The organism is Sulfitobacter sp. THAF37, assembly GCF_009363555.1.
GTDB lineage: Bacteria > Pseudomonadota > Alphaproteobacteria > Rhodobacterales > Rhodobacteraceae > Sulfitobacter.
Map to the genome: position 1 here is coordinate 2,849,898 of NZ_CP045372.1, position 454,404 is coordinate 3,304,301.

Genomic DNA, 454,404 nt, shown 5'->3' on the forward strand with positions numbered 1-454,404 from the left:
GATCCCCACCATCGGCGACATGCCTCCCGTCACCTCGATCCTGATCGAAAAACCCGACCCCGAAGGGCCGATGGGGGCAAAAGGGCTGGGTGAACACGTTCTGATCCCCACCGCGCCCGCGATCCTGAACGCGATCCGCGATGCCTCGGGGGCGAAAATCACCAAGGTGCCGGCGCTGCCCCATCGCGTGCTGGCCGCGATCAAGGCGTCACAGACATGACCAAGCCAGAGAAAATCCGCTGCGACGCCTGCCCGGTGATGTGCTACATCGCCGAAGGCCGGGCAGGCGCCTGCGACCGCTATGCGAACCAGGGTGGCGAAATCGTGCGCTGCGATCCGCTGACCATCCTGGACCGGCGCATCGCCAAGGGCGATGCCGTCAAACCCTTCCTCGCCGCGGACTGGGACGGCACCACCGCCTCGGGCGATGACATCGTTGTCTCTGCCATCGGCGCGGGGACCACATACCCCGACTACAAACCGGCCCCCTTCATCGTCAGCCGCGACATCGACGGGGTGGATTTCGTGACGGTCGTGACCGAGGCGATCTTTTCCTATTGCGGCGTCAAGGTAAAGATCGACACCGACAGGCACCTGGGATCCGAGGCCGCCACCGTCCGCGCACAGGGCGAAGCGGTGGGCCATGTGATGACATCGGAATACGGCTCGCAGATGCTGTCGCTCGGCGGGGTCGACCACCTGACCGGCGGCGAAAAGTCCGAAGGCCGCGTGACCTGCGACACGCTGCTGCGCCTGTGCAACGGCGAGGCGGTTGAGCTGAGCATCGACGGCGGCTCAACCGTTGTCGTGCAGGCCGGTGCGGCCCCCATCGTGGATGGTCGGCAGGAAACCCGGATGCGGGTCGGATGCGGGTCGGCCACCATCGGCATGTTCGCGGTACAATGGCAGGGGTTGGTGGACGAAGTCGTGGTCGTGGACGACCACATCACCGGCGTCGTGTCGGAGCACCAGGCGGGCAAGGTGATCGACTGGCCCGAAACCGGCATCAAGATCAACGGCAGACGCTCCACGCCGGGGCGCTATTTCAAGGTGGCGGAGCCGGGTCTGGGCTGGGGTGGGACCGACATCGACGACCCGCTGAAGATCCTCGGCCCGTGGCGCGCGGCCAAGGGCGCACGTCCCGGACTGTCGCTGCTCATGGTGTCGACCACGGGGGAACATTCGGCCTATTACGTGCTCAATGACGATCTGGAGCCCGAAGCACAGCCGATGCCCGAGGCGCTGAAACCTTCGGTCGATCTGATCGCGGAAAACTGCGAACCGGCCCTTTGTACCGTGCTGTTCATGGGCGGCGCGGGCGGCTCGCTGCGGTCTGGCGTCACGCGCAACCCGATCCACCTGACCAATTCGGTGAAACAGGACCGCACCCGCGTCACCATCGGCGGGGCGCCGACCTATCGCTGGCCGGGGGGCGGGATCACGGTGATGGTGGACGTGACCGAGGTGCCCGCGGGGGCGTTCGGCTATGTGCCCACACCGGCGCTCGTGGCGCCGCTGGAATTTACCGTGCGCCGTGCGGATTACGAGGCGCTGGGAGGGCACAGCGGCAAGGTGCGGGACTTGGATGACGTTCTGGCAAGGGGCGGCGAATACGGCCGCGCCTCGCGCGTGATCGGAACCGGATCGTGAGCGAAGGACCGCAGGCGCATATCCTGCCCGACGGACGGCGGATGCATCTGCATCACGGCCCCATCGACCTGATCATCGAAGTCACCGGGGGCGATGTCACCGCCTGCTACCGCGCGGCGACGGCGCGGTTTCGCACGCTTCTGTCGGGTCTTGCCGCCGAATTGCCGATGCTGCGCCGCCCGGTCGACGACAGGACCGTCGTGACCGACCCGGTGGCACGACGCATGGTCGCGGCGGTCTCGCCCTACGGGGCCGAATTCGTCACGCCGATGGCCGCCGTCGCCGGGGCGGTCGCGGACGACATGCTTGCGGCCATTCTGGACGTTCAGCAGGCCCAGAAGGTCTATATCAACAACGGCGGCGACGTGGCGTTTCACCTTGCGCCGGGGCAGCAGATCACGGCGCAGGGGCCAGCGGGGTCCATCAACATCATGTCAGATGATCCGGTGCGCGGCCTTGCGACATCGGGCTGGCAAGGGCGCAGCCATTCGCTGGGCATCGCGGACGCCGTCACCGTCGCCGCCGCGACGGCGGCTGCTGCGGACGTTGCCGCGACGCTGATCGCCAACAGCGTCGATCTGCCCGGTCATCCCGCCATCCGCCGGGTCCCGGCCAACACCCTCAGCCCCGACAGCGACCTGGGCTGTCGGCTGGTCACGACCCATGTGGGCCGGCTCGACCCGGCCGAGGTGGCCGCGGCCCTTGCACGCGGTCAGGCATTTGCCCGCGGGCTGTGTCGCCGGGGCCTGATCCAGGAGGCGGTGCTGTGCCTTGCAGGCCGCACTGTCCATGCAACCCATTCCGAAGGAGCCCTGAGCAATGCCTGACTTTTCCATCCGCAAGATGCAGCTGACCCTGGAAGAGGTGCATCACGACGGCGGCACCCCGCCCGAGACGCCGCGCCGTCTGGGCGCCATCCTGGCCTGCGTCGCGAACCCCTTTGCGGGCCGCTTTGAGGCGGATTTGCAGCCCGCGATGGAGGATTTGAAACCGCTGGGTGCCGAAATGAGCGAACGGCTGATCGCGGCGCTTGGCGGAAAGGAGGCGATCGACGGCTACGGCAAAGGCGCCGTCGTGGGTGAGAACGGCGAGCTGGAGCACGCCGCGCTCTGGCATGTGCCGGGGGGATACGCGATGCGCGGACTTCTGGGCGAGTCAAATGCAATCGTGCCGTCCTGCATGAAGCGCGGCGGTGTCGGCACCCGGCTGGACGTGCCGCTGGGCCATATCAACGCCGCCTATGTGCGCAGCCATTTCGACGGGATCGAGGTTGGCCTGCCCGACGGGCCGCGCGCGGACGAGATCGTATTTGTCCTTGCCATGTCCTGCGGCGGGCGGGTCCATTCCCGGATGGGCGGGCTGGAAGCCTGGCAGGTCAAGGGCCAGGACGGATTGCGATGACACGCCGCGCCGGTCGGGCGGTTTCCCGAGCGGATCCCCATATCGCGCGGTCCTGTCGCACCTTGTTCCGTCGGCCGAACCATCCTGTCCTGACGCCTTCTTCGGGTGCGCCCACTGATGCGTCACTTCCACTTGGCCCGGCAACCTGTTGACATTTCGATAAAAACTGATCCGCCCTCTTCTTGGCAAAGCCGTCGAGCATCCGGCTGGCGAGCTGTGCGAGCTGGCCGCCAACCTTGGCATCCATTTCGTGATGCAGGATGGTCCAGCCCCCCGCTGGGCCCAGTCTGACCTGCGCGCCGACCTCGGCAAAATCGACAGCGCGGTGCGATATTGGACTTTCGTTGGGAACGGGAAGTCCGGGCCAAGACCTTTTGGCTAGATACGCCGTGTCCGATTGGTGCTAGCGTATCCCCCATGACAGCCTATTCATCCGCGACGACCAGGCCGGCCAGCCCCACGAAATCCAGCAACTGGGCGCTGATCGTCGACGACCATCCGCTGTTCTGCGATGCGCTGGAGCTGACGCTGAGGTCGGTGACTGAGTACACGGATGTGCGCACGGCCAACTCCCTGTCCGGTGCGCTTGATGAGATTGAGCGGTCCGCGCCGCCGGATCTGGTATTGCTGGACCTGAACCTGCCCGATGTCAGCGGCCTGGACGGGCTCTTGCGGCTTCGGCGGCAGGCGGGCGGTGCCCATGTGGTCATCGTCACATCCGTCACCGACAACGCGGTGATCAGCGGCGCGATCGCGGCAGGCGCCTCGGGGTTCGTTCCGAAACACAGCCGCAGGGAGACCTTCAGGGATGCCATCGCCGCCATCAATGCCGGACAGGTCTACACCCCCAGCGGTTTCGTCGCCGGAGAGGCCGCGGCAGCGGAAACCGAGAACCTGCGGCGGCTCCGCTCGCTGACCAAACAGCAGGCGCGGATTCTGGAACTGGTCTGTGCCGGGAAGCTGAACAAGCAGATCGCCTACGACCTGTCCATCGCCGAGACGACCGTCAAGGCACATGTCACCGCGATCATGCGCAAGCTTGGCGTGCAAAGCCGCACGCAGGCGGTGCTCGTCGCCCATGAGGCCAGCTTCACATCCCCGTTGCCAAAAGACGAGTAGCCCCTCTATTCTGGCAGGAGGGAGACTTCATTTGGCCATTCAGCAGGACCTGGAACCGCATGCGGAGTCACGGCACAGGTTGCGCCGCGGGCAGGTCGGTGTGGATCATCCCGATCCCGTCGCCAAGCTGGCGCAGGATCTGGGCGCAGAACCGCTGGCGATGGTGGCCCTGTTCATCTCCGCCAAGGCAGACTTTGACCGGTTGGTGGCCGAAGCGCATGCCGCCTTTGGCGGCGCGGACGTGATCGCCTGCACCACGGCAGGAGAAATCGGCGCAGGCGGCTATGCCAGTGACACGATCATTGCCATCGGTTTCCCCCGTGCGCATTTCGCCACCACGTCGATCCTGATCGAGGACCTGGATGACCGATCTTCGCAATCCGTGCTGGACCGGATCGCGCTGGACCGCGTGATGCTGCAACAAGCCAACCCTGACAGGCGGCACGGCTTTGCCTTTCTGCTGGTGGACGGCCTGTCGCTGCGCGAGGATATGCTGACCGTCGCCATCGCCCCCGCCTTGCGCGACATGGCGCTTTTCGGGGGGTCGGCGGGCGACGGCCTGGACTTTGGCCACACCCGCGTCGCGCTGAATGGCCGGGCGTGTGAAAACGCCGCCGTGCTGACCCTTGTGCAGTCCGATCTCCGGGTAAAGGTCTTCAGCATCGACCACCTGGTCCCCACCGAAAGCCAGATGGTCGTCACCGAGGCCGATCCGGACCGCCGCATCGTCAAGTCAATCAACGCCGAACCAGCCGCGCGGGAATATGCCCGGCTGGTTGGCAAGGACCCCGAACAGCTGGATCAGTTCACCTTTGCCTCGCACCCGGTTGTCGTGCGCATCGGCGGCGATCACCACGTACGTGCGATCCAGCAGGTTAAGGAGGGCGAAGAGCTCTTGTTCTTCTCGGCCATTGACGAGGGGATGGTCCTGACACTCGCCCAGCCACAGGACATGGTGGCCCATCTGCGCCGGAAGCTGGACGAGCTTGCCGACGCGGGGCCGTTGACGGACATCCTGGGGTGCGACTGCGTCCTGCGCCGGATCGAAGCCGAGCAGATGCAGACCACCCATGCCATGTCCGGCATCCTGTCCGACCATCGCGTCATCGGCTTTTCCACCTATGGCGAGCAGATCGGCGCGCTACACGTCAACCACACCATGACGGGCGTTGCGATCTACGCCCCCGGGACCGAGACGGAGTGACACCGTGTCCTTGATCAATCCGGCGGATTCGCTTGAACGCCAGAATGAGAAGCTGTTGCAGATCACCCAGGCCCTGATGCGCCGGGTGGAACAGAAGAACGAGCAGTCCGGCGTGGCCTATGCCCAGTTCGAACGTGCGGCGCTGCTGGAGGTGCAGGTGCGCGAACGGACCATCGAACTGGAGCGCACGCTTGACCTGCTGCAGGAGTCGAACGCGCGGCTGGAGGTGGCCAACCGCGAAACCGCCATCGCGCGCGAAAACCTGACCGAAGCGATCGAGACCATCAGCGAAGGTTTCGCGCTGTTCGATCCGACGGATCGGCTGGTGTTGTACAACAGCCGGTTCTGCCGGGATCTGTCGGACATCGAAGGGCAACTGCACGAGGGGCTGTCCTTTGACGCCTATGTGGGGTTGATCTCGGCCAGCCGCATGTTGTCTCTGCCGCCGGGCATGACGGCGAAAAGCTGGGCGCGGCAGCGCAACCGACGCCACCGCGACGACCACGTGGTCTTCAACGTCAGCCTGACCCATGACCGCTGGTTGCAGGTCAGCGAACACCGCACCGCGCGGGGCGGAACCGTGATCCTGCAGACGGATGTCACCAACATCATCCGGCTGGAGCGGCAGGAGCGGCAGAAGCTGCGGGACGAACAGGCCCAGATCCTGCGCGCCACGCTGGATCACCTCGATCAGGGCGTCTGCATCTTCAACCGCGACCGCAAGCTGATCGGTTGGAACCGTCGCATGGAATACCTGCTGGACCTGCCCCCGCGGGATGCAGCCCTGGGGCGCGGCTTTCTCGTGTTGCTGGAACGGCTGAGCCTGCAACTGTCCTTTCCCGAGCATTTCGGCAGCCAGATGCTGATCGACTGGGCCGCGCAGGAAAGCGGACGCAGACCCATCTCCTTTGAAGTGACGGGGGAGAAACAGCAGGTGTTGAGCGTCTTTGCGCAGGAAATGCCGGATCGTGGTTTCGTCATCAGCTTTACCGACGTCAGTGCGGAACGCGCCGCAGCCCGCGCGCTGTCGGAGATGAACGAAATGCTGGAACGCCGTGTGCAAAGCCGGACCCGCGAACTGGGCATCGCCTTGTCCGAGGCGGAACGCGCCAACGCGTCCAAGTCACGCTTTGTCGCAGCGGCAAGCCACGACCTGCTGCAGCCGCTGTCGGCGGCCAAGCTGTTTGTCTCGGCGCTGTCCGACCAGGTGATGAGCACCGACCAGCGCGGAATCGTGGAAATGGCGGAAACCGCGCTTGCCTCCGTCGAACAGATCATCGAGGCGCTGCTGGACATTTCGCGGCTCGACGCACACCGGCCCACGTTCGACATCCAGCCGGTGAAGCTTGCCGCCGTGCTGGGACCCCTGCGCGACGAACTCACGCCCGTGGCACAGGCCAAGGGCATCGACCTGCGGGTGGTAAAGAGCGGCCTGTCGGTGCGCAGCGACCCCGGATATCTGCGCCGGATCGTGCAGAACCTCGTTTCCAACGCGGTGCGCTACACCCAGACAGGCAAGGTTCTGGTGGGCGTGCGTCATCGCGGCGAGCTGGCGCAAGTGCAGGTCTGGGACACCGGCCCAGGCATCGCAGAGGACGATCAGGAAGCGATCTTTCACGAATTCCGGCGCCTCTCTGCGGATCAGGCAGAGCATAGTCTCGGTCTGGGTCTGGCCATCGTCGAACGGGCCTGCACGTCGCTGGGCCACCGGCTGGGGCTCAGCTCTGCCCTGGGGCGGGGCAGTCTGTTTCAGGTGGATCTGCCCATTGTCGACGTCGGCAAGGCGCGGGAGCCGGAAGCCCCCGACCGAACCGCCAGCGCCGGTCTGGCACGCAAGGGCGATGTCGTCTTTCTGGTCGAGAACGACGATGCGCTGACCAATGCGCTGGTGTTGATGATGGAAAGCTGGGGCGCAGAGGTCATCCACGCCGGCAACGGCGAAGAGGCGCTGAAGCTACTGTCGGACATCGACCTCAGACCCGATGCGCTGGTGGTCGACTACCAGCTTGGCGAGGGGATGTCGGGCCTCGACCTGCTTGCCCGCATCCGCGCGATGCACGGTGATGTGCCTGCACGGCTGATCTCGGCCAACCGGAGCATGGAACTGGACCGCGCCTGCCGCGCAAAGAACGTGAAGTTGCTTCCGAAACCCATTGACAAAAGTGATCTTTTTGCATTTCTGAATGATCCTTCCGGGACGGGCTGAAGCAGTCGATACAGCCTGCCTCTGTGTGGCTGGCCACGGCGTCCGCCAGCCGCCGAAGCCGTTCAGGGCAATGCGTCAAGTCCGATCCGGCAGGTCTGCACCGCCGCACCTCGTCACCGGTGACGTCCCCCGGGGGCGGCCCCGCCTATTCCAAGCTCTTGCGCATGCCCGCCAGCAGCCCGTCCGCCGCACGGGCCAGAAGAACCACATCCGTCCCGCAGGCGACAAAGGAAAAACCGTCACGAAGCAGGTCTGCGGCAAAGGCCGGATCCTGCACCAATGTTCCCACGGGGACACCTTGCGCGATCAACTTTTCCGCAGCAGGGCGGATCAGCGACCAGACGTCTTCGTCCATCGGTCTGCCGACCTTGCCCATGTCGGCGGCGATATCGCCGGGACCGAAGAAAATCCCGTGCACGCCGTCCACCGCGCCGATCTCCTCTGCACGGTCCACGGCGGCGGCGGTTTCGACCTGCAGAAGGACGGTCGTTTCCTGCTCCACCCGCGCGGCGTAATCGGTGATCCTGCCGAACTTTGTCGCCCGCGACGCGCCGGAGTAGCCGCGCAGGCCACGCGGCGGATACCGGGTGGACGCGACCGCCTTTTCAGCCTCTTCGACCGTTTCGATCATGGGGAAAAGCAGACCGGGGGCGCCCAGATCCAGCAGGCGCTTGACCTTGACCGGATCGTTCCATTCCACCCGCACGATGGCTGTCGTCGGGGTCGCGGCATAGGCCTGCAACTGACCCAGAACACTGAAGTAATCGTTGGGGCTGTGCTCCATGTCGATCAGCACCCAGTCGAAACCGGCGGGGGCCGTGACCTCGGCTGCGAAGGGGCTGGACAAGGTGATCCACAAGCCCAGCTGCTTTTCCTTCGCGGCCAGCGCATGGGTGAAGGGATTGGCGGTCAGTTCCATCTGTCACCTGTCCTGTTGAGGGGGCCGGTTCTGGCCCGTAGCGCGGCGCCGATTTTCACGCCGGGCCGGGTCCATCCCGGTTTCATTTCGGGTCCCCTTGGTTTTCCAGCGCCGCCAGCGTCTCACAAGCGATCCGGGTACGCCACCCGGTTTCCGCCTTCACGCGGCGCGGCAGGTGGCGAAGGCGTTCATTCGCATCTTAAAGACCTGTTCACGAAATTCGAGCATAGAGGGGCAGTGGTCCCGCCGGGATCGCGCAGGGTATGTTTGATTTCCAGCGGGACATGGTCATGAGGCGCATCTTTGGGAGAACTCGGCCATGACCGGGCCATCGCTTTCCCCGGGGGCGGACCCTGCGCACCTGACACGACCCCGCAGGGTGGTGATCGTCGACGATTCCGTGTTCCTGCGGCGGTGGCTCAGGGTTGTGCTGGAGGGCAATCGCAGGCTGGCTGTGGTGGGCGAGGCGGGCGATGCCCAGGAAGCCCGCGCCGTGATCAAGGCGACCCGCCCCGATGTCATCACCCTGGATATCGAGATGCCCGGCATGGACGGGCTCAACTTTCTGGAAAAGCTCATGCGGCTGAACCCGCTGCCGGTCGTGATGTTTTCCGGCATGACCACAGGAAATTCCGAAGCGACGGTCCGCGCGTTGATGCTGGGGGCGGTGGATTGCCTGGAAAAACCGGAAAACGGATCCGATCAGCGTCTGCGGGACAATATCGCGCGCCGGGTTTTTGCGGCGGCCTGCAGTCAGGTGCAGGCGCCGTCCCGGCCGCGGACAGGCGGGCCGGTGCGGGCGGCTTCAACGCCCTTTGGGCGCTGGCCCCTGATCCTGATCGGCGCTTCCACCGGCGGTGTGGCCGCGCTGGATACGCTGATCGACGGGCTTGACCCTGCCGGGCCGCCGGTCGTGATCGTACAGCACATGCCGGGCACCTACCTGGTCAGTTTCTCCCAACTCCTCGACCGCAGGTTCGCGCAGCAGGTCAGCCTTGCCGAGCCGGGCATGACCCTCGGACCCGGGCAGATCGTGCTGGCGCCGGCCCTTGGCGAACACACGGAAATCGACCGCAGGGCAGGGGCCTGGGAAATCCGCCTGACGCCGGACCGGGGAGGTGCGCGCCACGTTCCGTCGGTCGACAGGCTCTTCGCCTCTGCTGCGCCGCATGGCCAGGACGTCATTGCCGCGATCCTGACGGGACTGGGCCGCGACGGCGCCACCGGGATGAAGGCGCTGCGCGAGGCGGGTGCCATCACCTTTGCCCAGGATGCGCAGAGCAGCACGGTTTACGGGATGCCGCGTGTCGCCTGGGAAACCGGCGCCGCCCTCGTCCAGGCCCCCCTGACGGAGCTGCCCGACCGGATCAACGAAGCCGCGGCACGCCACCGTGCGCAACAGACAGGACACCGGCCATGACCGCAAAGCCCATTGTCATCACGCAAGGCGAACACGCGGTGTCGGCGCAGGAGGATGCCGTGATATCCACGCTGCTGGGGTCCTGCGTGGCCTGCTGCCTGCACGATCCGGTCGCGCGGGTGGGTGGGATGAACCACATCCTCATCCCGAATGCGTCTTATTCCACCGCGCGCTTTGACCCGGAGGGGCTGAATGCGATGGAATTGCTGATCAACGACATGCTCAAGCTGGGGGCACAGAAATCCCGGATGGAGGCCAAGGTGTTTGGCGGGGCCAAGATGGTGTCAGGCCTGTCCGATATCGGGAACGCCAATGCCAGGTTCGTTCTGGATTTTCTGGAGATCGAGAATATTCCCTGCCTGTCCCGCTCTATCGGCGGAGAGACGGCCCGGCACCTTGTTTTCCTGCCGACAAGCGGGATTGCCCGGCAGAAAACCAAACCGCGCACCACCGTTCCCGACGTGGTGCCGGTGGCCGCGCGGACGTCCCCAGCCCAGGATGTGGAGCTGTTCTGAGGCCTGCCGCCGTTAACCTGCGCTTCAGGCCCGCAAAGTCATCTGTGAATGGGGGGCAGCCCCTGGTTAGAAGAGGTCGACCTCGCCACCGGGATCGGAGGCAAAAGGCATGCCAGCAGGCCCGGCGCCGGGACAGAGCAGGGCGCGGGTGTCCGCCAACCGCAGCGCAGCACGCGCCTGCGCCATTCCGTTGAACCCTGCCGGACCCGTCGCGTCGCTCAGTGCCGCCGTCAGCAGGGCCAGATCTTCCAGCGACTGCCGCAGGTAGTCGAGGTTCTGCAAATCCGATATGCCCTGTGCACCGCCGTGATGCAGTGTCAGGCGATCGCCGACGGCATCCTCGGTGCGCGCAACCTTCTGCGCCAGCATCTCGACATGGGCAGACATGCGGCGCAGCACTGCACCGAACTCCGGATCCGGGGAAGACGATCCGCGCATTACAGGCGCCCGACCACCTGTTCGATACATTTGCGCAGGTCCGACGGCTCAAACGGTTTCTTGAGGTAGTTGTTCATCCCCAGCTTCTTGCCGTGGTCGATGATCTGCTGCTCGGCCCGGCCTGTGATGAGAATGAAACCGATCCCCTTGGTCCGGGCGGTGCCGCGCAGATTATGCAGCAGGTTCAGGCCGTCCATCTCGGGCATGTTGTAGTCCGAGATCACCAGATGCACGGGCTTCACGCTCAACGCCTGTAGGGCCTGCTTGCCGTTGTCGGCGGTGAACACATTGCGCACCCCGAATGAATCCAGCGCCTGGGTGATCAAACCACGGCTGGTGGACATGTCATCGACAACCATGATGTGAAGTTGGTCACGCAGGGCCATTTCGAATTCCTCAGGGGTTGCGGCGCGGATCGCGCCGGGGTTTTCGGGGTCAGTTCGGGTGGTAGGTGGTCGGTTCGCCCACACGAAAGCCGAAAGCTTCGGGCGGGGCGATACGTTCGGAATGGCCCAGAAACAGGACGCCGTTCTTGTGCAGCATCTGGTGCAACCGCGGCCAGAGCGTGCACTGGGTTTCCAGATCGAAGTAAATCACCACGTTTCTGCAGAAGATAGCGTCGAAACGGCTTTTCATGGGCCAGGGCTTGAGCAGGTTCAGCGGGTTGTAGCGGATCAGCGCCTTGAGCTCTGGCCGCGCGGCAAAGCACGGCTCTCCGGCTTTGTCGTCCTGATGCACGGTGAAGTAGCGCGCGCGCATCGCGTCCGGCACGCCGTTCATCAGCCGCTCGGGGTAGATGCCGGCACGGGCAAACCGTACCACGTTGGGGTCGATGTCGGTGGCCAGGATGCGCAGGTCGAGCTTGTGCATGTCCGGCGCCTGATCCAGCAGCGTCATCGCGATCGACAACGGCTCCTGCCCGTTGGAGCACCCCGCCGACCAGATCCGCAGGCTGCCGCCCGCGCGCAGGGACGGCAGGCGTTGCGCCACCAGATCCCGCAGCGTGTCGAAATGGTGGCTCTCGCGAAAGAAATGCGAGACATTGGTCGTCAGCGCGGAGATGAGGTGGCGGTGCTCGTCCTGGCCCCGGTCAGATTGAATGAATCGGCAATAGCTTGGGAAATCCGGCAGCCCGAGGGCACGCAACCGGTGACGCAACCGCGACTGGATCATCGTGGCCTTCTTGTCGGCCAGCGTCAGACCGCTTTCGCGATAGGCCAGTTCCGCGATGGCGCGGAAGCTGTCCGGGTCCAGGGTCGAAGAGGCAAGCCGGTCGGCGATCATGCGGCAGTGCTTTCGCTTACGTCGATCGTCGCGCCCAGGTCCAGCACGCGGATCATCCGATCGTCGATCAGCGTCAGCGCGCTGACCACGCCACCGCCACCGGCAGAGCCGTCGGGCGGCGGCTGCAGGTCGTCCGACGTCAGCGCCACGATATCCGATACCGCGTCCACCAGCAGGCCGGTCATGCTTTCTTCGTGCTTGACGACGATGATGACCGCGCGGTCGCTCTGGGTGCGGGGCGGCAGGCCCAGGCGGTTTGCCAGGTCCATCACCGGCAGCACGGTACCGCGCAGGTTGATGACGCCCTTCATGTAATGCGGCGCCTGTGGCAGGGGGGTCGCCCGTGTCCAACCCCGGATTTCGCGCACCGACATGATGTCGATGGAATATTCCTGTTCGGCCAGCTGGAAGGTCAGCAATTCGATGCTGCTGGGGGACGTCTTGTCTGTCATGCGGTGGCTCCTTCGGTGCGGGGCAGGGCGGCCATGGCCAGATGCGCGGACATGGCGTTGGAGATGATGTCGGAAGGGTCGAGGATCAGTGCGATCTGTCCGTCCCCGAGGATCGTGGCGGCGGCGATGCCCGGCGCGCGATGAAAACTCTCGTCCAGGCCTTTGATCACCACCTGGCGCTGGTCGACGATGTTGTCGATCAGCAGGGCGGCAGTCGTCCCGTCCTCCTGCCCGATCAGCAGCACGACGCAGCCGGTGAAGTCCTCCAGCGGCGCGCGATAGCCCAGCGCCCCGCCCAGGTCCAGCAAGGGGACGAAGCCGCTGCGCACCCGCACGACATTCCGGCCCGGACGCAGCATCTGCACGTCATTCGCCCCCAGCGTCAGCGTCTCGACCACCACGTTGAGCGGCAGGACAAGGGTTTCGCCCGCCACTTCGACCACCATGCCATCGAGCACGGCAAGCGTCAGCGGCAGCGAGATCGAGAATGTCGTGCCTTCGCCCGGCTGGGATGTGGTCGTGATGCGCCCACCCAGCGCCTGGATCGCTGTGCGCACCACATCCATGCCCACGCCGCGGCCGGACAGGTTCGATACCTTCTCGGCGGTGGAAAATCCCGGCATGAACAACAGGTTGTCTATCTCGCTGTCGCTGAGCACGGCGTCCGGCGGGATCAGCCCCTTCTGGATCGCAAGCTGTTGCACCTTGGACCGGTTGATCCCGGCACCGTCGTCGGCAATTTCGATCACCACCCGGCCGGAGCGGTGCGCGGCGGTCAGATGGACCTGGCCCTGTTCGGGCTTACCGGCGGCGGCGCGATCGGCGCGGCTTTCCAACCCGTGGTCTACCGCGTTGCGGATCATATGGGTCAGCGGGTCGGACAGCCGTTCGATCACGGTCTTGTCCACCTCCGTATCCTCACCCTGGACAATCAGGCGCACATCCTTGTCCACCGCGCTGGACGCTTCGCGAACGATGCGCGACATGCGCTGGAACAGGGATTTGACCGGTTGGGCGCGGATCATCATCACGGAATCCTGTATGTCGCGGGTCAGGCGCTGGAATTCTTCCAGACCGTTCATCGCGTCGGAATGCGGCGACAGGCCCGAATGTTCGAGACTCTGGCTCAACATGGCCTGGTTGATCACCAGCTCCCCGACGAGGTTTACAAGCCGTTCGATACGGTCCAGATCCACGCGCACGATGGTCTTCGGCGCGGGGGCGGGGGCCGCCGCGGCCGGTTTCGGCGCGGCAGAGGGCGCCATGGGTTGCGGCATCCCCTCTATCGCGGCTGATGGGGCCGGCGGTTCGGGGACCGGGTCCTCTGGCGCCGGTGTCGCTTCGACCTCAACGGTGTGAAAATCGGAGACCTCCTGCGCCGGTTCCGCCGGATGTTCAGGTGGCTCCGGCGCGATCGGCGCGCGCCGGTCCGCCTCGGAGTCGATCTCCAGATGGCACAGCCCTTCGACAAATTCGAAAACCGAAGCGATTTCGCGGTCGTCCGCTTCGGTCTCAAGCGTGATCCGCCAGGCCAGGTGCGGCACCTCCGGCGCGAGCTTTTCCAGTGGCGGCACATCAGCGGTGTCGCAATGCACCTCCATGTGGCCCAGGGCGCTGAGATTGCGCAGCAGGATCGCAGGGTCGTTGCCGGTCTCGAACAGTTCCGCGGCAGGGGCAAAGCGGATCGTATAGCGGTTCATGGCGGCAACCACGCCCTGCGCCGACGTCAGATCCGGCAGCCCGTTCTCAGCGTCGCCCAGGTCGAGGTCGAGCGACAGGCCCATCGGCTGAAAGTCGATCTCTTCCTCCGGCTGCGGTTCATCCGCCGGGCCCTCGTCACCCAGAAAACCGTTGAGCGCGGCAAGCAGCGCATCTGTCTGCGACTTGGGTTCACTCAGCCCGTCACGGCTGGCGCGCACCAGATCGGAAAGATGATCCGCCGCCTGATAAAACACCTTGAGCGCCTCGGGCGTGACGTTCAGCCGTCCGGCGCGTACCTCGTCCAGGACGGTTTCGTACCGGTGGGCGAACCGCACCAGAAACTCCAGCCCGAATGCCCCCGCGCCGCCCTTGATCGAATGGACCGCCCGGAAAACGATATTGATCGTCTCTTTGTCGTCAGCGCCGTCGGCCATGATCTGCAGGCCGTCCTGAAGGGCTTCGAGCAGTTCCTCGCACTCAATGAAAAAGGACGCGCGGATTTCCGCCATGGGGTCGTTTTGATCACTCATCACATTTGCCCTCTCAGCTGGCGATCATCTGCAAGGCCTTGACCAGTTTGTCCGGGTCGAAGGGTTTCACGATCCAGCCTGTCGCCCCTGCCGTTCGGGCGCGCTGCTTGAGTTCCGGCGCGGCCTCTGTCGTCAGCACGAGGATCGGCGTGGCGCGGTGACGGTCCTGGCCGCGCACCGCGTCGATAAAGCCGAAACCGTCCATGCGGGGCATGTTGATGTCGGTGATGATCGCGTCTGGTTCGATCCCTTCCAGCACCTCTATCCCGTGCACGCCGTCGTCGGCGGTATGTACGGTAAAACCGGCAGGCAGGAGCGCCAGACGGATCATGTCGCGCATGGTGCGGCTGTCATCGACCGCAAGGATTTCAAGGGTCATTGTCGTCCCTCCGCAATGGCTTCGGGCGACAGGCCCATGACGTTCATCTGTGCCAGCACCTGATCGGACACATTGATCAGCTGCAGCGTCTCCCCCGCCGTGCGGGCGGATTTCCCCGCCGCGACCAGCACCTGCAGGCAGAGCGCGCCCAATTGGACAACCTGACGCATATCCACGGTCAGATCCTCACCCGCCCGCGCCTTCATCGCGGCGTGCAGGCTGGCGGCCTGTGTCACGTTCAACCGGCTTTCCGGGATCAGCGGCTCAGACATGGCTATGCAGTCCCGAAAGGGGATCGGCAGACTTCATCACGCAACTCCACTTCAGCTTCGTCAGCATCGTGTAGCGCGCGGTGAGTTAATTCCGCGTTACCGTTCCCGGCAGGAATCGCGTTTCACGACGGCAAACAGAAAAGCCCCGGAGGATGTCCTCCGGGGCCCTGTCGTCACATCGCGAAGGCGGCCTCAGCCGCGGCGGCGGCGACCACCGGTGCGGCCCGCGCGGCCGCGCCCTTCCTGGCCCGCCTTCGGGGCCTGCTTGTTGAACTCGATCCAGGCGCCGCCATGCGGGTCGCGGTCGAACAGGAAGTTCGCGGCGCGAATGGCCTCCATCTCCTTGCCGGGACGGGGCAGGGTCGATCCCATCCCGAAAAGCTGCACGAAGACTTCGTCGTCCATGCCTTCGGGCAGCACCACGCCAAGAGCGTCCAGTTCGGCTTTCTTCTCGGCGATCTTGGCCTGGTTCACGGGCAGCGCGACCGGGTTCATGATGGCCGAGGTCATGCCGGCCCCCATCGCCATCGGCAGGAAGGCGTTGTTGATGCCGTGCCGGTTCGGCAGGCCGAAGCTGATGTTGGACGCACCGCAGGTGGTGTTCACGCCCAGTTCCTCGCGCAGACGGCGGACGAGGGTAAAGACCTGGTGGCCCGCGGTTGCCATTGCGCCGATCGGCATGACCAGCGGGTCCACCACGATGTCATGGGCGGGAATGCCGAAATCTGCCGCACGCTCCACGATCTTCTTGGCCACGGCAAAACGCACCTCGGGGTCTTCCGAAATGCCCGTGTCGTCGTTCGAGATCGCAACCACGGGCACGTTGTACTTCTTGACCAGTGGCAGCACCAGCTCCAGACGCTCTTCCTCGCCGGTGACGGAGTTGAGCAGCGGGCGACCCTCGCAGGCCTCAAGCCCGTTTTCCAGCGCACCGGGGACCGAGCTGTCGATGCAGATCGGCAGATCGGACACGGCCTGCACCCGTGCGATGAGTTCCGGCATCAGCGTCGGTTCGACAAAGTTGTTGTCGGCATACCGCGGGTCTTCGGCCATCTTGTTGGAAAAGACCGCACCGGAGTTCACGTCCAGGATGTTGGCGCCCGCGTTGGTCTGTGCGACCGCGTCCGCCTCGACCCGGCTGAAATCGCCGCGCTCCAGCTCTTCGGACAGGATCTTGCGGCCCGTGGGGTTGATCCGTTCGCCAATGACGCAGAACGGCTCGTCAAAGCCGATGATGGCGGTCCTGGTCTTGGATTCGACTACGGTACGGGTCATGGATTGGTCCTTTATTCGGCGTTGGCAGGAACGGCGGCGGTGCCACCGTTCTCGATGGCCCAGTTGGCATTGGTCTTGATGCCGCCAAGCGGGAAGAAATGCACGTGGCTGATGTTGAAATCGGGGTTTTCGGCCTTGTGACGGGCCAGTTCGGTCACGACATCGTTCGGCTCGTAAGGCAGCAGCAGCTTGGTCACATCCATCGCGCGTTTCTGCAGGACCTTCAGCGACGGGCCCACCCCACAGGCGATGGCGAACTTGATCAGCGTCTGAAGTTTGGCCGGACCCGCGATGCCGATGTGGATCGGCAGGGTGATGCCCGCATATTTCAGGCTGTCGGCCCATTCGATGATCGGCTGCGCCTCAAAGGCGAACTGGGTCGCGATGGCCATTTCGGCGTCGGTGCGGGACTGGAAATCGTTCTTCCAGCGCAGCGCCTCGTCCACCCGCAGGCGGGTGCCGTCGGTGTCGATGTCGCGGTTGCCTTCGGGGTGGCCCGCCACATGCAGACGCTCGAACCCCGCTTCGTCGAAAAGACCGGTTTCCATCAGCTGCATGGAATCGCTGAAATCACCGTGCGGCGTTGTGACACCACCGGCCAGCAGCAGCGCCTGTTTCACATCCGCTTCGCCCTGGTACATGGCGATCCAGTTCGCCAGCGTCGCGCGGTCCTTGATGATGCGCGCGGGGAAATGCGGCATGACCTTGTAGCCGTCGGCGTTCAGGCGCTTTGCCGTCGCGACCATGTCCTCGATCGGGGTGCCCTCGATATGGGCGATATAGACGCGGGTGCCTGCGGGCAGCAGATCGCGAAAATCCTCGACCTTCTCGGCGGTGCGCGGCATCACCTCGATGGAATAATCTTGCAGGAACGCCTCGACCTCGGGGCTGCCGACGGGCGCTGCGGGGGTTTCCTTGCGGCGAAAGTTCAGCAATGACATGATGTTATCCTTGAACATGGGGGCGGCCCTCAGGCCCAACCGTCGTTGGCGATCAGCGCCTTGATCCGGTCCCGGTCGTAGTCGGCATCCAGACGCGCGGCCTCTGCATCGGCCACGGCGTCAGGCTCCCCGTCCACCACGTAGGGATCGGCTTTGCGCCACTCTGCAAGATAGGCATCGGTGTCTTCGGCCCCCACTTTCATGGCGGCGCGGTCGATGGCCTGCTCAAAGCGCTCGGGCAACTGGCGTTTGGATCCACGACGGCCCTTGCCGACGATCACCTGTGCAGGAATGTCGCGCCAATATACGATCGTGACGTCCGGCATGCCTTGATTCCTCCGTTGCGCTTTGTGGCCTTCTATCGGCAGTCGCATTTTTCCCGTCGCCGTTTTTCGACAATCGGGACCCCATCCGCGACCTGCGTGTTGTAGCTTGCCGCTGCGAAGGGGGCGAGAGGGCCGGGGGCTCATAATTCTCAACAAGGTTGTGAGGCGCGCCGCATGGTCAGACCGCCTGACACATACGGATGGTGGAAAGAGCGCCAGGGCGGGCAAGCGCAAATCCCGTGTCCGGTGCAGCAGCCCGCGCAGCGCGACAACTCTGGTGGGCGACAGGCAGGCGTTTATCGGCCCTGATCCCGCAATCGCCGCGGATAGCGCCCCCGGCATCCGGAAGACCGCCGATGCCACCAGGCCACCAGACCAGGCCGCCCGGATCGCGCGGCACAGGGCCAAGACAGGCCTGACGTAACAGGAATGCGACCTGTCGGCGCCTGCTAGCCCTTGCGCAGGGGCGGCTCAGGGAATAGCCTGTCATCAACTCGTTATACAAGGCGCGAACACCATGGCGCCACAGCGTCCCAAAGGTGCGGGCGCGCTCGAAAAAGGAAAACGACCGGCTCTGAGCCCCGCGCCAGTCACGCCCGGTTCGACCGAGCTTTATGCCGCGCTCGATCTGGGAACAAATAGCTGCCGCATGTTGATCGCCCAGCCCAAGGGCAGCGGTTTTCATGTGGTGGACAGCTTCTCCAAGTCCGTCCAGCTGGGCGCGGGGCTTGAGAAAACCGGCCGCCTGTCGCGCGGGTCGATGTCGCGCACCATTCAGGCACTGCGCATCTGTCAGCAAAAGCTGCGTCGCAACAAGGTCAAGCGCATGCGCCTGGTCGCGACCGAGGCCTGCCGCCGTGCGCTGAATGGCGCCGAGTTCATGAAGCGCATCCAGCGCGAGACCGGCCTGCGGCTGGACATCATCAAGCCCGAGGAAGAAGCGCAGCTGGCGGTCATTTCCTGTGCGCCGCTGGTCAACCGCAAGACCGAGAACCTGCTGGTGGTCGACATCGGCGGCGGGTCGACCGAATTGGTCTGGATCGACATTTCCAAGGTGCCGCGCAAGGACCGCGCGCACTCCATCATGCGCCTGCACACCGGGTTCCAGCAGGCCGTATCCGACATTCCCGCTGCGCGGGTGGTGGACTGGATCAGCGTGCCGCTGGGCGTGGCCACCCTGCGCGACCAGTTTTCAGACGTTGAGGACGACGCCGCGCGCTTTGCCCTGATGAGCTGGTTCTTCGAGGAAAACCTGACCGATTTCACCCCCTATCAATCCGCCCAGCCGCAGGAGAACTTCCAGATCATCGGCACCTCCGGCACGGTAACGACCGTGGCCGCCAGCCACCTGCGGCTCAAACGATACGACCGGACCAAGGTGGACGGGCTGCGCATGACCTCGGAGCAGATCGACCGGGTGATCCATTCCTACCTCGCCATGGGGCCGGGCGGTCGGCGGGCCGATCCGCGCATCGGACAGGACCGGTCCGCGCTGATCATGTCGGGCGCGGCCATTTTGCAGGCGCTCATGCGGTGCTGGCCGACGGACCGCATGTCGGTTGCGGACCGTGGCCTGCGCGAAGGGCTGCTTTATGCCCAGATGAGCGCGGATGGCGTGCTGGAGGACGGGACCTACTAGCCGCCGGGACCAGCCGCGACCCGGGTCAGCCGCGCGACACCATAAGCTCTGAAAAGCCGCCGAAAATCATGCGCTTGCCGTCAAACGGCATCTCCATCTCGGGCGCTTCCGACATCATCTTTTCCCAGCCTGCGTCGCGCACGTCCTTCGAGGGCCAGATCACATAGCCGGCGGTGACAACTTCGCCCGCTTCCAGTTTGACCGCCATTGGCAGCGACGTCAGCTTGCCATCGTTCACGTCATCGCCCCACAGGTCCACGACCTCTGTCGCGCCGTACCCCAGGATCATTTCATGGGACGCCTTGAGAAATGCATCATAGTCCGCGCGCTTGTCGGCGTGGATGGGGGCGATGAAAATATCGTAATAGGCCATTGGATCCTCCGTTCAGAATGACTAAGTTCAAATAAAGGTCCACTAAGTTCAAAAAAGCAACCTAATTGTTCTTTTAAATGATCGGGCAGGCGGAATGGCGCGCAAGAAACCTTATGACGATGGCTGTGCAACGGCCCATGCGATGGAGATCATCGGCGAACGCTGGGCGCTGCTCATCGTGCGCGAGCTGGTTCCCGGCCCGCTGCGTTTCTCCGACATCAAGGCGGCACTGCCCGGGATCAGCTCCAACATCCTGACCACGCGCCTGACCGATCTGGAACAGGACCATATCGTCGCGCGGCGCAGCCTGCCGCATCCTGCCGCCACGACCGTCTATGCGCTGACCGACTGGGGGGCGGAGCTGAAGCCGTTGATCATGCAGCTGGGCCGCTGGGCGGTCCGGTCGCCGCAGATGGCGGGGGGCAAACCGATGAGCGCCGCGTCGGTCGGCATGTCCTTCGAGACCATGTTCAATCCGTCCCGTGCGCGGGGCGTTGACATGGTGGTGCAGCTCGACCTCGGCGGCAGGCCACAGGTGCTGCGCATTGCCGACGGGGCGCTGGATGTCACGGCAGGACGGGCGGATGTCGCGCATCTGCGGCTGTCGGGCGATGCCACGGCGCTGGCCTCTGTCGTTTACGGCGGCGTCGCAGCGGACGCGGCAGAGGGGCTGAGCGTGACTGGCGATCCCGCGCTGCTGGCGCGCTTCGTCACCTTCTTTGAGCTGCCCACGCCGGTTCAGCCGGGCTGACCTCCACCCCGGCACGGCTGGCAACGTCCGTTCGGAGCGCAGGTGCGGTTCCGCATGGCGTTCGACCTCTGGCGAAAACTGCGCAAAGCCTTTATGGGTGACGCGAAACTCGGATTGGTAGCATGGCAAAGACACCCACGGGCAAGAATACCTCCGGTCGCGGCCAGCGCGACCTGAAGGTCAAGGTCAAGTCTGCACGCGGACGCAAGCTCAGCTCGACCCGCTGGCTGCAACGGCAATTGAACGATCCTTACGTCAAGCGCGCGCAGGCCGAGGGCTATCGCGGGCGCGCGGCCTACAAGATCATGGAACTGGACGACAAGTACCGGTTTCTCGTGCCCGGCGCCCGCATCGTCGATCTGGGCGCCGCCCCCGGCGGCTGGTGCCAGGTCGCCGTCAAACGCTGCAACGTGCTGGGCGAGCGGACGGACAAGAAGGTCGGCACGATCCTGGGCATCGACCTGCAGGAGATGGAGCCGATCGCCGGATGCGAATTGCATGTGCTCGATTTCATGGCTGACGATGCCGACGAACAGGTCAAGGCGTGGCTGGGCGGCAAGGCCGATGTGGTGATGTCGGACATGGCCGCCAGCAGCTCGGGCCACAAGCAGACCGACCACCTGCGCATCATCGCCCTGTGCGAAGCAGCGGCCTATTTCGCCTTCGACGTGCTGGACGAGGGCGGCACTTTCGTCGCCAAGGTGCTGGCCGGAGGGGCAGAGGGCGATCTGCAGAAACTGCTCAAGCAGCGGTTCGCCAAGGTCGCCAACATCAAGCCGCCCGCCAGCCGGTCCGACAGTTCTGAGAAATTCGTGGTGGCGACCGGATTCCGCGGCGCATCCTGACACTGTCTGCGCGCGCCGGTTCTGACCCCGGAATGGCATTTACGGCGGATTAATCTGTGCGTTCTACGGTCTGCCGGATTGGCCCGGCCTGCGACGCCGGGCGTCAGATCAAGGATGCCAATATCATGTCACGCTCTCTTCTCCTTTCCCTGCCGTTCCTCGTCGGGGGCATGTGCCACGCCGCGGAAGTGCCCCCCGCCATGGCCGATTACATCTCGGGGGATCTTTCCACCTGGATCAACGCCCCGCGCATCGTCGCGGCGATTCAGGAACAGAACATGCGCCACGAGGGACTGAGCGCCGCTGACATCGACGAAATGGACACCGCGTGGCGCGCGCAGGTCGGCACGTCGGAGACGCCGATCATCGCCCCTGTAATGGGGCACCCGCTGTCGGACTTCCTGCGCGAACAGGTGACGCAGGCGAAAGGGCGGATCACCGAAGTTTTCGTGATGGACAACCGCGGTCTGAACGTCGCGACCAGCGATGTGACCTCGGACTACTGGCAGGGCGACGAAGCCAAGTTTCAAAAGACCTTTGGTGCGGGGGCCGGTGCGGTGTTTGTCGACGATGTCGAACTGGACGAAAGTACGCAGACCTACCAGGGGCAGGTGTCGTTTTCCATCACCGACCCCGACAGCGGGGCGGTGATCGGCGCGATCACGGTCGGCCTGGACGCCAGCGCATTTTACTGAAGAACCTGCGGTGTTCCCGGTTGGCGGCGATGCGGCCCTCCGGGGCATTCCCCCGCAAAGACGCCTGGGCGCTGGCCAGGAATTGGCCAGTTGCCGCTTCGTCCAGCGTTGCGCCGCGCTTTGATCCTGCCGCACTGACACGTTCTGCGGCGCGTAACGCCTGCCGGTGCAGCTCGAACAGCTTCGCCCTGCGGGACGGAATATGATCATCGACCTCTGACATGCCTGCACCTGGCCCCCGGTACGGAACTGCCGAAGAATTGGGCCGGGAATTTGGCACAAGCAAGGCGGTTTTACGCCCCGACCGCCCGCAATGGCAGCAACTTAGCACCGGGCTGATGGGATCAGTGGCGGAGAGACAGGGATTCGAACCCTGGGACCCCGTGAAGGGTCAACGGTTTTCGAGACCGCCCCGTTCGACCACTCCGGCACCTCTCCGCGGGGGTCTGGAGCGCCCGTTTAGTGGGCTTTCGGCTTGCAGGCAAGAGGGCATCTGCCGCAACCCGCACCACACGGGAATTTTCATTGCGACCGCGACAAGAGAGCCTAAGTTCGGGGGAGACGAACAAAAGGATATTCTCATGCCCCTTGCCCTGCGCCAGCCTCTGGTCACTCTGTCCGCGGCAGTCTTGCTGCTGATGTCGGCGTTGGTTCCGCCCGCGCAGGCCGCCGACGAGGCCAAGCTGCGCGAATATCTCGAAGTCACCGGCTTTGACGTGGCACTTGAAAGTATCCGCCTGTCGGCGGACAGCGCCCCCGAGATGCTGGGGATCGAGGCCGACGCCTTTGGATCGGAATGGTCACGGCTGGTGAGCGAGGTTTTCGCAACCGACATCATGCACGAGATGGCGCTGACCATCCTGGGCGAAACCTTGAGCGACGAGCTGCTGACCCACGCCGCCGATTTCTACGCCACCGACCTGGGCCAGCGGCTGGTCGCGGTCGAGAACGACAGCCACATGGAAGAGGAGGACGGGCTCAAGACGGAAAGCGGCGCCGCCATCATGCAGGGGCTGGAGCGGATCGACAGCCCCCGGATCGACCTGTTGGAGCGGCTGACGACGGCAACGGACGCAGACGGTGCGTCGCTGAGGGCGATACAGGAGGTGCAGGTGCGTTTCCTGATGGCCGCCGCGGCCGCGGGCGTGATCGAATTGCAGATGGACGAACCCGATCTGCGCGAAGCCATGCGGTCTCAGGAGGACGAGATGCGCACCGCCCTTGCCGCCAGCGCCCTCACCAACGCCGCCTATACCTATCAGGCATTCTCGGACGCAGAGGTCGAAGCCTACGCCGAGGCGCTGGAGGACCCCAGAATGCAGGAGGTCTATGCGCTGATGAATGCCGTGCAGTACGAGATCATGGCGAACCGGTTCGAAGCGGTGGCAGCACGGCTTTCCGACATGCAGCCGAGCACTGACCTATGATTCGCCGCGCACTGCTGCTCTGGCCGTTGCTGCTGGCCCTTGCGCTGCCCGCCCATGCCGATGCACGGCTTTCGGTGCTGGTGGATGTCCTGCGCCTTGACGAGGTTGCGGCGATCCTGCGCGAAGAGGGACTGACCTCTGCCGAAGATCTCAACGCCGGTATGCTGGACGGGCAGGGCGGTGGCGCCTGGCAGACGCAGGTGGAGGCGATCTATGACCCCGCCCGCATTGTCGAGGCGGTGCGCGGGGCGCTTGACCGGGAGCTGGACGATGCCGCGCTCGAAGAGGCCGTCGCGTTCTTTGCGTCCGACCTTGGGACCCGGATCGTGGCGCTGGAAAACACCGCCCGAGAGGCGATCCGCGCGCCGGACGTGGAAGAGGCCGCGCGGCTGCGGTATGCCGAGCTGTCCGATACCTTGACCCCGCGGCTGGAAATGCTGCGTCTTTTCGTGGCGGGGGGCGACATGGTGGAGCGGAACGTGACCACTGCGCTGAACTCCAATTTCCAGTTCATGCGGGGCCTTGCCGATGGCGACGCCCTGGATGTGTCGGAGGACCAGATGCTGGCCGATGTCACAGCCGAAGCCGAGGCGATCCGCGAGGACACGGAAGGCTGGCTTTATGGCTACCTGCTGATGGCCTATTCGCCGCTGACCGATGCGCAACTGCAAAGCTACATCGACTTCAGCAGCACGCCTGCGGGACAGGCGGTGAACCGCGGGCTGTTCTCGGGTTTCGGCGCTGCTTACGAGGATATCTCATATGCGCTGGGACGTGCGGTGGCGTTGAACATGACCGCCCGGGACCTGTAAGCCGGGGGCCAAAAACCCGCTTGACTTGCAGGCCCGATACCCCGATAAGCCCGCATCCCGGCGAGGCTTCTCGCGTGGGATCTGTATCAATGACGCCCCAAGGGCGCGCTGTTCGAGGTGGACGCGGCTGCGATGCCGGTCCGAAACGCCCGGAAGGGGACCACAGGACGCGGCAAAGTGAAGGAAGACGCGATGTTTGCGGTCATCAAGACTGGCGGTAAGCAATACAAGGTAGCCCCCGGCGACATGCTGCGGGTGGAACGTATTGCGGCGGATGCCGGTGAAACTGTGATTTTCAACGAAGTGCTGATGGTGGGCGGCGACGATCCCAAGGTCGGCGCGCCCCTTATCGAGGACGCCGGTGTCGAAGCCGAAGTCGTGGACCAGATCAAGGGCGACAAGGTCATCCACTTCGTCAAGCGCCGGCGGAAGCATTCGTCCAAGCGCACCAAGGGCCACCGCCAGAAGCTGACACTGGTCAAGATCGGCGATATCATGGCGTCCGGCGCTGGCAAATCCAAGGCCAAGGCAGCCATCGGCACGGGGTCGGTCAGCGCGTCGATCGTTGCGGCGATGGAAGAACGCTACACCATGAACAAGACCGACCAGGCCGAAATGGCTAAGCGTGTGTCGGAAGGTGAAGCGCAGGAGAAATCCGCCAAGCCGGTGAAGGCCAAGAAGGCAGAAGCCCCCGCCAAGGAAGAGGCCCCCGCCAAACCCGCCAAGAAACCGGCAAAAGCCAAGAAATCCGACGGCGACGACCTGACGCAGATTTCCGGCGTCGGCCCCGTCATCGTCGAGAAGCTGAACGGCGAAGGCATCACCACCTTTGCGCAGATCGCCGCATGGACAGATGCTGACGTTGAAGCTATTGAAGAGAAACTGTCGTTCAAAGGTCGGGTCGGTCGTGAAGACTGGATCGCACAGGCCAAAGAACTGGCGAAAGGCTAAGGAGAGACCAAATGGCACATAAAAAAGCAGGCGGTTCATCCCGTAACGGGCGCGACTCAGCCGGTCGCCGCCTTGGCGTCAAGAAATACGGCGGCGAATCCGTCATCCCGGGCAACATCATCGTGCGCCAGCGCGGCACCAAGTTCTGGCCCGCCGAAGGTGTCGGCATGGGCAAGGATCACACGATTTTCGCGACCGTCGACGGCGCCGTGACCTTTCACAAGGGTCTGAAGAACCGCACCTTTATTTCGGTCCTGCCAGCGGCGGAGGCCGCCGAGTAAGCCGTACCCGCAAGGTTTGAAAAAATTTCAGGGATCGGCGGAAACGCCGGTCCCTTTTCTTATTTGTACCCCGACGGCGATCCAGAAAGGAGCCGTGCCATGAACAGATCACAACGCGCGCCTGGGCCAGCTGTCGGTGGAGGGTCGAGCGGCCGGATCGGACCAAAGGGACTCCCCACGGCACGCTTGCCCTGTTCGTTCCAGACACTGGCGGTTGGCACCGCTACCCGTCTTGTTTTTGCGCCCGCCGCACGGGCCGCCTGAGTTGATGTTCGGAGGAGGAACATGACCATGCAGATGGAACCCATTCTCAACCAGCCGATGATCGAGACGGAGCGCTTTGACCTGCGCCCGGTGCGCCGGTCGGACAAGGGGCTGATCGAATTCTACGCAGGCGATGCCCGCGTTGCGCTGACCACCGCTACGATACCCCATCCGCTGCCGCCCGGCACAATCGAAGCATTCATCGCCCGCGCAATCGCCGAACCGCGGATAGAAGACGTCTGGGTGATGGACGGGCTCAAGAGTGGCGGGTCCGAGGTGATGGGCGTGATCTCTCTTACCCGGCTGGACCGCGACCAGTCCGAGATCGGGTATTGGGTTGCCCCGGCCTATTGGAACAGCCATCTGGCCTCTGAAGCGGTGCAGGCGCTGGTGGCCGGCAATCCGCAGGGCAACCAGGCGATGTTCGCCTCGGTTTTCCACGACAACCCCGCATCGGCCAAGGTGCTGACCAACGCCGGTTTCGTCTACCTAGGCGATGCGGAAACCTATTGTGTGGCCCGTCAGGCTGCCGTACCCACATGGACCTATAGCCGCAAGCTGTAGCCTGTCCAGAAAGGCCCCGACATGAAGTTTCTCGACCTGTGCAAAGTCTATATCCGCTCCGGCGCGGGCGGGGGCGGTTGCGTGTCTTTCCGGCGCGAGAAATACATCGAATTCGGTGGTCCCGACGGTGGCGACGGCGGCAACGGCGGATCGGTCTGGGCCGAAGCGGTGGACGGTTTGAACACGTTGATCGACTTTCGCTACCAGCAGCATTTCTTTGCCAAGAACGGCCAGCCCGGCATGGGCAAACAGCGCACCGGCAAGGACGGCGAAGACATTGTCCTGCGGGTTCCCGTGGGCACCGAGATTCTGGATGAGGACCAGGAGACCGTCCTGGTGGACATGACCGAACTGGGCCAGCGGGTTGAACTGGCGCGGGGCGGCAACGGCGGCTGGGGCAACCTGCATTTCAAATCCGCAACCAACCAGGCACCGCGGCGGTCGAATCCAGGACAGGACGGGGTCGAACGCACGCTCTGGCTGCGGCTGAAGCTGATTGCGGACGTGGGGCTGTTGGGCCTGCCAAACGCGGGCAAGTCCACCTTCCTTGCCGCGACATCCAACGCGCGACCCAAGATCGCGGATTATCCGTTTACCACGCTGCACCCGAACCTGGGTGTGGTCGGCGTGGACAATGCAGAATTCGTGGTCGCGGATATCCCGGGACTGATCGAAGGCGCGTCCGAAGGCCGCGGGCTGGGGGATCTGTTCCTGGGCCACGTGGAACGGTGCGCGGTGCTTCTGCATCTGGTCGACGGAACCTCCGAAACCATCGCCGAGGATTACCGCACCATCGTCACCGAACTGGAAGCCTACGGCGGCGAACTTGCCCAGAAGCCCCGCATCACGGTGTTGAACAAAGTTGATGCTTTGGATGAAGAAGAGCGTTCAAACGCTTGTAAAGACTTGGAAAAGGCCAGCGGAGGTGAGGTCATGCAGATGTCCGGCGTTGCCCGCGAAGGTGTGACCGAGGTGCTGCGGGCCCTGCGCGGACAGATCGACGACGACCGTCTGCGCCACAAACCTGCGGAAGATGTCGCGCCATGGCAACCCTGAGCGCCGCGAAACGGATTGTTGTCAAGATCGGTTCGGCCCTTCTGGTGGACCGCCAGACCGGGCAGCTGCGTGCCGAATGGCTGCTGGCGCTGGCCGAAGATGTGCGCTGGCTCAAGGGGTTGGGCGCCGATGTTGTTTTGGTGTCGTCAGGTTCCATCGCGCTGGGTCGCGGTGTGCTGGGCCTGCCACCGACAGCCCTGCCGCTGGAGCAATCCCAGGCCGCCGCTGCGGTCGGGCAGATCCGGCTGGCCCGCGCCTATGAGGAAGCCTTGCAACCTCATGGCATTACCACCGCGCAAGTGCTTGTGACACTTGAAGATTCCGCAGATCGCCGCCGATACCTCAACAGCCGGGCGACGATGGAGACGCTGCTGGGGCTGGGTGTGGTACCCATCGTGAACGAGAACGACACCGTTGCCACGGATGAAATCCGCTATGGCGACAACGACCGGCTGGCGGCCCAGATCGCTGTGACAGTCGGGGCGGACCAGTTGATCCTGTTGTCCGACGTGGATGGCTTCTATTCCGGCAATCCTGCGACCGACACGGGCGCAACGCGCTATCCCACGATCGACCGGATCACCCCCGAGATCGAGCAGATGGCCGGGGACGCAGGCTCCGGGTTGTCGAAGGGCGGGATGAAGACCAAGCTGCTGGCCGCCCGCACTGCCACATCGGCAGGCTGCGCGATGGCGATTACCGAAGGTTCCGTGCTGCGGCCCTTGCGGGCGCTGCAGGACGGCGCCAACGCCACATGGTTCACGGCCCAATCGGACCCGCAGGCGGCCCGCAAACGCTGGATCGCGGCGATGAAGCCGCGGGGGTCCGTGATGCTGGACGCCGGTGCCGTGCAGGCGATGGCGCGTGGCAAATCCCTGCTGCCCGCCGGGATCACCGCCGTGACAGGCAGTTTCGAACGGGGCGACAGCATTTCAATGCTGGACCCGCAGGGCCACAGTATCGGCACGGGCCTTTCACGCTATTCCGCGGCAGAAGCATTGCAGATCAAGGGCCATCAGAGCGCCCGGATCGAAGAGATCCTCGGCTACCCGGGCCGGGCGGCTTTGATTCATCGCGACGATATGGCACTCTGACTGGGCTGAACTTGAAGTTTTGGATATAAAACCATGAAAGATATGGAAAACATACCCGGTTTGATGGCGGATATCGGCAAACGGGCCAAGGCAGCGGCGGCGCAGCTTGCCTATGTCACAGCCGAAACGAAGACCCGGGCGCTGAATGCTGCCGCCGATGCCGTCTGGGCCGCGCGGGCGGATATTCTGGCCGCCAACGGCAAGGATCTGGAATATGGCCGGGAAAAGGGCCTGTCCGACGCCATGATGGACCGTCTGATGCTGGACGAAGGGCGCATTCAGGGCATGGTCGACGGGCTGCGCAGCGTGGCCGCGCAGGATGACCCGGTGGGCGAGACGCTGGCGGAATGGGACCAGCCTTCGGGGTTGAACATACGGCGCGTGCGGACCCCACTGGGCGTGATCGGCGTGATTTACGAGAGCCGGCCCAACGTGACCGCAGACGCCGGTGCGCTCTGCCTCAAGGCGGGAAACACGGTGATACTGCGGGGCGGGTCGGAGAGCTTTCATTCCGCCCGCGCGATCCACGGCTGCCTGCAGGAAGGGCTCCGTCAGGCCGGGCTGCCGGAAGATGCGGTGCAATTGGTGCCGACCCGCGACCGGGCCGCCGTCTCTGAGATGCTGACCATGACCGATACCATCGACGTGATTGTACCGCGTGGCGGCAAGGGTCTCGTCGGACTGGTCCAGCGCGAAGCACGGGTGCCGGTTTTTTCACATCTCGAAGGCATCGTGCATATCTACATCGACGCGGCCGCAGATCCGGAAAAGGCGCTTCGGATCGTGCTGAACGCCAAGACGCGGCGCACGGGCATCTGCGGCGCGGCGGAATGCCTGCTGATCCACCGCGACGTGGCGGACACCATCGGTCAGGGGATCATTCGGGCATTGATCGACGCGGGCGTCGAAATGCGCGTCGATCCGGCGCTGGCCGGGATCGACGGCACGGTGCCTGCTGGCGAGGACGACTGGGGGCGCGAATATCTGGATATGATCATGGCCGCCCGCGTGGTGGATGATGTGGAGGACGCTATCGCCCACATCCGCAGCTATGGGTCCAACCACACCGATTGTATCGTGACCGAGGATGCAACGGCGGTGCGCACCTTTATGGAGCGGCTGGATTCCGCAATCCTGATGCACAACGCCTCGACCCAGTTCGCCGATGGCGGTGAATTCGGCATGGGGGCCGAGATCGGCATCGCGACGGGCAAGATGCACGCCCGCGGACCTGTGGGTGCGGCGCAGCTGACGTCGTTCAAGTACATCGTCACCGGCGACGGCAGCGTCCGCGGCTAGAATTCGACGGTGACGGTGTTGTTTGTGGCGCGGTAGCCGACCTGCCGGCCCATGTCGGCGGCGATGATCGGCAGCAGTGCGAATTGCACATGGGCCGGTTGCAGACCGTCGCGGTTGCAACCCGGTGCCAGCAGGTCCCAGAGCGCATGATCGACCTTGAGCTTGTCGGCGGCGGCGCTCAGCCGCCAGCGATCGTCGTCCTGTGCCACAGTGATCTGGCCGCCATAGGGCAGGGCGCTTTCCAGGCAGAGCATCGCCAAAAAGGCAAGCTGCACGCGGGCGCGGGGCTGTGGCTGATCCGGCTGCCAGTCAACGCTCAGCCGCGTCCCGTCATAGAGGTCGCGCAGGATCGAATGAACTTCGGATGCGCCCATCATCTGGTTGCCCGCGGCACCAAAGGCGACCCGGAAGAACCGGATCCGCGCAGAGGCATTGCCGACGCTTTCGCCGATCAACGCAATTTCGGGCCCCGCCGAGGCACCCCCTGCCATTTCCAACAGCTCCAGCCCGTTGTTGATCGCGCCGATTGGCGATATCAGATCGTGACAGATGCGACTGCCGATCAACGCGGCCAAATCCAACTGCGCGCTCCGCATCACGCCATGCTTTCCGAAAGGGTGATTTCGATGGACGATCTCAATGCGCTGCTGACGCCCGGCATGCTCGTGACCCATCCCGGGCGTCCCGAGTGGGGCGTCGGACAGGTGCAAAGCAACATCGGCGGGAAAGTAACGGTGAACTTCAGGGATGAGGGCAAGGTAGTCATTGACTCTTTTCGGATCGGATTGATGCCGGTCTTTGATGACCCATGAATCCTTTTCAAACGGTTAACGCGAGAACAGGTCGAATGTTTCTACCCAAGCGGGATCATGGGGCATTTTCACGTTTCGCACAAGGATTGCGCTGACCAGGAGGATTGCCTATCAGTCGCCAGGGTTTTCCAACGGCGAAGACGGGCAGATGGATCAGGCAGTTGTGACAGATTTCTCGGTCAGCCTCGCAGGTTCACAGGCAGACCTGGAGGCGGCGCAGCGTCTGCGCTATGATGTTTTCGTCACCGAATTGGGCGGCAAAGGTGCCCTGGTAGATCACGAACGGAAGCTGGAGCGCGATCATCTCGATCCGTTCTTCGACCATCTGCTGCTGACCGACAACAGGACCGGCAGCGTCGTCGGCGTCTATCGGCTGATGCGCGCAGAGCGTGCGGCGCAAGCGGGTGGGTTCTATTCCGAATCCGAATACGACCTGTCTCCGCTGTTAAGATCGGGCCGCAAGCTATTGGAATTGGGTCGTTCCTGCCTGAAGCGTGATTACCGCGGCGGGATCGGGATGCACGTTCTGTGGGCGGCGCTGGCGGATTATGTAAGAGCGCATGAGGTGGAGGTTCTTTTTGGGGTCGCCAGCTTTCACGGGACGGACCTCGACCGGCTCGCGGCACCGTTGAGCCTGTTGCACGAACGCCATCTGGCACCGCCTGACCTGCGGGTGAGGGCGCTTGAAAAATCGTTTCAAAACATGAACCTGATTGACCATTCTCAACTGGATCGCAAGGCGGCGATGCGCCAGGTGCCAAGCCTGATCAAGGCGTATCTCCGTCTCGGCGGCTGCGTGGGCGAGGGGGCCTATGTGGATCACGCGTTCAATACCGTGGATGTCTGCCTGATCCTCGACACCAGTCGGATCAACGCGCGGGGCGCCCGGTTTTACGGTGGCGGTCCGGCATGACAACCGCATGGGACAGCGGCGTGCCACCGGCCTATCCGCGGATCACGGCGATGGGCTGGTTGCGGGTCGTCCTGCGGATGCTGGCGCTGGTGGCCACAGTGTCCGGGGGGCTGCTGATCAAACTGGTCCTGCGGGCGGTGGAATGGCCGCTTTGCGGAACGCACCGGCCTGTGACCCCCTATGTGACACAGATCGTCTGCCGCCTTTCGCTGCGGATCATCGGGCTGCGCCATACCACCTTCGGCATGCCGATGTCTGGCCGCGGCGCCGTCGTGGCCAACCATTCCTCATGGCTGGACATATTCGTGCTGAACGCGGGCAAGCGGGTGTATTTCGTGTCAAAGTCCGAAGTCGCGCGCTGGCCCGGCATCGGGTGGCTCGCCCGGGCGACCGGCACCGTTTTCATCGAAAGGAACCCGGCCCGCGCCCGCGAACAGACGGCGCTGTTTCAGGACCGGCTGCTGGCGGGGCACAAACTGCTGTTCTTTCCCGAAGGCACCAGCACCGACGGACGGCAGGTGCTGCCGTTCAAGACCACGCTGTTCCAGAGCTTTTTCGCGCCAGACCTGCGGGAAGAGATCGCGGTGCAGCCTGTCAGTGTGATCTATCATGCGCCGCCGGGGGCGGAAGCGCGGTTTTATGGCTGGTGGGGCGACATGGACTTTGGCACGCACCTTGTGCACACGCTGGCGCCAGCCAGGCAGGGCAGGGTTGACGTGGTCTACCACCCGCCGGTGCGGATATGCGACATGCCGAACCGCAAGGCACTGGCGCAGGCCTGCGAAACTGCCGTGCGCGCGGGACACCACGACCGGCTGGGCCCGTCGTGACGCCCTGCCGCGCGGATCACTTGTAGCCGAAGGCGCTGTCCGGCACCGGCTCCATGTTGCCCGACTGGCCCCAGTCCATCAGCAGGCAGGACGTGCCCTTGCGCTGGAAATACGTCGCCTCGATCTCGTACCAGCCGGCCTGGGGCACCTCGACCGTGGTGACACCGGCGGATTCGCATCCGTGCACCCCGTCGAAGAACGCCACCTGCTGACCGCCGATGCTGGCCTCCAGCCCGTCGTTGCTGATGAATTCCAGATCATAGCTGCCCGGTGCGTCGAACTTGATGTAGCCGCTGATGGCAGCCAGCACCTTTTCAGCGCTGGTCGATGTCAGCGCCTTGTCACCCGGATCGGAGTCGAGATAGGACAGCCCCTGCAGCGGCGGCCCGGCCTTGGCGCGGTCCAGCTTGCCCTTGGCATCGGCCAATGTGCGCACACCGTAATAGGCGTAATCGACGGCAAGGCCCTGTTTCAGACCGGAAGGCTGCGGCGACGCGGGCGTCAGCGTCTGAGAGAGCGCAGGCCCCGCCAGCACCAGGCCGACCAGAAGTGCGGTGCGTTTCAGCATGTGATGTTTCCCCTTTTATCCTTCAATCCACATTGCGATATAGACCCCGACCTGTCCATGCCAATGACGAACAGTTTATCCCTTGCACAGCGGCCTGCGCTGGCCTATAGCACGCCCACTTAATCCCGCAGTCGGGGTTGGGCTTCTGGGAGAGACATCCCCAGGCGTCCGCCGGTTGGCAGCACACGCTGTCATACCCCCGACGAGGCTAAACCGGAAAGGTATAAAGACATGGCTCTTCCTGAGTTCTCCATGCGCCAGCTGCTTGAAGCAGGCGTACACTTCGGCCACCAGACGCAGCGTTGGAACCCCCGCATGGGTCCGTTCATCTACGGCGCGCGCAACGGCATCCACATCATGGATCTGACGCAGACTGTTCCCATGCTGGACCAGGCCCTGCAGGTCATCCGCGACACCGTCGCCAAGGGCGGCAGCGTCCTGTTTGTCGGCACCAAGCGTCAGGCGCAGCAGCCCATCGCCGAAGCCGCCGAGAAATGCGCGCAGTACTACATGAACCACCGCTGGCTGGGCGGCACGCTGACCAACTGGCAGACGGTGTCCCAGTCCATCAACCGGCTGAAGTCCATCGACGAACAATCCGAGCGCGGCTTTGAAGGGCTGACCAAGAAAGAGCGCCTGGGCATGGAACGCGACCAGGCCAAGCTGGAAGCATCGCTTGGCGGTATCCGCGAAATGGGTGGCCGCCCGGACCTGCTGTTCGTGATCGACGTCCGCAAGGAACAGCTGGCCGTCGCCGAAGCGAACAAGCTGGGCATCCCGGTCGTGGCCGTGGTCGACACCAACTGCTCGCCTGACGGCATCGACTATATCATCCCGGGCAACGACGACGCGGCCCGCGCCATCTCGATGTACTGCGACCTGGCGTCCCGTGCCGCACTTGACGGCATGTCGGCCCAGCTGGGCGCGGCAGGTGTCGACATCGGCGCCATGGAAGAAGCCCCGGCCGAAGAAGCCCTGACAGAGGAAAGCACCGGCGTCGAAGTCGGCAATGCCTCGTCCGAGACGGTGTCGAACGACGCGATGGCAAAAGACGCGCCCTATGACCTGGAATCCAAGAAGGAAACCGTGGCCAAGGCGGACGAGAAGGCCGACAGCTGAACAGCTGTCACGACGCTGACACAAGCCTGACATATGGGGCAGGGAGACCTGCCCCGATCGTTTGATTGAATTTAGGAGACTCCAAAGATGGCAATCACAGCATCTATGGTAAAAGAACTGCGCGACAGCACCGGCGCAGGCATGATGGACGCCAAAAAGGCGCTGACCGAAAATGACGGCGACATGGAAGCTGCCGTCGATTGGCTGCGCACCAAGGGTCTGGCCAAAGCGGCCAAGAAATCCGGCCGCACCGCCGCCGAGGGTCTGGTGGCCGTCAAGGTCGAGGGCGGCCACGGCGTCGCGGTCGAGGTGAACTCCGAGACCGACTTCGTCGGCAAGAACGCCGACTTCCAGAAAATGGTCGCCGGCATCGCCAACGTGGCGGTCAAGGCAACCGACATCGACGCGCTGAAGGCGGCTGACATGGGCGGCAAATCCGTCGAGCAGACGGTCACGGACGCGGTTGCCGTGATCGGCGAGAACATGTCGGTGCGCCGGATGGCAAGCGTGGACGGCGACACCGTGGTGTCCTACGTGCACAATGCCGCGGCCCCCGACATGGGCAAGATCGGCGTGCTGGTCGCGATGACCGGCGGCGACGAAGCCTTTGGCCGTCAGGTCGCGATGCACATCGCGGCGGTGAACCCCGCGTCGCTGTCCGAGGATGACCTGGACCCCGCCGTCGTGGAAAAGGAAAAGCAGGTGCAGATGGACATTGCCCGCGAAAGCGGCAAGCCCGAGCAGGTCATCGAAAAGATGATCGAAGGCCGGATGAAGAAATACATGTCCGAAGTGACCCTGCTGAACCAGTCCTTCGTGGTGAACCCCGATCTGACGGTGGGCGACGCCGCCAAGGAAGCAGGCGCCACGATCACCGCATTTGTCCGGCTGGAAGTCGGCGAAGGTATCGAGGTGGTCAAGGAAGACTTCGCCGCCGAGGTGGCCAAGGCTGCCAAGGGCTGATCTGCCGGTCCCGCCGCGGGCGGACAGGACAAAGACAGGGAAGGGCGGTGCCGCAGGGTGCCGCCCTTTTTCCTTGCAGGCGCATCGCAGGGCCACAGGTGAAACAGGCGGGCCCCGGAAACCGGAACCCGCCCAACGCCCGATGACGGAACGCTCGGGGAGGAGCAGAGGCGCCTTCACCCCGGACAGCCGGACGGAACAATACGCCCAGCTGTACCCGGAACCTACACAGAGCCTTGTAATTTCAAGGGTTTGCAGGCTTTGCTCCTGCGGTCAAACCGCGTATCAGGAACAGGATTACCTTGCGTTAACACCTTCAATTTCGCCAGTCAGGGATTCCTTACCCCGGGCAAGAAAATTGCGGAAAGTTCTTCAAACAAACGGGTTTGCGTAACTTTTCAAGCGTCGAGAATGAACATCTGGTTCGAAAATGACGCCTTGAGCACTGCCTGCGCGGTCGTCTCGACCGCCAGCGCCTCCCGCGCAAGGCGCAGGTGTTTCTCAACCGTCGCCGAGGTCAGGCCCATGATCACCGCGATGTCCTGCATGGTCTTGCCGTCGCCAACCCATTCCAGCGCCTCGCGCTGGCGCGGGGTCAGGGACCGCCGCTGCGAATGATAGGGCAGGGTCAGGATCTTGAGATGCGCGATGTCGTTCATCAGCTTGATGTCGCTGCCGTGCTCCTCCCAGATCCTGTCGACCTCGTCCTGGGTCATGCCCGGTTTTGCCGTCAACGCAATGGCCCCCTTGGACCGGACGGAGATGGATTTGAAACTAACGGTATAGCCCGCCACGACGTTCATGCGGCGGTTGAAGTCGATGACGCGTTCCTCGGCCGGGGTCATGGCCCGTTCGCGCGCCATGTCGTGCAACACCGTCCAGCTGCAGGCCCCATCGTGCTGCAGCGCCCAACGCACCATCGGGGCGTGATAGTACAGACCGTTGCCCAGAAATTCGTCGGTGTACTCGCGACTGTGGTTGGTCAGGATGACGAAATCCTCGGGGTCGCCGAGCGAGGTCGAGGTGCGGTAGCGGGTAAATCCATAGATCAGCCGATCAAACCCGTAGGCCGCCATCCTGGTCGTGTGCAGGTCCCAGAGTTCCTCCAGCGTCGGGCACCGCGCGACCGAATGAAGATACTCTCGCAAGCTCATGTTTTTAATAACCTCTCTGCAAGCGCGTCCAGCGCCATGAGATAGCCTTTCGGCCCAAAGCCGGAGATCTGGCCAATGGCGACGGGTGCGATGTACGATTGATGACGGAAACTCTCGCGGGCGTGGATGTTGCTCAGGTGAACTTCGACGACCGGCAGTTCGACCGACGCAATCGCATCCATCAGCGCGACGGATGTATGCGTATAGGCACCGGCGTTGAGGACGATCGCATCATGCGACCCTTTGGCCGCATGAATTGCGTCGATCAACGCGCCTTCATGGTTGCTTTGCACAAAGGCGACATCGAGGCCAAGCCTTTCGGCGGCTTCGCGGCACATGCTTTCCACGTCCGCCAGCGTGGTGCTGCCATAGACCTCGGGCTGGCGGGTTCCCAGCAGGTTGAGGTTCGGACCATTGATGATCAGGACGGAGGGCATACACAAACCTTTGATGAGGTGTGCATTATTAACGGTGGAAGGGGCGCGAAGTCCAGCATTCTGAGCAGCCGCAAGGGTTTGGCGCTGTCGTTTTGACGGAGTGCTGACGCCGATCCGATGGACAAGCAAAACCCATAATCAGTATTATGTAAATAAATGATGAACCCAGAGACCTTAGAATACGGGTTTGCGCAATATGCACGCCAAACCTCAGCCCAGAGCGTATCCCGCGCCCCGGACGGTCCGGATCGGGTCGATGCCGCCGTGGATGGTCAGCGCCTTGCGAAGCCGTGCGATGTGGACGTCGACGGTGCGTGTGTCGACATAGATGTCGCGGCCCCAAACGTGATCGAGCAATTGATCGCGGCTGAAGACACGGCCCGGTTTTTCCAACAACGTGACCAGCAGCCGGTATTCCGTCGGCCCCAGCTTCAGTTCCTTGTCCGCGCGGTTGACCCGGTGGCGTTCGGGATCGAGCCGGATGTCATCGAACACAAGCTCTGCGCCGCTGGCTGCCGGCCGCGACCGGCGCAGCTGGTTGCGAACGCGCGCCATCAGTTCGCGCAGCGCATAGGGTTTGACGACATAGTCGTCCGCACCGGTTTCCAGGCCACGCACGGTGTCGACCTCTTCGGACCGGGCCGAAAGCATGATGACGGGAATTTCCCGCGTGTCCTCGCGGGTCTTCAGCTGACGGCAAACCTCGATCCCGCTCATCAGCGGCATCATCCAGTCAAGGATCACCAGATCGGGACGCGCTTCGGACACCATCAGCAGAGCTTCTTCGCCGTTTTCGGCGCGGCGCACGGCGAAACCTTCACTTTCGAGATTGTAGGCCAGGACCTCCCGCTGCGCCGGCTCATCCTCGACCAGCAGGACCTGGGGTTGCGTCACGGACATGTCACTTCACCTCGGCCGCTGTCGACGTATGGTCAGCCTTTGGGCGATCGTCGTCGGGGTGTTCACCGGTGACGAGATAGATCACCTGCTCGGCGATCGACGTCACCAGATCACCCATCCGTTCCACGTTCTTGGCGATGAAATGAAGGTGCATGCACGCGGTGATGTTGCGCGGGTCCTCCATCATGAAGGTCAGGAATTCGCGGAACAGCGCGTTGTACATCTGGTCCACGTCCTCATCCCGGTCGATGATGTTCGCCGCCAGTTCCGCATCGCGCTGAATATAGGCGTCCAACGCATCCTTGAGCATTCCCTCGACCGCCCGCGCCATGCGACGGATCGCACCGGCACTGTCGTTCACGGGCTGCATCTGGGTCAGCACGCCGGTACGTTTGCCCATGTTCTTGGCATAGTCGCCGATCCGCTCCAGGTTTGCGCTGATCTTGATGACACTGAGGATCAGCCGCAGGTCAATGGCGGTGGGCGCACGCAGCGCGATCACGCGGGCCGCACTTTCGTTGATCAGGTTCTCAAGCTCGTCAATGACCTTGTCCCCTGCCCTGACCTGCTCGGCCAGTTCGACGTCGCGGCTCTCCAGCGACAAGGCGGCATTTCGGATGGCATCTTCGACCAGTCCGCCCATTTTCATGATCTGCGCCTGAACCGCTTCCAGGTCGCGGTCAAAGGCGGACGCAATGTGTTGATCTTGCATAATATTATCCAATCCGGCCTGTGATGTAGCTTTCAGTGCGCGGGTCGTCGGGTGAGGTGAAAATCTTGTCGGTCTCGCCGAATTCCACGAGGTTCCCAAGGTGGAAGAAAGCGGTTTTCTGGCTCACGCGGGCAGCCTGCTGCATGGAGTGGGTGACGATGACGACCGAATAGTTCTGGCGCAGCTCGTCGATCAGTTCCTCGACCTGGGCGGTCGCGATCGGGTCCAGGGCGGAACAGGGTTCATCCATCAGCAGCACTTCGGGTTCGGTCGCAACCGCGCGGGCGATGCACAGGCGCTGTTGCTGACCGCCGGACAGCCCCGTGCCGGGCGCATCCAGACGGTCCTTGACCTCGTTCCAGATGGCACCGCGGCGCAGCGCGCGTTCCACGATGTCGTCCAGTTCCGCCTTGTTCCGCGCCAGCCCGTGAATGCGCGGCCCATAAGCCACGTTGTCGTAGATGGATTTGGGGAACGGGTTCGGTTTCTGGAACACCATCCCGACCTTGGCGCGCAGCTGCACGGGATCCACCTTGCGGTCGTAGATGTCTTCGTCGTCGATCCGGATGTCGCCGGTCACGCGGCAGACGTCGATGGTGTCGTTCATCCGGTTGATGCAGCGCAGGAAGGTGGATTTGCCACAGCCTGACGGCCCGATGAATGCGGTCACGGTCTTGTCTTCGATCTCGACATTCACGTCCTTGATGGCATGGGTGTCACCGTAATAGACCTGCACGTCGCGGGCCGCGATCTTGATGTTCTTTGTGGCCACTTCACTCTCCGCAATAAAATTGTCTTTCATCGGTCTCTCCCTCCTACCAGCGGCGCTCGAAACGGCGGCGCAGGATGATGGCGATGATGTTCATGGTCAGCAGGAATATCAGAAGGATGATGATCCCGCCCCACGCCTTTTCGTAAAAGCTCGCGTCCGCCCGCGCCGCCCAGGTGTAGATCTGCGCCGGCATGGCCGAGTTCGGTTCGGTGAAACCGGCGATGAAGCCATCGGGATAGCCCCGTGCGACAAAGCCTACCATACCGATCAGCAGCAGCGGCGCGGTTTCGCCCAGAGCCTGTGCAAGGCCGATGATGGTCCCTGTCAGGATGCCCGGCATGGCCAGCGGCAGCACATGGTGAAAGACCGCCTGCATCTTGGACGCCCCCACGCCCAGTGCCGCGTCCCGGATCGACGGTGGCACCGATTTCAGCGAGGCGCGGGTAGAGATGATGATGGTCGGCAGTGTCATCAGCGTCAGCACGAGGCCCCCCACCAGCGGCGCGGACTGCGGCAGGTGCATGAACTGGATGAAAACCGCCAGCCCGAGGATGCCGAACACGATCGAGGGCACCGCCGCGAGGTTCGAGATGTTCACTTCGATCAGATCGGTGAACCGGTTCTGCGGTGCGAATTCCTCAAGGTAGATGGAGGCGGCAACGCCGATGGGCAGCGACAGGACCAGCACCACCAGCATCATGAAGAAGGAGCCGATGACCGAGGCGCCGATGCCTGCGCCACCGGGGTTGTCCACACCGGAATCCGCACCGGTGATGAAGTTCCAGTTGAAGGCCCGGGTGATGATGCCCGCTTCGACCAGAGCGTCGACAAGGTCGAGGTCCGAGGCCTGCATGAACCGGCTGTCGGTCATTGCCTCACGGGTGACGCGGCCGGTCAGATAGCCATCGACCCGCGATGCCGCCGCCAGCTGGAAGGACACCGGGCTGCCGAGGTCCTGTTCGTTGGCTCTGTAATGCTCGCGCAGGGTGCCGCCGGGTTTGCCCAGCAGGCGCTGGATGGCCTCGGCGTCGAACGCAGTTTCAAGCCCGCGTGCGTCGAGTGCTTGGCGGATCTCTTCGACCAGCAGGTTTTCATAGGCCTTTGTCTTGAACAATTCGCCTTCGGCTGCGGTATATTGCTCTTCGGTCAGGGTGAATTCCACATCCACGACCGTCTGGGTAAAGGCAGGCGTGCCGGACCGGATGATCGAAAACGCCAGCACCACGAGGAAGAACAGACCGATCAGGATAGCGATCATGCCATAGGCCTGGAACCGTTTTTCCGCCGCGTTACGCTTGCGGGTGCGCGCGTCCTGCACCAGCAGGGATTTTCCGCCGGAATGGGGTGCAGCGCCGCTGCTGAGGCTTGCATCGGACATCAGTCGTATTGCTCCCGGTACTTGCGCACGATGTAGAGCGCGAAAACATTGAGGGCGAGGGTGATGACAAACAGCGTCATCCCCAGCGCAAAGGCCACCAGCGCCTCGGGGCTGGCAAAGTCGGCGTCCCCGGTCAGCTGGCTGACGATCTTGGCGGTGACCGTCGTCATCGCATCGAAGGGGTTGAGCGAAAGCCGCGCCGCCGCCCCTGCCCCCAGCACAACGATCATTGTCTCACCGATGGCGCGCGAGGCCGCCAGCAGGATCGCCCCGACGATGCCGGGCAAGGCGGCGGGCAGGATCACCTGGCGGATGGTCTCCGACTTGGTCGCACCCAGCCCGTAGGAGCCATCGCGCATCGCCTGCGGCACGGCGTTGATGATGTCGTCGGACAGCGAACTGACAAAGGGGATCAGCATCACGCCCATCACCAGCCCGGCGGTGATCACGGCTGTCCCCGACTGCATGATGCCCAGGCCGTCACGGCCAAAGACCGACACCAGCAGCGGCCCCACCGTCAGCAGCGCGAACAGACCGTAGACGATGGTGGGAATGCCCGCCAGCACCTCCAGCATGGGTTTGGCAATGGACCGGACATTGTTGCTGGCGTACTCCGACAGATAGATGGCGGCGAAAAGACCGATCGGGATGGCCACGGCCAGCGCCACCAGCGAGATGTAGAAGGTCCCCCAGAGCAGCGGCAGCACGCCAAGGTCCGAACTGCCCCCCCGCCCCGAGAAGCTGGGCGCCCAGTTGGTGCCGAAGAAGAAGTCCGACGCCGGATAGAGGCGGAAGAATTCCACCGTGTTGAAGACCAGCGACAACACGATGCCCAGCGTGGTCAGGATCGCGATGGACGCGGCACCGATCAGCAGCCAGCGCACCGCGGTCTCGACCACGTTGCGCGCCCGGTAATCGGCCTGCGCGCCGCGCAGCCCCCAAAGCGCGCCCAGCAGCGCCAGCACGATCACCGCCGCGCTCATCATCAGATTGCCGCGACGGCTCATGTCGCGGTACGTCTGCGCCGCGTTCAGCACCGGCTCCGTGATCTGCGAGGTCAAGATGGCGCCAGCGTCTCTCAGCCCGGTGGTGATGGCGTCAAGGTCGGCGTTGGCATCGGCGGCCCGATCCGCATCAAGCGTGCCCGCCGCCACGGCAAGGTCCAGCCCGTCGGCCGCACGGCGCACCTCTGACAGGACCAGCCCCCGCGATGAGTTCTCTGCAATGGCGGACTGCGGGATCATGCCGGAAACCGAATTGCTGACGATCATGGGCTGCACCAGCAGCCAGACCAGCATCAGCAGGAAAGCAGGCACCAGGGCCTTGATGGCGACATTGCCGCCGTAATAACTCGGCAGCGAATGCATGTGCCGCCGGTCCCCGTCCGCGCTGCGCATCACGCGCGCCTTGCCCAGGTAATATCCGGCAATGGCGATGGCCAGAACGATGATGAAAAGCCAGAGGATCGGCATGTCGCGCCCTGCCCGTCGATAAAAATTCAGTCGTCAGTCGATGGTGTGGCACGGGGACGGCATGGTGCCGCCCCCGGCCAGGGTCATTGGCCTGCGGTTCAGGAACCGGAACCCATTGTCGCTTCGTCCGCGACGGATTTCTGCGTATCCGCCAGCTCGGGGTCGGAAACGAGGCCGTAGTTGGCCAGCGGGCCGGAGGGGCCGGCCAGTTCATCTGAGATGAAGAACTGCGCGTATTCCTTCAGACCGGGGATCACGCCGATGTGGGCTTTCTTCACGTAGAAGAACAGCGGGCGGGACACCGGGTACTCGCCCGACGCGATGGTCTCAGTCGTGGGCTCGACACCGCTCATGGTGGCGACCTTCAGCTTGTCGGTGTTGTTCTCGTAGAACGCCAGGCCGAACACGCCGATGCCGTTGGTATTGGCGTCGATACGCGCCAGGGTCTCGGTGTAGTCGCCGTCGATGTCCACGGACTTGCCGTCCTGACGCACGTCAAGGCAGGCATCTTCCGCCGCGTCTTCGTCCATGCCGCTGTCCAGCATCGCCTGCATGGCGCCGGTTTCCTCGCAGCCGACCAGCAGAACCTTCTCTTCAAAGACTTCGCGGGTGCCGTGCTTGGTGCCGGGAATGAACATCGCAATTTCAGCGTCGGGCAGGTCGCCGTTGAACTCGGACCAGTTCTGGTAGCTGTTGTCGACCAGTTCGCCGTCCTTCAGCACCTTCGCGCCGATGGCGTTGAAGATGTCGGTGGGCTGGAACGCGGTGAAGTCCGGGCCGGACTGCTGGCTGGCAAAGACGATCCCGTCATAGCCGATGCGGACTTCCATGATGTCGGTCACGCCGTTCTCGGCGCAGGCCTTGATTTCCTTTTCGCGGATGGCGCGCGATGCGTTGGCAACGTCGATGGTGTTTTCGCCGACACCTTCGCAGAACCGCTTCAGACCTGCGGAAGAACCGCCCGATTCGACAACCGGCGTCGGGAAGTCGGTGTTTTCGCCGAAGGCTTCGGCCACGATGGAAGCATAGGGCAGAACGGTGGAAGATCCGGCAACCTGTACGTTGTCACGTGCGGCGGCAGCCGTTGCGGACAGGGCTGCGATGGCCAGTGCGGATGCGGTGAGTTTAGTCAGTGACATGACGTCTCCTGTTTGCATGTATTCATCGACCCCCCGTGGGCGATCTCCCGGCCCGTCTACGGCGCGCGCCTATACCTTTTGTGACAGTTCCATTACAGTTTTATGACAGTCGGCGGGACCGTTGCAAATCAGGCTATTTCGGCGATCAGACGTCGGAGGCCACAACATCCTGAGGCAGGATGACGCAGAACGACGCGCCCTGCCCCTCTTCGGACGTGATCTTGAGCCGACCGCGGTGCCGGTTGAGAATATGTTTCACGATGGCCAGACCCAGCCCGGTCCCGCCCAGGGCGCGGCTGCGGTGGCTGTCGGCACGGTAGAATCGCTCCGTCAGCCGCGGAATATGATGCGACGGTATGCCGGGGCCGTGGTCCCTGACCGTGATCCGCACCGACGGCCCCCGCAGCATCGGGTCGCGAAGACTGACTTCACAGCCGATGTCCACCGGTCGGCCCTCGCCCCCGTATTTGATGGCGTTCTCGACGAGGTTGGTGAAAACCTGCAGCAACTGGTCGGCATCCCCCAGAATCATCAGCGGTTCGGTGCCCAGATCGGCGCGCAGGGTCACGTCTGCCTCCACCGCCAGCGGATTGAGGTTGCGCAGCGTCGTCCGCAGCACTTCGGCCAGGTTGATCTGGTTTGTCGGGCGCATGCGCTCTTCCGCCTCGACCCGGCTCAGCGACAGAAGGTCGCCCACCAGCCGGTTCATGCGGCCCGCTTCGGTCTGCATGATCTGCAGAAACCGGTCGCGGGCCGCGGGATCGTCGCGGGCCGGACCGCTCAGGGTCTCGATGAACCCCATGAGAGAGGTCAGCGGCGTGCGCAGCTCATGGCTGACATTGGCGACGAAATCCCGGCGCATCTGCCCGGCCTGGGCGTGGTGCGTGACGTCCTGAAAGGTGACGATCAGCAGCCCGGTCCCGGCCACACAGCGAAGCGTTACATCATAGGTGACATCGCGGTCGCCCTCGCTTGCCAGAAAGCGCGACTGACGCCCCTGCCCGTCCTCGATGCAGCGTTCCACCGCATCGACCAGCGCGGGCTGGCGCAGGACGGTGACAAAGTGCCGGCCCACCGTATGCCCCCCGAACAGCGACCCGGCCGCCGGGTTCACCGCCGCGATCCGCTCGGCGCGATCAATGACCAGCGTCGGCAGGGGCAGCGCCGCAATCAGGTCAGGCAGCAGCGGTGCTTCGGTCATGGTGTCAGAGCGCAGTCAGATCTTTGGCAAAACGCGCCGCGTTGTCGGCGTAATGCCGTGCGCTGGCGGTCAGCATGGCAATGGCCTTGTCGTCGAGCTGGCGCACCACCTTGCCAGGTGCGCCCATCACCAGCGACCCATCGGGAATTTCCTTGCCCTCGGTGATCAGCGCCCCCGCCCCGATCAGGCAGTTGCGGCCGATCTTTGCCCCGTTGAGGATCGTCGCCCCCATGCCGATCAGAGAGTTGTCCCCGATGGTGCAGCCGTGCAGCATCACCTTGTGCCCGATGGTGCAGTTCTCGCCAATGGTCAGCGGAAAGCCCATGTCTGTGTGAAACACGCAATTCTCCTGCACGTTGGACCCGCGGCCTACGTGGATCCGTTCGTTGTCGCCGCGCAGGGTGGCGCAGAACCAGACCGAGCTTTCGGCGTCCAGCACCACATCGCCGATGACATTGGCATCGGGTGCGACCCAGGCCGTGCCGTCCACCTTGGGTTTTCTGTCTGCAAGCGCATATAGGGTCATGGGAGGTCCTCGAATTCATTTTGAAGTTTGCGGACGTGATCCAGAAGACGGGGCTGCTGGGCGACCCGCATACGTTCCGCGCGAATGATGGTCTTCAGCTTTTCCTCGGTTTCGGTGAGATCGTCGTTCACGATGACATAATCGTAGCCGTCCCAATGGCTGATCTCGTCCCAGCTTTTGCGCATCCGCTTGGCAATGGTCTCGGCGGTGTCCTGGCCCCGGCTGATCAGCCTGCGGCGCAGCTCCAGAATGGATGGCGGCAGGATGAAGATGGACAGCGTATGAGAGCCAAGCGCAGATTTCTGGATTTGCTGCGCCCCCTGCCAATCAATGTCGAACAGCACATCCCGACCGGCATCTATGGCTTCCTGTACCGGTCCCCTCGGAGAGCCATAATTGTTGCCAAAGACATGGGCGTGCTCCAGCAGTTCCCCGTCCTTGACCCACCTGCGAAAGTCCTCCTCGGAGACAAAGTAGTAATCCTGGCCCTCGACCTCCCCCGCGCGTGCGACACGTGTCGTCGCGGAAACAGAGAACTTCAAAGAGGCGTCCCAGTTCATCAGACGGCGCGCGAGTGTCGATTTGCCCGCCCCGGAGGGCGAGCTGAGAATGACAAGAAGGCCGCGCCTTTCCGGCAATTGGGTCATGGGTTACTCCACATTCTGGACCTGTTCGCGCATCTGGTCGATCACCGCCTTCAGCGACAGACCGACGCGGGTCAGCTCGGTGTTCTGCGCCTTTGCACACAGGGTGTTGGCCTCGCGGTTGAATTCCTGGGTCAGGAAATCCAGCTTGCGCCCCACCGGCCCGCCTTCGGCCAGCAGGGCACGGGCGGCGGCCACATGGGCGCCCAGACGGTCGATCTCCTCGGTCACATCCGCCTTGACCGCGATCAGCGCCAGTTCCTGGGCGAGCCGCGCCTCGCTCAGCCCGTCGGCATTGTCCAGAATACGCGCCACGTTCTGGCGCAGGGTTTGCGCCATCTCGTCTCTGCGCGCCTCGGCCAAGGCCGCGGCTTCGGCGGTCAGGGCCTCGACCTCGGTCAGACGGCTTTGCAGTACCTCGGCCAGCGCCGCGCCCTCACTGGCGCGCATCGCGGTAAAGTCCTGCAGGACCGCATCCGCATCCGCCAGGATCGCGGCGCAGAGCGCCGCGGTGTCGTCCTGGCCCACCGACTGCTCCAACACGCCCCGCATGGTGGCAATATCCGTGGCCTTGGACGGGGCAAGCGACACGCCCGCGTCCATCGCCCGCGATTCGATCTGGTGCAGCGCCTCCAGCACGGCGTCGAGCTGAGCGCCGTTGACGCCAAGCGCACCTGCCCCCTCTTCCCGGCTCACACGCAGGTTGCAGGTGACGTTTCCGCGTACCGCAACCTTGCCCAGTTTCTTGCGCAGGCCCGTTTCCAGCCCCGCGATCCAGTCCGGCACACGCAGGCGCAGATCCAGCCCCTTGCCATTGACCGACCGGACCTCCCACGCCCAGGCATGGGGACCGTCGCCGCCTGTCCTCGTGGCAAAGCCGGTCATCGAATGGATCATGATGGCAATTCCCGTTGTTGTGTGTCCTGACGGGGATAGGTCGAAACGCCCCGGCGGGGCAAGCCCATGCGGTGCGGCATTAACCATTGCTTAAGAATTTCTCCCTCCGCCGCGCGAGACCCGCTAGAAAAGAGGATGTGGAAATATCCGGCAAAGCTGACAGTCCACATTGTTCAGTGTGCCATGCGGACACCGTTTCGCATCATAATTATGAAACTTGTCGAGCCGAAGGTGCAGTCCGATGGACAATTCTCACCATACGTCGCAGAATGTTATCGCCATGTCAGAGTATCAACCAGAAAGCGGTTATGCCGCCATTGCCCAGATAGAGGCCTATTGGGAAGCCCTGCGCGGGTCCCGCATGGTACCGAAACGCTCCGAAATCGACCCCCGTGGCATAGAGGGCGCGCTTGAAAATGCCTTTATCGTGGAACGGGTCGCAGCAGGCATCGCACGGCTGCGGATCGCGGGCAGTCACCTCAACGACCTGATGGGCATGGAGGTCCGCGGCATGCCGCTGACTGCGCTGTTCGCCCCACCGGCCCGGCAAGAGGTGTCCAAAACCATCGAAGAGGTCTTTCAGGCCCCCGGTACCGCCACTTTCAAACTGACCGCCCCCGCCGCCGAAGGCCGGCCAGAAGGAGAGGCCAGGATGATCCTGCTGCCCCTGAAGAGCGATCTGGGCGATGTCAGCCGATTGCTGGGCTGTCTGGTGTACCGAGGTACCATCGGCCTGGCCCCTCGTCGCCTTGACGTGGTGGACAGGTCATTCACGATGCTGCTTCCGGGCGGCGATGCGCAGCCCATCCGGGGCTTTGAACCCAGGCCCGACAGAGCCGACTCGACGGGTGTTCCGGGCTTTGCCGCCCCCGCGCCGGAATTCGAAAGACGCGGCACCGGCAATCGGGACACGGACGGTGGCGGCAGGCCGGGCAAACGGCCCCCCTATCTGCGCCTCGTCAAATCCGACGACTGAGCGCGGCACGCGCGTTTCACCATCTCCCGCTTCGATATCTCCATCTGCGACAAACGCCGCGGCCCCAAGGCGCGCGGCGTTCGCAGTCGTGATGACAGATCATTGCCAGCCTGATCAGATCGCCGCGGCCTTGCCCTGCGCAAGACGGCGCGACGACAGCTCTTCAGCCACGAGAAAGGCCAGCTCCAGCGACTGGCTCGCGTTCAGGCGCGGATCGCACGCGGTGTGATAGCGGTCGCTCAGATCCTCGTCGCTGACCGCACGCACGCCCCCGGTGCACTCCGTCACGTCCTGCCCGGTCATTTCGAAGTGAACCCCACCGGCCACAGTGCCTTCGGCGCCGTGCACGTCAAAGAATTCACGCACCTCGCGCAGGACCGAGTCGAACGGCCGCGTCTTGTAGCCCGACGCGGATTTGATCGTGTTGCCGTGCATCGGGTCGCAGGTCCAAAGCACCTTGGCCCCTTCCTGCTCCACCGTGCGGATCAGCTTGGGCAGGTGATCTCCTACCGTGCCGGCACCGAAGCGGGCGATCAGGGTCAGACGGCCCGGTTCGTTCTCGGGGTTGAGGGTGGCCATCAGTTTCTTCAGGTCATCCGCCGTCATGCTCGGCCCGCATTTCAGCCCGATCGGGTTCTGCACGCCCCGCGCGAATTCCACATGCGCGCCATCCGGCTGCCGGGTTCTGTCCCCGATCCAGATCATGTGACCGGAGCCTGCCAGCCACTTGCCCGTCAGGCTGTCCTGGCGGCACAGCGCCTCCTCGTACTCCAGCAGGAGCGATTCGTGGCTGGTATAATATTCCACCGTCTGCAGGGTGTGCGCCGTGTCGGCGGTGACACCTGCCGCGGACATGAAGTCCAGCGTGTCGGAAATACGGTTCGCGATCTCGCGGTATTTCTCGGCCTTTTCCCCATCGGTAAAGCCGAGTGTCCAGCCGTGCACGCGGTGCACATCCGCATAGCCCCCGGTCGAAAAGGCCCGGATCAGGTTCAGCGTCGCCGCCGCCTGGGTATAGGCGCGCAGCATCTTCTCGGGGTTGGGCAGTCGCGCTTCGGGGGTGAAGTCAAGCTCGTTGATGATGTCGCCGCGGTAGCTGGGCAGCTCCACGCCGTCCACCACCTCGGTCGGGGCCGACCGCGGCTTGGCGAACTGCCCCGCCATGCGGCCAACCTTGACCACCGGCACCTTGGCGCCATAGGTCAGCACCACGGCCATCTGAAGCATGACCTTGAACGTGTCCCGGATCGCGTCCGAGCTGAACTGCTCGAAACTTTCAGCGCAGTCACCGCCCTGCAGCAGGAACGCCTCGCCCCGGCTGGCCGCTCCCAGATGTTGCTTGAGCCGTCGCGCCTCGCCACCAAAGACCAGCAATGGATAGCGCGACAGCTGTGCCTCGACCGCGTTCAGGGCATCCTGGTCCGGATAATCCGGCATCTGGATCCGCGGTTTGCTGCGCCAGCTCGATTTGCTCCATTGTGTCATGTCATTTCTCCGGTCCCGCGCGCCGTGTGTCGGCGCCCTCAAAGACCCTTTCTATACAAAAGGAGCCGCCCCGTGACCAGAACCCAATTGCCGCCTCTTGACCGTGCCTCAAACCCGTGACCTAAGATTGCGGCAGAATGTGTCGGTATTGTAACACGCCGATTCAATGCCGCGCATCATAGTACAAAGGGGCTCTGCGATGTCTCAAACACGCCACGCCGTGCGCAAAACCACAGAGGTCTCGAAACCACGACGTTTCGTGTTCGTTCTGCTGAACGACTTCAGCCTGCTCAGTTTTTCCACCTCAATTGAATGCCTGCGCATCGCGAACCGGATGGCGGGGCGGGACATCTATTGCTGGACCGTCATCGGCGAGGGCGGGGAAAGCGCGCGATGCTCCGCCGGGACGATTTTCCAGCTCGACGCCGATCTCGATGAATTGGCGCGCGACGATACAATTCTGGTGTGCAGCGGTCTGGACGTGCAGGATGCCACCACCAAGAAGGTCCTGAGCTGGCTGCGCCGCGAGGCGCGCAAGGGGCTGACCGTCGGCGGCCTCTGCACGGGCGCTTTCACGCTGGCCCGGGCCGGACTGCTGGACGGCAAACGCGCGACGATCCACTGGGAAAACCACGACAGCTTTGCCGAAGAATTCGAAGAGGTGAACCTGACCAAGTCTGTCTTCGTGGTGGACGGCAACCGCCTGACCACGGCGGGGGGGACCTCCTCCATCGACCTGATGCTGAAACTGATTGCCGACGACCAGGGCGAGGATCTGGCAAACGCGGTGGCCGACCAGCTGATCTATTCGTCGATCCGCACGGATCAGGACACCCAGCGCCTCAGCGTGCCGACCCGCATCGGTGTGCGCCACCCCAAGCTCAGCCAGGTCATCCAGATGATGGAAGCCAACATCGAAGAGCCGATCAGCCCCTCGGTGATGGCGCGCGACGTGGGCATGTCAACACGACAGCTGGAGCGTCTGTTCCGCCGCTACCTCAACCGCTCCCCCAAGCGGTACTACATGGAGTTGCGCCTGCAGAAGGCCCGCAACCTGCTGATGCAGACCGACATGAGCGTGATCAACGTGGCCTTGGCTTGCGGATTCGCCTCGCCGTCGCATTTCTCGAAATGCTACCGGGCACATTACGACACCACGCCCTACCGCGAACGCGGCAGTCACGCAGCCCGCCTGTCCATCTGAGCGACGCCCGGCTAGGGCACGGGCCCTCGCTTCCTTATGCGGAAAATACTCCGGCACACGGTCAGCAGCCCCCGCACCGATGGCATGATGCGCCCCGGCTTTGGATGTCGGGCATCGGGCCTGCCGCCGCGCGGCGGCGATCTGTCAGTCTGACACCCTCAATCGGCAGATGTCATCCGGTACACCGTGGCCTCGCCGACCGAAATGAACCAGATCGCGCCTTCGGGGCCTTCGACGATGTCGCGGACCCGCGCGGTTTCGGGGCCCTTGATCTGCTCGACCTCTTCCAGCGGGTCCCCGCTGAGACGGGCGATATAGTCGAACTTGAGCGCCCCCACGAAAATATCCCCGCGCAGGTCCTCCGACAGCGCCCCGGAATACACCATGAGACCCGACGGCGCGATCGAGGGGTCCCAATAGTACGCGGGTTGCTCCATCCCGGGTTTTGAGGTGCCTTCCCCGATCTTGGCGCCGGAATAATGCCGCCCGTAAGAGATTACGGGCCAGCCGTAGTTCGCGCCCTTCCGCACCCGGTTTACCTCGTCTCCGCCCTGCGCTCCGTGCTCCGACACCCACAGGTTCCCCTCCAGGTCCAGACCGGCCCCCTGCGGGTTGCGATGTCCATAAGACCAGATTTCCGGCAACGCCCCCTCCTGATCCACGAAAGGATTGTCCTGCGGCACACTGCCGTCCCGGTTGACGCGCACGACCGATCCGTTGTGCCGGGAGAGGTCCTGTGCCGCTGGGCGATCTCCGCGTTCGCCGATGGTGACGAAAAGCGTCCCGTCCGTCGCCTCTACGACGCGGCTGCCAAAGTGGCGGCCGCCACGGCTGCCGGGTTTCATCTCGAACAACTGGCGCACCTGTTCGAGCGTCCGGCCGTCCTGCGATAACCGTGCGGACACCAGGGCGGTGCCGCTGCCCCCGCCCTGATCCTTGGCAAAGGTCAGAAACAGGGTGCGCGTCGCGTCGAAATCGCGCGCCAGCGTGATGTCCAGCAGCCCCCCCTGCCCGCCGGTCTCGACCTGCGGCACGCCAGCGACCTCACTGGTGTTGCCATCGCGGTGCAACAGCAACCTGCCGTCCTTTTCCGTGACCAGCAGCCCCCCGTCCGGCATCGGCGCAATGGCCCAGGGCGTGTCCAGGTCGCGCACCACGGGTTGAAATGCCCAATTATCCTGCGCGGCGACCGACAGCGGGAACAATGTGCATGCCGCGATCAATCGCAGGAAATGTGCATAGTTTCTCGTGATCGGCATATCAAAGCTCCCGTTTGGATCGGCATTTTCGAGGAATCTAACTTTTGCGCTCCGACTTTCCACAAATCCCGGATCAACAGAGCTTGAGGTGGACCTTTGGGAAAGGGAAAAACTCCTTTTCTTTTGGCAAACCATTGCCTACGTTTCTCCGCGAACATCTTGTTCCAATAGGGAGAAAATACATGAAAAAGATGCTTTTGGCGTCAACCGCCGCGGCGCTTGTGGCGACCTCGGCGCTGGCCGATGCCCATGCCAAGGAAGTGAAACTTGGCATTGTATTCGGCTTTACAGGGCCGATTGAATCGCTGACCGGCCCAATGGCCTCCGGCGCGGAAATGGCGATGAAGGAAATCAGCGACAGCGGCCTGCTGCTCGACGGGGCAACCGTGACCAGCACGCGCGCGGACTCCGGCTGCATCGACAACGCTCTGGCGGTGTCGGGCGCGGAACGCCTGATTGCCGAGGGCGTCAATGGGCTGATCGGTGCCGATTGTTCCGGCGTGACCGGCGCGGTGCTGCAGAACGTAGCAATCCCCAACGGCATGGTCCTGATCTCGCCCTCCGCGACATCGCCGGGCCTGACCACGATGGAAGACAACGGATTGTTCTTCCGCACCTCGCCTTCCGACGCGCGCGAAGGTGAAGTGATGGCAGAAATCCTGCAGGAACGCGGCGTGGAATCCATCGCGCTGACCTATACCAACAACGACTACGGCAAGGGTCTGGCGGACGCGATCGAATCCTCGTTCAAGGCCGTCGGCGGTGAAGTGACCATCGTTGCGGCGCATGAGGACGGCAAGGCCGACTACTCCGCCGAGGTGGGCGCGCTGGCGTCTGCGGGCGGCGATCTGCTGGTCGTCGCGGGCTATCTCGACCAGGGCGGTGCCGGCATCATCAAATCCGCGCTCGACGCGGGCGCCTGGGACACCTTCGGTCTGCCCGGCGGCATGATCGGTGAAAACCTGCCCAAGAACATCGGCCCCGACCTCGACGGCTCCTACGGCCAGATCGCGGGTTCCGAAGGTCCGGGGATCGAGACGTTCACGAAGATGGCCGAAGAAGGCGGTTTCGACGGCACCTCGCCCTACACGCCTGAATCCTACGATGCGGCTGCGCTGTTCCTGCTGGCGATGCAGGCGGCAGGTTCCATGGACCCGGCCGAGTACAAGGATCAGATCCTTGAGGTCGCCAACGCCCCCGGCACCAAAATCTATCCCGGTGAACTGGCCAAGGCGCTGGAGCTGATCAAGAACGGCGAAGACATCGACTATGTCGGCGCGTCCTCGGTCGAACTGATCGGTCCCGGAGAATCCGCCGGCACCTACCGGATGATCGAAGTCCGCGACGGCAAGAACGAGACCATCGGCTTCAAGTAAGCCTTGACCGCCAGATAACAGGTACAGCCCTGCGTCCTGCGCGGGGCTGTATCCAACAACCAAGCGCCCGGAAACCGGGCGCATAAGTGCCCGAAACAGGGCCGACACAGGGATGGATAGATGATCGTCGTTGACGATATTCACAAGCATTTCGGCGGATTTCACGCCGTGGACGGCGCGAGCCTGAGCATCGACGCGGGTTCGATCACCGGGTTGATCGGACCGAACGGCGCGGGAAAAACAACTCTTTTCAATGTGATCGCGGGCGTTCTTAAACCCACGTCCGGCACGGTCCACATGGACGGCGAGGATATTACCGGCCTGCCCCCGCACACGCTGTTCCACAAGGGGTTGCTGCGCACTTTTCAGATCGCGCATGAATTCCACTCCATGACCTGCCGCGAGAACCTGATGATGGTGCCCGGCGGCCAGAGCGGCGAAAGCCTGTGGAACACCTGGTTCGGCACCCGCCGCATCGCCGACGAGGAACGCGCGCTCAGGGCGAAGGCGGACGAGGTGCTGGAATTCCTGACCATCGAACACCTGGCCGACCAGAAGGCAGGCCAGATCTCCGGCGGGCAGAAAAAGCTGCTGGAGCTGGGCCGTACCATGATGGTCGACGCCAAGATCGTGTTCCTGGACGAGGTCGGCGCGGGCGTGAACCGTACCCTGCTCAACACCATCGGCGATGCGATCCTGCGACTGAACGAGGAACGTGGCTATACCTTCGTCGTCATCGAACACGACATGAATTTCATCGGGCGGCTCTGCGATCCGGTCATCTGCATGGCCGAGGGCCGCGTGCTGGCCACCGGCACGCTGGACGAAATCAAGGCCAACGAACAGGTGATCGAGGCCTATCTGGGCACCGGGCTCAAGAACAAGGACAAGGTAGGCGCATGATGCGGCGCGCGCTGGCATGGGCACTGGGCGCGGCACTGCTGAGCCTGCCCCAGACGGCTGCGGCCTGTGCGCAACTCAGCCAGGATGTCTGGATGTGCGCCCGCGGCTCCGCCTGGGAGACCGCCACCTGGGACCAATACGGCGACGGCGCGACGCTGCTGCTCGACGATTACGTCCTTGATTTCACGCAGGACTGGCCGGGAAGCGAGATCACCGACGGCATCTCGACGCTCGAAGAACTCTTTACCACCTATGCCGCCTGGGCCGCCGCCGAGGCCGAGGCACCCAGCAACCTGTTGCAGTCGGACAAGCTGGACCTGCCGCATGCCACCGTGGTCCGCCAGATCCAGCGCGACCTGTGGGAGGGCGAACCCTACCTGCAGGCGGTGATGCTGGCGCAGGTCAGCGATGCGCGGATCATGCTGTGGCTGCAGGCGCCCAACGAAACCCCTGTCGAGGATCTGGACCTGGTATCGCGCGAGGTCGTGACTCAGTTGCGCGACAGCTGCGCGGACCCGGTGTCCTGTGCCGAGGATTACGAGCCGCCCCAGGCGGCCAGCAAGGAATGAGGCTGATATGAGCGATCCCTACGGAGACCGCGGCAACAAGGATGTATCCATCGCCAACCCCAAGGGGCAAGGCAGTCAGATCCCCAAGCACAAGGGCACATCAAGCCCCGCGCCGGGGGGCCCTTTCCTGATCGGGGACGGCATGACGGCTGGATATGGCAACGGGCCGGACATCCTGCACGATTGCACCATCGCCGTGGACCGCGGCGAGATCGCAGTGATCGTCGGCCCCAACGGTGCGGGCAAGTCCACCGGCATGAAGGCGGTGTTCGGAATGCTGGACATGCGCAAGGGTCACGTCCGGCTGGACGGAGAGGACATCACCGACCTGTCGCCGCAGGATCGGGTGGCCAAGGGCATGGGGTTCGTGCCGCAGACCTCGAATATCTTCACCTCGATGACCGTGGAGGAAAACCTTGAGATGGGGGCGTTCATCCGTACCGATGACTTCAGCGGGACGATGGCGCAGGTCTATGACCTGTTCCCGATCCTCAAGGAAAAGCGCCGCCAGCCGGCGGGCGAGCTGTCGGGCGGGCAGCGCCAGCAGGTCGCCGTGGGCCGCGCGCTGATGACACAGCCCAAGGTGCTGATGCTGGACGAACCCACCGCCGGGGTCAGCCCCATCGTGATGGATGAACTCTTTGACCGTATCATCGAGGTGGCGCGCACCGGCATCCCGATCCTGATGGTCGAACAGAACGCCCGCCAGGCGCTTGAGATCGCGGACAAGGGCTATGTTCTGGTGCAGGGGGCGAATGCCTATACCGGCACCGGCAAGGAACTTCTGGCCGATCCGGAAGTCCGCAAATCGTTCCTGGGGGGCTGAGGCATGCTGAAAACACTGACAGCCGCCTGCACCGCGCTTTGCGCCGGGCCCGCCATGTCCGAGACATTGGTCTGCGACATCTATGAGGCCTGCGAGAACGGCAATTGCGCCCGCGTCTTCGGCCCCCCCGCTCAGGTGCGCCTGACAGCGGCGGTCTTCGGCCAGGACCGTCCGGGATACGTCGCGGAAAGCCTTGCCGCGTCGGACCGCAGCTACCTTGTTTTCAGGGATGCCGCTCAGGCTCAGGCCCATCTGGACACGCGCCCCGACGACCTGCCCGAAGCCTTTTCGGGCGTGATCCTTCCCGCCGACCGGATCTCGGGCCGCCCAGATTTCGAGATCGCGAGCGTCAGCCGGCGCAGCGATCTGAACTACAGCATCCTGGACCCGCGTACCCGCGTGGTCTGCCGCCAGGAGGAACGGTGACATGGACTTTCTCAACGCATTCATCGCGCTCGCCAATTATGTCCTTGTCCCCGGCATCGCCTATGGCAGCCAGCTGGCGCTTGGTGCGCTGGGGGTCACGCTGGTCTACGGCATCCTGCGGTTCTCCAACTTTGCCCATGGCGACACGATGGCCTTGGGGGCGATGTCGGCAGTGTTGCTGACCTGGGCATTCCAGAGCTGGGGCATCAGCCTGGGCCCGCTGCCCACCGCATTGCTCGCCCTGCCGTTTGCCATCGGGCTGACGATCCTGCTGCTGCTGGGCACCGACCGGGTGGTCTATCGCTTCTACCGCGAAAAGAAGGCGAAGCCGGTGATCCTCGTGATCGTCTCGCTCGGCGTGACCTTCATCTACAACGGCATCACGCGCTTCATCATCGGGGCGGATGACCAGAACTTTCTCGACGGGGAACGCTTCATCATCTCCGCCCGCGATTTCAAGGAGATGACCGGTCTTGCCGAAGGGCTGTCCTTTCGCACCACGCAAGGAATCACCATCGTCACCGCCATCATCGTGGTCGCCCTGCTGTTCTGGTTCCTCAACCGGACCCGCGCGGGCAAGTCCATGCGCGCCTATTCCGACAACGAGGATCTGGCGCTGCTGTCCGGGATCAACCCCGAACGGGTGGTCATGATCACCTGGATGATTGTTGCGGCATTGGCGACAATTGCCGGTGTCCTTTACGGATTGGACAAATCATTCAAACCATTCACCTACTTCCAGCTGCTGCTGCCGATCTTCGCAAGCGCCATCGTCGGCGGTCTGGGAAACCCGCTGGGCGCCATCGCGGGCGGCTTTGTCATCGCGTTTTCCGAGGTGACGATCACCTATGCATGGAAGAAGGTGCTGGGCTACATGATGCCCGAAGGGCTTGAGCCTTCCGGCCTCGTCCAGCTTCTGAGCACGGACTACAAGTTCGCCGTCAGCTTCGTGATCCTGTTGATCGTGCTGCTGTTCAAACCCACCGGACTATTCAAGGGGCAGTCGGTATGAATACGACACTGAAAAATACCCTTCTTTTCGGCATCATCGGCAGCCTCATCCTTTATGTCGGGTTTGCGCAAAGCTGGAATTCGGCGTTGCTGATCATCTCCATGGGGCTGATTTCGTCGATCATGGCGCTGGGGGTGAACCTGCAATGGGGCTTTGCGGGGCTGTTCAACGTCGGGATCATGGGGTTCGTGGCGCTGGGCGGGCTGGCTGCCGTACTGGTGGGCATGCCGCCGACCGAGGGCGCCTTTGCCGCCGGTGGCTGGGGCGTGCTGGGGGCGCTGTTGCTGGGCGCGCTGACGATTTTCGCCGTGATCGTGGTGATGCGGCGCATGGCGCCCGGCTGGCGGCGCACCCTTGCCGTCCTCGTGATCCTGATCGGCGGTTTCGTGGTGTTCCGTGCCCTGCTGGACCCCTCGGTCGAACGGATCGAAGCGATCAACCCCGCACAGACCGGATATCTTGGCGGGCTGGGCCTGCCGGTGCTGCTGGCGTGGCCGGTGGGGGGATTGTTCGCCGCCGGAGCGGCCTGGATCATCGGCAAGACGGCGCTGGGCCTGCGGTCGGATTATCTGGCGATTGCAACGCTGGGCATCGCCGAGATCATCATCGCCATTCTCAAGAACGAGGATTGGTTGACGCGGGGCGTGAAGAACGTGATCGGCGTGCCGCGCCCTGTGCCTTACGAGATCGACCTGCAGAACGATCCCGCCTTTGTCGAACGCGCGGCCAGCCTGGGCTTCAACCCGGTCGAGGCGTCGACGCTCTGGGTCAAGGTCCTCTACATCGCGCTCTTCGCGATCGTGCTGGTCATCCTGATGTGGATGGCCCAGCGGGCACTGCATTCGCCCTGGGGCCGCATGCTGCGCGCGATCCGCGACAACGAGGTCGCGGCCGAGGCGATGGGCAAGGACGTGACCGCGCGGCACCTGCAGGTGTTCATCCTGGGCTCCGCCATCTGCGGCATCGCGGGCGCGATGATGACCACGATGGACAGCCAGCTGACCCCTGGCACCTACCAGCCGCTGCGATTCACCTTCCTGGTCTGGGTCATGGTGATCGTCGGCGGCTCGGGCAACAACTTTGGCGCGGTGCTGGGCGGCTTCCTGATCTGGTTCCTCTGGGTGCAGGTGGAACCGATCGGTTTCTGGCTGATGAACCTCATCACCTCCGGCATGGACCTGAACTCGCCCTTGCGCGCGCATCTGCTGGACTCGGCCTCGCATATGCGGCTGCTGACGATGGGGCTGGTGCTGCTGCTGGTGCTCCGGTTCAGTCCGCGCGGTCTGATCCCCGAAAGATAAGTGTGCGGTGCCCGGCTGCCGGGTACCATAGTTTTCCGCCAATAGGGTGGTGCGCTAAAGACGCGCGCCACCCGCTGTGCCAGCCTAGGCTCTGGACCCATTAATTCCATACGCTCAGTTTGACAGATTTTTTCGAAGACAAGAAGCACCTGCGCAGGAATAGTGGTTCTATTTCAAGCAGATGTGACGCAGGCTGCGGGAAAATCCGTCAAACCCAAAGGGCGGCGATTTCACTTCATTTCAACGGTTTGGGTCGCTTGCAAATAGAACCACTATTGGCTGCGCGCCCCAAACCGTCGAAATTTCGTGAAATCGCCGCTGAGCATATTGAAGCAATGGGTCCAGAGCCTAGCGCCCCTTGAAGAGCCCGCCCAGAATGCCGCGCACGATGCGACGTCCTGTCGTCCCCTTCAGCTCCTTGATAAACACGCTGCCGACAGCGCCCCCGATCTCACGGGACCAGCTCTTGCCCTGCCCGCGCGAGGTCGACCGGGTCACGCCCTTGCCCGCGTAACGGCGCGCCTTGTTGAATTCGCGCAACGACGGCGTGTCGGCATCGGGTGCCTGTTGCTCGGCCTTCTCCGCCTCCGCTTCGGCCTGCGCGGCCCCGGCGGCGGCCTTTTCCGCCCGGTCGCGCAGGATCTCAAAGGCGCTTTCGCGGTCGAGCCGGGTGTCGTACTTGCCCGACATCGGCGATGCGGTCATCAGCGCCCTGCGCGCCGCCGTGTCGATCGGACCCAGATGCGACGATGGCGGGCGGATCAGCGTCCGCTGCACGACCCCGGGATTGCCCTTCCTCTCCAGCATGGACGTCACCGCCTCACCGGTGCCGACGTCGCGGATGGCGTCGGCGGTGTCAAAAGCCGGGTTCGGGCGATAGGTATCGGCAGCCTTGCGCAATTCGCGCTGGTCGTTCGCGGTGAAGGCCCGCAGGGCGTGCTGCACCCTGTTGCCCAGCTGCCCCAGCACATCGTCAGGGACGTCGCCGGGGTTCTGGGTCACAAAATACACGCCGACACCCTTGGACCGGATCAGCCGCGCGACCTGCTCGACCTTGTCGATCAGGGCCTTCGGGGCATCGTCGAACAGCAGATGTGCCTCGTCGAAGAAAAAGACCAGTTTGGGTTTGTCCGGGTTGCCGACCTCGGGCAGTTCCTCGAACAGTTCGGACAAGAGCCATAGCAGGAAGGTGGCATAGAGTTTCGGCGCGCCCATCAGCTTGTCCGAGGCGAGGATGTTGATCATGCCCCGGCCCTCGGCATCGCACCGCATCAGGTCCTCCAGCGCCAGCGCCGGTTCGCCGAACAATTCGGCGGCGCCCTGGTTCTCCAGAACAAGAAGGCGGCGTTGAATCGTGCCGACCGACGCGGTGGAGACATTGCCGTAGCGCAGGGCAAGGTCGCCTGCGTTCTCGCCGACCCAGACCAGCAACGCCTGAAGATCCTTGAGATCGAGCAGCGGCAGCCCTTCCTCGTCCGCGACACGAAAGGCGATGTTCAGGATACCCTCCTGCGCTTCGCTGAGATCCAGAAGCCGCGACAGCAGCAACGGACCCATTTCGGAAACCGTGGTGCGCACCGGATGGCCCTGTTCGCCGTAGAGGTCCCAGAAGGTGACTGGAAAGGCGCTGTAGGCATAGTCGGTGAAGCCGATCTTCTGCGCCCTGCTGGTGAAGGCATCATGCAGCTTGTGATCGGCCGACCCGGAGTGCGCCAGACCGCTGAGATCGCCTTTCACATCCGACAGGAAGACCGGCACGCCGCGGGCGGAAAAGCTCTCTGCCAGGATCTGCAGCGTCACTGTCTTGCCCGTACCGGTGGCCCCGGCGATCAACCCGTGCCGGTTGGCGTAGCCGAGGTTCAGATATTGCGGCGTGGCGTAGTCATCGCCCCCGCCACCGATGAAGATGTCCTGTGTCACACATAGCCCCGCTGAAATTTGTCAGCGCCAAGCATACAATCTTAACCTGTTGAGGCCATAGTGTTCTTGCCGTGATCAGATGTCCTTTCCGATCATGGGTATCCTCCCTGTCAGACTGGCCGCGCCTTCGGGTGCGGCCTTTTTTTGGCGCCCGAAGACCCGCCAAAATGCCGCCAATTTTTTACTGTTGACCAGCGTGCGGCGCTTTCGTAACGTCGCGTCAGAAAGTCGGCCCAGTCCGACGGGGAGAGAACCAAAGTGAAAAGAGGGCGTCTTGCGCCCTCTTTTTGCTTTTGGCCCCTGATCCGCGATGCCTTGAAATCAGCGGGAAATCGCGTGTGGCATCACACTTTTCCAGGCCAGCCCGCTGACAATCTTTGTGCACCGTGTTAGAGCGCGGTAACGCAACCAATCTGGATTTGACATGAGTAGATTTCTGACAGCCCTGCCCATCGCCGTGGCCCTGGCCTGTGCGAGCCCGGCAGCGATCCTTGCACAGACGACAGAAGCGCCCGCACCCACCGAAGAACCTGCACAGACCGAGCAGACCGAGCAGAACCAGGCGCCGCAAAGCAGCTCCTCGATCGAGGATCAGCTTAGCCTGGGTGAGAATGCCGACGGCTCGCCCGAAGTGGGCAAACCCTTCACCAAGGAGGTGATCGGCGCCTGGGAAATGCGCTGCATCCAGGACGCCGAAGGCAACGAACCCTGCCAGATGTACCAGCTTCTGGATGACGGTCAGGGCGCCCCGGTGGCCGAATTCTCGCTGTTCCGCCTGCCCGACGGAGGCAAGGCCGCCGCCGGTGCGACAATTGTCGTGCCGCTGGAAACCGCCCTGCCCCAGCAGCTGACCATCTCGGTCGATGGCGGTCAGGCGCGGCGCTATCCTTACGCCTTCTGCAACCCTGTGGGCTGCTACGTGCGTCTGGGCCTCACCCCCGAAGACATCAACGTCTTCAAGCGCGGCAAGGAAGCGGTCATCACGATCATCCCGGCGCTGGCACCCGACCAGCAGGTCAAGCTGTCGCTGTCGCTGGACGGCTTTACCGCCAGCTATGACAAGGTCTCGACGGTTCAGCAGTAAGCCATCGCGGCGTTGGATAGACCAATGAGACGGGCCGCCGAGAGGTGGCCCTTTCTTTTTTCAGACGGGGTTCAGGACATGAAGATCAGACCGGCGGAACTTCGGGATGTCCCGGAAATGAGCGAATTCCTGACCCGGTTGCGCGACATGGGCAAGCGGCGCAGCCCCAGTGATGCGGACTTCGTGCGAAGCAACTACCTTGAAGACCCCGACAGGATCCGCTGCTCGGTCGCGGAGGATGCCAATGGCACGGTGCTGGGTTTCCAGTCACTGAAGATGGCGACCCGGGGAAACATCTACGACGTCGCCCCCGGCTGGGGCATCATCGGCACCCACATCCGCCCGGAAGCCGCGCGGCAGGGCGTGGGCCGGGCCCTGTTCGCCGCCACGCTGGCGGCGGCAAAAGCGGCGGGGCTGGCACATATCGACGCCAGTATCGCGGCGGACAATCCTGAGGGACTGGCATATTACGCGACGATGGGGTTCGAGACATACCGCACGCCGGACGGGTTGATCTGCAAAAGATATACGGTTTGAAAACCAGGATTTCAGCGTCGGCCGACGGCGGCGGTTGCCGTCCCCCTGGACCGCTCAGACCTTGCGCAGGGCCAGCACCGCGTTCATGCCGCCAAAGGCAAAGGCGTTGGACAGCGACACCTTGACCTTGGCCTCGCGCGCCTCGTTGGGCACCACGTTCAGCGCGCATTCGGGGTCGGGCTCTTCATAACCGATGGTGGGCGCAATCACCCCGTCGCGCAGGGCCATGATGCAGGCCAGCAGTTCCACCGCACCCGTGCCGCCGATCAGATGGCCATGCATCGACTTGGTGGAAGAGATCATCAGGTTGTCCGCATGCGGGCCAAAGGCATCTGCCACCGCGGCGCATTCGGTCTTGTCATTCGCCGCGGTGCCGGTGCCGTGGGCATTGATGTAACCGATCTCCTCACGGTCGATACGACCATCCTCCAACGCGCCGGTGATGGCACGGGCGGCACCCGCCTTGGACGGCATGACGATGTCGCTCGCGTCCGAGGTCATCGCGCAGCCGACCACTTCGCACAGAATGTCGGCGCCCCGTCGCTTCGCGTGTTCCATTTCCTCAAAGACGAAGATCCCCGCGCCCTCGCCCTGGACCATGCCGTTGCGGTTGGCCGAGAACGGGCGGCAGGCGTCGCGGCTCATCACGCGCAGACCTTCCCAGGCCTTGACCCCGCCAAAACACAACATGCTTTCGGATCCGCCCGTGACCATGGCGGGCGCCATGCCGGACCGCACCATCGCAAAGGCCTGCGCCATCGCGTGGTTGGAAGAGGCACAGGCGGTCGAAACCGTGAAGGACGGCCCCTTGAGGTTCCATTCCATGCTCACATGGCTCGCGGCGGCGTTGTTCATCAGCTTGGGAACCACGAAAGGATGAACGCGGTTCTTCCCCTCTTCATAGACCGCCCGATAGTTGTCGTCCCAGGTCGAAACGCCGCCACCGGCGGTGCCCAGAACAACACCCGCACGGGCCGACAATTCGCCCGAAAAGACGAGGCCCGACTGTTCGATCGCCTCGCGGGCGGCTTCGAGCGTGAACAGGGTGAACCGGTCGTACAGGGAAATCTGCTGCCGGTTGTAGCGCCCTTCGGCATCGAAGTTGCGTACCTGCCCGCCGATCTGGATCTGCAGGCGGTCTACGTCGCGGAAATCAAGCGGACCGATGCCGCAGACCCCTTCACGCATCGCGGCCAGAGTTTCGGGCACATTCTGGCCCAGGGCATTGATGGTTCCCGCCCCGGTGATGACGACGCGTTTCATGTCATGTCAGCCCTGTTCGGCCCTGAGCCGTTCGATCCCCGCGACAATGGTCCGCACGCTGGAGATGTCGAAATCCGACGCGCCGGGATCGTTCGCATTGAAGGGAATTGAGATGTCAAACGCCTCTTCGATGGCAAAGATGCTTTCCACCAGCCCCATGCTGTCGATCCCCAGTTCCTCGGGCGTGCTGTCCAGGGTCACATCCTCAGGCTCAAGCATGGCCTGTTCGGCGATGATCTCGATGACTCGATCCGTCGTGTTCATGGCAAGCTTCCCTTGCGTTGCTCCGGGACGATTTAGTCATCCCCGCCTGATTTGGAAACCACCTTTCGCAAGGCGGCAACATCGCGCAGCAGGCGCGGCAGACGGCGGAGCGCCTTGTAGATTTCCATCTGGCTTTCCATCTGCGTGGCCGGATAGCCCAGCATCGTCCGCCCCGCCGGCACGTTCGACAGCGCCTTGGTCGCGGCACCGAGGATGGCACGATCGCCGATAAAGATGTTGTCGCTGACACCCGATTGCCCGCCCAGCACCACGTTGTTCCCGATGACCGAAGAGCCCGCGATGCCCACCTGTGCGCAGATCAGCGTATCATCGCCCACCACCACGTTGTGGCCAATCTGGATCTGGCTGTCGAGCTTGGTGCCATTGCCGATCCGCGTGTCGCGGATGGTGCCGCTGTCCACGGTGGTGTTCATGCCGATTTCAACGTCGTCCCCGATGGTGACGGCCCCCAGCGAATGGATGCGCGCCCAGGCCTGGGGTTTGGCGTCGCCCTGGTCGCCCAGGGTCTTGCGCGCATGTTCCACGCTGCTCGGCTCCGGCGTGACAAAGGAAAAACCGTCGCCGCCGATCCGCGCACCGGGCTGGGCGATGAACCGCGCGCCGATCCGCACCCGCGCGCCGATGCTGACCTGTTCGCGAAGATAGCAATCAGGCCCCAGACTCGCGTCCATCCCGATGAAGCATTGCGGCCCGACCACGCCGCCCGCGCCGATGCGCACCCCCGGCCCGATCACGGCCAGGGGACCGACGCTGACGCCCTCGCCCAGCTCGGCACTGGCGTCTATCACGGCGGAGGGATGGATACCCGGCGCAAAGCCCTGCCCCTTGTCCAGCATCCGGGTGAGCCCCGACATGGCAAAGCGCGGCCTGTCCGGCAGGATCGCGGCCTGAAGCCCCAGCGCCTTCCAGTCGGCCCCGGGCCAGAGCATCGCGGCCCGCGCTTGTCCCTGCGCCAGCATCCCGGCATATTTGGGGGTGGATGCCATCGCCAGATCGTCGGGACCGGCGCTGGCAGGTTCCGCCGCGCGGGCAATGACCAGATCAAGGTCTCCTTCAGCCCGCGCGCCGATGCTTTCGGCTATCTGCCTGACGGTGTGGCCCATGTTCGCCTTCCCTGCATTTGCAAGGCAGGGTTATCCCTGAACGCCGCCCAAGACCACCCCTGCGTTTGCCAGTGCGTTCCAGATCTTTGCATCGCGGCCGTAGATGTCGGCGCGGTACTCCGTGTGCCCACGCGCGTTGGTCACAGCCGTCCGGTAGATGATGTGCACCGGCACCGGCTGTTCGATGTTCACGCGTGTCTCCGCCCCGGTGCGCAGAATGCGCTGGAAATCGCCCTCGGGATCGTCGGACTGACGCGCCAGCAGCGTATAGGCAAAGTCGAAGGGATCGGCCAGGCGCACGCAACCGTGGCTGAAGGCACGCACGTCCCGCGCGAACAGATTCTTCGCCGGCGTGTCATGCAGGTAGATGTTGTACTTGTTCGGGAACATGAACTTCACCAGACCCAGCGCATTGGACCGGCTCGGCGGCTGACGCATGGAATAGGGAAAGTTCCGGGCGGTATAGCGTGAGAAGTTGACCGCGTTGCGGTTGACCCGGCGGCCCCGGCTGTCGGTGATGATGATATGGCTCGCCGCGTTCCGGTTGCGCCGCAGCGCCGGCAGGTATTCCTTCGTTACGATGGACCGGGGCACGTACCAGCTGGGGTTGATGACCATGTGATCCATCTCGTCCGAGAATTCCGGCGTGGGCCGGTCGTCCCTGTTGGCCCCCACGACGGCACGGGTCTCGAAGGTGACGACACCATCGTCGATGACCTTGGCGGTAAAATCGGGCAGGTTCACCAATATGTGCCGTTTGCCACGTTCGGTGTTGAACCAGCGTTCACGCTCCAACGCCACCAGGACGGATTGCAGCCGGGTTTCCACATCGACATTGATCTGCTTGAGGGTTTCACCGCCTACGACGCCATCGTCGTTCAGACCGTGATCCAGCTGGAACTGCTTGACCGCGTCCAGCATCGCCTGATCGAAGGTCCGGCCATTGGTCCGGTCAAGGTAGTCCATCGCGATCAGCCGATTGCGCAGGGCGATCACCGCGGGGCCGGTGGCGCCGCGCTCCAGCTTGCTCTCGGGCACACGGGGGCCCCAGCCGCCGCTGGCCATCAGCTGCTCCATCAGCATCTTTTCCTTGAGCAGGGCGTTGTATTCCATGCTCCGGGGCGGCAGCGCGCGAAAGAACGCCGCCGGTTTGGAAACGGCGATGCCCGACAGGTAGGCACCCCGGTCGCGGTAGGGAACCTCGCGGACGATGCGGCTGTCGATCCGTTTCGGGGTCAGCACGCCGGTCTGGACGTCGCGGGCATAGGTGAGGAACACCTTGCTCATCTCCACCTCGGCCAATCCGCGATCACGGGCGGAGCGTACCGTCCCAAGCCGCGCCATCAGCCCGGCGGGATCGTAGCGCGCCACGGGCAGGCCGTGAGACGCGGCGGTCCGTATCGCGCGCAAAAGCTCCGCACGGCGGGCGCGGCTGGCATCGTCCGGGGCGGTCCAGATCGGCTGATAGCCGGTCTCGCGATAAAAAGCCGCGATATCGGCGTCATCGGCGGCAGCCTCGGCCACGGCCTGTTTGAACGCGGTGATCTGGGCATGTCCCGGCGCAGCGGCAAAAACAGCGATGACGATCCCCGCCATGGCCATGAACGCGGAGCGTCTGCCGCCGTTGAAAATACCAGTCATCAATTCCCCCTTTTAAAAAAGCGCAGTGAGCAGAGCTCAACTTTCAGCCCTGTGAGTTGGACTGTCCATTCACATTTGCAACAGGCCGAAACGCCGACGCCCACCTGATGCGAAAAATCCTCTGTTTTCAGCTACTCACAGAGTGCCACACAAAAAATGCGCAAAAATTCGCCGAAAATTGGATAGACCGGGAACCTCTCGGATTCAGTCCTTGGTAAAGAAAAACCCCTATGCAATAAGGATGTTGCATCTGGGGAAGAGATGAACGGCCCATGTAACATCATGGCCACAGGCAGAGATGACGGGACAGAAACTATGACTGGCACCAGCTCTTCGGGCATGACCCGGCGCGCCCTTCTCGGCGCATTCGCAGCGACAACTATAGCAGCAGCACCGACATATTCCAACGCGGCAGGTTTCCTGCGGGGCGGTGGCGACATTCGCCGCCTCCGCATGTACTCCGGCCGGACCGGCGAACGCATCGACATGATCTACTGGATCGAAGGCCAGTACATCAAGGACGCCGTCAAGGAGATCACCTATTTCATGCGTGACTGGCGCAATGATCTGGTCAAGAACATTGACCTGCGCACCGTCGATATCATGGCGGCATCGCACAACCTGCTGGACGTGAACGAACCCTATATGTTGCTGTCCGGCTACCGCAGCCCGCAGACCAACGCGATGCTGCGCGCCCGTTCCAGCGGCGTGGCCAAGAATTCGCTGCACCTGCGTGGTCAGGCCGCCGACCTGCGGCTTGCGTCCCGCTCGGTCAATCAGGTCGCCAAGGCCGCGATGGCCTGCCACGGCGGCGGCGTCGGTCGGTATTCGGGGTCCAACTTTGTCCACATGGACTGCGGCCAGGTCCGCAGCTGGGGCGGCTGACGCGTCGCTGCCCGCTTCGAACCAATTTGCAAGGCGCCCCAAGGGGCGCTTTTTGCATTCCCGCAGTCATGCTGCGCAGGCTCTGGCAAGAGCCGACATTCCGGCATAACGTGCCCGCGCTGCTCTTGGGATTCGGGCTTTTGGCCTGCGCCGGGGCTGAAACGGCGGGCCACGCCGTCCGGCTGGCCCTGTTCATGGGTCTGGTCATCGTCTGGCGTTGGATAGAAAGAATAGACTTATGAACATGCTCAAGATCGTGGCGGTGCCCATGCACCGCGAAGGCCGGAAATTCGTGGCGATCTTTGCCGCTGTCAGCGTGGTGCTGGGCCTTGTCTGGGAACCGCTCTTCTGGCTTGGCCTTGGCGCGACTGTCTGGTGTTACTACTTTTTCCGCGACCCGGTGCGCGTGATCCCGCAGCAGGAGGGGCTGGTCCTGTCCCCCGCCGACGGCGTCGTGTCATTGATCGAGGACGTGATCCCTCACGCCGATCTCGCGCTCGGTGACGCGCCGCTGACGCGCGTGTCGATCTTCATGAACGTCTTCAACTGCCATGTGAACCGCGCGCCTGTCGCGGGCGAGGTGACAAACATCGTCTATCGCCACGGCAAGTTCCTCAACGCGTCGCTCGACAAGGCGAGCGAGGACAACGAACGCAACTCTCTGACCATCCAGACGCCCGAAGGCGCGCGCATCGGCGTGGTGCAGATCGCGGGGCTGGTGGCGCGGCGGATCGTCTGCTTTGTCAAGGAAGGCGACCCGATCGCCGTCGGCCACCGCTTTGGCCTGATCCGCTTTGGCAGCAGGCTCGACGTCTACCTGCCGCAGGGTGTGGCCCCGCAGGTCGCCGTTGGTCAGACCGCCGTGGCGGGCGAAACCATTCTTGCCGATCTGAGGGGCGACCGCCCTGCCCGCGTCGGCCTGGCCGAATGACGCGCATCATGGCGCGTGATGCCCGGCAGCGTCACCGTCTTTGTTATCTGGTCGGTCATGACCGCCGATCTACTGATCAGAGGTCGATACAACATGGTCCCCGTCGATGCCGCCCATCGAATGGAACAGACCGCTGGTGTTGTTGACCCCGAACTTGCGCAACAGCTTGGCGCGATAGACCTCGACCGTCCGGTGCGAGATTTCGAGATTGATCGCGATTTCCTTGCTTGTCAGCCCCTCTGACAGGTAGCTCAGGATCTCCCGTTCGCGCCGGGTGAGCGGAAAATACGGCCGCTCCGCGCTGAGGTCCGCAAAGCTCCAGACGGCGCGGGCCAGCGGGTCCTCGGGGGTAAAGGAATGGCCCCGCACCCGGCACCAGAACAGCGTGCCGTCGCGCCGCGCCATGATGCGTTCATCCCAGTAGCGGTTGGTTTCGCGCAGCTGCTTTACCCCCCGGTCCCGGATGTTCACGAACTCCGCGTCAGTGGGGTAAAGGATGGCAAAGAGCTGACCGGCAAGCTCTTCCGGCGCGTAGCCGAACATGCGACCGAACGCGTTGTTGCATTGCCGGATCACCCGCGCCTCGGTCACGACCAGACCCACTGGCGCATAGGCAAAGGCAAGGTCCGCGAACCGGCCCTGCGCATAGCAATCGTCAATAGGTATTTCCACGATCTTGCCCCGGGTCCGCTTATCCTGAATCCTGTCAAACACGTAAACGACGGGCTGGGTCCGCACAACAGCGGCCACCGCCCATAGGGAGGATACCATGAAGAATTTCGCGCGGTTCGCCGCCACGATTGCCACGTCGATCACCCTGGCGGGTGCGGCCTGGGCACAGGAGGATCCGATCAAGATCGCCCTGATCCACGGTCTGTCCGGGTCCAGTTTCGAAGCCTTTTCCAAGCAGGCCCAGACCGGTTTCGAGCTGGGCCTGGAATATGCGACCGACGGCACCAACGAAATCAACGGCCGCCCCATTGAGGTGATCATCAAGGATTCACAGTTCAAACCGGACGTGGCCCGGGCCGTGCTGGCCGAAGCCTATGGCGACGACGACGTCTTGCTTGCCGTCGGTGCGACCTCTTCGGGGGTGACACAGGCCATGCTGCCCATTGCCGAGGAATACGAAAAGATCCTGATCGTCGAACCCGCCGTGGCCGACAGCCTCACCGGGCCGGACAGCAACCGCTATGTGTTCAAGACGTCGCGCAACTCGTCGATGGACATGCAGGCGCAGGCGCTGGCGCTCCAGCCTGACGAAAACCTCTATGTCGCCACACTGGCCGAGGATTACGCCTTTGGCCGCGACGGGATCACCGCGTTCAAAGCCGCCCTTGACGGGTCGGGCGCGACTGTCGTGACAGAGGAATACGTCCCCCAGGGCACTGCCGATTTCACCGCCGCGACCGAACGCATGTTCAACGCGCTGAAGGACAAGGAAGGGCGCAAGGTCATCCTGGTCTACATCGCCGGGGGCGGCGACGCGCCGGGCAAGATCAAGGCGCTGGACCCCGACCGCTATGGCATCGAGATTTCGATGGGCGGTCACATCCTGCCGGTGCTGCCGACCTACAAGCGGTTTCCCGGTCTGGAAGGGGCGGTCTACTACTACTACGAGGCCTACCAGAACGACATCAACAAGTGGCTTGTGGACACCCACCAGGAACGCTTCGACGGGCCGCCCGACTTCTTCACAGCAGGGGGCATGTCCGCCGCACTGGCCGTGGTGAAGGCGCTGAAGACCGCCGACAGCTACGAGACCGAAGACCTGATCACCGCGATGGAAGGCATGTCCTGGGACACGCCCAAGGGCGAGATGACCTTCCGCCCCGAAGACCACCAGGCGCTGCAATCCATGGTGCACTTCAAGATCCGCGTGGATGACAACGTCGAATGGGCGATCCCCGATCTGGTCCGCATCATCGAGCCGGACGAGATGGACATCCCCATCGGTCGCGACAACAGCCAGTAAGCCCGCGAAACCCGCAAGGCACACCCGGTCCGCCGTTCCGGCGGGCCGGATACCCCCAAGGATTGCCAACTGATGCCCTCCCCGTCCCTGTCCACCCGTGACCTGACGATCCGTTTCGGCGGCCATGTCGCGGTCAATGCCGTCACCTGCGATTTCCATCCGGGCGAGACCACTGTGATCGTCGGCCCGAACGGCGCAGGCAAGACCACCTATTTCAACCTGATCTCCGGCCAGCTGGCCGCAAGCGCCGGTCGCGTCGAGAAATCGGGAGAGGACATAACCCGCCTGTCCCCCTCCGCCCGTGCCGGGCGCGGCATCGGCCGGGCGTTCCAGCTGACGAACCTTTTTCCGCAGCTCACCGTGATCGAGAACGTCCGCCTAGCCGTGCAGGCCCGAGAGCGCGCGGGCTGGAGCCTGTTCCGCCCCGCCGCATCGCGCCAGGACCTTGTCCGCAGCGCCGAACACTACGTCGAAGCCGCCCGGCTGACCGACCGCGCCGCCATGCCAGCCGCCAGCCTGCCCCACGGCGACCAGCGCAAGCTCGAAGTCGCGCTGCTGATGGCGATGGAGCCCGACATCTACATGTTCGACGAACCGACCGCCGGGATGTCGCTGGATCAGGCGCCAGCGGTGCTGGACCTGATCGGCAAGATCAAGGCCGACACCACCAAGACCGTCCTGCTGGTGGAACACAAGATGGACGTGGTCCGCGCGCTGGCTGACCGGATCATCGTGTTGCACAACGGCGAGCTGCTGGCCGACGGCGCACCCGGCGAGGTGATGGACAGTCAGATCGTGCGCGATGTCTATCTGGGCACCGCAACGGAGGAGACCGCATGAGCGTGCTGTCCCTGCACAACATGAAAACGCAGATCGGGCAGTACCACGTACTGCACGACATCACCTTTGACGTGGCCGAGGGCGGCGTGTTTGTCCTGCTGGGCCGCAATGGCGCGGGCAAGACGACGACGCTGCGCTCGATCATGGGGCTGTGGCAGCCGCAGCCGGGATCGGTGGTCTTCAAGGGGCAGGACATCTCGCGTCTCGCCACCGCTGACATCGCCCGGCTGGGGATCGCCTATGTCCCTGAAAACATGGGCATCTTCGGTGGCCTGACGGTGCAGGAGAACCTCGTGCTCGCCACCGCGAAAGGGCGTTTCGACCGGACCCGCCTGCACCGCATCTACACCCTGTTCCCCGCGCTTGAACAATTCTGGACCAAACAGGCCTGGTCCCTGTCCGGCGGGCAGAAACAGATGCTTGCCGTCGCCCGCGCCATCATCGAACCGCGCGACCTGATCCTGATCGACGAGCCGACCAAGGGGCTGGCACCCGCCATCGTCGCCGCCATGGGCGAGGCCTTTCGCGAGATTGCGCAGGATACGACGATCCTGCTGGTCGAACAGAACTTCAACTTTGCCCGCAGCCTCGGGCGCGACATGGCGGTCATCGACGACGGCCGCGTGGTGCACCGGGGCAGCATGGCGGATTTCGCCGCCGACACCGACCTGCAAGGGCAGCTACTGGGGCTTTCCGCATGATGAACAGAGTTTCCGAGATGCTGGGCCGGTTGGGCGGCGTGAACCTTCTGCCGCTGGCGCTGGCCGCCGTGGCCTTTGTGCTGATCGGCGCGCCCTCGTCCTGGGTGACACTGACGGTGGCGGGGCTGTCCATGGGCATGATGGTGTTTCTCATGGCCTCGGGCCTGTCGCTGGTGTTCGGCCTGATGGACGTGCTGAACTTCGGCCATTCCGCCTTTATCAGCTTTGGCGCCTTTGTCGCGGCCACGGTGCTGGCGGCGCTGTCCACCTGGCTTGACGGGGGCTGGATGCTGGCCACTGCCGCGCTGGCGCTGGCGCTGCTGGCGGCCATCGCCTTTGGCCTTGCCGCCGGTCTGTTCTTTGAAACGGTGATCATCCGCCCCGTCTACCGCGACCACCTGCGCCAGATCCTGATCACCATGGGCGCGCTGATCGTCAGCGAACAGATCATCCTTGCCGTCTGGGGCGGCACCCCGGTCAGCGTGCCGCGCCCCGCGTTTCTGGAAGGCGCCTGGATCGTGGGTGACGTCAGCATGGAGATCTACCGCCTCTTTGCCGTGGGCCTTGGCGTGGCCGTCTTTTCGGGGCTGATGGTCCTGCTGAACCGCACCCGCATCGGCCTGCTGATCCGCGCAGGGGTGGAAAACCGCGAGATGGTCGAGGCGCTGGGCTTCAAGATCAACCGCCTGTTCATCGGTGTCTTCATGCTGGGCAGCGCCCTGGCCGCGCTGGGCGGCGCGATGTGGGCGGGTTACGAGACGCTGATCACCCCCGCACTGGGCGGCGAGATGATGATCGTCGTCTTCATCGTGGTGATCATCGGCGGGCTCGGCTCCATCGAAGGCACCTTGCTGGGCGCGATCATCGTGGGGCTGACAGCCAATTACATCGGCTACCTCGCACCCAAGCTGGCGCTGGCATCCAACATGATCCTGATGATGGCGATCCTGATGTGGCGGCCCAGCGGGCTGCGCCCGGCGGTCAAGTGAGGGACGAGATATGAAACCGACATACGGCACCATCGCCGTCAAATCCGCAATGCTGGTCATCGCAGCCCTGCTGCTCTTTGCGCCCTTCCTGTTTCAGGACATCCGCGCACTGGAGGTCGCGGCGCGGATCTGCATCTTCATCGTGCTGGTGGCCAGCTACGACCTGCTGATCGGCTATACCGGGATCGTCAGCTTTGCCCATACGATGTTCTTCGGCTTCGGCGCCTACGGGTCCGCCATCGCGCTGAAACAGATGGGACCGGGCTGGGACGCCGTGGCGCTTGGCACGCTTGCCGGGGTTCTGATCTCGCTCGTCGTCGCGACCGCCATCGGGTTGATCAGCCTGCGGGTCAAGGCGATCTTTTTCGCCATGATCACCCTCGCGGCGGCCTCCGTCGTGCTGGTGCTGGCCTCGCAGCTCAGCCAGATCACCGGGGGTGAGGACGGCATCACCTACCGCGCGCCCGACCTGTTCAAGACCGCGACCAAGCTGGCGGTGGACGAGGACGGCAAGGTGCTGCGCTGGTTCGGCGTCCGCCTGAACGGCAAACTCGCGGCCTACTACTTTGTCTTTGCCACATCGCTGGCCCTGTTCCTGGTGATGTTGCGCATCACCGTCTCGCCGCTGGGCACCGTGCTGAAGGCGATCCGCGAGAACGAGGCCCGGGCCGAGGCCATAGGCTACCGGGTCGTCGCCTACCGCACCTTCGTCTTCTGCCTCTCGGCGGTCGTCGCCTCGCTGGCCGGGTCGGTCTACGCGATCTGGCTGAAGTACACCGGGCCGGACACGGCGCTGTCCTTTGCGATCATGATCGACATCCTGCTGATGGTCGTGATCGGCGGCATGGGCACGATGTGGGGCGCGGTGATCGGCGCGGTGCTGATGGTCATGGCACAATACTACCTGCGCGACCTGATGAGTGCCGCGTCGGAAGCGACGGCAGCCATTCCCTTGCTGCCCGAACTGCTGGCCCCCGACCGCTGGCTGTTCTGGCTGGGGATCATCTTCATCCTGCTGGTCTATTTCTTTCCCAAGGGCATCGCAGGCACCCTGATGGCGCGGGGGCAGCGCGCATGATCACGCCCCGTTTTGCCTTTGTCCCGGTGATGGACCATGAAATCCACGTCACCGAATGGGGCGACCCCGGCAACCCCGCACTGATCATGATGCACGGGCTGGCCCGGACGGGACGCGACTTTGACGAACTCGCCGGGGCAATGGCAGAGGAGTATCTGGTCCTTTGTCCCGACATGATCGGCCGGGGCCGGTCAAGCTGGGCCTCCGACGCGAGCGTTGAATATTCCATCGAATACGCCGCCGGCATCATGGCCGACCTGCTGGATCACTACGGGATCGACCGGGCGGCCTGGCTGGGAACCTCGATGGGCGGCCAGATCGGCATCCACATGGCGTCGGGCAAGGACGCCGGTCGGATCGGCTGTCTGATCGTGAACGACATCGGCCCCGAGGTGCCCGCCGTCGCTCTTGAGCGCATCCTGTCCTATGTCGGAACGCTTCCGCATTTTACCAGCTATGCCCAGGCGGAAAGCTGGCTGCGCAGCGCCTATGCGCCCTTCGGCCCTGCCGGAGACGCATACTGGACGCGGATGACCCGCACCTCCCTGCGGCGGCGGTCGGACGGGCGGCTGACCCTGCATTACGACCCCGCGATCCTGCGGCAGTTCACCGATTCCCCGCAGGAGATGACCGCCTGGGACCGCTGGGCGCGGATCACCGTGCCCACCCATGTCTTTGGCGGCGCACAGTCAGACCTGATGACGCCCGGTATCCTCGACCGGATGCGCCACAGCGGCCCGAAACCGGCAGTCACCCTGCTGGAGGACTGCGGCCATGCGCCGTCCCTGTCCCGCCCGCAGGACATCGCAGCGTTTCGGGACGTGCTGAGCGGGATGGGTGTTGAATGCAGTACAACGGCCTGAACCAGCGGCACGTATGAACCTGGTCAGCAGGCCCTGCAAAGGATTTCCGACCCGGAACCGGACCTTCAACGACGGTAGCGCGGGTAGCCTCTATGCGGACGAAGCGGTCATGTAGATCGCGCCCGAACCGAAGGGTGGGCGAGTAGCGCCCGCCCCGTGGGGGCGGTTCGGGCGCTGCCAAAGCTTTGCTTTGAGAATAATACATGCGCTCAAACCCGCCATTCTCTGCGCCAGAGACGAACGTCTGCTTTGCGCGCCGTTTGGCTGAGTTGGGTCAGCAAGACGCCTCCGATATATCGAAGGGCAGCGTAATTCACGGGGATATGGAAAAATACGCCTGCATGGGACGTCTGGGGATCATGGCGGAGAGACAGGGATTCGAACCCTGGAGACGGTCTCCCGCCTACACACTTTCCAGGCGTGCGCCTTCGACCACTCGGCCACCTCTCCGTGAGGGGCGGTTTAACGTGGGCGGCACCCGGGGTGCAAGAGGGAAAATGGGCCTTTGACGCCCCATATCCTCAGCTTCAGCTTTCCAAGTGCAGATAGATCCGCCGGTTCTGGCGGCCCTTCTTTTCGATCCGGCCCAGCCGCAGCGCGCCGATCTCTCCGGTGCGGGCCACATGGGTCCCGCCGCAGGGCTGCAGGTCGATCGGGTCGTCCGCGTCGCCCACCCTCACCAGGCGGATCTTGCCCGCCCCGCGCGGCGGCTGCACCGCCATGGTCCTGACCAGATCCGGATTCGCGTCCAGCTCCTGCGCGGTGATCCAGCCATCGCTGACCCTTACATCGCGGGCGACATAATCGTTCAGCGCCGTCTCGATTGCCGCGCGGTCCTGGGTCATGTCAGGCATGTCGAAATCCAGCCGTCCGTGGCTGGCCGTGATCTGGCCGCCCGTCACCGGATAGGGAATCACCGCCGTCAGAAGGTGCAGCGCGGTATGCAGGCGCATGTGGCGGTGCCGGCGGTCCCAGTCCAGCACCTGCATCACATGGGCCCCCAGCGGCAGCAAGGCGACCGGCTCGGCCGGTACCAGCACGATACTGTCGTCGCGCCCCTTGATCGCCGTGGCCAGGGGCATGCGCAGACCGTCCCAATCCAGCCAGCCGCTGTCGCCCGGCTGGCCGCCACCGGTCGGGTAGAAGATCGACCGGTCGAGAACGATGCCCCCCTCTTCGGTCAGGGCAATGACCTGCGCCTTGGCCTCGCGGGTATAGGCATCGGCGCGAAAGAGCGGTTCGGTCATGCGATATCGTCGCCCGCTTCGGCGTCCCCGCCGGTATCCTGGCTGTCGAAATCCTCGGCACGCGGTCGGTCGTTGGCGGTCGGCGCGCCACTTTCGCGCGCATTGCCCGCGCCGGTGTTTTCTTCGCGGGTGCGCAGCACCTCGGGATTGCGCAGCCAGAGATCGCGCTGGGCAAAGGGTATCTCGATCCCCTCCTCCGCAAAGCGCGCGGCGATTTCGTGGTTGATGTCGTTCTTGACCAGCATCATCCAGTTCACGTCCCGCAGGAAACAGCGGATTTCAAATTCCAGCGCATCCGCGCCAAAGTTCAGAAACAGCACATTCGGCGCAGGTGTGGCGAGCACCATCGGCTGCGCCTCGGCGATTTCGCGCAGAATGGTTTCGATGCGCCGGGTGTCGGAACCATAGGCTACGCCGACCGGAACGATCAGTCGGCCCACCGTATTCCCGCGGGTGTAGTTGGTGACGGTGCCGGACACGAGGTCGGCGTTGGGCACGATCACATCCGTCCGGTCGAAGGTTTCGATCCGGGTCGAGCGCACGGAAATGTCACGGACATACCCCATCTGCCCGCCCACCTCGATCCAATCCCCTTCGGAGATCGGTCGCTCGATCAGCAGGATGATGCCGGAGACGAAGTTCGACACGATGTTCTGCAGGCCAAAGCCGATCCCGACCGACAGCGCCCCCGCCACGATGGCAAGTGAACTGAGGTCGATCCCCGCGCCCGTGATCGCCGCAAGCGCGGCGAGGAATATCCCGACATACCCCAACCCGGAGACAATCGCATTCTGCCCCCCGATGTCGATCTTGGTCTTGGGCAGCACGTTGCCCCGCAGCGCCGACTGCACCAGACGGGTCAGCACGTAACCGATGACAAAGATCACCGCGAAGGTCAGGAAATCCGCAGGTGAAATCCGGGTGTCTCCCACGGCGAAACCGCGCCCGAAGGCCTGCCAGAGTTCGGTCAGGTCCGTCACCCGTGCGCCCCAGACCAACGCCAGCACCGGCAGGACCAGCAGCAGCAGAACAAGGCCGAACAGCACGGCCATCAATGTCTCCCTGGCCGCTTGCCCCTGCCCGGTCAAAGCCCCGTAGAGATCGGCGAAGAACCGCTGCAGCACCATGACCAGCCCCAGCAGCACCAGCGTCATGATGTAGGGCGGCATCAGCGCGTCCACGGCCTGGAAATAGCCAGCAGCCAACAGGACCGGCGACAGGCAGCCGAGGATCACCGCCCCCGTCCCGAGCCCCCGTACCACCCGGCCCAGCGTGCTGGTCCGCACTTCGGTCAGTGTGTCATCGGTGGCCGAGGACGGCTCGGTATAGCCGCGCAGCAGCACGCCGATGCGGTAGAGCATGAGGCTGGAGATCACCAGCCACGGGAATTGCAGCACCGCCAGGCTGACCGGTGCGCTTTCGCCGGTCTTCAGGATCTGGCTGATCAGTTCGGTGATGATGATCATCACCGTGATCATCCCCACATGAAACCGTGCCTCCTTGCGTTTCTCACGCGGCAGCAGCAGCAGCGCCTCGTCGTCGTCGCGCGAAAAGATGCGTTCCGACACCCAGCGCACACCCAGCATGATCCCACCGAGCAGGCTGATCACCAGCACGATGTTCTCGCCCTTCGGGCCCAGCACCTCGGACGAGATCACCGCCAATGCCAGCGCAACCAGACCCGCCGCGGGCAGGAAGATCCGCAGCAGCGACACGAGGAACCGCCAGATGCCAAAGCCCCGCGCGCCGTAGCTTTGCAACGATCGCACGATCATCCCGGCCCAATGCCGGCCCCGCAGGATCAGAACCATCCCCAGAACGAAAAGGAATCCGACAACGGGCAGGTTGTTCCGCAGTGCCGTCCAGGTGCGCGCGTCGGCGGCATTCGGCGTCTCGTCGCGCAGGTCCGTTACCGCGACGGTAAAGTCCGAGATGGCCGGTGGCCAGTAGGCCGGGTTCAACGGCGACGGTGTCACCGTCAGCAGCTTTTGCGCCTGCCTGTCGCGCAGGATCGTGTCGATCTGTCCCACCAGGCTGTCCGCGCGGACGAACTCCGTTTCGGCCTTCTGGCCCGGCACCTGCAATCGGCTCAGTTCCTCGTTCAGCGCCTCGCGCTGTGCCGCGACATCGGCCGGCTCGGCCGGTGCGTTCTCGCCCTCCGGCGGCGGGCCGAGGGCGGCGATCTGTTCGCGCACCGTACGGATCCGCGCGGCATTGATGTCGCGCGCATTGTCGAACTCGGTGCGGAACTCCGCGATCCGGCTGCGCATCGCCATCAGCGTCTCGTCCGTGCCGCTGTTGTTGTCGATCGCGTTCTCGGCCTCGCGCGCAAGGCCTTCCCACCGGTCGAAGGACGGCACCGCGGTTTCGAGCGTCGTGTCCTGCGCCTGCACCGTGCCTGTCGCCAGACACAGCACGACAGCCAGGAGCGTGAAGAACCGGGCCAGCAAGCGCATCACACGTCCTCGAACACACCCGGAATGGAGGCAGGCGCCTGGTCAAGCCAGCCGGGCGTCGGCAGGCCCTTTTCGCGCAGGAAGTCGGGGTTGAAGAGCTTGGACTGATACCGCGTGCCGGAGTCGCACAGGATCGTCACGATGGTATGGCCCGGCCCCATTTCCTTTGCCATGCGCACGGCCCCGGCCACGTTCACGCCGCTGGAGCCGCCAAGGCAGAGCCCTTCTTCGGACAAGAGGTCAAAGACAACCGGCAGCGCCTCTTCGTCGGGAATGCGGTAGACCATGTCAGGGGTGAACCCTTCGAGATTGGCGGTGACGCGGCCCTGCCCGATGCCTTCGGTAATGGAATCGCCGCCGGGATCCTCGCCCGTGTAGATCTTGGTCATGCCGGACCCGCCCGGATCGGCCAGCGCCACTTTCACGCCCTTGGGCTGCAGCGCCATGCCCATGCCGGCCAGCGTGCCGCCGGTGCCGATGGCGCAGACAAAACCGTCGACCTTGCCATCTGTCTGGGCCCAGACCTCGGGGCCCGTGCCCTCGATATGGGCCTGACGGTTGGCGGTGTTGTCGAACTGGTTTGCCCAGATCACACCCTCGTTGCTGTTGCGCGCCATGGTCTTGGCCAGGCGTTCGGAATAGCGGATGTAGTTGTTGGAGTTGCTGTAGGGCGCGGCGGGCACCAGCACCAGTTCGGCCCCGGCCAGGCGCAGCATGTCCTTTTTCTCCTGGCTCTGCGTCTCGGGCATGACGATCACGGTCTTGAACCCCATCGCCGCGCCCACCAGCGCCAGACCGATGCCGGTGTTTCCGGCGGTGCCCTCGACGATGGTGCCACCGGGTTTCAGCTCGCCCCGTTCAATTGCATCGCGGATGATATAAAGCGCCGCACGGTCCTTGACCGACTGGCCGGGGTTCATGAACTCGGCCTTGCCAAAGATCTCGCACCCGGTCTGCTCGCTGGCCTTGCGCAGTTTGATGAGCGGTGTGTTCCCGATGGCCTGTGCCAGATCAGATGCAACGTGCATGGATGCCCCCAGAGGTTATGTCGCCTCCGGTGTATCGCCCGTATCTGACAACCTCAAGCGGTCCCTGTGCCGCGCCAGCCAGAAGGCCGCCAGCCCAAGCGGCGCATTAGCCGCGCCAAATCCGTCGACCAGGTCCATCAAAGCATCGAAGGACAACACATGCGCGCGGATGTCCTCACCTTCTTCGGGCAGCCCGCCAATGCCTTCGGCGGCGTCGGGAAGATCGGCAATCCCCAGAAAGATATAATAAAATTCGGTCGAATTGCCGGGGCTGGCATAGACCTCGGCAATCGGTTCGATCGCCTGCAGGGTCAGCCCCGCCTCCTCTCTGGCCTCGCGGATCGCGGCGTTGCGCGGGGCTTCGCCGGGGTCGATATGCCCCGCGATGGGTTCCAGCTGCCAGACCGTTCTGTCACCGCGTGCCAGCGGCCCCATGCGCATCTGCTCCACCAGCAGGACCCGGTCCCGCCGGGGATCATAAGGCAACACGAGCGCGGCATCGGCTGCGATAAAGACCGCGCGGTCCGCCACCGGCGACATGCTGCCGTCGAAATGTTCGAATCGCACCTTCATGTCGTCGAGCGCAAAGAAATGCGCATAGGACCGCTGCCGTTGCTCGATGACCGTGCGGCCCGGCTTGGTCAGCGTCCCGTGGCGCGACTGCCGCGCATTGAGCCGCGACTGCGCCCGCTTGCGGATCATCGGAAACATCCCAGCCACCTCAGCGCCGCTGCGCTGGCCGAAATACCCCATCACCTCGCGCGCCGCCTCGCAGGTCAGCGCGGCCCACTGCGCCTCCCACTCCGCCAGCGACCAGGGGCCAGCCGGGGTCCAGCGGTCGGGTTCGGACAGATACACCAGGGCGTTCTGGCCGTCGGCCAGCATCATCTCCACCAGCTCATAGCCGAAACCGGCCTCGTAGAAATCCAGCCGGGCCACCTCGGCATCCGTCAACCCACGGACCAGAATGCCATGCGCAGCGCCCTCGGCACTGGGCCGGGCCACGGGAAACGGCGCGCCCTCGACGGCAAAGGTCGCATATCCCGGAAGAACGGCGGACGCCATGTCGAGTTTGTCCGCCGACCGGTCGAGCACGATTTCAAGCAGGGGCTGATGGCGCAGGCTTCCGTAGAAGAACAGGCTTCTCATGGGATCATTTCCAATGATTGCTGGCAAATTCCGTCACCAGCCCGGCCACGACAGCGCCGATGACGAGAGCCAGCCCAATCTGCATGGTCGCGATGATCACGGCGTATTCCGCCCCGATCTGAAACACCGCCACGATCGCCTCGAAGGCGTTGTCGTACCGATTGCGCATGGCAAGGCGCACCATTTCATTGGCCGCCTGAATGCCGACGCCCCAGAGCATCAGCACGAAAACCCCGGTAAAGCCGTTGTTGATCGCCGCGGTGGTGCCCCGACCGGCACGCGGGCCCATCACGATCCAGCCACAGGCCAGCCCAAGCAGGATGTTGACCGGGATGAAATACCCAAAGTCGGTACTTTCGGGCATCAGTGGCATGACCATGATCGAAATGACATAGGCCAGAGCCGCCAGCGCAACGGCAGCGACGAGTCTTGCGGCGGTCGGCATCCTTGTTCCTTCAGATCAACCCGGTCGCCTGATCGTAATCTGCGTTACATCGCAATTGCCACTGTCAAATGTCGCTGCACAGGAGGTGAGGTAAAAATTCCACATCCTGCGGAACCGCTCGTCAAAGCCCATCTCCCTGATCTCGTCCCACTTCGCGTTGAAGCTTTCGTGCCAGCGGCGCAGGGTGATGTCGTAGCTTTTGCCGAACTCCACCGACTTGTCGACGATCAGGCCCGCTTTCTCGACCTGTTCGCGCAGGATCGTGGGGCTGGGCAGCATACCGCCCGGAAAGATGTATTTCTGAATGAAATCCACGCCACGCTTGTAGACCGGCCACCGGCGGTGATCGACGGTGATGATCTGAAGCGTCGCCGCCCTGCCGGGTTTGAGCCGGTCGCGCACGGTCTGGAAATAGATCGGCCAGTATTGCTCGCCCACCGCTTCGAACATCTCGATGCTGGCGATGCCGTCGTAATGGCCACGCTCGTCGCGGTAATCCTGCAGCTTGAATTCCACAAGACCGGAAAGACCCGCCTTTTCAATGCGTTCCCGGGCATACTTCAACTGCTGCTCGCTGATGGTCAGCCCAGTGACCCGCAGGCCGCGCTCTTTCGCCGCGTATTCGGCGAAGCCGCCCCAGCCGCAGCCGATCTCCAGCACGTGATCGCCGGGCTGCACGCCCATCTGGTCAACCATGCTGCGATATTTCTCGATCTGCGCGGCCTCCAGCGACGCCTGCGCGCCGTCGGGGAACAGGGCGGAGGAATAGGTCATCGTGTCGTCCAGCCAAAGGGCGTAGAAATCGTTGCCCAGATCGTAGTGATAGCTGATGTTCTTGCGCGCCTGCCCACGGCGGTTGCGTTGCAGCCAGAAGCGGAACTTTTCGAACGCCCTTACCAGCCCCTGTCCAGGAAAGCCGTCATAGACGTTTTCGTTGCCCGCATGGACAAGGTCCATGAAGGCCTGCAAATCGGGGGTGGACCAGTCGCCATCCAGGTAGGCATCGCAGAAACCCAGGTCCCCCTCGCGGATCAGCCGTGCGAACAGGTCGTCGCTGTGAATGTGCAGCTCCGCCACCGGGCCGGGGTTTGCCCCCTCGGCGCGGAACACCCGGCCATCGGGCAGGTGAAAATCGCAGCGCCCGTTCTGCATCTGCTGGGCCATGCCAAAGACATGGGCAAAATATCGCGGCAGGCCGGTCTGGCCCTCGATGCTGGTATGGATCATATCCACTCCACAGGATTGACCGTCCGATATTACCCGGAGCGGCGGGATTCACAATTCTTAAAAGTCTCGGTTCTCATAGGCTTGCAGCGCGCGGTGCCGCCCGTCCGAGGCGCTGACGATAGGATCGGGGTAGTCGTCGTCGGGCCTCAGCCCCCAATGGCGCGGCATCGCGTCAAAGAACTTCAGCGCGTCCTCGTGCGGGTTCGCGCGGCCTTCGGCGATCCAGCGGCTGACATAGGTGCGGTCCTTGTCGAAGCGATCGATCTGGGTCTCGGGGTTGAACACCCGGAAATAGGGGGTCGCATCGGGGCCGGACCCTGCCGACCACTGCCACCCCAGGGCGTTGCTGGCCGGGTCCCAGTCAATCAGGCAATCCTCGAACCACTCCAGCCCGATGCGCCAGTGGGTCATCATATGTTTGGTCAGGTAGCTGGCCACGATCATCCGGCCCCGGTTGTGCATCCGTCCGGTCACATAGAGTTCGCGCATGGCGGCATCGACGAAGCGGATCCCGGTGCGCCCCTTTTTCCAGGCCCAGACCTCGCTGGCGCGCGCATCCTCCTGCCAGGGGAAGGCATCCCAGTCCTCGCGCCAGTTGTCGGTCAGCAGCCGCGGCGTATGGTGCATGAGGTGATAGGCGAACTCGCGCCAGACGAGTTCCTTGAGAAAGGTCTCCGCCCCGGCCTTGCCTTCCTCCCGCGCGCGCAGGCCCGCGTGCCAGCACTGAAAGGGTGAAATTTCACCCAGCGACAGGTTCTCCGACAGGTTCGACGTGCCGTCGGCACCCGGAATGTCGCGGCTTTCATCGTAGCCTTCGACGATATGAGCCATGAAACTGCCCAAGCGGGATTGCGCGGCGCTTTCTCCCAGCCGGACGAAGGGGCGCACGACGTCGGCCCCCCGATCCATCGCGGCGCCCATGTTCCAGTCGTCGAGGTTGTCGCTGCCCGGCCATGCATCCGGCGCGGGGATCTTGCCCGGTGTGCTGCGCGGGGCGTCCATGTCCCTGCCCTTCACGTTGTTCCAGAACGGCGTGTAGACCTTGTAGTAATCGCCCTGCTGCGTCTCCACCGTCCAGGGTTCGCACATCAGGTGCCCGCCAAAGGATCGCGCCTCGATCCCACGGTCTTTCAGGGTTTCCTTGATCCGGCTGTCGCGCGCCACGCTGTCGGGATCGTATAGCCGTGACCAATACACCGCCCCGGCGCCGGTTTCCTCAATCAGGTTCTCCAGCGCGGCCTGCGCGTCGCGTTCCCGCCGCAGGATCAACCGGCTGCCCTTGTCCTTCAGCGTTTCGGCCAGATGCCCCACGCCCAGACCCAGCCGCCACTTGGGCGCGGCCTTCAGCCCTTCGGACAGCGCATCGTGGACAAACACCGGGATCACCGGGCGTCCGCTGTCGCAGGCGGCGGTCAGGGCCGCGTGGTCGCTCAGCCGCAGGTCGCGGCGAAACCACATCAGGATCGGGGAGTTGTCGCTCATGTCAGCCTTTGTGTTGCTCTCTCTCAAGGAGAGTTAGGGCAGACACGGGTGAAGCAAGGCTTTGGTTTCACAAAACATCGTCGAGCGCGTTCAGCAGCTGGTCGATCTCGGCCCGGGACGTGTAGTGGGTAAAGCTCAGCCGCAGGACACCCTTGTCCGGGTCCACGCCCATTGCTTTCAGTGCGCGGCCCGCGTAGAAATCGCCGCCCCCCGCCATGATCCCGTGGCGCGCAAGATCGGCCGCCACGTCGGCTCCCGGCCGTGTCAGGGCCAGCGCAACCGTGGGCGCGCGGCCCGCGGCGGTGTCCGGGCCGATCAACCGCACCGAGTTTCGGCTTTTCATCGCATCCAGCAGGGGCTGCAACAATGCTGTCTCATGGGCGCGCATCAGGTCATGCACCGCCCCCGCCCGCGCGACCGGAGCCGCCTCGCCGCCAACGTGGTGGCGGTAGGTCGCGTCGAGGTAATCCGCCATCCCGGCACAGGCCGCGATCTGCGCGTGGTCCGGCCCCGCAGGCGTGAACCGCTTGTAGAGCGTATCGCCATTGAAGACATGGCCCTGATTGGGCAGCAGCTCGCCCAAGGCCCGGCGCATCACCATCACCCCCTGATGAGGTCCATAGGTCTTGTAGGCGGAAAAGAGATAGATATCGGCCCCCATCGAACCCACATCGACAAAGCCATGCGGGGCGTAGGAAACGCCGTCGACGCAGACGAAAGCCCCGGCGGAATGGGCAAGTGCCGTCACCTCGACCACCGGGTTCACCTGCCCCACGACGTTGGAGCAGTGCGGAAAGCAGACCAGACGCACATTGTAGTCCAGCAGGTTTTCCAGATCGTCGGGGTTCAAAGCGCCGGTATCGCGATCGACGCACCATTCGCGCACCTCGATGCCGCGGTCGGCCAACCGGCGCCAGGGGCCGGAATTGGCCTCGTGATCCTGATTGGTGACAACGATCGCCTCCCCCTCTTCCATCAACTGTCCGAACGCATTTGCCAGCACATAGGTGTTCTGCGTGGTGGAGGGGCCAAAGCTCAGCTCGTCCGTCTCGACGCCGAGAAGTGCCGCCAGCCGTTGCCGCGCTTCATCCATCTCGGCGCCCGCCAGCCGGCTCGCCTCGTAGGGGCCATAGGGCTGCACCTTGCGTTGGGTATAATACCGCGTCAGCCGGTCGATCACCGGTTGGCAGGTATAGGACCCCCCCGCGTTCTCGAAAAAGGACTGCCCCTGCAGGGATGGTTCTGCAAAGGCGGGAAACTGTGAGCGGACCCAGGCGGTATCAAGGTGTGTCATGCGGCCAGAGTTCGCCGCCGGGACGGACAAGGTCAAGCCGAAACGAAAAGGGGCACCCCGGCGGGATGCCCCTTTGTTGTTCTTGTGCCGGTGGTCAGCGCGTTTCGGCGCGTTCGCTCTGCAGGCCGCGGAAGATGCAGAAGCACATCAGCAGCAGCACCAGGGTAAACAGCAACCCGGTTGAGATCACCATGGATTGCAGGGCGGCCAACCCGCCCCCCAGCAGCAGCGCGATGGCGACAGCGCCTTCGAAGATGCACCAGAACACCCGCTGCGGCAGCGGCGCGTCGATCTTGCCGCCCGCCGTGATCGTGTCGATCACGAGGCTGCCCGAGTCGGATGAGGTTACGAAGAACACGATCACCAGCACGATGCCGATGAAGGACGTGATCGACGCCAGCGGCAGTTGTCCCAGCATCTGGAACAGCTGGCGCGGCAGCTCCGCGTCCTGTGCGCCGGTGAAGCCGTCGGTCAGCACCTGATTGATCGCCGTGCCACCAAAGATCGACATCCAGACCACGCACACCATCGACGGGATCAGCAGCACGCAGATGATGAATTCACGCACGGTCCGGCCCCGGCTGACCCGGGCGATGAACATGCCCACGAAAGGCGACCAGCTGATCCACCACGCCCAGTAGAAGGCTGTCCAGCCCTGGGAGTAGTTGATGTCTTCCCGGCCAAAGGGGTTGGACAAGGCGGGCAGGTATTCGACATAGGCTTTCAGGCTGTCCCAGAAGAACGACAGCAGAAAGGCCGTCGGCCCCACCAGCAGCGTGAACAGCGCCAGCAGACCGGCAAGCCCCATGTTGACCTCGGACAGGACCTTGACCCCGCCATCCAGGCCCCGCACGACCGACACCAGCGCCACGGCGGTGATCGCCGTGATCAGGATGACCTCGGTGGTGTTGCCGATAGGAATGCCGAAAAGCTCGTTCAGGCCCGCATTCGCCTGCGTCGCGCCGAAGCCCAGCGAGGTGGCCAGACCGAAGAGCGTCGCAAAGACGGCGATGATGTCGATCACGTGACCGGGCCAGCCCCAGATACGCTCACCCAAAAGCGGATAGAACGCCGAGCGGATCGTCAGCGGCAAGCCCTTGTTGTAGGTGAAAAGCGCCAGCGCCAGCGCGACGGTCGCATAGATCGCCCAAGGGTGCAGGGCCCAGTGATAGATCGTGGCAGCCATCCCGAGCCGTACGGAACCCGGTTCATCCCCGGTGGCGGCCCCCAGCGGTGCCCAGTCCGTGCGCAGCCCGTCCTCTCCGATGGCGGTTTCGCCGAATGAGGTCGAGAAATGGGTCAGCGGTTCGGATACGCCGTAGAACATCAGCCCGATGCCCATACCGGCTGCAAACAGCATCGCAAACCAGCCAAGGTACGTATAGTCGGGCGCCGCATCGACCCCGCCCAGCCGCACGGACCCGAAGGGCGTGACGATCAGCAAGAGCGCAAAGATGACCACAAGGTCGGCGGCCCCGATCAGGAACCAGTCAAAGTTCTTGGTGGTGAAATCGAACATCGCGGAAAAGGCACCGGACGCCTGTTCGGGCAAGGCCAGCGTGTAGAAAACGAACGCGATGATCGCGACAGCCGAGACCGCGAAAACCGGGTTGTGAATGTCGAAATACAGACGACCGAAAGAGCCGTCGATATTGTCCTGTCCAATCTCGTAGTCCGTTTCGATGACGTCTGACGCGCCGTCGGGCTCGGGTATGCCCTGGTTTGTGGTTTCATCAACCATCTTAGTCCCCCTTCTTTTTGGTTTGAACCAGGAGACCTATCAGGTGAGGCACTGAAGGCAACCCGGTAGCGGCAGAACGGGCCGGACGATTTGTCAGGCCCGCCCTTGTTTTCAAAAGCTTATTCCGCCGGGGTTGCGCCCACATCCTCGGAATAGGCGTTCACGCCCGACGCCATCCGCTTGCCGTCGTTGAAGATCGCCTTGATCAAAGAGACCGCCATCAGCACCATCACCAACGAGAACGGCAATGCCCCGATGACCATGGCCGTCTGAATGGCGCCGATCCCGCCGATCAGCAACAGCGCCGCCACGACAGCCCCCAGCGCGACACCCCAGAAGATGATGTGGGGCCGTGCCTTGGGGCCTTCGTCGCCCGCGGCATTGATGGTGTTGACGATCAGCACCGCAGAGTCCGCAGAGGTGACGAGATAGGTCATCAGCAGGATCACGATAATCACCGCCATCAGCCAGCCCAGCACGCCACTGCCCAGAAGAATGTCGGTCATGGCAAAGATCTTGCCGCCGTCGGTGGCCTCGAAGATGCGGCCCCCCGCCTCGCCGGTCAGCTCCAGGTCGATGGCCGTGCCGCCTGCCCAGGCAAACCAGACAAAGCACATCAGCGCGGGCACAAGCACTGCGCCCAGCACGAACTCCCGGATCGTGCGGCCCCGGCTGATGCGCGCCAGGAACAGGCCCACGAAGGGCGCAAAGGCCACCCACCACGCCCAGTAGAAGACCGTCCAGGACCCCTGCCAACCGGCCAGATCCTGATCCACCGGATTTTCTCCGCCGTAGATGGTGAACATCATGCCGGGCAGCGCGATCACGTATTCCCAGATTCCGACAAAGAAGGTGTAGAAACCGAAGAAGGTCGCGCCGAAGAGCATGAGGAAGCCGAGCAGGAAGATGGAAAGCGCCATGTTGATGTTCGACAGCCACTTGATGCCCTTGCCCACACCCGAAAGCGCCGACAGGGTCGATGCCCCCATGATCACCACGATGGAGAAGATGATCCCGAGGGAGGAAGGCTGTCCTTCCGCGTCGATCAGCCAGTCACCGATGCCGATGCGCGCCAGACCATCCACGAACTGATTGACGCCGAAACCCAGCGTCTGCGCCACGCCTAGGATCGTCGCGACCACCGCGACGATGTCTATGATGTGACCGAATGGCCCTGACAGCGACTTGCCGAACAGCGGCGTCAGCGACGACCGGATGGTCAGCGGCAACCCCCGCCGATACGCAAAATAGCCCAGGCCCAGACCGGCAATCGCGTAGGACGACCAGGCGGTGAAACCCCAGTGCAGATAGGACCACTTGTAGGCGTTGAGAATGTTGTCCTCGCCCTTGCCCGATGCAAAGCCCTGGATCACGTCCGGGTTATTGCCAAAGTGATAGATCGGCTCCGCCACGGCCCAGGTCAGCATCCCGACACCGATCCCGGCGCCGAACATCATGGAGAACCACGAAAAGTTGCCGAATTCGGGCTTGTCATCGGGCAGCCCCATCTTGAGCTTGCCCGCCGCCGGCCAGACCGCCAGCACGATGCAGGTGATCACGAACAGCGCCATCACCCAGACATACCAGGTGGCAAAGTTGGTCAGGATGAAGCCGTTGAATTCCGACAGGACACGGCCAGCCTGCTCGGGAAAGGCGACGGCCCAAATCACGAGCAGACCAATGATGATCTTGGCCGTGATGGTCACATCAATACTGAAACCCCGATAAAAACCGCTGTCGGCGGTCTTGATCGGCAGTTTCATCAGTGGAGGTTTGAGTGCCATGAAAATTGTCCCTGTTTTGTTGTTATGCCATCGAGCCTATGGCCCGATGCCGAAACGACAAAGCAAAAGAATCAATGTTATTTCAAATCCTTGGCACTCATGGTCGATGACCCGGTGCCCGGGCCACCGGCAAATGCGGCTATTTTCGGCGCATTTGCCGGTGGTGCGACGGCCCATGCACGCTGCCGCGATGGCGCTCAAGGTCGCCGGATGGTCGGTATCGGCCTACGATTCGCGGCCCCTGGAGCGCGGCGTCAGCTCAGCGCCGCCGCGATCCGCTCTGCGTTGGCCTTGATCTGATCCATGTCGCCCTGCTGCCCCGGCGGGCGCATCTGCACGCCCTCGTGGCGGGGATGGATATGGAAATGAAGGTGAAAGACCTCCTGCCCGCCTGCCGCTTCGCTGAATTGCTGAAGCGTGATGCCATCGGCGTCAAAGGCCTTTTTGGCCGCGTTCGCCACCTTGCTGACCGTGGCCATGCAGGCGGCAAGCTGTGCGGGTGTCGCATCCAGGATGTTGCGGCAGGGCGTCTTGGGGATCACCAGACAATGCCCGTCCGTGCGCGGCATGATGTCCATGAAACACAAGGTTTCGTCGTCTTCGAAGACCTTGAAGCTGGGGATCTCTCCGCGCAGGATCTTGGCAAAGATATTGTCGTCGTCATAGGCGGTCATTCTGGCACTCCTTGAATTGCCTGATTGATAGGCCAGTGCTCAGGGCAAGCGCAAGCGCCGCTCCGCCAACCGCAGCAGCGCCCGGGAATAGAAGCGGTGCAGCGGCGTGAGCACCCGCGTGATGGCCCCGAGCGGCCTGTCATCCCGCGCCACGACAGCGGAGCCGAAGGTCAGCCGGGTCGCTCCGCCCTCCTTGGGCGACACGGCGAGCCACGACCGCGTCGCCCCGGCGCGCAACAGTATCTGCCCCTCGCCCCGATCCTCGACCCGCCAGGCGGCAAAACTGTCGGCGCCCTCGGCCAGTGCGGCAACCTCGCGGTCCGTGATCCGGCGGCGCAGGGCGACCGACAGCACCAACCGCTCCAGCCGGAACAGCCATGTGGTGTAGAATGCCGTGATGAATGCGTGCAGATCGACCTCGAAGGGCGACATCACCTCAAAGGCATCGGTGTAGGTTGCCCCCTGCCCGACATACCGCTGCAACAGCGCGTCTTTCGGCACGGATACGGCACGCGCCATCACGGTCTTGTCACCGCGACCAGGGCGGTATCCCCAAAGGGGGCAGCGGTTGGTGCCCGCCGGCCCTCACTGACACCACGCCCGACCAACAGCTCCGGCACCCGTTGCGGGGTGCCGGTACGCCGCAACGGGCATGGCCGGTCCTTGGCATGGCTCAGGCGTTGACGTCCACGACGACGCGGCCCTTGACCTGCCCGTTGAGGATATCCGCGCCCAGTTTCGGCAGATCGTCCAGCGTCGCGGGCTGTACCATTGCCTCCAGCTTGTCCATCGGCAGGTCCTTGGCGATGCGCTGCCAGGCGCGGAGGCGATTGTCATAGGGCTGCATCACGCTGTCGATGCCCAACAGGTTCACTCCCCGCAGCAGGAAGGGAATCACCGTGGCGGGCAAGGCGGCACCACCCGCCAGCCCGACGGCGGCAACCGAGGCGCCGTATTCCATCTGACCCAGCACGCGCGCCAGCATGGCACCGCCCACGGCGTCCACGCAGCCGCCCCATGTTTCGCCTTCAAGCGGCCGCTTGGTTGTCTCGTTGATCTCTTCGCGCGGGACGATCCGGCTGGCGCCGAGGCTTTTCAGGTAGTCCTCCGTCTCGGGGCGTCCGGTAACGCCTGCCACCTCATGGCCGAGATTGGCCAGGATCGCCGTCGCAACCGACCCGACGCCGCCCGCCGCACCGGTGACGAGCACGGGGCCTTTCTTGATCCCGTGATCCTCCAGCGCCATGACCGCCAGCATCGCGGTGAACCCGGCGGTGCCCACGGCCATTGCCTGGCGGGTGTCCAGCCCCTCGGGCAGTGGTACCAGCCAATCGGCCTTGACCCGCGCCTTTTGCGCATAGCCGCCCCAATGCGCCTCGCCCACGCGCCAGCCGGTCAGCACGACCTTGTCGCCGGGTTTGTAGCGGTCGTCGTCCGACGCCTCGACCGTGCCGGCAAAGTCGATCCCCGGTACATGCGGATAATTCCGCACCAGCCCGCCGCCCGGTCCGACGCACAGGCCGTCCTTGTAATTGACCGTGGAATATTCCACCGCAACCGTCACATCACCCTCGGGCAGATCGTCAATGCCGATCTGCTCTACCGCGGCAGAGGTCTTGCCCTCGTCGTCCTTGTTCACAATGAGTGCGTTGAACATATCTCTTCCTTCCCGGGCGCTTCGCCCTGTTGCGGCCAGATCCCTCCGGCGGCGGTCATTTCAGAAACCGCGGCGTAAAGCCCAAAGTTTCGCTGTTTCGGATCCGCCGCAGCCTGGGACCGGGGCGGGTGATTGCCTCTTGCATCTCATCCGCCGCGTCAGAGCGCAAGGGATTGTATGCAATCTGTTCATGCATCTTCCGGCATGAAGCCCAGGTCGCTGACCGGGGCCGCCTGCCCGCCCGCCGTCAGCATGGCATGGACCTGCCCCCGGTGATGGGTCTGGTGATTGAACATATGCACCACGCAGAGCGCCTTGTTCGAGGTCACATGCGCTTTCTTGATGCCCGAATACCAGGTGAACGCGCCCATAAGGTCAATGTTCGACAAAGTCTCAGACCAGATGCGGATGCGACCGTCCATGCGGAACCGCGCCGCCTCCCAGTCGCCTGTGGTCTCGGTAAACGTGGTGGATTGATCCGCCCCGGTCTTTGGCGCCGGAATGTCGTCGCAGAAACGGCTCAACCACATGGTATCCCCCCACAGCAGGTGGTTCAGCGTGCCGCGGATGCTGCTGAAGAAGGCCCCGTGATCATGGTCGAGCGCCGCATCGTCCATGTCTTTGACAATGTCCATGATCTGCCGGTTCTGCCAGGCGTTATAACGCGCCATCATCTGTACATAGCCTGTGTCGATCACGGTTTGGGGCCTTTCCAGTCTATCGGACAGATCTCTGCCGACATGCCGTCGAAATCCCAGACCCGGCCATAATCGCGGACCTTGCTGCGCAGCCCCTTCGCCGCGATGATGTCCGGGCCCATCCAGTATTTGGAGTTGGAAATCATCACCGGGTGCTCCGGATCCTTACCCGCCAGCGTCTCGATCTCGCCCTGGATCTTGCGGCCGATCTGGATCGCGCGGCGGTTGCCGTCGCGGGTGATCTGAACCGGCGCGCGTTCCGCCCCGATGATCTCGGACACCAGCATGGTGAACAGCCCCGTGGTGCCGCCCGCCTGGCCCGAAAAGATCTGCAGGATGCCGTTGTACGCCTTGCCGCTGGCGCGTTCGTCCACATAGGCCGCGACCTTCCAGTTGCCCTCGCCCATGCGGCCCGGAATATCGACCAGCAGGCCCACGTTCAGCCCCGACAGATCCTCGCCCTCGTAGTGGCCTTCGTCGATGGCAATGGCCATCCAGGCGTGGCAATGCCCCTCGGTCGGGGGGTGCGCCCCCAGGCTGACCACGCAGGGACAGAACACCGTGCAGGAGCAGTTGAGAAACAGCTCTCCCTTGATCGCCCAGTCGGTCGGCGACATCTTGCGCCGCCCCGGATTGGGCATTCGGCTGTCGATGCGCTGCGAGATCGGCAGGCGGTCCGCCTCCGGTTTTCTGGTGAGGGCCATCCTATCCTCCGTGAAGTGTTGTCGTAATCAGAGGCCAGCCCGCCACGGCACCAGCGCCGCAGATCAGGGCAAACCCCAGGGGTTTCGTCACACGATGTCCGATCTGGGGCAGCTTTTCCAGCACCATGAACAGCGTTGCCAACCCCATCCATGCCAGGTTCATCACACCGCCCGCAAAACCCAGCAGCATGAAACCCCAGCAGCATCCGGCGCAGAACGCCCCCAGCCCCAGCCCCATGCGCAGCCCGCCCGCAAAGCCCGTCCGCCACTGGCCCAGGAAATACATCATCGGGGAATGACAGACACCGTGGCAGATCTCCTTGGTCCGGGTGAACTGGAACAAGCCGACAGCCAGAAGCAGCGCCGCCGCGAACCAGCGCGACCGGGCGATGCCCAGCATATCGATGACCCCGCCGAACAGCAGTGCCAGCTGCAGCGCGGCGATAGCGGCGGCAAAGACCAGCCAGACCGCGAAATAGCCCAGCAACACGCCGATCCATCCCGCCCGCGTGCCGTCGGCGCTGACCATCAGATCCTCGTAGCTGCGCAGGGTGGGAACCATGGTGGGCAGCATCATCGCCGCCATCATCGCCCCCCACATCACGAACAGCGGGCCGAAAGTCGCCATCGGCATGTACATGTCCATGCGCGGGTCCATGCGGCGCATCATCTCGCCCATCTCGCCGGGACGGCCCAGCAGGTCGAGGTCCATGTCCATCGCCATGATGTACATCATCGCCCATGCCGCGAGCACCAGGCCAAAGAAGGCCACCCAGAGTGTCGAGCGCAGGATCGGAGTCATCGTGTCACCAAGTCGGGTCTTTTCGGGGTTTGTGCCAGACCCGGCACCCGGCGGCAAACCCAAACGGCCACCGCCGGTGTGGGGTCAGTTCCGGTCGAAGGTGATCGACCCTTCGAAGCTGCCCCATTTCGATGTGGTGATCCCGTTGGCGGCGGAGCCTGCATAGCTGTCCAGTCCCCTCAGCCGGATCGCGGTGACACTGCCGCCCTCATCCCCGACTACGCCCGCGTGGCGCGCCGCGGTGCAGATGTCGCTGTCGGCGGTATAGGGCCCGCTGCCCCAGACCGATTTGCTGATCGGCGCGTTTTCCGGGCAGACGCAAACCAGACTGTCGGTATCCGCGGGCATGGTCTCGCAGGTGCCCTGCAACGTGGTCACAGTGGCCGCCGCCGCCGCCACCTCGAAACTTTGCCCGTAAGAGCCCCAGCGGCTGGTGGTCACACCGTTCTGGCTGGTCCCTTCGTAGGCGTCCCGGCCCGGTGCCGCAGTGACCCGGACCTGACCGCCCGCCGCCGGGATCGCCCCCGCATGCACCGCCGCGCGGCAGACATCGCTGTCGCCGGTGTAGGGGCCGCTGCCCCAGACCGACCCGCCGCTGTCGCTGCCCTCGGGGCAGGAACAGGTGTAGGGTGCCAAATCCGCCGAAAAGCCGCTGCAGGCCAACACCGGCCCGCCAGAGGGTTCAGATGCCGTCTGGCCCGCGATCTGCGCCAGCATCACGTCAAAGCTGGATTGATAGAGGCCCCAGCGTTTGGACGAAATGCCATTGGCGTCCGACGCCGTATAGGAGGTTTGCCCGGCGCGGCCCATCACCGCCAGAACGCCACCATCTTCGTCGATCACCCCGGCGTGACGCGCAGCGGTGCAGACATCGGAATGGCCCGAATAGGGACCGCTGCCCCAGACGAACCTCTTGAAGGTCGTGGCCTTGCAGCTGCAAAGCTGGACGGTCCCCTCCTCGATCCCGCGTCCCTTGCCGCAGGCGGGCGCGGCGTCGATCTCGGCCTGGGTGAAAACGGCGGCTTCCTGCGCGTACAGCGGGGCACAGAACGCCGCCAAAGCGGCGGCAAGAGCAAAAATGGTGGGGCGCATGGCAAATTCCTTTGGCTGAATGAAAAGAGCCTAGCCAGCGGTGCCTCCTCTGCCAAGACATATCGCGCGCCGCGGCGCGCTCAGACGTTGATCTGTTCGGGCGGATGTTCCAGCAGATCCCGCAGCCGCTCCATCGCCGCCTCGAAGCTCCTGAGCGACACGGCGGCATTGATGGCCATGCGCAGGGCATGGGGGGCATTGGCATCGCGTGCCGCGAATTCCTCCGCCGCGCGGACCTGCACGCCGACCTTTTCGGCGGCCTGGCAGAACGCGCTGGCCCGCCACCCCTGCGGCAGGTTCAGCCAGACAAAGGGCACATCGCGCCGCCAGTGCAGATCGAAGCCGCCCAGCATGTTGACCGCCACCTTGACGTAGCGTTCCACCCCCTCGCGCGAGGCGTCCATGATGGCGGGCAGCTCCGGGTGGCGCAGCAGTTTGGCGGTCAGGTCGATCATCGGCGTCGCCAGCCCGAAAAAGCTGTGCTCGGACGTGCGGTGAAGCGCGCCCGCCAGCCCCTTGGGCGGAATGACACACCCGATGCGCAACGCGGGCGTGATGGATTTCGACAGCGAAGACACGTACCAGCCCCGCTCCGGCGCAAGCTGGCGATAGCCTTCGCCCTCGGCCCGGCCCATCCGGTAGCAGTCGTCCTCAAGAATCTGCAGATCGTACTGCCGCGCCACCGCCACGATCTCGGCCCGCCGCTCCATGGGGGTGAACCCGCAGGTCGGGCTGTGGACCTCGGGCGAGGTGCACAGCACCTGTGCCTCAGGGTGACGTTCGGCGGCGGCGGCCAGGGCCGCGGGCACAATGCCCTGCGCATCCATTTCGATGGCGACGACATCCGCGCGCAACGCCTCGGCCGCGCGGCGGAAGCCGGGATAGCACAACGTCTCGACAAACACCGTGGGACGGCGGCCCTGCAAAACCGTCTGGAACATCAGCATGATGGCGTTCTGGCCGCCCAGGCTCAGCACGATGTCCTTTTCGTCCACCGGACCGATGGGCGTGCCCTGCAGCCAGTCCACCATGGCCTCGCGCGCCGCAAGCGCGCTGCGCCGCGACGGATAGTGCATCACACCCGATGGCGGGTCCTGCGCCACCTCGATCAACAACCGGCGGATCAGCTCCGCCTGCCCGCCGTTCGGCAGATGCGGGGAGTACAGATTGACCTCGGTCATATCGCCGCCGGTGTTGTGCGGCACCGGGTCGATTTCGATCAGGTTCAGGGGCTGCCCGACCTCTTTGGGCGCCGCCACGAAGGTGCCGCGCCCCACCTCGGCGCGCAGGGTCCCGTCGTCGGTCAGTATGTTGTACGCGCGGGCCACCGTGCCGGGGGTAATTCCCAGTTTCCACGCAAGATCGCGGACCGGGGGCAATTTGTCATCAACCTGCAACGCCTTTGTCGCGATGCGGCTGCGGATCATTGTTACAACCGCTTTGTACTTCGGACCTGTCGCGGAAAGAGCATCTGCCGTCCAAATTGTATCCATTACAATATTTCCCTAGCGCCCAGTTTCCGCTTCTTGTACCAAAATACTGTAGCAAATGCATACATTGTGTCAATACAATTATCTGGAAGGAGTTTCCCATGACACAGACAAGACCGCTGACATCCGACGCGTTGAGCATCCTCGCGCAGCCCGGCACGCCGATCACGGCACAGCTGGCGGTGGCCTTCGCTGTCTGCGTCACGAAATGGGCCACGCGCCGCCGTACCCGGCTCGCCCTCTCGCGGCTGGAGCCCTGGCAGCTGAGCGACGTGGGACTGACACCCGGGCAAGCCGAGATCGAGGCTTCCCGCGTGTTCTGGCGGGCCTGACGTCCCTGTGGGGCCAGCCAGACCTCTTCACTGGGCCGGAGCGATCCGGCCCATTTTTCGTTTCAGAAGACCAGGTTGACCGGCCCTAGACGTCCTTGCGTGGCGGGATGGCATAGGTCAGCGTGGCACGCGCGACAGGCGCATCCATGCCCACCGAATGCAGCATCACATCCGTTACCGACAACAGCTTGCCCAGCTTCAGCAGGCGTGCATTCGCGATCAGATCCACCCCCGCCTGCGGCTTGCGCATGAAGTCGATGGAGCAATTCGTGGTCACTGCCAACGCCTGCGGCCCGATCATCGCCAGCGTGGCAAGGTAGGCGGACACATCCGCCAGCGCGAACATCGACGGCCCCGAGATCGTGCCGCCCGGTCGCAGGTGCCGGTCCTGTGTCAGCAACCGCATGGTCAAGCTGCCCTCGCCCACCTCGTCGATGGCAAAGTCGTCGGCGACCTGCGCAAAGACCTCTTTCATGAATCGGCTCAGATCTTCGGCGGTCATGACAACGGGCATGCTTGTCCTCTCTTGCAGTGCAGGGCAAAGTTGTAGCGATTGAGACCGGAGGGCAAGATGGCAATTCTCGAAACCCAGCGTCACGGCGCGGTGATGAACCTGACGATGAACGCACCCGAGCGGTTGAACGCGCTGTCGGACGAGATGCTGGCGGCGCTGACCGAAACGCTGGAGGGCTGCGCGGGCGACCCGGACATCAGGGTGATCACCCTGGCGGGCAGCGGCAAGGCGTTCTGCGCGGGCCACGACCTGCGCCAGATGACCGCCATGCGCCAGGCCGAAGATGGGGGCGCCGCCGCCTTCAAGGATCTGTTCGACCGGTGCAGCAGGGTGATGACCCAGATCCAGGCCATGCCACAGCCGGTGATCGCGCAGGTCCACGGCATCGCCACCGCCGCGGGCTGCCAGCTGGTCGCCACCTGCGATCTGGCCGTCGCCGCCGAAGACACCCGTTTTGGCGTCAACGGCGTCAACATCGGGCTGTTCTGCTCGACCCCCATGGTCGCACTCAGCCGCAACATCCCCCGCAAGCAGGCATTCGAGATGCTGACGACGGGCGATTTCATCGACGCCGCCCGTGCCCGCGACCTCGGCCTGGTGAACCGCGTGGTTGCCGGAGATTCGCTGGCGGGGGAAACCGCCGCGCTGGCCGAACAGATCGCGGGCAAGCTGGGCGCCGCCGTCAGGATCGGCAAACAGGCCTTCTATGCTCAGCTTCAGATGCCCCTGGCCGACGCCTATGCCTACACAGGCGACGTCATGGTACAGAACATGCTGCGCGACGACACCGCCGAGGGGATCGACGCCTTTCTGACCAAACGCCCCCCCGACTGGAAACAGTGACCGTTTCTGCAGGACCTTGCCGCGCTGGACAAGACCGACGAAATGATCCGCATCGGTGCCGCGTGGCAGCCTCCGTGGCGCGGCCACGCGGTCTGCCGCCGGCCCTGCCTTGGTCACTTTTTCGCCCTGTCGAAACTGTTTCCAGATGCAGCTTCAATTGTTGATCGTATTTCTACTTTCAATTCTGGCCGAATTGGGGCATAAATCAGACAGCACCTGAGGGTGCAGGATATTTGGGTCGCCGCCGGCGGAAGGTCCCTCCAGGTCAGCCTCTCACTGACCGACCATTCCCGCAGCGGCGACCCCAAATCATCTGAATTTCCCGACATCCGCCTGTACCGCTGCCCATTGCGCGCGGGGCTCGCCTGGCCTACATCGCTGCCATGACACAAACACTTCACATCGTGGGTGGCGGCATGGCAGGATCCGAAGCCGCCTGGCAGGCCGCCAATTCGGGCATCGACGTGGTCCTGCATGAAATGCGGCCCGAAGTCGGCACATTTGCGCATCAGACCGGGATGCTCGGCGAGATGGTCTGCTCCAACTCTTTCCGCTCCGACGACGACGAACAGAACGCCGTGGGTCTGTTGCACTGGGAAATGCGCGCCGCGAACGGCCTTATCATGGCCTGCGCCGACAAGCACAAACTACCGGCGGGCGGCGCGCTTGCGGTGGACCGCGAGCCCTTTGCCCAATCCGTCACCGAGGCGCTGTTGGCGCATCCGCGCGTGACCGTCGAATACGGCGAGATCACGGACCTGCCCGCCGAAGGACACTGGATCATTGCGACCGGGCCGCTGACCTCGGGCAAGCTGGCCGAAGCGATAGCCAGCCGTACCGGCGCTGAGGCGCTGGCGTTCTTCGACGCCATCGCGCCGATCGTCTATTTCGACAGCATCGACATGAGCAAGGCCTGGATGCAGTCGCGCTATGACAAGGGCGAGACCGAGGAAGAGCGCACCGCCTATCTGAACTGCCCGATGGATCGCGACCAGTACGAGGCGTTCATTGACGCGCTGCTGGCCGCCGAAAAGACCGAGTTCCGCGAGGGCGAGACGGCAGGCTATTTCGACGGCTGCCTGCCGATCGAGGTGATGGCCGAACGCGGTCGGGAAACTCTGCGCCACGGCCCGATGAAGCCCGTGGGCCTGACCAATCCCCACCAGCCCGAGGTCAAGGCCCATGCCGTTGTGCAGCTGCGCCGCGACAACAAGCTGGGCACGCTCTACAACATCGTGGGCTTTCAAACCAAGATGAAGTATGGCGCGCAAACTTCTGTTTTCAAAATGATACCCGGACTGGAGAACGCCAGCTTCGCGCGCCTGGGCGGGATCCATCGCAACTCCTTCATCAATTCGCCCACGCTGCTGGACGACCGGATGCGGTTGCGGGCTCAACCGAACCTGCGCTTTGCTGGACAGATCACCGGCGTCGAAGGCTACGTGGAAAGCGCCGCGATGGGGTTGCTGGCGGGGCGCATGGCATCTGCCGAGATCCTGGGCCAGGACCTGCCACCGCCGCCCGACACCACCGCGATGGGTGCCCTGATCACCCATATCACCGGCGGGGCCGAGGCCAAGACCTTCCAGCCGATGAACGTGAACTTCGGCCTGTTCCCTCCGGTAGAGGGACTGCGGGGCGGCAGACGCGGCCGCAAGGACCGCTACAAGGCCTATACCGACCGGGCCAAGGCCGACTGGCGCGACTGGCTGGACAGCATGGCGGTCCCGGCTTAACCTCCGTGCATGGCAAAGACATTTCTCGACAAGGCATACGGTGGCCGGGACACGGCTGACACGCGCCAATTGTACGACGACTGGGCGGCAACCTATGAGGCGGAAATCGGCGAGAATGGCTATGCCACGCCCGGCCGCTGCGCAGAGGCGCTCAAGCGGTTCGCACCGGATCCCGATGCCGCAATTCTCGATTTCGGCTGCGGCACCGGATTGTCCGGCCTGGCCCTGAAACTTGCCGGTTTCACGACGATCGACGGTATGGACCTTTCCGGCGAAATGCTGGCCGTGGCCCGCGAGAAGAACATCTATCGTGACCTGGTGCTGATCGACGGAACCGGCGCGCCGCCGGTCGCCAAGGGACACTACGCCGCAATCGCGGCCATCGGCGCGATCGGTGTCGGCGCCGCACCGGTCAGCGTGCTGGATCACCTGATGCACGCCTTGCCCAAGGGGGGCCATTGCGTTTTTTCGTTCAACGATCATGCCCTGCAGGATCCGGTCCATGAAGCGCGCGTGATGGACTGGACAGACTGCGGCGCAGCGCGGCTCCTGTTTCGCGAACACGGCGAACACCTGCCGGGAATCGGGGTGAACTCCAACGTCTATGTACTTGAAAAAACGTGACATTTCGCACCCGATTTGCCCCGTCCCCCACTGGTCCGCTGCACCTGGGCCATGCCTATTCCGCCATTCTCGCCCATGACATGGCGCGCGAGGCCGGAGGCGATTTTCTGGTACGGATGGAAAACACCGATCTGCAACGCAGCAAACCACAGTGGGAGGCGCTGATCCTTGAGGATCTCGCTTGGCTGGGGTTGACCTGGACCGAACCTGTGCTGCGCCAGTCCGACAAGCTGGACAGCTACGAGGCGTCTCTGACCCGGCTGCAGGACCTTGATCTGCTGTATCCCTGCGGCTGTTCGCGAAAAGACATCCGCGCCGCCGCCGCGGCCCCGCAGGAAGGCGCAGTTCCTGATGTCTACCCCGGCACCTGCAAGCACCGCGACATGGCAAGCCGTCAGCCCGGCGACGCGCTGCGCCTGCACATGGACCGCGCGCTGGCGATTTTTGGCGACGATCTGCCCGGCTATTCCGAAACCGGCCCGAAACACGCCGGGTATCACCGGATCGCGCCGGAGCAGGCGTTGTCGACGATTGGAGACGTGGTCCTATACCGCAAGAACGACGGCATCATCGCCTATTTCCTTGCCTCGGCACTGGACGACGTGGCGCAGGACATCAGCCATGTGGTGCGCGGAGAGGATCTGTTCGACTTCACCGCGATACAGGTGCTGTTGCTGGCGCTGCTGGGGTTGCCCGTGCCAGCCTATCACCATCACCGGCTGATCCGGGACAAGAATGGCAAGAGGCTGGCCAAACGGGACGACGCGCGGGCAATTTCCCTGTTCCGGGCCGGTGGCAAGACACCTGGGGAAATTCGTTCTATGGTCGGCCTTTAGGCGCCGTTCCTAAAGGGGTTGTGCGATCTCGACCACTTCGCCGTCCCGCACAGCGCGGTAAAAACAACTGCGGCGCCCGGTGTGACAGGCCGGACCGGTCTGGCGCACCAGCACCAGCAGGCAGTCGGAGTCGCAATCGAACCGCAACTCGACCAGCTCCTGCAGATGCCCGCTGGTCTCTCCCTTGACCCAGAACTGCGCGCGCGAGCGGCTCCAATAGGTCACGCGCCCGGTCTGCAGCGTCTGACGAATACTGTCGGCGTTCATCCAGGCCATCATCAGGACCTCGCCGGTTTCGGCGTCCTGGGCGATTGCGGGGATCAGCCCCGCGTCGTTGAAGGTCAGCGCATCGGGACTAAAGGACATGGGGACCTCGCGTAAAATTTTTTGCATCTTGGCTTGGGGTGTTTATGTAGGGGTCGAGCGGCAAAGGGAACAGCATGTCGGACGAAACGGACCTGATCAAACTTTATTCCGCGCGGATTCTGGCGCTGGCTGCCGATATTCCGCATCTGGGCCGCCTGGAGACGCCGGAGGCCACGGTCAAGCGCCGCTCGCCACTGTGCGGGTCGACCGTCACCGTCGATGTGGTGATGAGGGACGGCAAGGTGGCCGAAATGGCACAGGACGTGAAGGCCTGCGCCCTGGGACAGGCCGCCGCCGCCGTGACCGGCAAGGCGGCACTCGGTGCGACTACAGCCCAACTGATCAAGGCGCGCGATCAATTGCGTGCAATGCTGAAAGAAGACGGTCCCGTGCCGGACGCCCCTTTTGACGGGTTCGAAGTGCTGACGCCTGCGACCGCCTACAAGAATCGCCACGCCTCTATCCTGCTGTCGATCGAGGCGCTGACCGAAGCGGCGGAGACCGCCGTGACCGCGGAACGGATCGGCGAAGCCTGAGCTGCTTTCATGCGAAAAAAAGCGCCGCACATCCAAAGGATGGCGGCGCAGAGGGTGCGGTGCTCCCGTGGGACCCGGTTGCGTTCGACGGGGTGGCAAACCCCAAGGCTGGAAGGACAGGCAGAACCCCCAGCCGCATCAATTGGGACGGATGCGACGAACGTCCGGCGCGAGCGCGCAGGCAAAAATCAAACGAAAGACGGCAGGTGCAACCCCACAACCAGCATGACGACCAGCGCCGCAGCGCCCAGAGCATCCTGCAGCAGCGTGTCCTGGGACCGTGCCGCGATGGATTTGACTGTCTTGAGCATCGTCATGTTGGCCTCCGTCTTTGTTGCTCCTTTGTTCTCATTTTATAAACGCTCTGTAAAGAACTTTTTAAGAACATTTGCGAACAAAAATGGGGATTTTCAGTTAACCCACTGAAATCAAACGAATCGCTTCGTCCTGCCGCATCAGCCAGAGCAGAACGCGGGCGGCCCGACCGCGTTCGCTCTCCAGCGCCGGGTCGTCCGCAAGCAGCTTTCGCGCGTCGGACTGCGCCACCGCCATCAGGCCCGCCTGCCGCTCCAGGTCGGCCACGCGGAATTTCGGCACGCCGGATTGTGCCGTCCCGATCAGATCGCCGGTGCCGCGCATCTTGAGGTCGGTTTCCGCGATGACAAAGCCGTCCTCCGTCTCGCGCAGGACTTCCAGCCGCTGGCGTCCGGTTTCGCTCAGCGGGTTCTGGAACATCAAAAGGCAGGTCGACGCCCCCTGCCCGCGCCCGACCCTGCCGCGCAACTGGTGCAGCTGGGCCAGGCCAAAGATCTCGGCCCGCTCCACCACCATGATTGTGGCGTTAGGTACGTCCACGCCCACCTCTATGACCGTGGTGGCCACCAGCACCTGCGTCTCTCCCTGCTGGAAGGCACGCATCGCCGCGTCCTTTTCCGCCGGAGGCATCTGGCCATGCACCAGCCCCACGACCCCCTCGCCCAGGGCCGCCCGAAGACGTTTGAACCGCTCTTCGGCGGCGATCAGATCGCTGACTTCGCTTTCCTCGACCAGCGGACAGACCCAGTAGCACTGGCGTCCCTCCGCGATGGCCGCGCGCAGGCGGTCCACCACCTGGTCGATGCGGTCGGTGCTGATCAATGCGGTCTTGATCGGCTGGCGGCCCGGCGGCTTTTCATCCAGAACGGACACGTCCATGTCGCCATATTGCGCCAGCGTCAGCGACCGCGGGATCGGCGTGGCGGTCATCACCAGAACATCGGGCCGCTGGCCCTTGCGGCCCAGCTCAAGCCGCTGGCGCACGCCGAAACGGTGCTGTTCATCGACCACCGCCAGGCGCAGGTCGGCAAAGGTCACATCGGCCTGAAACACCGCATGTGTCCCGACCAGCACCTGAATGGCGCCATTTTCCAGCGCGGTCAGCTTGGCCTGCCGCTCCGCCCCCTTGTCCCGTCCGGTCAGGATTTCAAGAACCACCCCGGCCTCTTCGGCCAGCGGACGCAGCCCCTGCAGGTGCTGTCGGGCCAGGATCTCGGTCGGGGCCATCAGCACGCCCTGCCCGCCCGCCTCTACCGCGCAGAGCAACGCAAGAAACGCCACCAGCGTCTTGCCCGCCCCCACATCCCCCTGCAGCAGCCGGTTCATCCGCTGTACGCTGGCCATGTCGGCGGCAATCTGGGCCACCGCACGGGTCTGCGCCCCGGTCGGCGCAAAGGGCAAGGAGGCGAGCACGCGGTCCCGCAGATGCCCGTCACCTTTCGTGACACGACCCTTCACCCGGCGTTCCTTTTGTCGGGCAAGCGCGAGGGTGATCTGGTGCGCGAACAGCTCGTCATAGGCCAGCCGCGCCCGCGCGGGCGCTGTGGGGGCAAGGTCGGCACTGGACAGCGGCGCGTGGGCTGCTTCTGCCGCGGCTCGAAAGCCGGGCCAGCCTTCGCGCGTCATCTGCCCGGTGTCGATCCATTCGGCCAGCTCCGGCGTCCGGTCCAGGGCGGCGCGGGTTGCCTTGTACATCAGCTTCTGCGTGATGCCCCCGGTCAGCGGATAGACCGGCTCAAAGCTTGGAATGTCGTCTGCCGCCTCTTCCGGCACGGCGAAATCGGGGTGTACCATCTGCGGAATGCCGTCAAACAGCTCGACCCGGCCCGACACCACCCTCCGCGCACCCGGCGGCAGCTGGCGTTTCCAGTAGTCGCCCCGCGCATGGAAGAACACCAGTTGAAAGCTGGTTTCCGCATCCTCCACATGAATGCGATAGGCCCCGCCCTTGCTGCGCGGTGCATGATGTGTGCCAACCGTGACCGCCACAGTCACGACCGCAGGCAACACCGCGTCACGCACCGTGCTGCGCAGGCGGCGGTCGATGCCGGAATAGGGCAAGGTGAACAGCAGATCCCGCGGTGCGATGACCGACAGCTGGCCCAGGGTCTGCGCGGTCTTGGGCCCCACACCTTCCAGCGTTTCCAGCCCCGCAAAGAGCGGAAACAATGCCTCGGGCCGACCCTTCATGAAGCGCCGATCAGTGTCAGCCAGCCGTCCTCGTCCAGGATTTCGATGCCCAGTTCCGCCGCCTTCTTCGCCTTGGAACCGGCACCCGGACCGGCGATCAGGATATCCGTCTTGGCGCTGACCGACCCGGCCACCTTTGCGCCCAGCCGCTCGGCGCGCGCCTTGGCCTCGGCGCGGGTCATCTTTTCCAGCGTGCCGGTAAACACCACCGTCTTGCCCGCGACGGGGCTGCCGGTGGTGTCGGCGCGCTTGGCTTCCTTGACCGTCAGGTGCGCCACCAGCCGGTCGATCGAGGCACGCTCGCGCTCCTGCGCGAAGGTGTTGACCAGGGATCCGGCCATCACCGTGCCGACACCGTCGATGCCGATCAGATCTTCCCAGTCCGCACCGCTTTGGCCGGCGGCCGCGTCCATCGCCCGCTCGAACGCCGCCCAGTTGCCGTAATGCAGCGCGATCAGGTTCGAGGCGGATTCGCCCACATGGCGGATTCCCAATGAGAACAGCAGCCTCGAAAACGGGATGTGGCGCTTGTCTTCGATCGCCTGAAACAGATTACCGGCCGATTTCTCGCCCCAACCCTCCCGGTTTTTGAGCTGTTTGACCCCCTGGCCATACCGCTCCTGCAGGGTAAAGATGTCGGCGGGCTCGGCGATCCAGCCGTCCAGGTAGAATTGTTCGACCTGCTTTGCCCCCAGCCCTTCGATGTCGAAGGCGGCGCGGGACACGAAGTGTTTCAGCTTTTCCACCGCCTGCGCCGGACAGATCAGGCCGCCGGTACAGCGCCGCACCGCGTCGCCGGGTTCGCGCACCGCGTCCGACCCGCATTCCGGGCAGGTGTCGGGGAAAACGTAGGGGGCGCTGTCCTCAGGGCGTTTGGACAGGTCCACCTCCGCCACCTTCGGGATCACATCGCCCGCGCGGTAGACCTGCACCCAGTCGCCGACGCGAATGTCCTTGCCGCCGCGGATCTCGCCGCCCTTGCTGTCGAGACCTTTGATGTAATCCTCATTGTGCAGCGTCGCGTTCGACACAACGACACCGCCCACCGTGACCGGGTGCAGCCGCGCCACCGGCGACAGCGCGCCGGTGCGGCCCACCTGGATGTCGATCGCCTCAAGCCGGGTCCAGGCCAGTTCGGCAGGAAACTTGTGGGCGGTGGCCCAGCGGGGTGTGGTCGAACGATATCCCAACCGGTCCTGCAGTGCGAGATCGTCGACCTTGTACACCACCCCGTCGATGTCGTAGCCCAGCGTCGCGCGCTGCGCTTCGATCTTGGCATATTGCGCCAGCATATCCGCCGGTCCGTCGCAAAGCCCGGTCAGCGGATTGGTGGCAAAGCCGAGGCTCTCCAACCGCTCGATCGCACCCATCTGCGTGTCGGCCAGCGGTGCGCTCAACGCGCCCCAGGCGTAGGCGAAGAACCGCAGCGGACGCGCCTTGGTGATGCGCGCGTCGAGCTGCCGCAACGATCCCGCCGCGGCGTTGCGCGGGTTGGCAAAGGTCTTGGCCCCGGCGGTGGTCTGCCGTTCGTTCAGCGCCTCGAAATCCGCGTGGCTCATGTAGATTTCGCCGCGCACCTCAAGAAGATCCGGCGCACCGTCGAGCGTCACGGGAATGTCGCCGACGGTACGGGCATTGGCGGTCACGTTCTCTCCCACCGCGCCGTCGCCGCGCGTTGCCGCCTGAACCAGCTTGCCACCCTCATACCGCAGGGACAGCGAAAGCCCGTCGATTTTCGGCTCTGCGGTGTAGCGCAGGCTGTCGGTCTGACTCAGCCCCAGATACTTGCGCACCCGTGCGTCGAATTCCGTCACCTCTTCGGCGTCAAAGACGTTGGACAGTGACAGCATCGACACGGCGTGGGTGACTTTGGAAAACCCCTCCGCCGGGGCGGCGCCGACCAGGTCGGTGGGGCTGTCATCGCGTTTCAGATGGGGAAAACGCGCTTCGATCTGCGCATTGCGCTGCCTGAGCGCGTCATATTCCGCGTCCGACATCTCGGGCGCATCCGCGCCGTGGTAGGCGCTGTTCGCTGCGGCCAGTGTCCGGGCAAGGTCCGCCAGCGCCGCGCGCGCCTCGTCCTCCGTCAATTTCTCGATTTCGGATGCCAAAAGACCTGCTCCCCGAACGCCACCATATCCCGATCTAGATAGGTCGCCCGGAAAGTCAGGTCTAGGAGATTTCGAATACCCCGCCGCTCAGCCTGTGGCAGCGAGGGTCCGTTCCGCTGGTTCGGGATCGCGCAGCACATATCCCCTGCCCCAGACCGTTTCGATGTAATTCTGGCCGCCGGTTGCCGCGCTCAGCTTCTTGCGCAGCTTGCAGATGAAAACGTCGATGATCTTGAGTTCCGGTTCGTCCATGCCGCCGTAAAGATGGTTGAGGAACATCTCCTTGGTCAGTGTGGTCCCCTTGCGCAGCGACAGAAGTTCGAACATCTGGTATTCCTTGCCGGTGAGGTGAACGGCCTCCTTGTTCACGCTGACCGTTTTGGCATCCAGATTGACACAGATCGGCCCGGTTTCGATGACCGACTGCGAATGCCCCTTGGACCGGCGGATGATGGCGTGGATCCGTGCCACCAGTTCCTCGCGGTGAAACGGCTTGGTCAGGTAATCGTCGGCGCCAAATCCAAAACCCTTGATCTTGTTCTCCGTGTCGTCGGCCCCGGAGAGGATCAGGATCGGCGTGTCGATCCGGCTGACCCGCAGCTGCCGCAAGACGTCATGGCCGTTCATGTCCGGCAGATCGAGGTCGAGCAGGATCAGGTCGTAGTCATAAAGCTTGGCAAGGTCGATGCCCTCTTCGCCAAGGTCGGTGGCATAGACGTTCAGGTTGGCATGCGTCAGCATCAGTTCGATGCTGCGGGAGGTTGTAGGATCGTCTTCAACTAGCAATACACGCATTCGCAATCTCCGGGTCTGGCTCACTTGTTAGGCATGGATCGTGAACAAAAAAGGTTAACCACCCGTTACCGACTAAAGCAGCATACCCCCAACAACTTAAAGTTGTCTATACTTTTGAAGCGTCGTCGCCTTCAGCGCGGTCTCCCCGTGTTCGCTGACAGCCCGCAGCCATTCCAGAAACTCATCCGGGCTCAGCTGATATCGCTCCATCGCCTCGTCGCGGGTGATCAGGCCATGGACCACCCCGCGGACCACCGCGGCCTTGCGTGACGCGACCCATCGCCGTGTGTCGGGCGCGGGCAGATCGGCGCGCGACATCACTGACCCATCCGGTAACGTGACCGCCCGCGGCCCTTCGACTTTCTTCAGGTACATCTGGTCGTTCCCTCGTTGCACCCGTCTTCTGTGCCCCTCGCCGATTTAACGTGCAGTGAAGCGCCCCCTTGTGAGTAGGTCGCATTTTCCTATATTGCCCACCAAACCCCCCGGAGTTCCGCATGCCCCTCGATCAGACGCCGCCCCTCAATTCGCTTGGCTTCGCCAAGCCACCGGCCGATACCCGCGTCGTCGTGGCCATGTCGGGCGGCGTGGACAGCTCCGTCGTGGCCGCCATGCTGGCTGAAGAGGGCTACGACGTGGTCGGCGTGACGCTTCAGCTCTACGATCACGGCGCGGCGCTGGCCAAAAAGGGCGCCTGCTGCGCCGGGATCGACATCCACGATGCCCGCCGCGTGGCCGAGGACATGGGATTTCCCCACTACGTTCTCGACTATGAGAATGTCTTCAAGGACGCGGTGATCGACGAATTCGCAGACAGCTACCTGAGCGGAGCCACCCCGGTCCCCTGCATCCGCTGCAACGAACGGGTGAAATTCAAGGACCTGCTGGAAACCGCCAGGGACCTCGATGCCGATTGCATGGCCACCGGCCACTACATCCAGCGCAAGATGGGCGCACATGGTCCGGAACTGCACGCCGCCGCCGATGCCAGCCGCGATCAAAGCTATTTCCTGTTCTCCACCACGCCCGAACAGCTGTCCTACCTGCGCTTTCCGCTGGGCCACCTGCCCAGCAAGGACGACACCCGCGCGCTGGCCGCCAAATACGGGCTGAGCGTCGCGATGAAACCCGACAGCCAGGACATCTGCTTCGTCCCCAACGGCGATTATGCCAGCGTGATCCGCAAACTGCGGCCCGAAGCCGCCGATCCGGGCAATATCGTGGATACGAACGGCCAGGTGCTGGCCCGCCACGAGGGTGTGATCAACTACACCGTCGGTCAGCGCCGCGGCCTCGGGATCGGCGGGCTTGCCGACCCGCTCTACGTGATCAAGCTCGACCCCGAGCGCAAGGAAGTCGTGGTCGGGCCAAAATCGATGCTGGCCACCCGGACGGTTCCGGTCAAGGAAATCAACTGGCTGGGCGACGCCCCGCTGACCAGCCGCACGGAATGGCCCATCGCGGTACGGGTCCGCTCGACCCGTCCGCCGCAGGACGCCATCCTGCGCCCGCTTTCCGACACCACCGCCGAAGTTGAACTGCTCACCCCCGAACAGGGCGTCTCACCCGGTCAGGCCTGCGTCTTCTACGATCCCGACAGCAGCCGCATTTTCGGCGGCGGATGGATCCACAAAGGCTGACCCCGCTTTTCTTTTTGCCAAAAATACTCCGAGGAGTTTGAGGAGCGGCGCTCCTCATTCCTTCTTGGATCGAATCGCGCGTCAGCGCGGCTTTGCTTCGCGCTCTCGGGACATCGGCGATATCGGGTGATCAGGTTAAAGCCGGCGCGCTGTAGATCACATCGCGTCCAGAACCGCCCGTGCCGCCCTCAAACCCGGCGCCTCGCCGCCCTTGCCCAACCGCTCCATGGTCAACGCCATTGCCGCCTCCTGCGCCTCCGGATTGGCCAGCACCGCCTGCAAACCTTCGGCAATCCCCTCCGCCGTGCAGTCGGGGCCCAGGTATTCCGGCACCACCCGTGTCTCGCTGACCAGATTGACCAGCGTCACCGTGTCGATCAGCGCAATCGCCTTGACGATGCGAAAGGTCAGCCAGTTCACCCGGTATCCGATCACCATCGGCGTCGACGCCGCCGCCAGTTCCAGCGATACCGTGCCCGAGGCCGCCAGCGCCAGATCCGCCGCACGAAACGCCGCGCGCTTGCGTGCCTTGGCATCGCCGCCATCGCGCGGGTCCAGCACCAGCGGGGTCCCGGGCCAATCCGCCACCGCCGCGCGCACCTCGTCGGCGACCGATACCGCGGCTGGCACGACAACGCGCATCTGCGGGCGGCGCGCCAGAAGCAGCCCCAGCGCATCGCCGAACACCGCCCCCAGGCGCGCCACCTCTGCCTTGCGCGACCCCGGCAGGACCAGTACGAAAGGCGCGTCACCGATGCCGCTTTCACGGCGGAAGGCAGCGGCCTCTTCATCCGTCGCAACAGGCTCGGACACCACCGGATGACCCACGAAATCGCATTCCATGCCCGCGGCCCGCATCAGCGCCGGCTCAAAGGGCAGCAGCGCCAGCACATGGTCGATGTGTTTCGCCATATGCGCCGCCCGGCCAGGCCGCCAGGCCCAGACCGAGGGCGCCACGTAATGCACGGTCCTGATGGCGCTCTGCGCCTTGACCAGTTTTGCGACCCGCAGGGAAAAATCGGGGCTGTCGATGGTGATCATCACATCCGGCTGCATCCCAAGCACCGCGTCGGCGGTCTGCCGGATCCGCGCCTTGAGTGCCCGGTACTTCGGCAGGATCTCGGCCAGTCCCATGACGCTCAGTTCCGACATGTCGAACAGGCTCTCCAGACCTTTGGCCTGCATCTCGGGGCCTCCCACACCCTCGAATGTCACATCGGGGCGCAGGGCCTTCAGCCCGGCCATCAACGCCCCGCCCAGCCTGTCGCCCGAAGGTTCACCGGCAAGGACAAAGACCCTCACCCCTCGCCCCCGCGCCGGGACCACAGGACAAGGCCGAATTCGTCGGCCAGACGCACGCACTCCTCGCGGTCGAGAACGATCACATCGCCTGCATCCACGATCACCCCGGCCAGACCGGCGGCATGGGCCGCGCGCAGCGTCTCGGGGCCGATGGTGGGCATGTCGATCTCGCGGATCTGTCCGGCCTTGGGTCCCTTGCAGAGAATCGCGTTCATCTCTCGCGCGCGCGGCGGCAGGGTTTCCAGCAGATGCGCCGTGCCGCCCATGGCCTCAACCCCCAGCACCTGTTCCCCGCCGATCACGCAGGCCTGCCCGATGTCGAGCGGCGCCAGCCCTGCCAGCACCGCCTCGCCCCGCGCGGCATCGCGGCGCATCTGCGCGCTGGGCCAGGCATCGGACAAAACCCCCGGCAGGGCCACCAGATCGGGCACCAGCGTGTCGGCCCCCACGACCTCGAAACCGGTCTGTTCGAAAATCTCCTTGATGACCTGCAACGCGCCGTTGTCGCCCGCCGCCAGCGCCTTTTCGAACATCGGTATCAGCGGTCTGGTCTCGTCGTCCAGCGCCGTAGGGTCAAGCGCGGGCCGGTGCACGCCACCGCAGAAACAGACCTGCGTCACCCCGCGCTGGCCAAGTTCGATCAGCAAAGAGCCCAGCGTTTCCAGCCGGAAGGTCAGATCCACCGCCAGCGTGTCCGGCGGCGTGCCGTCCAGCGCGCAGATCAGCGGTGCGCGGTCCTGCGCCGCGACAACCTGCGCCGGCAGCCTGCCGCGCCCCGCGATGAGTGCCAGCGTCATTTCGGTGTCAGGAAATGGCGGTCGGTCTCGGAGGTGATGAAATCCGTGATCCGGCGCACATAGTCGCTTTCGGTTTCCGCCCCCAGCCGGACCGCGCGCTCCTGAAAGGTGCCCTCGCCCTGCGCCAGCATCTGATAGGCCGCCCTGAGCGCGGTGATGTCGGCGCGCGACACGCCCTTGCGCTTGAGCCCCACCAGGTTCAGACCCTCCAGCTCACCCTTGGGGGCCTGAACCAGCGCATAGGGGATGACGTCGTTGGTGATCTTGGTCATCGCACCAATGATGGCGCCCTGGCCCAGACGCACCCATTGGTGCACGCCTGACAGCCCGCCGAGGATCACGTCGTCCTCGACCACGCAGTGCCCCGCGAGACCGGAGTTGTTCACCATGACCACACGGTCGCCCACGACACAGTCATGCGCCACGTGACAACCGGCCATATAGAGCCCGTCATTGCCCACCCGTGTCACCCCGCCACCGGCCTCGGTGCCGCAGTTCATGGTCACATGCTCGCGGATACGGTTGCGTTCCCCGATGATCAACGCGGTCTTCTCGCCGCGGAATTTCAGGTCCTGCGGGATTTCGCCGATGACGGCGAACGGAAAGATCACCGTACCCGCGCCGATCCGGGTATCCCCGGTGATGACCACATGGCTCTTGAGCACCACGTCAGCCCCAAGCACGACCTCGGGCCCCACCGTACAATAGGGGCCGATCTGCACAGACGCGTCGATTTGCGCGCCGTCCTCGATGATCGCGGTAGGGTGGATGTTACTCATGATGCCTCTTTCGGAAGATCGACCATCGCCATGAATTCGGCCTCGGCGGCCATCTCGCCTTCGACCGTGGCAACGCCGCCAAAGCGCCAGACCTTGCCGCCCGCCTTGCCGCGCAGGGTTTTCAGATCCATCCTCAGCACGTCGCCCGGCACAACCTTGCGGCGGAATTTGCATTTGTCGATCGACATGAAGTAGATCAGCATGTCGCGGTCCATGATATCCAGCGCCACCCCCAGCATGACCCCCGCCGTCTGCGCCATCGCCTCTACGATGGTGACTCCGGGCATGATCGGGGTGCCGGGAAAATGGCCCTGAAAATGCGGCTCGTTCATCGTCACATTCTTGATCCCCACGGCAGAGGAAGTGCCGTCGATTTCCATCACCTTGTCCACCAACAGAAAGGGATAGCGGTGCGGCAGGATGCGCTGAATTGTCTGGATGTCAGCACTTTGTTTTTCTTGGTTCATTCGTTGTCCTTCACGTCACGTGCCGTACAGGGCTAGCAATTATGCACCCAATGGGCAACATGGGCTCAGCGGTCGCTGGCGCCCGACCCGTCGCCCAGCGTCTCATTCAAAAGCTCGATCGCCTCTTCAGTGATCTCGATCACCGTCGCACTGGCAAAGACGGACCGGCGCTCCAGGATCACGGCCGCCCCGGACTCGCGCATGAGCTGCTCGAAAACCGGTGCCGCCGCCTGCTGGAACTTCGTCCGCTCACGGTCGAACTCGGCGCTCAGCTCGCGCAGCTTCCTGTCCTGGGCGCTCCGGGTTTCCTGCACCTTGGCGTCGAAGGCGTCCGCCAGCACGCGGAATTCCTCCGGCGGCATTTGCGTTCTCTTTTTGGTCAGCGCGCGTTCTTCGCGCTCCAGCTGGGCCTCGATCTCGCGGTTTTCCGTTTCGAGCGCGGACAGCTTTTCGCGCTCTTCCGCCGCCACGCGTTGGCCAAAGTCGCTTTGCTGAAAAATCCGTTCGGAATCGATGGTCAGCACGGGGCTGACGACGGCACCCCGCTCGGGGGCGGGCGCCGCCGATGGCTCTTGCGCGGCCAGCGGTGCGGCGCAGATCAGCGCCAGCACCACGGCCAGACTATGGGCCAGCCGCCCCATGAGATCAGAATTCCGTGCGCAGCGTCAGCTCGAAGCTCTGTTCCTTGTCAAAGACTTCCTTCTTGAGGGCCTTCGAGAAGTTGAACTGCAAGGGGCCGACCGGCGTGTCCCAGAACAGCGACACACCGACAACGTGGCGGAAGGACCCGCCTTCGCCGACGACGGTACCGCCGTTGTAGTTCACGTCGCTGAGATCCCACAGATTGCCGACGTCATAGAAGACACCGCCGGAAATCCCGTATTCCTCGGGCAGGCCCAGCGGAAATTCCACATCGAACCGCGCCGCGACATACAGGTTGCCGCCCAGCGGATCGTCCGCGGCGCCGCCGATGTCACGCGGACCGATGCCGCCCGGCTCGAAGCCGCGCAGGACGGAAGGCGACAGCACAAAACGGTCCACGACCCGGTTGTTGCCGCTGCGCCAGGCCAGCGCGCCGCCTTCCAGCGTGGCACGCAGGGTCACTTCCTCGTTGAGGATGCGCTTTTCTCCGATCACCTTGGCGGTCGTCTTGATGTATTCGCTGTCGCCCCCAAGACCGGCGAAGTCCTGACCGAACTGCAACAGCACACCCGATGTGGGATCAAGCCCGGACAGCCGCGTGTCGTAGGTATAGGTATAGCCGATCGACGAGCTGAACTGCGGCCCTGCCGCGATGTCGTCGGCAACGGTCAGACCATTGGTCGGCACCTCGCGCTGAAGCACTTCCAGCTCTTCCGCCGTGTAGCGTACCTGCATCCGGCTGTTTTCCGACAGCGGAAAGGTCAGCGACGGGCGGAAGATCAGCCGGTTGGTGTCAAAGGACGTGAACGACGAATTGGTCTCCGCATAGTCCAGCGTCAGGCCAAAGGACAGGTCGCGTCCCAGAAGCCGCGGCTCTACAAAGTTGATGCCGTAGCGGGTGGCATCCTCGGCGGTCGAGACGGTAAGCCCCAGACGCTGACCGCGGCCCAGAAAGTTCTGCTCGGCAAAGCTGACCGCGACGCCGAGACCGTCGTTGCTGGAGAACGAGCCGCCGAAATTCAGCGAGCCGGTCGGCTTTTCCTCGACGTCCACGTCGACGACGACCTGTTCGCCGCTGCTGCCCTCGCGGGCATTGACTTCGGCGGTTTCGAAATACCCCAGCGCGCGGATACGCTCCGCCGCCTGGCGGATCTCGCGCGGGTTGAAGGGATCGCCCTCGACGCTGTCGAATTCCCGGCGGATCACCCGGTCCAGTGTGGTGGTGTTCCCCTCGATGTCGATCCGTTCGACAAAGACGCGCGGCCCGCGGCTGATGACATAGGTCACATCAAGCGTCAGGTCGCGGTCGTTGCGGTCGATCTGCGGCTCGACCCGCATGAAATCCACGCCGTCGCGGATCGCCTGCCGCTCAAGCCGGGCGATATCGTTCTCCACCTGGGTCGGCGAATAGACCGCGCCAGGCCGCACCTTGACGATGTTGCGGTAGGTCGCGGCATCCACGCCATTCATTTCGGACACGACGTTGATGTCGCCGAACCTGAATTGCTGACCTTCGGTGATGTTGTAGGAGACGAAATAGCCGTCACGTTCCTGGGTCAGCTCACCGTTTACCGCCGTGGTACGCATATCGACATAGCCGCGGGACAGATAGAAGTCGCGCAGCAATTGCTTGTCCGCCTCGACCCGTCCTTCGACAAATGTATCGCGCTTTACCAGGCGACGGAACAATCCGGCCTGCTTGGTCCCCAGGACGCGGCGCAGGCGCCGGTCGGAGTAGACGCGGTTGCCGACAAAGCTCAGGCGTTCGATCTCGACGTTGTCGCCCTCGAAGATTTCGAACACCAGGTCGACGCGGTTCTGGTCGCGGCGGATGATGCGCGGCTCGACCCGCGCGGACAGCCGGCCCTCGTTGCTATAGGCTTCGGCGATGGCGGCGGCATCGGCCTCCGCCTGCGTGGGATTGAAGACGCGCCGTTCCTGCGATGAGACGAGCTGCGCCAACACCTCGTCCTTGATGCGCCGGTTCCCTTCGAAACTGACCCGGTTCAGCGTCGGCAGTTCGGTAACAGTGATCACCAGCGTTCCGCCCTGCGGCTCGATCATCACGGACTCGAACAGGCCGGAGTTCTGCAACGCCTGATAGGCATCGTTCAGCTGTCCACCGCTGACCGCCTGGCCGCGCCTGATTCCGGCACGGGCGAGGATCGCACTGTCGCCGACCCGCTCGTTGCCGTTGATCACCACCGAATTGAAACGGTATTCCTGTGCGGTCAATTCCGCTGCGGGCGCCATCCAAGCTGCTGACAAAAGGGCATAAACCGATGCACCCCGCAAAAACGCGCCGACACGCCCTGCCCTTGTCTGCTTTTCAGGACCACCGCCCCTAGTCCTCAGTCTCATGGTTCAAACCCAATTTTGCGACATCATTAAGGACCTGAGTACGTAGATTATCCGCCTTTGTCAAAAGCACAGCACCAAAAAATGCACCACATCATGCAGTGCATTTCAAAGTTGTAACATCATTCAGTTGTGGATGGTCGTCTTCAGAGCGAACCGACATAGGCGCAGGCCGCGAGTGCCACGCCGATCGTTCCGACATAAAGGGCGCGGTCCCAGTTGAGGTCCATCAAAAGACTCAGACCGCGGTACGATTTCTGAATAGCTTGCATGAAGGACTCCTCTCGCTACGCGGAATACGTAGCAAGGGATTACGACCCAATTTTGACGAATTAAGGCTATTCTGTGGCAACGCGAAAATAGTGACCCCTGCCCGGCCTCAGGGACAGAACAGATCGTTCCCCAGCGCAAAGACCATCAGCGAAAGGACCAGCGCAAGACCGATGGCCATCAGGATCCGCAGCGCGCCGTCGCTGGGTGGTTTGCCGGTGATCGCCTCGTAGGCGTAGAACGTCAGATGGCCGCCATCCAGCGCAGGGATCGGGAAGAGGTTGAGAAGCCCGACCGCCGTGCTCAGCACCGCGATGAAATAGATGAATGACGTGGCGCCCTGACTGGCCATTGCGCCCGAGGCCTGCGCGATACCCACCGGACCGCTGAGATTGCAGGTGCTGATGTTGCCGATGATCATCTGCTTAAGCCCCGAGATCGAGCCGGTGATGATCCGCCAGGTATTGGCGAAACCGGACTTCAACGCCTCGCCCAGGCCGGGTGATTCCGTCGCCGGTTCAAAGGACATTCCGCCGGCGATCCCGATCCGCAGGTTACGGACGAAGGTGCCGTCGGGCTGCGGCTCGTCCGTGGCCTTGGGCGTCATGGAGAATTCCAGTGTCTCGCCGTCGCGCCAGACGGTCAGCGCCAGCGCCGCCCCGTCGGACCCTTCGACCGCGTCCTTGAGCTGGTCAAAGGCAAAGACCGGCTGCGCGTCGATCGCGGTGATGACGTCCCCCGATTTCAGCCCCGCCTCATAGGCAGCGGACTGCGGCATCACCTGGTTGACCAGCGGCGGCAGAATGAAGGGGCCTTCGACGCTCTGTTCGGTGCCGTTGCGGACCACGTCATAGGTCAGTTCCGGCACCACGGGAATATTGTCGAAAAACCTGCCGTAGGCCGCCGGGTCGTCCTGCGGCATCGCGATGCCGTTGATGCCGATGATCTCGTCACCCGGCGCCAGCCCGCGCTCCGCCTGCGGCAGTGGGCGCAGCTCTCCGACCGTAAGCGGGCTGCGCTGGACCCCGGTGGTATAGGCGACGGCAAAGAAGACAAGAATGGACATGGCGAAGTTGAAGGCTGGCCCCGCGGCGACGGTCAGGGCCCGCGCCCACAGCGGCGCGCCGTGCATCGTATGGCGCAGTGCGGCCGGATCGTCCGCCAAGGCCGCCATCGCGGTTTCGTCCTTACCCGAGGCTGCGTTGGCGTCGCCCGCGAACTTGACGTAGCCGCCAAAGGGCAGCGCGGCCACCTGCCATCTGGTCCCGCGCCGGTCCATCCCGGACCACAGGACGGGTCCGAAGCCCAGGCTGAACACATCCGCCTTGATCCCGCACCAGCGCCCGACGATGTAGTGGCCGTATTCATGGACCGCGACGATCACCGAAAGCGCCACGACAAAGGCAAGCAAAGTCCAGATCAGCCCGCCAAACTGCGGTATCAGCGCCATAATGTCCAAAACGTCACCCTGCTCTTTTATTCATCGCGGCTTCTGCCGCGTTCCGTGCCAGATGGTCAATCCGAAGCACGTTATCAAGTGTCATCGTGGCACCAATGAGGCCATCTGACGCATTTTTGTCCTCAAGCGTCTGCGCCACGATATCGGCCATGTCGGTAAATCCGATGCGGCCCGCGATAAATCCGTCCAGCGCGGTTTCCTTGGCGGCGTTGAAGACTGCGCCGGTCAGCCCACCCGCCGCGATGGTCTCTCGCGCCAGACGCAATGCGGGCCACCGCCTCTCGTCCGGGGGGCGGAATTCGAACTGCCCGATGGCCGCCAGATCCAGCCGTTCGACCGGCAGGTGGCGGCGCTGCGGATAATGCAGGGCAAAACCGATGGCGTGGCGCATGTCCGCCGGGCCGACATGCGCCATCAGCGCCCCGTCGTTGAACCCCACCAGTGCGTGGATCATCGACTGCGGATGCACCAGCACTTCGATCCGGTCGTGAGGGGTGCCAAAGAACTCGTGGGTTTCGATGACTTCCATCGCCTTGTTGAACATCGACGCACTGTCGATGGTGATGCGCTGCCCCATGTCCCAGTTGGGGTGGTGCGACGCCTGCTCCGGCGTGGCCTGCGCCAGCCGTTCCAGGGGCCAGTCGCGAAAGGCGCCGCCGGAGGCGGTGATGATGATCCGCTCGACCGCCGCGATGTCCTCGCCCGTCAACGCCTGGAAGATCGCGGAGTGTTCGCTGTCCACCGGCAGGATCCGCGCGCCATGGGTGCGGGCGGTGTCCATCATCAGCTTTCCCGCACAGACCAGCGATTCCTTGTTGGCCAATGCCAGTGTCTTGCCGTTGCGCAGGGCCGCCAGACCGGGTGCGAGACCCGCCGCACCGACGATCGCCGACATGGTCCAGTCGACGGGACGCGCCGCCGCCTCGCAGATCGCCGCCGCCCCCGCCGCTGCGGCAACCCCGCTGCCTGCAAGCGCCGCGCGCAGATCCTCCAGCAGGTCCTCGCGGCCGGTGACGGCGACCTCTGCCCTCAGGTCGATCGCATCCCGCGCCAGCTGTGCGACATTGCCAGCCCCCGTCAGCGCCACCACGTCATAGTCCCGAGGCGCGCGGCGGATCAGGTCGATCGTATTCTGCCCGATGGACCCGGTGGCCCCCAGGATCGAAACCCGCCTGACCACGCCCTAGCCCATCCCGAACGGCAGACCGATGAACTGCCCGATCACCAGCAGGAACATGGACGCCCCGAGCATCCCGTCGAAGCGGTCCATCAGACCGCCGTGGCCCGGGATCAGGTTCGAACTGTCCTTGACCCCCATGCGCCGCTTCATGCCCGATTCCGCCATGTCGCCCATCTGCGAGGCCATGGACAGGGCAACGGAAACGCCGACCAGTTCCAGTGACGCGCCCGTGTTGATCGAAAACAAAAGCCCCACGACCGCGGCCCCGACCCAACCCGCTGCGGTGCCCGACCAGGTCTTCTTCGGGCTGACACGGGGCCAGAATTTTGGCCCGCCGATGGCCCGACCCGCGAAGTAGCCGACCACATCGGTCGTCACCACCACAACCACAAGCCACAGCAGCCAGCCGACACCGAAATCGTCGCGCACCATCATCAGCCCGTAGCCCGCCAGCAGGATCATCGCCGTGAAGCTGAGATAGATCGTCCTGTGCCTGTCCAGCTGGCCAAAGCCGACCAGTGCGGGGGCAAGCAGGATCGGCAGGGCAAAACCCACAGGCAGGTAGATCGATACCAGCACTGCCGCACCGGTCAGCCCCCCCAGCTTGAGCGGGGCAGATCCGTCACCGGGGCGGAGCATGCCCACCAGTTCCCAGACCATGACGCCGCAAATCAGCGCCACCAGAAGGTGGAACACATGCCCCCCCAGCCAGATGCCGATAATTCCGATCAGCACCATGACGGCACCGGCGCCCATGCGTGTCTTCAGGTCGGACCATTGATCGCTACGCTCGGACATGTCTCTTCACCCCTCCCATCAGGTCTTTACCGCGCCAAAACGTCGGTCGCGTCCGCCGTAGGCCGCGCAGAGTCTGCCGAATTCGGCCTTGCTGAAATCCGGCCACAGCGTGTCGATGAACTCGTACTCGGCATAGGCCGACTGCCACAGCAGGAAATTGGAAATCCGCGCCTCGCCACTGGTGCGGATCACCAGATCCGGGTCCGGCAACACATGCGTATCGAGATAGCGCGGCAGGGTTTCCTCGTCCACGTCGTCGGGGTCCAGCCGCCCCTCGGACACATCCCGCGCCAGGCGCTGGGTGGCGCGCGCCACCTCGTCCCGACCGCCGTAGTTCAGCGCGATGGTCAGATGCACGCGGGTGTTGTGGGCGGTCGCGACCTCCAGCTCGTTCATCAGCCGGATCAGCTTGTCGTCCAGCCGGACCCGGTCGCCGATGAACCGCACCCGCACCCCGAATTCGCTCAGGCTGCGAGTCTCTTTCGAGATGTAGCGCCGGAAAAGGCTCATCAGACCCGCGACCTCGACCTGCGTGCGTTTCCAGTTCTCGGTCGAGAACGCAAAGATCGTCAGGTATTCCACGCCGAAGTCGGGACAGGCCTCGACGATCTCGCGCACCCGCTTGGCCCCGGCGTGATGCCCGAACAGCCGCGGCCTGCCGCGCTGCGTCGCCCAACGGCCGTTGCCATCCATGATGATCGCCACGTGACGCGGCCCGCCTGCCGCGGCAAGGTCTGGTTCTGGCTGTGGGGTCATGCGCGGGCTTTCATGGGCTGGTCCTTGTGCTCAAGCCGCGATGCGCCTTGATCGCGAATTTTATCCTGTGCAGCGGCACCCGGGGCGCCGCCCCGCCAATACGCGCCCCTTCCCTGGAAGGAACGTCCCGCGCCGGACGCGGAAAAAAGCGAACAGGCGTCAGACCTGCATGATCTCTGCCTGTTTGGTCTCCAGCGTATCGTCGATCAGGGCGATATACTTGTTGGTCAGGTCCTGCATTTCGCCTTCCCACAATTTCTGATCGTCCTCGGACATGCCGTCTGCCTTGGCCTTTTTGATCTGGTCCATGCCGTCGCGGCGGATGTTGCGGATCGACACGCGGGCATGTTCGGCGTAATTGCCCGCCACCTTGGTCAGCTGGGTGCGGCGTTCTTCGTTCAATTCGGGGATCGGCAGCATGATGATCGTGCCGTTCATCTGCGGATTGATCCCCAGCCCGCTCTCGCGGATCGCCTTTTCCACCTTGTTGACCAGCCCCTTGTCCCAGACATTGATCGTGACCATCCGCGGCTCCGGCACGTTGACGGTGCCGACCTGATTGATCGGCGTGGGCGTGCCGTAGGCCTCCACCATCACGGGTTCCAGCATGGATGCCGACGCGCGTCCGGTGCGAAGCGATGCGAATTCGGTTCTCAGCGACGCGATGGCGCCCTTCATGCGCCGCTCAAGGTCATCGGTGTCGAGCATAAAGTCGTCAGACATGGGATCTCCGGTGGTGGATTGGTCAATTCACGTTTCGGACCCGATATAACGTCAACCGCCACGGATTGTATAGATGCACCGGCACCTGCCCGCCGCCTGCAAGAACTGCGTCCCTTCATGGGCGCACCGTATCAACGGCCAAGTTGCCTAACCCTGGCAAATCTGGGATACAGTCAGTGACCGACGAAACGGATATTGTCTGAGAGGAACGTGTCAAAGTGGCAGACGGCGAGAAAATTCCGGTAAACAGGATGCCCACGAATGTGGCCGTGGATGCCCTGACACGGGCGCCGTTCGCGCTGGTGCTGACCAATCCGCAGCTGCCCGACAATCCCATCGTCTATGTCAACCGCGCCTTCGAAGAGATGACAGGCTACCACAGCGACATCGCATTGGGGCGGAACTGCCGCTTTCTGCAGGGCGATGACACCGATCAGCTTGGTGTCCGGAAACTGCGCGAAGCCATCAAGAACCGCGAAGAGGTGACTGTCATTCTGCGCAACTACCGCGCGGATGGCAGCAAGTTCATGAACCGGCTCATGATCGCCCCTCTTACCGACGGAGAGGATCAGGTCCCCTACTTCATGGGGGTTCAGACCGTTTACACGGACGACGAACCGGAAAACGAGGACACGCTGCAGGCTCTGGCAGAGGTCCAGCACAGGGTGAAGAATCATCTGTCCATGATCATCGGCATGATCCGCATGCAGGCCCGCGGTTCCAAATCGACCCCGCAGGCCGAATTCGACACCCTCGCGCGGCGGATCGAGACACTGCAACTTCTGTACGAAGAGATGAGCGATTCCACCGGCGACCGCAACACGGGCAAGGATGACATCGACCTTGGCGCGTATCTGACGCGGGTGGCCAATGCCATCGCCTACATCAACGGGCGCCAGGGCGTGCGTGTGAACATCGACGCCGACAGGGTGACTGTGCCGATCCAGACCGCGACCCAACTGGGGCTGGTATTGTCCGAAGTGATGACCAACGCCATGCAGCACGCCTTCGAAGACCGCGAGTCGGGCCTGGTCGATGTCCGGCTCCAGGAGTTGAGCGACGGCATGATCCGCCTTCATGTCGCCGATGACGGCAACGGGATTCCCGAAGGCGTGGAATGGCCGAAAAGCGACTCGCTGGGTGGGCGCATCGTGGCTGAGCTGGTGCGCAGCCTCGATGCAAAGATATCGGTGGATCGTGATATCTCGGGCACGATGATCGTGGTCGATATTCCCGCCAATCACACCGTCACCGAGTGATCGGCCCGCAAACGGCTGGTCCCGCTAGCCCTGAACGCGGGTATAGGTCCCCTCGCCGGCGAGGATCCCCTTGAACCCGCCAGGCTCGTCCAGCGAAAACACGATGATCGGCAGGTTGTTGTCCCGTGTCAGCGCGATGGCCGAGGCGTCCATCACCGCCAGCCGCTTTTGCAGCACATCGTCGTAGCTGATGGTATCGTAACGCTTGGCATCGGCAAATTTCTTGGGGTCCTTGTCGTAGACCCCGTCGACACCGTTCTTGCCCATGAAAATCGCCTCGCAGGCCATTTCATTGGCCCTGAGCGCGGCGGCGGTATCGGTCGTGAAATAGGGATTGCCGGTGCCCGCGGCAAAGATACAGACCCGCTTTTTCTCAAGGTGGCGCACGGCGCGGCGGCGGATATAGGGCTCGGCGACCTCGTTCATGGTGATGGCCGAAATCACGCGGGTATGAATGCCCAGGCTTTCCAGAGCGGATTGCATCGCCAGCGCGTTCATCACCGTCGCCAGCATCCCCATGTAATCCGCCGTTGTCCGCTCCATCCCCTGTGCGGACCCCTGCAATCCGCGAAAGATGTTGCCGCCGCCGATGACCATGCAGATCTCAACGCCAAGCTCATGGACGCTTTGGACTTCGTGGGCGATCCGTTCCACCGTCGGCGGATGCAGGCCGTACCCCTCGTTCCCCATGAGCGCCTCACCGGATATTTTCAGCATCACACGTTTGAAGGTGACGTTGGACGCGTCTTGGGGCATGTGCGAACCTTTCGGGGGGCTGACTTCATCGGCGGTTTCACTTCCGCGCAAAATGTCGCAAATGAAGGAAAGGTTCAATGCACGGCAGAGGGTTCCGACAAGAAATGTTGTCTACCGAGATGCTGGGCGATCTGCCTGCCGACATGCCGGTGCTGATCGCCGGTCCGACGGCCAGCGGGAAAACCGCGCTGGCGTTGCAGATCGCCCGCGACCACGGCGGGGTGATCGTGAACGCCGACGCAAGCCAGGTCTACGCCTGCTGGCGCGTCATCACCGCCCGCCCCTCGCCCGAGGAAGAGGCGCAGGCGCCGCACCTTCTTTTCGGTCATGTCGCCGCGACGCAGCCCTATTCGACGGGGCATTGGCTGCGCGAGGTCGCTGCGATCCTGAAGAGCGGGGCGCGGCCCATCATCACCGGGGGGACCGGGCTGTATTTCAGGGCGCTGACCGAAGGGCTGGCCGAGATCCCCGCGACACCGCCGGCGATCCGCGACGCGGCCGACGCGCTGGACCTCGACACGTTGCTGGCAGGATTGGATGCGCGCACCGCGCGGGGCCTCGACACCGGCAACCGCGCCCGCGTTCAGCGCGCCTGGGAGGTGTTGCAGGCCACCGGTCGCGGCCTGTCCGACTGGCAGGCGGAAACCGGCGCGCCGCTGCTGGCGCCCGACCGTGTCCGGCGCATCGTGTTCGATGTCGGACGCGACTGGCTGAACGCCCGCATCGCACGGCGCTTTGACCTGATGCTGGACCAGGGTGCGCTGGACGAGGTGCGGCGCGTCGCGCCCGACTATGACCCCGCCCTGCCCGCGCACCGGGCCATCGGCGTGCCGGAGCTGATGGCGCATCTCGCAGGCAGGATGACGCTCGATCAGGCGCGGGAACGGGCCGTCATCTCGACCCGGCAATTCGCCAAACGGCAACGGACCTGGATGCGCTCCAAGATGGCCGACTGGCATCGGATCACACCCCACTGACACCGCACTGCTTTTCATTTTACAACTTTCCAAGTCCTTTTTTGGGTGTAAGACTACGGCTGACTAAAACAAACGCGACCCCGGAATGAGCTTTGCCCTCTCAGACATCAAGGTGATGACCCTGCCGCAGCTGACCGGCGGGCAGGACTGGCGACTGCATCTTGCGCAGGATCGGCCGCATCACCTGCTGATCTGGATCACCCGCGGGCAGGGCCGCACCCTGCTGGACGGACTGCGGCGCGGCGTGGGCACGCACAACGCGCTCTGGGTGCCGCAGGGGTCGCTGTTTGCGCTGGACCTCGGGCGTCAGGGCATGGCGCAGGCGGTGGTGATCCCGCCCGGGTCGGCGCTGCGCCTGCCCGAAATCCCGCGTCACCTGCGCATCCGCGATGTGGCGGTACAATCGGAACTCAGCGGGCTGATCGAAGCCGCCGCGCGCGAGCAGCAGCAGGATCGTCCCCTGGCGCAGGACGCCGCAGAGGCGCACGCGGCGCTGATCTCTGTCTGGTTGCGGCGCCAGATCATGCTGGACGAACACGTACCACCGCGCCGCAACGCCGCCGCACGGCTCAGCAAGCTGTACTGCGATCTCTTACCGCACCGCTTTTGCAGTGGCGCGCCGATGTCGGCCTATGCCCAGACGCTGAACGTCACCCCCACCCATCTGACCCGCGCGGTCAAGGCCGCCACCGGCAAGACCGCGGCGGACCTGCTGACCGAGCGTGTCCTGGCCGAGGCCCGCCGCCTGCTGATAGAAACTCGCCAGCCCGCACAGGACATCGCACGCCATCTCGGGTTCGGCTCCGCCGCATATTTCACCCGCTTCATCCAGCAGCACACCGGCCAGCCGCCCAGCAAGCTGCGCCTCCCCCTGCGCCAGGGTCAGGACCCCAGGACCCCGGCAACAGGCCTTTGAAGGTCGCATTCGGCGAATATCCGTGTCGCAAAAAGACAAACAAGTGCCGGATCACGACATTGACCTTTGGGGCGGCTTCATGCCTTCATGGCGTCGCTGATGATGCGCAAGATACAAAGCAAACGGTGGGATTTTGCGGTCGCGCCGGGGACCAAGCCGCAATAGCGCCCTCCCCGCGCGGACTTCGGGACCGGCCGTTCGCGCCACCAAAAAGGCCGCAAGGCCAAAACAAGAACCGGCGGGGCAAACCCGCTGCGCCACCAACAGGGGCACCCAATGGGACTATTCATCTTACGTCGACTGGGCGTGATGTTGCTGACGGCGCTGTGCCTGACGTTCATCGTGTTCTGGCTGACAAACCTATACCCGAACCTCGAAAAACTGGCGAAGACCCAAGGCAACTTCCGCATGTCGGACGAGGCCGTGACGTCATACCTCGAAAACCGCGGCTACCTGCAGCCGCTGCCGGTCAAGTTCGGCCAGTGGCTGGGCGTGCTGCCCGGCTGGGTGACTGAACGTCCCGAAGGCGAGACATTCGGGCGCTGCTTTGCCGCCGGAACGCCCGAGATCGCGCGCCCCACCCGCTGCGGCGTGTTGCAGGGCGACTGGGGATATTCCACCGTGTTCAAGGAGCCGGTCGGTGAAACGGTGCTGACCCGGCTTGCGCTGACCGGCAAGCTGATGCTCTGCGTGCTGCTGCTCATGGTGCCCTCCGCCCTGCTGGTGGGGGTGCTGGCGGGCATGCGCGAAGGGTCAAAGCTGGACCGGTCGCTCTCCACCTTCTCCATCGCCACCACGGCAACGCCGGAATACGTCTCCGGCGTGATCTTCATCGCGGTGCTGGCCTCTTCACGCTTCGGTCTTTCGCCGCTGCTCAACGACTGGGGGCTGATCGACAGCAAGACCCTGTTCCTTGGGTCGGCCACCTCTGCCATGGCGGATGCGACCTTCTGGAACTTCTTCCTGCCGGTGCTGACCATTTCGCTTTACGGCATGGGCTATATCGCGCGCATGACCCGCGCCTCCATGACCGAGGTGATGACGGCGCAATATATCCGTACCGCACGGCTGAAGGGGGTCAAGTTCAGCGACATCGTCCTGAAACACGCGCTGCGCAACGCGCTGATCGCGCCCTTCACCGTGATCATGCTGCAGATCCCCTGGCTGCTGAACGGCGTCGTGATCGTGGAGACCCTGTTCAACTACAAGGGCTTCGGCTGGTTGCTGGTGCAGGCCGCAGGCAACAACGACATCGAACTGCTGTTGGCGGTCTCGGTGGTTTCGGTCGCGGTGGTGCTGATGACGCAGCTGATATCGGACATCGGCTACGTCTACCTGAACCCGCGCATCCGCATCTCGTAAAGGAGCTTTGACATGGAACCATTGACATGGACGGGCGCGCTTTCGGGGCTCAACATCGTCTTCTATCTGCTGACCGGGCTGCTTGCGGCGGCGATCGTCGTGCAGATCCTTGCCTCCTTTGTGCCGGACCGTTCCGCGCGGGCGGTCAGCGCGGACGGCACGCTGGCAGGCAACACCGGCTTTGCCGGCCTGCTGAACCAGATCATCGGCTGGCTGTTCTACGGCGTGATCGCGCTGATCCTCGTCTATCTGGTCGGCGGCATCTTCATGGGCCCCGGAGCCGGGATCATCGGCGGCATGGCACAACAGATGATCCCTGTCTGGATCGCGCTGGTCGTCACCTTTGCGGTGTCGATCACCTACAAGCGCAGGCTGGGCCTTTATGGCAAGCTCTTTGACAGCACCGTGGGCATGATCGGCTTTGCCATCGTGATGTTCTGGGTGTTCACCGGGGTCTTTGGCGGCGCCTTCGACCTGCTGGTCACACATGACAGTCTGAGCCAGGTCTCGGGCATGAAGAACGAGCTGCCGGGCACGCCATTGGCCCGCGCCGAGGAAGGCGATTACCCCTGGTTCCTACTGGGCGGCGACAACCTGGCACGAGACGTCTTTTCCCGGCTCATCAAGGGGTCCTGGGTGGTGGTCAAGATCGCCCCCTTCGCGACCCTCTTTGCCTTCATGGTGGGGATCACTCTGGGCCTGCCGGCGGGCTACTACGGCGGGCGGCTGGACACGATCCTGAGCTTTCTGGCCAACCTGATCCTGGCGTTCCCGGTGATCCTGCTGTTCTACCTGCTGGTCACACCCGAGATCGTGCTGACCGGCATCCCGAACTACATGGCGCTTTTCCTGTTCGTCTTTCCGCTGATCTTCCTCGCGGTGCTGCTGAACTCGCGCTACTACACGCAGCCGTCCTTTCGCACGCCGCTGCTGATCGTCGTGCTGGGTGTCGGGGTCTGGTTCTACCTGGCCATGGTGTCGAGCGGCGGCACCATCGTCGAGACGCCCACCTACACCATTCCGGGATTGCCCACCTATCTCGATCCCTTCGATCTGGGGCCGGGGATCCTGGTGGTCTTTGTCTCGGTCGTCTTCGTGAACGCGCCCACGGTTTTCCGGATCGTACGGGGCCTCGCGCTCGACATCAAGACACGCGACTACGTGGCGGCGGCCCAGACCCGGGGCGAAGGCCCGTGGTACATCATGCTGTGGGAAATCCTGCCCAACGCACGCGGGCCGCTGATCGTCGATTTCTGCCTGCGCATCGGCTACACCACGATCCTTCTGGGCACATTGGGTTTCTTCGGGCTGGGCCTGGAATCGGAAAGCCCGGACTGGGGCAGCACGATCAACGCCGGACGACGCCTGCTGTCGCTTTATCCGCATGCGGCTATTGCCCCTGCGCTGGCTTTGCTGACGCTGGTGCTGGGACTGAACCTGCTGGCGGATGGCTTGCGTGAAGAAAGCCTGAGGGACTGATTGAAACGGCGGGACCGGGGACCCGCCCGTCGCGCCTGAGGCGGGCTTGAAAATACGGGAGGATGCGCCGGGGGCGCGACCCCTCGGTGTATTTGAGGAACAATGAAAGCAGGGGCGGTGTCGCCTTTGCGAGCGGGAGACGAAAATGGCAAAAGAGAAATACGACGGCCCGATCCTGGAGATCGACAAGCTGTCGATCTCGTTTTTCACCCGGTTGCGCGAAATCCCCGCGGTGATGGATTTCTCGGCCAGCGTCATGCCGGGCGAGGCCTTGGGCCTGGTCGGCGAATCCGGCTGCGGCAAATCCACCGTGGCGCTGGGGGTGATGCAGGATCTGGGCAAGAACGGTCGCATCGTCGGCGGCTCCATCAAGTTCAAGGGGCGCGATCTGGGCGAGATGAGCGATGACGAACTGCGCGACATCCGCGGCAGCGAGATCGCGATGATCTACCAGGAGCCGATGGCATCGCTGAACCCCGCCATGCGCATTGGCAAGCAGCTGATGGAAGTGCCGATGATCCACGCGGGCATGTCCGAAAAGGAGGCTTATGACCGCGCGTTGCAGGTGGTCACGGACGTAAAGCTGCCGGACCCGGAACGCATCCTCAAGGCCTATCCGCATCAGTTGTCGGGGGGTCAGCAGCAGCGCATCGTGATCGCCATGGCCCTGATGTCCGAGCCGTCGCTGTTGATCCTGGACGAGCCGACGACCGCGCTCGACGTGACCGTCGAAGCGGCGGTGGTGGAACTGGTCAAGGACCTGGGCAAGAAATACGGCACCTCGATGCTGTTCATCAGCCACAACCTTGGCCTGGTGCTGGAGACCTGCGACCGGATCTGCGTGATGTATTCCGGCGAGGCGGTCGAACGCGGCAGCATCGAAGATGTGTTCGACGAAATGCAGCACCCTTACACACAGGCGCTGTTCCGGTCGATCCCCCTGCCCGGCGCGGACAAGAACGCGCGCCCGCTGATCGCGATCCCCGGCAACTTTCCCCTGCCGCACGAACGCCCGCAGGGCTGCAACTTCGGTCCCCGTTGCGACTACTTCGAAGCCGGCCGCTGCGACCAGGGCAACATTCCGATGTTCGTGGTCGACGGCAACGACCGTCACCATACCCGCTGTCTGCGCTACGAGGAAATCGACTGGTCCGCCCCGCCGCAGGTGGCCGACACCAAGCAGAAGGGCGAGGTCGGTGATGTCGTCCTCAAGATGGACAAGCTCAAGAAATACTACCAGGTCGCGGCCAGCGCCATGTTCGGCGGTGGTGACACCAAGGTGGTGAAGGCCAACGAGGAACTTTCTTTCGAGGCGCGCGAAAGCGAGACCCTGGCCATCGTGGGCGAGTCAGGCTGTGGCAAATCCACCTTCGCCAAGGTGCTCATGGGGCTGGAAACCGCAACCGAAGGTCAGATCCTGCTGGACAACCAGAACATCGGCGACGTGCCCATCGAAAAGCGCAGCACAAAGAACGTGGCGGATGTGCAGATGGTGTTCCAGAACCCGTTCGACACGCTGAACCCGTCGATGACCGTAGGGCGGCAGATCGTCCGGGCGTTGGAAATCTTCCGCATCGGCAAGAATGAAAAGGACCGCTGGCAAAGGATGCTGGAACTGCTGGATCTGGTGAAACTGCCGCGGGAATTTGCCACCCGGATGCCGCGCCAGCTTTCTGGCGGGCAGAAGCAGCGGGTGGGCATCGCCCGCGCCTTTGCCGGGGATGCGCGGATCGTGGTGGCGGACGAACCTGTCTCGGCGCTGGACGTGTCGGTGCAGGCGGCGGTGACGGACTTGCTGATGGAAATTCAGCGCAACCAGAAGACCACGCTGCTGTTCATCAGCCATGACCTGTCCATCGTGCGCTATCTCAGCGACCGGGTGATGGTGATGTACCTGGGCCATGTGGTCGAACTGGGCACCACCGACCAGGTCTTTGCCCCGCCCTATCATCCCTATACCGAGGCGTTGCTGTCTGCCGTGCCCATCGCCGACACGCGGGTCAAGAAGAAACACATCGTGCTCGAAGGCGATGTGCCCTCGGCGATGAACCCACCGCCGGGCTGTCCGTTCCAGACCCGGTGCCGCTGGAAAAGCAAGGTCCCCGGCAACCTGTGCGAAACCGAAGTGCCACCGCAGCGCAGAATGGCAAACGGACATCAGATCAAGTGCCATCTGTCCGACGCCGAATTCGACGCGATGGAGCCGGTTATCGAGGTGGGCGTCGCCGCCGAATAGGGCTTTGCGCAAAAAGGGCGCAAACCGGGGGGATCGGTCTGCGCCCGAGGCTCGGGGAAGCCCCTGATCAGACGGGCGCGGGACAGCGCGCCAATCTGAATGCGATGGTGGCGTTACTTGCTGACAGTATCGCCACTGGTGTTGACGTTGCCCAGCTCGACCGCGACGCGGTCCGCGAATGCCGCGATCATGACGTTATAGAAGTCTTCGGTTGAAGGCTCGATAACATAAGTGCCTTCCGGGACCGGCGTGTCAGCAGCAAGTGCCGCGATGCTCACGGGGAACGACCTGTTGCCGCTGCTGGTGCTGGGGTCCGTGATCGACACGACGCCTTCGATCTCGTTGAACTCACCGGCATCGTTCAGCATCATGTCGCCGTTAAGCGAAATCTTGCGAACATCGACGTCGATCCGCGGATCGCCCGCGTCGGTGGAGGTCGGCACGCGCTCGGCGATGGCGGCCTGAAGGTCCGTCGCGATTTCCGGGAACTTCTCGGCCGCGTTGGTATCGGTCGCGGCGGCATATGTCGTGCCCACCTCAATCTCTGAGATCGGCGGCAGCTCCGCTGCAGTGGCATAGCTGGAAAGGGCAAACAGGCTCACGCCCGCTGCAAGACCGAGTTTTTTCATTTTGTCGAACATCTTGTGCTCCTCAGTTTTCTGCGCGTTACGGGCCGGGTCATCCGGTTCCGTGGCGCTCTGAGCAGACAACACCGTCCAGATCACAAAGGTTCCCCCGCCGGAATCCTTGCGGATCACAGTGCTGAAACATTCAGTAATTTTTCAGCAAAAGCAGAAGGTTACTTGCCGTAGATAACCTTGACGTAGTTCCGCGTCTCGGCATAGGGCGGCACGCCGCCGTATTTCTGCACGGCACCGGGGCCCGCATTATAGGCCGCCAGCGCCAGACGCCAATCGCCGAAAGTGCTGTACTGTTGCTTGAGGTATCGTGCCCCGCCTTCGAGGTTCTGCACCGGATCGGCGGGATCGACCCGCAAACGGGCGGCCGTGCCCGGCATCAGCTGCGCCAGCCCCAGCGCACCCTTGTGCGACACCGCCTTGTGGTTCCATCCGCTTTCCTGCTGGACCAGCCGCAGGAACAGATCAACCGGGACGCCATGACGGCTCGCCGCCTCGCGCGCGATGACCAGAAACTGACCCTTGTATTTGCCGGTGTATTTCGGCGTGTCCCATTTCGTGGGCGTGTTCACCGTGGGCGGCTGCAATCGTACCGAGGCGGAATATTGCTTGGACGCGCGGTTATCCAGAAGGCTTTTCTGCGACTTGAACAGCGCACGCCGGTTGCTGGAAGAAAACACATCGGCATTCGCCAGCGGCACATGGCCAAGCACGAGGACGGCAGCGCCGACAGCCGCCACAAAAATCGTTCTGCGCATTCACCCGCGCTCCCGCCTGTTTGGTTGGCCAACCCTATACCAAACGAGGGCACAGGTTCCACCCCTTCTTTTGGGGGGCCTTGCCGGGACGTGGGCGCGAAACGTGATGTTAACCACGATCCAGCCAGTTTATAAGCGACCAACGGCCCCTTGCGGATTCGCAATCGGGCATGCGACACAGGCTGCGACAACAAAGGGGGCAACATGGCCGGCTCAGTGAACAAAGTGATCCTTATCGGCAATCTGGGGCGCGATCCCGAGGTGCGGTCGTTCCAGAACGGCGGCAAGGTCTGCAACCTGCGGATCGCCACGTCGGAAACCTGGAAGGACCGCAATACCGGCGAGCGCCGCGAAAAGACCGAATGGCATTCGGTGGCCATCTTTCAGGAAGGTTTGGTGCGCGTCGCTGAGCAATACCTGAAAAAAGGGTCAAAGGTGTATATCGAAGGCCAGTTGCAGACGCGCAAGTGGCAGGACCAGTCGGGTCAGGACCGCTATTCCACCGAAGTTGTCCTGCAAGGTTACGGCGGCACGCTGACCATGCTGGACGGCCGCGACGGCGGCGGATCGGGCGGCGGCTACGGCGGCGGGTCCTCCTCCGGCGGGGATTACGGCGGCGGTTACGAGGGCGGCAACTACGACAGCGGCCCATCGTCGGGCGGCGGCGGTGGCGGCGGCTCATCGCGCGACCTGGACGACGAAATCCCGTTCTGATGCAGATGCCGTTGTCCGCGCGCTTGGTATCGCGGACGCGGCACAGGCTCTGACGCTTTACAATGAACTGACCACCGGGCCCGAGGCATCGGACCCGGCGGGTTTCGGGCCTGTTGTCGATCATCCCGGCACGCAGGTGCCTGAAAGATCATGCTAATGACGGGTGTCGGGCGCGATGCGGTCGGCCTCTATGAAGCCTGCGGGTTCTCCGCCGAGGGCAAGACGGCGATGGTGTTGCGCCGACCTTGAAGCCCGGCTTATCGGGCCGCCAGCGCATCCTGCAGCAGCGCCAGGACATTGTCACGCGGCACGTCGCCGGTCACAAAAGCATCGCCGATGCCCCGCGCCAGGATGAACCGCAGTTGGCCATCGACCACCTTCTTGTCCTGGCCCATCAGGTCCAGCAAGGTGTCCGCGTCCGGCAGATCGCCCTCTATGTCAGCCAGGTCGGTCTTCATCCCCATCGCCTTGAGATGGGCACGCACGCGGCTGGGATCTTCCTGCGGGCACAGACCCAGCCGCGCGGACAATTCAAACGCCAGCGCACAGCCGATCGCGACCCCCTCTCCGTGCAGCAGCCGGTCACCGTAGCCCGTCGCGGCTTCCAGCGCGTGGCAGAAGGTATGGCCAAGGTTCAGCAGCGCCCGGTCGCCCTGCTCTGTCTCGTCGCGGATCACGATGTCGGCTTTCATCTGAACCGCCCGCCGCACCGCAGCCACCCGCGCCGCGCCGTCGCCGCGGGCCAGGGCCGGCCCCTGCGCCTCAAGCCAGTCGAAGAAAGCCGCATCGCCCAGCAGCCCGTACTTTACCACTTCGCCGTAGCCTGCGAGGAAATCGCGCTGCGTCAGCGTATCCAGCAGCGCCGTATCGGCCAGCACCAGCGACGGCTGATGAAACGCCCCCACCAGGTTCTTGCCATGGGCCGTGTTGATGCCGGTCTTGCCGCCGACCGAACTGTCCACCTGTGCCAGCAGCGAGGTGGGGATCTGGACAAAGCGCACGCCGCGCCGCAGGACGGCGGCGGCAAACCCCACCAGATCTCCGATCACCCCCCCGCCAAAGGCTATCACCACATCGCGCCGCTCGACCTTCTGTGTCAGCAGCCAGTCGACACAGCGGGTCAGGTTTTCCCAGCTCTTGGTGCCTTCGCCCGGCGGCAGAGCCAGTGCTTCCATCCCGATCCCCTCTGCCGCCAGCCCTGCGCGCAGGCTGTCCAGATGCAGATCCGCGACTGTCTCATCCGAAATGACCGTGACCCGTTTGCGTCCCAGATGCGGCGCGATCAGCGCGCCCGCCTCGGCCAGCAGACCGGGGCCGATCACCACGTCATAGGCGCGCCCGGGCAGGGCGACATTCACCGTCTCACGCATCGCGGGCCTCCATCACGTCGGGTCGGGACTTCAGCGCGTCGATCACCCGCAGCGCCATTGCATCAATGCTCAAGGACGGATCGCAAACCACGGACATATCGGCCTTTTCATAAATCGGCACCCGCGCACGATAAAGCGCGGCCAGCGTACCATAAGGATCAACCGTGCGCAGCAGCGGGCGGCTGTCCTTGTGCCGCACACGCTGCCACAGCAAGGACAGTTCCGCGTTCAGCCACATCGACACCCCATGGCGCGAAATCTGCGCCCGGTTCGCCTCCGCCAGAAAGGCACCTCCGCCGGTGGACAGGATGCAGCATTCCTGCTGCAGGAGCCGCGAAATCACCTCGGTTTCGCGCTTGCGAAAGAACGCCTCGCCGTCGCGCTCGAAAATCTCCGGCACGCTGAGGTTTGCCGCCGTCTCGATCTCGGCATCGCTGTCCAGGAAAGGCACCCCCAGCCGCGCGGCAACCGCGCGGCCAACCGCCGTCTTGCCTGCGCCCATCATGCCAACCATGACGACCGTCTTTCTGAGCCTGTATTCCGGATGTGTCCTTTCGCCGTCGGCCATGCTTTGCTCAATCCCGATCATTTTTCCTTGAATGACGTGATCTTGACCAAAAGGCCATATATAGATTGCACAACAATTCGGGAACCGAGCAGGCAAATACCATGGGCAGATTGATCAAGTTTTTGATATTTCTACTAATCGTCGGATTTATCGGGCTGGTTGGCTATGCCTATCTTGGTCCCTTCTTCGGGGCGGAGTTTGCACCACCCCCGGTAGAAACCCGCGAACCCGTGACCCTGTCCGGTGAGTAACGCAGTGTCGGCTGCGGTGCGCCGGATCGGCACGCTCGGGATGGCGGCGTTCTGCGCGGGGCTGGCGCCGGGCCTGTCGGCGGCGCAGGGCAGCGCGTCGGACTCGCCGCTTTCCGTGATCGACTGGCTGGGCACCCAGTTGGCACCGCAGCCGCCTGCGCGCGCGCCCGCACCCGGCGCTGATCCGGAAGAGGCACCGGTTGCGACCTCGGCCCTGCCCCCCAAAGTCACGGTCGCGCCGCTTGGCGCCGGCTCTCCCCGCGCGATCGGTCTGGTCCCAAATACCGTGACCGGTTTGCCGCAGGACCTGTGGTCGGGCAGCGAGGCAGAGGCGCTGATCCGCCAGATCGACGACTTGCGCGACCTGAACCTGCCCGCCGCGCAATCGCTGCTCTACACCGTGCTTCTGGCGGAAGCCTATGCGCCGCAGGGTGACAGCAGCGCCGGTGACGCGCTGGCCCGCGCGCGCGTGAAAAAGCTCATGCAGCTTGGCGCGCTGGACCCGGCCCTGTCGCTGATCGAACAGGCAGGGGTCGCCACGTCGCCCGAGAATTACGATCTGTGGATGGACATCAGCCTGCTGACCGGAACCGAGGATCGCGCCTGCGACGTTCTGGGTGCCGCGCCCCATCTCACGCGCAACTACGCCACACGAATCTTCTGCGCCGCGCGTGCGGGCGATTGGGACAATGCCGCGCTGACCTTCGGCTCGGCGCAGGCGCTGGGATTGCTGCCGGACGAACAGCTGGCGTTGCTGGACCGCTTTCTGCACCCCGAGAGCTTTGAAGGCGCGGACCCGTTGCCGGTGCCGCGCGCCATGGACCCGCTGAGCTTCCGGCTGTTCGAAACGATCGGCGAACCGATGCCCACCGGCACCCTGCCCCGTGCCTTTGCCGTCGCGGACCTTCGCGACATCGCGGGCTGGAAAGCACAGCTCGAAGCGGCGGAACGGCTGACCCGCGCCGGTGCCCTGCCCGACAATCGGCTTCTGGGTCTTTACACCGACCGTGAGGCTGCGGCCTCCGGCGGGGTCTGGGACCGGGTGCGCGCCCTGCAGCGGTTCGAGACCGCGCTCGATACCGGCAGCGCCGATGCGGTGGCCAAGACGCTGCCCCCGGTCTGGATCGCCATGCAGGAGGCGGGGCTGGAAGTCGCCTTTGCCGGGCTTTTCGCAGAACGTCTGGCGCCCCTGCAGCTCGAAGGCCGCGCCGCCCGGATCGCCTTTGAGGTCTGCATGCTATCGCCGATTTACGAGACGGCCGCGGCCGATCCGTCAAGAGATGTCGCGAATACCGCCATGCTGAGCAGCATCGCCATGGGCGAAGCCCCGGCCACACGCCCCTCCGGCGCGTTGCCCGGCGCGGTGTTCGACGCATTCAACGGGGCCGCGCCGCGAGAGCGGCTGATCGCGACGGCACGTGACGGTCGCTTGGGCGAGGTCATTCTCGAAACCCTGGCGATGCTGCAAAAGGGGTCCCAGGGCGACACCACCGCGATGCGGGACGCCCTGGCGACGCTGCGTGCCCTGGGGCTGGAAGACACGGCCCGCCGTGCGGGGCTGCAAACCCTCCTGCTGGAGCGTTGAACCCCATGCAGACGTCAACCTTCCACTGGATTTCCACCTTTCTCGAAGCGCAGGCCGCCGAACTGGGGGCCGCCACCAACACCCAGCTTGCCTATGGTCGTGATCTGAAGGACTTCGACTGTTTTCTTGCGCGGGAACGGCTCGATTTCCTCTCCGCCACCCGCGCCGCGGTCGAAAATTACCTGATCTATTGCGACGCGCAGGGGCTGGCGAAATCCACCCGCGCCCGCCGCCTGTCGGCGATCAAGCAGCTGTACCGATTTGCCTTCGAGGAAGGGCTGCGCAGCGATAACCCGGCGATCCAGATTTCCGGCCCCGGCCAGGACAAACGCCTGCCCAAGATCCTGTCGGAGACCGAGGTCGACGCCCTTCTGGAGGCTGCGCGTGCCTCGGGGCGGTCGCAGTCTGATCAGACCCGCAACACCTGCCTGATGGAACTGCTTTATGCCACGGGCATGCGGGTCAGCGAGCTGGTAAGCCTGCCCATCGCCGCAACGCGGGGCGATCCGCGCCTTCTGCTGATCATGGGCAAAGGCGGCAAGGAACGGATGGTCCCGCTGTCACCGCCTGCGCGGACGGCGCTGGCCGAATGGCTGGTGCTGCGCGACAGGCTGGACGAACAGGCCCGCATGCGCAGGCAGCCCCCCTCGCGTTTCCTGTTTCCGTCGCGCGGAAAGCTGGGGCATCTGACCCGGCACAGGTTCTACCTGCTGATCAAGGAATTCGCCGTTGCCGCAGGGGTCGATCCCAAGAAGGTCACGCCGCATACGCTGCGGCACGCGTTTGCGACGCACCTGCTGGCCAATGGCGCGGATCTGCGGGCGATCCAGACCATGCTGGGCCACGCCGACGTTGCCACGACCGAGATTTATACGCATGTGCTGGAAGAACGGCTGTCAGAGCTGGTGCTTGAGCATCACCCGCTCGCCGCTGGACCGCCACCCGGCCCTGTCGGCAAGGCAACCGGCGACGGACACTAACTCTGGACCCGGGTTTGTTGCCCAACCGTTCCGCCTGCCCTTGAACGGGGCAGCGCGGGCCATCATACTTTGACAAACGCATTAACTGGACATCAATTCGCAAATGGACACTGGCACCACGATGATTGACGGCGCATTCTGGATCAGCTGCGGCATCATCCTGTTTCTTCTTGTGCTTTCGGGCTTCTTTTCCGGCTCGGAAACCGCGTTGACCGCCGCGTCGCGCGGCAAACTGCGTGCGCAGGCCGACAAGGGGTCGCGCGGGGCGGAACGGGCGCTCAAGATCACCGAGGACAACGAACGGCTGATCGGGTCGGTTCTGCTGGGCAACAACCTGGTGAACATTCTCGCCGCCTCGCTGGCGACGGCGCTGTTCACGCGCCTGTTCGGGGAAAGCGGCGTGGCCCTGGCGACGCTGGTGATGACACTGCTGGTGCTGGTCTTTGCCGAGGTGCTGCCCAAGACCTACGCCATCACCAACGCAGAAACCGCCGCCGCACTGGTGTCCCGGCCCATCGCGCTGGTCGTGCTGGTGTTCTCGCCCATGGTCACAGCCGTGCGGTTCTTCGTGCGCGGGGTGCTGCGGCTCCTGGGCGTACAGGTGGACCCGGACAGCAACATCCTCGCGGTGCGCGAAGAGATCGCGGGCGCGCTGCAACTGGGCCATTCCGAAGGCGTGGTCGAAAAGGAGGACCGCGACCGCATCCTGGGCGCTCTGGACCTGCGGGAACGGGTGGTCGAAGAGATCATGCTGCACCGTTCAGGGATCGAAATGATCGACGCCGACATGCCGCCCGAGGAAATCCTGAGCCAATGTCTCGAATCCAACCACACCCGCCTGCCGGTCTTTCGCGACGACCAGGAAAACATCATCGGCGTGATCCACGCCAAGGATCTGCTGCGGGCGATGTACAAGCTGATCGGCGGGCCCGAAGGCGATGCATCGGCGTTGAAGAACTTCGACGTCTCGACCGTTGCGATGAAGCCTTACTTCGTCCCCGAAACCTCGACACTCGACGAGCAGATGCGCCAGTTCCTGCGCCGCCGAACGCATTTCGCGCTGGTGGTGGACGAATACGGGTCACTCCAGGGGTTGATCACGCTGGAGGACATCCTGGAAGAGATCGTGGGCGAGATCACGGACGAGTTCGATCCCGACGCGGATCACCCTCTGGCCCCGGGCGAGGACGGGCACTACTACGTCGACGGGGCGATGACGATCCGCGACCTGAACCGGGCAACCGACTGGTCGCTGCCGGATGACGAGGCCAACACATTGGCGGGGCTGGTGATTCACGAGGCCCAGATGATCCCGACACCGGGGCAGGTGTTCTCGTTCCACGGCTTCCGCTTCGAAGTCATGGCGCGCGACGGCAACCGCATCACGCAGCTCAAGATCCGCCCCCTCTAGCCGGTCCTCATCGCGGTGGGGGCAGAAATGGCAATTGACCTTGCCCCCCGCGCTGAGCGCGATAGGTCTGCACCCATGAGAAAAGTGAAGGGCAGGATGATCAGTTTCGCCACCTTCGGCAAACAAGCCGAGCAGTCGACCACGCCGGGTGCCCCGTGCATCGGAATGCCGTGCGCATGAACGATTCTTCGTCCTCCCCGACCCGCGACGTCTCGTTGCTGCAGCTTTTGCCCAACATCCTCACGGTCACGGCGATCTGCGCGGGGCTCTCGGCCATCCGCTTTGGCGTGCAGGGCAATTACGTGCTGGCGGTGCAGCTGATCGTGGCGGCCTGCGTGCTCGACGGGGTGGACGGTCATCTGGCCCGGTTGCTCAAGAGCGACAGCAAGATCGGCGCAGAGCTCGACTCCCTCGCGGACTTCGTGAACTTCGGCGTCGCGCCGCCGCTGGTTCTGTATTTCTGGGCGTTGCAGGACGTGCGCAGCGCCGCCTGGCTGGCGGTGCTGTTCTACGCCATCTGCTGCGTGCTGCGGCTGGCCCGGTTCAACGTGGCGGCGCGCGAACCGCAGGCCGCCGACCCGCAGGTGCCGCCGGGGTATTTCACCGGCATCCCCTCGCCCGCGGGTGCGCTGCTGGTGTTGCTGCCTCTCTCGATCTCTTTCGCCTTTGCCAATGGGCCGCTTCTGCCCGACGTCGTGATCTGCCTGCACATGGTGGTGATCGGCCTGCTGATGATCAGCCGGGTGCCGACCTGGTCGATCAAGGCACTGCGCATTCGCCGCGCACAAATACCCTACGTGACACTCGGCGCCGTGCTGCTGGCCGCTGCACTGCTGACCTTTGCCTGGATCACGATGGTGACATTGTGCCTTGCCTATATCGCCATGGTGGTCTGGACCCTGATCGCCGGATCACCCCCCTCTTCCCGGAAGGAGAGCTGAAATGGAACTTGACGCCGTCACCCGCTCCTACGCCCGCTGGGCTCCCGTGTATGACCGAACCTTCGGTGCCATCACACAGGCTGGCCGAAGGCGTGCCGTCGCCCATATCAACAAGCGCACCGGCAGCGTGCTGGAGGTGGGCGTGGGAACCGGGCTGTCGCTGGAGAAATACGCGCCTCACCTGTCGGTCACGGGCATTGATTTCTCGGAGGACATGCTGGAAAAAGCCCTCAAGCGCGTGGATACCGAGCGCCTCGACCATGTGACCGAGCTGCGGCAGATGGATGCGCGGCAGCTTGACTTCCCCGATGCCTCCTTCGACACGGTGGCGGCGATGCATGTGCTGTCCGTCGTGCCGGAACCCAAGCGCGTGATGGCCGAGATCGCGCGGGTCCTGAAGCCCGGCGGCCAGGTCGTGATCACCAATCACTTCACCCGCGAGAGCGGCGTGCTGGGCAGGATCGAGCGCATTTCAGCCCCCTTTGCCGATACGCTGGGCTGGCATTCGGATTTCTCGATCGACACCGTGCTGCAACAGCCCACCCTGCGCATCGTGGCGCAGGACGGGCTGCCGCCGCTTGGGATGATGACTTTCCTGGTGCTGGAAAAGGCAGACAGCTGACAGCTGGCCCCGGCGTTCTCCGGGACCTTTGCGCCAGAGCCTTCGGCCAGGTCATGCGCGCAGCCGCGTGCCCGCGGGGTCGAAGGGGGGCGCGTCAAGCACGGTGGCGCGGTGCGGCTGGCCCAGGACCATCACCTCTACCGCGTCGCCCGGACCGGCGTCGCGGACAAACCCCAGCGCCAGGGATTTGCCGACCGAGTAGCCATAGGCGCCCGAGCTTACCCGCCCGATGCCCCTGCCATCCTTGAAGATCGGCTCGCCGCCCGTCGCATCCGCGTTGGACGCGTCGGTCTGAGCGCCGTCCAGCTCCAGGATGACCAGATGTTCCCGCGCAGGCTTGGCCAGGGTCAGCATCACCGCCTCCTTGTTCAGGAAATCCTTGTCCATCTTGCACAGCCGGTCCAGCCCGACCTCCTGCGGCCAGTACTCCGGCGAATACTCGCGGCTCCACGATCCGTATCCCTTTTCGATCCTCAGCGACATCAGGGCGCGGCTGCCGACCGGGCCTGCCCCCATGTCGCGCCCCGCCGCCAGCAGCGCCTGCAGCAGGCGGGGCTGATCGGCAGTGGCGCAATGCAGCTCCCAGCCCAGATCGCCGGTAAAGGACACCCGCAACGCCAGCACATCGATCCCCGCCAGGGTGATCCATTTCGACCGCATGAAGGGGAAATCGGGCGTCGCCAGCGAGGTGTTGGTCAGCTTTTGCAACAGATCCCGCGATTTCGGCCCCGCGACGTTGAAGCCGCAGATGTCCACCGTCAGGCTGTCGAATGTCGTGCCCTCCGGCAGGGGCAGCGCGCCGAAGAACCGTTGGTGATAGCGTTCGGCCATGCCGGATCCGATGATCCAGAATTCATCCTCCGCCAGCCGCGTCACGGTGAAATCCCCGGCGATCCCGCCCCGCGTGCCGATCAGCGGGGTCAGACAGGACCGCCCCACGGCCTTGGGCATGGTATTGGCGAAGAGCGCGTTCAGCCAGCTTTCCGCGCCCGGCCCCTTGCAGCGGTATTTGGCGAAGTTCGAAATGTCGATGATGCCTGCATGTTCACGCAGCATCCGCGCCTCGCGGCCCACCTGATCCCACCAGCCCTGGCGGGTGAAGCCGTGGGTTTCGTCCTCTGACCCCACCGGCTGGCCATAATACAGCGGATGTTCCCAGCCGTAGTTCAGGCCAAACACCGCCCCAAGCTCCCGCTGCATCTGATAGGCCGGGCGCATCCGCATGGGGCGGCCCGCGCTGCGTTCCTCGCCCGGAAAATGGATTTTGAAGCGGTTGGCATATTGGTCGCCCACCCGCGCCCTGGTAAAGGCCGCATCGGCCCAGTCCCCGAACCGGGCCATGTCCCAGGCGAACATGTCATACCGTGTCTCGCCGCTGACGATCCAGTCGGCGGCCAAGAGCCCCATGCCGCCCGATTGCGAGAATCCCGGAATGATCCCGTTGCAGCAGAAGTAGTTGCGCAGTTCCGGCACCGGGCCGAACAGCACGTTGGAATCGGGCGACCAGATCATCGGTCCGTTGATCACCCGCTTGATACCGGCTTCGCCCACCGCCGGCACCCGTTCGATGGCGCGCAACATGTTGGGCTCGATCCGCTCAAGATCATCGGCAAACAGCTCGTGGCCGAAGCCCTGCGGCGTGCCCTCCTCTGCCCAGTAGCGCAGGTCCTTCTCGTAGGCGCCGACCAGCAGGCCCTTGCCCTCCTGCCGCAGATAGTATTCGCCGTCCCGGTCCGCGACCGATGGCAGGCGGCGGTCCATCCCGGCAATCTCGGCAATGGTTTCGGTCACGAAATACTGGTGCTCGGTCGGTTGCAGCGGCAGTGTGATGCCCGCCAACGCAGCCACCTCCCGCCCCCAGAGACCGGCGGCGTTCACCACCCACTGCGTGTGAATATCGCCCTTTCCGGTCCGCACGATCCAGCTGCCGTCCGGCTGCTGTTCGGTCCCGGTAACGGGGCAGAAGCGGATGATCTCGGCCCCGTTCTGCCGCGCCCCCACGGCATAGGCGTTGGTCACGCCCGAGGGATCCACGTTGCCGCCGTTTTCCTCGAACATGATGCAGCGGATGCCGTCGAAATCGACCAGCGGGTGCAGCGCCTCGGCCTCCGCGCGGTCGACCTCGCGGAACGGCAGGCCATAGTATTTTGCCTTGGCCGCCTGCAGGCGCAACTGGTGTTCCCGCGCCTCGGTCTGCGCCAGATAAAGCGATCCGGGCTGGAACACGCCGCAGCTTTGCCCCGTCTCGGCCTCAAGCGCGTTGTAGAGGTCCATCGTGTAGTTCTGAATGCGCGTGATGTTGTTGTTGTCGTGCAGCCCGTGGATATTGGCAGCCGCGTGCCACGTGCTGCCCGACGTCAGCTCCGAGCGTTCCAAGAGCACCACATCGGTCCACCCCAGCTTGGTCAGGTGATAGAGGATGGAGCAGCCGATAACGCCGCCCCCGATGATAACTGCCTGGGCATGGCTGCGCATGGGTCCGTCCTGCACTTGGTGTGTCGCCCCTACCCTGATCCCCTGGCGGCCCGAACGATTGCCCCTTAGCGACACATGCCGTCGCCCCGTGACATGGCGCGCGAGAGGTGCCCGATATCAGCTCTTCATCTCCAATCCATCATGCGGGGGACCGCCGCTGGCCAGCTTTTCCGACACCGCGTCGCGCACGCGCCGCGCCGCGCTGTTCATCAGCCGCTCACGATCCGGACCAAAGGAGATTTCGCCCAACGCGCGCTCCAGGTGGATTTCGGCGGCTTTCGCCGCGGCGTCCCGCAATCCGTCGTCAGGGTGCTGCATCAGCCCTGCCAGGGTCGCCTGAAGGGTCTGCTGCACTTCGACCACGCTGCTGCCGTCGCGGGCCAATGCGCCAAAGGCGTCCTGGATCAGGTCGGCCGGATCAAGCGGCGCGACATAAATATTGTCGAGTTTCTCGTCGCGATCCTGCGCGATCTCGTCCTTGTAATTGGTCAGGACCCGCCCGATCCGGGAAATCACGTCAATCGCGGTGCCGGGATCGTTCACGCCCGGCGACAGCGCCTTGGAGGCGACCTCGCCCATGACGATCAGGCCAAAGCGCGGATCCTGGTCATAGGTGCGCAGATCGCCGATGTTGATGCTTTCGCGGATGCCCTTTTCGAGGGTTTCGTCGGTGTGTTCGTCGTCCACCGGATCGCCGACCCGCACAAAGCTGAGAAGCGGCTCATTGATGAAAACGAAACTGCCCACGTTGCGCGTCAGGTAAAGCTCGACGCCGTGATTTTCCGCCACGCGGTTCAGCGCCTCCGGGTAGATCAGCTGCACGTAGCCCGATTGTTCCGCGCGGATCACCTCGGCGTCGTCCGGCACACCATCCGTCAGCGCCCGCGCGCCAAGGCACGGGTTTTCAAGCCGGTCGGTGAACTGCCTGCGGGTCACCTCCTCGATCTGGCGGGTCGTGTCGATCAGACTGCCGAAGCTCTGCAAATGGAGCGTCCAACGGATCAGGTAGATCACGATCACCGCCAGCACGATCACCGTCATGATGAACAGCACGAAGGCGCGTTCGTCCACGTAGATGCCTAGTTCGCGCATGATGATGGCGATCAGCGCATAGACGTAAGCCCCGATGAAGACCGCCAGCGTGTTCTGCGTGGTCCGGTCCTGGATGATCAGCCGGTGGATCCGTGGGGTCCACTGGGTCGAGGACGCGCGGTAGACCGACACCATAACCGTCAGCGAAAAGGTAGTCACCGCCAACATGGCGTTGGCAATGATCGACAACAGCCGGTCCGCCGCGCTGCCGGTCAGGGAGGTCGCGATTTCGTCGGGCACGAAGCCTTCGATCAGCTGGGTCAGGCCTAGCGACAGGATCGCCATGAACCCCATCAGCACCACTCTGACCCACAATTTACGGGTATATTCCCGCGATTTGCGGATCAGGGTCGACGGGATCAGGAAATCAATATTCATGGTGTGTTATCTAGCGGCAATTCGCCCGCGTCCAGCGGCGAGGGTGCATTGTTTGCGGCACTGCCGAAGGCAGGATGTGCCAGAATCGACATATCCGGTCGGAAAACAACATGCCTGTGGCATCGGCGGACGGCACCACTGGATCAGGCAGATACCGGAGGCACCCCATGCAAACCACCACCCGCGTCCTGATCATCGGCGGGGGCGTCGTCGGCGCATCCGTCCTCTATCACCTGACAAAGCTGGGGTGGCGGGACGTCATGCTGGTCGAGCGGTCCGAGCTGACATCGGGGTCGACATGGCACGCGGCGGGCGGGTTCCACACGCTGAACGGCGACACCAACATGGCCGCGCTTCAGGGGTACACCATCCGGCTTTACAAGGAGCTGGAAGAGATCACCGGCATGTCCTGCGGGCTGCACCATGTCGGCGGCGTGACGCTGGCGGACAACCGCGACCGGTTCGACATGCTGCTGGCGGAACGGGCCAAGCACCGGTTCATGGGCCTTGATACCGAGATCGTGACACCGGAAGAGATCGCAAAAATCGCCCCCGTCACCAACATCGAGGGCATCATCGGCGGGCTGTACGATCCCTTGGACGGGCACCTTGATCCCTCCGGCACCACCCACGCCTATGCCCGCGCCGCGCGCATGGGGGGTGCCACCATCGAAACGCACTGCATGGTCAAGGAGACCAACCAGCGGCCCGACGGCACCTGGGATGTGGTGACGGACAAGGGCACCATCCACGCCGAGCATCTGGTGAACGCCGGCGGCCTCTGGGCGCGCGAGGTGGGGGCGATGGCGGGCGTCTACTTCCCGCTGCACCCGATGGAGCATCAGTACCTCGTGACCGAGGAAGTGCCGCTGATCGTGGAAATGATGCAGGACGGCCGCGAGCATCCGCATGTGATGGACCCGGCAGGCGAAAGCTATCTGCGGCAGGAGGGGCGCGGCCTGTGCATCGGGTTCTACGAGCAGACCTGCCGGCCCTGGGCGGTGGACGGCACCCCGTGGTCCTTTGGCCAGGACCTGCTGCAGGACGACTTTGACAAGATCGAGGACAGTATCGCCTTTGCCTACCGCCGTTTCCCCGATCTGGAACGCGCAGGCGTCAAGAATGTCATCCACGGCCCCTTCACCTTTGCCCCCGATGGCAACCCGCTGGTCGGGCCGGTGCCGGGCATGCGCAACTACTGGTCGGCCTGTGGTGTCATGGCCGGGTTCAGCCAGGGCGGCGGCGTCGGCCTGACGCTGGCGCAATGGATGATCGAGGGCGAGCCGGAGCGCGACGTGATGGCGATGGATGTGGCGCGTTTCGGCGACTGGATCACGCCGGGCTATACCCTGCCCAAGGTGATCGAGAACTACCAAAAACGCTTCTCCGTCTCCTATCCGAACGAGGAACTGCCCGCTGCAAGGCCGCACCGCACCACACCGATGTACGACATCTTTACCGGCATGGGCGCGGTCTGGGGCCAGCAATTCGGGCTTGAGGTCGCCAATTACTTTGCCCAGGGCGATGAGCCGACATTCGAAACCCCGTCCTTCCGCCGGTCGGACGCCTTTGAGGCGACGGCGCGCGAGGTGATGACGGTGCGCAAGGCAGTCGGCATCAACGAGGTGCAGAACTTCGGCAAGTTTCTGATTACCGGGCCACAAGCCCGCGCCTGGCTGGACCGGATCATGGCGGGGCGCGTCCCGGCGCAGGGGCGCCTGTCGCTGACCCCGATGCTGTCGGAAAAGGGCAAGCTGATCGGGGATTTCACCATCTCATGCCTGGACGAGCGGACGTTTCAGCTGACCGCCTCCTACGGATCGCAGGCCTATCACCACCGCTGGTTCCTTCGTCACCTGGAACCCGGTGTAGAGGTGCAGAACATCTCGGACCGGCGCACGGGCTTTCAGATCGCGGGCCCGATGGCGCGCGAGGTGCTGCAGGCCTGCACCCGCACCGATGTCAGCGATATGAAATTCCTGGACGTCCGGCAGATGACCGTGGGCCAGAGCGCCTGTATCGTGCAGCGGGTCAGCTACACCGGCGATCTGGGGTTCGAGATCTATTGCGACCCGATGGACCAGCGCGCCCTGTGGTCGGTGCTGTGGGCGGCGGGGCAACCCCACGGGATGCAGCCCTTTGGCATGCGCGCGATGATGTCGCTGCGACTGGACAAGTTCTTTGGCTCGTGGATGTCCGAATTCTCGCCCGACTATACGGCGGCGGAAACCGGGCTGGACCGTTTCATTTCATGGAACAAGTCCGTGGATTTCATCGGCCGTGCCGCGGCGGAAGCGGAACGGGCGGCACCGCCCGCGCGACGGCTGGTGTCCTTCGAAGTGGACGCGCAGGATGCGGATGTGCAGGGCTACGAGCCGATCTGGCTGGACGGCGCGGTGGTGGGTTTCTGCACCTCGGGCGGTTATGCGCATTTCACCGGCACCTCTGTCGCAATGGGCTTCGTCCCGCGCGACCGGATCGCCGACGGGCTGAAGGTGGAGATCGAGATCCTCGGTCAGATGCGCCCCGCCAGCCTGATCTCGACGCCGCTTTTCGACAGCGACGGCGCGCGGATGCGCGGCTGAAAGGATGGCGCCCGCCGCGCGGTGGGCCTAGGGTGGCGCAATGAACCATCTGATGCCGATCATCATTCTGGCCGCTGGCGGCTCCACCCGGATGCAGGGGCGCGACAAGCTCCTGGAACCTGTGGGGGGTGTTCCGCTGCTGCGGCAACAGGCGATCAAGGCATTGGCGCTGGGGCGTGGGCCGGTGATCGTCGCCCTGCCCCCGCGGCCTCATGCACGCTATGATGCGGTGCAGGGACTGGACGTCCGGGCGTTGCCTGTGCCCGACGCCGCCGAGGGCATGAACGCCAGCCTTCGGGCCGGTATCGCCGCCCTTCCGCCACACGCCCCCTGGGCGATGGTTCTGCTGGGGGACTTGCCGGATCTGACGGTTTCCGACCTCGCGCTGGTGGCGGATGCGGCCGAACCGGAGGGGCCGGATCTGATCTGGCGCGGGGCGACGGCCTCAGGTGCCGCGGGCCATCCCATCGTCTTTCGGTCGAGCCTGTTTGCCGCGCTGTCGGGGCTCAGGGGCGACAGCGGCGGGCGCGAGGTGGTGTCGGCACATGCCGACCGGGTGGTGCTGATTCCCCTGCCCGGCGACCGCGCGCGCCTGGATCTCGATACGCCGGCGGCCTGGGCGGCCTGGCGCGCGGGGCAAGGCGCGGCAAGGGACAGCTGAGTCAGCGGCCGGCGGCGGTGTCCTGAGAAAAGACGTTGCGCCAGCCGTCCAGACCCTGTTCCCAGATCGACGTGATGTACATCGCTTCGCTCTTGTTGTGGCCTGCGCGCAGGAAATCGGCACGGTAGCACAGCATGGCATAGTCGCGGCCCAGCCGTTTCACCCGATGCCCGGTCAGCTTGTAGCGCGAGATCGTCGGCCCGTCATCCAATTGCGCGGTGTGATCCGCCTTGGTCGCGAAGCCGGTCGAGTAGACGCCGAGGAAATCGGCGTGCAGCATCTTTTCATCGGTCGAGATGTCACCCTCAACCAGCGCGTCCCACACCTGTTCTTCGCAGGCCGTGAGTTCGGTCAGAAGTTCGTTGTCGTGTTCCATACCCTACCGATACCCGGCCTCGGGCGCGCCGTCACCTGGCAAAACGAAAAAGCGGAGTGGCTGCCCACTCCGCTTTCCCATGCTCTCCGACCGGGGTCAGAGAAGCAGCTGCATATTCCGAAAGTGCGGTCCCCCGACCATACGAATTCCCAGTGGCGACCCGTTATTTGGTCAGAAGCTGGGCTTCGTATTTTTTCAGCGACCGGCGGGCCGATGCATAGGCGTCGATGCCATCCCGCGTCGCCAGTTCCGGGAACAATTCCAGGATTTCCTGACGCTGGGCGTCGCCGATACCCGCCAGCGACATGTCACCAGGCTGGAAGCTTTCCGTCCACGCGCCGTCCGACAAGATCACCTCGTGCTGGTCGAACATGATGTGGACATAAGTGGTGGACGACACCTCGACGATATCCACCCCTTCCATGCCGGTCAGGTGCTTGGCCGCGACCAGAACCTCGCGCTCTTCAAAGTAGAGCGCCGTCTTGTCGTTGGCCACCAGAATGCGGTGGTTGGGCGACACCATCATGTCACGCTCCGGCAAGCCGTTGCCAAGTGCGCCCTGACGGATCAGGACCGGCTTCAGGTGCGCCGCTTTTTCGAATTCGGCGGCGCTCATGTCGCGCTTGCCGACCCAACGGATTTCCTGAATGCCGTTGTCGCGGGTGATGACGCGGTCACCAACCTGCAATTCCTCGACACGACGCTCGCCCTTGGGTGTCGCGATCTTGGTGCCGGGGGTGAAACAGGGGATGATGTTCTCGATCTCCTCGAACACCAGCTGGCCCGCCTCGTTGCCGTCTGCGTCAAGGTAGTTGACGATGCCGTCCTCGCGGTCGTCCGAGGTGTAGGTGATGGACAGGCTGCCGCCGGGTGCGGTGGACCCGCGAAGGTCGAGCGTGTCAAAGTCTACCGGGCCTGAGCCGCCGTCGACCACGTCACCGGCGTTGACGTTGACAAAGGTGTCCTGACCCGCACCGCCGGTCATCGTGTCATTGCCTGCGCCGCCATCCAACAGGTCGTCGCCCTGGCCGCCCATCATGTCGTCGTCGCCGTCGCCGCCGTAGAGTTCGTCGTCTTCGCCGCCGCCGTCCAGGCTGTCGTTGCCTTCGCCACCGTAGAGCGTGTCGTTGTCACGGTTGCCGCGCAGAGTGTCGTCACCGAGACCGCCTTCCAGCAGGTCATCGCCCTGCCCGCCGGAAACGCTGTCGTCGCCCTGGCCGCCCAGCAGCGTGTCGTTGCCGGTGTTGCCGCTGATGATGTCATCGTCGATCTGGCCGTCGATGAAATCGTCGCCAGAGCCGCCCCGCAGGGAGTCGGCATCGTCGGCGCCATAGATCACGTCATCACCTGCGCCGCCATTGACGGTGTCCATACCGTTGTCGGGGTTCCGGTCGGGTGAGAATCCGCCGGTGTCCTCGTCGGTAAGGTTCACCACGTCAGGGATCAGGTCGGGATCGTTGCCCGCATAGATCGTGTCATTACCGGCACCTCCAAGGATGCTGTCGTTGCCCTCGCCGCCGACGATCCGGTCATCACCGGTACCGCCGTCGATGAAATCGTCGTCGATGCCGCCGTTGATCACGTCGTTGCCGGAACCGCCAAAGATTGTGTCACGGTCATCGCCGGTGCGGATGGTATCGTTGCCGGCACCGCCGTCCACATAGTCGCGGTCGTTTTCCGGATCCGCGTCGGGGCCGTAGCCCAGCGGGTCGGTTGCCGCGAAGGGATAGCCCAGATCGGGGGCCAGATCGCCGCCATCGGTGTCGATGTCGTCGTCGCCGTCACCGCCTTCGACGGTGTCGTTGCCTTCGCCCGTGATCACGGTGTCATCACCACCACCGGCGCGCACGTAATCGTCGTCAGGCGCGGTGCCCGGCAGGATTGCCGGATCGTCGTTGACGATGTCGCCGTCGGGATCGCCCAGGTAATCCTCGTCGATCAGGTTGCCATCGTCGTCGCCGTCCACGTAGCCGTCGAGCGCCGGGCCATCACCCACGGTGACCGTCGCTGTCCCCTCGTCGGTCAGACCTTCGGGGTCGCTCACGGTGTATGTGATCGTGGCCGGGCCCGAGAAACCGGCAGCCGGGGTGAAGGTGACGGTGCCGTCGCCGTTGTCGACAAGCGTGCCCTGCTCGGCGGGAACGGTCGGATCGACCAGCGTCAGCTCGTCATTGGTATTGTCCACGTCGGTGTCGTTGCCCAGCAGGTCCACGACAACTGCCGTCTCGAAGTCCGTCGAGGCGGTGTCGTCCACCGCCACCGGCGCATCGTTGACCGGGTTCACGGTGACGTTGACGGTGCCCGTGTCGGTGCCCCCGTTGCCGTCGGAAACGGTGTAGGTGATCGTGGTCGGGCCGTTGAAATCCGGGTTCGGGGTGAAGGTGATGTCACCCTCAGGCGTGAAGGTAACGGTACCATCCGGGCTTTCGGCGCCGGTCACGGTCAGTGTGTCATCATCGGGGTCGGTGTCGTTCACCAGCACATTGACGGTCTCTGTCGTGTCCTCGTCCAGGATCAGCGTGTCGTCGACCGCGTTCGGGTCATCGTTGCCACCGCCGAAGCCGGGGTCGTCGAACGTCACGTTGTCCACGGCGCCGGAACCGGGAAAGCGCACTTCGAAACGCACCGTGCCCGGCACGAAGAGCTGCAGTGTCACTTCGCCGCCGTCGCCAGTGGGCTCGACGAACTGATTCTGGATGACATCACCATCGGCGTTGTAGAACACCAGCCGGGTGCCTTCGCCCTCGGTTTCCTCGATGTCCTTGAGCGTGACGGATTTCATCCGCACCGCGTTGTCGAAGTCGAAAAAGATGCTGCCGCCCGCGGCGTTGTCATCCGGGTCGCTGCTGTCACCGTCTTCGGAGACGATCAGCACGCCGCCCAGGGTATCGGAGCCGAGATCGTCATCACCGCCCGTCGGGTTGGCGCTGTCAAAGACCATTGCCTGACCGGAACCGCCGGTCGCTGAAACGGTGACGCCCTCGTATTCGTCGTCGATGACGGTACCTGCGGCAAACGGGTTGAAATCAAGTGTTCTGATCATGGTTCAAGTCTCCTAGGCGTTGCAGTGCGCGGCGCGCAGCGCGGCCGGTCTGGAAAATGGTGCTAAGCGGGTATGCGGCAGGCCAGTCGCATACGAAGCGAGACGTCCAAAGGACGCTTTCGGCTGGCTTGAGGGCCTTGGTACACTCTTCATCGTCATCTCACTCCGTAACAAACAGCGCCCCGCATCGGCAAAACCCTTGGCCTGGGCGACACACACATAAAAGCACCATGGAGGGGAGAACCGCAGCAAGCGGCTGGGATCATGGCGGCCATGATCCTGGCGTGTATACGATCGCAAACGTCGCGGCGTACACACGTCTCCCGCATCCGGAAATGATGCGCAGAAGTGCGGCCGCCCCCGTGACCTACAGACTTTGCCCCCCAGTTGGGCAAGACGATGGATACCCGGTGTATTGAGGCGAACAAAGCGAAAAATGTCTGAAATGTGTCTGCATCGCCCTGCTGCCGCCCCGATTATGTCTTGGATTAATCAAGGTTTCCGGGCGACTTACGGCCCATTGTTTCCAGACCGACACTTCGCGCGGCGGCTCTGCCCCATAAGAAAAAGGGGGTTTTGTTAACTCTGAGGACATGTGCCGGTACCGGCGCGGCGGTCATTGTTGCCGCTGACGAAACAACCCACGAACATCCAGAATTTTCGCGGCTTCGCCCAATTCTCGCCCAGGTTGTCGCCGGGTTGTTTTCGGTGCCGAACCAATCGCCCGGATTGCCCGTGACTAGTGCACAAACCGGGCAGCCCGCCCCTCTATGGATCGAATCACACGACCAGCAAAATAGGAAATCGGGCAAGAATGCGCCGCACACTCACGGCCATCCGCTGTCGCCTGCCATAGCGGCGCGGGCGTTTGTGTGAATGGTACCCGAGGCCGGACTCGAACCGGCACGCCTTGCGGCAACGGATTTTGAATCCGTCGTGTCTACCATTCCACCACTCGGGCACACTTGACCGCTTTAGCCTGCGTCCCGGACCGGGACAAGTGGTTTGTGATCGCCCGGCTCTTGACCGCAGCGGTCCCGCGTGATGATGCAGGGCGGCAATCTGATCGGACACACCAAGATGATCCAACGCCTTTACGACTGGACGCTGAGCCTGGCACAGCATCCCCACGCGCTTTGGGCGCTGGCCTTTGTCGCCTTCATCGAAAGTTCGGTTTTCCCGATCCCGCCCGACATCCTGATGATCCCGATGATCATCGCCCGGCCAAACCGCGCCTTTCTGATCGCCTTTGTCGCGCTGGTGGCCTCGGTTCTGGGCGGACTTCTGGGCTATGCCATCGGCGCTTTTGCCTTCGAGGCGCTGGGCCAGCCGATCCTTGCCGCCATGGGCAAGACGCAGGCGATGGCCGAATTCTCCGATCGCTTCAACGACCTGGGGTTCTGGGCGGTGCTGACGGCCGGGGTGACGCCATTCCCCTACAAGGTCATCACGATCATGTCAGGCTGGACCGCGATGCCGCTGGGCACCTTCATCGCCACCTCGATCCTGGCACGGGGGCTGCGGTTCTTCATCGTCGCCGCGCTGCTGTGGAAGTTCGGCGCGCCGGTGCGCGTTTTCATCGAACGCAGGCTGGGCCTGATGTTCACCCTGTTCATCGTGCTGCTGGTCGGCGCATTCGCACTGGTGAGGTACATATGACCCGCAAGGCCCTGATCACGCTTGCCACCCTCGGCTCTGCCGCGCTGCTGCTGGGCGCCTTCGGATTTCAGCATCTGGGCGGGCTGGCCCCCTGCAAGATGTGCCTGTGGCAACGCTGGCCCCATGCCGCAGCGATCCTGATCGGGGCGGCTCTGCTGGCCGGAGGACCGCGCGTCCTGACATGGCTGGGTGCATTGGCCGCCCTGACGACGGCGGGCATCGGCATCTATCACGCAGGCGTCGAATGGGGCTGGTGGCCCGGTCCGTCGTCCTGCACCGGCGGAGGCATGGACCTTGACGCGATGGCCGGCGGTGATCTGTTGTCGATGGACGGACCGATGGGCGTCGTCATGTGCGACGAGATTGTCTGGCAATTCGCCGGTCTGTCGATGGCAGGCTGGAACGCCGTGATCTCGCTCGGTCTCGCGGCCCTCTGGATCGCCGCGGCGCGACTTTCAGCCTGATTTCCGGGTCTTGAGAAACAGGCTCGTCTCGCTCGCCACCACCCCGTCGAGCCGTCTGATCCGGGTCAGTGCCGCATCGAACTCCTCCAGCGATGCGCTGCCGATCTCGACGATCACGTCCCAGCGACCATTGGTGCTGTGCACCGCACGGACCTGAGGCATGCTGCCCAGCTGCCGGGTGATCCGCTCGGTGCCGCGCCCTTCGATCCCGATCATCATCATGCCGCGCACCGGGTCGCGGGTCACATCCGCGCGGGTGACAACCGAAAACCCCACGATCTCGCCGGTCTCGCGCAATTTCGCCAGCCGGACCCTGACCGTGGTGCGCGACAGGTTCAGCGCCAGCGCGAGATCGGAAAGCGATGCGCGCGCGTCGTGACGCAGGGCAGCGATCAGGCGATGATCCGTTTCGTCCATTTCTGCTATCCACTTCGATCAATTCCTCCTCGATACGAACAGTTTGGGCGGTTGTCGATCCCCCGATCTGCGCGATAGTTTCCACATCAGCACAAAGGGGATCATGTCATGACCACATCGAACTGCATTCTGATCGGCGCGCCGATGGATTCGGGCAAGCGCAGCAAGGGGTGTCTGATGGGCCCGGACGCCTATCGTACGGCGGGCCTGCCGCAGGCGCTTCGCGACCTGGGCCACAGCGTCGAAGACCGGGGCAATCTGGCCCCTGCCCCCTTTACCGCCAAACCACACCCCAAGCTGGTCGCGCTGGAAGAGACGATCGCCTGGACGCAAAGCCTTGCCGATGCCTCCGAGGCGGCGATGCGCGACGGGTTGCCGATCTTCATGGGCGGGGATCACGCGCTGTCGCTGGGCTCGGTACTGGGCGTGATGCGCCACGCGCAGACGGTGGACCGTCCGCTCTTTGTGCTCTGGCTGGATGCCCACAGCGACTTTCACACGCCGGAAACCACGGACAGCGGCAATCTGCACGGCACGCCGCTGGGCTATGTCACCGGGCGCGCGGGCTTTGACGGCTTTCCGCAGGTCGACCCGCCGCTGCCCCAGCAGAACGTCGCCATCATCGGCCTGCGCTCGGTCGATGCGGCGGAACGCGCAGCCCTGCAGGAAAGTGACATCACCCATGTGGACATGCGCGAAATCGACGAAACCGGGATCGCCCGCCCCCTTCAGGCCTTTCTCGACCGGGTGGCGGCGGCCAACGGGCTGCTGCATGTCTCGCTCGATGTCGATTTCCTCGATCCCGCCGTCGCGCCCGCGGTCGGCACCACCGTACCCGGCGGCGCCACGGTGCGCGAAGGTCATCTTGTCATGGAAATGCTGCACGACAGCGGCTTGATGACATCGCTCGACCTGGTGGAGCTGAACCCCTTCCTCGACGAACGCGGCAAGACCGCGACCCTGATGGTGGACCTCGCGGCATCGGCCATGGGCCGCCGCGTCTTCGACCGCCCCAACCGCGCATATTGAAGGAACCAGCAATGCCGACCCCCTCAGAAAAGGCTTTGGTGCCGTTTGTCTCCGTCGACCACATGATGAAACTGATCCACCACATCGGGGTGGAGAACATGCTCAGGGAACTGGCCGACTATATCGAAGCCGACTTTCACCGCTGGGAGAGTTTCGACAAGACGCCGCGCGTGGCCAGCCACTCGGACAAAGGGGTGATCGAACTCATGCCGACCTCGGACGGGGCGGATTACGGCTTCAAATACGTCAACGGCCACCCCAGCAACACCAAGGACGGGCTGCAGACCGTGACCGCCTTCGGTCTGCTGGCCGATGTGGCGACAGGCTATCCGGTGCTTCTGACCGAAATGACCATGCTCACCGCCCTGCGCACCGCCGCCACATCGGCGCTGGTGGCACGGCTGCTGGCCCCAAAGGGCGCGCATGTGATGGCCATGATCGGCAACGGGGCCCAGTCTGAGTTCCAGAGCCTCGCCATGAAGGCCATCGCGGGGGTGGACGAGGTGCGCCTTTATGACATCGACCCGGCCGCCACCGCGAAATGCGCCCGCAACCTCGCCCACAGCGGGCTGAAGGTGGTGCCCTGCGACAGCGCCGAAGAGGCGATGCTGGGCGCGCAGATCATCACCACCTGCACGGCGGACAAGCAATACGCGACCATCCTGACCGACAACATGGTCGGCAGCGGCGTGCATATCAACGCCATCGGCGGCGACTGCCCCGGCAAGACGGAACTGGCCCCGGCCATCCTGCACCGCGCGGGCATCTTCGTGGAGTTCCCCGAACAGACCCGGATCGAGGGCGAGATCCAGCAGCTGGACCCCGACCATCCGGTGACGGAAATCTGGCAGGTCCTCACCGGCCAGGCCCAGGGCCGCAGCGACGACCGCCAGATCACGCTTTTCGACAGCGTGGGCTTCGCGATCGAGGATTTTTCGGCACTGCGCTACATCCGCGACCGGATCGACGGCACCGACATGTTCCTGCCTCTGGATCTGCTGGCGGATCCGGACGATCCCCGCGACCTCTTCGGCATGTTGCAACGCGCCCGAGGCTAAGCGGCCCCCTCCTACCCACCCTGGTCTGGTGGGCCCGCAGCGCAATATCAATAATGTAATGCCCGCGCAGCGCGCACCTTCGGATCAGCCCGGGTGCGGTCACTCCCGCGTCACGTCGCGTCCGTAAAGCCAATCGAATGCGCCCACCATCAGACCCGGCGCAAACCGGCTGGCGGCGCCCAACCCCAGATGCGCGGCCAGCCGCAGGGGCCCCGGCCGCAGGTGATAGCGCCAGGCATTGCGCGAAGACGCCCGGATCACCCGGCGCACCCGTTCGCGGCGCGCCGCCTGATAGGCCGCAAGTCCCGCCTGCCCTCTCTCTGCCAATCGCTCGGCCAGCACCCAGGCGTCCTCCAGCGCCATGTTGGCCCCCTGGGCAAGGAAGGGCAGCGTCGGATGCGCGGCATCCCCCAGAAGGGCCACCCCGTCCCGCTGCCAGACCTCGGCCACAGGATGCCGGTGCAACCCCCAGAGCGTGACCTCGCGCACCGCTGCGATCAATTCTCCCGCAGGGCCGCTGAAACCGTTGAATGCCGCGCGCAGGTGCGCGGGATCGTCGGCATGGTTCCAGCCCTCCGCCGCCCAGCTTTCGCGTTCTTCCACCGCGACCAGATTGACCAGCCGTCCGCCCCGCACCGGGTAGCTGACAAGGTGCCGGCCCGGCCCCATGCCCACCCGCGCCTCTGCCGGATGACCTCCCATGTTCTCCACCAGCGCCCGCCAAGCCACCTGGCCGGTAAACGCCGCCTGATCCGCCCCGTTCAGCACCGGGCGGGCCACGGAATGGATGCCATCCGCGGCGATGACCACTTCCGCCTGCCGGGTGCCCCCGCCCTCCAGCTGCACCTGGGGCAAGGCCCCCGGGCGCACGCTGGCGACGGGCGTGCCGAATTCAAAGCTGACATTGGCACGGCGCGCCAGACCGGCGAGCATGTCCACCAGATCGGCCCGATGCAAAAAGACATAGCGTTGATCGGGACGCAGGCGTTGCAGATCCAGCCGGGCCACTTCGCGGCCCTTTTCGGTTTGCAACACCACTGCCCGGCCCGCGACGGCTTCCTTGCGGGTCAGCTCTGCCTCCAGCCCCAGTGCCCGCAGCACGGCAAGGCCATTGGGGCTGACCTGCAGGCCCGCGCCGACCTCGCCCAGCCGTCCGGCCCGTTCCAGCACCGTGACCGCCACGCCGCGCCGCGCCAGGGCGGCGGCCACGGCCAGCCCGCCGATCCCGGCGCCGATCACGATGGCATTGGAAATCCGCATCCCGCCTCACATGAAAACGCCGGGGCACAGGCCCCGGCGGATTGAAAATCACTCACGTCAGATCAAACCTCAGTCGTCGCGGTGCACCTTTTCGCGGCGTTCGTGCTTTTCCTGCGCTTCAAGGCTCATGGTCGCGATGGGCCGCGCGTCCAGACGCTTGAGCGAGATCGGATCGCCGGTCACGGAGCAATACCCGAATTCTCCCTCTTCGATCCGGCGCAGCGCCGCGTCGATCTTGCCCACCAGTTTACGGGCACGATCACGGGTCCGCAGTTCCAGTGCGCGGTCGGTTTCTTCGCTTGCGCGATCCGCGACGTCGGGAATGTTCCGCGTGCCGTCCTGCAGCCCTTCGATGGTGTCCCGGCTGCCCGCCAGCAGCTCTGCTTTCCAGTTCAGCAGCTTGCGCCGAAAGTACTCCAGCTGCTTGTCGTTCATGAATGGTTCATCTTCTGCCGGCGAATAATCGTCCGGCAGGAAAACTTCCTGTTTCATTGGTTGTCCCTCAACAGTTTTTAGCCCTGACATGTGAGACCTATCTCCCCGAGACCGCTCCCTGCCGCAGCGTCTACCCCAGCGCCCCTGTTTTGTCACTACACAATCCCAGCGTTTTTTGGTTAAAGACAACCAGTCAAACAGCGGATCACAGAGGATTGAAACCAAATGAAATTTCAAGGCACCGCCGATTACGTCGCGACCGACGATCTCACCATTGCGGTGAACGCCGCCGTGACCCTTGAGCGCCCTCTGCTGGTCAAGGGGGAACCTGGCACCGGCAAGACGGAGCTTGCGCTGCAGGTCTCCTCGGCGCTGGGTCTGCGGATGATCGAATGGAACATCAAATCCACCACGCGGGCGCAGCAGGGCCTTTACGAATATGACGCGGTCAGCCGGTTGCGCGACAGCCAGCTGGGCGAAGAGCGGGTTCACGATGTGAAGAACTACATCCGCAAGGGCAAGCTCTGGGAAGCCTTCGAGGCGGACGAGAAGGTCGTGCTGCTGATCGACGAGATCGACAAGGCGGATATCGAGTTTCCCAACGACCTGCTGCAGGAGTTGGACAAGATGGAATTCCACGTCTACGAAACCGGCGAAACGATCAAGGCCCGCCACCGCCCGATCGTGATCATCACCTCCAACAACGAAAAGGAACTGCCCGACGCCTTCCTGCGGCGCTGCTTTTTCCACTACATCCGCTTTCCGGAGATGGACACGCTGAAGCAGATCGTCGAGGTGCACCATCCTGGCATCAAGGAAAACCTGCTGACCACCGCGCTGACACAGTTCTACGAGATCCGCGATCAGGCCGGACTGAAGAAAAAGCCGTCCACATCCGAGGTACTGGACTGGCTGAAGCTGTTGCTGGCCGAGGACATGGATGCCGCCGACCTGAAAAAGGACGGCGCCAGCGCCCTGCCCAAGCTGCATGGCGCACTGCTGAAGAACGAACAGGACGTGCATCTGTTCGAACGTCTTGCCTTCATGGCGCGCGGCCAGAGGTGACGCCGGGGACGATGCAAGACCCTTGGGTATCGTGAACAGTGGCTGCTGCCGCCTCTCGGGCCGGCGGCGGCACTCCTCGGGTGCGGGGCTGCCCGGTAGCAGTGTCGCCCCCACCATGCGGACACCCATGCCAGACATCGGGCCCGGGTGTCCGCTGGCGCGGCGCATCGCCAGCAGCCCGACCCCGCCCCCTTTGACCCCGACAGCCTGTTCGCGTGCTCAATAGCTGGCCTGCGGGCAAATCTGCAGTGGCAACACGGCCTCGCGCGTGCGTCCCATTTTGCCCCGCCGGATGTCGCGACCGATCTCATGGCAGAGTTTTTGTGGCCTAGCAGAGTCTTGTGGCTGAACCGTCGTTCTGCCCCGTCGTGCCTGCTTTTTCAGGCACTCAACCACCTGTGCGAGCGTGGTGCAGATGCCATATTTCGCGCTGCAGAAATTGCGGTCCCGGTTCGCCTCTATTTCGCCTCAATTCCTGCCTAGGCAGGTCGGCAAGATAGGAAAACCGATTTGACTCCGGCAGCCAGAAAGAGCGCAGACAACCATCCATGAGCAGCAGAACACCGCGCCCCTACGGCGCAAACAGACATACCATCTCGCGAAGATCCTCACCCAACACCCTGTCACCTAAGGATTTGTCCTTGTGAACGGACGTTTCGTTCTGCCACTTGTGATGCTGCTGAACGCCTGCGTGCCCGCCTCCGACCCGGATGTGGCGACCCGTGCGGCAGTCAATACCGGCGCCAGCACGCTGCCGCCGATGAAGAATTTCGCCGCCAGCCGTCCCGAGGCTCCGGTGCGGTCGAACAACGACCTTGCGCTGGATTTCATCGAATTGTCCTTCCAGATGGAAAGCGGCCGCGCCCTGCCGGTGCTGACCCGCTTCGAGGGCCCGATCACACTGCGCGTCACCGGCGCACCACCCCCCACGCTGATGCCTGACCTGAACCGGCTGTTGGCGCGGTTGCGCAACGAGGCGGGCATCGACATCACGCAGTCGCGCTCGGACACGGCACATATCACCATTCAGGCCGTCACCCGAGAGGACATTCGCAAGGTCCTGCCGCAGGCCGCCTGCTTTGTCACGCCCAATGTGACGTCGATCCAGGACTACCGCAGCGCCCGCCGCCTGCCCAGAACGAACTGGACGCTGTTGAAAACGCGCGAAAAAGTCGCGATTTTCCTGCCCAATGACGCCAGCCCGCAGGAGGTGCGCGATTGCCTGCACGAAGAGCTGGCGCAGGCCCTGGGGCCGCTGAATGACCTCTATCGCCTGCCCGACTCGGTCTTTAACGACGACAATGTGCATACGGTCCTGACCGGCTTCGACATGCTGATCCTGCGGGCCTATTACGACCCGGCGCTTCGGTCCGGCATGACGCGCGGCCAGGTGGCCGCCGCCCTGCCCGCGATCTTTGCCCGGATCAACCCGAAAGGGACGGGTAAACCGGCGCGATATGCCACCCGCACGCCAGAGGAGTGGAGCCGCGCGATCCAGACCGCCCTGGGGCGGCAGGTCTCTCTCAAGAGCCGCCAGAACGCGGCGCAGAAAAGCATCCGCATCGCGGCTGAAATGGGCTGGGAGGACCACCGCCGGGCCTTTGCCCATTACGCCATGGGCCGCGCGATCCAGTCCACCGACCCCGAGCTGGCGCAAAAGCACTACCTGACCGCTGACCGCTACTATGCCCTGACACCGGGCACCCGCCTGCACCGGGCCTATGTGGCGACACAGCTGTCGGCCTATGCGATCTCGACAGGAGACGCGGACCGTGCCCTGCGGCTGATTGCACCGCATATCCAGACCGCGGAACAGTCGGAGAACGCGGCACTGCTGTCCACGCTGCTGCTGTTGCGCGCCGAGGCGCTGGAACTGCAAGGCCGCGCGACAGAGGCCCGTGGCGTCAGGCTGGACAGCGTCGGCTGGGCGCGTTACGGCTTTGGGCCAGATTGGGCCGTGCGGGCCAAGCTGCGCGAAATCGCGTCTCTCAACCCGCTGAAGGGCTCGTAACCACGGGCGGAAGACAATGATCGTAATCGTTTTGGCGCTTGTCGGGGCCCTGTTCGGCGGGCTGACCGCGCGCAAACGGGCGGGCAACCGCAAGGATGTGGCGCAATACGCCGCCGGATATGCCATCGCATTTGCGATCGTCGGCATGATCCTGACCGTCATCATCGACCGCAGCTTGATGGGCTGACGGATGTTCCTGCCCTTCTTCGAACAGCTGCGCGCCCACAAGGTCCCCGTTTCCATGCGGGAATTCCTGGCGTTCCTGGACGGTATGGCTGCCGGAATTGCCACCTATGACGTGGAGGCGTTCTACTACCTTGCCCGCGTGTCGATGGTAAAGGACGAACGCAACATCGACAAATTCGACCAGGCTTTTGCCGCAGCTTTTAAAGGCTTGGAAAACATCAGCTTGGACGACGTTCTTGAAGCTGTCGACATCCCGCGCGACTGGCTGGAGAAGATGGCCGAAAAACACCTCAGCGAGGCCGAAAAGGCCGAGATCGAAGCTTTGGGAGGCTTCGACAAGCTGATGGAAACACTCAAGAAACGGCTTGAAGAGCAAAAGGGCCGCCACCAGGGCGGCAGCAAATGGGTCGGCACGGCAGGCACCTCGCCTTTCGGCGCCTATGGCTATAATCCCGAGGGCGTGCGCATCGGCCAGAAGGAAAGCCGCCACCAGCGCGCGACCAAGGTTTGGGACAAACGCGAGTTCCGCAACCTGGATGACAATGTCGAACTGGGGACACGCAACATCAAGGTGGCGTTGAAACGCCTGCGCCGCTGGGCCCGTGACGGCGCGCAGGAAGAACTGGACCTGCGCGGCACCATCCGCGCCACGGCGGAACACGGCTATCTCGACGTCAAGACCCGCCCCGAGCGGCGCAACGCGGTCAAGGTGCTGCTGTTTCTCGACGTCGGCGGCTCCATGGATCCGCATGTGAAGGTGGTTCAGGAACTGTTCAGCGCCGCCAAGGCAGAATTCAAGCATTTCGAGCATTTCTATTTCCACAACTGCCTTTACGAAGGCGTGTGGAAGGACAACCGCCGCCGCTGGGACGCGCAGATCAGCACCCATGAGATCCTGCGCACCTATGGGCCGGACTACAAATGCATCTTCGTCGGCGATGCGTCGATGTCGCCCTACGAGATTGCCTATCCCGGCGGGGCGAACGAACACTGGAACCCTGAAAGCGGCGCCACTTGGCTGACCCGCGCGCGCGACCAGTGGCAGAGCAACCTCTGGATCAATCCGGTGCCCGAAAAATACTGGCCCTACACCCAGTCCATCTCGATGATACAAGAGATCTTCGGTCCAGAGGCCATGGTTCCGATGACGCTTGACGGGCTGTCCCGCGGCATCAAAACGATGACCCGATAAGTTTTCCACGCACTTTCAAACCTCTAATGCAATTTGTTCAAGTCATGGATTAAGTCCGTCAATGCGGCAGGGCGGCTGCTCTGTCGGATCTGGCAAAGCGGCCTGAATGTCTCCCCCATCTTCTGCCCGCGCAAAGGAACGTACACCTCGGTGATGCGTTGAGCGACAGCACAAGAATGAAAGGATGCTATCATGGCGATCAAGAAATCAGGCTCCGCGAAGTGGACAGGCGATCTGAAGACCGGCAAAGGCCACGTCTCGACCGAGACCGGCGTGCTGAGCGATCAGCCCTACGGGTTCAACACCCGGTTCGAAGACGGCAACGGCACCAACCCCGAGGAGCTGATCGGCGCTGCCCATGCGTCTTGTTATTCGATGGCGCTGTCGATGATTCTGGGCCAGAGCGACCTGACCCCCGACAGCATTCAGACGACCGCCACCGTGAGCCTTGAAGAAAAAGACGGCGGCTTTGCCGTGACCAAGGTGCATCTGGACGTTCAGGCGACCATTCCCGGCGCCAGTCAGGAGCAGTTCGCAGATGCGGCCAATGCCGCCAAGGAGAACTGCCCGATCTCGAAACTGCTGAACGCCGAGATCACGATGGACGCCAATCTGTCCTGATATAGATTGCGGGACCGCTAATGGCGGTCCTGCACCCCCTGCATGATCGCATCGTCGACGTCACCATGCCCGTGCAGTACCGACACATCCCCCGTCTGTTCGAAAATCGCAAACCGTACGTCGCTAAGTCGAAACACATTCGCTTCGCGCAGCTTTGCGATCAGATCACCGTGGGTCATCCGGGACCTGTGCAAGTTCTCTTCAAAAATCTCCCCATCTTTCATGATGAGCAGCGCATCGTTGTCCATCGCGTTCCTGACAGTCTCGCTACTGACACGTCGGCGGGACAGGACTGCCTGAACAAGGAACAGCGCGGACATGGCAGCCAGACCGGTCACGAAGTCAGTTTCCTTTGACACCACGACGGACGCCAGGACAGAGCCCATGGCCACCGTAATTCCAAAATCGTAGCCCGACATCTTCGAGAACGACCGAAGACCCTGCATGCGGGTCAGAACGATGAAGGTCACGATGATGAAGGCCGCGTCGAAGAAAGGCCAAATAAGTGCGGGAAGATCGGGCATTTTAGGCTCCTTTGAAGTATTCAGATACCAGATGGTGCGCGGCATCCGATTGTCGCGCCGGAACTGGGATTTCCTATGTGAAGCGGGCAATCGCGGTCTTGCCTGCTTGCCCCTGCCCGCCGCGCCCCCATATTGGACCCATGATCCGCGTTCTTCCGATCCTGCTTGCCATCCTCTATGCGCTGGCGATGTACCGGTTTTCCACCTGGCGCACCGCGCGCGAGCTGGATGCCAAGTCGACGCGCCTTGCCGATCCTGCGCTGAAGGAAGTCAGCGACCGGCTGGCCCGTGCGCTGGACCTGCCGCAGATCAAGGTTCACATCTACGAGATCGACCCGGTGAACGGGCTGGCGGCACCGGACGGGCGCATCTTCATCACCCGCGGGTTCTACAACAAGTTCCGGTCGGGCGATGTCTCGGCCGAGGAAATGGCATCGGTCATCGCGCACGAACTGGGCCACGTCGCACTGGGGCATTCGCGGCGGCGGATGATCGACTTTTCCGGCCAGAATGCCATTCGCACTGTGCTTGCCATGGTTCTGGGGCGGTTCATTCCATTCGTCGGCGTGTGGATCGCCAACATGATCACCACGCTGCTGGCCGCGCGGCTGTCGCGGGGGGACGAGTACGAGGCCGACGCCTATGCCGCCGCCCTGCTGACAAAGGCGGGGATCGGCGTGGGACCGCAGATTTCACTGTTTCGCAAGCTTGAGGCGCTGACGCAAAGCAATCACGGCACCTCTCCGGCGTGGCTGCTGAGCCACCCCAAGACCGAAGAGCGTGTGGCGGCCCTGCAAAAGCTCGAAGCGCGCTGGTCGCGCTGAACGGTCGCGCCGCTCAGGAACCGGGTCCTTCGCGCCGGGTCCTGCGGGCACCTGACCCCGTCAGCGGGTCAGCGCGCGGGCCAGACGGGGCAGCCGTGCTTTCTTCAGCAGGGGCCGCATTTCCCACGCCTCTCCCGACAGGGTGCGCGCGGTCTCCAGAACCCTGCCGGCCACCCGTTCGACCGCCGCCGGTTGATCGACCCACAGGGCGGCCAGGTGGTGGTCCGGGTCGATCCGGTCCAGGCCTTCCTCGGCCAGGGTTCCCTTGGGAAAATCCTTGGCGTTCAGGGTCATGATGGCATCGGCGCTGGCATCGACCGCCACGGCCAGGACATGCAGATCGTTCGGATCCGGCAGCCAGAGCCGCGCCGCCACCCCTGGTGCGGGGGGACGTTCGGCGGTGGGCCAGTCGCGGCGGAGCAAGGCGATTTCCGTTCGCGCCTGTGCCTCGCCTGCAGGGCCGAGCTTGACCGCCGCACGGGCCCATTCCTCAAGAATGCGGGCGGACCATACGGGGTCGAACAGCCCCTCTGCCGCCACGCCCAGCACCATTTCGCGCATCACCGTCGGGTAAAGCACGCAGGTGTCGATCAGGACCCGCATCAGAGGCGGAAGAACAGCGATTTCAGGTAGCCGCTTTCGGCCAGTTGCGGCAGTTGCGGGTGATCCGGTCCGGCAAAGCCGGTGTGCAACAGCACGCCACGCCGTCCGGCCCGCCCGATGCCCCGCACGCTGGCCACCCGGAACTGCGCCAGATCCGCCGCGTGCGAGCAGGAACACAGCCCCAGAATGCCGCCCTCGGCGACCAGGGGGGCGGCCAGCCGCGCGATCCGCTCATAGGCGCGCAAGCCTGCCTCCAGCGCCGGGCGGGCGGGGGCAAAGGCGGGCGGATCGCAGATCACCACGTCGAATTCGGCTCCCTCGGCGCGCAGCGCCGCCAGCACGTCAAAGGCGTCACCCTGCCGGGTCGTGAAACGATCCGCGACGCCTGCGGCCTCTGCCCCGCCCCGCGCAAGTTCAAGTGCGGGGCCGGAGCCGTCCACCGCCATCGCGCTTGCGGCACCGGAGGCCAGCGCGGCGAGGGAAAATCCGCCCACATGCGCAAAAACATCGAGCACCCGCGCCCCGCGCGACAGATTGGCGGCGAAGGCGTGATTGGGCCGCTGGTCATAGTATAGGCCGGTCTTCTGCCCGCCCGTCAGGTCGGCAAGGTAGGTCGCGCCGTTCATCTGTACCGGCACGGGGCCTTCCGGGGCCACACCGGCAAGAACACCGTTCACGTCGTCCAGACCCTCCAGCGCGCGGGTCCGGCCACTGGCGTTCTTCAGCACATGGGTCACGCCCGTCACCGCCACCAGCGCGGCGCTGAGCGGTTCGATGAGCGCCTCGGCCCAGGCCGCGTTGGGCTGCACCACGCAGGCATCGCCGAACCGGTCTATCACCACCCCCGGCAGGCCATCCGCCTCCGCATGGATCAGGCGGTAGAAAGGCCCATCGAACAGACGGTTGCGCAGGTCCAGCGCCCGCGCGATATGCCCCTCGAACCAGGACTGGTCGATCACCGCCGCCGGATCACGGTCCAATATCCGCGCGATGATCTTGGAGTTCGGATTGACCGCAACAAGGCCAAGGGGCTGGCGGTCCGCGTCCTCCAGCAGCGCCAGCGCGCCGGGGTCCAGTTTGCGGGTCCGGCGGTCGGTGACCAGTTCGTTGGCATAGACCCAAGGAAAGCCGTGGCGGATCGCGCGGGCGTTCGCCTTGGGCATCAGCCGGACCACCGGCAGGTCAGTGCCGGAAGTGCCGTCAGTCGGGCGGGAAGGAGAATGGGGCGCTGTCATGGCGCCCCGTCTAGTGCTTTCCTGTGGCCTGTGAAAGCCTGTATTTACGAGCGGAACAGCGCCAGGCCAGGTTTCGGCGCCTCGGCATCGGCGGGCCGGGCAAGTTCCTGCCGGATCACCTGCGCAAGATGCCCGGTAACACGCACCTTCTGGGTCTGCCCACGGCTTTCGGCTTCGATCGCCTTCTTACCGCCGTAGGCTTTCAGATTGGTCTCAACAACTCGGGTCGGCCCCAGAGGCAGGCCGGTCTCGGCGGACAGGACTGTCAGCTTGAACTCCATGTTGTGCACCCCGCCGACGCTGTAACGGGTCTTTTCCGTGACGGAGTGAAAGCGGGTCACTTCCACGTCCAGTACCGCGTCGGTCTCGCCAGAGAGGTCCCGGGTCCCGTTGGCGAGCGCGGCTTCGAAGATGTGCTGCACCTGCGCGTGCCGGTCGCCGAGGGGATCACCGCGCCAGACGATATCGGCCACAGGGTAGTAGTGGTTCGCTTCTGACACCGACAGGCTGTCCGGCACGCGCACGTCGATCCGTGTGACGCGGAGATTTCTGGTCGGCGTGATCTGCGTCTGCGGCTGTGCAATGGACGCGGTGTTCTGGCCGGGCACCGGTGTCATCTCCAACGGGACGTTCCGGCTGGCGACGTCGGGCATCGCCCCACAGGCGGAGACAAGGGCGGCAAGGCCGATTGCGGCAAAGACTTTCACTGTTTTCATCCGGTCCTCTTTCCGGGCGTCCCTGCGCCCCTGTTTAACAGTCAAGGCGAACTTGATGCGGAAATGAGGCGACATTTGGCCGATAGTGGATTAAGAATGGGGTCATTTGACGACCCTGGCAGTACCGCCGCACGGACGTCAGTTTCGCGGCCGTCCACGCCATCCGCCCCGGCGGCGCGGCGCGGTACTGCCGCTACGTCCCTCGGTCAGGACCTGGGTCATCGGGTGGTGCGCCGCATCTCCGCCATACTGCGCCAGCAGTGCGCGGATCGCGGCGGTGGTGTCCCGCTCCATCGGCAGGCTCAGCGCCCAGTCCAGAAAGATCGACCGGCATTCCGCAAGGGTTATCCCCTCGATCCGGTAGCTTTCTCGGATCAGCCCCTTGGGGTCGTGCTCGGAACCTTTGCTCATGGTGTCTGCCCCTTTTCGCCCGAACCGATCGCGCGCCCGATGATCGCTGCCGCGCCGTCATAGGTCCGCTGCAACTGCGTCTCCAGTCCCGCCAGATCTGCCGCCCCCTGCGCACGGGCGAGAAAGGCGGCACCGGCCTGGCCAAGTGTTCGTTCCTTTACCGGTTCGGACGACAGCAGACGGCCCGTGCATTGCAGCGCCCAGCACCGGGCATAGGCCTGTTTCAAGGTCTCGGCCTCTTCGGCGCTGATCAGCCCGACCCCTTCGGCGGCGTCCAGCGCCTGCGGAATGTCCCGTGCGGTGGTCCCCGAAAGCAGCGCCCCGGCCTGGGCAAGCAGTTCGATGTCCTGCAGGCGGCCGGGCCCGATCTTGGCGTCCCAGGGGCCTGCGGGCGCCTTGGCCTGTGCGATCCGGTCGCGCATCTGCGCGACCTCTGACAGCACGCGGCCGCGGTCCGTCCCGTTTGCCAGCACCGCGTCCCGCAGCGCATGGACCGTGCTGGCCAGATCGTAAGGGCCTGCGACCACGTCGGCACGGGTCAGCGCCAGGTGTTCCCAGACCCAGGCCTGCTCGCGCTGGTAGCTTTCGAAGGCGGTCAGCGACGTCGCCACCGGCCCCTGATTGCCCGAGGGACGCAGCCGCATGTCGATCTCGTAGAGTTTGCCCTGCGACATGGGCGCGGTCATCGCCGTGACCATGGCTTGCGTCAGCCGCGCATAGTAGCTGCGCGAAGCAAGCTGTCTCGGCCCGTCCGAGCTTTCCTGGCCTTCGGCATCGTAGATCACCAGCAGATCGAGGTCCGATGTCGCAGTCAGCCGTCCCGCGCCCAGCGACCCCATGCCCATGATCACCGCACCCCGGCCCGGCGGGGGCCCGTAGCGTTCGGCGAAGTGTTCGACCACCACCGGCCACAGGCAGGAAAGCACCGCCCGCGCGAGGTCGGCATATTGGCCGCCTGCCGTGCGCGCGTCGGTCAGCCCGCGCAACAGATGCACCCCGATGCGGAAATGCCATTCCCGCGCCCAGCGTCGGGTGCCGTCCAGCCGCGCCTCGTAGTCCGCTTCACGCGCGAGCGTCGCTTTCAATGCAGCCTTCAGCGCCTCCTCTCCGGGCCAGTCGCTGAAGAAGTCGCCGCCGATCACCGCATCCAGCACCTGCGCATTGCGCGACAGATGCGTGGCCAGCGCGGGTGACGTGCTGACCACGTCGATCAGCAGATCGGCCAGCTGGGGGTTGGCCCTGAGCAGGGAAAACAGCTGCACCCCCGCCGGGAGGCCGGCAAGAAAGCCGTCGAACGCCATCAGGGCCTCGTCCGGCTTGGCCGCATCCGCCAGCCGCGCCAGCAATTCGGGCTTGAGCCGCTCGAATATCTCGGCCCCGCGTTCCGAACGCAGGGCGGGATAGCTGGGCCAACGGTCGAGGATCGTGGCATCGAATGCATGCGGGGCCGCCGATGTCTCAGCACCCTTGCGCGAGGCGGCAAAGAACCCTTCCGTCATCTCGTGAACCGCGCTCAGACGGCGGTGCAGGTCCTCTCTCAGCACCGCGACATCCATGTCCATCATCGCCGCCAGCCGCGCGAAGCCGTCGTCGGAGGTTGGCAGATCGTGGGTCTGGGCATCCCGGACCATCTGCAGGCGGTGCTCCACCGTGCGGTGGGCGCGGTAGTGGTCGGTCAGCTCCTCCGCGACCGCTACCGGCACCCAGTCCTTTTCCGCCAGCACCTTGAGACCGGCGCAGGTGCCACGCTGGCGCAGATCCGGATCTCGCCCCCCCGCGATCAGCTGCCGGGTCTGGGTGAAAAACTCGATCTCGCGGATGCCGCCGCGTCCCAGTTTCATGTTGTGTCCCGGCAGGGTGATCGGCCCGCCCAGCCCCTTGTGCTCGCGGATGGCCAGGCGCATGTCATGGGCATCCTGGATGGCGGCGAAATCCAGGTGCTTGCGCCAGACAAAGGGGCGCAGGTCGTCAAGAAACCGGCTGCCTGCCGCCATGTCCCCGGCGCAGGGCCGCGCCTTGATATAGGCGGCCCGTTCCCAGGTCCGGCCGAGCGATTCGTAATAGCGTTCCGCGGCCTCCATCCCCAGGCAAACCGGGGTGACAGAAGGATCGGGGCGCAGCCGCAGGTCGGTGCGAAAGACATAGCCCTGGCCGGTCAGATCGCCGAGCGTGGCCGCCATTGCCCGCGTCGCCCGCACGAAGGCGCTGCGCGCCTCGTGAAACACCTCGGGGTCGAAACGGGTCTCGTCAAACAGGCAGATCAGGTCGATGTCGGAGGAATAGTTGAGCTCGCGCGCGCCCATCTTGCCCATCGCCAGGACCACCATGCCCCCCGCATCGTCAAGAGCGTCCAGCGTGACCCCCGGCAGTTTGTTGCGCCGCACCTGCGTCACAAGCCCCGCCTGCAACGCGGCGGCACAGGCAGCGTCGGCGTAATCGGTCAGCGCGCCGGTCACGTCCTCCAGCGACCAGGCCCCGCCAAGGTCGGCCAGCGCCGCCATCAGCGCCACCCGGCGCTTGCCCTGCCGCAGCCCGTCTGACAGCGCGTCGGGCGCGAGGGTCGCGGCTGTCCGGATCACCGCCTGAACGGCGGCTTCGGGGTCGGCCACGGCATCGGCCAGCCAGTCGCGTTCCTTTTCCAGCAGTTCGGCAAGATAGGGTGCGCAGGCCCCTGCCCCGATGGCCAGGTCGCGCACTGCCGGGGGCAGATCGCCGGTGAGCGCCTTCATATCCGCCACACGCCCCAGCTCATGGGGGCGTGGGCAGCGTGTGACACGGGCTTCGAGCGTGCTTGTCATGGGGCAAGCTTTGCGACAGTCTGCGCCCATGAGCAAGAGCATGAAAAGAGTCCGCGCCGCCCTTGAGGCCGCCGGCATGTCCGCCGATATCCGGGAAACCGCTCTGGCCCGCACCGCCGCGGACGCCGCACGGGCCGTCAACTGCGAGATCGACCAGATCGCCAAGTCCATCGTCCTGCGGGGCGAGAGCAGCGGCAAGGCGGTCGTATTCATCACCGCGGGGGGCAATCAGGTGGATCTGGACCGCGCCGCGACCCTCGCGGGTGAACCTCTGGGCAAGGCGGACGCGGCTCTCATCCGGGCGCAGACCGGCTTTGCCATCGGGGGCGTATCGCCGGTGGGGCACCTGTCGCCCTGCCGCATGTGGTTCGACCGCCGCCTGCTGGATTTCCCCCTGGTCTGGGCCGCAGCGGGCACGCCGCACCATGTTTTCGGCCTTGCGCCGACCGACCTGATGCGAATTTCTGGCGCACAACTATCTGATTTTTCACAGATTCCAGAGAAAATGTAAAAACACTTCACATTTCCCCTTGCACGACAGGCCACAATGCCCATCTTGGATGATGTAAAAGGCATTCACATAAGACCTTTTGGAACCGAGGCCGCAGTCAGGCCTTACCACCAAGAAAGGCTTGTCACATGACGACCATGACCGAAACCGCCACCTACGGCAGCCGCCAGAACTGGTTCACCCGGACCGAAGGCTGGCTCGACGACAAGGGCAAGGGCGCCTGGATCGCCGCGATGGTGCTTGGCTTCATCTTTTTCTGGCCTGTCGGCCTGGCCCTTCTGATGTACATGATCTGGAGCAAACGCATGTTTTCCGGCCCCTCCTGCGCCCGTCGCAGCAAACGCACGATGATGACAACCCGCAGCACCGGCAACGCCGCCTTCGACGCCTACAAGGCTGACACGCTGCGCCGCCTTGAGGAAGAACAGACGAACTTTGAATCCTTCCTGGAACGGCTGCGCGAAGCCAAGGACAAGGCCGAATTCGACCAGTTCATGGACGAACGCGCCAAGCGCGCCGATGGCCCTGCCGAGGCCTGAAACCCCAGCCGCGGCCCCGCGCGGGCCGCGCCCCCTGACCGGCTCCGGCACCCTGCCGGGGCCGATTTTTCAAGGATCCGACATGACCCCCGACCCTCTCGAACAGCCTGAATTCTACGATGGCATCCTGACCAAGCGGTTCATCGCCTGGATGGTTGACGGCCTGCTGATCGTGGCGCTTTGTCTGTTGATCCTGCCGTTCACTGCTTTCACCGGCGTGTTCTTTTTCCCCGCGCTGATCCTGGTGATCGGTTTTCTCTACCGGCTGGCGACCCTGTCGGGCGGATCGGCCACCTGGGGCATGCGCCTGGTCGGGATGGAGCTGCGCGACAGCCGCGACCGGCCTCTGGACGGCGGCACCGCCTTTCTGCACACGCTGGGCTATAGCGTCAGCGTCACGGTCGCGCCCCTGCAGCTGGTGTCGATCATCTTCATGATCCTGTCGCCCCGGCGCCAGGGCCTGACCGACATGCTGCTGGGGACGGCGCCGCTGAACCGGCGGAAATGATCCGAAAGAAGGTTGCCATTTTGTAAAAAGCCCTCTTGGCCCCTAGCTTGACGATGGTTATCATTTCACAAACCGAAGGAAAGTCATGCGCCACAGTCTACCGCTCACGCCGCAGTTCTACGTGACCGCGCCACAGCCCTGCCCCTATCTGGAAGACCGGATGGAGCGGAAGCTGTTCACGGCGCTGCAGGGCGACTCGGCGACAGAGCTGAACGACAGCCTGTCGGCACAGGGGTTCCGGCGGTCGCAGAATGTATTGTACCGGCCCTCCTGCGCCGATTGCGCCTCGTGCCTCTCGGCACGGATCGACGTGAACGCCTTTACCCCGTCCAAGGGTCAGAAACGGACCCTGAAACGCAACAGCCACCTGGTGCGCCGCGCCACATCGCCCTGGGCGACGGAAGAACAATACGCGCTCTTCCGCCGGTACCTGGACAGCAGGCACGCCGACGGGGGCATGGCAGACATGGACATCTTCGAATTCGCGGCGATGATCGAGGAAACCCCGATCCGCAGCCGGGTGATCGAATATATCGACCCGGAAACCGATGCCCTGATGGGCGTCTGCCTGACCGATGTGCTGGCCGATGGTGTCAGCATGGTCTATTCCTTCTATTCCCCTGACCTGCCCCGCAACGGTCTGGGCAACTTCATCATCCTGGATCACATCGAAATCGCCCGCGCCGCCGGCCTGCCCTATGTCTATCTGGGCTACTGGGTGCCGGGCAGTCCCAAGATGGGCTACAAGGCCAAGTTTTCGGGGCTTGAGATCTACCTTGGCGGGCAGTGGCAGAAACTGCGCGATCCCGACAGCTTCGAACCTGAACAGCATCCGCTCAGCAACGACCCCATCGCTGAACAGGTGGCCAACATCGCCCTGCCCGACATGGCCCGCCACCGGCGCTGACGCACCGCCGATCCATTTTTTTGCCAGAATAACCGGGGATCCGCCGCAAATACTGTTTGCGCTGTCCGATGCCGCGTGGACAAGGGCACGAAACCGTCCGGACCAACGCGAAAAGCGCCCCGCAGGGCGCCCTGGTGACGGAACACCAAAAGAAAAGGCCGCACCTGATGGCGCGGCCTTCCCCAAACCTTGAAACGTCGGCTTAACGCTTGGAGAACTGGAAGCTCTTGCGCGCCTTGGCCTTGCCGTACTTCTTGCGCTCGACCACACGGCTGTCGCGGGTCAGGAAGCCTGCGGCCTTCAGCGCACCGCGCAGCGACGGATCGTACAGCTGCAGCGCCTTGGAGACGCCGTGCTTGACCGCACCGGCCTGACCGGACAGACCGCCGCCCTTGACGGTGGCGTAGACGTCGAACTGGCCTTCGGTGTTGGTGATGCCGAACGGCTGCGCCAGGATCATCTGAAGCACGGGGCGTGCGAAGTATTCGTTCTGCGGCTTGCCATTGACCACGACCTTGCCGGAGCCCGGCTTGATCCAGACGCGGGCGACCGCGTCTTTCCGCTTGCCCGTGGCGTAGGAACGGCCCAGTTCGTCGCGAACCGGCTCACGGCTGATCGCTTCGTCCGCGGCCGCGCCTTGCACGCCGCCGATGTCTTCGGTCACGACATCCTTCAGATCGTCGAGTGTCTTGATTTCGTCAGCCATGCTCATGCGCTCCGGGTGTTTTTCTTGTTCATGGATTTGACATCCAGAACTTCAGGGCTTTGCGCCTCGTGCGGGTGCTCGCCGCCTGCATAGACGCGCAGATTGGTCATGATCTGGCGGCTCAGGCGGTTGCCGGGCAGCATGCGCTTGACGGCCTGGGTCACGACCCGCTCGGGGTGCGCACCTTCGAGGATCTGCGCCTTCGTGCGGCTCTTGATCCCGCCGGGGTGGCCGGTGTGCCAGTAGAAGTGCTCTTCGCGCTTCTTGCCGGTCATCTGGACCTTGTCGGCGTTGATCACGATGACATTGTCACCGCAGTCCATATGGGGGGTAAAGGACGGCTTGTGCTTGCCGCGCAGACGCGTGGCGACGATCGAGGCAAGACGGCCCAGCACGACGCCTTCGGCGTCGATGATGATCCATTTCTTGTCGATGTCTGCCGGTGTCGCAGAAAAGGTTTTCATCGGTCATTCCCGTTTGATGGTGAAGACGACCCGCAAGACGCGTCGCCCGTAAACTGATGGGCGGGTTATAGCCATCCCATCCGCCCGGTCAAGCGCAGCTTTGCCGAAATTATCACGTCAAAACAATAGCTTGAAAATAAGGTATCATTTTACCCCACTCGTGAACCGCGCCGAGGCGTTTTTTCGCGCGCCCGGTTCCCGCCAGCCTGCCCGGCGTGATAGGACGAGGGGCGATTTTGCACACTTGGTTCATCTATGTCCTCGCTCTTCGGCCCCCTGAGTGCCACCCTCGTTCTGCTGATGCTCTCCACCGCCATCGGAATTGCCCCGGTGATCAAGCTGATCCGCGTCTACGAGGCGCGTCACGAATTGCGCCCCGGGTCCGCCGGTCGCATCCGGTCCCTCGCCGGCTGGGCGGTGATTGCCTTTTGGCTGATGGCCACGTGGTTTTTCGCGACCATCATCGGGGACTGGCATGTGACAGGCGACTTGTCGGGGGCGGTTGACCGATCCTGGTTGCGGTTGCGCATCCTGCTGGAAATCGCCGCCGCCCTTGGGGACAACGACTGATGCCCCCTGACAGCACCGACCGGGTTGTCGCCGATCAGGCGGACCTTTCCTGCGCCAACTGCGGCGGGCATTGCATCTTTTCCCCGACGCAAGGCAAGCTGGAATGCACCAGCTGCGGCACGCTCCGCCCGCTTGAGACACCCGGCGATGGCGATGCGGCCCCGGAATTCGCCTATGACCCGGACGCGCCCGAGAACGATCCGCCCGAGCTGACCCATGGCCGAATCCATCAGTGCCGCAACTGCGGCGGTGCCGTCCTGTTCGTGGGCGCGGCACTTTCCGAACACTGCCCCTATTGCAACGGTCCCGTCGTACTGGGCCCCGCCGATGCCGGCTATCGCACCAAGGCGCTGATCCCCTTTCAGGCCGATCGCGGTTTCGCCCGCCGACAGATGCGGGCCTGGGTGGGCAAGCGTCTGGCTGCGCCGCGCGGTCTGCCCGAACTGCTGGACGACGCACGGCTGGTCGGGCTTTATGCGCCCTTCTGGACCTTCGACAGTCACGAGGCCCTGACATACTGGGCCCAATACACCACCGGCAGCGGCAACAACCGCCGGACCCGCAAGACGTCGGGCGCGCTGCAGATCGCCTTCGACGATCTGCTGATGCCCGCCTCGCCCCATGTCACACCGCTGATCCGCGACGGCATCCTGCATGACTTCGACCCCGCCGCGCTGCGGCCCTACCGGGCGGCGTACCTTGCCGGGTTCGCGGCGGAGCGGCACCACCAGAGCGTTGCACAGGGGCTTGCCGCCAATGCCCCGGACAAGGATCTGCTGATCCGGAACCGGATCAAGCGTCATATCAACAAATCCGGCGTGCACGCCATCCGGTTCCAGACCGACACGACCGGCATCCACTATCGCCGCATCCTGCTGCCGGTCTGGATCGCGCATTACACATATGACGGCACGCCCATGAAGGTGGTCATCTCTGGCATAGACGGGCGGACCTTTGGCGAACGCCCCTTTTCGACATGGAAACTCGCCGCATATGCTGCGGCGATGTCTGCGGCGGCCATCGGGCTGGGGCTGGCCTGGGGCGCGGGTGGACTGCTGTGATCTCGGTCGATTTCATGACGCAGATCATTGAAATGTCCCGGCCCTTCCCCTATATCTGTCTTGTTCTTCGGAACTATGGACATAAACGCGCTCGTAATAAGCGGATCGGACCCGGGGGCGGTACCCGGCGACTCCACCAAACATCCTTCATTTGGGGATCATGGGGTCGAAACAGGATCGACGAACGTCTAAAGGAGTTTGCTTTGTCTCGGCTGACTGCCACCGTTATCGGCGTAAAATGTACAATTGCAAATGACAATCGTGCTCCAGTTGCGATGGCCGCGTAAGCGGTTTCAGCGACTGAAACTTAACTCCTTGGGTTTAGCGACCTAAGGCGGGGTTCGCAGGCACCTGGCAACAGAAGCCTGCACTTCTCCCCTTATAATTGAACGATCCTGCCGCAATAATGCCGGTTTCCCGCCGTCATTTATGAGGTGATCGGGTCACACTGTGTTAAATTCCCGCTGATTGACGGGAAAATCGGTGACTTGCACCCCGCACTTCCCGAATAAATAGAATAGTTATGGTTAGTGTTTAGAGGGTTGAGACGGTTACAACACGGCAAGTACAGGAAGTAAGACCAGTCATGGTGACCCGCCTTTTGGGAAATCGCCCGTCGCAGCACCGTTCCTTGCGGGTATGGGCGCCACGCTGTTTGCTGATTGCCATGGTCTGCGGGCTTATCCTGACCTTCGGCAAGCGCATAGAAGACCTCTCCTACCAGACATATCTGCAGAACCTTCGCATCAACGCGGCGATTGACCTGTCGACCATCCGTGAGAAATTCGAGGCACAGATGGTTGACCGGGTGCTTCGGCTTAACCAGCTGGCCAGCGCCCTGGCGGCAAACCCCGACATGAACCAGACCGAGTTCAATATCAAAGCGGTGGATTTCCTGTTGCAAAGCAACGATGTGATCAACATCGCGGCGGCGCCCGACCTGGTGGTCGAGATGGTATTCCCCAAGACCGGCAACGAGACCGTTCTGGGCCTGAACTACCGCAACCACCCGAAACAATATGCCAAGGTCCGCGAGGCCCTGCGCAGCCGGCGCGGCCAGATCGACGGCCCGGTTCAGCTCGTCCAGGGGGGACGCGGCCTGATTTTGCGCCAGCCCGTCTTTGCCCGGCAAGGCACCAGCAGCGCGGAGGAGCCCTGGGGGATCGTTTCGGTCGTGCTGGACTACGATTCCTTTATCAACAGCATCAGTTCCGACCATCTGACAGCGCAATACGATATCGTTTTGCGCGAACGGCGTCCCGACAATCGACCGGGCACGGAGCTTTTGCTGGGCGAGGTCGCCGCCCTCAGCCGGGACCCGGTGGTGATGACGGTGAACGTCCCGTTAGGCGTCTGGGAATTGGCGGCGACACCGATAGACGGCTGGCCCAAGCACCGCCCCATGTACCTGTGGCATTGGTTTCTGCGTGTGCTCTTTGCCTCGCTGGTGGGTTTCGGCCTGTTCTACGTGCTGCGACTGGCCGACAACCGCCGCCGCGCCGAATCTCGGCTGACCAACGGGATAGAGGCGCTTCCGCATGGTTTTGTCATGTTCAACCCCGAGGGTGAGCTTGTCGCGATGAACAAGCGATACGCCGAAATGCACGGTGCGTCCTCGGTCGTCAGGTTGGGTGTGCACTACGAGGATATCGTCAAGTCGAGCCTTTCCAAAGGGATCATCCGCAGCGCCATCGGGCGCGAGGAAGAATGGCTGGAAGAGTGGCGCAACCGGCCTCTGGACGGGTCGCTGGACCCCGAGCAGGTGCTGCCGAACGGCCGCATCATCCAGACCTCCGACCGCCTGATGGACGACGGCAGCGTCGTCGGACTGCGCATCGACATTACCGATCTCAAGCGCGCGCAACAGGCCGCAGAGGCGGCCAACAAGGCCAAGACCGACTTCATGGGCGTTCTCAGCCACGAACTGCGCACACCGCTGACCGTGATCCTGGGTCATGCCCGCCTGGCCCGGCATATCGACCGTCTGCCGCCTGCCAAGGCGCTCGAAGACGCGCTCGCCGCGCACCCAGAAGCGGCGCAGGAGATCAAACCGCTTCTGGACGCTCTGACCTCGCAAGTGACCGGCATGATGGCAAGGCTCGAACGCTCGGGCGATCATCTGCTGTCGCTGATCAGCGAAATTCTGGACTTCGCCAAGCTCGAATCCGGCAGCCAGACACTCCAGTGCGAAACCCGCAACATCGACGACATCGTCGGGCCGGTAGAGGACCAGATGCGTCCGATGATCGAAGAGAAGGGCCTGCATTTCAACGTCAAGGCCGATACGGGCGATATCCATGCAGATCCCAGCCGCATCCGTCAGGTGCTGATCAACCTGGTCGGCAACGCCAGCAAGTTCACCAAGGAGGGGGGGATCGACCTGACGGTCAAGGTCGGCGACGACGAGGTGGAATTCAGCGTGAAGGATTCCGGTATCGGCATCCCCGAAGACCAGGTCAATCGCGTGTTCGAAGCCTTTCACCAAGTCGATTCAACCTCTACCCGGCAGTTCGGCGGCACGGGTCTGGGTCTGGCCATCTCGCGCGATATCGCCGAGGCGCACGGCGGTACTCTGACCGCGTCGAGCGTTCCGGGCGAAGGCAGCACCTTTGTCCTGCGCCTGCCCCGCACCGCCCATGACGCCACCGTCGACAACAGCGACGACACCCGCCGTAACCTCGTGGCCTGACCCCGCTGCGACGGCTTGACAGAACCGCCGGACGATGCTGTCTTGCGGCACGGGGTTTTCCGCGAGCGCCCCGTGAGGCGCCAGCCGGAAGTTCGCATGTTTCCCGATTGAGAGGACACATGCCATGGCTGCCCCGAATGAAATCACACGACGACGATCGCTGCGACTGATCGGCACGCCGGATTGCCCGGTCATCCGGTCATGAGCACGGCACAGTCCTGGCAAGAGCTGGCCCGCGTGTTCGGACGGATCGGCCTCCTGTCCTTTGGCGGGCCTGCCGCGCAGATCGCGCTGATGCACCGCGAACTGGTCGAAGAGCGCCCCTGGCTGAGCGAGGCCGCCTTTTTGCGGGCGCTGTCGCTGTGCATGTTGCTGCCGGGGCCGGAGGCGATGCAGCTTGCCACCTACGCGGGCTGGCGGCTGCGCGGCGGTGCCGGGGGCCTGCTGGCGGGGTTCCTCTTTGTCGCGCCCGGCGCGCTGGTGATCGCCGTTCTGGCCCTGGGATACGCGTATTACGGTGACGTTCCACTGGTGCAGGCGGCGTTTCTGGGGATCAAGGCGGCGGTGATCGTGGTGGTCTTTCAGGCGCTGCGCAAGGTGGCGGCCAAGGCGCTCGACGGCGCGCAGGGCTGGATCCTGGCGGTGTGGTCTTTCGCCGGGATATTTGTTCTTGGCCTGCCCTTCCCGCTGATCATCCTCGGCGCCGGGCTATGGGGCATGGCACGGGGGCGGGCCGGCGGACACGACGGGGCAGACCCCCTGCCCGTCCGCGCGGCGCAATCATGGCGCACCCTGCTGGTATGGTCCGCCCTCTGGTCGGCGCCTTTGCTGGCGCTCTGGGCGCTGGGTCAGGATTTCCTGCTGCAACTGGGTCTGTTTTTCTCGAAACTGGCGGTCGTCACCTTTGGCGGGGCCTACGCGGTCCTGGCCTACATGACCCAGACGGTGGTGCAGGATTACGGCTGGATTTCCACCGACCAGATGATCGACGCGCTGGGTCTGGCCGAAACCACGCCGGGGCCGCTGATCCTGGTGACGGAATTCGTGGCCCTGCTTGCAGGCTTTGCGCAGGCCGGGATCGGCGGCGCGCTGGCGGCGGGTCTGCTGGCGCTCTGGGTGACATTCACACCCTGCTTTTTATGGATTTTTCTGGCTGGTCCCTATCTGGAGCGGATTTCCGCCCAGCCGCGCCTTGCCGGGGCGTTGCAGGCCATCACCGCCGCTGTTGTCGGTGTGATTGCCAACCTTTCGGTCTGGTTCGCGCTGCATGTGCTGTTTGACCGGGTCAGCCCTGCCGCGATTTTGGCGGTGCCGGTTCCCGACCCCGGCAGTTTCAACCTCTGGGCTGCGGTTCTTGTGACCGCGGGCATGGTGCTGATGCTCGGTCTGCGGTGGGGTTTCGTGCTGACGATGTGTACCCTGACCGCCGCCGCGCTGATGATCGCCGCGGTTTGACTCCGGTAGTGGGTCAGTTTGAAATTAGAAAGTGAACCCTCGCGCGAGGCACCATTTGCACGGCGAGGGGATCGGTACTATCTTATAAACATGACAGACAAACCCAAGAGACCCCGTGACGCCAACCAGCTTGCCAAGTTTATCGTGGACATGGCGACGGGTGAAGAGGCTGAGTATAACCCTGATACGTCGGCCCAGCGCAAAGGTGGGTCAAAAGGTGGAAAGGCGCGGGCAAGAAATCTGACTAAAGCTGAACTCAAGGCAATTGCTCGTAAAGGTGGCGAAGCTAAATCGCAAAAAGCTCCCCCTGCTCAGGAGACGAAAGAGCGTTCATAGCATCTTGAGGTATGATTTCAGCTTGAATCCCCTTCATGAGAACATAGGGCTGCATTGCTGGTTCGGAAAATCTAAATCGGAAATTCCTGACTGATCCTTTTTGTTGAAGAATCTTACCCCTTTTATCGGAAGCAAAATCTGTCAGATTGCCGTTAAAGTACTCAACCGTCCGTTTTTCTCCGATAATACCGCTGAATGGCTGTTCTACATCTTTGGGCATAAACCAGCCACTTGCGTCTGTCTTAGTTAAAGCACATGCAGTCAGAAGCTGGCGAAACGTAGCTCTAGCCTGGTTACTGTTCGTGGCCGCTTCATAGGCACTTTTCAGTGTGTATTGAGAACTCTCAATCGCCGCCAATATGCCGTTGTCTATGTCCACCTCAGCTATTTTCAAACTACGTCGTTCAATTGCGGAATAAACGGAAGCCCGCCCCAATGCATGGGCGAAAGAAGGCAGTCCCTTCGAAAGCCCTGTGATCTTCCATTTTGCATCCCCTTCAAGCGACATACCAAGTTGCTTAACTCTTTGACTTAGCAGCAACTGAATTTCCTCTGTTTTCATACGAGGCATCAAAACTTCTTCGGAACATCGTATGATAGAGCCATGCCCTCGCACCAGTTCATCGACGTTATCTCCAACTCCTACAACCACAATGGTCGCAGGTGTACCTTCGTCGGAAACAGCCTTTACAGTCTCTGACATAAGGCGAGCTGCTTCATCATCTTTAAGTTGCTGGAACTCATCAATAACGATGATCGGAATCACGGACTCCCCAAAATAGTTCAGTTCCCTCACAACATCCGAGGGTGTTATGTTGTCGGGGTAAAGGTCCGCAACGTTGTACTCTTGATAAATGCCGTCTCTGTGCGCTTGAAACTTAATGCTTCTAAAAACATTCTCCCAGATTGAAGTAAAAGTGTCAGTACTAACAACTGCTTTCCGTACGTATTGCACGCTCTTCAATCCCCTAGGAACAAAGTATTGCAATAGCTTAGCAATTGACGTTTTCCCTACTCCGGGTTCGCCAAACAAAATCGCATGACGCCCACGCTCCGCCACGGCCTCTACCAGCTTATCTATCTGAGCCGACCGCCCCGCGAAAAGCTCAGTGGTTGTCACGGGGCTTGATGGCGTAAAAAGATCCGCAGCTAAGAATTTCAATGTTCGCCAATCATCTTCTGTTCTACTAACCACTAGAGCTAATCCCTGCCTTACTATCCTTAGTCTGGCTTTTACTAAGGATAGTAGTCGCATTCAAGGTATCTTTTTCTTGACTGTCGGTCAGTTTGAATTTAGATTGGAGGCATGAGAAAACTTGACACCAAATCCCGCGCCCTGATCCTCCGCCTTCTCGTGGAGGGCAACTCTATCCGCGCCACAGCACGCATTGCTGACGTGTCCAAGAACACCGTCACAAAGCTGCTTGAGGATGCTGGCAAGGCATGTGCGGCCTACCACGACGCAAACGTACGCGGCGTAGAGGCAAGCCATGTGCAGGCTGACGAGATATGGGCTTTCTGCTATGCTAAAGAACGCAATGTGAAGGACGCTAAAGCGGCACCTGCGGACGCTGGCGATATCTGGACGTGGACCGCGATGGATCGCGATAGCAAGTTGATGATCTCCTACACCGTGGGCGACCGTTCGCAGGCGACAGCGCGTGAGTTCATGTTCGATCTGGCGGGGCGTCTTGCTGGTCGCATCCAACTGACCACGGATGGCCACGGTGGCTACCTCAAGGCGGTTACAGATGCATTCTCCGGCGATGTAGACTACGCCATGCTGATCAAGCAGTACGGCGACCCCACAGGCCAGAAGGGCCACGAGCGCAAGTATTCGCCCGCCGAATGCACTGGTGCGAAGAAAGAGGCGATCTTTGGTAAGCCCGACATGGATCAGGTCGGCACCAGCCACATTGAGCGCCAGAACCTGACAATGCGGATGGGAATGCGCCGATTTACGCGCCTAACCAACGCTTTCAGCAAGAAGGCAGAAAACCACGCATACGCGGTTGCGCTACACTTCATGCACTACAACTATTGCCGTATCCACAAGACGCTGCGGATCACGCCAGCGATGGCCGCAAACCTTGTCGCATCGCCTTGGACCGTTGACGAAATTGTCGCACTGGTTGAAAAGGAAGAGGAAGCAAAGCCAAAGACGCGCGGTCCTTACAAAAAGAAAGCGGTTTGATTGCCCATTAATTTCCATCCCCGCGCTGGTCAGATTCTAATGTGTGACTTCAAAGGGTTCGTAGAACCCGAAATGGTGAAAGTCAGACCGGTGATGGTGATTTCCCCGAAATTGCCCTATCGATCTGAGATCGCTGCCATTGTGCCTATCAGCCTGAGCGCGCCACGACGTGATCTCCCCTATGTGGTAAAGCTGTCCAAAAACTATCACCCAAAAGAGAGTGACAACCTCCCTTGCTGGGCTAAGTGCGACTTGGTCATGAATATCGGACTATATCGCCTTGAAGGCTTCAAGATTGGACGCCGCCAGTGGGCTACACCACAAGCCACTCCGGAGGATTTACACGCCGTTAGGAGTGCTGTGCTACACGGGTTGGGTGTTCACAATTTCGGGCAGTAGCCACTTCTGACTTGATTTGGTGGCAGGTGGTCACTAGTTAATGAGATGTATCCCGTTTATCGGGCTTTAAGACCTAGATCACTAGGCAGGCTGATCACTGGGCGATGACAAGCCTCGATTAGCCTAGATATTGTCAAAGTCCTTGAAGGCCCCGCTTCGGCGGGGTCTTCTTGCATCTGGCCCATCAAAATAAGATATTTCAAACTGACCCACTACCTTGACTCCGCACCCCCTTTTCCTTGGCGGTGAATGGGCTATGCTGACACAGCCCGAAGGGCCCAACCGGAGACCGTGATGAGCCGCAAAATCGACTATGGCAACCTGATGCACGAGGCCATGCGGGGATTAATCCGCAAGGTGCTGCTGGATGTCGCGGATCGGGGCCTGCCGGGGAATCACCATTTCTTCATCACCTTCGACACCTCGCACCCGGATGCGGAACTGGCCGACTGGCTGTCCGACCGTTATCCCGGCGAGATGACGGTGGTGATGCAGCACTGGTACGACAAGCTGGAGGTCAGCGAAGACGGCTTTGCCATCACGCTGAACTTCGGCGATGCGCCCGAACCGCTTTATATTCCGTATGACGCCATCCGTACCTTTGTGGACCCGTCGGTGGAATTCGGCCTGCGGTTCGAACAGCAGGACACCGATGAGGAGACGGCGGCGGACGACCTGCCCCAGCAGACCGAAGACGAGCTGGAAGTGCCTGAAGAGGCCCATAAGGACGCCGAGATCGTTTCGCTCGATTCGTTCCGCAAGTAGAACGGTCCGGCACGGCCTGTTAGCGCCACCCCCCGATTGCGCCGGATGACGCGGGCCGCTAAACCCTTGGCCAACCGATCCAGGACATCAGGAGCCCAACATGGCCGACACCCGCACTGAAACCGACAGCTTCGGCCCCCTCGAAGTACCCGCAGACAAGTACTGGGGCGCGCAGACCCAGCGGTCCATCATGAACTTTCCCATCGGCTGGGAACGCCAGCCCGTCGCGATCATCCGCGCACTGGGCGTGATCAAGAAGGCCGCGGCGACCGTGAATGAAGGCTTCGGCGATCTGGACGCGGAACTGGCGCCGGCGATCAAACAGGCGGCACAAGAGGTCATCGACGGCAAGTTCGACGACAACTTCCCGCTGGTGGTGTGGCAGACCGGGTCGGGCACCCAGTCGAACATGAACGCGAACGAGGTGATCTCGAACCGCGCGATCGAGATCATGGGCGGGCAGATGGCCTCGAAAAGCCCGGTCCACCCCAATGACCATTGCAACATGGGCCAGTCGTCGAACGACACCTTCCCGACCGCGATGCACGTGGCGATCGGCATGGTCGCCCGCGACACGCTGCTGCCCGGCCTGCGCAAGCTGCACAAGGCTCTGGCGGCGAAGTCCGAGGAATTCAAGGACATCATCAAGATCGGCCGCACCCATACGCAGGATGCCACACCGCTGACGCTGGGCCAGGAATTCGGCGGCTACGCACACCAGATGGCCAAGGGGATCGCGCGCATCGAAGCCTGCCTGCCGGACATCTACGAACTGGCGCAGGGCGGCACGGCGGTCGGCACGGGGCTGAACACCCGCAAGGGCTTTGCCGAAAAGGTCGCGGCGGAAATCGCCGAAATCACCGGCCTGCCCTTCGTCACCGCGCCCAACAAGTTCGAGGCGCTGGCCGCCCATGACGCGATGGTCATGTTCTCGGGCGCGCTGAAGACTGTGGCAGCGTCGATGTTCAAGATCGCCAACGACATGCGCTTGCTGGGCTCCGGCCCCCGCTCTGGCCTGGGCGAGCTGATCCTGCCGGAGAACGAGCCGGGGTCGTCGATCATGCCGGGCAAGGTCAACCCGACCCAGGCCGAGGCGCTGACCATGGTCTGCGCCCATGTGATGGGCAACGACGCCGCCGTGGGTTTTGCAGGCTCGCAAGGCCATTTCGAACTCAACGTCTACAACCCGATGATGAGTTACAACGTGCTCCAGTCCATGCAGCTGCTGGGCGATGCGGCGGGCAGCTTTACCGACAATATGGTTGTGGGCACCGAAGCCAACGTGGAACGGATCGACAAGCTGATGAAGGAAAGCCTGATGCTGGTCACGGCGCTGGCGCCTACCATCGGTTATGACAACGCCACCAAGGTCGCCAAGACGGCGCACAAGAACGGCACGACCCTCAAGGAAGAGGCGATCGCGCTGGGGTTTGTCGATGCCGAAGAATTCGACCGCGTGGTGCGCCCCGAAGAGATGATTGGCCCGAAGTGAGCACACCGGTCAACCTGAACAAGATCCGCAAGGAACGCGACCGCGCGGCCCGCAAGGCCCGCGCGGACGAGAACGCGGTGAAGTTCGGACAGACCAAGGCACAGAAGGACGCGCAGAAAGCGCGGGCGGCGCAACAGGACCGCGACCTAGACGGCCACAAGCGCGAGACATGAGCGGGCGGCCGGTCAAGCATTCGGTCACGCTGAAAGGGCACCGGACCAGCGTATCGCTGGAGGATGAATTCTGGGCCGAGCTGCGCGCGCTGGCGGCGGTCCGCGACCTGCCGATCAACGCGCTTGTGGCCGAGATCGACGCGGCGCGCGGGATGGAGACGGGGCTTGCCTCCGCGATCCGGCTCTACGTGCTGCGCGCGTTAAAGGATCGTTTACCCTGATCCGCAATGATCGGGGGATGCAGATGCTCTCAGGCCCCCTTTCCGCCGAAACCTGGCTGCGTGACGTGTTCAGTGCCAAGCAGGTGCTCACCGGCGGCATCATCCGGCGCAAGACGCGGGATATCGAACGCTACGTCGGGCGCGAGGCGTTCGAGACCGAAGTGCGGCGCAGGGGATACCAGGCGATCGAAAACGCGGGCCACATCATCGTGTTCTGCAACCAGGAACGCATCAGGCGCATCGTGTAGCGTTTTCCGCGCGGAAAACGCCCTGGAATTCCCCGAGAATTCCAGGACAATGGCCCATTGGTCCGCACCCCACGACTGTTTTTCTCGCAGGAAAACAGGCCGGAATTCTCGTAGAATTCCGCCCCTTCAGGTCACTGACGCGCGGTAGATCTTGTCGATGTTCTCGCCCAGGGCGGCGTTGAAATCGGCATCCGACATCTTCACGTTCAGCCCTTCGGTCAAGGCCCGCGAAAAGCTGGCGATCATCTTGGAGTTCTGGCTGAGACGGCGGCAGGCCTCGTCGGTGGAATACCCGCCCGACAACGCGACAACCCGCAGCACATTGTCATGCCCCGCCAGCGCGTCGTATATCCCTGCCTCTTCCGGGATCGTCAGCTTCAGCATCACCAGCTGATCCGCGTCGAGTTCGGAGACATGCGTCATCAGCGCACGTGCCAGCATCTCTTCGGCCATCGCCTTGGTCTCGGAGTTGATGTTCACCTCCGGCTCGATGATCGGCACCAGCCCGGCGGCGCAGACGGTTCTTGCGACCTCGAACTGCTGGGCCACCACCGCCTCGATCCCGGCCTCGTTCGCCTCGTGAATGACCGAACGTTCCTTGGTGCCGAAGATGCCCTTGTCCGCCGCGCGGGCCAGAAGCCCCTCCAGGTCCGGCATCGGTTTCATCAGCTGCACATCGCGGTCGGCCTCCTCAAGCCCCTTGTCGATCTTGAGGAACGGCACCACCTTGCGGTCTTCCCACAGCAGCTGCGCCACCGGCTTGCCGTCTATCTCGGCGTCCATGGTACGTTCGAACAGGATCGCGCCGATGACCTTGTCGCTGGAAAAATCATCCGCCAGAATGATCCGCGACCGCATGGCATGCATCGCCGCGAACATCTCTTCGTCGCCGGTGTAGTCCGTGGGTTCCACCCCGTAGAGGGCAAGGGCCTTGGGGGTCGATCCGCCCGATTGATCCAGTGCGGCGATGAACCCCTTACCGCTTTGCATCTGCATCTTCTGCGCCGAATTGAGTGCCATGGGGACCCTGCCTGTACTGTGATTCCAATCCTGCACGTACATAGGCCAAGACGGCGGTCGATGGTAGAGAGGCCCGGAGATGATAGCGCAAACGGTGCTCAGCGCCGCGTCAATCGCAACCAAATGCCGCTTTGCGACCGCACGGTCAGGTGCGCGACGGGCACCGGCACACGGCCCGGGACCGCCTCCACCCGGTAGTCGCGCAGGATTCGCGACAGGATCAGCGGGCCCTCGATCATGGCGAACCCTGCCCCGGTACAGACCCGCGCCCCGGCGGAGAAGGGGATATAGGCCTCGCGCTGGCATTTCTGCCCGTTCTCGGTGCCCCAGCGCCCCGGGTCGAACCCGTCCGGATTGTCCCACAGCCGTTCATGCCGGTGCAGGTGCCAGGGGCTGAGCACCAGTTGCGCGCCGGGGGCGACGTCGCGGTCGCGAAAACGCTCGGGACAGGTGCTTTCGCGGACCATCATCGGCACCGGCGGGTACAGTCGCAGCGCCTCGCGGAACACATCGCGACTGAGGCGCAGTTTCGAGACCACGGCGAAGTCGCAGGCCTGCAAGACCTGTGCCTCCTCGGCCAGGCGGTCCTGCCAGTCCGGGTGCGTCGCCATCAGGTACAACGTCCAGGCCAGGGCCGAGGCGCTGGTCTCATGCCCCGCCAGAAAGAAGATCGCCACCTGGTCCACCATTTCGTCGGTATCGAAACGCGCAGCGGTCACGGGGTCGGCGGTGGTCATGATCTTGGTGGCCAGGTCGTCCGGCGCAGTACCCGCCTCGATCTCGGCCATCCGCTGTTCTGTAAGCTCGGTGATCAGCCGCCGGATACGCGCGGCGCTCGCCCGCGTGCCGCGCCGGAAGAACCGCGGCATCCAGCGCGGCAGCGGTACGAAGGCCGCAAGGTTCAGAAGCGGCTGGCTGCGCTGGTAGGCCTTGAACTCTTCAAAGACCTCGCGCGCAAGGCGATGTTCGATGGGGATCGAAAACAGCGTTCGAAAGATAACGTCCGCCGCCGCATGGCTGGTTTCCGCTTCGATCTCCACCACGCTGTCGGCATGGCGGTCCAGCCGGGCCGCCGCCGCCTCCGCCGCGTCCCACATGGCTGGAAAGGTCTCGCGCAGGCGTCCCCCTTCGAAGGCGGGGTCGATGATCCGGCGCTGACGTTTCCAGGTCTCGCCATTGGTCAGAAAGACCGAATTGCCCAGAAGCGGGCGCAGCCCTTCGCTTATCCGGTCGGACTTGGGGAAGTCGTCGGGCCGGTCCTTCAGCACGGTTTTCACCAGCTCCGGCTGATTCATCAGGTAGCTGCGAAAGAACGGCGTGCGAAATTCCGCCATCCACGCGCGGTAAAGCCGCGCCGGTTGGGCCGACAGGATGTCTGCGCGGAACAGCCGCGCATAGCGCCAGAGAGAGACCTTGTCCGGGCGGCTGAGAGGTTTCGGTGGCAGGCTCATGCGGCCTGCGAAGTGTATTTGCTGACCGCCCTGTCGATGCGCGATTTCGACGGTGGTCGGCCGGCGTACCGCGCGCCAAGCGTCAACGGCCCGGCGGTGATCTGGAAGTAATCGTAGTCCTTCGGACGGTCGAAGGCGCAGAGGTACTGAAAATGCAGGCGGAAGAACCGCCAGCGCAGTTCTTTCCAGCGGGCGGGACTGAGCGACTGGGTGAAGGCGGCGGAAAAGACCAGCGGCCATTTCTTGCCCGCCGGGGCCACCCCGGACACCGCCACCGGATCGCATAGCGCAAAGGCACATCCGTCGCCCGGCGCGGTCACATCGATCCAGGTCAGTTCATCGCGGCACGAGAGATAGGCAAGGTCCGCACGCAGGCGGTGCGCCTGCGGCAGAAAGGACACCATCGGCACCACCTGCCCGAGGCTGAGAAAGGACAGCACGGCCCCCTCGCCGGGCGCCCGCCCCGCGCGGATCAGATCAGCCAGTACCGACACCCCAAGATGCGCGCCGGACGAATGCCCGACCACCAGCACCTCGTCGACGTCCTCCTCCAGCGCCGCGGCGATGACCGCGCCGAATTCGGCCATCCGCGCCTCCAGCGCGGGCGGATTGGCACCACGCGTGGCCGCGGAATAGGCGTAGTCATGCATCAGGTAGTAGGCGAAAAACTTGCCGTCCTTCTTGCGGAACCAGCGCAGCACGGCGATGGCTGTTGCGACACCGGCCAGCGCCGCCGCGCCGCCTGCCAGAACGACGGGCAGCTGGACTGCAAGCTGGCTTCCGAGCCAGAGCACCAGATGCCCCACGCCCGCGCCCAGCAGAATCGAGAGCACCAGTTGCGCCAGCAACATGCCCACGGGGTAAAGCGCGGCGATCACCGGCCCCTTGCGCAGCTTCATCAACCGCCACAATGCGCCCGACGCGATGTAGATCCAGGCCGTGCGCAGCAGCTGGAGGTAGGTAGCAGGGATCGAATTGCTCATGCTGTCGCGCACGATGTCGGACCAGACCAGCACTTCGACATCCGCACGCACGACTTTGCCGTCCACGCGGGCATCCACCTGCCAGCCGTAGTTTTCCCCCTTGCGCGGCTTCAGCGCGATGTCATAGCCGGAAATCCCGGCCTGGGCGGCCGCTTCCTTGCGATAAAGCTCGCGGTAGCGGCGGGGGTGAATCGGGTCGTAACCGGGGATGTAGAACACCCGCCGTCGCGCCACACGATTGTCCGAAATTTCCGCCATGACCTGCCGCTTGATGCCCGTCTGCCTTGAAAAACACTAGCCAGAAATCCGGGCGAGAGTAAGGCGCATTCGCGCAAACGGTAAGGCCGGTGGCACCCGGCCGGATATCGCTGTCCCACGGGATGACCTGCCGGGCAGCCCTGCGGCCAAGACATGGCAAAGTAGACATGTCATTTTTGACATGTCTTCATTTGAGGTGCATCGGGCTGACCGTGCATCGGGCCGACCGTGCATCGGGCTAACCGTGCGTCGGCCTGACCATGCATCGGGCTGACCGTGCATCGGGCTGACGGGAACTTGGGAATTACCGGATGAGGCGGACGATCGGGCCGACAGACGCGCCTCAGGCCGCGGGCTCCGCCCGGCCTCGCATGCCGGTCGCCGCCGCCATCGCTACCCCAGCGATCCAAGGGCCGGAAACGTCTCCAGCAGCCAGAAGGCAAAGCTGGAGAACGCACCCGTCACCATGGCCAGCCCCACCAGAACCAGCAGGATGCCCATGATCCGCTCGATCAGCGACATGTGCCGCTTGATCCGGTTCATCAGCCCCATCGCACGGGTGATGAACATCGCCGCCAGCAGAAAGGGGATCCCAAGACCCGCCGCGTAGATGCCAAGCAACAGCGTGCCCCGCGTCACCGAAGCCTCGGACGCGGCCAGCGACAGGATCGCGCCCAGCTGCGGGCCGATGCACGGGGTCCAGCCAAAGGCGAACGCCAGCCCCAGCACATAGGCGCCAAAGCTCGACCCGCCCTTGTCCCCCGCTTCGACCCGCGCCTCACGGTCGAGAAAGGGAATACGAAACAGCCCGAGAAAATGCAGACCGAAGACGATGATCACCACACCGGAAACACGCGCGAATAGAACCTGATTCTGCAAAAAGAACGCGCCGAAGGCCGACGCGGTAAAGCCAAGGATCAGAAAAACCGTACTCAGCCCCAGCACAAAGAACAGCGCCGCCAGGACGGCCCGCCGCCGCGCGGCGCCGACACTCGACATGTCGCCCAGGCTCACCCCGCTCATATACGCCAGATAAGGCGGCACGATGGGCAGCACACAAGGGCTGAGAAAGCTGATCACCCCGGCCAGAAGCGCCACCAGCATCGCAGGCAGCAGCCCCGCGTCGATGAGTTCGATACCAAACATGCGCAACCCATAGACCTGTTGCGCCTCCGCGTCACGCCCCCGCCGGTCACAAGCCTGTGGACGGGCTGAAACAACTGCCCTATCCCGGCGGCATGACCACTCATGACCTCGACGCCACCGGGCTGCTCTGCCCCCTGCCCGTTCTCAAGCTGCGCAAGCGTCTGGTGCCGCTTGCGCCCGGAGACTGTATCGAAATGCGCGCGGACGACCCTGCCGCGATCGTCGATGTGCCCCATTTCTGTACTGAGGCCGGTCACACATTGGTCGAAACCCGCGACGAGGGGGCGGCACAGGTCTATCTGGTGCGCAAGGGCGCATAGCAAAAGACGGGCCCGGGGGCCCGCCTTTCGGAACTTGAGAAATTCTTGTCGGCCGTCAGCCGCCCAGTGACCACCAGCCGCGTTTCTTCGGCTTCTTTTCCTCGGCCTCTTTGGCGTCCGCCTTCGCGGCCTCGGCCTCGGCGGCTTTGGCCTCCGGGTCCACGGGGACGCCCGGCAACGGTGTCTCGGTCGGAGACGCGGTGGCCTGGGCTGCCATTTCGGCCTTTTCATCCACCGCAGGCTCCGGCGTGTCCGGCTGGGTTTCAGCCGGGGCTGCCGGTTGCTCGGGGGCCACCTCGACCGCGGATGCCTCCGGCTCGACGGCGGCTGCGGCCACCTTCGGCTTCGCGCGGCTGCGGGTCGATTTGGGCTTGGCGGCAGTCTCAGCCGCGGGGTCGTCCTTGGCCGCGTCATCCTTCTTCGATGCGGCGGCCTTCGACTTCGACGTGCTGCTGCGCGAGCGGGTGGATTTCGGCTTTGGCTTCTCCTCCGCCGCTGGCTCCGCCTCTTCTGCAGGGGTGGCGGTTGTGGCGTCGGTGTCGCTGGCCGCTTCTGCTTTGGCCTTGGACGACGAACTGCGCGAGCGGCTGCGGGATGTCGGCTTTTTCTTGGCCTCAGGTGCAGCGGCGGCGGTGTCCTCAACCTCGGCTGCCTTGTCCTCTCCCGTCTCAACTGACGGCTGAGCAGGCTTGCCGGCATCGCCGTCGGACTGCTGGCCTTCATCGTCAGAGCGGTTGTCGTCGGACTGTTCGTCACTGCCCTGGTGCTCACCGTTCGACTTGCTCTTCGACCGGCTGCGACGGCGGCGGCGGCGGCGCTTGGGCTTGCCTTCCCCCGCGGAAGAACCGGAGGAGGACGAGCCGTTGGCCTGCCCGTCCTTACCTTCGGCGGCATCAGCCTCTTCCTCGGCCTGTTCGGCCGCGTCATCTTCGTCGATCTGGTCCATCAGCGACGTGTCCGCCGACACCACATGGCTCGACGGGGCCACCACGCGGCTCGCCGTCTTGAACTTCTCCATGCTGAAATCGGGGCTGACCAGATGGGGGTCGCCCTCGATCCGCACGGACAGGCCATAGCGGGCCTCGCATTGCGCGATGTGTTCCCGCTTCTGGTTCATCAGGAAGTTCGCAATGCCCACCGGCGCCTTGATCAGCACCTCGCGAGACCGTCGGCGGGTACCCTCTTCCTCGATCTGGCGGATGATCGACAGCGCCAGATTGTCGTCCGACCGGATCAGCCCGGTGCCGTGGCACGCATGGCAGGGTTGGGTCGTCGCCTCGATCATGCCGGGGCGCAGACGCTGGCGCGACATCTCCATCAGGCCAAAGCCGCTGATCCGGCCCACCTGAATACGGGCGCGATCGGTCTTCAGCTTGTCCTTCATCCGCTTTTCGACGGCGCTGTTGTTCTTGCGCTCGTCCATGTCGATAAAGTCGATCACGATCAGCCCGGCAAGGTCGCGCAGACGCAGCTGGCGCGCCACCTCGTCGGCGGCCTCCAGATTGGTCTTGAGCGCGGTCTGCTCGATCGAGCCTTCCTTTGTCGCCCGGCCGGAGTTGACGTCGACGGCGACAAGCGCCTCGGTCACGCCGATCACGATATAGCCGCCCGACGGCAGTTGCACGGTCGGGTTGAACATACCGCCCAGATAGGTCTCTACCTGATAGCGCGCGAAGAGCGGCAGACGCTCCTCATAGCGTTTCACGTTCTTGGCGTGGGACGGCATGATCATCTTCATGAAGTCCTTGGCGATCCGGTAGCCGCGCTCGCCCTCAACATGGATTTCGTCGATGTCACGGTTGTAGAGGTCGCGGATCGAGCGTTTGATCAGGTCGCCTTCCTCATAGATCTTGGCCGGTGCCATGCTCTTGAGGGTCAGTTCGCGGATCTGCTCCCACAGACGCTGCAGATATTCGTAGTCGCGCTTGATTTCGGCCTTGGTCCGCTTGGCCCCGGCGGTGCGCACGATCAGACCGGCCCCCTGGGGCACCCTGATCTCTCCGGCGATCTCTTTCAGCTTCTTGCGGTCCGCTGCGTTGGTGATCTTGCGCGAAATACCGCCGCCACGGGCGGTGTTGGGCATCAGCACGCAGTAGCGGCCCGCCAGGCTGAGGTAGGTCGTCAGGGCCGCACCCTTGTTGCCGCGCTCTTCCTTGACCACCTGCACCAGCAGGATCTGGCGCACCTTGATGACTTCCTGGATCTTGTAGCGTTTGGGCCGCGGCTTGCGCGCCGGGCGGATTTCCTCGCTGTCGTCCTCGTCGGCAACGGATTCGATGCTGTCGTCGCGGTCTGCGGCGCTTTCGGCTGCGGTGTCGTCATCCGCATCGTGATCGTCTTCGTCGACCGCCGGGGTCTCCACCGGGGTTTCACCGACCCGCTCCATGGGGGACGACGCCTCGTCGTCGCTGACCTCGACCTCGTCGCCATCGGACAGATCGACCGTTTCCATGCCGTTGATATCGCTGGATGTGGTGGCATCGTCCGAGCTGACATCCTCCGCCTTGGACTTTGACCGGCTGCGCGAACGGGAGCGGGAGGACCGCTTGGGCTTGTCCTCTTCCTCTTCGCGGGCGGCCTGCGCCTCGGCAAAGGCGCGTTCCTCTTCCAGCAGCGCCTGCCGGTCGGCGACAGGGATCTGGTAGTAATCGGGGTGAATCTCGGAAAAGGCGAGGAACCCGTGGCGGTTGCCGCCGTAGTCGATGAAGGCCGCCTGAAGCGACGGCTCGACCCGCGTTACCTTGGCGAGATAGATGTTGCCAGCGAGCTGGCGCTTGTTTTCGGATTCGAAATCGAATTCCTCGACCTTGTTTCCGTCCACGACCACGACACGCGTTTCCTCCGCGTGGGTGGCATCGATAAGCATTTTCTTAGGCATAAATCCACTTTGCACACCACGCGCGCCGCTGTCCGCCCGGGGGGCGCCAGCGGTTGCCTGGTGTGACTTGTCAGGGCGATGGGGGACGCGGCAAAGACGGGGCCGAAACCGGCCTCTGGTCGTCTGCTCATGGCTCTCGCGCGCGTCATCGCGGTTCTTCTCCGATATGCGCCGCCCCTTGGGGCGGACATACCCATTATTTACTGCGGTTTTTCGTGGGGCTTGGCCCGGACCGTCAGCGGTTCTTTGGCCGTTTCCGGCCCTATCGGTCTGTCCGGCGGTCCTGGAGGACGCGCACGCACAGCGAAACTCATCGTGGGGTGCAGGTTCGGCGCGTGAACGCGTCAAACCACCCTGCCCTACAGTTAAGGGGTTTGGGGGGCAAATGACAATGGGCAATCGTTCCGGAGTGTTTCGAATGCCGACCAAATTGGCACTGCGCTTGACAACCCGCCGCCGCTTCGGGACAGTCGCTGCGCGCGGACCGGCTGCCGGTGTCTGCGCCCCCACGCATCAGGGCGGCCCGTTCAGGCCGCCACGACACCAAAGGACCTTACATGCCGACACTTCTGCGCCCCGCCCTTATCATCGCCCTGCTGGGCGTCGCCGCCTGTGACGAGGTCGCGGTCGCGAACGACCCGGTTGCGCGGGCCGAATTGAGGGCAACCAAGAGCTGCATCGCGGCGGTGGAGAACGAAACCGGCGTCAGCGGGGCCACGATCAACACCACGATCCCGATCATCGAGCTGAACCAGTACATCGTGAACGTGCCCAATGCCCCCTACTGGACATGCACCACGAACGACCAGGGCCAGGCGCTGACGATTACCCAGAACCAACGGGGCTGAGGGGACCGCCCCTTCGAGGGTTCCGGGCACTCGTCCCTCAGACGGGGTTGACACAGGCCGCGCCGCCGGGGCGGCCTGTTTGCGTTTCTACAGGTAGTCCGACCGTTGCAGGCCGTATTTGGCCATCTTTTCGTTCAGGGTCCGCCGGGGCAGGCAAAGTTCGTCCATCACGCTGGCGACGGAGCCCTTGTGCCGACGCATGGTGTTGTCGATCAGCATCCGCTCAAAGGCTTCGACGTATTCCTTCAGCGGCTTGCCTTCGGTGGTCATCACCGGTTGCATCTCGTCATGGTCGCTCATCAGCAGGGATGCGATGGTGCCGGATCCGCGACGCGACTGCAGCACGGCGCGTTCGGCCACGTTGATCAGCTGCCGCACGTTGCCCGGCCAGGGGGCCTGCAGCAGCTGCGCGGCCTCCTGCGCGCTGACCTGCGGTGCCTCGCAGCCGTATTCGTCGGCGAACTGTTCGCTCAGCCGGGTAAACAGCGTGAGAATATCCTCGCCGCGCTGACGCAGGGGCGGCACCGTGATCCGCAGCGCCGCCAGCCGGTAGAACAGATCCGACCGCAATGCGTCTTCCGATGTCCGGCCCGCTTCCTGCAGGTTGGAAATCGCCACAATCCGCGTCTCGGCGGGCGTGCCCTGTTCGTTGATCACGTTCAGCAGCCGCGCCTGAAGGGTCTCGGACAGCGCCTCGATGTCCTCCAGGACAAGGGTGCCGCCGCGCGCCTCCTCGACGGCGGGCAGCTGGGTGTCCTCGGGCAACATCGGCCCGAAGAGACGCTTGCTCAACGCTTCTTCTTCCAGCGCGCCGCAGCTGACCAGCACGAACTTCTTGCCCGCCCGGCTGCCCACGGCATGCAGCGCATGCGCCACGAGCGTCTTGCCGGTCCCGGTTTCGCCGTCGATCAACACGTGACCGTCGGCCTGGCCGAGGTCGAGTATATCTTCGCGCAGCCGCTCCATCACCGGGCTCTGGCCGATCAGCTTCTTCATCAGCTGGCCGCCGTCCGACAGCTCGCGCCGCAGGGCCCGGTTGTCCATCGTCAGCCGCCGCGCCAGCGTCGCCTTCTTGGCCAGCTCGTTCATCCGGTCTGGGTTGAAAGGCTTCTCGAGAAAGTCGAACGCCCCCACCCGCATCGCCTCGACCGCCATGGGCACATCGCCGTGGCCGGTGATCATGATCACCGGCAGGGCGCTGTCGTTGCCCATCAGCTTTTTCAGGAACTGCATCCCGTCCATGCCCGGCATCTTGATGTCCGAGATCACGATGCCGGGATAATCCGGCCCCAGTTTCTTCAGCGCATCCTCGGCCGATCCGAAGGTTTCCGTGTCGTAACCCGACAGGGCCAGCCACTGGCTGATGGACTGCCGCATGTCCTGTTCGTCATCGACGATCGCGATCTTCATTGCCTGTGCCATTGCCGTCTACTCCGCCGCTTCCATAGTGTCCGTGTCGCCCAGAATGGGCAGTTGCATTTCAAAAACTGCGCCGCCAGCCTGTCCGTTCCGCGCCGTGAGCCGACCGCCCAGGTCGGCGACGATCCCGCTGGAGATCGCAAGCCCCAAGCCAACGCCGTCGCCGGGCTGCTTAGTCGTGTAGAACGGTTCGAAGAGCGCGTCGAGGTCCTCGATCCCCGGCCCGTTGTCGCGCACCGTCAGTGTCGCAGTCTCCCCCGCGCTCAGCATGATTTCCACATGCGGGTTCCTTTCCGATTTGGTGGCGTCGAGCGCGTTGCGCAAGAGGTTGACCATGACCTGCTCGATCCGCATCCGGTCGCCCATGACCATCACCGGCGCATCGGGCAGGATACGGCTGATCTGGACCTGACGCTGGCGCAGCTGCGGTTCCATCATCGACAGGGACGAGGCCAGGGCCGCGCCCATGTCCACCGGCGAAAATGCCTCCTGCCCCTTGCGGGCATAGGATTTTAGCTGCCGCGTGATCGCGCCCATGCGTTCGATCAGGTCGTCGATCCGCCCGAAGGACGACAGCGCCTCTTCGGGGCGATTGCGCCGCAACAGCAGCCGCGCGCCCGCCAGATAGGTCTTCATCGCCGCCAGCGGCTGGTTCAATTCGTGACTGACAGCGGCCGACATCTCGCCCAGGGCGGCCAGCTTGCTTGACTGTTCCAGCGTCTGTTCCGCCACCGCGAGGGTCTCCTGCACGCGCTTGCGTTCGGCGATTTCCCGCTGAAGCGCCGCGTTCAGCGCCCGCAATTTCGCGGACTCGCGCTGGAATATCGCCAGCCGCCCGGCTGTGCGGCGGCTGAGGAAGTAGAACGTCAACGCCAGCAGGATGGCAAATCCCATGACCTCCAGCGCCAGCACACCGTTCACTTTCTCGCGCACGGAGGCATAGGTGGTATAGCTGGTCATCCGCCAGCCCCGGAACGGGATCTTGCTTTCCAGCCGCATCACCGCCTCGCCCTGAAGATAGGCATCGGGCGGCAGGGCCGTCCAGTCCGCGGTCGCCTTGATCGCGCGTTCGATGGCGCTGCGCGCAGGCTGGGTCGACAGCGCGTCGGGTTCGGTCAGGCCGCGCCAGCGCGGTTCGGTCGCCAGGATGATCTCACCGGTGCTGTCCATCACGATGACCGCGTCGGAAATGCCCGCCCAGGCGCGTTCGAACTTTTGCAGATCGACCTCGACGGCAATGACGCCCAGCGTCGCGCCGCCCTCCTGAATACGCCGCGAATACATGAACTTGTAGCCGCCGCCGTCCCTCTTGATCGTGCTGAAGATCGTGGCGTTGGACCGGATCGCATCGACAAAATAGGCTTCGGACCGGTGGTTCGACCCAAGCCGGTTGCGGTCCGTGGCCGCGACGGTCCGCCCGTCCACATCATAAAGCATGAGAGACGCCGCCCCGATCTCCTCGACAAAGGAGATCAGCCGCTGGGTCGACAGCGAATAATCCGCCGTCTGCAGGGCGCTGATCAACGTGGGGTCACGGGCCAGCAGCTGCGGCACGATCGCGTTCTGGCGCAGCTCCGCCAGCAGGTTCCCGGAATAAAGCGCGATCCGCAGCTCGGCCCGGCTGCGCGTGCTTTCGGTAAAGCGGTCGGTGAGCAGGCTGTTCGTGACCGAAATGACCACCACCGCCAGCACCATCAGTGCGCCAATGGCCAGCCGGATCCGCCAGGAGACCGTCAGAGTACGCCTATTGTCAGTTGCTTCCGCCATCCGCCCAATCTACGCGCAAGGGCCAGCGCACTCAAGTCAGGCGTCGGCGAGCGCCCCTGCCAATGCGCGGAAGAGCGCCACCCCGTCGGTGCCGCCATGGCCCGCGTCGGCCGCCCGTTCCGGGTGCGGCATCATCCCCAGCACCCGCCGGTTTGCCGACAGGATGCCCGCAATATCCGCCTGTGCCCCGTTCGGGTTGTCGGTGTAGGTAAAGGCCACCCGATCCTCATCCTGCAGCCGTCTGACCGTGTCGGCATCCGCAAAGTAATTGCCGTCGTGATGGGCAATCGGGATGTCGATCACGTCGCCCGCGGCATAGCCTGCGGTAAAGTCACTGGCCGAGGTTTCGACCTTCAGGCCCACGGTGCGGCAGATGTATTTCAGGCCTGCGTTGCGCAACAGCGCTCCCGGCAGAAGCCCGGTCTCCGTCAGGACCTGGAAGCCGTTGCAGACCCCCAGGACATAGCCGCCGCGGTCGGCATGCGCCCTGACCGCGCCGCAGATCGAAGACTGCGCTGCGATGGCACCGCAGCGCAGGTAGTCGCCGTAGGAAAATCCGCCGGGTATGCCAACGATGTCAATGCCCTCGGGCAAGGAACTGTCCTTGTGCCAGACCATCTCGACCTCGGCTCCGGCCGCGCGGAAGGCCACGGCAAGATCGCGGTCGCAGTTCGATCCGGGAAACACGATGACGGCTGCACGCATGAGGGTTCTCCTAGGACTGAAAATCGGTGATGACGGCGACACCCGGCGGGGCCGGCCCGTCGAAGACGGCCAGTTCCGCGGTCGCATCGGACAGCGCGACACGCCGGGTCACAAGGGGGGACAGGTCGAGATCGGTCGCCGCGATCAGCGACAGCAGCGAAGGGTACCGCCAGGCGGGCATGCCGCGGGTCCCGAACAGCGCCAGCTGCCCGCCATAGACGGCATCCATCGGCACCGGCATGGTGACATGGTCGCCCGCGGGCATGCCGATCTGCACCATCCGGCCCAGCTTGCGCAGGCATCGGATGGCGTTGGCGGTGGTCTCGGGCAGTCCCAGCGCCTCCAGCGCGACGTCGGCCCCGCCCCCGGTTATCTCGTGGATGGCCGCCACCGGATCGGCCTCGGCCGCGTTCACGACCTCGGTCGCGCCCAACGCGAGCGCCGTCGCCAGTTTTTCGGGCACAACGTCCACCATGACGACCCGCGCGCCCAAGGCCCGCGCCAGCAACAGCGCCGACAGCCCCACACCGCCCGCGCCAAAGACCGCGACCCATTCGCCTGCCCGCACCGCCGCACGGCCCGTCAACGCATGGTAGGCGGTCGTCACCCGGCAGCCCATCGCGGCGGCGATCGCAGGATCCAGCCCCTCGGGCAGCGGCGTCAGGTTCGTGTCGGCAAAGGGCACCGCAACCATCTCGGCAAAAGATCCGGCCTGGGTGAACCCCGGCAGCACCTGCCGGGCACAGACGGTCTGATGCCCCGCCGCGCAGTCCGGGCAGCTTCCGCAGGCCAGGATGAAGGGCGCGATCACCCGGTCGCCCACGCGCCAGCGTGTCACGCCCGCGCCGACCGAGACCACTTCGCCGCAATACTCATGTCCGGGAATATGGGGCAGCACCACGTCGGGGTCTGCGCCTGTCCAGACGTGCCAGTCGGACCGGCAAATGCCACAGGCCAGCACCCGCAGCAGCACGCCGCCGTCGGGCACCGGGGGCGTCTCCACTTCGACCAGTTCGAGCGGTGCGCGCCATTGCGTCAACCGCGCAGCACGCATCAGGCCATCTCCACCGTGTAGGATTCGATGACCGTGTTGGCCAACAGCTTCTCGCACATGGCAGAGACATCCGCCTCGGTGGTGCCCTCGGCAAGGTCCAGCTCGATCACCTTGCCCTGACGCACGCCGTTCACGCCGTCGAAACCCAGCGCGCCGAGCGCATGGCGCACCGCCTCGCCCTGGGGGTCCAGGACCCCGTTCTTCAACATCACATGCACCCGTGCCTTCATGGCGCGTCCCCTCGCTTCTTTATGCCCAAAATACTCCGGCGCCCGGCCGGTCTCAGTTGATGAGGGTTGGTTTGGAAATCGGCGTCGACGATTTCGGCATCACCCCCAGCCGCCGCGCCACTTCGGTATAGGCGTCGGTCAGCGACCCCAGGTCGCGGCGGAACACGTCCTTGTCCAGCTTCTGGCCGGTCTCGATGTCCCACAGGCGGCAGCTGTCCGGGCTGATCTCGTCCGCGATGATCAACCGCTGGAAATCGCCGTCATAGACACGGCCGATCTCGATCTTGAAGTCCACCAGCTTGATGCCCACGGCCATCATCACGCCGCTGAGGAAATCGTTCACCCGCAGCGCAAGGCTGAGTATATCGTCCATGTCCTGCTGACTGGCCCAGCCGAACGCGGCGATGTGTTCCTCTGTCACCAGCGGATCGCCCAGCTTGTCGTCCTTGTAGCAGTATTCGACGATGGGACGCGGCAGCTGCATGCCTTCCTCGATCCCCAGCCGCTTGGCCATGGTACCGGCGGCAAAATTGCGCACGATCACTTCCAGCGGGACGATCTCGCACTGGCGGACCAGCTGTTCGCGCATGTTCAGCCGTTTGATGAAATGCGTCGGCACCCCGATCTGGTTCAGCCCGGTCATGAAGAATTCGCTCAGGCGGTTGTTCAGCACGCCCTTGCCCTCGATCACGTCCTTCTTCTGCGCATTGAAGGCGGTGGCGTCGTCCTTGAAATACTGAACGAGGGTGCCCGGTTCGGGACCTTCGTAAAGGATCTTTGCCTTGCCTTCGTAGATCTTGTTGCGCCGGGCCATGAGCGTCCTTTCCGCAAAGGGGGCCAGCCGGGAAGAAAGTTGCGTGGCCCGTTCGCGCTCCTCTTAGTCTATGGGTGCGGCCACCGCAAGCACGCCTTGGCCCGGTTTTCCCTTGCGCGGTGGGCAACGCGCACCCACATTCAGACCCAGACATGCTTTGCCAGGGAGACCCAGATGTCCACGATGAAAGACCGCGAGAACGCTTTCGAGAACAAGTACGCCCACGACGCCGAAATGCAGTTCAAGGCCGAGGCGCGGCGCAACAAGCTGCTGGGACTCTGGGCTGCCGACCTCTTGGGCAAGACCGGCGAGGATGCCGCCGCCTACGCCCGCGAAGTGATCAAGTCGGATTTCGAGGAAGCAGGCGACGAGGATGTGTTCCGCAAGGTCTCGGGCGATCTCGACCACCGCGCGGACGAGGCCACGATCCGCGCCAAGATGTCGTCGCTGATGACCGAGGCCAAGGCGCAGATCCTCAGCGAAACGGACTGACCGGCCACTGTTGGTCAGCCCTGCCCGCCAAACCGCCGGGAAAAGGGGATCATTCGACGCGCCTTTCATTCAAATGGAGGGCGCGTTTTCTCTTGGTTCTCCGGTCTTCTTAACGGTTTGCAGGGCACCTGCCGCCTATACGCGTCACCGCGCAGGACGGGGGGCGGATCATGGCAGGACTGGTTTCAGCGGCACGACAACTGGCGCGGGCTGCACGGTACGCAGGACCGCCGGGCTTGGCCCTTGGCTGCCTCTGGCTGGTCTGGCGGCAGCTGGGCGACACGCCCTGGCGCGCCCTGCCCGCCGGGCTGCGCGACATCGGCGCGGCGGAGCTGTCCCTGGCGCTGGTCTGCGTCGCCCTGAGTTTCGCAGCCGTCGGACGCTACGACGCGCTGTTCCACCGCCACTTCGACACTGGCCTTTCGCCCCGCCGTGCGCGGTACAGCGGCACCGTCGCAATCGCGCTGTCGCAAACGCTGGGCTTTGGCGTTCTGACCGGGGCACTGGCGCGCCAGCGGCTGCTGCCGCAGCTCGGCGCCCTGGGGGCGCTGCGACTGTCGGCCTGCGTCGCTGGCAGCTTTCTGCTGGCCTGGGGCTGGATCACCGCACTGGCCTGTCTCGCCCTGCCCGCCCCCGGGTGGACCACCCTGCCCGCGCTGGCGGTGCTGACGGGTCTGCCGGTCATCGCCGGGTTCGCCGCCTTTGGCCCGCGCCTGACGCTGCCGACGCTGATGCGCTGGCTGCCCGGGGTGCCGAGCCTGCCCGCCACGGGGGCGATCCTGCTCTGGGCCGCTTTGGACCTGGCCGCGGCGGGGATGGTGCTGTATCTGATGTTGCCCCAGGACGCTGTGGCGCTGACGGCGTTCCTGCCTGTTTTCCTGCTGGCTTACGGCGCGGGCCTGCTGTCGGGGGCGCCCGGCGGGGTCGGCCCGTTCGAACTGATGCTGCTGGGCCTGCTGCCCGATGTCCCACAGGGCGACCTCGTGGCCGCCGTCATGGGCTATCGCGCGCTCTATTACGCTTTGCCTGCCGTTTTGGGGGCGCTGGCATTGCTCCATCCGCCGGCCTGCCGGGAGGAGCGGCGGGCCGTGCCGACCGACCCGCCGATGCCGGGGGCCGAGCTGGGCCTGCTGCGCCAGAACGGGGGTCAGGTGGCGGCGCTTGCGGGCGGCCCGGCGGCGCTGTGGCCCACACCGCAGGCGCTGGTGGTCCTGCCGGGCGGCGCACCGCTGACCGGTGCCGCACTGAACGACCTGCGCCGCCGCGCGCGGGGCGGCAACCGGATCGCGACACTCTACAAATGCACCGCGTCCGAAGCCGCCCGCGCCCGGGCAGCAGGCTGGCAGGTGATGCGCATCGCGCGCGAGGCTTTGCTGAATCCGCAAACCTTCGACCTCGACAGCCCCGCGCGCCGGGGATTGCGCCGCAAGCTGAGGCAGGCGGCAAAGGCGGGGGTGCAGGTTCAACGGGCCGAGGTGCTGCCCCTATCCGAGATGGCCGCGCTCGATGCCTGCTGGCAGCGGCGAAACGGCCGCGCGCGGGGTGGCACCATGGGCAGGTTCTGCCCCCGCTACGTGGCAGGGCAGCAGGTCTTCCTTGCCTGGCAGGGTGAACAACTGGTTGGTTTTGTCACTTTCCACGCAGGGCCGCATGACATGGCCCTGGACCTCACGCGCCTGTCCGCGCAGGCCCCCCAAGGGACGATGCAGTCGCTGGTCGCCGCGGCACTGGCGCAGGCACGGGCGCAGGGGCTGAGCCGACTGAGCCTCGCCGCGGTGCCGGATTTCCCCGCGCTGAACCACCCGCTGCTGGCACCGCTGCGCGGTCGCGTGCTGGACCGCGCCGGGGCCGCCGGACTGATCCGGTTCAAATCCGCCTTCGCGCCAAGCTGGTCGCCGCGCTATGCCGCTGCCCCCGGCCGCGCCGGACTGGCGCTGGCCCTGGCCGACATCGCCCGCGAGGTGCATCATCCATACGCGCTGCGGCATGGAAACCTGTTTCATGAACAAGATGAAGAATATGAACTTGCCCCCCGACGGGCTGCGTGAAATAGGCAGATCACCACGCGCGGAGTATACCAATGTCCAATGCACTGACCGATCTTCTGGCCGAAAAGGGCTATCTGCTGGCCGACGGGGCCACCGGCACCAACCTGTTCAACATGGGGCTGATGTCCGGCGACGCGCCCGAGATGTGGAACGTGGAACAGCCCGAGAAGATCATCAAGCTCTACCGGGGGGCGGTGGACAGCGGCAGCGACCTGTTCCTGACCAACAGCTTCGGCGCCAATGCCTCGCGGCTGAAACTGCACGGGGCGCAGGATCGTGTGCACGAACTGGCGCGCGTGTCCGCCGAACTGGCACGCGAGGTGGCCGACACCGCCGGGCGCAAGGTGATCGTCGCGGGCTCGGTCGGCCCGACGGGCGACATCATGGAGCCTGTCGGCACGCTCAGCCATGCCGAGGCGGTGGAGATGTTCCACGAGGCTGCGGACGGGCTCAAGACCGGCGGCGTCGACATCGGCTGGCTGGAGACCATCAGCGCGCCCGAGGAATACAAGGCCGCCGCCGAAGGCTTCGCACGCGCGGGCCTGCCCTGGTGCGGCACCATGAGCTTTGACACCGCCGGGCGCACGATGATGGGCCTGACCTCGGAAGGCATGGTGGACATGGTCGAAGGTCTGGACGAACGGCCGCTCGCCTTTGGCGCCAACTGCGGCACGGGCGCGTCCGACCTGCTGCGCACCGTACTGGGGTTCACATCAAAGAACCCCTCCCTGCCTGTCATCTCCAAGGGCAACGCCGGTATTCCCAAGTACCACGACGGCCATATCCACTATGACGGCACGCCCGAACTGATGGGCAAATATGCGGTCATGGCGCGCAACTGCGGGGCCACGATCATCGGCGGCTGCTGCGGCACCATGCCGGAGCATCTGGTGGCGATGCGCGCCGCACTGGACAGCCAACCCAAAGGCGATGCGCCGACGCTGGACGAGATTACTTCAGTCCTCGGGCCGTTTTCCTCCGACAGCGACGGCACCGGCGATGAAGCCCCGGCCAAGCGCGAACGGCGCGGCGGACGGCGGCGCGGCTGAAACCTGCCGGGCCGCAGGAACGGGTTCCGGGCCAGGAAATCCCCTGTCGATCCTGATGTGCACCCGGCCAACGCCGCGCGGCGTTTGGCAGAAGAGGTCAGAACAGCGACAACTGGGCCGTCTCCTTGACCGGCGGGCGGAACAGGTCGCAGCGCATGGGCGGCGCGCGCAGCCCAAGGCCCAGCCGTTTTACAGCCACGTCGAAACGCCGCGCGATGATCTCGGCATAGGGTCCCTCCCCCCGCATCCGGCGATGCCATGTGGCATCGTATTCCTTGCCGCCATGCATCTCGCGCAGGCGGGCCATGATCCGCTCTGACCGATCTGGGTAATGGCGGGCAAGCCAGTCCTGCACCAGCGGCGACACCTCGCGCGGCAGACGCAGCATGATCCAGCTGGCATGGCGCGCACCGGCGTCGCGCCCCGCCTTGAGAATGTCCTCCAGCTCGGGGTCCGTCAGCGCGGGGATCAGGGGCGCGGCCATGATGCGCACCGGCACCCCCGCGCCCGACAACGCCCGCACCACCTGCAACCGCCGCGCCGGGGCCGGCGCGCGCGGCTCCATCAACCGGCTGAGCCTGGCATCCAGGGTGGTGACTGAAATGCCCACCCGCACCAGACCGCGCCGCGCCATATCGGCCAGAATGTCGATGTCGCGTTCGATCAGCGCGCCCTTGGTCACGATGGCAACCGGGTGGCCTGTCTCCGACAGCACCTGCAGGCAGGCGCGCATGATCTCATGCGCGCGCTCGATCGGTTGATAGGGGTCGGTGTTGGTCCCGATGGCGATCGGGGCCACCCGGTAGGATTTCGCGGCCAGCTCGCGCTTCAGCACCTCCGGCGCATCGGGGCGCGCCACCAGCCGGGTTTCGAAGTCCAGCCCCGGTGAGAGCCCGAGATAGGCGTGACTGGGCCGCGCGAAGCAGTAGACGCAACCGTGTTCGCACCCCCGGTAAGGGTTGATCGAGCGGTCGAAGGGCAGATCGGGCGAGCTGTTGTAGGTGATGACCTTGCGCGGCACCTCGATGGCGGTCTGGGTGCGCAGGACCGGCAGGTCGTCATCGGGCGTCCAGCCATCATCGACCTGCACCCTTTCGTGCCGTTCGAACCGACCGGCGTTGTTGCTGCCCGCCGCGCGCCCGACCACCTTGAATCGCCGATCTTCCCTGTCCATGCCCAAAACTAGAACAAAATGAGAACAGCGACAACCGAAATAGATCGCATTGAAAGCGTCAACGCCTTGTCTCCTCGGCTAAAAAAAGCGTAGTCTCATACCGATGGCGTCGCGCTTTACGCGGCCCATGTCGCAATTCGCTCTTCCGAGGGCGCGAAATCGTGACATGTAGGCAAAAGCGCACCGCGCCTGCAAAGACGGCAGAAGGGACCACCATGTCTGACGATGAAGAAATCATCCTCTCCGAACTCGATGACGAAGAGCTTGTGCAACAGATGTTCGACGACCTTTACGACGGTCTCAAGGAAGAGATCGAAGAGGGCGTAAACATCCTGCTGGAACGCAAGTGGGAGCCTTATGAAATTCTGACCAAGGCGCTTGTCGGCGGCATGACCATCGTCGGTGCGGATTTCCGCGACGGGATCCTGTTCGTCCCCGAGGTGCTGCTGGCCGCCAACGCCATGAAGGGCGGCATGGCCATCCTGAAGCCGCTTCTGGCCGAAACCGGTGCCCCCACCATCGGCAAGATGGTCATCGGCACGGTGAAAGGCGACATTCACGACATCGGCAAGAACCTCGTCGGCATGATGATGGAAGGTGCCGGTTTCGAGATCGTGGACCTTGGCATCAACAACCCGGTGGAAAACTATCTCGAAGCGATCGAGAAGGAAAAGGCCGACATCCTGGGGATGTCCGCGCTGCTGACCACGACGATGCCCTACATGAAAGTCGTGATCGACACGATGGTCGAACAGGGCATCCGCGACGACTACATCATCCTCGTGGGCGGCGCGCCGCTGAACGAGGAATTCGGCAAGGCCATCGGCGCAGACGCCTATTGCCGCGATGCCGCCGTGGCCGTGGAAACCGCAAAGGAATGGATGCACCGCAAACACAACAGGGCTGCGTCCGCCTGATCGCCGCCCCGCGCGATAGCATTGAACGGCAAAGCCCTCGAATCAACTTCGGGGGCTTTTTCGCGTCTGCCCGAATTGCAAACCATGGGTAGGCTCCCTGCGCGCAGGGTCTTTTTCCGGGGCCGGACAGGTCATATCTTGATACCTGAAAGAGAGGACCGATGCCCCCTGAACGACTTGCCCTGATCCTTGTTGCCGTGATCGTTGCCGCGGCTGTCACCGTCTGGCTGGCCCATTTCGCGGCCTCGGCGCTGAGCGTGCCACCGGCGGCGACGGCGCTGGTCCCGGTGATCGTCATGGCCCTGGTGCTGGTCCGGCTTCTGCGCGGACGGACCAGCGGGAAATAGGGTCAGGCCCTGCCGCGTGTCAGCCAGACCATTACCGCGACCATGACCACGCCATAAAGGACGTGCCCCACCAGTGCGACCCAAGCGATCCCGGTGAAGTTCAGAAAGAACGGCAGGCCCGCAATGGCAGTGATCCCACCAATCGCAAACACCCACAGCCCAAAACCGTAGACCGCCGCGGGCACGATCCACGGCAGGCCGTGGCCGACAATCCGGGTCCAGACCGGCCTGAAGATAAACAACCATCCCACCGGATAGCCGATCAGCCCGACGAGATAGAAATGCATGAAGTAGCCCGCGAAATCTCCGTTCGGCAGCCCAAGGGTGCCGAACAGGCTTTTGGCCAGCCCGTGCGGTGACAGATTGGCGAACCCCAAGCCAGGGCTGACAATCTGCCCCCAAAGGTCAAAAGCCATCGTCGCGAAGCAGCCCGATATGAACATCAGCCCGAGCGTGGCCGTGTTGACACCCGGTTTGTCTGAGTAAGCCGTCATCTGTGTTTGATCCCTGTCTGAAATGTCGTATCTGACAGATCGAGCTACGCACCTTCCGTGGCACCATGCAATGATGCCGACAGACCTACACGCATTGGTTAGAATTGTGACAGAGCACGCGCCGCCCCAGCCCGACCTCGACCAGCTGACCGAAACAGGCCTGCGGGCCAAGGGCGCGGGGTCGATCCTGCTGATCGCCTGCGGCGCATTGGCACGAGAGATTCTGGACCTGAAAGCTGCCAACGGCTGGACGCATCTGGACCTGACCTGCCTGCCCGCGAAATATCACCTCTACCCCGAAAAGATCACCGCAGCGGTGCAGGATGCCGTGAAGAAGCACCGCGCCGATTACGACGACATCTTTGTCGTCTACGCGGATTGCGGCACCGGCGGGCAATTGCAGCAGGCCTGCGACGCGCTGGGGGTCAAGATGGTCGCGGGCCCGCATTGCTACAGCTTCTTCGAAGGCAATGACGCCTTTGCCGCGAAGGCGGAGGAGGAATTTACCGCCTTCTACCTCACCGATTTCCTAGTGCGGCAGTTCGACGCCTTCATCGTGAAACCGATGGGGCTGGACAGGCATCCCGAGCTGCGGGACATGTATTTCGGCAATTACGACAAACTGGTCTATCAGGCGCAGACCGATGACCCGGAGTTGACGGAAAAGGCCCGCGCCTGCGCCGAGACGCTGGGGCTGGCGTTCGAGCGGCGCTACACCGGGTATGGCGATCTGAAAACCGCGCTGGCCGATCTTTCGCGGCCATGACCGCGGCGGTCTGAAAAGCACGGACCGCCAGAGCGTTCCCTTCGCGTCGAAGCCGCAGAGGCCCGCTTACCGGCAAAGTCGCCCCGCCCACCGAATGCGCCAGCCTGACGGCGTGAACCGCACCGCGCTCAAGTGGTCTGGGCAGCGGTCTCTCTGATCCGCTCGATCATCGCGCGCAACCCGTTTGAACGCTGCGCGGACAGGTGATCGTTCAGCCCCAGACGGCCCATTTCCGCCCGCGCATCGACCGCGACGACCTCGTCCGGGGTCAGACCATTGTAGAGCACCCGCAGCACCGCGATCAGACCCGAGACGATCATCGCATCGCTGGCCCCGTCGAAATGCAACCTGCCGTCGTCGAACTGGGCGTGCAGCCAGACCTGGCTGGCGCATCCGTCCACCTTGGTCGCGGGCACGCGCAGCGCCTCTTCCAGCGGGTCCATCGCCTTGCCCAGGTCGATCACGTGGCGATAGCGGTCTTCCCAGTCGTCCAGAAACTCGAAATCCTCGACAAGTTCTTCGAAAGCGGCGGTGGCCATGGAGGGGTCCCCTGTATTGCGGTTTCGCCAGAGGTAAGCAGCGCCCCGGCAAAGGTCCACCCCCTTCCCAAGGAGTGTCGAATAGGCTAGTCAAAGATCAAGAAAACACCCGAGGCAGCACAATGCGCAAGACCCTGACCCTATTCGCGGCTCTCACCCTTACCCTGTCGGCCTGCGGGGCGATCCGGGACAGCCGGGTCAATCCGTTCAACTGGTTCGGTCAGTCCCGGTCGGTGGCCACCACAGCGCCGGAGCAGACCAATCCGCTGATCCCGCGCCGCAACGGGTTCTTTTCGCGCGCGGGTGCGGCGGACGCCGTGTACCTGGGCCGCCCGTTCGAGCAGGTCACAAACCTGACGGTCGAACGGGTTCCGGGCGGTGCCATCATACGCGCGACCGGCCTTGCGGCGCGACAAGGCATCTATGCCGTGCAGCTTACCCCCGCCAACGAGGACGAAGAACCGGTGAACGGCGTGCTGACCTACCGTCTGGAAGGGGTGCGGCCAAAGGCGAACACGCCTGTCGGCACCGTGCCCACGCGCGAGGTCACAGCGGGCCGCAAGCTGACCGATCAGCAGTTGCGTGACGTCAACGTGATCCGGGTGGAGGGCGCGCTGAACGCCCAGGAGACACGCCGCCGCTGACAAGGCATCAGCGAAGGCGACATTTCAAATCGTTACAGGACGTTCTTTATCCTGCCGCCACAGTCAGGCTGCGGCGGTGACGATGATTTCCACGGTGAAGTCCGCACGGGCGAGTTTCGCTTCGCCGCAGGCCCGCGCGGGCGCGTGACCTTCGGGCACCCAGGCATCCCAGACGCCGTTCATCTCTTCGAAATCCGACATGTCCGCCAGCCAGATCACGGCCTGAAGGATCCGCGACTTGTCCGACCCGGCCTCGGCCAACAGCTTGTCGATGCTGTCCAGGCAATCCTGCGTCTGCTGGGCGACGCTCGCCCCCGGCGTGCCCACCTGACCCGCCAGGTAGATGGTGCCGTTATGGGTAACGATCTGGCTCATCCGGGTGTTGGTGTGCTTGCGGGTGATTTCAGACATTCTTTTCTCCTTCAAGGGTTTGCATGTCAAACTTCGACCACTTTGACGTCGTTGCCACGGGCGGTGAGCGCGATTTCACCGTCACACAGGCGCAGCGCGTCGTTGCCGAAAACCTCGCGCCGCCAGCCGCTGAGGGCGGGCACATCGCGCAGCCCCGCCGCGATCCCGTCGAGGTCCGAGGCCGGTGCGATCAGCTTGGCGGCGACACCCGCCTTTTCCGTCTTGGCCTTGAGAAGCACGCGCAACAGGTCGGCCAACGCCGGGTTCACCTGCAGCTTGTCGCGGCTGCGGTCGGGCTGCGGCATGTCGGCGGGCTTGCAGGCGACGCCCGCGCGCACCGCCGCCAGGATGCCGTCCGCGATGTCGCCGCGCCGCGCCTCGCGCAACAGCAGCCTGGCACGACCCAGCTCCTCCGGAGTGGAGGGTTTGAGGCTGGACAATTCGATCAGCGCATCGTCCTTGTAGACCCGGTTGCGCGGCACGTTGCGGCTTTGGGCGTAGTCTTCGCGGAAGGCGGCCAGTTCCCGCACGATGGCCAGGAACTTGGGCGAGGACGTCCGGGTCTTGACCCGCTTCCAGGCGTCGCGGGGCCGGGTGATGTAGGTCTCGGGGTTGGTCAGTGTCTCCAGCTCTTCGCTGACCCAGCGTTCGCGGCCGCTTTCCTCCAGCTTGTCGCGCAGGAATTCGTAGATCTGGCGCAGGTGGGTCACATCGGCCAGCGCGTATTTCTTCTGATCGTCGCTCAGCGGTCGGCGGGACCAGTCGGTAAAGCGCGAAGTCTTGTCCACGCCGGTATGGCAGATCTTGCGCACCAGGGTCTCGTATCCCACCTGTTCGCCGAACCCGCAGACCATTGCGGCGACCTGGGTGTCGAACAGCGGTTCGGGAAACACCTGCGCATCGACATAGAAGATTTCCAGGTCCTGCCGGGCCGCGTGAAACACCTTGACCACCGATGTATCGCGAAACAGCTCGTAAAGCGGGTCGAGCGAGATGCCGTCGGCCAGCGGATCGACCAGCACGGCGTTGCTGTCATCCTTGCCCGGCATCGCCAGCTGCACGAGACACAGCTTGGAGTAATAGGTACGTTCGCGCAGGAATTCCGTATCGACGGTGACATAGGGGTGTGCAGCGGCCTCGGTGCAGAAGGCGGCCAGATCGGCGGTACTGGTGATCGTTTTCATGAAGTCACTTCTGAGATGCTGGTCCGCTTACAGCTACAGCATGTCCGCCCTCTTTGCCAGTCACCCCGTCAGGTCGATCCGGCGACGGTCCCCGGCGGCAAAGCGGCGCAGCACGGCGGGGTACAGCCGGTGTTCCTGCTCCAGCACACGGGCGGCCAGGGTTTCGGGTGTATCGTCCGGCGCCACGGCGATGCGCGCCTGTCCCAGAATCGGACCATCGTCCAGCGCCGCTGTCACTTCGTGGACGGTGCAGCCATGTTCGGCATCCCCCGCCTCCAGCGCGCGGGCGTGGGTATGCAGGCCCTTGTACTTGGGCAAAAGCGACGGATGGATGTTGATCATCCGCCCGGCCCAGGCATCGGTGAACCCTGCCGTCAGCTTGCGCATGAATCCCGCCAGGCAGATGATCTCCGGTGCATGGGGGGCTAGGGCAGCGGTCACAGCCGCCTCGAACCCCGCGCGATCGGCTCCGAAGGGACGGTGATCGACCACCTCGGTCGCGATCCCCTGCCCCGCCGCCCAGGCGATGCAGCCCGCGTCGGCGTTGTTCGACAGCACCACGGCGGGCCGCGCGGGGTGGTCCCCCGTCATGTCCGCCACCAGCGCGCGCATGTTCGACCCGCCGCCGGACGCAAAGATCGCCACCCGTCTGATCAAAGCAGGCTGCCCGTGTAGGCGACCCCACTGCGGTCCACGATGCGGCCGATTTCAATCGCCTCATGTCCATCGGTGGCAAAGGCGGCCTTGGCCGCATCGACCCGATCCGGGGACACCACGGCGATCATGCCGATGCCCGAGTTGAAGGTCTTGAGCAGTTCCGCCTCTGCCATGCCGCCCTGGCTGGCGAGCCATTCAAAGACCGCGGGAAGGTCCCAGGCGCCCAGGTCGATCTCGGCCCCCAGCCCTTCAGGCAGGACGCGCGGCAGGTTCTCGGTCAACCCGCCGCCGGTGATATGCGCAAGCGCCTGTACGCAATCCGCGCGCAGAGCCGCGACCGCCCCTTTGACGTAAAGCCGCGTCGGTGTCAGCAGCGCCTCGCCCAGCGTGCCCTCGGCCCAGGGGCAGGTATCGGCCCAGCCCAGCCCGCTCAGCTCCACGATCCGGCGCACCAGCGAATAGCCGTTGGAATGAACCCCGTCGCTGGGCAGGCCCAGCAGCACATCCCCCTCGGTAACAGCGCGGGGCAGTTCGGTGCCGCGCTCCATCGCGCCGACGGCGAAGCCTGCCAGATCGAAGTCGCCCGCATGGTACATGCCCGGCATCTCTGCCGTTTCACCGCCGATCAATGCGCAGCCGGAAGCGGCACAGCCCGCCGCGATTCCTTCGATGATGCGGGTGGCCTGGTCCAGCTCCAGCTTTCCGGTGGCGAAATAATCCAGAAAGAACAGCGGCTCGGCCCCCTGACACACCAGATCGTTGACGCACATGGCGACCAGGTCGATGCCGATGCTGTCCACATTGCCGGTGTCGATGGCGATGCGCAGCTTGGTGCCCACGCCGTCGGTGGCCGCGACCAGCACCGGATCGGTGAAGCCCGCCCCTTTCAGATCGAACAGCGCGCCGAAACCGCCCAGCCCCGACATCACCCCGGGCCGCGCGGTGCGCTTCGCCGCCGGTTTGATCCGTTCGACCAACGTATTGCCCGCGTCGATATCGACGCCCGCATCCGCGTAGGTGATCCCGTTTTTAGGTAATGACATGCCATGGCCCCCGGCGCAGTGATCCCGTTCGCGCCGGGGTTAGTGCATCGCCGCGTCCTGCGCAACGGTAAGCCTTGACGAAACCGCTTCACGCGCCTACCCAGCCACCGTGGCGGGCCTGTAGCTCAATTGGTTAGAGCAGAGCGCTCATAACGCTTTGGTTGCGGGTTCAAGTCCTGCCGGGCCTACCATTCATCCGCCAGATACACCAATGACGCATACTCACGTACGACGTCTGATGCGACCGGTCCAGTCCCGTGTGTCTGACATGCCCCCGAGAGTCCCAGACAACGCTTGACCCTCACCTTAAATATCAATACTTCCAGATATATGGATAAAATACACGCTCTCGACGCTCTCGCGGCTCTCAGCCAGCCTACCCGGCTCGATGTGTTCCGCCTGCTCACCAAGGCCGGAGAAGCAGGCATGACCGCAGGTGATATAGGCGACACTCTCGGGGTTCGTCAGAATACGATGTCGGCCAACCTGAGCATCCTGTCCCGGGCCAATCTGGTCCGGAGCACGCGCGAGGGCCGCAGCATCCGGTATTTCGCCGATATGGGCGGGATGCGCGATCTTTTGTCCTTTCTCATGGAAGACTGTTGCGGCGGACGCCCCGAGCTTTGCCAGCCCGTCATCAATGAACTCGCTTGCGCCTGCTGAGGCGCGGCATTCCCAAAAGGATACTTGACCGACATGACTGATACATCTCTTCCCGCCGCGGCGGGTCTGGGAACCTTTGAACGCTGGTTGTCCGTCTGGGTGGCTCTTGCCATCGGCGGCGGGCTGCTGCTGGGCAATCTCTTTCCGGGTCTCTTTTCCTTTCTGGCGTCGTTGGAGATCGCCTCGGTCAACCTGCCCGTGGCCCTACTGATCTGGGCGATGGTCTATCCAATGATGGTCAGCGTGGATTTCGGCGCCTTGCGCCAGGTCGGAGACAAACCAAAGGGTCTGGTCGTGACCCTGGTGGTGAACTGGCTGATCAAACCCTTCACGATGGCGGCCCTCGGCGTGCTGTTCTTCGAAGGTGTCTTTGCGGGCCTGATACCACCCGACGATGCGCAGGCGTATCTGGCGGGCGTTATCCTGTTGGGGGCGGCCCCCTGCACCGCGATGGTCTTTGTCTGGTCGAACCTCACGCGGGGCGATGCAACCTACACGCTGGTGCAGGTCAGCGTAAACGATGTGATCATGGTCTTCGCCTATGCGCCTATCGTTGCCGTCCTGCTCGGGGTAACGGACATCGTCGTGCCGTGGGATACGCTGCTGCTGTCAGTGGGCCTCTACGTCATGCTGCCTCTGCTGGCCGGGTATCTGACGCGCAGGACCCTGGTTGCGAATGGCGGCGAAGCAGCGGTTGACGGGTTCAAATCCCGGGTACAACCATTCTCGATCCTCGGGTTGCTGGTGACGGTGGTGCTGCTGTTCGGATTTCAGGCAGAGGTCATTCTTGAGCGCCCGCTCGTCATCGCGCTGATCGCCGTGCCGCTGCTGATCCAGTCCTACGGGATCTTCTTTGTGGCCTACCTTGCCGCGCGGGCATGGCGCATTCCGTTCAACGTCGCCGCGCCCTGCGCGATGATCGGCACCTCCAACTTCTTTGAACTGGCTGTCGCTGTCGCCATCAGCCTGTTCGGGCTTGGGTCGGGCGCCGCCCTGGCGACGGTCGTCGGCGTTCTTGTCGAAGTGCCGGTCATGCTTTCCCTCGTTGCCTTCGCCAACCGGACGCGGCACTGGTTTCCCGATGTCGGCGATGCATCGTGAGCATCGTGATCCACCTTGGGCCCCGGACCCATTAATTCCGCACACTCAGTTTGACAGATTTTTCCGCTGACCACGGCCCGGCAGGGCATTGCGCAGCTGAAATGTCCAGACGGGAAAGCCGGAAGTCGATTTGGGTCGACACGGTCGGCTGTGCAGGCGTGCGGCTGTCTGGCATGATACCGAAACCGCCCCGGGCGCCGCTACCTGCGCGCGGCGCTCACATGCCAGTTCACGGTCATCTCGGCCACGCTGTCACCGCCCTCGTCGCGGATGTCCACCGTGACGTCAAAGGCTGCCTTGCCCTGCGACCTGATCCGCTCCAGCAGCGTGCCGCCCGGTTCCGAGGTTTCAGCATGGGCGGTCAGGGTACCCAGGGCGACCTTGAGATAGCCGATCTGTGCCGAGGCCGCGACGGGACGCAGATCGAAGATCATCGGCGCCAGCGCCCCGGCCACCGCGGCGCCCGAGGCGGCTTCGCCCAGGGTGAACATCGCACCCGCATGCATCGACTTGATGTGATTCGAAACCTCCTGCCGTTGCACCAGCCTGGCGCTGGCGGTGCCATCGGCGATCGTCAGCAGTTCGACGCCGGTGTGAGTTGCAAACGGCACTGCACTGTCGAGATGTGTCTTGATCATATCAAAGGGTGTCATGTCGGGCTCCGTTCCGTTTGCCAAAGCCTGACCCGCCGGGGTGTCCGGATCAACGGTGGCGTGGCGTCACCCTGCTAACGTGCGATCACGATATCGGCCCGCAGACCGCCCAGCCGCGTCGATTCGCCCAGCCGCAGCACGCCGCCGTGGGCACGGGCGATATCGGTGGCGATGGCCAGACCCAACCCGACGCCGCCACCCTTGTCCTGGTTGCGCGCGGGATCGAGCCGGGTGAAGGGCTTCACAGCCTCCGTCCGCCGCGCCTCGGGAATGCCGGGGCCGTCGTCCTCGATCCTGATCCGCAGGGATTTTTCGCTGAGCATGACCGAAACCTCGGCCCGCGCGCCATAGCGGACCGCGTTGGAGATCAGGTTGTCCGCCGCCCGCCTGAACGCCAGAGGCCGCAGCTTGACCGTTCCGGTCCCATCGCCTTCGCGCGGCAGCAGGGTCACGTTCCGTCCGGCCCGGCGCGCATCCTCCACCACATCGGCCATCAGGGCATGGGGATCGACCGCCTCCGGCTCACCTTCGGCGGCGCCCTTGGCAAAGTTCAGGAACTCGTCCAGCATCCGCTGCATGTCTTCCACGTCCTGCAAGAGCGGCGCGGCCTCTTCGTCCTCCAGCATCGACAGACTGAGCCGCATGCGGGTCAGGGGCGTGCGCAGGTCGTGACTGACCCCGGACAGCATCAGGGTGCGCTGTTCCATCTGCCGCTCGATCCGCGCACGCATATCGACAAAAGCGTTGCCCGCCGCCCGAACCTCCACCGCGCCGGAGGGGCTGTAGGGTTCATGCCGCCCCCGGCCAAACGCCTCGGCCGCGCGTGCCAGCCGTTTGATCGGGCGCAGCTGGTTGCGCAGGTAGATCGACGCGATCAGGCTGAGGACCACACCGAAAAAAACGGTATAGACGAACAGCTGATGCGGATTCGACGCCGAGATGCGCCGCCGGTCGAACCGCAGCATCAGCGGCCCCCTGTCCGTATCGACGTACAGATCCACGATGTTGTCGTCCGCCAGATCCACCGCGCGAAAGCCGGGCAGCCGCAGCGCCAGCCGACGCGCCAGAACCCGGCCCGAATAATCGTACCAGCGGTAAATGTTGGCCGCCGGAACCGCGGCCTCCGGCACAGCGGTTGCGCTGATCTCCAAAAGACCCAGCTGGTCGCCGACCGCATCGCCGACATTCGCACCGGGCGGCGACTGCGACACCACCTGCAACACCAGCGCCAGCTCCCGCGCGACGGTGTCCGACATCTGGTTCGTCACCCCTTCGAAATGCCGCTGGGCAAAGATGACCACGACCACGAGTTGCAGGATCACCACCGGCAACAGGAGGATCAGCGCCGCGCGACCGTAGATGCCCCGGGGCACATAGCGTTTGAGCCAGGCAAAAAACATGTCTAGACCTTAGGTCGTATTGATATTCATTGTCGACCACCCGCGCGAGACGGATTTTGCCGTCGGCGCCCTGATGTGAGCGCAGCAATGTGATCATTGGAAACGAACATCCGGGATGGCAGGTGCAAAATCCGCCGCGCCCCGCAGGGGTTTCGCCAAAATTGCCCATTTCTGCGTTAAGAGAGCTTGAAATAGCTGGCTATTCCTGCGCTCTCTTGCCTGGAACTGAGCAATTTTGGACTGAAACAGGTGGGCGACAATGAATGTCAACACGACCTAGACAGCGCCCGACCCGCATGAAAGCCGAAATGAAAGGTCCCGCAATGCTGCCACCCGACGACTTCAATCCCCCGGTTGGTCAGGCCGTCGCGCTGGAGCCGGGACTGCGCCGCATCGTGGCGCCGAATCCTTCGCCCATGACCTATCGCGGCACCAACACCTATCTGCTGGGCACCACCGGCGTGGCGGTGATCGATCCCGGCCCGCCGGACGATGCGCACCTTCAGGCGATTCTCGACGCGCTGGAACCCGGCCAGCGGATCAGCCACATCATCGTCACGCACAGTCACCTCGATCATTCCCCCCTCGCCCGGCCCCTGGCCGACCGCACCGCCGCGCCGGTGCTGGCCTTCGGCGGCCCCCTCGCAGGCCGCTCGGCGATCATGGCGCAGCTTGCGCAAAGCGGCCCCATGGGCGGCGGCGAAGGGATCGACCATGACTTCGCCCCCGACGTGACCCTGGCCGACGGAGAGAGCATCCGGGGCGACGACTGGACGCTGGACGTCCTGCATACCCCGGGCCATCTGGGCAATCATATCAGCCTGGGGTGGGGAGACGCCTGCTTTACCGCCGATCATGTGATGGGCTGGGCCTCTTCGCTGGTCTCGCCGCCGGACGGGGACCTGACAGATTTCATGGCCTCCTGCGCCCGGCTTGCGGCCCGAAGCTGGCGGGTGTTCTACCCCGGCCACGGCGCCCCAGTGACAGAGCCCGCCGCCCGGCTGGACTGGCTGACCGGCCACCGCGGGGCGCGCGAAGCCGCGATCCTGGAGGCGCTGCAGGAAGCCCCCGCAGATGCCGCCACCCTCGCCGCCCGCATCTACGCCGACACCCCCGCCGCCCTGCTGCCCGCAGCCACCCGCAACGTGCTGGCGCATCTCGTTGATCTGACCCAGAAATCGCGGGTAACGCCCCAGGGCGATCTGCACGCCGACGCCACCTTCCGCCTGCGCTGAGCCCCCCCGCGAAAAAGTCGCATTTTTGCGGCTTTCCCCTCTGGACGCGGAAAATCCGCACTGCTATATGCCCGGGACCGTTCCGGCGTAGCTCAGCGGTAGAGCAGTTGACTGTTAATCAATTGGTCGTAGGTTCGATCCCTACCGCCGGAGCCAATTCCCTTAAGAAGATCATAGACTTACGAGACATCTCGGTGAGGTGGCTCAGGGGGTGTTTGGTGTTGGTAAGCGTATAGTAGGAAGTTGGCGGTCCCGTGCTTACTGACGGTCACGGGTGATTTGCCCCGTTTCGCTAACCTAGGGCCATGTTCACCCGATCCAGATTGGGCGCAAAGTCGTGGATCGTCGCCAAGGTCTCGGGGCCAAACTCCCCTTGCCGGTAATCGTCGGCCACCCGGACCGGCTTGAACACCTCGGCATGTGTCAGCCCAGCGTCCAGCAAATCGGCAAGTCGGCAAGTCGGGCTTTCGCGATCCGATCCGGCACCGCGCCAGGTGTCTGGCCAATCTTGTCGGTGGCTGCCTGCTCACCGTGGACCCGGCGCTCAGCCGTCCTACGCGGTCAGGCGTTCCAAATGACATGGCCAAGCTCGGCGATGTCGTAGCCGCCATAGGCACGCGCCCGGCGGGCGAATGCGGCGCCCGCGCAGAAGGTCATGAGCTTTTGCATGGGGGCGTCGAACCAGGCCTTTCGCTCCACCAGCAGGGCGAACTCCTCTTCGATCACCGGAAGGAACGCCAGCCCGTAGGCCCGGGCGACCGCTTCGATGCCGAAGGTCGCGTCCGCATCGCGGCGGCGGACCGCCTCGGCCGCTTCGTCCTCGGTCCTTGCGACATCGGACAGCTGCAGGCTGGACAGATCCAGCCCCGCATTGCCAGCAAGGTGCCGGAACAGGATTTCGGTGCCGGATTCCGGCTGACGCGGCGCAAACCTGTACTTGGCGAGGTCCGGCAGACTGGCCGGCGCAGGGCCGTCGGGGCGGTGGATCAGTCCCCGCTGGCGCCGGGCAAAAGTGACCAGAACGGCGTTCTGACCGGCGGCAGCCCGGGCCACGTCGGGGACGTTCCACCGGCCCGTTGCGGGATCGTGAAGGTGCAGCCCCGCCGCGACCCCCTCGCCCTTCGTGAACCGCTGCAGCCCGTCGAGAGAGCCGTCGTAATAGCTGGCCAGCCCGCAGCGCGATTGCCGGATGGCCCAGTCGAGCAAGGGATCGTGGCTGCCCAACAGGATCGGGGCGCGCTGTGGCGCCGCGGCCCCCTGCGCCACACCGCCCGATTTCGCCCGCTCGATCCAGGCCCTGATCTCCTCCGCCGGGAACAGCAGCTTGCCCGTCGCCCTGGAACACGGCACGCTGCCTGACGCCGCGAGATCGTAAATCTTGCGCTCTTTCAGCCGCAGCAGTTCTGCGAGTTCCCGGACCGTCAGATACGCGTGGTCCGGCATGGCAGGTTCCGTCATGGCATCCCGGTCCTCTTGTCGGGGCGGAAGGCGGGCTTGCGCCCTCGCAACCTTATCAAGGCTTCGGCGCATTTGGAAAGAACAGCTGCTGATCCGCAACCCGGTAGGCCGCGATGGCCGCCTGCCCCTCGTCCGAGATCAGCCAGTCCGCAAACGTCCGGGCCGCCTGCGCATTCACGTTCGGACATTTGGCCGGGCTCACCGGGATCACGCCATACTGGTTGAACAGGTCCGTGTCGCCTTCGACCGCAACCGCGTAATCCTGTTTGTTGTCGAAACTGATCCAGGTGGCGCGGTCGGTCATCACATAGGCGCCCATGCCGATGCCCGCGTTCAGCGTGGCCCCCATGCCGGAGCCGGTTTCGCGGTACCAGTCACCGCTGGCCGCGGTCGGATCCACGCCGGCGTCATCCCACAGCGTCATCTCTTTCTTGTGGGTGCCGCTGTCATCCCCGCGCGAGGCGAACAGCGCACCCTGTCCGGCGATCTGCGCCAAGGCGCCCTGCACATCGTCCATACCGCCCACACCGGCCGGGTCCGCGGTGGGGCCGACGATCACAAAGTCGTTGTACATCAGATCGGTGCGGTCGCTGCCAAAGCCCGCTGCGACGAATTTCTCCTCCGCCGGTTTGGCGTGGACCAGCAGCACGTCGCCATCGCAATTCTCGGCGTTCCTGATCGCCTGACCGGTGCCCACCGCGACCACGTTCATCCGGATGCCGGTTTCGTCCTGGAAGAGGGGCAGCAGGTGGTCGTAAAGGCCCGAATTCGCGGTCGAGGTCGTGGACTGCACGATGATCGCGTCCTGCGCCCAGGCGGCGGTTCCGGTCAGAGCGACGAGCGCGGCGGTGATGAGGGGTCTTGCAAGCATTTCTATCCCTTTGCTTCTTGCAGGTTCAGACGATGAGTTCGCCATTCAGATAATCCCGGGCCACGGCGCTGCGCGGCTGGGGAAAGAACTCGGACGCGGGGGCATGTTCGGCCACCCGCCCCCGATGCAGGAACACGACATCGTCGGCCATGCGCCGCGCCTGCCCCAGGTCGTGGGTGACAAAGACGATGCGCGTGCCGGTGTCGCGCGCCTGCGCCACGATCCGTTCGATCGCAAGGACCGAGGCCGGGTCGAGACTGGCGGTAGGCTCGTCGAGAAACATGATCTCGGGGTCGGTCGCCAGCGCGCGGGCCAGCGCCAGCCGCTGCGCCTCGCCCCCCGACAGCAGGCGCGCGGGCTGTCGGGCCTTGTGCGTCAGGCCGACATGGTCGAGCAGCGCGCGGCGCCGGTCGCGGTCCTTTCCCCGCGCCCGCAGCACGAAGTCGATGTTCGCGGCAACCGACCGGCGCAGCAGTACGGGCTTTTGAAACACCAGCGCCTGCCGCGACATCACCGCGCCCGGTTCCAGCCCTCCCCATGTGATCCGGCCCGACGTGGGCGGGATCAACCCATGCAGCAGTTTCAGCAACAGGCTCTTGCCCGCGCCGTTCGGTCCCATGACCATCGTGCAACCCGACCCCGCCAGATCAAGCGACAGACCGTCCAGCACCGGGGTCCCACGCAGGCGCAGAACAAGGTCGCGCACCATCAGCGGCAGCATGGTGCCCTTGGCGTCAGGCATGGCGGCGGCGTCAGACATAGGCCTGCCGTGTCGCGGTCATCCGCACCGATTGCGCCGCCGCGTTTACGCCAAGGGCGATCACCAGCAGGATGATCCCCAGCGCCAGCGCCAGTGCCAGATCTCCCTTGGACGTCTCCAGCGCGATGGCCGTGGTCATCACCCGCGTCAGGTGGTCGATGTTACCGCCGACGATGATCACGGCCCCCACTTCGGCAACCGCACGACCGAACCCGGCAAGGCCCACGGTCAAGAGCGAATAGCGCGCGTCCCATAGCAGCGCGCGCATGGTCTGCACCCGCGTCAGGCAAAGCGAGCGGAACTGTTCGGCGTATTCGCTATGCAGATCCTCCAACACCTGCCGCGACAGGGCGGCGACAATGGGCGCGATCAGGATCGTCTGTGCCACGATCATGGCCGCGGGGGTGTATAGCAGCCCGAGAAACCCCAGCGGCCCCGAGCGGGAAAGGTAAAGATACACCAGCAGCCCCACCACAACCGGCGGCAGCCCCATCAGCGCATTCATGACGATCAGAACGACGCCGCGCCCCCGGAACCGGGAAATGGCCACCAGAGCGCCCAGCGGCAGCCCGACAAGGCAGGCGATGGCGGTGGCCGACAGGCTGACCCGCAGCGACAGCAGCACGATCTCCAGCAGGTCGGCATCCACCGACCACACCAGCCCCAGCGCAAGGCCAAGAGCGTCCCAAATGCTGTGCATAATTTCCCCAGACCTGCATTTTCTCCGGACTTGGCGCAGCTACGCCCGGGCGGAAACATAGATCAAGACCGAATTTTCGGGAGATTTCGCTATTTCCGGCCAAGATGTCGTATCTGGACCGTGGCCTGACAGTATTGCAAAATTTACGGTCGTGGCAGGCTACAGCGCGCTGCTGCCCCGCAAATCGGCCGTTTTGCGATGCCCTGACCCGCGGCCCTGCGCACCGCTCGGACAGCGGCGCGCCGAAGGCCGGTACCGGATTAATCACTCTACCGTCTGCTTTACGACCGACAGCAGTTCGCTGTTCCCGATCGGCTTTTCAATACGGGGCGCCGCCACCCTGGGATCATCGGCTGCGAAACTGCCGCCGTGGCCGCTGACCACGACAAATGGCACCGATTTCGCGTTCAGGGCTTCCGCGACGGGTGCCGAACTCTCGTCGCCCAGTTCCGCGTCGAGCAGGACAATGTCCGGCGTGCCCCGGCGCAGCGCCTCAAGGGCGGCTTCGACGGTGCCGAACTGGCCGAAAACGTGATGCCCTTCGGACGCGAGAAGATCGGCCAGATCAAGCGAGATGAGCGCATTATCCTCCACCACCATCACCGAAAGCACCGCCTTCTGCGGCTTCGGGCGCTGCGTCTCAGGCTCCGCAGGCGGTCCCGAAGGACGAACCTGCCGGTCCACCGGCAGGCTGAACCGATAGGAGATGCCATTCTCGTCCAATGTGCAGGTGACTTCGCCCCCGAACTGGCCTTTGACCAAGTTCGCCAACAGGACAGACCCGAAGCCCCCCCTGGTATTGCCGAGGTCCGGAACAGCCTTGGCCGGCGCGCCGCTCTCCACCCAGTCGAGCGTCATGTTCTGGTCCGCGTCGACCGACCATGATACCGAAAGCCTGCCGTCGCGTTGCGCGATGCTGCCATACTTCAAGGCATTGGTCATCAGCTCGTGCAGGATCATCGCAAACGGCTGCGCCTGCTGCGGGGAGAGCAGGAGGCGCGGGCCGTCCAGGGTGACACGTTCGGATATCTCGGAACCCAATGGCGCCAACTCGTCCTCAAGCAGGTCGCGGAATGCAAGGTTCGTCCATCTTTTCCGGCCCAGCAGGGAATGCACCCGCGACAGCGCGGTAAATCTGTCGATCAGCTTGGCCTTCACATCCGCCACATCGGTGCCCTTGGTCATGCGCGTGATGGACTGAATCACCGCCAGCATGTTGCGCGCCCGGTGGTCGATCTCGGCGGCCATGACCCTCTCACGCTCCCGGTGACGTTCGCGGTTGATCCAGACCATTGCGGTCTCAAGCACCCTTTCCACCAGCGCAACGCTCACGGGGGGCACCTGCCCTCCTCGGCTGACCTGTAGATAAAGAACAGACACCGCCTGCCCGCTTTCCATCCAGGGTATGGCGAGGAAGCCGCCGATGCCCGCGTCCTCCAGCTGGCGACGGTCGCTGTCGGTCAGCCCCGGATCTGTCGCAACCAGCTGCAAGGCTTCGCCCGACATGAGCCGGTCGATCTGTTGCGGGGTGAAAAGAGTCTCACCGGTCGGGGCCGAACCATCGCCGCACCATTCACGGGTCACGGAGACGACCGGTTTGCCGTCGGATATCGTCCGCTCCAACATGCCGGTCCGCGATGCCTTCAACAGCTTGCCCAGACGCTCCAGCACCAGCTCCAGCGCCTCGTCGGTATTGCCCACAGGCGCGCAGGCCCTGGTTCAGCGCCACGAGACCTTCGGCGTTCCGGGTCTCGATCACCCTTTCGGTGGTTTCGTTCCCTGAATTGAATATCCCCACGATGCGCCCGTCCTCGGCCCGCAGGGGCGTGAAGCTGTAGTTCCAGTAGGTCTCCTCCTCAAAGCCGTAGCGCGACATGGGCAGCAACTGGTCCTCAAGGAACATTCCCTTTCCGCTGCCGATGATCTGCGCAAACTGCGGCTGAATGATGTGCCAGATGTCCGCCCAAACGTCCTGGGCCCGCGCGCCAAGCGCATCGGGATGGCGCGGCCCCGGAATGGGCGCCCAGGCGTCATTGTAGAGCAATCGCAGCTCGGGTCCCCAGTAGATCGCCGTCGGAAAGGCCGAGTTCAACGCGATCGACAACGCCGAACGCAGCGTCTGCGGCCATGTCTCGGGCGGCCCGAAAGAGTGATCGCGCCAATCATAGCTTCGTATACGTTGGGCCATCTCGCCGTTACCGGCAAGAAAGTCCATCGGATCGTAAACACTTTGTTTTCTAAGCACAGACGCGCTTCTCCCCCCCGCGGGCAACGCTTCGGCGGCCATGATCTGTCCCCGGTCAACCGATACTAGAACGCAAGTGCGCCACATCAAGGACAATGATACAAATTATTTACCTTACCGGCCCGCGCTCCCCGCTCCGCCCGCAAAGACACCTGCTCCAGCAAATATCGCAGGCGCCCGATCCTTTCTTGAGCGGCAAGGATGCCGTGGGGTGCGAATAGCTCGAACTCCAGGCATCTTTGGTGAAGCCGAGCAACCTTTACAGCCTTGTAGCAGTTCGGAAACGAAATAAGGCTCCCCGTGTTCGGCTGCGAAACAGAAATATCCGCCGGTTCCCGGCACCAAGCCGCGAGCAGTCTTCGCCAGCACCACCAATGTTCTTCCAGCCCAGGTGTTTGACCCCACGCCAGAGCATGGGCAGCCAACTCAGCTCCGTAAACAAAGGCAGGAGCGGCCCCTATTCAAAGAGGCCGCTTTCGATCTTGGCAGGTCAATTTCAGAGTATGAAATCATCCGAACTCATGGAAGTCACATCCAAGAGCATTATCGTCAGGTCAGCTACGCCATCGCCATCAATATCGCCTTCGACGAAACCGTCACCGCCATCCGTGAAAAAGCGCAGTTGTCCTTCTGCACTGAATTCAGAAGTTCCGATGTAGGTGAATTTTTGGTTGCCAGTGGCCGACACCCTCGCATCGATAGACGCCAGTTCAAGTATGTCACCCGCTTCGAAGTCAAGAATGACATCCTGCTGAGAGAGCGTGCTTTCCGAGACCGAGTTGAATTCGAACACATCCGCCCCAGCGCCGCCTTCAAGAGTGTCGGCCCCGGTGCCGCCACGCAGCAGATCATTTCCGCCATCGCCTATGAGGCTGTCATCGCCGCTGCCCCCGACCATGGTGTCTTCGCCCTCATCCCCGCGCAGCAGATCGTTTCCTCCGCCCCCTTTCAGCGTATCTGCTCCTTCTCCGCCGCGCAGGAGGTCGTTTCCGCTGCCGCCGCGCAGGACGTCGTTGCCCTCATCACCGTGGAGTTGGTCGTTGCCCTGATCACCCGTCAGAACATCGTCACCGTCCTTACCGCGGATCGAATCGTTGCCTTCGTCGCCGCGCAGCACATCATCGCCCGCACCACCGTTCAGGGTATCGTCGCCAATCCGACCACGAAGCAGATCATCGCCACTGCCGCCGCGGATCAGATCGTTGCCGTCGTCTCCATACAGCTCGTCGTTGTTGCTGCCACCGTCAATGAGATCGTCGCCTTCATCGCCGCGTATCACATCCTCGCCGCTACCTCCGACCAGCGTATCGTCACCCGTTCTGCCGCGCAGCAGATCGTCACCGTCATCTCCATTCAAGAGATCCTGGTTGGCACCGCCAGATATGAAGTCGTCGCCATTTCCACCTGCCAGGGTGTCATCTCCGCCTTTCCCATTCATGACGTTGTCGAAATCGTCACCGGAAAAATCGTCAGGCAGTTCGGTGCCGATGTATGGGTTCGGGAAAACCTCGCCGGCCACCGGCGACAGGTCGACGCCAAGCACGACGGCACCCAAGAGGTTCGGCAAGCTGTCTGGGTAATGGAAGTAGATTTCACCGCCCGCCGTGAAGGCAATGAGATCGACTGAACTACCGAGCGGGACAAGCAGCCCACCCACAATGATACCCGGAGTAGCTGTTCCGGCACCGATGTACGATATGGGCTCTCCCCCAAATGTACTTGTGCCATCATCACTTTCCTGAAGCGTTCCGTCATTGTCAGACAAATCAGCGAACTGGCTCCCTGAAAAATCTCCCAGAATGATGTTCGGAGCGGTTTGCAATAGATCCGTCCCAAGCAACGTACCGTTGTATTGGAACACCCGGATTTCCTTAGTAGGCATTGGTAAACCTCACTTTTTAAGTTAAAAAGTGCAACCTTCAGTCGGAAGCACCACCCCCAGGGTTGTATTTGAATGTGGCGAATTTAAGAAAATCGTAAAGAATTCACATCAGGTGGCGACGTTTAGGCGCCCGAATTAACGAAAATTTAGTGATTTGCGATTAACGCAACCTGCCCGCTGCAACGGATCCCGCGGTTTCGTTGCAGCGGGCAGCATCTCGTTTCCGGACCCATAGATTTTGCATGTTCACGTCGACGGGCCTTATCACGCGCCTGTGAAACTTGCGCCGGAACAGTGACGCTATTCCAAGCAGATGTGACGCCCCTCTCTGGCCATTGCGGCGCAATGCTCTGCCGGGCAATGGGCTGCTGGAAACTCTGTCAAACCGGCGGTGCAGGATGAATGGGTCCTGATCCCGCCGCACGTCAAGCGAGAGGAACTTTGAGTTTCTGCGAATTGCCGCCAAAGCTACGGTTTGGCCTGCCCACGCCCCCGCACACAGACAACCTGCAAACGCGGACCCGAACGCGAGCGAAAAATACGAAATTTAGATTGAAAGTCAGGTGGTTCATGGTGGGTCGTGAGAGGCTCGAACTCCCGACATCTTCGGTGTAAACGAAGCGCTCTACCAACTGAGCTAACGACCCGGCCCGGCTCTCTTAGCCCAAGGCCGGGTGCCGCATCAAGCCCCTAATGTCAGGCGCTCCTGATGTCCGCCCGCGACGTGAAACACCACGCCCTGCCCGCCGCCGATTTCGCGCAGCGCGGATGGCGTTTGGCCGGTCAGGATCAGACGCAACATGCGCGAGGTAATGCCATGGGTCACAAGGACCGACGGCCTGTCCAGACCGGCGAGAAACGCGGTACAACGGCGGTGCAGTGCCGCCAGCCCTTCGCCGCCGGGTGCCAGTTCGTACAATTCGAAACCGTCCCGCGCGCCGGTTCGCGCGATGAGGTCTGCGCGGTCCTCTCCGGCCCAGTCGCCCAGCCCGATCTCTGCCAGGGCGGGGTCCGTCAGCAGCGCGCCGGGCATGTCCCGCATCACGATCCGCGCGGTCTGAACGGCTCTGCCCTGGGGGCTGCTGATCACCTGAAAGCCCGTCAGGTCGCGTTGTGCCAATATGCGCCGCTGCGCTTCGGCCTGCGCCCGCCCCTGATCGGTCAGGTCGGCGTGGAAATGCCCCTGCAGCCGACCGCTTGCATTCCACGTCGTCTCGCCGTGGCGCAGGATGTAAAGCGGCGGCGGCGTCATTCGGGCGCTTCCAGGCATGTCTCGATGCCGTCTTTCAGCACGTAGACGCATCCCTGAAGGTTCGACAGCCCCCCGGCGGCCTCCGGCGGCAGGCCACAGGCTTCCGCCCGCAGAACCTGCCCCAAGAGCCCGTGTGCAACGACGACGGTGGGACGGTCGAGGCTGCGCATGAAATCGCGGATACGGTCCTGAAAGGCCGCCAGCCCCTCTCCGCCCGGCGCGACTTCGTAGATGTCGAGCGGCGTCGGCGCACGGGCAGCGAGATCCGGTTGCGTCGCGAGGATCTCGTCACGCAGCAATCCCTGCCACGCGCCCGCGTTGATCTCCATCAGGCGCGGATCGGTGCGGTACGCGGCCCCTCTCAGCGCGATATCGGCCGTCTGCCGTGTCCGCCCCAGGGGCGACACAAAGATCGCCGGCCTTTGCGCGAGGATCGGCGGCATCAGGTCGGCCTGGCGCCGCGCTTCGGCGGCTCCCTGTTCGGTCAAAGGGGAATCGAGCTGGCCCTGAAGCCGGTATTCGCGGTTCCATTCCGTTTGGCCATGGCGCAGGAACCAGATCGTCGGATATGTCATGTCTGCACTTTCTGCATCCCGCTTCGCATTGCGCGAACCGGCGATGAATCGCCTGCGTTGCATAAAGGACTCAGACGGTGCGGAACACCCCCGCGATCGCCCGATCGGCGCTGAATTGGTGTTGAGCTGGCGCACGCAAGAGCAGACAACTGGGCCATCGGCACCCGGACAACCGGGGCTTGCAGAACCTGTTGGAGCAGCATCATGAAAACCTACCTTACTGCCGCGCTTGGCAGTGCCCTTCTTTTTGCCACTACCGCACATGCGGTCGAGATAACCGGTGGGTCGGCACAGCTGTCCTATTCCGGGTTCACCACCAATACCGACGTCGACAAGCTGTCCGCCGAAGGATCGGTCGAACTGGGATTCGACCGGAACATCGGTGCGCAGCTTGATCTGGGGCTGACCAAGTTCGGCGCGACAGACGAAGACGTGCAGACCATCGGGGTGCACGGCATCTACCATGTCGATGAATTTACGTCGCTTGGGGCGTTCTACGTGAACGACAATTTCAATGCGGGCGATGCCGATTTCTACGGCATCGAGGCGGGCCACGAAATGGCTTTGTGGGACTTCGAAGGGTATCTTGGCCGTCTTGATGACAGCGCCGCGGACGCGACGCTCCTGGGCGTGTCGGCCCGGTACGAATTGCAGAACGGCATCGGTGTCACCGGGGCACTTGACCACCTGAACCCCGAAGGCGTCGGCGATGCGACCCGTCTTGGCGTTAAAGTCGACCGGGACGTGATCGGCAGCGACGTCAACCTGTTTCTCGAAGTCGGCGCGGTTCGCGCGGATGTCGGCGGCGGAAGCGACACGGAAACCTATGTCGGCATCGGCGGCAAGTATGTCTTTGGCGCAGAACGCGGTGCGACCTTTGAACAGCGCGGGCTTGCGAAATTCCTGCCTGGCTTCTGAACCGAATTCGAGGGGCGCGGCATTGCTGCGCCCCCATATCATGAGAAGAGCTGTCAAAGACCGCCGGTCCGGCGCTGTCCCCTGTTATCCGACAGGCCATTCAAACCAAGGAAAGGTGTTTAGTCAGACGACTGAAAGGCGCGGGAAAAATGGTGGGTGATAAGAGATTTAGCTCCTGACCCAGAGTGCCCGCAGGGCGCGCGTCGGTCAGGCGATCAACACGCTGACCGGTCGATCCACAAGGCACGCGGGAAGAATGGTGGGTGATAAGAGATTTAACTCCTGACCCAGAGTGCCCGCAGGGCGCGCGTCGGTCAGGCTCTCCGTCTGGCGGAACCTGTCATCACCCCAAATGGTAGGAAAATGGTGGGTGATAAGAGATTTGAACTCCTGACATCTTCGATGTGAACGAAGCGCTCTACCACTGAGCTAATCACCCTTGCCGCGCGAATTAGCCAATCGCGCGGGACGTTGCAAGAGGGGAAGCGAAAAACCTGCTATTCGGCGGCATCCGGCATTTCGTCGGAAGGTCCGGTCTGCGGCGGGGATGATTGGCGCACCTTGGCAATCATGACGCGGCCGTTTGAAAACTGTTTTTCGCGGCGGACCTTGACCTTGCCAAGGTCCGGCAAGTTCAGCTCGCGGCTGTCCGCCAGCGCCTCACCCAGGACGGCAAGCATGCTTTCGATAACCGGCTTGGCATCCCTTTTCTTGATGCCGGAACGCTTGACGACCTTGTCGATCAGTTCCTTCTTGCGCAGCTCGGGGCCAAGGATGACCGGCTGCGGCGATTTGACGACTGTCGGAGCTGGCGATGCGGCGGCGGCGGGCGCGTTGCCGTCAATCGCGGTGACCGGAGCGGGAGTGGATGATTTTGTTGCCACGGGGGTCTTTCTGGTCCTTGAGGACCTGGTTGATTTGGTTGCCATTGTACTGCCTCGTAGATTTTTTGCTTTTCTTCCCATCTAGCACAACGAATTTCGCGTGGATATGAAAATACACGCCACGCTCTGCGAAATCGCCTGACTGTGCCGATCTTGCGCATTTTTTCCACGAAGGCGCGTGGGAATCGTCATTTCTGCGTCGCGCGCCATCAGTTGATGCCGTTGATGTTGCAATACGCCCTCACCGGGCACCTGCCGGTCTCTGTTGACCGATGCGATCAGGTCACTTCAGTATTTACGCATCTTCTTCAGGATATTTCAGGAAAGACCTTATTGCAGCATCCGCACTGTCGCGGTGCATCGCGACCTCGTCTGTCGCTGCCCGTTCGTGTGCCGAACCCGCGGCAAGCGCGCCCGTCATCGTGGAAGAGATTTCAGCCTCTTCCGGCGGCCCAACAGAGGCTGGCCGCGGGCCACCAAGGAAAAAGCGCCCCGACTTGCATCGGGGCGCTTTGCTGTTTCAGGGCCTCGTCGCGGCTTAATGCGTGGTGGCGCTGTCGCCCGATCCCTTCTGCGCGGCAAGTGTCGCGGCCGCGGCGGCGTCCTCGGCCTCCTGATCCCATTCGATCGGGTCAGGCATGGACACCAGCGCATGTTCCAGCACTTCGGAGACGTGGCTGACGGGAATGATGGTCAACCCTTCCTTCACGTTGTCCGGAATATCCGGCAGGTCCTTTTCGTTCTCCTCGGGGATCAGCACGGTGGTGATACCGCCGCGCAGGGCCGCGAGAAGCTTTTCCTTCAGCCCGCCGATGGCGGACGCATTGCCGCGCAATGTGACCTCGCCGGTCATGGCGATGTCCTTGCGCACGGGGATCTGCGTCAGCACCGAAACGATGGCCGTCACCATGGCCAGACCCGCGCTGGGTCCGTCCTTGGGTGTGGCCCCGTCCGGCACGTGAACGTGGATGTCCAACGTGTCAAAACGCGGCGGCTTGACCCCGATCCTCGGGCTGATCGACCGCACATAGCTGGAGGCCGCGTCGATGGACTCCTTCATCACATCGCCCAGTTTCCCGGTTGTCTTCATCCGGCCCTTGCCCGGCAGGCGCAACGCCTCGATCGACAGCAGCTCGCCCCCGACAGAGGTATAGGCAAGGCCGGTCACGACCCCGATCTGGTCTTCTTTTTCGGCCAGACCGTAACGGTGTTTGCGCACACCCAGGAAGTCCTCAAGGTTGTCGCCGGTGACGGTGATGCTGTCCTCTTCCTTGCGGATGATCTTGGTCAGCGACTTGCGCGCCACCTTGGCGATTTCACGCTCAAGGTTCCGCACGCCCGCCTCGCGGGTGTAGTAGCGGATCATGCCGGTCAGCGCGGAATCCTCGATCGAGAATTCCTTGGCCTTCAGACCGTGATTCTTGACCTGCTTGGCCACCAGATGCTGCTTGGCAATCTCGCGCTTCTCGTCCTCGGTGTAACCGGACAGCGGAATGATCTCCATCCGGTCCAGCAATGGCCCCGGCATGTTATAGCTGTTCGACGTGGTCAGGAACATCACGTTCGACAGATCATATTCCACTTCGAGATAGTGGTCCACGAAGGTCGAGTTCTGTTCCGGGTCAAGCACTTCGAGCATGGCAGACGCAGGATCGCCACGGAAGTCCTGCCCCATCTTGTCGATCTCGTCGAGCAGGATGAGCGGGTTCGTTGTCTTGGCCTTTTTCAGCGCCTGGATGATCTTGCCCGGCATGGAGCCGATGTAGGTCCGGCGGTGGCCCCGGATCTCGCTCTCGTCCCGGACGCCGCCCAGCGAGATGCGGATGAACTCGCGGCCCGTTGCCTTGGCCACGGATTTACCCAAAGACGTCTTGCCCACGCCCGGCGGGCCGACAAGACACATGATCGGCCCCTTCAGCTTGGACGACCGCTGCTGCACGGCAAGGTATTCGACGATGCGTTCCTTCACCTTTTCCAGACCGTAGTGATCGTCATCCAGCACCTTCTGAGCCTTCGACAGGTCCTTCTTGGTGCGCGACTTCACGCCCCACGGGATGGACAGCATCCAGTCGAGGTAGTTGCGTACCACGGTCGCTTCCGCAGACATCGGCGACATGTTCTTGAGCTTCTTCAGCTCTGCGTCTGCCTTTTCGCGCGCCTCTTTCGACAGCTTGGTCTCGGCAATCTTGGCCTCCAGTTCGGCGACCTCGTTCTTGCCGTCCTCGCCGTCGCCCAGCTCCTGCTGGATCGCCTTCATCTGTTCGTTGAGGTAATATTCGCGCTGGGTCCGCTCCATCTGCGACTTCACGCGGGTCTTGATCTTTTTCTCGACCTGCAGGACCGACATTTCGCCCTGCATCAGGCCATAGACCTTTTCCAGCCGTTCAGAGACCGACAGCGTCTCAAGCAGGTCCTGCTTTTGCTCAACTTCGATGCCCAGATGGCCGGCGACCAGATCGGCTAGCCGCGCAGGCTCTGCCGACTCGCCCACGGCGGTCAGCGCCTCGTCCGGCACGTTCTTCTTGACCTTGGCATAGCGTTCGAATTCGTCCGCGACGGTCTTGATCAGCGCCTGCGTGGTCGCGGCATCGCCCGGCATCTCGGTCAGATACTCGGCGCGCGCTTCGAAAAAGTTCTCGTTTTCAAGGTATTCGGTGATGCGCACCCGCGCCTGCCCTTCGACCAGCACCTTCACGGTGCCGTCGGGCAGCTTGAGCAGTTGCAGCACATTGGCCAGCACGCCAGCCTTGAAAATGCCCTTGCTGTCGGGGTCGTCCTCACCGGGGTCGATCTGGCTCGACAGCAGGATCTGCTTGTCGTCGGACATCACTTCCTCAAGTGCGCGCACGGATTTATCGCGGCCGACGAACAGCGGTACGATCATATGCGGGAACACGACGATATCGCGCAGCGGCAACACCGGGTAGGATGCGTTAAGTGGCTCTAACATGCTCTTTTCCTTATACTAGCAAGACGAAAAGGTCCCTTTCTAGGCAACCGCCTTCGTCTCCTGTCATGGGGTGGATATGTATACCCGACCCGCCTGTTTCAATCCCTTTCAGGACCCCGGACCATCATCGCGCGCCTGCCCGGACATGGCAACCGGCGTTTTGACCCGCGACGCGCCTGTTCGCGCGTGATGGGCCGCCATGCGCGACGAACCGGTCGCCGCGCATGAATTTTCAGCAGCCGGTTCCGGCGTTACTCTGCCGCGTCGCGGCGGTATTCGGGATAATCCGTGAACCCCTCGCGCCCGCCACCGTAGTAGGTGTCCCTGTCGCCCTCCGCGATGGGCAGATCGTGCTTGTAGCGTTCGACCAGATCGGGGTTGGCGATGAACGGGCGGCCAATGGCGATGAATTCCGCGTGGCCGTCTTCAACCGCCTTGAGCGCCATCTGGCGGTCATAGCCGTTGTTGGCCATGTAGGGGCCTTTGAACAGCTCGCGCAGCTTGACGATGCTCTGCCCCTCTTCCAGGTCACGCGCCCCGCCGGTCGCACCTTCGACCATGTGGAGATAGGCCAGGTTGAAACGGTTCAGCGCCTCGACCACGTATTCAAAAGTTTCTTGCGGGTTGTCATCGCTGATGCCGTTGGCGGGCGAGAACGGCGAGAGCCGAAGACCGACACGGTCGCCCCCCCACACCTTCGTCACCGCGTCCATCACCTCAAGCAGCAGCTTGGCGCGGTTTTCCACCGGGCCACCGTAGCCATCGGTGCGGTAGTTGCTGCCGGTCTTCAGGAACTGGTCCAGCAGGTAGCCGTTGGCGCCATGCACCTCGACCCCGTCAAAGCCCGCCTCCTTGGCCATCTTCGCGGCATTGGTATAGTCGGCGATCAGGCGCGGAATTTCCACAAGTTCCAGCGCGCGGGGATCCGACGTGTTCTCGAACCCGTTCGCGGTAAAGGTTTTCACCCCCGCGTTGCTGGCCGAAGGGGCCACCGGTTGCTGACCGTTCGGCTGCAACGAGGTATGGCTGATCCGGCCCACATGCCAAAGCTGCACGACGATCTTGCCGCCCGCCTCGTGCACGGCATCCGTCACCCTGCGCCAGGCCGCGGCCTGACCGGGCGTGTGGATGCCCGGGGTCTGGATGTACCCCTTGCCTTCGGGGCTGATCTGGGTCGCCTCGGTGATGATGATGCCGGCACCGGCGCGCTGGCGGTAGTAATCGACATGCATGTCGCCCACTTCGCCGGTGTCGTTGTCCGCGCGGTTGCGGGTCAGCGGCGCCATCACCATGCGGTTGCGTGCCTCGATTGCCCCGGCCTTGCCGGGGGTGAAGAGCGGTTGGGTCATTTCGGGAGTCCTTGGAATGTTTCCTTTGGCAATCGAAGGTAATCCCTCCCCTCGCCCTTGCAAGAGCATGCAACCCCGCCATGCGCCCATCACAGCGCGGCGCCGGATCGCTAGGCTCTGGACACATTAATTCCATACGCTCAGTTTGACAGATTTTTCCGAAGACAAGAAGCACCTGCGCAGGAATAGTGGTTCTATTTCAAGCAGATGTGACGCAGATTGCGGGAAAATCCGTCAACCCCGTCACGCCCAAGGCGTGCCAGTATGCCACGGCGCTCCTTCGGAGCGACGGGCGGCGATTTCACTTCATTTCAACGTCTTGGGTCGCTTGCAGATAGAACCCACCGCTGCCCGGCAGGGCATTGCGCAGCAATGTCCCGAGAGGGGATTGGCTGCACGCCCCAAACCATTGAAATCTCGTGAAATCGCCGCTGAGCATATAGAATTAATGGGTCCAGAGCCTACAGCGGGTCGATATCGCCCTGCGCGCGGGTCGCGTGGAAATCGGCTTGCCATGCGCCGAAGGTGCCCGCCGCAATCGCCGCCCGCATCCCGGCCATGATGTCCTGAAAATAGTGCAGGTTGTGCCAGGTCAGCAGCATGGAGCTTATGATCTCCTGGCTGCGGAAAACATGGTGCAGATAGGCGCGGGAATAGTGGCGGCAGGCCGGACAGGAGCAATTTTCATCCAGCGGGCGTGGATCGTCCGCGTGGCGCGCATTCTTGATGTTCAGCACGCCGAGCCGGGTAAACACCTGCCCCGTGCGCCCCGACCGCGACGGCAGCACGCAATCCATCATGTCGATGCCCCTGGCCACCGCGCCCACGATGTCATCGGGCTTGCCCACGCCCATCAGATACCGCGGTTTGTCCTCGGGCAGCTGGTCGGCGGCATAGTCCAGACAGTCGAACATCGCCGCCTGCCCCTCGCCCACCGCCAGACCGCCAACCGCGTATCCGTCGAACCCGATCTCGCGCAGGGCCTCGGCGCTGTGCTGGCGCAGGTCGCGTTCCAGCCCGCCCTGCTGGATGCCGAACAGCGCATGGCCGGGCCGGTCGCCAAAGGCGTCCTTCGACCGCTTTGCCCATCGCATCGACAGCTCCATGCTGTCGGCAATGCGGTCGCGCGATGCGGGCAATGCGGGGCACTCGTCGAAACACATGACGATGTCGCTGCCCAGCAGCGCCTGTATCTCCATCGAGCGTTCCGGCGTGATCTCGTGCCGCGATCCGTCGATATGGCTCTTGAAGGTCACACCGCGCTCGGTCAGCTTGCGCAGATCGGCAAGGCTCATCACCTGGAAACCGCCCGAATCCGTCAGGATCGGCCCGGACCAGTTCATGAACCTGTGCAGCCCGCCCAGACGCGCCACCCGCTCTGCCGTGGGGCGCAGCATCAGATGGTAGGTGTTGCCCAGCAGGATATCGGCCCCGGTGGCGGCCACGTTTTCGGGCATCATCGCCTTGACCGTCGCGGCGGTGCCCACCGGCATGAAGGCGGGCGTGCGGATATCGCCCCTCGGCGTGTGGATCACCCCGGTGCGTGCCTTGCCATCCGTGGCCTGTCTTTCAAAGGTGATCGGGGTCATGCGTCCGTCCTTTCGCCGCCTCTGCAGGCGGATACCCCCTTGCGGTGAAACTTGCAATTCGCAGTGAAAGAGGCGCAGATATGAAGAGGACCACCTCAAGAGGATTGCACAGTGGACATCGAGAACCTGATCGTCGGAGTGCTGGAAAACAACCTGGCCTTCCTGCTGCTGGCTGTCCTTGTCGTCATTGTCATCTTCAAGGCGGTCAAGATCGTGCCGCAGTCCGAACAGCACGTCGTCGAACGCTTCGGCAGGCTGCGCAAGGTGCTGGGGCCCGGCATCAACATGATCGTCCCCTTCATCGACCGCGTGGCGCACCGGGTGTCGATCCTTGAGCGGCAGCTGCCAACCGCCAGCCAGGATGCGATCACCCGCGACAACGTGCTGACCCAGGTGGACACCTCGGTCTTCTATCGCATCACCGAACCGGAAAAGACCGTCTACCGCATCCGCGACGTGGACAGCGCGATCTCGACCACCGTGGCGGGGATCGTCCGCGCCGAGATCGGCAAGATGGACCTCGACGAGGTGCAGGCGAACCGCTCGGCCCTGATCACCACCATCAAGGCCAACGTGGAGGACGCGGTGGACAACTGGGGGATCGAGGTCACACGGGCCGAGATACTCGATGTGAACCTTGATGCCGCCACCCGCGCCGCGATGATGCAACAGCTCAACGCCGAACGTGCCCGCCGTGCCCAGGTGACCGAAGCCGAGGGCAAGAAGCGCGCGGTGGAACTGGCCGCCGATGCCGAGCTTTACGCGTCTGAACAGACCGCCAAGGCACGCCGCGTGCTGGCCGAGGCCGAAGCCTATGCAACCCAGGTCGTGGCCGAGGCGATCAATCAGAACGGGCTGGAAGCCGCGCAATACCAGATCGCCCTGAAACAGGTCGAAGCCCTGAACGGCATGGGGTCGGGCCAGGGCAATCAGACGATCATTGTCCCCGCAGAGGCGCTGGCCGCCTTTGGCGATGCGTTCAAGCTGCTCGGGGGGCGAGGCTGATGGCGGCCTATCTGACGCTCTGGTGGGTCTGGATCTGCATCGCACTGGCGCTTGGCGTGCTGGAACTGCTGACACCCGGCTTCATCTTTCTGGCCTTCGGGTTGGGTGCCATCATCATGGCGGGCCTCGTGCTGGTGCTGCCTACGGGCAACGTGCCGGCCCTGCTTGCGCTTTTTGCGATCCTGTCCCTGCTGGTCTGGATCGGCCTGCGCTATGCCTTCCGTCGGCAGTCCAGCGGCGCGCGTATCATCACCCGCGATATCAACGAAAACTGAAGGCGCGCTTGACCCCGGGCGCGGCGGACTAATTACCTGACGATGCAGCCGACCCCGATCATCCGCTTTTTCCGACAGCTCGCCCTGCGGCTGGTGCTGGTGCTGGTCTGCACCGCCTCTGCCGCCTGGGCGCAGGACCCCTGGTTCGAGCAGGACAGTCTCAACCCCGGCCTGCCGCCCGCACCGTCCTCCATGGACCGCGCCACACCGATGGCGGCGATGGAAACATTTCTGCACCTCACGGACCAGGGACACTTCAGCGAAGCGGCGCATCTGCTGGACCTGTCCGACGTCGCGCAGGCCGACCAGCAGTTCGTCGGCGCGGTCCGCGCAGAGGAACTGGCGGTCATCCTTGAGCGCAAGGTGGTCATCCCCTGGTCCTCGCTTGAGGATCGGCCCGATGGCTGGATCTCGGGCAGTTCCGACGACAACGACACCGGGCGGGTGCGCCGCTCGATCCTGATCGACCGGCTGGAACGCAGCGGTCATCCGGTGCCCCTGCGGCTCAACCGGATCAAGGTCGGAGAGGACGCGGCACCGGTCTGGGTGTTCTCGCGACAGACGGTGGACAACATCCCGGCACTGCACGAACTCTACGGGCCCACCGAACTGGAAATGGCCATGCCCGAATGGCTGCGCGTCCCGGCATTCTGGGGCATGTTCCTTTGGGAAGTGCTGTTCCTGCCGGCCTTCATGCTGCTTGCCCTGATCGCGGCGACAATCGCCTACCGCATCCTGCGCCGGATCGGCGACAATGCCAAACACCGCAGCGTGCGGTTCGTCGCGCGGTCGTCGAAATGGCCCGCGGCGATCATCATCTTCGCCTTCACCATCGGGACGGCCACCAGCCGCATTCTCGTAGTGACGGGGATCATCGACGCGGTGGTGTCGCCCCTGGTGCTGATTTCCTACGTGGTGGCGATCACGCTGGCAATCGTATTGGTCATCGACGAGATCTTCGACCGCATCAGCGTTTCCTCCGCGACCGAACTGGCCGACCCGGAGAACGCGCATCTGCGGGCGGTTGCGACCACCATTTCCGCCGCGAGAAAATTCGTGATCGTGATCGCCACGCTGGCGGCTTCGGGGGTTGTGCTCAGCTCCATCACCACCTTCGGCACGCTCGGCCTGTCGCTGCTGGCCTCTGCCGGTGCCCTGACGGTGGTGCTGGGTTTCGCGGCGCGCGAGGTGCTGGGCAATATCCTGGCCTCCGTCCAGATCGCGCTGAACCGCTCCGCCCGGATCGGCGATCTGCTGATGTTCGAAGGCTATTTCTGCACCGTCGAGCGGATCGACTTTACCTATGTGCAGCTGATGGTCTGGGATGGAACCCGCCTGATCGTGCCGGTCAGCACCTTCGTTTCGGACCCGTTCGAGAACTGGTCGATCGAGGATACCGAAATGATACGGCCCATTTATCTGACCCTCGCGCATGGGGCGGACGTGGCGCATCTGCGCAAGGTCTTCTTCGACCTGCTGGACAAGGAGGACCCCTCCGATGTGGCGCCGATGGACCGCGCAAAGGTCAACGTGATCGAACAGGACGCCATTGGCATGAAGGTCCGCTTTGAACTTCCAACAGCCAATCCCGGCACCTTTTGGGACGTGGAATGCCGCGTCCGCGAGGCGCTGCTGGCCGAGGCCGCCCGCCTGGAGTGCGAAAGCGACCGCCGGGTCTTTCCGATGATCCCGCAGGACATCACACCGGCTTGAAGCCACGCGGGCAAGCCGATAGGCAGACCGGGCAGCAGCAGGAGAACCGCCATGAACGCTTTGACATTCGGCTGGGAAGAATGGGTATCCTTGCCCGACCTCGGTCTGCCCGCCATCAAGGCCAAGGTGGATACCGGCGCGCGCACCTCGGCACTGCATGCACACGACATCGAAACCTTCGGCTCCTCCGCCAAACCCAAGGTGCGGTTCAACGTCCACCCCATTCCGGGCCGCGAAGACATTTCGATCACCTGTTCCGCCCCCCTCATCGACCGCCGCGAGGTCACGTCCTCCAACGGGGAAAGCGAACAGCGCCTCGTCATCGGGTCGACGCTGGAGGTGGCTGGCGAACGCTGGCCGATCGAGATCACCCTGACCAACCGGGCCAGCATGAACAGCCGCATGCTGCTGGGCCGTCAGGCGCTGGGGGATAACATCATCATCTCCGCAACCGAGCGGCGGCTGCAGCCCGACCTCAGCTATGACGTCTATCACAGTGCAAAGGTCCGTCACGCGGCCCCCCGGCGGGCCCTGCGCATCGCCGTTCTCAGCCGCGAGGACAACTATTCCACCCGCCGCCTTGTCGAAGCCGGTGAGGAACGCGGCCACACCGTCGAGGTGATCGACACCACACGCTGCTACATGGCGATCAATGCTCTCGCCCCCGAAGTGCATTACGACGGCAAGCGCCTGCCGCGCTACGATGCCGTGATCCCGCGCATCGGCGCATCCATCACCGCCTACGGAACCGCCGTGATCCGCCAGTTCGAAACCATCGGCACATACAGTGTCAACGGCAGCGCGGGGATCACCGCCAGCCGCGACAAGCTGCACGCGCACCAGATCCTCGCCTCCAAGAAGATCGGCATGCCCACGACCGCCTTCGCCGCGTCGCCCAAGGACACGAGCAACCTGATGGCGCTGGTCGGCACCGCCCCGCTGATCGTCAAACTGCTGGAATCGACCCAGGGCAAGGGCGTGGTGCTGGCCGAGACGAAAAAGGCCGCCGAATCCGTGATCGATGCCTTCCGGGGTCTCAAGGCGAACTTCCTGGTGCAGGATTTCGTGAAAGAGGCGGCAGGCGAGGACATCCGCTGCCTGGTGGTGGCGGGCAAGGTCGTGGCGGCGATGAAACGCACCGGGGCGGAGGGGGATTTCCGCTCCAACCTGCACCGGGGCGGATCGGCCAAGGTTGTGCGCATCTCGAAAGAGGAACGTGACACCGCCGTGCGCGCCGCCCGCGCCTTTGGCCTGGGCAAGGCGGGGGTGGACCTGCTGCGCTCCGAGACCGGGCCGAAGGTGCTTGAGGTCAATTCCTCCCCCGGTTTCGAAGGCATCGAAAAGGCCACCGGCAAGGATATCGTCGGCAAGATCTATGACGAGATCGAAGCACGGGTGAAACCGCAGCCAAGCCGGCGGCGCAAGTCGTGACGCAGACCTGGCGCTCAGGCAGATTGGCCGCCCCCCTCTGGACGCGGGACGGGCCTATCCCTATATAAACAGTCAGGAACCAGAGCAGAGGCAGAAATGACCGAGAACGCACACCCGCTCGAAGGCACACCGCTGATCGCGCCCTCCAGCACCGATCACCCGCTCTACGATCAGGTGGTCGAGGCCTGCCGCACGGTCTATGACCCCGAGATCCCGGTAAACATCTACGAGCTGGGCCTGATCTATACCATCGACATCGACGCGGAAAACGCGGTGGACATCAAGATGTCGCTGACCGCGCCCGGTTGCCCGGTGGCAGGCGAAATGCCCGGATGGGTCGCCGATGCCGTCGAACCGCTGCCCGGGGTCAAACAGGTGAACGTGGAACTGGTTTGGGAACCGCCCTGGGGCATGGACATGATGTCCGACGAGGCGCGGCTGGAACTGGGCTTTATGTAAACCCCGGTTTCCGCCCCCGCTTGAGAACACGGCGCAGGACCCCTATCTTGCGCGTAACAGGAGGCACCAAATGTTCGGCATTCCCGGCAAGCAAGCCGTCACCATGACGCCCAAGGCGTCCGCCCAGATATCCAAGCTGATGGCATCCGCGGGCCATGCGGGCCTGCGCATCGGCGTCAAGAAGGGCGGCTGCGCGGGCATGGAATACACCATGGAATACGTGGATACCGCCGATCCCAACGACGAAGTCGTGGAGCAGGACGGCGCCCGGGTGATGATCGCACCGATGGCGCAGATGTTCCTGTTCGGCACGGAAATCGACTATGAAACCACGCTGCTGGAAAGCGGGTTCAAGTTCTCCAATCCCAATGTGACCGAAGCCTGTGGATGCGGCGAATCCATCAAGTTCGACGAAAATCTCGGCGCCAAGTGAGCCTTGGCGCGGGGGATATCGCCTTCGCACGGGACCTGTTTTCAGACATACCTGACCTGACCACCCGCCGCATGTTCGGCGGGCTGGGCATCTATTGCGGCGATACCATTTTTGGTCTGATGCTGTCCGACGGACGCCTGATGCTCAAGGCGCGGGGCGATTTCGCGCAGCGTCTGGCAGAGGACGGGGCCGAGCAATGGATCTACAGCCGCAGGAGCGGGGCCGATAGCGCCATGCCCTACTGGACCCTGCCGGAGGCCGCGATGGACGACCCCGATCGCGCCACGGCCCTTGCGCGGGATGCGATTGCCGCCCTGCGCTGAGCTTCAGGCCCTGGCAAGGTGGAGGTAAGTCTCGTTATAGCGTTTCGACAGGTGGTCCCCCGCGGTGATCACCCGGTCCGATCCCGGCGGGGCCACATTGGTTTCGCGCGACGGATTGAAGAACAGCGGCACCGAGAGGCGTTCATCACTGCCGCCGACAACCCGGTGCGGTGTCGCGATCACCTTTCCATTGCTCCAGAACTCCAGCATCTCGCCGAAATTGATGACAAAGGTCCCCGGTTGGGCCGTGACGGGGGTCCATCCGCCGCCGCGCGTGCGGACCTCCAACCCGGGGGTCCCGTCCGTGGCCAGCAGTGTCAGACAGCCATAATCGGTGTGCGGTGCGATGCCGAAATCCTTTTCTCCCGCCAGTGCCGGCCTCTGCGGATAGTAATTGCCCCGCAAAAGCGCCATCGGGGCGTCAAAGGCGGCGTCGAAAGCGTCACGCCGCCGACCGATCGCATGGGCCACCCCGCGCAGCACCTCCAGTCCCACGGCGCAGGCGTCGGTGTAGTAGCCTTCGATTGTCTGCCGAAACCCGTCGGGCGTTTCGGGCCAGACGTTGGGCGCATAGAACGGGTCAGCAAGACGCGGATCGCCCGCGGGCAGCGTCACACCGCAGTCAAAGACCTGCTTGTAATCCGGATTGGCGGCCGGATCGACCTGCTCTGCACCCGACCTGCCCCATCCCCGGTTGGACCCGGTCCTGGCCATGTCGACAGCGGCCTTGGCCGCTTCGGGCTGCTTGAAGAACGCCTGGTAGGCCGCGATGACGTCGCGGACCCGGCGGGCCGGAAGCGCGGTGTTGTGGATGGTCGCAAAACCCACGTCCATCGCCGCCACGCGCATGGCATCGACGGCGCCCGGATCGCCAGCGCCAAGCGCCTGTAGATCGATGTGGGGAATCATCCCGGATGTCGCGTTGTGGGCATTCATGAGGCAAGTCTAGGCCCGGTTGCCCTGTCGGCAAAGCCTTTCGTTGCCGCCCCGGTTGGCGGCTGGTAATCTGCAAGAAAATCAGGAGACTTTCATGCCCCCCAAGATCGCCGCCGGAAACTGGAAGATGAACGGCACGCAATCGGCCCTCGACGAACTCGACACCCTGGCAGGGATCCTGCCCAAGGACGGCGTTGAGGTTGTCATCTGTCCGCCAGCCACCCTGCTGGTTCCTGCCGCGGCGCGCGGGTCGGCCATCGCCATCGGCGCGCAGGATTGCCATGCGGCCGAAAAAGGCGCGCACACCGGGGACATCTCCGCAGCGATGGTGGCGGATACCGGCGCGGCCTACGTGATCCTGGGCCATTCCGAACGCCGCGACGCGCACGGCGAGACCGACGCCGACGTCAACGCCAAGATGCACGCAGCCTGGGCTGCCGGGCTGACCGCGATCCTGTGCCTTGGCGAATCCGAAGCCGACCGTGACGCGGGCCGCACGCTGGATGTGGTGGGCGCGCAGCTCGCGGGCTCTCTGCCCCAGGGCGCCACCCCGGACAACACCGTGCTCGCATATGAACCGATCTGGGCCATCGGCACCGGCAAGGTACCGACACAGGAGCAGATCGTCGACGTACACGATTTCCTGCGCGCACAGCTGGTGGACCGGCTTGGCGCACAAAGCGGCAACGCCATCGCGCTGCTCTACGGCGGGTCCGTCAAGGGGGACAATGCCGCGACGATCTTCGAAGCGCAGAATGTGAATGGTGCGCTGGTGGGCGGTGCCAGCCTCAAGGCCGCCGACTTCGCGCCCATCGTGTCGGCGCTGGCGGCATCCTGAATTTCTTTATGCCCAAAATACTCTGACACATCGCCTGCACGGGGCGGCGCACCCACATGATGCGCCGCCGCCGGGGCTAGTTCGTGATGATCTCCGGCCCCATCATCAGCGTCGGCAGCCAGGTGGAGATCACGGGCACATATGTCACCATGATCAGGAAGACAAAAAGCACGGCGGTAAAGGGCAGCGCCGCTCTGACCACCTTCATCATCGGCATGTTGGCCACCCCCGATGTCACAAAGAGGTTCAGGCCGACGGGCGGTGTGATCATCCCGATTTCCATGTTGACGACCATGATGATGCCCAGGTGAATGGGGTCGATGCCCAGCTCGATCGCAATCGGGAACACCAGCGGTGCCACGATCACCAGCAGGCCCGACGGTTCCATGAACTGGCCGCCGATCAGCAGGATCACGTTGACGATGATCAGGAACATGATCGGCCCCAGCCCCGCGTCCAGCATGGCAGAGGAAATCTGCTGCGGGATCTGTTCGTCGGTCAGCACATGCTTGAGGATCAGCGCGTTTGCGATGATGAACATCAGCGTGACCGTCAGTTTCCCCGCATCGAACAGCGTGTCCCGGGTATCGGGGTGGAAAAAGCACGTCACCAGCGCCCAGGGCTTCTGCAGCAGCGTGCTCCGCCGCGCCGCCGGGACTTCGGCAGCGCCCATGCTGCGCGCGCCCGCAGGCGCATTAGCCAGGGCTTCGGGTGCCGTGTCGGCCTTCAGCGGACCGATGTCACGATAGATGAACATCGCCACGAGGAAGGCATAGACGGACGCGACCGCCGCCGCCTCGGTTGGCGTGAATATCGCCCCGGTGACACCGGGCACACCGTAGATTCCGACCATGATGATGACGATCAGCATCAGACCCCAGAAGGCTTCGCGGAAACTGGTCCAGATCTCGCCCCAGCCCGCCCAGACGCCTTTCGGCATGTCGCGGATCACGGCCATGATGTAGATCGTGACCATCAGCATCACACCGGCAAGGATACCCGGAATGACGCCCGCCAGGAACATCCGGCCCACCGACACATCCGTGGCCGACGCATAGACCACCATCACGATCGAAGGCGGGATGAGAATGCCAAGCGTCCCCGCGTTGGCGATGACACCGGCGGCGAAATCCTTGGTGTAGCCCGCCTGACGCATTGCCGCGATCACGATGGACCCGATGGCCACCACCGTCGCGGGCGACGAGCCTGAAAGTGCCGCGAACATCATGCAGGCCAGAACCCCGGAAATCGCCAGACCGCCCCGCAGATGCCCCACACAGGCGATGGAGAACCGGATGATCCGACGCGCCACCCCGCCCGTGGACATGAAGGAAGACGCGAGGATGAAGAACGGGATCGCCAGCAGCGTGTAATGCGCCGCCATCGCGCCGTAGAGGCTTTGCGCGATCGACGCCAGAGAGGTATCCGACAGCACCAGCAGGAACAGCATCGACGACAGGCCGAGCGATACCGCGATCGGCACGCCGATCAACATCAGACCGACGACCATCAGGAAAAGAACAAGTACATCCATCGGATCAGACCTTTGCGTCTTCGGCGGCGGCCTTTTCGACCGCTTCCTCGGCTTCATGGCTCACGATCATGCTCTCGCGGCGGCCGGCAATCACCCCAAGCGTGGCCTGGACAAAGCGGAACAGCAGCAGCGCACAGCCAAGCGGCAGGATCACGTAAGGCACGAGGCGCGGCATCTTTTCATAAGGCTCTGTCACAAGCTGGTTTCCGTCCATGAAGGAATTGAAAGTATAGGCAAGCCAGTCGTTCATCCACTGGAACGGGATCGGTATCTGGTCGCTTTCGTAGAAGGACTGCGAACGACGCTCGACAAAACCGGTGGGAAACCAGCGCCCCTCGGTCGGGTTGAACCCGGCGAAAGGTGCCCAGAAATCCCACGCCCCCTTCATCATCAACACCGCGTAGAAGACGCAGATCAGCCCCGACAGGATCGCCAGCCATCGCTTCGGGCCGGTCGGCAGGACGCTGGTGACAGCATCGACGCCCAGATGCGCCGTGACCTTGACGCAATAGCTGATCCCGAACAGCACCAGCCATGCGAAAAGGACAAGCGTCAGTTCGAGCCCCCAGATCAGGGCGTGGTTGAACACGTATCGCAGCACCACGTTGACGAAGGTCACAAGAGTCATCAGACCCAGCAGCACGGCAATGGCGGTTTCTTCGAATGTGTGGATAAAGCGGCCGAAGGCACCCTTCGGCTCGTATCTGCTGGCGCTCATGATCTTCCTCCCGTCACGCGCGGCAGGCACGGGCCGCCAGGTGGCGGCCCGGCCCCGGTATCGTCATCCTCGTTGCCGGAGGATTACATGGAACCGTTGATTTCCTGCGCGGCTGCGATGTTGTCCGCGCCGACACCTTCCTCGAACTGTGACCAGACCGGCTTCATCGCGTCGACCCAGGCCTGGCGCTGCTCGGGGGTCAGTTCGCGGATCACGCCGCCGGCGTCCAGGATCGCCTGGCGGGCTTCCATGTCCACTTCGTTCACGGCCGCGTTCCGCTCTGCCGTCACCTCGTCCACGATGGTGGCCAGCTGGTCGCGGATTTCCGGATCCAGACCTTCCCACCAGTCGGAGCCGGTCACGACCAGGTAGTCGAGCACACCGTGGTTGGTTTCGGTGGAGCCATCCTGCACTTCAAAGAATTTCTGGCCGTAGATGTTGGACCAGGTGTTTTCCTGACCATCGACAACGCCGGTCTGCAGCGCGCCGTAGACTTCGGAAAAGGCCATCGGCTGCGGGCTGGCTTCCAGTTGCTCGAATTGCGCGACAATCACGTCAGAGGGCTGCACGCGGAATTTCAAGCCCTTGGCGTCACCTGGCATTTCCAGCGGCTTGTTCGCCGACATCTGCTTCATGCCATTGTGCCAGAAACCCAGACCCTGAAGACCGCGGCGCTGCATCGAGTTCTTCAGCGCCTCGCCCTTCTCGCCCTGCTGGAACTTGTCCACGGCGTCGATGTTCACGAACATGAACGGCAGATCGAAAATCTGGAACTGCTTGGTGAAGGCCTCGAATTTCGACAGCGAAGGCGCGGCCATCTGCACGTCGCCCTGCAGCATCGCTTCGAGAACCTGGTCGTCGTCGTAAAGCGTGGAGTTCGGGAAAACCTCCATGCAGGCCTTGCCGTCCATCTCTTCGTTCACGCGTTTCTCAAGCAGCGACGCCGCAAGACCCTTGGGGTGCTTGTCGGTGTTGGTCACATGGCTGAACTTGATCACCATCTCGCCGTCATCGCAGGCAGCGGCAACGGCACCCGCGCTGACGGACATGGTCAGGGCAACGGTGGCGGCAGTAAAAAGCTTCATTATGGTCTCCTCCCAGAGCATTTGGAATCAGTCTGGCGCACCCTTCGGAACGCGCTGGATCTAAGGAGCCATATTTGCGCTACCTTTCACAAGCGCGTGAAGCGCGGCGCTGCATTCCTTAAAAACTACTAACATTATCAATGTACTATAGAAAAAACTTAAACGGAGAATTCGGCAGCAGACGCAATCATGTGCGAATTCCCGCACAGGGCTTTCGGCAGGCGTGCGGTTTTCCGCACAACTCTCACGCCCGGAAATCTTCAGGCCGGATGCCGTACCGGGTCAGTTTGTCATAGAACGTCTTGCGCGGCAGCTTGAGCGCCTCCGCCGCGGCAGAGGCCCGCCCGTCCGAGCGTCGCAGCGCCGCCTCCAGCAGGGATTTCTCGACCCGGGCCATCTGTTCTGCCAACCCCAGCGAGGCGTCCGGTTCGATATCTTCGTTCAGCCCCAGTACGAAACGCATCGCCACCGACATCAGCGCCCGCGTATTGCCAGGCCAGTCGCGGCGCATCAGCGACGCCACCACATCGGGCGTGACCTCGCGCGCGCGCAGGCCCGACTGCTCTGCCGCCTGATCGACATAGCGGCGAAACATCACCGGAATGTCCTCGGGGCGCTCCGACAGGCTCGGGATGCGCACGCTCAGCCCCTCCAGCCGCCAGTAGAGTTCGGCGTTGAAACGGCCAGCCTCCACCTCGGCGGCCAGATCACGTGTGTTGCCTGCAATCAGGCGCACCGAGCTCTGGCCTTCGGTCGTCTCACTCAGGATCAACTGGACCTGTCGCGGCAGTTGCGAGATTTCGTCCAGGAACAAACTGCCGCCATCTGCCTGTTTCAGGGTGTCCGGCAGGGTTTCAGGCGACAGACCCGAAGCCGCCTGTTTGACAAATGGCGCCTTGGAGCGCGCCGAACTCAGGTGCAGCACTTCGGCGATCTTGGAAATGCCGGTGCCGGGCGCGCCATTGATCAGCGTGTCGCCCTCCGTCTGCGCGACCAGCCGTACCCGCCGGCGCAGCCCGTCGGACAGTGCCGATGTGCCAAAGATCATCCGCGCCGCCGGATCGCCGGTTTCCATCATCTCGCGCAGGCGACGGTTTTCCAGCACCAGCGCGCGGGTCTTGAGCGCACGCTCCAGAACCGCCAGCAGGTCGGCGGGCGCACAGGGCTTTTCGAGAAAGCCAAAGGCGCCCTGCCCCATGGCGGCGACCGCCATCGGGATGTCCCCCTCGCCGGTCAGCAGGATCACCGGCAGGTCGGGGTCCTGCGCACGGGCATACTCCAGCAGATGGAAGCCGTCGCGCCCCGGCATCCGGATGTCCGACAGGATCACCCCGTCGAACGACCGCGTGATCCTGTCCTTGGCCGCGACGAAGGACCCCGCCATCAACGCGCTGATCTGCGCAAGCTCCAGCGTCTGCGCCAGCGCCTCGCGCACCGCCGCGTCGTCGTCGACCAGAAGAACCTTTCCCTTCATACTGCCGCCGCTTCCTTTGCATGCCGTTCCAGTGTCACGGTGAAGAGCGCACCGCCCGCATAATTGCTGCCCCGGATCTGCCCCCCGAAACTCTGCACGATGCCATAGCTGATCGACAGGCCAAGTCCCATCCCCGCCGTGGGACCCTCCGACTTCGTCGTATAGAACGGGTCAAAAACCTTGTCCGGCATCTCGATTCCCGGCCCGGTATCGCGAAAGCTGACCGTGACGTCGTCGTCTTCGACCACCTCGATCTCCAACCGCTTTTCCGGCGTACCGGCCATCGCGTCCACCGCATTGGTGATCAGGTTGACAAAGACCTGGCTCAGCCGCACCTCGCCGCCGCGGACCCAGGTGGGGGCTTCAAGAACAGGATGCACCAGCGTCACGCCCGCGTCGTCCACATGGGCGCGGGTCAACTCAATTGCCCCCTCCAGCGCCTTGCGCAGGTCCACCGCGTCGTCGGTCTGCCGGTCCTGGCGGGCAAAAGCGCGCAGGTTCTGGATGATCCGCGCCATCCGTTGCGCCATTTCCGAAATCCGCGACAGATTCTCCTCCGCCCGCTCGGGGGCGCCGCGCGCCATGAATTGCCTGCCGTTCTCGGCAAAGGACCGGATCGCCATGAGAGGCTGGTTCAGCTCGTGGCTGATCCCGGCTGACATCTGCCCCAGCGCACTCAGCTTGCCCGCCTGAACCAGCTCGTCCTGTGCACGGCGCAATGCCGCCTGCGCCTCCTCGCGGTCCGCCGCCTCCGCCAGAAGCCGACGGTTGGTGTCGCGCAGGGCATGGGTCCGCTCCGCCACGCGGTCTTCCAGCCGGGCATTGGCACTGGCCAGGGCGCGCCGCCGTTCGGCCGCCAGGAACAGCAGCGACCCGAAGGCGAGGCACAGCGCCGCCACCGCGCCCGCCTGCGCCGTCGCCAGCCGACGTGCCTGCGCGGTGTCCAGCAACACCTCGCCCGTCATGCCGATCACCGGCAACGCCTGAGTAAGGTGCAGCGCCGACCGGGGCAGATAGGGGCCCCAGTCCAGCCCCCAGATCTCGTGCCCCGCCACCAGGCGCGCCTCGAAGGGCGGCGCGGGGCCCACGGGTGGCTCCAGGCCCGGCGACCCCTGCGGCCTGCGCCAGAACAGCAATTCCGACCGGTTCGCAATCAGGACTTCACCACCGCTGTCGGTAAAAAAGGCCGCCGGCGTGCTGCCGCGCCAGTTGTAGTCGATGCCACTGAGGTCCGTCACCACGGCCACCACACCCTGGACCCGGCCAGAGGGGCCAAAAACCGGTGCCGCGTGAAAGAATGCCCGCGCGGTCAGCGGCTCCGCCCCTCCGTGCCCCCATCCCAGGGCCCCCCGCATCGCCCGCCGTACAAAGGGCTGCCCGGCCAGCCGGTCCGGCGCCGCCCGCCCCAGGGCAGAGGCGCGCAACCGTCCCGCCGCGTCGACAACCAGCACGTCCAGCGCGGCGGTCTTGTCCGCGACCTCCAGCAGCAGCGCGCCGATGTCACCCGCGCCGCCCCCCTCCAGCACCGCCAGAACCTCCGGGTGGTCCGCCATCAGCACCGCCAGATCCCGGTACCGCTGCAACTGCCCGACCAGCCGGTCCCCGGCCAGGGCCAGGTCCGCGCGGCCCCGCTCGGCCAACAGGTCCAACCCCTGCGCGTGGAAATAGCGCCAGACACCAGCCGTCAAAGCGGCCACCACCGCGAGAAAGGCCAGCATCACCGTCGCTCTTTGCCGTATTCCGCTCATCATACCGTCAGATTGCACATGCGCCCTTGCATTGACCAGAGCCGCTCGGGCATCTGCACCTCATGAAGACCCTTGCCCAATCCCCGCATGACCCCGCTTTCATCCAGGACCCCTACACGGTCTACGACGCGGCACGCGCGCGTGGCCCCGTGCTCTACTGGGAGGACTACGGGATGCCCGCCGCCTTCGACGCGGCCACCGTGACGGCGCTGCTGCGCGACCGCAGGCTGGGCCGACAACACCCGGACCCGGCCCCGACACCGGCACACCTGCAGACCTGGGCGCGGCTGCACGACAACTCCATGCTGGAACTCGAACCACCGCGCCACACCCGGCTGCGCGGCCAGGTGCTGCGCGCCTTCACCTCCAGGCGCATCGCGAACCTTGGTCCCGACATTGATCAGATCACGCAGGACCTGCTGGCCGACCTGCCGGACGACAGGCCCTTCGACCTGATCCCGCAGTTCTGCACGCAGCTTCCGGTGCGCATCATCGCCCGCCTGCTCGGCGTGCCCGAGGACAAGGCCCCCGACCTGCTGCGCTGGTCGACCGCGATGGTGGCCATGTACATGGCCGGTGCCACCCGCGCGACAGAGGACGCCGCCGAAGGCGCCGCGCGGGAGTTCGTGGACTACCTCAGCGGCTACATCGACCAGCGGCGCGCAAGGCCGGGTGACGACCTGATCTCACATCTCATCGGGGTGGAGACCCAAGGCGACAGCCTCGACACGGACGAGCTGATCAGCACCTGCATCCTGCTGCTGAACGCGGGCCACGAGGCGACCGTGCACACGCTCGGCAATGCGGTCAAATGCCTGCTTGAGAACGCCACCGATCCGCTGGCACTGGCCCCGCACAACATCGCCGCCACGGTGGAGGAAGTGCTGCGCTACGACCCGCCCCTGCACATCTTCACCCGCCACGCCTATGACGACATCGACCTGGGCCAGACAACGCTGAAGAAAGGCGCGGAAATCGCGCTGGTCCTGGGCGCCGCGGGCCGCGACCCCGAGGTCCACGTGGCCCCCGACCTGTTCAACCCGCAGCGCCCCGGCAGGCCCCACGCGGCCTTCGGCGGCGGGCTGCACTTCTGTGTCGGCGCGCCGCTGGCCCGGCTGGAACTGCAACGCGCCCTGCCCGCGCTTTTTGCCCATCTGCCCGACATGTCCCTGACCGAAACGCCGCGCTACGCGGACAGCTACCATTTTCACAAGCTCGAACGCCTGATGATCACCCCGTGAGCAGCAGCCGGGTCAAGGATCGCGCCCCGCGCGACCGCGCGCAGCGCGGCATGTCCTTGACGCGGCTGCTGCTCGCACCGACCCTCGGGAAAGGTCGTTCAGGACGCACCGCGCCCTGAACACCTTCTCAGCGGAAAACGCGCCGTCTCACCCCCCACCCCGCCGGGCCGCTCGGGCTCACATCGGCAACGGGCACCCATAGAAGGGCGTCACGGCGCAGCCGTGTCCGGCGGATCCGGTCACAACGGCAGCGCCACCGTCGACTTCAGCTCTTCCATCGACAAAAGCGCCGTGACGTTGTGCACCCGCACCTCCGAAATCAGCGCCTGATAGAAGACATCGTAGGCCCGCGCATTCTTTACCCGGACTTTCAGGATATAGTCGATGTCACCCGCCAGCCGGTGCGCCTCCTGCACCTCGGGGCGGTCCCGCAACGCCTTGAGAAAGGCCGCCTGCCAGCCCGCTTCATGCTCGGAGGTGCGGATCAGCACGAAGAAACAGGCCTCGAACCCCAGCGCCTCGGCGTCCAGGATCACCGTCTGCTGTCCGATGATCCCGGCCTCGCGCATCTTGCGAATGCGATTCCAGACCGGCGTCTTCGAAGACCCCACCGCCTTGGCGATATCCTCAAGCGATTGGGCCGCATCCCGTTGCAGCTCACCAAGAATTTTCCGATCTGTCTCGTCTATCCGAACCGACATTCCACAATTTTCCTTTTACCAAAACTTCTGTTCCGCACGTCGCCGAAATTGGAACAGAATTCCTTATCTGCCGGATGCTATGGCCTCGTATCGGGAACATTTCCTATATTCAGGCGTAAGTCAACGAAGCACACCGGCCATCTCAAGGGGCACATCATGGACCACTTTCCCATCTTTCTCGCCACCGAGGGGCAGCGCATCGCCCTGTCCGGCGGGGGCGACGCGGCGCTGGCCAAGCTGCGGCTTCTGCTGAAGACGCGGGCGCGTATCAATGTCTACGCCAGCGCCCCGGCGCCCGAGATCGCGGCATGGGCCGACGCGGGCAAGCTGATGCTGCATCGCCGCGCCTTCGGCCCCGGCGACGCGCTGTGCGCCCGGCTGTTCTATGCCGCCGACGAGGACGCGGACGAAGATGCCCGCACCGCCGCCATTGCCCGGGCCGAAGGCGCATTGGTCAACATCGTCGACAACCTTCACGACAGTGAATTCATCACCCCCGCCATCGTGGACCGTGACCCGGTGACGGTGGCGATCGGGACCGAAGGCGCGGCACCCGTGCTGGCCCGCGCGATCAAGGCGGATCTGGAAGAACGCCTGCCCACATCGCTGGGGACGCTGGCGCGCATCGGCAAGGGCTTTCGCAAGATGGCCGACGCGCTGCCTTTTGGCCGGGCGCGGCGGGACTTCTGGCGCGACTATTATTTCAACACCGGCCCCCGCGCGGTGGCCGACGGCGCAGACGCCGTGGAGAACAGCCTGCACGGGCTGCTGGACGACCACCTGAACCGTTCCGCCCGCCCGGGCCACGTCGCCTTTGTCGGGGGCGGCCCGGGTGATCCGGAACTGCTGACGCTCAAGGCGCGCCGCGCATTGGATGAGGCGGACGTGGTGATCTACGATCGCCTGATCAGCCCGGAAATACTGGAACTCGCCCGCCGCGAAGCCCAGATGATCGACGTCGGCAAGGAAGGTTTCGGCCCGTCCACCAGCCAGGAGACAATCAATGACCTGCTGGTCGAACATGCGCAGTCGGGCGCTCAGGTGGTGCGGCTGAAATCGGGCGATGCCACCGTATTCGGCCGCCTGGACGAGGAAATCGACGCCATCGACGCCCATGGCATCGGCTGGCACATCGTCCCTGGCATCACCTCGGCCTCCGCCGCCGTGGCGACGATCGGGCAAAGCCTCACCCGCCGGGGGCGCAACGCATCGGTCCGGTTCCTGACGGGCCATGACATGAAGGGCTTCGCCGATCACGACTGGGCGGCACTGGCCCGCCCGAACGAAGTCGCCGCGATCTACATGGGCAAGAAATCCGCCCGCTTCGTTCAGGGTCGCCTGATCATGCACGGCGCGGACCGCGCCACGCCTGTCACCGTGATCGAAAACGCCTCGCGCCCGGATCAGCGGGTGCTGGAGACCACGCTGGACCGGATGGCCACGGATATTGCAGACGCGGCCATGACCGGCCCCGCGCTGACTTTCTACGGGCTTGCCCCGCGCGCCGCCGCGCAAGCCGCAACGCAAATGCCGATCGAGGAGATGGCCTGATGCCGAAACCCTTTACCCCCAAGGTCGTGACAGCCAATGCCCTTCTGGAAGGCGACGTGATCTACATGACCACCAGCGGCTGGACTCGTGATCTGGCCGAGGCCGAGGTGCTGACCGATGAGGCCGACGCCGATCTGCGCCTGATCGAGGCGCAGTCCCAGCCCGACAAGATCGTCGGCGCCTACCTGGCCGATGTCACCGTCGAGAACGGCGTGCCGCACCCCACCCATTTCCGCGAGGATTTCCGCGCCACCGGGCCCTCCAACTATCGCCACGGCAAGCAGGAAACCATCACAGAGGAGCGTTTCTGATGTACCATTACACCGAGTTCGACGCCGATTTCCTGGCCGAACGCAACGCACAGTTCCGCGCCCAGGTCGAGCGCCGCATCGACGGCAGCCTGACCGAGGATGAATTCAAGCCGCTGCGCCTGATGAACGGGCTCTACCTGCAACTGCATGCCTACATGCTGCGGGTCGCGATCCCCTATGGCACGCTCAACAGCCGCCAGATGGACCAGCTCGCCATGATTGCCGAGAAATGGGACAAGGGCTACGGCCACTTCACCACGCGCCAGAACATCCAGTACAACTGGCCCGAGCTGCGCGACGTGCCCGACATGCTGGACGCGCTGGCGGCGGTGAACATGCACGCCATCCAGACCAGCGGGAACACCATCCGCAACGTGACCGCCGACCACTTCGCCGGGGCCGCCGCCGATGAGGTTGCCGATCCGCGCCCCGTGGCCGAGCTGATCCGCCAGTGGTCCACCGACCACCCGGAATTCCAGTTCCTGCCGCGCAAGTTCAAGGTCGCCGTGACCGGCGCGCAAGCCGACCGTGCGGTGATCAAGGCGCATGACATCGGATTGCGCATTGTCGAACGCGACGGGGCAATCGGCTATGAGGTCATCGTGGGCGGCGGCCTGGGCCGCACGCCGATGATCGGCAAGGTGCTCTATGATTTCGTGGCAGAAGAAGATCTGCTGCCCACGCTTGAGGCCATCGTCAGCGTCTACAACCTGCTGGGCCGCCGCGACAACAAGTACAAGGCGCGCATCAAGATCACCGTGCACGAGAACGGGATCGAAGACATCCGTGCCCGCGTCGACGCGCGCTATGCCCTGATCCGCCCCCAGTTCAGCGGTGTGGACCAGCAGATGCTGGCCCGGATCAAGGCCGACTTTGCCGCGCCCGACTTCCGGGTGGCGGATGACGCGCCCTATCGCAACGCCTACCAGAACGACCCGCTGTTCCGCAGCTGGGCCGACACCAACCTGACCGCGCACCGTGCGCCCGGCTATGCCATCGTCTCCATCAGCCTCAAGGCGCATGGCAAGACGCCCGGCGATGCCTCTGCCCGCCAGATGCGCCTGATGGCGGCACTGGCCAAACGCTATGGCCACGACGAGCTGCGCATCAGCCACGAGCAGAACGTGATCCTGCCGCATGTGCATAAATCAGACCTGCCGTCTGTCTTCTCTGCCCTGCGGGCCGAGGGGCTGGGCACCGCCAACATCGGGTTGATCAGCGATATCATCGCCTGCCCCGGCATGGACTACTGCGCACTGGCGACAGCCCGGTCGATCCCCATCGCGCAGGAGATCGCAACCCGCTTTGACGAGCTGAAGCTGGAGCACGACGTCGGCCCGCTCAAGATCAAGATCTCGGGCTGCATCAATGCCTGCGGCCACCACCATGTGGGCCATATCGGCATCCTCGGGCTGGACCGCGCGGGCGTGGAAAACTACCAGATCACCCTGGGCGGCGACGGCACCGAAGATGCGGCCATCGGCACCCGTGCCGGCCCCGGCTTCTCCGCCGATGAGATCATCCCGGCGGTGGAGCGGCTGGTGCGGGCCTATCTCGACCTGCGCGCAGAGCCCGCGGAGACCTTCCTGCAGACCTACCGCCGTCTGGGCATGGCGCCGTTCAAGGCCGCGCTGTACCCGGATGCCGAAACCAAGGACCGGGCAGATGCCGCTTGATCGCCCTTCAGTGACCGGTTCCGCCGGGACGGGATCGGGCGATGCGCCGACGCAGGGCGTGGCGTCCCGTGTGGCGCGGCTCAACTCAGAGCTGCGCCATCACAGCGCCACCGACGTGCTGCGCCGCGCTGTCGAGGATATTCCGCATCTGGCGCTGGTTTCGAGCTTTGGCGCCGAATCCGTGGTTCTGCTGCACCTCGCGTCGATGGTGAACCGCGATCTGCCGATCCTCTTCATCGACACGGAACTGCTATTCACCGAAACGCTGGTCTACCAGCAGGAGGTAACGGAACGGCTGGGCCTGCGCAACGTGACCATCCTGCGCTCGGGCAATATCCGCGCGGCGGACCCGGACAACACGCTGCACCAGCGCGACACCGACGCCTGCTGCAACCTGCGCAAGACCGTGCCCCTGCAAACCGCCCTGCGCGGCTTTGACGGTTGGATTTCGGGCCGCAAGCGGTTCCAGTCGGGGACCCGCGCGGCGCTGGAACATTTCGAACTGGAACAGCGCGGCCCCGGCCTGCCGGAGCGGATCAAGGTGAACCCGCTGGCGTATTGGGATCCTGCCGATGTGCGGACCTACATGACCGAAAACCGCCTGCCCCGTCACCCGCTGGTGGCGCAGGGCTATCCCTCCATCGGCTGCGCGCCCTGCACGTCGCCGGTGAAACCCGGCGAAGACCCCCGCGCGGGCCGCTGGAGAGACAGTGAAAAAGACGAATGCGGCATCCATTTTGTCGATGGCAAAATGGTGCGAACCGGAGGAAAGACATGACGCAACTTATCAACGATACCGGCTTTGTCGCGGACGACTGGACCGGCGGCTTCTGCACCAGCGGTGCCGCCAACGACTGTGTCGCGCTGGACCTTGCATCGGACGCGAACCCCGAAGAGGTCGCCCTGTCCGGGATCAAGATCATCCGCGTCGATTTCCCGTCCTCCGCCGACGGGCGCGGTTTCACCATTGCGCGGGCTCTGCGCCTGCGCGGCTATACCGGACGGCTGCGGGCCAGGGGCCATGTCATCGCGGACCAATACGCGATGGCCCGCCGCGCGGGCTTTGACGAGGTCGAGGTCCACGACGAGATCGCCAACCGCCAGCCCGAGGACCAGTGGCAGTTCCGGTCCGACTGGCGGGCGCACGACTATCAGTCCCGCCTGCGCGGCTAGGCTGCGACAAAGGCAAAGATTGCCCTGAACCCATTGATCTTCTAAGAAGGGAACGCAAGCGATCGCTTGTGTACATGTGATTATGACCGAGCAGACTCCCGTGAACAAGACCACAGCACAGCCCGCCCTGCCCGACGCGCAGACCGTGACGTCGGTAAAGCACTGGACCGACAAGCTTTTCTCGTTCCGGGTCGCGCGCCCCGCGTCGTTGCGTTTCCGGTCGGGCGAATTCGTGATGATCGGCCTGATGGGCGATCCGCACCCCGAGACCGGCAAGCAGAGGCCGCTGCTGCGCGCCTACTCCATCGCCTCTCCGGCCTGGGACGACGAGTTGGAGTTCTATTCGATCAAGGTGCAGGATGGGCCGCTGACCTCGAAATTGCAGCACATCCAGCCCGGCGACCAGATCATCCTGCGTCCCAAGCCCGTGGGCACCCTGGTGCATGACGCCCTGCTGCCGGGCAAGCGCCTGTGGTTCTTCGCCACCGGCACCGGCTTTGCCCCCTTTGCATCCCTGCTGCGCGAACCTGAAACCTACGAGAAGTTCGACGAGGTGGTGATGATGCACACCTGCCGCGACGTGGCAGAGCTGGAATATGGCCGACAGCTGATCGAGACCCTGAAATCCGACGAGATGATGCAGGAACTGATCGGCGCCGAAAACCTGGCCAAGATCCGCTACTACCCCACCACCACCCGTGAAGAGAGCCCCAAGATGGGCCGCATCACCACGCTGCTGCAGGACGGTACGGTCTTTGCCGATCTGGGGATCGACGGGATCAACAAAGACACCGACCGCGGCATGGTCTGCGGCAGCCTTGACTTCAACAAGGACATGATCGCCACGCTCGAAGGTTTCGGGCTGCAGGAAGGTGCGAACTCCGACCCGAAGCATTTCGTGGTGGAAAAAGCCTTCGTCGGCTGAACAGACGCACAAGACATGAAAAAACCGCGCTCCCAGCCGGGGGCGCGGTTTCTTTTTGGGCTATGGCGTCCGGATCAGATGTTCAGCGCCTGGCGCACCGTTTCCAGCGCATTTTCCAGCAGTTCCGGGTTGTTACGGGCTGCCTCCAGGCTGGTGGTCAGTGTCGTCTTCTGCATGGCGCTCAGATCGGACGTCTCGATCATCTCGGCGACCTTGTCGAAGTCGAAACCGTCAACCGTCAGCAGCTCGTCCACCATCGCGGGGTCCACACCCTCGACACCGGCGGCGGCTTCCTCGGCGGGGGTCTCTGCGTCAATTGCCGTCGCCGCATCTTCGGTGGCCTCTGCCGCGTCCTGAGCGGCATCGGCGGTGGCATCGGCTGCAGCCTCTGCGGTCTGCTCGGTGTTTTCGGCAGCAGTCGCGGCGGTATCCGCCGTGGCCTCGGCGGCATCTTCGGCGGTCTCCGCCGCGCTGTCCGCGGCAGTCGCCGCAGCCTCTGCCGTTTCCTCCGCAGCGTCGGCGGTCGCGTCTGCCGCTGCCTCCGCCGTCCGCTCGGCGTTCTCGGCAACAGTGTCGGCTGCATCCGCCGCCGCGTCGGTCGCAGCTGCTGTTGCATCAGCAGTCGCGTCCGCCGCATCCGACGCGGCCTCGGCCGTCGCCGCAGCGGCGTCCTCGGCGGTCTCGGAGGTCGCGTTCACCGCGCTGTCCACAGCATCACCCGCCTGATTTGCCGCATCCTCGGCAACCGTCGCCGCGCCTTCTGCGGCATCCCCAATGGCGGCAACCGCCCCGTCGGTCGCTTCCGCCACGGCATTGCCGGCATCGGCGGCGGTGTCGGCAATGGCCTCGCCGGCGGCATCTGCCGCCTCGGCGGTGGCATCCACGGCGTCGTTGACCGCCCCTTCAACCGCTTCGGCAGCTTCGCCAGCCGCCTCGCTCGCGCTTTCCAGCGCCTCCGGCGCATTGACCGCTTCCGACGCCTCGTTGACCGCCTCGGAGGCATCATTCGCCAGTTCACTGGGCGACTTGCCGGAATACAACATATAGCCGCCGATGGCCACGGCGCCTGCGACAACGATCCAGATCAGATTCTTCATCTTCTTTCCTCTATTTGACGGCGCGGCAGCCACACGGGACCTTGCGCATCTCGCCTGCCCAAATGCGCAGGTGATCCGTCACATTCAAGCGCAAATTGCCGTAAAAGACGTCCCTCGCCCCAATTTACCGACTTGAAGAAGACGGTTGCCCCGTCTACTTTGCAACTTCGAAAATACAGCAACCACCAAAGGATGACCACCATCGCTCGCAGACCTCATAACGCGCCACCGACACGGGATACCGGACCGCGCGTCAACGAAAACATTCGTGCCCCGGAAATTCGCCTGATCGGCGCAGATGGCGAAAACGTCGGCGTCGTGTCACCGGCGCGCGCCATGGACATGGCCGAGGAGGCCGGGCTCGACCTGGTCGAGATTTCGCCGAACGCCAATCCGCCTGTTTGCAAGATCATGGATTTTGGCAAGTTCAAGTATGAACAGCAAAAGCGTGAATCCGAAGCCCGCAAGAAGCAGAAGATCATCGAAATCAAAGAGGTCAAGTTCCGCCCGAACACGGACACCAATGATTACGACGTCAAGATGCGGAATGTTTTCAAGTTTCTGGAGAATGGCGACAAGGTGAAAGTCACCCTTCGGTTCCGTGGCCGCGAGATGGCGCACCAGAATCTGGGCCGCGAACTGCTGGAGCGTGTCGCCGAAGACACCAAGGATCTGGGCCGGGTGGAAAACTTTCCCAAGATGGAAGGCCGCCAGATGGTCATGCTGATCGGTCCCTTGCCCAACAAGGCGTGAACAAGGCCACCAAAGACACCGCAAGCGGCCCCTTTGACCGCTGAAACGAATGAAAAAATCCCCGCAATCTCTTGCGGGGATTTCTTTTTTCCGGCCTCGCCTTTCGACTTTAGCGCAGCAGCTCGGTGATGTTGCGCACCACCGCCCGGCGATTGGCCTGCTCGGCGTTGGGAGTCGGTACCTTCAGGTCGGATTCGCCGTAGCCCTGGGTCACGATGTTCTGCGCCGGGACGTCGAAATATTCCCTCAGCGCCAGTGCCACGGTTTCGGCCCGCCGGTCGGAAAGCGCCAGATTGTAGGTGGCGTCGCCCACCGCATCGGTATGTCCTTCGACCAGGATCACGGTGCGCGGGTCCTCGGCGATCTGCTCGCGCAATGCGGTCCCGATGAGCGCCAGGCTGCGTGCCTGCTCGGGCTGGATCGCGGCGGAACCGGTTTCGAACCGCACGGCGTCAAGTTCCAGCTGCGGCGCCAGCGCGCGCACCTGCTGAATGTCCCTGATCTGACGCAGAGAGAACGTGCGGTTGGTGTCAGCCGCCAGTTGGCGTTGCAATGCTGCGCGCAGCGCCTGTTCGTCCTGGTTGCTCACCATCTCGACCTGTTGCTGCTGGTTCACCTGCGGCAACTCGTTGACGACCACCTGCTGTTCCTCGACCAGATCGTCGAACAGAACTGTCTGGTTGCCCTGGGCATCGACCGACACCCGGCGCAGAACGGACCCGTCGCGCGCGCGGATCGTGATGACCTGCGAACCATCGGTCTTGGTAACAATGGTGCGGCTGGACCCGTCGTCGAAAGTCTGGGTCTGGACCTGGTCCCCAGGCTGCCGCAGCAGCGCGTTTTCATCCTTCAGCACGCGCAATTCGCCATTCGGCTGTTCAAGGATCAGACGGTCGCCGGAGCGGCTGACCACCTTGTCGCCGTTCTTCAGCACGGAGCCGACGGCGACCGCGCCAAGCCCGACGAGAAGTGCTTTCTCGAACGTGCTCAGACCATCGTCATCGGCGGCCGGTGCGGCTTCGGCGGTCTGCTCACCCGTGACGGTGGTCGCGAATTCCTCGTCCGGGGATCGAACGCTGTCTTCCGTGACTTCCTCGGTGACCACTTCGGCGTCGTTGTTCTCCGCTTCGGCTGCAGCGGCCGCCGCAGCGATCGCCTGGCGTTCCGCCTCACGGTCAGCCGCACGCTGTGCCTCAAGCTCTGCCGCCACGCGGTCCGCTTCGGCCTGTGCTTCGGCTGTCATTTCCGCGTCTTCGGCGGCCTGCGCATCGGCAGCGGCCTGCGCATCTTCGGCAGCCTGCGCGTCTTCGGCGGCCTGCGCATCTTCAGCAGCCTGCGCATCTTCGGCGGCCTGCGCGTCGGCAGCGGCCTGCGCGTCGGCAGCGGCCTGCACATCTTCGGCAGCCTGCGCGTCTTCAGCGGCCTGCGCGTCGGCAGCGGCCTGCGCATCTTCGGCAGCCTGCGCGTCTTCAGCGGCCTGCGCATCGGCAGCGGCCTGTGCATCAGCGGCAGCCTGTGCGTCGGCGGCAGCCTGAGCGTCGGCGGCGGCCTGAGCGTCGGCGGCGGCCTGTGCCTCAGCGGCAGCCTGCGCATCGGCGGCGGCCTGAGCGTCGGCAGCGGTTTGACCGCTCGCAGCTGCGGCAGCATCGTCTTCCGCCTGCTGAGCCTGTTGCGCCTGGTTCACGACGTCCAGCCCGGTCCCGGCAGAGGCCGCCACATCGCCGCTTTGCGCCCTCAGGACAGCCAGTTGTTCGGCGGTTGTCACCGTCTCCTGCTCAAACAGACAGGGAAACGTCACATCTTCTGCACCCAGCTCACATACCGGAATATCGGTGCTCTGTGCAAAGGCACCGTGCGGCAATACCAGCAGCAGGCTCATTCCCAGTGATGTGGTTGATTTGAATAGCGTTTTCATTTGTCGTTCCTCACATTTTTCCGAACGCCGTTCGGGCAGCGCTTGTGAGTGAACGTCTCGAGCTCAATACGGTTCCGCCTGCCATCCCTGCCATGCAAAGAACCGCGCACCCCAAGGCACGCGGTTCTTCTCAGCTACGTCGCAGGCAGGATCAGGCGATTGCCGCCACCGCCCGTTTGGTCATCACACCGACCAGATGAGCACGATAGGCCGCCGTGCCGTGCAGGTCGCTGATCATATCGCCTTCGGCTTTCAGCCCGGCCACCGCATCGGCCGAGAAATTGGCGGACAGCGCCTCTTCCGCCTCGGTCCAGCGGAACACGCCGTCATTCGACGCGCCCGTCACCGCCACGCGCACACCATCGGCAAATTTCGCCACAAAGACCGCCACCAGCGGAAAGCGCGAAGCCGGCTGGATGAACTTCTCGTAATGCGCCGCTTCGGGCACCGGAAACTTCACTTCCGTAACGATCTCGCCCTCTTCCAGCGCCGTGGTGAACATCCCGAGGAAATAGTCATCCGCCGCGATCTCACGGTTGTTCGTGACGATCGTCGCGCCAGAGGCGAGCGCCGCCGCCGGATAGCAGGCGGAAGGGTCGTTGTTGGCCAGCGACCCGCCGATGGTGCCGCGATTGCGCACAGCCGGATCACCGATCCGCGCGGCAAGAGAGGCAAGGCCGGGATAATGCGCCTTGGCCTCGGCGGCAACGGTGGCGTGTGCGGTCCCGCCCCCAATGCACAGCTTGCCGTCGTCCGACATCCTGACGCCCTTCATCTCGTCGATGGCGGTCAGCGACACCAGCACCGACGGCGCGGCCAGCCGCGCCTTCAGCGTCGGGATCAGGGTCTGCCCGCCGGAAATCGGCTGGGCCTCTTCCTTGCTCATCGCCTGCACCGCATCCGCGACCGTCTTGGGGCGTTCGACTTCGAAATTATACATCGTCTTTCCTTTCGAACCTGGCACCGCCTGTGGGGTCTCGCGGCGGCACCGGCTTCTTTATGCCAAAAATACCTCTGGGGGGTCCGGGGGGCAACGCCCCCCGGCTCCGCCCTCTCAGCTTATCCCTGCATCGCCGCCCAGACGCGCGACGGCGTCACGGGCATGTCGATATGGGCCACGTCCTTGCCGCCCGAGCGCATCGCATCGAGCACCGCGTTGACCACCGCCGGGGGCGACCCGATGGCCCCCGCCTCGCCACAGCCTTTCACCCCAAGGGGGTTGTGCGTACAGGGCGTCTGGCAGGAATGATCCACGTCGAACATCGGTACGTCGCTGGCCCGCGGCATGGCGTAGTCCATGTAGGACGCGCTCAGCAACTGGCCGTCGCTGTCATAGGCGCAATTCTCCATCAGCGCCTGACCGATCCCCTGGGCCAGCCCGCCATGCACCTGGCCGGTGACGATCATCGGGTTGACGATGTTGCCAAAGTCGTCCGCGGCGGCGAACCGCTCGATGGTGACATGGCCGGTTTCCGGGTCAAGCTCCACTTCGCAGGCATAGGCACCCGAGGGGTAGGTAAAGTTGCTGGGGTCATAGAACGCCGTCTCCTCCAGCCCCGGCTCGATATCCTCCAGCGGGTAGTTATGCGGCACATAGGCGGCCAGCGTCACGTCTCCCCAGGCCACCGACTTGTCCGTACCGGCGACGCTGAACGCCCCGTCCTTCAGTTCGATGTCGCCTTCGGAGGCTTCCAGCAGGTGCGACGCGATCTTCTTGGCCTTGGCGATGATCTTTTCCGTCGCGCGCACCATCGCCGATCCACCCACCGCGAGGGAACGCGACCCGTAGGTGCCCATGCCCATCGGCGTCTTGGAGGTATCGCCATGCACGATTTCGACCATGGAGGCGTCGATGCCGATCATCTCGGCGATCACCTGCGGAAAGGCCGTCTCGTGCCCCTGCCCGTGGCTGTGGCTGCCGGTCATGACAACCAGGCCGCCGGTCGCGTTGACCCGCACCGTGGCGCTTTCGTACAGACCGGCGCGCGCGCCCAGCTGACCCACCAGGTTCGACGGCGCGATGCCGCAGGCCTCGATATAGCAGTTCACCCCAAAGCCGCGCAGCTTGCCCTTGGCTTCGCTTTCCTTGCGCCGCGCTTCGAAACCGGCCAGGTCCGCGATCTCTTCGAGCTTGTCCATGGTGGCACCGTAGTCGCCGGTGTCGTATTCCACCGCCACCGGGGTGGCATAGGGGAATTCGGTGATGAAGTTCTGACGGCGCAGCTTGATCGGGTCGACCCCCAGTTCATGTGCGGCCTTGTCCACCAGACGCTCCAGCTGATAGGTCGCCTCCGGCCGGCCGGCCCCGCGATAGGCATCCACCGGCACGGTGTTGGTGAACACCGCCTTGACGTTCACATAGATCAACGGCGTCTTGTAGTTGCCCGCCATCAGCGTGCCATGCAGCCACGTCGGCACCGAGGGCGCGAATGTCGACAGATAGGCGCCCATGTTGGCGTAGGTATCGGTGCGCAGCGCGGTAAAGTTGTTCTCCGCATCCAGCGCCAGTTCGATCTTGGTCACATGGTCCCGGCCATGCGCGTCCGAGATGAACGCCTCCGACCGGCTTGAGGTCCATTTCACCGGACGGTTGCAGGCCTTGGCCGCAAAGGTGCAGAAGGCCTCTTCCTGGTAGTGGAAGATCTTGGTGCCGAAACCGCCGCCCACATCGGGCGCCACGACCCGCAGCTTGTGCTCGGGGATGCCCAGAACGAAGGCCCCCATCAGCAGCCGGATCACATGCGGGTTCTGCGAGGTGGTATAAAGCGTGTGTTCCCCATCGGAGCGGTTGTAATCGCCCACCGCCACGCGCGGCTCCATCGGGTTGGCCACCAGCCGGTTGTTGACCAGCTCCAGCGTGGTGACATGCGCGGCCTCTTCAAAGGCCTTGTTCACCGCGTCCTTGTTCTCTTCGACGAACCCCCAGTCATAGCAGAGGTTCGATGTCAGGTCGTCATGCACCTTGGGCGCGCCGTCCTTGACCGCCTCTTTCATGTCGATGACGGCGGGCAGTTCCTCGATGTCCACGACGATCGCTTCGGCGGCATCGCGGGCCTGCCCAAGCGTCTCAGCCACGACGGCGGCGATGGGCTCGCCCACGTGCCGCACCTTGCCCTGCGCCAGCACCGGATGGCCCGGTTCCTGCATCGGCTGTCCGTGCTTGTCAGTGACCTGCCAGCCGCAGGGCATGCCGCCCACGCCTTCAAAGTCCTTGCCGGTGAAGATCTTCACCACCCCGTCCATACCTTCGGCCGCAGATGTGTCCACATTGGTCAGCTTGCCATGGGCCACGTCAGAGCGCAGGAAAAAGACATAGGCCTGTCCCCGCAGGTTGATGTCGTCGGTGTAATTGCCGTTGCCGGTCAAAAACCGGACGTCCTCGCGCCGCTTCGTGCTGGCACCAATTCCGCCGTCTTTGGGCATGTTCATTCCTCCCGAATGTGTCGGGCCGCTCCACCCCTGCATTTTCTCCTGCAGGGTGGGTCCGACCCCACGCGTTGATGTGCTTATTCTGCTGCGATCGCGCTGACGTCCTGGCCGGATGCGGCCATGATCGCCTTGACGATGTTGTGATAACCGGTGCACCGGCAGATGTTGCCATCAAGGTAATGGCGCACTTCGGCTTCCGTCGGTTTGGGGTTGTCCTTGAGCAGCGCCGCCGCGGACATGACCATGCCGGGGGTGCAGAAACCGCACTGCAGGCCGTGGTGATCCTGGAACGCCTGCTGGATCACGTTCAGCGATCCGTCCGCGTTGGCCTGCCCTTCAATCGTGTCCACCGTCGCGCCATCGGCTTCGACCGCCAGCATGGTGCACGACTTTACCGCCTGCCCGTTCACGTGCACCACACAGGCGCCGCACTGGCTGGTGTCGCAGCCGATGTGCGTCCCGGTCAGACCCTGATCGTCCCGCAGGAATTGTGCCAGCAGCGTGCGGCCCTCCACGTCGCCGGACGCGGTTTTGCCGTTCACGGTCATCTTGACCTGTGTCATCTAGTCCTCCCCTTCGTGACCTTGTTTCTTCCCGAGTTAAACACGCAGGACATGGGTTGAGAATAGATAAATTCGGGGATCACGGGATATTGGACTAAAGTACCCCGGCCAGTCCGGCGTTCAGGTCGTGCGGCCCCGGCGCGGCTGCGGGCGGGTCGGAATTTCCTTGAGCAATCCGCCCACGCCCATGCCCGCGATGTCGGCTGATGTGACGGGCACGCCGCAGATCACCCGCGACAGCACCCAGTCGGCCCCGTTCAGCGCAGGCGCCCGCGCGCAGCCCGGAAGCCCGATCACGGGACGCCCCCCCAGATCGCCAAGAAACAACAGGTTGCCCGGGTCCACCGGCATGCCGAAGCGCGTGACGCTGCCCCCGGCGGCGCGCAGGGCGGCGGGGGCCACGTCGTCGATGTCCGACGTGGCGGAGCCGGTCAGCACCAGCACCAGGTCCGACGTGCACCCGGCCAGTGCTGTCGCCAGCGGCGCGCGGCGGTGCGGCACCATCCGCACCGCCTCAAACGTCACGCCAAGCGCCTCCAGCCGGCCCGCGATGGCGGTGCGCCCCTTGTCGCCCACGCCGCCGGGTATCTCGGTGATGATCAGCGTCGCGGTCTTCAGCACCGGCTGGCGCAGACCAATGGCACCCGCCGCGTCGACCGCCGCGCAGGCACGGTCGAGGTCCGCAAGCGGCACCGCGTAGGAAATGATCTTGATCGTGGCGACCATGCCGCCGTCGCGCATCTGTTGCCAGGGAGGGACGGTTGCGATGGTGATCATCGGATGCACAGCGTTCACCGCCTCAAGTGCTGGCACATCCAGCTCCGCCACCCCCGGCCCCTGGGCCAGCAAGTTGACGCGCCCGGTGAAAGCCCGCGTGAGCTTCAGCCCCTGGCCTTGCCCCAGAACGGCGCGCGCCAGCCGCTCCGCGGCGCGGTCTTCGCCCAGATCGTCCCGATCGAGCCGCGCAACGATCACGGTCTCATGTCCCGCCTCGGCCAGGGCGTTCACATCCTCCGGTGTCAGCGTCCGGCCCTTGCGCAGACGTCCCTCCCCGGTCTGCACCGAATGGGCCAGCACCGCGCCCTCGGCTTCGGTCAGCGGAACCGGGCCGAATTTCACGGGCGCCTCAGGGTCTGGATCATCTCGGCCAGGATGGACACCGCGATCTCGGCCGGTCCGGCGGCGCCGATGTCCAGCCCGATCGGGCCGTGGATGCGCCCGACCCGGTCCTCGGCAAAACCCGCCTCGGCCAGCCGCGCCAGTCGCGACGCATGGGTGCGCGTGCTGCCGAGCGCCCCGATATAAAAGGCGTCTGACCGCAGCGCACAGTGGATCGCCGGATCGTCAAGCTTGGGGTCATGGGTCAGCAGCACCACGGCACAGCGGGCATCCAGCCCGATCTCCTCCAGCGCCGCGTCCGGCCAGTCGTTGACCACCTGCGCATCGGGAAAACGGGCCGCGGCGCCAAAGGCTTCGCGCGGGTCCACCACCACCGGATCGAACCCGGTGGCGCGCGCCATGCCGACCAGATGCTGCGCGATGTGAACGCCGCCCACGATGATCAGGCGCAGCGGCGGGTTGTGGATGGCGATAAAGGTCCCGCCATCCTCGCTGACCCCGGAGCGGTCCATGCGGAACCTGTCCGCGTGCCCCTCCTCGACCAACCTTCGGTGGCTGCCGTCCAGCGCCACCTCGTAGGCGACCGCCCGCCGTGCCGCCCGCGCGGCCACCAGATCGCGCAGCATCGCCTCGGGCATGCCGCCGTCTCCGACCGGCTCGACCAGGATGCGGATGTTGCCGCCGCAGGCAAGGCCCACGGCAAAGGCGTCGCCGTCGCTGACACCGTATTCCAGCACACGGTTGCCGCCTTGCTCCAGCGCCTCCAGCGCCTCGACCACCACCGCGCCTTCGACGCAGCCGCCCGAGACAGAACCTTCCATCTCGCCCTCGCCCGAGACGACCAGCTGCGCGCCCACCCGGCGCGGCGCGGATCCCCAGGTCTCGATCACCGTCGCCAGTGCCACCCGCTGGCCTGCGTCGATCCATGCCAGGGCCTGTTCCGGTGCTGTCTGCGCTGCCATTCTGCGATCCTTTCCACCCCGCCTGCCGGGAATGTAATGCGCGGGGCACCCGCGCTCAATGAGATAACACCACGGTGACACCCGCGCCGCCACCGCGACATTGGTCACAGCGCCCCGGCAGTCCGGCGGTCACTTGCACTGCCGCGCCGCGACAACTACATCTGTCGGCAAGAGATCAACATCGGAGACCCCACCATGCCCATGCAAGCCAGTGAGATCGAGGACCTGATCCGCGCGGCCTTTCCCGACGCCCGAATCGTGGTCGAGGGGAATGACGGCGTTCACATGGCGGCGATGGTGGAGGATGCCTCCTTCAAGGGCATGAACCGGGTGCAGCAGCAACGCGCGGTCTACGCCGCCCTCAAGGGCAAGATGGACGGGGCCAATGGCGAATTGCATGCCCTGGCCCTGACCACCCGGGCCCCGACCTGAACACACTTTATCAAGGACAATCACATGAGCGACGCCAAGACGCAGATCCAGGACACCATCACCGCCAATGACGTGGTCCTTTTCATGAAAGGCACCAAGGAAATGCCGCAATGCGGGTTTTCCTCCCGCGTGGCGGGGGTGCTGAACTACATGGGTGTCACCTATTCCGACGTGAACGTGCTGGCGGACGAAGGCATCCGCCAGGGGATCAAGGATTTCTCCGACTGGCCGACCATTCCCCAGCTTTACGTCAAGGGCGAGTTCGTCGGCGGATGCGACATCATCACCGAGATGACGCTGTCGGGCGAACTGGACACGCTGTTCGATGAAAACGGCGTGACCTATGACAAGGACGCCGCCGACAAGATCCGCGAAGCGAACGGATAAGGTCCGTCCGCTGATACAACGACCTGCGCGGCGCCTCGGCAGCCACGCAGGTTTCTACCGCGCCGATCCGATCAGGAAACCGTGCCCGCCGCCTGGCCCGTCGGGCCACGTCCCGGCTGATTACCGCCGCTGCCCGGCACACATTGGTTTCCGGTCGATCCGTCTGCGCAGGTCGGCGGTGGTGTGCAAGGCTGGGCGCCTGCCACATCCGCGCAGGCTTCGCCGCCCGGGGGATCATACTTTCCTGTAAACACAGGTTCGGCATAGACGACAGAGGGTTCACGCTGCGTGGCGCAGGCGCTGAGGGTAAGACTGCAAATCGTGACAACAAGGCTCTTCTGAAAATACGTCACAGCATAGGCTCCTTTGTTGACGCCTCGGGCGCTGGCGCGACCGGCCTACAAAGGCTAACGCAGATCAATTCAAAAACATAGTTTGATGTACCTGCCGCCTGACGACGCCAGAGCGGCGCAGGCCGCCGGTGCCCTGGCGCGGGCGTCCGACGGGGCCATTTTCACCCCATCGGAGCCATCACGACAAAACGGTCCCGCGGCCTATCGACCTGCCTTTTCCTCGACTTCCGCCGCCAGCGCCTCGGCCCTGGCTGCCAGTTCCGCCAGGGTCTCCTTGACCGACTGCGGCACCACCGGCACCTCGATCCGTTCCGGTTCGATCTTGACGTTGCGCAGACCGGCCAGTTCCGCCTCGCGCTCGGCCAGTTCCGCTTTCACTTCCGCGATGCGGTCTTCGATGCTTGCCGTCTTGTCGGCCAGCAGCAGGCCCGCCATCAACAGCATCCGCGCTTCGGGCATCCGCCCCACCTGATCCGACAGCACCTGCGCCTCGTCATCCAGCATCTTGGCGGCCGAATGCAGATAGCTTTCCTCGCCCTCCTGGCAGGCGACTTCGAACTGGCGTCCGCCGATAGTGATCCGTACCTCGGGCATCAGGCGTCCTCCTCTGATTGGTCCGCGTCGGCGGTGTCATCCGCGCTGTCCAGCAACGGGCCAAGCGCCGCCAGAATGGCGCTGCTTTCGGCCACGTCGGCGGCGCGGGCGGCGCGCAGCCCTTCCAGTTCGGCCAGCATTGCCTTGTTGATCAGATGCGCATCGCCGACCCCTTCGGCGTTCGCCTCCTGCAGCGCGGCGCAGGCATCTGTCAGCTGCGCATTGGCACGGCGCACCCTTTGCAGCTCGATGTCGAGCTGCGCCATCCGCGCCTGCGTCTCTTCGACCTGCGCGCGCAGACCGGCGGTCTCTGTGTCCAGGCGGGACTTGAGGGTGCGCACACGCTCGGTCAGCTGCGCATTGGCGGTGCGTTCATCCTCCAGCGCCTGAACCGTCTCGGGGTCCGGTCCGGACGCGGAGGCGTCCAACCCTTCCAGCCCGGCAGCCACCCGGTCCATCGCCGCGGTGATGCGGCGCTGCAATTCATCTATGTCACTCATTCCCCGGTTCCCTCACGTCCTGTCTGTCCCCGATCGCATCGCAGCCCGTCACGCCAGGGCGAATCGCCCTGCCGCCACGGTTTCGATTATCCTACCCAAAGGATCGGGCAAATGCGCCCCCCTTTCAGATCAGCGACTTGACCGGCGAAGTTGATCCGTCCCGCTCGCCCCGGCCCGCTTGCGCTTGAACTTTGGCCCTTGACTGCTATTCACGGTCACACCCCTGACGCGCTGAAAGGAAGCCTGCCTTGGATCTCGCCGCTCTTGCCAAAGCCCATCCGGACCACTGGTCCAAAGCCACCGCCATCCGCGCCCTGACGCTTGACGCGGTCGTGGCCGCGAACTCCGGCCACTCCGGCATGCCGATGGGCATGGCCGACGTGGCGACCGTGTTGTTCGAAAAGCACCTGAAATTCGACGCCGCGAACCCGCTTTGGCCGGACCGCGACCGCTTTATCCTGTCCGCCGGACACGGTTCCATGCTGATCTATGCGCTGCTGCACCTCGTGGGCGACGCGCAATTCCCCATCGAAGAGCTCAAGAACTTCCGCCAGATGGGCGCGCGCACGGCAGGACACCCCGAAAACTTCCTTGCCGACGCGATCGAGACGACCACCGGCCCGCTGGGCCAGGGCATCGCCAATTCGGTCGGCTTTGCCATGGCCGAAGAGATCCAGCGCGCCACTTACGGCAAAAAGGTGGTAGACCACCATACCTATGTCATCGCGGGCGACGGCTGCCTGATGGAAGGCGTCAGCCAGGAGGCGATTACCCTCGCGGGCCGGCACCAGCTGAGCAAGCTCATCGTGATGTGGGACAACAACGACATCACCATCGACGGGCCTGTCAGCCTGTCCGACCGCACCGACCAGATCGGCCGCTTTACCGCCGCCGGCTGGCACTGCATCGAGATCGACGGCCACAACCCCGAAGAGATCGACGCCGCCCTGACGGAGGCGCGCAAATCCGACAAGCCCACGATGATCGCCTGCAAGACCCATATCGCCCTGGGCCACGCGGCACAGGACACGTCCAAAGGCCACGGTGCGCTGACGGATGCGGACCAGATGGCAGATGCCAAGGCCGCCTATGGCTGGACAGCGGGGCCCTTCGAAGTGCCCGCCGACGTCAAGTCCGCCTGGGAAGAAATCGGCAAGCGCGGCGCGCAGGAACGCCAGGCCTGGGAAGAAAGGTTCGACGCGATGCCGCGCAGCAAACGCGAGACCTTCAACCGTGCGCTCGCCCTCGATCCGCCGAAAAAGCTGAGCGCGACGATCAAGGCCTTCAAGAAACAGATGTCGGAATCCGCGCCCAAACTGGCCACCCGCGCCTCTTCGGAGAAGGTTCTGGAAGTCGTGAACCCGATCATGGCCGAAACCGTGGGCGGTTCTGCCGACCTCACCGGCTCAAACAACACCAAGACCGGGGATCTGGGTGTCTTTGACGTGGACAACCGCGCGGGGCGCTATGTCTACTGGGGCATCCGCGAACATGGCATGGCGGCGGCGATGAACGGCATGGCGCTGCACGGCGGCGTCCGGCCCTATGGCGGCACCTTCATGTGCTTCACCGACTATGCCCGCCCCTCCATGCGGCTGGCGGCCCTGATGAAAATCCCGACGGTCTTTGTCATGACCCACGATTCCATCGGCCTGGGCGAAGACGGCCCGACACACCAGCCGGTCGAACATCTGGCGATCAGCCGGGCGACCCCCAACACCTATGTCTTCCGCCCCGCCGACACGGTGGAAACGGCAGAGGCCTGGGAAATCGCGCTGACCTCCAAGAACACCCCATCCGTGCTGTCGCTGACCCGTCAGGGCCTGCCCACCGTGCGCAAGGACCACAAGAACAACAACATGGTCGAAAAAGGTGCCTATGTGCTGGCCGAGGCCGAGGGCAAGCGTCAGGTCATTCTGATCGCCAGCGGCTCGGAGGTCAGCGTGGCGCTGGACGCCCGCGCCCTGCTTCAGGAAGAAGGGATCGGCGTGCGCGTCGTGTCGATGCCCTGCATGGAGCTGTTCGCGGCCCAGGACGACGCCTATCGCAAGCGCATCCTGCCCGGCGGGCCCGTGCGCGTGGGCATCGAGGCCGGCGTGCGCCAGGGCTGGGACCAGTGGCTGCTGGGTGAACGCGGCAAGTTCGGAAAGGCGGATTTCGTGGGGATGGACAGCTTCGGCGCGTCCGCCCCCGCCGAAGAACTGTTCGAAAAATTCGGCATCACTGCACAGAACGTCGCAGAGCGGGCCAAGGCGCTGCTCTGACCTTAGGACCGGAATGCCATCAAGGCCCGCCGCCTGCGGCGGGCTTTTTGCCTGTATCCGCGGCACGCCGCGCATGAGCCTGGTTCCGCCGATCCCGAAGGTTCGGCTGGTCAAGCTCGAAAATCACTCTACCTTAGGTGGTGAAAGATAGCGAAACACATCTTTGCCGCGGCCCCGCTGCGGCTGCGTGATCTGGAGGAATGCTCATGTCTGTCGCATATCTGACACTCTCCGGCCTGACCGGCATCCTGGTTTTCGTCAGCTGGCTGATCATCGGCGGCAGCCTTGGCGGCGCTGCCCTGGGTTATGTCCTGACCGGCAATCTGACGATGGCAGCCCTGGCCGCCCGCATGGCGAAGGTGCGCCAGAGCTAGGCCTATGCGGCCTGCCGACCGGTGAACGGCAAGGCGCGCCACAGCGGCGTGATGATCTTCTCTCCCACCGGGATCAGCAGAAGCCCCAGGGCGAGGCCAAAGATTCCGTCCATCGCGGCGGTCGCCACCCATTCTGTCGCCGCCTCGATCCCCGGCGGAACCATATGCGCCACCGCAACGGCAACGTCGTGAATCCAGTGGCCCAATGCACCGAATCCAAGCTCTTCAAGCCCGTGAACGATGATCGAACCGCCCACCCAGAGCATCGCGGCGGTGCCGACGATCGTCAGCAGCTTGAGGAAACCCGGCATCCCCTTCACCAGCATCCGGCCTAGGAATTTCGTCACACCAAGCCGCCCCCGGTTGGCCATGGCAAGGCCCAGATCATCCATCTTCACGATCAGCGCCACAGCCCCGTAGACCGCGACCGTGATCATCACGGCCACCACCGCAAGCGTTGCCGCTTCCATCCAGAAACTGCTGGGTGGGATGGCGGACAGGGCAATGGTCATGATCTCGGCGGACAGGATGAAATCCGTCTTGATCGCCCCCGCCGCCTTCTGTTCCTCCAGCCGCGCGGGGTCTTCGATGACCTTTTCCTTGCCCGGATAATCCTCGTGCCCGCCGGAAAGCCCGATGGCATGGGCGACCTTCTCGGCCCCTTCGAAGCACAGATAGGCCCCGCCCAGCATCAGCAACGGCGGAATCGCCCAGGGCGCGAAGTTGGACAGCGCAAGACCTGCGGGCAGCAGGAACACCAGCTTGTTGCGCAACGATCCCTTGGTGATGCGCCAGACGACAGGCAGCTCGCGCGAGGCTTCGAAACCGTGCAGGTACTTCGGCGTCACCGCCGCATCGTCGATCACGGCGCCCGCCGCCTTGCCGCCCGCCTTGGCCGCCTGGCCGATCACGTCATCGACAGAGGCCGCAGCCACCTTTGCGATGGCCGCCACGTCGTCCAGCAATGCGATCAGTCCGCTCATTCTTTCCCCCTGTCGGTCCCGGCAGAATTAGCCTGCTCCGGGCGCGAGGCAAATCCAATCTCTTCCAGCCTTTACCGCTAACACAAAGGTTTATCGCTAACAGCCGGAAAACAAGGGCGTTTAGGCCTTTCGCACCTGCAGCACCCCCCGCTATAGAACGCCCAACGCTGCACCCAAAGGATGACCCCATGACCATCAAAGTCGGTATCAACGGATTTGGCCGGATTGGCCGCTGTACCCTCAGCCACATCGCCGCAAGCGGTCGTGACGATATCGAGGTGGTCAAGATCAACGCGACCGGCCCGCTGGAAACCGCGGCGCATCTGCTGAAATACGACAGTGTGCATGGCCGGTTCCCCGGCGAGATCAGCATTGACGACGGCTATATGAACCTGGGCCAGAACGACATCGAAGTGATGTCGACCTACAACCTGGAAGAGCTGGACTGGCATGGCTGTGACGTGGTCCTGGAATGCACCGGCAATTTCAACGACGGCAACAAGGCCAAGGCGCACCTGGATCAGGGCGCCAAGCGCGTGCTGCTGTCGGCACCGGGCAAGAACGTGGACCGCACGGTGGTCTACGGCGTCAACCACGACACGCTGCAGAAATCCGACAGGATGATCTCCAACGGGTCCTGCACCACCAACTGCCTGGCCCCCATGGCCAAGGTCATGCACGAGGCCGTCGGCATCGAAAGCGGCCTGATGACCACGATCCACAGCTACACCGGCGACCAGCCCACGCTGGATCGGCGGCACAAGGATCTCTACCGGGCGCGGGCGGCGGCCATGGCGCTGATCCCCACCTCCACAGGTGCGGCGAAAGCCCTTGGCGAAGTCCTGCCGGCGCTCAAAGGCAAGCTGGACGGCACCGCGATCCGGGTGCCGACGCCCAATGTCTCTGCCGTGGACCTGACCTTTCAGGCCAGCCGCGACGTGACGGTCGACGAAATCAACCTCGCCGCCAAGACCGCCGCCAACGGGTCGATGCAGCGCGTTCTCGGCTACGACCCCGAGCAGAAGGTCTCGATCGATTTCAATCACACCGAGGAAAGCTGTGTCTTTGCCCCCGACCAGACCATCGTCGTCGCGGGCCGGACCGTGCGGGTCCTGGGCTGGTACGACAACGAATGGGCCTTCTCGGTCAGGATGGCCGATGTCGCGGTCGCCATGGGTCAACTGGGCTGACGCTTGCGCAGGGGCAGCCGGGCTGTCATATGCTGCTGAGGTGTTAGACAAAGGCGGCCCTGCCCTGTGACAAACCGTATCGCGCTCTTCCTTGGCCTGGTCATCGTCGCCGCCCTGCTGGCCGACGTCGTGTATTTCGGGACCGAACACCTGATCTACCTGGGCAAGAAGCTGTTCGATCTGATCGAATGGATGGCCTTCTGGCGCTGACGCAGGTGCCTGCCGTCATGGCCCGCCCGGATCATTCCGGAAACATCTGCCCCGTTTTCCGCCTATTCGCGGCTCAGCACCGCTGAGACCGGCACCAGCGCGACGCTCCCGGCGCGGTCCTGCAATCCCCAGAGCAGCAGGGCCGAGATCGTGTCGGGCCGCAGCCGGCCCAGCATGATCACCGCCCCCTCCTGTCCGGCCTTGAAGGCCGCCTGATCCAGGAAACGGCGGATCACCGTGGCGCTTTGCCCCTTGCTGTCAAAATCGCGGAACACCGGTTCGGCAGGCACACCTTCCTTGCGGGCCAGCTTGGGCATGGTGTTCAGCCCCTTGTCCTGCGTCACCAGACCATGCCCCGAATCCGCCAGGATCGCAGTGATATGGTCGGAGAGGTCGCGCTCGGACTGGAACCCGCCCCCCGGCGCTTCCAACACCGCGACGACCTGGTCGAGCTGCGGCAGCACCACGTTGAACGTCGTTTCAGCATCACTTGGCTGCGCGCCCTCCGGCAGGCCGATCATCGCCAGCACTTCGAACCCGGCCTCGCGATAAAGCGCCATGCGCTCCGCCGCGTCCGGCCTGGACGCATCAACCGCGAAACTCAGCGGATAGGGAAAACTGCGCAGCGCCGCCAGCCCCTGCGCGCCCGAGGTCACACCGGAGCCATCGTCGATCAGGATGATGCCCATCAGGGGCTTTCCGCCGGTCTCCGGCACGGCTTCGGCATTGGCCTGGATCGGCGGCAGAGTTTCGGTCTCCGCCTCTTCTACGGGCGGCGTTTCGGGGCCTGCGGCCTCTGTGGCGGGGTCGGTGGCACCGGGGCGGTTGATCGTCACGCCGCTGTCCCGCTCCGTCAGGGTCACGGCAGGGGTGCCGATGGCGGGCCGTCCGCTGGCGGCATCAGCCGCCTGCGGTGTCTCGGGGCTTTCGGTCTCGGAGTTTTCGGTCTCGGGGCTTTCGGTCTCGGCGCTTTCGGTCTCGGGGCTTTCGGTCTCGGCGCTTTCGGTCTGGGGGGTTTCAGCGGGCGCGGTCTGAGAGCTGTCCGGCAGAGCGTCGGCGTCGGACGTGGACACTTCTGGCGCATCCGGTGGAGACAAGTCCGCCGCATCCGCGGTCTGAGGTGGCTCAGACGGGTCAACCTGGGGCGCCGGATCGCCTTCCGCGTCGGGCACGGACGTCTCTACCGTGCTCTCGTCACTTTCTGCGGGGGTTTCGGGCGCCTCGGGGGCCGCGTCCCCCACCTCGGGGGCGTCCGGTTGCACCGGCGCATCGGGCACGTCTGGCGCCGCTTCAAAGGGGCCGGCCTCCGCCTCCGGAAGGGGGGGCTGGGCCGGTTCGGTGCTGATCGACAGCTCGTCCGGGTCCTGCGGCGCCATCGGGGCCAGCGCCTGCGGGTTGGGCAGGACCGGGCTTTCGCCCTCGGCGGCAACGGCACCGGTCTCGGGGCCGTCCTCGGGGGTGTTCAGCCCTTCGACGCCGCCGGTCTCCGGTGCGGCGGCGGGGCTGGTCGTGCCGTCATCCAGCGTGGCCAGCGTGTCGGGATCGGGTGGGCTGGCCTGCGGCGCCGCGGGGACGCTGGCCGGTGCCGTGTCGGACAGGCTGCCCTCTGCCGCGCCCGTATCATCGGCGCGCGCAGGGGCCCGTGTGCCGCCCGGCGCCGCATCGCCCACTTCGGGCGGCAGCGGCGGGTCCAGAAGGACAGAGGCAAGTCCGGCCACGCTCACGCTCACCACGCCGCCCAGGACGGCCCCTTTCAGAAAACCCCGTGCCATGTCGCACTCCCTGCTTTTTCAGCCGTGTCCGCACAGCGGCTGCCTGCCCCGTTCTTATGCGTGGACCGCTCTTGACGCCAGCGGACAACCCTGAACATGTAGGGCCGGACTATACCCCCGGCAGGGACCCCAAAACCAGTGCCAATCCGGTCGCAAGGACAAAGAATTCAGACGTGTTGCTCCTGATAGATAACTACGACAGCTTTACCTACAATCTTGTCCATTACCTGGGCGAATTGGGGGCCGAGGTGGCCGTTCACCGCAATGACAAGATCACGGTGGAAGACGCCATGGCGCTGCGCCCTGCGGGCATCCTGCTGTCGCCCGGCCCCTGCGACCCGGACCGCGCAGGCATCTGCCTGGCGCTGACCCATGCCGCCGCCGAAAATGCCGTGCCGCTGTTGGGGGTCTGCCTGGGTCATCAGACACTTGGCCAGGCCTTTGGCGGCAAGGTCGTGCGCGGCAATGACATCGTGCATGGCAAGCTGGGGCTGATGCATCACGAAAGCCAGGGCGTCTTTGCCGATCTTCCCAGCCCCTTCCCAGCCACGCGGTATCATTCGCTGGTGGTGGCGCGTGACAGCCTGCCGGACTGCCTGCAGGTGACGGCCACACTGGAAGACGGAACGATCATGGGCCTGCAACACCGCGACCTCCCGATGCACGGGGTGCAGTTCCACCCGGAATCGATCCGATCCGACCACGGCCACAAGATGCTGCAGAATTTCCTCGACCTGATGAAGGTGCCGGCATGAGCGACGCGCTGAAACCGCTGATCGACGCCGCGGCCAACGGCCCGCTGACCCGCGCCCAGGCCGGAGAAGCCTTTGAGATCCTGTTCGACGGCGAAGCAACGCCAAGCCAGATCGGCGGCTTCCTGATGGCGCTGCGCACGCGGGGCGAAACGGTGGATGAATACGCCGCCGCCGCCAGCGTGATGCGCGGCAAATGCCATGCGGTGAAAGCCCCCGAAGGGGCGATGGACATCGTCGGCACCGGCGGCGACGGCAAGGGCACGCTGAACATCTCGACCGCCACCGCCTTTGTCGTGGCGGGCGCAGGCGTCGTTGTGGCGAAACACGGCAACCGCAACCTCAGTTCGAAATCGGGTGCCGCGGACGCGCTGACCCAGATGGGTCTGAACGTCATGGTCGGCCCCCGCGTCGTCGAACGCGAACTCGCAGAGACCGGGATCGGCTTCATGATGGCACCGATGCACCATCCGGCGATCGCCCATGTGATGCCCACCCGGTCCGAGCTGGGCACGCGCACGATCTTCAACATCCTCGGCCCGCTTACCAACCCCGCAGGCGTGCGTCGGCAGCTGACCGGCGCGTTCTCCCGCGACCTGATCCGCCCCATGGCGGAAACGCTCCTGGCCCTCGGCAGCGACAAGGCATGGCTGGTGCATGGCTCTGACGGCACCGACGAGCTGACGATCACCGGCACAAGCTGGGTCAGCGGTCTGACCGACGGGGCGGTGACGGATTTCGAAATTCACCCCGAGGACGCGGGCCTGCCCGTGCATCCGTTCGAAGACATCGTGGGGGGCAGCCCTGCCGATAATGCACAGGCCTTTCACGCAGTGCTGGACGGCGCGCCCTCGGCCTACCGGGACGCGGTGTTGCTGAACGCGGCAGCCGCCCTGGTGGTGGCCGACGCCGTGCCTGACCTCAAGGCCGGCGTCGAAATGGCCCGCGACAGCCTTGATTCCGGCGCGGCACGGGAAAAGCTGCGCCGCCTGGCCGAGGTTTCGCGGGAAAAGTGATGGCATCCCCTCTTGCACGGCTTGGCGCATGGGCGGACCTGCCCTTTTTCACCGAAAGCTACCCCCGGATCGAGACCGCCCTGCACGCCGAGACGCGCAAGGTCTTTCCGCCCGACGACCAGATCTTCGCGGCGCTGGAGCATGTTCGGCCCGACGATGTGCGTGTCGTCATCCTGGGACAGGACCCCTATCCCACCGTGAACCACGCCCACGGCTACGCCTTTTCCGCCGACGAGGACACGCGCCCGCTGCCGCGTTCGCTTGCCAATATCTTCAAGGAAATGCGCAGCGACATCGGGGCCGCACCCGCAAACGCCGACCTTCGGTTCTGGGCGGATCAGGGGGTGCTGTTGCTGAACACCGTGCTGACCGTGCCCGAAGGCCAGCCCAAGGGCCACGACAAGCTGGGCTGGCAGGCACTGACCGACCAGGTGCTGGCACGGCTGGCCGACCGCCCCCGCGCCTATCTGCTTTGGGGCGGCAGCGCACAGCAGGCGGCGCAGGCCGTGGACGGCGATACAAACCTCAAGATCGAAAGCCATCATCCGGTCGGCATGTATGGCAATCTCAACTTTTTCGGCTCGCGCCCTTTTTCGCGCACCAATGCGTGGTTGCACGAACAGGGCCTGCCGCCCATAAACTGGGCCAACCCGGAGGGCACATGACACAAACCATTCTCGACAAGATCAAAGCGTACAAGCTGGAAGAAATCGCCGCTGACAAGGCCGCGCGTTCATTGGAGGAAGTGACCGCCGACGCCCGCGCCGCGGCACCTGTCCGCCCCTTTGCCGAAAGCCTGCACAAGGCCTCGCGGGAAGGCTATGGCCTGATCGCCGAGATCAAGAAGGCCAGCCCGTCCAAAGGACTGATCCGCGAGGATTTCCAGCCCGCAGAGCTGGCCGCGGCCTATGCCCTCGGGGGCGCCACCTGCCTCTCCGTGCTGACGGACACACCCAGTTTCCAGGGCGCCAAATCCTATCTGACCGAGGCGCGCGCCGCCTGCGATCTGCCGGTCCTGCGCAAGGACTTCATCTATGATCCCTACCAGGTGGCAGAGGCCCGCGCCCTGGGTGCGGACTGTATCCTGATCATCATGGCCTCGGTGTCCGATGCCCAGGCGGTCGAACTGGAAGCGGCGGCGGCGGAATTCGGCATGGACGCGCTGATCGAGGTGCACGACGCCGAAGAACTGGAACGCGCAAGCCAACTGGAAAGCCGGATGATCGGTATAAACAACCGGAATCTCAATACCTTCGAGACATCTCTTGATGTGACGCGCAAACTTGCCAAACGGGTCCCGCCGGACCGTATGATCGTCTGCGAGTCCGGGCTCTACGCGCCAAAGGACCTGGCGGACATGGCAATGTTTGGGGCCCGTGCCTTTCTGATCGGGGAAAGCCTGATGCGTCAGGACGACGTCGAGCAAGCCACCCGGCAACTGCTGGCCAACCCCCTGACCGCCGGAGCCATGTGATGGCGCTGACCCATTTCGACGGCAAGGGCGACGCGCATATGGTCGATGTCTCTGACAAAGACGTGACATCGCGCATCGCGGTTGCCGAAAATCACATCAAGATGTTGCCGGAAACCCTTGATATCATTATCGAGGGGCGCGCCAAAAAGGGCGATGTCCTGGGGGTTGCGCGCCTGGCCGGGATCATGGCGGCCAAGCAGACCGCGGGCCTGATCCCGCTGTGTCATCCGCTGCCGATCAGCAAGGTCAGCGTCGAACTTGAACCCGACCGCGACCTGCCGGGGGTGCGCATCACCGCGACGGTAAAGACGACGGGCCAGACCGGGGTAGAGATGGAAGCACTGACCGCTGCCTCCGTCGCGGCGCTGACGGTTTATGACATGGCCAAGGCTGTGGACAAGGGCATGGAAATCAACGGCTTGCGTGTGGTTTTTAAGGACGGCGGCAAATCGGGCCGCTACACCGCCCCATGATATCCGTCGAAGAGGCGCTGGAACGGCTGCTGGACCTCGTCGCGCCCCTTGAGGTCGAAGAGGTCCCGTTGCGCGCGGCCTCGGGCCGTGTGCTGGCCCGCGACGTGGCCGCCCGCCGCGCGCAGCCCCCGTTTCCGGCATCGTCAATGGACGGCTATGCCCTGCGCCGGGCCGAGGTGGAGCCGGACGCGATGTTCAAGGTCGTGGGCAAAGCCGCCGCCGGGCACCGCTTTGACGGGACGGTGAAGGCGGGACAGGCGGTGCGTATCTTTACCGGCGCACCGGTGCCCGACGGCGCGGATTTCGTTGTCATTCAAGAGGATACCACCCGGCGCGGAGATCTGATCACCTTGGGCCACGATATCGGGACCAAGGACAACATCCGCCCTGCCGGGGTCGATTTCGCCGCCGGTGACACCATGACCGCGCCGCGCCGGCTGCGCCCCGTCGACATTGCGCTGATGGCGGCGATGAACATTGCGCGGGTGCCGGTGACACGCAAGCCGCGCGTCGCCGTGCTCGCGACCGGAGACGAGCTGGTTCAACCCGGCGAAGACCCCGGCCCCGACCAGATCGTCGCGTCCAACAGCCACGGGTTGGCCGCCATGTTCGAGGAGCTTGGCGCCGAGGTCCGCCTGCTGCCCATCGCACGCGACAATGCCGCCTCGCTGACCCAGGCGTTCAGGCTGGCGCAGGGAACCGACCTGATCGTGACCATCGGGGGCGCCTCGGTCGGGGATCACGACCTTGTCGCGCCAGTGGCCGCCGAACTGGGAATGGCGCAGTCCTTCTACAAAGTGGCCATGCGACCCGGAAAGCCCCTGATGGCGGGTCGGATCGGCGATGCCGCGATGATCGGCCTGCCGGGCAATCCGGTCTCTGCCATGGTCTGCGGGACGGTCTTTGTCGCGCCTGTCCTGCGCCGAATGCTGGGGCTCGGCGATGCCATGGCGCAGACCCGTCAGGTGACGCTGGGGACCGATCTGCCCGCCAACGGTCCGCGCGCCCACTACCTGCGCGCGCAGCTGCGCGACGGGGCGGTCCACCCTGCCACGGCGCAGGATTCCTCGTTGTTGTCAGTCTTGGCGCGGGCCGACGCCCTGCTTGTCCGCCCGGTGGACGACCCCGCGCGCCAGGCGGGTGATCAGGTCACGATCATACCGCTTTGAGCGCGCTTTGTGTTGCGCGTTGACACAAAACAAGAACATCCCTAGAACAAAAAGAAACATCTGACCGGAGGGATGCGCGGTGCTGACGAAGAAACAACTCGATCTATTGGCTTTCATCCAGAAACGGGTGCAGCGCGACGGCGTACCGCCCAGCTTTGACGAGATGAAGATGGCGCTCGACCTGCGCTCGAAATCCGGCATCCACCGTCTGATCACGGCGCTTGAGGAACGCGGTTTCATCCGTCGACTGGCCCACCGCGCCCGCGCGATCGAAATCGTCAAACTGCCCGAAAGCCTGGGCGGCGCCGCAGGCGGTTTCACGCCCCGCGTCATCGACGGGGACCGCCCTGACAGCCCGCCGCCAGCCCGCGCACTGCCGGTGGAGACCAGCGCGCTTGACCTGCCGGTGATGGGCCAGATCGCCGCCGGTGTCCCGATCGAGGCGATCAACCATGAAACCCACCGCGTTGCGGTGCCGGGCGGCATGGTTTCGGGCTCGGGCGAACACTATGCTCTTGAAGTCAAAGGCGATTCGATGATCGAAGCGGGGATCAACGACGGCGATGTCGTGGTGATCCGCGAAACCTCTACCGCCGACGATGGCGACATCGTGGTGGCGCTGGTCGACGATCTGGAAGCGACGCTGAAGCGGTTCAAGCGCAGCGGCGGTTCCATCGCGCTCGAAGCTGCGAACCCCGCCTATGAGCCGCGCGTGCTGCCCGCAGACCGGGTCAAGGTTCAGGGCCGGCTGGTCGGGCTGATCCGTACGTATTGACCCTGGGACTTTGGCCCTTCCGCTGCGGGGGGCCATCTGGTCCATAACCTGTCACCGGTCCGTGCGCGGGCCGTTGTCACCTTCCAACCCTCTTTCGTCGGGGTGAACGCCAGCGCGCCGGTATGTTTCAGCCGTTCGGGGTCGAAGACATCGCAGGGCGCGCTCGCCAGCCCCTCGGCCGGGACGCTCGCCACCACGATCTGCCCCCGCTCGCAACCGGCAAAGCCTGCGACGCGCCGCTTGCCGCTGAGGTGGATCACATCCGCATCTTGCGGCCAGCGTTTTGCCGCTTTCCACTGCTCGGCCCCGTCGCCGTCGTTCTCCAGCCAGTTGCGCGCGGCGAACCCGGCGGTTTTTTCGCGGCTCAGCGCCCTGCCCTGCGGCGTCATCACGCCGACCAGCGTGCCGCTGTCCGACACCAGGATCGTCGGTCGCTCCGCCCCATGCCAGAGCACAAAGGCCAACGCCATGACCGGCAGGCCCGCGAACCGCAACCGCCCCTGCCAAAGGATCAGGACCAGAAATCCCAGCGCCAGCAGCGGGATCACCCAGCCGCCTGGGCCGACGACATAGCCACGCGCGCCGTCCAGCCCCGCCACCCAATGCGCCACATGAAGGATCCAGCGCAGTCCCGTCCCCATGACCCAGAGCCCCAGCGCCTCTGCCCCGAAGGGCGCCAGCAACAGCGCCACGACAGCGGCGGGAATGATCAGCACCCCCATCAGCGGGACGGAGACAAGGTTCGCGATCAGCCCGTAATGCGCGATGGCGTTGAAATGCGCCGCGGCGATGGGCGCGGTCGCCAACCCCGCCACGGCAGATGACACAAAGACGGCAAAAACCGGCTTCAGCCAGCGCGGCATCCCGGCCGTTTCAACCTCGCGCAGCCAGCCAAAGACCGCGACCAGCGCCGTGGTCGCGGCAAAGGACATCTGGAAGCCCGGCCCCATCAGCGCCTCCGGCCGCAGCGCCAGCACCAGCGTTGCCGCCACCGCAACGGCCCGCATCGAGATTGCCCGCCGTCCGATCATCAGCGCCCCCAGCGCCACGGCGACCATGATGTAGGCCCGTTCCGTGGCCACGTTGCCCCCCGACAGCGCAAGGTATCCTGTCGCCACGAACAATGCGCCGCAGGCAGCGATCGCCTTTGTCGGCCAGCGCAAGGCGCTCAACGGATGCAGCGCCAGCAGCAGCCGCAAGGCCGCCAGGACAAGCGCGCTGAGCAACCCCATGTGCAGACCCGAAATCGCCAGCAGATGTGCGAGGTTGCTGGCGCGCAGCGCCTCAAGAGCGTCCTTGCTGATGCCGCTGCGGTCGCCGGTCGTGATGGCCGCGGCAAAACCGCCAAGGTCCCCCGGAAGCACCTCCCTGATGCGGTCCGACGCCGCCATTCGGATGCGGAAAACCGCAAGCCCGGCATGACCGTCCGCTGCCGTCGCCGCGGCCAGCAGCGGGACGCGCGTATAGCCGACCGCGCCGAGGCGTTCGAACCAGGCGTGACGCTGGAAATTGAAACCGCCCGGTTCCACCGGGCCGGCGGGAGGTGACAGATGCGCGGTGGTCATCACCCGCAGCCCCGGTTCCGGCATGATGCCAGCCCCGCCGTAAAGGGACAGCCGCACCCGATCGGGGGTTCGGTCGGGCGGCACCCGGTCCAGCCGCACCCGATCCAGCGTCAGGCGCAGGGCGTCCGACTGGCTTCGGTCCATCGCGACGATCCGCCCCTCCACCGGGCCATAGTAACGCCAGCCCAGAACCGGCGCGGCCACGCTGTTCGCCCGCGCCGCCGCCAGCAGCAGGCCGATCAGGCAAAGCGCCAGCGCAAGGCTCAGCGGGGCCACAGGCTCCGGCAGCAGACGTGCCAAAAGCACCAGAATCACGGCCATGAGGGAAAATGCCGCCAGCAGCTGCCCCCCCGGCTCGGTCGGCAGAGAGAAAAAGGTGCCGATTCCCACGGCCAGACAGATCGGCACCCAGCAGATCAGCCCGCCACGCTGCGCCAGCAGCACCGCTGCCATCCCTTCGCAAAACCGTGCCATCAGGCCCATGCTTGCCCCCGCGCATCGCACTGGATAGACAGGCAGCACCCTAGAGGCCGCGTGATGAACAACAGGTTAACGCGCACCTCAAACCGCCAGAATCTGTTAGGAATACCCCCATGTCCGCCGACGTCGTCACCCGTTTCGCCCCCTCGCCCACAGGCTTCCTGCACATCGGTGGCGCGCGCACCGCATTGTTCAACTGGCTCTACGCGCGGGGCAACGGGGGGCGTTTCCTGCTGCGGATCGAAGATACCGACCGCGCGCGGTCGACCCCCGAGGCGACCGATGCAATTTTGCAGGGATTGTCATGGCTTGGGCTCGACCACGACGGAGAGATCGTCAGCCAGTTCGAAAACGCGCCCCGCCACGCCGAGGTCGCGCGTGCGCTGCTGGACCAGGGTAAGGCGTACAAATGCTTTGCCACCCAAGAGGACATCACCGCCTTTCGCGACGCCGCGCAGGCAGAGGGGCGCAGCACGCTGTTTCGGTCGCCCTGGCGCGATGCGGACCCGTCGACGCACCCCGATGCGCCCTACGTGATCCGCATCAAGGCCCCGCTTGAGGGGACGACAGTGATCCGCGACCGCGTGCAGGGCGACGTGACCATCTCCAACGCACAGCTCGATGACATGGTGCTGTTACGTTCGGACGGCACACCGGTCTACATGTTGGCGGTTGTCGTGGATGATCATGATATGGGCGTGACGCATGTGATCCGGGGCGATGACCACCTGAACAACGCGGCGCGGCAGATGATGATCTACAAAGCCATGGGCTGGGACGTGCCGGTCTGGGCCCATATCCCGCTGATCCACGGGCCGGACGGCAAGAAGCTGTCGAAGCGCCACGGCGCGCTGGGGGCGCAGGAGTATCAGGCCATGGGCTATCCCGCGGCAGGCATGCGCAACTATCTCGCACGGCTGGGATGGAGCCACGGAGACGACGAATTCTTTACCGACGCCCAGGCGCGTGAGTGGTTCGACCTCGACGGTATTCGCAAGAGCCCCGCGCAGTTCGACCTGAAGAAGCTGGAGAACATCTGCGGTCAGCACATCGCCATCTCCGAAGATGCCGCACTGCGGCGCGAATGCGAGGCCTACCTTGCCGCCGCTGGCCTGCCAGCACTGGACGACACCCGCGCCGCCGGGCTGGAACGGGCCATGTATTGCCTCAAGGAACGCGCAAAGACTTTACCGGAACTCCTTGAAAAGGCGCATTTTGTTCTGACATCGCGCCCGATTGAGCAAGACGAGAAGGCCCAGAAGGCGCTTGACCCGGCGTCGAAGGCGCTGCTGACGGAATTGACGCCGCACCTGCAAGATGCTAGCTGGAGCAAGGAAACGCTGGAGGAGGTGATGAATGGCTTTGCGGCTGCGCATGACACCAAATTCGGCAAACTCGCCGGGCCCCTTCGGGCTGCCCTGGCTGGGCGCGCAGTTACCCCATCCGTTTTTGACATGATGCTCGTGTTGGGACGTGATGAGACACTCGCCCGACTGACGGATGCGGCGGCGTGATCAAGGTTAATCACTTGGCAACACACCACGCGATAACACACCGGCAGGTCCTCTGGCAGGGCCATGCCGCGACGGGGGGCAGAACGCCTTGCCGCCAATACAGAGGGAAGGGACCGCATGACTGAGAGTACAAAATCCGCAAAGCTGACCATCGACGGCAAAGACTACGACCTGCCGATATTTTCACCGACGGCCGGTCCCGATGTGGTCGACATCCGCAAGCTTTACGCCCAGGCGAACGTCTTTACCTATGACCCCGGCTTTACGTCGACCGCAAGCTGCGACAGCACCATCACCTATATCGACGGCAACGCGGGCGTCCTGCTGCACCGCGGCTACCCGATCGACCAGCTTGCGGCAAAGTCGCACTATCTCGAAGTGTGCTATGTCCTTCTGTATGGCGAACTGCCCTCCCCGGCAGAACTGGAGGATTTCGAAAGCCGTGTGACCAATCACACCATGCTGCACGAGCAGATGATGAACTTCTTCCGGGGCTTCCGCCGCGACGCGCACCCGATGGCGGTCATGGTTGGTGTGGTTGGCGCGATGTCGGCCTTCTACCACGACAGCACCGACATTACCGATCCCTGGCAGCGCGAAGTGGCGTCGATCCGCCTGATTGCCAAGATGCCGACCATCGCGGCTTGGGCCTACAAGTATTCCATCGGCCAGCCCTTCGTCTATCCGCGCAACGATCTGGACTATGCGTCGAACTTCCTGCGGATGTGTTTCTCCGTCCCTGCGGAGGAATATCACGTGGATCCGATCCTGTCCCGCGCCATGGACCGCATCTTTACCCTGCACGCGGATCACGAACAGAACGCATCGACATCCACCGTGCGTCTGGCGTCCTCTTCCGGGGCCAACCCATTTGCCTGCATCGCGGCGGGCATCGCCTGCCTCTGGGGTCCGGCGCATGGCGGCGCCAACCAGGCCTGCCTGGAAATGCTCAAGGAAATCGGCGACCCCAAGAACATTCCCGAATACATCGCTCGGGCCAAGGACAAGGACGATCCGTTCCGCCTGATGGGTTTCGGCCACCGGGTCTACAAGAATTTCGATCCGCGCGCGACGGTCATGAAGGAAAGCGCCGACGAGGTGCTGGAGCTGCTGGGGGTGGAGAACAACCCGATCCTGGCCACCGCCAAGGAGCTGGAGAAACAGGCGCTCGACGATCCCTATTTCGCCGAGAAGAAGCTGTTTCCCAATGTGGACTTCTATTCCGGGATCATCCTGGAAGCGATGGGCTTTCCCACGTCGATGTTCACCCCGATCTTCGCCGTCGCGCGGACCGTCGGCTGGATTTCCCAGTGGAAAGAGCAGATCAGCGATCCGCAGCTCAAGATCGGCCGCCCCCGGCAGCTGTACCTTGGCCAGACCTCGCGCGATTACGTGGACATCGAAGACCGCTGAGTCAGCACTGCAATGCCTCAAACGCCCCGTTCAGCGGGGCGTTTCGCTTTGTTGCCCAGGCGTAAACAGCACCTCCCGCACAGCGTGAACGTCCCCACCCGCACTCAATCCAGCGCTGCATTTTCGTTTCCACTTGCGAACCTCCGAATCATAACGGACACTTGAGCTGGCTTTTCACCAAAGGCGTCGCAGCCGTCGCACTGTTTCAGGCGTCATTGCGAAAGGCGAAACATCGCCCCCCGAAATACGGCAAAATTAAGGCATTGTTTCGGCTGATTGCACAATATGCCGCGTCACTTGACCGGTCTTCCGAACCATCGCTAACCTGTCTCAAATTGCACTCAGGAGGCACCATGACGCTATGGTTCATCTGCGGGCCGATGCTGCTGGCTCTCGCCGGGGCGGCCCGACATACTGAAATGGTCCAGGCCACATGGGGTCCCGCCGCTTCCTGTCTTCGGCCCGTCACTGCCGCGCAGGCGACGCGCGGCACCGGAGGCTGAAATGACCGACCTTTACTCCGACCGCCCGCCGCAGGGTCACCTGCGCTGGGACAATGCCCTTGGCATGCTGCCCACCGCCATCCGGTCGGAGCCGGGCCCGCAGGGCGCGCTGGTGCCCGACAGCCTGCGCGACAGCGACAAGATCGCGGTGATCTACGACAAAGGACAAACCCCGCCAGAGATCACCATCCGGCGGGACTCCGGTTCGGTTCACACGGTTCTGGCAGATGGCATTGCGGTCGCAATCGTGGCCAGCGCCAATGGTCCGGCCCCCAGCAAGGACGATGTGCTGCTGGTCGAACGGGCGGTCTAAAGCGTTTCGCCTTAGGCTCTGAACCCATTAATTCTATACGCTCAGCGGCGACTTCACGAAATTTCAATGGTTTGGGGCGTGCAGCCAATAGTGGTTCTATTTGCAAGCGACCCAAGACGGTGAAATGAAGTGAAATCGCCGCCCGTCGCTCCGAAGGAGCGCCGATTCATGCTGGCACGCCTTCGGCGTGACGGGTTTGACGGATTTTCCCGCAACCTGCGGCCCATCTGTTCGAAATAGAACCACTATTCCAGCGCAGATGCTTCTTGTCTGCGGAAAAATCAGTCAAACTGAGCGTATGGAATTAATGGGTCCAGAGCCTAACGCCCCTCAAAGGTCGGTTTACGCTTCTCGACAAAGGCCAGCACGCCCTCCTTGAAATCGCGGGTGTTGCCGCAATGGCCCTGCAGTTCCGCTTCCTGGGTCAACTGGTCCTCGAACGGATTGTCCCAGCTGCCGCGAATGGCCTGTTTGGCTGCCGCATAGGCCGCGGTCGGCCCCTTGGCGAGCTGTGCGGCACTCTGCTTCCACCGGGTGTCGAAATCGGCGTCCGGCACGGCGGCCCAGATCATCCCCCAGTCATCGGCCTGGCGCGCGCTGATCTTGTCGGCAAAGAGTGCAGCACCCATCGCTTTGGCGGTGCCCATGCTGCGCGGCAATACATAGGTGCCGCCCGCGTCCGGGATCAGGCCGATCCGGGTGAAAGCCTGCATGAAGTAGGCGTTTTCCGCTGCAAAGACCACATCACAGGCCAGCGCCAGGTTGGCCCCTGCCCCCGCGGCAGGCCCGTTCACCGCGGCGATGGTCGGCACCGGGCAGTTCACGATGGCCCGCAGCATCGGGGCGTATTCGTCCCGCAGGGTACGCTCCAGGTCCAGCGACGCGGCAGAGGGTCCGTCGCCCAGATCCTGGCCTGAACAAAACGCCTTGCCCGCGCCGGTGATGACCACGACCCGCGCCTCCTTGCCGCCCTGGGTCGCCGCATGGGTGATCTCGGCGCGCATCTGCGTCGTCAGCGCGTTCATCTTTTCCGCACGGTTCAGCGTAATCGTGGCGATGTCATCGGCCACCGCATAGGTGATCGTCTGATATTCCATGTGTCAGGTTCCTTTGCTCGGGGGCAGTTGCCGCCTTGATAGCAAAGCACACCGGACGGGCCAGCAAAACCGAACGTCAGTCGTCCAGAATCTCGCGCAGACGGGCTTGTTCGTCGGGGCTGAGGGAGGCGTCCTCGGGCCGCGGTGCCCGAGACCGCCCGCGCACATAGACAAAACCCACGCCGCCCGCGATCAGCAACATCAGCGGCCCCGCACCCCAAAGCAGCCAGTTCGCGCCTGTCACCTCGGGCCGCAACAGGACGTATTCGCCGTAGCGTTGCACGATGAAATCCACCGCCTCCTGGTCGCTGTCCCCGGCCACCAGCCGCTCGCGCAGCAGGATGCGCAGGTCACGGGCCAGGCTCGCGTTGCTTTCGTCGATGCTTTCGTTACGGCAGACCAGACAGCGCAGCCCTTTGGACAGCTCCCGCGCCCGAGCCTCCAGCGCGGGATCGTCCAGCATTTCGTCCGGCTGCACCGCGGCCAGCGGCGTGGCCAGCAGCATCAGGATCAGCGCCAGTCGTTTCATGCCGCGGGCACCGGTGCGGCGCGGGACTTGCGCGCGCCCGCCGCGACGCGGAAACGCCGGTCGCTCAGGCTCAGCACGCCCCCCAGCGCCATCAGCCCGCAGCCGATCCAGATCCAGTTGGTCAGCGGTTTGATATAGACGCGCACGGTCCAGCCGCCGCTGTCCTGCTGATCGCCGATCACCACATAGACATCCCGCGCGAGGTTATAGTCGATGGCGGCTTCGGTCGTCGGCATGCGGGCGACCGGGTAAAACCGTTTCTCGGGCATCAGCTGCGAGATCACGCTGCCGTCCCTGGACAGGGTCACATCGGCCTGCGTCGACTGGTAGTTCGGCCCGCGCACCTCGTTCACCGCGTTCAGCGTCAGGGTGTACGCGCCGACGTCCCAGGGCTGTCCGATCTGTGCGACGCGGATGTCGTCCTGGGTCCAGGCGGTCAGGCCCGCGATGCCCGCCATGGTCACGCCAAGCCCCGCGTGGGCGACAGCCTTGCCCCAGTCGGCGCGTGGCAGGCGGCGCAGACGCGCCAGACGGCCCGGTCCACGCCCCGTGCGCTGCGCCAGCTCGACCACCACGCCGGCCACCAGCCAGGCGCCCAGGAACAGGCCCATCGGCCCCAGCAGACTGCGGCCCGACTGCATCGCCCAGGCCAGCCCTCCCACCGCCAGCGCCAGCACGAAAGCGTACCGCAGCGGCCGAACGGCGCGGGCAAGGCGCGCGCGTTTCCACGGCAGCACCGACCCCACCGGCAGGACCAGCCCCAGCAGTACCATGAAGGGGGTGAAGGCGGCGTTGAAGAACGGCGGCCCGACGCTCAACTTGCGGTCAAAGAACATCTCGGCCAGCAGCGGCCACATGGTGCCGACAAAGACCACGAAACAGGCCACCGCCAGCAGCAGGTTGTTCACCACCAGGGCGGATTCGCGGCTGACCAGTCCGAACACGCCCTTCGCCTCCATCGCGCCCGCGCGCAAGGTAAACAGGATCAGCGCGCCGCCCATGAAAAAGGCCATGATCGCCAGGATGAACACGCCCCGCTCGGGATCGTTGGCAAAGGCATGAACGCTTGTCAGCAGCCCCGACCGCACGATGAACGTGCCGATCAGCGAGAAACCGAAGGCGAGGATCGCCAGCAGGATCGTCCAGCTTTTCAGGCTTTCGCGTTTTTCCACCACGATGGCAGAATGCAGCAGCGCCGCCGCCAGCAGCCAGGGCATGAAACTGGCGTTTTCCACCGGGTCCCAGAACCAGAAACCGCCCCAGCCCAGCTCGTAATAGGCCCACCAGGATCCCAGCGCGATGCCGATGGTCAGGAACACCCAGGCCGCCAGCGTCCAGGGCCGAACCCAGCGGCCCCAGGCGGCATCCACCCGCCCTTCGATCAGCGCCGCCACGGCAAAGCTGAACGCCATGCTGAGACCCACATAGCCAAGGTAGAGGAACGGCGGATGAAAGGCCAAACCCGGGTCCTGAAGCAGCGGGTTCAGGTCACGCCCGTCAAAGGGCGGCGTTTCCAGCCGCAGGAACGGGTTGGAGGTGAAGATGATGAAGGCGAAAAACGCCACCGCGATGGCTGATTGCACCGCCAGCACCCGCGCCCGCAGGCTGGGCGGCAGGTTGCCCCCGAACCATGCCGCCATGGCGCCGAACAGCGTCAGGATCAGCACCCACAGCAGCATGGACCCCTCATGATTGCCCCATGTGCCGCTGATCTTGTACAGCATCGGTTTCGCCGAATGGCTGTTGTCCACCACCAGCTTCAGCGAGAAATCGGAGTTGATGAAGGCCCACATGAGCGCGCCGAAACTCAGCGCCGTCAGGGCAAACTGCGCCCCCGCCGCCGGTTCCGCCACCGCCATCCAGCCGGGCCAGCGTTTCTGCGCCCCGATCAGGGGCACGATCATCTGGATGATCGCCACCGCAAAGGCGAGGATCAGCGCGAAATGTCCGAGTTCTGTGATCATGCCCCGAGTATAGGCAGGCGCCGGGGCACCCGCCACGGGATTCTGTCACACACGGCGCATCAAAGCGTCGCAGCCTGTGCGGGTATCAGGCCGCGCGCTTCCAGGCCTCCAGCGCCGGATTGCTGTCGGGGGTGATCACCGCCAATGAAAGGCCCGCGTCATTGCCGGTCGCTGCCACGCGGGGGCTGTCGCTGCGCAGGGCCTTGATGGCGCTGATGTTCTCCAGCACCTGCGGCAGCCTTGTCACCGTGCCTGCGATCTCGCGCTGGAATTGCTGGGCTTTGACCTGATGGCGCGCGCCGAAATAGAACGACACGATCACCCCCAGCAACCACCACAGCGGCTCCGGCACCAGCGCGATGCCCTGCATCCGTTCGGAAAACCACAGCGGATCGACCATGGCAGAGACGAACAAACCCATCGTCCCCAGCGCCAGCGCCGGACGCGGCAGGCGGTTTAGCCCATCCATGAAACGGTCAAAGCCGCCCTGCCGCGCCACCGCGAATTCCGCACCATATTGCGACATCGCCTGCCCCTGTGACGCGGCGGCCCGCACCGCCCCCGCCTCGGCGTTCTCGCGAAAGACTTCCACGGTTTCGCGCACCACATTGCGCTCACCGCCAAACACCATCCCGAAGATGCGCCCGATCAACCCCATGCCGAAACCCTTTGCTGAAATGCCGCCGTGCTGAGGTGATACTGCGGCGAGATGAACTCCTCCGCCCGGAGGATCCATCCCCCCTTGCCGCCCGCCCGGTTGCGGGCATATTTGCGGCTGGCCGGGCGGCGGTCGGCCAGTCGGAAATAGTAATTGCGCCGGGCAATCCCATAGGCATCGACAAAGGCATCCGCCCCGCGCCGCATCGCGCCCCGCACCGCGCCGATGGTCTGCGGCCCCAGCACACCGTCCACCGCGACGTCATAGCCCATCTGCCCCAGCAGCCGCTGCAGGATGCGGATCGCGTTGGCACCCGCGTTGACATACATGTCGAAAACGCTGGGCTGAAGCATCGTCGGCAGTTCGCCGATCAACGGCCGTTCGAAATAATGCCGGATAAAGATGTCGACGGCCTGCCTGCGGGTCAGGTGGCGCACATCGCTCACATCGACCTGCCCGTCGCCGGTCAGGTCCAGCCCCAGCCGCCGCATCGTGTGGATCGTCACGCCGAAATTGGTCGCACCGCCCGGATCGTCGGGATCATTCACAAACCCGCCTTCCCGTGCCACGATCTCTTCGGCGATCTGCCTGACCGTCTGCATGTCTGCCGCTCCTTGCCCTGTGATCGGGGCAAAGACTGATCAGGATATGGTTAATGGATCTTGCGTCAGCGCACGTTGCTCAGCCTTCGGGGTCCTGATAGACGCCCTGTTCCTTGAGCGCGTCCACGACCTCCTTCGGCATGTAGGTCTCATCGTGTTTTGCAAGGATTTCAGTCGCTTCGAAGACGCCATTCACGTAGCTTCCGGTGCCGACCATGCCCTGTTTCTCTTCAAAGAGGTCGGGCAGCACACCGCTGAATGTCACCGGCACTGTCGCTCCGCCGTCGGTCACGCTGAAGCGCACCACTTCGCCGTCGCCGCGGATCAGACTGCCCTCTTCGACCAGCCCACCGATGCGGAAAACCTCGTTCGGTGCGGGCGGTTCGGCGATGACCTGCGACGGCGCGCGGAAAAAGTTGATCCCGTCGCGCATCGCATAGCCGATCAGCGCGGTGGAGGCGATCAATGCCACCACCGCCACGGCGATCACTTGGATACGGCGCTGTTTCTTCAGGCTTTTCATCGGCTTACCGGGTCCTCACGGAAACAGGGGCGCCATCATCAACCCCTCGGTCTCTTCAATACCTAACATCAGGTTGGCATTCTGCAACGCCTGCCCGCTTGAGCCTTTCGTGAGATTGTCGAGCGCCGCGATCACCAGCGCCCGCCCCTCGATCCGATCCGCCACCACCCCGATGTGGCAAAAGTTCGAGCCGCGGATGTGCCGCGTGCTGGGGGCTTCGCCCAGTGGCAAGACCTCGATGAACGGCTCGGCTTCATAGGCACTTTTCAGTGTATCATGAACGGCTTGCGCCTGACCTTTCACGTAGCATGTCGCCAGGATGCCCCGGTTGGCCGGGACCAGATGCGGCGTGAACTGCACCTTGACGGGCCGCCCCGCCACCGCCGAGAATTCCTGATCGAACTCGCCAAGGTGCCGGTGCGTGCCGCCCACCGCATAGGCGTGGTAGCCTTCGGACAATTCCGCGTGCAGCAGGTTTTCCTTCAGCGCCCGCCCCGCGCCGGAAACCGCGCACTTCAGATCCAGGATGATCTCATCCAGGTCGATCACCCCGGCCGAAATCAGCGGGCGCAGGGCGAATTGCCCTGTCGCGGCGTTGCACCCCGTGCCTGCCACCAACCGCGCGGCGGCGATTTCCTTGCGGTAGAATTCGGTCAGGCCGTAGACGGCCTCTTCCTGCTGCGCCAGCGCGGCATGGTCGTTGCCATACCATTTCTTGTAGGCCGCCGGGTCACGCAGCCGGAAATCTGCCGACAGATCGACGATCTTCAGGTCCTTCGGCAGGGCCGCGATCACCTCTTGCGAAGTCTTGTGCGGCAAGGCGCAAAAACACAGATCAATGCCGGAAAAGTCGATTTCCTCAATGGTCACAAGCTCTGGCAGATCAAGATGACGCAGGTGCGGAAACACCTCTGCCATGCTTTGTCCGGCCTTCGAGTTTGCACCCAAAGCCTTGATTGTCATGGAGGAATGGCCGGCAATCAGCCGGATCAGTTCTGCACCCGTGTAGCCGGATGCGCCAAGGATGGCGATGTTATGGGTCATGTCGTGGTCCCTCTTGCAGGGGATGGAATATCTGGGGTTCAGGCGGCGGTGAATGTGATCGGTCGTCGCAGGAACTGCGTTGCGCGGGAGCTGACCTGTTTGGGGTCGCCCGTCGTCAGGAAGGCGTCACCGCCCTTGCCCATCATGTCGGGATGCCGCCTCAGGTAATCCGCGAGGCTTTCCGCCACGAGATTCGCCTGACTGAACACCTCGACCCCGGCGCCCAGCGCATCCTGGAACGCCTCCTGCATCAGCGGATAATGGGTGCACCCGAGGATCGCCGCCTGCGGGGTCGGCATCTTGCGTTTCAGCGCATCGACATGGCTGCGCACCAGGGCCTCCGCGAGAATATAGTCGCCCTCTTCGATTGCGTCGACCACACCGCCGCAGGCCTGCGCCTCCACATCCACGCCGATGGCGCGGAACGAAAGCTCCCGCTGAAAGGCGCGGCTTGCCACGGTTGCGGGGGTCGCGAAAAGCGCCACGTGGTTCAGCGCCACCTCGCGCGGCGGAGAATTGTCGCCCCACTGACGTTCGGTCAGCGCCTCGATCATCGGCACGAAGACACCCAGCACCCGTTTGTCCGCAGGCACCCAGGATTCCTGCATCCGCCTTAACGCCGCGGCCGAGGCCGTATTGCACGCCAGCACGACCAGATCGCAGCCCGCATCGAACAGCCGCTGCACCGCCGCGGTGGTCAGGTTGTAGATGTCGTCGGAGGTCCGCACGCCATAGGGCGCATTGGCGCTGTCTGCGAGATAGGCGAAATTCACCTCGGGCAAACGCGCCTGCACCGCCTGCCAGACGGTCAGACCGCCCAGCCCACTGTCAAAAATACCAACCGCCATGTCGTCCCTTCAGGCACGGTGCCTTGCTTCGAATTCATACCCCAGCTCATGTGCATGAACCGGGGTTGGGGACAACTCATATGTGGCTTTGCGCAGGAAATCCATCATCGCTTTTGCATCGCCGCGAAGCGGGTCCAGAACGTCACGCCGCAGCGGCGCGCCGATCGACACGCGCACCGGCGTATCGACCCGTTTTCGGAACTCCTTGATCAGCAATCCCATGCGCAGCGTGGAATGCAGGTGGCTGGCAATCTGGAACATGCGGCTGCATTGACCGTCGAAGAAGACGGGCACGACGGTCGCATCGGACTTGGCGATCATGCGGGCGGTAAAGCCGCGCCAACCCGGATCCATGGGCCGCGAAAAGGGTCTGGCTGCCGTGCTGACGGTGCCGCCGGGAAAGATACCGATCGTGCCGCCCTGTCCAAGGTATGCCAGCGCCCTGCGCCGGGTGTCGAGATTCTGCGCCAGCGCCTCGCGGGTCTGGGAAAAGTCGATGGGCAGCAGGTGCTGGTTGAGGTCAGGCGCACGGTTCAGCGCCGCGTTGGCCAGTAGCCTGAAATCCCCCCGCGTGCGTGACATCATGTGACCCAGCATCAGGCCGTCAAGAATGCCGTAGGGATGATTGGCGATAAAGATCACAGGGCCGTCGCGCGGAATGTCGTCCAGGCTGCCCGACACCACGTCCAGCGTCAGCCCGTAGCGCGCGACCATCACATCGAAAAAGCACGCCCCGGCGCCGATCTCCTGTTCGTATCCCACCGCCCGCCGGATCAGATCAAGGCGCCCGGTGGAATTCTCCATCAGTCGGATCAGCGCCCGCCCCCCGCGGCTTTGCGCGGACCAGGAATAGGAAATATCGCGGGCCGGGGCCGGGCTCAGTTTCGGCATGACTGCACCTGCAATCCATCTCTGCCTGTATCATATCGGCAGAATGCGACAGGTGCGTGACAGCTATTCCGCCGCCTTCGCGGTCTCCGCCCCTCCGGCGCGGATCACCGACAGCAGTTCCTCGCGCCGTTTGGCGGCCTTGGCTTCGTTGGCCTGTTTCACCGGGCCGAAGCCACGGATCTGCAAGGGAAGCTCCGCCAGCGCCACGATGGCATCCCGGGTCCGATCTGTCAGCTTGGGCAGCACCTCGGCCATGTCGGTCTCGTACTGCTTGATCAGCGCACGCTCCATCTTGCGCTCCTGGGTGTAGCCGAACACATCCAGCGGCGTGCCGCGCAGGCGCTTCATGCCCGCCATCATCCGCAGCGGTCCTTGCAGCCACTGGCCGAATTCCCGCTTGACCGGGCGGCCGTCCGGCCCCTGTTTCGAGATGATCGGCGGCGCCATGTGAAAGGTCATCCTGAAGTCGCCGTCAAACTCTGCCGCCGCCTTTTCCCGGCTGCGCAGCAGCAGGCGGGCGACCTCGTATTCGTCCTTGTAGGACAAGAGCTTGTGATAGCCCAGCGCCACGGCTTCCTTGACCCTGGGATCGCTGATCCGGTCCAGCATCTTGCCATAGCGTTTGGCCAGTCCCTTGCCCTGATAGCCGGTCAGATGCTCCTTGCGATAGGCGATCCTGTCATCCAGCGACTTGGGCAGTGACACGACCTTGGGCGTGATGACCGCTGCCGCATCCTCGGGATAAAGCACCGCCCAGCGCCCGATCTCGAAGGCGCGCAGGTTACGCTCGACCGCGGCGCCGTTCAGACGGATCGCGTCCTCGATGGCCTCGAAGCTCAGCGGGATCAGGCCCTTTTGCCAGGCCCCGCCAAAGACCATCATGTTGGAATAGATGCTGTCGCCCAGCGCCGCCTTGGCCAGATCCGAGGCATCGAACAGCGCCACATCCTGCTTCAGCCGCGCCTCAAGCGCCAGCGACAACCGGTCGTAGGGCATGTTGAATTCGGTATCGCGGGTGAATTCACCGGTGATGATCTGATGCGCGTTGACCACCGCGCCGGTGCGCCCCGCCCGCGTCAGACCAAGCGTCTTGTGACCTGCCGACACCACAAGGTCCCCGCCGATCAGCGCGTCGGCCTCGCCGGTGGCGACCCGGATGGCGCTGATGTCCTCGGGACGCTCCGCGATGCGGCAGTGGATATGGACCGCGCCGCCCTTCTGGGCAAGGCCCGCCATCTCCATCATGCCCGCGCCTTTGCCGTCGAGCTGGGCGGCCTGGGCCAGCACCGCGCCGATGGTGACAACGCCGGTGCCCCCGACGCCGGTGATCACGACGTTATGGGTGCCCTTGATCGCCGGAAGAACGGGCGCAGGCAGGTCGGGGATGTCGATCTTTGTGGTGGGGTCCTTGCGCACCTGCGCCCCTTCCAGCGTCACGAAGGATGGACAGAACCCCTTCAAGCACGAGAAATCCTTGTTGCACGAGGACTGGTCGATCGCGCGTTTGCGGCCCAGCTCGGTCTCCTGCGGGACGATGGACACGCAGTTCGACTGCACGCCACAGTCCCCGCAGCCCTCACAGACGTCGGTGTTGATAAAGACGCGCTTGTCCGGGTCGGGAAACAAACCGCGCTTGCGCCGGCGGCGTTTCTCGGCGGCGCAGGTCTGAATATAGACGATGGCACTGACGCCCTCGATCTGCTCGAACTGCTTTTGCACGTTCATCAGCTCGGCGCGTTCATGCAGCGGCACGCCCTTGAATGCGGCGAAATCCACGTCTTCCTTCTCGTCATAGACGACCGCCAGATCCTTGACACCCATCGCGCGCAGTTCCGCCACGATGCGCGGCGCGTCGAGATCGCCCTCGTTGTGCTGGCCGCCGGTCATGGCCACCGCGTCGTTGTAGAGGATCTTGAAGGTGATGTTCGTCTTGGCCGAGATAGCGGCGCGGATCGCCTGCACGCCCGAATGGTTGTAGGTACCGTCACCGAGGTTCTGGAAAACGTGCTTGCGGGTGGAAAAGGGCGCCTCCCCGATCCAGTTCGCGCCTTCCCCGCCCATATGGGTAAAGCCTGTCGTTTCGCGGTCCATCCACTGCACCATGTAGTGACAGCCGATGCCCGCGTAGGCGCGTGCGCCCTCCGGCAGTTTGGTCGATGTGTTGTGCGGACAGCCTGAGCAGAAATAGGGCAGCCGCGCCGCGATGTCTTCGGCATTGTCGGCCCGGCGCGCGTCATCCAGCGCCTCCAGACCTACCCGGATGCCGTCCGTCTCGCGGCCCTCTTCCAGCAGGATGCCGCCCAGTTTCTCGGCAATCCAGATCGGATCCAGCGCACCGCGCGTCGGGAACAACTCCTCTCCATGCTCCATGCCCGCACCGGACTTGTGCCAGCCATAGACGCGGCGATTCTTGTCGTGGAACAGCGCCTCCTTGATCTGGATCTCGATCAGCTTGCGCTTTTCCTCGACCACGACGATCAGGTCGAGCCCATCGGCCCAGTCGTGGAAACCCTGCATGTCCAGCGGGAAGGTCTGCCCCACCTTGTAGAGCGTCAGGCCCAGCCGTTCGGCTTCGTTCTCGTCGATGTTGAGCAGGCTCATGGCGTGCACGAGATCGAGCCAGTTCTTGCCGGCCGCGACAAGACCGATCTTGGCCCCCCGCTTGCCCCACATCCGCTTGTCCATCTTGTTGGCGTGCGAAAAGGTTTCGGCTGCAAACCGCTTGTAGTCGATCATCCGCGCCTCCTGCAGGTGCGGTGTGTCCTGCAGCCGAATGTTCAGCCCGCCCTCGGGCATGTCGAACTCCGGTACAGTCAGTTTCATCCGGTGCGGATCGCCGTTGACCACACTGGTCGCCTCGACCGTGTCCTTCATCGTCTTGAGGCCCACCCAAAGGCCGGAAAACCGGCTGAGCGCCCAGCCATAAATCCCGTAATCCAGAATTTCCTGCACACCCGCCGGGCTGACCACCGGCATATAGGCATCCACCATCGCCCATTCCGACTGGTGCAGCACGGTCGAAGATTCGCCGGTATGGTCGTCGCCCATCGCCATCAGGACACCACCATGCCTGCTGGTGCCTGCCATATTGGCATGGCGCATCACGTCGCCCGACCGGTCCACCCCGGGCCCCTTGCCGTACCACAGCCCGAAAACGCCGTCGTATCTGCCCTCGCCGCGCAGTTCGGCCTGCTGCGACCCCCAAAGCGCGGTTGCCGCCAGATCCTCGTTCAGCCCCGGCTCAAAGCGCACCTGGTGTTCGGTCAGAACCTTCTCGGCCCGCGCCATCTGCAGGTCCACCGCCCCCAGCGGGCTGCCACGGTATCCGGTGACATAGCCGGCGGTGTTCAGCCCTGCGGCCCTGTCCCGCGCCGATTGCATCAACATCATCCGCACCAGCGCCTGCGTGCCATTCAGCAACACAGGGCTCTTTTCCAGGTCGAAACGGTCGTTGAGTGAAATCTTCTGCGTCGTCATGGCGTCCTCCCCAGGGGCGAATGTCTCGCTTTATACGGGATATATAGGTCATTGATGCTGACCTGTATAGGTAGTTTTTGACGAAACACTGGCAATAATCCTGCGCACCGCCTTTATATTATCTCCATTTAGAGTAGAGACGAGCAAAGCCAAAGAAAGCGCCGATCATGGATTGGGACAAACTCAGAATCTTTCACGCTGTCGCCGATGCCGGTTCGCTCACCCACGCGGGGGACAAACTGAACCTGTCCCAATCCGCCGTCAGCCGGCAGATCCGCGGGCTGGAAGAGCAATTGAATACCAACCTCTTTCACCGCCACGCCCGGGGGCTGATCCTGACGGAACAGGGTGAGCTGCTGTTCGACGCCACGCGGTCGATGACAAAACGTGTCGATGCCGCCACCGCGCGCATCCGCGACAGCGAGGAAGAAGTCTTTGGCCAGCTGCGCGTCACCACCACCACCGGGTTCGGCACCTTGTGGCTGGCCCCCCGGATGCCCAAGCTCTACGAGAAATACCCTGACCTGTCGGTCGATCTGATGCTCGAAGAACGGGTGCTTGACCTGCCGATGCGCGAAGCCGACGTGGCCATCCGGATGAAGGAACCCAGCCAGGCGGACCTGATCCGCAAGAAGCTGATGATGATCCGCATGTGTCTGTATGCAACCCCCGCCTACCTCGACATCAACGGAACACCCAAGCAGATCGAAGACCTTCAGGACCACCGCCTGATCTGCCAGAACACCGACAGCGCACAGGTCGCCGCGGGGCAGAACCTCGTCCAGCAGATCATGCTGAACGACGTGCGGTCCCTGCTGACGGTGAACAATTACTTCGGCGTGTTGCAGGGCGTGCTGCACGATCTCGGTATCGGGGTGTTGCCGGACTACCTGGTGCAGGATTTTCCCAACCTCGTGCAGGTGCTGCCGGACACCGAGTCGGCTGATGTTCCCGTCTTTCTCGCCTACCCCGAGGAACTGCGGCAGTCCAAGCGGGTCGCCGCCTTCCGCGACTTTGTGCAGGATGAGATCATCACCTACCGTAAGCGCCTGCGGGACAAGGAAAACAGCTAGCCATGCGCAACGCGCATACCGGACATGCTGTGAAAATTGCAAAACTGACTTGATCCGATGCGTGCTGCTGCCTAATTGAGCGATATGAAGATTGAAGCGCTTCGAACATGTTTCTGGCGCATCGCTTCATACCTCCCTGTTGGACTTGGGCCGAGCTTCGTGCTCGGCCTTTTTTTTGCCCTTCCCCGGCCCCCGGCATCGGTGGCGGCTGCGGATCAAATCCGTCGCGGGTCGCGCGCAGCTTTGCCCTTTTCCCCTCACCGCGCTTCAATTAAGACGGGCCAAGCGACGCCACCGGGGATACCAGCACATGACCGAACCTGAGATCACGCCAGAGATCATCAAAGCGCACGGGTTTACACCCGACGAATTCGCCGAGGTGAAGAAAATTCTCGGGCGGGCGCCCAATTACACCGAGATGGGCATCTTCTCTGCCATGTGGAACGAACATTGTTCCTACAAGTCATCGAAGAAATGGCTGCGCACCCTGCCGACCACCGGCCCGCAGGTGATCTGCGGCCCCGGCGAAAACGCAGGCGTGGTGGATATCGGCGACGGCCAGGCCCTGGTCTTCAAGATGGAAAGCCACAACCACCCCTCCTACATCGAGCCCTACCAGGGGGCCGCAACCGGCGTTGGCGGCATCCTGCGCGATGTCTTCACCATGGGCGCGCGGCCCATCGCGGCGATGAACTCGCTCAGCTTCGGGCGGCCCGACCACCCCAAGACACGGCAGCTTGTTCATGGCGTGGTCGCGGGGGTCGGCGGCTACGGCAACTGCTTTGGCGTGCCCACCGTGGGCGGCGAAGTCCGCTTTGACGCGGCCTACGACGGCAACTGCCTGGTCAATGCCTTCGCGGCGGGCCTTGCCGATGCGGACAAGATTTTCTACTCCGCCGCCAGCGGTGTCGGCATGCCGGTCGTCTACCTCGGTGCCAAGACAGGCCGCGACGGCGTCGGCGGGGCCACGATGGCATCGGCCGAATTCGACGATACCATCGAGGAAAAGCGTCCCACCGTGCAGGTCGGCGACCCTTTCACCGAAAAGCGCCTGATGGAAGCCACGCTGGAACTCATGGCCACCGGTGCCGTGATCTCGATCCAGGACATGGGGGCTGCCGGCCTCACCTGTTCGGCGGTCGAGATGGGCGACAAGGGCGGCCTGGGCGTGCGGCTGAACCTCGAAGCGGTGCCGCAGCGCGAAGAGAACATGACCGCCTATGAAATGATGCTGTCGGAATCCCAGGAACGCATGCTCATGGTGCTCAAGCCCGAACTTGAGGCCGAAGCGCGCGCCGTCTTCGTCAAATGGGACCTCGATTTCGCGATTGTGGGCGAAACCATCGCAGAGGACCGGTTCCTCATCACCCTGAACGGAGAGGTCAAGGCGGACCTGCCGCTGAGCAAACTCGCCTCTACCGCCCCCGAATACGACCGCCCGTGGGAAGAGACCCCGCCCGCGGAGCCGCTGACCGATGTGCCAGGGGTCGATCCCATCGACGGGCTGCGCGCGCTGCTGGCCGATCCCAACTACGCTTCCAAGGCCTGGGTGTACGAGCAATACGACACCATGGTCATGGGCGACAGCGCCCGCACGCCGGGTCTGGGCGCGGGCATCATACGGGTGCACGGCACCGAGAAATCCATCGCCTTCACCTCGGACGTGACACCGCGATACGTCAAGGCGAACCCGGTCGAGGGCGGCAAGCAAGCGGTCGCCGAAGCCTACCGCAACCTCACTGCCGTGGGGGCGACGCCGCTGGCGACGACCGACAACATGAACTTCGGCAACCCGGAAAAGCCCGCGATCATGGGCCAGTTCGTGGGCGCCATCAAAGGGATTGGCGCCGCGGTCGAGGCACTGGATATGCCCATCGTGTCCGGCAACGTCTCGCTCTATAACGAAACCGACGGGACCGCGATCCTGCCCACCCCGACCATCGGGGCGGTCGGGCTGATCAACCACCCCGATGACATCATCGGCTGCGAGGTGCGCGATGGCCATGTGGCGCTGGTGCTGGGCGAAACGACGGGCCACCTGGGCCAGTCCGCCCTGCTGGCGCGTGTCCACGGACGGGTGGAAGGCGACGCGCCGCCGGTCGACCTGGACACCGAACGTGCCCATGGCGATTTCATCCGCGCCAACCGGACCAATATCAAGGCCTGCACCGACCTCAGCGATGGCGGCCTGGCACTGGCCGCTTTCGAACTTGCCGAGAAATCCGGCGTCGGCGTCACGCTGGACACGGGCGATACCGCCACCCTCTTCGGCGAGGACCAGGCCCGCTACCTGATCGCCTGCAACTTCGACCAGGCCGAGGCGCTGATGACGGCAGCCGGCGCCGCGGGTGTGCCGCTGTCCTATGTCGGCAAATTTGGCGGCAGCGAGGTAAGCTTCGGCAGCGTCTCTGCCCCGTTGGCCGACCTGTCAGAGACCTACCGCACCACCTTCGCCGCAACTTTCGCCTGAACCTTGGTTTCGGAGCCGCCTTTGCTTGCGCAAGGAAAGGCGGCGCGCGGGGCGGTTGCCAAGGGAAATCGCCGAGGGGCCCCTTTGGGGAGACGGCTATTTCCCTTGGGAAGCGACGCGCGCGCTGCCATGACGGGCGCGATCAAAGACGGCGCCGAAATCCATTGGTTTTGGTGAGACCTGCAGCGGAAAACAATAATGTAATGCGCCCTTGGGCGCTCAATTTTCCAACACCCCCATCAGGCGCATCTTCTCGCCCGCATCATCCGGTTTCGAGATCACAGCCGCCAGTTCCTCCAGCGAGGCGATGGAATGGCCCGCGCGAAAACTGTCCACATGCGGCAGCATCGCGCGGATGCCCGCGGCCTTGGGCGCGAACCCGTCCCAGCGCAGCAGCGGGTTCAGCCAGATCAGCCGCCGCGCCGTCAGATGCAGGCGCTGCATCTGGCGCGCAAGGTCCTCTGGTGCGTCGCGGTCCAGCCCGTCGGTGATCAGCAGCACCACCGCGCCCTGCCCCATGACCCGGCGCGACCAGTCGCGGTTGAACGTCTCAAGACATGCCCCGATGCGCGTGCCGCCCTCCCAGTCCTGCGCCTCTGCCCCGGCGGCGGCCAGGGCCGCATCCACGTCACGGGTGGCGAGGTGCCGGGTGATGTTGGTCAGACGGGTGCCGAAGGTAAAGGCATGCACCTGCGCCCAGCCCGCGCCGCGCGCATTGCTGACCGCATGCAGGAAATGCAAAATCACCCGGGAATACTGGCTCATCGAGCCGGAAATATCGCAAAGCACCACAAGGTTGGGATACCGCGGACGTGGTGTCTTGAAGGCCAGCCTGTCCATTTCACCGCCCCGGCGCAGCGCGCCGCGCAGGCTGCGGGCGGCGTCGATCCGGCCCCGTTGCGACACCATCCCGCGCCGGGAGGGGATCGGTCTGACCGGCAGTTTCAGCCGCGCCAGCATCCTTTTCGCCTCGGCCATCTCCGCCAGGCTCATCTGCTCGAAATCCAGCGTCTTGAGCCGTTCGGAGGCGGACATGGTCAGGCTTGCGTCCACCTCGATCAGCGCATCCTCGTCGCGCGGCTCCTCCGGGTCCTCGGCCTGCGGGGCCTCTGCCCCGTCCAGCAGCGCCTCCGCCGCGCGTTTCTCGGCGGCCTGGGCGGGCCGGTCTTCCTGGACGCCCCGGATCGCGGGCAGCATCGCCGCCATCATATGTTCCAGGTACCGCGGGTCACGCCAGTAAAGCCGGAACAGCTGGGCAAAGACGCGTCTGTGTTCGGGGCGGTTTACGAAACAGGCGTGCAGGGTCCAGTAGAAGTCGCGCTTGTCGGTGAAACCCGCCGCCTGCACGGCCCGGATCGCGTCGATGACGCGGCCGGGGCCGATGGGCAGGCCTGCCCGGCGCAGCGCGCGGGCGAAATGCGTGATGTTGCCCGCCAGTTTCGGGTCGTCAGGAAGGTCGAGCGGCAGGTATTCAGGCATCTGCCGGCTCCTGGGGGCGCTGCCCCCAGACCCCCGGAGGTATTTCTGGCATAAAGAAGATCACGCGGGCTCGAGGCTGGCACGCGCCTGGTCGAGAATCCGCTTGGCTTCGGACCCCTGGAGTTTCGCGATATCGTCCTGGTATTTCAGCACCGCGCCGAGCGTGTCGGCGATCACTTCGGGCGAGAGGGTCATGACATCCAGCGCCAGCAGGCATTTTGCCCAGTCGATGGTTTCGGCGACGCCCGGCTTCTTGAACAGATCCTCTGTGCGCAACTGCTGGACAAAGGCGACCACCTCGCGGCTCAGCGCCTCGGCGGCTTCGGGCGCCCGGGCGGCCAGGATCTCCATCTCGCGGTCGAAACCGGGGTAGTCCACCCAATGATAGAGGCAGCGCCGCTTGAGCGCGTCATGCACCTCGCGGGTGCGGTTGGAGGTCAGGATGACGATCGGCGGCTCCGGCGCCTTGATGGTGCCCATTTCCGGAATCGTCACCTGAAAATCGCTCAGAGCTTCCAGCAGGAAGGCCTCGAAAGGCGCGTCGGTGCGGTCCAATTCGTCGATCAGCAGGATCGGCGCGCCGTTCTCATCCGGTCGCAGGGCCTGCAGCAAGGGGCGTTCAATCAGGAACTCGTCGCTGAAAAGCGATTTGGTCAGCGCGGCACTGTCCGCGCCGCCGGTCGCCTCGGCACTGCGGATCGCCACCATCTGGGCCGGAAAATTCCACTCATAGACCGCCGAGGCCGCGTCCAGCCCTTCGTAGCACTGCAGGCGGATCAACCGGCGGTTCAGCCCCGCCGCCATGGCCTTGGCGATCTCGGTCTTGCCGACGCCTGCCTCTCCCTCAAGAAACAGCGGCCGGCCCAGCCTGAGGCTCAGGAACACGACGGTGGCAAGTGCGCGCCCGCAAACGTAGCCCTGGCCATCCAGCATCTTCTGGACCGCGTCGATGGATGTCATTTCAGTCATGGTGCCTCCCCGATGCAGACAAAGGTGCATCTGCACCCGGCGGGGTCAAGGTGCCAAAAAGTGCCGATTTGTCACGCGTTGCCGCCCGCATGCGCGCCAGATTGACGTGATTCGAAGCCGCTGCCATAATATTTACGAATAACGATGAGGTTGGGGGCATACTGCCACCGAACCCCGAGGCGGAAGATGAGACAGACAACAGACACCCCGATGACGGTCGGCGGCTGAGGCCATGCACATCACGGCGGTCACCTGCGTCAAGAATGAAGGGCCCTTCCTGCTGGAATGGATCGCCTTTCATCGTCTCATCGGCGTCACGGATTTCCTGTTCTATTCGAACGATTGCACCGATGCGACGGACCGGCTGCTGGACCGGCTTGCGGCGCATGGCATCTGTGCCCATCTGCCGAACCCGGCGACCAACCGCAACTACCAGATGCAGGCGCTCAAGGCCGCGCGGCGGCATCCGTCGGTCCGCAAGGCCGACTGGGTCTGGGTGGCGGACGTGGACGAATTTTTGAACATACACGTGGGTGATCATACGATCCCCGCGCTGGTCGCGGCCTGCGGCGATCCCGAGGCGATTTCCGTCACCTTCCAGTTCATGGCCAACGACGGCGTGGACACCTTTGAGGACAAGCCGGTGATCACGCAGTTCCTGCGCAGCCACAATCCCGACATCTGGTGCGCCGAGACCGCGATCGAGGTCAAGAGCCTGGTCCGGCGGGATTTCCCGCTGGAGTATTTCGGCGCACACCGTCCCTTTCACGACGAAGCGAAGGCGCGGCCGCGCTGGACCGACGGGTCCGGCCGACCGGTGCCGCCCCCGTTTCGCAAGCGCCTGAACAAGCGCCGGATCCGCGCCTTTCCCGCCAGGGGCGCCCGTGCCTTTGCCACGCTGAACCATTATGCCCTGCGCTCGCTCGACAGTTATCTGGTGAAGAACGACCGGGGCGACGTGAACCGCGAACACCGCGCCTTTGACGATACCTACTGGCGCGAACGCAACGATGCGGCCTGGTTCGACGACAGCATCCTGCGCTACGAAGCGGCCCTGCGGGACGAGATGGACCGGCTGAAGGCGCTGGAAGGTGTGGGCGCGCTGCATGACGAGGCTGTCCGCCTGCACCGCGCGAGGCGCGATGCCCTGCTGACGCAGGACAGCTACCGCGCGATGCAGGCCCAATTGCGCGCGGCCTGCCCCTATGCAGCCGCCGAAGCAGCCTTGCGCGATGAAATCGGCCTGCAACCGGGAGAGCTGCTTTGAGCCGTTTGCGTGTTGTCAATCTGGCCCTGCCGAAAACCGGCACCACCACGCTGACGGATGCGCTGCGCCACGCGGGGCTGACGGTCGCCGACTGGAAGATCCGCCCCGGCCAGAGCAGCCGCAGCGACATTCCGCGCCAGCATTTGGGCAAGGTGATCTACGAGGATTACTTTGCCACTGGCGATCCGCTGGCGCGGCTGGATGAATTCGACGTGATCAACGAAATGTCTGCCGTTCGGGAAGACCGCTCGCTCTGGCCGCAGACCGACTGGGGGCTGATCAGTGCCATTGCCACGCATCATCCCGGTGTGCGCTTCATCCTGACCACCCGCGACCCGGCAAAAGCCGCCAACAGCATGATGCGCTGGAACAATCTGGGCAAACGTCGCCTTCCGCAGGCCGATGTGCCGGGCCTGCCGCGCGGCTTTGGCGGTACGGAGGATGAGCTGGCCCGCTGGATGGCGGGGCATTACGCCTTTTGCCGCCACGTCTTTGCCGGGGCGGAGAACTTCATGGAATATGACATCGACGATACGGATGCCCCGACCAAGATCGGAAGTTATCTGGGTCTCGACCTGCCCTGGTGGGGACAGAGCAACGCCGGCAAGTCCCCGGTGCAGGAGGCAGGGTAGATGCGGCTTACACTGTTTATCGGACCTTCGGAGAAAGCGGCCATGCGGTTGCGGGGCCTGTTCAAGGAAAAGCAGGGGCCGCTGGCCAAGCAGGGAGTGACCGCGCCCGACTGGAACCACGTGCGGCTCTATGCCGCCTGCGCCGAGGCCGAGGAGGTCAGCGCGCTGCGCCACAAGCGGGGGCTGGACAACCCGCTGGTGCAGCAGACCCTGACGGCCGAGTTCCAGAGCCTGCTGGCAAAGGACCTGGCTGAGATGAAGGGCGATCACGTGGTGCTTGCCGCAGCCCAGCTGGGCAGCCTGTTGTCCCAGCCTGCCGAACTGGCACGGCTGCACGATCTGCTGACCCCGCATTTCGACCGGATCGACATCGTGGCACATCTGGATGAACAGGCCCGCGCGCTGGCGCATCACTACAACCTGGCGGTGCTGGACGGGCGGCGGCGCGATCTGACCCAAGAACTGGCGCTGGCGGGACATAAGGACTGGTGGAAAGGCGCGCTGGCCCTCAGGGGCGAGAACGACAGCTACCTCGCGCAGTTCAACGACGTGCAATGCCCGCCCTTCTGGCTGGACTACAGGGCGCTGCTGGGCGCCTGGGAAAAGGCATTCGGCAAGGGACGTGTGACGCTGCGCCCGCTCGACCTTGGCGCACTTTGCGCCGATACCGGGACGGCGGAGCTGGAGAGCGTGCTGGACGTCAAGGGCTTGGGCAAGGCGCAGCCCGACCGCATCCCGCAGGCGGAGGCGGCTGCATCCCTCACGCGCATCCGTCAGATGAACGAAGGGCTGTTCCGCTATGCCAAGGCCAGGCAAATCATCGTTGACCGCGAGTTCTGCCAACAGGTGCGGATGAACGTGCGCGTGGGCGGTCCACCCATCCCGCCGGGCAGCCTTCACGCCATTTCGGGCCATTTCAAGACGGCGAATGCCGCGCTGGTCAAACGCTTTCCCGACCTCAAGGCCGCGCTGACACCGGACAGAGCCGACGCGGACTGGCACGAAGCGGACCCGACCTTTGGGTTCCGCGCGACGCAATATCTGGCCGCCTTCGCCTTTGGCATCCACAAGAATGCCACGCCCATCGCCAGCAAGCGCGCCGAGGCCGAAGCGGTGGAGGAAGCGGCGGAAAAGTTCGACGAATTGCTGCCCGCCGATGGCGCAGACGGGACCGAGCAGAACGCGAACATCCGGCTGCTGAACCGGGTGAAGGTCAATCACCAGATGGTGCTGTCGACCCAGTTCCGCCCGCACAACAACCTGGGCGCCGTGAACGAAGAAGAGCTTGGCGCGGCCTACACGCCTGCCCCGCCCCGCGCGCTCCCGCCCGGATCGACCGGGAACGTGATCGTCGGCTGCATGAAGAACGAAGCGCCCTACATCGTCGAATGGGTCGCCTACCATCGCGCCATCGGGGTCGATAACTTTCTGATCTACACCAACGATTGCAGCGACGGCACCGACGCGGTGCTGGGCCGGTTGCAGGACATGGGCGTGATAGAGCATCGCAACAACGACAACTGGAAGGGCAATTCACCCCAGCAATATGCGCTGAACCAGGCCATGAAGGAACCGGTGATCCGCAATGCGGAGTGGATCATCCACATCGACGTGGATGAATTCATGAACGTGCGCACCGGCAACGGCACGCTCGACGATTTCTTTGTCGCCGTGCCCGACGCCACAAACGTGGCGATGACCTGGCGGCTGTTCGGCCACAACGGCGTGACGGAATTGCGCGACGACTTCGTGATCGACCAGTTCGACACCTGCGCGCCGAAATACTGTCCCAAACCGCATACCGTGTGGGGCTTCAAAACCATGTTCCGCAACATCGGCGCCTATGCCAAATTGTCCTGCCACAGGCCGAACAAACTGGCGCAACCCTTTGAGGACAAGGTGAAATGGGTCAACGGTTCAGGCCGGGACATGACCCGTGACGCCGCCCACAACGGCTGGCGGTCGTCAAAAAAGAACGTGGGCTACGACCTGTTGCAGCTCAACCATTATGCCCTGCGCTCGGCTGAAAGTTTCCTGATCAAACGCCAGCGTGGCCGGGCCCTGCATGTGGATCGCTCCATCGGGATCAACTACTGGATCCGCATGGACTGGTCCGATTTCCGCGACATCACCATCAAGCGCAACATTCCAAGGGTTCGCGCGGAGTATGACCGGCTGATGCGGGACAAGCAATTGCGCGCCGCCCACGACGCCGGTTTCGAATGGCACAAGGCCAAGGCCCGCGAACTGCATGGAATGCCCGAATTCCGTGACCTTTACAGCCAGGCGCTGGAGGTCAAACTGAACGAAACGGAGCGGGTGGCCTATGCGCTCTCGCTCGACATGGAGAGCTGAAACATGGACGGCAACACGGTTGACAAGCCCCCCCGCAAGGCCCGCGCCAAAGCCAACGCGCAATTCGTGATGTCGCGCGGCATGCGGTTTCCCAAACATCCCGACATCATCCAGGGCCGGGTCCGCAAGCTCTTGCGCACCAACCAGTACGAGGCGAAGGAAACCGAAGCGGCACTGCGCGTGGTGCGTGAGGGCGACGTGGTGATGGAACTGGGGGCCGGGATCGGCTACATGTCCACGCTGGTCGCGACCAAGCGCAAGATCGCCTCCGTCCATTCGTTCGAGGCCAATCCGCATCTGATCCCCTACATCCAGACGGTGCACGCCGCCAACGGCGTGGAGAACGCGGAAGTGACCAATGCCATTCTGGGTCCGCGCAAGGGCACGGTGGATTTCTACGTGCGTGACGCTCTGCTGGGATCGTCGTTGCAGGTTCTGGAGGGTGAAGTGGACCCGCCCGCCACCAAGGTCGATGTGTTGAACATGAACACGGTGATGAAGGACATCAAACCCAATGTGCTGATCTGCGACATCGAAGGCGCCGAAGCGGATCTGATCCCGCAGATGGACCTGTCAGGCCTGCGCGCCGCGATCCTGGAGACCCATCCACAGTGGATCGGCCCCGAAGGAATCAACAGGATTTTCAAAGCCTTCATGGACGCAGGGCTGGCCTATTATCACCGCGGCTCTCAGGGCAAGGTCGTCTGTTTCCGCACGGACTGGTAAGTGACCCACGCAGCCCTTCTGTGCGTCCGCAACGAGGGCGCTTTCCTGCTGGAATGGCTGGCGCATCACCGCGCGGTGGGCTTTGATCATTTTGTCGTCTTTTCGAACGACTGCCAGGATGGCACCGATGACATGCTGGACCACCTTGCGACGCAGGGCTGGCTGACCCATGTGCGCAACGATGGGCCCTACGACAAGGGCGGTATCCAGTTCACCGCCCTGAAGGCCGCGGCAAAGCTGGACGCGGTGCGCCGCGCCGACTGGCTGTTGCCGCTGGATGTGGACGAATTCGTCAACATCCACACCGGAGACCACACGCTGTCCGCCCTGCACGCGGCGCTGCCGGACGCCACGGCGATCACACTCACATGGCGGCTGTTCGGCACGGCGGGCCAGGTCCGCTATCACGATGCCCCGGTGACAGAGACATTTACCCGCTGCGCCCCTGCGGTGCTGCACTGGCCCTGGCGCGCGGCGATGTTCAAGACGCTCTACCGCAATGACGGTACCTACCGTAAACCGGGCGTCCACCGCCCCCGCGCCCCAGACCCCGCGAAGCTGGAACGGGCGCGGTGGTTCGACGGCGCCGGTCGCCCCCTGCCCGACCAGTTCAAGACCAAACGCATCTTTTCAAACTTCGGTCAGGACAATTACGGTCTGGCACAGCTGAACCACTATCCGCTGGGCGCGCTGGAATCCTATGTGCTCAAGGCCGACCGGGGCCGTGCGGTGCACGCGGATGACCTGCTGGGCCTGGACTATTTCATCGAACGGAACTTCAACACCGACGAGGACACCAGCATTGCCGCCATCGCCCCGCGGCGGGCCCCGCTGCTGAAGGAACTGCACGCCGACCCGGCGCTGGCCAGGATGCACGCGGCCGCTGTCACCTGGCGCAAGTCCCGCTTTGACGCGCTGCTGCGGCAGGAACCCTTCCGCGCGCTTTTTGGCCGTCTGATGATGGCCCAGCCGACGAAACCCCTGCCCCCGCAGGCCGCGCGGTTCCTGATCCATCAGGCCAATCTCGCCCGGCAGGCCCAGGGGGATTAGCACCAATTTCGCGAGAATTCTCCCAATTTCCGCCTTATTCCTGCAGTACTCCCCGCACAATCCCCCGCATCCGGCGTGGGATAATGGCGTTGAGGATGCACCGATGGCTGACGAAAACCCGACCCTGCACGCGTCCCTGGCGGGACTCTCCAAGAGCGATTGGCTGGCCGCGGTATCGGACCTCTGCGAAGAAGACGGGTATTTCGAGCCCCTGGGCAAACGGCATTTCGCGGCCTTCATCGAGCGTGAACCCACTTTGCTGGTCAGCTTTGAGACAATACAGGGCATGCACGCCCTGTCCGACCTGGCGCAACCGCTGGGATGGGAAATGGTCCGTAACCGGGACTGGTCGCACCTTTGTCTGGCCAGCGACGGCGACACCTGGTTTCGCGACCCCGCCGTCTATGGATATGTGGACCGCCTGATCGACGACGGGTTTTTCGACGAATTCGAGACGGTGCTGTTCTACGGCGCAGGGCCCTGCGGCTACGCTGCGGCGGCCTATTCCGTCGCCGCCCCGGGCGCGACGGTCCTTGCGATCCAGCCCCAGGCCACGCTGGACCCGCGCGTCACCGAATGGGACGCCCGTTTCACCGACATGCGGATGCAGGACTTCACCTCGCGCTATGGCTACGCCCCCGACATGCTGGACGCCGCCGACCGCGCCTTTGTCCTGTACGATCCGCGCGAGACGCTGGATGCGATGCATGCGGCGCTGTTCACCCGACCGAATGTGACCAAGCTGCGGATGCGCTTCATGGGCGATGCGTTGCAGACCGACCTGCTGGAGATGGAGCAATGGACGCCGCTGCTGGCAGCCGCCGCAGATGGCACGCTGGACGAGAAATGGTTTGCCGGCTGCTATCGCGCGCGGCGCGAATATCGCCCCTATCTGCGCAATCTGCTGAATGCGCTGGACAACGACGACCGGGATGGCCTGATCGAACTGCTGTGCCGCAATGTGAGCAACCGCATCGGCGGGCGGCGCTTCGTGAATCGCCTGGCCCAGATCGAAAAAGCGCGCGGCAGCCGGTAGCACCCGCCAGGCGCGCTTGTCGCCGCAGTTGCAGCGCCAGTTGCCTGCACATCTGCCATGACACGGTGCACCTGACCTTAAACAAAAGATGACATGTCATATATGACATGTCTTCCCCGGCAGGCCCCACCGGGGCACCCGACACAGCCGCCGCGCTGCAAAGGACGCTGGCACCGCCCCGACCATTGTGCTAGCGCGTCGCCATGACACAGACCCTGACGATCCGCCGCCCCGATGACTGGCACCTGCACCTGCGCGACGGCGACATGCTGCGCGCGGTACTGCCCCATAGCGCGAACCATTTCGCCCGCGCCGTCATCATGCCGAACCTGGTCCCCCCCGTGGTCACCGGCGCCGATGCCGCTGCCTACCGCGACCGGATCCTCGCCGCCCTGCCGGAGGGGGCGAACTTCACCCCGCTCATGACCCTCTACCTGACCGAGAACACGGACCCCGAAGATGTGGCGCGCGCCCATGCGGAGGGCCTGATCCACGCGGTCAAACTTTACCCTGCCGGGGCCACCACCAATTCCGCCAGCGGTGTCACCGACTTCGCCCGCGTGGCCGGCGTGTTCGAACGCATGGCCGAGATCGGTCTGCCGCTCTGCACCCACGGCGAAGTCACCGACCCCGCCGTCGACATCTTCGACCGCGAGGCGGCGTTCATCGAACGGGTGCTTGACCCGATCCGCAAGGCACACCCCGACCTGCGCGTGGTCATGGAACATATCACGACCGCCGAAGCCGTGGATTACGTCCTGGCCTCCGAGCGCAACCTCGCCGCCACGATCACCACCCATCACCTGGTCATCAACCGCAACCACATCCTGGCAGGCGGCATCCGGCCGCATTACTACTGCCTGCCGGTGGCCAAGCGCGAAGGTCACAGGCTGGCGCTGCGGCGTGCGGCCACCGGCGGCGATCCACGCTTCTTCCTCGGCACCGACAGCGCCCCGCACACGGACGCGAACAAGCTGCTGCCCTGCGGCTGCGCGGGCTGCTTCACCGCCCCCAATACCATGTCCATCCTCGCGGAAGTCTTTGAACAGGAAGCGGCGCTTGACCGGCTCGAAGCCTTTGCTTCCCGCAACGGCCCGGCCTTCTACGGCCTTCCCGTGAACGAGGATACCCTGACCCTGGTGCGCGAAACACCGGACCATCCCCGCCATATCGACACCCCCGATGGCCCGGTCACGGTCTTCGATCCGGCCATGCCTCTGCACTGGACCGCATGACTTCATTGTTCAAAAAAATACGCTAAAACACCGCCAGCAAAGGACGCCTCCGATGATCCCTACCAGCTACCCCTCGCCACAGGAAATGGCCCGCCTGACCGCCAGGATGCTGCTTGAGATCAAGGCCGTGCATTTCAATGCGACCGACCCTTTCACGCTGGCTTCGGGCCTGCCCAGCCCGACCTACATCGACTGCCGCAAGCTGATCTCCTATCCGCGCATCCGCGCCACGCTGATGGATTTCCTCACCGTCACCGTGATGCGCAACGCCGGGTTCGAAGCCTTCGACAACATCGCGGGCGGAGAAACCGCCGGCATCCCCTTCGCAGCCCTCGTCGCCGAGCGGATGGGCCTGCCCATGACCTACGTGCGCAAGAAGCCGAAAGGCTATGGCCGCAACGCCCGGATCGAGGGCGACATGAGCGAAGGCCAGCGCGTGCTGCTGGTCGAGGACCTGACCACCGACGGCGGATCCAAGCTCAGCTTCGTGGACGCGATTCGCGACACCGGCGCCACCTGTGCCCATACGGCGGTCATCTTCTACTACGGCATTTTCCCACAGACGGAAAAGACGCTGGGCGATCATGGCGTTACCCTGCATTCGCTCTGCACATGGTGGGATGTGCTGGCCGAAGCCAAGGCTCAGGGCACCTTTGACGCCGACACCCTGCGCGAGGTAAAGAGCTTTCTCAACGCGCCGCGCAAGTGGCAGGATGCCCACAAATCCTGACGCCAACCACACCGCATCTTGACCCGCCCCCCTTGCAGCAGGCAAGATATGGTGCGCGGGAGGGTCTCGAAAACATATCCACAAAACATACAATTTGCCCCCGCCCGCCGCGCTGCCTATGACAGCGAACGCATAAAACGGGTGAGACAATGAACGAGATCACATCGCTGAACGCGAACAATATCGCTGTGCAGGCACCGGAAACGATGCCGCATTCCATCGAGGCCGAACAGCAGCTTCTGGGCGCAATCCTGACGAACAATGATATCTACGACCGTGTCGCGTCGATCATTTCGGCGCGGCATTTTTACGACCCCGTCCATGCGCGCATCTATGACATCGCCGCGCAGCGCATCGCCAAGAACAATCTCGCCAGCCCGGTGACGCTCAAGGCGTTCATGGAGGACGACGAGGGGCTCAAGGAACTGGGCGGCCCCGCCTACCTTGCCCGTCTTGCCGGCGCCGCCATCAGCGCCTTCGCGGTGCGCGACTATGCCCAGATGATCTATGACCTTGCCGTCCGCCGCGACCTGATCCAGCTGGGCCGGGACATCTCCTCCAAGGCGGCGCAGGTGGACGTCAGCTCGGAACCGCGCGAACAGATCGTAGAGGCGGAGCAAAAGCTCTATCAACTGGCCGAACAGGGCCAGGTGGAAAGCGGTTTTCAAAGCTTTCTCAAGGCTGTAACGGACGCAGTTAACGTGGCCAACGCCGCCTATCAGCGCGATGGCGGCCTCTCTGGCGTGTCCACCGGTCTGATCGACATGGACGCCAAACTGGGCGGGCTGCACCGCTCCGACCTGCTGATCCTGGCGGGCCGTCCTTCGATGGGCAAGACGTCGCTGGCGACGAACATCGCCTTCAACGTGGCCAAGGCCTACAAGCGCGGCCTCACCCCTGACGGCACCGAAGGCGCGGTCGACGGCGGTGTCGTGGGCTTCTACTCGCTGGAGATGAGCGCCGAGCAGCTGGCCGCGCGGATCCTGTCCGAAGCCGCCGAGATCCCCTCACAGCAAATTCGCTCAGGTGACATGACCGAGGCCGAATTCCGCCGCTTTGTCGATGCCGCCAAGGCGCTGGAAGCCTGCCCGCTTTTCATCGACGATACGCCCGCCCTGCCGATCAGCCAGCTCGCCGCCCGTGCGCGGCGCCTGAAACGGACCCACGGGCTGGACCTGCTGATCGTGGACTACCTGCAGCTGGTGCGCGGTACCGGCAAGTCAGAGAACCGGGTCAACGAGATTTCGGAGATCACGATGGGCCTCAAGGCCATCGCCAAGGAACTGGACATCCCCGTGATCGCCCTGTCCCAGCTCAGCCGCCAGGTGGAAAGCCGCGAGGACAAGCGCCCGCAGCTCAGCGATCTGCGGGAATCGGGGTCGATCGAACAGGACGCCGATGTGGTGATGTTCGTGTTCCGCGAAGAATACTACAAGGAACGCGAAAAACCCGGCGATCACGAGCTGGAAAAGATGGCCGCATGGCAGGAAGAGATGGAGCGTCTGCACGGTCGGGCCGAAGTGGTCATCGGCAAGCAGCGCCACGGCCCCATCGGCACTGTCGATCTCAGCTTCGAAGGGCGCTTTACCCGCTTTGGCAACCTCGTGAAACCCTGGCAGCAGAACGGCGGCGATCAGGAATTCTGAGCACCCCCACCCGAAGTTCCGGGGGCCGGGCCGGTTTCTTTAAAAGGATCGGCCCAGACAGAAAGGGCACCGCGCCATGGCCGGTGCCCTTGCTCGTTTATTCGGGCGTTTTCACCTCATAGGTCAGCCCCTTGGCCGTGCCTTCGGCAAAGCCTTTCCAGTAGCTGTGGTCTTCCTTTTCGGTGCCGTCTTCGTTCATCGACCAGGTGCCGTCGTTGGAATTCTCGACCAGGTCGAGATACTCCCCGGCTTCGGCATCGCCTTTCAGACGCGCATCCATCCAGGCCGTGACAAAGTGCTGCGCGATGTTGTTCATCCGCACCGTGTCCCAGACCGCATCCGCGTAGTGTTCGGAGATGTTGAAGCCTTTGTCCTCGCTGAAGTAATAGCTTTCCTCCGGCGCGGGCATCGGTGCAGCGGCGTTGTGACCGGCGTTGTCGTAGGTCAGCAGCGCGGTCTCGACGCCCGACACGTTTTCCCAGATCGCCCGGACGCCCCGCTCGTAGAGCGATGTTTCATCCTGCGACCCTGCGATGAACAGCATCGGGATCTGCACACCGGCCAGCCCTTCCGCATCCCAGAACCCGGTGTTCATGCCCCAGGGGCCGATCGCCACCGCGGTCTTGATCCGGGGGTCGGGCAGGTCGGCATGGGTGTCAGACCCAGCCTGATGAATGCCCAGCGTGCCGTGAGGACCCCCCCAGGCATAACCGACCGAGGCTTCGGTCACGCCCCCGCCTGCCGTGATGATCGCGCCGTACCCGCCCATAGAATAGCCGATCAGGCCCGCGTTGTCCGCGTCGTAGAGGCCCGCGAACTCACCGCCGTCCGCTGCCTTCTGCGCCATCTGTTCCAGCACAAAGAGCTGGTCCAGCGACCGGTTCACCAGCGTCGAGCCAAAGGCCGCCTGCGTGCGGTATGTGCTGTCGGTATGGTCGATGGAGGCCACGACATAGCCCTTGGAGGCCAGGTTCTCGGCCAGATGCGACATCAGGAAACGATTGCCGGGGTAGCCGTGGCTGACCAGCACCAGCGGGTAGGCCTCTTCGCCCGCCGCGGGGGCCGCGTCACGGTGCGCCTTGCCCACCAGAGTGACCTCGGTCGTGCCGTCGCGCAGGTAGGCTTTCATGCTGGTATCGCCCTCGGACCCCTCTGCCGCAGGATACCACATCTCGACCGTCAGCGGGCGGTCATAGCGGGGCCATTCGGCGGGTTTTTCCGCCTGCGGGTCGATGGCCAGAATGTCGATCTGGTCGGGGTTGACCATCTCAAGCGTGCGCACCCCGACCGGCAGGTCTCCGTATGCCGCCAGTTCCGGCGCGTTGGGCAATTGCCTGTCGATACGGTTCTCGGCGGACGCCCCGCCCGCGCCAAGCGCCACCACGGCGGTGGCAATGACAAAATGCTTCATGGTCCTCTCCCTTTTGTTTGTGTCCCGAGCTTAAGCGGTTGCGGGAACGGGGCAAGCGGTGTTCGCTTGACGTCACGGAGACTTCACATTTCCCGCCTGCGCCACTTCCGCCCCACTGATGCCGAAACGCGGGGCAAAGCGCGCCCGTGCCGCGACCAGCCGGGGGTCGTCCGGACGCAGCCCCAGCGTGCGGATAAAGTCGATGCGCTGCTGATGCTTCAGCGCCTCGCGGTCGATGTCGGTGCCCATCGCCCGGTCGATCACCTGACCGCCGGGGCTGACATGAAACCATTTGGAGAAATCGCGGAAATGATGCTGGTTGTGCAGCCGCGTCACCCGAGCGGCAAGCCGCGACTTGGGGATATTGAGATGCGCGGTCATGTGATACCATTCATAGACCATGAACATCGCCACGCCGCCCACCGGCACGATGGCCACCGCGATCCAGATCGCATCGCCCAGCCCCGCCAGGGCGGCAATGGCCCAGACCAGCAGGAAATTGCCCACCAGCATCGGCAGCGCCACCCAGACGGGGACGAAAAACAGGCCCGTGTTGGTGGGAAAATCGTGATGCCCGTAATGCGCACGGTACAGCAGGTCGAATGCCCACTGCCGGCGCGGCGGCGGCAGGTGAAAGACAAAGCGGTGCAGGTTGTATTCATTCAGCAATTGCGCGCCGATTCCCAATGGCACCAGCGCCCAGACCCAGCCGGGCCCGGCCACGCTCAAGGCGGTGACACCGCACAGCCAGGCCAATGCCATCATCGCCAGCGCCGGATGCGACGCCATGATCCTGAGCCGCTGCATCTGCTTTACCCCCCTGGCCGTCTTGGTTAGACGGAAGCAACTCTTGCCGTCGGAGCATCGTGATGCAGATCGAATTCGTCAACCATGCCTCGGTGCTGATGACCCACGGTCAGGTCGGCCTGCTGTCCGACCCGTGGTACACCGGCCCCGCCTTTCACAAGGGCTGGCGCCTGCTGGTGGAAACGCCCGAAGATCGCATCGAAGAGCTGCTGACCCGCGTCACGCACATCTGGATCAGCCACGAACACCCCGACCACTTCTCGGTCGGGTTCTTCAAGCGTTGGGGCGAGGTGATCCGCCAGCGTGGCATCAAGCTGCTGTTTCAGGACATCGACGATCAACGGGTGGCCAATTTCCTGCGCGGCGAAGGCTTCGACCTGACCGAGCTGACCTTTGGAAAATCCTACGATCTGGGCAGCGATGTGTCGGTGATCTGCCTCAAGGACGAATTCTACGATTCCGCGCTGTCCGTGCGCATGGGCGACACCCATGTGCTGAACCTCAACGACTGCGCGGTACGCACCCCCGAACGCGCGCAAGAGATCCGCGCGGCGGTCGGCCCCTGTGACATCCTGCTGACCCAGTTCAGCTATGCCGCGTGGAAAGGCGGGCGCGAGAACCGCGATTGGCGCGAGGCGGCGGCACAGGAAAAACTGAACAACATCAAGGTTCAGGCGGAAGTTCTTGAACCGACGATGGTGATCCCCTTTGCCAGTTTCGTCAGCTTTGCCCATGAGCGTAACGCCTACCTCAACGATGCGGCCAACCGGCCCGAGGACGTGATCGAGGCATTTCTCGAAGCACCTTTCGAGCTTTGCGTGATGCAACCCGGCGATGTGACAGACGGTACCGTGCGACCGGGCCAGAATGCCGCCGCTGTCGCCTTCTGGTCCACCAAGTACGACCAGATGGGCGCGGATCTGATGACCTACGACACTGTGGATGAGCCGACCCTTCGCGCCACCTTTGCCACATGGCGCGCGCGGGTATTCGCCAACAACTCCCGCGCGGCCATGCGGCTGGCGCAGGCCGCCTCTCCGATCCGGGTGCTGCAGCCCGTTGTCGTGCATCTTGACGATACCGGCCAAAGCTGGCGCATCGACCCGCCCCGCGGCACGCTGGACAAGACCGACGCGCCCGCCGACCTGATCATGCACTCCGAAAGCCTGAACTTTCTGTTCTCCAATTCCTTCGGCTTTGACACGCTCGGCGTCAACGGCACCTTCGAGGAAGCCCGCGAGGGCGGTTTTTCCCGCGCGGCGCGGTCCATCTCCATCGAGAACCTCAACAACCTCGGCATCCGCTTCGGCCCCGGCCTGATCCTGAACCCCAAGATCATCGGCATCTTCCTTGAGCGCCTGCGCGGTGTCAGCGCCCGGATGAAGCGCAAGACCGACTGACCCACATTTCGCGACAAGGCAGAAACATCATGAGTTCACCGACCCTCAGCATCGACCTGACCGCCATCGCCGCCAACTGGCGCGCGCTCGACGCTCTTTCCACCTGCGAGACCGGCGCGGTCATCAAGGCGGATGCCTATGGCCTGGGCGTGGCACGGGTGGCCCCGGCATTGGCCGAAGCGGGGGCACGGACCTTCTTCGTCCACGCGGCAGAGGAAGGCATGACCCTGCGCCGCGTGCTGGGCCCCGGCCCCGTGATCAACGTTTTTTCCGGTCACATGCCCGGAGACGCCGACATGATCCGCGAGGCCGGTCTGGTGCCGATGATCAATTCGGTCGATCAGCTGCTGATCCACGTGGAATCCCTGCCCGGCCACCCTTTTGGATTGCAACTGGACAGCGGGATGAACCGGCTCGGCATGGAACCGGCGGAATGGGCCGCGGTGCGCGACATCGCACTGGCGCAGAATCCCCGGCTGATCATGTCGCATCTGGCCTGCGCGGATGAACCGGAGAACCCGATAAACGCCATGCAGCTGCAAAGCTTCACCGAGATGACCGCAGGGCTGAACGTGCCGCGGTCGATGGCGGCGACCGGCGGCACGATCCTCGGGCCGGATTTCCATTTCGACATGACCCGCCCCGGCGTCGGGCTTTATGGCGGGCTGCCCTTCGTCGATGCCACACCGGTCGTCACGCTGGACCTGCCCGTGGTACAGGTGCGCGACGTCGCGCCGGGCGAGACCGTCGGCTACGGCATGACCTTTACCGCCCCCGCCCCGATGCGGGTCGCGACCGTCAGCGGCGGTTATGCGGACGGCCTGATCCGGGCGATGGGCAATGTCGCAACCCTGACCCACGACGGCCACAAGCTTCCGCTTGTCGGGCGCGTGTCGATGGACATGCTGACCGTCGATGTCACCGCGCTGGACGTGGTGCCAGAGCATCTGCAGCTGATGGGACAGCACCAGTCGATCGACACCGTTGCCGATTTCGCGGGCACCATCGGCTACGAAATCCTGACCGCGCTGGGGGCGAGATACGACAGGGTCTACCTGAAGTGATCCTCAAGGTCGTGAACCTGGCTCTGCTGGTTCCCTACCCGATCGCCTGGGCTGCGCCCCTGATGCGCGCCGGTCTGCTGCCGCTGTTCGGACTGGAGGAGATTTCCGTGCTGACCGGGTTGCAGTCCCTCTGGGCCACGGACATTCCGCTCGCGCTGGTGGTCACGGCCTTTGCCCTCTTTGCGCCCTACCTCAAGACCATCGGTCTGTCGCTGCTGCATTTCGGGCTGCTCAGCCGCCGCGCCCTGCCCGCGCTGCACCTGCTGGGCAAACTGGCGATGGCCGACGTTTTCCTGATCGCCGTCTATATCACATTGGCCAAGGGGATCGGCGTGGGCCGCATCGAAACGGCCTGGGGGCTGTACCTGTTCACCGGCTGCATCTTGGTATCGATGCTGATTGGCTGGCGCAGTGAACAATCCCGCCCGATCAACGGCGATTGACCCCGGATGGAATACGCCGGAAGGCGGGAATGTGTCTTTGTACACAGATCGGAACAACTTTTTTGAAGTATTCCAGTTTTTTTATGGAAAAGCGCCGCGATCAGCATAATCTTGCCTATAGCGATGTCACGGGGGAGAGATCTTTTGCAACATGTTCGGGTCGTTCTCTACCTGATTCAATACCTGATGCAGCGGCTGGCGCTGGCGTTGTTCGCACTTTCGGCGCTCGCGCTGCTTGGGGCCACGTTGATGGCCGCTTTCGGGCAGTGGTCCTGGATCAGCATGACTGTAAACTTTCAGGGACAACCCGTCCCCGAGGCAGGCATGTATGCGCAGATCGGCCTCACCGTCCTTGCGGTGGCGCTGTGCTTTTTCCTCCCCTCGAACCGTCGCATCATGCAGCTTGAGAATTCGCATCGTTCATTCTCTATCGGGATGCGCGATGTGGCGCAGGCCTATCACGCGGTCCATGCCGCCGACCGCGCCCAGACATTCCAACTGAGCTCCGAATTCGACGCGGTCCGCGAACGGCTCGCCTACCTTCGCGACCACCCGGATCTGTCCAGTCTGGAACCCGGCTTGCTGGAGGTCGCGGCGCAGATGAGCCATATCAGCCGCGAACTGGCGCAGGTCTATGCGGACGACAAGATTGACCGCGCCCGCAGTTTTCTGGAGCAGCGGCAGCAGGAAATCGACCTGTTCAACAGCAGGCTCGAACAGGCCAAGCAGATCACGACCGAACTCAAGCACTGGGTCCATGAGGTGGAACTGGAAGAGAGCGTGGCAGCGGCACAACTCGACCGGCTGCGGGGCGAGATGTATGAGATCATGCCGGAACTCGGCCTTGAGAAAACCGTGCGCAATGACCCCACGGCTGTCGACAACACCATTGTCGATCTTCAGCCCAAGGCGGCGGAATAGCCCGCGACCACGTCGCGCTTGCCCCTTCCCGGTGGCGAATATATACGCCGATCCATGTTGGACAGCCCCAAAAACCGCCCCGAACTGCCGCCCGAAATCGCGCGGCGCCGCACCTTTGCGATCATCTCGCACCCGGATGCGGGCAAGACCACGCTGACGGAGAAATTCCTGCTGTTCGGCGGGGCGATCCAGATGGCCGGACAGGTCCGCGCCAAGGGCGAAGCGCGGCGCACCCGCTCTGACTTCATGGCGATGGAAAAGGACCGTGGCATTTCCGTCTCGGCCTCTGCCATGTCGTTCGATTTTCAGGGCAAGGACCGCAATTACCGCTTCAATCTGGTGGACACGCCGGGGCACTCGGACTTTTCCGAAGATACCTACCGCACGCTGACGGCGGTTGATGCCGCCGTGATGGTGATTGACGGCGCCAAGGGCGTGGAAAGCCAGACGCAAAAGCTGTTCGAGGTCTGCCGCATGCGCGACCTGCCGATCCTCACGTTCTGCAACAAGATGGACCGCGAAAGCCGAGACGTCTTCGAGATCATCGACGAAATTCAGGAAAACCTTGCCATCGACGTGACGCCAGCCAGCTGGCCCATCGGTCAGGGCCGCGATTTCATCGGCTGCTACGACATTTTGCGCGACCGGCTTGAGCTGATGGACCGCGCCGACCGCAACAAGGTGTCGGAAAGCATCAAGATCGAGGGGCTGGACGATCCCAAGCTGGCCGAGCATGTGCCCGGGCCGCTGCTTGAAAAGCTGCGCGAGGATCTGGAGATGGTGCGCGAGCTGATGCCGCCGCTGGACGCGGCGCTGATGGCCGAAGGGTCGCTGACCCCGATCTGGTTCGGCTCCGCGATCAATTCGTTCGGTGTCAAGGAACTGATGGACGGCATCGCCACCTACGGACCGGAGCCGCAGATCCAATCCGCCGAGCCGCGCCAGATCCTGCCGGAGGAAAAGAACGTCTCGGGCTTTGTCTTCAAGGTGCAGGCCAACATGGACCCCAAGCACCGCGACCGGGTCGCCTTTGTCCGGCTCGCCTCGGGGCACTTCACCCGCGGCATGAAACTGACCCATGTGCGCAGCAAAAAGCCCATGTCGATCACAAATCCGGTGATGTTCCTTGCCTCCGACCGGGAACTGGCGGAAGAAGCATGGGCCGGCGACATCATCGGCATTCCCAACCACGGCCAGCTGCGCATCGGCGACACCCTGACCGAGGGCGAGCAGATCAGGGTTACTGGCATCCCCTCCTTCGCGCCGGAACTCTTGCAGGGCGTGCGCGCGGGCGACCCGATGAAGGCCAAGCATCTGGAAAAGGCGCTGATGCAATTCGCCGAGGAAGGCGCCGCAAAGGTCTTCAAGCCCTCCATCGGCTCCGGCTTTGTCGTGGGCGTCGTCGGTCAATTGCAATTCGAAGTGCTCGCCAGCCGGATCGAGCTTGAGTATGGCCTGCCGGTGCGCTTTGAACCCTCGCAATTCACTTCGGCCCGCTGGGTCAATGGACCCAAAGCGGCGGTGGACAAGTTCACCGAAGGCAACAAGCAACACATCGCCCATGACCACGACGGGGATGTCGTTTATCTCACCCGGCTGCAGTGGGACATCGACCGGGTCGAGCGTGACTATCCCGACGTTCAGCTGACCGCGACCAAGGAAATGATGGTGTGACTCCGCGCTGGGGTCTTGTCGCGACGATCAGGGCCGAGGCCGAGGACATCCTGCGCTTTGCCGCCTACCACCTGGAAGCGGGGGCGCATCGGATATTCATCTACCTGGACGAACCCTGCCCCGAGGCTCAGCAGGCGCTGCAGGACCACCCCAAGTGCCGGGTGATCCTGTGCGATACGGCGCATTGGAAGGCGCTGATCGGCAAACGCCCGGTCAAGCACCAGTCGCGCCAGACGCTGAACGCCACACATGCTTACGGTCGCGCGGGCGATGTGACCTGGCTGGCACATATCGACGTGGACGAATTCCTGGTAAGCGACCGCCCCGTGGCGGACGTTCTGGCCGCGCTGCCATCCGGTGTCGAAACAGCCCGCGCCCGCCCGATGGAAATGCTGGGCGGTGACGGTACAGCCTTCAAACGCTTCATCCCCAACGGCCCGAACCGCGAGCGCATCGTGAATGAAATCTACCCGACCTTCGGCGAATACGTGAAGGGAGGTTTCATTAGCCACCTGGCAGGCAAGGTCTTTGTCCGGACGGGGATGGAGGGGATCACGATCCGCATTCACAACGCCTTTCGCGGCCCCGAAATGATCGAGGAAACGCAGGAACTGGACGGCATTCACCTGGCTCATGCCCATGCGACATCATGGGACAAATGGCAGGCTGCCTATCGCTTCCGACTGGAGAAAGGATCCTACCGGGCGAATCTGGGCCCCGCCAAGCCGCGTGCGCGGGGCGGTCTGACCCTGAACGAGTTCTTTGCCATTCTCGAAGCGGAAGAAGGTGAAGCGGGTCTGCGCGCCTTTTTCGAAGAGGTCTGCGCCGATACGCCGGACCACCGGGCCCGGCTGGCCGCCCACGATCTGCTGCACCTTGCCGACCTGCGTCTAAGTACACATTTGGCAACGCATTTCCCTGCCTGGTCATCATAACACCACATCGGTTTGACCGCGCCCGATTATGTTGCTATGGGGGCTGAACATGCAGCGGCTGGGCCGCCTAGGGCCATGGGGGCCTGCATGACTGCTGCTGCGGGCCAAATGAGTGTCCGCAAAACACGGACACACATGACAAAATTTTCTGACCTGAACCTGAATGCCAAGGTCCTCAAGGCGATTGCCGAAGCGGGCTACGAAACTCCGACACCCATCCAGGCCGGGGCCATCCCCCCTGCCCTCGAAGGCCGCGATGTCCTGGGGATCGCCCAGACCGGCACGGGCAAGACCGCCAGCTTTACCCTGCCGATGATCACCATGCTAGCCCGGGGCCGCGCACGCGCGCGGATGCCGCGCAGTCTGGTGCTGTGCCCCACGCGCGAACTGGCCGCACAGGTGGCGGAAAACTTCGACACCTACGCCAAACATGTGAAATTGACCAAGGCACTGCTGATCGGCGGCGTTTCGTTCAAGGAACAGGACACCGCCATCGACAAGGGCGTGGATGTGCTGATCGCGACACCGGGTCGGCTGCTCGACCATTTCGAGCGCGGCAAGCTGATCCTGAATGACGTCAAGATCATGGTGGTGGACGAGGCCGACAGGATGCTCGACATGGGGTTCATCCCCGACATCGAACGCATCTTCGGACTGACACCCTTTACCCGGCAGACGCTGTTCTTCTCGGCGACCATGGCGCCCGAGATCGAGCGGATCACCAACACCTTTCTCAGCAACCCTGCCCGCATCGAAGTCGCGCGGCAGGCCACCACGGGTGAAAACATCACCCAGGGCGTGGTGATGTTCAAAGGCTCCCGCAAGGACCGCGAAGCCACGGAAAAGCGCAAGCTACTGCGCGCGCTGATCGACGGCGAAGGCGACAAATGTTCCAATGCCATCATCTTCTGCAATCGCAAGATGGATGTGGACGTGGTTGCCAAGTCGTTGAAAAAGTACGGCTATGATGCCGCCCCGATCCATGGCGACCTGGACCAGAGCCAGCGCACACGCACGCTGGACGGTTTCCGCGCGGGCGATCTGCGCTTTCTCGTGGCCTCTGACGTGGCGGCGCGCGGTCTCGACGTGCCAGCGGTCAGCCATGTCTTCAACTTCGACGTGCCCAGCCATGCCGAGGATTACGTGCACCGCATCGGCCGGACCGGCCGTGCCGGACGCGACGGCAAGGCGATCATGATCTGCGTCCCCCGCGACGAAAAGAACCTCGCCGACGTGGAACGCCTGGTCGAACGCGAAATTCCGCGTATGGACAACCCCCTGGGCGCTGACAATGCGGCAGAGGCGGCGCCTGCCGCCGCCGATGATACGGCTGAAAAGCCCAAGAAGACCCGCACGCGCAGCCGCAAGCCCAAGCAGGACGCCACGAAACCGCAGGCAGACGCCCCATCCGATACGGACAAGGCAAAGGCGGATGACGCGGCCAAGCCCGACAGCGCACGCAAAGATACCTCTGGCGACAAGAAGCCGCAGGAAAAAAGCAGCAGGTCCAGCAGCCGCAGCCAAAGCGGCAAGGGCAGCGACAACCGGGTGGTCGGCCTGGGCGATCACACGCCGGACTTCATCGGGCTAAGCTTCCAGGACCGCGAATGACGCGGCCCGCCTGACCGGCGGAAAGCAGCGCGCGGCCCCTGCATCGCATGGTGCAGTGCCGTCCTGCGCGGTATTCTGGGCCAAAACCATACGGGGGCCCAGATGATCCGCAGTTCCTTGGTACTTCTTTTCCTGATAAGCGCGACCGCCGCCAACGCGGAGCGATGCCGCGCCTTCGTCAATGGCAGCGAGGTCGTGATCGAGGCGGAGAATTTCGCCACCTTCGCCGACACGGTCAAAACCCGCGAAAAACTGCTGAACTGGCCTTCGGCCAAATGGAACCGCGCCTGGGGCAGCCCGCCCGCCTGCCTGAGCGGCGTGCTCTACGACTATCTCGCGACGACGGTGCCGGACAACCAGATCGACGGCTATTGCCTTACGAAGGATGACCAGACAGGCTATTTCCTCGTGCCCGGCGAGCGGAACTTTCGCGGGCTGTGCCGGAGCACCGTCTGCGAGCGGGTCAACACCACCAAAGCCGAGACAGTCGCGCTGAGCAAATCCATCGCCAGTTCCGCCGTCGCAACGGTAACGGACCCGGCGGCGGCGGTGGCCGTGGCGCATAAATCCGGCGCGATGATCCTGTCAGGCAGCGCCAGCACCCTGATCGCCAACGTCGGCAATACCAGTTCGGCGGTGGTCACGGCGCTGTCGACGCCCGCCGCGCTGACCGCGGTGGGTGTGTCCGTTCTGGCGGTTGGCGGCGCGGTCTACATGTGCAGCGGCGACGCCGAGCCGCAAACCCCTCCGGAAGGGATCGTGCCGGAGGAGTGATGCGCGGTCAGCTCAACCGGCTGACGACCACGGTCACTTCGGGCTTTTTGCCGATCTCGTCCTGCGCCGACTGGCGCGTGGCGCGCTTCAGCCCCTCGTTCAGCTTGTCATCGTCGCGCAGGGTCGCGGCCTTGGACCGGCCCAGGAACTGCGAAAGGTCCGCTTCGATCACCTCGGCCAGCGGCGCATTGGACCGTCCGGTTTCCGGCAGCCCCATGATGTCGACCCAAGGGTCGCCCAGAGGCTCGTCATCTTCGTCCAGGATCACGGTAACGGTCACATGCCCGTTCAGTGCCATGCGGATACGGTCGCGCACGATGCCATCCAAGGCCCCGATCTGCACCGAGCCATCCAGGTAGGTGCGCCCGGTCTCGACATATTCGGCCACCGAAGGCTTGTTGCCGCTGAGGTCGATCATCATGCCGTTGACCGCCAACACCCCGGCGATGCCTTTGCCTTCGGCGATCTTGACGTGCTCGCGCAGGTGGCGGTGCTCACCATGCATCGGGATCAGCAGCTGCGGCTTGACCACGTCGTGCAAGGTCTCAAGATCGGGCCGGTTCGCGTGACCCGACACGTGATACAGGCCGGAACTGTCGTCCACCACATCCACGCCGATTTCGGAGAACTGGTTGATGATACGGATCACCCCGCGTTCGTTGCCGGGGATCGTCTTGGACGAGAACAGGAACATGTCCCCCTCCTTCATCTCGATCCCCTGATACTTGCCACGGGCAAGCTGCGCCGATGCCGCGCGGCGTTCGCCCTGGGACCCGGTCACAAGCAACAGCAGGTTCTCACGCGGGATGCCGCGTGCCTCTTCGGGGCTGACCGTATTGGGGAAATCATCCATCACGCCGGTCTCCAGCGCCGCCTCGACCATGCGTTTCATCGCGCGCCCCAAAAGGACGATGGACCGTCCGGCCTTCTCCCCCGCGACGGCGAGCGTTTTGACCCGTGCCACGTTGGAGGCAAAAGTAGTCGCCACAACCATGCCCGACGCGCTTTCGATCAGCTTCTCGATGTCGGGGCCCAGGGTCGCTTCGGAGCGGCCCGGCAGGGGCGAGAAAACATTGGTGCTGTCGCAGACCAACACCTTGACGCCATCCTTGCAGACATCGGCCCACAGCGCGGGATCGAAGGGCTCGCCCACCCCCGGTGTCAGGTCGATCTTGAAGTCGCCCGAGTGGATCAACCGGCCTTCGGGGCAGTCGATGACCAGGGCAGAGGATTCGGGGATGGAGTGCGAGATCGGCAGAAAGCCCACCTTGAACGGCCCCGCGCCCTGCTGATGCGGCCATGGCCCCACCGTCTCTACCGCGTCATCGGGGTGGCCATGCTCGGCCATTTTGCGTCGCGCGATGTTGGCGGTAAACGTCCGGGCATAGATCGGCGCCTGAAGCGCCTCGTAGGTGTGGGCAACGGCGCCCACATGGTCCTCATGCGCATGGGTGATAAAGATCGCCTCGATCTGGTCGCGGCGGTCCTTCAGCCACTGGATGTCGGGCAGAATCAGGTCCACGCCGGGGCTGCTGTCCATGTCGGGAAAGGCCACGCCCATGTCCACGACGATCAGCCGTTCCTTGCCCGGTTTCCCATAGCCGTAAACATAGGCATTCATGCCAATTTCACCCGCCCCGCCGAGGGGAAGGTAGATCAATCTGTCGCTGCTCATATTATTCAGCTTTGTCCTTGTTATACTTATGAATCACGGTCAGGCCGTGCATCGTGAGGTCATCTTCAATGACGTCGAAAAGGTCTTCGGTCTGGGCAAACAACGGGGCCAGCCCGCCGGTCGCGATGATTTTCATGTTCTGGTCCCGCTCGGCCTTGATCCGGGCGCATATTTCCTTGACCAGGCCCACGTAGCCCCAGAACACGCCCGACTGCATGCAGGCGACCGTATTGGTGCCTACTACACGCTGCGGTTTGGTAATGTCCACATGCGGCAACGCCGCTGCCGCCATATGTAGGGCTTCAAGGCTGAGATTCACCCCCGGCGCGATCACACCGCCCACATAGGCGCCGTCATGTTCCGCCACGTCAAAGGTTGTCGCGGTCCCGAAGTCCACCACGATCAGGTTCCCCCCGTGCCGGTCAAAAGCTCCGGCGGTGTTGACCAGCCGGTCCGGCCCGACGATCGTCCCCTGATCCACACGCGGCTCGGCGGGCAACGCACAATCCGGCTTGCCCACCACCAGCGGGCGGCAACCGAAATACTGGTCGCAGAAGACCCGCAGGTTGAAGACAACCCGCGGCACGGTTGAGGAAATGACCGCCTCGGTGATGTCGGGGGTGATCCGGTGATGTTTCAGCAGGGTCGAAAACCAGGTGAAATAGGCATCCGCCGTGCGGGCATGGTGGGTGGAGGTGCGAAAGGTACACAGCGCGATGCCCCCGTCATAGACGGAGAAAACCGTGTTGGTATTGCCGCAGTCAATCGCCAGGAGCATGTCCGGCCCTCCTTGGTTCAGAAAAACACATCTGCCGCGGCGATCGGCACCCGGCCGGTTTCGGTCCGCAGGATCAAATTGCCGTGCCGGTCCACATCCTCGAATGTGCCGCGGGTTTCATCGCGCGTGGTACGGGCGCGGATCATCTCGCCCCGTCGGGCGGCCTGGGCCATCCAGGCGACGCGGATCGGCTCGAACCCGTAGGTCGTGAACTGCGTCTCCAGCGCCGCGTATTCGCGTGCCAGAACATCCAGGAAAACCTCGGGCGCCACGTCGAGATCCAGTTCGCCCGCCAGGCTGACGGGTGTGACGGCCCCCGGTTCCACCTCTGCCGCGCCCGGTGCATGGGCAAGGTTCACACCGATACCGATCAACAGATGCCCGCCGCTGCTCTCCAGCAGGATCCCCGCGACCTTGCCATCGTTCAGCAGCACGTCATTGGGCCACTTCAGGGCGAAGGCATCAGGCTGCCCGGTGACTTCGGCAAAGGCGCGGAACAGCGCGAGGGAGGACACGAACGACCGCAACGCGGCCTGTGCGGGCGGTTCCTTGCAAGGCAGGATGAGGGTACCGGCAAAGTTGCCGCGCGGCGTGGACCAGGGTCTGCCCCGCCTGCCCCGCGCCGCGGTCTGTTCAAGGGCTAGTATCCACTCCGCCCCGGCGCGGGGCGACAGGCGGCGCGTGGCCTCGGCCAGCGTCGAATCGACAGCGTCGAGGACGTGGCGGGCGTATCCCTCGGGCCAGGCCATCAGGCCACCCCGTGTCGCAATCGGCGCAGCCTCGATCCCGGGTTCAGGGCGGTCACGTCAGTTGACAAGCGCCCCGGCGGCTGCGGCCGCCGCCCCTTCGACACCGAACATGTTGACAATGCCCAGCACCATGATCAGCGCCGACGCCACGAGAAAGCCCGACAAAACGCCGCTTCCCGAACGGTCCAGCGTATGGGTCGGTTCGGACCCGAAGTACATGTAGAACACGATCCGAAGGTAATAATATGCCCCGATTACCGAGGCGATGACGCCCGCGACCGCCAGCCAGACCAGCCCGGCGTCATAGGCCGCGCGCAGCACATAGAGCTTGCCGAAGAAACCCAGCATCGGTGGCACGCCGGCCAGCGAGAAGAGCAGCACCAGCATGGCCAGCGCCCGGCCCGGATGGACGCGTGAGTACATGTTCAGCGATGCGATGTCCGTGACCGGCGCGCCGTCGCGGCTCATCAGCAGGATAAAGGCGAAGGTGCCGACGTTCATGGTCACGTAGATCGCCATGTAGACCAGCATCGCCTGCACGCCCAGGGCGGTGCCCGCGGCCAATCCCATCAGCGCGTAGCCCATGTGTGCGATCGACGAAAAGGCCATCAGGCGTTTGATGTTGGTCTGGCCGATGGCCGCGATGGCCCCCAGGAACATGGACAGGACCGAAAGCAGTGCGACGATCTGGCTCCAGTCGCCGACAGCATTGCCGAAAGCGTCATGAAGGACGCGGGCAAACAGGCCCATCGCAGCGACCTTGGGCGCGGTGGCAAAGAAGGCTGTGACCGGTGTGGGCGACCCTTCGTAGACGTCGGGTGTCCACATGTGGAACGGCACGGCGGAAACCTTGAAGCCCATGCCCGCGACCAGGAAGACAATGCCGAAGAGCATGCCAAGCGATGTTTCGCCCGACTGCGCGGTCTGGATGATGCCCGAAAACAGCGTGGTGCCCGCATAGCCATAGACCAGCGACGCCCCGTAGAGCAGCAGACCGGAGCTGAGCGCGCCGAGAACGAAGTATTTCAGCCCCGCTTCGGTCGAGCGCACGGAGTCGCGCCGCAGGGAGGCAACGACGTAAAGCGCCAGCGATTGCAGTTCCAGCCCCATGTACAGCGCCATGAGGTCGCCCGCGCTGACCATCATCATCATGCCGACCACGGACAGCGCGACCAGCATCGGATATTCGAACCGCAACAGTCCCCGTGCCTTCATGTAGCCTTCGGACATCACCAGCACGGCGGCGGCGCTCAGCAGCAGCGTGACCTTGGCGAACCGGGCAAAGCTGTCCTCGATGAACATGCCGTTGAATGCCACGCGCATGCCTTCGCCGGTAAAGCCGATCCAGGCCGCCAGAAGGACAAAGACGATGGCCGTCACCCAGACCAGCAGACTGCCGACCCGGTCCTTCGTGGTATAGACAGCCACCAGCAATCCGAAGATGGCAAAGCACGACAGCAGGATTTCGGGCAGGATGATGTTCAAATCAGCGGAAATCATCGCGTCGGTCCTTTTAGTTCGACACTTCGGCCGTCTGGACGGCGGAGTCCGCCGCCTCCAGCGCGAGGTCGTAGTTTTCAACAAGCGCGGCGACCGAAGGCCCGATCACGTCCAGCACCAGCGACGGATAGACGCCCAGCAGCAGGGTCATGACCACCAGCGGCGCGAATATCCATTTTTCCCGCCGCGTCATGTCGGTGATCGACCGCAGGCTTTCCTTGATCAGATCGCCCATGACCACCCGGCGATAGAGCCACAGCGCATAGGCCGCCGAGAAGATCACACCGGTGGTCGCCACCGCGGCAACCCAGGTGTTGACCTGGAACGTCCCCATCAGCGTCAGGAATTCGCCCACAAAGCCCGATGTGCCCGGCAGGCCCACGTTCGCCATGGTGAACAGCATGAAGATCAGCGCATAGGCCGGCATCCGGTTCACAAGACCCCCGTAGGCGTCGATGTCGCGGGTGTGCATCCGGTCGTAGATCACGCCGACGCAGAGGAACAGCGCGCCCGAGATGAAGCCGTGGCTGATCATCTGGAAAATCGCCCCATCGACGCCCTGCTGGTTCGCCGCGAAGATGCCCATCGTCACAAAGCCCATGTGCGCAACCGAGGAATAGGCGATCAGTTTCTTCATGTCCTCCTGCACCAGCGCCACGAGGCTGGTATAGACGATGGCAATCGCGCTCATCCACAGGACCAGCGGTGCCAGGACGTCAGACCCCACCGGAAACATCGGCAGCGAGAACCGCAGGAAGCCGTAGCCCCCCATCTTGAGCAGGATCGCCGCCAGCACCACGGACCCTGCCGTGGGCGCCTGAACGTGCGCGTCGGGCAGCCAGGTATGGACCGGCCACATCGGCATCTTGACCGCGAAACTGGCGAAGAAGGCGACGAACATCAGCGTCTGCATCCCGCCGATGACCTGAACACCCAGCAGGCTGAAGCTCTCGGACGCGAAGGTATGGTTCAGCAGGCTGACATCGCAGGCGCCGATGCAGGTGGTGCCCGCGTCCGTATACATCGCCACCATCGCAACCAGCATCAGAACCGACCCGAGGAAGGTATAAAGGAAGAACTTGAAGCTGGCATAGATCCGATTGGCCCCGCCCCAGATGCCGATGATCAGGAACATCGGGATCAGCCCCGCCTCGAAGAAGAGGTAGAACAGGATCAGGTCCAGCGCCATGAAGACACCCAGCATCAGGGTTTCGAGCACCAGAAAGGCGATCATGTATTCCTTGACCCGCGCTTCCACGTTCCAGCTCGCGGCGATGACCAGCGGCATCATGAAGGTCGTCAGCATGACGAACAGGACCGAGATACCATCGACCCCCAGCCGGTATTCCATTCCCAGCAGCCATTCCGCCTCCTCGACGAACTGGAAACCGGTGTTGCCGGGATCGAATTCGAACAGCACGAAAAGCGAGATGACAAAGGTGACGGAAGTGGTGATCATCGCCAGCCACTTGGCATTGCGCGCTGCCGCCGCGTCGTCGCCGCGCAGGAAAACGGCGAGGATCAGCGCCGCGAAGGCCGGCAGGAAGGTAATGATGGAAAGAAGATGCGTGTCCATCAGTGGGACCCTCCGGTCATCGTCATCCATGTGACCAGGACCGCGATCCCGATCACCATGGCAAAGGCATAGGTAAAGATGTAGCCGGACTGCGCCCGACCGGCGAGCCGCGTCAGCCAGGGCACGAAGCCCATCGCGATCCCGTTCAGCGTGCCGTCGATCACGCTGCCGTCGCCGCGCTTCCACAGGAAGCGGCCAATCGCCTTGGCCGGTCGGACAAAGACCACGTCATAGAGTTCGTCGAAGTACCACTTGTTCAACAGGAACTGGTACAGCGGCTGCTGGTTCGCGGCCAGACGACCCGGCATCGTCGGGTTCCAGATGTAGAACCACAGCGCCATCAGCAGGCCCAGCAGCATCGCGATGAAGGGGCTGACCTTGACCCAGACCGGAGCCTCGTGCGCATCCTCCAGCACATGGTTGTCGGGGCCGAAGTACAATGCCCCCTCGCCAGGCGCGCCACCAAAGGCATAGTGGTGTTCCGCGCCCTGCTCTCCTTCCATCACCGCGCCGGCGCCATGGTCGCCATCGACCGGTCCGGTCACGCCGCTGTCCTCCGCGCCTTCGGCGTGGTCGTCACCATGTGCGGCGGCCTCTGCCAGCGGGATGTCGTAGAATTCGGCCACCTCGTCGGCGTGCCCGAAGAAACTGCCGTACCACAACATGCCGGAGAACACCGCGCCCAGGGCCAGAACACCCAGCGGCACCAGCATGACCATCGGGCTTTCATGCGCGTGGTCGTGCGTGTGCTTGTCGCCCCGCGGCTTGCCATGGAAGGTCAGAAAGATCAGGCGCCAGCTGTAGAAGCTGGTCATCGCCGCGGCCACCACCAGCAGCCAGAAGCCGTACATCGACCCACCACCCCAGGCGCTTTCGATGATCGCGTCCTTGCTGAGGAACCCGGCAAAACCGATATGTGTCAGCGGGATGCCGACCCCTGTGATTGCCAGCGTGCCGATCATCATCGCGGCATAGGTATAGGGGATCTTCTTGCGCAGGCCGCCGTAGTTGGTCATGTCCTGCTCGTGGTGCATGGCGTGGATCACCGACCCCGCGCCCAGGAACAGCATCGCCTTGAAGAAGGCATGCGTGAACAGGTGGAACATCGCCGCCGAATACATGCCCACGCCCGCGGCCACGAACATATAGCCCAGCTGCGAACAGGTCGAATAGGCGATAACGCGCTTGATGTCGGTCTGCACCAGACCCACCGTCGCGGCGAAGAACGCAGTCGTTGCGCCGATCACGGTAACAAAGGTCATCGCCTGCGGGGCGAATTCCATCACCGGCGACATGCGGCAGACGAGGAAGACGCCCGCCGTCACCATGGTCGCGGCGTGGATCAGCGCCGACACCGGGGTCGGGCCTTCCATCGCGTCTGGGAGCCAGGTGTGCAGGAAAAGCTGGGCCGACTTGCCCATCGCGCCGATGAACAGCAGGAAGGCTATCAGGTTCGCGGCGTTCCAGTTGGTCCAGAGGAAGGGGATGGTCTGCTCTGCCAGATCCGGCGCGGCGGCAAAGATATCGTCAAAACGGATACTGTCCGTCATCATGAACAGCGCGAAGATCCCGAGGGCAAAGCCGAAATCGCCCACCCGGTTGACCACGAACGCCTTGATGGCCGCGGCATTGGCACTGGGCTTGCGGAAGTAGAACCCGATCAGCAGGTAAGAGGCGACGCCGACGCCTTCCCAGCCAAAGAACATCTGCACCAGGTTGTCGGATGTGACCAGCATCAGCATGGCGAAGGTAAAGAACGACAGGTAGGCAAAGAACCGTGCGCGGTACTGCTCGGTATCCTTGAAATTCTCGTCATGGGCCATGTAGCCAAAGGAATAGAGATGCACGAGGCTCGATACCGTCGTCACCACGATCAGCATGATCGCCGTCAGCCGGTCCAGCCGGATCGACCAGTCGGTGGCCAGCGTGCCGGAATCGATGAACCGCATGATGGCGATATGTTCGGTCGGCCCCTCGAAACCCAGGAACACGATCCACGACAGCAGCGCCGACAGGAACAGCAGCCCGGTCGCGGTCCACTGCGCGGCGGGCTGGCCGATGATCTTCCAGCCGAAACCGCAGATGAGCGAGCCGACGAGGGGCGCGAAAAGGAGAATGATTTCCATGATCCTCAGCCCTTCATCACGTTGACGTCTTCGACGGCGATGGTGCCGCGATTACGGAAGAAACAGACCAGGATCGCCAGGCCGATCGCAGCCTCGGCCGCCGCGACGGTCAGGACAAACAATGTGTAGACCTGCCCCACCAGATCGCCGAGAAAGCTGGAAAACGCGACGAAGTTGATGTTCACCGCCAGCAGCATCAACTCGATGCTCATCAACAGGATGATCACGTTCTTGCGGTTCAGGAAAAGCCCGAAGATGCCGATGACGAAGAGCGTCGCCGCCACCGTCAGGTAATGTTCAAGTCCGATCATGTCGTCCCTCGTCTCGCGCCCTTTTGTCGGGCTTCTAGTCTTTCAGCGCCCGGGGTTCCACCGGGAACGCCCCGTTCAGCCGATTAAACTGTAGCCGCCGAATACGACGATAAGCACCACGATCAGCACAACGATTGTATTTCTAGACATCCGTCCGTCCTTGAGTGTTTTTCGATGCGGGTCCCGTCAGGCGCGGGCACCGGAGTGATTTGCATCCCGCCGGATCAACCGGCGAAATATCCGTTGGCGACCAAAACCGCGACCCCGATACCGATCGCCACCGCTGTCCAGGTGCCCGCATTCAAAGCCCCTGCCCCGATTTCACATCGCGCAGTTCCATCGCCTTGGCCGGATCGCGCATCATCTGCGCGACCACGTCCTGCCGCTTCACGTCCGTCCGGTGGCGCAGCGTCAGCACGATGGCCCCGATCATCGCCACCAGAAGGATCAGACCGGCAAGCTGGAACAGCAGAAAGTACTGGTCGTAAAGGATCAGGCCCAGAGCCTCGGTGTTGAAGGTGTTCGGGTCCGTCACCTGAGCGCGCAGCCCCTCGGCGGCCGCGTTGGTTTCCCAGACGCCAAAGGCCATGACGAACTGCATCAGGATCACAAGACCGATCAGCAGCGCCAGCGGCATGTATTTCGCCATCTCCGCCTTGAGCTGGGCAAAGTCCACATCCAGCATCATCACCACAAAGAGGAACAGCACCGCAACCGCGCCGACGTAGACGATAATCAGCAGCATCGCCACGAATTCGGCCCCCAGCAGCACGAAGAGCCCCGCCGAGCTGAGAAACGCCAGGATCAGCCACAGCACGGAATGCACCGGGTTCCGGCTGACCACCGTGAAAAGCCCGCCCGCGATCACGCAGATGGCAAACAGATAGAATGAAAAAACCGTCATTCCTTTTCCTCTTTCTCGTCCCAGACCTGTCCGGCCAGTTCCATGGCACGGCTCATGGCGGGGACGCCGGCGAAAACCGACATCTGGCCAATCGTCTCGGTGATATGTTGCTTGGTCGCGCCGGCCTCCAGCGCGTGGCGGACGGTCTGGCGCACGGCCACGTCGTTCTGCGCCCCCTGCATCGTCAGCCCGGCGAGCGTCAGGAGCAGCCGTGTGCGCGCGTCCAGCCCGCCCTCGTTGATGGTGTTGCCGAACATCATTTCCATCATGTCCTTCGGCATCGTGCCCATCATGGCCTCGAACACCTTGGGCGAAAAGGCATCCATCGCCGGAAAGGACTTCGCCATCTCCTGCGCCTGGCGCATCATCGCCTCGAAAGGGTTCTTGGGGTCGGTCATCGGTAGGGCGCGTCCAGTTCCAGATTGCGGGCGATCTCGGCTTCCCAACGCTCGCCGTTGGCCAGAAGCTTGGCCTTGTCGTAGTACAGTTCTTCGCGCGTTTCGGTGCTGAACTCGAAATTCGGCCCCTCGACGATGGCATCCACCGGGCAGGCCTCCTGGCAGAAGCCGCAGTAGATGCACTTCGTCATGTCGATATCGTAGCGCGTTGTGCGGCGGCTGCCGTCCTCGCGCGGCTCGGCGTCGATGGTGATCGCCTGCGCGGGGCAGATCGCCTCGCACAGTTTGCACGCGATGCAGCGTTCCTCGCCGTTGGGATAGCGGCGCAGGGCGTGTTCACCCCTGAAACGCGGGGAAAGCGGCCCCTTTTCATGCGGGTAGTTCACCGTCGGCTTCGGACGGAACATCTGCTTGAACCCCAGCGCAAAGCCCTTGGCGAAATCCTGCAGCAGGAAATACTTGGCGGCGCGGGAATAGTCGATTTGTGTCATGTCAGCCTCCTACGGGCCAGCGGGCATAGATGCCCCAGAACCATTCGAATTTTGCCGCGAATGCCACGAAAACCACCCAGAACAGCGAGAACGGGAGGAAGACCTTCCAGCCTAGCCGCATCAGCTGGTCGTAGCGGTAGCGCGGTGTGATCGCCTTGACCATGGCGAACATGAAGAACACCAGCAGCATCTTCAGGAACATCCACAGGAACCCGTCCGGCAGGAACGGCACCGGCGACAGCCAGCCGCCCAGGAACAGCAGTGACACCAGCGCGCACATCAGTACCACGGCCACAAGTTCGCCGATCATGAACAGCAGGAACGGCGTCGAGGAATATTCAACCTGGTAGCCCGCCACCAGCTCTGATTCCGCTTCCGGCAGATCGAAGGGCGGGCGGTTGGTTTCCGCCAGCGCCGAAATGAAGAAGAGGATCAGCATCGGGAAATGCGGCAGGAAATACCAGTTGAAGATCCCCCCGGCCCCTTCCTGTGCCGCGACGATGGAGGAGAAGTTCATCGACCCGGTCGAGATGATGACCCCGATGATGATCAGACCGATGCTGACCTCGTAGGAGATCATCTGCGCGGCAGAGCGCAGCGAACCGAGGAAGGGGTATTTCGAGTTCGACGCCCAGCCACCCATGATCACGCCGTAGACTTCGAGCGAGGAAATCGCGAAGACATATAGGATCGCCACGTTGATGTCGGACAGCACCCAGCCTTCGTTGAACGGAATGACCGCCCAGGCAATCAGCGCCATGACCAGGCTGACCATCGGCGCCAGAAGGAACACCGCCCGATCCGCCCCGGCGGGGATCACCACTTCCTTGACCACATATTTCAGCAGGTCGGCAAAGCTTTGCAGCAGGCCGAAGACCCCTACCACGTTGGGCCCGCGCCGCATCTGCACCGCGGCCCAGATCTTGCGGTCCGCATACATCAGGAAGGCAAGGCAGACCAGCAATGGCAACAGGATCAAAAGGACCTGCCCCGTAATCAGCAGCCCGATTCCCAACCCCGTGTTCGTAAAGAAGTCAGCCATTGTCCCTCACACCGTCGGTATGCCTTTTTCCACGCAGTTCTGCGTGGTCACTTCGGCATCAATTGTCTTTATGCCCCGTGGCAAGCTTGGCGAGATCGTATAAACAGCATCCGCCCGCCAGATGCCACCCTCTTGCACGACATTTGTGCGCACGTGACGCGCAAATCCGTAGCCGCGGATAAGGGTATAGCGCGCGGCGGCGCATTCGGCATAGTCCGCCACATCCTGCGTGCTGAGCGCCTTGGTCATCGCCACATTGAACTGCACCAGATCGCCGTCCAGCAACACGGTTTCCACCCCTTTGTATTCAGGGATGAAATCCGATGCCACGGGCACCTGCGGTTCACATGCACCCAAGGTCATCATCGCAAGAACGGCTCCTGCTCTCACTCCGCCGCCATGGGTTTGGCACGGCGCGCCGCGGCATTGGCTGACAGTTCAGCCATCAACTGGCTGGCCCGCGCGATCGGATTCGACAGATAGAAGTCGGCGATCGCTGCGCTGAACGCCGCGCTGTCGAGCGCGCCCTGCTCAAGCGGCTGCCAGTCATTCTCGGCCACCACGTCCACGTCACCCAGATGCGGCACCGCGTCCACCAGCGCCCGGCGCAGCGCCGCAAGGGAATCGAACGGCAGCGTCGCGTCCATCTCGGCGCTCAATGCGCGCAGAATGGCCCAGTTTTCCTTGGCCTGACCGGGGGCAAAGCTGGCGCGTTGCGCAACCTGCGGGCGGCCTTCGGTGTTCACGAACAGCCCTGATTCTTCGGTATAGGCCGCACCCGGAAGGATGATATCCGCGCGGTGCGCACCCCGGTCGCCATGGCTGCCCTGATAGATCACGAAAGGACCGGCAGGGATATCGCCCTCGTCGGCGCCCAGGTTGTAGATCACCTCTGCCCCGTCAAGCGCGGCACTGATGCCACCGTCGGTCACAGCGCCCACATCCATCGCGCCGACGCGGCTTGCCGCCGTGTGCAACACCATAATGGAAGATTTCGTCGCATCGGCCAGTGCCATGGCCGCGGCCAGCACCGCCTCGCCATCCTGACGCGCCAAGGCGCCCTGACCGACGATGATCATCGACGGCGTGTCCTGAACGTCCGTGTGGTCCCGGCCCAACAGCTCTGTCAACATGTCCGGGCCAGTACCAAGATGATCATACTCATAAGTCAGATCAGCAGCTTCGCCGATCACGCCCACATTGGCACCCCTGGTCCATGCCTTGCGGATTCGCGCGTTGAGCACGGGCGCCTCGATGGCCGGATTTGTACCGATGAGCATGATCGCCCTGGCGTCGTCGATATCCTCGACCCTGGCGGTGCCGACATAGGCCGACCGGTTGCCCGCAGGCAGTTTCGCGCCATCGGTGCGGCATTCCACCGAACCGCCCTGGCTTTCGACCAGCTGTTTCAACGCATAGGCCGCTTCGACCGAGGACAGATCACCGACCAGCCCCGCCACCTTTTTGCCCTTCATCGCGGCAGCCGCTGCCGCCAGCGCCTCGGGCCAGTCCGCCTTGCGCAGCTTGCCGTTCTCGCGAATGTAGGGCGTATCGAGCCGCTGGCGGCGCAGCCCGTCCCAGACAAAGCGGGTCTTGTCGGAAATCCATTCCTCGTTCACGCCGTCATGGTTGCGCGGCAGCATACGCATCACTTCGCGGCCCTTGGTATCCACCCGGATATTCGACCCCAGCGCATCCATCACGTCGATGGATTCGGTCTTGGTCAATTCCCAGGGACGCGCGGTGAAAGCATAAGGCTTGCTGACCAGCGCGCCCACGGGGCACAGATCAATGATGTTGCCCTGCAGGTTGCTTTCGAGCGTTTCGCCCAGATAGCTGGTGATCTCGGCATCTTCGCCGCGGCCGGTCTGGCCCATCTTGTGCACGCCGGCCACTTCGGTCGTGAAGCGCACGCAACGGGTGCAGGAGATACAGCGCGTCATATGCGTCCCCACTAGCGGACCGAGATCAAGGTCCTCGGTCGCCCGCTTGGGTTCACGGTAGCGCGAGAAATCCACGCCATAGGCCATTGCCTGATCCTGCAGATCGCATTCGCCGCCCTGGTCGCAGATCGGGCAATCCAGCGGGTGATTGATCAGCAGAAACTCCATGACGCCCTCGCGGGCCTTCTTGACCATCGGGCTGTTGGTTTTCACCACCGGTGGCTGTCCTTCGGGACCGGGGCGCAGATCCTTGACCTGCATCGCGCAACTTGCCGCCGGTTTCGGCGGGCCGCCCACGACCTCTACCAGACACATGCGGCAGTTGCCGGCAATCGAAAGCCGCTCGTGATAGCAGAAACGCGGGATCTCGACCCCCGCCTGCTCGCACGCTTGAATGAGCGTCATCGCCCCTTCGGTTTCGACTTCCTTGCCATCGATGATGATCTTGCGCAGGTCGCTCATAGGTTCACTTTGCTCTCAGTAACGAACCGATCCGGCTCTGTTTTTGAATCTCTTCGAGTCCAAGCGCACAATAGCTTTGTGGATTGGAAGTATCGACCCCCCTCGCCTTGAAAAACGCCCGCCCACGGGCCTTCAGGCGCTCTTTTTCCGCGTCGCTTTTCCGATAGGCATCTATTTCCGCATCGGTATAGCCCAGGTCGTTGGCCTGACCCTTCAACCGCCACAGGAACGCGGTGGCCTTGATCAGCCGCGCGTCGATCGTGGGGCAGTTGTCGCGTATGGCGTCGGCAATGCCCACATCCAGCAGCGCATCGTCGATCGCGGCCACCTCCCGCAGCGGCGGCTTGGCCGCGACAGGGGCGGCAAACATTGCGAAACCCAGAAAGGCAATCATTATCACACGCATCTCATTCTCCTTTGGAAACCGTCAGACAGCTGGGGGCAACCGCATTGATATGCAATAACCAGCGTCCCGGACGGCCAGTTTCCGCAGGTTTCGGCCCGGGCCGCCCTATTGCGCCTGCGGACAGGTGCCGCGGTACGTCAGCGTATCGTTGACGATGCTCAGCTGGTCCGCCGGGGTGTCGGGGCCAACGTCCCAGTCGATGTCCGAACTGCCATAGGTGCCGACGCAATACGCATTCGCCGCATGCAGCGCCGCGCCCCGCGCCCCTTGGAAGGACTGGGAAACGCCGCGCACCGTGGCGATGAACTCGTCGCGCTGCCGGTCCACCCGCTTGACCTTGGTGCGGAAATACTTGCCGTCAAAGGCAATGCGGTTCTTGTTGTCGGAACAGCCCGCCACCAGGGCGGCGCAGAGCAGCGCGATGACGCAGTTTCGGGTCTTCTTCATTTCTGAACTCTCGAATGGGTGGGCCGTTGCGCTTCCGCCTTGTCGATCACGACAATGGAATCGTGCACATGCACCCCACTGATTTCGCGCTTCATCTCGGGAATATGCGCAGGTTTGTTGTTGTGATACCACATGTGCATGTCGTCAATCATCCTGCGCACCGTGTTATAGAAATTCTCCGGCGCGTCAAAGCCACCACCGAAGCGCGGATAATACGCGGTGTGCAGATCCTCGATCATATAGGTGCCGCCGGTGGTCAGCAGCGGGAACAGCACGCGCAGAGACGCCTCGATATGCGGCATCCGGTGGCTGCCATCGTCCAGCACCACATCAATGCCGCCCATTTCCTCGACCACGGCGGCCAGGAATTCGGGATCGTCCTGCGATCCGATGCGCACCATGCCGGACTGGCCGTCGTATTGCGCACAATCGGGATTGATGTCGATTCCGCACAGCACCGCATCGGCCCCAAGGTACCGCCGCCACATCTGCAGCGACCCGCCGTTGTTCACCCCGATCTCAAGGAATTTTACGGGCGTGTCCCGGTAGCGGCTGAAATAGCGGTCATAGAGCGGCAGGTAGTGATGCCACTTGTGCACCTTGACCCCCTCGTTCCGCGCATAGATATCCAGCAGGTCCCCGTCAAAACCGTAGCGTTCCCGGATGTCGGCCGCGACATCCCCGTCTTCGGGAAATCTGAACTTCTTCATCTGCGGTCTCCTGCTCTGCCCGCGGGGTTTGCCCCTTGTTTCCGAACATATCCGCCAATTTCCTGCGTCAGGCAACCTTTGACTGTGCCGCGGAAATCCGCGTCAGAGCACCGTCCAGACGGCCATCCCGACCAGTCCCAGCACACACAGGAAGCCGACCATCCAGACCGCGGATCGCAGGGGCTGGATTTCCGTTCCGATATGGACAGCCGCAACGGCGACACGCGAGACGAGAAAGACCGCCGCCAGCAGGTTGACCCAGAACGGGTTGGCCCCGGCCAGTATCGCGGCGACGGTGGCACCGATGAAGGGACCGGACATTTCCATCGCATTGGCAAACGCGCGCCCCCGGCGGTAGACGACATTGCTGTAGTCACGCTTGGGATGGCCGCAGGCACAGGTGTTCTCAGCCGTCTTGCCCCGCGTGGCGATCATGCCCAGAACAATGCTGACGACGGACCAGAGGGCCAGCGACATGATCGCATGGCCATAGGCCTCGAAACCCGCCATTATTCCGCCGCCACGGCGCTGACGCGACCTGTCCGCTTGTGCTTGATACGGTCTTCAATTTCGTCCCGGAAGTGGCGGATCAGGCCCTGGATCGGCCAGGCGGCGGCGTCACCCAAGGCACAGATCGTGTGGCCCTCGACCTGCTTGGTCACGTCAAGCAGCATGTCGATTTCCTCGGGTTCCGCATCACCCTTCACCAGCCGGTCCATAACCCGCATCATCCAGCCCGTGCCTTCGCGGCAGGGCGTGCACTGGCCACAGCTTTCGTGCTTGTAGAACTTGGAAAGGCGCCAGATCGCCTTGATCACATCGGTTGAATTGTCCATCACGATGACCGCCGCGGTGCCCAGCCCCGACCGCTGCTCGCGCAGATAGTCGAAGTCCATGATCGCGTCTTTCATCTGCGAACCGGGGATGAGCGGCACCGAAGAGCCGCCGGGGATCACCGCCTTGAGGTTGTCCCAGCCCCCGCGGATGCCGCCGCAATGAGTCTCGATCAACTCTTCGAAGGTGATCGACATCGCCTCTTCGACGACGCAGGGGTTGTTGACGTGGCCCGAGACCGCGAACAGCTTGGTGCCCGCGTTGTTGGCCCGTCCGAAGCCCGCGAACCATTCCGGCCCGCGCCGCAGGATCGTTGGCACCACGGCGATGGATTCCACGTTGTTCACCGTCGTCGGGCAGCCATAAAGCCCCGCGCCCGCCGGGAACGGCGGCTTCATGCGCGGCATGCCCTTCTTGCCCTCCAGGCTTTCCAGCAGGGCCGTTTCCTCGCCGCAGATGTAAGCGCCCGCGCCATGCGTGAGGTAAAGGTCGAAATCCCAGCCGGACTTCGCCGCGTTCTTGCCCAGCAGGCCCGCGTCGTAGGCCTCGTCGATGGCCGCCTGAAGCGCCTCGCGCTCGCGGATGTATTCGCCGCGGATGTAGATGTAACAGGCATGCGCATTCATCGCGAAGGACGCGATCAGGCAGCCCTCGATCAGGGTATGCGGATCATGGCGCATGATCTCGCGGTCCTTGCAGGTGCCCGGTTCGGATTCGTCCGCATTGATCACCAGATAGGCCGGGCGCCCGTCGCTTTCCTTGGGCATGAAGGACCACTTGAGCCCCGTAGGAAAGCCCGCGCCGCCCCGGCCACGCAGCCCGCTGGCCTTCATCTGGTCGATGATCCAGTCGCGGCCCTTATGGATGATCCCGGCGGTGCCGTCCCAGTGGCCGCGCTGCTGCGCGCCCTTCAAAGTGCGGTCGTGCATCCCGTAGATGTTGGTAAAGATGCGGTCCTGATCTGCAAGCATCGCTGCGTCCCTTACGTTTGACCGGCCCTGCACAGGCCGGATTGTCTGGTGCCCCAGGCTGGGGGCGTTTTATCTGTCGTCGGCTGACCGTCTGGCCTGCCATATCTGATAGGTCAGCACCAGCGCCCAGAACAGCGCCGCAAGCGCGGCAAAGTCGATCAGCAGTGCGTAGCGCCCCGGCAGGCCCATTGCCGGACCGGCCCAGTTCGCCGCGATCCAGAACAGCATCGTGCCGGCGACAACCAGCGCCACAACCTGCCCCTTGCGGGACAGCGCACTCTCCTCCTGCTCATTCATCGGCGGTCAACACCCTTCGCGTTCCTATTTCTTCTTCTTCCGGGAAAACTCGGTCTCGCCGCCCTTGGCGAGGATCTTGGCCTGGCTCATCCAGTCGTCGCGTTCGATGCGGCCCTTGAAGCGCAGGCGCTCGTCCACCCAGGCGATTTCCTTCTTGCGCCAACCGGCGACCTGGCTGAAATGCCAGATGCCGAGTTCGTTCAAGGTCTGTTCCAGCTTGGGGCCGACGCCGCTGATCAGTTTGAGGTCGTCCGCACCTTCGGGGCGCGGGGCGTCCAGCAGTTCGGGCTTGCCGTCCGGGGCCACCGCCGCACGCTTGGCCTTTGGCTTGTCCGCGGGCTGGGCCGTCTCAGACGTCTCGGAAACGCCAGGCGCTGCCGCAGCCGCCGCCTTGGCCGAGGCTTGCGCCTTGGCCGGGGCATCGGCATCCGGGACGGTGTCACCGTCTTTCTGGTATTTCCAGCTGCCCTTGCGCGCGGCCAGTTCGGCCTGGCCTGGCAGAAATGCGGATGGCTTCACCGCCGAGGCTGACGCGTCCTTTGCCTTGTCGGCAGCAGGCTTGGACGCCTCCTGTTCGACCGGTTTTTCATCCGGCGTCCGGGAAGCCGTCGCCGGGGCCGCTGCCGCGGGGGCCGAAGTGGGCGCCGCCGGGGCAGATGCAGATGCAGGTTCAGATGCAGGCGACGCCTTCGATCCGGAACAGGCAACAAGGGACAGGAACAGGCCGACAATCAGGGCAATGACGACGGCCAGCACGAATGAGGCCGCGAACCCCCATGACGAAACCAGCCAGACAACCACGCCAATGACGAGGCCGCCTAACACGGCCAATGCCCAACTTTTCGCCGTGCAGCTCATCGAAGTGTCAGTCTCAGCCATCGCAAGTTTCCTTCCTGTTGGACCGGTTCGGATCCGGATCAGTTATCGTACAGGCCGTCCTTGCTGGCGCGGGTGGAAAATTCAGTTTCTTCACCGGCAGCCAGACGCTTGGCCTGGTCAACCCAGTTGTCGCGCGACACCCGTCCTTTGAACCCCTTGAGGTTCTGATCGACCCAGGCCACTTCATCGGCACGCCAGCTGGCAATCTGATCGTAATGGAAAAAACCCATTTCGTTCAGCATTTTTTCCAGCTTGGGGCCGACGCCCTTGATCAGCTTCAGATCGTCCGCCCCACCGTCGCGCGCGGCGTCCAGCGTTGCGGGTTTTTCACCGGGGGACGTCGGCGTGCCGGATTCGGCTTCCGCGTCCGTCTTCGCGCCCGGCGCGACTGTGCCCTCCTTGGGCTTGCCCTTGGCGTCGACCTCGGGCGCTTCGCCCGATGCCTCTGCGTGCTTGTCCGAACTGTCGCCCTGGTCGCGGGGCGCTTTCGCTTCGCTCTTGGTGCGGCCCCCTTGCGATCCATCGGGCCCCTCGGGGGGCATCATGTCGTCGCGCTTCGCCTTGGCGGGCTTGCCGCCCTTGTTCGCGGCATTGCCCTGCCACGGGGTCAGCAGCGGCACTTCGGTGCCGTCGATCCGCTTGATCGTGTCGCCGATTTCGACCGCAAGCGCCACACTGGCGTTGTGATCCGCCTTGCCGCTCTCGTGGTCCTTCAGGCTGGTCAGACCGCTTTGGGGTTCGGAGGTATAGCGCCCGTTCTGCGGCCCCGGCAGCGGCACCTTGCCCGCCGCGAGTTCGTCCAGCAGTTTGCCGAAGCTCTCGGCCGTCAGATCCTCGTAATAATCCTTGCCGATCTGCGCCATCGGCGCATTGGCGCAGGAGCCAAGGCATTCGACCTCTTCCCAGGAAAACTTGCCATCCGCCGACAGCTCATGCGGGTTGGGCGCGATCCGGTCCTTGCAGACGGCCATCAGGTCCTCTGCTCCGCAAATCATGCATGAGGTTGTGCCACAAACCTGAATATGTGCCACGGAACCAACAGGTTGCAGCTGGAACATGAAGTAGAATGTCGCGACCTCAAGACCCCGGATATAGGCCATGCCCAGCATCTCGGACACATGTTCGATCGCCGGACGGGAAAGCCAGCCCTCCTGCTCCTGTGCGCGCCACAAGAGCGGGATGATGGCAGAGGCCTGCCGCCCCTCGGGGTATTTGGTCATCTGCGCTTCGGCCCATTTCTGATTGGCGGGCGTGAAGGCGAAGCTGTCGGGTTGTTCAGGGTGTAGACGGCGGAGCATTAGATTTCTTCCAGATCAATTGAGGACTTTGGGCCGGGCCTTCCCGAGAAAACCTTTTCAAGCCTTGGACCACGAGCTATCGGAAAGACGTCATTCCACTCTTCAAGCGACGCGAAGGAGAGTTCCGGACGATCGCCGTTGGCATTTGGCTGCGGCAGATACTCTTTTGTGGTTTTTCGTTCTCTGAACCCTATCGTCAACGGTCGATCTCCCCGAACACCACATCCATGGTGCCGATGATCGCGGCGATATCGGCCAGCTGGTGGCCCTTGCTGATGTGGTCCATTGCCTGCAGGTGCAGGAAACCCGGCGCGCGCAGCTTGGCGCGGTAGGGCCGGTTGGACCCGTCCGCCACCAGGTACACGCCGAATTCGCCCTTCGGCGCCTCGACCGCGCAATAGACTTCGCCCGCGGGCACGTGGAACCCTTCGGTATAAAGCTTGAAGTGGTGGATCAGGCTTTCCATGTCGGTCTTCATCGCGGTGCGGCTGGGCGGGGTGATCTTGCCACGGGCCAGCACATCGCCCTTCCCTTCGGGCGCGCGCAGCTTTTCGATGGCCTGTTCCATGATGTGCACGGACTGGCGCATTTCCTCCATCCGGCAGAGGTACCGGTCAAAGCAGTCGCCATTCTTGCCCACAGGCACCTGGAATTCGAATTCGTCATAGCATTCATAGGGTTGCGAACGCCGCAGGTCCCAGGCCAGACCCGACCCGCGCACCATCACGCCGGAGAAGCCGTAATTCAGGATATCTTCTTCGCTGACCACGCCGATATCGACGTTGCGCTGCTTGAAAATGCGGTTTTCGGTCAGCAGACCGTCGATATCCGCAAGGATCTCGGGAAAGGATTTGCACCAGGCCTCGATGTCGTCGAGCAGCGCGTCGGGCAGGTCCTGATGTACGCCGCCGGGCCGGAAATAGGCCGCGTGCAGACGCGCGCCGCAGGCCCGCTCGTAAAAGATCATCAGCTTTTCGCGTTCTTCGAACCCCCAGAGCGGCGGGGTCAGCGCGCCCACGTCCAGCGCCTGCGTGGTCACGTTCAGCAGGTGGTTCAGCACGCGGCCGATCTCGCAGAACAGCACCCGGATCAGCGACGCGCGGCGCGGCACGACGGTCCCGGTCAGCTTTTCGATGGCCAGACACCAGGCGTGTTCCTGGTTCATCGGTGCCACGTAATCCAGCCGGTCGAAATAGGGCAGGTTCTGCAGGTACGTCCGGCTTTCCATCAGCTTTTCGGTGCCACGGTGCAACAGGCCGATATGCGGGTCGCAGCGTTCCACGATCTCGCCGTCCAGCTCAAGCACAAGCCGCAGGACCCCGTGCGCCGCAGGGTGTTGCGGGCCGAAGTTGATGTTGAAATTACGGATCTGCTGTTCGCCCGTCTGGGCGTCGCTCGACCCGTCGTCGTAGCGGTTCACACGAATGTCGCCGTCCATCATTTACGTCCCCTCAACTGGCGCTGCTGTGGATGCGGGCGGTTCGCGCGGACCCTCGCGGGCATCACCTCGCGGATGCCGAAAAATCTGGCGAAAATACCTTCCAGAAATGTGATCATCACAGTTTCTCCAACTCCTGCAGTTTCAGGCCCATCCACCACAGCAGGGCGAGGGTCCCGAACGGGACGACGCAGACCGCCGCCCAATACTTGTTGATCCCGAAATGGGGCAGCAGCCGCACCATCGGGATGGCCGTCAGCGCCGAGAGGATGAGCCACCACACGCTCACTTGGCACCTTCGGCCTTGTCGTCACCCGGCAGAATGTACTCCGCCCCTTCCCAGGGCGACATGAAGTCGAACTGGCGGTATTCCTGCACCAGGTTCACCGGCTCATACACCACGCGCTTCTGCGCTTCGTCATAGCGGACTTCGGTATAGCCGGTCGTCGGGAAATCCTTGCGCAGCGGATAGCCGCGAAAGCCGTAGTCGGTGAGGATGCGCCGCAGGTCGGGGTGACCCGAGAACAGGATGCCGAACATGTCGAAAACCTCACGCTCGAACCAGTTGGCCGAGGGATGCACGCTCACAAGGCTTGGCACCATGTCTTTTTCCCGCACCGCGACGCGCAGACGGATACGATGGTTCTGATACATGCTGAGCAGGTGATAGACGACGTCGAATCGCTTGGCCCGTCCGGCGTAATCCACTGCCGTGATGTCCACCAGCGTAGAGAAACGGCAGGTCGGATCGCCCCTGAGGAACTCCACCAGCCCCGCGATGTTGGTCAGCGTGACATCCATGTTCAGCTCACCCTGCGCGATGTCCCACGCCAGGATGCAGTCGGGGCGTTTCGCCTCGATATAGGCACCAAGTTCCTGCAGTTGCTCGCTCATCTCAATCCCTTCGACATGCGCAGCGGGCGCATAGTTGTTTCGATCCGCAGCATTGCGCGGGGGGCTTTCGCCCTGCCCCGCGGCTCAGCGTACGATGTTGCCGGTCCGGCGCATCTTGCGTTGCAGCTGCATGATTCCGTAAAGCAGCGCCTCCGCCGTGGGCGGGCAGCCCGGCACGTAGACATCCACCGGCACGATCCGGTCGCAGCCGCGCACCACGGAGTAGCTGTAGTGGTAATAGCCGCCGCCGTTAGCACAGGACCCCATGCTGATCACGTAGCGCGGTTCCGGCATCTGGTCATAGACCTTGCGCAGCGCCGGTGCCATCTTGTTGGTCAGCGTACCGGCGACGATCATCAGGTCGGATTGGCGCGGCGAGGCACGCGGTGCGGTGCCGAAGCGTTCAAGGTCGTAGCGCGGCATCGACGTGTGCATCATCTCGACCGCGCAGCAGGCCAGACCGAAGGTCATCCAGTGCAGCGACCCGGTACGCGCCCAGTTGACGATGTCGGCGGTCGACGTGACGAGGAACCCCTTGTCCTGCAGCTCCGCGTTCAGATTCTGCGTGGCCACGTCGCGGTCGAACCCGGCTTTGTAGGCCTCCACCGGCGCGCGTGCGGACGGGCCGGACTTGATCCGCTCGCCCTGGTGGCCACCGGACCCGCGGGTTTCCGTGACCAGAGGCGTTTCGTTATCCTTCACTGCCATTCGAGAGCCCCTTTCTTCCATTCATAGGCAAAGCCCGCCGTGAGCACCGCGAGGAAGACCATCATCGACCAGAAGCCGACCATGGACACGTCCTTGAACGCCACCGCCCAGGGAAACAGGAATGCGATTTCGAGATCGAAGATGATGAAAAGGATCGAAACGAGGTAGAACCGCACGTCGAATTTCATCCGCGCGTCATCGAAGGCGTTGAACCCGCATTCGTAGGCCGACACCTTTTCCGGGTCGGGATTGCGCACGGCGAGGACCACGGCGGCAAGGATCAGGATCACGCCGAATCCGATTGCCACGGCCAGAAAAACGAGGATAGGCAGATATTCCCGCAGCATGTCGTCCAAGGGGAGGCTCCTTTATGGTGCTGGGCACGGATGCGCTTGGGCGCTCAGGCCAGTCATGGCTCGGTTTCGGGTTTACTCTGCCGTCCCGACAGGGTCAACCGAAGGGCCATGTTTTTGGCGCTGTGCACGATATGTGATTGCCGCCGCACCGCCGGTGCCTACGCCCCCGGCAGATCGACCAGTTCGCGCCAGCGGTAGGCCGGTTCAAACCCCACCATCGCGCCCGCCTTCTCGATGCTGTAGAACGTCTCGTCCCGGCCCATGTCCCGCGTGACCGGAACATCTGCGTAGAACCGGTCCACAAGGTCCTGGGTGGACAGATCGACGGAGTGTTCGGCATTTGCCACGTTGAACACCTGGTAGCCCAGCCCGTCGGTCCGCAGGCAGCACTCGACCATCTGGCCCAGATCCCGTGCGTCGATATAGGCGAATATGTTCCGCTCGCGATGTCCGGGGTTTGCGATAAAGTCGGGGAACAGCGTCTTGTATTCATGCGGCTCGATCACGTTGTTGATCCGAAGCCCGTAGATGTCCGCCCCCGAACGCGCCTGAAAGCTGCGCGCCATCGCCTCGCAGCAGACCTTGGACATGGCATAACTGTCCTCGGGCACCGTGGGGTGATCCTCGTCGATCGGCAGATAGTCGGGCTTGCGCGCGCCGTCGGCGAAACACACGCAGTAGGTGGTCTCGGACGACGCGAAGATGACCTTGGGAATGCGGTTGCGCACCGCGGCGTCGATCACGTTGTAGGTGCTCAGCGTGTTGTTGCGAAAGGTCTCGTTGTCGGGACGGATCAAGATGCGGGGAACGGCCGCAAAATGCACCACCGCATCGAACACCGGCGCGCCGCCGCCGGGTTCAAGTTCGGACAGGTTGGCGTAGTTCTGCATCACGTCGAACACCTGGCCCGCGTCGGTCAGGTCGGCGATACGGTTGTCGACACCATCATGGTCCAGCGGCGTCAGATCGACGTTCAGCACCTGGTGCCCCTGATCAATCAGGTAGGGAACCACATGGCGACCCGCCTTGCCCGCCCCGCCGGTGAATAGAATACGCATGTCTCGGCTCTCCTGATGTTATGCCGGGACCAACGCACCGGCGCGCGTGCGGTTCACGGGGTGACTCTGCTCATCCATTTCGCGATCATGTCGTGCTGCACCCGCGCCTGTTCCGCGACCCTGTAAAAGCTGACCAGTTCGCGGACCGGGGCGCTGATCCGTTCGAACCCCGAGATGAAGGCGACAATCACCCCGACCTGCGTTTCCCCCTGCATCACGAGGTAGCCGCCAAAGATCAGCACCGACAGCGGCCCCAACGCGTTCAGCAGGTTCAGCATGGCCTTCAGGGCAAATTTCAGCAGGTTGAAACGGATCCTGTTGTCAAAGATCCGGTCGAGGATGCGCCCGCCCTCCTCCTGCACGGGGGCATCCATGTCCGACACCCGGTCGCCGAGTTCGCGGATATAGGACACCCGTTCCTGGACCAGCTCGTTCAGCCGGCGCTGCATCAGGGGCGTCAGGATCACCTGCGGCACCATGAAAGCAAGCGCGAACAGCGCGATGCTGGGCTGAACCACGAACATGTAGCCCAGAACCCCCAGCAGGATCGCCACGTTCGCGCAGGATTGCGACAGTGCTTCGCCCACGAAACCGCCCAGTTTCTCGACCTCGGACCCAATGATCGAGACCACGCGCCCCTCGCTGTCCTCCGCCGTCTCGATCTGATCGCCATAAAGCCCCAGAAGGTGCCGCCGCGTGTAGATATTGGCGCTCTCGGTCAGCCAGGACTGATAGCAGCGCAGCGCGAATTTCCCGGCCTGATGCAGGACGATCACCACCAGATAGGCAACGCCGAATTGCAACAGCAGCGGGACGTTCTGCGTGTCCACCACTTCGTTCACGATGCGGCGCTGCAATTCGATGGGCGCGAGGTTCAGCGCCGCCACGATCACCGCGCCGATACAGCAGCCAACCTGGTGCCAGCCGGTCATGCGCCAGACATAGCCCCAGACCGTGCTGGCGGCACTGTCGTCGCCGGTCAGTTCGACCTTGCGGGGGCTGAAGACGTCAACAATGGATTTCAATCGTCACTCCGGCATTGCGGGTCGGCTTAGAGGTGCGGCAAATGAACGGCCCGCACAAGCAGCGATGGCGGCTCAGGCCACCCAGGCAGGTTTGCGTTTGTCAAAGAACGCATCAATCCCCTCGGCGGCTTCCTCGGTCTCCCAACGGGCCGCAAGGGCTGCGATCGACATCTCCACCGCCGCCTGTGAGGCCGCACCGCCCAGATCCAGCGCCAGCGCCTTGGCCGCAGCCACCGCGCCCGGTGCGCAGGAGAGGTAAGGTGCCACTTCACGCTCCACCGCGGCGTCAAGGTCTTCGGCAGCCACGGCACGGGCCAGCAGGCCCAGCGACACGGCCTCTGCCGCATCGAACAGCCGGGCGGACATGAAGACCCGCCGCGCCATGCCCTCGCCCATGCGGGCGATCACGTAGGGGCCGATGGTGGCCGGGATGATCCCCAGCCGGGTTTCGGTGAACCCCATGCGCAGGCCGTCCACGCCGATGGCCACATCGCAGACGCTGGCCATGCCGACCCCGCCGCCGAATGCATTGCCCTGTACCCGCCCAATCAGCGGCTTGGGCAACCGGTTCAACGCGCCCAGCATATCCGCCAGCTTGCGCGCCTCCGCCGACCGGGTCTCGGCATCCATGTCACGCTGGTCGCGCATCCAGCCCAGATCGCCCCCCGCGCAAAAGGACGCCCCCGCCCCGGTCAGCACCACCACACGCACCCTGTCATCCGCCGCCAGCTGCGCTGCCGCCGCCGTCAGGTCCGCCAGCATCTGCGCCGACATGGCGTTGTGCTTGTCGGGGCGGTTCAGGGTCAGCGTCGCGACCCCCCGCTTATCCGTGTCGATGGTTACTGTCTCGAACATGCGTTTTATCCTTCCCTGACCTGCCCCCGAGGCGCGGCGATCATCGCATCGACCGCGCCAGCGCCGCCGCTTCTTCGGTGACGCTTTGATCCACGCCGGTATCATAGCCCAGCGCCAGCAGATGGGCGTTGACCGCCTCGGTTGCCACATTTCCCTTGGCGCCCGGCGCGTAGGGGCAGCCGCCAAGCCCTCCGACCGCCGCGTCAAAGACCCGCACCCCCAGCGACAGCGACGTGTCGATGTTGGCCATCGCCCGCCCCTTTGTGTCATGGTAATGCCCCGCCAGCCGTCCCACCGGCACCACGTCCCGAACCGCGAGAAGCATCCGGGCGATGCTGTCGGGTGTGCCCGCGCCAATGGTATCGCCCAGCGAAATTTCATAGCAGCCCATCGCGAACAACCTGTCGGCCAGCGACGCCACCGCCGCCGGGTCCACAGGCCCGTCATAGGGACATTCCACGACGCATGAGATATAGCCGCGCACCGGCATGTCGCGGTGCCGCGCGTCCTCAAGGATGGGCGCGAACCGTTCCAGGGACTCGGCAATCGAGGCGTTGATGTTCTTGCGGCTGAACCCTTCCGATGCCGAGGCAAAGATCGCCACCTCGTCCGCGCCCGCCGCCAGCGCATCCTCGTAACCCCGCGTGTTCGGGGTAAGCGCGGCATAGCGCACCCCCTCGCGGCGATTGATCCCGGCCATCACCTCGCCGGAGCCTGCCATCTGCGGCACCCATTTGGGCGACACGAAAGACGCACATTCGATCCGCCTGAACCCCGCGCCCGACAACAGGTCGACCAGCGCGATCTTCTCGCTGATCGGGATTTCCCGCGCCTCGTTCTGCAACCCGTCGCGGGGTCCCACTTCAAAAATCTCGCATGGTCCCAGGCTCATCTCCGCCCCCTTCCAGGTTGTCTCGGGCGCGGCACCGCGCCGCGCGCCTCAGTCGATCGGCCAGGGCGCGTAGAAATCTTTCTCATAGATGCCCTCCCCCTGCGGCAGGCTGTCGGCAAAGCTGTCGCGGTCCGTGATCCTCTCGTACCATTCCGCAACGGCGGGATGGTTGTCCAGCTTCGTGAAGTACCGCGCCATGTAAACCGCCTGCCCGACCGAAATGTCCGCAGCCGAAAAACCGCTGGTCAGAAGGTAGTCGCGGTTCTCCACCGGGGTGGACAGCCGCGCCTCCAGCGCATCGTAGCACTTGCCGATGCGCGCCGCTTCGAGCTTCATCACGATGGGGCTGCGCATGTGGTCCTCGCGCAATGCGATGTGCTGCTGCGTCAGCGCCGCGGTGTGCTGGCTGATCGTCTCCGCGAAATGGAGCCAGACCAGCCAGGCCATGCGGTCCGGCACGCCCGGCATCCGGCCCAGCCGTTCGGGGCTGAACCGCTCGCAAAGGTATTCGGTGATCGCCCCGGTCTCGAACATCCGCTCGCCGTCGATTTCCAGCGCGGGCACCCGGCCCGCCGGAGACAGCGACAGGTACGCGGGATCGCGCAGCGACCGGTCGAAGGAATAGGTGCGCACCTGAAAGTCGACATCCAGCTCGTTGAGCAGCCAGAGTGTGCGCATCGACCGGGTTTGCGGACAGTGGTGTAATGTGATCATCTCGGAAACCTCAATAGAACCATTCGTGCCCTCGGTGACATGGGGCGCGGGCGCAGCCGTCAAGGGGGCGGCGCATGGCAGGCCCCTTCGGCGTCATCCGGCGACGGGCCGGGACATCTGCTGCGCCTCGACGTCGGCATAGGCGATAACCGCCCGGACTACCAGCCCGCCACCCCGCGGCAGCGTCACGCGGCGGCGTCATCCTCTGCTTCCAGCCGGACCAGCGCCGCCCCCGCCTCTACCTGATCGCCGGCGGCGGCCAGCACCTCGACCACCACGCCATCACGCTCCGCCAGCAGGGAATGCTCCATCTTCATCGCCTCCAGCACCGCCAGCCTGTCGCCTGCGGCCACCTTCTGACCCACCTGCGCCTCGACCAGCCTCACCATGCCCGGCATCGGCGCTTCGATCAGGTTGCCGTCCCCGCTGCGGCCCGCGGCACGGGCCAGCGGATCGACAACGTCAAAGACCATGCCGTAGCCGTCAAACACCGTGACCGTCGCCCCCGCCATGCTGACCTCGGGCGCCACGTGGCCATCCAGATACCACGTGCCAGCGCGCCGCTCCGCCGTGACCTCGACCTCCCCCACGGACCAGAGCTGACGATCCGGCGACATCACCCGCACCTTGAGCAGATCGTCCTCGCCCCCCTGCGCCAGCATCACCTGCCGCCGCAGCGGCCGCCACAGGGTGAACCCGGCCTCGGCCTGCGGCACCATGAGGCCCAGCGCCGCCATGCCCGCGAGCGCCCTGTGCCAGGGCTCGACCGCGGGCACATCGGTCAGTGTTTCGATGTCGCGGGCGATCAGCCCCGTGTCCACGTCACCCGCGGCAAAGCCCGCATGACCCGCCAGCGCCCCCAGGAAGGCAAGGTTCGTGACCGTGCCCGCCACCTGCGCGCCGGACAGCGCGGCGCGCAGCCGCGCCAGCGCCACATCCCTTGTGGGACCGTGCACGATGACCTTGGCGATCATCGGATCGTAGAATGGGCTGATCGTATCCCCCGCGCGGACCCCCGAATCCGCACGCGTCCGGTCCGTGAAGTGCAGATGCGTCAGCGTGCCGGTCGCAGGCAGGAAGCCCTTCGGCACGTCCTCGGCATAAAGCCGCGCCTCGAAGGCGTGGCCGTCGATGGACAGATCCTGCTGGTGCAGCGGCAGACTCTCCCCCGCGGCCACGCGCAGCTGCCATTCCACCAGGTCGACGCCGGTGATCGCTTCTGTCACCGGATGCTCCACCTGCAGGCGTGTGTTCATCTCCATGAAGAAGAACCCATCCCGGCGCAGCCCGTCCGAGGCATCGACGATGAACTCCACCGTTCCCGCCCCGGCATAGCCGATGGCCTCGGCCGCGCGGACGGCGGCGGCGCCCATGGCCGCGCGCATCTCGTCGGTCATGCCGGGCGCCGGAGCTTCCTCGATCACCTTCTGATGGCGGCGCTGCAGCGAACAATCGCGCTCGAACAGATGGACTGCCTTCTTGCCGTCACCAAAGACCTGCACCTCGATGTGGCGCGGCTTGGCCACGAATTTCTCCACCAGCACGTCGGCATTGCCGAAGGCGCTTCTGGCCTCCGACCGGGCCGAATCGAGTGCCGCCTTGAACCCCTTGGCATCGTCAACCTGACGCATCCCCTTGCCGCCGCCCCCCGCGACGGCCTTGATCAGGACCGGATAGCCGATCTTCTCGGCCTCCTGCATGAGCAGATCGTCGTCCTGATCGGCCCCGTGATATCCCGGCACCACGGGCACCCCGGCCTCGACCATCAGCGCCTTGGCGGCGTCCTTCAGCCCCATGGCGCGGATGGCTCGGGCCGAGGGGCCGATAAACACAAGCCCGGCCTTTTCCACCGCTTCGACGAAATCGGGGTTTTCGGACAGGAATCCATAGCCCGGATGGATCGCCTGCGCCCCCGTGTCCAGTGCCGCCTGAATGATGGCATCCCCGCGCAAATAGCTTTCGGCAGGGGCAGAGCCGCCGATATGCACCGCCGCGTCCGCTATCGCCACATGCATGGCCGCCGCATCCGCGTCCGAGTAGACGGCGACACAACGCACGCCCATGGCCTGGGCCGTCTGCATCACCCGGCAGGCGATCTCGCCCCGGTTTGCAATCAGGATCGTGTCGAACATGTCTCGCCCTTCTTCATTTCATTGTTCCTCAAATATACCGGGGGAGCAGTCGCAGACTGCGGGGGCAGCGCCCCCATGACCCGGTCAAAATGCCTCGACCACGTCGAACCTTTCCCAGATCAGCGTCATGTCTTCCGCGAAAATGCCCTGCCGCTCGTAATAACGGCGATGACCTGTCTTCCAGCTTTCCAGCGTGTCGTCCTCGCCCTCTGCCAGCGCCATCTCCTCGGTCATCCCGGCCCAGGTCGTCCGCACCAGCTCCTTCGTCTCGATCACCAGCGCGGGCCGACCGTCGGGGCCAAGCGCGATGTCGCGCCGGCCGATCACCGGCATCGGCTCGCGCCCTGCCTCCACATCGGCAAGGGCGGTGCAGGTCGCGCGTTTAGCGCCCGACCGGACCAGCGCGGTCAGCTCGGCAATGAGCCCCGGCGTGTCACCAAAGGCAAAGGTCTGCGCCCCGGGGTAGCGCGCCAGCACGTCGTCCAGTTCTGCCATCTCGCGTCTCTCCCTCGGGCCCGGGTTACATGCGGAACACGCCAAAGCGTGTCGGCTCGATGGGGGCATTCAGGCTGGCCGACAGGCTCAGGAACAGCACCTCCCGGCTCTTGCGCGGGTCGATGATGCCATCGTCCCACAGCCGCGCGGAAGCATAGAGCGGGTGGCTCTGTTCCTCGAACATGTCGATGGTGGGCTGCTTGAAGGCGGTCTCTTCCTCTTCGGTCCATGTCTCGCCCGCCCGCTCCATCGCGTCGCGCTTGACGGTGGCCAGCACCCCCGCCGCCTGCGGTCCGCCCATGACCGAAATCCGGCTGTTGGGCCAGGTCCACAGGAACCGCGGGCGATAGGCCCGCCCCGACATGCCGTAGTTGCCCGCCCCGAAAGAGCCGCCGACCAGCATGGTGATCTTGGGCACATTGGTGGTGGCCACCGCCGTCACCATCTTGGCCCCGTGTCGCGCGATGCCCTCGTTCTCGTATTTGCGCCCCACCATGAAACCGGTGATGTTCTGCAGAAAGACCAGCGGGATATTGCGCTGGCTGCAAAGTTCAACGAAATGCGCCCCCTTCTGCGCCGCTTCCGAAAACAACACCCCGTTGTTGGCCACGATCCCGATGGGACATCCCTTGAGATGGGCAAACCCCGTCACCAGCGTCTCGCCAAAGCGGGATTTGAATTCGTCAAAGCGGCTGCCGTCCACCAGCCGGGCAATCACCTCGCGGATGTCATAGGGCGTGCGCAGGTCGGCGGGCACCACCCCCAGCAGTTCCGCCGGGTCATAGGCGGGGTCCTCCGGGCTTTCCCATTGAACGGTCGCGGGCCGGGTCCGGTTGAGCTGCGCAACCGCGCGGCGCGCCAGGCTCAGCGCATGGGCGTCGTCCTCTGCCAGATAGTCGGCCACGCCGGACAGCCGCGTATGCACATCGCCGCCGCCCAGATCCTCGGCGCTGACCACTTCGCCCGTCGCCGCCTTGACCAGCGGCGGCCCGGCAAGAAAGATCGTCCCCTGTTCCTTCACGATGATGGTCACATCCGACATCGCGGGCACGTAAGCCCCGCCAGCAGTGCATGACCCCATGACCACGGCAATCTGCGGGATCCCCTTGGCCGACATGCGCGCCTGGTTGTAGAAAATCGCGCCGAAATGGTCGCGGTCGGGGAAAACCTCGTCCTGGTTCGGCAGGTTCGCGCCGCCACTGTCCACAAGATAGACGCAAGGCAGATGGTTCGCCTCCGCGATTTCCTGCGCGCGCAGGTGTTTCTTGACCGTCATGGGGTAATAGCTGCCGCCCTTCACGGTGGCGTCGTTGCAGACCACCATGACCTCGTGCCCCTGGACCCGACCGATGCCCGCGATCACCCCGGCACAGGGTGCAGCGCCATCATAAAGCCCATGCGCCGCGGTCGCCCCGATTTCCAGAAACGGCGATCCGGGGTCCAGCAGGTTCGCAACCCGTTCCCTGGGCAGCATCTTGCCCCGGCTGACGTGACGCGCGCGCGATTTCTCGCCGCCGCCAAGGGCAGCCGCCTCCGCCGCCGCCGCGACCGGTTCCAGCGCCTTGAGATGCGCCGCTTCGTTCGCCTTGTAGGCCTCGGAAGACGGCAGCGCCTGAGATAGCAGTTTCACGTCAATTTCCCTTCATGTCCCGCAGCTCCAGCGTGCGCCGGGCCGTCATCACCATCATGCAGTTGGCAAAGACCACACTGCGGATCGAACCGCCCTGCCACCGGGCATAGTCCAGCGCACATTCCGCGTCGCGAAAGGCGATCCAGGCCCGCTGCGCGGTCAGAAGCTGGTCCTTCAGCCCCGCGTCCTGCGCTTCGAGGTGGGCGCGTGTGCTCTTGTATTCCGTGTTCAGCAGGTCGTCCCAAACCGCAGTCTCCGCCTGGATGCATTGCGAGATGCCCTGCGTGGTGTCGAAACCCTGATCCTGGCAGGCGTTCGATGCCGCGCCCAGGCACGCCGGGGCGGTCTCGCCCACGGGCGTATCTGCAAAGCAGGACCGCACCGTGTTGCCATCCACCTGCTGCGCCACGGCACCGCCCGCGCAGACCATCGCCAGAATTGCCAGAAACCTCATCGCCGCGTCTCCTTTGTTGTCATCCTTGCCGACCGCCGGGGCCGCTGTTTTCAGTCCATCGCGACGCGCGCCGGGGCGGTCATGCAGCGGGTTCCGCGGGATCAGGTAACACCAGTCGCCCCGCCCGATCCACCTTATAGACCACCGCATCGCCGCAACGGACCTCGATCCAGACCCGTGGCGCGCTTGCGGGCACGGCATGGCAATCGGTTTTCCGCCCGCCGTGCTCGGCCACGTATCTGGACGCGTAATGGTCGATCACATCCGTCTCCGTCATTTGCGCTGCAATCCAGCCCTGTCGGAACAGCAGCACCCCAACCACGACGGTCAGCACTGCAAGCGGGGTCCACCACAGCCACCGCGGCATCGCCTAGGCCATCGCCGCCATCATTTCGCGACCCACCAGCATGCGGCGGATTTCCGACGTACCGGCCCCGATCTCCATCAGCTTGGCATCGCGGAAGATACGCGCAACGGGCGTGTCGTTCAGGTAGCCCGCGCCCCCCAGCGCCTGCACCGCCTGATGGGCCTGTACCATCGCCTGCTCCGAGGCGTAGAGGCAACAGGCGGCCGCGTCCTGGCGCGTCACGTTTCCCCGATCACAGGCCTGTGCCACGCTGTAGACATAGGCCCGCGCCGAGTTCATCGCCGTGTACATATCCGCCAGCTTGCCCTGCATCAGCTGGAAGTTACCGATCGGCTCGCCGAACTGCCTGCGCTCGCTCACGTAGGGCATGACCTCGTCCAGGCAGGCCGCCATGATGCCCAGACCGATGCCCGCCAGCACCACGCGTTCGTAGTCCAGACCCGACATCAGCACCGCCACGCCGCGCCCTTCTTCGCCCAGCACGTTCTCCAACGGCACTTCGACATCGTCGAACACCAGCTCGCCGGTGTTCGACCCGCGCATGCCCAGCTTGTCCAGGTGGTGCGGGGTGCTGAAGCCTTTCATCCCGCGCTCGATCAGAAACGCGGTGATCCCCCTCGACCCCAGGTCGGGATCGGTCTTGGCGTATACCACCAGCGTCTCGGCGTTGGGCGCATTGGTGATCCAGTACTTGTTACCGGACAGACGGTAATGATCGTTGCGCTTCTCTGCCCGCAGCTTCATCGACACCACGTCGCTGCCTGCGCCTGCTTCGGACATCGCCAGCGCGCCGACATGCTCACCGGTGCAGAGCTTTGGCAGGTACTTTGCCTTCTGTTCGGGGGTGCCGTTCAGCTTGATCTGATTGACGCAGAGGTTCGAATGCGCGCCATAGGACAGCGAAACCGACGCCGAGGCGCGGGCGATTTCCTCGACCGCGACGACATGGGCGACATATCCCAGCCCGGAACCGCCGTGCTCTTCCTCCACCGTCATGCCGAGCAGGCCCAATTCGCCCATCTCGGTCCAGAGTTCGGGCGGAAAGTCATTATTGCTGTCGATTTCCGCAGCCATCGGTTTGACCCGTTCCTGCGCCCAGCGGTGCACCATGTCGCGCAGGGCGGTCACGTCCTCCCCCAGATCGAAATTCATACTCGCGTTGAACATCTCCGCCTCCCCGGGCTCGTTATTGAACGACTGTTCATTACTTAACGCAGTGGCGCTCTTTTCGTCAAGCCGCCCGGTGCAGCGGAACCCTGTGCCCCCCGCAACCGTTGGCCGAGTGAAACACGCCAACCTCTGCAAAGGATACTGCAATGAGCAACGATCTGAAAAAGGAATTCTGGGACCGGATGGAGGACATCCGCTCAGGCATGCTGGGCGCCGATAACGCCCGCAGCGTCCCGATGAGCCACTTCGTCGATGACGACACCCCGAACACGCTTTGGTTCATCACGGCCAAGGATACCGACATCTCCAAGGCCGCCGGCACCGGCGCAGACGCGGAATACATCGTGTCCAGCAAGGACGAGCATCTTTACGGGCGCATCCATGGGCGCATCACCGTTTCACACGATGACGAACAGCTCGACGACATCTGGAACGCCTTTGCCGCCGCATGGTTCGATGGGGACAAGAACGATCCCGACGTGCAGCTGCTGCGCATGGACCTCAAGGAAGCCGAGGTCTGGGTGACAGAAGGCAATCTCAAGTTCCTCTACGAGATCGCCAAGGCGAACGTGACCGACAAGAAACCCGACGCGGGCCAGCACGGCACGATCATGTTCTGACGCTCAGGCGGGGCTGCGCGCCCCGTCCCTGACATTCTGGTGCACCGCGCCGACCTCGGACCGGATGATCCGCGCGATAAGATCGCAGTCTTCGAGCGAAAAGGTCAGCGGCACCCTCATGTCCACGATGCCTGCCAGTACAGCGTCACTGGCGGGCATCCTTTCCGACTTTACGTACTGCCATGAATCGTAGCGGCTGGTGAACCCGATCGGTTCGGCAGCGCCGAACCACTTTAGCTCGACCCCCCGCTCGCGGCACCGGCGCAGCACCTCCTGCACATCCGGGGCGGCCCAGCCGTCCAGAAGGAACTGGATCGACGATCCGACAATCGTTTCCCGCGCCGGACGGTCGATCACCGTCAGACCGGGCGTGCCGCGCAATCCCCCTTCGATCCGGAAATACCGTTCGTTCCAGCGCGCGCACTGGCGGTCGAGGTCACGCAGTTGAGGCCGCAATATCGCCGCGCGCAGGTTGTCCATCCGGCCCGAGACATTGGGCATCTCGTAGCGGATCGTCTCGAACATCTCTTTCGGCGGTCCGGCACGGTGGCTTTCGTACAGCATGTAGGACCCCGACAGCATCACCGCACGCGCCGCGATCTCGGGGTCGTCCATGACCAGCAGGCCGCCTTCGCCGGCGTTGACGTGCTTGTAGGTCTGGCAGGAATAGCACCCAACCTTGCCCTGCGTCCCCGAAGGAACGCCGTTCCACGCCGCCCCCATCGTGTGGGCGCAATCCTCTATCACCGTGATCCCCGACGCGTCGCAGAGCGCCATCAGCGCCTCCATGTCCGCGATGTGCCCCCGCATGTGGCTGAGCAGCAGAACATCCGCCTGGTCGGCCTTGGCGGCGAGGTCATCGAGGTCGATCACAAGTTGCCGCGTCACCCCGACAAACACCGGCACCGCCCCCACCGCGGCAATCGCGCCGGGCACCGGGGCCAGGGTAAAGGCATTGGTCAGGACGCGGTCGCCGGGCCTGACCCCCACGGCCCGCAGCGCCGTGCCCATCGCATAGCCGCCCGACGCCACCGCCAGGCAATAGCGTGCCCCGACCATGTCCGCGAATTCCTGCTCAAGCATTACGGTCTGCGCCACTTCGCCCGGCGCGGTGTTGTAGCGGTGCAGCCGACCCGACCGCATCACCGCCACCGCCGCTTCGATCCCCTCCTCCGGTATCGGCTCCTGCTGGGTAAAGCTGCCGCGGAAGACGTCGGTCATGCCGCCGACCCCACCAGCCCGACGACGATGTCGTGCAGGTCGTCGTAGTGGTTCAAAAGCGCCTCGGGCGCCAGCGCCGCCATGTCGCCACCCGCCGGACCAAACGTCACCAGCACGCAGGGCACCCCGGCGTTGCGCGCGGTGTTGCGGTCGGTGTCGCTGTCGCCGATCAGCATGCACAGCGCCGGATCGCCGCCCGCACGGCGCGCGGTCTCGAACAGGTGTTCGGGATCGGGCTTGCGCACCGCCAGCGTGTCGGCCCCCAGCATCGCGTCAAAGACCTCGCGCACCCCCAGCCGTGTCAGCAGCGTATTGGCCAGCTCTTCGGGTTTGTTGGTGCAGATGGCCACCCGGTAGCCTGCCTGCTTCAGCCGGATGACCGCCTCCATCGCGCCGGGATAAAGCGTGGTGTGCGTGTCGATGTCACGGGCGTAGGCTTCGAGCAGCTTCGGATAACAGGCGTTGATGGTGTCCAGGTCGTCCGACCGGCCCAGCCGGCCCATCCCGAGTTTCAGCATGGCGCGCCCGCCGCGCAGGGCGGTGCCGGCATCCTTCACCGGGTCCAGCAGATCCCCCGCCCCGAGATCCCGAAAGCAAGAGTTCGCGGCGGCAATCAGATCGCCGCTGGTGTCGGCCAGCGTCCCGTCAAGATCGAAAACAACCGTCTTCATATCGTCCCCGTCTGCGGCTCACCGCCCATTGTTGTTGCAGGCCGCAACCTATCTTGATCCCGGCCACCCTTGCGCCTTTGTGCTCAGGGGGTAAACAGAATGCAAGGTAGAGCATAAAGAGACCCATATGAAAACGTCACTGGTCATCCTTGCCGCAGGCAAAGGCACACGGATGAATTCGGACCTGCCCAAGGTCCTGCACCCCATCGCGGGCGAACCGATGCTGATCCACGCCATGGAATCCGGCCGCGTGCTGGCCCCCGAGCGCACCGTCGTCGTGGCGGGACACGGCGCCGATCAGGTCCGCGCCGCCGCCCTGGCGCACGACCCGGACGCGATCGTGGTCGAGCAGGAAGAACAGCTTGGCACCGCCCATGCGGTTGCACAGGCCCGCGCCGCGCTGACCGGGTTCGAGGGCATGACCGTGGTGCTCTATGGCGACACCCCCTTCATCCAGCCCGAGACGCTGGAGCGGATGCAGGACGCGCTGGCGCAGCACGATGTCACGGTGCTGGGCTTTCAGGCCGCCGATCCCGCCCGCTATGGCAGGCTGGTGATGGACGGCGACCGGCTGGAGCGGATCGTCGAATTCAAGGACGCCACCGAGGCCGAACGCGCCATCACCCTGTGCAATTCCGGCGTCCTCGCCGCCCGCACGGATACGCTGTTCGACCTGATCGACGCAGTGGGCAACGACAATGCCTCGGGCGAATACTACCTGACCGATATTGTCGGCCTGGCCCGCACAGGCGGCTTGCGCGCCAGCGCCGTCACCTGTGACGAGGCCGAGACGCTGGGCGTGAATTCCCGCGCCGACCTCGCGCTGGCCGATGCGACCTTCCAGCGCCGCGCCCGCGCGGCCCTGCTGGAAGACGGCGTGACCCTGATGGCCCCGGACACCGTCTATCTGGCCCGTGACACCATCATCGGGCGCGACACGCTGATCGAACCCAACGTGGTGTTCGGCCCCGGTGTCACGGTCGAATCCGGTGCCACGATCCGGGCCTTTTCGCATCTTGAAGGCTGCCATGTCTCGCGCGGAGGCATCGTCGGGCCCTATGCCCGCCTGCGCCCCGGTGCGGAGCTTGCCGAAGACGTGCGCATCGGCAACTTTGTCGAGATCAAGAATGCCCAGGTTGCCGAAGGGGCCAAGATCAACCACCTCAGCTATGTCGGCGACGCCTCTGTCGGGGCGGCGGCGAACCTTGGCGCGGGAACGATCACCTGCAACTACGACGGCGTGATGAAACATCACACCCACATCGGCGCGCGCGCCTTCATCGGGTCCAACACCATGCTGGTGGCCCCTGTCAGCATCGGCGACGGCGCGATGACGGGATCGGGGTCGGTCATCACATCCGATGTCGAACCCGACGCGCTTGCGCTGGCACGTGCGCCGCAGGTCGAAAAACCCGGCATGGCGCGAAAATTGTTGGAAATGTTAAAGGCCAAAAAGGCCAAAATGCAGCGAGGCAGCTGAATATGTGCGGAATCGTAGGGGTTCTTGGCAATCACGAGGCGGCACCGATCCTGGTGGAGGCACTCAAACGGCTCGAATACCGCGGCTATGACAGCGCCGGTATCGCCACCGTCGACACCGGCAAACTGGACCGCCGCCGCGCGGTGGGCAAGCTGGTCAACCTCAGCGACCTTTTGGTGCACGAACCATTGACCGGCAAAAGCGGCATCGGCCACACCCGCTGGGCCACCCACGGCGCGCCCACCGTCACCAACGCCCACCCCCACCGCGCGGGCGGCGTCGCGGTCGTGCATAACGGCATCATCGAAAACTTCCGCGAACTGCGCGAGGAACTCGCCGGACACGGCGTGGAATTCGTGACCGAGACAGACACGGAAACCGTCGCCCTGCTGACCCAGCACTACATGTCGCAGGGCGCAAGCCCGGTGGCAGCCGCAAAACAGGCCCTGTCCCGGCTGACCGGGGCCTTCGCGCTGGCGTTCCTCTTCGACGGTGAGGACGACCTGATGATCGCGGCGCGCAAGGGCTCGCCCCTGGCCATCGGATACGGCACCGGCGAGATGTACGTCGGCTCGGACGCCATCGCGCTGTCGCCACTGACCGACCGGATATCTTATCTGGAGGAAGGCGACACCGCCGTCATCACCCGCGCGTCGGTGGAAATCACCGATGCCGCCGGTACCGTCGTGAATCGCCCGATCAAGACGATCCAGATCGACAGCACGCGGATCGACAAGGGGGGCCACAAGCACTTCATGGCCAAGGAGATCGCCGAACAGCCCGGTGTGCTGGGTCAGGCGCTGCAGAACTACCTCGGCACCGACGGCCAGATCCACCTGCCCGGCGGCGGCCTCGATTTTTCGCAGATCGAACGGATCACCATGGTCGCCTGCGGCACCGCCTTCTATGCCTGCCTCACCGCGAAGTACTGGTTCGAACAGATCGCGCGCATCCCGGTGGAGGTCGATGTGGCCTCTGAATACCGCTATCGCGAACCGCCGATCACCAAGGGAACGCTGGCGCTCTTCGTCAGCCAGTCGGGCGAGACTGCCGACACCCTCGCCGCCCTGCGGTATTGCGCAGGCAAGGCCGACAAGATCGCGAGCGTGGTCAATGTACCCGAAAGCTCCATCGCGCGGGAAAGCGACATCGCCTTGCCGATCTACGCCGGTGTGGAGGTCGGCGTGGCCTCGACCAAAGCCTTTACCTGCCAATTGACCGTGCTGTTCATGCTCGTGCTCAAGGCCGCCCACGATCGCGGCGCATTGGATACCACCGGGCTGGAGAGCCACGTTCAGGCCCTGCGCGGCCTGCCGTCGGTCATCAACGCCGCGCTGAATCAGAACCCCGCCATGCGCGACACCGCTTACAAGCTGTCGACAGCCCGCGACGTGCTGTTCCTGGGCCGCGGCCAGATGTACCCGCTGGCGCTGGAGGGCGCCCTGAAGCTAAAGGAAATCAGCTACATACACGCCGAAGCTTATGCATCCGGCGAATTGAAACACGGCCCCATCGCCCTGGTGGACGAAGAGGTCCCGGTGATCGTCATGGCCCCGCGCGACGCGCTCTTCGACAAAACGGTCAGCAACATGCAGGAAGTCATGGCGCGCAAGGGCAAGGTGATCCTGATCTCGGACGCCAAGGGGTTGGCAGAGGCCAGCGAAGGCACATGGTCCAGCATCGAGATGCCTGCCATCGACGATGCCCTGGCCCCGATCCTCTACGCCCTGCCCGCGCAGCTTCTGGCCTATCATACGGCGGTGGCCAAGGGCACCGACGTGGACCAGCCCCGCAACCTCGCGAAATCGGTGACAGTCGAATAATGGCAAAGCAGTTCGACAGCATCACCGACGACCACAGGAAATTCATCGCCTCGCAGCACATGTTCTTTTGCGGCACCGCCGCCGAAACGGGCCGGGTCAACATCTCGCCCAAGGGCACGGACAGCCTGCCCGTGCTCGGCCGCAACCGGATCATCTGGCGCAACCTCACCGGGTCGGGCAATGAAACCGCCGCACATCTGGCGCGCATCAACCGCATGACCCTGATGTGGTGCGGGTTCGAGGCACGGCCGATGATCATGCACGCCTATGGGTCCGCCCGCACCCTGCATCCGCGCGATGCGGCGTTCGACGCCCTCAATGCGCATTTCCCGCCCGATCCCGGCGCCCGCCAGATCTATGACATGACCGTGGACCTGATGCAGACCAGCTGCGGCTATGCGGTGCCCTTCTATGACCACAAGGGCCCGCGCGACGTCCTGCACCACTGGGCCAGCGACAAGGGCCGCGACGGGGTCGCCGCCTATTGGCAGGACCGCAACCAACACAACATCGACGGTCTGCCCACGCATATCCTGGCCGACCCCGATGCATGAACCCTATCTGTCGGCCCTCGAAGCCCTCGCCGACCCCGACCGCGCGGTGCAGATGCGCGCCTATCACAAGGCCGACCGCCGCTACCTTGGCCTGACCAATCCTCAGATCAACGATTTGACCAAAGCCTGGCGCGCGCAGACCGACGCCGATACCCGCGTTCTGATCGCCGCGGGCCTGTGGCAAACCGACATCTTCGAAGCCCGCCTCGCCGCCGCCAAACTGCTGACCCAGGCGCGGATTCGCCCCGATGACAGCGCCGCATGGGACCTCATCACCTCCTGGACTCCGGACTTCGACAGCTGGGCGATTGCCGATCACGCCTGCATCGCCGGGGCCAAACGCCTCACCGCCGACCCCGGCCGCCTCGATACCGTCGCGACCTGGGTCGCCTCCGATCACATGTGGACCCGCCGCGCCGCCCTCGTCTCCACGCTCCCCTGGACCAGGCAGAACCACCCGAAACCGCAGGAGCTGGCCGCCCGCGACCGCATCCTCGGCTGGGCCGCAACCCTGGTGCACGATCACCAGTGGTTCATCCAGAAGGCCATCGGCTGGTGGCTGCGCGACCTGTCGAAACACGACGCCCCCCGCACCCTGCGCTTCATCGACACCCATGGCGCGGCGATGAAACCCTTCGCGGTAAAGGAAGCGCTGCGTCACCTCGACAAGAGCCCCTGAAACATCCTTGGGATGGTGGGCCCGCAGCCAATATCAATAATGTCTTGCGCGCGCAGCGCGCTCCGCCGGATCACATCAGCCTTCCAGCGCGACCTCGACTTCGGTCAGATCGGTCAGCGACGCCCCGATCAACCGCAGCGCCGACAGCGACATCTGGCTGCCGCCCGTCGCCTCTCCGCCGCGCGGGATCAGCGTCACGGCAGACGACTTGCCCGTCGCCGGATTGGTCACACGCCCTTTTGCCTCGGCACTCACAAGCGGCGTCTTCAGCCACAGGCCCGGCTGGGTCGCGTCGCCCAGCGACGCCACCGTCTTGCCCAGACTGCGCCCGCCTTCCGCCGCCGGGGCCGCCGCCGCGGCACGCTGTTCGGGTGTGGTCGTATCCAGCGCCTCGGCAGATCGCGCCGCAGGCGGTGGCGGCGGTGCTGCCGTGGCAAGGTCGAGCTCTGGCACCTCAGCCGGATCGGAGGCGACAAAAGGATCATCCGGCGCCGCCTGCGCAGTGCCGCCCGCCTTGCGCCCAAGGCCAAAACGCTCTGTCACCGCGGCACAGCCCGTCACGCCCAGAACCAGTATCGTCAGGATCAGAATTCTCTTCATGCCCGCAAGGTAGCGCCATGCACCTTAAGTCGCAATCTCCGAAATGCCGCTTGCGGGGATACCGGCAGGCCATTACCTATTGGGCATGAATGCACCCCTGATCGACCCCTTCGCCCGCGCGATCACCTATCTGCGCGTTTCCGTCACGGACCGCTGCGATTTCCGTTGCGTGTACTGCATGTCGGAAAACATGACCTTCCTGCCCAAGAAGGAACTGCTGACGCTGGAGGAACTGGACCGGCTCTGCTCGACCTTCGTGAATCTCGGGGTTCAGAAGCTGCGCATCACCGGCGGCGAGCCTTTGGTGCGCAAGGGCATCATGACCTTCTTCGACAGCATGACCCGGCATCTCGACAGCGGCGCGCTCAAGGAGTTGACGCTGACCACCAACGGCAGCCAGCTCGAACGCTTCGCAGACGATCTCTACGCCGCCGGCGTGCGCCGGGTGAACATCTCGCTCGACACGCTGAACGAAACCAAGTTCGCCGAGATCACCCGCTGGGGCCGGCTGCCACAAGTGATGCGCGGCATCGACGCCGCTCAGCGGGCCGGGCTGCGGGTCAAGATCAACGCGGTGGCCCTCAAGGGCTTCAACGAGCAAGAGCTGCCTGCCATCACCCGCTGGTGCGCAGACCGCGACATGGACCTGACCTGGATCGAAGTCATGCCGATGGGCGATCTGGGCAACGAGGACCGCCTGGGCCAGTACTGGTCGCTCAAGGACGTGCGCGCGCGCTATGCCGAAGACTACACCGTCACCGATCTGGCCGAGCGGTCGGGCGGCCCCGCGCGCTATGTCCGGCTGGAGGAAACCGGGCAGAAGATCGGCTTCATCACGCCGCTCAGTCACAATTTCTGCGAAAGCTGCAACCGTGTGCGCATCACCTGCACCGGTGAGATTTTCATGTGCCTCGGTCAGGAAGACGTGGCCGATCTGCGCGCGCCCCTGCGCGCCCACCCCACAGACAACGCCCCGCTCGAAGCCGCGATCCGCGCCGCCATCGACCGCAAGCCCAAAGGCCATGATTTCGACTACTCGCGCCAGCAGCTCGACGGTCAGATGCCCCGCCACATGAGCCACACCGGCGGCTGAGCCTGGCATGGCGCCCCTGCTCTACCGCATATGGGTGGGCGCCAGCATGCTGCTGGTGCCTTTCGCCGCCCGTATCGCCACCGGCAAGCTGCGCCGCGCGGGTGTCACGGTGGTGCGCTGCCACGAAAAACTCGGCCACGCGACCGAGCCGCGCGACCCCGACGCTCCGCTGATCTGGTTCCATGCCGCTTCCGTGGGTGAAACCCAGGCGGTGCTGGCGCTGATCTCCCGGATGGGCGCGGCCCTGCCGCGGGCGCGGTTCCTCATCACGTCGGGCACCGCGACCTCCGCCGCCATGCTCGCCCGCCGGATGCCACCGCGCTGCGTGCACCAGTTCTCGCCGCTCGACGCGCCGGGGCCCCTGCGCCGCTTCCTGCGCCACTGGCGGCCCGATGCGGCGCTCTTTGTGGAAAGCGAACTCTGGCCCCAGATGCTGCGCCGCACCCATGCACAGGGCGCGCGAATGGCACTGGTCAACGCGCGGCTCTCGGCCAAATCCATCGCCAACTGGCGCCGCTTTCCGAAAACCGCCCGCTATCTGTTCGAGGTCTTCGACCTGATCCTGACCCAGAACGACGCCATGGCCAAAGCCATGGTCGAGATCAACGCCCCCGCTGACCGGGTCGCCCGCGGCATCAACCTCAAGTCGCTGGCCGGCCCCCTGCCGCAGGACGAGGATACCCTGTTCGAGGCGCGCGCCGCCCTCGGGCATCGCCCGGTCTGGATCGCCTCTTCCACCCATCCGGGAGAGGAGGAAACCGCGCTGGCCGCCCACAAGACCTTGCTGGCGCGCCATCCGGACCTCTGCCTCATCCTCGTCCCGCGCCATCCCGAGCGTGGGCAGGAGGTGACGAACCTGATCGCCGGCGAGGGGCTGAGCCTGACCCGCCGCAGCCGTGGTGACATGCCTGGGGGCCAGGTCTTTCTCGCCGACACGCTGGGCGAGCTTGGCACCTGGTACGCGCTTGGCGATATCGTGTTTCTGGGCGGCTCCCTGCGCCCGATCGGGGGGCACAACCCGTTTGAAGTCGCCCAGGCAGGGGCGGCGGTGCTGTCTGGCAACCATGTCGCGAATTTCGCCGAAACCTTCGCCGAGATGGAGGCACGCGGCGCCGCGCGTCTGGTGGCCGATGCCGAAGACCTCGCCCTTCGGGTCGGCACCCTCCTGGACGATCCCACGGCGCTGGAGACGGCAAAGGCCGCCGCGACCGCCTTCACCCAGGACCGGACAGACATGCTCGACAGCATCGCGGACCGCCTGATCAGGGCGCTGGAGCTTGACCGTCGTGCCTGAACTGTTCGTCACCAACTACAACCCGAATTTCACCGGCGTCTCGGCCACCGCCGCCAATGTGATCCGCCAGCAGTCGCAGCACCACGACCTGGCGCTGGTGGGCAATGCCCTGCCCGGCTGCCCGGCCCCCATGACGCCTGCGCAGGCCCATCTCGCCTGCCGCCAGGGCACGCCGGAAAACCGCCCCTTTGCCATCTGGCACGTGCGCCGCAACCCGGAAATGCGCAGCGCCATCTGGCTGCGCGATGTGCGCCGCGCGCCGATCCGCATTGTCTTTACCTCCGCCGCGCAACGGCTGCATTCCGCCTACCCCCGCTGGCTGATCCGCCGCATGGACGCGGTCATCGCCACCACCGAAAAAGCCGCCGAATTCGTCCCACACGTCCGCGCTGTCGTCCCCCACGGGGTCGATACCGATCTCTTCACCCCTGCCCCCGACCGCGCCGCCGCATGGCGCGCCCTGGGCTTTGGCGGCAGCCGTGGGATCGCCACGGTGGGACGCATCCGCCCCGAAAAGGGAACGGATGTCTTTGTCGACGCCATGCTGCGCTTCCTGCCCGATCATCCGGATGTCACCGCTCTGGTCGTCGGCCGCGCGGGCGGCAAGTTCGAAAGCTATCTGAGCGGCCTCAAGTCCAAGGTTTCGGCGGCAGGGCTGACAGACCGCCTGCGCTTTGTCGGAGAGATACCGGCCCCCGACCTGCCCGCCCTGATGCGCGCCCTGTCGCTGGTCATGCAACTGCCCCGGTACGAAGGCTACGGCATGGTCCCGCTCGAAGGGCTCGCCAGCGGCACGCCATTCGTGGGCAGCGAGACAGGCTATTACCGCAGTTTTTCGGATGCGGGCCGGGTCGGCACCATCGTGCCCCTCGACAACGCCGAAGCCGCCGCCGCCGCCGCCAAGGCGCTGCTTGAGCGACACGACACCATCGCCGAGGCCGCACGCCACACCGCCCTGACCCGCTTCAGCGCCCGCGCCGAAGCAGATGGGATCGACGCGGTCTACCAATCCCTCTGGCACGGCTGACAGGGGCGCGCAGGGTGGCTGCGGGGCGCATCCCCCGCTTCTTTATGCTGAAAATACTCCAGTAGAACGCCTGCCCGAAGCACACCCCCGACATAACGCGAAACGGGACAGGACCCGGCCCGCCCCGCGCAAGAGGATCAGGCCGCCGGCATCCGCTGTTCGACCACGCCGGCCCACCAGCTGCATCCCGCCGGGATCGCCTCGTCGTTGAAGTTGTACATCGGGTGGTGCACCATCGCCCCGTCGCCGTTGCCGACCAGGATATAGGCGCCCGGACGTTCCTCCAGCATAAAGGCGAAATCCTCGCCGCCCATGACCAGCGGCGCCTCGTCGCATTGGCCAGAGACGCTGCGCGCCACCTCGGCGGCGAAATCGGTCTGCTCGGGGTGGTTGACCATGACGGGATAGTTCCGCTTGTAGTTCACCCGCGCCACCGCGCCGAAAGTCGCCGCGATGCCCTCGCAGATCTCCGTCACGCGCGTCTCGGCCAGATCGCGCAGCTCGTTGCTGAGGGTCCGCACGGTGCCCATCAGGTTCACCCGTTGCGGGATCACGTTGAACGCCTTTGACGAAGATTCGATCGACGTGATCGACACCACGATATTGCCGATGGGGTCCGCATTGCGGCTGACGATGGTCTGCAAGGCGGTGATGATATGTGCGGTCACGACACCGGTGTCGATGGTCTCATGCGGCTTTGCCGCATGGCCGCCCAGTCCCTCGACCTCGATCTCAAGCAGATCGGTCGCGGCAAAGAACGGGCCGGTGCGGATGCCGAAGCTGCCCGTGGGCATCCCGGGCCAATTGTGCATCCCATAGACTTCCTGAATGCCCCACCGCTCCATCATGCCATCGTCGCACATGACCTTGCCGCCGCCGCCGCCCTCTTCGGCGGGCTGAAAGATCACCACCGCGGTCCCGTCGAAGTTCCGCGTCTCCGCCAGGTATTGCGCCGCCCCCAGCAGCATGGCGGTATGGCCGTCATGGCCGCAGGCATGCATGGCACCGTCCGTCTTTGAGGCATAGTCGAGTCCGGTCTGCTCGTGAATAGGCAGCGCGTCCATATCCGCACGCAGACCGATCACCTTGCCCGATGCGGTGCTCTTGCCCTTGATCACGCCCACAACCCCGGTGCGTCCGATCCCCTCGACCACCTCGTCGCAGCCAAAGGCGCGCAGCTTTTCCGCGACAGTGGCCGCAGTACGATGGGTGTCGAACAGGATTTCGGGGTGCTCGTGCAGATCACGTCGCCAGGCGGTGATGTCATCATGCAGTTCGGCAAAGCGGTTCTTGACTGGCATGGCTTGTCCTTTTCGATGGTTGGGGCCGCGGGGCCGCCGCAAGGGCGGGCAGAACGCGAAACCTCCTTTGAGCGGGCAAATCGCCCGGCTTTCGCCTTGGTCTACCCCACCGGCATCCGGGTTTCCACCAGTTCGGCGAACCACGAACAGCCCGCCGGAATCGCCGCGTCGTTAAAGTCATATTCCGGGTGGTGCAGCGACGCGCTGTCGCCATTGCCGATCATCATATAGGCGCCGGGCCGTGCGTTCAGCATATAGGAAAAGTCCTCCCCCGCCATGACGGGCGGCAGATCGCGCACCACGCCGGGCGCTACCTTGTCCGCCATGTCGGCGGCGAAATCCGTCTGGTCGGGGTGGTTGACCGTCACCGGATAGCCGCGCGTATAGGTGATCTTCGCCGCGCACTGATAGGCCGCTGCGGTATGGGTGACGACCTCATGAAACCGCGCCTCGGCCAGGTCGCGCACGGTCTCGTCCAGGCTGCGCACCGTGCCGCGCAGACGCACGGACTGCGGCAGGATGTTGTGACTGTCGGTGTCGCTTTGCACCGTGGTGACGGACACCACCACCTGTTCCACCGGATCGACGTTGCGCGAGGCGATGCTTTGCAGCGCGACCACCACATGCGCCGCCGCAAGGTTGCTGTCCGCGCCGTTGTGCGGGGCCGCCGCATGGCTGCCGCGCCCCTCGACGATAACCTCGAATTCATCCGCCGCCGCCAGCAGCGCCCCATGCCGGATCGCGAATTCACCTGCCGGAAAGGACGGCATGTTGTGCATGCCGTAGACCTCCTGGATGCCCCAGCGGTCCATCATGCCGTCCTTGACCATTTCATTGCCGCCACCGCCGCCCTCTTCGGCGGGCTGGAAGATCAGCACGCAACGGCCGTCGAAATTCCGCGTCTCGGCAAGATACTGCGCCGCACCCAGCAGCATGGCCGTGTGACCATCGTGTCCGCAGGCGTGCATTATGCCCGGGGTCTTCGACGCGTAATCGACCCCGGTCGCCTCGTTGATCGGCAGCGCATCCATGTCCGCGCGCAGCCCGATGGTCCGCCCCGAGGAATTGCTGCGGCCCTCGATCACCGCGACCAGCCCGGTCTTGCCGATCCCGGTGGTGATGTCGGTGATGCCAAAGCTGCGCAGCTTGTCCTCCACGAACTTCACCGTCTCATGCACATCGAACATCAGTTCCGGGTGCTCATGCAGATGTCTGCGCCAGGCGGTAATCTCGGCATGGGTTTCGGCAAAACGGTTCTTGATCGGCATGGGCTGTCCTTTGCGCAGGGGTGTCAGAGGGGCGGCAGCACGATCGGGCTGCCGTCGGTGAATCGGCTGGCGCGGAATCTGGCCAGATCATGACCCACCTCGCCACCCGTGACCAGTGCGGCCAGACACCGCCCTGCCCCGGGCCCGATGCCGAACCCGTGGCCCGACATGCCGGTGCCGATCACCACCCCCTCGATGTCCGGACTGTGGTCCATCACCGGCACGATGTCAGGCATCGTGTCGATCATCCCCGCCCAGGCGGTCTGTGCCTTCACCGCACCCAGCTCAGGATAGCGTTCGGCAAAGCGTCGGCAGGCCCGATCCACGTATCGCCGGTTTGGCGCCGGATCCAGTATGCGCATACGCTCAAACGGGCTTTCCTCGTCCCCGCTCCAGCGTCTCGGTGTGCCCCAGGCGTCGGGAAAACCATTGGGCGCCGCGGGCCGGTAGCTTTGATCGAACGGCGCCGCGCGCAGCTGTGGCAGGTAATGCGGCAGAGCGCGAAAGGAATCCGGACCGATGTAAAGCTCGGCCTTCCCGCTGCCCGCCAGGGTATACCCGCCGTCCTGTCGCCGCCGGAAGGCCAGCCCGTCGTCCGCCGCGGCCCCGGCATGCACATCCGGCAAGGGCGCCGTGGCGACAACGGTTTCGCGCACCGACAGTTGCGGCAGGGATATCCCGTGGTTGCGCAGGAACAGGGCCGACCACGCACCGCCCGCCAGCACCACCTGAGCGCAGGTGACGCGACCCGCCTCGGTAAAGACGCCCGTGATCCGCCCCCCCGTGACATCCAGCCGCCGCACGGCGCAGCCTTCCACGATGCTCACGCCCGCGCGCGCGGCGATCCCGGCCAGCGCAGGAACCGCCAGCCAGGGCTCTGCCCGCATGTCCGACGGGGTGGTCATGCCGCCCGTGTAGCTGCGCTTCAGCCCCGGGAACATCCCGGCCACCTCGCCGGGCGACAGCATCCGCGTGTCCAGCCCCTGCGCGGCGGCGACCCCGGCCCAGGCCTCATAACCCGCAAGCGTCTTTTCGGTCTCTGCCAGGTAGGTCACGCCGGTCTGGCGCAGCCCGAAATCCACGTTGGTCTCGGCCGCCAGTTCCTGCCAGAGGTGCAGCGCCTCCATCATGATCGGCAATTCCGCCGGATCGCGGCCCTGCTGGCGGATCCAGCCCCAGTTGCGCGAGGACTGCTCGCCCGCCACGCGCCCCTTCTCCAGCAGCGTGACCCGGCGCCCCGCCCGCGCGAGATAGAGCGCCGTGCAAATGCCGATCACCCCGCCGCCAATCACCACCACATCCGTGTCCGTGGGTGGCGGGCCGGGATATACCGCCGGATTGCGCATCGAAATCGGAAAACCGCCCATAGCTGAATACCTCGTGCCGGGCCTGGCGAACCCCCGGCTTCTTTATGCCAAAAATACTCCAAAGCGACGCTGGCCGCCCGCGCCGCCGGTCACATGAGGGCGCCCGCAGGCGCCATCCGCAATCCTCAGCTGCCCAGCCGCGCGACCAGTTTCTTCATGAAGTCGTGCCCCGCCTCGAACTGCGCCACCTCGATGAACTCGTTGGGCTGATGCGCCTGGTCAATGCTGCCGGGGCCGCAGACCACAGCGGAATAGCCTGCCGCCTGAAACTGGCCCGCCTCGGTGCCGTAGCTGACCTTGTGGCTGGCATTGTCACCGGTGAGCTGGCGCACCAGGGTTTCGGCCTCGCCTTCCTTTTCGGGTTGCAGCGCGGGCACGTCGAACCGCGGCGTGACGGCGATATAGGTCTCCGGCACCACGGCCTGCATCTGTTTCTCGACCTCCCGCACCTTCTTGAGGTAGGCCGTGCCCCAGGCATCCTTGTCCTCGCCCGGCACCACGCGAAAATCCATCGCGAAATGGCAATCCTTGGCGGTGATGTTATGCGCCGTCCCGCCCGAGATCATGCCCACATGCGCCGTCGTGAAAGGCGGATCGAACATCTCCGCCAGCTCGGTCGGCTTGGCCTCCATGTTCTCGGTGTTCATCTCATTGGCCCATTCGATCAGCTTGGCCCCAGCCATGATCGCGTTGACCCCGGTATGCAGCAGCGATGAATGCACCTCGAAGCCGACAACATGGGTGTTGAACCCCGTCCCGCCCTTATGCCCGGTGACGGCCTGCATCGACGAAGGCTCGCCCACGATCACCGCGCTGCCCTTGGGCAGGACGGGCTGCATCGCCTCGATCATCGGGGGCGCGCCGGTACAGCCGACCTCCTCGTCGAAACTGAGCGCGATCTGCAAAGGACGGCTGACACCGGCATATTTCGCTTCCACCAGCGCCCAGAGCGCCAGGGCGTCGAAACCCTTCATGTCGCAGGTGCCGCGCCCGTAGTATTTGCCCTCTTTCTCCACCACCGAAAACGGATCGGTGTCCCAGGGCTGGCCGTCCACGGGGACCACGTCGGTATGGCCGGAAAGGACGATCGCCCCTTCCTCCCACGGGCCCACATGGGCGAACAGCGCGTGTTTGGGTTGCTCGGGGTCGATGTAGCGGTGGCTTTCGATGTCATGGCTGGCAAGGTAATCCGCGACCCAGTCGATCAAAGGAATGTTGGTGTCCCGGCTGACGGTTGGAAAGCTGATCAGCTTTTCCATCAACTGCAGGGGGGTCAGGCGGTCGGTCATTGCGGCTCCAGTCATCGCATCCCCGATGGTCCGGCGCGCGGGGCGGGCAGAGCATCCGGGCAGTTCGTGTGAGTATCAGATATCGTCAATACCCGCTGTCCGTCGTCAGCACCAGATGCCCCGGTTCCACTTCCTTGTATTCCGATGGGCTGGCGACGTAATCGACCGGATGGATCGGCGAGGGAATCGGCTTGAAATTCAGCTCGCTCTCTTTCTTGCGCTGGCGCGGGTCCGCGACCGGCACCGCCTTCATCAGGGCCCGGGTATAGGGGTGCTGGGGGTTCTCGAAAACGCGGGCGCGCGGCCCCAGTTCCACGATACGGCCCAGATACATCACGCCGACCTGATGGCTGACCCGTTCGACCACCGCCATGTCATGGCTGATGAAAAGGAACGAGAGGCTCATTTCCGCCTGCAATTCCATCATCAGGTTCAGCACCTGCGCCTGAACGCTCACGTCCAGCGCGCTGACGGCCTCGTCGGCGATGATCAGCTTGGGGTTCAGCGCCAATGCCCGCGCGATGGCGACACGCTGGCGCTGCCCGCCCGACAGTTCGTGCGGAAAGCGGCGCATGAAGCTGCGCGGCAGTTCCACCCGGTCGAACAGCATCTCGATGCGCTTTGAGACCTCCGCGCCCTTGAGCGTCTTGAAGTTGTGGATCGGCTCCGCCACCTGATCGGCCAGCTGCATCTGCGGGTTGAGAGAGGCAAAGGGATCCTGAAAGATCATCTGCATGTCCAGCCGCGCGGTCCGCAGGTCGCGCTGGTTCAGCGCCATGATATCCTTGCCGTCAATGTTGATCTCACCCGATTGCGGCTCCACCAGCCGCAGGATCGACCGGCCCGCCGTGGATTTCCCGCAGCCCGATTCCCCCACCAGGCTCAGGGTCTGCCCCTTGTTGATGCTGAACGACAGATCCTCGACCGCATGCACATGGGCGACGGTGCGGCGCAGGAACCCGCCTGTCACCGGGAACCGCGTGGTCAGGTTCTTTACCGTCAGCAGGGTATCGGTTGTCCCCTTGATCGGCTTGATCTCCTGATCCTTGGTTCCCAGCAGGCGCATCGGTTCGGGATAGGGTTTGCCCCTCATCTCGCCCAGCTTGGGCACCGCGGCAAGCAACGCCTTGGTATAGGCGTGTTTCGGGTTCTCGAAAATCTCCTCGACGGTGCCTTCCTCGACCTTCAGGCCGCGGAACATCACCACCACCCGATCCGCCATCTGCGCCACCACCGCCATGTCGTGGGTAATGAACATCACCGCTGTCCCGGTTTCGCGCTTGAGCCGGTCCATCAGCGCCAGGATTTCGGCCTGAATCGTGACGTCGAGCGCGGTCGTCGGCTCGTCCGCGATCAGCAGGCGCGGTTCGCAGGCAAGCGCCATGGCGATCACGACCCGCTGGCGCATCCCACCCGACAGCTCGTGCGGAAACTGCTTCAGCCGCCGCTCGGGTTCGGGGATGCGCACCTGTTTGAGCAGCGCCAGCGCGCGTTCCGTCGCCTGCGCCTTGCTGAGGTTCTTGTGCAGCCGCAGGCCTTCGGTCATCTGCCGACCCACGGTAAAGACAGGGTTCAGCGCCGTCATCGGCTCCTGAAAGATCATCCCGATCTCGTTGCCCCGGATGTGCCGCATGAGGGCCTGATCGGTCTGGACCAGATCCAGCTCGCCCGCGTCCGAGCGATTAAAAAGCAGGCGACCGCCCGCGATTTCCCCGCCCCCGTATTCGATCAGGCGCATCAGCGACAGCGACGAGACCGATTTGCCGGAGCCGGATTCGCCCACGACGCAGACGGTTTCTCCGGGGTTGATGTCGAAACTGACGTCCTCGACCCCGACCACCGGCCCGTCCTTGGTCTGGAATTCGACCCGCAGACCCTTGATCTGTGCAATCGGAGCCGTGTTTGAGTGGTCCAGCATGAAGTCCCCCGTTGATCGGCGCTTATGGTTGATAAACGCTACGGCCAATCCCGGCGTGCGTCAAACCACTGTGACGCGGAACGGCGCGAATTCGTGTCAGACAAATCTCCGGACTTGCATTTCTGTCAAAAACTGTTTCGATACTGCCCATGCATTCCGGGAGAAATGAAAGCTGGAAACTGGTATTATCTCAAGTTTACCTAAGGTTAGACCACTAACTTAATGTTCCGCCCGGACAGCAATAACTGATGGGCAGGCCCCATCTAAGAACACGGCGCGCCAAAGCGTCCAACAAGGAGTGTACTATGAAACTGAGAACCCTACTGATGGGTGCCATCGCCACGACGGCGTTCGCCCCCCTCGCACTGGCCCAGGACCAGGGTGGTGAGCGAGGCCGGGACGGCGAAGTCAAGATCATCTACTGGCAGGCGCCCTCGATCCTGAACCCCTATCTGTCCGGCGGCACCAAGGACCTCGAATCGTCCTCTCTGGTGCTTGAACCGATGGGCCGCTACGACGAAACCGGCGCGCTGGTTCCCTACCTTGCCGCCGAGATTCCGACTGTCGAGAATGGCGGCGTGAGCGAAGATCTCAAGTCGATCACATGGAAGATCGCGGACGGCATGGTCTGGTCCGACGGCACGCCCGTAACGTCGGAAGATCTGGCGTTCACCGCCGAGTACTGCATGCACCCCGAAGGCGGTTGCGCACAGGGCGCGAAATTCGATGGCGTCGACAACGTCGAGATCATCGACGATCAGACCGTGACCGTGCATTTCACCGAGGCCAAGCCGAACCCCTATGGCCCGTTCATGGGCGCACAGTCCCCGATCCTTCAGAAAGCGCAGTTTGAAAACTGCCTGGGTCCCAAGGCACCCGAGTGCACCGAGCAGAACTTCAATCCCATCGGCACCGGCCCCTTCACCGTGACGGAGTTCCGCCCGAACGACGTGATCACCATGGCGGCCAACGAAAACTACCGCGACCCCAGCAAGCCGGCCTTTGCCACGCTCACCTTCAAGGGCGGCGGCGATGCGGTGGCAGCGGGCCGCGCCGTCATGGAAACCGGTGAATACGATTACGCCTGGAACATGCAGCTGGCCCCCGACGTGCTGTCCAAGATGGCCGAAGCGGGCATGGGCAAGCCGGTATCGGCCTTCGGCACGCTGGTAGAGCGGCTTGAAATGAACCTGACCGACCCTTCGCCGGACCTGCCGGAAGGCGAGCGTTCCACCGTGGCGCATCCGCACCCCATCCTGTCGGATGAACGGGTTCGCCGCGCATTGTCCATGGCGATCGACCGGGAACTGCTGACCGAAGTGGGCTATGGCCAGGCCGGTCGTCCGACCTGCAACCTGGTGCCCGCACCGGCGCTCTACGCGTCCGACAACACCGAATGCCTGACCCAGGACATCGAAGGCGCCAAGGCGCTGCTCGAAGAAGCGGGCTGGACCGACACCAACGGTGACGGCGTGCGCGACAAGGACGGCGAGAAACTGTCGCTTCTGTACCAGACCTCGACCAACGCCGTGCGTCAGGACTTCCAGGCGCTGATCAAGGACTGGTGGAGCCAGATCGGCGTGGAAACCGAGCTGCGCAACGTCGATGCCTCGGTGTTCTTCGGCGGCGACCCCGGTTCGCCCGACACCTTCCAGAAGTTCTATGCGGACGTGGAAATGTACGCCAACAACTTCGACGGCACCGACCCGCAGGCTTACCTCGCGGCCTACCGCTGCGGCAACGAGCCGAAGCCGTCCAGCCAGTGGCAGGGTGAGAACATCAACCGCTTCTGCAACGAAGAGTACGACGCGCTGCTGGACGAATTGTCCCGCACCGGCGAGCTGGACCAGCGCGGCGAGATCGCCAAGCAGCTCAACAACATGGTCACGAAGGACAGCATGACAATCGTGCCCCTGGTCGACCGTGGCCGCGTCTCTGCCGTGTCGAACACCCTTGGCGGTGTCGTCCTGAACACCTGGGACTCCGAACTGTGGAACGCTGCCGACTGGTACCGCATCAAGGAATGATGTGACTTTGGCGGGGCGCGCGGACACTGCGCGCCCCGCCCTGTCCCGTACCATCGGACACAGGCGGGTCAATCCCGTCCAGCATCCTCCCCAAGACTCATAAGCAAAGGCGGCGCTCATGTTGACCTTCACCATCCGACGATTGCTTCTGTCGATACCGACGCTTTTGCTGATCAGCCTTGTGATATTCGGCCTCCTGCAACTGGCCCCCGGCGACCCGATGGCGCAGGTGCCGCTGACGGTGCCGCCGGAAGTGAAACAGAAGATGCGCGAGGCGCTGGGCCTCGGGCAGGCATGGTACATCCAGTATTACAAATGGCTCGTGCAGTTCTTCTGGATCGAACCGAAGGTCTTCATCGACTACCTAACCAATTCAAGCGCCTTGCTGGGCTGGCTGCCGGACACATCGCTCTACAATGGCGAACTTCGCGTGATCTCCTGGCAGACCCGAAGCCCGGTCATGGACATTGTCGCCCAACGCATGCCCCAGACGCTCTGGGTCGTCGGGCTGAGCTACATCGTCGGCATCGTCATCGCCATCCCGATCGGCATCTACTCCGCCTACCGGCATTATTCGGTGTTCGATCAGGCGGGGACGTTCATCACAATGGTCGGCTTTTCCATTCCGCCGTTTTTTACCGGGCCGCTGCTGATCGTCATCTTCTCGGTCTACCTTGGCTGGTTGCCTTCGATCTACGATACGACCCATGTCGTGAACGACTGGGAAAGCTTCAAGGTGCAGTTCTTTCAGATGATCATGCCCGTCATGGTGCTGGCGTTGCAAACCACGGCCCAGATCAGCCGCTACATGCGCGGCGCGATGCTGGACAACCTCAACCAGGACTACGTCCGCACCGCCCGCGCCAAGGGCCTGCGCGAAGGGGTGGTCGTGATGGTCCACGTGCTGCGCAACTCGATGATCCCGGTGGTCACTGTCATCGCCCTGGGGATGCCCGCCATCTTTGGCGGGGCGATCATCACCGAGAACGTGTTCAAGGTGAATGGCATCGGCCAGCTGCTGCTGACCGCCCTCTTTGCCAACGACCTGCCGATGGTGATGACCCTGACGTTCATCTTCGCCGTGCTGATCGTGCTGTTCAACCTCATCGCAGACGTGCTTTACGGCCTGCTCGACCCGAGGATCCGCTATGACTGAACAACCGCTCCCCGCCAGCCCGCTGGAGGCCGATGTCGAAACCATCGGCGCGCTGATGGACAAGGGGCCGACCAAACCGCCGCGCAGCCAGTGGCGCGAGGTCTGGGACCAGTTCCGCAAGCACAAGGGCGCCGTCTTTGGCGGCGGATTCCTGATCCTGATCACCCTCACGGTACTTTTTGGCCCCTATATCTGGGATGTGGACCCCAAGACGCTGGACATCCGCAACAAGAACTGGCGTCCCATCTACACCCTAATCTGGGACAGCGGGGCAACCGCGGGCTGGGCCCACCCGCTGGGGACCGACCAGCTGGGCCGCGACATCCTCGCGCAGATGATTTCGGGCGGGCGTGTCTCGATGGCCGTCGGCTGGCTGGCGATGGGGCTGGCGCTGATCATCGGCACCGCGCTTGGCGTCATCGCGGGCTATTTCAAGCGCCTCGATTTCTGGCTGATGCGCTTTACCGACCTGGTGCTGTCGCTGCCGATCCTGCCGCTGGTCCTGCTGGCCGTTACCCTGTTCCGTCAGCCGCTGAACGCGAACTTCGGCCCCGAGGGCGGCATGTTCATTCTCATCGTATCGGTCATCGGTCTGACATCCTGGATGCAGACCGCGCGGATCGTGCGGGGCGATATCCTCGCCCTCAAGGAGCGCGAATTCATCCTCGCCGCCCGGTCCATCGGCACCACCAGCGGCAAGATCATACGCCGCCACCTGCTGCCCAACGTGATTTCGCCCATCATGGTGTCCGCGACCCTCGGTCTTGCCACCGCCATCATCACCGAAAGCGCGCTCAGCTTCCTTGGCGTCGGCTTTCCGTCGGACTATCCGACATGGGGCAAACTGCTGGCCGATGCCGTGCCACGGATGCAGGATTTCCCCGAGCGTGTGCTGTTGCCCGGCATCGCGATCTCTCTGACGGTTCTCAGCGTGAACTACCTGGGCGACGGGTTGCGCGACGCGCTGGACCCGCGCATTCGCGGACGCTGATCTAACGGCGGCAGGAGCTTTGGCATGGGGCAGCCGCGCGTTGCCCTTCTTCGCCTACTCCAGATGTTTGCGCAGGCGGCGCACCATCCACCACACCCCTGCCACCACGGGCAGGGTCACTGCCGCTGTCAGCAATCCTTTGCCGATACCGGTCGCTTCGGCCACCGGATAAAGCAGATAGCCCGCCAGCGACACCGCGTAATAGCTGATTGCCACGACCGACAACCCCTCAACCGTGTGTTGAAGGCGCAGTTGCAGGTCGGCCCGCTTGTCCATGCTGGCCAGGATCGCCTGGTTCTGGGCAGACCGGTCCACATCAACCCGGGTCCGCAACAGCTCGGACGCGCGGATGGACCGGCCCGACACGGTCTCCAGCCGCCGCTCCGCCGATTGGACGGTCCGCATCGCGGGCTCATAGCGCCGCATCATGAATTCGGATAGACCCTGCTGCCCCCTGAACCGCGTTTCGCGCAACACGGCGATGCGCTGGTCCACAATCGCCTTGTAGGCGCCCGTCGCACCAAAGCGGAAGGCCGATTGCGCTGCCAGCGTCTCAAGCTCAACCGAAATATCCAGAAGCGCGTTCAGCGTGTCTTCCGCGACGGAGGCGGGGCCGCGCATCCCGGCCATCAGCTTGGTCAGCTGGTCGTCCAGCGCGTTCAGCTTTGGGCCGATGTCGCGCACCATGGCAAAGCCTACCATCGAGGCGGCCTTGTATAGCTCGATCTCGCAGAGGCGCTGGACAATCCGCCCGACCCGGCGGCAATCGGCCTTGGGATCGGCGAAGACGGCGATGCGCATGTGACCGGACGAATCGATGCGGAAATCGCTGGCCACCACCGCCATCCCTTCCAGCACATCGGCCACCGCCAGGCTTTCCGGGACGAACCAGTCGCGCAGCCGCGCGGAAATGGTCTCATCCGTTTCGGGCCGCGGCATGATGCGCAGCAGCGCCGAGGTGATCCGCCCGCCCGGCGCATCGGCCAGCCAGTAGTCAGGAAAGACGTCGAATTCTGAGGGATCGAAGGGCCGCTCGCTCAGGTCGTCGCGGAACACGGTATAGGTGACGAATTCGGTGTGCTGCTCCCACTTGAGCCGGTACTTCCCCAGCTCGCCGAAATAATGCGTGGCCGTGGCGTCCGGACGGGGCGCGCCGTAATGATCCAGCAAGGCGCGCAGATGCGCAAGATCCGCCGACTTGTCGCGCGACGCCGCGTCCTTTGGCTGCTTGATCGCAAGAAAGACAGCCGTGGCCGGAGCTGACAGCGTGGGAAACGGGCGCGCGTGCAACTCACCAGTGAGCGCGTAGCGCAGGGGATAATCCTTGATCGGGGCCATGGCGTGTCCGTCCAGCAATTGCATTTCGACGGAACATAGGGGAGTTTTTCAGTTTTAGCCAAGAAAACTTATTTTATTCAACATGTTGCCGGTACACCAAGGTATACTGACACGCCATGCGGGATCGGGTAATCGCCGGGGTCCGCGCCGAAGGCTCAGTCCCCTGTCGCATCGAATACCTCCAGCGCCGCATTCAGCCCGTTGATCGCCGCAGGCATGCCCGCATAGACCGACATCTGCCAGATCGCCTCCACGATCTCGCGTCGCTCTGCCCCGGCGGCGAGGGTATGTTCGATGTTGACCTTCAGCTGCGGACCGGTCCAGCCGCCCATCGCCACCAGTGCGGCCACCGTGCACAATTGCCGCGTCCGGTTGTCCAGACCGCCGCGGGTGTAGTGCTGCCCGTAGGCCCAGTCGATCAGGCTTTCGGCCATGCCGGGGACAAGGTGGTCGTATTTGCCCGCCAAAGCCGCTTCCAGACCGGGGTTCATCTCGGCCACATGAGCGCGGCCACGTTCCAAGGTTGCATCGCTCATATCTGTGGTGTCTCCGTTTCAGCCTCAAGTGTTTCATAAAGCGCGACCTTGTGGTCCATCAGCGCCATTGTCCGCTGCATCAGCTGCAGTTTTTCGCGGATCACGGCGCGGTGCGCCTTTAACATCTCGCGGCGGGCGCGCAGGGTGCTGTCGCCCTGCTGGCGCAGTTTGGCATACCGAATGCGGTCAGACTGCTTCATGCCGGTGGCATTGAGCTGTTCGAGAAAACCGACCCAGCCCAGAACATCCTCGCCATAGACCCGCCTGCCCGCGTCGTTGCGCGCCGGTGGTGAGATCAGGCCGATCTTTTCGTAGAACCGCAGCGTGTCGATGCTGAGCCCGGTGCGGTCGGATACTTCGCCGATCATCATGTCGCTGCTCCTTTTTTCAAGGTCACGAATCGACTGTACAAGCTGGAGTGCACTCCAGCTCAAGCGGATTTTTCAACGGTGCCGGTATTTTCAGAAACCCCGACCGTTTTCATCCAGCCTCTGGCCCTGAACAGAAAACACCCCGCTCTGTCGAGCGAGGTGTCCTGACCTGGCGCCGGAGATCGCAGCACTCCGCACCGATTTCTTGGAACGATCGCCTACGGCATCCGACCGGGTACCTGGAGCCTTAGGCATCACGTACCGCGTTGAAATCCCCGATTTCAGGCCGCGCTACGTGAGCCGGGTCATCGCATGACGATCTAGTCGATCAGCGGCAGCAGTTTATCCAGGCTGGCCTTCGCATCACCGTAGAACATCCGCGTGTTGTCCTTGAAGAACAGCGGATTCTCGATCCCGGAATACCCGGTGCCCTGCCCGCGCTTCGAGACGAAGACAGTCTTGGCTTTCCAGCACTCCAGCACCGGCATGCCCGCGATGGGGCTGTTGGGGTCGTCCTGTGCCGCCGGGTTCACGATGTCGTTGGAGCCGATCACGATGGCAACGTCCGTGTCCGGGAAATCGTCGTTGATCTCGTCCATCTCCATCACGATGTCATAGGGCACCTTGGCTTCGGCCAGCAGCACGTTCATGTGCCCCGGCAGACGCCCCGCGACGGGGTGGATGGCAAAGCGGACATTCTTGCCCGCCGCCCGCAGTTTGCGAACCAGCTCTGCCACGCCCTGCTGGGCCTGCGCCACCGCCATGCCGTAGCCCGGAATGATGATGATGCTGTCTGCCTCGTTCAAGGCCTGCGCAACGCCGTCCGCCTCGATGGCGACCTGTTCGCCTTCGACGGCCATCTGTTCGCCCGCCGGACCGCCGAAACCGCCCAGGATCACGCTCACGAAGGACCGGTTCATGGCCTTGCACATGATGTAGGACAGGATCGCACCCGAAGAGCCCACCAGCGCGCCCACGACGATCAGCAGGTCATTGCCAAGGCTGAAGCCGATGGCCGCCGCCGCCCAGCCGGAATAGCTGTTGAGCATCGACACGACGACCGGCATGTCCGCCCCGCCGATGCCCATGATCAGATGATAGCCAATGAAAAGGGCGCAGAGCGTCAGCAGCAGCAGCGGGAATATCCCGCCCGAGCCGAGATACCAGATCAGGCAGATGGCCGAGACCGCCGCAGCAGCGATGTTCAGCATGTGCCCGCCCGGCAGTTTCTCGGCTGCCGAATTCACCCGACCCGCCAGCTTGCCATAGGCGATGACCGACCCGGTAAAGGTCACGGCACCGATCCAGATGCCCAGGACCAGTTCCACCCGCAGGATGTTGACCTCGACCTGGGTTTTCTTGGCGACGATCGCGGCAAAGCCCCGGAACTGATCCGCGACCTCCTTGGCCGCGCCGGTCAGCGTGCCGTAGTCCTGCTGCGGAAACGGCAGACCCGCGTCGGCAAAGGCCGAGGCCACGCGCCCGATCTCGATATGCGCGTTCAGCCCGACAAAGACCGCCGCAAGGCCGACCAGCGAATGCATCGCAGCCACCAGTTCGGGCATCTGGGTCATCTGCACACGTTGCGCCAGCTGCATCCCGATCACGCCGCCACCGGCGATCAGGATCAGGGACATCAGCCACAGCCCGGATCCCGGGCCGATCAGTGTCGCAATGACCGCAAGGGCCATACCGGCGATGCCGTACCATACCGCGCGCTTGGCGCTTTCCTGTCCTGACAGCCCGCCAAGCGACAGAATGAACAGGACGGCTGCGACCACATATGCCGCTGTTGTAAAACCGAATTCCATTGTTTCTTCTCCGCTCTCAGGACTTCTGGAACATGGCGAGCATACGCCGCGTCACCATGAATCCGCCGAATATGTTGATGCCCGCCATAAAGACCGACAGCGCCGCGAGCAGCACCACGATGAAGGAACTTGACCCGATCTGCATCAACGCGCCGAGGATGATGATCGACGAGATCGCATTGGTCACGGCCATCAGCGGGGTGTGCAGCGAATGCGCGACGCCCCAGATCACCTGGAACCCGACGAATACCGCCAGCACGAAGACGATAAAATGCTGCATGAAGCTGGCGGGCGCAACCAGCCCGACGCCCAGGATAAGCGCGCCGCCGACAGCCAGCAGCGTCACCTGATTGCGGGTCTGCGCCTTGAAGGCCGCAAGTTCCTGCGCCGCCTTTTCCTCGGCGGTCAGCTCTTTGACCTTTTCCTTTTTCGGTGCCGCCGCAATGGCCGACACCTTGGGTTTCGGTGGCGGGAATGTGACTTCCTTGCCGTGGGCGATGGTGGCGCCACGGATCACGTCGTCATCCATGTTGTGATTGATGACACCGTCTTTCTCGGGGGTGAGATCGGTCATCAGGTGGCGGATGTTGGTCGCGAACAGAGTGGAGGATTGTGTGGCCATCCGGCTGGGGAAATCGGTGTAACCGATGATGGTCACGCCGTTGTCGGTCACGATCTTCTCGTCCGCCACGGTCAGCTTGCAGTTGCCACCCTTTTCGGCGGCAAGGTCGACGATGACGCTGCCCGGTTTCATGGATTTGACCATGTCCTCGGTCCACAGCTCCGGCGCCTCGCGGTTCGGGATCAGCGCGGTGGTGATCACGATGTCCATGTCCGGGGCCAGTTCGCGGAACTTGGCCAGCTGCGCCTCGCGGAACTCGGGCGAGGAAACGGAAGCGTAGCCGCCCGAGGCCGACCCGTCCTGCTGTTCTTCCTCGAAGTCCAGATAAACGAACTCGGCGCCCATGCTCTCGACCTGCTCGGCCACTTCGGGCCGCACGTCAAAGGCATAGGTGATCGCGCCCAGCGAGGTCGATGTGCCGATGGCGGCCAGACCGGCAACGCCCGCCCCCACCACCAGAACCCTGGCCGGGGGCACCTTGCCCGCCGCCGTGATCTGCCCGGTGAAGAAACGGCCAAAGTTGTTGCCTGCCTCGATCACGGCACGGTAGCCCGCGATGTTGGCCATCGACGACAGCGCGTCCATCTTCTGGGCCCGGCTGATGCGGGGGATCATCTCCATCGCCACGACGGTCGCACCCTTATCGGCGGCCTGCTTCATCTTGGCTTCATCGGCGACCGGGCTGAAGAAGGAAATCAGCGTCTGCCCGTCGCGCAACCGCTTCATCTCCGCATCGGAGGGGGTGCGCACCTTGGCCACGATATCTGCGGCTTTCCAAAGGGCCGCGGCGGTCTTGACGACTTCGACGCCCGCTTCCTTGTAGGCGGCATCGTCGAAACCGGCTGCCATACCTGCGCCCGTTTCGATCACGCAGTCATGCCCCAGCTTCTGAAGCTGCTGCGCGGACTCCGGCGTCATGGCGACGCGGTTCTCACCCTCAAATATTTCCTTCGGCGTACCGATCTTCACTATTCTTCCCCCATTCTGGTCAGGCAGGCCCATGCGGATAGGTCCTGCACCTCAAGCACTTACCGTGCAGCCCCCTGATCCACAAGCAAAACACCAGCTTTCAAGCAGTGTTGGCGGTGCGGGCAGCGGGCGTATCGCCCAATTTCCGGGCAACATCACGGATTTCACTTCGAAACTTTATTTCATGTTGCACTGCAGCGACGCAACAATGAAACACGAGTTGCAGCAAGTTTTTGCAGGCGACATTGCGTCACAGCCCAAGGCTCTGCTCTCGTCCGGTTGGCTGACGTCGCCGATTTTCCGCCCCTGACGGAGTTAACCCTGCATTAACCTTGAACCGGCAAGCTTCGACGCATGTCATGGCATATCGGCAACCGCGCTGGCGGCACCTATTTCTTTACCGTCCGGCTGGCGGACGCGGAGAGCGACGCGCTGGTCAGGTGCATCGCCGATTTGCGCCGAGCCATGCGCCATACGTTGAACCATCATCCCTTGCGGATTGACGCCATTGCCGTGTTGCCCGCCGTGATCCACACGATCTGGACGCTGCCGGCAGATCGCGCCGGTTATTCCAACCGCATCGGCATGCTAAAGGCCAAATTCTCCCGCAGCATGCCGATGCCCGGGCATCGCACGCCGGCGCAGATCGCGCGGGGGGAAAAGGGAATTTGGCAGCGGCGATTCTGGGAGCACAGGATCTGCGATCAAGCCGACTTCGACCGGCATCGCGACCTCGTTCATCTCAGCCCCGTGCACGCCGGACTTGTCCAAAAACCGCAGGATTGGCCACACAGTTCGGTGCACCGGGATCTAAGGCGCGGGGTTCAGCCGCCGGACTTTGATCCGGCTGCCTTCCCGCCACGGCCTGCCACCCGCCGCGACCTGCCGAGGGATGTCATTTTGCAGTCGTCACGGCACGGCCAGCGACCCGGTTCAGACAGCTTTCAGCGTCGGTGACACCTCGCCCGCCGCCCAGCTGCGCACCGCATCACCAAAAGACTGGAAAAGCACGCGCGACACAGGGTCTTCTGCCGCGTTCCATTCCGGGTGCCACTGCACCGAAAGGGTGAACCCGCTGGCCCCCTTGACGAAAATTGCTTCCGGCGTGCCGTCGTCGGCGTAGCCGTCGATCACGATCCGCGCGCCGGGCGTCTTGATCCCCTGCCCGTGCAGCGTGTTGGTGCGCACCTTCTGCGCGCCCATCAACTGGTGGAATACGCCGCCTTCGGAAAAGGTCACGTCATGGCGCAGTTCGAATTTTTCCTCGATCGTGCCATCGGGCGGCATCCGGTGGTTCATCCGGCCGGGCAGATCCCGGATTTCGGGATAAAGCGTGCCCCCCATCGCCACGTTGACCTCCTGAAAGCCGCGGCAGACCCCAAAGAACGGCTGGCCCCGTTCAACGCAGGCGCGGATCAGCGGCAACGCGATGGCATCGCGCGCGCGGTCGAAATCTCCGTGCGCTTCCGTCGCCGCCTCGCCATATTCTTCGGGGTGGACATTGGGCCGTCCGCCCGTGAACAGGAAGCCGTCGCAGGTGTCCATGAGTTCGGCCAGCGACATGTGTCGCGGGTCGGCGGGAATAATGAACGGAACGCAGTCAGAGACCTGTGAAATCGCCTCCGTGTTCATCTGGCCCCCGGCATGGACCTTGTACTGATCGTTGATCAGCTGGGAATTTCCGATTATGCCGACGACGGGACGGGCCATGGGTCACCTTCTGTTGCTGCATATGCACAAACATAGGCGATGCCTGCCCCGCGCTCAAGCATCCCGTCAGATTTCCCCCTGCAACCCGGCCGCTTCGATCCCCGCCACGGCGCATTCCGCATCTTTTTCAGACGTATCGCCCGTCACCCCGACGGCGCCGACCACGGCGCCCTTGCGGTCGCGCAGCAGCACGCCGCCCGGCACCGGGACCACCTGGCCACCGTAGACCCCGTTGACCGCCGCCATGAAATAGGCCTGATCCTCGGCCCGCTTCATCTGGGCCGTGCCCGCCATGCCCAGCATCACCGCGCCATAGGCCTTGCCGTGTGCGATTGCAAAGCGCCCCGGCGCAGCGCCATCTTCACGCTCGAACGCCTGCACGTGGCCGCCTGCGTCCAGCACCACCACCGACAGAGGTTTCAGGTCCATCTCGCGGCCTTTCTCCAAGGCCTTGCGGATGATCGTGCGGGCTTTTCTCAATGATACGGCCATCAGGCCCTCCTCTTTCTTATCTGGGGTCGTTGCCCCCGGTATCTGGGGCCAGCGCGCCCCATGCGTCTCTTCGCCCGCGCTCAGTTGGCGGCCTTCAGCTCCAGCCGACGCGCGTGCAACACCGGCTCGGTATAGCCGGAGGGCTGCGCACGCCCTTTCAGCACCAGATCGCAGGCTGCCTGAAACGCGATGCCGTCGTAGCCGGGCGCCATCGGGCGATAGGCCGGGTCATCGGCATTCTGCCGGTCCACAATCTCGGCCATCTTTCTCAGCCCCGCGATCACCTGTTCTTCACTGATCACACCGTGATGCAGCCAGTTGGCAAGCGCCTGGGCCGAGATCCGGCAGGTCGCGCGGTCCTCCATCAGGCCCACATCGTTGATGTCAGGCACCTTGGAGCAGCCGACCCCCTGGTCCACCCAGCGCACCACGTAGCCCAGGATGCCCTGCGCGTTGTTCTCGATTTCGCGGGTGATCTCGTCCTCGCTCAGGTTGCGCCCGTCCATCACGGGAATGCGCAGCAGGTCGGCCAATGTGCCGCGCGCCCCGCCCGAGGCGATTTCGGTCTGCCGCGCCATCACATCGACCTCGTGATAGTGCATCGCGTGCAGCGTCGCCGCCGTAGGTGACGGCACCCATGCGCAGGTCGCCCCGGCCTTGGGGTGGCCGATCTTGGTGTCGATCATGTCGGCCATCCGGTCCGGCATGGCCCACATCCCCTTGCCGATCTGGGCCCGCCCCTGCAGGCCGCAGGCCAGCCCGATGTCCACGTTGCGGTCCTCGTAGGCGGCAATCCAGTCGGCATTCTTCATCTCGCCCTTGGGTACCATCGGCCCTGCTTCCATGCTGGTGTGGATCTCGTCGCCGGTACGGTCCAGGAAGCCTGTGTTGATAAACGCGACCCGGTGCCGCGCCGCGCGGATACATTCCTTGAGGTTGACACTGGTGCGGCGTTCCTCATCCATGATCCCCAGCTTCACGGTATAGCGCGGCAGCCCCAGAACCTGCTCCACCCGGCTGAAGATCTCGTCCGAGAAGCGCACCTCGGCAGGTCCATGCATCTTGGGTTTCACCACATAGACCGATCCGGTCACGGAATTGCGCGGGCCACGGTCCTTTTTCAGATCGTGCAGGGCGATCAGCGTCGTGATCATCGCGTCCATCAGCCCCTCGCCGATTTCCTGCCCCTCGCGGTCCAGTACCGCGGGGTTCGTCATCAGGTGCCCCACATTTCGCACCAGCATCAATGCGCGGCCCTTCAGACGGACGTCCCCCCCGTCGGGGGCGGTGTAGCTGCGATCCGGATGCATCTCGCGGGTGATCGTCTTGCCGTTCTTTTCAAAGGTTTCGGCCAGATCGCCCCGCATCAGGCCCAGCCAGTTGCGGTAGGCGCCGACCTTGTCCTCCGCATCCACCGCCGCGACGCTGTCTTCGCAATCCATGATCGTCGATACCGCGCTTTCCAGCAGGATGTCGGACACATGGGCCGCATCGGTCCGGCCGATGGGATGCTCTGGATCGACCTGAATTTCGATGTGCAAGCCATTGTTTTCGAAAAGAATGGCTTCGGGCGCCTCTGGCTTGCCGCGGTACCCTTTGAACCGGGTCGGGTCGGCCAGCGGGATGCCGTGATGCACGGTCGGGGACCCGCCGGATTCCTCGTGGGTCGTGACCGTGCCGCGGTGATCCTCGTCATTCAGCAGCAGCCCTTCCAGGCCGCTGTCGCCCACACGGTATCCGACAAGCTGTGCGTGGCTGCCCGATTGCAGCGGCACCGCGTCGTCAAGAAAGGCCTTCGCCCGCGCCACCACCCGCGCGCCGCGCGCCGCGTCATATGCCCCGTCGGGAGGCAGATCGCCCAGCGCATCGGTGCCGTAATAGGCGTCATACAGGCTGCCCCAGCGCGCATTGGCGGCATTCAACGCGAAACGGGCATTGGTGATCGGCACCACCAGCTGCGGCCCCGGCACCGAAGCGATCTCGGGGTCCACATTCTGCGTCTCGATGGTGAAATCGGCCCCCTCCGGCACAAGATACCCGATCTCCTCCAGAAAGGCGCGGTAGGCTTCGGCGTCATGCGCCTGACCCCGGCGGGCGATGTGCCAGTCGTCGATCCGGCCTTGCAGGTCCGCGCGGGCGGCAAGCAGGTCGCGGTTGGTGCCGGAAAAATCGTGGATCAGCCCGGAGAATCCCTGCCAGAAATCGTCGGCTGCAACCCCTGTTCCGTCCAGCGCCTCCGTCTCGATGAAAGAGACCAGCGTCGCATCCACCTGAAGGTCGTGCTTGTTGATTCTGTCTGCCATTCTCTCGCCCCCTCGATCAGATTTCATAAGGGTTTACGCCGGTTGGTCCGGCCCGACAAGCCGTCAGCCGGATCGCCTGACGGGGGTGCAGCCGCGAAGGCCGCAAACGAAAAAGCGGCTCCGCACGCGCGAAAGCCGCTTTCGATGATCTGTAAATTGCCGAAGCGGTATCAGTTAGACTCGTTGGTCCCCGGCTCGACCGGGTCGACAGCGACACCGCTGCCCTCGGTACTGCTGGCATCGTCGTTGACACCCACAGGCATGTCCGCGTCGTCGCCGCCGCGGATCACCGCGAGGAAGATGACGATCAGGACCATGAGCACGCCGAACAGCATCGCCCCCTTTATCCCAAGCAGAGCTGGCTTGTGACGTTCCTCTTGCTTGTCGACATTGGTGTCAGGCGGCGACATTCAGATCTCCTTGCTTGGTTCAATTCGACCCGTTGCAGGCCGCGTTTCATGGACCTAACGTGCGGGGCAGACATCGGTTCCGAACAAAGAGGTGCATTCATGCGCGACGCGGCCCCCGAAACGATCTACCTGTCCGACTACACGCCCTTCGGGTTCGTCGTGGACAGCGTGGCGCTTGAATTCGAACTCGATCCGGGCCACACCCGCGTCAAAAGCCGGATTGCCTTTCGCCCCAACCCCGAAGCGACGTCCCGGCGGTTCTTCCTGAACGGCGAAAACCTCAAGCTGATTTCGGCCCGCATCGACGGCCAGGATGTGTCCTGCACGATCAGCGATGAAGGGCTGACCTGCGACGTCCCCGATGCCCCCTTTGTCTGGGAGGCCGAAGTGGAGATCGCACCGGCTGAAAACACCGCTCTTGAAGGGTTGTACATGTCCAATGGCATGTATTGCACACAATGCGAGGCCGAAGGCTTTCGCAAAATCACCTATTACCCCGACCGCCCCGACGTGATGAGCGAATTCACCGTCACCATCCAAGGGCCTCACCCCGTCCTGCTGAGCAACGGCAACCCCGTCGAGACGTCCGAGCACCGCGCGGTCTGGCATGACCCCTGGCCCAAGCCCGCCTATCTGTTCGCCCTGGTCGCGGGCGACCTCGTGGCGCATTCCGACCGTTTCACCACGATGGAGGGCCGCGACGTCGCGCTGAACCTCTATGTCCGCCCCGGTGACGAGGGGAAATGCGCCTTCGGGATGGAGGCGCTGAAGGCCTCGATGAAATGGGACGAGGATGTCTATGGCCGCGCCTACGACCTCGATCTGTTCAACATCGTCGCGGTGGACGATTTCAACATGGGCGCGATGGAGAACAAGGGGCTGAACATCTTCAACTCCTCCGCCGTGCTGGCCAGCCCCGAAACCTCCACCGACATGAACTTCGAGCGGATCGAGGCGATCATCGCGCATGAATATTTCCACAACTGGACCGGCAACCGGATCACCTGCCGCGACTGGTTCCAACTGTGCCTGAAGGAAGGGCTGACTGTTTTCCGCGACAGCCAGTTCACCTCCGACATGCGTTCGGCCCCGGTCAAGCGGATCGGCGATGTGATCGACCTGCGCGCCCGCCAGTTCCCCGAGGATCAGGGCCCCCTGGCCCACCCCGTGCGGCCCGAGAGCTTTCAGGAGATCAACAACTTCTACACCGCCACCGTCTACGAAAAGGGCGCCGAGGTCATCCGCATGCTCAAGACGCTGGTGGGCGATGACGCCTATGCGCGCGCGCTCGATCTCTACTTTGACCGGCACGACGGTCAGGCCTGTACCATCGAGGACTGGCTGAAGGTGTTCGAAGACACGACGGGCCGGAACCTTGCGCAGTTCAAACGCTGGTATGCGCAGGCCGGCACCCCGCGTCTCAAGGTCACTGAGACCTGGGAGGACGGGACCCTGACCCTGACCTTCCGACAGGACACCAAGCCCAGCGCCGCCTCGCCCGACCCGAAACCGCAGGTCATTCCCATCGCGACCGGGCTGATCGGCCCGGATGGCGCCGAAGTGGCCGAGACCCGCATCCTTGAGATGTCGGAGGCGACCCAGAGCTTCAGCTTCGAAGGGTTGGAGGCGCGCCCGGTACCGTCCATCCTGCGCGGCTTTTCCGCGCCCGTGATGCTGGAGCATGACCTCAGCGACGCGGACCGCGCGCATCTGCTGAGCCACGACACCGACCCTTTCAACCGGTGGGAAGCCGCGCGGACGCTGGCACGCAGGTCGCTGCTGCCGATGATCCAGAACGGGTCAGAGGCCGACCCCGCCTTTCTGTCGTCGATCCGCGCGGTCGTCGGCGACGAAACGCTCGACCCGGCCTACCGGGCGCTGATCCTGGGACTGCCGACGCAATCCGAACTGGCGGCGCTGATCCATGCCGAGGGCGGGACGCCGGTGCCCGAGAACATCCATGCGGGTGTCGAGGCCATGCGTGATGCCCTGGCAGAGACCTTTGGCGAGGCCGCGGCCCGCATTCGGGAGGCCAACCTTGTCACCGCCCCCTACGATCCCGGCGCGGAACAGGCGGGCCAGCGCAGCCTTGCCAACGCCATGCTCTCTCTGATCACCCGGCGCGATGGCGGCGCGGCGGCCCAGGCACAGTTCGACAGTGCGGACAACATGACCAACCAGCTTGCGGCGCTGGCGGCGCTGCTGCATGTCGGCAAGGGAGACAGCGCGCTGGCCGACTTCGAGGTGCAATGGAAGCACGACCGGCTGGTGATGGACAAATGGTTCGGCCTGCAGGTCACGCAGGCACGGCCAGAGGATGCCGCGTCTGTCGCCGAGGCGCTGACCGGTCATCCCGATTTCACCTGGCAGACCCCGAACCGCTTTCGCGCGGTCTTCGGCTCTCTGGCGATGCACCACGCGGGGTTCCATCACGCATCGGGCAAAGGTTACCGGCTGCTGGCCGACTGGCTGATCCGGCTGGACCCGAAGAACCCGCAGACCACGGCGCGCATGTGCTCGGCCTTTCAGACGTGGAAACGCTATGACGCCGACCGGCAGGCGCTGATCGCGGCCGAGGTGGACCGCATCCTGTCCACACCGAACCTCAGCCGCGACACCACAGAGATGCTGACGCGCATCAGGGGGGCCTCTTGACCCGGCCGGTCTGCCTGATCACCGGAGCCTCCACCGGGATCGGCGCGGCCTGCGCACGGCTGGCGGCAACGCGGGGCTACGACCTGGTGCTGAACTACCGGTCCGACCATGACAGCGCCCATCTGGTGGCCAGCGATGTGGAAAAAACCGGTGCGCATGCGCTGCTCTGTCCTGCCGATCTGGCCGACCCGGATGCCATCGAGGACATGTTCACCCAGATTGACGACGAGTTCGGCCAGCTTGACGCGCTGATCAACAACGCAGGCATCGTCGACCACGCCGCCCCCGTGTCCGCACTGACCCATGACCGCCTGCGGCGGATGTTCGACATCAACGTGATCGGCACGATCCTGGTCGCGGGCGCTGCCGTCAGGCGGATGCAGGCACAGGGCGACGGCGGGGCCATCGTCAATATCTCTTCCGCGGCGGCCCGGCTGGGGTCGGCCAATGAATACGTGGATTACGCCGCTTCCAAGGCCGCCATCGACACCTTTACCAAGGGATTGTCGGATGAGGTCGCCGCCGACGGCATCCGCGTCATGTCGCTGCGCCCCGGCCTGATCGAGACCGGCATCCACGCCAAGGGCGGCAGCCCGGACCGCGCCACGCGCCTCGCGGGCAATGTGCCCATGCGCCGCGCGGGCACGGCAGAGGAAGTGGCACAGGCCGCCCTGTGGCTGCTGTCGGACGACGCGAGCTATGTCACCGGTTCGACCCTCGATGTGTCGGGCGGCAGATAGGCCCCCCTTGTCCGAAACCATAACCGACCCCGTCTTCAGCTACCGCCGTGCCGGTCGCAGCCTTCGGGGCATGGCGATCCTGATCGCGGTCTGGGCGGCACTGCTGTATCTGCTGATCGTCCTGGACGCGGCTCCGATGATCGTGGCCATCCTCGCCGTCTTCACCCTGCCCGCCCTGTGGGATCTGGTCCGCAATCCGCTGGCGGGCATCGACCTGAGTGCAACGCATCTGCGCTGGTTCACCGGGCCGCGCGACGCTGTGATTGCCCTGTCCGAAATCGACCACATCCGGCTGGACACACGGCTCGACCTTTCCGTGCGCGCCAGTATCGTCCTGCCAAGCGGCCGCAGGATCAGGATGCCCTTTGAAGCAACCCCGCCCCATCAGGCATTCGAAGACGCGCTCACCGCTCAGGGTGTCACCGTGAAACGGTTCCATTTCCAACTGTTGCAATAGCCCCGGTCAGGGGCGTGCGCGGGGCCGTGTCACGCTGATCGGTTTGCAGTAAGACTGCTGTCGCAGCCAGCCCGCCATCTCTCGACGTTTCGAGGCGGATCGCATCGGCCCCCAGTCGGCGCCGACACCCCGGTTGCCGCGCGGCCCCGATATGACCCCGTCCCGCGGCACGGTATGCGCCATGATGCGCACGGCGCAGCTGAGGTTCGCGGGCCCGCTCTTTAGAGACGCGCCATCGCCCACGTTGCAGTTATAGCCTCGGGCGGTGCCCGGCAGGATCTGCAACAGCCCGTACCAGCGGCCGCCGCCGCCCACCGCCCAGGGCTTGTAGGTGCTTTCATGCTTGGCCAGCGCCGACAGGAAGCCCACCCAGAAGGCCCGCCGCCGCCTTTCGTCCGCCTGAGGATAGGCCGGGCACCAGGTGTCGATATCGCCTGGCACCATGTCCACCAGCGCCTTGCCATGCGACTTGAGCGCAGCCAGCGCCGTGCGGGTCCACAGGGCGTTGCCGACCATGTGCTGCCAACGGGTGCGCGGCAGATTGGGCGACCGCGCGACAGGCCGCAGGACCGGCTCCACCGGCAGGACCAACACGGTTTCCTCCGGCGCGTCGGGCCGCAGGGCGGCGGCCCCCGGCAACGTCAGCGGCAGCGCCTCGGCCCGCGCGGGCAGGTTTGGCACCGGCGTCGCGGCCAAGGGTTCGGCGCGATCGGGATCAACCTTAGGTCGTTCCACCAGATCTGACATGGACTGGGGCCGCAGCGGCGCATGCCCATCAGCCATAACAGCGTCAGACATCATAAGGAGCGCAAAGGTCAGGCCGGCAAATTTCATGACGGGCAGTATGTGCGCGGCAATTCGGACTGGCAAGTATCAGCCCATTTTGCGGCAAAGCACCGCAACAATCGCCGCCTTCTGCCGACCTTCGGCGCCGGGACCGGAACAATCATTAATCATTCTGTCATTCCTGCGGAGAATACACGCTTAAGGAGAGAATATTCCCCGAGAACTTCGCACCCCAGCCATGTTTCAGCCCGATTGCCGCAGCAGGTTACGAGGAACTGCCAACACCTCCGGACATCCCGACATGAAAACGCTTCTCAGCACCCTGACCGACCGCATTCGACCCCTGGGGTTCAAGCGCCCCCCACAGCCGGAACCGGTCCTGCCGCTGAAGACGCCCCTGCTGCGCCGTCGGCCACGCGCCAGCGCGGAAGCCCCGGAGGCCATGCTCAGCATCGCCTGCCCCGACCCGACCGCAGAAGACAAGCTGCGTGATCATCACCTGCAACGTGGCCAGCGCATGGTCCGCCAGGAAGACTGGGAGACGCTGTCGGACAAGATCCGTCTGGCGGACAGGAACCGCGACCTGACCCCCGGCTTCATGCCCGTGGCGGAACTTCTGGCCTATGGTGCCCGGTCGGATGTGATCATGGCGGCGGAACACGCACTGATTGACGGGAAACCGGCCAAGGATGCGCCCCTGCTGGCGGGGATCGACGCGCTGGAGCATGTGCTGGCAGAACGCGCCGAGGATCCCGTGATCGGTGCCATCGTCGCGCAGGCCCACATGGACATCGGCTGGGCCTGGCGTGGCACAGGCTGGGACGCCGAAATCCCCGAACGCAACCGTGCGGCCTTTTCCGCGCATTTCGACCGCGCCCGCGACATCATCGACGACTATAAGGACGTCCACCACGAGTCCCCCCTTATCGCCGGGACCATCTGCGCCCTTCTGGCGAATGCCACCCCCGGGGAACATCAGATCGCGGACCGATACGAGACGCTGATCGACCTCAACCCGGCCAATCCCCGATCCATGCGCGCCCTTGGCAACCATCTGCTTCCGCGGTGGTTCGGCAGCTACCGCGAGCTGGAGCTGGAGGCGCGACGCACCGCCGCCCGGACTGAAGACACATGGGGCGCAGGCAGCTACACCTGGGTCCAGTTCGATGCCATCGCCTGCGACGATCAGGCCTGCGCCAATCTCGACGTGGATTTCTTTATCGAAGGGATGCACGACATTCTCGACCGTCGCCCCAACGCCTACGCCGCCAACCTCTTCGCCGCCTATTGCGCGAATTCGGTCGGACAGGCGTTTTCCGGCAACGATCAGGCCGATCAGAACCGCATGCAGATCGCGGAGTGCGCCTACGACATCGTGCGCGACCATCTGACCGAACTGCACCCGATGATCTGGGCCCATGCGGCGCAGGGCTTTGACAACAACCTGCGGGTCCGTTCGCCCGCCCGCTTTGCCGCGTCGGGCCGGGAGGACGCGATGCGCATCATCACCTCGCTGTTCAGCCGCGAGATTGCCGCGGGCCACCGCATCGTCTTTACCGATACCGGACCACAGGCCATTCCCGCCTGACCCGTCAGGTCAGCAGGGCCTTGCGACCTATCCCGCGCTATCTTATGACCCGGATAGACCGATGATCCCTGACCAAGGTGCGCCATGCTTGACCTGACCTACGACACGCCGAAACCCAAACGCATCGCGGGGGCCAAGGATGACTGGGAACTGGTGATCGGGATGGAGGTGCACGCCCAGGTCTCGTCCAACGCCAAGCTGTTCTCGGGCGCCTCCACCCTCTTCGGGGCGGAACCCAATTCCAACGTCGCCTTCGTGGACGCCGCCATGCCCGGCATGCTGCCCGTGATCAACGAATACTGCGTCGAACAGGCGGTCCGCACAGGTCTGGGCCTGAAGGCGCAGATCAACCTGAAATCTGCCTTCGATCGGAAGAACTATTTCTACCCCGACCAGCCGGCGGGCTACCAGATCAGCCAGCTTTACGAACCCATCGTGGGCGAAGGCGAGGTGCTGGTGGAAATGGGGGCGGGGGTCGCGGGGGAAGAACCTACCGCGCGGCTGGTCCGCGTCGAACGCATCCACATGGAACAGGACGCGGGCAAATCCATTCACGACATGGACCCCGACAGTTCCTTTGTCGACCTCAACCGCGCCGGTGTCTGCCTGATGGAGATCGTGTCCCGCCCCGACATCCGCGGCCCGGAAGAGGCCGCCGCCTACATCCTGAAACTGCGTCAGATCATGCGCTATCTCGGCACCTGCGACGGCGACATGCAAAACGGCAATCTGCGCGCCGACGTCAACGTGTCGGTCTGCCGTCCGGGCGATTACGAACGCTACCGCGAGACCGGCGATTTTGCCCATCTCGGCACGCGTTGCGAGATCAAGAACATGAACTCCACCCGCTTCATCCAGCAGGCGATCGAAGTCGAGGCGCGGCGCCAGATCGCCATCCTCGAAGCGGGCGGCACGGTGGATCAGGAAACCCGCGGCTTCGACCCGGTCAAGGGCGAAACCCGCACCCAGCGGTCCAAGGAGGAAGCGCATGACTACCGCTACTTCCCCGATCCCGACCTGCTGCCGCTGGAAATCGAACAGGGCTGGGTCGATGACATCGCCGCCCGGCTGCCCGAACTGCCGGACGCCAAGAAGGCACGCTTTATCGCCGACTTCGGGCTCAGCGACTATGATGCCTCGGTGCTGACCGCCGATCTCGATTCCGCCGCGTATTTCGAGGCGACGGCCAAGGGCCGCGACGGCAAGATGGCCGCGAACTGGGTCATCAACGAACTCTTTGGCAGGCTCAAGAAGGACGACCGCGACATCACCGACAGCCCCGTCACCCCCGCACAGCTGGGCGGCATTGTCGATCTGATCGCATCCGAAGCGATCAGCGGCAAGATCGGCAAGGACGTGTTCGAGATCTGCTACACCACAGGTCGCGACCCCGCCGAGATCGTCGAGACCGAAGGCATGAAGCAAGTCACCGATACCGGTGCCATCGAGGCGGCTGTGGATGACATCATCGCCGCCAATCCCGACCAGGTCGCCAAGGCGCAGCAGAACCCCAAGCTGGCGGGCTGGTTCGTGGGTCAGGTGATGAAAGCCATGGGCGGCAAGGCCAACCCCAAGGCGGTCAACCAGATTGTGGCGGCCAAGCTCGGCGGATGAACCTGCGCCTGGCCGCCGCAGTCAGCGCGAGGCCGGGCATGCGCAGGACGCCCATTCGCCGCGCCCTTTTGCAATTGGAGCGACAGCTTTGACAAAGACGACCCAAGCCCCCTTCCGGTCCAGCATCCAGACCGTCAAGCCCGAGTGGATCGACTTCAACGGCCACCTCAACATGGCCTATTACTCCGTCCTGTTCGACCAGTCGGTGGATGAAGTCTATGAATCCCTGGGCTTTGGTCCGGAGTATCAAAAGACCGGCTGCACCACCTATGTGGCCGAATTCCACATCTGCTATTTGCGTGAATTACATGCGGGCGATCGGGTGAACACCACCTTCCATCTTATTGATTTCGATGAGAAACGCTTTCACTGCTATCAGGAATTGTTTCACGAGGACGGCTGGCTTGCCGCCACGGCAGAGGGGCTGACCCTGCACGTGGACCAATCCGGCCCCCGCGTCGCGCCGATGCCGCCGAAGATTCAGGACGCGCTGGCCGCCTTCAAGGCGACCCAGGGCGATCTGCCCCCCGAAGCCCGCGTGGGCCGCCGCATCGGGTTGAAGCGCGGTTAACGCGGGGTCCGGCACGGCCGGGTCGACGCGAAATCAGGTGCCGTTGTACGCATTATGAGGATGGGCTATGAGACCCTTCCGAACCACCGTCAAAGGATTTCCATGCCACGCTATGAATACAAGGTTGTTCCCGCCCCCTCAAAAGGGCGCAAGGGCAAGGGTGTGAAGGGGGCGGAGGCCCGGTTTTCCTATGGGCTGCAAGAGCTTATGAATGAGCTTGCGGGCGATGGCTGGGAATATCAGCGGGCCGAGACGTTGCCCTCGGTCGAACGCTCCGGCCTGACCTCCACCACCACCGAATGGCGCAACGTGCTGGTTTTCCGCCGCCTGCGTGAGGGCGATGCGGAGGCCTTTGCCCCCGAGTTGCTACCCGCCCCGGATGAGGCTTCCGCGCCGTCAGAGACGCCCGAGGACTTGCCGGAGGCCCCCGCCGAGGACCTGGCCGCACAGACGCCGGCAGACACGACGGACCGGACGGCTCAGTCGATTGATGACGAAGACAACGGTGTCGAAGACACCAGCGACATCAAGACCGTGGGCAATTCCTTGGGCAAGCGGGCAGAGTTCAAAAATCCCCCGCAGCCAACGGATTAGACGTCTTTCTTAAACATCCAGATCAAGCGCCAGCGCGTGGATCCGGCCGATTAGGTCGGGTCCCAGCGCCCTGTGAACGGCCCGGTGCCGCGCAACCCGAGATTGCCCCTTGAAAGCCGATGAGCGGATGCGCACGTTGTAGTGCGTTTCTCCACCCTCGCGAAACCCCGCATGTCCGCGGTGGCTTTCGCTGTCGTCAACCACCTCCAGCTCGCGCGGATCGAAAGCGGTTTCCAAGGCCGATGTGATCTCTTCCGTCTTAGACATTTTTCCCGCCATTTTTCTGTCAAGCCCCTTCAATCTCGCGGGGGAAGGTCTAAACTCATCTCTCCGAGTCGAAAAGGTTTATCGCTATGTCCAAACCAGACCCCTTCGGATTCGACATGTCCGTGTCGTCTTCGAAAAAGAAGAACCCCCGCGGACGGCGCGGCATGTCCGGCGCATCAGAGACATCGACACGGATTTGCGACCACGAGGGATGCGAAGAGCCCGGCAAGTACCGCGCCCCCAAGGCGCCGGATGTGCTGGACGACTACTTCTGGTTCTGCCAGCAGCATGTGCGCGAGTACAACCTCAAGTGGAACTTCTTCGACGGCACGACCGAGGCGGAGCTGAACGCCCAGATGAGCGAGGACAAGGTCTGGGAACGCAAGACCAAGCCGCTGGGCGACCCGGAGGCGCGCGCCTGGGCGCGGCTGGGCATCGAAGACCCGCATCAGGTGCTGGGCAAGAATGCGACCCAGAATCCGGGGCGGACCGGCCAGACCGGTCGCCGCCTGCCCGCGACCGAACGCCGCGCGGTCGAGATTCTGGAGGTCAAGGATACGATGACCAAGCCCGAAATCCGCAAGGCCTACAAGCTGCTGATCAAGGTATTGCACCCGGACATGAACGGCGGCGACCGGTCGCAGGAAGACCAGCTTCAGCAGGTCATGTGGGCCTGGGACCAGATCAAGGGAAGCCGCAGCTTCAAGGATTGATTGCCGCCTTACAAGGTCCGGCGCAACAGGTGCGCCGCGCCCGCCCCCACCGTCCAGATCCCCAGCACGGCAACCTCTTCCGCGATGCTGCCAAGCACGAACAAAGGCCCCACGACCGCCGCCGACAGGGCATCGCGCAACGGGTCGAAGGGGTCCATTTCCGACAGGAACTGGTCGACAGGCAGCAGCATGACCGAAATCATCGCCCCGAAAACCGTTGCCCCGGCAAAGCTCAGGACCGACCGGATCAGCCCGACCCAACCCGGTCGTCCGAACCCCTCCGCCAACGCGAGCCCGCTCAGCAACGCCCCGGCGCTCGCCACCCTCACAAATCCCGCCTCGCCGGAAAATGTCCCTGTCGTTGCCTGAATTGTCAGCGCCACACCCGCACCCGCCGCCCCGATCACCAGCCCGATGGAAAATCGCTGGTCCACTGTCATCTTGTGCATCTGCCTGTCTCCTTATGATGTACGCCCCTTGCTAAGGCAGTCTCGTGCAGGGCACCGCCGTGTGATCGTGCAGGTTTTGCGGAATTCTGGGCCGCATGGCTCTGGGCAATCGCGGCAGGACTTGGCATGCTCCGTCCGATTGCAGGAGCGTCACGATGACCTATCAATACGATCTGGGTGCCTACACCCGCCCGGTGACAGTCGCCTCCGCAGAGGCACAGACCTGGTTCGACCGGGGTTTGAACTGGACCTACGGCTTCAACCACAAGGAAGCGATCGCCTGCTACGTGAAAGCCGCCGACGCCGATCCGGGATGCGCGATGGCGCATTGGGGCCATGCCTATGCCGCCGGGCCGAACTACAACATGCCTTGGGTCCGGTTCGACAGCAAGGGCCGCGCCGAGGCACTGGCCGAAGCCTATGACGCGACACAGGCCGCTCTGGCGGTCATGGACAGCACCAGCCCCGTCGAGGCGGCGCTGATACAGGCCCTGACCGCCCGTTACCCGCAGCGCGACCCGGTGGAGGACATGGCCCCCTGGGACCGCGCCTTTGCCGATGCGATGCGCGCGCTGCACAAGGCCTATCCCACCGATGCGGATGTGGCGACCGTCTTTGTCGATGCGCTGATGAACCTGACGCCCTGGCAGATGTGGGACATCGCGGATGGCGCCGTGGCGCCGGACGCCGAGACGCTGGAGGCGCAGGCGGTGCTGGAAACCCAGATGGCCCTGCCCGGCGGCATGGCCCATCCCGGCATCCTGCATCTCTATGTCCACCTGATGGAAATGTCGCCCTATCCCGAAAAGGCATTGCGCGCCGCCGACGTGCTGCGCACCCTGATGCCCGACGCGGGCCACCTGGTGCATATGCCCACCCATATCGACGTGCTGTGCGGGGATTACGAGAAAGTCGTGCGTTGGAACGAGCGCGCGATCGAGGCCGATCTGAAGTATTACGAAGCCGAAGGCGCGTTCAACATCTACACCGGCTACCGCCAGCACAACTATCACTTCGTGATCAGCGGCGCGCTTTATATGGGGCAATTTGAGCCGGCGATGCGCGCCGTCCGCGGCATGCGTGACACGACCCCGGATGCCCTGCTGCAGATCAAATCGCCACCGATGGCCGACTTCTTTGAAACGATCCTGGGGATGGAGCCGCATGTGCTGATCCGCTTCGGCATGTGGGAGGAGATCCTGAAGCTGGAGTTGCCCGAAGATACGGAAACCTACGTCATGTGCACCGCCTTCATCGAATACGCCAAGGGGCTGGCCTATTCCGCGTTGGGGCATATCGAGGACGCCGATGCACAGCTCGACACCTTTCTGGCGGTCAAGGCGCGGGTGCCGGGCAGCCGCCTGCTTCACAACGTGCGCGGGGTGGACCTGCTCGAAGTGGCGACCGCCATGCTGGAAGGGGAACTGGCCTACCGCAAAGGCGACTATGACGTGGCCTTTGCCCACCTGCGCCGCGCGGTGGCGCTCGACGATGCGCTGCCCTACGACGAGCCCTGGGGCTGGATGCAACCCACCCGCCACGCGCTGGGGGCGCTGCTGTTCGAACAGGGCCAACTGGCAGAAGCAGAACAGGTGTTCCGGCAGGACCTTGGCCTTGTACCCGGCCTGCCGCGTGCCTGCGTGCACCCTGACAATGTCTGGGCCTTGCGCGGGCTATACGACTGCCTGATCGCCCGGGGCGACAGCGACGAGGCGCCGCACGTCAAGCTGCGGCTCGACCTGGCCGAGGCGCGGGCCGACCGCCCGGTGAAAGCCGCCTGCGGCTGCGCGCAGGTTGCCATCGACGCGACCCGCACCAGTTAACCGGGCGCGGGCCGGTACAAACCCGCTGCCCGACCCTTGCGCGTGCTTTCGATATGTTGCACCAGAGGCGGGCCGATATTTCCCCGAGCGGGACCAGACCGAAAAGGACGAGGACACATGGCTGACGCCGAGCTGGACATCAACATGAAACCGACAGAAGACATCAGCGTCCGCGACGTTTTCGGCATTGATACGGACATGATGGTCAAGGGCTTTGCCGACCGGACAGACCGCGTACCGGAGTTCGACAGCACCTACAAGTTCGACCCCGACACCACGCTCGCCATCCTCGCCGGGTTCAACCATAACCGCCGCGTGATGATCCAGGGCTATCACGGCACCGGCAAATCCACGCATATCGAACAGGTCGCCGCGCGGCTGAACTGGCCCGCCGTGCGTGTGAACCTCGACAGCCACATCAGCCGGATCGACCTGATCGGCAAGGACGCGATCAAGCTGCGCGACGGCAAGCAGGTGACTGATTTCCAGGAAGGCATCCTGCCCTGGGCGCTGCGCAACCCCACCGCCATCGTCTTCGACGAATATGACGCGGGGCGCGCCGATGTGATGTTCGTGATCCAGCGGGTGCTGGAAGTGGACGGCAAACTGACGCTGCTGGACCAGAACCAGGTGATCGAACCGCACCCCTATTTCCGCATCTTCGCCACCGCGAACACGGTGGGCCTGGGCGATACGACCGGCCTCTACCACGGCACCCAGCAGATCAACCAGGGCCAGATGGACCGCTGGTCGCTGGTGGCCACGCTGAACTACCTCAGCATCGACGCCGAAAGCGCGATCGTCCTGGCCAAGAATCCGCATTACAACAACGCGGAGGGCCGCAAAACCGTGCGCCAGATGGTGACGGTCGCGGACCTCACGCGGACCGCGTTCATGAACGGCGAACTTTCCACCGTCATGTCCCCGCGCACCGTGATCTCCTGGGCGCAGAACGCCGAGATTTTCCGCAACGTGGGCTATGCCTTCCGCCTGTCCTTCCTCAACAAATGCGATGAGCTGGAGCGCCAGACCGTGGCGGAATTCTATCAGCGCCTGTTCGACGAGGAATTGCCGGAAAGCGCCGCGAGCGTCAGCCTGGGCTGATGGTGCGCTGATCGACGGTTCAGGGGCGTCCTGTCTGGGCGCCCCTTTGTTTTTCCCCACTGAAACGAAAATGGCCCCGCCTGTCGGGCGGGGCCATTGCAACAATCGGACCGGATCACTCAGTCAAGAGCTGGGACCCTTCCGTATCCTCGGGATCCGTCTGGATCAGGGACCCCTTGATCTCTTCATCCGTACGCGCATCGTCGTACGCGCCGGGCGTCTCAATCGACCGCGACGTCTGCTCCATCGAGCCGACACTGTTGACTTCGCCGCCGACATTCTCGTCCGGGTCCTCCGCCACGGACTGTGCGGGAGAGCCGCTTTGCGGCTGCGCGGTCAATGCGGCGGGAGAAGCGGCCAACATTGCGGCCAGGGCGATGCGGGTCGCGGTGTTCTTAAAAGTCATACTCATTCCTTTCTGTGGGGCTGTGCATCAGTGCACCTTGCCCCGTCGATTTGCTAAGGAAGTAACAACTTCGTCCCGGTACCGTTCCTTTGCGGATGAAGAATTCCTTTCACTTTATTGTTTTCTCTTGTGAACGCTCGAAACCATTGACACTGCGCAAGGTTGCACAGACGGATGCGACAGATGCCTGCACCTGAACGAAAAGGCCACCGCCGCTGCTGCGACGGTGGCCCAATTCATCGGCAGTGCCGATCAATGGCTGCGTGGATTATTCCACCGGCTGGGTCTGGACCCCACCGTCCACAGGCGCGGTTTCGACCGACCGCTGTGCGGCGGCAAGGTCACGCGCTGTCACGAAGGGTTCGGCAGCTTCCAGATCAACTTTCGTAGCGGAGCTGGTCAGCGTCACGTTGCCGTTTTCGTCCTGCTGGGTGGACAGGCTGTCCATCGACACGGCAACCCATTTCTCGCCAATGCCGAGGAAACCGCCCACGCCGATCACGGCACCTTCGACAGAACCGTCGAGGTTGACGATCAGGTCGTCGATTTCACCGATGTTTTCGCCAGCGGTGGAATAGACGTTGGTGCCGATCAGATCGTCGGCGAGGATTGTGTTCTCGCCCTGCATCCGGATCTGGCCTTCAACTTCCTTTGCCGGCTCTTCGGTCGCGGCTTCAGCCGTCTGGGTGCCATCGGCGCTCATGCCGTCTTCCGCAGGCACAGCGGCTGTGTCCGTATCGTCCGTCGCCATCGGATCAGCGCCAGGTGCTTCGGCGGTGTCCGAGCTCATCGCGTCATCGGCAGGCGCCTCGGCAGTGTCGGACGTCTCGGACGACATCGTGTCATCCGCAGGGGCCTCGGCCGTGTCGCTTGCGGCGTCATCCGCCGGCATCTCGGCGTCGGCGGTATCGGACGCGTCTTCGGACGTGGTTTCATCTGTCGGCGCCTCGGCATTGTCCTGCGTCATCGGCTGCTCGGTCGCCGTGCCGTCGGCCGGTTCAGTGGCAGTCTGAGCCGCCAGAATGGCAGGCGTCGCGGTCAGCGTCGCGATCAGTGCAAGAGTGCTCGCATGTTGCTTCAGATTGGTCATGGTCTTCTCCTCACTTGGTTGGTGACAAGACCGATGAAGCATGATGCGACGCCGATCCCGCCGTTCTGACCAGCAAATCCCCGATGCAACGTTTTGGTTCCCCGGCACGGATTGGGAACCGGCGGAAACTGGCCTATGCCGGATCGGCCAGAGTGCACCCGAAGGAAGAATTCTGATGAAAACATAAAGCCTTAGGTTGACGCCCTCGCGAATTGCGGGAATCCGCCCATCCCGAAAATACCGCCAAACGCGCGCATTCAGAGCGATCGACCGACGGGGGCGCGCATCATCCCTCAGGTGCAGCCACGTACCGCGCCGCGGAGGAAACTAAAAAAGTCGCCCTGCGCCGGTCATTTTCCGGCAAACTGTCATAAACTCGTTACATGAGCTGTTCACGCGTTATCCGAATCGCTGCCGTGGCCTGCCTGTTCTTCGGCGGGGCGGCTGTGGCTCTGCCCGTCTCCCCTTCCGAACGGGCCACGCTTTTCGCCATCTGTGCCGGACGCCTGTCCGCCGTGGAAACCTATTGGGGCCGGCAACCGGCAGGTGCGCGCGACAGCGCCACCTTCGACACGTTGATGGAGGCCGCCCTGCCCGCTGCAATCGAAGACGGGATGCCCCTCTCGGTCGCTCAGAATGCCAAATTCCACGCCTGGCGCAGCCACGCCTTCCTGCGCAACGACGCGGAATTCTCCCCCGATCAGGGGCGGCGTGCCCGTGCGCACGATCGCCTGGCCCGCGAATTGCGAGAATGCAGCGATCTGATACGCTGAAACCCCTGAGGGCCGCTGGTCATTCGACGGCGAACGGCCTAGGTTGCGGGGCAGAACAGACGATTGCAAGAGTGCCCGATGACCAAATCCGATAACCCAGCAGATGCGTTCAAAAAGGCGCTCGCCGAGGCCTCCAAGGTCATGGCGAACGACCCGGACCTGAATGTGAGCTACTCGGTAGATCCCTCCGGCCTGTCCGGTGACGCCATGCGCCTGCCGCAGGTCAGCCGCCGGATGACGCGGGACGAAGTGCTGCTGGCCCGTGGCACGGCGGATGCGCTGGCGCTGAACCGGCGGTATCACAACGGCCAGACCCACGCGCGTTACCAGCCGCAGGGCGAAATGGCGCGCGACCTTTACGAGGCGATGGAAACCGCCCGCTGCGAAGCGATGGGCGCCCGTGACATGCCCGGAACCGCCGGCAACATCGACGTCAAGATCAAGCACGAAGCACTGCGCCGCGGCTACGATCAGGCGAAACAGCCCAGCGATGTGCCGCTGGCCACCGCCGCGGGCTACCTGGTGCGCCATCTCGCCACCGGACGGGCGCTTCCCACAGGGGCTGAGAACGCCATGGAGCTGTGGCGGGGCTTCATCGAAGATCAGGCGGGCGGTGCGCTCGACACATTGGGCGACGTGCTGCACGACCAATCGGCCTTTGCGAAATTCGCGCGCAAGATGATCTCGGACCTTGGCTATGGCGACCAGCTGGGCGATGACCCCGACCAGATGGATGAGGACCAGGAGGACGACGCCGAGGAAGGTGCCGAAGAAGAGCAGGATCCCGACAGCACCGGTCAGGACGACCAGGACGAGGACGAAACCGAAGGCAGCGCCGAACAGTCGCAGGAGGATCAGCAGGATGCCTCCGAAGCGCAGGTCAGCATGGACGACATGGCCGACCAGGAACTGGGCGAAGAGGCCGAGATGCCTGAAGGTGACGCCCCGATGGAGCCGCCCGCGCCGCAGCCCGTCTCCGATGCGGACCCCAACTACCTTGTCTACCTCGACACGCATGACGAGGTGATCGGGGCCGAGGAACTGGCCGAACCGGTGGAACTGGAGCGTCTGCGTGCCTATCTCGACCAGCAGCTTGACCCGCTGAAGGGGGCTGTCAGCCGTCTGGCCAACAAATTGCAACGCCGCCTGCAGGCGCAGCAGAACCGGTCCTGGGAATTCGACCTGGAGGAAGGCACGCTGGACGCGGGCAGGCTCGCCCGTGTGGTCGCCAACCCCACCACGCCGCTGTCCTTCAAGGTCGAGAAGGATACGGAATTCCGCGATACCTGCGTGACGCTGCTGCTGGACAATTCCGGCTCCATGCGGGGGCGGCCCATCTCCATCGCGGCGATCTGTGCCGATGTGCTGGCCCGCACGCTGGAGCGGTGCAACGTCAAGGTGGAGATCCTGGGCTTTACCACCCGCGCCTGGAAGGGCGGCCAGGCTCGCGAAGCCTGGCTGAACGACGGCAGGCCGACCCAGCCGGGGCGTCTGAACGATCTGCGCCACATCATCTACAAATCCGCCGATGCGCCCTGGCGCCGGACCCGGTCGAACCTGGGCCTGATGATGAAGGAAGGCCTGCTGAAGGAGAACATCGACGGCGAGGCGCTGGAATGGGCGCACCGCCGGATGATGGCCCGTCACGAGGCGCGCAAGATCCTGATGGTGATCTCGGACGGGGCGCCGGTGGACGATTCCACCCTGAGCGTGAACCCGGCGAATTATCTGGAAAAGCACCTGCGCGACGTGATCGCCATGGTGGAAAGGCGCAAGGCGGTGGAGCTGCTGGCCATCGGCATCGGCCATGATGTCACACGCTATTACGACCGTGCCGTGACCATCACCGATGTCGACCAGCTGGCAGGGGCAATGACGGAGCAGCTGGCGGCGCTCTTTGACAAGGACCCGAGGGCGCGGGCGCGCGTCATGGGGATGCGCCGCGCCGGTTGAGACCGGGTATTTGTGTATTTTTAAGAACAATGAAGGAGCGGGCATGTTCCAGAGTTTCGAGGTCACCGCGCGGCCGGAACAGGGACCGCCCCGGCTGAGGGCGCTGCGTGCAGAGATGGCCGCCGAGGGGCTGGCCGGATTCATTGTGCCCCGTGCGGATGCCCATCAGGGTGAATACGTGGCCCCGCGTGACGACCGGCTGGCCTGGCTGACCGGATTTACCGGTTCCGCCGGGTTCTGCGCGGTTCTGGAGGAGGTGGCCGGTGTCTTTGTCGACGGGCGCTATCGCACGCAGGTCAAGGCGCAGGTCGCCGCGGATTTCACGCCGGTCGCCTGGCCCGATGTCGGCCTGGGCGACTGGCTGCGCCAGCAGCTGCAAGAGGGCGGTGTGGTGGGCTTTGACCCCTGGCTGCACACGCCGGGACAGATCCACCAGATCGAGGATGCGCTGAAGGGCACCGCGATCGTCCTGCGCCCCTGCGACAATCTTGTGGACCGGATCTGGCCGGATCAACCCGCCCCCCCGCTGGGCCCGGCCAAGGTGCATTCCATCGAATTCGCGGGCGAAAGCCACGACGCCAAGCGCGCGCGTCTGGCGCAAGAGCTGCGCGAGGCGGGTCATCGCGCCGCCGTCATCACCCTGCCCGACAGCCATAACTGGCTGCTGAATATCAGGGGCACCGACATCGCCCACAACCCGGTTGCGCATGGTTTTGCCGTCCTGCACGACAGCGGCGCGGTGGATCTCTTCATGGCGCCGTCGAAGCTGGAGGGCATGGCAGGCCATCTGGGGCCGGACGTGCATGTTCACGCGCCCGATACGCTTCTGACCCATCTGGCGAAGCTGGAAGGGCCCGTGCGGCTGGACCGCCAGTCCGTGCCGCTGGCCGTCGCCGAAGCCGTGGGCGATCGTGCAACCTGGGGCGACGATCCCTGTGCCTTGCCAAAGGCCTGCAAGAACGAGGCGGAGATCGCGGGATCCGCCGCCGCCCATCTGCGCGACGGTGCGGCGCTGTGCGAACTGCTGGCCTGGCTGGACGCGCAACCGGCAGGCAGCGTCACTGAAACACAGGTGGTCACTGAGCTGGAAGCCAGCCGCCGTCGCGACAACGCCCTGCAGGAGATCAGCTTTGATACCATTGCGGGCACCGGGGCGAACGGCGCCATCATGCACTACCGTGTGACCGAAGAGACCGACACGACCCTTGAGGACGGCCACCTGATCGTGCTGGATTCCGGCGGCCAGTACCTGGATGGGACAACGGACATCACCCGCACCATCGCCATCGGCGCCCCGCCCGAAGACGCCTGTGCCGCCTTTACCCGCGTCCTGTCAGGCATGATCGCGATGAGCCGCCTGCGCTGGCCCGCCGGTCTGGCCGGATGTCACATTGAGGCGGTGGGCCGCATGCCCCTGTGGCTGGCGGGACAGGATTTCGACCATGGGCTGGGGCATGGCGTCGGCGCCTATCTCAGCGTGCATGAAGGGCCCCAGCGCCTGAGCCGGATCAGCACCACCCCGTTACGCCCCGGCATGATCCTGAGCAATGAGCCGGGATACTACCGCGAAGGCGCCTTTGGCATCCGTATCGAGAATCTGCTGGTGGTGCGCGAGGCCCCCGCATTGCCCGGCGGCGACGCGCACCGTGCGATGCTGGAGTGGGAAACACTGAGCTTTGCCCCGATAGACCGGCGGCTGATCCGGCCGGACCTGCTGGAGCGCAGTGAAATCGACTGGATCAACGCCTATCATGCGGCGGTCGCGGAAAAAATCGGCCCCCGGGTATCGCCTGCAACAAAACTGTGGTTGGATGCGGCGACCGCGCCCCTTTGAGGAGCGCAACAAGGGGGACAACATGGCAGACCATATCAAGATCACCAAGGCGGAAGGTACCTGGAGCGTGCGTGCCGGTGGCGCCGTGCTGGGCGAGACCGACAATGCGCTGGAACTGGCCGAAGGCGACTACGGCCCGGTCATCTACTTCCCCCGCGAGGACATCGCGATGGCGTTCCTCGACCAGACCGACCGCAGCTCGCACTGCCCGCACAAGGGCGATGCGGTCTATTATTCCGTTGTGACCAAAAGCCGGACATTGGAAAACGCGGCCTGGTCCTACGAAGACCCCAAGGGGGCGGTGGCCAGGATCAAGGATCACCTGGCCTTCTATCCGCTGGACGAGATCACCGTCGAACAGATCTGACCACTGGCAGAACCTGTCGGCGGGACCCGTGGAAACCTGCGGCGCGGCCGGTCCCGGTCAGGCACCAACCTGTCCATCAGAAAGCGCCGAGCGCGCCGTGCGGAGGCTGCGCCCCCACCACAGCAGCTGGTCCAGCATCTTGTCTGCCGATCTATCCAGATGGGCGAAATCCGACAGTTGCTTTTCGCCTTTGGAAACCGTCAGGTAATCGGCGAAATTGATGTGAACCGCGGTCTGCATCGATACCATCTCCAGCTCTGCGGCGATGCCCCTGACATGTTCCACCGCCCGTGCCCCGCCAACGCCACCGTATCCGATCAGCCCCGCTGGTTTGCGTCGCCATTCCGCGTGATCCAGCGCATTCTTCAGAACGGCGGTGGGTCCGTGATTATATTCGGCGACCGTGAACAGATAGGCGTCGAATTCGGCGATGCGGGCACGGAAGCTGTCGACCGCCTGGCGTTGCACATCAGTCGCTGGCGGGTCGCCGAAAAACGGCAAGTTTACATCGCGCAGGTCGATCTCTTGCACATCGAAGCCGCGTTGAACCGCCTTCCGAGCGATCCAGCTTGCGGGTTTGTCGGCGAACCGGCCGTCACGGGTGCTGCCGGTGATCACCGCGAGGCGAAGCGAAGGGTCTTCGCGACGACCGCTGAACGCGCCAACCATCGACACCGGCATTGAATCGACATGCGCGACCAGGGGTTCGATCCGTTTCAGGTGCGCGGCGAATTCCGGTGATCCTGCCCATTTCTCCTTGGCCTCTTTCGAGCGGAAACTGGTGACGATCACCAGCCGACTGCCGTCCGCCGCGCGGTATAGCGCGTTGCCAAGCCAGCCGGTCTCTGTGGCCTTCTCGCGCAGTTTCTCGATCTCATCGCGCTGCAATTCCAGCAGTGCGTCGACGTCGCCGCCTGTCGGTGTGAACGTGTTTATCAGTGTCTGAATGGTTTGGCCTGTCATTGATATCGGTCCTTGCTTTGAGTGTGATTCCACTTCATTCCCTTGGCTTACTTTATGTAAGTCGCTAACAAACAGAAGACCCGGTATTATTGTAAGGAACCGACATGCAAGTAAGTGCTGCGCCCCCAGATCCGTCTGATCCGATGCATGCCGATTGCCCCGGTCGCGAGGTGTTCAAGCTCATTACGGGCCGTTGGACCTTGCTGGTCCTATGGTCGTTGAAATCGGGCCCTGTCCGGTTTCATCGCATTCGGGATGCGGTCGAGGGCATCAGCGAAAGGGTACTGTCGAGTACGCTCAAGGATCTTTGCCGTCACGGCCTGATCGACCGTCATGTCGACCCAAGCGTGCCGCCAAAGGTCAGTTACAGCCTCACGCAGATCGGGGAAGGTCTGCTTGACGTCATGGGGCAGCTGACAGGCTGGATTGCCCGCGAGCTGCAGAATATCGACGCGGCGAAACGGCAATATGACGAAGACCGGTAGCCTGTCAGATCTGACAGTCTGAAACGCTCAACTGTGTTCTTCGGCTGCGGTCGCGGCCAGCGCCCGATTGTAGGCTTTCAGCGCGTCCACATGGAACAGCGCCCCCAACAGTTCCGGGGTGGTGTCCGCCGAAATCGACACGACCGGAATAAAGCGTGCACCGGAGCTTTCGAAAATCGGCATGGCCGATTCGAGTGTCGCCGTGGCGTCGATATAGGTGCCTTCGTCGATCAACTGCCAGCACTCCTCCGGCGCGGGCGCGCGCGGATCGTCGGGACGCCGCATCACCCGCGCCGCCGTGAACATCGCCAGCAGGTAGGCCTGCGGTCCGGCGGCAAGGTGAATGCCCCGCCGTTCGATCTGCGTGAGGAAGAAGCTGCGATCCACCAACCGACTGCCAAGCGCCGTGGACATGCTGACCGCCACCATGACCGCCAGGCCGGTCTGCCAGTCGCCGGTCATCTCGAACACGATCAGGGTGGTCGAAATCGGCGCGCCCAGCACGGCTGCGGCAACCGCCCCCATACCCGCCAGCGCATAAAGGCTCGAAGAGCCGGAAAAATCCGGGAGCACCCCCGTCGCGATCAGCCCAAAGCCCAGCCCCGTCAGCGCCCCGATCATCAGCGAGGGTGAAAACACACCGCCCCCCATGCGACCGCCCAATGTGATTGCCACGGCGGCGACCTTGAGAACGGTGAAAACGATCACCTCATTCAGCACCAGCGACCCCGTCAGCGCACGCGATGTGGTCTCGTATCCCACCCCGATGATGTGCGGAAACCAAAGCGCGATCACACCCAGCATGCCGCCCGCCACCATGGGCCGCAGCCAGCGGGGCAGACCGGTGCGCCCCTGAAGGTAGTTGCCGAAATCCTCGGCCCAGAAGATGCTGCGCATCAGCGCCACCGCGACGACGCCGCAGGTCAGCCCCAGCAGCAGAAAGGCGGGCAGTTCCACGTAGAATTGGAGGTCGCCGTAGGTGGGCAGGGCAAATTCGGTCACACCGCCGAATTCCAGCCGGTTGATCACCGTCCCGGCAGCCGAGGCGATGACAATCGGGGCAAAGGCATGTACCGCGAAATGCCGCAGCACGACTTCCAGCGCAAACAGCGCCCCGGCGATGGGCGCGTTGAAACTTGCCGAAACCGCCGCCGCCACCGCGCACCCCAAGAGGTCCCGCCCGTTGACGCCATCGGCATGAATCAACCTGCTGATCTTGGTCGAGATCACCGCCGCCAGATTGACCACCGGTCCTTCCCGGCCCGAAGACCCCCCGGTGCTGAGCGTGATCAGCGATGCCACCGCCGAGGCAAGACCCGCGCGGGTTTCCACCCTGCCCTCGTGCAGGGCCGCCCCGAGGATCACGTCGCCCACCGTCCGCGCCCGCGCGTCCGCCGTGAAGTGATGCAGGATCAGCCCCACGACCAGACCGCCGATGGCCGGGATCAGCACGACCCAGTACCACTCCAGCCCCGAAATAAAGCTGTGCAGCGTGTTGACGTCTTCGGTCCCGTAGAGGGTGGACTGCAACCAGTTGATGCTCTTGCGGAAGAACAATGCGGCGAAACCGGCGGCGATGCCGATCACCAGCGCGATGAACCAGAACTGTATCTTGCCGGGGCCCTGAGTCTTGAGAACCTGCCAGCCCTGACGGCAGGCGTTGGACACGTCGCGGACCTGACCGGCCACAAAGGATTTGTCCGCCTCGCTCACCGGTCCCGCCCTGCGCACGCCGATGCCGCCGCGACCGCTCTGGGCCGGCAGGACAGCGGGCGGGTCAAGGACAGATGGGTCATCCCGCCAATAACGCCTCTGCCGCGGCGCGGGCCGCATCCGTCACCTGATCGCCGGACAACATGCGCGCCACCTCATCCACCCGCTCTGGCTGGCTCAGCTGCACAACGGTCGATGTGGTCAGGCCCCGGCTCACCGCCTTGGCCACGCGCCAGTGATGCGCACCCAGTGCCGCAACCTGCGGCGAATGGGTCACGACCAGCACCTGACCCTCTTCTGCCAGGGCGGACAGCCGTCGGCCCACCGCATCCGCCGTGGCCCCGCCGACGCCGCGGTCGATCTCGTCAAAGATCAGGGTGAGACCGGATTGCCGCTGCGTGAGGCAGACCTTCAGCGCCAACAGGAACCGGCTGAGTTCCCCCCCGGACGCGATCTTGCCCAAAGGACCGGCAGGTGCGCCGGGGTTGGTGGCCACGGTGAACGCAACCGCGTCGCGCCCCTCCGGCCCCGGCTCTTCGGGTTCGATCCGGGTCTCGAAAACCGCACGCTCCATCTTGAGCGGGGCCAGTTCCGCCGTGACCGCCTTGTCCAGCTTCCGGGCGGCCTTGGCCCGTGCCGCGCTCAGCGCCTCGGCCGCAGCGTCGTAATCCGCCTGCGCATCGCGCACCGCATGTTCCAGTCCGGCCTGCGCGGCCTCGCCTGCGTCCAGCGCATCCAGCTTGGCGCGCAGCGTGCCCGCGAACCCGGCCAGATCGTCCGGCGCCACGTCATGCTTGCGCGCCAGCCCCCGGATGGCGAACAGTCGCTCTTCGGTTTCTTCCAGTTCCAGCGGGTTGAAGGACATGCCGTCGATGGCATCGGCCACGCCCGACATCGCCTCGTCCAGCTCGACCATGGCACGGTTCAGCGCGGCCATCGGCGCCTCCAGCGCCCCCTCGGCCCGCGCCGCTGCCCCATCGAGCCAGCGCAGCGCATCGCCCAGGGCCCTTTCGGCCCCGTTCTGGCCCATGATCTCGTAGGCGTTGACCACATCGGCGCGGATCTTCTCGGCGCTTTGCATCAGGCGCCGACGGGTGTCGAGCGCCGCTTCCTCGCCCTCCTGCGGGTCCAGCTTGTCCAGCTCGGCGACGGCGTGACGCAGAAATTCCTCTTCCGCCGCGATGGCCGCACGTTCCTGCGCCGCCTTGTCCGCCGCCTTGCGCGCCGCCGACAGCGCCGCCCAGGCGCTGCGGGTCTTGGCAATCGCCGCCCCGTTGCCCGCGAAATCGTCCAGGATGTTGCGGTGCCCCCGCGGGTTCAGCAACCCGCGGTCATCGTGCTGGCCGTGCAGTTCGACCAGCGTGTCCGACAACGCGCGCAGAACCTCGCCCGAACACCGGCGGTCATTCACCCAGGAGGTCTTGCGCCCGTCCGAGGTGTTGATGCGCCGCAGGATCAGCTCGTCCCCCTCCGGCAGCCCCGCTTCTTGCAGCACACGGCGCGCGGCATGGCCCGGCGGCAGATCGAACCAGGCGGTGACTTCGCCCTGTTCGGCCCCCTGCCGCACCAGATCGGCGCGCCCGCGCCAGCCCAGCACGAACCCCAGACTGTCCAGAAGAATGGATTTCCCCGCCCCGGTCTCGCCCGTCAGCACATTCAGACCCGGCTGAAAGCCAAGCTCCAGCCGATCTATGATCAGCATGTCCGAAATATCCAGTCCGCGCAGCATGACAGCTTTCCGATGGGCCGGGCGTCAACCCGGCCTGCTTACAACCACTCGCCCTTGATGGTCTGGCGGTAGATCGCGCCCAGCCAGTTATTCTTGTAGAAGGCCGGTTGCAGCCCCTGCCCGGTCAGCAGCTTGTAGCTGTCCTCGTACCAGTCGCTGCCCTGGAAGTTGTGGCCCAGGATCGCGCCCGCGGTCTGCGCCTCCTGCGTGAGGCCCAGCGACAGGTACGCTTCGACCAGACGATGCAGCGCCTCGGCGGTGTGGGTCGTGGTTTGGAAATCCTCCACCACCACACGGAACCGGTTGATCGCCGCGGTATAATGGTTGCGGCGCAGGTAATAGCGACCGATTTCCATTTCCTTGCCCGCAAGGTGGTCGAAGGCGAGGTCGAACTTGAGGATCGCCGCCTTGGCGTATTCGCTGTCCGGGTACCGTTCGATCACATCGCGCAGCGATTGCAGCGCCTGGAAGGTCAGGCCCTGATCCCGGCCAACCTCGTCGATCTGGTCATAATAGCTGAGCGCCAGCAGATACTGCGCATAGGCCGCGTCATCGTCATCGGGGTAAAAGTCGATGAACCGCTGCGCGGCAGACCGGCTGTTGGGGTAATCCTGATCCTGATGATAGGAGAACGCCTGCATGATCAGCGCACGCTTGGCCCATTCGGAATAGGGGTACAGCCGCTCGATCTCGGCGAAATAGAACGCCGCTTCCTGCGGCTGACGGCGGTTCAGCTCGAATTCGCCCCGCTCGAAGATCTGTTCCGCCGAATAGGTTTCCAGCGGAATCTCCTGCGGGTTGAAGAAATTCTTCGTGAAACGACCTGTGTCCTGACCACCGCAGGCACCAAGGGCGGCCAGCACCAACACCGCACCGATCAACCGCTTGCGCGACACCGTTCGAGACATGCGTTCCCCCTTCGTCCGGCCCTGCGACCCCGTGTTGAGCATCTGACTACCACAATATTTTGCGATGCAAAACTTGCATTACGCGCTTTGTAGCAAGGTGGCGTTCAAATGCTTCAACACGACCATGCCAGATGGCTTTGTATCGGGGATACAGCGCCTTGCAGCGCGATTCAATGGGTGTAAAGCGATACCGAGACCGCCTCTCAGGCGACCTGCGGGATCTCGTCCCAGACCAGACCGGAGCCGGGCAGACGCGCCGCCATGAGCGGGTCGCATTTGACCAGCCGGACAGCGTCCGGCGTTGCGAAAAGCGCGCGAAGCAGCGTGTTGGTCAGCGAATGACCCGCCCGATAGCCGGTGTAATGCCCCAGGAGCGGCGCACCGGCCAGCGCGAGGTCGCCCAGCGCATCCAGCATCTTGTGACGCACCGGTTCATCCGCGTGGCGCAGACCGCCCGGCGTCAGGATCGTGTCGCCGTCCACGACGACCGCGTTTTCCGCGGTGCCGCCCAGGGCCAGACCATTGGCGTGCATCGCTTCCACGTCCGCGCGGCGGCAGAATGTCCGGCTGTCGCAAAGCTCCCGCGCGAAGGACCCGTTGTTCATCGCCAGGGTCTTTTTCTGGTGTCCGATGGCCCGATCGGCAAAGTCGATTTCGAAGTCGATACGCAGCGTGTCCGAGGGCGCCAGCGTCGCACGCGCCTCTCCGTCGGTGACGGTGACTTCCTTCAGGACTTCGAACGCCATCACGGGCGCGGCCAGCAAACGGATGCCACGCTGCATGAAGCCGCGTACAAACTGCACGGAAGACCCGTCGAGGATCGGCACTTCGGGGCCGTCAATCTCGACCAATGCGTTGTGGATGCCGCACCCGGCGAGCGCCGCCATGATGTGTTCGACCGTGGAAACATGCAGGCCCGCCGCGTTCTCCAGCTTGGTGCACAGCGGCGACCGGTTGACCGCGTCCCAGCGTGCAGGGATCAGCCTGTCACCCAGCGCGATGTCTGTCCGCTTGAACCAGATGCCGTGATGCGCGCTGGCGGGATTCACTGTCACGGTGGCCGGCGCGCCCGAGTGCAGGCCATGACCGCCGAAGGAGATCGGGGATTTGATGGTTGTTTGCACGTGCTCGTCCTCAAGGTTCATAGATCGTTGTCTAAGTTGAACCCAGAACTAGGGGGCCTGTTCACTTCACTCAACTCAATCTTTGCAACCGACTGAAACATGTCTGTCACATATGCGCGCAATCGCGCCCTACCGATTACAAACCTTTGATAAAAAAGGAAAAGGGCCGCCCGAGGGCGACCCTTTGTTACACAATATGTGAGGTCTTAGTTTGCCTGACGGCGCAGAAACGCGGGAATTTCGATGCGTTCCTGATCCGGATCCGCCTCCTGCGAGGGCTGCGGCGCGGCAGATGCGCCGCGCTGCGGCGCCTGCTGGACCGGTGGCTGCTGGCGCACCGGACGCGGCTGAGCCTGGGCGTGGCTCTCGCCCTCGGCATGGCCCGTCATGCGGTTGATCAGGGAATTGATGCCAAACCGCGGCTTGTCCTGACCACCCGACGCCGCCTGTTGCGGGCGGGGCTGCTGGGCTGCGGGCCGGGACTGTTCGGGGTTGGCCTTCTGGGCCGCGGCGCGCAGGCGGGCCAGCGCCTCGGGCGACGGCGTGCCGGGCGCGGGAGCGCGCGGTGCAACATAGGCTTCCGGCTTGGCTTCCGCTTCTGCCTCGATGCTGTCTTCTTCCTGACGCGGCTCAAAGGCGGCAACCTGCGGCTGGTAGGCCGGTGGCGGCAGATCGTCGTCCTGCGTGCTGTCCTCGGCAAAGATGTCCTCGGCCTGCTCTTCAGCTGCGACGCGCTGCACGTCCATGTCTTCGAACAGCGGCTTCTGGCTGTCCTGCGCGGTCGACGCGGCAACGGAGGCCGCGGGTGCTGCGGGCGCGTCCTCGGTCACGGTCTGCGGTTTCAGCGGCTGGCTCATGGAGCGGCGCGGCACCGGAATGTCGGTGTTCACGTCGGTCGCGTCGATGCCGGTGGCCACGACGCTCACGCGCATCACACCGCCCATGCCTTCATCCATGGTGGAACCGACAATGATGTTCGCCTCGGGATCCACTTCTTCGCGGATGCGGTTTGCGGCCTCGTCCAGTTCGAACAGGGTCAGGTCTTCGCCGCCGGTGATGTTGATCAGCACGCCCTTCGCGCCGCGCAGGCTGATTTCGTCCAGCAGCGGGTTGGCGATGGCCTTCTCGGCGGCCTGGATGGCGCGATCTTCGCCTTCCGCCTCGCCGGTGCCCATCATCGCCTTGCCCATCTCGTCCATCACCGCGCGGACGTCGGCAAAGTCGAGGTTGATCAGGCCGGGACGGACCATCAGGTCGGTCACACCTTTGACACCCTGGTACAGCACGTCATCGGCCATCGAGAAGGCTTCGGTAAAGGTCGTCTTCTCGTTCGCCAGGCGGAACAGGTTCTGGTTGGGGATGATGATCAGGGTATCGACGACCTTTTGCAGCGCCTCGACGCCGTCTTCGGCCTGGCGCATCCGCTTGGCGCCCTCGAACTGGAACGGCTTGGTCACGACACCGACGGTCAGAACGCCCAGCTCGCGCGCAGCCTGCGCGATGATCGGCGCCGCACCGGTGCCGGTGCCGCCGCCCATACCGGCGGTGATAAAGCACATGTGCGCGCCGGCCAGATGATCGACGATCTGTTCGATTGATTCTTCGGCGGCAGCCGCACCGACAGTGGCCCGCGCGCCCGCGCCCAGACCCTCTGTCACCTTGATCCCCAGCTGAACCTTGTTTTCAGCCCGCGCCTGCTGCAACGCCTGCGCGTCCGTGTTGGCCACGACGAAATCCACGCCATCCAGTTGTTTTTCGATCATATTGTTGACCGCGTTACCACCGGCGCCGCCGACACCGAAAACGGTGATGCGAGGCTTCAGATCGTCCTGTCCGGGCAATGAAAGGTTCAGTGTCATGTGCTGTCCGCCTGTTTTTTAGCCCACGTCCCATGAGCGCTTCTTCGTCATAAATTCAGGAAAGCTTAACGGTTTGAGGCCGCATCGTCACCTATAAAACACCATAATTACCCCACATGTGGGCAGAATCTTGCTGATTTTTCCCGTATGTCGGTGGACCCACTTCATATTGCGATCACCAGTTGTCTCTGAACCATTTTACCGCCCGTTTCAGCGAGCGCGCCGGGTATCTGTCGGCGGGAATGTCGAAGTCCCACCATTCGTCCTGCGGATGCGCCGCAAAGAGCGACAGACCGACGGCCGAAGCAAAGCCCGGACCGGTTGCGGCCTGTGGCAGGCCATGCACCCGCAGCGGGCGGCCCAGCCGCACCTGCTGGCCCAGGATCTTGGACGCCAGCCCGTCCAGGCCCGGGATCTGGCTGCCCCCGCCGGTCAGGACGATCTGCTGGCTGGGCAGGTGGTCGAACCCGGCAGCGTCCAGCCGCACGCGCACCTCTTCGAGGATCTCTTCGACCCGCGGGCGCATGATGCCGATCAGCTCTGCCCGGCTGGCGGTGCGGCGGTCGTGTTCGTAATCCCCCGTCTCGCCGCCGATCTCGATCATCTCGCGGTCATCCATGCCAGTGGCATGCACCCCGCCGTAGAACGTCTTGATCCGTTCGGCATTGGCCGTGGGAACCTGTAGCCCCATCGAGATGTCCGAGGTCACATGGTCCCCGCCCATCCGCACTGAATCCGCATAGATCATGTGTTTCTTGATAAAGATCGACACCCCGGTCGACCCGCCGCCCATGTCGATACAGGCGGCACCCAGTTCCTGCTCGTCCTCCACCAGTGACGAAATGCCCGACACATAGGCCGAGTTTGCGATACCTGCGAGTTCCAGGTCGCACCGCCTGATGCAATGCGCCAGGTGCTGGACGGTCGCGGCGTCGACCGTCAGCATGTGCATGTCCACCGACAGCGTATTGCCCAGCTGGCCGCGCGGGTCGATCAGGCCGGAGCGATGATCGAGCGCAAAGTTCACGGGCTGCGCGTGCAGCACCTCGCGGTCCTCGCCGTATTCCGGGACGTCGCAGCTTGCCAGCACCTGCGCCACGTCCTGCTCCGTCACCGCCTGCCCGTCCAGCTCGATCTGCGCATCCAGCCCGTAGCTGCGCGGTTCGGCGCCGGAGAAACAGGCGATCACATGATCCACGCGGATCCCGGCCATCTTCTGCGCCGCCTGCAACGCCGTGCGAATGGCGCGCTCCGTCTCGCTCATCACGCAGATTTCGCCAAAGCGCACCCCGCGCGACCGGGTGGTCGCGGCGCCGATGACGCGGAACCCCGATTGCCCCGCCAGCGATCCGATCTCGCCCTCTTCGCCCAGTTCACCACTGCCGTCAAAGCGCAGCACCAGGCAGGCGATCTTGGAGGTCCCCACATCGAGAATGGCCACGACACCCCTTTGCATCGCAATCCGGCGCATGTTCCGCATCGAGCGTTGACTGTCGTAAAGGTCCATCATCGTGTCACTGCCTTGTGATATGGCCGGGATCTAGTGTCCCGAGCTCTGTATTATGTTCCACCACGCTTCGGTGGCTTCCTGTGTCATTCTGACTGTCGGCCGCTGGGCCAGCCGCATGTCCACATGGGACACATCGCGGGTCAGCATTTCCTGCGCGCCTTCCAGCGCGATCACCCGTTCCAGCGCCCGCAGGGCATCGGTTTCGGGCAGCAGGATGCGCTGCCCGCGGTCCAGCACCACGTCCCAGCGCCGCGCCCCCATGCGCACCAGCCCCCGCACGCGATCCGCGATCGGCGCGGTCGCCTGGATCAGGATCAGCGCCTCGGGCACATGGCGGGCCGCCCCTTCGCCCGCGATCAGCGGCAGGTCGGGGCGTTCGGTGCGGCTGGCGATGGGGCCGACGGGTGCGCCGCCCTCGTCCACCAGCGTCAGACCCTCGGCGGTGCGCCAGATGGCCACCGGAACGCGGGGCATCACAATCACCTGAAGCACCCCGCCCGGCTTGATCCGGACGCTGGCGTTCTTGACACTGTTCAACGACTTTATCGTCTCGCGCACCTGCTCCAGATCCAGGTCGAAGGAGCTGAGCGGAAACTCGATCGGCACCGCCGCGCGGATGTCGGCGGCCAGCTTGTCTTCCGCGCCGTCGATGGCCATCAGCTTGACCATGAATTCCGGGCGCTCTTCGATCGCGCGGCGTGCCTCCGCGACGCCATCGACGATCCGGGCGCGGCGCGTGTCATCGGCCAGATAGATGGTACCGGCCAAAAGCGTCAGGCAGAACGGCACGCCCGCCCGCAGCATCAGCCGGAAACCCGGCGTCAGCATCAGCCGCTGCATGCGCCAGGCCCAGCGGGACGGTGCAGGATCGGCCTTCGGCGTCGTCGGGGTGTTCTTGCGGCGGATCAACGATCGCATGAGGCGTCCTCCACCATCCAGGCGCAGAGATCGGGAAACGACATGCCGCAGGCCTGCGCCTGTTCGGGCGACAGCGACGTCGCGGTCATGCCCGGTTGGGTGTTCGTCTCAAGCAGGACAAGCCCATCGGCGCCGCGCGCCTCGTCCCAGCGGAAATCGGTGCGGCTGACGCCCCGACACCCCAGCGCCTCATGGGCGCGCAGGGCGTATTCCAGGCACAGATCGAAAATGTCGGCGGGAATGTCGGCGGGCACCACATGTGTCGATCCCCCCGCCTTGTACTTGGCGTCGTAATCGTACCAGCCGGTGGTGATGATGTCGGTCACGGTCAGCGCGCGGTCGCCCATGACCGTGGTGGTCAGCTCGCGCCCCGGCGCATAGGTTTCGACCATGACGAACTCCGGCATGGCATCGTCAAGCTGCGGCGGGCCATTGTTTTCCTCGTTGACGAGGTAGACCCCCACGGAGGAGCCTTCGTTGTTCGGCTTGACCACATAGGGCGGCGCCATGACATGATGCGCGATCACCTCGGCCTTGCAGCGGATGAAGCTTTCGACCACCGGCAGGCCTGCGCGGCGGTAGACGTCCTTGCTGCGCTGCTTGTCCATCGCGAGCGATGACGCCAGCACGCCGGAGTGGCTGTAGGGGATGCCCATCCATTCAAGAAGCCCCTGCACGCAGCCATCTTCACCCCAGCGGCCATGCAGGCAATTCAGAACGGCGTCGGGCTTGAGATCGGTCAGGACCGCACAGAGGTCGCGGCCTGCATCGACCTCGACCACCTCGTATCCGCCATGTTCCCGCAGTGCGGCCGCGCACGCGCGCCCCGATGAAAGCGACACCTCGCGTTCTGCCGAGGGTCCGCCCAATAGTACCGCCACTGTCGGGTTTGTCCTGCTCGACATACCCACTGAAGTGCCTTTGTCCCGGGCCATTTTCGGCCCATTGTTATTATGGTTTTCGCCGTTTTCGGCTTATGCCTCCGCGTCCGGCCCGTCCAGAAAATCGCCGATCCGCATGATTTCCCATTCTAGCGTGATCCCGCTGGAATCGTAAACCTTTTTTCGCACCTCTTCGCCAAGGTTTTCAAGGTCGGCGGCGGTCGCGTCCTGCGCATTGATGAGGAAGTTGGAATGTTTCGGGCTCATCTGTGCGCCACCCAGCCGCGCACCGCGCATGCCCGCGTCGTCAATGACCTTCCACGCCTTCAGGTCGTGGACGTCATCGGCCTGCCCGGTGCTGGAAAAACCCGCCGGGTTGCGGAAGGTGCTCCCGGCAGAGCGGTCCCTGGTGGGCTGCGTGTCGTCCCGTTTGGCCAGCTGCGCGGCCATACGCGCATGCAGGTCCTCCGGCGCCGCGCGGGGCGGCGCGAAAACCGCGCTGACGATCACCGCGCCCTCGGCCAGATCGCTCTGGCGGTAGCGGAAGTTCAGGTCCCCCGCGGTCAGGGTCACGATTTCGCCCGCGCGGGTCACGGCCTGCGCACTGACGAAGTGATCCGCGGTGTAGCTGCCGTAACAACCGGCGTTCATGCGCACCGCGCCGCCGATGCTGCCGGGAATGGTGCGCAGAAACGTCAGGTCCAGCCCCGCATCCGCTGCTTTCCGGGCCACATGCGCATCCAGCGCGGCGGCCCCCGCGATCACATGCCCGCCGCTGATCTCGATCCCGTTGAAGCCCCGCCCGAGCCGGATCACCACCGCCCGCAGCCCGCCGTCGCGCACGATCAGGTTGGATCCGACGCCCATCGGAAAAACCGCCACGTCACGGGGCAAAGCGGCCAGAAAACCGCTCAGGTCGTCAAGATCGGCAGGCTGGAACAGGTGGTCCGCCGGGCCGCCCACGCGCAACCATGTCAGATCGCTCAGCATGCGCCGAGCCGTGAGTTTGCCGCGCACGACCGGAAGATGTGTGTTGCTCATGCCGCTGGATTAGCCGCATTGTCGGCACCCGTCAAACGGACGCTGCCCGGTCAGGATGTCGTGTCGTCGACCCGGCTGGCGCGGAACTGGCGCACCACCCGGCCCACCAGCCAGCCCGCGCCAAAGGCACAAAGGCCATAGAGCGTCAGCGCCGCCTGCGCCATCAGCGCATGCCCCTCCAGCGGGCGCGCGTCCAGATGCAGGGCCATCCACAGCATGTTCAGCGCCAGTCCCACCAGAAGGACACCGACAAATCCCATCGGCCTCACGCGGTAGCCCTGAATGGCGCAGGCCAGCATCCAAGCCCCGAGGATCGCCACAAGGATGACGACGGTGCCGGTCATTCGGCGGGCCCTTTGATGTCCCCCTGATCCACCCCCCGGCGCAGCCAGCGCATGAGGTAGATCACCGGCCAGCGCAGCACCGAACAGCCCCCCGCCAGCACCAGCAGTCCCACCCAGGGACCGTGCTGCATGGTGACATAGCCCAGTATCGGGATGCCGATGGCAATCAGCACATAGGCATTTCGCCAGTGGTGGTCCCGGCTTGGCGTCATCGCGATCACATTCGCCGCCAAGGCCCAGAAACAGGCCAGCACCAGTGATGGGCTCACTGGGGCACCTCAAAGTCGCGCCCGCGCAGACGCGCCAGCAGATAGCGCAGAGGGTTGCGGTACATTGAGATGAAGGCGGCCAGCGCCAGCATTCCCATGAACCAGCCCACATGGGAAACAATCGCCACGATCAGCACCGGCGCCGCCATCAGCAGCGCCACACCCGGCACATATTGCTGGCGCATCGGCAGCATCGCCACCGCGGCCGAAGCCAGCACCCACAGAACCGAAATCCATAAAAGCGTCATGCCCGCAGCTCCTTCTTCTTCTTCCTCAAGCCGTCGCCCGCTTGTCGGGGCGTTCCGATCAGCCGGCTGGCGGGGTAGGACCACGCGCATACGGCAGAATTATGTCCCGGACCGCCGCCGCTCAGGCCGCGGCCCCCTTCAGCGCCTGAAGCTTTTCGGGCAGCGCATTGGCCCAGCCGCTGATCGTCCCGGCGCCAAGGCACACCACCATGTCGCCCGGTCTGGCCTGTTCCCGCACCAGCCGCAGCAGGTCGCTTTCGTCCCGGACCGCGCGGGCATGACGATGGCCGTGGCGGATCAGCCCCGCCACGAGGCTGTCGCGATCCGCGCCCTCGATCAGGTCCTCGCCTGCGGCATAGACATCTGCAATGCCGACCACATCGGCATCGTTGAAACAGGCGCAGAATTCATCGAAGTGATGGCTCAGCCGCGAATACCGGTGCGGCTGATGAACCGCGATCACCCGCCCCTCGGTCGCCTGGCGCGCGGCTTTCAACACGGCCGCGATCTCGACCGGATGGTGGCCGTAGTCGTCGATGATGGTCACTCCATCCACTTCGCCCACCTTGGTAAAGCGGCGGTTCACCCCGCCGAAGCTCTTCAACGCGGCGCGGATCTCGTCCCGCTTCATGCCCAGATGGCGTGCCACCGCGACCGCGCTCAGGGCGTTGGACACATTGTGGTCGCCCGGCATCGGCAATTCGCACCCTTCGATCACGGCCCCTTCGGCCTGGAGGTGGATGTCGAAATGCGCCACACCGGCCTTGTAGGTCAGGTTGCGCGCCCGCACATCCGCCTGCGCGTTGAAGCCATAGGTCACGACCCGGCGGTCTGTGATCTTGCCCACCAGCCTTTGCACCTCGTCATGATCGGTGCAGCAGACCGCAAGCCCGTAGAAGGGAATGTTCGACACGAAGTCCAGAAACCCCTGGCGCAGCCGGTCGAAATCGCCCCAGTGCTCCATATGCTCGGGGTCGATGTTGGTGACGATCGCAATGGTCGCGGGCAGCCGGTTGAAGGTGCCGTCGCTCTCGTCGGCCTCGACCACCATCCATTCGCCCTGCCCCATCCGCGCGTTGGAGCCGTAGGCGTGGATGATGCCGCCATTCACGACGGTCGGGTCGATGCCGCCCTTGACCAGCAGTTCCGCGACCATCGTGGTCGTCGTCGTCTTGCCATGGGTGCCCGCCACGGCGATGTTGGACTTCAGCCGCATCAGTTCGCCCAGCATTTCGGCGCGACGCACGATGGGCAGGCCCTTGAGCCGCGCGGCGTCCAGTTCCGCGTTGCCCTTCTTGATCGCCGAAGAGATGACCACCACCTCCGCGTTCTCGATGTTCTCGGCGCGCTGGCCTTCGAAAATCGTAGCGCCCAGATCCGCCAGCCGGTCGGTGATCTTGCTGGCCTTCAGGTCGGACCCCTGCACCCGGTAGCCGTGGTTGATCAGCACTTCGGCGATGCCCGACATGCCGATCCCGCCGATGCCGACGAAATGGATCGGCCCGACATCGGTGGGCAGTTTGGTGGCTGCTGCTGCGTTCATCTGCGTGTTCCTTCCTGCGCCAGGGTCTCGACCATCTGAGCCAGCGCCTCCGCTGCCTCGGGCTTGCCCACGGCATGGGCGGCCCGCGACATCTGCAAGGCCGCGTCGGGCTGTTCGAGAATGCTCTGTATCTGTTCGGCCAGCGCGTCGGTGCTGAGCTGGCTCTCCGGGATCATGATCGCCGCGCCCGCCTCTACCAGGCCGCGCGCATTGGCGGTCTGGTGATCGCCCGTCGCGGCGGCAAAGGGGATCAGGATCGACGGTCGGCCGATCACCGAGATATCCGCGACCGAGGACGCCCCCGACCGGCTGATGACCAGCTGCGCCTCCGACATCCGGCGCGGCACATCGTCAAAGAACGGCTGCACGTCCGCATCAATGGCGTTCTCGGCATAATAATCGGCGACCCGCTGGCCGTCCTCGTCGCGGGCCTGATGGCTGACGCGGATGTTCTTGAGCATGGCGAGCGGCAGCGCAGCAAGCGCGGCGGGCACCACATCGCTGAGAATGCGCGCGCCCTGCGAGCCCCCCATCACCAGCACCTCCATCGGGTAGTCCCCCGGCGGGATATAGCCCGCACCGGCACGGTCCAGCACCGCGGCACGCACCGGGTTGCCCACGTGCACCCCTTCCACGCCCTCGGGCAGGTTTGTCGGCCAGGTCCCGCAGGCCATCGCATCGACCCGCTTGGCAAAGATCGTATTGACCCGGCCCAGCACGCCGTTCTGTTCATGGATCATGCGCGGCACCCGCAACAGGGTTGCCGCCGACAGCGCCGGGATGCTGGGGTAGCCGCCAAAGCCGACCACCACCGCGGGCCGGTCCCGCATCATGCGCATCGCGGCACCCAATGCCCCCGCGCCGATGCGCAGCGGCACCATCGCCTTGGCCAGCACGCCGCCGCGCGCAAAGGTGGCGGAGCTGACCTGCTGGATGTCGACCTCAGCCGGGAATCCGCCGGTGTAGCGCGCCCCGCGTGCGTCGGTGGACAGACGCACCCGCCAGCCGCGCGCCAGCATCACCTCTGCCAGGGCCTGCGCGGGGAACATGTGGCCCCCGGTGCCGCCGGCTGCGATGATCAACAAGGGTGCGGTCATGGTGTCCTCCGTCCGGCGGCGCGGGGCTAGCGGCCCCGGCCCCGGCCAAGAATGTCAGAAATTTCGCCCTGCGGCCTGCTGCGGGTGAACGCCAGAAGCATGCCCACGGCAATGCCAGAGGCGATTACCGACGACCCGCCGTAGCTGACGAACGGCAGTGTCATGCCCTTGGCCGGCAACAGCCGCACCGCCACGCCCATGTTTATCATGGCCTGCACGCCGAAGATACAGGCAAGCCCGGTCCCCGCCAGCCGGATGAAGGGATCACGCTCGCGCACCAGGCGCAGCAGCGAGCGCACGACGATCCCGGTGTAGAGCGCGATGATGCACAGCACCAGCACCAGCCCGTATTCCTCGGCCGCGACGGCGATGATGAAATCGGTATGGGCATCGGGAAGCGACCATTTCACCTCGCCCTCGCCAACGCCCACGCCAAAGAAGCCGCCCTCGATGATGGCGTTGGTGGCATAGCCCAACTGCGTGGTCGGATCGACGTCGGGGCTGAGAAAGCCGTCGATCCGCCGCGCGAAGTGTTCGGAGTTGGAATAGGCAAAGCTGCCCGCCATCACCACCATACCGGCCATGCCCACCAGCAGCGTCATCGGCGCACCGGCGACGAAATACATCACGCCCCAGCCGAACAGCACCAGACAGGCCTGACCGAAATCGGGCTGCAGCGCCAGCATCAGCACGATGGACATGCACAGCGCAAAGGACCACGCCTTGCCCGGCGGGCCGTTGATCTCGACGCTGGCCGCCATCAACCAGGCGGTCACGACGATGAAACCGGGTTTGAGAAATTCAGAGGGCTGCACGCTGGCAAAGCCCAGCGAATACCAGCGCGTCGCCCCCTTGCCAAAGTCGGTCCCCAGAAAGGGCAGCAACGCAAGCGCCACGAAAGCCCCGACAAAGCCGATCACCGCCAGCCGCCGCACCACCACGGGTGACATCATGGACGTCAGGATCATCGCCAGGATCGCCAGACCGCCGAAAAACGCCTGCCGCTGGACATAGTGGAACGGATCGAACCCGTTCTTGGCCGCCAGCGGCGGCGAAGCGGCCAGCCCCAGCAACATGCCGACCGCGAACAGCATCAGCACGCAGGACAGCGCCCACCTGTCAACGGTACGCCACCATTTGGGAAGAATCGGCTCGCCTTCCCGAACGGGAACCGCGCCATAGACCATCTCTGTCATGGATACACTGCCTCAGACTGCCTCTTGCCCCTCTTTTCCCGGGGGCGTTTGAGCCAGTATAGCAGCAGTTTTCCCCGGTGGGAAGCGTTCTGCGCCCACCGGGTGACGATCAGTCTACCAGCCTGCCCGAAATGGGCCGGATCGCCTCTGGTGTTTCCCGGTTCGCCAGGAATTCCGGGCGCGGCGCAGGGGCCGCGTAGGGCTGCACCAGCGCGTTCGACATCGCGTTGTAGACGAAGAACCCGTTGGCCCGCGGATCGGGCGTGATGTTCCCGTTCGAGCCGTGCAAGGTGTTGCAGTCGAAAAAGATCACCGTGCCGGTGTCCCCTTCGGCCGACGCGATGCCGCCCGCCTTTTGCGCCATCCGGTCGATCGTGCCGGGCTGCGGCACGCCCACCTTCTGCTCTTTCAGCGAGGTTTCGTGGTTGTCCTCGGGTGTCTCGCCGACGCAGCTGATGAACACGGCCTGCGATCCCGGCACCAGCAGAAGCGGGCCATTGTGCGGCCCGTTCGGCGTCAGCAGCACCGAGGCCGACACCGCGCGCATCCGCGGCATCCCGTCTTCGGCATGCCAGGTCTCGAAATCCGAATGCCAGTAGAACTCTTTCCCGGCGAACCCCGGTTTGTAGTTCAACCGCGACTGGTGCAGGTACACGTCGTCGCCCAAAAGGAACTCGGCCACGCCAGCCAGGCGGCGATCGCAGGCCAGACGGCGGAATGCCTTGGAATGCTGGTCGAGGCGAAAGACCGTGCGCACCGCGTCGCTGTCGGGTTCGCGAATGAGGTCGTCGTCGGGGATATCCCCGCCGCCCTCGCGCAGCTTGTCGGCGGTCTCGGTCAGCATCTTCAGCTCTTCCGCGTCGAACATATCGCGGCGCACCAGGTACCCGTTCTCGGCGTACTGCTCCGCCTCGTCCTTGCCGATCGGCGCGTCCTCGGACCACTCCGACCACAGCACGGGGTCCTTGCGCGCGCTCAGTCGTTCCTCGCCCGGCACCCGGGTCGGATAATCGTCCTGAGCAGTCAGCATATCGTGTCGTGTCTGGATGTTCATGTGACTCCTCCGTTTGTCTTGAGTTTCGAGACGTCAACACCCCCCGAGCGCCCCGTGTTCCAAACACAAGCAAATGAGGTCGCCAGCCCATGCCCGCGCCCTGCACCTTGACGCCCCTGCACCTTGACGGCCCCGCCCCGCTGAGGCACGGGAACCGCATGAACGTCACCACCCTCATTCTCGGCGCCGGTGCCGCCGGCATGATGTGCGCGGCCCATGCCGGGCCGGATACGCTCGTCGTCGATCACGCCAAGGCACCGGGCGAAAAGATCCGCATCTCGGGCGGCGGGCGCTGCAACTTCACCAACCTCCATGCCGCAGCCAACAATTTTCTCGGCCAGAACCCGCATTTCCAGAAATCCGCGCTCAGCCGTTACACCCAGTGGGATTTCATCGACCTGCTGTCCCGCCACGGCATCACCTGGCACGAAAAGACGCTGGGCCAGCTGTTCTGCGATGGCAAATCCCCCCAGATCATCCAGATGCTGCGGGATGAAATGGACGCCGCCGGGGCCATGCTCTGGTTGCAGACCACCGTGGGCGAGATCAGCCATGACGGCACGCACTTCACCGTCACGCTCGATCGCGAGGGCAAGCGCCAGACGGTCACTGCCCGCAACCTTGTCCTGGCGGCGGGCGGCAAGTCGATCCCGGCCATGGGCGCAACCGGCCTCGCCTACGACATCGCCCGCCAGTTCGGCCATGCCGTCACCGACACGCGCCCCGCCCTCGTGCCGCTCACCTTCTCCGACCAGCGATTTGCGCCCATCTCCGGTGTCGCCGCCCCGGCCCGCGTCACCGCAGGCGATACCAGCTTTACCGAAGCCGTGCTTTTCACCCATCGGGGCCTTTCCGGGCCTGCCATCCTGCAAGCGTCGTCCTACTGGCGCGAGGGCGAGGCCATCACCCTCGACCTCGACCCCGGCGCAACGCTCTACGACACCCTGCGCAGCCAGCGTCAGGCCGAAGGCCGACGCGCCGTCACCACCGAGCTTGCCCGCCACCTGCCCGCCCGCCTGGTCGAGCACCTGACCCCCGCGCTCGCCCTTGCGGGCAATCTCGCCGATCAGTCCGACACGCGGCTGACGGAAATAACCGATGCCCTGCGCCAATGGCGCCTCAGGCCCACCGGCTCCGAAGGCTACCGCACCGCCGAGGTCACGCTTGGCGGTATCGCCACCGACCGGATCTCAAGCAAGACCATGCAAAGCCGCGACGTGCCCGGCCTCTACATGATCGGCGAGGCCGTGGATGTCACCGGCTGGCTCGGCGGCTACAATTTCCAATGGGCCTGGTCCTCCGGCTGGGCCGCCGGTACCGCCATCGCCGCAGCTTCGCCACGCTGATTGCCCTGAGAAGCCGCCCCCGTCAGCCCCGGGCAGTCCCGGTCGCCGCCGCAACACAGGCCGCAAAATCCTCACCCCGTCGCTCGAAGCTGTCGTATTGATCGAAACTTGCCGCCGCCGGGGCCAGCAGCACCACATCGCCCCGCTCTGCCTCCGCCACGGCCCGGGCGACCGCCGCCTCCATCGTGCCGCAGACCTCGGCCTCCACGTTCAGCTGCATGGCGAAGGCGGCCGCCTCCCGCCCGATGACATAGGCCTTTCGCACGCCGCCGGTGGCACCGGCCAGCCCGGCCAGCCCGCCTTCCTTTTCCAGCCCGCCGCAGATCCAGCGAATATTGTCAAACGCCGCCAATGCCTTGGCCGCGGAATCCACATTCGTCGCCTTGCTGTCGTTGACATAGCGCACGCCATTGGCCTCCGCGATGGTCTGGGACCGGTGCGGCAACCCGCCAAAGGTGTGCAACGCCGCCTCGATCACCCGTGGGGCCAGCCCAAGCGACCGGCAGGCGGCATAGGCGGCGCAGGCGTTCTGATGGTTGTGCGCCCCCGGCAATCCCGCGACCCCGCGCAGATCCACCGACGCGACCTGCTTGCCCTTGCGATACTCCGACAAGAACCCCTTGCGGGCAAAGACCTGCCAGCCCGGTCCGGTCAGCTTGCGCGTCACGCTGACGCGGATCACCCGGTCATCGGCCCGGCCTTCGGTCATCTGCCCGGCCAGGTACTGCCCCTCCACCTCATCCACGCCGATCACCGCACGGTCCGGCCCGCCCTCGGCAAAGAGCCTGCGCTTGGCCGCGAAATAGCCGCCCATCCCATGGTGCCGGTCCAGGTGATCGGGACTGAGGTTGGTAAAGACCGCCACATCCGGCGTCAGCGCCCGCGCCAGGTCGGTCTGATAGCTGCTCAGCTCCAGCACCACGACCTCGCCTTCCACCGCCGGTTCCAGGTCCAGCACCCCGCGCCCGATGTTTCCGGCCAGCTGACAGGGGCGCCCGACATGTTCCAGAATGTGATGGATCAGGGCCGAGGTGGTGGATTTTCCGTTTGACCCGGTCACCGCAACCACCCGCGGCATCACGTCGAAGCCATCCCAGTCCGACGTTGCAAAGCTTTGAAAGAATAGGCCGATGTCGTTGTCCACCGGAACGCCCGCTTCCAGCGCGGCCTGCACCACGGGGTTCGGCGCGGGATACAGATGCGGAATGCCGGGGCTGACGACCAGCCGCGCGATGGCATCGAAGGCACCCGGCGCCTTCAGATCCGCGCAGGTCAGCCCCTCGGCCTCGGCCCGGGACCGGGCTTCGGCGTTGTCGTCCCAGCACAGCGGCGTCGCACCGCCCGCCGCCAGCGCCCGCGCCGCCGCCAGGCCGGAACGCCCCAGCCCCAGGACCGCCACTTGCGCGCCTTCCAAGCCTCGTACTGGAATCATCTCGTTACCCCTGTTACCCGTTGATGCGCAGAATGGTCGCAACGCGCGCCCTTCACAACCCGGAGCGCCGCGAAATGCCGAACCTCGACAGCGTGCTGCAAGACCTCGACCGCGACGCCCGCGCCGCAGCGGACTGGGGCGACGTCGCGGCGTATATCCCGCAGCTCGCCCAGGTCGACCCGGCGCAATTCGCGGTCTCTGTGGTGACCGCCGACGGCAGGCTTCACCAGGCAGGCGACCACCAGGTCCCCTTTTCGGTCCAGTCGATCACCAAGGTCTTTACCCTGGCCATCGCGCTTGGCCGGACGGGCGACCAGCTCTGGACGCGGGTGGGCCGCGAACCCTCGGGCCGGGCCTTCAACTCCATCGTCCAGCTGGAGCAGGAAAATGGCCGCCCCCGCAATCCCTTCATCAATGCGGGCGCCATCGTCACGACCGACGCGGTGCTGGGCAACCGCGCCCCGCGCGAAGCACTGGCCGAGATCATCCGCTTCCTGCGCACCGCGGCGGGGTCCGAGGACATCCACATCAACGATACCGTCGCCGCTTCGGAAACCGACTTCGGCCACCGCAACTTTGCCCTCGCGCATTTTCTCGCCGCCCATGACAACCTGACCAACAGCCCCGACAAGGTGCTGGGGACCTACTTTCACCACTGCGCGATCGAGATGACGACCGCGCAGCTGGCCATGGCCGGGCGGTTCCTGGTGCATGCGCCCGACCTGCCGCGCCTCGTCTCGCCCCGGCGCATCCGGCGGCTGAACGCGATGATGCTGACCTGCGGGCATTACGACGGTTCGGGCGATTTCGCCTACCGCGTCGGCATTCCGGGCAAGAGCGGCGTGGGCGGCGGCATCCTTGCCATCGTTCCCCATGTCGCCGCCATCGCGGTCTGGAGCCCGGGTCTCAACCGCTACGGCAATTCCCACCGCGGCACCGAGGCACTGGCCCGGCTCACGACCCTGATGGACTGGTCGATCTTCTGACCCGCAGCTTCATTGTTCCGAAAATACACAAGGAGGTGTGGAGGCAGCGCCTCCACCGGCGCGCGCCCCGGCGCGCCGCGCCGCCCGCGGCACGCGGCGCGCCAGCGCAATCTACCGGACCTTCAGCGTCGCCAGCCCGATCATCGCCAGGATCAGCGAAATGATCCAGAACCGGATCACGATCTGCGGCTCCGCCCAGCCCTTCTTCTCGTAGTGGTGATGGATCGGCGCCATCAGGAACACCCGCTTGCCGGTCCGCTTGAAATAAAGCACCTGCACGATCACCGACAGCGCCTCCACCACGAACAGCCCGCCGACAATGGCCAGGACAAGCTCGTGCTTGGTCGCCACCGCGATGGCCCCCAGCGCGCCGCCCAGGGCCAGCGACCCGGTGTCACCCATGAAGACCGCCGCAGGCGGCGCGTTGTACCACAGAAATCCAAGGCCCCCGCCGAACAGTCCGGCGGTAAAGATCAGGATCTCGCCGGTCCCCGGCACGTAATGCACATCGAGATAATCGGTAAAGTCGACCCTGCCCACCGCATAGGCGATGACCCCCAGCGTTCCGGCGGCGATCATGACCGGCATGATCGCCAGCCCGTCCAGCCCGTCGGTGAGGTTCACCGCGTTCGCCGCCCCCACGATGACGATGATCGCGAAGGGGACGAACAGCAAACCGAGGTTGATCAGCGTGTCCTTGAACACCGGCAGCGCCAGTTGGTACTGCAATTCCGCCGGATGGTACTGCGCGGCCCAGAAACCGGCGATGGCGGCGATGAGAAACCCCAGCAGCAGCCGCACCTTGCCGGACACACCTGATGTATTCTGCTTGCTGACCTTGGCATAATCGTCGGCGAAGCCGATGGCGGCAAAGCTCATGGTGACAAACAGCACGATCCAGACAAAGGCATTGTCGAGCCGCGCCCAGAGCAGGGTGGAGGTCAGCAGAGCACCGACAATCAGCAACCCGCCCATGGTCGGCGTCCCCGCCTTCACGAAATGCCCCTCGGGCCCGTCGCCCCGGATCGGCTGGCCCTTGCCCTGGCGGCGACGCAGCACCGCGATCAGTGGCCGCCCGAAAAGAAAGCCGAATATCAGCGCGGTCAGAAAGGCCCCGCCGGCGCGGAAGGTGATATAGCGAAACAGATTGAAAAAATCGCCACCATCCGACAGGAGTGTCAACCAATAGAGCATTCAAACGCGTCCTTACTCAACATCTTGTTGCGTGACCCCGGTCACAGGGTTTCCACCGGATGGCCCATTTTACGGATCGCGTCAACGATCGTCCCCAGCCGGGTCGAAAGCGACCCCTTGACCAGCACCACATCGCCGGAATCGAGCAGGCCGCGCAGATTTGGCAAAACGTCGGCGGCGGTCTCGGCCCAGACGCCGCGCTGGTGCTCGGGCAAGGCATCATACAGCGCGCGCATCAGCGGCCCGATGCAGTGGACCACGTCCAGCGACCGGGTGGTCTCCAGATCGGCCAGACCCGCATGCAGCGCGGCGGCGTCGGGCCCCAGTTCCTTCATGTCACCCAGGATCGCGATGCGCCGCCCCTTGCCAACCCGGCCGATGTCGTGCGTGACCTCCGCCGCCGCGAGCACCGCCAGCGCCGCGGCCATCGAGGTCGGGTTCGCGTTGTAGCTGTCGTCGATCATCGCCAGCGTCATATGGGTCTCGATCGGATCCAGAACGATCACCTCCCGCACGCCGCGCCCCTTGTAGGGCTGCCAGCGTCCAAGCGACTGCGCCGCCAGCGCCAGATCGACCCCAAGCGCGTGACAGACCGCCAGTGCACCCAGACCGTTCATCGCAAAGTGCCGACCGGGCGTGGCGATCTTGAACAGGATCGGTGCCCCGTCGTGGCTGGCCTGAACCACGGTCGTATCGGACTGAACCTGCACCTCCAGCAGTTTGAAGTGATGCCCGTGTTCGCCGAATTCGAGGTCGCGCAGGCGGCAGTCCACCGCCTTGGCCATCAGAATTGCCGCGTGTTCGATGTCTGCGTTGATCACGGCCCAGCCACCCGGTTTGACACCTTCAAAGATCGAGGCTTTCTCAACCGCGATACCGGCCAGGTTCTCGAAGGCCTCCAGATGCGCCGGAGCGACGGTGGTGATCATGGCCACATCCGCCTGCGCCATCCGCGCCAGCGGCGCAATCTCTCCGGGGTGGTTCATGCCGATCTCGATGACCGCATAATCCGTGTCGGCGGGCATGCGCGCCAGCGTCAGGGGCACGCCCCAGTGGTTGTTGTAGCTGGCCACGCTGGCATGGGTGCGTCCCTGATCCCCCAACATGGCCAGCAGCATCTCCTTGGTCGAGGTCTTGCCGACGCTGCCGGTCACTGCAACCACCTTGGCCTGCGTGCGGGAACGGGCCGCCTGGCCCAGCCTTTCAAGGCCCGCCAGCACATCGTCGACGATCAGCAGCGGCGCATCCTCCGCCACGCCGTCGGGGCGGCGGGACACCAGGGCAGCCCCCGCGCCGTTCTCCAGCGCCTGCGCCACAAAGTCGTGCCCGTCGCGCGCATCCTTCAGCGCGACGAACAGATCGCCCTTTTCGATCGTGCGGGTGTCGATGGAAACGCCCTCGCAGGTCCAGTCGCCCACCGCCCGCCCCCCCGTGGCGGCGGCGGCCTCTTCAGCCGTCCAGAGTGTCATGCCAGCCTCCCATCCAGTGCCGCAACGGCCATGCTGGCCTGCTCCGCATCGTCGAAGGGCAGCACGTCGTTGCCCACGATCTGCCCTGTCTCATGCCCCTTGCCCGCGATCAGCAATGCATCGCCCGGCTCCAGCAGGTCGATGCCGCGCAGGATCGCTTCGGCCCGGTCGCCCACCTCCATCGCGCCCGGCGCGCCCTCAAGGACCGCCGCGCGGATGCTCGCGGGATCTTCGGAACGCGGATTGTCGTCCGTGACGATCACCGCGTCGGCATGAGTCATCGCCGCCGCCCCCATCAGTGGCCGCTTGGCCCTGTCCCGGTCGCCGCCCGCGCCGACAATGGCGATCAGCCGTCCCATCACATGCGGACGCATCGCCGCCAGCGCGGTGGCCACCGCATCGGGCGTATGGGCATAATCGACAAACACCGCTGCCCCGTTCCCGCGCGTCGCGGCCAGCTGCATGCGGCCCCGCACCGTGGTCAGATGCGGCAGCGTGTCGAAGACCTCCTGCGGCTGCCCGCCGCAGGCGATGACCAGCCCCGCCGCCAGCAGCACGTTGTCGGCCTGAAAGCCGCCCATCAGCTCCAGCCGCTTCTGGACCGCCTTGCCCTGCCATTCAAAGCGCAGGTCCTGCCCCGTGGCGTCGAACCGCTGTGCCGTCAGGTGCAGATCGCCCCCGTCACGGCCCACGGTAATCACCTCGCAGCCACGGGCGCGTGCGATGGCCGCGATATCCACCCCCTTGGGGTCGTCGATGTTGATGACCGCCGTGCCGTCCTCGGACAGGACACGCGCGAACAGGCCCGCCTTGGCGTCGAAATAGGCGTCGAAGGTTTCGTGATAGTCCAGATGATCCTGGGTGAAATTGGTAAAGCCTGCCGCCCGCAGGGTCACACCGTCAAGCCGCCGCTGGTCAAGCCCGTGGCTTGAGGCTTCCATCGCGGCGTGGGTGATGCCGTTGTCCAGTGCTGCGCGCAGCGCGCGGTGCAGGGTGATCGGCTCGGGCGTGGTGTGGGCCAGCGGTGCGGTCCAGGCCCCTTCGACCCCGGTGGTCCCGAGGTTGACGGCGGCATGGCCCATCTCGATCCAGATCTGACGCACAAAGGTAGACACCGACGTCTTGCCGTTGGTGCCGGTCACTGCCGCCATCACGCCGGGCTGCCCCCCGAACCAAAGCGCCGCGGTCCGTGCCAGCGCCTCGCGCGGGGCGTCCGAGATAACCAGGGCCGCCCCCGCGGCGCGGATCGCATCGCCCGCGATTTCCGCCCCCGCGCTGTCGGTCAGCACCGCCACCGCCCCGTCCTTCAGCGCCTTCTCGACAAAGCGCGCCCCGTGCACACGGCTGCCCGGCATCGCGGCAAAGAGACACCCCGGCCCCACGTCGCGGCTGTCGACCGCCAGATCGAGAATGTCGGGGTTCGCACCGCTCGCAGCCATCAGGCCCAGGGCGGTCAGGGGAAGTTTTCGGGGGCTGCTCATCTTGGCGCCTTTGCGGCTTGGCGTGTTGCTCAGTTGTTGCCAGCCAGCGTTATCACAGCCTCCTCCAGCGGTTCAACTGTCGGACGCACGCCCAGCAGGGGCGCCACCCGGCGGATCATCTCGGCGGCCACCGGCACCGCGGTCCAGCCGGCAGTGCGGCGCGGCTTGTCACCCGAGGTCTCCACCGGTTCGTCCAGGGTCACGATCAGCACGTATTTCGGGTCATGTGCGGGGAAGATCGACGCGAAGGTGGCGATGACCTTGTCGTTGTAATAGCCGCCGTTCGGGCGGGGTTTGTCCGCCGTCCCCGTCTTGCCGCCCACCTGATAGCCCGGCACCTCGCCAAAGCTCGCCGTGCCATCGCTGACCACCTTGCGCAACATCATCCGCGCATCCGCCGACGCCTCTGCCGAGATGACCCTCGGGCCAAGCTGCGGGCCGGTCTGCTTGATCAGCGTCGGCTTGACCTTGTAGCCCCCGTTGGCCAGCGCGGCGTAGCCCGCCGCCAGGTGCATCGGGCTGGAGGACAATCCGTGACCGTAGGAAATGGTGACGGAGGACAGGTCCGTCCAGCGTTTCGGCAACAGGGGCTTGCCGCCCGCCGCCTCGACGATTTCAAAGGAGGTCGCATCGAAAAAGCCCAGCTTCTTGAGGAACGCCTGCTGCCGCTCCACTCCGATCTGCAGGGCGATGCGCCCGGTGCCGCGGTTGGACGAATTCACGATGATGTCCGCCACGCTCAGCTTGCCGTAATTCTTGTTGTGGAATTCGCCGATCCTGAAGCCGCCGACCTTCATCGGGCCGCTGGTATCAATCACCGTCTGAGCAGTCACGAGGCCGAGGTCGATGGCCTGCGCCGCCGCGAAGATCTTGAAAGTCGACCCCAGCTCGTACACGCCCTGCACCGACCGGTTGAAAAGTGGGCTGTCAGACGGGTCGCCCTTGGTCGCGGGGCGCGGCCGGTCGTTGGGGTCGAAGCTGGGCAGCGAGACCACGCTGACCACTTCGCCCGTCTTGACGTCCATCAGGACCGACGTGGCGCCCTTGGCGTTCATCAGTTTCATCCCGCCCCAAAGCACCTGTTCAGAGGCAGCCTGCACCGTCAGGTCCAGCGACAACTCCAGCGGCTTGTTGCCGTTGGCGGGATCGCGCAGATAATCGTCGAAGTACCGCTCCACCCCGGCGACGCCGATGACCTCGGCGGCATGCACGCCCTCCTTGCCAAAGCTGGCGCCGCCAAGGACATGCGCAGCCAAAGTGCCGTTGGGATAGAGCCGCATGTCGCGCGGCGCGAACAACAGGCCGGGATCGCCGATGTCATGGACTTCCTGCATCTGCTCCGGGCTGATTTTCTTCTTGATCCACAGGAACTTGCGCTTGCCGGTGAAATCCTTCAGCAGGCGTTCCTCATCCAGGTCGGGAAACACGCCGACCAGCTTTTTCGCCGCCATTGCCGGATCCACCATGTGGCGCGGCTGCGCATAAAGCGCGTGGGTCTCGAAGTTGGTGGCGAGGATGTTGCCATTGCGGTCCACGATGTCCGCCCGCGAGGCCGATATGACGGCCCCCGGCGCGTGGGCGCGCGGTTCGGTCGCTTCGGACGTGGCCAGAAGGCCCATGCGCGCACCCACCACCGAAAAGGCGCAGAAGAAGAAGACGCCAAGCACCAGCAGCCGGCCCTCGGCCCGCTGACGCGACCGGTCCCGCATCTGTTCATGGCGGATGCGCTTGTTCTCGCGCTCGATCGCGTCGGGGTTCTCGCCCTTCTGGCGCGCGTCGAGGATACGCGCAAGCGGGCGCAGGGGGGTGCGGATCATAGCGGGTCCTCCTCGGAATCCGGGGCGTTCATGGTCGACACATCCACCGGGTTGGTGATGGGCAACAGCGGCGCAGGCGGATAGGCCACCTGATCCACCGCGCCGAACTGATGCGGCTGGAGCGGCAGCAGGTTCAGCCGGTCAAAGTTGAGCACGGCAAGATCGCGCAGCCGTTCGGGACGGTTCTGGTAGGCCCATTCGGCCTTGAGCACCGCAAGCCGCGCGTGTGCGGCGCGGATGTTGGCATGCAGCTTGTCCGCCTCACTCAGCGCCTGCTGGGTCGCGTAGTTCTCGCGATAGGCCCAAAAGGCCAGCCCGATCACCGCCATGGACGTGAGAATATAAAGTACCGCTCGCATCTATTGCCCCCTGACCATCGGCATGCCGATGGATTTCGCATCTACCGCACCGCTGGGTGCATCCGTTCTGATCGCCACGCGCAGCTTGGCCGACCGGCTGCGCGGATTTTCGGCCAGCTCCTCGGCGTCCGGTCCGATCGCCTTGCGCTTTTCCACCCGGAACTGCGGGGCCGGACGTTCGATCTCCGGCGCAAAGCGGTTGGCGTTGCCGCCCCCGCCCGACCGTGCCGTGAGGAACCGTTTGACCATCCGGTCCTCGACCGAATGAAAGGTAACAACAGCCAGCTTCCCGCCGGGCCGCAAGGCACGTTCGGCCGCCATAAGGCCCTGGAAAAGCTCACCGTATTCGTCATTCACGGCAATGCGGATCGCCTGAAAGCTGCGGGTCGCCGGATGCGATTGCCCCGGCTTGGCGCGTGGCAGGCAGCCTTCGACAAGCGCCGCAAGTTCAAGGGTCGTTGTGATCGGCGCCTCGGCGCGGGCGCGCACGATGGCTTTCGCGATGCGTCGGCTCGCGCGTTCCTCTCCGTACTGGAAAAGGATGTTGGCGATCAGCTCTTCCTCGCCCTCGTTCACCAGATCGGCGGCGGACGGCCCGTCCTGCGACATCCGCATGTCGAGCGGCCCGTCCTTCATGAAGGAAAAGCCCCGCTCGGCCAGGTCGAGCTGCATCGACGACACGCCGAGGTCCAGCACCACACCGTCGAGGTCCTGCCCGTAGTCATCCATCCGCGAAAAGACACCCCGCTGCATGGTGATACGCGCGCCGTAGTCCCCTGCCCAGCCCTGCGCCATTTCGAAGGCGAGCGGGTCGCGGTCCACCGCGATTACACGGTCCGCCCCGGCATCGAGCAGACCGCGCGTGTAGCCGCCAGCGCCGAACGTCCCGTCAAGCCAGACGCCCGAGACAGGCGCGACGGCGGCCAGCAGAGGGCGCAGCAAAACCGGGGTATGGGGGGCAGTCTGTTCAGGAGAGGCCGCAGCAGCCATCAGGTTCAGGCCTCCACGTTGCCATCCAGGAAGGCCATCGGATCGAAATCGTCGGGCAGTTCTTCCGCCCAGGATTCCTCTTCTGCCTCATAGGTTTCGGGTTTCCAGATCTGGAACGTGTCGCCAGTCGCAAAGAAAAACGCCTCTGCGTCCAGGTCAATCTTCTTGCGCAGCTTGGCTGGCAGGACCAGACGACCGGTTTCGTCCACCGTGGTCGGGAAGGATTGGCCATGAAACAACCGCTGCAGCGCCTTGCGCCCCACAGACCCACGCGGCAAGGCGTCGATCTTGGCGTCCACCTCGTCGATGGCCTCCATGGTATAGCATTCGAGGAAATTGCGTTTGTCGTCGCCGTAGACGATCACCAGTTCAGGGTTTTCACCGGACTTCCAGTTCGGATCACCGGCTTCCAGCACACGCCGAAAAGAGGCCGGTATGGAAACCCGCCCCTTGCTATCGACCTTGTGATGGCTTTCGCCTCTGAACCTGCGGCCCACTTGGTTTTCCTGCCTGCGCGCGGTGCGCTTTAGTCTTCTTGTCGCGCCCCCGCGAAATTTCTGCCCCCGTGCTGCGAAGTGCCCTCCGGACATGGAAACGGCGGGTTGATCTGCTGCCACTGATCAACCCGCCGCCCTCGTCCCGCAGCTTGGCGGGGAAGTCCGACTGCGCGCGCCACCTGGGGGGATGTCTGCTCGCCCGCGCGCCGGATCTCGTTGTCTGATGAAAGCGAGGTGCCTGTATGAAACCTGCTAGGTTTTTTGTTTTTGTGGGGTCGTTTGGTGCCCCGTGTCCCGTTCTCATCCGATGCACTAGGGATGCCACGGGAATTGATGGGCGTCTACAATTTTTTTGCCCTCAACCCACGAGATTTAGTTCTGCACAGGGGTCAAAATCAAAATGTGGTGGTGAAATTTGGCCGGATTTTAGCCTATTGGGTATGATTTTTCCGGCATAACACAAGATATGGTGATGTTGTCGTATCGGCCAAAACCTCCCATGATTTCCCAGAAAATTTCATCCGCAGAGTTATCCACAACCTGTGTTCGCAACTTGTTCCGAAATTCCACGGCAGGATTCAACCATTTTCAAGCCCGTTCCCATGAAATTGATTCGAAATCGGCGGTATTTGGCCGAATCGCAGCGCCGCTCTTCGCCGATTTCCCCTGAATTCCCAGCCGCCCCTGCCCGCCCCCGCGCGGTTCCCGGAATTTCCCGGCACGGCCCACGGCACCGCCTGTCCAAGCCTGTGGCCTGCCGAGGCTTCGTATCGCGCAACCGGTCATGGCCGTATCAAGTTCAGCGCAGAGCACGGACCACGGACAAATTTCGCCGCGCCCGCTTGCACCCAAGAGCCTCATTGGCCAAAAGGCTCCCAGACGCAGGAGCATAGCTTGACCTTCGGAATATCCCTTATTGCCCATGCCATCCGCATGCTGATGCACGCGCCGGGCACCACCTTTCGCGTGATATTGCCGGGGCTTGCCATGGTGCTGCTCAGCACCCTTGCCGCCTCCACCCTGCTGCCCGACGCATTGAACGCCGTACTCCGTAACGACACCGACGCCATCCTACGGATTGATCCATCGGACATTCTGTTGATGCTGGCACTGGGTGTCGCGGGGCTGCTTGGCTACGCGCTGATGGCCATCCACTGGCACCGTCACGTGCTCCTGGACGGCACGGACCGGGCAAACGACCTGCGCCCCGGCTGGGGAATAATCGCTTTTTACATCTGGCGTGCCTTTACCGTGGCACTGGTGCAAATGCTGGCGGCAATCCCGATCCTGACAGTGCTCGGTGTGCTGGCCAGCCTGACCGGCGGGCAGTCAGCGCCGGGTCAGGGCTCCCCCTCCGTCCTTTTCAGCATACTGGCCGGCATCGCATTTCTATGGGTGGGCCTGCGCGTCAGCATCTCGTTGCCCGCCGCCGCCATGGGTCAGCGCATGGGACTGCTGCAAAGCTGGATGATCTCCGCCCCCGTGTCGGGTGCGATCCTGGCGGTCGCGGCGTTGGTATCGTTGCTCAGCGTCACGATCTCCGTGACCCTCTCGCTGCTCTTTCAATCACCAGACCCGACCAGCCTGCTGTTCGAGACATGCGTTTTCCTGGCCGAGGGGATCATCTGTGTCTCCGTGCTGACCACCCTCTACGGTCATCTGGTGGAAAAACGCTCCCTGTCCTGAGGGACGCCCGCTCAGGCCATGCCGCCCTTGACCAGCCCGGCGGCGATCCGCGCGTAAGCGTCCGCCGCCGCGCTTTCGCCCGCCGCCACGGGCGTGCCGCCGTCGCCCGCCAGACGGGTTTCCAGATCAATCGGCAAAGCGCCCAGCAGCGGCACACCCAGCTTCTCGGCCTCCGCCGAGACGCCGCCGTGACCGAAAATCTGATGCTCCGCGCCACAATCGGGACAGATGAACATCGACATGTTCTCGATCAGGCCCAGCACCGGCGTCTTCAGCGTCGCAAACATATCAATCGCCTTGCGCGCGTCGATCAGCGCCACATCCTGCGGCGTGCTTACCACGATGGCGCCGGTCAGCTCAGACTTGGTGCAAAGGGTCAACTGCACGTCCCCGGTGCCCGGCGGCAGATCGACAATCAGCACATCCAGCGCGCCCCATTGAACCTGGCCCAGCATCTGCTGCAAAGCCCCCATCAGCATCGGCCCCCGCCAGACAACCGCCTTGCCCTCCTCCATCATGAAACCGATGGACATCAGCGTGACACCGTGCGCCTCCAGGGGAATGATCGTCTTGCCGTCAGGGCTGGCGGGGCGCTTGTTCACCCCCATCATCCGCGGCTGGCTTGGACCGTATATATCCGCATCCAAAAGCCCCACCCGGCGGCCCTGCCGGGCCAGCGCAACGGCGAGATTGGAACTCACCGTCGACTTGCCCACGCCCCCCTTGCCAGAGGCAATCGCGAGGATCCGGTCCACCCCGGCCGGCTTCACCGGCCCCTCCTGCGGCTTCGGGTGGCCGCCGATCTTCAGGCTGGGCGGCGCCTCGGGCTTTTTGGCCGGACCATGCGCCGTCAGCGCGACCGAGACGCTGCGCACGCCGGGCAGTTCCGCCACCACCCGCTCCGCCGCGTCGCGCAACGGCCCCATGGCCTGCGCCACCTCTGCATTGGGTGCCTCGATCACGAAACGCACGACATCGTCCTCGACCCGCAGCGCGCGCACCAGATCATGCGCCATGAGGCTTTTGCCGTCGGGCAGGTTCACGCGCGAAAGCGCGGCTTCGACATCGGACTTGCTGATCGGCATGAAAACCTCCTGTGCTGTCACCCCCACATGCCATTTTCTGCGAAAATCACAAGGGGACGCGACGACATGCCTGCTCCATTAGCAGGGCGCACAGATTTTCTACAGCGAATCCATGTTTTTGCTGCATGGCAGCATTGCAAAACTATCCATTGTGCAAGCGCAGCATTAAAGCGATATTGAGGATGTGAAGAGCAGAGATGCACTTCAAGAGAAAGACCAGACGGGGTCATCCTCCTCCCGACACCGTCTGTGATCGGCGGCGACATCCTCCTCCTCCCTGATGTCGTCGCCCTTTTTCTTAACTCCCCCACACAAAAGAAACCCAGGCCCCTCCGGCGGACCTTTGTTTATATACTGATAACAATGGGTTGCCCCTGCGTCGCCCATGCAGGTTTCGCATAACGGCCTTGCAGCCTTGGCCGTTGTCCAGAATTTTTCGAAGCGTATATGCCCGTTATCCGAAACGACGATGATATGAAAAAAGAGGCGCCACGATGGCATATTCAACAACAACAACAACCGCACCGACTTCTTCCTTGCTCAGCCGCATCGGCTCAGGCTTCGACGCGCTGGCAACCCGTTACAAGCAATACCGCATGTACCGCGAGACCTTCGATGGTCTCAGCGCACTCAGCAACCGCGACCTGGCCGACCTCGGCCTGAGCCGCAGCGACATCAAGCGTATTTCGATGGAAGCCGCCCGCGGCTGACATACCTGAATCGGTCGTCCGCTTCCTCCCGGTTGGACGACTGAAACCGGGGCCGCTGCACCTTTCTCCTCCCTGATGCAGCAGCGCCCCGAACAGACCCGAAGCCGATCCTCCCTTGACGCTTCGGGCCGACAAAGAGCAGCGGTGCCGTCCTCCCACGGCACCGCTGTTTCTTTAACCCCTCCCCACAACTCTGGTCTGGCGCCGCCCTTGCTTGACCCCGACAGGGCGCGCGACGGATGGACACACAAGCCAAATCGCCGAGGGTCCCCGAAGGGGATACGGCTATTTTGCTTGTGGGGCCAAACGGCGGGTGCCAGGACGGGATCACGCAAGGGCGACGCCAGACCCTCTGGGATGGTGGGCCCGCAGCGCAAAACAATAATGTAATGCGGCGCAGCCGCTCCTGCGGATCAGACCCGCGTCGGCTACCAGCCTTCAGAATGGCACGTCATCACAGCCGGACAGGAATCGCGAAACCACCTTCTTCACACCGGCCTTCTCGAAATCCACTTCCAGCTTGTCACCCTCGATCCCGATGATCGCGCCATAGCCGAACTTCTGATGAAACACCCGTTCGCCCATGACAAAGCTGCTGACAGCCTGCATGTCGATCGTGACATTGCGCTGCTCGCGCGGCTGGCTGATCCCGCGTTCGCCCGCGCGGGCCTGCAGCCGCCGCCAGCCGGGCGAATTATAGACATTCGCCTCCGCCGCAGCGTCGTGCAGCGTGCTCTTCGGCATCGCCGCGCCGAAACTGCCGCCATAAAGACCGGGCGGCGTCAGCACCTCCACGTGATCCTCGGGCAATTCGTCGATGAACCGCGACGGCATCGCGCTCTGCCATTGGCCAAACACCATGCGGTTTCCGGCGAATGAAATCGTGCAAAGCTCTTCCGCCCGCGTGATCCCGACATAAGCCAGACGGCGCTCTTCTTCCAGGCCCTTGATCCCGCTCTCGTCCATGGAGCGTTGCGAGGGGAACAGCCCGTCTTCCCACCCCGGCAAGAAGACGACGGGAAACTCCAGCCCCTTGGCCGCATGCAGCGTCATGATGCTGACCTTTTCCCCGCCATCGTCGCTTTCATTGTCCATGATCAGGCTGACATGCTCCAGAAAACCCTGCAGGTTCTCGAACTGCTCCAGCGCCTTGATCAGTTCCTTGAGGTTGTCGAGCCGCCCGGGCGCCTCGGGTGTCTTGTCGTTCTGCCACATGCCGGTGTAGCCGGATTCGTCCAGAATGATCTCTGCGAGTTCGACGTGGTTGGTATTTTCATCGCCCACGCTGCGGCCCCAGCGGTCGATCCCGTCGATCAACTGTCGCAGTTGCGCCGCCCCCTTGCCGCCGATCCCGTCATGCGCCAGCAGGATGCGCGCGCCCTCAACCAGGTTCACGCCGTGTTCGCGGGCGGTGGTCTGGATCTTCTGCTGCGCCACATTGCCCAGGCCGCGCTTGGGCGTGTTCACGATCCGCTCGAACGCCAGATCGTCGTCGGGCGACGTCACCACCCGGAAATAGGCCATCGCGTCCCGGATCTCCAACCGCTCGTAAAAGCGCGGCCCGCCGATGACACGGTACGGCAGGCCAATCGTCAGGAACCGGTCCTCGAAGGCGCGCATCTGATGCGAGGCGCGCACGAGAATCGCCATGGAGTCGAGCCCGACCGCGTCCATCCCGCGGGTGCCGCGCTGCATCGCCTCGATTTCCTCGCCGATCCAGCGGGCCTCTTCCTCACCGTCCCAATGGCCGATCAGGCGCACCTTTTCGCCCTCTTCGGCCTCGGTCCAGAGCGTCTTGCCCAGCCGCCCCTCGTTGCCCGCGATCACGCCGGAGGCGGCCGCCAGGATATGCGGGGTAGAGCGGTAGTTCTGCTCCAGCTTGACCACATGCGCACCGGGGAAATCGGTCTCGAAACGCAGGATGTTGCCCACCTCCGCCCCGCGCCAGCCATAGATCGACTGGTCGTCGTCGCCCACACAACAGATGTTGCGGTGCCCCTGCGCCAGCAGCCGCAGCCACAGGTACTGGGCCACGTTGGTATCCTGGTATTCGTCCACCAGGATATATCTGAACCAACGCTGATACTGCTCCAGCACATCCGGGTGCTTCTGAAAGATTGTCACCATATGCAGCAGCAGATCGCCGAAATCGACCGCGTTCAGATCGACCAGCCGGCGTTGATACTGATCGTAAATCTCGGTCCCGCGGTGGTTGTAGAGCCCCGCATCGGCGGCGGGCACCTTGTCCGGCGTCAGCGCACGGTTCTTCCAGCCGTCGATGATCCCGGCCAGCATCCGGGCGGGCCATCGTTTGTCGTCGATGTTCTCGGCCGCGACCAGTTGTTTCAGCAGGCGCAGCTGATCGTCCGTGTCCAGAATGGTAAAGTTCGATTTCAGGCCCACCAGTTCGGCATGTCGGCGCAGCAGTTTCACGCAGATGGCGTGGAACGTGCCCAGCCAGGGCATCCCCTCGACCTCGCGCCCCATCATCTGGCCTACGCGGTTCTTCATCTCGCGCGCCGCCTTGTTGGTGAATGTCACCGCCAGAATCTCGTTCGGCCGCGCGCGCCCGGTGTTCATCAGATGCACGATCCGCGTGGTCAGCGCCTTGGTCTTGCCGGTGCCGGCCCCCGCCAGCATCAGCACGGGGCCATCCAGCTGTTCCACCGCGGCGCGTTGCGCCGGGTTCAATCCGTCCAGGTAGGGCTGCGGTCGCGCCGCCATCGCGCGGGCCGACAGCGATGCGCCTTCGAAGGCGTCCATTTCATCAAAGCTGCTCATGGCCAAAACATAGCGGGTTGCGGCCCCGATGGAAAGCCGAGTTCTCATTATGTTCACGGCGCGCGGCCCAGACCTGACGGGCGTTGTTAGGATTTTCGTAACATATTGATAAAGAATAATTTTCAGCAGCTTTTAGCCGTTTACCAATCCCTAACCGATTTGCAGATAGCTTGGGCAAAACCAGAAGAAACAAACAAGGACTAGGCAATGTTCACTACGACCGATGCGCAACGCCTGAAGCGGCAGATGAACAGGTTCAATGTGCCCATGTTCATCGCGCAACGCTACCGGGATACCGATACATTCGAAATCCTGGCTCTCAACCAGCGACACGAAGCGGAAAGCGGCATGGCGATGGAGGCGGTGATCAACCGACCGATCACCGACCTGTTGTCGGCGAAACAGGCAGAAGCAGTTGGCAAGAACTACGAAAGATGCCTGACGGAGAAAGCGACCCAGCAATACCGCGAGGTACTGAGCCTGCCGCGGGGGTCGATGATTTGGGACACCACCCTGCAGTACATGCCAATGGCCGATGGCCCCGACCGGATTGTCGGCAGCGCCGTCATGCTGGAACGGGTCGAACATGACGACCATGACGAGATCGCCTTCGAGGACATGCGCTTTCTCGCCGCGACCTCGGGCTGCGAACTGGGCAAGGTTTCCGCCCTGCTGGAGGCGGTTGAACAGGGTCTCTATTCGCCGGACATTCTGGCCGGGTCCGCCGGGATGCTGGCAGGCCTGTGCCGCACGATCGATTCGCGGCTGAACGACATCCGCACTTCGGCCGAGCGTCGTATGGCCGAACGGGGTACACGCGCGGTAGGCCGCAGGCCGCTCCACCTGATCGGGAATGGCAACCCCGGCAGTGGTACGAAGGACGAGGTCGACTTCGCCATTTCGGCCCTTGTCAGTCTGATCGAAACTGCGCCGGAGCAAGACAAGGTCTCCGACGGCGCCACCTGACGCCTGACGCCTGCACGATCGCTCAACGCGACAGCGGGTGGTTGCAACCCGCCATCTGGACATTCGGAATGGTCCTGGCACAAATGCCGCATGGACCTTGACAACAGATACCCGGCAATAGCCGACCTTCGCACCCGCGCCAAGCGGCGCATTCCGCCCTTCGTATGGGAATACCTCGACAGCGGCACCGGGACCGAAGCCGCCAAGGCGCGCAATCGCACCGCGCTGGACCGAATCGGGATGATGCCCTCGGCCCTGCATGGCGAAGTCTCGCCGGACCTGACCACGCAGTTTCTGGGCCAGACCTTTCCCGTCCCCTTTGGCATCGCGCCGATCGGCATGTCAGGGCTGATCTGGCCGGGTGCGGAAAGCCACCTGGCCCGCGCCGCCGCACGCCGCGAGATCCCTTATTGCATCTCTACCGTCGCCACCCAGGGCCCCGAGGACATCGCCCCCCACCTGGGCCAGCACGCCTGGTTCCAGCTGTATCCCCCCCGCGACCCCGAAATTCGCGCCGACATGCTGGACCGCGCGCGCAAGGCCGGTTTCGGCACGCTGATCCTGACGGTGGATGTTCCCGCCTCGTCACGACGCGAACGGCAGGTCCGCTCGGGGCTGACGAACCCGCCCCGGCTGACACCGCGTCTGCTGGCGCAGGTGGCGACACGACCCGCCTGGGCCTGGCAGACGGCGAAACGGGGGATGCCCCACATGCGCGGGCTGGACAAATACGTCACCGATGCCACCGCGAACCTGCCGCCGACCGCACACATGGGCTATCTGCTGCGCACCGCGCCGGACTGGGATTACGTCGCCTGGCTGCGCGACGCCTGGGAGGGGCCGTTCATCGTCAAGGGCGTGATGCGCCCCGACGATGCGGTGCGGCTGGAACAGATGGGCATCGACGCGGTCTGGGTGTCAAACCACGCCGGCCGCCAGTTCGACGGCGCCCCCGCCAGCATCGAGGCGCTGCCGGACATCCGCGCCGCCACGGCTCTGCCGCTGATCTTTGACAGCGGGATCGAGGGCGGGCTCGACATCCTGCGCGCGCTGGCGCTGGGGGCCGATTTCGTCATGCTGGGGCGGGCCTTCCACTTTGCACTGGGCGCCCTCGGGCCGCGCGGGGTCGATCATCTGATCGACATTCTGGCCAGGGACATGATCTCGAACATGGGTCAGCTGGGCCTGTCCGACCTCAGCGCCCTGCCCGAGCCGATTCTACTATCCTAGAGTCGCATTGCCGCGCCGGGACGCCGCAGCACGGCTTGCCAAAGCCGGAGCGGCGTGTGAGCTTCCGCTTGCGCCGCAGCGCAGCACGATTAGAGTGCAACGCGATCAGGATATGAACAGAACCGTTCAAAGGAAGACAGAAATGACCGAATTTTCCAAGATACTCATTGCGAACCGTGGCGAAATCGCCATCCGCATCATGCGCGCCGCAAACGAGATGGGAAAAAAGACGGTCGCCGTCTTTGCCGAAGAGGACAAGCTGGGTCTGCACCGGTTCAAGGCGGACGAGGCCTATCGCATCGGTGAGGGGCTGGGGCCGGTCGCGGCCTATCTCAGCATTGACGAGATCATTCGCGTGGCCAAGGCGTCCGGCGCGGACGCGATCCACCCCGGCTATGGGCTGCTGTCGGAAAACCCCGATCTGGTGGACGCCTGCGTGCAGAACGGGATCACCTTCATCGGCCCGCGCGCCGAAACCATGCGGGCGCTGGGTGACAAGGCCAGCGCGCGGCGGGTGGCAATCGAGGCGGGCGTGCCGGTCATCCCCGCGTCGGAGGTGCTGGGCGACGACATGGACGCGATCCGCGCCGAGGCGAGGGAAATCGGCTATCCCTTCATGCTCAAGGCATCCTGGGGCGGCGGCGGACGCGGCATGCGCCCGATCATGAAGGAAGAGGAGCTGGAAGAGAAAATCCGCGAGGGGCGGCGCGAGGCCGAGGCCGCCTTCGGCAACGGCGAAGGCTACCTGGAAAAGATGATCCTCAAGGCCCGCCATGTCGAGGTGCAGATCCTGGGCGACAAACATGGCGAGATCTACCACCTGTATGAACGCGACTGCTCCGTCCAGCGTCGCAACCAGAAGGTTGTCGAGCGCGCGCCCGCCCCGTACCTCAGCGACGCCCAGCGTGCGGAGCTGTGCGAGATGGGCCGCAAGATCTGCGCCCATGTGGATTACGAATGCGCCGGCACCGTCGAGTTCCTGATGGATATGGAAGACGGGAAATTCTACTTCATCGAGGTGAACCCCCGCGTGCAGGTGGAACACACCGTGACCGAGGAAGTCACCGGCATCGACATCGTGCGGGCGCAGATCCTCATCGCCGAGGGCAAGACGATTGCCGAAGCCACCGGCAAGGCCAGCCAGGATGACGTCAAGCTGACCGGCCATGCGCTGCAGACCCGGATCACCACCGAGGACCCGCAGAACAACTTCATTCCCGACTATGGCCGTCTGACCGCCTACCGCTCTGCCACGGGCATGGGCATCCGCCTGGACGGCGGGACCGCCTATGCGGGCGGTGTGATCACCCGCTACTACGACAGCCTGCTGACCAAGATCACCGCCAAGGCGCCCACGCCGGAAATGGCCATCGCCCGGATGGACCGCGCCCTGCGCGAATTCCGCATCCGGGGTGTCAGCACCAACATCGCCTTTGTCGAGAACCTGCTGAAACATCCGACCTTCCTGGACAATACCTACCACACCAAGTTCATCGACGAGACGCCGGAGCTGTTCCAGTTTTCCTCGCGCCGCGACCGGGGCACCAAGGTACTGACCTATATCGCGGACATCACCGTGAACGGCCATCCGGAGACAAAGGGCCACGCCCGCCCGCCCTCGCAGCTGCGCGACCCCAAACCGCCCGCGACACGGGGCGAGCCGATGATGGGCACCCGCAACCTGCTGGAGCAGAAAGGCCCGCAGGCCGTCGCCGACTGGATGAGCCAGCAGCGCCAGTTGCTGATCACCGACACCACCATGCGCGACGGGCATCAGTCGCTCTTGGCCACGCGGATGCGCAGCCATGACATGATCAAGGTGGCGCCCGCCTATGCCGCCAACCTGCCGCAGCTTTTCAGCGTGGAATGCTGGGGCGGTGCCACCTTCGACGTGGCCTACCGGTTCTTGCAGGAATGCCCCTGGCAACGCCTGCGCGACCTGCGCGAACGCATGCCCAACCTGATGACCCAGATGCTGCTGCGCGCCTCCAACGGGGTGGGCTACACCAACTATCCCGACAACGTGGTGCAGCATTTCGTGAAAACCGCCGCCAGCTCGGGCGTGGACGTCTTCCGCGTCTTCGACAGCCTGAACTGGGTGGAAAACATGCGCGTCGCCATGGACGCGGTGATCGAGGCGGAAAAGGTCTGCGAGGGCACGATCTGCTATACCGGCGACATCTATGATCCCGACCGGGCCAAGTACGACCTGAAGTATTACGTCAAGATGGGTCAGGACCTGAAGGCTGCGGGCGCCCATGTGCTGGGCCTCAAGGACATGGCGGGGCTGCTGAAACCCGCACAGGCGCGGGCGCTGGTGACGGCGCTGAAAACAGAGGTCGGTCTGCCGATCCACTTCCACACCCATGACACGGCAGGCATTGCCTGCGCCACCATTCTCGCCGCGTCAGAGGCCGGGGTGGACGCCGTGGATTGTGCGATGGATGCGCTGTCCGGGAACACCTCTCAGGCCACCCTGGGATCGGTCGTCTCGGCGCTGCAACATACCGACCGCGACACCGGGCTGGACATGTCCGCCATCCGCGAGATCTCGGACTATTGGGAAGAGGTGCGCGCGCATTACGCCGCGTTCGAGACCGGGATGCAGGCGCCCTCCTCCGAAGTCTACCTGCACGAGATGCCCGGCGGCCAGTTCACCAACCTCAAGGCACAGGCGTCGTCCATGGGGCTGGATGACCGTTGGCCCCAGGTCGCCCGCACCTACCGCGACGTGAACCAAATGTTCGGCGATATCGTGAAGGTCACGCCAAGCTCCAAGGTCGTGGGTGACATGGCGCTGATGATGGTCAGCCAGGGCCTGACCCGCGCGCAGGTCGAAGACCCTGAAACCGATGTGTCCTTTCCCGATTCCGTGATCGACATGATGCGCGGCAACCTGGGCCAGCCGCCGGGTGGCTTTCCCGAAAAGATCCTGAAAAAGGTGCTCAAGGGAGAGAAACCGAACCTGGAGCGGCCGGGAAAACACCTCAAGCCGGTCGACCTGGAAGCGACCCGCAAGGAGCTGTCGGAGAAGTTCGACGATGTGGAGATCGACGAAGAGGATCTTTGCGGCTACCTGATGTATCCCAAGGTCTTTACCGACTACATGGAACGCCATCAGCAGTACGGCCCGGTCCGGACGCTGCCCACCTCCGCCTTCTTTTACGGGATGGAGCCGTCCGAAGAGATTTCGGCCGAAATCGACCCCGGCAAGACGCTGGAAATCCGGATGCAGGCGCTCAGCGAAACGACGGAGGACGGAGAGGTCAAGGTGTTCTTTGAACTCAACGGCCAGCCCCGCGTGATCCGGGTGCCGGACCGCAAGGTCGCGGGCACCGCCGCGAAGCGCCCCAAGGCGGAAGCGGGCAATGACAAACATGTCGGCGCGCCGATGCCGGGTGTCGTCGCCTCGGTCGCGGCGGCCGTGGGCCAGAAGGTCAAACAGGGCGACCTGCTGCTGACCATAGAGGCGATGAAGATGGAAACCGGCATCCACGCCGAGCGCGAAGCGACGGTCAAGGCGGTGCATGTCCAGCCCGGCGCGCAGATCGACGCCAAGGACCTGCTGGTGGAGTTCGAATGAAAGGAACCGCCCGGAGGTCCCGATGCGGCTGTCGGCCCTGACACTGATCGTCCCGGACTATGACGAAGCCATCGCATATTACTGCGGCACACTTGGTTTTGTCCTGGCAGAGGACATTGATCAGGGCCGCAAACGCTGGGTTCGCGTCACACCGACCGGCGGCGGCAGCGGCTTCATCCTTGCGCGGGCGGATGGTGAAGCGCAGCGGGCGGCCATCGGCAACCAGGGCGCGGGGCGGGTCTGGCTGTTCTTGCAAACAGACGATTTCGAACGGGATTACAATGCCTTGCGCGCCAAAGGTGTCACCTTCGAAGAAACGCCCCGGCAAGAGGTGTACGGGACCGTGGCTGTGTTCCGCGACTGCTTTGGCAACCGCTGGGACCTGATCGGCGACAGCGGCGGCGCAAGCGAAGGCTGAGCCCCGCGCCCCCGCCGCCGCCCCGGCCCCGCCGATCAGAACCGTGTCGTCAGCGACACCTTCAGCGTCCGCCCCGGTGCCTTCCGGGTGGGAGAGGACAGATGCCCGACGAAATCCTCGTCGAACAGGTTCTCGACACCAAAGCGCAGTTCGGTCCCGTCCAGCCACCCCCGGTCCGGCCGCCAGGTGGCGCGCAGGTTATGCGAGGTCCGGTCGGGCAGCGCAGCCCCCAGTGCATCCCGCCGGTCGGCGGCATGCACGACCTCCCAGCTCAGGTCAAAGTCATCGCCCCAGCGTTTGCCCAGGGTCAGCTGCACCCGGTCCGCCGGACTGTTGCGCCAGATCGCGGAGGTGCCGCCGGGGTTGAATTCGGTCCCCTCCCCGATATGCCCCGAAAGGTCCGCATAGATCCCCTCCGCCGTACCGTAAGAGGCTTCCAGCTCGACCCCCTTCGACTCGACGCTCTCAAGGTCCGGCCCCATGCCACCAGCCACCACGTAGCTGGTGATGTCGCGCAGCGTGGTGTGATATAGATTGCCCCGGACCGTCAGACTGTCGTCCGCCGTGAACACAGCCCCTCCTGTATACGCCGCGCCGAATTCCAGCGTGTGGGATTTTTCCGCCGTTGCGATGCGCCGCTGCGCGGTGGCGCTGGTGCCCAGATCGTCGATGATCGGCAGCGATTCCGTATAGGCCGCACTGCCAAAGACAGAGAGGCCATTGCCGAAATCATAGGCCAGCGCCAGCCCGCCCATCAGCGCGTCCTTGTCATAGCTGTCCGCCACCCCCGCAAGCGGCAGCGCCGAGGTGATGCGCGACGCCTCGTAGCGCAGGGCGGGTGTGATGGTGAACCGCCCCACCGACATTTCATCCACCACGAAGAGCGCCTGCCGGTTGTCGTGGCCACCGGGCGCGCCTGCAGCGGTGTTGTCGGCCCTGTCGCGCCGCTGAACCTCGAGTCCGGCCAGCATGTCATGCGATACTGCACCGGTCTGGAACAGGGCGCGGTTGCTGACGGTCAGCTTCGTTGTTTCATAGTGCTGGTCCGCGTTTACCGTAGCCAGAAGGCGCGGGAAGGACGGCGTCCCTTCCAGCGGTGAAGACCCCGGCACATAGTCGTATTCAATGATCTGATCCGCGTAGGACAGATTTGCGCGCAGGTCGATCAGGTCGCTGGCGGGGTTGAACCGGTACTCCAGCACGGTCTGGGCCGTATCGGTCAGCCGGTCCACATTGCCGAAACTGCCCCCCGTGGTATCGAACTGATCATAGGGCACATCCTTGTCGTCCGCCACGGTGCGCGAATGGCTGAAGGTCAGCGATTGCGCATCGTCCTGCCCAAAGGTGAATTTCCCCTTGGCCAGATAGGATGGCGTCTGGAACGCGCTGTTGCCGATCACGGCACCATCCCCGGATTGCAGATCGTTCTGATCCCGGAAGGAATAGTTCAGCAGGAATTCGGCGCGCGGCGTCGGCATCCAGGCCAGATTTGTCGAACTGACCTTGCCGTCCCCGTTGCTGCTGTACTCGAACGTCTGGGACCCGCCAAAGCCCGGCACGCCGCCGGTGAAATCGGAGGCGTCCCTGGTCTCCAGCTTGACCACCCCGCCGACGATACCAGCGCCGTAGGCAAAGCTGCCGATGGTGCCGCGCAGCACCTCGACGCGGCGGTACAGCATCGGGTCGGTGAACAATTGCGTGCCGATGCGGTACAGTTCTTCGGATCCGACGCTGGCGCCATCCACCAGCACGGCGATCTTCTGGTCCGACCCGTAAGTCGTGTTCGCGCCGAAGCCACGGATGTTGATCCCCGACCCCTGCGGCGTGGTCCCGTTCACCAGCGAAACACCCGGCACCGAATCGATGAGCTGCGCCACGGTCCCCGCCTGCCGGTCAGCGATTTCTTCCTCGTCCACCACCGTCCGGGCCAGTGC

General features: G+C 64.1%; 438 protein-coding genes, 7 tRNA genes and 1 other RNA gene (2 of these 446 running past the window's edge). 195 read left to right on the forward strand and 251 right to left on the reverse strand.

Annotation, left to right across the window (positions count from 1 at the left end):
• The 4 genes in view from FIU94_RS13930 to FIU94_RS13945 are tightly spaced (each overlapping or abutting the next) and all read left to right on the forward strand, a layout consistent with a single transcriptional unit that may run on beyond the window.
• Nucleotides 1–220: the 3' end of a molybdopterin cofactor-binding domain-containing protein gene (locus tag FIU94_RS13930; RefSeq protein ID WP_152466359.1), read on the forward strand. The gene continues 2,528 nt to the left of window position 1, outside the view; the window shows 220 of its 2,748 coding nt (coding positions 2,529–2,748); its start codon lies off the left edge, out of view; the stop codon is at nt 218–220.
• A complete protein-coding gene (locus FIU94_RS13935; RefSeq protein ID WP_152466360.1) occupies nt 217–1,650 on the forward strand; it encodes a 6-hydroxynicotinate reductase in 1,434 nt (477 codons plus the stop codon). Before FIU94_RS13930 ends, FIU94_RS13935 begins: the two co-directional genes overlap by 4 nt.
• Nucleotides 1,647–2,477, forward strand: a complete 831-nt coding sequence (locus FIU94_RS13940) for a UPF0280 family protein (protein WP_254702545.1) — start codon at nt 1,647–1,649, stop codon at nt 2,475–2,477. The genes FIU94_RS13935 and FIU94_RS13940 overlap by 4 nt, the downstream gene beginning before the upstream one ends.
• Nucleotides 2,470–3,051 (forward strand): amino acid synthesis family protein, encoded by a 582-nt coding sequence (locus tag FIU94_RS13945; RefSeq protein WP_152466361.1) that lies wholly within the window; start codon nt 2,470–2,472, stop codon nt 3,049–3,051. Before FIU94_RS13940 ends, FIU94_RS13945 begins: the two co-directional genes overlap by 8 nt.
• Here the strand turns inward: FIU94_RS13945 and FIU94_RS21195 are convergent.
• Nucleotides 3,026–3,385, reverse strand: a complete 360-nt coding sequence (locus FIU94_RS21195) for an SRPBCC domain-containing protein (protein WP_152467066.1) — start codon at nt 3,383–3,385, stop codon at nt 3,026–3,028. The genes FIU94_RS13945 and FIU94_RS21195 overlap by 26 nt on opposite strands.
• Nucleotides 3,386–3,468: 83 nt before the next feature.
• Between FIU94_RS21195 and FIU94_RS13955 the strand changes: the two genes are divergently transcribed.
• From FIU94_RS13955 to FIU94_RS13965, 3 genes are read left to right on the forward strand one after another with little or no spacing between them, the layout of a single operon-like run.
• On the forward strand, nt 3,469–4,170 hold the full coding sequence (locus FIU94_RS13955; RefSeq protein ID WP_152466362.1) for a response regulator transcription factor: 702 nt from the start codon (nt 3,469–3,471) through the stop codon (nt 4,168–4,170).
• A 31-nt stretch (nt 4,171–4,201) separates the two neighbouring features.
• A complete protein-coding gene (locus tag FIU94_RS13960; RefSeq protein WP_254702546.1) occupies nt 4,202–5,374 on the forward strand; it encodes an FIST N-terminal domain-containing protein in 1,173 nt (390 codons plus the stop codon).
• Between the two features lie 4 nt (nt 5,375–5,378).
• Nucleotides 5,379–7,580 carry a PAS-domain containing protein gene (locus FIU94_RS13965; RefSeq protein WP_152466363.1) on the forward strand — a complete coding sequence of 734 codons (2,202 nt, stop codon included), beginning with the start codon at nt 5,379–5,381 and terminating at the stop codon, nt 7,578–7,580.
• A gap of 145 nt (nt 7,581–7,725) precedes the next feature.
• Here FIU94_RS13965 and FIU94_RS13970 read toward each other — a convergent pair whose 3' ends face one another.
• On the reverse strand, nt 7,726–8,499 hold the full coding sequence (locus FIU94_RS13970; protein WP_152466364.1) for an HpcH/HpaI aldolase/citrate lyase family protein: 774 nt from the start codon (nt 8,497–8,499) through the stop codon (nt 7,726–7,728).
• Nucleotides 8,500–8,818: 319 nt separating this feature from the next.
• On the opposite strand from FIU94_RS13970, the gene cheB reads away from it, so the two are divergent.
• Together cheB and FIU94_RS13980 are read left to right on the forward strand one after the other, a co-directional pair.
• Nucleotides 8,819–9,919, forward strand: a complete 1,101-nt coding sequence (cheB, locus tag FIU94_RS13975) for a chemotaxis-specific protein-glutamate methyltransferase CheB (RefSeq protein ID WP_152466365.1) — start codon at nt 8,819–8,821, stop codon at nt 9,917–9,919.
• Nucleotides 9,916–10,434, forward strand: coding sequence for a chemotaxis protein CheD (locus FIU94_RS13980; RefSeq protein ID WP_152466366.1), 519 nt, complete (start codon nt 9,916–9,918; stop codon nt 10,432–10,434). Before cheB ends, FIU94_RS13980 begins: the two co-directional genes overlap by 4 nt.
• Before the next feature lie 66 nt (nt 10,435–10,500).
• On the opposite strand, the gene FIU94_RS13985 is transcribed toward FIU94_RS13980, so the two are convergent.
• The 10 genes from FIU94_RS13985 to FIU94_RS14030 form a co-directional block, all read right to left on the reverse strand.
• Nucleotides 10,501–10,872, reverse strand: a complete 372-nt coding sequence (locus tag FIU94_RS13985; protein WP_152466367.1) for a hypothetical protein — start codon at nt 10,870–10,872, stop codon at nt 10,501–10,503.
• On the reverse strand, nt 10,872–11,258 hold the full coding sequence (locus tag FIU94_RS13990; RefSeq protein ID WP_152466368.1) for a response regulator: 387 nt from the start codon (nt 11,256–11,258) through the stop codon (nt 10,872–10,874). Before FIU94_RS13990 ends, FIU94_RS13985 begins: the two co-directional genes overlap by 1 nt.
• 49 nt (nt 11,259–11,307) lie before the next feature.
• Nucleotides 11,308–12,156 carry a protein-glutamate O-methyltransferase CheR gene (locus FIU94_RS13995; RefSeq protein WP_254702547.1) on the reverse strand — a complete coding sequence of 283 codons (849 nt, stop codon included), beginning with the start codon at nt 12,154–12,156 and terminating at the stop codon, nt 11,308–11,310.
• Nucleotides 12,153–12,608 carry a chemotaxis protein CheW gene (locus FIU94_RS14000; protein ID WP_152466369.1) on the reverse strand — a complete coding sequence of 152 codons (456 nt, stop codon included), beginning with the start codon at nt 12,606–12,608 and terminating at the stop codon, nt 12,153–12,155. Before FIU94_RS14000 ends, FIU94_RS13995 begins: the two co-directional genes overlap by 4 nt.
• Nucleotides 12,605–14,839 (reverse strand): chemotaxis protein CheA, encoded by a 2,235-nt coding sequence (locus tag FIU94_RS14005; RefSeq protein ID WP_152466370.1) that lies wholly within the window; start codon nt 14,837–14,839, stop codon nt 12,605–12,607. Before FIU94_RS14005 ends, FIU94_RS14000 begins: the two co-directional genes overlap by 4 nt.
• Nucleotides 14,840–14,852: 13 nt before the next feature.
• Entirely contained in the window at nt 14,853–15,218 is a 366-nt protein-coding gene (locus FIU94_RS14010) for a response regulator (RefSeq protein WP_152466371.1), read from the reverse strand.
• Nucleotides 15,215–15,490: an STAS domain-containing protein gene (locus FIU94_RS14015; RefSeq protein WP_152466372.1), complete on the reverse strand. Its 276-nt coding sequence runs from the start codon at nt 15,488–15,490 to the stop codon at nt 15,215–15,217. Before FIU94_RS14015 ends, FIU94_RS14010 begins: the two co-directional genes overlap by 4 nt.
• Before the next feature lie 192 nt (nt 15,491–15,682).
• The gene (locus FIU94_RS14020) at nt 15,683–16,765 is read right to left on the reverse strand and encodes a methyltetrahydrofolate cobalamin methyltransferase (protein WP_152466373.1); all 1,083 of its coding nucleotides are present in this window, start codon (nt 16,763–16,765) and stop codon (nt 15,683–15,685) included.
• An 11-nt stretch (nt 16,766–16,776) separates the two neighbouring features.
• A complete protein-coding gene (locus FIU94_RS14025; RefSeq protein ID WP_152466374.1) occupies nt 16,777–17,706 on the reverse strand; it encodes a methylenetetrahydrofolate reductase in 930 nt (309 codons plus the stop codon).
• Nucleotides 17,707–17,735: 29 nt separating this feature from the next.
• Nucleotides 17,736–18,032: a virulence factor gene (locus FIU94_RS14030; protein ID WP_152466375.1), complete on the reverse strand. Its 297-nt coding sequence runs from the start codon at nt 18,030–18,032 to the stop codon at nt 17,736–17,738.
• Nucleotides 18,033–18,549: 517 nt separating this feature from the next.
• Here FIU94_RS14030 and FIU94_RS14035 point away from each other — a divergent pair.
• The gene (locus FIU94_RS14035) at nt 18,550–19,671 is read left to right on the forward strand and encodes a Ppx/GppA phosphatase family protein (protein WP_152466376.1); all 1,122 of its coding nucleotides are present in this window, start codon (nt 18,550–18,552) and stop codon (nt 19,669–19,671) included.
• Between the two features lie 25 nt (nt 19,672–19,696).
• Here the strand turns inward: FIU94_RS14035 and FIU94_RS14040 are convergent, their stop codons facing one another.
• On the reverse strand, nt 19,697–20,044 hold the full coding sequence (locus FIU94_RS14040) for a DUF1428 domain-containing protein (protein WP_152466377.1): 348 nt from the start codon (nt 20,042–20,044) through the stop codon (nt 19,697–19,699).
• 94 nt (nt 20,045–20,138) lie between these two features.
• Between FIU94_RS14040 and FIU94_RS14045 the strand changes: the two genes are divergently transcribed.
• The 3 genes from FIU94_RS14045 to FIU94_RS14055 all read left to right on the forward strand — a co-directional run bounded on the left by FIU94_RS14045 (nt 20,139) and on the right by FIU94_RS14055 (nt 22,335).
• Nucleotides 20,139–20,795, forward strand: a complete 657-nt coding sequence (locus FIU94_RS14045; RefSeq protein ID WP_152466378.1) for a winged helix-turn-helix transcriptional regulator — start codon at nt 20,139–20,141, stop codon at nt 20,793–20,795.
• A gap of 122 nt (nt 20,796–20,917) precedes the next feature.
• Complete coding sequence (locus FIU94_RS14050; protein WP_152466379.1) at nt 20,918–21,640, forward strand: RlmE family RNA methyltransferase; 723 nt, start codon at nt 20,918–20,920, stop codon at nt 21,638–21,640.
• A 125-nt stretch (nt 21,641–21,765) separates the two neighbouring features.
• A complete protein-coding gene (locus FIU94_RS14055) occupies nt 21,766–22,335 on the forward strand; it encodes a hypothetical protein (RefSeq protein WP_152466380.1) in 570 nt (189 codons plus the stop codon).
• Nucleotides 22,336–22,683: 348 nt separating this feature from the next.
• Here the strand turns inward: FIU94_RS14055 and FIU94_RS14060 are convergent.
• Nucleotides 22,684–22,773 (reverse strand) — tRNA-Ser (locus FIU94_RS14060).
• 143 nt (nt 22,774–22,916) lie between these two features.
• On the opposite strand from FIU94_RS14060, the gene FIU94_RS14065 reads away from it, so the two are divergent.
• The 8 genes from FIU94_RS14065 (at nt 22,917) to FIU94_RS14100 (ending at nt 30,083) form a co-directional block, all read left to right on the forward strand.
• Complete coding sequence (locus FIU94_RS14065) at nt 22,917–23,762, forward strand: DUF2059 domain-containing protein (RefSeq protein WP_152466381.1); 846 nt, start codon at nt 22,917–22,919, stop codon at nt 23,760–23,762.
• Nucleotides 23,759–24,574, forward strand: coding sequence for a DUF2059 domain-containing protein (locus FIU94_RS14070; RefSeq protein ID WP_152466382.1), 816 nt, complete (start codon nt 23,759–23,761; stop codon nt 24,572–24,574). Before FIU94_RS14065 ends, FIU94_RS14070 begins: the two co-directional genes overlap by 4 nt.
• A 192-nt stretch (nt 24,575–24,766) precedes the next feature.
• A complete protein-coding gene (locus tag FIU94_RS14075; protein WP_152466383.1) occupies nt 24,767–25,525 on the forward strand; it encodes a 50S ribosomal protein L21 in 759 nt (252 codons plus the stop codon).
• Nucleotides 25,526–25,536: 11 nt separating this feature from the next.
• On the forward strand, nt 25,537–25,806 hold the full coding sequence (gene rpmA / locus FIU94_RS14080; RefSeq protein WP_152466384.1) for a 50S ribosomal protein L27: 270 nt from the start codon (nt 25,537–25,539) through the stop codon (nt 25,804–25,806).
• Between the two features lie 291 nt (nt 25,807–26,097).
• Nucleotides 26,098–26,634 (forward strand): GNAT family N-acetyltransferase, encoded by a 537-nt coding sequence (locus tag FIU94_RS14085; RefSeq protein ID WP_152467069.1) that lies wholly within the window; start codon nt 26,098–26,100, stop codon nt 26,632–26,634.
• 21 nt (nt 26,635–26,655) lie between these two features.
• Complete coding sequence (gene obgE / locus FIU94_RS14090) at nt 26,656–27,690, forward strand: GTPase ObgE (RefSeq protein WP_152466385.1); 1,035 nt, start codon at nt 26,656–26,658, stop codon at nt 27,688–27,690.
• Complete coding sequence (proB, locus tag FIU94_RS14095) at nt 27,678–28,784, forward strand: glutamate 5-kinase (RefSeq protein WP_152466386.1); 1,107 nt, start codon at nt 27,678–27,680, stop codon at nt 28,782–28,784. The genes obgE and proB overlap by 13 nt, the downstream gene beginning before the upstream one ends.
• A 33-nt stretch (nt 28,785–28,817) precedes the next feature.
• A complete protein-coding gene (locus FIU94_RS14100; protein WP_152466387.1) occupies nt 28,818–30,083 on the forward strand; it encodes a glutamate-5-semialdehyde dehydrogenase in 1,266 nt (421 codons plus the stop codon).
• Here FIU94_RS14100 and FIU94_RS14105 read toward each other — a convergent pair.
• The gene (locus tag FIU94_RS14105; RefSeq protein WP_152466388.1) at nt 30,080–30,679 is read right to left on the reverse strand and encodes a histidine phosphotransferase family protein; all 600 of its coding nucleotides are present in this window, start codon (nt 30,677–30,679) and stop codon (nt 30,080–30,082) included. The genes FIU94_RS14100 and FIU94_RS14105 overlap by 4 nt on opposite strands.
• Before the next feature lie 30 nt (nt 30,680–30,709).
• Between FIU94_RS14105 and FIU94_RS14110 the strand changes: the two genes are divergently transcribed.
• The 3 genes from FIU94_RS14110 to FIU94_RS14120 all read left to right on the forward strand — a co-directional run bounded on the left by FIU94_RS14110 (nt 30,710) and on the right by FIU94_RS14120 (nt 32,638).
• Nucleotides 30,710–30,895, forward strand: coding sequence for a DUF3553 domain-containing protein (locus FIU94_RS14110; protein WP_152466389.1), 186 nt, complete (start codon nt 30,710–30,712; stop codon nt 30,893–30,895).
• A gap of 148 nt (nt 30,896–31,043) precedes the next feature.
• On the forward strand, nt 31,044–31,808 hold the full coding sequence (locus tag FIU94_RS14115) for a GNAT family N-acetyltransferase (RefSeq protein WP_152466390.1): 765 nt from the start codon (nt 31,044–31,046) through the stop codon (nt 31,806–31,808).
• On the forward strand, nt 31,805–32,638 hold the full coding sequence (locus FIU94_RS14120) for a 1-acyl-sn-glycerol-3-phosphate acyltransferase (RefSeq protein WP_152466391.1): 834 nt from the start codon (nt 31,805–31,807) through the stop codon (nt 32,636–32,638). The genes FIU94_RS14115 and FIU94_RS14120 overlap by 4 nt, the downstream gene beginning before the upstream one ends.
• A gap of 16 nt (nt 32,639–32,654) precedes the next feature.
• Here FIU94_RS14120 and FIU94_RS14125 read toward each other — a convergent pair whose 3' ends face one another.
• Nucleotides 32,655–33,206: a PA14 domain-containing protein gene (locus tag FIU94_RS14125; protein ID WP_152466392.1), complete on the reverse strand. Its 552-nt coding sequence runs from the start codon at nt 33,204–33,206 to the stop codon at nt 32,655–32,657.
• A gap of 231 nt (nt 33,207–33,437) precedes the next feature.
• On the opposite strand from FIU94_RS14125, the gene rpsB reads away from it, so the two are divergent.
• Together rpsB and tsf are read left to right on the forward strand one after the other, a co-directional pair.
• Nucleotides 33,438–34,325 (forward strand): 30S ribosomal protein S2, encoded by an 888-nt coding sequence (rpsB, locus tag FIU94_RS14130; RefSeq protein ID WP_152466393.1) that lies wholly within the window; start codon nt 33,438–33,440, stop codon nt 34,323–34,325.
• An 87-nt stretch (nt 34,326–34,412) separates the two neighbouring features.
• Nucleotides 34,413–35,288 carry a translation elongation factor Ts gene (tsf, locus tag FIU94_RS14135; protein ID WP_152466394.1) on the forward strand — a complete coding sequence of 292 codons (876 nt, stop codon included), beginning with the start codon at nt 34,413–34,415 and terminating at the stop codon, nt 35,286–35,288.
• Between the two features lie 398 nt (nt 35,289–35,686).
• Here tsf and FIU94_RS14140 read toward each other — a convergent pair whose 3' ends face one another.
• From FIU94_RS14140 to FIU94_RS14195, 12 genes are all read right to left on the reverse strand, one after another.
• The gene (locus FIU94_RS14140) at nt 35,687–36,442 is read right to left on the reverse strand and encodes a LuxR family transcriptional regulator (protein WP_152466395.1); all 756 of its coding nucleotides are present in this window, start codon (nt 36,440–36,442) and stop codon (nt 35,687–35,689) included.
• Nucleotides 36,439–36,879, reverse strand: coding sequence for a type II 3-dehydroquinate dehydratase (gene aroQ / locus FIU94_RS14145; RefSeq protein ID WP_152466396.1), 441 nt, complete (start codon nt 36,877–36,879; stop codon nt 36,439–36,441). Before aroQ ends, FIU94_RS14140 begins: the two co-directional genes overlap by 4 nt.
• Nucleotides 36,880–37,089: 210 nt before the next feature.
• On the reverse strand, nt 37,090–37,779 hold the full coding sequence (phoB, locus tag FIU94_RS14150) for a phosphate regulon transcriptional regulator PhoB (protein ID WP_152466397.1): 690 nt from the start codon (nt 37,777–37,779) through the stop codon (nt 37,090–37,092).
• A 1-nt stretch (nt 37,780) separates the two neighbouring features.
• Entirely contained in the window at nt 37,781–38,491 is a 711-nt protein-coding gene (gene phoU / locus FIU94_RS14155; protein WP_152466398.1) for a phosphate signaling complex protein PhoU, read from the reverse strand.
• A gap of 4 nt (nt 38,492–38,495) precedes the next feature.
• A complete protein-coding gene (pstB, locus tag FIU94_RS14160; RefSeq protein WP_152466399.1) occupies nt 38,496–39,293 on the reverse strand; it encodes a phosphate ABC transporter ATP-binding protein PstB in 798 nt (265 codons plus the stop codon).
• Between the two features lie 13 nt (nt 39,294–39,306).
• Nucleotides 39,307–40,641 carry a phosphate ABC transporter permease PstA gene (pstA, locus tag FIU94_RS14165; protein ID WP_152466400.1) on the reverse strand — a complete coding sequence of 445 codons (1,335 nt, stop codon included), beginning with the start codon at nt 40,639–40,641 and terminating at the stop codon, nt 39,307–39,309.
• Complete coding sequence (gene pstC, locus FIU94_RS14170; protein ID WP_152466401.1) at nt 40,641–42,113, reverse strand: phosphate ABC transporter permease subunit PstC; 1,473 nt, start codon at nt 42,111–42,113, stop codon at nt 40,641–40,643. The genes pstA and pstC overlap by 1 nt, the downstream gene beginning before the upstream one ends.
• Nucleotides 42,114–42,211: 98 nt before the next feature.
• Nucleotides 42,212–43,252, reverse strand: coding sequence for a substrate-binding domain-containing protein (locus tag FIU94_RS14175; RefSeq protein ID WP_152466402.1), 1,041 nt, complete (start codon nt 43,250–43,252; stop codon nt 42,212–42,214).
• Nucleotides 43,253–43,397: 145 nt separating this feature from the next.
• Nucleotides 43,398–44,453, reverse strand: coding sequence for an ATP-binding protein (locus tag FIU94_RS14180; protein ID WP_152466403.1), 1,056 nt, complete (start codon nt 44,451–44,453; stop codon nt 43,398–43,400).
• Between the two features lie 4 nt (nt 44,454–44,457).
• Nucleotides 44,458–44,979, reverse strand: a complete 522-nt coding sequence (locus FIU94_RS14185; RefSeq protein ID WP_152466404.1) for a gamma carbonic anhydrase family protein — start codon at nt 44,977–44,979, stop codon at nt 44,458–44,460.
• Nucleotides 44,976–45,626 carry a guanylate kinase gene (gene gmk / locus FIU94_RS14190; RefSeq protein ID WP_172975910.1) on the reverse strand — a complete coding sequence of 217 codons (651 nt, stop codon included), beginning with the start codon at nt 45,624–45,626 and terminating at the stop codon, nt 44,976–44,978. The genes FIU94_RS14185 and gmk overlap by 4 nt, the downstream gene beginning before the upstream one ends.
• 3 nt (nt 45,627–45,629) lie before the next feature.
• Nucleotides 45,630–46,520, reverse strand: a complete 891-nt coding sequence (locus FIU94_RS14195; protein WP_152466405.1) for a YicC/YloC family endoribonuclease — start codon at nt 46,518–46,520, stop codon at nt 45,630–45,632.
• 241 nt (nt 46,521–46,761) lie between these two features.
• On the opposite strand from FIU94_RS14195, the gene FIU94_RS14200 reads away from it, so the two are divergent.
• A complete protein-coding gene (locus FIU94_RS14200) occupies nt 46,762–47,496 on the forward strand; it encodes a PAS domain-containing protein (RefSeq protein WP_254702548.1) in 735 nt (244 codons plus the stop codon).
• Nucleotides 47,497–47,610: 114 nt separating this feature from the next.
• Here the strand turns inward: FIU94_RS14200 and FIU94_RS14205 are convergent, their stop codons facing one another.
• Entirely contained in the window at nt 47,611–48,981 is a 1,371-nt protein-coding gene (locus tag FIU94_RS14205; protein WP_152466406.1) for a class II 3-deoxy-7-phosphoheptulonate synthase, read from the reverse strand.
• A gap of 199 nt (nt 48,982–49,180) precedes the next feature.
• Here FIU94_RS14205 and FIU94_RS14210 point away from each other — a divergent pair, with 199 nt between their 5' ends.
• Nucleotides 49,181–50,185, forward strand: a complete 1,005-nt coding sequence (locus FIU94_RS14210; RefSeq protein ID WP_172975911.1) for a GlxA family transcriptional regulator — start codon at nt 49,181–49,183, stop codon at nt 50,183–50,185.
• 158 nt (nt 50,186–50,343) lie between these two features.
• Here the strand turns inward: FIU94_RS14210 and FIU94_RS14215 are convergent, their stop codons facing one another.
• Complete coding sequence (locus FIU94_RS14215; RefSeq protein ID WP_152466408.1) at nt 50,344–51,444, reverse strand: PQQ-dependent sugar dehydrogenase; 1,101 nt, start codon at nt 51,442–51,444, stop codon at nt 50,344–50,346.
• Between the two features lie 182 nt (nt 51,445–51,626).
• On the opposite strand from FIU94_RS14215, the gene FIU94_RS14220 reads away from it, so the two are divergent.
• The 7 genes from FIU94_RS14220 (at nt 51,627) to FIU94_RS14250 (ending at nt 57,857) form a co-directional block, all read left to right on the forward strand.
• Nucleotides 51,627–52,820, forward strand: a complete 1,194-nt coding sequence (locus FIU94_RS14220; RefSeq protein ID WP_152466409.1) for an ABC transporter substrate-binding protein — start codon at nt 51,627–51,629, stop codon at nt 52,818–52,820.
• Nucleotides 52,821–52,940: 120 nt separating this feature from the next.
• Nucleotides 52,941–53,723, forward strand: a complete 783-nt coding sequence (locus FIU94_RS14225) for an ABC transporter ATP-binding protein (RefSeq protein ID WP_152466410.1) — start codon at nt 52,941–52,943, stop codon at nt 53,721–53,723.
• A complete protein-coding gene (locus tag FIU94_RS14230) occupies nt 53,720–54,292 on the forward strand; it encodes a hypothetical protein (RefSeq protein WP_254702549.1) in 573 nt (190 codons plus the stop codon). The genes FIU94_RS14225 and FIU94_RS14230 overlap by 4 nt, the downstream gene beginning before the upstream one ends.
• 7 nt (nt 54,293–54,299) lie before the next feature.
• Nucleotides 54,300–55,118: an ABC transporter ATP-binding protein gene (locus FIU94_RS14235; protein ID WP_152466411.1), complete on the forward strand. Its 819-nt coding sequence runs from the start codon at nt 54,300–54,302 to the stop codon at nt 55,116–55,118.
• 3 nt (nt 55,119–55,121) lie between these two features.
• Entirely contained in the window at nt 55,122–55,544 is a 423-nt protein-coding gene (locus tag FIU94_RS14240) for a hypothetical protein (protein ID WP_152466412.1), read from the forward strand.
• Between the two features lies 1 nt (nt 55,545).
• Complete coding sequence (locus FIU94_RS14245; protein WP_152466413.1) at nt 55,546–56,556, forward strand: branched-chain amino acid ABC transporter permease; 1,011 nt, start codon at nt 55,546–55,548, stop codon at nt 56,554–56,556.
• The gene (locus tag FIU94_RS14250; RefSeq protein WP_152466414.1) at nt 56,553–57,857 is read left to right on the forward strand and encodes a branched-chain amino acid ABC transporter permease; all 1,305 of its coding nucleotides are present in this window, start codon (nt 56,553–56,555) and stop codon (nt 57,855–57,857) included. The genes FIU94_RS14245 and FIU94_RS14250 overlap by 4 nt, the downstream gene beginning before the upstream one ends.
• Before the next feature lie 348 nt (nt 57,858–58,205).
• On the opposite strand, the gene FIU94_RS14255 is transcribed toward FIU94_RS14250, so the two are convergent.
• Nucleotides 58,206–59,777: a helicase HerA-like domain-containing protein gene (locus FIU94_RS14255; RefSeq protein ID WP_152466415.1), complete on the reverse strand. Its 1,572-nt coding sequence runs from the start codon at nt 59,775–59,777 to the stop codon at nt 58,206–58,208.
• A gap of 424 nt (nt 59,778–60,201) precedes the next feature.
• Between FIU94_RS14255 and FIU94_RS14260 the strand changes: the two genes are divergently transcribed.
• Both FIU94_RS14260 and FIU94_RS14265 read left to right on the forward strand, forming a co-directional pair.
• On the forward strand, nt 60,202–60,861 hold the full coding sequence (locus tag FIU94_RS14260) for an invasion associated locus B family protein (RefSeq protein ID WP_152466416.1): 660 nt from the start codon (nt 60,202–60,204) through the stop codon (nt 60,859–60,861).
• Between the two features lie 78 nt (nt 60,862–60,939).
• Nucleotides 60,940–61,398: a GNAT family N-acetyltransferase gene (locus FIU94_RS14265; protein ID WP_152466417.1), complete on the forward strand. Its 459-nt coding sequence runs from the start codon at nt 60,940–60,942 to the stop codon at nt 61,396–61,398.
• 54 nt (nt 61,399–61,452) lie between these two features.
• Here the strand turns inward: FIU94_RS14265 and FIU94_RS14270 are convergent, their stop codons facing one another.
• The 4 genes from FIU94_RS14270 to FIU94_RS14285 are packed head-to-tail and all read right to left on the reverse strand — an operon-like array spanning nt 61,453 to nt 65,651.
• Complete coding sequence (locus FIU94_RS14270; RefSeq protein WP_152466418.1) at nt 61,453–62,661, reverse strand: beta-ketoacyl synthase; 1,209 nt, start codon at nt 62,659–62,661, stop codon at nt 61,453–61,455.
• Between the two features lie 6 nt (nt 62,662–62,667).
• Entirely contained in the window at nt 62,668–62,925 is a 258-nt protein-coding gene (locus FIU94_RS14275; RefSeq protein ID WP_152466419.1) for an acyl carrier protein, read from the reverse strand.
• Nucleotides 62,926–62,957: 32 nt separating this feature from the next.
• Nucleotides 62,958–64,049, reverse strand: a complete 1,092-nt coding sequence (lpxD, locus tag FIU94_RS14280) for a UDP-3-O-(3-hydroxymyristoyl)glucosamine N-acyltransferase (RefSeq protein WP_152466420.1) — start codon at nt 64,047–64,049, stop codon at nt 62,958–62,960.
• 30 nt (nt 64,050–64,079) lie between these two features.
• On the reverse strand, nt 64,080–65,651 hold the full coding sequence (locus FIU94_RS14285; protein ID WP_152467073.1) for a murein L,D-transpeptidase: 1,572 nt from the start codon (nt 65,649–65,651) through the stop codon (nt 64,080–64,082).
• 354 nt (nt 65,652–66,005) lie between these two features.
• Between FIU94_RS14285 and FIU94_RS14290 the strand changes: the two genes are divergently transcribed.
• Together FIU94_RS14290 and FIU94_RS14295 are read left to right on the forward strand one after the other, a co-directional pair.
• Nucleotides 66,006–66,575, forward strand: coding sequence for a DUF882 domain-containing protein (locus FIU94_RS14290; protein ID WP_152466421.1), 570 nt, complete (start codon nt 66,006–66,008; stop codon nt 66,573–66,575).
• Nucleotides 66,576–66,792: 217 nt separating this feature from the next.
• A complete protein-coding gene (locus tag FIU94_RS14295) occupies nt 66,793–67,506 on the forward strand; it encodes a phosphatidylserine decarboxylase (RefSeq protein WP_302848707.1) in 714 nt (237 codons plus the stop codon).
• Nucleotides 67,507–67,575: 69 nt separating this feature from the next.
• On the opposite strand, the gene FIU94_RS14300 is transcribed toward FIU94_RS14295, so the two are convergent.
• Complete coding sequence (locus FIU94_RS14300) at nt 67,576–68,181, reverse strand: LuxR C-terminal-related transcriptional regulator (protein WP_254702663.1); 606 nt, start codon at nt 68,179–68,181, stop codon at nt 67,576–67,578.
• Nucleotides 68,182–68,275: 94 nt separating this feature from the next.
• Between FIU94_RS14300 and FIU94_RS14305 the strand changes: the two genes are divergently transcribed.
• The 6 genes from FIU94_RS14305 (at nt 68,276) to FIU94_RS14330 (ending at nt 73,952) form a co-directional block, all read left to right on the forward strand.
• On the forward strand, nt 68,276–69,481 hold the full coding sequence (locus FIU94_RS14305) for a substrate-binding domain-containing protein (RefSeq protein ID WP_152466423.1): 1,206 nt from the start codon (nt 68,276–68,278) through the stop codon (nt 69,479–69,481).
• 72 nt (nt 69,482–69,553) lie between these two features.
• A complete protein-coding gene (locus FIU94_RS14310) occupies nt 69,554–70,321 on the forward strand; it encodes an ABC transporter ATP-binding protein (protein ID WP_152466424.1) in 768 nt (255 codons plus the stop codon).
• The gene (locus tag FIU94_RS14315) at nt 70,318–71,022 is read left to right on the forward strand and encodes an ABC transporter ATP-binding protein (RefSeq protein ID WP_152466425.1); all 705 of its coding nucleotides are present in this window, start codon (nt 70,318–70,320) and stop codon (nt 71,020–71,022) included. The genes FIU94_RS14310 and FIU94_RS14315 overlap by 4 nt, the downstream gene beginning before the upstream one ends.
• On the forward strand, nt 71,019–72,011 hold the full coding sequence (locus FIU94_RS14320; RefSeq protein ID WP_368407131.1) for a branched-chain amino acid ABC transporter permease: 993 nt from the start codon (nt 71,019–71,021) through the stop codon (nt 72,009–72,011). Before FIU94_RS14315 ends, FIU94_RS14320 begins: the two co-directional genes overlap by 4 nt.
• 10 nt (nt 72,012–72,021) lie before the next feature.
• The gene (locus tag FIU94_RS14325; RefSeq protein WP_152466426.1) at nt 72,022–73,089 is read left to right on the forward strand and encodes a branched-chain amino acid ABC transporter permease; all 1,068 of its coding nucleotides are present in this window, start codon (nt 72,022–72,024) and stop codon (nt 73,087–73,089) included.
• A complete protein-coding gene (locus FIU94_RS14330) occupies nt 73,086–73,952 on the forward strand; it encodes an alpha/beta fold hydrolase (protein ID WP_152466427.1) in 867 nt (288 codons plus the stop codon). Before FIU94_RS14325 ends, FIU94_RS14330 begins: the two co-directional genes overlap by 4 nt.
• Before the next feature lie 360 nt (nt 73,953–74,312).
• Here the strand turns inward: FIU94_RS14330 and FIU94_RS14335 are convergent.
• The 19 genes from FIU94_RS14335 to FIU94_RS14425 form a co-directional block, all read right to left on the reverse strand.
• Nucleotides 74,313–74,402 (reverse strand) — tRNA-Ser (locus FIU94_RS14335).
• A gap of 77 nt (nt 74,403–74,479) precedes the next feature.
• The gene (locus FIU94_RS14340) at nt 74,480–75,199 is read right to left on the reverse strand and encodes an alanyl-tRNA editing protein (protein WP_152466428.1); all 720 of its coding nucleotides are present in this window, start codon (nt 75,197–75,199) and stop codon (nt 74,480–74,482) included.
• Nucleotides 75,196–77,655, reverse strand: coding sequence for a DUF3772 domain-containing protein (locus FIU94_RS14345; protein ID WP_152466429.1), 2,460 nt, complete (start codon nt 77,653–77,655; stop codon nt 75,196–75,198). Before FIU94_RS14345 ends, FIU94_RS14340 begins: the two co-directional genes overlap by 4 nt.
• A complete protein-coding gene (locus tag FIU94_RS14350) occupies nt 77,655–78,683 on the reverse strand; it encodes a cysteine synthase A (RefSeq protein ID WP_152466430.1) in 1,029 nt (342 codons plus the stop codon). The genes FIU94_RS14345 and FIU94_RS14350 overlap by 1 nt, the downstream gene beginning before the upstream one ends.
• 15 nt (nt 78,684–78,698) lie before the next feature.
• Nucleotides 78,699–79,832 carry an NUDIX domain-containing protein gene (locus tag FIU94_RS14355; protein WP_152466431.1) on the reverse strand — a complete coding sequence of 378 codons (1,134 nt, stop codon included), beginning with the start codon at nt 79,830–79,832 and terminating at the stop codon, nt 78,699–78,701.
• Nucleotides 79,833–79,836: 4 nt separating this feature from the next.
• Entirely contained in the window at nt 79,837–80,277 is a 441-nt protein-coding gene (locus FIU94_RS14360; RefSeq protein ID WP_152466432.1) for a TrgA family protein, read from the reverse strand.
• 15 nt (nt 80,278–80,292) lie between these two features.
• Nucleotides 80,293–81,504, reverse strand: a complete 1,212-nt coding sequence (locus tag FIU94_RS14365; protein ID WP_152466433.1) for a cyclopropane-fatty-acyl-phospholipid synthase family protein — start codon at nt 81,502–81,504, stop codon at nt 80,293–80,295.
• Nucleotides 81,505–81,561: 57 nt separating this feature from the next.
• Complete coding sequence (locus FIU94_RS14370; RefSeq protein ID WP_152466434.1) at nt 81,562–82,986, reverse strand: deoxyribodipyrimidine photo-lyase; 1,425 nt, start codon at nt 82,984–82,986, stop codon at nt 81,562–81,564.
• A 67-nt stretch (nt 82,987–83,053) separates the two neighbouring features.
• Complete coding sequence (locus FIU94_RS14375) at nt 83,054–84,280, reverse strand: aminotransferase class V-fold PLP-dependent enzyme (protein WP_152466435.1); 1,227 nt, start codon at nt 84,278–84,280, stop codon at nt 83,054–83,056.
• Between the two features lie 94 nt (nt 84,281–84,374).
• Nucleotides 84,375–86,021 (reverse strand): BCCT family transporter, encoded by a 1,647-nt coding sequence (locus FIU94_RS14380; RefSeq protein WP_152466436.1) that lies wholly within the window; start codon nt 86,019–86,021, stop codon nt 84,375–84,377.
• 119 nt (nt 86,022–86,140) lie between these two features.
• Nucleotides 86,141–87,805 (reverse strand): BCCT family transporter, encoded by a 1,665-nt coding sequence (locus FIU94_RS14385; protein ID WP_152466437.1) that lies wholly within the window; start codon nt 87,803–87,805, stop codon nt 86,141–86,143.
• Between the two features lie 254 nt (nt 87,806–88,059).
• On the reverse strand, nt 88,060–88,479 hold the full coding sequence (locus FIU94_RS14390; protein ID WP_152466438.1) for an HIT family protein: 420 nt from the start codon (nt 88,477–88,479) through the stop codon (nt 88,060–88,062).
• Nucleotides 88,480–88,518: 39 nt separating this feature from the next.
• On the reverse strand, nt 88,519–88,998 hold the full coding sequence (locus FIU94_RS14395; RefSeq protein ID WP_152466439.1) for a hypothetical protein: 480 nt from the start codon (nt 88,996–88,998) through the stop codon (nt 88,519–88,521).
• 154 nt (nt 88,999–89,152) lie between these two features.
• On the reverse strand, nt 89,153–90,136 hold the full coding sequence (gene acuI, locus FIU94_RS14400; protein ID WP_152466440.1) for an acryloyl-CoA reductase: 984 nt from the start codon (nt 90,134–90,136) through the stop codon (nt 89,153–89,155).
• Between the two features lie 188 nt (nt 90,137–90,324).
• Nucleotides 90,325–90,834: a DinB family protein gene (locus FIU94_RS14405; protein ID WP_254702550.1), complete on the reverse strand. Its 510-nt coding sequence runs from the start codon at nt 90,832–90,834 to the stop codon at nt 90,325–90,327.
• On the reverse strand, nt 90,831–91,538 hold the full coding sequence (locus FIU94_RS14410; RefSeq protein WP_152466441.1) for a DUF1326 domain-containing protein: 708 nt from the start codon (nt 91,536–91,538) through the stop codon (nt 90,831–90,833). Before FIU94_RS14410 ends, FIU94_RS14405 begins: the two co-directional genes overlap by 4 nt.
• Before the next feature lies 1 nt (nt 91,539).
• Nucleotides 91,540–92,340, reverse strand: a complete 801-nt coding sequence (locus FIU94_RS14415; RefSeq protein ID WP_152466442.1) for a DUF2182 domain-containing protein — start codon at nt 92,338–92,340, stop codon at nt 91,540–91,542.
• An 84-nt stretch (nt 92,341–92,424) separates the two neighbouring features.
• Nucleotides 92,425–93,432, reverse strand: a complete 1,008-nt coding sequence (locus FIU94_RS14420) for an LCCL domain-containing protein (protein WP_152466443.1) — start codon at nt 93,430–93,432, stop codon at nt 92,425–92,427.
• Between the two features lie 80 nt (nt 93,433–93,512).
• A complete protein-coding gene (locus FIU94_RS14425; protein WP_152466444.1) occupies nt 93,513–94,925 on the reverse strand; it encodes a PLP-dependent aminotransferase family protein in 1,413 nt (470 codons plus the stop codon).
• A 98-nt stretch (nt 94,926–95,023) separates the two neighbouring features.
• On the opposite strand from FIU94_RS14425, the gene FIU94_RS14430 reads away from it, so the two are divergent.
• A complete protein-coding gene (locus tag FIU94_RS14430) occupies nt 95,024–95,254 on the forward strand; it encodes a DUF1127 domain-containing protein (RefSeq protein WP_152466445.1) in 231 nt (76 codons plus the stop codon).
• An 85-nt stretch (nt 95,255–95,339) separates the two neighbouring features.
• Here the strand turns inward: FIU94_RS14430 and FIU94_RS14435 are convergent, their stop codons facing one another.
• Nucleotides 95,340–95,768, reverse strand: a complete 429-nt coding sequence (locus FIU94_RS14435; protein WP_152466446.1) for a PaaI family thioesterase — start codon at nt 95,766–95,768, stop codon at nt 95,340–95,342.
• Nucleotides 95,769–95,825: 57 nt separating this feature from the next.
• Here FIU94_RS14435 and FIU94_RS14440 point away from each other — a divergent pair, with 57 nt between their 5' ends.
• From FIU94_RS14440 to gluQRS, 4 genes are all read left to right on the forward strand, one after another.
• Nucleotides 95,826–96,611, forward strand: a complete 786-nt coding sequence (locus FIU94_RS14440; protein ID WP_152466447.1) for an enoyl-CoA hydratase — start codon at nt 95,826–95,828, stop codon at nt 96,609–96,611.
• Nucleotides 96,612–96,994: 383 nt separating this feature from the next.
• Complete coding sequence (gene trmFO, locus FIU94_RS14445) at nt 96,995–98,347, forward strand: methylenetetrahydrofolate--tRNA-(uracil(54)-C(5))-methyltransferase (FADH(2)-oxidizing) TrmFO (protein WP_152466448.1); 1,353 nt, start codon at nt 96,995–96,997, stop codon at nt 98,345–98,347.
• Between the two features lie 9 nt (nt 98,348–98,356).
• Complete coding sequence (locus FIU94_RS14450) at nt 98,357–98,971, forward strand: class I SAM-dependent methyltransferase (RefSeq protein WP_152466449.1); 615 nt, start codon at nt 98,357–98,359, stop codon at nt 98,969–98,971.
• Entirely contained in the window at nt 98,968–99,807 is an 840-nt protein-coding gene (gluQRS, locus tag FIU94_RS14455) for a tRNA glutamyl-Q(34) synthetase GluQRS (RefSeq protein ID WP_152466450.1), read from the forward strand. The genes FIU94_RS14450 and gluQRS overlap by 4 nt, the downstream gene beginning before the upstream one ends.
• A gap of 9 nt (nt 99,808–99,816) precedes the next feature.
• On the opposite strand, the gene hisI is transcribed toward gluQRS, so the two are convergent.
• The gene (hisI, locus tag FIU94_RS14460; RefSeq protein WP_152466451.1) at nt 99,817–100,173 is read right to left on the reverse strand and encodes a phosphoribosyl-AMP cyclohydrolase; all 357 of its coding nucleotides are present in this window, start codon (nt 100,171–100,173) and stop codon (nt 99,817–99,819) included.
• Between the two features lie 74 nt (nt 100,174–100,247).
• Between hisI and FIU94_RS14465 the strand changes: the two genes are divergently transcribed.
• Nucleotides 100,248–100,709 carry an iron-sulfur cluster assembly scaffold protein gene (locus FIU94_RS14465; protein ID WP_152466452.1) on the forward strand — a complete coding sequence of 154 codons (462 nt, stop codon included), beginning with the start codon at nt 100,248–100,250 and terminating at the stop codon, nt 100,707–100,709.
• Nucleotides 100,710–100,897: 188 nt separating this feature from the next.
• Here FIU94_RS14465 and FIU94_RS21130 read toward each other — a convergent pair whose 3' ends face one another.
• From FIU94_RS21130 to FIU94_RS14485, 5 genes are all read right to left on the reverse strand, one after another.
• Nucleotides 100,898–101,026: a hypothetical protein gene (locus tag FIU94_RS21130; protein WP_302848724.1), complete on the reverse strand. Its 129-nt coding sequence runs from the start codon at nt 101,024–101,026 to the stop codon at nt 100,898–100,900.
• Between the two features lie 97 nt (nt 101,027–101,123).
• Nucleotides 101,124–103,214, reverse strand: a complete 2,091-nt coding sequence (gene recG / locus FIU94_RS14470; protein WP_152466453.1) for an ATP-dependent DNA helicase RecG — start codon at nt 103,212–103,214, stop codon at nt 101,124–101,126.
• Nucleotides 103,211–105,325 (reverse strand): NAD-dependent DNA ligase LigA, encoded by a 2,115-nt coding sequence (gene ligA / locus FIU94_RS14475; RefSeq protein ID WP_152466454.1) that lies wholly within the window; start codon nt 105,323–105,325, stop codon nt 103,211–103,213. Before ligA ends, recG begins: the two co-directional genes overlap by 4 nt.
• An 87-nt stretch (nt 105,326–105,412) precedes the next feature.
• A complete protein-coding gene (ctrA, locus tag FIU94_RS14480; protein WP_152466455.1) occupies nt 105,413–106,120 on the reverse strand; it encodes a response regulator transcription factor CtrA in 708 nt (235 codons plus the stop codon).
• A gap of 96 nt (nt 106,121–106,216) precedes the next feature.
• Nucleotides 106,217–106,495, reverse strand: coding sequence for a DUF1153 domain-containing protein (locus tag FIU94_RS14485; RefSeq protein ID WP_152466456.1), 279 nt, complete (start codon nt 106,493–106,495; stop codon nt 106,217–106,219).
• Nucleotides 106,496–106,617: 122 nt separating this feature from the next.
• Between FIU94_RS14485 and mnmA the strand changes: the two genes are divergently transcribed.
• Nucleotides 106,618–107,760, forward strand: coding sequence for a tRNA 2-thiouridine(34) synthase MnmA (gene mnmA, locus FIU94_RS14490; RefSeq protein WP_152466457.1), 1,143 nt, complete (start codon nt 106,618–106,620; stop codon nt 107,758–107,760).
• A gap of 156 nt (nt 107,761–107,916) precedes the next feature.
• Here mnmA and lpxB read toward each other — a convergent pair whose 3' ends face one another.
• From lpxB to frr, 12 genes are all read right to left on the reverse strand, one after another.
• Nucleotides 107,917–109,062, reverse strand: coding sequence for a lipid-A-disaccharide synthase (gene lpxB, locus FIU94_RS14495; RefSeq protein ID WP_152466458.1), 1,146 nt, complete (start codon nt 109,060–109,062; stop codon nt 107,917–107,919).
• Entirely contained in the window at nt 109,059–109,859 is an 801-nt protein-coding gene (locus FIU94_RS14500) for an LpxI family protein (RefSeq protein WP_152466459.1), read from the reverse strand. The genes lpxB and FIU94_RS14500 overlap by 4 nt, the downstream gene beginning before the upstream one ends.
• Nucleotides 109,856–110,638, reverse strand: a complete 783-nt coding sequence (gene lpxA / locus FIU94_RS14505; RefSeq protein ID WP_152466460.1) for an acyl-ACP--UDP-N-acetylglucosamine O-acyltransferase — start codon at nt 110,636–110,638, stop codon at nt 109,856–109,858. The genes FIU94_RS14500 and lpxA overlap by 4 nt, the downstream gene beginning before the upstream one ends.
• Nucleotides 110,635–111,105 (reverse strand): 3-hydroxyacyl-ACP dehydratase FabZ, encoded by a 471-nt coding sequence (fabZ, locus tag FIU94_RS14510; protein WP_152466461.1) that lies wholly within the window; start codon nt 111,103–111,105, stop codon nt 110,635–110,637. Before fabZ ends, lpxA begins: the two co-directional genes overlap by 4 nt.
• A gap of 65 nt (nt 111,106–111,170) precedes the next feature.
• Nucleotides 111,171–111,746, reverse strand: a complete 576-nt coding sequence (locus FIU94_RS14515) for an OmpH family outer membrane protein (protein WP_152466462.1) — start codon at nt 111,744–111,746, stop codon at nt 111,171–111,173.
• Between the two features lie 4 nt (nt 111,747–111,750).
• A complete protein-coding gene (gene bamA, locus FIU94_RS14520) occupies nt 111,751–114,000 on the reverse strand; it encodes an outer membrane protein assembly factor BamA (protein ID WP_254702551.1) in 2,250 nt (749 codons plus the stop codon).
• A 251-nt stretch (nt 114,001–114,251) separates the two neighbouring features.
• Entirely contained in the window at nt 114,252–114,377 is a 126-nt protein-coding gene (locus FIU94_RS21135; protein ID WP_302848708.1) for a hypothetical protein, read from the reverse strand.
• A 107-nt stretch (nt 114,378–114,484) separates the two neighbouring features.
• Nucleotides 114,485–115,834: an RIP metalloprotease RseP gene (rseP, locus tag FIU94_RS14525; protein ID WP_152466464.1), complete on the reverse strand. Its 1,350-nt coding sequence runs from the start codon at nt 115,832–115,834 to the stop codon at nt 114,485–114,487.
• 4 nt (nt 115,835–115,838) lie between these two features.
• Entirely contained in the window at nt 115,839–117,014 is a 1,176-nt protein-coding gene (gene dxr, locus FIU94_RS20905) for a 1-deoxy-D-xylulose-5-phosphate reductoisomerase (RefSeq protein WP_172975913.1), read from the reverse strand.
• 3 nt (nt 117,015–117,017) lie between these two features.
• Nucleotides 117,018–117,812 (reverse strand): phosphatidate cytidylyltransferase, encoded by a 795-nt coding sequence (locus FIU94_RS20910; RefSeq protein WP_172975914.1) that lies wholly within the window; start codon nt 117,810–117,812, stop codon nt 117,018–117,020.
• Nucleotides 117,813–117,830: 18 nt separating this feature from the next.
• Nucleotides 117,831–118,568, reverse strand: coding sequence for a polyprenyl diphosphate synthase (uppS, locus tag FIU94_RS14535; protein WP_152466465.1), 738 nt, complete (start codon nt 118,566–118,568; stop codon nt 117,831–117,833).
• A 159-nt stretch (nt 118,569–118,727) separates the two neighbouring features.
• Nucleotides 118,728–119,291 carry a ribosome recycling factor gene (frr, locus tag FIU94_RS14540; RefSeq protein WP_152466466.1) on the reverse strand — a complete coding sequence of 188 codons (564 nt, stop codon included), beginning with the start codon at nt 119,289–119,291 and terminating at the stop codon, nt 118,728–118,730.
• 251 nt (nt 119,292–119,542) lie between these two features.
• On the opposite strand from frr, the gene FIU94_RS14545 reads away from it, so the two are divergent.
• Nucleotides 119,543–120,550: a sensor histidine kinase gene (locus tag FIU94_RS14545; RefSeq protein ID WP_152466467.1), complete on the forward strand. Its 1,008-nt coding sequence runs from the start codon at nt 119,543–119,545 to the stop codon at nt 120,548–120,550.
• A gap of 24 nt (nt 120,551–120,574) precedes the next feature.
• Here the strand turns inward: FIU94_RS14545 and pyrH are convergent, their stop codons facing one another.
• The gene (gene pyrH, locus FIU94_RS14550; RefSeq protein ID WP_152466468.1) at nt 120,575–121,306 is read right to left on the reverse strand and encodes a UMP kinase; all 732 of its coding nucleotides are present in this window, start codon (nt 121,304–121,306) and stop codon (nt 120,575–120,577) included.
• 104 nt (nt 121,307–121,410) lie between these two features.
• Here pyrH and miaA point away from each other — a divergent pair, with 104 nt between their 5' ends.
• The 5 genes from miaA (at nt 121,411) to FIU94_RS14575 (ending at nt 128,276) form a co-directional block, all read left to right on the forward strand.
• A complete protein-coding gene (gene miaA / locus FIU94_RS14555; RefSeq protein WP_152466469.1) occupies nt 121,411–122,283 on the forward strand; it encodes a tRNA (adenosine(37)-N6)-dimethylallyltransferase MiaA in 873 nt (290 codons plus the stop codon).
• Nucleotides 122,284–122,368: 85 nt separating this feature from the next.
• Complete coding sequence (locus FIU94_RS14560; RefSeq protein ID WP_152466470.1) at nt 122,369–123,199, forward strand: AraC family transcriptional regulator; 831 nt, start codon at nt 122,369–122,371, stop codon at nt 123,197–123,199.
• 276 nt (nt 123,200–123,475) lie between these two features.
• Nucleotides 123,476–124,561, forward strand: a complete 1,086-nt coding sequence (locus tag FIU94_RS14565) for an ABC transporter permease (protein ID WP_152466471.1) — start codon at nt 123,476–123,478, stop codon at nt 124,559–124,561.
• 12 nt (nt 124,562–124,573) lie between these two features.
• Complete coding sequence (locus FIU94_RS14570; RefSeq protein ID WP_172975915.1) at nt 124,574–126,040, forward strand: ABC transporter permease; 1,467 nt, start codon at nt 124,574–124,576, stop codon at nt 126,038–126,040.
• A 145-nt stretch (nt 126,041–126,185) separates the two neighbouring features.
• A complete protein-coding gene (locus FIU94_RS14575) occupies nt 126,186–128,276 on the forward strand; it encodes an ABC transporter ATP-binding protein (protein WP_152466472.1) in 2,091 nt (696 codons plus the stop codon).
• A gap of 113 nt (nt 128,277–128,389) precedes the next feature.
• On the opposite strand, the gene FIU94_RS14580 is transcribed toward FIU94_RS14575, so the two are convergent.
• Together FIU94_RS14580 and FIU94_RS14585 are read right to left on the reverse strand one after the other, a co-directional pair.
• Complete coding sequence (locus FIU94_RS14580; RefSeq protein ID WP_254702552.1) at nt 128,390–129,034, reverse strand: hypothetical protein; 645 nt, start codon at nt 129,032–129,034, stop codon at nt 128,390–128,392.
• Between the two features lie 41 nt (nt 129,035–129,075).
• Nucleotides 129,076–129,672 carry a lytic transglycosylase domain-containing protein gene (locus FIU94_RS14585; RefSeq protein WP_152466473.1) on the reverse strand — a complete coding sequence of 199 codons (597 nt, stop codon included), beginning with the start codon at nt 129,670–129,672 and terminating at the stop codon, nt 129,076–129,078.
• 204 nt (nt 129,673–129,876) lie between these two features.
• On the opposite strand from FIU94_RS14585, the gene FIU94_RS14590 reads away from it, so the two are divergent.
• Entirely contained in the window at nt 129,877–130,386 is a 510-nt protein-coding gene (locus tag FIU94_RS14590; RefSeq protein ID WP_152466474.1) for a single-stranded DNA-binding protein, read from the forward strand.
• Between the two features lie 257 nt (nt 130,387–130,643).
• On the opposite strand, the gene aroB is transcribed toward FIU94_RS14590, so the two are convergent.
• Together aroB and FIU94_RS14600 are read right to left on the reverse strand one after the other, a co-directional pair.
• On the reverse strand, nt 130,644–131,756 hold the full coding sequence (aroB, locus tag FIU94_RS14595; RefSeq protein WP_152466475.1) for a 3-dehydroquinate synthase: 1,113 nt from the start codon (nt 131,754–131,756) through the stop codon (nt 130,644–130,646).
• Nucleotides 131,749–132,345, reverse strand: coding sequence for a shikimate kinase (locus tag FIU94_RS14600; RefSeq protein WP_152466476.1), 597 nt, complete (start codon nt 132,343–132,345; stop codon nt 131,749–131,751). The genes aroB and FIU94_RS14600 overlap by 8 nt, the downstream gene beginning before the upstream one ends.
• A gap of 222 nt (nt 132,346–132,567) precedes the next feature.
• On the opposite strand from FIU94_RS14600, the gene FIU94_RS14605 reads away from it, so the two are divergent.
• The 5 genes from FIU94_RS14605 (at nt 132,568) to FIU94_RS14625 (ending at nt 138,114) form a co-directional block, all read left to right on the forward strand.
• Nucleotides 132,568–134,160, forward strand: a complete 1,593-nt coding sequence (locus FIU94_RS14605) for a hypothetical protein (RefSeq protein ID WP_368407132.1) — start codon at nt 132,568–132,570, stop codon at nt 134,158–134,160.
• A 5-nt stretch (nt 134,161–134,165) separates the two neighbouring features.
• Entirely contained in the window at nt 134,166–135,140 is a 975-nt protein-coding gene (locus FIU94_RS14610) for a site-specific tyrosine recombinase XerD (protein ID WP_152466477.1), read from the forward strand.
• A 103-nt stretch (nt 135,141–135,243) separates the two neighbouring features.
• Nucleotides 135,244–136,551 carry an HlyC/CorC family transporter gene (locus tag FIU94_RS14615; protein WP_152466478.1) on the forward strand — a complete coding sequence of 436 codons (1,308 nt, stop codon included), beginning with the start codon at nt 135,244–135,246 and terminating at the stop codon, nt 136,549–136,551.
• A 176-nt stretch (nt 136,552–136,727) separates the two neighbouring features.
• A complete protein-coding gene (pssA, locus tag FIU94_RS14620; protein ID WP_152466479.1) occupies nt 136,728–137,492 on the forward strand; it encodes a CDP-diacylglycerol--serine O-phosphatidyltransferase in 765 nt (254 codons plus the stop codon).
• A gap of 1 nt (nt 137,493) precedes the next feature.
• Nucleotides 137,494–138,114, forward strand: coding sequence for a class I SAM-dependent methyltransferase (locus tag FIU94_RS14625; RefSeq protein WP_152466480.1), 621 nt, complete (start codon nt 137,494–137,496; stop codon nt 138,112–138,114).
• 51 nt (nt 138,115–138,165) lie between these two features.
• Here FIU94_RS14625 and FIU94_RS14630 read toward each other — a convergent pair whose 3' ends face one another.
• Together FIU94_RS14630 and FIU94_RS14635 are read right to left on the reverse strand one after the other, a co-directional pair.
• Nucleotides 138,166–140,589 carry an FAD-dependent oxidoreductase gene (locus FIU94_RS14630; protein ID WP_152466481.1) on the reverse strand — a complete coding sequence of 808 codons (2,424 nt, stop codon included), beginning with the start codon at nt 140,587–140,589 and terminating at the stop codon, nt 138,166–138,168.
• Between the two features lie 117 nt (nt 140,590–140,706).
• Nucleotides 140,707–142,059, reverse strand: a complete 1,353-nt coding sequence (locus FIU94_RS14635; RefSeq protein WP_152466482.1) for a DUF2254 domain-containing protein — start codon at nt 142,057–142,059, stop codon at nt 140,707–140,709.
• 167 nt (nt 142,060–142,226) lie between these two features.
• Here FIU94_RS14635 and FIU94_RS14640 point away from each other — a divergent pair, with 167 nt between their 5' ends.
• Both FIU94_RS14640 and FIU94_RS14645 read left to right on the forward strand, forming a co-directional pair.
• Nucleotides 142,227–144,644, forward strand: coding sequence for an FAD-dependent oxidoreductase (locus tag FIU94_RS14640; protein ID WP_152466483.1), 2,418 nt, complete (start codon nt 142,227–142,229; stop codon nt 144,642–144,644).
• 40 nt (nt 144,645–144,684) lie between these two features.
• Nucleotides 144,685–145,305 carry an NTP transferase domain-containing protein gene (locus FIU94_RS14645; RefSeq protein ID WP_152466484.1) on the forward strand — a complete coding sequence of 207 codons (621 nt, stop codon included), beginning with the start codon at nt 144,685–144,687 and terminating at the stop codon, nt 145,303–145,305.
• Between the two features lies 1 nt (nt 145,306).
• Here the strand turns inward: FIU94_RS14645 and FIU94_RS14650 are convergent, their stop codons facing one another.
• The 3 genes from FIU94_RS14650 to FIU94_RS14660 all read right to left on the reverse strand — a co-directional run bounded on the left by FIU94_RS14650 (nt 145,307) and on the right by FIU94_RS14660 (nt 149,685).
• Nucleotides 145,307–145,681, reverse strand: a complete 375-nt coding sequence (locus FIU94_RS14650) for a nuclear transport factor 2 family protein (RefSeq protein ID WP_152466485.1) — start codon at nt 145,679–145,681, stop codon at nt 145,307–145,309.
• 163 nt (nt 145,682–145,844) lie between these two features.
• Nucleotides 145,845–148,724, reverse strand: a complete 2,880-nt coding sequence (locus FIU94_RS14655) for a Hint domain-containing protein (RefSeq protein ID WP_152466486.1) — start codon at nt 148,722–148,724, stop codon at nt 145,845–145,847.
• Between the two features lie 877 nt (nt 148,725–149,601).
• Nucleotides 149,602–149,685 (reverse strand) — tRNA-Leu (locus FIU94_RS14660).
• A 119-nt stretch (nt 149,686–149,804) separates the two neighbouring features.
• On the opposite strand from FIU94_RS14660, the gene FIU94_RS14665 reads away from it, so the two are divergent.
• Nucleotides 149,805–150,383: a YqaA family protein gene (locus FIU94_RS14665; protein WP_152466487.1), complete on the forward strand. Its 579-nt coding sequence runs from the start codon at nt 149,805–149,807 to the stop codon at nt 150,381–150,383.
• Nucleotides 150,380–150,847, forward strand: a complete 468-nt coding sequence (locus FIU94_RS14670; protein WP_152466488.1) for a disulfide bond formation protein B — start codon at nt 150,380–150,382, stop codon at nt 150,845–150,847. Before FIU94_RS14665 ends, FIU94_RS14670 begins: the two co-directional genes overlap by 4 nt.
• Here the strand turns inward: FIU94_RS14670 and FIU94_RS14675 are convergent.
• Complete coding sequence (locus tag FIU94_RS14675) at nt 150,839–151,264, reverse strand: Lrp/AsnC family transcriptional regulator (RefSeq protein WP_152466489.1); 426 nt, start codon at nt 151,262–151,264, stop codon at nt 150,839–150,841. The two genes, FIU94_RS14670 and FIU94_RS14675, sit on opposite strands and share 9 nt — an antisense overlap.
• 108 nt (nt 151,265–151,372) lie before the next feature.
• Here FIU94_RS14675 and rocF point away from each other — a divergent pair, with 108 nt between their 5' ends.
• A complete protein-coding gene (gene rocF / locus FIU94_RS14680) occupies nt 151,373–152,293 on the forward strand; it encodes an arginase (RefSeq protein WP_152466490.1) in 921 nt (306 codons plus the stop codon).
• Nucleotides 152,294–152,304: 11 nt separating this feature from the next.
• Complete coding sequence (locus FIU94_RS14685) at nt 152,305–153,351, forward strand: ornithine cyclodeaminase (protein WP_152466491.1); 1,047 nt, start codon at nt 152,305–152,307, stop codon at nt 153,349–153,351.
• A 99-nt stretch (nt 153,352–153,450) separates the two neighbouring features.
• On the opposite strand, the gene FIU94_RS14690 is transcribed toward FIU94_RS14685, so the two are convergent.
• Both FIU94_RS14690 and dksA read right to left on the reverse strand, forming a co-directional pair.
• Complete coding sequence (locus FIU94_RS14690) at nt 153,451–154,611, reverse strand: FAD-dependent monooxygenase (RefSeq protein ID WP_152466492.1); 1,161 nt, start codon at nt 154,609–154,611, stop codon at nt 153,451–153,453.
• 69 nt (nt 154,612–154,680) lie between these two features.
• Nucleotides 154,681–155,103, reverse strand: a complete 423-nt coding sequence (dksA, locus tag FIU94_RS14695) for an RNA polymerase-binding protein DksA (protein ID WP_152466493.1) — start codon at nt 155,101–155,103, stop codon at nt 154,681–154,683.
• A 168-nt stretch (nt 155,104–155,271) separates the two neighbouring features.
• Between dksA and FIU94_RS14700 the strand changes: the two genes are divergently transcribed.
• The 5 genes from FIU94_RS14700 to FIU94_RS14720 all read left to right on the forward strand — a co-directional run bounded on the left by FIU94_RS14700 (nt 155,272) and on the right by FIU94_RS14720 (nt 160,121).
• On the forward strand, nt 155,272–156,111 hold the full coding sequence (locus FIU94_RS14700) for a MoxR family ATPase (protein ID WP_152466494.1): 840 nt from the start codon (nt 155,272–155,274) through the stop codon (nt 156,109–156,111).
• A 673-nt stretch (nt 156,112–156,784) separates the two neighbouring features.
• Nucleotides 156,785–158,122, forward strand: a complete 1,338-nt coding sequence (locus FIU94_RS14705) for a DUF2927 domain-containing protein (protein ID WP_152467080.1) — start codon at nt 156,785–156,787, stop codon at nt 158,120–158,122.
• 16 nt (nt 158,123–158,138) lie between these two features.
• Complete coding sequence (locus FIU94_RS14710; protein ID WP_152466495.1) at nt 158,139–158,309, forward strand: apolipoprotein acyltransferase; 171 nt, start codon at nt 158,139–158,141, stop codon at nt 158,307–158,309.
• A gap of 3 nt (nt 158,310–158,312) precedes the next feature.
• The gene (locus tag FIU94_RS14715; protein ID WP_152466496.1) at nt 158,313–159,500 is read left to right on the forward strand and encodes a VWA domain-containing protein; all 1,188 of its coding nucleotides are present in this window, start codon (nt 158,313–158,315) and stop codon (nt 159,498–159,500) included.
• Between the two features lie 192 nt (nt 159,501–159,692).
• Nucleotides 159,693–160,121 (forward strand): OsmC family protein, encoded by a 429-nt coding sequence (locus FIU94_RS14720; protein WP_152466497.1) that lies wholly within the window; start codon nt 159,693–159,695, stop codon nt 160,119–160,121.
• Nucleotides 160,122–160,138: 17 nt separating this feature from the next.
• Here the strand turns inward: FIU94_RS14720 and FIU94_RS14725 are convergent, their stop codons facing one another.
• A complete protein-coding gene (locus tag FIU94_RS14725) occupies nt 160,139–160,645 on the reverse strand; it encodes a DUF421 domain-containing protein (RefSeq protein ID WP_172975916.1) in 507 nt (168 codons plus the stop codon).
• Between the two features lie 140 nt (nt 160,646–160,785).
• Here FIU94_RS14725 and FIU94_RS14730 point away from each other — a divergent pair, with 140 nt between their 5' ends.
• A complete protein-coding gene (locus FIU94_RS14730; protein WP_152466499.1) occupies nt 160,786–161,469 on the forward strand; it encodes a M48 family metalloprotease in 684 nt (227 codons plus the stop codon).
• Between the two features lie 60 nt (nt 161,470–161,529).
• Here the strand turns inward: FIU94_RS14730 and FIU94_RS14735 are convergent, their stop codons facing one another.
• The 5 genes from FIU94_RS14735 to FIU94_RS14755 form a co-directional block, all read right to left on the reverse strand.
• On the reverse strand, nt 161,530–162,072 hold the full coding sequence (locus FIU94_RS14735) for an RSP_2648 family PIN domain-containing protein (protein WP_152466500.1): 543 nt from the start codon (nt 162,070–162,072) through the stop codon (nt 161,530–161,532).
• On the reverse strand, nt 162,072–163,307 hold the full coding sequence (locus FIU94_RS14740; protein WP_152466501.1) for an RSP_2647 family RNA methyltransferase: 1,236 nt from the start codon (nt 163,305–163,307) through the stop codon (nt 162,072–162,074). Before FIU94_RS14740 ends, FIU94_RS14735 begins: the two co-directional genes overlap by 1 nt.
• 44 nt (nt 163,308–163,351) lie before the next feature.
• Nucleotides 163,352–164,023 (reverse strand): DUF6778 family protein, encoded by a 672-nt coding sequence (locus tag FIU94_RS14745; protein ID WP_152466502.1) that lies wholly within the window; start codon nt 164,021–164,023, stop codon nt 163,352–163,354.
• 138 nt (nt 164,024–164,161) lie between these two features.
• On the reverse strand, nt 164,162–164,434 hold the full coding sequence (locus tag FIU94_RS14750; RefSeq protein ID WP_152466503.1) for a hypothetical protein: 273 nt from the start codon (nt 164,432–164,434) through the stop codon (nt 164,162–164,164).
• Complete coding sequence (locus FIU94_RS14755; protein WP_152466504.1) at nt 164,431–167,232, reverse strand: glutamine-synthetase adenylyltransferase; 2,802 nt, start codon at nt 167,230–167,232, stop codon at nt 164,431–164,433. Before FIU94_RS14755 ends, FIU94_RS14750 begins: the two co-directional genes overlap by 4 nt.
• Nucleotides 167,233–167,260: 28 nt before the next feature.
• On the opposite strand from FIU94_RS14755, the gene FIU94_RS14760 reads away from it, so the two are divergent.
• The 4 genes from FIU94_RS14760 to FIU94_RS14775 all read left to right on the forward strand — a co-directional run bounded on the left by FIU94_RS14760 (nt 167,261) and on the right by FIU94_RS14775 (nt 169,697).
• Nucleotides 167,261–167,743 carry a YbaK/EbsC family protein gene (locus tag FIU94_RS14760; protein WP_152466505.1) on the forward strand — a complete coding sequence of 161 codons (483 nt, stop codon included), beginning with the start codon at nt 167,261–167,263 and terminating at the stop codon, nt 167,741–167,743.
• A 128-nt stretch (nt 167,744–167,871) separates the two neighbouring features.
• Nucleotides 167,872–168,282, forward strand: coding sequence for a DUF2852 domain-containing protein (locus FIU94_RS14765; RefSeq protein ID WP_152466506.1), 411 nt, complete (start codon nt 167,872–167,874; stop codon nt 168,280–168,282).
• 82 nt (nt 168,283–168,364) lie between these two features.
• Nucleotides 168,365–168,790, forward strand: a complete 426-nt coding sequence (locus tag FIU94_RS14770) for an RDD family protein (protein ID WP_152466507.1) — start codon at nt 168,365–168,367, stop codon at nt 168,788–168,790.
• Nucleotides 168,791–168,875: 85 nt separating this feature from the next.
• Nucleotides 168,876–169,697: an arginyltransferase gene (locus FIU94_RS14775; RefSeq protein WP_152466508.1), complete on the forward strand. Its 822-nt coding sequence runs from the start codon at nt 168,876–168,878 to the stop codon at nt 169,695–169,697.
• A 202-nt stretch (nt 169,698–169,899) separates the two neighbouring features.
• On the opposite strand, the gene rpsI is transcribed toward FIU94_RS14775, so the two are convergent.
• Both rpsI and rplM read right to left on the reverse strand, forming a co-directional pair.
• On the reverse strand, nt 169,900–170,403 hold the full coding sequence (rpsI, locus tag FIU94_RS14780; RefSeq protein ID WP_152466509.1) for a 30S ribosomal protein S9: 504 nt from the start codon (nt 170,401–170,403) through the stop codon (nt 169,900–169,902).
• Nucleotides 170,404–170,405: 2 nt separating this feature from the next.
• Nucleotides 170,406–170,867, reverse strand: coding sequence for a 50S ribosomal protein L13 (gene rplM / locus FIU94_RS14785; protein ID WP_152466510.1), 462 nt, complete (start codon nt 170,865–170,867; stop codon nt 170,406–170,408).
• Nucleotides 170,868–171,122: 255 nt separating this feature from the next.
• Here rplM and FIU94_RS14790 point away from each other — a divergent pair, with 255 nt between their 5' ends.
• From FIU94_RS14790 to chrA, 5 genes are all read left to right on the forward strand, one after another.
• Nucleotides 171,123–171,437, forward strand: a complete 315-nt coding sequence (locus FIU94_RS14790; RefSeq protein ID WP_152466511.1) for a hypothetical protein — start codon at nt 171,123–171,125, stop codon at nt 171,435–171,437.
• Nucleotides 171,437–172,498: a hypothetical protein gene (locus tag FIU94_RS14795; protein ID WP_152466512.1), complete on the forward strand. Its 1,062-nt coding sequence runs from the start codon at nt 171,437–171,439 to the stop codon at nt 172,496–172,498. The genes FIU94_RS14790 and FIU94_RS14795 overlap by 1 nt, the downstream gene beginning before the upstream one ends.
• A 23-nt stretch (nt 172,499–172,521) precedes the next feature.
• Nucleotides 172,522–172,870: a transfer-messenger RNA gene (gene ssrA, locus FIU94_RS14800) on the forward strand.
• 283 nt (nt 172,871–173,153) lie between these two features.
• A complete protein-coding gene (locus tag FIU94_RS14805) occupies nt 173,154–175,187 on the forward strand; it encodes an ATP-binding protein (protein WP_172975917.1) in 2,034 nt (677 codons plus the stop codon).
• Nucleotides 175,188–175,388: 201 nt separating this feature from the next.
• On the forward strand, nt 175,389–176,642 hold the full coding sequence (chrA, locus tag FIU94_RS14810; RefSeq protein WP_152466514.1) for a chromate efflux transporter: 1,254 nt from the start codon (nt 175,389–175,391) through the stop codon (nt 176,640–176,642).
• A 286-nt stretch (nt 176,643–176,928) separates the two neighbouring features.
• Here chrA and FIU94_RS14820 read toward each other — a convergent pair whose 3' ends face one another.
• A complete protein-coding gene (locus FIU94_RS14820; protein ID WP_152465820.1) occupies nt 176,929–178,233 on the reverse strand; it encodes an AAA family ATPase in 1,305 nt (434 codons plus the stop codon).
• Nucleotides 178,234–178,284: 51 nt separating this feature from the next.
• Here FIU94_RS14820 and FIU94_RS14825 point away from each other — a divergent pair, with 51 nt between their 5' ends.
• From FIU94_RS14825 to FIU94_RS14855, 7 genes are all read left to right on the forward strand, one after another.
• Nucleotides 178,285–179,172, forward strand: coding sequence for an IS1 family transposase (locus FIU94_RS14825; RefSeq protein WP_152465821.1), 888 nt, complete (start codon nt 178,285–178,287; stop codon nt 179,170–179,172).
• Complete coding sequence (locus FIU94_RS21200) at nt 179,173–179,571, forward strand: type II toxin-antitoxin system PemK/MazF family toxin (protein ID WP_152465822.1); 399 nt, start codon at nt 179,173–179,175, stop codon at nt 179,569–179,571.
• 294 nt (nt 179,572–179,865) lie between these two features.
• Nucleotides 179,866–180,336, forward strand: a complete 471-nt coding sequence (locus FIU94_RS14835; RefSeq protein WP_152466515.1) for an SspB family protein — start codon at nt 179,866–179,868, stop codon at nt 180,334–180,336.
• Nucleotides 180,337–180,436: 100 nt separating this feature from the next.
• A complete protein-coding gene (gene fumC / locus FIU94_RS14840; protein ID WP_152466516.1) occupies nt 180,437–181,828 on the forward strand; it encodes a class II fumarate hydratase in 1,392 nt (463 codons plus the stop codon).
• Entirely contained in the window at nt 181,825–182,001 is a 177-nt protein-coding gene (locus FIU94_RS14845) for a DUF4169 family protein (protein WP_152466517.1), read from the forward strand. The genes fumC and FIU94_RS14845 overlap by 4 nt, the downstream gene beginning before the upstream one ends.
• On the forward strand, nt 181,998–182,222 hold the full coding sequence (locus FIU94_RS14850; protein ID WP_152466518.1) for a ribbon-helix-helix domain-containing protein: 225 nt from the start codon (nt 181,998–182,000) through the stop codon (nt 182,220–182,222). The genes FIU94_RS14845 and FIU94_RS14850 overlap by 4 nt, the downstream gene beginning before the upstream one ends.
• 17 nt (nt 182,223–182,239) lie before the next feature.
• Complete coding sequence (locus FIU94_RS14855; RefSeq protein ID WP_152466519.1) at nt 182,240–182,470, forward strand: N-(5'-phosphoribosyl)anthranilate isomerase; 231 nt, start codon at nt 182,240–182,242, stop codon at nt 182,468–182,470.
• Nucleotides 182,471–182,596: 126 nt separating this feature from the next.
• Here the strand turns inward: FIU94_RS14855 and FIU94_RS14860 are convergent, their stop codons facing one another.
• The 4 genes from FIU94_RS14860 to FIU94_RS14875 all read right to left on the reverse strand — a co-directional run bounded on the left by FIU94_RS14860 (nt 182,597) and on the right by FIU94_RS14875 (nt 187,328).
• Nucleotides 182,597–183,490 carry a fructose bisphosphate aldolase gene (locus FIU94_RS14860; RefSeq protein WP_152466520.1) on the reverse strand — a complete coding sequence of 298 codons (894 nt, stop codon included), beginning with the start codon at nt 183,488–183,490 and terminating at the stop codon, nt 182,597–182,599.
• Nucleotides 183,491–183,588: 98 nt separating this feature from the next.
• On the reverse strand, nt 183,589–184,941 hold the full coding sequence (locus FIU94_RS14865) for a cytochrome P450 (RefSeq protein ID WP_152466521.1): 1,353 nt from the start codon (nt 184,939–184,941) through the stop codon (nt 183,589–183,591).
• Nucleotides 184,938–186,182, reverse strand: a complete 1,245-nt coding sequence (locus FIU94_RS14870; protein WP_152466522.1) for a hypothetical protein — start codon at nt 186,180–186,182, stop codon at nt 184,938–184,940. The genes FIU94_RS14865 and FIU94_RS14870 overlap by 4 nt, the downstream gene beginning before the upstream one ends.
• Before the next feature lie 393 nt (nt 186,183–186,575).
• The gene (locus FIU94_RS14875; RefSeq protein ID WP_152466523.1) at nt 186,576–187,328 is read right to left on the reverse strand and encodes a cytochrome c biogenesis CcdA family protein; all 753 of its coding nucleotides are present in this window, start codon (nt 187,326–187,328) and stop codon (nt 186,576–186,578) included.
• A gap of 92 nt (nt 187,329–187,420) precedes the next feature.
• On the opposite strand from FIU94_RS14875, the gene FIU94_RS14880 reads away from it, so the two are divergent.
• Nucleotides 187,421–187,648, forward strand: a complete 228-nt coding sequence (locus FIU94_RS14880) for a sulfurtransferase TusA family protein (RefSeq protein WP_152467081.1) — start codon at nt 187,421–187,423, stop codon at nt 187,646–187,648.
• A 55-nt stretch (nt 187,649–187,703) separates the two neighbouring features.
• Here the strand turns inward: FIU94_RS14880 and FIU94_RS14885 are convergent, their stop codons facing one another.
• Nucleotides 187,704–190,526 carry a ribonuclease E/G gene (locus FIU94_RS14885; protein ID WP_152466524.1) on the reverse strand — a complete coding sequence of 941 codons (2,823 nt, stop codon included), beginning with the start codon at nt 190,524–190,526 and terminating at the stop codon, nt 187,704–187,706.
• Between the two features lie 557 nt (nt 190,527–191,083).
• Between FIU94_RS14885 and FIU94_RS14890 the strand changes: the two genes are divergently transcribed.
• Nucleotides 191,084–191,374 carry a hypothetical protein gene (locus tag FIU94_RS14890; protein ID WP_152466525.1) on the forward strand — a complete coding sequence of 97 codons (291 nt, stop codon included), beginning with the start codon at nt 191,084–191,086 and terminating at the stop codon, nt 191,372–191,374.
• Nucleotides 191,375–191,461: 87 nt separating this feature from the next.
• Here the strand turns inward: FIU94_RS14890 and FIU94_RS14895 are convergent, their stop codons facing one another.
• The 6 genes from FIU94_RS14895 to purC are packed head-to-tail and all read right to left on the reverse strand — an operon-like array spanning nt 191,462 to nt 197,363.
• Nucleotides 191,462–192,796 carry a sigma-54 dependent transcriptional regulator gene (locus tag FIU94_RS14895; protein ID WP_152466526.1) on the reverse strand — a complete coding sequence of 445 codons (1,335 nt, stop codon included), beginning with the start codon at nt 192,794–192,796 and terminating at the stop codon, nt 191,462–191,464.
• A 6-nt stretch (nt 192,797–192,802) separates the two neighbouring features.
• Nucleotides 192,803–194,560: an ATP-binding protein gene (locus FIU94_RS14900; protein ID WP_152466527.1), complete on the reverse strand. Its 1,758-nt coding sequence runs from the start codon at nt 194,558–194,560 to the stop codon at nt 192,803–192,805.
• A 36-nt stretch (nt 194,561–194,596) separates the two neighbouring features.
• On the reverse strand, nt 194,597–195,265 hold the full coding sequence (gene purQ, locus FIU94_RS14905) for a phosphoribosylformylglycinamidine synthase subunit PurQ (protein ID WP_152466528.1): 669 nt from the start codon (nt 195,263–195,265) through the stop codon (nt 194,597–194,599).
• A 10-nt stretch (nt 195,266–195,275) separates the two neighbouring features.
• Complete coding sequence (locus tag FIU94_RS14910; RefSeq protein ID WP_152466529.1) at nt 195,276–196,319, reverse strand: alcohol dehydrogenase catalytic domain-containing protein; 1,044 nt, start codon at nt 196,317–196,319, stop codon at nt 195,276–195,278.
• Nucleotides 196,319–196,549 carry a phosphoribosylformylglycinamidine synthase subunit PurS gene (purS, locus tag FIU94_RS14915; protein ID WP_152466530.1) on the reverse strand — a complete coding sequence of 77 codons (231 nt, stop codon included), beginning with the start codon at nt 196,547–196,549 and terminating at the stop codon, nt 196,319–196,321. Before purS ends, FIU94_RS14910 begins: the two co-directional genes overlap by 1 nt.
• A gap of 52 nt (nt 196,550–196,601) precedes the next feature.
• The gene (gene purC, locus FIU94_RS14920) at nt 196,602–197,363 is read right to left on the reverse strand and encodes a phosphoribosylaminoimidazolesuccinocarboxamide synthase (protein ID WP_152466531.1); all 762 of its coding nucleotides are present in this window, start codon (nt 197,361–197,363) and stop codon (nt 196,602–196,604) included.
• 174 nt (nt 197,364–197,537) lie between these two features.
• Here purC and FIU94_RS14925 point away from each other — a divergent pair, with 174 nt between their 5' ends.
• From FIU94_RS14925 to bmt, 3 genes are all read left to right on the forward strand, one after another.
• The gene (locus FIU94_RS14925; protein WP_152466532.1) at nt 197,538–197,855 is read left to right on the forward strand and encodes a DUF1476 domain-containing protein; all 318 of its coding nucleotides are present in this window, start codon (nt 197,538–197,540) and stop codon (nt 197,853–197,855) included.
• A 170-nt stretch (nt 197,856–198,025) separates the two neighbouring features.
• Complete coding sequence (locus FIU94_RS14930; RefSeq protein WP_152466533.1) at nt 198,026–199,903, forward strand: phosphatidylglycerol lysyltransferase domain-containing protein; 1,878 nt, start codon at nt 198,026–198,028, stop codon at nt 199,901–199,903.
• Between the two features lie 32 nt (nt 199,904–199,935).
• Nucleotides 199,936–200,952 (forward strand): betaine--homocysteine S-methyltransferase, encoded by a 1,017-nt coding sequence (gene bmt, locus FIU94_RS14935; protein ID WP_152466534.1) that lies wholly within the window; start codon nt 199,936–199,938, stop codon nt 200,950–200,952.
• Between the two features lie 97 nt (nt 200,953–201,049).
• Here bmt and FIU94_RS14940 read toward each other — a convergent pair whose 3' ends face one another.
• Nucleotides 201,050–202,126 (reverse strand): PA0069 family radical SAM protein, encoded by a 1,077-nt coding sequence (locus FIU94_RS14940; RefSeq protein WP_152466535.1) that lies wholly within the window; start codon nt 202,124–202,126, stop codon nt 201,050–201,052.
• A gap of 215 nt (nt 202,127–202,341) precedes the next feature.
• Here FIU94_RS14940 and FIU94_RS14945 point away from each other — a divergent pair, with 215 nt between their 5' ends.
• Together FIU94_RS14945 and FIU94_RS14950 are read left to right on the forward strand one after the other, a co-directional pair.
• Entirely contained in the window at nt 202,342–203,043 is a 702-nt protein-coding gene (locus FIU94_RS14945; RefSeq protein WP_152466536.1) for a B12-binding domain-containing protein, read from the forward strand.
• 161 nt (nt 203,044–203,204) lie between these two features.
• A complete protein-coding gene (locus FIU94_RS14950) occupies nt 203,205–203,390 on the forward strand; it encodes a hypothetical protein (RefSeq protein WP_152466537.1) in 186 nt (61 codons plus the stop codon).
• Between the two features lie 2 nt (nt 203,391–203,392).
• Here the strand turns inward: FIU94_RS14950 and FIU94_RS14955 are convergent, their stop codons facing one another.
• Entirely contained in the window at nt 203,393–203,884 is a 492-nt protein-coding gene (locus tag FIU94_RS14955) for a hypothetical protein (RefSeq protein ID WP_152466538.1), read from the reverse strand.
• 145 nt (nt 203,885–204,029) lie between these two features.
• Here FIU94_RS14955 and FIU94_RS14960 point away from each other — a divergent pair, with 145 nt between their 5' ends.
• Nucleotides 204,030–204,650 carry a DUF1638 domain-containing protein gene (locus FIU94_RS14960; RefSeq protein WP_254702664.1) on the forward strand — a complete coding sequence of 207 codons (621 nt, stop codon included), beginning with the start codon at nt 204,030–204,032 and terminating at the stop codon, nt 204,648–204,650.
• A gap of 128 nt (nt 204,651–204,778) precedes the next feature.
• On the opposite strand, the gene FIU94_RS14965 is transcribed toward FIU94_RS14960, so the two are convergent.
• A complete protein-coding gene (locus FIU94_RS14965; RefSeq protein WP_152466539.1) occupies nt 204,779–205,189 on the reverse strand; it encodes a SufE family protein in 411 nt (136 codons plus the stop codon).
• Nucleotides 205,190–205,311: 122 nt separating this feature from the next.
• Between FIU94_RS14965 and FIU94_RS14970 the strand changes: the two genes are divergently transcribed.
• On the forward strand, nt 205,312–205,833 hold the full coding sequence (locus FIU94_RS14970) for a hypothetical protein (protein ID WP_152466540.1): 522 nt from the start codon (nt 205,312–205,314) through the stop codon (nt 205,831–205,833).
• A gap of 63 nt (nt 205,834–205,896) precedes the next feature.
• Here the strand turns inward: FIU94_RS14970 and FIU94_RS14975 are convergent, their stop codons facing one another.
• Genes FIU94_RS14975 through purM form a run of 4 tightly spaced genes read right to left on the reverse strand, consistent with a single transcriptional unit; the run spans nt 205,897 to nt 209,128 of the window.
• Nucleotides 205,897–206,244 carry a RidA family protein gene (locus tag FIU94_RS14975; RefSeq protein WP_152466541.1) on the reverse strand — a complete coding sequence of 116 codons (348 nt, stop codon included), beginning with the start codon at nt 206,242–206,244 and terminating at the stop codon, nt 205,897–205,899.
• 26 nt (nt 206,245–206,270) lie between these two features.
• Entirely contained in the window at nt 206,271–207,428 is a 1,158-nt protein-coding gene (gene rnd, locus FIU94_RS14980) for a ribonuclease D (RefSeq protein ID WP_152466542.1), read from the reverse strand.
• A 60-nt stretch (nt 207,429–207,488) separates the two neighbouring features.
• Entirely contained in the window at nt 207,489–208,085 is a 597-nt protein-coding gene (gene purN, locus FIU94_RS14985) for a phosphoribosylglycinamide formyltransferase (protein WP_152466543.1), read from the reverse strand.
• Nucleotides 208,082–209,128, reverse strand: coding sequence for a phosphoribosylformylglycinamidine cyclo-ligase (gene purM / locus FIU94_RS14990; RefSeq protein ID WP_152466544.1), 1,047 nt, complete (start codon nt 209,126–209,128; stop codon nt 208,082–208,084). Before purM ends, purN begins: the two co-directional genes overlap by 4 nt.
• Nucleotides 209,129–209,242: 114 nt before the next feature.
• Here purM and FIU94_RS14995 point away from each other — a divergent pair.
• The 3 genes from FIU94_RS14995 to arsB all read left to right on the forward strand — a co-directional run bounded on the left by FIU94_RS14995 (nt 209,243) and on the right by arsB (nt 210,892).
• Nucleotides 209,243–209,319 (forward strand) — tRNA-Ile (locus tag FIU94_RS14995).
• A gap of 139 nt (nt 209,320–209,458) precedes the next feature.
• On the forward strand, nt 209,459–209,791 hold the full coding sequence (locus tag FIU94_RS15000; RefSeq protein ID WP_152467083.1) for a helix-turn-helix transcriptional regulator: 333 nt from the start codon (nt 209,459–209,461) through the stop codon (nt 209,789–209,791).
• Nucleotides 209,792–209,824: 33 nt separating this feature from the next.
• On the forward strand, nt 209,825–210,892 hold the full coding sequence (arsB, locus tag FIU94_RS15005) for an ACR3 family arsenite efflux transporter (protein ID WP_152466545.1): 1,068 nt from the start codon (nt 209,825–209,827) through the stop codon (nt 210,890–210,892).
• Between the two features lie 200 nt (nt 210,893–211,092).
• Here arsB and FIU94_RS15010 read toward each other — a convergent pair whose 3' ends face one another.
• Together FIU94_RS15010 and FIU94_RS15015 are read right to left on the reverse strand one after the other, a co-directional pair.
• Nucleotides 211,093–211,545, reverse strand: a complete 453-nt coding sequence (locus FIU94_RS15010) for a DUF4442 domain-containing protein (protein WP_152466546.1) — start codon at nt 211,543–211,545, stop codon at nt 211,093–211,095.
• Between the two features lie 74 nt (nt 211,546–211,619).
• Nucleotides 211,620–212,945, reverse strand: coding sequence for an ATP-binding protein (locus FIU94_RS15015; protein WP_152466547.1), 1,326 nt, complete (start codon nt 212,943–212,945; stop codon nt 211,620–211,622).
• Between the two features lie 323 nt (nt 212,946–213,268).
• Here FIU94_RS15015 and FIU94_RS15020 point away from each other — a divergent pair, with 323 nt between their 5' ends.
• Nucleotides 213,269–214,180 carry an MBL fold metallo-hydrolase gene (locus tag FIU94_RS15020; protein WP_152467084.1) on the forward strand — a complete coding sequence of 304 codons (912 nt, stop codon included), beginning with the start codon at nt 213,269–213,271 and terminating at the stop codon, nt 214,178–214,180.
• An 81-nt stretch (nt 214,181–214,261) separates the two neighbouring features.
• Nucleotides 214,262–214,336 (forward strand) — tRNA-Asn (locus FIU94_RS15025).
• 405 nt (nt 214,337–214,741) lie between these two features.
• Here FIU94_RS15025 and FIU94_RS15030 read toward each other — a convergent pair.
• From FIU94_RS15030 to FIU94_RS15075, 10 genes are all read right to left on the reverse strand, one after another.
• Nucleotides 214,742–215,638: a helix-turn-helix transcriptional regulator gene (locus tag FIU94_RS15030; RefSeq protein WP_152466548.1), complete on the reverse strand. Its 897-nt coding sequence runs from the start codon at nt 215,636–215,638 to the stop codon at nt 214,742–214,744.
• 55 nt (nt 215,639–215,693) lie between these two features.
• Complete coding sequence (locus FIU94_RS15035) at nt 215,694–216,509, reverse strand: substrate-binding domain-containing protein (RefSeq protein WP_152466549.1); 816 nt, start codon at nt 216,507–216,509, stop codon at nt 215,694–215,696.
• 25 nt (nt 216,510–216,534) lie between these two features.
• Complete coding sequence (locus tag FIU94_RS15040; protein ID WP_172975918.1) at nt 216,535–217,269, reverse strand: ATP-binding cassette domain-containing protein; 735 nt, start codon at nt 217,267–217,269, stop codon at nt 216,535–216,537.
• The gene (locus FIU94_RS15045) at nt 217,262–217,969 is read right to left on the reverse strand and encodes an ABC transporter permease (RefSeq protein WP_152466550.1); all 708 of its coding nucleotides are present in this window, start codon (nt 217,967–217,969) and stop codon (nt 217,262–217,264) included. The genes FIU94_RS15040 and FIU94_RS15045 overlap by 8 nt, the downstream gene beginning before the upstream one ends.
• Nucleotides 217,970–218,233: 264 nt before the next feature.
• Nucleotides 218,234–219,595 (reverse strand): HWE histidine kinase domain-containing protein, encoded by a 1,362-nt coding sequence (locus tag FIU94_RS21060; protein WP_368407147.1) that lies wholly within the window; start codon nt 219,593–219,595, stop codon nt 218,234–218,236.
• Nucleotides 219,543–220,256 (reverse strand): PAS domain-containing protein, encoded by a 714-nt coding sequence (locus FIU94_RS21065; RefSeq protein WP_254702553.1) that lies wholly within the window; start codon nt 220,254–220,256, stop codon nt 219,543–219,545. The genes FIU94_RS21060 and FIU94_RS21065 overlap by 53 nt, the downstream gene beginning before the upstream one ends.
• A gap of 454 nt (nt 220,257–220,710) precedes the next feature.
• Entirely contained in the window at nt 220,711–222,075 is a 1,365-nt protein-coding gene (locus FIU94_RS15060) for a calcium-binding protein (RefSeq protein WP_172975919.1), read from the reverse strand.
• Between the two features lie 592 nt (nt 222,076–222,667).
• Nucleotides 222,668–222,743 (reverse strand) — tRNA-Val (locus FIU94_RS15065).
• Nucleotides 222,744–222,778: 35 nt separating this feature from the next.
• Nucleotides 222,779–223,348: a histidine phosphatase family protein gene (locus FIU94_RS15070; protein ID WP_152466553.1), complete on the reverse strand. Its 570-nt coding sequence runs from the start codon at nt 223,346–223,348 to the stop codon at nt 222,779–222,781.
• Complete coding sequence (locus tag FIU94_RS15075) at nt 223,345–223,923, reverse strand: histidine phosphatase family protein (protein WP_152466554.1); 579 nt, start codon at nt 223,921–223,923, stop codon at nt 223,345–223,347. The genes FIU94_RS15070 and FIU94_RS15075 overlap by 4 nt, the downstream gene beginning before the upstream one ends.
• 204 nt (nt 223,924–224,127) lie before the next feature.
• Between FIU94_RS15075 and FIU94_RS15080 the strand changes: the two genes are divergently transcribed.
• Nucleotides 224,128–224,841 carry a hypothetical protein gene (locus FIU94_RS15080; protein WP_152466555.1) on the forward strand — a complete coding sequence of 238 codons (714 nt, stop codon included), beginning with the start codon at nt 224,128–224,130 and terminating at the stop codon, nt 224,839–224,841.
• 364 nt (nt 224,842–225,205) lie between these two features.
• On the opposite strand, the gene FIU94_RS15085 is transcribed toward FIU94_RS15080, so the two are convergent.
• The 5 genes from FIU94_RS15085 to tgt form a co-directional block, all read right to left on the reverse strand.
• Nucleotides 225,206–225,280, reverse strand: a tRNA-Val gene (locus tag FIU94_RS15085).
• Nucleotides 225,281–225,338: 58 nt separating this feature from the next.
• Nucleotides 225,339–225,806: an HU family DNA-binding protein gene (locus FIU94_RS15090; RefSeq protein WP_254702554.1), complete on the reverse strand. Its 468-nt coding sequence runs from the start codon at nt 225,804–225,806 to the stop codon at nt 225,339–225,341.
• Between the two features lie 457 nt (nt 225,807–226,263).
• Nucleotides 226,264–228,675, reverse strand: a complete 2,412-nt coding sequence (gene lon, locus FIU94_RS15095) for an endopeptidase La (protein WP_152466556.1) — start codon at nt 228,673–228,675, stop codon at nt 226,264–226,266.
• Between the two features lie 251 nt (nt 228,676–228,926).
• Nucleotides 228,927–230,024, reverse strand: a complete 1,098-nt coding sequence (locus FIU94_RS15100) for an alkene reductase (protein ID WP_152466557.1) — start codon at nt 230,022–230,024, stop codon at nt 228,927–228,929.
• A gap of 461 nt (nt 230,025–230,485) precedes the next feature.
• Nucleotides 230,486–231,613: a tRNA guanosine(34) transglycosylase Tgt gene (gene tgt / locus FIU94_RS15105; protein ID WP_152466558.1), complete on the reverse strand. Its 1,128-nt coding sequence runs from the start codon at nt 231,611–231,613 to the stop codon at nt 230,486–230,488.
• Between the two features lie 111 nt (nt 231,614–231,724).
• Between tgt and FIU94_RS15110 the strand changes: the two genes are divergently transcribed.
• The 7 genes from FIU94_RS15110 (at nt 231,725) to FIU94_RS15140 (ending at nt 237,252) form a co-directional block, all read left to right on the forward strand.
• Nucleotides 231,725–232,618, forward strand: a complete 894-nt coding sequence (locus FIU94_RS15110) for an SPFH domain-containing protein (protein ID WP_152466559.1) — start codon at nt 231,725–231,727, stop codon at nt 232,616–232,618.
• Entirely contained in the window at nt 232,618–232,893 is a 276-nt protein-coding gene (locus tag FIU94_RS15115; RefSeq protein WP_152466560.1) for an NfeD family protein, read from the forward strand. Before FIU94_RS15110 ends, FIU94_RS15115 begins: the two co-directional genes overlap by 1 nt.
• A 42-nt stretch (nt 232,894–232,935) precedes the next feature.
• The gene (locus FIU94_RS15120; RefSeq protein WP_152466561.1) at nt 232,936–234,606 is read left to right on the forward strand and encodes a mechanosensitive ion channel family protein; all 1,671 of its coding nucleotides are present in this window, start codon (nt 232,936–232,938) and stop codon (nt 234,604–234,606) included.
• Nucleotides 234,607–234,657: 51 nt separating this feature from the next.
• Nucleotides 234,658–236,037 (forward strand): 30S ribosomal protein S6--L-glutamate ligase, encoded by a 1,380-nt coding sequence (rimK, locus tag FIU94_RS15125; protein ID WP_152466562.1) that lies wholly within the window; start codon nt 234,658–234,660, stop codon nt 236,035–236,037.
• A 96-nt stretch (nt 236,038–236,133) separates the two neighbouring features.
• Complete coding sequence (locus FIU94_RS15130; RefSeq protein ID WP_152466563.1) at nt 236,134–236,496, forward strand: SUF system Fe-S cluster assembly protein; 363 nt, start codon at nt 236,134–236,136, stop codon at nt 236,494–236,496.
• A gap of 70 nt (nt 236,497–236,566) precedes the next feature.
• The gene (locus FIU94_RS15135) at nt 236,567–236,929 is read left to right on the forward strand and encodes an iron-sulfur cluster assembly accessory protein (protein WP_152466564.1); all 363 of its coding nucleotides are present in this window, start codon (nt 236,567–236,569) and stop codon (nt 236,927–236,929) included.
• Nucleotides 236,926–237,252: a TfoX/Sxy family protein gene (locus tag FIU94_RS15140; protein WP_152466565.1), complete on the forward strand. Its 327-nt coding sequence runs from the start codon at nt 236,926–236,928 to the stop codon at nt 237,250–237,252. The genes FIU94_RS15135 and FIU94_RS15140 overlap by 4 nt, the downstream gene beginning before the upstream one ends.
• A 3-nt stretch (nt 237,253–237,255) precedes the next feature.
• Here FIU94_RS15140 and FIU94_RS15145 read toward each other — a convergent pair whose 3' ends face one another.
• Nucleotides 237,256–238,161, reverse strand: a complete 906-nt coding sequence (locus FIU94_RS15145) for an isopenicillin N synthase family oxygenase (protein ID WP_152467088.1) — start codon at nt 238,159–238,161, stop codon at nt 237,256–237,258.
• A gap of 121 nt (nt 238,162–238,282) precedes the next feature.
• On the opposite strand from FIU94_RS15145, the gene tpiA reads away from it, so the two are divergent.
• Complete coding sequence (gene tpiA, locus FIU94_RS15150) at nt 238,283–239,026, forward strand: triose-phosphate isomerase (RefSeq protein ID WP_152466566.1); 744 nt, start codon at nt 238,283–238,285, stop codon at nt 239,024–239,026.
• 76 nt (nt 239,027–239,102) lie between these two features.
• Here tpiA and FIU94_RS15155 read toward each other — a convergent pair whose 3' ends face one another.
• The 5 genes from FIU94_RS15155 to FIU94_RS21140 all read right to left on the reverse strand — a co-directional run bounded on the left by FIU94_RS15155 (nt 239,103) and on the right by FIU94_RS21140 (nt 245,555).
• Nucleotides 239,103–240,560, reverse strand: coding sequence for a TRAP transporter large permease (locus FIU94_RS15155; protein ID WP_152466567.1), 1,458 nt, complete (start codon nt 240,558–240,560; stop codon nt 239,103–239,105).
• A gap of 4 nt (nt 240,561–240,564) precedes the next feature.
• On the reverse strand, nt 240,565–241,278 hold the full coding sequence (locus FIU94_RS15160; protein ID WP_152466568.1) for a TRAP transporter small permease: 714 nt from the start codon (nt 241,276–241,278) through the stop codon (nt 240,565–240,567).
• An 83-nt stretch (nt 241,279–241,361) separates the two neighbouring features.
• Nucleotides 241,362–242,363, reverse strand: coding sequence for a TRAP transporter substrate-binding protein (locus tag FIU94_RS15165; RefSeq protein ID WP_152466569.1), 1,002 nt, complete (start codon nt 242,361–242,363; stop codon nt 241,362–241,364).
• Nucleotides 242,364–242,607: 244 nt separating this feature from the next.
• A complete protein-coding gene (locus tag FIU94_RS15170) occupies nt 242,608–243,837 on the reverse strand; it encodes a sigma-54 dependent transcriptional regulator (RefSeq protein ID WP_152466570.1) in 1,230 nt (409 codons plus the stop codon).
• Nucleotides 243,834–245,555, reverse strand: a complete 1,722-nt coding sequence (locus tag FIU94_RS21140; RefSeq protein ID WP_302848709.1) for an ATP-binding protein — start codon at nt 245,553–245,555, stop codon at nt 243,834–243,836. Before FIU94_RS21140 ends, FIU94_RS15170 begins: the two co-directional genes overlap by 4 nt.
• 92 nt (nt 245,556–245,647) lie before the next feature.
• Between FIU94_RS21140 and FIU94_RS15180 the strand changes: the two genes are divergently transcribed.
• Nucleotides 245,648–246,826 carry a cytochrome P450 gene (locus FIU94_RS15180; protein WP_152466571.1) on the forward strand — a complete coding sequence of 393 codons (1,179 nt, stop codon included), beginning with the start codon at nt 245,648–245,650 and terminating at the stop codon, nt 246,824–246,826.
• A 239-nt stretch (nt 246,827–247,065) separates the two neighbouring features.
• Here the strand turns inward: FIU94_RS15180 and FIU94_RS15185 are convergent, their stop codons facing one another.
• Nucleotides 247,066–247,527 carry an Lrp/AsnC family transcriptional regulator gene (locus FIU94_RS15185; RefSeq protein ID WP_071971533.1) on the reverse strand — a complete coding sequence of 154 codons (462 nt, stop codon included), beginning with the start codon at nt 247,525–247,527 and terminating at the stop codon, nt 247,066–247,068.
• A 156-nt stretch (nt 247,528–247,683) separates the two neighbouring features.
• Between FIU94_RS15185 and cysG the strand changes: the two genes are divergently transcribed.
• The 6 genes from cysG (at nt 247,684) to FIU94_RS15215 (ending at nt 253,163) form a co-directional block, all read left to right on the forward strand.
• Nucleotides 247,684–249,078 carry a siroheme synthase CysG gene (gene cysG / locus FIU94_RS15190; protein WP_152466572.1) on the forward strand — a complete coding sequence of 465 codons (1,395 nt, stop codon included), beginning with the start codon at nt 247,684–247,686 and terminating at the stop codon, nt 249,076–249,078.
• On the forward strand, nt 249,078–249,389 hold the full coding sequence (locus tag FIU94_RS15195) for a DUF2849 domain-containing protein (protein ID WP_152466573.1): 312 nt from the start codon (nt 249,078–249,080) through the stop codon (nt 249,387–249,389). The genes cysG and FIU94_RS15195 overlap by 1 nt, the downstream gene beginning before the upstream one ends.
• Complete coding sequence (locus tag FIU94_RS15200) at nt 249,389–251,065, forward strand: nitrite/sulfite reductase (RefSeq protein WP_152466574.1); 1,677 nt, start codon at nt 249,389–249,391, stop codon at nt 251,063–251,065. The genes FIU94_RS15195 and FIU94_RS15200 overlap by 1 nt, the downstream gene beginning before the upstream one ends.
• Nucleotides 251,055–251,843 carry a phosphoadenylyl-sulfate reductase gene (locus FIU94_RS15205; RefSeq protein WP_152466575.1) on the forward strand — a complete coding sequence of 263 codons (789 nt, stop codon included), beginning with the start codon at nt 251,055–251,057 and terminating at the stop codon, nt 251,841–251,843. The genes FIU94_RS15200 and FIU94_RS15205 overlap by 11 nt, the downstream gene beginning before the upstream one ends.
• On the forward strand, nt 251,840–252,238 hold the full coding sequence (locus FIU94_RS15210) for a DUF934 domain-containing protein (protein ID WP_152466576.1): 399 nt from the start codon (nt 251,840–251,842) through the stop codon (nt 252,236–252,238). The genes FIU94_RS15205 and FIU94_RS15210 overlap by 4 nt, the downstream gene beginning before the upstream one ends.
• An 82-nt stretch (nt 252,239–252,320) precedes the next feature.
• Nucleotides 252,321–253,163, forward strand: a complete 843-nt coding sequence (locus FIU94_RS15215) for a ferredoxin--NADP reductase (RefSeq protein ID WP_152466577.1) — start codon at nt 252,321–252,323, stop codon at nt 253,161–253,163.
• A 74-nt stretch (nt 253,164–253,237) separates the two neighbouring features.
• Here FIU94_RS15215 and FIU94_RS15220 read toward each other — a convergent pair whose 3' ends face one another.
• On the reverse strand, nt 253,238–254,260 hold the full coding sequence (locus FIU94_RS15220; RefSeq protein ID WP_152466578.1) for a translation initiation factor 3: 1,023 nt from the start codon (nt 254,258–254,260) through the stop codon (nt 253,238–253,240).
• Between the two features lie 192 nt (nt 254,261–254,452).
• Between FIU94_RS15220 and infC the strand changes: the two genes are divergently transcribed.
• Nucleotides 254,453–255,013 (forward strand): translation initiation factor IF-3, encoded by a 561-nt coding sequence (infC, locus tag FIU94_RS15225; protein WP_152466579.1) that lies wholly within the window; start codon nt 254,453–254,455, stop codon nt 255,011–255,013.
• A gap of 109 nt (nt 255,014–255,122) precedes the next feature.
• Here the strand turns inward: infC and FIU94_RS15230 are convergent, their stop codons facing one another.
• From FIU94_RS15230 to FIU94_RS15255, 6 genes are all read right to left on the reverse strand, one after another.
• Nucleotides 255,123–256,928, reverse strand: coding sequence for an OmpA family protein (locus FIU94_RS15230; protein ID WP_152466580.1), 1,806 nt, complete (start codon nt 256,926–256,928; stop codon nt 255,123–255,125).
• A gap of 151 nt (nt 256,929–257,079) precedes the next feature.
• Nucleotides 257,080–257,868, reverse strand: a complete 789-nt coding sequence (locus FIU94_RS15235) for a xanthine dehydrogenase family protein subunit M (protein ID WP_152466581.1) — start codon at nt 257,866–257,868, stop codon at nt 257,080–257,082.
• A gap of 119 nt (nt 257,869–257,987) precedes the next feature.
• Nucleotides 257,988–260,351 (reverse strand): xanthine dehydrogenase family protein molybdopterin-binding subunit, encoded by a 2,364-nt coding sequence (locus FIU94_RS15240; protein ID WP_152466582.1) that lies wholly within the window; start codon nt 260,349–260,351, stop codon nt 257,988–257,990.
• Nucleotides 260,352–260,434: 83 nt separating this feature from the next.
• Nucleotides 260,435–260,920: a (2Fe-2S)-binding protein gene (locus FIU94_RS15245; protein WP_152466583.1), complete on the reverse strand. Its 486-nt coding sequence runs from the start codon at nt 260,918–260,920 to the stop codon at nt 260,435–260,437.
• Between the two features lie 120 nt (nt 260,921–261,040).
• Entirely contained in the window at nt 261,041–262,039 is a 999-nt protein-coding gene (locus FIU94_RS15250) for a molybdopterin-binding protein (protein WP_152466584.1), read from the reverse strand.
• The gene (locus FIU94_RS15255; protein ID WP_152466585.1) at nt 262,036–263,001 is read right to left on the reverse strand and encodes an XdhC family protein; all 966 of its coding nucleotides are present in this window, start codon (nt 262,999–263,001) and stop codon (nt 262,036–262,038) included. The genes FIU94_RS15250 and FIU94_RS15255 overlap by 4 nt, the downstream gene beginning before the upstream one ends.
• A gap of 195 nt (nt 263,002–263,196) precedes the next feature.
• On the opposite strand from FIU94_RS15255, the gene FIU94_RS15260 reads away from it, so the two are divergent.
• Nucleotides 263,197–263,433, forward strand: a complete 237-nt coding sequence (locus tag FIU94_RS15260; RefSeq protein ID WP_152466586.1) for a BolA/IbaG family iron-sulfur metabolism protein — start codon at nt 263,197–263,199, stop codon at nt 263,431–263,433.
• A gap of 24 nt (nt 263,434–263,457) precedes the next feature.
• Nucleotides 263,458–263,820, forward strand: coding sequence for a Grx4 family monothiol glutaredoxin (grxD, locus tag FIU94_RS15265; RefSeq protein WP_152466587.1), 363 nt, complete (start codon nt 263,458–263,460; stop codon nt 263,818–263,820).
• 554 nt (nt 263,821–264,374) lie between these two features.
• Here grxD and FIU94_RS15270 read toward each other — a convergent pair.
• Complete coding sequence (locus tag FIU94_RS15270) at nt 264,375–264,767, reverse strand: cell division protein ZapA (protein ID WP_152466588.1); 393 nt, start codon at nt 264,765–264,767, stop codon at nt 264,375–264,377.
• Nucleotides 264,767–265,267 (reverse strand): hypothetical protein, encoded by a 501-nt coding sequence (locus tag FIU94_RS15275; RefSeq protein WP_152466589.1) that lies wholly within the window; start codon nt 265,265–265,267, stop codon nt 264,767–264,769. The genes FIU94_RS15270 and FIU94_RS15275 overlap by 1 nt, the downstream gene beginning before the upstream one ends.
• 248 nt (nt 265,268–265,515) lie before the next feature.
• On the opposite strand from FIU94_RS15275, the gene tkt reads away from it, so the two are divergent.
• Nucleotides 265,516–267,531, forward strand: a complete 2,016-nt coding sequence (gene tkt, locus FIU94_RS15280; RefSeq protein ID WP_152466590.1) for a transketolase — start codon at nt 265,516–265,518, stop codon at nt 267,529–267,531.
• Between the two features lie 206 nt (nt 267,532–267,737).
• Nucleotides 267,738–267,905, forward strand: a complete 168-nt coding sequence (locus FIU94_RS20915) for a hypothetical protein (RefSeq protein ID WP_172975920.1) — start codon at nt 267,738–267,740, stop codon at nt 267,903–267,905.
• 2 nt (nt 267,906–267,907) lie between these two features.
• On the opposite strand, the gene FIU94_RS15285 is transcribed toward FIU94_RS20915, so the two are convergent.
• Nucleotides 267,908–268,888, reverse strand: coding sequence for a DUF808 domain-containing protein (locus FIU94_RS15285; RefSeq protein ID WP_152466591.1), 981 nt, complete (start codon nt 268,886–268,888; stop codon nt 267,908–267,910).
• Between the two features lie 188 nt (nt 268,889–269,076).
• Here FIU94_RS15285 and gap point away from each other — a divergent pair, with 188 nt between their 5' ends.
• Both gap and FIU94_RS20920 read left to right on the forward strand, forming a co-directional pair.
• Nucleotides 269,077–270,078 carry a type I glyceraldehyde-3-phosphate dehydrogenase gene (gene gap / locus FIU94_RS15290; RefSeq protein ID WP_152466592.1) on the forward strand — a complete coding sequence of 334 codons (1,002 nt, stop codon included), beginning with the start codon at nt 269,077–269,079 and terminating at the stop codon, nt 270,076–270,078.
• 66 nt (nt 270,079–270,144) lie between these two features.
• Nucleotides 270,145–270,288 carry a hypothetical protein gene (locus FIU94_RS20920; protein WP_172975921.1) on the forward strand — a complete coding sequence of 48 codons (144 nt, stop codon included), beginning with the start codon at nt 270,145–270,147 and terminating at the stop codon, nt 270,286–270,288.
• A 62-nt stretch (nt 270,289–270,350) separates the two neighbouring features.
• Here the strand turns inward: FIU94_RS20920 and FIU94_RS15295 are convergent, their stop codons facing one another.
• Nucleotides 270,351–272,060: a divergent polysaccharide deacetylase family protein gene (locus tag FIU94_RS15295; RefSeq protein ID WP_152466593.1), complete on the reverse strand. Its 1,710-nt coding sequence runs from the start codon at nt 272,058–272,060 to the stop codon at nt 270,351–270,353.
• A 173-nt stretch (nt 272,061–272,233) separates the two neighbouring features.
• On the opposite strand from FIU94_RS15295, the gene FIU94_RS15300 reads away from it, so the two are divergent.
• The 7 genes from FIU94_RS15300 to lexA all read left to right on the forward strand — a co-directional run bounded on the left by FIU94_RS15300 (nt 272,234) and on the right by lexA (nt 277,719).
• Nucleotides 272,234–272,815, forward strand: coding sequence for an aminodeoxychorismate/anthranilate synthase component II (locus tag FIU94_RS15300; protein WP_152466594.1), 582 nt, complete (start codon nt 272,234–272,236; stop codon nt 272,813–272,815).
• Nucleotides 272,812–273,828: an anthranilate phosphoribosyltransferase gene (trpD, locus tag FIU94_RS15305; protein ID WP_152466595.1), complete on the forward strand. Its 1,017-nt coding sequence runs from the start codon at nt 272,812–272,814 to the stop codon at nt 273,826–273,828. Before FIU94_RS15300 ends, trpD begins: the two co-directional genes overlap by 4 nt.
• Entirely contained in the window at nt 273,828–274,493 is a 666-nt protein-coding gene (locus FIU94_RS15310; protein ID WP_152466596.1) for a uracil-DNA glycosylase, read from the forward strand. Before trpD ends, FIU94_RS15310 begins: the two co-directional genes overlap by 1 nt.
• Nucleotides 274,490–275,302: an indole-3-glycerol phosphate synthase TrpC gene (gene trpC, locus FIU94_RS15315; RefSeq protein ID WP_152466597.1), complete on the forward strand. Its 813-nt coding sequence runs from the start codon at nt 274,490–274,492 to the stop codon at nt 275,300–275,302. The genes FIU94_RS15310 and trpC overlap by 4 nt, the downstream gene beginning before the upstream one ends.
• The gene (moaC, locus tag FIU94_RS15320) at nt 275,302–275,775 is read left to right on the forward strand and encodes a cyclic pyranopterin monophosphate synthase MoaC (protein ID WP_152466598.1); all 474 of its coding nucleotides are present in this window, start codon (nt 275,302–275,304) and stop codon (nt 275,773–275,775) included. Before trpC ends, moaC begins: the two co-directional genes overlap by 1 nt.
• The gene (gene glp / locus FIU94_RS15325; RefSeq protein ID WP_152466599.1) at nt 275,772–276,944 is read left to right on the forward strand and encodes a gephyrin-like molybdotransferase Glp; all 1,173 of its coding nucleotides are present in this window, start codon (nt 275,772–275,774) and stop codon (nt 276,942–276,944) included. The genes moaC and glp overlap by 4 nt, the downstream gene beginning before the upstream one ends.
• Nucleotides 276,945–277,023: 79 nt before the next feature.
• Nucleotides 277,024–277,719, forward strand: coding sequence for a transcriptional repressor LexA (lexA, locus tag FIU94_RS15330; RefSeq protein WP_152466600.1), 696 nt, complete (start codon nt 277,024–277,026; stop codon nt 277,717–277,719).
• Here the strand turns inward: lexA and FIU94_RS15335 are convergent.
• Entirely contained in the window at nt 277,683–279,758 is a 2,076-nt protein-coding gene (locus FIU94_RS15335) for a ComEC/Rec2 family competence protein (protein ID WP_368407133.1), read from the reverse strand. The two genes, lexA and FIU94_RS15335, sit on opposite strands and share 37 nt — an antisense overlap.
• Nucleotides 279,759–279,877: 119 nt before the next feature.
• On the opposite strand from FIU94_RS15335, the gene gltX reads away from it, so the two are divergent.
• The 4 genes from gltX to FIU94_RS15350 all read left to right on the forward strand — a co-directional run bounded on the left by gltX (nt 279,878) and on the right by FIU94_RS15350 (nt 283,507).
• Nucleotides 279,878–281,278: a glutamate--tRNA ligase gene (gene gltX / locus FIU94_RS15340; RefSeq protein WP_152466602.1), complete on the forward strand. Its 1,401-nt coding sequence runs from the start codon at nt 279,878–279,880 to the stop codon at nt 281,276–281,278.
• Nucleotides 281,279–281,395: 117 nt separating this feature from the next.
• Nucleotides 281,396–282,691, forward strand: coding sequence for a citrate synthase (gltA, locus tag FIU94_RS15345; protein WP_152466603.1), 1,296 nt, complete (start codon nt 281,396–281,398; stop codon nt 282,689–282,691).
• 353 nt (nt 282,692–283,044) lie between these two features.
• On the forward strand, nt 283,045–283,194 hold the full coding sequence (locus FIU94_RS20925) for a hypothetical protein (RefSeq protein WP_172975922.1): 150 nt from the start codon (nt 283,045–283,047) through the stop codon (nt 283,192–283,194).
• A 1-nt stretch (nt 283,195) separates the two neighbouring features.
• On the forward strand, nt 283,196–283,507 hold the full coding sequence (locus FIU94_RS15350) for a hypothetical protein (protein WP_152466604.1): 312 nt from the start codon (nt 283,196–283,198) through the stop codon (nt 283,505–283,507).
• A 320-nt stretch (nt 283,508–283,827) separates the two neighbouring features.
• On the opposite strand, the gene FIU94_RS15355 is transcribed toward FIU94_RS15350, so the two are convergent.
• The 10 genes from FIU94_RS15355 to FIU94_RS15400 form a co-directional block, all read right to left on the reverse strand.
• The gene (locus FIU94_RS15355) at nt 283,828–284,604 is read right to left on the reverse strand and encodes an enoyl-CoA hydratase-related protein (protein ID WP_152466605.1); all 777 of its coding nucleotides are present in this window, start codon (nt 284,602–284,604) and stop codon (nt 283,828–283,830) included.
• A 76-nt stretch (nt 284,605–284,680) separates the two neighbouring features.
• On the reverse strand, nt 284,681–285,133 hold the full coding sequence (locus FIU94_RS15360; protein ID WP_152466606.1) for a cytochrome c-type biogenesis protein: 453 nt from the start codon (nt 285,131–285,133) through the stop codon (nt 284,681–284,683).
• Entirely contained in the window at nt 285,130–287,097 is a 1,968-nt protein-coding gene (locus FIU94_RS15365) for a heme lyase CcmF/NrfE family subunit (protein WP_152466607.1), read from the reverse strand. Before FIU94_RS15365 ends, FIU94_RS15360 begins: the two co-directional genes overlap by 4 nt.
• Before the next feature lie 85 nt (nt 287,098–287,182).
• Nucleotides 287,183–287,755, reverse strand: coding sequence for a holin family protein (locus FIU94_RS15370; protein WP_152466608.1), 573 nt, complete (start codon nt 287,753–287,755; stop codon nt 287,183–287,185).
• Complete coding sequence (locus FIU94_RS15375) at nt 287,746–288,357, reverse strand: holin-associated N-acetylmuramidase (protein WP_152466609.1); 612 nt, start codon at nt 288,355–288,357, stop codon at nt 287,746–287,748. The genes FIU94_RS15370 and FIU94_RS15375 overlap by 10 nt, the downstream gene beginning before the upstream one ends.
• A gap of 79 nt (nt 288,358–288,436) precedes the next feature.
• Entirely contained in the window at nt 288,437–288,880 is a 444-nt protein-coding gene (gene ccmE / locus FIU94_RS15380; protein WP_152466610.1) for a cytochrome c maturation protein CcmE, read from the reverse strand.
• Between the two features lie 15 nt (nt 288,881–288,895).
• A complete protein-coding gene (gene argC, locus FIU94_RS15385) occupies nt 288,896–289,924 on the reverse strand; it encodes an N-acetyl-gamma-glutamyl-phosphate reductase (RefSeq protein ID WP_152466611.1) in 1,029 nt (342 codons plus the stop codon).
• Between the two features lie 38 nt (nt 289,925–289,962).
• On the reverse strand, nt 289,963–290,772 hold the full coding sequence (locus tag FIU94_RS15390) for a glutamate racemase (protein WP_152466612.1): 810 nt from the start codon (nt 290,770–290,772) through the stop codon (nt 289,963–289,965).
• 9 nt (nt 290,773–290,781) lie between these two features.
• Nucleotides 290,782–291,663 carry a lysophospholipid acyltransferase family protein gene (locus FIU94_RS15395; protein ID WP_152466613.1) on the reverse strand — a complete coding sequence of 294 codons (882 nt, stop codon included), beginning with the start codon at nt 291,661–291,663 and terminating at the stop codon, nt 290,782–290,784.
• Between the two features lie 63 nt (nt 291,664–291,726).
• Nucleotides 291,727–295,140, reverse strand: coding sequence for an indolepyruvate ferredoxin oxidoreductase family protein (locus FIU94_RS15400; protein ID WP_152466614.1), 3,414 nt, complete (start codon nt 295,138–295,140; stop codon nt 291,727–291,729).
• 167 nt (nt 295,141–295,307) lie between these two features.
• On the opposite strand from FIU94_RS15400, the gene FIU94_RS15405 reads away from it, so the two are divergent.
• Nucleotides 295,308–296,213 carry a LysR family transcriptional regulator gene (locus FIU94_RS15405; RefSeq protein WP_152466615.1) on the forward strand — a complete coding sequence of 302 codons (906 nt, stop codon included), beginning with the start codon at nt 295,308–295,310 and terminating at the stop codon, nt 296,211–296,213.
• A 310-nt stretch (nt 296,214–296,523) separates the two neighbouring features.
• Nucleotides 296,524–298,683 (forward strand): phosphoribosylformylglycinamidine synthase subunit PurL, encoded by a 2,160-nt coding sequence (gene purL, locus FIU94_RS15410; protein ID WP_152466616.1) that lies wholly within the window; start codon nt 296,524–296,526, stop codon nt 298,681–298,683.
• Nucleotides 298,684–298,902: 219 nt separating this feature from the next.
• Here purL and FIU94_RS15415 read toward each other — a convergent pair whose 3' ends face one another.
• The gene (locus tag FIU94_RS15415; protein WP_152466617.1) at nt 298,903–300,162 is read right to left on the reverse strand and encodes a VWA domain-containing protein; all 1,260 of its coding nucleotides are present in this window, start codon (nt 300,160–300,162) and stop codon (nt 298,903–298,905) included.
• 60 nt (nt 300,163–300,222) lie between these two features.
• Nucleotides 300,223–301,131 (reverse strand): MoxR family ATPase, encoded by a 909-nt coding sequence (locus tag FIU94_RS15420; RefSeq protein ID WP_152466618.1) that lies wholly within the window; start codon nt 301,129–301,131, stop codon nt 300,223–300,225.
• 232 nt (nt 301,132–301,363) lie between these two features.
• Here FIU94_RS15420 and FIU94_RS15425 point away from each other — a divergent pair, with 232 nt between their 5' ends.
• The 9 genes from FIU94_RS15425 to FIU94_RS15465 all read left to right on the forward strand — a co-directional run bounded on the left by FIU94_RS15425 (nt 301,364) and on the right by FIU94_RS15465 (nt 311,808).
• Complete coding sequence (locus FIU94_RS15425; RefSeq protein ID WP_152466619.1) at nt 301,364–302,398, forward strand: glycosyltransferase family 2 protein; 1,035 nt, start codon at nt 301,364–301,366, stop codon at nt 302,396–302,398.
• Nucleotides 302,395–303,030, forward strand: a complete 636-nt coding sequence (locus tag FIU94_RS15430) for a sulfotransferase (RefSeq protein WP_152466620.1) — start codon at nt 302,395–302,397, stop codon at nt 303,028–303,030. Before FIU94_RS15425 ends, FIU94_RS15430 begins: the two co-directional genes overlap by 4 nt.
• A complete protein-coding gene (locus FIU94_RS15435; protein ID WP_152466621.1) occupies nt 303,031–305,385 on the forward strand; it encodes a glycosyltransferase family 2 protein in 2,355 nt (784 codons plus the stop codon).
• 3 nt (nt 305,386–305,388) lie between these two features.
• A complete protein-coding gene (locus FIU94_RS15440) occupies nt 305,389–306,111 on the forward strand; it encodes an FkbM family methyltransferase (RefSeq protein ID WP_254702555.1) in 723 nt (240 codons plus the stop codon).
• Nucleotides 306,112–307,161 carry a glycosyltransferase family 2 protein gene (locus FIU94_RS15445; RefSeq protein WP_152466622.1) on the forward strand — a complete coding sequence of 350 codons (1,050 nt, stop codon included), beginning with the start codon at nt 306,112–306,114 and terminating at the stop codon, nt 307,159–307,161.
• 103 nt (nt 307,162–307,264) lie between these two features.
• Nucleotides 307,265–308,197, forward strand: a complete 933-nt coding sequence (locus tag FIU94_RS15450; protein ID WP_152466623.1) for a phosphoadenosine phosphosulfate reductase — start codon at nt 307,265–307,267, stop codon at nt 308,195–308,197.
• A gap of 203 nt (nt 308,198–308,400) precedes the next feature.
• On the forward strand, nt 308,401–309,432 hold the full coding sequence (pyrC, locus tag FIU94_RS15455; RefSeq protein ID WP_152466624.1) for a dihydroorotase: 1,032 nt from the start codon (nt 308,401–308,403) through the stop codon (nt 309,430–309,432).
• Between the two features lie 52 nt (nt 309,433–309,484).
• Nucleotides 309,485–310,162 carry an orotate phosphoribosyltransferase gene (locus tag FIU94_RS15460; RefSeq protein WP_152466625.1) on the forward strand — a complete coding sequence of 226 codons (678 nt, stop codon included), beginning with the start codon at nt 309,485–309,487 and terminating at the stop codon, nt 310,160–310,162.
• A gap of 149 nt (nt 310,163–310,311) precedes the next feature.
• Nucleotides 310,312–311,808 carry a replicative DNA helicase gene (locus FIU94_RS15465; RefSeq protein ID WP_152466626.1) on the forward strand — a complete coding sequence of 499 codons (1,497 nt, stop codon included), beginning with the start codon at nt 310,312–310,314 and terminating at the stop codon, nt 311,806–311,808.
• A gap of 97 nt (nt 311,809–311,905) precedes the next feature.
• On the opposite strand, the gene FIU94_RS15470 is transcribed toward FIU94_RS15465, so the two are convergent.
• Both FIU94_RS15470 and FIU94_RS15475 read right to left on the reverse strand, forming a co-directional pair.
• The gene (locus FIU94_RS15470) at nt 311,906–313,219 is read right to left on the reverse strand and encodes a dienelactone hydrolase (protein WP_152466627.1); all 1,314 of its coding nucleotides are present in this window, start codon (nt 313,217–313,219) and stop codon (nt 311,906–311,908) included.
• Nucleotides 313,220–313,291: 72 nt separating this feature from the next.
• On the reverse strand, nt 313,292–314,026 hold the full coding sequence (locus tag FIU94_RS15475) for a sterol desaturase family protein (protein ID WP_152466628.1): 735 nt from the start codon (nt 314,024–314,026) through the stop codon (nt 313,292–313,294).
• A 62-nt stretch (nt 314,027–314,088) separates the two neighbouring features.
• Between FIU94_RS15475 and FIU94_RS15480 the strand changes: the two genes are divergently transcribed.
• From FIU94_RS15480 to FIU94_RS15515, 8 genes are all read left to right on the forward strand, one after another.
• On the forward strand, nt 314,089–315,426 hold the full coding sequence (locus tag FIU94_RS15480) for an MBL fold metallo-hydrolase (protein ID WP_152466629.1): 1,338 nt from the start codon (nt 314,089–314,091) through the stop codon (nt 315,424–315,426).
• Between the two features lie 29 nt (nt 315,427–315,455).
• The gene (gene alr / locus FIU94_RS15485; RefSeq protein WP_152466630.1) at nt 315,456–316,490 is read left to right on the forward strand and encodes an alanine racemase; all 1,035 of its coding nucleotides are present in this window, start codon (nt 315,456–315,458) and stop codon (nt 316,488–316,490) included.
• Nucleotides 316,490–316,933: a paraquat-inducible protein A gene (locus tag FIU94_RS15490; RefSeq protein WP_152467091.1), complete on the forward strand. Its 444-nt coding sequence runs from the start codon at nt 316,490–316,492 to the stop codon at nt 316,931–316,933. Before alr ends, FIU94_RS15490 begins: the two co-directional genes overlap by 1 nt.
• A gap of 144 nt (nt 316,934–317,077) precedes the next feature.
• The gene (locus tag FIU94_RS15495) at nt 317,078–317,854 is read left to right on the forward strand and encodes a DNA repair protein (protein WP_254702556.1); all 777 of its coding nucleotides are present in this window, start codon (nt 317,078–317,080) and stop codon (nt 317,852–317,854) included.
• Between the two features lie 54 nt (nt 317,855–317,908).
• Nucleotides 317,909–319,528: a peptide chain release factor 3 gene (locus tag FIU94_RS15500; protein ID WP_152466632.1), complete on the forward strand. Its 1,620-nt coding sequence runs from the start codon at nt 317,909–317,911 to the stop codon at nt 319,526–319,528.
• Nucleotides 319,525–320,463 carry a glycosyltransferase family 2 protein gene (locus tag FIU94_RS15505; protein WP_152466633.1) on the forward strand — a complete coding sequence of 313 codons (939 nt, stop codon included), beginning with the start codon at nt 319,525–319,527 and terminating at the stop codon, nt 320,461–320,463. Before FIU94_RS15500 ends, FIU94_RS15505 begins: the two co-directional genes overlap by 4 nt.
• A 135-nt stretch (nt 320,464–320,598) precedes the next feature.
• Nucleotides 320,599–322,074: a DEAD/DEAH box helicase gene (locus FIU94_RS15510; RefSeq protein ID WP_152466634.1), complete on the forward strand. Its 1,476-nt coding sequence runs from the start codon at nt 320,599–320,601 to the stop codon at nt 322,072–322,074.
• Between the two features lie 102 nt (nt 322,075–322,176).
• Nucleotides 322,177–322,848, forward strand: coding sequence for a hypothetical protein (locus FIU94_RS15515; RefSeq protein ID WP_152466635.1), 672 nt, complete (start codon nt 322,177–322,179; stop codon nt 322,846–322,848).
• Nucleotides 322,849–322,855: 7 nt separating this feature from the next.
• Here the strand turns inward: FIU94_RS15515 and FIU94_RS15520 are convergent, their stop codons facing one another.
• The 37 genes from FIU94_RS15520 to FIU94_RS15695 all read right to left on the reverse strand — a co-directional run bounded on the left by FIU94_RS15520 (nt 322,856) and on the right by FIU94_RS15695 (nt 356,830).
• Complete coding sequence (locus FIU94_RS15520; protein ID WP_152466636.1) at nt 322,856–324,523, reverse strand: ribonuclease J; 1,668 nt, start codon at nt 324,521–324,523, stop codon at nt 322,856–322,858.
• A gap of 1 nt (nt 324,524) precedes the next feature.
• On the reverse strand, nt 324,525–325,301 hold the full coding sequence (locus FIU94_RS15525) for a type III pantothenate kinase (RefSeq protein ID WP_152466637.1): 777 nt from the start codon (nt 325,299–325,301) through the stop codon (nt 324,525–324,527).
• Nucleotides 325,302–325,318: 17 nt separating this feature from the next.
• Nucleotides 325,319–326,050 (reverse strand): biotin--[acetyl-CoA-carboxylase] ligase, encoded by a 732-nt coding sequence (locus FIU94_RS15530; protein WP_152466638.1) that lies wholly within the window; start codon nt 326,048–326,050, stop codon nt 325,319–325,321.
• 57 nt (nt 326,051–326,107) lie between these two features.
• Nucleotides 326,108–327,550 (reverse strand): NADH-quinone oxidoreductase subunit NuoN, encoded by a 1,443-nt coding sequence (gene nuoN / locus FIU94_RS15535; protein ID WP_152466639.1) that lies wholly within the window; start codon nt 327,548–327,550, stop codon nt 326,108–326,110.
• 13 nt (nt 327,551–327,563) lie between these two features.
• Nucleotides 327,564–329,126: an NADH-quinone oxidoreductase subunit M gene (locus FIU94_RS15540; protein WP_152466640.1), complete on the reverse strand. Its 1,563-nt coding sequence runs from the start codon at nt 329,124–329,126 to the stop codon at nt 327,564–327,566.
• A complete protein-coding gene (gene nuoL / locus FIU94_RS15545; RefSeq protein WP_152466641.1) occupies nt 329,126–331,252 on the reverse strand; it encodes an NADH-quinone oxidoreductase subunit L in 2,127 nt (708 codons plus the stop codon). The genes FIU94_RS15540 and nuoL overlap by 1 nt, the downstream gene beginning before the upstream one ends.
• A gap of 5 nt (nt 331,253–331,257) precedes the next feature.
• A complete protein-coding gene (gene nuoK / locus FIU94_RS15550) occupies nt 331,258–331,563 on the reverse strand; it encodes an NADH-quinone oxidoreductase subunit NuoK (RefSeq protein WP_025048953.1) in 306 nt (101 codons plus the stop codon).
• A gap of 301 nt (nt 331,564–331,864) precedes the next feature.
• Nucleotides 331,865–332,467 (reverse strand): NADH-quinone oxidoreductase subunit J, encoded by a 603-nt coding sequence (locus FIU94_RS15555; protein ID WP_152466642.1) that lies wholly within the window; start codon nt 332,465–332,467, stop codon nt 331,865–331,867.
• Nucleotides 332,464–332,865 (reverse strand): carboxymuconolactone decarboxylase family protein, encoded by a 402-nt coding sequence (locus FIU94_RS15560; protein ID WP_152466643.1) that lies wholly within the window; start codon nt 332,863–332,865, stop codon nt 332,464–332,466. Before FIU94_RS15560 ends, FIU94_RS15555 begins: the two co-directional genes overlap by 4 nt.
• Complete coding sequence (gene nuoI / locus FIU94_RS15565; protein ID WP_152466644.1) at nt 332,862–333,356, reverse strand: NADH-quinone oxidoreductase subunit NuoI; 495 nt, start codon at nt 333,354–333,356, stop codon at nt 332,862–332,864. Before nuoI ends, FIU94_RS15560 begins: the two co-directional genes overlap by 4 nt.
• Nucleotide 333,357: 1 nt before the next feature.
• Nucleotides 333,358–334,398 (reverse strand): NADH-quinone oxidoreductase subunit NuoH, encoded by a 1,041-nt coding sequence (gene nuoH, locus FIU94_RS15570; protein ID WP_152466645.1) that lies wholly within the window; start codon nt 334,396–334,398, stop codon nt 333,358–333,360.
• A 6-nt stretch (nt 334,399–334,404) separates the two neighbouring features.
• Entirely contained in the window at nt 334,405–334,764 is a 360-nt protein-coding gene (locus FIU94_RS15575; RefSeq protein WP_152466646.1) for a hypothetical protein, read from the reverse strand.
• Nucleotides 334,765–334,784: 20 nt separating this feature from the next.
• Nucleotides 334,785–336,803 (reverse strand): NADH-quinone oxidoreductase subunit NuoG, encoded by a 2,019-nt coding sequence (gene nuoG, locus FIU94_RS15580; protein WP_152466647.1) that lies wholly within the window; start codon nt 336,801–336,803, stop codon nt 334,785–334,787.
• Between the two features lie 4 nt (nt 336,804–336,807).
• Nucleotides 336,808–337,209, reverse strand: a complete 402-nt coding sequence (locus FIU94_RS15585) for a DUF5333 domain-containing protein (protein ID WP_152466648.1) — start codon at nt 337,207–337,209, stop codon at nt 336,808–336,810.
• Nucleotides 337,210–337,314: 105 nt separating this feature from the next.
• Complete coding sequence (locus tag FIU94_RS15590) at nt 337,315–337,656, reverse strand: hypothetical protein (RefSeq protein WP_152466649.1); 342 nt, start codon at nt 337,654–337,656, stop codon at nt 337,315–337,317.
• Complete coding sequence (locus tag FIU94_RS15595) at nt 337,653–338,366, reverse strand: class I SAM-dependent methyltransferase (RefSeq protein ID WP_152466650.1); 714 nt, start codon at nt 338,364–338,366, stop codon at nt 337,653–337,655. The genes FIU94_RS15590 and FIU94_RS15595 overlap by 4 nt, the downstream gene beginning before the upstream one ends.
• A gap of 102 nt (nt 338,367–338,468) precedes the next feature.
• The gene (locus tag FIU94_RS15600) at nt 338,469–338,876 is read right to left on the reverse strand and encodes an MAPEG family protein (RefSeq protein WP_152466651.1); all 408 of its coding nucleotides are present in this window, start codon (nt 338,874–338,876) and stop codon (nt 338,469–338,471) included.
• Complete coding sequence (nuoF, locus tag FIU94_RS15605; RefSeq protein WP_152466652.1) at nt 338,876–340,171, reverse strand: NADH-quinone oxidoreductase subunit NuoF; 1,296 nt, start codon at nt 340,169–340,171, stop codon at nt 338,876–338,878. Before nuoF ends, FIU94_RS15600 begins: the two co-directional genes overlap by 1 nt.
• A 69-nt stretch (nt 340,172–340,240) precedes the next feature.
• Nucleotides 340,241–340,468 (reverse strand): DUF5337 domain-containing protein, encoded by a 228-nt coding sequence (locus FIU94_RS15610; protein ID WP_152466653.1) that lies wholly within the window; start codon nt 340,466–340,468, stop codon nt 340,241–340,243.
• A gap of 24 nt (nt 340,469–340,492) precedes the next feature.
• Nucleotides 340,493–341,347 carry a hypothetical protein gene (locus FIU94_RS15615; protein ID WP_152466654.1) on the reverse strand — a complete coding sequence of 285 codons (855 nt, stop codon included), beginning with the start codon at nt 341,345–341,347 and terminating at the stop codon, nt 340,493–340,495.
• A gap of 38 nt (nt 341,348–341,385) precedes the next feature.
• Nucleotides 341,386–342,645 carry an NADH-quinone oxidoreductase subunit E gene (locus tag FIU94_RS15620; RefSeq protein ID WP_152466655.1) on the reverse strand — a complete coding sequence of 420 codons (1,260 nt, stop codon included), beginning with the start codon at nt 342,643–342,645 and terminating at the stop codon, nt 341,386–341,388.
• 196 nt (nt 342,646–342,841) lie between these two features.
• The gene (locus tag FIU94_RS15625) at nt 342,842–344,086 is read right to left on the reverse strand and encodes an NADH-quinone oxidoreductase subunit D (protein WP_152466656.1); all 1,245 of its coding nucleotides are present in this window, start codon (nt 344,084–344,086) and stop codon (nt 342,842–342,844) included.
• A gap of 115 nt (nt 344,087–344,201) precedes the next feature.
• Nucleotides 344,202–344,366, reverse strand: coding sequence for a hypothetical protein (locus tag FIU94_RS20930; RefSeq protein ID WP_172975815.1), 165 nt, complete (start codon nt 344,364–344,366; stop codon nt 344,202–344,204).
• A 2-nt stretch (nt 344,367–344,368) separates the two neighbouring features.
• Nucleotides 344,369–344,977 carry an NADH-quinone oxidoreductase subunit C gene (locus FIU94_RS15630; protein ID WP_152466657.1) on the reverse strand — a complete coding sequence of 203 codons (609 nt, stop codon included), beginning with the start codon at nt 344,975–344,977 and terminating at the stop codon, nt 344,369–344,371.
• 84 nt (nt 344,978–345,061) lie between these two features.
• Nucleotides 345,062–345,685, reverse strand: coding sequence for an NADH-quinone oxidoreductase subunit B family protein (locus tag FIU94_RS15635; protein ID WP_254702557.1), 624 nt, complete (start codon nt 345,683–345,685; stop codon nt 345,062–345,064).
• Complete coding sequence (locus tag FIU94_RS15640; RefSeq protein WP_152466658.1) at nt 345,676–346,041, reverse strand: NADH-quinone oxidoreductase subunit A; 366 nt, start codon at nt 346,039–346,041, stop codon at nt 345,676–345,678. The genes FIU94_RS15635 and FIU94_RS15640 overlap by 10 nt, the downstream gene beginning before the upstream one ends.
• Before the next feature lie 158 nt (nt 346,042–346,199).
• On the reverse strand, nt 346,200–347,099 hold the full coding sequence (locus FIU94_RS15645; RefSeq protein WP_152466659.1) for an NAD(P)-dependent oxidoreductase: 900 nt from the start codon (nt 347,097–347,099) through the stop codon (nt 346,200–346,202).
• A 53-nt stretch (nt 347,100–347,152) separates the two neighbouring features.
• Entirely contained in the window at nt 347,153–348,124 is a 972-nt protein-coding gene (locus tag FIU94_RS15650) for an ABC transporter ATP-binding protein (protein WP_254702558.1), read from the reverse strand.
• A 72-nt stretch (nt 348,125–348,196) separates the two neighbouring features.
• Complete coding sequence (locus FIU94_RS15655) at nt 348,197–348,979, reverse strand: crotonase/enoyl-CoA hydratase family protein (RefSeq protein ID WP_152466660.1); 783 nt, start codon at nt 348,977–348,979, stop codon at nt 348,197–348,199.
• Between the two features lie 40 nt (nt 348,980–349,019).
• The gene (locus FIU94_RS15660; protein WP_152466661.1) at nt 349,020–349,871 is read right to left on the reverse strand and encodes a hydroxymethylglutaryl-CoA lyase; all 852 of its coding nucleotides are present in this window, start codon (nt 349,869–349,871) and stop codon (nt 349,020–349,022) included.
• A gap of 48 nt (nt 349,872–349,919) precedes the next feature.
• Nucleotides 349,920–350,585: a glutathione S-transferase family protein gene (locus FIU94_RS15665; RefSeq protein WP_152466662.1), complete on the reverse strand. Its 666-nt coding sequence runs from the start codon at nt 350,583–350,585 to the stop codon at nt 349,920–349,922.
• Nucleotides 350,586–350,770: 185 nt separating this feature from the next.
• On the reverse strand, nt 350,771–352,717 hold the full coding sequence (locus FIU94_RS15670) for a biotin carboxylase N-terminal domain-containing protein (RefSeq protein ID WP_152466663.1): 1,947 nt from the start codon (nt 352,715–352,717) through the stop codon (nt 350,771–350,773).
• Between the two features lie 84 nt (nt 352,718–352,801).
• On the reverse strand, nt 352,802–353,212 hold the full coding sequence (locus tag FIU94_RS15675) for an ASCH domain-containing protein (protein WP_152466664.1): 411 nt from the start codon (nt 353,210–353,212) through the stop codon (nt 352,802–352,804).
• Between the two features lie 25 nt (nt 353,213–353,237).
• Nucleotides 353,238–354,842, reverse strand: a complete 1,605-nt coding sequence (locus tag FIU94_RS15680) for a carboxyl transferase domain-containing protein (protein ID WP_152466665.1) — start codon at nt 354,840–354,842, stop codon at nt 353,238–353,240.
• A gap of 1 nt (nt 354,843) precedes the next feature.
• The gene (locus tag FIU94_RS15685) at nt 354,844–355,296 is read right to left on the reverse strand and encodes a lysozyme inhibitor LprI family protein (RefSeq protein WP_172975923.1); all 453 of its coding nucleotides are present in this window, start codon (nt 355,294–355,296) and stop codon (nt 354,844–354,846) included.
• 79 nt (nt 355,297–355,375) lie between these two features.
• Nucleotides 355,376–355,663 (reverse strand): hypothetical protein, encoded by a 288-nt coding sequence (locus tag FIU94_RS15690; RefSeq protein ID WP_152466667.1) that lies wholly within the window; start codon nt 355,661–355,663, stop codon nt 355,376–355,378.
• Between the two features lie 3 nt (nt 355,664–355,666).
• Nucleotides 355,667–356,830 (reverse strand): isovaleryl-CoA dehydrogenase, encoded by a 1,164-nt coding sequence (locus FIU94_RS15695; protein ID WP_152466668.1) that lies wholly within the window; start codon nt 356,828–356,830, stop codon nt 355,667–355,669.
• A 149-nt stretch (nt 356,831–356,979) separates the two neighbouring features.
• Between FIU94_RS15695 and FIU94_RS15700 the strand changes: the two genes are divergently transcribed.
• On the forward strand, nt 356,980–357,453 hold the full coding sequence (locus FIU94_RS15700) for a pyridoxamine 5'-phosphate oxidase family protein (protein ID WP_152466669.1): 474 nt from the start codon (nt 356,980–356,982) through the stop codon (nt 357,451–357,453).
• 3 nt (nt 357,454–357,456) lie between these two features.
• Here the strand turns inward: FIU94_RS15700 and FIU94_RS15705 are convergent, their stop codons facing one another.
• A complete protein-coding gene (locus FIU94_RS15705; RefSeq protein WP_152466670.1) occupies nt 357,457–358,674 on the reverse strand; it encodes a DegT/DnrJ/EryC1/StrS aminotransferase family protein in 1,218 nt (405 codons plus the stop codon).
• Complete coding sequence (locus tag FIU94_RS15710) at nt 358,671–359,345, reverse strand: HAD-IA family hydrolase (protein ID WP_152466671.1); 675 nt, start codon at nt 359,343–359,345, stop codon at nt 358,671–358,673. Before FIU94_RS15710 ends, FIU94_RS15705 begins: the two co-directional genes overlap by 4 nt.
• A 127-nt stretch (nt 359,346–359,472) precedes the next feature.
• Between FIU94_RS15710 and glmU the strand changes: the two genes are divergently transcribed.
• The 4 genes from glmU to FIU94_RS15730 are packed head-to-tail and all read left to right on the forward strand — an operon-like array spanning nt 359,473 to nt 363,881.
• Nucleotides 359,473–360,825, forward strand: coding sequence for a bifunctional UDP-N-acetylglucosamine diphosphorylase/glucosamine-1-phosphate N-acetyltransferase GlmU (gene glmU, locus FIU94_RS15715; RefSeq protein ID WP_152466672.1), 1,353 nt, complete (start codon nt 359,473–359,475; stop codon nt 360,823–360,825).
• 2 nt (nt 360,826–360,827) lie between these two features.
• On the forward strand, nt 360,828–362,648 hold the full coding sequence (glmS, locus tag FIU94_RS15720; protein WP_152466673.1) for a glutamine--fructose-6-phosphate transaminase (isomerizing): 1,821 nt from the start codon (nt 360,828–360,830) through the stop codon (nt 362,646–362,648).
• The gene (locus FIU94_RS15725; RefSeq protein WP_152466674.1) at nt 362,648–363,202 is read left to right on the forward strand and encodes a pyridoxamine 5'-phosphate oxidase family protein; all 555 of its coding nucleotides are present in this window, start codon (nt 362,648–362,650) and stop codon (nt 363,200–363,202) included. The genes glmS and FIU94_RS15725 overlap by 1 nt, the downstream gene beginning before the upstream one ends.
• Nucleotides 363,195–363,881 (forward strand): DNA alkylation repair protein, encoded by a 687-nt coding sequence (locus FIU94_RS15730; RefSeq protein WP_152466675.1) that lies wholly within the window; start codon nt 363,195–363,197, stop codon nt 363,879–363,881. Before FIU94_RS15725 ends, FIU94_RS15730 begins: the two co-directional genes overlap by 8 nt.
• 75 nt (nt 363,882–363,956) lie before the next feature.
• Here the strand turns inward: FIU94_RS15730 and FIU94_RS15735 are convergent, their stop codons facing one another.
• Complete coding sequence (locus FIU94_RS15735; RefSeq protein ID WP_172975924.1) at nt 363,957–364,481, reverse strand: hypothetical protein; 525 nt, start codon at nt 364,479–364,481, stop codon at nt 363,957–363,959.
• A gap of 85 nt (nt 364,482–364,566) precedes the next feature.
• Here FIU94_RS15735 and moaA point away from each other — a divergent pair, with 85 nt between their 5' ends.
• From moaA to FIU94_RS15750, 3 genes are read left to right on the forward strand one after another with little or no spacing between them, the layout of a single operon-like run.
• The gene (gene moaA, locus FIU94_RS15740) at nt 364,567–365,574 is read left to right on the forward strand and encodes a GTP 3',8-cyclase MoaA (protein WP_152466676.1); all 1,008 of its coding nucleotides are present in this window, start codon (nt 364,567–364,569) and stop codon (nt 365,572–365,574) included.
• A 7-nt stretch (nt 365,575–365,581) separates the two neighbouring features.
• Nucleotides 365,582–366,868, forward strand: a complete 1,287-nt coding sequence (locus FIU94_RS15745) for a 3-deoxy-D-manno-octulosonic acid transferase (protein ID WP_152466677.1) — start codon at nt 365,582–365,584, stop codon at nt 366,866–366,868.
• Nucleotides 366,861–367,895: a glycosyltransferase family 4 protein gene (locus FIU94_RS15750; RefSeq protein ID WP_152467095.1), complete on the forward strand. Its 1,035-nt coding sequence runs from the start codon at nt 366,861–366,863 to the stop codon at nt 367,893–367,895. Before FIU94_RS15745 ends, FIU94_RS15750 begins: the two co-directional genes overlap by 8 nt.
• Before the next feature lie 137 nt (nt 367,896–368,032).
• Here the strand turns inward: FIU94_RS15750 and FIU94_RS15755 are convergent, their stop codons facing one another.
• The 5 genes from FIU94_RS15755 to FIU94_RS15775 all read right to left on the reverse strand — a co-directional run bounded on the left by FIU94_RS15755 (nt 368,033) and on the right by FIU94_RS15775 (nt 375,038).
• Complete coding sequence (locus tag FIU94_RS15755) at nt 368,033–369,196, reverse strand: M20 aminoacylase family protein (protein ID WP_152466678.1); 1,164 nt, start codon at nt 369,194–369,196, stop codon at nt 368,033–368,035.
• A 101-nt stretch (nt 369,197–369,297) separates the two neighbouring features.
• Nucleotides 369,298–370,464, reverse strand: coding sequence for a M20 aminoacylase family protein (locus FIU94_RS15760; protein ID WP_152466679.1), 1,167 nt, complete (start codon nt 370,462–370,464; stop codon nt 369,298–369,300).
• A 23-nt stretch (nt 370,465–370,487) separates the two neighbouring features.
• On the reverse strand, nt 370,488–371,831 hold the full coding sequence (locus FIU94_RS15765; RefSeq protein ID WP_152466680.1) for an FAD-binding oxidoreductase: 1,344 nt from the start codon (nt 371,829–371,831) through the stop codon (nt 370,488–370,490).
• A 125-nt stretch (nt 371,832–371,956) separates the two neighbouring features.
• Nucleotides 371,957–373,120 (reverse strand): acetylornithine deacetylase, encoded by a 1,164-nt coding sequence (argE, locus tag FIU94_RS15770; RefSeq protein ID WP_152466681.1) that lies wholly within the window; start codon nt 373,118–373,120, stop codon nt 371,957–371,959.
• 85 nt (nt 373,121–373,205) lie between these two features.
• Entirely contained in the window at nt 373,206–375,038 is a 1,833-nt protein-coding gene (locus FIU94_RS15775; RefSeq protein ID WP_152466682.1) for an ABC transporter ATP-binding protein, read from the reverse strand.
• 305 nt (nt 375,039–375,343) lie between these two features.
• Here FIU94_RS15775 and FIU94_RS15780 point away from each other — a divergent pair, with 305 nt between their 5' ends.
• The 3 genes from FIU94_RS15780 (at nt 375,344) to FIU94_RS15790 (ending at nt 379,212) form a co-directional block, all read left to right on the forward strand.
• Nucleotides 375,344–377,065 (forward strand): peptide ABC transporter substrate-binding protein, encoded by a 1,722-nt coding sequence (locus tag FIU94_RS15780; RefSeq protein ID WP_152466683.1) that lies wholly within the window; start codon nt 375,344–375,346, stop codon nt 377,063–377,065.
• Between the two features lie 118 nt (nt 377,066–377,183).
• Nucleotides 377,184–378,221 carry an ABC transporter permease gene (locus FIU94_RS15785; RefSeq protein ID WP_152466684.1) on the forward strand — a complete coding sequence of 346 codons (1,038 nt, stop codon included), beginning with the start codon at nt 377,184–377,186 and terminating at the stop codon, nt 378,219–378,221.
• The gene (locus FIU94_RS15790; RefSeq protein ID WP_152466685.1) at nt 378,214–379,212 is read left to right on the forward strand and encodes an ABC transporter permease; all 999 of its coding nucleotides are present in this window, start codon (nt 378,214–378,216) and stop codon (nt 379,210–379,212) included. The genes FIU94_RS15785 and FIU94_RS15790 overlap by 8 nt, the downstream gene beginning before the upstream one ends.
• Nucleotides 379,213–379,266: 54 nt before the next feature.
• On the opposite strand, the gene FIU94_RS15795 is transcribed toward FIU94_RS15790, so the two are convergent.
• The 5 genes from FIU94_RS15795 to FIU94_RS15815 all read right to left on the reverse strand — a co-directional run bounded on the left by FIU94_RS15795 (nt 379,267) and on the right by FIU94_RS15815 (nt 384,859).
• Nucleotides 379,267–380,550: a DUF3422 family protein gene (locus tag FIU94_RS15795; RefSeq protein ID WP_152466686.1), complete on the reverse strand. Its 1,284-nt coding sequence runs from the start codon at nt 380,548–380,550 to the stop codon at nt 379,267–379,269.
• Between the two features lie 155 nt (nt 380,551–380,705).
• Complete coding sequence (locus tag FIU94_RS15800; protein ID WP_152466687.1) at nt 380,706–381,086, reverse strand: carboxymuconolactone decarboxylase family protein; 381 nt, start codon at nt 381,084–381,086, stop codon at nt 380,706–380,708.
• Nucleotides 381,083–381,457 carry a MerR family transcriptional regulator gene (locus tag FIU94_RS15805; RefSeq protein WP_152466688.1) on the reverse strand — a complete coding sequence of 125 codons (375 nt, stop codon included), beginning with the start codon at nt 381,455–381,457 and terminating at the stop codon, nt 381,083–381,085. Before FIU94_RS15805 ends, FIU94_RS15800 begins: the two co-directional genes overlap by 4 nt.
• 320 nt (nt 381,458–381,777) lie before the next feature.
• Complete coding sequence (locus FIU94_RS15810; RefSeq protein WP_152466689.1) at nt 381,778–383,268, reverse strand: NAD(P)(+) transhydrogenase (Re/Si-specific) subunit beta; 1,491 nt, start codon at nt 383,266–383,268, stop codon at nt 381,778–381,780.
• A gap of 16 nt (nt 383,269–383,284) precedes the next feature.
• Nucleotides 383,285–384,859, reverse strand: a complete 1,575-nt coding sequence (locus tag FIU94_RS15815) for a Re/Si-specific NAD(P)(+) transhydrogenase subunit alpha (RefSeq protein ID WP_152466690.1) — start codon at nt 384,857–384,859, stop codon at nt 383,285–383,287.
• On the opposite strand from FIU94_RS15815, the gene FIU94_RS15820 reads away from it, so the two are divergent.
• Together FIU94_RS15820 and FIU94_RS15825 are read left to right on the forward strand one after the other, a co-directional pair.
• Nucleotides 384,807–385,169, forward strand: a complete 363-nt coding sequence (locus FIU94_RS15820) for a hypothetical protein (protein WP_172975816.1) — start codon at nt 384,807–384,809, stop codon at nt 385,167–385,169. The genes FIU94_RS15815 and FIU94_RS15820 overlap by 53 nt on opposite strands.
• Nucleotides 385,170–385,213: 44 nt before the next feature.
• On the forward strand, nt 385,214–385,816 hold the full coding sequence (locus tag FIU94_RS15825; RefSeq protein ID WP_152466692.1) for a transposase: 603 nt from the start codon (nt 385,214–385,216) through the stop codon (nt 385,814–385,816).
• Here FIU94_RS15825 and FIU94_RS15830 read toward each other — a convergent pair.
• The 4 genes from FIU94_RS15830 to FIU94_RS15845 all read right to left on the reverse strand — a co-directional run bounded on the left by FIU94_RS15830 (nt 385,793) and on the right by FIU94_RS15845 (nt 389,774).
• Complete coding sequence (locus FIU94_RS15830; protein ID WP_152466693.1) at nt 385,793–386,569, reverse strand: gamma-glutamyl-gamma-aminobutyrate hydrolase family protein; 777 nt, start codon at nt 386,567–386,569, stop codon at nt 385,793–385,795. The genes FIU94_RS15825 and FIU94_RS15830 overlap by 24 nt on opposite strands.
• Nucleotides 386,570–386,635: 66 nt before the next feature.
• On the reverse strand, nt 386,636–387,061 hold the full coding sequence (locus FIU94_RS15835) for a heme-binding protein (RefSeq protein WP_152466694.1): 426 nt from the start codon (nt 387,059–387,061) through the stop codon (nt 386,636–386,638).
• Between the two features lie 80 nt (nt 387,062–387,141).
• Nucleotides 387,142–389,364 (reverse strand): malate synthase G, encoded by a 2,223-nt coding sequence (locus tag FIU94_RS15840; protein WP_152466695.1) that lies wholly within the window; start codon nt 389,362–389,364, stop codon nt 387,142–387,144.
• A 170-nt stretch (nt 389,365–389,534) separates the two neighbouring features.
• Nucleotides 389,535–389,774, reverse strand: a complete 240-nt coding sequence (locus FIU94_RS15845; protein WP_152466696.1) for a hypothetical protein — start codon at nt 389,772–389,774, stop codon at nt 389,535–389,537.
• A 99-nt stretch (nt 389,775–389,873) separates the two neighbouring features.
• Between FIU94_RS15845 and pepN the strand changes: the two genes are divergently transcribed.
• Genes pepN through FIU94_RS15860 form a run of 3 tightly spaced genes read left to right on the forward strand, consistent with a single transcriptional unit; the run spans nt 389,874 to nt 393,626 of the window.
• A complete protein-coding gene (gene pepN, locus FIU94_RS15850) occupies nt 389,874–392,429 on the forward strand; it encodes an aminopeptidase N (RefSeq protein ID WP_152466697.1) in 2,556 nt (851 codons plus the stop codon).
• A complete protein-coding gene (locus FIU94_RS15855) occupies nt 392,426–393,169 on the forward strand; it encodes an SDR family oxidoreductase (protein ID WP_152466698.1) in 744 nt (247 codons plus the stop codon). The genes pepN and FIU94_RS15855 overlap by 4 nt, the downstream gene beginning before the upstream one ends.
• Before the next feature lie 7 nt (nt 393,170–393,176).
• Nucleotides 393,177–393,626, forward strand: a complete 450-nt coding sequence (locus FIU94_RS15860; protein ID WP_254702559.1) for a hypothetical protein — start codon at nt 393,177–393,179, stop codon at nt 393,624–393,626.
• 6 nt (nt 393,627–393,632) lie between these two features.
• Here the strand turns inward: FIU94_RS15860 and FIU94_RS15865 are convergent, their stop codons facing one another.
• Nucleotides 393,633–394,409: a transglycosylase SLT domain-containing protein gene (locus tag FIU94_RS15865; RefSeq protein WP_254702560.1), complete on the reverse strand. Its 777-nt coding sequence runs from the start codon at nt 394,407–394,409 to the stop codon at nt 393,633–393,635.
• A gap of 304 nt (nt 394,410–394,713) precedes the next feature.
• Here FIU94_RS15865 and FIU94_RS15870 point away from each other — a divergent pair, with 304 nt between their 5' ends.
• From FIU94_RS15870 to FIU94_RS15885, 4 genes are all read left to right on the forward strand, one after another.
• Entirely contained in the window at nt 394,714–396,000 is a 1,287-nt protein-coding gene (locus FIU94_RS15870) for a hypothetical protein (RefSeq protein ID WP_254702561.1), read from the forward strand.
• Between the two features lie 84 nt (nt 396,001–396,084).
• A complete protein-coding gene (gene gatB / locus FIU94_RS15875; protein ID WP_152466699.1) occupies nt 396,085–397,614 on the forward strand; it encodes an Asp-tRNA(Asn)/Glu-tRNA(Gln) amidotransferase subunit GatB in 1,530 nt (509 codons plus the stop codon).
• Between the two features lie 88 nt (nt 397,615–397,702).
• Nucleotides 397,703–398,185 carry a thioesterase family protein gene (locus tag FIU94_RS15880; protein WP_254702562.1) on the forward strand — a complete coding sequence of 161 codons (483 nt, stop codon included), beginning with the start codon at nt 397,703–397,705 and terminating at the stop codon, nt 398,183–398,185.
• Between the two features lie 102 nt (nt 398,186–398,287).
• On the forward strand, nt 398,288–398,779 hold the full coding sequence (locus FIU94_RS15885; RefSeq protein WP_152466700.1) for a DUF4177 domain-containing protein: 492 nt from the start codon (nt 398,288–398,290) through the stop codon (nt 398,777–398,779).
• A gap of 9 nt (nt 398,780–398,788) precedes the next feature.
• Here the strand turns inward: FIU94_RS15885 and FIU94_RS15890 are convergent, their stop codons facing one another.
• Nucleotides 398,789–399,046 (reverse strand): BolA family transcriptional regulator, encoded by a 258-nt coding sequence (locus tag FIU94_RS15890; protein ID WP_152466701.1) that lies wholly within the window; start codon nt 399,044–399,046, stop codon nt 398,789–398,791.
• A gap of 86 nt (nt 399,047–399,132) precedes the next feature.
• Between FIU94_RS15890 and FIU94_RS15895 the strand changes: the two genes are divergently transcribed.
• A complete protein-coding gene (locus FIU94_RS15895; RefSeq protein ID WP_152466702.1) occupies nt 399,133–399,759 on the forward strand; it encodes a J domain-containing protein in 627 nt (208 codons plus the stop codon).
• An 8-nt stretch (nt 399,760–399,767) separates the two neighbouring features.
• On the opposite strand, the gene FIU94_RS15900 is transcribed toward FIU94_RS15895, so the two are convergent.
• A complete protein-coding gene (locus FIU94_RS15900; protein ID WP_152466703.1) occupies nt 399,768–400,208 on the reverse strand; it encodes a hypothetical protein in 441 nt (146 codons plus the stop codon).
• Nucleotides 400,209–400,363: 155 nt separating this feature from the next.
• Here FIU94_RS15900 and FIU94_RS15905 point away from each other — a divergent pair, with 155 nt between their 5' ends.
• Nucleotides 400,364–402,031: a hypothetical protein gene (locus tag FIU94_RS15905; protein WP_152466704.1), complete on the forward strand. Its 1,668-nt coding sequence runs from the start codon at nt 400,364–400,366 to the stop codon at nt 402,029–402,031.
• A gap of 117 nt (nt 402,032–402,148) precedes the next feature.
• The gene (gene cobS, locus FIU94_RS15910; RefSeq protein WP_152466705.1) at nt 402,149–403,135 is read left to right on the forward strand and encodes a cobaltochelatase subunit CobS; all 987 of its coding nucleotides are present in this window, start codon (nt 402,149–402,151) and stop codon (nt 403,133–403,135) included.
• Nucleotides 403,136–403,250: 115 nt separating this feature from the next.
• Here the strand turns inward: cobS and FIU94_RS15915 are convergent, their stop codons facing one another.
• Together FIU94_RS15915 and FIU94_RS15920 are read right to left on the reverse strand one after the other, a co-directional pair.
• Nucleotides 403,251–403,541, reverse strand: a complete 291-nt coding sequence (locus tag FIU94_RS15915; protein ID WP_152466706.1) for a hypothetical protein — start codon at nt 403,539–403,541, stop codon at nt 403,251–403,253.
• A gap of 268 nt (nt 403,542–403,809) precedes the next feature.
• Nucleotides 403,810–404,631: a PRC-barrel domain-containing protein gene (locus FIU94_RS15920; protein WP_172975925.1), complete on the reverse strand. Its 822-nt coding sequence runs from the start codon at nt 404,629–404,631 to the stop codon at nt 403,810–403,812.
• Between the two features lie 383 nt (nt 404,632–405,014).
• Between FIU94_RS15920 and FIU94_RS15925 the strand changes: the two genes are divergently transcribed.
• The 4 genes from FIU94_RS15925 to FIU94_RS15940 all read left to right on the forward strand — a co-directional run bounded on the left by FIU94_RS15925 (nt 405,015) and on the right by FIU94_RS15940 (nt 409,558).
• Nucleotides 405,015–405,404: a hypothetical protein gene (locus tag FIU94_RS15925; protein ID WP_152466708.1), complete on the forward strand. Its 390-nt coding sequence runs from the start codon at nt 405,015–405,017 to the stop codon at nt 405,402–405,404.
• Nucleotides 405,405–405,482: 78 nt separating this feature from the next.
• The gene (gene cobT / locus FIU94_RS15930; protein ID WP_152466709.1) at nt 405,483–407,357 is read left to right on the forward strand and encodes a cobaltochelatase subunit CobT; all 1,875 of its coding nucleotides are present in this window, start codon (nt 405,483–405,485) and stop codon (nt 407,355–407,357) included.
• Nucleotides 407,358–407,400: 43 nt separating this feature from the next.
• Nucleotides 407,401–409,191 (forward strand): aminopeptidase P family protein, encoded by a 1,791-nt coding sequence (locus FIU94_RS15935; protein ID WP_152466710.1) that lies wholly within the window; start codon nt 407,401–407,403, stop codon nt 409,189–409,191.
• 22 nt (nt 409,192–409,213) lie between these two features.
• Nucleotides 409,214–409,558 carry a DUF427 domain-containing protein gene (locus FIU94_RS15940; protein WP_152466711.1) on the forward strand — a complete coding sequence of 115 codons (345 nt, stop codon included), beginning with the start codon at nt 409,214–409,216 and terminating at the stop codon, nt 409,556–409,558.
• Between the two features lie 57 nt (nt 409,559–409,615).
• On the opposite strand, the gene FIU94_RS15945 is transcribed toward FIU94_RS15940, so the two are convergent.
• Nucleotides 409,616–410,521, reverse strand: coding sequence for an NAD(P)H-dependent oxidoreductase (locus FIU94_RS15945; RefSeq protein ID WP_152466712.1), 906 nt, complete (start codon nt 410,519–410,521; stop codon nt 409,616–409,618).
• A 104-nt stretch (nt 410,522–410,625) separates the two neighbouring features.
• Between FIU94_RS15945 and FIU94_RS15950 the strand changes: the two genes are divergently transcribed.
• A complete protein-coding gene (locus tag FIU94_RS15950) occupies nt 410,626–411,006 on the forward strand; it encodes a helix-turn-helix domain-containing protein (RefSeq protein ID WP_152466713.1) in 381 nt (126 codons plus the stop codon).
• Between the two features lie 27 nt (nt 411,007–411,033).
• On the opposite strand, the gene FIU94_RS15955 is transcribed toward FIU94_RS15950, so the two are convergent.
• The 16 genes from FIU94_RS15955 to thpD form a co-directional block, all read right to left on the reverse strand.
• Nucleotides 411,034–412,719 carry a chloride channel protein gene (locus FIU94_RS15955; protein ID WP_254702563.1) on the reverse strand — a complete coding sequence of 562 codons (1,686 nt, stop codon included), beginning with the start codon at nt 412,717–412,719 and terminating at the stop codon, nt 411,034–411,036.
• A 79-nt stretch (nt 412,720–412,798) separates the two neighbouring features.
• Nucleotides 412,799–414,448 carry a DNA repair protein RecN gene (recN, locus tag FIU94_RS15960; protein WP_152466715.1) on the reverse strand — a complete coding sequence of 550 codons (1,650 nt, stop codon included), beginning with the start codon at nt 414,446–414,448 and terminating at the stop codon, nt 412,799–412,801.
• A 38-nt stretch (nt 414,449–414,486) separates the two neighbouring features.
• Nucleotides 414,487–415,356: an outer membrane protein assembly factor BamD gene (locus FIU94_RS15965; RefSeq protein ID WP_152466716.1), complete on the reverse strand. Its 870-nt coding sequence runs from the start codon at nt 415,354–415,356 to the stop codon at nt 414,487–414,489.
• 203 nt (nt 415,357–415,559) lie between these two features.
• Nucleotides 415,560–416,480 carry a UDP-3-O-acyl-N-acetylglucosamine deacetylase gene (gene lpxC, locus FIU94_RS15970; protein WP_152466717.1) on the reverse strand — a complete coding sequence of 307 codons (921 nt, stop codon included), beginning with the start codon at nt 416,478–416,480 and terminating at the stop codon, nt 415,560–415,562.
• Nucleotides 416,481–416,686: 206 nt separating this feature from the next.
• Nucleotides 416,687–418,339: a cell division protein FtsZ gene (gene ftsZ / locus FIU94_RS15975; RefSeq protein WP_152466718.1), complete on the reverse strand. Its 1,653-nt coding sequence runs from the start codon at nt 418,337–418,339 to the stop codon at nt 416,687–416,689.
• A gap of 175 nt (nt 418,340–418,514) precedes the next feature.
• A complete protein-coding gene (gene ftsA, locus FIU94_RS15980; protein ID WP_172975926.1) occupies nt 418,515–419,849 on the reverse strand; it encodes a cell division protein FtsA in 1,335 nt (444 codons plus the stop codon).
• A 30-nt stretch (nt 419,850–419,879) separates the two neighbouring features.
• Nucleotides 419,880–420,767 (reverse strand): cell division protein FtsQ/DivIB, encoded by an 888-nt coding sequence (locus FIU94_RS15985; RefSeq protein ID WP_152466719.1) that lies wholly within the window; start codon nt 420,765–420,767, stop codon nt 419,880–419,882.
• Complete coding sequence (locus FIU94_RS15990) at nt 420,755–421,672, reverse strand: D-alanine--D-alanine ligase (protein WP_152466720.1); 918 nt, start codon at nt 421,670–421,672, stop codon at nt 420,755–420,757. Before FIU94_RS15990 ends, FIU94_RS15985 begins: the two co-directional genes overlap by 13 nt.
• 69 nt (nt 421,673–421,741) lie before the next feature.
• Nucleotides 421,742–422,689 carry a UDP-N-acetylmuramate dehydrogenase gene (murB, locus tag FIU94_RS15995; protein ID WP_152466721.1) on the reverse strand — a complete coding sequence of 316 codons (948 nt, stop codon included), beginning with the start codon at nt 422,687–422,689 and terminating at the stop codon, nt 421,742–421,744.
• 50 nt (nt 422,690–422,739) lie between these two features.
• Nucleotides 422,740–423,033 carry a hypothetical protein gene (locus FIU94_RS16000; protein WP_152466722.1) on the reverse strand — a complete coding sequence of 98 codons (294 nt, stop codon included), beginning with the start codon at nt 423,031–423,033 and terminating at the stop codon, nt 422,740–422,742.
• A complete protein-coding gene (locus FIU94_RS16005) occupies nt 423,030–423,302 on the reverse strand; it encodes a DUF2484 family protein (RefSeq protein ID WP_152466724.1) in 273 nt (90 codons plus the stop codon). The genes FIU94_RS16000 and FIU94_RS16005 overlap by 4 nt, the downstream gene beginning before the upstream one ends.
• Entirely contained in the window at nt 423,299–423,550 is a 252-nt protein-coding gene (locus FIU94_RS16010; RefSeq protein ID WP_152466726.1) for a DUF2484 family protein, read from the reverse strand. Before FIU94_RS16010 ends, FIU94_RS16005 begins: the two co-directional genes overlap by 4 nt.
• Nucleotides 423,551–423,671: 121 nt before the next feature.
• Nucleotides 423,672–425,093 (reverse strand): UDP-N-acetylmuramate--L-alanine ligase, encoded by a 1,422-nt coding sequence (murC, locus tag FIU94_RS16015; RefSeq protein WP_152466728.1) that lies wholly within the window; start codon nt 425,091–425,093, stop codon nt 423,672–423,674.
• Complete coding sequence (locus FIU94_RS16020) at nt 425,090–426,190, reverse strand: UDP-N-acetylglucosamine--N-acetylmuramyl-(pentapeptide) pyrophosphoryl-undecaprenol N-acetylglucosamine transferase (protein ID WP_152466730.1); 1,101 nt, start codon at nt 426,188–426,190, stop codon at nt 425,090–425,092. Before FIU94_RS16020 ends, murC begins: the two co-directional genes overlap by 4 nt.
• Before the next feature lie 26 nt (nt 426,191–426,216).
• Entirely contained in the window at nt 426,217–427,386 is a 1,170-nt protein-coding gene (ftsW, locus tag FIU94_RS16025; RefSeq protein WP_152466731.1) for a putative lipid II flippase FtsW, read from the reverse strand.
• A gap of 109 nt (nt 427,387–427,495) precedes the next feature.
• Complete coding sequence (thpD, locus tag FIU94_RS16030; protein ID WP_152466733.1) at nt 427,496–428,440, reverse strand: ectoine hydroxylase; 945 nt, start codon at nt 428,438–428,440, stop codon at nt 427,496–427,498.
• Nucleotides 428,441–428,598: 158 nt separating this feature from the next.
• Here thpD and FIU94_RS16035 point away from each other — a divergent pair, with 158 nt between their 5' ends.
• A complete protein-coding gene (locus tag FIU94_RS16035; protein ID WP_152466735.1) occupies nt 428,599–429,786 on the forward strand; it encodes an NAD(P)/FAD-dependent oxidoreductase in 1,188 nt (395 codons plus the stop codon).
• 22 nt (nt 429,787–429,808) lie between these two features.
• On the opposite strand, the gene murD is transcribed toward FIU94_RS16035, so the two are convergent.
• Nucleotides 429,809–431,218 (reverse strand): UDP-N-acetylmuramoyl-L-alanine--D-glutamate ligase, encoded by a 1,410-nt coding sequence (gene murD / locus FIU94_RS16040; protein WP_152466737.1) that lies wholly within the window; start codon nt 431,216–431,218, stop codon nt 429,809–429,811.
• A gap of 74 nt (nt 431,219–431,292) precedes the next feature.
• Between murD and FIU94_RS16045 the strand changes: the two genes are divergently transcribed.
• On the forward strand, nt 431,293–432,204 hold the full coding sequence (locus FIU94_RS16045; protein WP_152467101.1) for a glutaminase: 912 nt from the start codon (nt 431,293–431,295) through the stop codon (nt 432,202–432,204).
• 111 nt (nt 432,205–432,315) lie between these two features.
• Here FIU94_RS16045 and mraY read toward each other — a convergent pair whose 3' ends face one another.
• Genes mraY through mraZ form a run of 7 tightly spaced genes read right to left on the reverse strand, consistent with a single transcriptional unit; the run spans nt 432,316 to nt 440,011 of the window.
• Nucleotides 432,316–433,398, reverse strand: coding sequence for a phospho-N-acetylmuramoyl-pentapeptide-transferase (gene mraY / locus FIU94_RS16050; protein ID WP_152466739.1), 1,083 nt, complete (start codon nt 433,396–433,398; stop codon nt 432,316–432,318).
• A gap of 41 nt (nt 433,399–433,439) precedes the next feature.
• Nucleotides 433,440–434,867, reverse strand: coding sequence for a UDP-N-acetylmuramoyl-tripeptide--D-alanyl-D-alanine ligase (gene murF / locus FIU94_RS16055; protein ID WP_152466740.1), 1,428 nt, complete (start codon nt 434,865–434,867; stop codon nt 433,440–433,442).
• Nucleotides 434,864–436,348 (reverse strand): UDP-N-acetylmuramoyl-L-alanyl-D-glutamate--2,6-diaminopimelate ligase, encoded by a 1,485-nt coding sequence (locus FIU94_RS16060; protein WP_152466742.1) that lies wholly within the window; start codon nt 436,346–436,348, stop codon nt 434,864–434,866. The genes murF and FIU94_RS16060 overlap by 4 nt, the downstream gene beginning before the upstream one ends.
• 29 nt (nt 436,349–436,377) lie before the next feature.
• A complete protein-coding gene (locus FIU94_RS16065) occupies nt 436,378–438,165 on the reverse strand; it encodes a penicillin-binding protein 2 (protein WP_152466744.1) in 1,788 nt (595 codons plus the stop codon).
• The gene (locus tag FIU94_RS16070) at nt 438,162–438,524 is read right to left on the reverse strand and encodes a cell division protein FtsL (RefSeq protein WP_152466745.1); all 363 of its coding nucleotides are present in this window, start codon (nt 438,522–438,524) and stop codon (nt 438,162–438,164) included. The genes FIU94_RS16065 and FIU94_RS16070 overlap by 4 nt, the downstream gene beginning before the upstream one ends.
• Nucleotides 438,525–439,514: a 16S rRNA (cytosine(1402)-N(4))-methyltransferase RsmH gene (gene rsmH / locus FIU94_RS16075; protein ID WP_152466746.1), complete on the reverse strand. Its 990-nt coding sequence runs from the start codon at nt 439,512–439,514 to the stop codon at nt 438,525–438,527.
• A gap of 5 nt (nt 439,515–439,519) precedes the next feature.
• Entirely contained in the window at nt 439,520–440,011 is a 492-nt protein-coding gene (gene mraZ / locus FIU94_RS16080; protein ID WP_254702564.1) for a division/cell wall cluster transcriptional repressor MraZ, read from the reverse strand.
• Nucleotides 440,012–440,905: 894 nt separating this feature from the next.
• Between mraZ and FIU94_RS16085 the strand changes: the two genes are divergently transcribed.
• Nucleotides 440,906–441,697, forward strand: a complete 792-nt coding sequence (locus FIU94_RS16085; protein ID WP_152466748.1) for a hypothetical protein — start codon at nt 440,906–440,908, stop codon at nt 441,695–441,697.
• Nucleotides 441,698–441,708: 11 nt separating this feature from the next.
• Here the strand turns inward: FIU94_RS16085 and FIU94_RS16090 are convergent, their stop codons facing one another.
• Nucleotides 441,709–442,782: an Mrp/NBP35 family ATP-binding protein gene (locus tag FIU94_RS16090; RefSeq protein WP_152466749.1), complete on the reverse strand. Its 1,074-nt coding sequence runs from the start codon at nt 442,780–442,782 to the stop codon at nt 441,709–441,711.
• Between the two features lie 494 nt (nt 442,783–443,276).
• Here FIU94_RS16090 and FIU94_RS16095 point away from each other — a divergent pair, with 494 nt between their 5' ends.
• Nucleotides 443,277–443,492, forward strand: coding sequence for a DUF1127 domain-containing protein (locus FIU94_RS16095; RefSeq protein WP_152466751.1), 216 nt, complete (start codon nt 443,277–443,279; stop codon nt 443,490–443,492).
• A 438-nt stretch (nt 443,493–443,930) separates the two neighbouring features.
• Here FIU94_RS16095 and FIU94_RS16100 read toward each other — a convergent pair whose 3' ends face one another.
• Complete coding sequence (locus FIU94_RS16100) at nt 443,931–446,273, reverse strand: ATP-dependent helicase (RefSeq protein WP_152466753.1); 2,343 nt, start codon at nt 446,271–446,273, stop codon at nt 443,931–443,933.
• Between the two features lie 207 nt (nt 446,274–446,480).
• On the opposite strand from FIU94_RS16100, the gene FIU94_RS16105 reads away from it, so the two are divergent.
• The 4 genes from FIU94_RS16105 to FIU94_RS16120 all read left to right on the forward strand — a co-directional run bounded on the left by FIU94_RS16105 (nt 446,481) and on the right by FIU94_RS16120 (nt 452,470).
• Nucleotides 446,481–447,239 (forward strand): hypothetical protein, encoded by a 759-nt coding sequence (locus FIU94_RS16105; RefSeq protein WP_152466754.1) that lies wholly within the window; start codon nt 446,481–446,483, stop codon nt 447,237–447,239.
• A 90-nt stretch (nt 447,240–447,329) separates the two neighbouring features.
• Nucleotides 447,330–448,469 carry an alpha-hydroxy acid oxidase gene (locus FIU94_RS16110; RefSeq protein WP_152466756.1) on the forward strand — a complete coding sequence of 380 codons (1,140 nt, stop codon included), beginning with the start codon at nt 447,330–447,332 and terminating at the stop codon, nt 448,467–448,469.
• 142 nt (nt 448,470–448,611) lie between these two features.
• Nucleotides 448,612–452,052 (forward strand): pyruvate carboxylase, encoded by a 3,441-nt coding sequence (locus FIU94_RS16115; RefSeq protein WP_152466758.1) that lies wholly within the window; start codon nt 448,612–448,614, stop codon nt 452,050–452,052.
• A gap of 22 nt (nt 452,053–452,074) precedes the next feature.
• A complete protein-coding gene (locus tag FIU94_RS16120) occupies nt 452,075–452,470 on the forward strand; it encodes a VOC family protein (protein ID WP_152466760.1) in 396 nt (131 codons plus the stop codon).
• Nucleotides 452,471–452,505: 35 nt separating this feature from the next.
• On the opposite strand, the gene FIU94_RS16125 is transcribed toward FIU94_RS16120, so the two are convergent.
• A protein-coding gene (locus FIU94_RS16125; RefSeq protein ID WP_152466762.1) for a TonB-dependent receptor plug domain-containing protein crosses the window boundary here: on the reverse strand, nt 452,506–454,404 show its 3' portion. 144 nt of this gene lie beyond the right edge of the window; 1,899 of the gene's 2,043 nt are visible here — the last part of the coding sequence; the start codon falls outside the window, past its right edge; its stop codon occupies nt 452,506–452,508.

Bases quoted from the DNA above. Each gene is read 5' to 3' on its own strand.
- FIU94_RS13935 (WP_152466360.1), top strand. From the start codon at position 217: ATGACCAAGCCAGAGAAAATCCGCTGCGACGCCTGCCCGGTGATGTGC.
- FIU94_RS13945 (WP_152466361.1), top strand. From the start codon at position 2,470: ATGCCTGACTTTTCCATCCGCAAGATGCAGCTGACCCTGGAAGAGGTG.
- FIU94_RS13955 (WP_152466362.1), top strand. From the start codon at position 3,469: ATGACAGCCTATTCATCCGCGACGACCAGGCCGGCCAGCCCCACGAAA.
- FIU94_RS13970 (WP_152466364.1), bottom strand. From the start codon at position 8,499: ATGGAACTGACCGCCAATCCCTTCACCCATGCGCTGGCCGCGAAGGAA.
- cheB (WP_152466365.1), top strand. From the start codon at position 8,819: ATGACCGGGCCATCGCTTTCCCCGGGGGCGGACCCTGCGCACCTGACA.
- FIU94_RS13980 (WP_152466366.1), top strand. From the start codon at position 9,916: ATGACCGCAAAGCCCATTGTCATCACGCAAGGCGAACACGCGGTGTCG.
- FIU94_RS13985 (WP_152466367.1), bottom strand. From the start codon at position 10,872: ATGCGCGGATCGTCTTCCCCGGATCCGGAGTTCGGTGCAGTGCTGCGC.
- FIU94_RS13990 (WP_152466368.1), bottom strand. From the start codon at position 11,258: ATGGCCCTGCGTGACCAACTTCACATCATGGTTGTCGATGACATGTCC.
- FIU94_RS13995 (WP_254702547.1), bottom strand. From the start codon at position 12,156: ATGATCGCCGACCGGCTTGCCTCTTCGACCCTGGACCCGGACAGCTTC.
- FIU94_RS14000 (WP_152466369.1), bottom strand. From the start codon at position 12,608: ATGACAGACAAGACGTCCCCCAGCAGCATCGAATTGCTGACCTTCCAG.
- FIU94_RS14005 (WP_152466370.1), bottom strand. From the start codon at position 14,839: ATGAGTGATCAAAACGACCCCATGGCGGAAATCCGCGCGTCCTTTTTC.
- FIU94_RS14010 (WP_152466371.1), bottom strand. From the start codon at position 15,218: ATGACCCTTGAAATCCTTGCGGTCGATGACAGCCGCACCATGCGCGAC.
- FIU94_RS14015 (WP_152466372.1), bottom strand. From the start codon at position 15,490: ATGTCTGAGCCGCTGATCCCGGAAAGCCGGTTGAACGTGACACAGGCC.
- FIU94_RS14020 (WP_152466373.1), bottom strand. From the start codon at position 16,765: ATGACCCGTACCGTAGTCGAATCCAAGACCAGGACCGCCATCATCGGC.
- FIU94_RS14025 (WP_152466374.1), bottom strand. From the start codon at position 17,706: ATGTCATTGCTGAACTTTCGCCGCAAGGAAACCCCCGCAGCGCCCGTC.
- FIU94_RS14030 (WP_152466375.1), bottom strand. From the start codon at position 18,032: ATGCCGGACGTCACGATCGTATATTGGCGCGACATTCCTGCACAGGTG.
- FIU94_RS14035 (WP_152466376.1), top strand. From the start codon at position 18,550: ATGGCGCCACAGCGTCCCAAAGGTGCGGGCGCGCTCGAAAAAGGAAAA.
- FIU94_RS14040 (WP_152466377.1), bottom strand. From the start codon at position 20,044: ATGGCCTATTACGATATTTTCATCGCCCCCATCCACGCCGACAAGCGC.
- FIU94_RS14045 (WP_152466378.1), top strand. From the start codon at position 20,139: ATGGCGCGCAAGAAACCTTATGACGATGGCTGTGCAACGGCCCATGCG.
- FIU94_RS14050 (WP_152466379.1), top strand. From the start codon at position 20,918: ATGGCAAAGACACCCACGGGCAAGAATACCTCCGGTCGCGGCCAGCGC.
- FIU94_RS14055 (WP_152466380.1), top strand. From the start codon at position 21,766: ATGTCACGCTCTCTTCTCCTTTCCCTGCCGTTCCTCGTCGGGGGCATG.
- FIU94_RS14065 (WP_152466381.1), top strand. From the start codon at position 22,917: ATGCCCCTTGCCCTGCGCCAGCCTCTGGTCACTCTGTCCGCGGCAGTC.
- FIU94_RS14070 (WP_152466382.1), top strand. From the start codon at position 23,759: ATGATTCGCCGCGCACTGCTGCTCTGGCCGTTGCTGCTGGCCCTTGCG.
- FIU94_RS14075 (WP_152466383.1), top strand. From the start codon at position 24,767: ATGTTTGCGGTCATCAAGACTGGCGGTAAGCAATACAAGGTAGCCCCC.
- rpmA (WP_152466384.1), top strand. From the start codon at position 25,537: ATGGCACATAAAAAAGCAGGCGGTTCATCCCGTAACGGGCGCGACTCA.
- FIU94_RS14085 (WP_152467069.1), top strand. From the start codon at position 26,098: ATGCAGATGGAACCCATTCTCAACCAGCCGATGATCGAGACGGAGCGC.
- obgE (WP_152466385.1), top strand. From the start codon at position 26,656: ATGAAGTTTCTCGACCTGTGCAAAGTCTATATCCGCTCCGGCGCGGGC.
- proB (WP_152466386.1), top strand. From the start codon at position 27,678: ATGGCAACCCTGAGCGCCGCGAAACGGATTGTTGTCAAGATCGGTTCG.
- FIU94_RS14100 (WP_152466387.1), top strand. From the start codon at position 28,818: ATGAAAGATATGGAAAACATACCCGGTTTGATGGCGGATATCGGCAAA.
- FIU94_RS14105 (WP_152466388.1), bottom strand. From the start codon at position 30,679: ATGCGGAGCGCGCAGTTGGATTTGGCCGCGTTGATCGGCAGTCGCATC.
- FIU94_RS14110 (WP_152466389.1), top strand. From the start codon at position 30,710: ATGGACGATCTCAATGCGCTGCTGACGCCCGGCATGCTCGTGACCCAT.
- FIU94_RS14115 (WP_152466390.1), top strand. From the start codon at position 31,044: ATGGATCAGGCAGTTGTGACAGATTTCTCGGTCAGCCTCGCAGGTTCA.
- FIU94_RS14120 (WP_152466391.1), top strand. From the start codon at position 31,805: ATGACAACCGCATGGGACAGCGGCGTGCCACCGGCCTATCCGCGGATC.
- FIU94_RS14125 (WP_152466392.1), bottom strand. From the start codon at position 33,206: ATGCTGAAACGCACCGCACTTCTGGTCGGCCTGGTGCTGGCGGGGCCT.
- rpsB (WP_152466393.1), top strand. From the start codon at position 33,438: ATGGCTCTTCCTGAGTTCTCCATGCGCCAGCTGCTTGAAGCAGGCGTA.
- tsf (WP_152466394.1), top strand. From the start codon at position 34,413: ATGGCAATCACAGCATCTATGGTAAAAGAACTGCGCGACAGCACCGGC.
- FIU94_RS14140 (WP_152466395.1), bottom strand. From the start codon at position 36,442: ATGAGCTTGCGAGAGTATCTTCATTCGGTCGCGCGGTGCCCGACGCTG.
- aroQ (WP_152466396.1), bottom strand. From the start codon at position 36,879: ATGCCCTCCGTCCTGATCATCAATGGTCCGAACCTCAACCTGCTGGGA.
- phoB (WP_152466397.1), bottom strand. From the start codon at position 37,779: ATGTCCGTGACGCAACCCCAGGTCCTGCTGGTCGAGGATGAGCCGGCG.
- phoU (WP_152466398.1), bottom strand. From the start codon at position 38,491: ATGCAAGATCAACACATTGCGTCCGCCTTTGACCGCGACCTGGAAGCG.
- pstB (WP_152466399.1), bottom strand. From the start codon at position 39,293: ATGAAAGACAATTTTATTGCGGAGAGTGAAGTGGCCACAAAGAACATC.
- pstA (WP_152466400.1), bottom strand. From the start codon at position 40,641: ATGTCCGATGCAAGCCTCAGCAGCGGCGCTGCACCCCATTCCGGCGGA.
- pstC (WP_152466401.1), bottom strand. From the start codon at position 42,113: ATGCCGATCCTCTGGCTTTTCATCATCGTTCTGGCCATCGCCATTGCC.
- FIU94_RS14175 (WP_152466402.1), bottom strand. From the start codon at position 43,252: ATGTCACTGACTAAACTCACCGCATCCGCACTGGCCATCGCAGCCCTG.
- FIU94_RS14180 (WP_152466403.1), bottom strand. From the start codon at position 44,453: ATGACCGAAGCACCGCTGCTGCCTGACCTGATTGCGGCGCTGCCCCTG.
- FIU94_RS14185 (WP_152466404.1), bottom strand. From the start codon at position 44,979: ATGACCCTATATGCGCTTGCAGACAGAAAACCCAAGGTGGACGGCACG.
- gmk (WP_172975910.1), bottom strand. From the start codon at position 45,626: ATGACCCAATTGCCGGAAAGGCGCGGCCTTCTTGTCATTCTCAGCTCG.
- FIU94_RS14195 (WP_152466405.1), bottom strand. From the start codon at position 46,520: ATGATCCATTCGATGACCGGCTTTGCCACGAGGACAGGCGGCGACGGT.
- FIU94_RS14200 (WP_254702548.1), top strand. From the start codon at position 46,762: ATGGACAATTCTCACCATACGTCGCAGAATGTTATCGCCATGTCAGAG.
- FIU94_RS14205 (WP_152466406.1), bottom strand. From the start codon at position 48,981: ATGACACAATGGAGCAAATCGAGCTGGCGCAGCAAACCGCGGATCCAG.
- FIU94_RS14210 (WP_172975911.1), top strand. From the start codon at position 49,181: ATGTCTCAAACACGCCACGCCGTGCGCAAAACCACAGAGGTCTCGAAA.
- FIU94_RS14215 (WP_152466408.1), bottom strand. From the start codon at position 51,444: ATGCCGATCACGAGAAACTATGCACATTTCCTGCGATTGATCGCGGCA.
- FIU94_RS14220 (WP_152466409.1), top strand. From the start codon at position 51,627: ATGAAAAAGATGCTTTTGGCGTCAACCGCCGCGGCGCTTGTGGCGACC.
- FIU94_RS14225 (WP_152466410.1), top strand. From the start codon at position 52,941: ATGATCGTCGTTGACGATATTCACAAGCATTTCGGCGGATTTCACGCC.
- FIU94_RS14230 (WP_254702549.1), top strand. From the start codon at position 53,720: ATGATGCGGCGCGCGCTGGCATGGGCACTGGGCGCGGCACTGCTGAGC.
- FIU94_RS14235 (WP_152466411.1), top strand. From the start codon at position 54,300: ATGAGCGATCCCTACGGAGACCGCGGCAACAAGGATGTATCCATCGCC.
- FIU94_RS14240 (WP_152466412.1), top strand. From the start codon at position 55,122: ATGCTGAAAACACTGACAGCCGCCTGCACCGCGCTTTGCGCCGGGCCC.
- FIU94_RS14245 (WP_152466413.1), top strand. From the start codon at position 55,546: ATGGACTTTCTCAACGCATTCATCGCGCTCGCCAATTATGTCCTTGTC.
- FIU94_RS14250 (WP_152466414.1), top strand. From the start codon at position 56,553: ATGAATACGACACTGAAAAATACCCTTCTTTTCGGCATCATCGGCAGC.
- FIU94_RS14260 (WP_152466416.1), top strand. From the start codon at position 60,202: ATGAGTAGATTTCTGACAGCCCTGCCCATCGCCGTGGCCCTGGCCTGT.
- FIU94_RS14265 (WP_152466417.1), top strand. From the start codon at position 60,940: ATGAAGATCAGACCGGCGGAACTTCGGGATGTCCCGGAAATGAGCGAA.
- FIU94_RS14270 (WP_152466418.1), bottom strand. From the start codon at position 62,661: ATGAAACGCGTCGTCATCACCGGGGCGGGAACCATCAATGCCCTGGGC.
- FIU94_RS14275 (WP_152466419.1), bottom strand. From the start codon at position 62,925: ATGAACACGACGGATCGAGTCATCGAGATCATCGCCGAACAGGCCATG.
- lpxD (WP_152466420.1), bottom strand. From the start codon at position 64,049: ATGGGCCACACCGTCAGGCAGATAGCCGAAAGCATCGGCGCGCGGGCT.
- FIU94_RS14285 (WP_152467073.1), bottom strand. From the start codon at position 65,651: ATGGCCATGGCGGGGATCGTCATCGCTGTTTTTGCCGCTGCGCCGGGA.
- FIU94_RS14290 (WP_152466421.1), top strand. From the start codon at position 66,006: ATGACTGGCACCAGCTCTTCGGGCATGACCCGGCGCGCCCTTCTCGGC.
- FIU94_RS14305 (WP_152466423.1), top strand. From the start codon at position 68,276: ATGAAGAATTTCGCGCGGTTCGCCGCCACGATTGCCACGTCGATCACC.
- FIU94_RS14310 (WP_152466424.1), top strand. From the start codon at position 69,554: ATGCCCTCCCCGTCCCTGTCCACCCGTGACCTGACGATCCGTTTCGGC.
- FIU94_RS14315 (WP_152466425.1), top strand. From the start codon at position 70,318: ATGAGCGTGCTGTCCCTGCACAACATGAAAACGCAGATCGGGCAGTAC.
- FIU94_RS14320 (WP_368407131.1), top strand. From the start codon at position 71,019: ATGATGAACAGAGTTTCCGAGATGCTGGGCCGGTTGGGCGGCGTGAAC.
- FIU94_RS14325 (WP_152466426.1), top strand. From the start codon at position 72,022: ATGAAACCGACATACGGCACCATCGCCGTCAAATCCGCAATGCTGGTC.
- FIU94_RS14330 (WP_152466427.1), top strand. From the start codon at position 73,086: ATGATCACGCCCCGTTTTGCCTTTGTCCCGGTGATGGACCATGAAATC.
- FIU94_RS14340 (WP_152466428.1), bottom strand. From the start codon at position 75,199: ATGACCGAACCGCTCTTTCGCGCCGATGCCTATACCCGCGAGGCCAAG.
- FIU94_RS14345 (WP_152466429.1), bottom strand. From the start codon at position 77,655: ATGCGCTTGCTGGCCCGGTTCTTCACGCTCCTGGCTGTCGTGCTGTGT.
- FIU94_RS14350 (WP_152466430.1), bottom strand. From the start codon at position 78,683: ATGCACGTTGCATCTGATCTGGCACAGGCCATCGGGAACACACCGCTC.
- FIU94_RS14355 (WP_152466431.1), bottom strand. From the start codon at position 79,832: ATGAGAAGCCTGTTCTTCTACGGAAGCCTGCGCCATCAGCCCCTGCTT.
- FIU94_RS14360 (WP_152466432.1), bottom strand. From the start codon at position 80,277: ATGCCGACCGCCGCAAGACTCGTCGCTGCCGTTGCGCTGGCGGCTCTG.
- FIU94_RS14365 (WP_152466433.1), bottom strand. From the start codon at position 81,504: ATGATCCATACCAGCATCGAGGGCCAGACCGGCCTGCCGCGATATTTT.
- FIU94_RS14370 (WP_152466434.1), bottom strand. From the start codon at position 82,986: ATGAGCGACAACTCCCCGATCCTGATGTGGTTTCGCCGCGACCTGCGG.
- FIU94_RS14375 (WP_152466435.1), bottom strand. From the start codon at position 84,280: ATGACACACCTTGATACCGCCTGGGTCCGCTCACAGTTTCCCGCCTTT.
- FIU94_RS14380 (WP_152466436.1), bottom strand. From the start codon at position 86,021: ATGGTTGATGAAACCACAAACCAGGGCATACCCGAGCCCGACGGCGCG.
- FIU94_RS14385 (WP_152466437.1), bottom strand. From the start codon at position 87,805: ATGGCACTCAAACCTCCACTGATGAAACTGCCGATCAAGACCGCCGAC.
- FIU94_RS14390 (WP_152466438.1), bottom strand. From the start codon at position 88,479: ATGACCGCCTATGACGACGACAATATCTTTGCCAAGATCCTGCGCGGA.
- FIU94_RS14395 (WP_152466439.1), bottom strand. From the start codon at position 88,998: ATGGCGCGTGCCGTATCCGTGCCGAAAGACGCGCTGTTGCAGCGGTAT.
- acuI (WP_152466440.1), bottom strand. From the start codon at position 90,136: ATGTTCAACGCACTCATTGTGAACAAGGACGACGAGGGCAAGACCTCT.
- FIU94_RS14410 (WP_152466441.1), bottom strand. From the start codon at position 91,538: ATGGCCCTCACCAGAAAACCGGAGGCGGACCGCCTGCCGATCTCGCAG.
- FIU94_RS14415 (WP_152466442.1), bottom strand. From the start codon at position 92,340: ATGACTCCGATCCTGCGCTCGACACTCTGGGTGGCCTTCTTTGGCCTG.
- FIU94_RS14420 (WP_152466443.1), bottom strand. From the start codon at position 93,432: ATGCGCCCCACCATTTTTGCTCTTGCCGCCGCTTTGGCGGCGTTCTGT.
- FIU94_RS14425 (WP_152466444.1), bottom strand. From the start codon at position 94,925: ATGGATACAATTTGGACGGCAGATGCTCTTTCCGCGACAGGTCCGAAG.
- FIU94_RS14430 (WP_152466445.1), top strand. From the start codon at position 95,024: ATGACACAGACAAGACCGCTGACATCCGACGCGTTGAGCATCCTCGCG.
- FIU94_RS14435 (WP_152466446.1), bottom strand. From the start codon at position 95,768: ATGCCCGTTGTCATGACCGCCGAAGATCTGAGCCGATTCATGAAAGAG.
- FIU94_RS14440 (WP_152466447.1), top strand. From the start codon at position 95,826: ATGGCAATTCTCGAAACCCAGCGTCACGGCGCGGTGATGAACCTGACG.
- trmFO (WP_152466448.1), top strand. From the start codon at position 96,995: ATGACACAAACACTTCACATCGTGGGTGGCGGCATGGCAGGATCCGAA.
- FIU94_RS14450 (WP_152466449.1), top strand. From the start codon at position 98,357: ATGGCAAAGACATTTCTCGACAAGGCATACGGTGGCCGGGACACGGCT.
- hisI (WP_152466451.1), bottom strand. From the start codon at position 100,173: ATGTCCTTTAGTCCCGATGCGCTGACCTTCAACGACGCGGGGCTGATC.
- FIU94_RS14465 (WP_152466452.1), top strand. From the start codon at position 100,248: ATGTCGGACGAAACGGACCTGATCAAACTTTATTCCGCGCGGATTCTG.
- FIU94_RS21130 (WP_302848724.1), bottom strand. From the start codon at position 101,026: ATGACGATGCTCAAGACAGTCAAATCCATCGCGGCACGGTCCCAGGAC.
- recG (WP_152466453.1), bottom strand. From the start codon at position 103,214: ATGAAGGGTCGGCCCGAGGCATTGTTTCCGCTCTTTGCGGGGCTGGAA.
- ctrA (WP_152466455.1), bottom strand. From the start codon at position 106,120: ATGCGTGTATTGCTAGTTGAAGACGATCCTACAACCTCCCGCAGCATC.
- FIU94_RS14485 (WP_152466456.1), bottom strand. From the start codon at position 106,495: ATGTACCTGAAGAAAGTCGAAGGGCCGCGGGCGGTCACGTTACCGGAT.
- mnmA (WP_152466457.1), top strand. From the start codon at position 106,618: ATGCCCCTCGATCAGACGCCGCCCCTCAATTCGCTTGGCTTCGCCAAG.
- FIU94_RS14500 (WP_152466459.1), bottom strand. From the start codon at position 109,859: ATGACGCTGGCACTCATCGCGGGGCGCGGCAGGCTGCCGGCGCAGGTT.
- lpxA (WP_152466460.1), bottom strand. From the start codon at position 110,638: ATGAGTAACATCCACCCTACCGCGATCATCGAGGACGGCGCGCAAATC.
- fabZ (WP_152466461.1), bottom strand. From the start codon at position 111,105: ATGAACCAAGAAAAACAAAGTGCTGACATCCAGACAATTCAGCGCATC.
- FIU94_RS14515 (WP_152466462.1), bottom strand. From the start codon at position 111,746: ATGGGGCGGCTGGCCCATAGTCTGGCCGTGGTGCTGGCGCTGATCTGC.
- bamA (WP_254702551.1), bottom strand. From the start codon at position 114,000: ATGGCGCCCGCAGCGGAATTGACCGCACAGGAATACCGTTTCAATTCG.
- FIU94_RS21135 (WP_302848708.1), bottom strand. From the start codon at position 114,377: ATGCAAGCTATTCAGAAATCGTACCGCGGTCTGAGTCTTTTGATGGAC.
- FIU94_RS20910 (WP_172975914.1), bottom strand. From the start codon at position 117,812: ATGTCCGAGCGTAGCGATCAATGGTCCGACCTGAAGACACGCATGGGC.
- uppS (WP_152466465.1), bottom strand. From the start codon at position 118,568: ATGACCCCACAGCCAGAACCAGACCTTGCCGCGGCAGGCGGGCCGCGT.
- frr (WP_152466466.1), bottom strand. From the start codon at position 119,291: ATGTCTGACGACTTTATGCTCGACACCGATGACCTTGAGCGGCGCATG.
- FIU94_RS14545 (WP_152466467.1), top strand. From the start codon at position 119,543: ATGCCCACGAATGTGGCCGTGGATGCCCTGACACGGGCGCCGTTCGCG.
- pyrH (WP_152466468.1), bottom strand. From the start codon at position 121,306: ATGCCCCAAGACGCGTCCAACGTCACCTTCAAACGTGTGATGCTGAAA.
- miaA (WP_152466469.1), top strand. From the start codon at position 121,411: ATGTTGTCTACCGAGATGCTGGGCGATCTGCCTGCCGACATGCCGGTG.
- FIU94_RS14560 (WP_152466470.1), top strand. From the start codon at position 122,369: ATGAGCTTTGCCCTCTCAGACATCAAGGTGATGACCCTGCCGCAGCTG.
- FIU94_RS14565 (WP_152466471.1), top strand. From the start codon at position 123,476: ATGGGACTATTCATCTTACGTCGACTGGGCGTGATGTTGCTGACGGCG.
- FIU94_RS14570 (WP_172975915.1), top strand. From the start codon at position 124,574: ATGGAACCATTGACATGGACGGGCGCGCTTTCGGGGCTCAACATCGTC.
- FIU94_RS14575 (WP_152466472.1), top strand. From the start codon at position 126,186: ATGGCAAAAGAGAAATACGACGGCCCGATCCTGGAGATCGACAAGCTG.
- FIU94_RS14585 (WP_152466473.1), bottom strand. From the start codon at position 129,672: ATGCGCAGAACGATTTTTGTGGCGGCTGTCGGCGCTGCCGTCCTCGTG.
- FIU94_RS14590 (WP_152466474.1), top strand. From the start codon at position 129,877: ATGGCCGGCTCAGTGAACAAAGTGATCCTTATCGGCAATCTGGGGCGC.
- aroB (WP_152466475.1), bottom strand. From the start codon at position 131,756: ATGCGTGAGACGGTGAATGTCGCCCTGCCCGGGCGCGCCTATGACGTG.
- FIU94_RS14600 (WP_152466476.1), bottom strand. From the start codon at position 132,345: ATGATCGGGATTGAGCAAAGCATGGCCGACGGCGAAAGGACACATCCG.
- FIU94_RS14610 (WP_152466477.1), top strand. From the start codon at position 134,166: ATGCAGACGTCAACCTTCCACTGGATTTCCACCTTTCTCGAAGCGCAG.
- FIU94_RS14615 (WP_152466478.1), top strand. From the start codon at position 135,244: ATGGACACTGGCACCACGATGATTGACGGCGCATTCTGGATCAGCTGC.
- pssA (WP_152466479.1), top strand. From the start codon at position 136,728: ATGAACGATTCTTCGTCCTCCCCGACCCGCGACGTCTCGTTGCTGCAG.
- FIU94_RS14625 (WP_152466480.1), top strand. From the start codon at position 137,494: ATGGAACTTGACGCCGTCACCCGCTCCTACGCCCGCTGGGCTCCCGTG.
- FIU94_RS14630 (WP_152466481.1), bottom strand. From the start codon at position 140,589: ATGCGCAGCCATGCCCAGGCAGTTATCATCGGGGGCGGCGTTATCGGC.
- FIU94_RS14635 (WP_152466482.1), bottom strand. From the start codon at position 142,059: ATGAATATTGATTTCCTGATCCCGTCGACCCTGATCCGCAAATCGCGG.
- FIU94_RS14640 (WP_152466483.1), top strand. From the start codon at position 142,227: ATGCAAACCACCACCCGCGTCCTGATCATCGGCGGGGGCGTCGTCGGC.
- FIU94_RS14645 (WP_152466484.1), top strand. From the start codon at position 144,685: ATGAACCATCTGATGCCGATCATCATTCTGGCCGCTGGCGGCTCCACC.
- FIU94_RS14650 (WP_152466485.1), bottom strand. From the start codon at position 145,681: ATGGAACACGACAACGAACTTCTGACCGAACTCACGGCCTGCGAAGAA.
- FIU94_RS14655 (WP_152466486.1), bottom strand. From the start codon at position 148,724: ATGATCAGAACACTTGATTTCAACCCGTTTGCCGCAGGTACCGTCATC.
- FIU94_RS14665 (WP_152466487.1), top strand. From the start codon at position 149,805: ATGATCCAACGCCTTTACGACTGGACGCTGAGCCTGGCACAGCATCCC.
- FIU94_RS14670 (WP_152466488.1), top strand. From the start codon at position 150,380: ATGACCCGCAAGGCCCTGATCACGCTTGCCACCCTCGGCTCTGCCGCG.
- FIU94_RS14675 (WP_152466489.1), bottom strand. From the start codon at position 151,264: ATGGACGAAACGGATCATCGCCTGATCGCTGCCCTGCGTCACGACGCG.
- rocF (WP_152466490.1), top strand. From the start codon at position 151,373: ATGACCACATCGAACTGCATTCTGATCGGCGCGCCGATGGATTCGGGC.
- FIU94_RS14685 (WP_152466491.1), top strand. From the start codon at position 152,305: ATGCCGACCCCCTCAGAAAAGGCTTTGGTGCCGTTTGTCTCCGTCGAC.
- FIU94_RS14690 (WP_152466492.1), bottom strand. From the start codon at position 154,611: ATGCGGATTTCCAATGCCATCGTGATCGGCGCCGGGATCGGCGGGCTG.
- dksA (WP_152466493.1), bottom strand. From the start codon at position 155,103: ATGAAACAGGAAGTTTTCCTGCCGGACGATTATTCGCCGGCAGAAGAT.
- FIU94_RS14700 (WP_152466494.1), top strand. From the start codon at position 155,272: ATGAAATTTCAAGGCACCGCCGATTACGTCGCGACCGACGATCTCACC.
- FIU94_RS14705 (WP_152467080.1), top strand. From the start codon at position 156,785: ATGCTGCTGAACGCCTGCGTGCCCGCCTCCGACCCGGATGTGGCGACC.
- FIU94_RS14710 (WP_152466495.1), top strand. From the start codon at position 158,139: ATGATCGTAATCGTTTTGGCGCTTGTCGGGGCCCTGTTCGGCGGGCTG.
- FIU94_RS14715 (WP_152466496.1), top strand. From the start codon at position 158,313: ATGTTCCTGCCCTTCTTCGAACAGCTGCGCGCCCACAAGGTCCCCGTT.
- FIU94_RS14720 (WP_152466497.1), top strand. From the start codon at position 159,693: ATGGCGATCAAGAAATCAGGCTCCGCGAAGTGGACAGGCGATCTGAAG.
- FIU94_RS14725 (WP_172975916.1), bottom strand. From the start codon at position 160,645: ATGCCCGATCTTCCCGCACTTATTTGGCCTTTCTTCGACGCGGCCTTC.
- FIU94_RS14730 (WP_152466499.1), top strand. From the start codon at position 160,786: ATGATCCGCGTTCTTCCGATCCTGCTTGCCATCCTCTATGCGCTGGCG.
- FIU94_RS14735 (WP_152466500.1), bottom strand. From the start codon at position 162,072: ATGCGGGTCCTGATCGACACCTGCGTGCTTTACCCGACGGTGATGCGC.
- FIU94_RS14740 (WP_152466501.1), bottom strand. From the start codon at position 163,307: ATGACAGCGCCCCATTCTCCTTCCCGCCCGACTGACGGCACTTCCGGC.
- FIU94_RS14745 (WP_152466502.1), bottom strand. From the start codon at position 164,023: ATGAAAACAGTGAAAGTCTTTGCCGCAATCGGCCTTGCCGCCCTTGTC.
- FIU94_RS14750 (WP_152466503.1), bottom strand. From the start codon at position 164,434: ATGAGCAAAGGTTCCGAGCACGACCCCAAGGGGCTGATCCGAGAAAGC.
- FIU94_RS14755 (WP_152466504.1), bottom strand. From the start codon at position 167,232: ATGACAAGCACGCTCGAAGCCCGTGTCACACGCTGCCCACGCCCCCAT.
- FIU94_RS14760 (WP_152466505.1), top strand. From the start codon at position 167,261: ATGAGCAAGAGCATGAAAAGAGTCCGCGCCGCCCTTGAGGCCGCCGGC.
- FIU94_RS14765 (WP_152466506.1), top strand. From the start codon at position 167,872: ATGACGACCATGACCGAAACCGCCACCTACGGCAGCCGCCAGAACTGG.
- FIU94_RS14770 (WP_152466507.1), top strand. From the start codon at position 168,365: ATGACCCCCGACCCTCTCGAACAGCCTGAATTCTACGATGGCATCCTG.
- FIU94_RS14775 (WP_152466508.1), top strand. From the start codon at position 168,876: ATGCGCCACAGTCTACCGCTCACGCCGCAGTTCTACGTGACCGCGCCA.
- rpsI (WP_152466509.1), bottom strand. From the start codon at position 170,403: ATGGCTGACGAAATCAAGACACTCGACGATCTGAAGGATGTCGTGACC.
- rplM (WP_152466510.1), bottom strand. From the start codon at position 170,867: ATGAAAACCTTTTCTGCGACACCGGCAGACATCGACAAGAAATGGATC.
- FIU94_RS14790 (WP_152466511.1), top strand. From the start codon at position 171,123: ATGTCCTCGCTCTTCGGCCCCCTGAGTGCCACCCTCGTTCTGCTGATG.
- FIU94_RS14795 (WP_152466512.1), top strand. From the start codon at position 171,437: ATGCCCCCTGACAGCACCGACCGGGTTGTCGCCGATCAGGCGGACCTT.
- chrA (WP_152466514.1), top strand. From the start codon at position 175,389: ATGAGCACGGCACAGTCCTGGCAAGAGCTGGCCCGCGTGTTCGGACGG.
- FIU94_RS14820 (WP_152465820.1), bottom strand. From the start codon at position 178,233: ATGCGACTACTATCCTTAGTAAAAGCCAGACTAAGGATAGTAAGGCAG.
- FIU94_RS14825 (WP_152465821.1), top strand. From the start codon at position 178,285: ATGAGAAAACTTGACACCAAATCCCGCGCCCTGATCCTCCGCCTTCTC.
- FIU94_RS14835 (WP_152466515.1), top strand. From the start codon at position 179,866: ATGAGCCGCAAAATCGACTATGGCAACCTGATGCACGAGGCCATGCGG.
- fumC (WP_152466516.1), top strand. From the start codon at position 180,437: ATGGCCGACACCCGCACTGAAACCGACAGCTTCGGCCCCCTCGAAGTA.
- FIU94_RS14850 (WP_152466518.1), top strand. From the start codon at position 181,998: ATGAGCGGGCGGCCGGTCAAGCATTCGGTCACGCTGAAAGGGCACCGG.
- FIU94_RS14855 (WP_152466519.1), top strand. From the start codon at position 182,240: ATGCAGATGCTCTCAGGCCCCCTTTCCGCCGAAACCTGGCTGCGTGAC.
- FIU94_RS14860 (WP_152466520.1), bottom strand. From the start codon at position 183,490: ATGGCACTCAATTCGGCGCAGAAGATGCAGATGCAAAGCGGTAAGGGG.
- FIU94_RS14865 (WP_152466521.1), bottom strand. From the start codon at position 184,941: ATGAGCCTGCCACCGAAACCTCTCAGCCGCCCGGACAAGGTCTCTCTC.
- FIU94_RS14870 (WP_152466522.1), bottom strand. From the start codon at position 186,182: ATGGCGGAAATTTCGGACAATCGTGTGGCGCGACGGCGGGTGTTCTAC.
- FIU94_RS14875 (WP_152466523.1), bottom strand. From the start codon at position 187,328: ATGTTTGGTATCGAACTCATCGACGCGGGGCTGCTGCCTGCGATGCTG.
- FIU94_RS14880 (WP_152467081.1), top strand. From the start codon at position 187,421: ATGACCACTCATGACCTCGACGCCACCGGGCTGCTCTGCCCCCTGCCC.
- FIU94_RS14885 (WP_152466524.1), bottom strand. From the start codon at position 190,526: ATGCCTAAGAAAATGCTTATCGATGCCACCCACGCGGAGGAAACGCGT.
- FIU94_RS14890 (WP_152466525.1), top strand. From the start codon at position 191,084: ATGCCGACACTTCTGCGCCCCGCCCTTATCATCGCCCTGCTGGGCGTC.
- FIU94_RS14895 (WP_152466526.1), bottom strand. From the start codon at position 192,796: ATGGCACAGGCAATGAAGATCGCGATCGTCGATGACGAACAGGACATG.
- FIU94_RS14900 (WP_152466527.1), bottom strand. From the start codon at position 194,560: ATGGCGGAAGCAACTGACAATAGGCGTACTCTGACGGTCTCCTGGCGG.
- purQ (WP_152466528.1), bottom strand. From the start codon at position 195,265: ATGCGTGCAGCCGTCATCGTGTTTCCCGGATCGAACTGCGACCGCGAT.
- FIU94_RS14910 (WP_152466529.1), bottom strand. From the start codon at position 196,319: ATGCGTGCTGCGCGGTTGACGCAATGGCGCGCACCGCTCGAACTGGTC.
- purS (WP_152466530.1), bottom strand. From the start codon at position 196,549: ATGAAGGCACGGGTGCATGTGATGTTGAAGAACGGGGTCCTGGACCCC.
- purC (WP_152466531.1), bottom strand. From the start codon at position 197,363: ATGGCCCGGCGCAACAAGATCTACGAAGGCAAGGCAAAGATCCTTTAC.
- FIU94_RS14925 (WP_152466532.1), top strand. From the start codon at position 197,538: ATGTCCACGATGAAAGACCGCGAGAACGCTTTCGAGAACAAGTACGCC.
- FIU94_RS14930 (WP_152466533.1), top strand. From the start codon at position 198,026: ATGGCAGGACTGGTTTCAGCGGCACGACAACTGGCGCGGGCTGCACGG.
- bmt (WP_152466534.1), top strand. From the start codon at position 199,936: ATGTCCAATGCACTGACCGATCTTCTGGCCGAAAAGGGCTATCTGCTG.
- FIU94_RS14940 (WP_152466535.1), bottom strand. From the start codon at position 202,126: ATGGACAGGGAAGATCGGCGATTCAAGGTGGTCGGGCGCGCGGCGGGC.
- FIU94_RS14945 (WP_152466536.1), top strand. From the start codon at position 202,342: ATGTCTGACGATGAAGAAATCATCCTCTCCGAACTCGATGACGAAGAG.
- FIU94_RS14950 (WP_152466537.1), top strand. From the start codon at position 203,205: ATGCCCCCTGAACGACTTGCCCTGATCCTTGTTGCCGTGATCGTTGCC.
- FIU94_RS14955 (WP_152466538.1), bottom strand. From the start codon at position 203,884: ATGACGGCTTACTCAGACAAACCGGGTGTCAACACGGCCACGCTCGGG.
- FIU94_RS14965 (WP_152466539.1), bottom strand. From the start codon at position 205,189: ATGGCCACCGCCGCTTTCGAAGAACTTGTCGAGGATTTCGAGTTTCTG.
- FIU94_RS14970 (WP_152466540.1), top strand. From the start codon at position 205,312: ATGCGCAAGACCCTGACCCTATTCGCGGCTCTCACCCTTACCCTGTCG.
- FIU94_RS14975 (WP_152466541.1), bottom strand. From the start codon at position 206,244: ATGTCTGAAATCACCCGCAAGCACACCAACACCCGGATGAGCCAGATC.
- rnd (WP_152466542.1), bottom strand. From the start codon at position 207,428: ATGAAAACGATCACCAGTACCGCCGATCTGGCCGCCTTCTGCACCGAG.
- purM (WP_152466544.1), bottom strand. From the start codon at position 209,128: ATGTCATTACCTAAAAACGGGATCACCTACGCGGATGCGGGCGTCGAT.
- FIU94_RS15000 (WP_152467083.1), top strand. From the start codon at position 209,459: ATGGATAAAATACACGCTCTCGACGCTCTCGCGGCTCTCAGCCAGCCT.
- arsB (WP_152466545.1), top strand. From the start codon at position 209,825: ATGACTGATACATCTCTTCCCGCCGCGGCGGGTCTGGGAACCTTTGAA.
- FIU94_RS15010 (WP_152466546.1), bottom strand. From the start codon at position 211,545: ATGACACCCTTTGATATGATCAAGACACATCTCGACAGTGCAGTGCCG.
- FIU94_RS15015 (WP_152466547.1), bottom strand. From the start codon at position 212,945: ATGTTTTTTGCCTGGCTCAAACGCTATGTGCCCCGGGGCATCTACGGT.
- FIU94_RS15020 (WP_152467084.1), top strand. From the start codon at position 213,269: ATGCTGCCACCCGACGACTTCAATCCCCCGGTTGGTCAGGCCGTCGCG.
- FIU94_RS15030 (WP_152466548.1), bottom strand. From the start codon at position 215,638: ATGACGGAACCTGCCATGCCGGACCACGCGTATCTGACGGTCCGGGAA.
- FIU94_RS15035 (WP_152466549.1), bottom strand. From the start codon at position 216,509: ATGCTTGCAAGACCCCTCATCACCGCCGCGCTCGTCGCTCTGACCGGA.
- FIU94_RS15040 (WP_172975918.1), bottom strand. From the start codon at position 217,269: ATGTCTGACGCCGCCGCCATGCCTGACGCCAAGGGCACCATGCTGCCG.
- FIU94_RS15045 (WP_152466550.1), bottom strand. From the start codon at position 217,969: ATGCACAGCATTTGGGACGCTCTTGGCCTTGCGCTGGGGCTGGTGTGG.
- FIU94_RS21060 (WP_368407147.1), bottom strand. From the start codon at position 219,595: ATGTTGGAGCGGACGATATCCGACGGCAAACCGGTCGTCTCCGTGACC.
- FIU94_RS21065 (WP_254702553.1), bottom strand. From the start codon at position 220,256: ATGGCCGCCGAAGCGTTGCCCGCGGGGGGGAGAAGCGCGTCTGTGCTT.
- FIU94_RS15070 (WP_152466553.1), bottom strand. From the start codon at position 223,348: ATGACGCCGCCGCCGCTTTACATCCTGCGCCACGGCGAGACGACGTGG.
- FIU94_RS15075 (WP_152466554.1), bottom strand. From the start codon at position 223,923: ATGACATATCCGACGATCTGGTTCCTGCGCCATGGCCAAACGGAATGG.
- FIU94_RS15080 (WP_152466555.1), top strand. From the start codon at position 224,128: ATGAAAACCTACCTTACTGCCGCGCTTGGCAGTGCCCTTCTTTTTGCC.
- FIU94_RS15090 (WP_254702554.1), bottom strand. From the start codon at position 225,806: ATGGGAAGAAAAGCAAAAAATCTACGAGGCAGTACAATGGCAACCAAA.
- lon (WP_152466556.1), bottom strand. From the start codon at position 228,675: ATGTTAGAGCCACTTAACGCATCCTACCCGGTGTTGCCGCTGCGCGAT.
- FIU94_RS15100 (WP_152466557.1), bottom strand. From the start codon at position 230,024: ATGACCCAACCGCTCTTCACCCCCGGCAAGGCCGGGGCAATCGAGGCA.
- tgt (WP_152466558.1), bottom strand. From the start codon at position 231,613: ATGACCCCGATCACCTTTGAAAGACAGGCCACGGATGGCAAGGCACGC.
- FIU94_RS15115 (WP_152466560.1), top strand. From the start codon at position 232,618: ATGGCGGCCTATCTGACGCTCTGGTGGGTCTGGATCTGCATCGCACTG.
- FIU94_RS15120 (WP_152466561.1), top strand. From the start codon at position 232,936: ATGCAGCCGACCCCGATCATCCGCTTTTTCCGACAGCTCGCCCTGCGG.
- rimK (WP_152466562.1), top strand. From the start codon at position 234,658: ATGAACGCTTTGACATTCGGCTGGGAAGAATGGGTATCCTTGCCCGAC.
- FIU94_RS15130 (WP_152466563.1), top strand. From the start codon at position 236,134: ATGACCGAGAACGCACACCCGCTCGAAGGCACACCGCTGATCGCGCCC.
- FIU94_RS15135 (WP_152466564.1), top strand. From the start codon at position 236,567: ATGTTCGGCATTCCCGGCAAGCAAGCCGTCACCATGACGCCCAAGGCG.
- FIU94_RS15145 (WP_152467088.1), bottom strand. From the start codon at position 238,161: ATGATTCCCCACATCGATCTACAGGCGCTTGGCGCTGGCGATCCGGGC.
- tpiA (WP_152466566.1), top strand. From the start codon at position 238,283: ATGCCCCCCAAGATCGCCGCCGGAAACTGGAAGATGAACGGCACGCAA.
- FIU94_RS15155 (WP_152466567.1), bottom strand. From the start codon at position 240,560: ATGGATGTACTTGTTCTTTTCCTGATGGTCGTCGGTCTGATGTTGATC.
- FIU94_RS15160 (WP_152466568.1), bottom strand. From the start codon at position 241,278: ATGAGCGCCAGCAGATACGAGCCGAAGGGTGCCTTCGGCCGCTTTATC.
- FIU94_RS15165 (WP_152466569.1), bottom strand. From the start codon at position 242,363: ATGAAGCTTTTTACTGCCGCCACCGTTGCCCTGACCATGTCCGTCAGC.
- FIU94_RS15170 (WP_152466570.1), bottom strand. From the start codon at position 243,837: ATGAAGGGAAAGGTTCTTCTGGTCGACGACGACGCGGCGGTGCGCGAG.
- FIU94_RS21140 (WP_302848709.1), bottom strand. From the start codon at position 245,555: ATGCTGGCCTTTCTCGCGGTGGTGGCCGCTTTGACGGCTGGTGTCTGG.
- FIU94_RS15180 (WP_152466571.1), top strand. From the start codon at position 245,648: ATGAAGACCCTTGCCCAATCCCCGCATGACCCCGCTTTCATCCAGGAC.
- FIU94_RS15185 (WP_071971533.1), bottom strand. From the start codon at position 247,527: ATGTCGGTTCGGATAGACGAGACAGATCGGAAAATTCTTGGTGAGCTG.
- cysG (WP_152466572.1), top strand. From the start codon at position 247,684: ATGGACCACTTTCCCATCTTTCTCGCCACCGAGGGGCAGCGCATCGCC.
- FIU94_RS15195 (WP_152466573.1), top strand. From the start codon at position 249,078: ATGCCGAAACCCTTTACCCCCAAGGTCGTGACAGCCAATGCCCTTCTG.
- FIU94_RS15200 (WP_152466574.1), top strand. From the start codon at position 249,389: ATGTACCATTACACCGAGTTCGACGCCGATTTCCTGGCCGAACGCAAC.
- FIU94_RS15205 (WP_152466575.1), top strand. From the start codon at position 251,055: ATGCCGCTTGATCGCCCTTCAGTGACCGGTTCCGCCGGGACGGGATCG.
- FIU94_RS15210 (WP_152466576.1), top strand. From the start codon at position 251,840: ATGACGCAACTTATCAACGATACCGGCTTTGTCGCGGACGACTGGACC.
- FIU94_RS15215 (WP_152466577.1), top strand. From the start codon at position 252,321: ATGACCGAGCAGACTCCCGTGAACAAGACCACAGCACAGCCCGCCCTG.
- FIU94_RS15220 (WP_152466578.1), bottom strand. From the start codon at position 254,260: ATGAAGAATCTGATCTGGATCGTTGTCGCAGGCGCCGTGGCCATCGGC.
- infC (WP_152466579.1), top strand. From the start codon at position 254,453: ATGACCACCATCGCTCGCAGACCTCATAACGCGCCACCGACACGGGAT.
- FIU94_RS15230 (WP_152466580.1), bottom strand. From the start codon at position 256,928: ATGAAAACGCTATTCAAATCAACCACATCACTGGGAATGAGCCTGCTG.
- FIU94_RS15235 (WP_152466581.1), bottom strand. From the start codon at position 257,868: ATGTATAATTTCGAAGTCGAACGCCCCAAGACGGTCGCGGATGCGGTG.
- FIU94_RS15240 (WP_152466582.1), bottom strand. From the start codon at position 260,351: ATGCCCAAAGACGGCGGAATTGGTGCCAGCACGAAGCGGCGCGAGGAC.
- FIU94_RS15245 (WP_152466583.1), bottom strand. From the start codon at position 260,920: ATGACACAGGTCAAGATGACCGTGAACGGCAAAACCGCGTCCGGCGAC.
- FIU94_RS15255 (WP_152466585.1), bottom strand. From the start codon at position 263,001: ATGGCAGCGCAGACAGCACCGGAACAGGCCCTGGCATGGATCGACGCA.
- FIU94_RS15260 (WP_152466586.1), top strand. From the start codon at position 263,197: ATGCCCATGCAAGCCAGTGAGATCGAGGACCTGATCCGCGCGGCCTTT.
- grxD (WP_152466587.1), top strand. From the start codon at position 263,458: ATGAGCGACGCCAAGACGCAGATCCAGGACACCATCACCGCCAATGAC.
- FIU94_RS15270 (WP_152466588.1), bottom strand. From the start codon at position 264,767: ATGCCCGAGGTACGGATCACTATCGGCGGACGCCAGTTCGAAGTCGCC.
- FIU94_RS15275 (WP_152466589.1), bottom strand. From the start codon at position 265,267: ATGAGTGACATAGATGAATTGCAGCGCCGCATCACCGCGGCGATGGAC.
- FIU94_RS20915 (WP_172975920.1), top strand. From the start codon at position 267,738: ATGTCTGTCGCATATCTGACACTCTCCGGCCTGACCGGCATCCTGGTT.
- FIU94_RS15285 (WP_152466591.1), bottom strand. From the start codon at position 268,888: ATGAGCGGACTGATCGCATTGCTGGACGACGTGGCGGCCATCGCAAAG.
- gap (WP_152466592.1), top strand. From the start codon at position 269,077: ATGACCATCAAAGTCGGTATCAACGGATTTGGCCGGATTGGCCGCTGT.
- FIU94_RS15295 (WP_152466593.1), bottom strand. From the start codon at position 272,060: ATGGCACGGGGTTTTCTGAAAGGGGCCGTCCTGGGCGGCGTGGTGAGC.
- trpD (WP_152466595.1), top strand. From the start codon at position 272,812: ATGAGCGACGCGCTGAAACCGCTGATCGACGCCGCGGCCAACGGCCCG.
- FIU94_RS15310 (WP_152466596.1), top strand. From the start codon at position 273,828: ATGGCATCCCCTCTTGCACGGCTTGGCGCATGGGCGGACCTGCCCTTT.
- trpC (WP_152466597.1), top strand. From the start codon at position 274,490: ATGACACAAACCATTCTCGACAAGATCAAAGCGTACAAGCTGGAAGAA.
- moaC (WP_152466598.1), top strand. From the start codon at position 275,302: ATGGCGCTGACCCATTTCGACGGCAAGGGCGACGCGCATATGGTCGAT.
- glp (WP_152466599.1), top strand. From the start codon at position 275,772: ATGATATCCGTCGAAGAGGCGCTGGAACGGCTGCTGGACCTCGTCGCG.
- FIU94_RS15335 (WP_368407133.1), bottom strand. From the start codon at position 279,758: ATGGCACGGTTTTGCGAAGGGATGGCAGCGGTGCTGCTGGCGCAGCGT.
- gltX (WP_152466602.1), top strand. From the start codon at position 279,878: ATGTCCGCCGACGTCGTCACCCGTTTCGCCCCCTCGCCCACAGGCTTC.
- gltA (WP_152466603.1), top strand. From the start codon at position 281,396: ATGACTGAGAGTACAAAATCCGCAAAGCTGACCATCGACGGCAAAGAC.
- FIU94_RS20925 (WP_172975922.1), top strand. From the start codon at position 283,045: ATGACGCTATGGTTCATCTGCGGGCCGATGCTGCTGGCTCTCGCCGGG.
- FIU94_RS15350 (WP_152466604.1), top strand. From the start codon at position 283,196: ATGACCGACCTTTACTCCGACCGCCCGCCGCAGGGTCACCTGCGCTGG.
- FIU94_RS15355 (WP_152466605.1), bottom strand. From the start codon at position 284,604: ATGGAATATCAGACGATCACCTATGCGGTGGCCGATGACATCGCCACG.
- FIU94_RS15360 (WP_152466606.1), bottom strand. From the start codon at position 285,133: ATGAAACGACTGGCGCTGATCCTGATGCTGCTGGCCACGCCGCTGGCC.
- FIU94_RS15365 (WP_152466607.1), bottom strand. From the start codon at position 287,097: ATGATCACAGAACTCGGACATTTCGCGCTGATCCTCGCCTTTGCGGTG.
- FIU94_RS15370 (WP_152466608.1), bottom strand. From the start codon at position 287,755: ATGGGGTTGATCGGGCGCATCTTCGGGATGGTGTTTGGCGGTGAGCGC.
- FIU94_RS15375 (WP_152466609.1), bottom strand. From the start codon at position 288,357: ATGCAGACGGTCAGGCAGATCGCCGAAGAGATCGTGGCACGGGAAGGC.
- ccmE (WP_152466610.1), bottom strand. From the start codon at position 288,880: ATGAAAAGCCTGAAGAAACAGCGCCGTATCCAAGTGATCGCCGTGGCG.
- argC (WP_152466611.1), bottom strand. From the start codon at position 289,924: ATGACCCATAACATCGCCATCCTTGGCGCATCCGGCTACACGGGTGCA.
- FIU94_RS15390 (WP_152466612.1), bottom strand. From the start codon at position 290,772: ATGGCGGTTGGTATTTTTGACAGTGGGCTGGGCGGTCTGACCGTCTGG.
- FIU94_RS15395 (WP_152466613.1), bottom strand. From the start codon at position 291,663: ATGCCGAAACTGAGCCCGGCCCCGGCCCGCGATATTTCCTATTCCTGG.
- FIU94_RS15400 (WP_152466614.1), bottom strand. From the start codon at position 295,140: ATGACGACGCAGAAGATTTCACTCAACGACCGTTTCGACCTGGAAAAG.
- FIU94_RS15405 (WP_152466615.1), top strand. From the start codon at position 295,308: ATGGATTGGGACAAACTCAGAATCTTTCACGCTGTCGCCGATGCCGGT.
- purL (WP_152466616.1), top strand. From the start codon at position 296,524: ATGACCGAACCTGAGATCACGCCAGAGATCATCAAAGCGCACGGGTTT.
- FIU94_RS15415 (WP_152466617.1), bottom strand. From the start codon at position 300,162: ATGCCTGAATACCTGCCGCTCGACCTTCCTGACGACCCGAAACTGGCG.
- FIU94_RS15420 (WP_152466618.1), bottom strand. From the start codon at position 301,131: ATGACTGAAATGACATCCATCGACGCGGTCCAGAAGATGCTGGATGGC.
- FIU94_RS15425 (WP_152466619.1), top strand. From the start codon at position 301,364: ATGCACATCACGGCGGTCACCTGCGTCAAGAATGAAGGGCCCTTCCTG.
- FIU94_RS15435 (WP_152466621.1), top strand. From the start codon at position 303,031: ATGCGGCTTACACTGTTTATCGGACCTTCGGAGAAAGCGGCCATGCGG.
- FIU94_RS15440 (WP_254702555.1), top strand. From the start codon at position 305,389: ATGGACGGCAACACGGTTGACAAGCCCCCCCGCAAGGCCCGCGCCAAA.
- FIU94_RS15450 (WP_152466623.1), top strand. From the start codon at position 307,265: ATGGCTGACGAAAACCCGACCCTGCACGCGTCCCTGGCGGGACTCTCC.
- pyrC (WP_152466624.1), top strand. From the start codon at position 308,401: ATGACACAGACCCTGACGATCCGCCGCCCCGATGACTGGCACCTGCAC.
- FIU94_RS15460 (WP_152466625.1), top strand. From the start codon at position 309,485: ATGATCCCTACCAGCTACCCCTCGCCACAGGAAATGGCCCGCCTGACC.
- FIU94_RS15465 (WP_152466626.1), top strand. From the start codon at position 310,312: ATGAACGAGATCACATCGCTGAACGCGAACAATATCGCTGTGCAGGCA.
- FIU94_RS15470 (WP_152466627.1), bottom strand. From the start codon at position 313,219: ATGAAGCATTTTGTCATTGCCACCGCCGTGGTGGCGCTTGGCGCGGGC.
- FIU94_RS15475 (WP_152466628.1), bottom strand. From the start codon at position 314,026: ATGCAGCGGCTCAGGATCATGGCGTCGCATCCGGCGCTGGCGATGATG.
- FIU94_RS15480 (WP_152466629.1), top strand. From the start codon at position 314,089: ATGCAGATCGAATTCGTCAACCATGCCTCGGTGCTGATGACCCACGGT.
- alr (WP_152466630.1), top strand. From the start codon at position 315,456: ATGAGTTCACCGACCCTCAGCATCGACCTGACCGCCATCGCCGCCAAC.
- FIU94_RS15500 (WP_152466632.1), top strand. From the start codon at position 317,909: ATGTTGGACAGCCCCAAAAACCGCCCCGAACTGCCGCCCGAAATCGCG.
- FIU94_RS15510 (WP_152466634.1), top strand. From the start codon at position 320,599: ATGACAAAATTTTCTGACCTGAACCTGAATGCCAAGGTCCTCAAGGCG.
- FIU94_RS15515 (WP_152466635.1), top strand. From the start codon at position 322,177: ATGATCCGCAGTTCCTTGGTACTTCTTTTCCTGATAAGCGCGACCGCC.
- FIU94_RS15520 (WP_152466636.1), bottom strand. From the start codon at position 324,523: ATGAGCAGCGACAGATTGATCTACCTTCCCCTCGGCGGGGCGGGTGAA.
- FIU94_RS15525 (WP_152466637.1), bottom strand. From the start codon at position 325,301: ATGCTCCTGGCGATTGACTGCGGCAATACCAACACGGTTTTCTCCGTC.
- FIU94_RS15530 (WP_152466638.1), bottom strand. From the start codon at position 326,050: ATGGCCTGGCCCGAGGGATACGCCCGCCACGTCCTCGACGCTGTCGAT.
- nuoN (WP_152466639.1), bottom strand. From the start codon at position 327,550: ATGATTTCCGCTGATTTGAACATCATCCTGCCCGAAATCCTGCTGTCG.
- FIU94_RS15540 (WP_152466640.1), bottom strand. From the start codon at position 329,126: ATGGACACGCATCTTCTTTCCATCATTACCTTCCTGCCGGCCTTCGCG.
- nuoL (WP_152466641.1), bottom strand. From the start codon at position 331,252: ATGGAAATCATTCTCCTTTTCGCGCCCCTCGTCGGCTCGCTCATCTGC.
- nuoK (WP_025048953.1), bottom strand. From the start codon at position 331,563: ATGATCGGACTTGAACATTACCTGACGGTGGCGGCGACGCTCTTCGTC.
- FIU94_RS15555 (WP_152466642.1), bottom strand. From the start codon at position 332,467: ATGACGGTTTTTTCATTCTATCTGTTTGCCATCTGCGTGATCGCGGGC.
- FIU94_RS15560 (WP_152466643.1), bottom strand. From the start codon at position 332,865: ATGACCGACCCCAAGAACCCTTTCGAGGCGATGATGCGCCAGGCGCAG.
- nuoI (WP_152466644.1), bottom strand. From the start codon at position 333,356: ATGACACAAATCGACTATTCCCGCGCCGCCAAGTATTTCCTGCTGCAG.
- nuoH (WP_152466645.1), bottom strand. From the start codon at position 334,398: ATGGCTGACTTCTTTACGAACACGGGGTTGGGAATCGGGCTGCTGATT.
- FIU94_RS15575 (WP_152466646.1), bottom strand. From the start codon at position 334,764: ATGATGACCTTGGGTGCATGTGAACCGCAGGTGCCCGTGGCATCGGAT.
- nuoG (WP_152466647.1), bottom strand. From the start codon at position 336,803: ATGAGCGACCTGCGCAAGATCATCATCGATGGCAAGGAAGTCGAAACC.
- FIU94_RS15585 (WP_152466648.1), bottom strand. From the start codon at position 337,209: ATGCGTGTGATAATGATTGCCTTTCTGGGTTTCGCAATGTTTGCCGCC.
- FIU94_RS15590 (WP_152466649.1), bottom strand. From the start codon at position 337,656: ATGAAGAAGACCCGAAACTGCGTCATCGCGCTGCTCTGCGCCGCCCTG.
- FIU94_RS15595 (WP_152466650.1), bottom strand. From the start codon at position 338,366: ATGAAGAAGTTCAGATTTCCCGAAGACGGGGATGTCGCGGCCGACATC.
- FIU94_RS15600 (WP_152466651.1), bottom strand. From the start codon at position 338,876: ATGGCGGGTTTCGAGGCCTATGGCCATGCGATCATGTCGCTGGCCCTC.
- nuoF (WP_152466652.1), bottom strand. From the start codon at position 340,171: ATGCTTGCAGATCAGGACCGCATCTTTACCAACATCTACGGGATGCAC.
- FIU94_RS15610 (WP_152466653.1), bottom strand. From the start codon at position 340,468: ATGAATGAGCAGGAGGAGAGTGCGCTGTCCCGCAAGGGGCAGGTTGTG.
- FIU94_RS15615 (WP_152466654.1), bottom strand. From the start codon at position 341,347: ATGGCTGAGACTGACACTTCGATGAGCTGCACGGCGAAAAGTTGGGCA.
- FIU94_RS15620 (WP_152466655.1), bottom strand. From the start codon at position 342,645: ATGCTCCGCCGTCTACACCCTGAACAACCCGACAGCTTCGCCTTCACG.
- FIU94_RS15625 (WP_152466656.1), bottom strand. From the start codon at position 344,086: ATGATGGACGGCGACATTCGTGTGAACCGCTACGACGACGGGTCGAGC.
- FIU94_RS15630 (WP_152466657.1), bottom strand. From the start codon at position 344,977: ATGAGCGAGCAACTGCAGGAACTTGGTGCCTATATCGAGGCGAAACGC.
- FIU94_RS15635 (WP_254702557.1), bottom strand. From the start codon at position 345,685: ATGGCAGTGAAGGATAACGAAACGCCTCTGGTCACGGAAACCCGCGGG.
- FIU94_RS15645 (WP_152466659.1), bottom strand. From the start codon at position 347,099: ATGCGTATTCTATTCACCGGCGGGGCGGGCAAGGCGGGTCGCCATGTG.
- FIU94_RS15655 (WP_152466660.1), bottom strand. From the start codon at position 348,979: ATGTTCGAGACAGTAACCATCGACACGGATAAGCGGGGGGTCGCGACG.
- FIU94_RS15660 (WP_152466661.1), bottom strand. From the start codon at position 349,871: ATGAGCCTGGGACCATGCGAGATTTTTGAAGTGGGACCCCGCGACGGG.
- FIU94_RS15665 (WP_152466662.1), bottom strand. From the start codon at position 350,585: ATGATCACATTACACCACTGTCCGCAAACCCGGTCGATGCGCACACTC.
- FIU94_RS15670 (WP_152466663.1), bottom strand. From the start codon at position 352,717: ATGTTCGACACGATCCTGATTGCAAACCGGGGCGAGATCGCCTGCCGG.
- FIU94_RS15675 (WP_152466664.1), bottom strand. From the start codon at position 353,212: ATGGCAGAACTGGACGACGTGCTGGCGCGCTACCCCGGGGCGCAGACC.
- FIU94_RS15685 (WP_172975923.1), bottom strand. From the start codon at position 355,296: ATGAGGTTTCTGGCAATTCTGGCGATGGTCTGCGCGGGCGGTGCCGTG.
- FIU94_RS15690 (WP_152466667.1), bottom strand. From the start codon at position 355,663: ATGCCGCGGTGGCTGTGGTGGACCCCGCTTGCAGTGCTGACCGTCGTG.
- FIU94_RS15695 (WP_152466668.1), bottom strand. From the start codon at position 356,830: ATGTTCAACGCGAGTATGAATTTCGATCTGGGGGAGGACGTGACCGCC.
- FIU94_RS15700 (WP_152466669.1), top strand. From the start codon at position 356,980: ATGAGCAACGATCTGAAAAAGGAATTCTGGGACCGGATGGAGGACATC.
- FIU94_RS15705 (WP_152466670.1), bottom strand. From the start codon at position 358,674: ATGACCGACGTCTTCCGCGGCAGCTTTACCCAGCAGGAGCCGATACCG.
- FIU94_RS15710 (WP_152466671.1), bottom strand. From the start codon at position 359,345: ATGAAGACGGTTGTTTTCGATCTTGACGGGACGCTGGCCGACACCAGC.
- glmU (WP_152466672.1), top strand. From the start codon at position 359,473: ATGAAAACGTCACTGGTCATCCTTGCCGCAGGCAAAGGCACACGGATG.
- glmS (WP_152466673.1), top strand. From the start codon at position 360,828: ATGTGCGGAATCGTAGGGGTTCTTGGCAATCACGAGGCGGCACCGATC.
- FIU94_RS15725 (WP_152466674.1), top strand. From the start codon at position 362,648: ATGGCAAAGCAGTTCGACAGCATCACCGACGACCACAGGAAATTCATC.
- FIU94_RS15730 (WP_152466675.1), top strand. From the start codon at position 363,195: ATGCATGAACCCTATCTGTCGGCCCTCGAAGCCCTCGCCGACCCCGAC.
- FIU94_RS15735 (WP_172975924.1), bottom strand. From the start codon at position 364,481: ATGAAGAGAATTCTGATCCTGACGATACTGGTTCTGGGCGTGACGGGC.
- moaA (WP_152466676.1), top strand. From the start codon at position 364,567: ATGAATGCACCCCTGATCGACCCCTTCGCCCGCGCGATCACCTATCTG.
- FIU94_RS15745 (WP_152466677.1), top strand. From the start codon at position 365,582: ATGGCGCCCCTGCTCTACCGCATATGGGTGGGCGCCAGCATGCTGCTG.
- FIU94_RS15755 (WP_152466678.1), bottom strand. From the start codon at position 369,196: ATGCCAGTCAAGAACCGCTTTGCCGAACTGCATGATGACATCACCGCC.
- FIU94_RS15760 (WP_152466679.1), bottom strand. From the start codon at position 370,464: ATGCCGATCAAGAACCGTTTTGCCGAAACCCATGCCGAGATTACCGCC.
- FIU94_RS15765 (WP_152466680.1), bottom strand. From the start codon at position 371,831: ATGGGCGGTTTTCCGATTTCGATGCGCAATCCGGCGGTATATCCCGGC.
- argE (WP_152466681.1), bottom strand. From the start codon at position 373,120: ATGACCGACCGCCTGACCCCCCTGCAGTTGATGGAAAAGCTGATCAGC.
- FIU94_RS15775 (WP_152466682.1), bottom strand. From the start codon at position 375,038: ATGCTGGACCACTCAAACACGGCTCCGATTGCACAGATCAAGGGTCTG.
- FIU94_RS15780 (WP_152466683.1), top strand. From the start codon at position 375,344: ATGAAACTGAGAACCCTACTGATGGGTGCCATCGCCACGACGGCGTTC.
- FIU94_RS15785 (WP_152466684.1), top strand. From the start codon at position 377,184: ATGTTGACCTTCACCATCCGACGATTGCTTCTGTCGATACCGACGCTT.
- FIU94_RS15790 (WP_152466685.1), top strand. From the start codon at position 378,214: ATGACTGAACAACCGCTCCCCGCCAGCCCGCTGGAGGCCGATGTCGAA.
- FIU94_RS15795 (WP_152466686.1), bottom strand. From the start codon at position 380,550: ATGGCCCCGATCAAGGATTATCCCCTGCGCTACGCGCTCACTGGTGAG.
- FIU94_RS15800 (WP_152466687.1), bottom strand. From the start codon at position 381,086: ATGAGCGATGCAACCTTGGAACGTGGCCGCGCTCATGTGGCCGAGATG.
- FIU94_RS15805 (WP_152466688.1), bottom strand. From the start codon at position 381,457: ATGATGATCGGCGAAGTATCCGACCGCACCGGGCTCAGCATCGACACG.
- FIU94_RS15810 (WP_152466689.1), bottom strand. From the start codon at position 383,268: ATGGAATTCGGTTTTACAACAGCGGCATATGTGGTCGCAGCCGTCCTG.
- FIU94_RS15820 (WP_172975816.1), top strand. From the start codon at position 384,807: ATGGCGACGCGGTTCTCACCCTCAAATATTTCCTTCGGCGTACCGATC.
- FIU94_RS15825 (WP_152466692.1), top strand. From the start codon at position 385,214: ATGTCATGGCATATCGGCAACCGCGCTGGCGGCACCTATTTCTTTACC.
- FIU94_RS15830 (WP_152466693.1), bottom strand. From the start codon at position 386,569: ATGGCCCGTCCCGTCGTCGGCATAATCGGAAATTCCCAGCTGATCAAC.
- FIU94_RS15835 (WP_152466694.1), bottom strand. From the start codon at position 387,061: ATGGCCGTATCATTGAGAAAAGCCCGCACGATCATCCGCAAGGCCTTG.
- FIU94_RS15840 (WP_152466695.1), bottom strand. From the start codon at position 389,364: ATGGCAGACAGAATCAACAAGCACGACCTTCAGGTGGATGCGACGCTG.
- FIU94_RS15845 (WP_152466696.1), bottom strand. From the start codon at position 389,774: ATGTCGCCGCCTGACACCAATGTCGACAAGCAAGAGGAACGTCACAAG.
- pepN (WP_152466697.1), top strand. From the start codon at position 389,874: ATGCGCGACGCGGCCCCCGAAACGATCTACCTGTCCGACTACACGCCC.
- FIU94_RS15865 (WP_254702560.1), bottom strand. From the start codon at position 394,409: ATGGCTGATGGGCATGCGCCGCTGCGGCCCCAGTCCATGTCAGATCTG.
- FIU94_RS15870 (WP_254702561.1), top strand. From the start codon at position 394,714: ATGAAAACGCTTCTCAGCACCCTGACCGACCGCATTCGACCCCTGGGG.
- gatB (WP_152466699.1), top strand. From the start codon at position 396,085: ATGCTTGACCTGACCTACGACACGCCGAAACCCAAACGCATCGCGGGG.
- FIU94_RS15885 (WP_152466700.1), top strand. From the start codon at position 398,288: ATGCCACGCTATGAATACAAGGTTGTTCCCGCCCCCTCAAAAGGGCGC.
- FIU94_RS15890 (WP_152466701.1), bottom strand. From the start codon at position 399,046: ATGTCTAAGACGGAAGAGATCACATCGGCCTTGGAAACCGCTTTCGAT.
- FIU94_RS15895 (WP_152466702.1), top strand. From the start codon at position 399,133: ATGTCCAAACCAGACCCCTTCGGATTCGACATGTCCGTGTCGTCTTCG.
- FIU94_RS15900 (WP_152466703.1), bottom strand. From the start codon at position 400,208: ATGCACAAGATGACAGTGGACCAGCGATTTTCCATCGGGCTGGTGATC.
- FIU94_RS15905 (WP_152466704.1), top strand. From the start codon at position 400,364: ATGACCTATCAATACGATCTGGGTGCCTACACCCGCCCGGTGACAGTC.
- cobS (WP_152466705.1), top strand. From the start codon at position 402,149: ATGGCTGACGCCGAGCTGGACATCAACATGAAACCGACAGAAGACATC.
- FIU94_RS15915 (WP_152466706.1), bottom strand. From the start codon at position 403,541: ATGACTTTTAAGAACACCGCGACCCGCATCGCCCTGGCCGCAATGTTG.
- FIU94_RS15920 (WP_172975925.1), bottom strand. From the start codon at position 404,631: ATGACCAATCTGAAGCAACATGCGAGCACTCTTGCACTGATCGCGACG.
- FIU94_RS15925 (WP_152466708.1), top strand. From the start codon at position 405,015: ATGAGCTGTTCACGCGTTATCCGAATCGCTGCCGTGGCCTGCCTGTTC.
- cobT (WP_152466709.1), top strand. From the start codon at position 405,483: ATGACCAAATCCGATAACCCAGCAGATGCGTTCAAAAAGGCGCTCGCC.
- FIU94_RS15935 (WP_152466710.1), top strand. From the start codon at position 407,401: ATGTTCCAGAGTTTCGAGGTCACCGCGCGGCCGGAACAGGGACCGCCC.
- FIU94_RS15940 (WP_152466711.1), top strand. From the start codon at position 409,214: ATGGCAGACCATATCAAGATCACCAAGGCGGAAGGTACCTGGAGCGTG.
- FIU94_RS15945 (WP_152466712.1), bottom strand. From the start codon at position 410,521: ATGACAGGCCAAACCATTCAGACACTGATAAACACGTTCACACCGACA.
- FIU94_RS15950 (WP_152466713.1), top strand. From the start codon at position 410,626: ATGCAAGTAAGTGCTGCGCCCCCAGATCCGTCTGATCCGATGCATGCC.
- recN (WP_152466715.1), bottom strand. From the start codon at position 414,448: ATGCTGCGCGGACTGGATATTTCGGACATGCTGATCATAGATCGGCTG.
- FIU94_RS15965 (WP_152466716.1), bottom strand. From the start codon at position 415,356: ATGTCTCGAACGGTGTCGCGCAAGCGGTTGATCGGTGCGGTGTTGGTG.
- ftsZ (WP_152466718.1), bottom strand. From the start codon at position 418,339: ATGACACTGAACCTTTCATTGCCCGGACAGGACGATCTGAAGCCTCGC.
- ftsA (WP_172975926.1), bottom strand. From the start codon at position 419,849: ATGATGGACCTTTACGACAGTCAACGCTCGATGCGGAACATGCGCCGG.
- FIU94_RS15985 (WP_152466719.1), bottom strand. From the start codon at position 420,767: ATGCGATCGTTGATCCGCCGCAAGAACACCCCGACGACGCCGAAGGCC.
- FIU94_RS15990 (WP_152466720.1), bottom strand. From the start codon at position 421,672: ATGTCGAGCAGGACAAACCCGACAGTGGCGGTACTATTGGGCGGACCC.
- murB (WP_152466721.1), bottom strand. From the start codon at position 422,689: ATGAGCAACACACATCTTCCGGTCGTGCGCGGCAAACTCACGGCTCGG.
- FIU94_RS16000 (WP_152466722.1), bottom strand. From the start codon at position 423,033: ATGACCGGCACCGTCGTCATCCTTGTGGCGATCCTCGGGGCTTGGATG.
- FIU94_RS16010 (WP_152466726.1), bottom strand. From the start codon at position 423,550: ATGACGCTTTTATGGATTTCGGTTCTGTGGGTGCTGGCTTCGGCCGCG.
- murC (WP_152466728.1), bottom strand. From the start codon at position 425,093: ATGAACGCAGCAGCAGCCACCAAACTGCCCACCGATGTCGGGCCGATC.
- FIU94_RS16020 (WP_152466730.1), bottom strand. From the start codon at position 426,190: ATGACCGCACCCTTGTTGATCATCGCAGCCGGCGGCACCGGGGGCCAC.
- ftsW (WP_152466731.1), bottom strand. From the start codon at position 427,386: ATGACAGAGATGGTCTATGGCGCGGTTCCCGTTCGGGAAGGCGAGCCG.
- thpD (WP_152466733.1), bottom strand. From the start codon at position 428,440: ATGAACATCCAGACACGACACGATATGCTGACTGCTCAGGACGATTAT.
- FIU94_RS16035 (WP_152466735.1), top strand. From the start codon at position 428,599: ATGAACGTCACCACCCTCATTCTCGGCGCCGGTGCCGCCGGCATGATG.
- murD (WP_152466737.1), bottom strand. From the start codon at position 431,218: ATGATTCCAGTACGAGGCTTGGAAGGCGCGCAAGTGGCGGTCCTGGGG.
- FIU94_RS16045 (WP_152467101.1), top strand. From the start codon at position 431,293: ATGCCGAACCTCGACAGCGTGCTGCAAGACCTCGACCGCGACGCCCGC.
- mraY (WP_152466739.1), bottom strand. From the start codon at position 433,398: ATGCTCTATTGGTTGACACTCCTGTCGGATGGTGGCGATTTTTTCAAT.
- murF (WP_152466740.1), bottom strand. From the start codon at position 434,867: ATGACACTCTGGACGGCTGAAGAGGCCGCCGCCGCCACGGGGGGGCGG.
- FIU94_RS16060 (WP_152466742.1), bottom strand. From the start codon at position 436,348: ATGAGCAGCCCCCGAAAACTTCCCCTGACCGCCCTGGGCCTGATGGCT.
- FIU94_RS16065 (WP_152466744.1), bottom strand. From the start codon at position 438,165: ATGATCCGCACCCCCCTGCGCCCGCTTGCGCGTATCCTCGACGCGCGC.
- FIU94_RS16070 (WP_152466745.1), bottom strand. From the start codon at position 438,524: ATGCGAGCGGTACTTTATATTCTCACGTCCATGGCGGTGATCGGGCTG.
- rsmH (WP_152466746.1), bottom strand. From the start codon at position 439,514: ATGGCTGCTGCGGCCTCTCCTGAACAGACTGCCCCCCATACCCCGGTT.
- FIU94_RS16090 (WP_152466749.1), bottom strand. From the start codon at position 442,782: ATGCCGATCAGCAAGTCCGATGTCGAAGCCGCGCTTTCGCGCGTGAAC.
- FIU94_RS16095 (WP_152466751.1), top strand. From the start codon at position 443,277: ATGGCATATTCAACAACAACAACAACCGCACCGACTTCTTCCTTGCTC.
- FIU94_RS16100 (WP_152466753.1), bottom strand. From the start codon at position 446,273: ATGAGCAGCTTTGATGAAATGGACGCCTTCGAAGGCGCATCGCTGTCG.
- FIU94_RS16105 (WP_152466754.1), top strand. From the start codon at position 446,481: ATGTTCACTACGACCGATGCGCAACGCCTGAAGCGGCAGATGAACAGG.
- FIU94_RS16110 (WP_152466756.1), top strand. From the start codon at position 447,330: ATGGACCTTGACAACAGATACCCGGCAATAGCCGACCTTCGCACCCGC.
- FIU94_RS16115 (WP_152466758.1), top strand. From the start codon at position 448,612: ATGACCGAATTTTCCAAGATACTCATTGCGAACCGTGGCGAAATCGCC.
- FIU94_RS16120 (WP_152466760.1), top strand. From the start codon at position 452,075: ATGCGGCTGTCGGCCCTGACACTGATCGTCCCGGACTATGACGAAGCC.